Annotated in this window: 398 protein-coding genes, 1 rRNA gene, 6 pseudogenes and 1 other annotated feature (2 of these 406 only partly in view); of the genes and pseudogenes, 63 read left to right on the top strand and 342 right to left on the bottom strand. The window is 46.0% G+C overall.

Annotation, left to right across the window (positions count from 1 at the left end; genetic code table 11):
• The 8 genes from ACWGXJ_RS11570 to ACWGXJ_RS11535 all read right to left on the bottom strand — a co-directional run.
• Positions 1-57: ribosomal RNA gene (locus ACWGXJ_RS11570) — 16S ribosomal RNA — on the bottom strand (it extends 1,499 nt beyond the left edge of the window).
• A gap of 883 nt (positions 58-940) precedes the next feature.
• Positions 941-1,918: a class II fructose-bisphosphatase gene (gene glpX, locus ACWGXJ_RS11565; protein WP_013310165.1), complete on the bottom strand. Its 978-nt coding sequence runs from the start codon at positions 1,916-1,918 to the stop codon at positions 941-943.
• 147 nt (positions 1,919-2,065) lie between these two features.
• Positions 2,066-2,869: a pyruvate, water dikinase regulatory protein gene (locus tag ACWGXJ_RS11560; RefSeq protein ID WP_069291845.1), complete on the bottom strand. Its 804-nt coding sequence runs from the start codon at positions 2,867-2,869 to the stop codon at positions 2,066-2,068.
• 13 nt (positions 2,870-2,882) lie between these two features.
• On the bottom strand, positions 2,883-3,497 hold the full coding sequence (locus tag ACWGXJ_RS11555; RefSeq protein WP_223822107.1) for a helix-turn-helix transcriptional regulator: 615 nt from the start codon (positions 3,495-3,497) through the stop codon (positions 2,883-2,885).
• A gap of 236 nt (positions 3,498-3,733) precedes the next feature.
• Positions 3,734-4,945: an ABC transporter permease gene (locus tag ACWGXJ_RS11550; RefSeq protein ID WP_069291844.1), complete on the bottom strand. Its 1,212-nt coding sequence runs from the start codon at positions 4,943-4,945 to the stop codon at positions 3,734-3,736.
• Positions 4,942-5,661, bottom strand: a complete 720-nt coding sequence (locus ACWGXJ_RS11545) for an ABC transporter ATP-binding protein (protein ID WP_061832084.1) — start codon at positions 5,659-5,661, stop codon at positions 4,942-4,944. The genes ACWGXJ_RS11550 and ACWGXJ_RS11545 overlap by 4 nt, the downstream gene beginning before the upstream one ends.
• 6 nt (positions 5,662-5,667) lie before the next feature.
• Positions 5,668-7,128, bottom strand: a complete 1,461-nt coding sequence (locus tag ACWGXJ_RS11540) for an efflux RND transporter periplasmic adaptor subunit (protein ID WP_069291843.1) — start codon at positions 7,126-7,128, stop codon at positions 5,668-5,670.
• Positions 7,129-7,141: 13 nt separating this feature from the next.
• Complete coding sequence (locus ACWGXJ_RS11535; RefSeq protein ID WP_322161939.1) at positions 7,142-8,308, bottom strand: TolC family protein; 1,167 nt, start codon at positions 8,306-8,308, stop codon at positions 7,142-7,144.
• 318 nt (positions 8,309-8,626) lie between these two features.
• Between ACWGXJ_RS11535 and ACWGXJ_RS11530 the strand changes: the two genes are divergently transcribed.
• Positions 8,627-8,815, top strand: coding sequence for a hypothetical protein (locus tag ACWGXJ_RS11530; protein ID WP_013370989.1), 189 nt, complete (start codon positions 8,627-8,629; stop codon positions 8,813-8,815).
• A gap of 156 nt (positions 8,816-8,971) precedes the next feature.
• Here the strand turns inward: ACWGXJ_RS11530 and ACWGXJ_RS11525 are convergent, their stop codons facing one another.
• From ACWGXJ_RS11525 to ACWGXJ_RS11515, 3 genes are all read right to left on the bottom strand, one after another.
• Positions 8,972-9,295: an MGMT family protein gene (locus ACWGXJ_RS11525; protein WP_023988438.1), complete on the bottom strand. Its 324-nt coding sequence runs from the start codon at positions 9,293-9,295 to the stop codon at positions 8,972-8,974.
• Between the two features lie 115 nt (positions 9,296-9,410).
• Positions 9,411-10,571, bottom strand: coding sequence for a rhamnogalacturonan acetylesterase (locus ACWGXJ_RS11520; RefSeq protein ID WP_452566771.1), 1,161 nt, complete (start codon positions 10,569-10,571; stop codon positions 9,411-9,413).
• Between the two features lie 231 nt (positions 10,572-10,802).
• Positions 10,803-11,225 carry a hypothetical protein gene (locus ACWGXJ_RS11515; protein WP_452566770.1) on the bottom strand — a complete coding sequence of 141 codons (423 nt, stop codon included), beginning with the start codon at positions 11,223-11,225 and terminating at the stop codon, positions 10,803-10,805.
• Positions 11,226-11,393: 168 nt separating this feature from the next.
• Between ACWGXJ_RS11515 and ACWGXJ_RS11510 the strand changes: the two genes are divergently transcribed.
• The 4 genes from ACWGXJ_RS11510 (at position 11,394) to ACWGXJ_RS11495 (ending at position 15,264) form a co-directional block, all read left to right on the top strand.
• Positions 11,394-11,819, top strand: a complete 426-nt coding sequence (locus ACWGXJ_RS11510; protein WP_025723330.1) for a CHRD domain-containing protein — start codon at positions 11,394-11,396, stop codon at positions 11,817-11,819.
• 320 nt (positions 11,820-12,139) lie between these two features.
• Positions 12,140-13,330 carry an acyltransferase gene (locus ACWGXJ_RS11505; protein ID WP_452566769.1) on the top strand — a complete coding sequence of 397 codons (1,191 nt, stop codon included), beginning with the start codon at positions 12,140-12,142 and terminating at the stop codon, positions 13,328-13,330.
• A 110-nt stretch (positions 13,331-13,440) separates the two neighbouring features.
• Positions 13,441-14,142, top strand: coding sequence for a response regulator transcription factor (locus tag ACWGXJ_RS11500; RefSeq protein WP_452566768.1), 702 nt, complete (start codon positions 13,441-13,443; stop codon positions 14,140-14,142).
• Between the two features lie 15 nt (positions 14,143-14,157).
• Positions 14,158-15,264, top strand: coding sequence for a sensor histidine kinase (locus ACWGXJ_RS11495; protein ID WP_452566767.1), 1,107 nt, complete (start codon positions 14,158-14,160; stop codon positions 15,262-15,264).
• Between the two features lie 12 nt (positions 15,265-15,276).
• Here the strand turns inward: ACWGXJ_RS11495 and ACWGXJ_RS11490 are convergent, their stop codons facing one another.
• The 8 genes from ACWGXJ_RS11490 to ACWGXJ_RS11455 form a co-directional block, all read right to left on the bottom strand.
• Positions 15,277-16,032 carry a LutC/YkgG family protein gene (locus ACWGXJ_RS11490; protein ID WP_452566766.1) on the bottom strand — a complete coding sequence of 252 codons (756 nt, stop codon included), beginning with the start codon at positions 16,030-16,032 and terminating at the stop codon, positions 15,277-15,279.
• The gene (locus ACWGXJ_RS11485; RefSeq protein WP_452566765.1) at positions 16,016-17,545 is read right to left on the bottom strand and encodes a LutB/LldF family L-lactate oxidation iron-sulfur protein; all 1,530 of its coding nucleotides are present in this window, start codon (positions 17,543-17,545) and stop codon (positions 16,016-16,018) included. The genes ACWGXJ_RS11490 and ACWGXJ_RS11485 overlap by 17 nt, the downstream gene beginning before the upstream one ends.
• Positions 17,542-18,270, bottom strand: coding sequence for a (Fe-S)-binding protein (locus tag ACWGXJ_RS11480; protein WP_250261482.1), 729 nt, complete (start codon positions 18,268-18,270; stop codon positions 17,542-17,544). Before ACWGXJ_RS11480 ends, ACWGXJ_RS11485 begins: the two co-directional genes overlap by 4 nt.
• A gap of 268 nt (positions 18,271-18,538) precedes the next feature.
• Positions 18,539-19,297 carry a DeoR/GlpR family DNA-binding transcription regulator gene (locus tag ACWGXJ_RS11475; RefSeq protein ID WP_250261483.1) on the bottom strand — a complete coding sequence of 253 codons (759 nt, stop codon included), beginning with the start codon at positions 19,295-19,297 and terminating at the stop codon, positions 18,539-18,541.
• 20 nt (positions 19,298-19,317) lie between these two features.
• The gene (rhaB, locus tag ACWGXJ_RS11470; RefSeq protein ID WP_254351299.1) at positions 19,318-20,793 is read right to left on the bottom strand and encodes a rhamnulokinase; all 1,476 of its coding nucleotides are present in this window, start codon (positions 20,791-20,793) and stop codon (positions 19,318-19,320) included.
• On the bottom strand, positions 20,790-22,010 hold the full coding sequence (gene rhaI, locus ACWGXJ_RS11465; protein ID WP_069291829.1) for an L-rhamnose isomerase: 1,221 nt from the start codon (positions 22,008-22,010) through the stop codon (positions 20,790-20,792). The genes rhaB and rhaI overlap by 4 nt, the downstream gene beginning before the upstream one ends.
• A gap of 247 nt (positions 22,011-22,257) precedes the next feature.
• Entirely contained in the window at positions 22,258-24,327 is a 2,070-nt protein-coding gene (locus ACWGXJ_RS11460; RefSeq protein WP_452566764.1) for a bifunctional aldolase/short-chain dehydrogenase, read from the bottom strand.
• Between the two features lie 265 nt (positions 24,328-24,592).
• On the bottom strand, positions 24,593-25,606 hold the full coding sequence (locus ACWGXJ_RS11455) for an LLM class flavin-dependent oxidoreductase (protein ID WP_061831380.1): 1,014 nt from the start codon (positions 25,604-25,606) through the stop codon (positions 24,593-24,595).
• A gap of 243 nt (positions 25,607-25,849) precedes the next feature.
• Here ACWGXJ_RS11455 and ACWGXJ_RS11450 point away from each other — a divergent pair, with 243 nt between their 5' ends.
• From ACWGXJ_RS11450 to ACWGXJ_RS11440, 3 genes are all read left to right on the top strand, one after another.
• Positions 25,850-26,326: an RrF2 family transcriptional regulator gene (locus ACWGXJ_RS11450; RefSeq protein WP_250268202.1), complete on the top strand. Its 477-nt coding sequence runs from the start codon at positions 25,850-25,852 to the stop codon at positions 26,324-26,326.
• A 31-nt stretch (positions 26,327-26,357) separates the two neighbouring features.
• Complete coding sequence (gene hslO, locus ACWGXJ_RS11445; RefSeq protein WP_039275256.1) at positions 26,358-27,239, top strand: Hsp33 family molecular chaperone HslO; 882 nt, start codon at positions 26,358-26,360, stop codon at positions 27,237-27,239.
• Positions 27,240-27,504: 265 nt separating this feature from the next.
• Entirely contained in the window at positions 27,505-27,879 is a 375-nt protein-coding gene (locus ACWGXJ_RS11440; RefSeq protein WP_452567957.1) for a hypothetical protein, read from the top strand.
• 223 nt (positions 27,880-28,102) lie between these two features.
• On the opposite strand, the gene ACWGXJ_RS11435 is transcribed toward ACWGXJ_RS11440, so the two are convergent.
• From ACWGXJ_RS11435 to ACWGXJ_RS11410, 6 genes are all read right to left on the bottom strand, one after another.
• Entirely contained in the window at positions 28,103-28,819 is a 717-nt protein-coding gene (locus ACWGXJ_RS11435; RefSeq protein ID WP_452566763.1) for an ABC transporter permease, read from the bottom strand.
• The gene (locus ACWGXJ_RS11430) at positions 28,819-29,769 is read right to left on the bottom strand and encodes an ABC transporter ATP-binding protein (protein WP_452566762.1); all 951 of its coding nucleotides are present in this window, start codon (positions 29,767-29,769) and stop codon (positions 28,819-28,821) included. Before ACWGXJ_RS11430 ends, ACWGXJ_RS11435 begins: the two co-directional genes overlap by 1 nt.
• A gap of 90 nt (positions 29,770-29,859) precedes the next feature.
• Positions 29,860-31,041 carry an alpha/beta hydrolase gene (locus tag ACWGXJ_RS11425; RefSeq protein ID WP_452566761.1) on the bottom strand — a complete coding sequence of 394 codons (1,182 nt, stop codon included), beginning with the start codon at positions 31,039-31,041 and terminating at the stop codon, positions 29,860-29,862.
• Positions 31,042-31,262: 221 nt separating this feature from the next.
• Positions 31,263-32,318: a HAMP domain-containing sensor histidine kinase gene (locus ACWGXJ_RS11420; RefSeq protein ID WP_430152521.1), complete on the bottom strand. Its 1,056-nt coding sequence runs from the start codon at positions 32,316-32,318 to the stop codon at positions 31,263-31,265.
• Position 32,319: 1 nt separating this feature from the next.
• Positions 32,320-33,015, bottom strand: coding sequence for a response regulator transcription factor (locus tag ACWGXJ_RS11415; RefSeq protein ID WP_235308251.1), 696 nt, complete (start codon positions 33,013-33,015; stop codon positions 32,320-32,322).
• Positions 33,016-33,102: 87 nt separating this feature from the next.
• Positions 33,103-33,396 (bottom strand): hypothetical protein, encoded by a 294-nt coding sequence (locus ACWGXJ_RS11410; protein ID WP_452566760.1) that lies wholly within the window; start codon positions 33,394-33,396, stop codon positions 33,103-33,105.
• 315 nt (positions 33,397-33,711) lie between these two features.
• Between ACWGXJ_RS11410 and ACWGXJ_RS11405 the strand changes: the two genes are divergently transcribed.
• Positions 33,712-34,581: an aminoglycoside 6-adenylyltransferase gene (locus ACWGXJ_RS11405; RefSeq protein ID WP_452566759.1), complete on the top strand. Its 870-nt coding sequence runs from the start codon at positions 33,712-33,714 to the stop codon at positions 34,579-34,581.
• Positions 34,582-34,631: 50 nt separating this feature from the next.
• On the opposite strand, the gene ACWGXJ_RS11400 is transcribed toward ACWGXJ_RS11405, so the two are convergent.
• The 8 genes from ACWGXJ_RS11400 to ACWGXJ_RS11365 form a co-directional block, all read right to left on the bottom strand.
• A complete protein-coding gene (locus ACWGXJ_RS11400; RefSeq protein WP_452566758.1) occupies positions 34,632-36,500 on the bottom strand; it encodes an alpha/beta fold hydrolase in 1,869 nt (622 codons plus the stop codon).
• A 60-nt stretch (positions 36,501-36,560) separates the two neighbouring features.
• Complete coding sequence (locus ACWGXJ_RS11395) at positions 36,561-37,142, bottom strand: TetR/AcrR family transcriptional regulator (RefSeq protein ID WP_226887689.1); 582 nt, start codon at positions 37,140-37,142, stop codon at positions 36,561-36,563.
• A gap of 66 nt (positions 37,143-37,208) precedes the next feature.
• Positions 37,209-37,553, bottom strand: a complete 345-nt coding sequence (locus ACWGXJ_RS11390; protein ID WP_452566757.1) for a cupin domain-containing protein — start codon at positions 37,551-37,553, stop codon at positions 37,209-37,211.
• A gap of 117 nt (positions 37,554-37,670) precedes the next feature.
• Positions 37,671-38,006: a YolD-like family protein gene (locus ACWGXJ_RS11385; RefSeq protein WP_452566756.1), complete on the bottom strand. Its 336-nt coding sequence runs from the start codon at positions 38,004-38,006 to the stop codon at positions 37,671-37,673.
• 12 nt (positions 38,007-38,018) lie between these two features.
• A complete protein-coding gene (locus tag ACWGXJ_RS11380) occupies positions 38,019-38,213 on the bottom strand; it encodes a hypothetical protein (RefSeq protein WP_013310131.1) in 195 nt (64 codons plus the stop codon).
• A gap of 104 nt (positions 38,214-38,317) precedes the next feature.
• On the bottom strand, positions 38,318-38,806 hold the full coding sequence (locus ACWGXJ_RS11375; protein WP_039273324.1) for a hypothetical protein: 489 nt from the start codon (positions 38,804-38,806) through the stop codon (positions 38,318-38,320).
• Between the two features lie 85 nt (positions 38,807-38,891).
• On the bottom strand, positions 38,892-39,254 hold the full coding sequence (locus ACWGXJ_RS11370) for a response regulator (RefSeq protein ID WP_023988407.1): 363 nt from the start codon (positions 39,252-39,254) through the stop codon (positions 38,892-38,894).
• A 408-nt stretch (positions 39,255-39,662) separates the two neighbouring features.
• Positions 39,663-40,016, bottom strand: coding sequence for a hypothetical protein (locus ACWGXJ_RS11365; protein ID WP_039273330.1), 354 nt, complete (start codon positions 40,014-40,016; stop codon positions 39,663-39,665).
• A gap of 240 nt (positions 40,017-40,256) precedes the next feature.
• Here ACWGXJ_RS11365 and ACWGXJ_RS11360 point away from each other — a divergent pair, with 240 nt between their 5' ends.
• A complete protein-coding gene (locus ACWGXJ_RS11360; RefSeq protein WP_039273332.1) occupies positions 40,257-40,508 on the top strand; it encodes a helix-turn-helix domain-containing protein in 252 nt (83 codons plus the stop codon).
• 286 nt (positions 40,509-40,794) lie between these two features.
• Here the strand turns inward: ACWGXJ_RS11360 and ACWGXJ_RS11355 are convergent, their stop codons facing one another.
• From ACWGXJ_RS11355 to ACWGXJ_RS11315, 9 genes are all read right to left on the bottom strand, one after another.
• Positions 40,795-41,217: a MarR family winged helix-turn-helix transcriptional regulator gene (locus tag ACWGXJ_RS11355; protein ID WP_061831374.1), complete on the bottom strand. Its 423-nt coding sequence runs from the start codon at positions 41,215-41,217 to the stop codon at positions 40,795-40,797.
• Between the two features lie 11 nt (positions 41,218-41,228).
• Positions 41,229-43,490 (bottom strand): ATP-binding cassette domain-containing protein, encoded by a 2,262-nt coding sequence (locus ACWGXJ_RS11350; RefSeq protein ID WP_452566755.1) that lies wholly within the window; start codon positions 43,488-43,490, stop codon positions 41,229-41,231.
• Positions 43,491-43,691: 201 nt separating this feature from the next.
• Entirely contained in the window at positions 43,692-44,690 is a 999-nt protein-coding gene (locus ACWGXJ_RS11345; protein WP_430152533.1) for a metal ABC transporter substrate-binding protein, read from the bottom strand.
• A 54-nt stretch (positions 44,691-44,744) separates the two neighbouring features.
• On the bottom strand, positions 44,745-45,593 hold the full coding sequence (locus ACWGXJ_RS11340; RefSeq protein WP_452566754.1) for a metal ABC transporter permease: 849 nt from the start codon (positions 45,591-45,593) through the stop codon (positions 44,745-44,747).
• Entirely contained in the window at positions 45,539-46,246 is a 708-nt protein-coding gene (locus tag ACWGXJ_RS11335; RefSeq protein ID WP_025724201.1) for a metal ABC transporter ATP-binding protein, read from the bottom strand. The genes ACWGXJ_RS11340 and ACWGXJ_RS11335 overlap by 55 nt, the downstream gene beginning before the upstream one ends.
• 217 nt (positions 46,247-46,463) lie before the next feature.
• The gene (locus tag ACWGXJ_RS11330; protein ID WP_250261499.1) at positions 46,464-47,486 is read right to left on the bottom strand and encodes an ABC transporter substrate-binding protein; all 1,023 of its coding nucleotides are present in this window, start codon (positions 47,484-47,486) and stop codon (positions 46,464-46,466) included.
• A gap of 64 nt (positions 47,487-47,550) precedes the next feature.
• Positions 47,551-48,339, bottom strand: coding sequence for an ABC transporter ATP-binding protein (locus ACWGXJ_RS11325; protein ID WP_336076787.1), 789 nt, complete (start codon positions 48,337-48,339; stop codon positions 47,551-47,553).
• Positions 48,336-49,460, bottom strand: coding sequence for a FecCD family ABC transporter permease (locus ACWGXJ_RS11320; RefSeq protein WP_452566753.1), 1,125 nt, complete (start codon positions 49,458-49,460; stop codon positions 48,336-48,338). The genes ACWGXJ_RS11325 and ACWGXJ_RS11320 overlap by 4 nt, the downstream gene beginning before the upstream one ends.
• Entirely contained in the window at positions 49,457-50,449 is a 993-nt protein-coding gene (locus ACWGXJ_RS11315) for a CobW family GTP-binding protein (RefSeq protein WP_452566752.1), read from the bottom strand. Before ACWGXJ_RS11315 ends, ACWGXJ_RS11320 begins: the two co-directional genes overlap by 4 nt.
• A 234-nt stretch (positions 50,450-50,683) precedes the next feature.
• Between ACWGXJ_RS11315 and ACWGXJ_RS11310 the strand changes: the two genes are divergently transcribed.
• The 3 genes from ACWGXJ_RS11310 to ACWGXJ_RS11300 are packed head-to-tail and all read left to right on the top strand — an operon-like array spanning position 50,684 to position 53,793.
• The gene (locus tag ACWGXJ_RS11310) at positions 50,684-51,685 is read left to right on the top strand and encodes a permease (RefSeq protein WP_452566751.1); all 1,002 of its coding nucleotides are present in this window, start codon (positions 50,684-50,686) and stop codon (positions 51,683-51,685) included.
• Positions 51,686-51,693: 8 nt separating this feature from the next.
• On the top strand, positions 51,694-52,671 hold the full coding sequence (locus tag ACWGXJ_RS11305) for a TIGR03943 family putative permease subunit (protein WP_452566750.1): 978 nt from the start codon (positions 51,694-51,696) through the stop codon (positions 52,669-52,671).
• Between the two features lie 18 nt (positions 52,672-52,689).
• Positions 52,690-53,793 (top strand): CobW family GTP-binding protein, encoded by a 1,104-nt coding sequence (locus ACWGXJ_RS11300; protein WP_452566749.1) that lies wholly within the window; start codon positions 52,690-52,692, stop codon positions 53,791-53,793.
• Between the two features lie 229 nt (positions 53,794-54,022).
• On the opposite strand, the gene ACWGXJ_RS11295 is transcribed toward ACWGXJ_RS11300, so the two are convergent.
• The 15 genes from ACWGXJ_RS11295 to ACWGXJ_RS11225 all read right to left on the bottom strand — a co-directional run bounded on the left by ACWGXJ_RS11295 (position 54,023) and on the right by ACWGXJ_RS11225 (position 80,161).
• A complete protein-coding gene (locus ACWGXJ_RS11295; RefSeq protein WP_452566748.1) occupies positions 54,023-58,594 on the bottom strand; it encodes an S-layer homology domain-containing protein in 4,572 nt (1,523 codons plus the stop codon).
• 26 nt (positions 58,595-58,620) lie between these two features.
• Positions 58,621-61,797, bottom strand: a complete 3,177-nt coding sequence (locus ACWGXJ_RS11290; RefSeq protein WP_452566747.1) for an Ig-like domain-containing protein — start codon at positions 61,795-61,797, stop codon at positions 58,621-58,623.
• Between the two features lie 680 nt (positions 61,798-62,477).
• Positions 62,478-62,723 carry a type B 50S ribosomal protein L31 gene (locus tag ACWGXJ_RS11285; protein ID WP_013310118.1) on the bottom strand — a complete coding sequence of 82 codons (246 nt, stop codon included), beginning with the start codon at positions 62,721-62,723 and terminating at the stop codon, positions 62,478-62,480.
• Positions 62,724-62,740: 17 nt separating this feature from the next.
• Positions 62,741-62,899, bottom strand: a complete 159-nt coding sequence (locus ACWGXJ_RS11280) for a hypothetical protein (protein ID WP_231109487.1) — start codon at positions 62,897-62,899, stop codon at positions 62,741-62,743.
• 331 nt (positions 62,900-63,230) lie between these two features.
• Positions 63,231-63,380: a 50S ribosomal protein L33 gene (gene rpmG, locus ACWGXJ_RS11275; protein WP_007430271.1), complete on the bottom strand. Its 150-nt coding sequence runs from the start codon at positions 63,378-63,380 to the stop codon at positions 63,231-63,233.
• Positions 63,381-63,448: 68 nt separating this feature from the next.
• Positions 63,449-64,018 (bottom strand): hypothetical protein, encoded by a 570-nt coding sequence (locus ACWGXJ_RS11270; RefSeq protein ID WP_452566746.1) that lies wholly within the window; start codon positions 64,016-64,018, stop codon positions 63,449-63,451.
• An 80-nt stretch (positions 64,019-64,098) separates the two neighbouring features.
• Positions 64,099-65,481: an MFS transporter gene (locus tag ACWGXJ_RS11265; protein ID WP_061831361.1), complete on the bottom strand. Its 1,383-nt coding sequence runs from the start codon at positions 65,479-65,481 to the stop codon at positions 64,099-64,101.
• A gap of 92 nt (positions 65,482-65,573) precedes the next feature.
• The gene (locus ACWGXJ_RS11260; RefSeq protein ID WP_452566745.1) at positions 65,574-66,041 is read right to left on the bottom strand and encodes a MarR family winged helix-turn-helix transcriptional regulator; all 468 of its coding nucleotides are present in this window, start codon (positions 66,039-66,041) and stop codon (positions 65,574-65,576) included.
• 217 nt (positions 66,042-66,258) lie between these two features.
• Positions 66,259-69,288, bottom strand: coding sequence for a GAP1-N2 domain-containing protein (locus ACWGXJ_RS11255; protein WP_452566744.1), 3,030 nt, complete (start codon positions 69,286-69,288; stop codon positions 66,259-66,261).
• A complete protein-coding gene (locus ACWGXJ_RS11250) occupies positions 69,285-70,550 on the bottom strand; it encodes a TRAFAC clade GTPase domain-containing protein (protein WP_452566743.1) in 1,266 nt (421 codons plus the stop codon). Before ACWGXJ_RS11250 ends, ACWGXJ_RS11255 begins: the two co-directional genes overlap by 4 nt.
• 16 nt (positions 70,551-70,566) lie before the next feature.
• Complete coding sequence (locus ACWGXJ_RS11245) at positions 70,567-71,220, bottom strand: beta-mannanase (protein ID WP_452566742.1); 654 nt, start codon at positions 71,218-71,220, stop codon at positions 70,567-70,569.
• 18 nt (positions 71,221-71,238) lie between these two features.
• Positions 71,239-72,528 carry a vWA domain-containing protein gene (locus ACWGXJ_RS11240; RefSeq protein ID WP_452566741.1) on the bottom strand — a complete coding sequence of 430 codons (1,290 nt, stop codon included), beginning with the start codon at positions 72,526-72,528 and terminating at the stop codon, positions 71,239-71,241.
• Between the two features lie 46 nt (positions 72,529-72,574).
• Positions 72,575-74,941, bottom strand: a complete 2,367-nt coding sequence (locus ACWGXJ_RS11235; RefSeq protein WP_452566740.1) for a transcription initiation factor TFIID — start codon at positions 74,939-74,941, stop codon at positions 72,575-72,577.
• A 3-nt stretch (positions 74,942-74,944) separates the two neighbouring features.
• Positions 74,945-78,334, bottom strand: coding sequence for a tubulin-like doman-containing protein (locus tag ACWGXJ_RS11230; protein ID WP_452566739.1), 3,390 nt, complete (start codon positions 78,332-78,334; stop codon positions 74,945-74,947).
• Positions 78,335-78,358: 24 nt separating this feature from the next.
• On the bottom strand, positions 78,359-80,161 hold the full coding sequence (locus ACWGXJ_RS11225) for a vWA domain-containing protein (RefSeq protein WP_452566738.1): 1,803 nt from the start codon (positions 80,159-80,161) through the stop codon (positions 78,359-78,361).
• Positions 80,162-80,606: 445 nt separating this feature from the next.
• Here ACWGXJ_RS11225 and ACWGXJ_RS11220 point away from each other — a divergent pair, with 445 nt between their 5' ends.
• A complete protein-coding gene (locus ACWGXJ_RS11220; RefSeq protein ID WP_452566737.1) occupies positions 80,607-81,524 on the top strand; it encodes a hypothetical protein in 918 nt (305 codons plus the stop codon).
• Positions 81,525-81,663: 139 nt separating this feature from the next.
• Here ACWGXJ_RS11220 and ACWGXJ_RS11215 read toward each other — a convergent pair whose 3' ends face one another.
• The 3 genes from ACWGXJ_RS11215 to ACWGXJ_RS11205 all read right to left on the bottom strand — a co-directional run bounded on the left by ACWGXJ_RS11215 (position 81,664) and on the right by ACWGXJ_RS11205 (position 86,674).
• Complete coding sequence (locus tag ACWGXJ_RS11215) at positions 81,664-84,420, bottom strand: PHB depolymerase family esterase (protein WP_452566736.1); 2,757 nt, start codon at positions 84,418-84,420, stop codon at positions 81,664-81,666.
• 198 nt (positions 84,421-84,618) lie between these two features.
• A complete protein-coding gene (locus ACWGXJ_RS11210) occupies positions 84,619-85,749 on the bottom strand; it encodes a bifunctional cystathionine gamma-lyase/homocysteine desulfhydrase (RefSeq protein ID WP_069291805.1) in 1,131 nt (376 codons plus the stop codon).
• Position 85,750: 1 nt separating this feature from the next.
• Positions 85,751-86,674 (bottom strand): PLP-dependent cysteine synthase family protein, encoded by a 924-nt coding sequence (locus tag ACWGXJ_RS11205; protein WP_452566735.1) that lies wholly within the window; start codon positions 86,672-86,674, stop codon positions 85,751-85,753.
• A gap of 255 nt (positions 86,675-86,929) precedes the next feature.
• Here ACWGXJ_RS11205 and ACWGXJ_RS11200 point away from each other — a divergent pair, with 255 nt between their 5' ends.
• Complete coding sequence (locus tag ACWGXJ_RS11200; protein ID WP_069291804.1) at positions 86,930-87,292, top strand: hypothetical protein; 363 nt, start codon at positions 86,930-86,932, stop codon at positions 87,290-87,292.
• 119 nt (positions 87,293-87,411) lie between these two features.
• Here the strand turns inward: ACWGXJ_RS11200 and ACWGXJ_RS11195 are convergent, their stop codons facing one another.
• From ACWGXJ_RS11195 to ACWGXJ_RS11075, 25 genes and pseudogenes are all read right to left on the bottom strand, one after another.
• Positions 87,412-87,711: a DUF6509 family protein gene (locus ACWGXJ_RS11195; RefSeq protein WP_061831931.1), complete on the bottom strand. Its 300-nt coding sequence runs from the start codon at positions 87,709-87,711 to the stop codon at positions 87,412-87,414.
• A complete protein-coding gene (locus ACWGXJ_RS11190; RefSeq protein WP_452566734.1) occupies positions 87,705-89,672 on the bottom strand; it encodes an ATP-dependent DNA helicase in 1,968 nt (655 codons plus the stop codon). The genes ACWGXJ_RS11195 and ACWGXJ_RS11190 overlap by 7 nt, the downstream gene beginning before the upstream one ends.
• A 473-nt stretch (positions 89,673-90,145) precedes the next feature.
• Positions 90,146-90,640 carry an RDD family protein gene (locus tag ACWGXJ_RS11185; RefSeq protein WP_322162014.1) on the bottom strand — a complete coding sequence of 165 codons (495 nt, stop codon included), beginning with the start codon at positions 90,638-90,640 and terminating at the stop codon, positions 90,146-90,148.
• 399 nt (positions 90,641-91,039) lie between these two features.
• Positions 91,040-92,176, bottom strand: coding sequence for a glycoside hydrolase family 88 protein (locus tag ACWGXJ_RS11180; RefSeq protein ID WP_452566733.1), 1,137 nt, complete (start codon positions 92,174-92,176; stop codon positions 91,040-91,042).
• Positions 92,177-92,232: 56 nt separating this feature from the next.
• Complete coding sequence (locus ACWGXJ_RS11175) at positions 92,233-94,143, bottom strand: glycosyl hydrolase (RefSeq protein WP_452566732.1); 1,911 nt, start codon at positions 94,141-94,143, stop codon at positions 92,233-92,235.
• 28 nt (positions 94,144-94,171) lie between these two features.
• Positions 94,172-96,076, bottom strand: coding sequence for a heparinase II/III domain-containing protein (locus ACWGXJ_RS11170; RefSeq protein ID WP_452566731.1), 1,905 nt, complete (start codon positions 96,074-96,076; stop codon positions 94,172-94,174).
• 207 nt (positions 96,077-96,283) lie between these two features.
• Positions 96,284-97,276, bottom strand: coding sequence for a cation diffusion facilitator family transporter (locus ACWGXJ_RS11165; protein ID WP_069291798.1), 993 nt, complete (start codon positions 97,274-97,276; stop codon positions 96,284-96,286).
• A gap of 247 nt (positions 97,277-97,523) precedes the next feature.
• Positions 97,524-97,793, bottom strand: coding sequence for a 30S ribosomal protein S14 (gene rpsN, locus ACWGXJ_RS11160; protein ID WP_069291797.1), 270 nt, complete (start codon positions 97,791-97,793; stop codon positions 97,524-97,526).
• A gap of 261 nt (positions 97,794-98,054) precedes the next feature.
• Entirely contained in the window at positions 98,055-99,023 is a 969-nt protein-coding gene (locus tag ACWGXJ_RS11155) for an ABC transporter ATP-binding protein (protein WP_235308217.1), read from the bottom strand.
• The gene (locus tag ACWGXJ_RS11150; protein WP_076160234.1) at positions 99,016-99,999 is read right to left on the bottom strand and encodes an ABC transporter ATP-binding protein; all 984 of its coding nucleotides are present in this window, start codon (positions 99,997-99,999) and stop codon (positions 99,016-99,018) included. Before ACWGXJ_RS11150 ends, ACWGXJ_RS11155 begins: the two co-directional genes overlap by 8 nt.
• Before the next feature lie 13 nt (positions 100,000-100,012).
• Complete coding sequence (opp4C, locus tag ACWGXJ_RS11145; protein WP_069291794.1) at positions 100,013-100,939, bottom strand: oligopeptide ABC transporter permease; 927 nt, start codon at positions 100,937-100,939, stop codon at positions 100,013-100,015.
• A 15-nt stretch (positions 100,940-100,954) separates the two neighbouring features.
• The gene (locus tag ACWGXJ_RS11140) at positions 100,955-101,908 is read right to left on the bottom strand and encodes an ABC transporter permease (RefSeq protein ID WP_452566730.1); all 954 of its coding nucleotides are present in this window, start codon (positions 101,906-101,908) and stop codon (positions 100,955-100,957) included.
• A gap of 107 nt (positions 101,909-102,015) precedes the next feature.
• A complete protein-coding gene (locus tag ACWGXJ_RS11135) occupies positions 102,016-103,737 on the bottom strand; it encodes an ABC transporter substrate-binding protein (RefSeq protein WP_452566729.1) in 1,722 nt (573 codons plus the stop codon).
• Between the two features lie 201 nt (positions 103,738-103,938).
• Positions 103,939-104,874 carry an ArsR family transcriptional regulator gene (locus ACWGXJ_RS11130; protein WP_452566728.1) on the bottom strand — a complete coding sequence of 312 codons (936 nt, stop codon included), beginning with the start codon at positions 104,872-104,874 and terminating at the stop codon, positions 103,939-103,941.
• Positions 104,875-105,125: 251 nt separating this feature from the next.
• Positions 105,126-105,623: pseudogene (locus ACWGXJ_RS11125) on the bottom strand (discoidin domain-containing protein); the annotation flags it as partial.
• Positions 105,624-105,776: 153 nt separating this feature from the next.
• The gene (locus ACWGXJ_RS11120; protein WP_452566727.1) at positions 105,777-106,934 is read right to left on the bottom strand and encodes an amidohydrolase; all 1,158 of its coding nucleotides are present in this window, start codon (positions 106,932-106,934) and stop codon (positions 105,777-105,779) included.
• Positions 106,935-106,990: 56 nt separating this feature from the next.
• Positions 106,991-108,007: an LLM class flavin-dependent oxidoreductase gene (locus tag ACWGXJ_RS11115; protein ID WP_250268168.1), complete on the bottom strand. Its 1,017-nt coding sequence runs from the start codon at positions 108,005-108,007 to the stop codon at positions 106,991-106,993.
• 15 nt (positions 108,008-108,022) lie between these two features.
• Positions 108,023-108,775 (bottom strand): amino acid ABC transporter ATP-binding protein, encoded by a 753-nt coding sequence (locus ACWGXJ_RS11110; RefSeq protein WP_025722945.1) that lies wholly within the window; start codon positions 108,773-108,775, stop codon positions 108,023-108,025.
• A complete protein-coding gene (locus ACWGXJ_RS11105) occupies positions 108,772-109,482 on the bottom strand; it encodes an amino acid ABC transporter permease (protein ID WP_061830372.1) in 711 nt (236 codons plus the stop codon). Before ACWGXJ_RS11105 ends, ACWGXJ_RS11110 begins: the two co-directional genes overlap by 4 nt.
• Positions 109,479-110,258, bottom strand: coding sequence for an amino acid ABC transporter permease (locus tag ACWGXJ_RS11100; RefSeq protein ID WP_452566726.1), 780 nt, complete (start codon positions 110,256-110,258; stop codon positions 109,479-109,481). Before ACWGXJ_RS11100 ends, ACWGXJ_RS11105 begins: the two co-directional genes overlap by 4 nt.
• 76 nt (positions 110,259-110,334) lie before the next feature.
• Entirely contained in the window at positions 110,335-111,186 is an 852-nt protein-coding gene (locus ACWGXJ_RS11095) for a transporter substrate-binding domain-containing protein (protein WP_061830370.1), read from the bottom strand.
• A 160-nt stretch (positions 111,187-111,346) separates the two neighbouring features.
• Positions 111,347-112,237: a LysR family transcriptional regulator gene (locus ACWGXJ_RS11090; protein WP_013310069.1), complete on the bottom strand. Its 891-nt coding sequence runs from the start codon at positions 112,235-112,237 to the stop codon at positions 111,347-111,349.
• A 107-nt stretch (positions 112,238-112,344) separates the two neighbouring features.
• Positions 112,345-112,875, bottom strand: coding sequence for an NADPH-dependent FMN reductase (ssuE, locus tag ACWGXJ_RS11085; RefSeq protein ID WP_029519116.1), 531 nt, complete (start codon positions 112,873-112,875; stop codon positions 112,345-112,347).
• A gap of 17 nt (positions 112,876-112,892) precedes the next feature.
• The gene (locus tag ACWGXJ_RS11080; protein WP_235308207.1) at positions 112,893-114,233 is read right to left on the bottom strand and encodes an LLM class flavin-dependent oxidoreductase; all 1,341 of its coding nucleotides are present in this window, start codon (positions 114,231-114,233) and stop codon (positions 112,893-112,895) included.
• Positions 114,234-114,274: 41 nt separating this feature from the next.
• Entirely contained in the window at positions 114,275-114,544 is a 270-nt protein-coding gene (locus ACWGXJ_RS11075) for a glutaredoxin family protein (RefSeq protein ID WP_023988351.1), read from the bottom strand.
• Between the two features lie 272 nt (positions 114,545-114,816).
• On the opposite strand from ACWGXJ_RS11075, the gene ACWGXJ_RS11070 reads away from it, so the two are divergent.
• Positions 114,817-115,686 (top strand): DUF421 domain-containing protein, encoded by an 870-nt coding sequence (locus ACWGXJ_RS11070; RefSeq protein ID WP_061830366.1) that lies wholly within the window; start codon positions 114,817-114,819, stop codon positions 115,684-115,686.
• 86 nt (positions 115,687-115,772) lie between these two features.
• On the opposite strand, the gene ACWGXJ_RS11065 is transcribed toward ACWGXJ_RS11070, so the two are convergent.
• From ACWGXJ_RS11065 to ACWGXJ_RS11040, 6 genes are all read right to left on the bottom strand, one after another.
• Complete coding sequence (locus ACWGXJ_RS11065) at positions 115,773-116,897, bottom strand: sensor histidine kinase (RefSeq protein ID WP_322171743.1); 1,125 nt, start codon at positions 116,895-116,897, stop codon at positions 115,773-115,775.
• The gene (locus ACWGXJ_RS11060; RefSeq protein ID WP_061830364.1) at positions 116,894-117,568 is read right to left on the bottom strand and encodes a response regulator transcription factor; all 675 of its coding nucleotides are present in this window, start codon (positions 117,566-117,568) and stop codon (positions 116,894-116,896) included. Before ACWGXJ_RS11060 ends, ACWGXJ_RS11065 begins: the two co-directional genes overlap by 4 nt.
• Before the next feature lie 61 nt (positions 117,569-117,629).
• Positions 117,630-118,445, bottom strand: coding sequence for an ABC transporter permease (locus tag ACWGXJ_RS11055; protein WP_250272002.1), 816 nt, complete (start codon positions 118,443-118,445; stop codon positions 117,630-117,632).
• Positions 118,442-119,461: an ATP-binding cassette domain-containing protein gene (locus ACWGXJ_RS11050; protein WP_452566725.1), complete on the bottom strand. Its 1,020-nt coding sequence runs from the start codon at positions 119,459-119,461 to the stop codon at positions 118,442-118,444. The genes ACWGXJ_RS11055 and ACWGXJ_RS11050 overlap by 4 nt, the downstream gene beginning before the upstream one ends.
• Before the next feature lie 232 nt (positions 119,462-119,693).
• Positions 119,694-121,054 (bottom strand): IS1182 family transposase gene (locus ACWGXJ_RS11045; RefSeq protein WP_452566724.1). Its coding sequence is split into 2 segments (ribosomal slippage): positions 119,694-120,487 and positions 120,487-121,054, totalling 1,362 coding nucleotides; the frame shifts between segments, so codons are not numbered across the junction.
• A 240-nt stretch (positions 121,055-121,294) separates the two neighbouring features.
• Positions 121,295-121,624 (bottom strand): antibiotic biosynthesis monooxygenase family protein, encoded by a 330-nt coding sequence (locus tag ACWGXJ_RS11040; protein WP_250268162.1) that lies wholly within the window; start codon positions 121,622-121,624, stop codon positions 121,295-121,297.
• A gap of 132 nt (positions 121,625-121,756) precedes the next feature.
• Here ACWGXJ_RS11040 and ACWGXJ_RS11035 point away from each other — a divergent pair, with 132 nt between their 5' ends.
• Positions 121,757-122,617 (top strand): LysR family transcriptional regulator, encoded by an 861-nt coding sequence (locus ACWGXJ_RS11035; RefSeq protein ID WP_452566723.1) that lies wholly within the window; start codon positions 121,757-121,759, stop codon positions 122,615-122,617.
• Positions 122,618-122,622: 5 nt separating this feature from the next.
• On the opposite strand, the gene ACWGXJ_RS11030 is transcribed toward ACWGXJ_RS11035, so the two are convergent.
• Entirely contained in the window at positions 122,623-123,810 is a 1,188-nt protein-coding gene (locus tag ACWGXJ_RS11030; protein WP_452566722.1) for a GTP-binding protein, read from the bottom strand.
• A 134-nt stretch (positions 123,811-123,944) separates the two neighbouring features.
• Here ACWGXJ_RS11030 and ACWGXJ_RS11025 point away from each other — a divergent pair.
• Positions 123,945-124,139, top strand: a pseudogene (locus ACWGXJ_RS11025) (multidrug resistance efflux transporter family protein); the annotation flags it as partial.
• Between the two features lie 186 nt (positions 124,140-124,325).
• On the opposite strand, the gene ACWGXJ_RS11020 reads toward ACWGXJ_RS11025, so the two are convergent.
• The 7 genes from ACWGXJ_RS11020 to ACWGXJ_RS10990 all read right to left on the bottom strand — a co-directional run bounded on the left by ACWGXJ_RS11020 (position 124,326) and on the right by ACWGXJ_RS10990 (position 135,256).
• A complete protein-coding gene (locus ACWGXJ_RS11020; RefSeq protein WP_452566721.1) occupies positions 124,326-125,300 on the bottom strand; it encodes an aldo/keto reductase in 975 nt (324 codons plus the stop codon).
• Between the two features lie 401 nt (positions 125,301-125,701).
• On the bottom strand, positions 125,702-128,377 hold the full coding sequence (locus tag ACWGXJ_RS11015) for a YhgE/Pip family protein (RefSeq protein ID WP_452566720.1): 2,676 nt from the start codon (positions 128,375-128,377) through the stop codon (positions 125,702-125,704).
• 157 nt (positions 128,378-128,534) lie between these two features.
• Positions 128,535-129,551 carry a hypothetical protein gene (locus ACWGXJ_RS11010; RefSeq protein ID WP_430151799.1) on the bottom strand — a complete coding sequence of 339 codons (1,017 nt, stop codon included), beginning with the start codon at positions 129,549-129,551 and terminating at the stop codon, positions 128,535-128,537.
• Between the two features lie 191 nt (positions 129,552-129,742).
• Complete coding sequence (locus tag ACWGXJ_RS11005) at positions 129,743-130,294, bottom strand: DUF2062 domain-containing protein (RefSeq protein ID WP_028542387.1); 552 nt, start codon at positions 130,292-130,294, stop codon at positions 129,743-129,745.
• 190 nt (positions 130,295-130,484) lie between these two features.
• Positions 130,485-132,938 carry a glycogen/starch/alpha-glucan phosphorylase gene (locus ACWGXJ_RS11000; protein ID WP_452566719.1) on the bottom strand — a complete coding sequence of 818 codons (2,454 nt, stop codon included), beginning with the start codon at positions 132,936-132,938 and terminating at the stop codon, positions 130,485-130,487.
• Between the two features lie 45 nt (positions 132,939-132,983).
• Complete coding sequence (gene glgD / locus ACWGXJ_RS10995; RefSeq protein ID WP_452566718.1) at positions 132,984-134,087, bottom strand: glucose-1-phosphate adenylyltransferase subunit GlgD; 1,104 nt, start codon at positions 134,085-134,087, stop codon at positions 132,984-132,986.
• 23 nt (positions 134,088-134,110) lie between these two features.
• Positions 134,111-135,256 (bottom strand): glucose-1-phosphate adenylyltransferase, encoded by a 1,146-nt coding sequence (locus tag ACWGXJ_RS10990; RefSeq protein ID WP_452566717.1) that lies wholly within the window; start codon positions 135,254-135,256, stop codon positions 134,111-134,113.
• A gap of 256 nt (positions 135,257-135,512) precedes the next feature.
• Here ACWGXJ_RS10990 and ACWGXJ_RS10985 point away from each other — a divergent pair, with 256 nt between their 5' ends.
• Positions 135,513-135,650: a hypothetical protein gene (locus ACWGXJ_RS10985; protein ID WP_023988334.1), complete on the top strand. Its 138-nt coding sequence runs from the start codon at positions 135,513-135,515 to the stop codon at positions 135,648-135,650.
• Between the two features lie 114 nt (positions 135,651-135,764).
• Here ACWGXJ_RS10985 and ACWGXJ_RS10980 read toward each other — a convergent pair whose 3' ends face one another.
• From ACWGXJ_RS10980 to ACWGXJ_RS10955, 6 genes are all read right to left on the bottom strand, one after another.
• Entirely contained in the window at positions 135,765-136,577 is an 813-nt protein-coding gene (locus tag ACWGXJ_RS10980; protein ID WP_452566716.1) for a DUF3891 family protein, read from the bottom strand.
• Positions 136,578-136,708: 131 nt separating this feature from the next.
• The gene (locus ACWGXJ_RS10975) at positions 136,709-137,497 is read right to left on the bottom strand and encodes a response regulator transcription factor (RefSeq protein WP_250261542.1); all 789 of its coding nucleotides are present in this window, start codon (positions 137,495-137,497) and stop codon (positions 136,709-136,711) included.
• Positions 137,469-139,430: a sensor histidine kinase gene (locus ACWGXJ_RS10970; RefSeq protein WP_452566715.1), complete on the bottom strand. Its 1,962-nt coding sequence runs from the start codon at positions 139,428-139,430 to the stop codon at positions 137,469-137,471. The genes ACWGXJ_RS10975 and ACWGXJ_RS10970 overlap by 29 nt, the downstream gene beginning before the upstream one ends.
• Before the next feature lie 46 nt (positions 139,431-139,476).
• Complete coding sequence (locus tag ACWGXJ_RS10965) at positions 139,477-141,123, bottom strand: extracellular solute-binding protein (RefSeq protein WP_452567891.1); 1,647 nt, start codon at positions 141,121-141,123, stop codon at positions 139,477-139,479.
• A 26-nt stretch (positions 141,124-141,149) separates the two neighbouring features.
• Entirely contained in the window at positions 141,150-142,037 is an 888-nt protein-coding gene (locus tag ACWGXJ_RS10960) for a carbohydrate ABC transporter permease (protein ID WP_254351346.1), read from the bottom strand.
• 14 nt (positions 142,038-142,051) lie between these two features.
• Positions 142,052-143,014 carry an ABC transporter permease gene (locus tag ACWGXJ_RS10955; protein ID WP_254351347.1) on the bottom strand — a complete coding sequence of 321 codons (963 nt, stop codon included), beginning with the start codon at positions 143,012-143,014 and terminating at the stop codon, positions 142,052-142,054.
• Between the two features lie 253 nt (positions 143,015-143,267).
• On the opposite strand from ACWGXJ_RS10955, the gene ACWGXJ_RS10950 reads away from it, so the two are divergent.
• Positions 143,268-144,158, top strand: coding sequence for a hypothetical protein (locus ACWGXJ_RS10950; protein WP_452566714.1), 891 nt, complete (start codon positions 143,268-143,270; stop codon positions 144,156-144,158).
• 246 nt (positions 144,159-144,404) lie between these two features.
• Here ACWGXJ_RS10950 and ACWGXJ_RS10945 read toward each other — a convergent pair whose 3' ends face one another.
• The 4 genes from ACWGXJ_RS10945 to ACWGXJ_RS10930 form a co-directional block, all read right to left on the bottom strand.
• A complete protein-coding gene (locus ACWGXJ_RS10945) occupies positions 144,405-145,262 on the bottom strand; it encodes a DNA-binding protein (RefSeq protein ID WP_452566713.1) in 858 nt (285 codons plus the stop codon).
• Positions 145,263-145,443: 181 nt separating this feature from the next.
• On the bottom strand, positions 145,444-145,890 hold the full coding sequence (locus ACWGXJ_RS10940) for an acetyltransferase (RefSeq protein ID WP_452566712.1): 447 nt from the start codon (positions 145,888-145,890) through the stop codon (positions 145,444-145,446).
• Positions 145,891-146,017: 127 nt separating this feature from the next.
• The gene (locus tag ACWGXJ_RS10935; protein ID WP_430151788.1) at positions 146,018-147,517 is read right to left on the bottom strand and encodes a UxaA family hydrolase; all 1,500 of its coding nucleotides are present in this window, start codon (positions 147,515-147,517) and stop codon (positions 146,018-146,020) included.
• A gap of 17 nt (positions 147,518-147,534) precedes the next feature.
• Positions 147,535-149,028, bottom strand: a complete 1,494-nt coding sequence (locus ACWGXJ_RS10930) for a tagaturonate reductase (protein WP_069291768.1) — start codon at positions 149,026-149,028, stop codon at positions 147,535-147,537.
• Between the two features lie 314 nt (positions 149,029-149,342).
• Between ACWGXJ_RS10930 and poxB the strand changes: the two genes are divergently transcribed.
• A complete protein-coding gene (poxB, locus tag ACWGXJ_RS10925; RefSeq protein ID WP_452566711.1) occupies positions 149,343-151,067 on the top strand; it encodes a ubiquinone-dependent pyruvate dehydrogenase in 1,725 nt (574 codons plus the stop codon).
• Between the two features lie 99 nt (positions 151,068-151,166).
• Here the strand turns inward: poxB and ACWGXJ_RS10920 are convergent, their stop codons facing one another.
• The 3 genes from ACWGXJ_RS10920 to uxaC all read right to left on the bottom strand — a co-directional run bounded on the left by ACWGXJ_RS10920 (position 151,167) and on the right by uxaC (position 155,355).
• Positions 151,167-152,171, bottom strand: a complete 1,005-nt coding sequence (locus ACWGXJ_RS10920) for a LacI family DNA-binding transcriptional regulator (protein WP_061830334.1) — start codon at positions 152,169-152,171, stop codon at positions 151,167-151,169.
• Between the two features lie 87 nt (positions 152,172-152,258).
• Complete coding sequence (locus ACWGXJ_RS10915; protein ID WP_061830333.1) at positions 152,259-153,659, bottom strand: MFS transporter; 1,401 nt, start codon at positions 153,657-153,659, stop codon at positions 152,259-152,261.
• Positions 153,660-153,930: 271 nt separating this feature from the next.
• The gene (gene uxaC / locus ACWGXJ_RS10910) at positions 153,931-155,355 is read right to left on the bottom strand and encodes a glucuronate isomerase (RefSeq protein WP_322171731.1); all 1,425 of its coding nucleotides are present in this window, start codon (positions 155,353-155,355) and stop codon (positions 153,931-153,933) included.
• 518 nt (positions 155,356-155,873) lie between these two features.
• Between uxaC and alsS the strand changes: the two genes are divergently transcribed.
• Together alsS and budA are read left to right on the top strand one after the other, a co-directional pair.
• On the top strand, positions 155,874-157,577 hold the full coding sequence (gene alsS, locus ACWGXJ_RS10905) for an acetolactate synthase AlsS (protein ID WP_452566710.1): 1,704 nt from the start codon (positions 155,874-155,876) through the stop codon (positions 157,575-157,577).
• Positions 157,578-157,739: 162 nt separating this feature from the next.
• Complete coding sequence (gene budA / locus ACWGXJ_RS10900) at positions 157,740-158,486, top strand: acetolactate decarboxylase (RefSeq protein ID WP_025722973.1); 747 nt, start codon at positions 157,740-157,742, stop codon at positions 158,484-158,486.
• A 156-nt stretch (positions 158,487-158,642) separates the two neighbouring features.
• Here the strand turns inward: budA and ACWGXJ_RS10895 are convergent, their stop codons facing one another.
• From ACWGXJ_RS10895 to murI, 6 genes are all read right to left on the bottom strand, one after another.
• Positions 158,643-159,128: a tetratricopeptide repeat protein gene (locus tag ACWGXJ_RS10895; RefSeq protein WP_061830331.1), complete on the bottom strand. Its 486-nt coding sequence runs from the start codon at positions 159,126-159,128 to the stop codon at positions 158,643-158,645.
• A gap of 155 nt (positions 159,129-159,283) precedes the next feature.
• Positions 159,284-160,264 (bottom strand): S8 family peptidase, encoded by a 981-nt coding sequence (locus ACWGXJ_RS10890; protein WP_061830330.1) that lies wholly within the window; start codon positions 160,262-160,264, stop codon positions 159,284-159,286.
• Between the two features lie 193 nt (positions 160,265-160,457).
• Positions 160,458-161,852: an MATE family efflux transporter gene (locus ACWGXJ_RS10885; protein ID WP_069291764.1), complete on the bottom strand. Its 1,395-nt coding sequence runs from the start codon at positions 161,850-161,852 to the stop codon at positions 160,458-160,460.
• A gap of 59 nt (positions 161,853-161,911) precedes the next feature.
• On the bottom strand, positions 161,912-162,334 hold the full coding sequence (gene fosB / locus ACWGXJ_RS10880) for a metallothiol transferase FosB (RefSeq protein WP_061830328.1): 423 nt from the start codon (positions 162,332-162,334) through the stop codon (positions 161,912-161,914).
• Between the two features lie 14 nt (positions 162,335-162,348).
• The gene (locus ACWGXJ_RS10875; RefSeq protein ID WP_452566709.1) at positions 162,349-163,197 is read right to left on the bottom strand and encodes an aminoglycoside phosphotransferase family protein; all 849 of its coding nucleotides are present in this window, start codon (positions 163,195-163,197) and stop codon (positions 162,349-162,351) included.
• A 91-nt stretch (positions 163,198-163,288) separates the two neighbouring features.
• Positions 163,289-164,143, bottom strand: coding sequence for a glutamate racemase (murI, locus tag ACWGXJ_RS10870; protein WP_254326044.1), 855 nt, complete (start codon positions 164,141-164,143; stop codon positions 163,289-163,291).
• Positions 164,144-164,383: 240 nt separating this feature from the next.
• Here murI and ACWGXJ_RS10865 point away from each other — a divergent pair, with 240 nt between their 5' ends.
• Positions 164,384-165,010 carry an FMN-dependent NADH-azoreductase gene (locus tag ACWGXJ_RS10865; RefSeq protein ID WP_043882169.1) on the top strand — a complete coding sequence of 209 codons (627 nt, stop codon included), beginning with the start codon at positions 164,384-164,386 and terminating at the stop codon, positions 165,008-165,010.
• 144 nt (positions 165,011-165,154) lie between these two features.
• Here the strand turns inward: ACWGXJ_RS10865 and ACWGXJ_RS10860 are convergent, their stop codons facing one another.
• From ACWGXJ_RS10860 to zwf, 9 genes are all read right to left on the bottom strand, one after another.
• Positions 165,155-165,664, bottom strand: a complete 510-nt coding sequence (locus tag ACWGXJ_RS10860) for a hypothetical protein (protein ID WP_061830325.1) — start codon at positions 165,662-165,664, stop codon at positions 165,155-165,157.
• Positions 165,665-165,837: 173 nt separating this feature from the next.
• Positions 165,838-165,993, bottom strand: coding sequence for a hypothetical protein (locus ACWGXJ_RS10855; RefSeq protein ID WP_172828312.1), 156 nt, complete (start codon positions 165,991-165,993; stop codon positions 165,838-165,840).
• 526 nt (positions 165,994-166,519) lie between these two features.
• Positions 166,520-166,813, bottom strand: coding sequence for a VanZ family protein (locus ACWGXJ_RS10850; protein WP_416145801.1), 294 nt, complete (start codon positions 166,811-166,813; stop codon positions 166,520-166,522).
• 719 nt (positions 166,814-167,532) lie between these two features.
• On the bottom strand, positions 167,533-168,618 hold the full coding sequence (locus ACWGXJ_RS10845) for a lactonase family protein (protein WP_061830324.1): 1,086 nt from the start codon (positions 168,616-168,618) through the stop codon (positions 167,533-167,535).
• 69 nt (positions 168,619-168,687) lie between these two features.
• Entirely contained in the window at positions 168,688-169,134 is a 447-nt protein-coding gene (locus tag ACWGXJ_RS10840; protein WP_452566708.1) for an OsmC family protein, read from the bottom strand.
• Positions 169,135-169,189: 55 nt separating this feature from the next.
• Entirely contained in the window at positions 169,190-170,398 is a 1,209-nt protein-coding gene (locus ACWGXJ_RS10835) for an MFS transporter (RefSeq protein ID WP_069291760.1), read from the bottom strand.
• Between the two features lie 380 nt (positions 170,399-170,778).
• On the bottom strand, positions 170,779-171,453 hold the full coding sequence (locus tag ACWGXJ_RS10830) for an SOS response-associated peptidase (protein WP_165175551.1): 675 nt from the start codon (positions 171,451-171,453) through the stop codon (positions 170,779-170,781).
• Between the two features lie 156 nt (positions 171,454-171,609).
• Positions 171,610-172,503, bottom strand: a complete 894-nt coding sequence (gene gnd / locus ACWGXJ_RS10825) for a phosphogluconate dehydrogenase (NAD(+)-dependent, decarboxylating) (protein WP_053325295.1) — start codon at positions 172,501-172,503, stop codon at positions 171,610-171,612.
• 54 nt (positions 172,504-172,557) lie between these two features.
• Complete coding sequence (gene zwf / locus ACWGXJ_RS10820; RefSeq protein ID WP_254351355.1) at positions 172,558-174,060, bottom strand: glucose-6-phosphate dehydrogenase; 1,503 nt, start codon at positions 174,058-174,060, stop codon at positions 172,558-172,560.
• 290 nt (positions 174,061-174,350) lie between these two features.
• Between zwf and ACWGXJ_RS10815 the strand changes: the two genes are divergently transcribed.
• Entirely contained in the window at positions 174,351-174,671 is a 321-nt protein-coding gene (locus ACWGXJ_RS10815) for a winged helix-turn-helix transcriptional regulator (RefSeq protein WP_007430161.1), read from the top strand.
• 142 nt (positions 174,672-174,813) lie between these two features.
• On the top strand, positions 174,814-175,143 hold the full coding sequence (locus ACWGXJ_RS10810) for a hypothetical protein (protein WP_452566707.1): 330 nt from the start codon (positions 174,814-174,816) through the stop codon (positions 175,141-175,143).
• Positions 175,144-175,153: 10 nt separating this feature from the next.
• Here ACWGXJ_RS10810 and ACWGXJ_RS10805 read toward each other — a convergent pair whose 3' ends face one another.
• The 7 genes from ACWGXJ_RS10805 to ACWGXJ_RS10775 form a co-directional block, all read right to left on the bottom strand.
• A complete protein-coding gene (locus ACWGXJ_RS10805) occupies positions 175,154-176,077 on the bottom strand; it encodes an NAD(P)/FAD-dependent oxidoreductase (RefSeq protein WP_452567890.1) in 924 nt (307 codons plus the stop codon).
• A 240-nt stretch (positions 176,078-176,317) separates the two neighbouring features.
• Positions 176,318-176,920, bottom strand: a complete 603-nt coding sequence (locus ACWGXJ_RS10800) for a nitroreductase family protein (RefSeq protein ID WP_025722870.1) — start codon at positions 176,918-176,920, stop codon at positions 176,318-176,320.
• A 109-nt stretch (positions 176,921-177,029) separates the two neighbouring features.
• Positions 177,030-177,308: a hypothetical protein gene (locus ACWGXJ_RS10795; RefSeq protein ID WP_061830317.1), complete on the bottom strand. Its 279-nt coding sequence runs from the start codon at positions 177,306-177,308 to the stop codon at positions 177,030-177,032.
• 130 nt (positions 177,309-177,438) lie between these two features.
• A complete protein-coding gene (locus tag ACWGXJ_RS10790) occupies positions 177,439-177,765 on the bottom strand; it encodes a (2Fe-2S) ferredoxin domain-containing protein (RefSeq protein ID WP_061830316.1) in 327 nt (108 codons plus the stop codon).
• Positions 177,766-177,800: 35 nt separating this feature from the next.
• On the bottom strand, positions 177,801-178,301 hold the full coding sequence (locus tag ACWGXJ_RS10785) for a metallophosphoesterase family protein (RefSeq protein ID WP_061830315.1): 501 nt from the start codon (positions 178,299-178,301) through the stop codon (positions 177,801-177,803).
• 24 nt (positions 178,302-178,325) lie between these two features.
• A complete protein-coding gene (locus tag ACWGXJ_RS10780; protein WP_013310015.1) occupies positions 178,326-178,760 on the bottom strand; it encodes an Rrf2 family transcriptional regulator in 435 nt (144 codons plus the stop codon).
• Positions 178,761-178,857: 97 nt separating this feature from the next.
• On the bottom strand, positions 178,858-179,235 hold the full coding sequence (locus tag ACWGXJ_RS10775) for a DivIVA domain-containing protein (protein ID WP_023988297.1): 378 nt from the start codon (positions 179,233-179,235) through the stop codon (positions 178,858-178,860).
• A 142-nt stretch (positions 179,236-179,377) separates the two neighbouring features.
• On the opposite strand from ACWGXJ_RS10775, the gene ACWGXJ_RS10770 reads away from it, so the two are divergent.
• A complete protein-coding gene (locus ACWGXJ_RS10770; protein WP_254351356.1) occupies positions 179,378-179,947 on the top strand; it encodes a TraR/DksA C4-type zinc finger protein in 570 nt (189 codons plus the stop codon).
• Positions 179,948-180,040: 93 nt separating this feature from the next.
• Here the strand turns inward: ACWGXJ_RS10770 and ACWGXJ_RS10765 are convergent, their stop codons facing one another.
• From ACWGXJ_RS10765 to hrpB, 6 genes are all read right to left on the bottom strand, one after another.
• On the bottom strand, positions 180,041-181,045 hold the full coding sequence (locus ACWGXJ_RS10765) for a Gfo/Idh/MocA family protein (protein WP_061830313.1): 1,005 nt from the start codon (positions 181,043-181,045) through the stop codon (positions 180,041-180,043).
• Between the two features lie 19 nt (positions 181,046-181,064).
• Positions 181,065-181,427 (bottom strand): helix-turn-helix transcriptional regulator, encoded by a 363-nt coding sequence (locus ACWGXJ_RS10760; RefSeq protein ID WP_013310011.1) that lies wholly within the window; start codon positions 181,425-181,427, stop codon positions 181,065-181,067.
• A gap of 257 nt (positions 181,428-181,684) precedes the next feature.
• Complete coding sequence (locus tag ACWGXJ_RS10755) at positions 181,685-182,329, bottom strand: CatB-related O-acetyltransferase (RefSeq protein ID WP_452566706.1); 645 nt, start codon at positions 182,327-182,329, stop codon at positions 181,685-181,687.
• A gap of 163 nt (positions 182,330-182,492) precedes the next feature.
• The gene (locus ACWGXJ_RS10750) at positions 182,493-183,665 is read right to left on the bottom strand and encodes an acyltransferase (protein WP_452566705.1); all 1,173 of its coding nucleotides are present in this window, start codon (positions 183,663-183,665) and stop codon (positions 182,493-182,495) included.
• A gap of 270 nt (positions 183,666-183,935) precedes the next feature.
• On the bottom strand, positions 183,936-184,523 hold the full coding sequence (locus ACWGXJ_RS10745) for a general stress protein (protein WP_452566704.1): 588 nt from the start codon (positions 184,521-184,523) through the stop codon (positions 183,936-183,938).
• Between the two features lie 119 nt (positions 184,524-184,642).
• Positions 184,643-187,171, bottom strand: a complete 2,529-nt coding sequence (hrpB, locus tag ACWGXJ_RS10740) for an ATP-dependent helicase HrpB (protein WP_452566703.1) — start codon at positions 187,169-187,171, stop codon at positions 184,643-184,645.
• A 324-nt stretch (positions 187,172-187,495) separates the two neighbouring features.
• Between hrpB and gluQRS the strand changes: the two genes are divergently transcribed.
• Positions 187,496-188,491, top strand: a complete 996-nt coding sequence (gene gluQRS, locus ACWGXJ_RS10735) for a tRNA glutamyl-Q(34) synthetase GluQRS (protein ID WP_452566702.1) — start codon at positions 187,496-187,498, stop codon at positions 188,489-188,491.
• A gap of 64 nt (positions 188,492-188,555) precedes the next feature.
• Here the strand turns inward: gluQRS and ACWGXJ_RS10730 are convergent, their stop codons facing one another.
• From ACWGXJ_RS10730 to ACWGXJ_RS10705, 6 genes and pseudogenes are all read right to left on the bottom strand, one after another.
• A complete protein-coding gene (locus ACWGXJ_RS10730) occupies positions 188,556-188,930 on the bottom strand; it encodes a DnaJ family domain-containing protein (protein WP_165176685.1) in 375 nt (124 codons plus the stop codon).
• Between the two features lie 114 nt (positions 188,931-189,044).
• Complete coding sequence (locus ACWGXJ_RS10725) at positions 189,045-189,239, bottom strand: hypothetical protein (protein ID WP_061829457.1); 195 nt, start codon at positions 189,237-189,239, stop codon at positions 189,045-189,047.
• Positions 189,240-189,344: 105 nt separating this feature from the next.
• Positions 189,345-189,512: an aspartyl-phosphate phosphatase Spo0E family protein gene (locus ACWGXJ_RS10720; RefSeq protein ID WP_019687040.1), complete on the bottom strand. Its 168-nt coding sequence runs from the start codon at positions 189,510-189,512 to the stop codon at positions 189,345-189,347.
• A gap of 364 nt (positions 189,513-189,876) precedes the next feature.
• The gene (locus ACWGXJ_RS10715) at positions 189,877-191,271 is read right to left on the bottom strand and encodes a helix-turn-helix domain-containing protein (RefSeq protein ID WP_452566701.1); all 1,395 of its coding nucleotides are present in this window, start codon (positions 191,269-191,271) and stop codon (positions 189,877-189,879) included.
• A 1,039-nt stretch (positions 191,272-192,310) separates the two neighbouring features.
• Positions 192,311-192,778 (bottom strand): annotated as a pseudogene (cas1, locus tag ACWGXJ_RS10710) (CRISPR-associated endonuclease Cas1); the annotation flags it as partial.
• 205 nt (positions 192,779-192,983) lie between these two features.
• Positions 192,984-194,093 (bottom strand): NADH:flavin oxidoreductase, encoded by a 1,110-nt coding sequence (locus ACWGXJ_RS10705; protein WP_165175570.1) that lies wholly within the window; start codon positions 194,091-194,093, stop codon positions 192,984-192,986.
• A gap of 212 nt (positions 194,094-194,305) precedes the next feature.
• Between ACWGXJ_RS10705 and ACWGXJ_RS10700 the strand changes: the two genes are divergently transcribed.
• A complete protein-coding gene (locus ACWGXJ_RS10700) occupies positions 194,306-194,887 on the top strand; it encodes a TetR/AcrR family transcriptional regulator (protein WP_134902881.1) in 582 nt (193 codons plus the stop codon).
• A 213-nt stretch (positions 194,888-195,100) separates the two neighbouring features.
• Here ACWGXJ_RS10700 and ACWGXJ_RS10695 read toward each other — a convergent pair whose 3' ends face one another.
• The 12 genes from ACWGXJ_RS10695 to ACWGXJ_RS10640 form a co-directional block, all read right to left on the bottom strand.
• The gene (locus tag ACWGXJ_RS10695; RefSeq protein ID WP_452566700.1) at positions 195,101-196,285 is read right to left on the bottom strand and encodes an aminotransferase class I/II-fold pyridoxal phosphate-dependent enzyme; all 1,185 of its coding nucleotides are present in this window, start codon (positions 196,283-196,285) and stop codon (positions 195,101-195,103) included.
• Between the two features lies 1 nt (position 196,286).
• Positions 196,287-197,216, bottom strand: a complete 930-nt coding sequence (locus ACWGXJ_RS10690; RefSeq protein WP_452567889.1) for a D-alanine--D-alanine ligase — start codon at positions 197,214-197,216, stop codon at positions 196,287-196,289.
• A 108-nt stretch (positions 197,217-197,324) separates the two neighbouring features.
• Complete coding sequence (locus ACWGXJ_RS10685) at positions 197,325-198,809, bottom strand: aminotransferase-like domain-containing protein (RefSeq protein ID WP_452566699.1); 1,485 nt, start codon at positions 198,807-198,809, stop codon at positions 197,325-197,327.
• A 263-nt stretch (positions 198,810-199,072) separates the two neighbouring features.
• The gene (locus tag ACWGXJ_RS10680) at positions 199,073-199,882 is read right to left on the bottom strand and encodes an SDR family oxidoreductase (protein WP_061829403.1); all 810 of its coding nucleotides are present in this window, start codon (positions 199,880-199,882) and stop codon (positions 199,073-199,075) included.
• Positions 199,883-200,145: 263 nt separating this feature from the next.
• On the bottom strand, positions 200,146-200,982 hold the full coding sequence (locus tag ACWGXJ_RS10675; protein ID WP_452566698.1) for a hypothetical protein: 837 nt from the start codon (positions 200,980-200,982) through the stop codon (positions 200,146-200,148).
• Between the two features lie 12 nt (positions 200,983-200,994).
• Positions 200,995-201,747 carry a vWA domain-containing protein gene (locus ACWGXJ_RS10670; RefSeq protein ID WP_013309992.1) on the bottom strand — a complete coding sequence of 251 codons (753 nt, stop codon included), beginning with the start codon at positions 201,745-201,747 and terminating at the stop codon, positions 200,995-200,997.
• Between the two features lie 84 nt (positions 201,748-201,831).
• Positions 201,832-203,877: a hypothetical protein gene (locus ACWGXJ_RS10665; RefSeq protein ID WP_452566697.1), complete on the bottom strand. Its 2,046-nt coding sequence runs from the start codon at positions 203,875-203,877 to the stop codon at positions 201,832-201,834.
• Between the two features lie 201 nt (positions 203,878-204,078).
• Complete coding sequence (locus tag ACWGXJ_RS10660) at positions 204,079-204,354, bottom strand: WXG100 family type VII secretion target (protein ID WP_013309990.1); 276 nt, start codon at positions 204,352-204,354, stop codon at positions 204,079-204,081.
• A 249-nt stretch (positions 204,355-204,603) separates the two neighbouring features.
• Entirely contained in the window at positions 204,604-205,140 is a 537-nt protein-coding gene (locus ACWGXJ_RS10655) for a WXG100 family type VII secretion target (protein ID WP_061829458.1), read from the bottom strand.
• Positions 205,141-205,145: 5 nt separating this feature from the next.
• A complete protein-coding gene (locus ACWGXJ_RS10650) occupies positions 205,146-205,988 on the bottom strand; it encodes a hypothetical protein (RefSeq protein ID WP_250261573.1) in 843 nt (280 codons plus the stop codon).
• 16 nt (positions 205,989-206,004) lie between these two features.
• Positions 206,005-210,000, bottom strand: a complete 3,996-nt coding sequence (gene essC / locus ACWGXJ_RS10645) for a type VII secretion protein EssC (protein ID WP_452566696.1) — start codon at positions 209,998-210,000, stop codon at positions 206,005-206,007.
• Positions 210,001-210,067: 67 nt separating this feature from the next.
• A complete protein-coding gene (locus ACWGXJ_RS10640; RefSeq protein WP_023988263.1) occupies positions 210,068-210,388 on the bottom strand; it encodes a hypothetical protein in 321 nt (106 codons plus the stop codon).
• 389 nt (positions 210,389-210,777) lie between these two features.
• Between ACWGXJ_RS10640 and ACWGXJ_RS10635 the strand changes: the two genes are divergently transcribed.
• Positions 210,778-211,017 (top strand): hypothetical protein, encoded by a 240-nt coding sequence (locus tag ACWGXJ_RS10635; RefSeq protein WP_013370782.1) that lies wholly within the window; start codon positions 210,778-210,780, stop codon positions 211,015-211,017.
• A 127-nt stretch (positions 211,018-211,144) separates the two neighbouring features.
• Here the strand turns inward: ACWGXJ_RS10635 and ACWGXJ_RS10630 are convergent, their stop codons facing one another.
• Positions 211,145-211,294, bottom strand: coding sequence for a hypothetical protein (locus ACWGXJ_RS10630; RefSeq protein WP_023988262.1), 150 nt, complete (start codon positions 211,292-211,294; stop codon positions 211,145-211,147).
• A gap of 216 nt (positions 211,295-211,510) precedes the next feature.
• Between ACWGXJ_RS10630 and ACWGXJ_RS10625 the strand changes: the two genes are divergently transcribed.
• Positions 211,511-212,530 carry a flagellar motor protein MotB gene (locus ACWGXJ_RS10625; protein ID WP_250261575.1) on the top strand — a complete coding sequence of 340 codons (1,020 nt, stop codon included), beginning with the start codon at positions 211,511-211,513 and terminating at the stop codon, positions 212,528-212,530.
• A gap of 118 nt (positions 212,531-212,648) precedes the next feature.
• Here ACWGXJ_RS10625 and ACWGXJ_RS10620 read toward each other — a convergent pair whose 3' ends face one another.
• The 3 genes from ACWGXJ_RS10620 to ACWGXJ_RS10610 all read right to left on the bottom strand — a co-directional run bounded on the left by ACWGXJ_RS10620 (position 212,649) and on the right by ACWGXJ_RS10610 (position 215,248).
• Positions 212,649-212,987: a L,D-transpeptidase gene (locus tag ACWGXJ_RS10620; RefSeq protein WP_023988260.1), complete on the bottom strand. Its 339-nt coding sequence runs from the start codon at positions 212,985-212,987 to the stop codon at positions 212,649-212,651.
• Positions 212,988-213,069: 82 nt separating this feature from the next.
• Complete coding sequence (rsgA, locus tag ACWGXJ_RS10615; protein ID WP_452566695.1) at positions 213,070-214,167, bottom strand: ribosome small subunit-dependent GTPase A; 1,098 nt, start codon at positions 214,165-214,167, stop codon at positions 213,070-213,072.
• Between the two features lie 484 nt (positions 214,168-214,651).
• A complete protein-coding gene (locus ACWGXJ_RS10610) occupies positions 214,652-215,248 on the bottom strand; it encodes a DUF2087 domain-containing protein (protein WP_061829408.1) in 597 nt (198 codons plus the stop codon).
• Between the two features lie 295 nt (positions 215,249-215,543).
• Here ACWGXJ_RS10610 and ACWGXJ_RS10605 point away from each other — a divergent pair, with 295 nt between their 5' ends.
• The 3 genes from ACWGXJ_RS10605 (at position 215,544) to ACWGXJ_RS10595 (ending at position 217,609) form a co-directional block, all read left to right on the top strand.
• Positions 215,544-216,515: a YpdA family putative bacillithiol disulfide reductase gene (locus ACWGXJ_RS10605; protein ID WP_452566694.1), complete on the top strand. Its 972-nt coding sequence runs from the start codon at positions 215,544-215,546 to the stop codon at positions 216,513-216,515.
• Between the two features lie 22 nt (positions 216,516-216,537).
• The gene (locus ACWGXJ_RS10600; RefSeq protein ID WP_029517055.1) at positions 216,538-216,981 is read left to right on the top strand and encodes a DUF441 domain-containing protein; all 444 of its coding nucleotides are present in this window, start codon (positions 216,538-216,540) and stop codon (positions 216,979-216,981) included.
• A gap of 115 nt (positions 216,982-217,096) precedes the next feature.
• Positions 217,097-217,609, top strand: coding sequence for an ADP-heptose synthase (locus tag ACWGXJ_RS10595; protein ID WP_452566693.1), 513 nt, complete (start codon positions 217,097-217,099; stop codon positions 217,607-217,609).
• 128 nt (positions 217,610-217,737) lie between these two features.
• Here the strand turns inward: ACWGXJ_RS10595 and ACWGXJ_RS10590 are convergent, their stop codons facing one another.
• Positions 217,738-218,040, bottom strand: a complete 303-nt coding sequence (locus ACWGXJ_RS10590) for a HesB/YadR/YfhF family protein (protein WP_061829410.1) — start codon at positions 218,038-218,040, stop codon at positions 217,738-217,740.
• A 334-nt stretch (positions 218,041-218,374) separates the two neighbouring features.
• On the bottom strand, positions 218,375-218,575 hold the full coding sequence (locus ACWGXJ_RS10585) for a hypothetical protein (protein WP_231109418.1): 201 nt from the start codon (positions 218,573-218,575) through the stop codon (positions 218,375-218,377).
• Positions 218,576-218,625: 50 nt separating this feature from the next.
• On the opposite strand from ACWGXJ_RS10585, the gene ACWGXJ_RS10580 reads away from it, so the two are divergent.
• Positions 218,626-220,383: an ABC transporter ATP-binding protein gene (locus ACWGXJ_RS10580; RefSeq protein WP_165175590.1), complete on the top strand. Its 1,758-nt coding sequence runs from the start codon at positions 218,626-218,628 to the stop codon at positions 220,381-220,383.
• On the top strand, positions 220,383-222,467 hold the full coding sequence (locus ACWGXJ_RS10575; protein ID WP_452566692.1) for an ABC transporter ATP-binding protein: 2,085 nt from the start codon (positions 220,383-220,385) through the stop codon (positions 222,465-222,467). The genes ACWGXJ_RS10580 and ACWGXJ_RS10575 overlap by 1 nt, the downstream gene beginning before the upstream one ends.
• Positions 222,468-222,591: 124 nt before the next feature.
• On the opposite strand, the gene ACWGXJ_RS10570 is transcribed toward ACWGXJ_RS10575, so the two are convergent.
• The 3 genes from ACWGXJ_RS10570 to ACWGXJ_RS10560 all read right to left on the bottom strand — a co-directional run bounded on the left by ACWGXJ_RS10570 (position 222,592) and on the right by ACWGXJ_RS10560 (position 226,274).
• Positions 222,592-223,560, bottom strand: coding sequence for an S-layer homology domain-containing protein (locus ACWGXJ_RS10570; protein WP_452566691.1), 969 nt, complete (start codon positions 223,558-223,560; stop codon positions 222,592-222,594).
• Positions 223,561-223,821: 261 nt separating this feature from the next.
• Positions 223,822-225,552, bottom strand: a complete 1,731-nt coding sequence (argS, locus tag ACWGXJ_RS10565; RefSeq protein ID WP_452566690.1) for an arginine--tRNA ligase — start codon at positions 225,550-225,552, stop codon at positions 223,822-223,824.
• 58 nt (positions 225,553-225,610) lie between these two features.
• Positions 225,611-225,869 (bottom strand) — a binding site (T-box leader).
• A 75-nt stretch (positions 225,870-225,944) separates the two neighbouring features.
• On the bottom strand, positions 225,945-226,274 hold the full coding sequence (locus ACWGXJ_RS10560; protein ID WP_023988251.1) for a four-helix bundle copper-binding protein: 330 nt from the start codon (positions 226,272-226,274) through the stop codon (positions 225,945-225,947).
• A 262-nt stretch (positions 226,275-226,536) separates the two neighbouring features.
• On the opposite strand from ACWGXJ_RS10560, the gene ACWGXJ_RS10555 reads away from it, so the two are divergent.
• Complete coding sequence (locus ACWGXJ_RS10555) at positions 226,537-227,052, top strand: MogA/MoaB family molybdenum cofactor biosynthesis protein (protein ID WP_452566689.1); 516 nt, start codon at positions 226,537-226,539, stop codon at positions 227,050-227,052.
• Between the two features lie 66 nt (positions 227,053-227,118).
• Here ACWGXJ_RS10555 and ACWGXJ_RS10550 read toward each other — a convergent pair whose 3' ends face one another.
• From ACWGXJ_RS10550 to ACWGXJ_RS10040, 103 genes are all read right to left on the bottom strand, one after another.
• Positions 227,119-228,582, bottom strand: a complete 1,464-nt coding sequence (locus ACWGXJ_RS10550; RefSeq protein ID WP_023988249.1) for a nicotinate phosphoribosyltransferase — start codon at positions 228,580-228,582, stop codon at positions 227,119-227,121.
• 123 nt (positions 228,583-228,705) lie between these two features.
• Entirely contained in the window at positions 228,706-229,272 is a 567-nt protein-coding gene (locus tag ACWGXJ_RS10545) for a cysteine hydrolase family protein (RefSeq protein WP_452566688.1), read from the bottom strand.
• A 67-nt stretch (positions 229,273-229,339) separates the two neighbouring features.
• A complete protein-coding gene (locus ACWGXJ_RS10540; RefSeq protein ID WP_023988247.1) occupies positions 229,340-230,128 on the bottom strand; it encodes an NUDIX domain-containing protein in 789 nt (262 codons plus the stop codon).
• Between the two features lie 65 nt (positions 230,129-230,193).
• A complete protein-coding gene (locus ACWGXJ_RS10535) occupies positions 230,194-230,616 on the bottom strand; it encodes a PaaI family thioesterase (RefSeq protein ID WP_452566687.1) in 423 nt (140 codons plus the stop codon).
• 122 nt (positions 230,617-230,738) lie between these two features.
• Positions 230,739-231,191 (bottom strand): RicAFT regulatory complex protein RicA family protein, encoded by a 453-nt coding sequence (locus ACWGXJ_RS10530; protein WP_023988245.1) that lies wholly within the window; start codon positions 231,189-231,191, stop codon positions 230,739-230,741.
• Between the two features lie 81 nt (positions 231,192-231,272).
• Positions 231,273-232,826: a tRNA (N6-isopentenyl adenosine(37)-C2)-methylthiotransferase MiaB gene (gene miaB, locus ACWGXJ_RS10525; RefSeq protein WP_013309963.1), complete on the bottom strand. Its 1,554-nt coding sequence runs from the start codon at positions 232,824-232,826 to the stop codon at positions 231,273-231,275.
• 297 nt (positions 232,827-233,123) lie between these two features.
• On the bottom strand, positions 233,124-233,696 hold the full coding sequence (gene pduL, locus ACWGXJ_RS10520; protein WP_013309962.1) for a phosphate propanoyltransferase: 573 nt from the start codon (positions 233,694-233,696) through the stop codon (positions 233,124-233,126).
• Between the two features lie 143 nt (positions 233,697-233,839).
• A complete protein-coding gene (locus ACWGXJ_RS10515) occupies positions 233,840-234,928 on the bottom strand; it encodes a low temperature requirement protein A (RefSeq protein WP_336076858.1) in 1,089 nt (362 codons plus the stop codon).
• A gap of 183 nt (positions 234,929-235,111) precedes the next feature.
• Positions 235,112-236,179, bottom strand: coding sequence for a dipeptidase (locus ACWGXJ_RS10510; protein WP_452566686.1), 1,068 nt, complete (start codon positions 236,177-236,179; stop codon positions 235,112-235,114).
• A gap of 123 nt (positions 236,180-236,302) precedes the next feature.
• Positions 236,303-236,563: a stage V sporulation protein S gene (locus ACWGXJ_RS10505; protein ID WP_007430104.1), complete on the bottom strand. Its 261-nt coding sequence runs from the start codon at positions 236,561-236,563 to the stop codon at positions 236,303-236,305.
• Positions 236,564-236,692: 129 nt separating this feature from the next.
• Positions 236,693-237,487, bottom strand: coding sequence for a TIGR00282 family metallophosphoesterase (locus ACWGXJ_RS10500; protein ID WP_165176691.1), 795 nt, complete (start codon positions 237,485-237,487; stop codon positions 236,693-236,695).
• 76 nt (positions 237,488-237,563) lie between these two features.
• Entirely contained in the window at positions 237,564-239,108 is a 1,545-nt protein-coding gene (rny, locus tag ACWGXJ_RS10495; protein WP_013309958.1) for a ribonuclease Y, read from the bottom strand.
• A 374-nt stretch (positions 239,109-239,482) separates the two neighbouring features.
• Entirely contained in the window at positions 239,483-240,232 is a 750-nt protein-coding gene (locus ACWGXJ_RS10490; protein ID WP_452566685.1) for a regulatory protein RecX, read from the bottom strand.
• A 196-nt stretch (positions 240,233-240,428) separates the two neighbouring features.
• Entirely contained in the window at positions 240,429-241,490 is a 1,062-nt protein-coding gene (gene recA, locus ACWGXJ_RS10485) for a recombinase RecA (RefSeq protein WP_023988239.1), read from the bottom strand.
• A 242-nt stretch (positions 241,491-241,732) separates the two neighbouring features.
• The gene (locus ACWGXJ_RS10480; RefSeq protein WP_322159335.1) at positions 241,733-243,001 is read right to left on the bottom strand and encodes a competence/damage-inducible protein A; all 1,269 of its coding nucleotides are present in this window, start codon (positions 242,999-243,001) and stop codon (positions 241,733-241,735) included.
• Positions 243,002-243,096: 95 nt separating this feature from the next.
• On the bottom strand, positions 243,097-243,684 hold the full coding sequence (gene pgsA, locus ACWGXJ_RS10475; RefSeq protein ID WP_013309954.1) for a CDP-diacylglycerol--glycerol-3-phosphate 3-phosphatidyltransferase: 588 nt from the start codon (positions 243,682-243,684) through the stop codon (positions 243,097-243,099).
• A gap of 210 nt (positions 243,685-243,894) precedes the next feature.
• The gene (locus ACWGXJ_RS10470) at positions 243,895-244,386 is read right to left on the bottom strand and encodes a YajQ family cyclic di-GMP-binding protein (protein ID WP_013309953.1); all 492 of its coding nucleotides are present in this window, start codon (positions 244,384-244,386) and stop codon (positions 243,895-243,897) included.
• Positions 244,387-244,530: 144 nt separating this feature from the next.
• Positions 244,531-244,695, bottom strand: a complete 165-nt coding sequence (locus tag ACWGXJ_RS10465) for a hypothetical protein (RefSeq protein ID WP_023988236.1) — start codon at positions 244,693-244,695, stop codon at positions 244,531-244,533.
• Between the two features lie 84 nt (positions 244,696-244,779).
• Positions 244,780-245,844: a helix-turn-helix domain-containing protein gene (locus ACWGXJ_RS10460; protein ID WP_452566684.1), complete on the bottom strand. Its 1,065-nt coding sequence runs from the start codon at positions 245,842-245,844 to the stop codon at positions 244,780-244,782.
• Positions 245,845-245,874: 30 nt separating this feature from the next.
• The gene (locus ACWGXJ_RS10455; protein WP_452566683.1) at positions 245,875-246,648 is read right to left on the bottom strand and encodes a DUF3388 domain-containing protein; all 774 of its coding nucleotides are present in this window, start codon (positions 246,646-246,648) and stop codon (positions 245,875-245,877) included.
• A 227-nt stretch (positions 246,649-246,875) separates the two neighbouring features.
• On the bottom strand, positions 246,876-247,130 hold the full coding sequence (locus ACWGXJ_RS10450) for a DUF3243 domain-containing protein (protein WP_013309950.1): 255 nt from the start codon (positions 247,128-247,130) through the stop codon (positions 246,876-246,878).
• Between the two features lie 100 nt (positions 247,131-247,230).
• Entirely contained in the window at positions 247,231-247,998 is a 768-nt protein-coding gene (gene ymfI / locus ACWGXJ_RS10445) for an elongation factor P 5-aminopentanone reductase (RefSeq protein WP_061829423.1), read from the bottom strand.
• A 20-nt stretch (positions 247,999-248,018) separates the two neighbouring features.
• On the bottom strand, positions 248,019-249,299 hold the full coding sequence (gene yfmH, locus ACWGXJ_RS10440; protein ID WP_250261589.1) for an EF-P 5-aminopentanol modification-associated protein YfmH: 1,281 nt from the start codon (positions 249,297-249,299) through the stop codon (positions 248,019-248,021).
• Between the two features lie 2 nt (positions 249,300-249,301).
• On the bottom strand, positions 249,302-250,582 hold the full coding sequence (yfmF, locus tag ACWGXJ_RS10435) for an EF-P 5-aminopentanol modification-associated protein YfmF (protein WP_235308144.1): 1,281 nt from the start codon (positions 250,580-250,582) through the stop codon (positions 249,302-249,304).
• Positions 250,583-250,742: 160 nt separating this feature from the next.
• A complete protein-coding gene (gene sleB, locus ACWGXJ_RS10430; RefSeq protein ID WP_103047848.1) occupies positions 250,743-251,594 on the bottom strand; it encodes a spore cortex-lytic enzyme in 852 nt (283 codons plus the stop codon).
• 225 nt (positions 251,595-251,819) lie between these two features.
• Complete coding sequence (locus ACWGXJ_RS10425) at positions 251,820-254,498, bottom strand: DNA translocase FtsK 4TM domain-containing protein (RefSeq protein WP_452566682.1); 2,679 nt, start codon at positions 254,496-254,498, stop codon at positions 251,820-251,822.
• 103 nt (positions 254,499-254,601) lie between these two features.
• Entirely contained in the window at positions 254,602-254,814 is a 213-nt protein-coding gene (locus ACWGXJ_RS10420) for a YlzJ-like family protein (RefSeq protein ID WP_061829428.1), read from the bottom strand.
• Complete coding sequence (locus tag ACWGXJ_RS10415; protein WP_452566681.1) at positions 254,811-255,641, bottom strand: ClpP family protease; 831 nt, start codon at positions 255,639-255,641, stop codon at positions 254,811-254,813. The genes ACWGXJ_RS10420 and ACWGXJ_RS10415 overlap by 4 nt, the downstream gene beginning before the upstream one ends.
• Before the next feature lie 229 nt (positions 255,642-255,870).
• Positions 255,871-257,550, bottom strand: a complete 1,680-nt coding sequence (locus ACWGXJ_RS10410) for a ribonuclease J (RefSeq protein WP_013309942.1) — start codon at positions 257,548-257,550, stop codon at positions 255,871-255,873.
• 349 nt (positions 257,551-257,899) lie between these two features.
• The gene (gene dapA / locus ACWGXJ_RS10405; RefSeq protein WP_250261592.1) at positions 257,900-258,781 is read right to left on the bottom strand and encodes a 4-hydroxy-tetrahydrodipicolinate synthase; all 882 of its coding nucleotides are present in this window, start codon (positions 258,779-258,781) and stop codon (positions 257,900-257,902) included.
• A gap of 39 nt (positions 258,782-258,820) precedes the next feature.
• Positions 258,821-260,038: an aspartate kinase gene (gene dapG / locus ACWGXJ_RS10400; protein ID WP_250261593.1), complete on the bottom strand. Its 1,218-nt coding sequence runs from the start codon at positions 260,036-260,038 to the stop codon at positions 258,821-258,823.
• 23 nt (positions 260,039-260,061) lie between these two features.
• Complete coding sequence (locus ACWGXJ_RS10395) at positions 260,062-261,099, bottom strand: aspartate-semialdehyde dehydrogenase (protein WP_165175626.1); 1,038 nt, start codon at positions 261,097-261,099, stop codon at positions 260,062-260,064.
• Positions 261,100-261,233: 134 nt separating this feature from the next.
• Positions 261,234-261,827: a dipicolinate synthase subunit B gene (locus ACWGXJ_RS10390; protein WP_250261594.1), complete on the bottom strand. Its 594-nt coding sequence runs from the start codon at positions 261,825-261,827 to the stop codon at positions 261,234-261,236.
• Positions 261,824-262,723, bottom strand: a complete 900-nt coding sequence (gene dpsA / locus ACWGXJ_RS10385; RefSeq protein ID WP_061829433.1) for a dipicolinate synthase subunit DpsA — start codon at positions 262,721-262,723, stop codon at positions 261,824-261,826. Before dpsA ends, ACWGXJ_RS10390 begins: the two co-directional genes overlap by 4 nt.
• A 184-nt stretch (positions 262,724-262,907) precedes the next feature.
• Positions 262,908-263,354, bottom strand: a complete 447-nt coding sequence (gene dut, locus ACWGXJ_RS10380) for a dUTP diphosphatase (protein WP_013309936.1) — start codon at positions 263,352-263,354, stop codon at positions 262,908-262,910.
• On the bottom strand, positions 263,332-264,597 hold the full coding sequence (locus tag ACWGXJ_RS10375; RefSeq protein WP_061829434.1) for a M16 family metallopeptidase: 1,266 nt from the start codon (positions 264,595-264,597) through the stop codon (positions 263,332-263,334). Before ACWGXJ_RS10375 ends, dut begins: the two co-directional genes overlap by 23 nt.
• Positions 264,598-264,663: 66 nt before the next feature.
• Complete coding sequence (locus ACWGXJ_RS10370; RefSeq protein ID WP_452566680.1) at positions 264,664-265,668, bottom strand: polysaccharide deacetylase family protein; 1,005 nt, start codon at positions 265,666-265,668, stop codon at positions 264,664-264,666.
• A gap of 230 nt (positions 265,669-265,898) precedes the next feature.
• On the bottom strand, positions 265,899-268,001 hold the full coding sequence (gene pnp, locus ACWGXJ_RS10365; RefSeq protein ID WP_250261597.1) for a polyribonucleotide nucleotidyltransferase: 2,103 nt from the start codon (positions 267,999-268,001) through the stop codon (positions 265,899-265,901).
• Between the two features lie 214 nt (positions 268,002-268,215).
• Positions 268,216-268,485 (bottom strand): 30S ribosomal protein S15, encoded by a 270-nt coding sequence (gene rpsO, locus ACWGXJ_RS10360; protein WP_007430074.1) that lies wholly within the window; start codon positions 268,483-268,485, stop codon positions 268,216-268,218.
• Between the two features lie 132 nt (positions 268,486-268,617).
• Positions 268,618-269,556, bottom strand: coding sequence for a bifunctional riboflavin kinase/FAD synthetase (locus ACWGXJ_RS10355; RefSeq protein WP_452566679.1), 939 nt, complete (start codon positions 269,554-269,556; stop codon positions 268,618-268,620).
• A 58-nt stretch (positions 269,557-269,614) separates the two neighbouring features.
• Entirely contained in the window at positions 269,615-270,550 is a 936-nt protein-coding gene (gene truB, locus ACWGXJ_RS10350; protein ID WP_452566678.1) for a tRNA pseudouridine(55) synthase TruB, read from the bottom strand.
• A complete protein-coding gene (locus ACWGXJ_RS10345; protein ID WP_250261601.1) occupies positions 270,547-271,524 on the bottom strand; it encodes a DHH family phosphoesterase in 978 nt (325 codons plus the stop codon). Before ACWGXJ_RS10345 ends, truB begins: the two co-directional genes overlap by 4 nt.
• Positions 271,525-271,575: 51 nt before the next feature.
• The gene (gene rbfA, locus ACWGXJ_RS10340) at positions 271,576-271,926 is read right to left on the bottom strand and encodes a 30S ribosome-binding factor RbfA (RefSeq protein WP_010346342.1); all 351 of its coding nucleotides are present in this window, start codon (positions 271,924-271,926) and stop codon (positions 271,576-271,578) included.
• A 20-nt stretch (positions 271,927-271,946) separates the two neighbouring features.
• Positions 271,947-274,502: a translation initiation factor IF-2 gene (gene infB / locus ACWGXJ_RS10335; RefSeq protein ID WP_061829439.1), complete on the bottom strand. Its 2,556-nt coding sequence runs from the start codon at positions 274,500-274,502 to the stop codon at positions 271,947-271,949.
• Complete coding sequence (locus tag ACWGXJ_RS10330) at positions 274,495-274,818, bottom strand: L7Ae/L30e/S12e/Gadd45 family ribosomal protein (RefSeq protein WP_025720915.1); 324 nt, start codon at positions 274,816-274,818, stop codon at positions 274,495-274,497. The genes infB and ACWGXJ_RS10330 overlap by 8 nt, the downstream gene beginning before the upstream one ends.
• Positions 274,811-275,119 (bottom strand): RNase P modulator RnpM, encoded by a 309-nt coding sequence (rnpM, locus tag ACWGXJ_RS10325; RefSeq protein ID WP_007430067.1) that lies wholly within the window; start codon positions 275,117-275,119, stop codon positions 274,811-274,813. Before rnpM ends, ACWGXJ_RS10330 begins: the two co-directional genes overlap by 8 nt.
• Positions 275,120-275,142: 23 nt before the next feature.
• Complete coding sequence (gene nusA, locus ACWGXJ_RS10320) at positions 275,143-276,240, bottom strand: transcription termination factor NusA (protein WP_013309927.1); 1,098 nt, start codon at positions 276,238-276,240, stop codon at positions 275,143-275,145.
• A gap of 102 nt (positions 276,241-276,342) precedes the next feature.
• Positions 276,343-276,804, bottom strand: coding sequence for a ribosome maturation factor RimP (gene rimP / locus ACWGXJ_RS10315; protein ID WP_061829440.1), 462 nt, complete (start codon positions 276,802-276,804; stop codon positions 276,343-276,345).
• Positions 276,805-277,117: 313 nt separating this feature from the next.
• Complete coding sequence (locus tag ACWGXJ_RS10310) at positions 277,118-281,434, bottom strand: PolC-type DNA polymerase III (RefSeq protein ID WP_452566677.1); 4,317 nt, start codon at positions 281,432-281,434, stop codon at positions 277,118-277,120.
• A gap of 202 nt (positions 281,435-281,636) precedes the next feature.
• On the bottom strand, positions 281,637-283,085 hold the full coding sequence (gene proS / locus ACWGXJ_RS10305) for a proline--tRNA ligase (RefSeq protein ID WP_069291738.1): 1,449 nt from the start codon (positions 283,083-283,085) through the stop codon (positions 281,637-281,639).
• A gap of 51 nt (positions 283,086-283,136) precedes the next feature.
• On the bottom strand, positions 283,137-284,408 hold the full coding sequence (gene rseP / locus ACWGXJ_RS10300) for an RIP metalloprotease RseP (RefSeq protein WP_061829443.1): 1,272 nt from the start codon (positions 284,406-284,408) through the stop codon (positions 283,137-283,139).
• Positions 284,409-284,514: 106 nt separating this feature from the next.
• Positions 284,515-285,654 carry a 1-deoxy-D-xylulose-5-phosphate reductoisomerase gene (locus tag ACWGXJ_RS10295; protein WP_250261622.1) on the bottom strand — a complete coding sequence of 380 codons (1,140 nt, stop codon included), beginning with the start codon at positions 285,652-285,654 and terminating at the stop codon, positions 284,515-284,517.
• Positions 285,655-285,799: 145 nt separating this feature from the next.
• Entirely contained in the window at positions 285,800-286,591 is a 792-nt protein-coding gene (locus tag ACWGXJ_RS10290; RefSeq protein ID WP_029517015.1) for a phosphatidate cytidylyltransferase, read from the bottom strand.
• A gap of 17 nt (positions 286,592-286,608) precedes the next feature.
• A complete protein-coding gene (locus ACWGXJ_RS10285; RefSeq protein ID WP_023988210.1) occupies positions 286,609-287,376 on the bottom strand; it encodes an isoprenyl transferase in 768 nt (255 codons plus the stop codon).
• Positions 287,377-287,460: 84 nt separating this feature from the next.
• Complete coding sequence (frr, locus tag ACWGXJ_RS10280; RefSeq protein ID WP_029517013.1) at positions 287,461-288,015, bottom strand: ribosome recycling factor; 555 nt, start codon at positions 288,013-288,015, stop codon at positions 287,461-287,463.
• Positions 288,015-288,743 (bottom strand): UMP kinase, encoded by a 729-nt coding sequence (gene pyrH, locus ACWGXJ_RS10275; protein WP_013309918.1) that lies wholly within the window; start codon positions 288,741-288,743, stop codon positions 288,015-288,017. Before pyrH ends, frr begins: the two co-directional genes overlap by 1 nt.
• Positions 288,744-288,864: 121 nt before the next feature.
• A complete protein-coding gene (gene tsf, locus ACWGXJ_RS10270) occupies positions 288,865-289,515 on the bottom strand; it encodes a translation elongation factor Ts (protein ID WP_013309917.1) in 651 nt (216 codons plus the stop codon).
• 131 nt (positions 289,516-289,646) lie between these two features.
• The gene (gene rpsB / locus ACWGXJ_RS10265; protein ID WP_013309916.1) at positions 289,647-290,345 is read right to left on the bottom strand and encodes a 30S ribosomal protein S2; all 699 of its coding nucleotides are present in this window, start codon (positions 290,343-290,345) and stop codon (positions 289,647-289,649) included.
• A 253-nt stretch (positions 290,346-290,598) separates the two neighbouring features.
• Positions 290,599-291,246 (bottom strand): endolytic transglycosylase MltG, encoded by a 648-nt coding sequence (locus ACWGXJ_RS10260; RefSeq protein ID WP_452566676.1) that lies wholly within the window; start codon positions 291,244-291,246, stop codon positions 290,599-290,601.
• A complete protein-coding gene (locus tag ACWGXJ_RS10255; RefSeq protein ID WP_452566675.1) occupies positions 291,243-291,875 on the bottom strand; it encodes a hypothetical protein in 633 nt (210 codons plus the stop codon). The genes ACWGXJ_RS10260 and ACWGXJ_RS10255 overlap by 4 nt, the downstream gene beginning before the upstream one ends.
• A 41-nt stretch (positions 291,876-291,916) precedes the next feature.
• Positions 291,917-292,237 carry a hypothetical protein gene (locus ACWGXJ_RS10250; RefSeq protein ID WP_452566674.1) on the bottom strand — a complete coding sequence of 107 codons (321 nt, stop codon included), beginning with the start codon at positions 292,235-292,237 and terminating at the stop codon, positions 291,917-291,919.
• Positions 292,238-292,319: 82 nt separating this feature from the next.
• The gene (locus tag ACWGXJ_RS10245; protein ID WP_452566673.1) at positions 292,320-293,729 is read right to left on the bottom strand and encodes a DUF342 domain-containing protein; all 1,410 of its coding nucleotides are present in this window, start codon (positions 293,727-293,729) and stop codon (positions 292,320-292,322) included.
• 44 nt (positions 293,730-293,773) lie between these two features.
• Complete coding sequence (locus ACWGXJ_RS10240; protein ID WP_016820968.1) at positions 293,774-294,562, bottom strand: FliA/WhiG family RNA polymerase sigma factor; 789 nt, start codon at positions 294,560-294,562, stop codon at positions 293,774-293,776.
• A 14-nt stretch (positions 294,563-294,576) separates the two neighbouring features.
• The gene (locus tag ACWGXJ_RS10235) at positions 294,577-294,990 is read right to left on the bottom strand and encodes a hypothetical protein (RefSeq protein ID WP_025722357.1); all 414 of its coding nucleotides are present in this window, start codon (positions 294,988-294,990) and stop codon (positions 294,577-294,579) included.
• 2 nt (positions 294,991-294,992) lie between these two features.
• Positions 294,993-295,490: a chemotaxis protein CheD gene (locus ACWGXJ_RS10230; protein ID WP_010346358.1), complete on the bottom strand. Its 498-nt coding sequence runs from the start codon at positions 295,488-295,490 to the stop codon at positions 294,993-294,995.
• Positions 295,483-296,109 (bottom strand): chemotaxis protein CheC, encoded by a 627-nt coding sequence (locus ACWGXJ_RS10225; RefSeq protein WP_061829449.1) that lies wholly within the window; start codon positions 296,107-296,109, stop codon positions 295,483-295,485. The genes ACWGXJ_RS10230 and ACWGXJ_RS10225 overlap by 8 nt, the downstream gene beginning before the upstream one ends.
• 3 nt (positions 296,110-296,112) lie before the next feature.
• On the bottom strand, positions 296,113-296,574 hold the full coding sequence (locus ACWGXJ_RS10220) for a chemotaxis protein CheW (RefSeq protein WP_007430046.1): 462 nt from the start codon (positions 296,572-296,574) through the stop codon (positions 296,113-296,115).
• A 62-nt stretch (positions 296,575-296,636) separates the two neighbouring features.
• Positions 296,637-298,733, bottom strand: coding sequence for a chemotaxis protein CheA (locus ACWGXJ_RS10215; protein ID WP_061829450.1), 2,097 nt, complete (start codon positions 298,731-298,733; stop codon positions 296,637-296,639).
• Between the two features lie 33 nt (positions 298,734-298,766).
• A complete protein-coding gene (locus tag ACWGXJ_RS10210) occupies positions 298,767-300,311 on the bottom strand; it encodes a chemotaxis protein CheB (RefSeq protein WP_452567888.1) in 1,545 nt (514 codons plus the stop codon).
• Between the two features lie 30 nt (positions 300,312-300,341).
• Positions 300,342-301,229: a MinD/ParA family protein gene (locus ACWGXJ_RS10205; RefSeq protein ID WP_452566672.1), complete on the bottom strand. Its 888-nt coding sequence runs from the start codon at positions 301,227-301,229 to the stop codon at positions 300,342-300,344.
• On the bottom strand, positions 301,226-302,668 hold the full coding sequence (gene flhF / locus ACWGXJ_RS10200) for a flagellar biosynthesis protein FlhF (RefSeq protein ID WP_452566671.1): 1,443 nt from the start codon (positions 302,666-302,668) through the stop codon (positions 301,226-301,228). The genes ACWGXJ_RS10205 and flhF overlap by 4 nt, the downstream gene beginning before the upstream one ends.
• Positions 302,665-304,698, bottom strand: coding sequence for a flagellar biosynthesis protein FlhA (flhA, locus tag ACWGXJ_RS10195; protein ID WP_016820963.1), 2,034 nt, complete (start codon positions 304,696-304,698; stop codon positions 302,665-302,667). Before flhA ends, flhF begins: the two co-directional genes overlap by 4 nt.
• Positions 304,699-304,721: 23 nt before the next feature.
• Positions 304,722-305,834, bottom strand: a complete 1,113-nt coding sequence (gene flhB / locus ACWGXJ_RS10190; protein ID WP_250261653.1) for a flagellar biosynthesis protein FlhB — start codon at positions 305,832-305,834, stop codon at positions 304,722-304,724.
• Positions 305,834-306,619 carry a flagellar biosynthetic protein FliR gene (gene fliR, locus ACWGXJ_RS10185; protein ID WP_452566670.1) on the bottom strand — a complete coding sequence of 262 codons (786 nt, stop codon included), beginning with the start codon at positions 306,617-306,619 and terminating at the stop codon, positions 305,834-305,836. The genes flhB and fliR overlap by 1 nt, the downstream gene beginning before the upstream one ends.
• A gap of 10 nt (positions 306,620-306,629) precedes the next feature.
• Entirely contained in the window at positions 306,630-306,899 is a 270-nt protein-coding gene (gene fliQ / locus ACWGXJ_RS10180) for a flagellar biosynthesis protein FliQ (protein ID WP_007430038.1), read from the bottom strand.
• 37 nt (positions 306,900-306,936) lie between these two features.
• Positions 306,937-307,692: a flagellar type III secretion system pore protein FliP gene (gene fliP, locus ACWGXJ_RS10175; RefSeq protein WP_061829456.1), complete on the bottom strand. Its 756-nt coding sequence runs from the start codon at positions 307,690-307,692 to the stop codon at positions 306,937-306,939.
• Positions 307,689-308,222, bottom strand: a complete 534-nt coding sequence (locus ACWGXJ_RS10170) for a flagellar biosynthetic protein FliO (protein WP_023988197.1) — start codon at positions 308,220-308,222, stop codon at positions 307,689-307,691. The genes fliP and ACWGXJ_RS10170 overlap by 4 nt, the downstream gene beginning before the upstream one ends.
• Positions 308,223-308,234: 12 nt before the next feature.
• Entirely contained in the window at positions 308,235-308,600 is a 366-nt protein-coding gene (locus tag ACWGXJ_RS10165; RefSeq protein ID WP_010346372.1) for a response regulator, read from the bottom strand.
• 29 nt (positions 308,601-308,629) lie between these two features.
• Positions 308,630-309,940, bottom strand: coding sequence for a flagellar motor switch phosphatase FliY (gene fliY / locus ACWGXJ_RS10160; protein WP_452566669.1), 1,311 nt, complete (start codon positions 309,938-309,940; stop codon positions 308,630-308,632).
• Positions 309,930-310,928: a flagellar motor switch protein FliM gene (gene fliM, locus ACWGXJ_RS10155; protein ID WP_029516998.1), complete on the bottom strand. Its 999-nt coding sequence runs from the start codon at positions 310,926-310,928 to the stop codon at positions 309,930-309,932. The genes fliY and fliM overlap by 11 nt, the downstream gene beginning before the upstream one ends.
• Positions 310,929-310,971: 43 nt before the next feature.
• Positions 310,972-311,445, bottom strand: coding sequence for a flagellar basal body-associated FliL family protein (locus tag ACWGXJ_RS10150; RefSeq protein WP_023988194.1), 474 nt, complete (start codon positions 311,443-311,445; stop codon positions 310,972-310,974).
• Positions 311,442-311,666: a flagellar FlbD family protein gene (locus ACWGXJ_RS10145; RefSeq protein WP_013309896.1), complete on the bottom strand. Its 225-nt coding sequence runs from the start codon at positions 311,664-311,666 to the stop codon at positions 311,442-311,444. Before ACWGXJ_RS10145 ends, ACWGXJ_RS10150 begins: the two co-directional genes overlap by 4 nt.
• A 60-nt stretch (positions 311,667-311,726) precedes the next feature.
• Positions 311,727-312,536: a flagellar basal body rod protein FlgG gene (flgG, locus tag ACWGXJ_RS10140; RefSeq protein WP_235308124.1), complete on the bottom strand. Its 810-nt coding sequence runs from the start codon at positions 312,534-312,536 to the stop codon at positions 311,727-311,729.
• A gap of 103 nt (positions 312,537-312,639) precedes the next feature.
• Complete coding sequence (locus ACWGXJ_RS10135; protein WP_061831868.1) at positions 312,640-313,020, bottom strand: TIGR02530 family flagellar biosynthesis protein; 381 nt, start codon at positions 313,018-313,020, stop codon at positions 312,640-312,642.
• The gene (locus ACWGXJ_RS10130) at positions 313,017-313,550 is read right to left on the bottom strand and encodes a flagellar hook capping FlgD N-terminal domain-containing protein (protein ID WP_254325828.1); all 534 of its coding nucleotides are present in this window, start codon (positions 313,548-313,550) and stop codon (positions 313,017-313,019) included. Before ACWGXJ_RS10130 ends, ACWGXJ_RS10135 begins: the two co-directional genes overlap by 4 nt.
• A 19-nt stretch (positions 313,551-313,569) precedes the next feature.
• Complete coding sequence (locus tag ACWGXJ_RS10125; RefSeq protein WP_250261657.1) at positions 313,570-315,027, bottom strand: flagellar hook-length control protein FliK; 1,458 nt, start codon at positions 315,025-315,027, stop codon at positions 313,570-313,572.
• A 26-nt stretch (positions 315,028-315,053) separates the two neighbouring features.
• Positions 315,054-316,037, bottom strand: coding sequence for a magnesium transporter MgtE N-terminal domain-containing protein (locus ACWGXJ_RS10120; RefSeq protein ID WP_452566668.1), 984 nt, complete (start codon positions 316,035-316,037; stop codon positions 315,054-315,056).
• Between the two features lie 47 nt (positions 316,038-316,084).
• Complete coding sequence (gene fliJ / locus ACWGXJ_RS10115; protein ID WP_013309890.1) at positions 316,085-316,528, bottom strand: flagellar export protein FliJ; 444 nt, start codon at positions 316,526-316,528, stop codon at positions 316,085-316,087.
• Positions 316,529-316,538: 10 nt separating this feature from the next.
• Positions 316,539-317,858, bottom strand: a complete 1,320-nt coding sequence (gene fliI, locus ACWGXJ_RS10110; RefSeq protein ID WP_069291725.1) for a flagellar protein export ATPase FliI — start codon at positions 317,856-317,858, stop codon at positions 316,539-316,541.
• The gene (locus ACWGXJ_RS10105) at positions 317,845-318,681 is read right to left on the bottom strand and encodes a FliH/SctL family protein (protein ID WP_430151404.1); all 837 of its coding nucleotides are present in this window, start codon (positions 318,679-318,681) and stop codon (positions 317,845-317,847) included. Before ACWGXJ_RS10105 ends, fliI begins: the two co-directional genes overlap by 14 nt.
• A complete protein-coding gene (gene fliG, locus ACWGXJ_RS10100; protein ID WP_013370674.1) occupies positions 318,674-319,690 on the bottom strand; it encodes a flagellar motor switch protein FliG in 1,017 nt (338 codons plus the stop codon). The genes ACWGXJ_RS10105 and fliG overlap by 8 nt, the downstream gene beginning before the upstream one ends.
• A gap of 11 nt (positions 319,691-319,701) precedes the next feature.
• Positions 319,702-321,285 (bottom strand): flagellar basal-body MS-ring/collar protein FliF, encoded by a 1,584-nt coding sequence (gene fliF, locus ACWGXJ_RS10095; protein ID WP_013309886.1) that lies wholly within the window; start codon positions 321,283-321,285, stop codon positions 319,702-319,704.
• A 35-nt stretch (positions 321,286-321,320) separates the two neighbouring features.
• Positions 321,321-321,635 carry a flagellar hook-basal body complex protein FliE gene (fliE, locus tag ACWGXJ_RS10090; RefSeq protein ID WP_061831861.1) on the bottom strand — a complete coding sequence of 105 codons (315 nt, stop codon included), beginning with the start codon at positions 321,633-321,635 and terminating at the stop codon, positions 321,321-321,323.
• A gap of 39 nt (positions 321,636-321,674) precedes the next feature.
• The gene (gene flgC / locus ACWGXJ_RS10085; RefSeq protein WP_013309884.1) at positions 321,675-322,127 is read right to left on the bottom strand and encodes a flagellar basal body rod protein FlgC; all 453 of its coding nucleotides are present in this window, start codon (positions 322,125-322,127) and stop codon (positions 321,675-321,677) included.
• 6 nt (positions 322,128-322,133) lie between these two features.
• Entirely contained in the window at positions 322,134-322,541 is a 408-nt protein-coding gene (gene flgB / locus ACWGXJ_RS10080) for a flagellar basal body rod protein FlgB (RefSeq protein ID WP_013309883.1), read from the bottom strand.
• Positions 322,542-322,949: 408 nt separating this feature from the next.
• Entirely contained in the window at positions 322,950-324,350 is a 1,401-nt protein-coding gene (hslU, locus tag ACWGXJ_RS10075) for an ATP-dependent protease ATPase subunit HslU (RefSeq protein WP_023988186.1), read from the bottom strand.
• A gap of 36 nt (positions 324,351-324,386) precedes the next feature.
• Entirely contained in the window at positions 324,387-324,929 is a 543-nt protein-coding gene (hslV, locus tag ACWGXJ_RS10070; protein WP_013309881.1) for an ATP-dependent protease subunit HslV, read from the bottom strand.
• 26 nt (positions 324,930-324,955) lie between these two features.
• Positions 324,956-326,296, bottom strand: coding sequence for an FADH(2)-oxidizing methylenetetrahydrofolate--tRNA-(uracil(54)-C(5))-methyltransferase TrmFO (gene trmFO, locus ACWGXJ_RS10065; protein WP_061831860.1), 1,341 nt, complete (start codon positions 326,294-326,296; stop codon positions 324,956-324,958).
• A 27-nt stretch (positions 326,297-326,323) separates the two neighbouring features.
• On the bottom strand, positions 326,324-328,426 hold the full coding sequence (gene topA, locus ACWGXJ_RS10060; protein ID WP_452566667.1) for a type I DNA topoisomerase: 2,103 nt from the start codon (positions 328,424-328,426) through the stop codon (positions 326,324-326,326).
• A gap of 285 nt (positions 328,427-328,711) precedes the next feature.
• Positions 328,712-329,830: a DNA-processing protein DprA gene (dprA, locus tag ACWGXJ_RS10055; RefSeq protein WP_452566666.1), complete on the bottom strand. Its 1,119-nt coding sequence runs from the start codon at positions 329,828-329,830 to the stop codon at positions 328,712-328,714.
• A gap of 227 nt (positions 329,831-330,057) precedes the next feature.
• Positions 330,058-330,987, bottom strand: coding sequence for a succinate--CoA ligase subunit alpha (gene sucD / locus ACWGXJ_RS10050; RefSeq protein WP_025723280.1), 930 nt, complete (start codon positions 330,985-330,987; stop codon positions 330,058-330,060).
• Positions 330,988-331,036: 49 nt separating this feature from the next.
• Entirely contained in the window at positions 331,037-332,197 is a 1,161-nt protein-coding gene (sucC, locus tag ACWGXJ_RS10045; RefSeq protein ID WP_053325253.1) for an ADP-forming succinate--CoA ligase subunit beta, read from the bottom strand.
• Between the two features lie 337 nt (positions 332,198-332,534).
• Positions 332,535-333,005: a MarR family winged helix-turn-helix transcriptional regulator gene (locus ACWGXJ_RS10040; protein WP_061831856.1), complete on the bottom strand. Its 471-nt coding sequence runs from the start codon at positions 333,003-333,005 to the stop codon at positions 332,535-332,537.
• A gap of 147 nt (positions 333,006-333,152) precedes the next feature.
• Between ACWGXJ_RS10040 and ACWGXJ_RS10035 the strand changes: the two genes are divergently transcribed.
• The gene (locus ACWGXJ_RS10035) at positions 333,153-333,581 is read left to right on the top strand and encodes an organic hydroperoxide resistance protein (RefSeq protein ID WP_061831855.1); all 429 of its coding nucleotides are present in this window, start codon (positions 333,153-333,155) and stop codon (positions 333,579-333,581) included.
• 373 nt (positions 333,582-333,954) lie between these two features.
• On the opposite strand, the gene ACWGXJ_RS10030 is transcribed toward ACWGXJ_RS10035, so the two are convergent.
• The 28 genes from ACWGXJ_RS10030 to ACWGXJ_RS09895 all read right to left on the bottom strand — a co-directional run bounded on the left by ACWGXJ_RS10030 (position 333,955) and on the right by ACWGXJ_RS09895 (position 360,215).
• The gene (locus ACWGXJ_RS10030; RefSeq protein ID WP_452566665.1) at positions 333,955-335,574 is read right to left on the bottom strand and encodes a YifB family Mg chelatase-like AAA ATPase; all 1,620 of its coding nucleotides are present in this window, start codon (positions 335,572-335,574) and stop codon (positions 333,955-333,957) included.
• A gap of 163 nt (positions 335,575-335,737) precedes the next feature.
• A complete protein-coding gene (locus tag ACWGXJ_RS10025; RefSeq protein WP_025723284.1) occupies positions 335,738-336,289 on the bottom strand; it encodes a nitroreductase family protein in 552 nt (183 codons plus the stop codon).
• 155 nt (positions 336,290-336,444) lie between these two features.
• Entirely contained in the window at positions 336,445-336,828 is a 384-nt protein-coding gene (locus tag ACWGXJ_RS10020) for a YraN family protein (RefSeq protein ID WP_061831853.1), read from the bottom strand.
• Complete coding sequence (locus ACWGXJ_RS10015; protein ID WP_061831852.1) at positions 336,828-337,127, bottom strand: EscU/YscU/HrcU family type III secretion system export apparatus switch protein; 300 nt, start codon at positions 337,125-337,127, stop codon at positions 336,828-336,830. The genes ACWGXJ_RS10020 and ACWGXJ_RS10015 overlap by 1 nt, the downstream gene beginning before the upstream one ends.
• Positions 337,124-339,265: a DNA ligase gene (locus ACWGXJ_RS10010; RefSeq protein WP_452566664.1), complete on the bottom strand. Its 2,142-nt coding sequence runs from the start codon at positions 339,263-339,265 to the stop codon at positions 337,124-337,126. The genes ACWGXJ_RS10015 and ACWGXJ_RS10010 overlap by 4 nt, the downstream gene beginning before the upstream one ends.
• An 89-nt stretch (positions 339,266-339,354) precedes the next feature.
• Complete coding sequence (locus ACWGXJ_RS10005) at positions 339,355-340,002, bottom strand: ribonuclease HII (protein ID WP_081330747.1); 648 nt, start codon at positions 340,000-340,002, stop codon at positions 339,355-339,357.
• Between the two features lie 209 nt (positions 340,003-340,211).
• Positions 340,212-341,072 carry a ribosome biogenesis GTPase YlqF gene (gene ylqF / locus ACWGXJ_RS10000; protein WP_023988173.1) on the bottom strand — a complete coding sequence of 287 codons (861 nt, stop codon included), beginning with the start codon at positions 341,070-341,072 and terminating at the stop codon, positions 340,212-340,214.
• Positions 341,073-341,158: 86 nt separating this feature from the next.
• Positions 341,159-341,785: a signal peptidase I gene (lepB, locus tag ACWGXJ_RS09995; RefSeq protein WP_061832000.1), complete on the bottom strand. Its 627-nt coding sequence runs from the start codon at positions 341,783-341,785 to the stop codon at positions 341,159-341,161.
• 101 nt (positions 341,786-341,886) lie between these two features.
• Positions 341,887-342,231, bottom strand: coding sequence for a 50S ribosomal protein L19 (gene rplS / locus ACWGXJ_RS09990; RefSeq protein ID WP_010346403.1), 345 nt, complete (start codon positions 342,229-342,231; stop codon positions 341,887-341,889).
• Between the two features lie 224 nt (positions 342,232-342,455).
• Positions 342,456-343,274 (bottom strand): tRNA (guanosine(37)-N1)-methyltransferase TrmD, encoded by an 819-nt coding sequence (gene trmD, locus ACWGXJ_RS09985; protein WP_061832001.1) that lies wholly within the window; start codon positions 343,272-343,274, stop codon positions 342,456-342,458.
• Positions 343,274-343,789, bottom strand: a complete 516-nt coding sequence (rimM, locus tag ACWGXJ_RS09980) for a ribosome maturation factor RimM (protein ID WP_069291714.1) — start codon at positions 343,787-343,789, stop codon at positions 343,274-343,276. Before rimM ends, trmD begins: the two co-directional genes overlap by 1 nt.
• Before the next feature lie 97 nt (positions 343,790-343,886).
• Positions 343,887-344,117 carry a KH domain-containing protein gene (locus ACWGXJ_RS09975; protein ID WP_013309863.1) on the bottom strand — a complete coding sequence of 77 codons (231 nt, stop codon included), beginning with the start codon at positions 344,115-344,117 and terminating at the stop codon, positions 343,887-343,889.
• A gap of 23 nt (positions 344,118-344,140) precedes the next feature.
• Positions 344,141-344,413 carry a 30S ribosomal protein S16 gene (rpsP, locus tag ACWGXJ_RS09970; RefSeq protein ID WP_013309862.1) on the bottom strand — a complete coding sequence of 91 codons (273 nt, stop codon included), beginning with the start codon at positions 344,411-344,413 and terminating at the stop codon, positions 344,141-344,143.
• 67 nt (positions 344,414-344,480) lie between these two features.
• Positions 344,481-345,857, bottom strand: a complete 1,377-nt coding sequence (gene ffh / locus ACWGXJ_RS09965) for a signal recognition particle protein (RefSeq protein ID WP_254327919.1) — start codon at positions 345,855-345,857, stop codon at positions 344,481-344,483.
• A gap of 51 nt (positions 345,858-345,908) precedes the next feature.
• Positions 345,909-346,277 (bottom strand): putative DNA-binding protein, encoded by a 369-nt coding sequence (locus tag ACWGXJ_RS09960; protein ID WP_069291713.1) that lies wholly within the window; start codon positions 346,275-346,277, stop codon positions 345,909-345,911.
• 166 nt (positions 346,278-346,443) lie between these two features.
• The gene (gene trhA / locus ACWGXJ_RS09955) at positions 346,444-347,094 is read right to left on the bottom strand and encodes a PAQR family membrane homeostasis protein TrhA (protein WP_013309859.1); all 651 of its coding nucleotides are present in this window, start codon (positions 347,092-347,094) and stop codon (positions 346,444-346,446) included.
• Positions 347,095-347,256: 162 nt separating this feature from the next.
• On the bottom strand, positions 347,257-348,273 hold the full coding sequence (ftsY, locus tag ACWGXJ_RS09950) for a signal recognition particle-docking protein FtsY (protein WP_254349488.1): 1,017 nt from the start codon (positions 348,271-348,273) through the stop codon (positions 347,257-347,259).
• Between the two features lie 38 nt (positions 348,274-348,311).
• On the bottom strand, positions 348,312-351,881 hold the full coding sequence (gene smc, locus ACWGXJ_RS09945) for a chromosome segregation protein SMC (RefSeq protein WP_452566663.1): 3,570 nt from the start codon (positions 351,879-351,881) through the stop codon (positions 348,312-348,314).
• Between the two features lie 256 nt (positions 351,882-352,137).
• A complete protein-coding gene (gene rnc, locus ACWGXJ_RS09940) occupies positions 352,138-352,836 on the bottom strand; it encodes a ribonuclease III (RefSeq protein ID WP_013309856.1) in 699 nt (232 codons plus the stop codon).
• A gap of 12 nt (positions 352,837-352,848) precedes the next feature.
• On the bottom strand, positions 352,849-354,087 hold the full coding sequence (gene fabF / locus ACWGXJ_RS09935) for a beta-ketoacyl-ACP synthase II (protein ID WP_061832008.1): 1,239 nt from the start codon (positions 354,085-354,087) through the stop codon (positions 352,849-352,851).
• Positions 354,088-354,315: 228 nt separating this feature from the next.
• On the bottom strand, positions 354,316-354,549 hold the full coding sequence (locus tag ACWGXJ_RS09930; protein WP_007429985.1) for an acyl carrier protein: 234 nt from the start codon (positions 354,547-354,549) through the stop codon (positions 354,316-354,318).
• Between the two features lie 108 nt (positions 354,550-354,657).
• Positions 354,658-355,407, bottom strand: a complete 750-nt coding sequence (gene fabG / locus ACWGXJ_RS09925; protein WP_025721716.1) for a 3-oxoacyl-[acyl-carrier-protein] reductase — start codon at positions 355,405-355,407, stop codon at positions 354,658-354,660.
• Between the two features lie 50 nt (positions 355,408-355,457).
• Positions 355,458-356,402, bottom strand: coding sequence for an ACP S-malonyltransferase (gene fabD, locus ACWGXJ_RS09920; protein ID WP_254325842.1), 945 nt, complete (start codon positions 356,400-356,402; stop codon positions 355,458-355,460).
• An 81-nt stretch (positions 356,403-356,483) separates the two neighbouring features.
• Positions 356,484-357,473 carry a beta-ketoacyl-ACP synthase III gene (locus ACWGXJ_RS09915; protein ID WP_069291709.1) on the bottom strand — a complete coding sequence of 330 codons (990 nt, stop codon included), beginning with the start codon at positions 357,471-357,473 and terminating at the stop codon, positions 356,484-356,486.
• 8 nt (positions 357,474-357,481) lie between these two features.
• Positions 357,482-358,474, bottom strand: a complete 993-nt coding sequence (gene plsX, locus ACWGXJ_RS09910; RefSeq protein ID WP_061832012.1) for a phosphate acyltransferase PlsX — start codon at positions 358,472-358,474, stop codon at positions 357,482-357,484.
• A complete protein-coding gene (gene fapR, locus ACWGXJ_RS09905) occupies positions 358,458-359,054 on the bottom strand; it encodes a transcription factor FapR (protein ID WP_007429980.1) in 597 nt (198 codons plus the stop codon). Before fapR ends, plsX begins: the two co-directional genes overlap by 17 nt.
• Before the next feature lie 281 nt (positions 359,055-359,335).
• The gene (gene rpmF / locus ACWGXJ_RS09900; protein WP_007429979.1) at positions 359,336-359,509 is read right to left on the bottom strand and encodes a 50S ribosomal protein L32; all 174 of its coding nucleotides are present in this window, start codon (positions 359,507-359,509) and stop codon (positions 359,336-359,338) included.
• Between the two features lie 187 nt (positions 359,510-359,696).
• Entirely contained in the window at positions 359,697-360,215 is a 519-nt protein-coding gene (locus tag ACWGXJ_RS09895; RefSeq protein WP_069291707.1) for a YceD family protein, read from the bottom strand.
• Positions 360,216-360,570: 355 nt separating this feature from the next.
• Here ACWGXJ_RS09895 and ACWGXJ_RS09890 point away from each other — a divergent pair, with 355 nt between their 5' ends.
• Complete coding sequence (locus ACWGXJ_RS09890; RefSeq protein ID WP_452566662.1) at positions 360,571-361,806, top strand: nucleotidyltransferase; 1,236 nt, start codon at positions 360,571-360,573, stop codon at positions 361,804-361,806.
• Here the strand turns inward: ACWGXJ_RS09890 and ACWGXJ_RS09885 are convergent.
• The gene (locus tag ACWGXJ_RS09885) at positions 361,796-362,827 is read right to left on the bottom strand and encodes a YlbL family protein (RefSeq protein WP_452566661.1); all 1,032 of its coding nucleotides are present in this window, start codon (positions 362,825-362,827) and stop codon (positions 361,796-361,798) included. The two genes, ACWGXJ_RS09890 and ACWGXJ_RS09885, sit on opposite strands and share 11 nt — an antisense overlap.
• Before the next feature lie 199 nt (positions 362,828-363,026).
• On the opposite strand from ACWGXJ_RS09885, the gene ACWGXJ_RS09880 reads away from it, so the two are divergent.
• Entirely contained in the window at positions 363,027-364,310 is a 1,284-nt protein-coding gene (locus tag ACWGXJ_RS09880) for a nucleoside recognition protein (protein WP_348622466.1), read from the top strand.
• On the opposite strand, the gene coaD is transcribed toward ACWGXJ_RS09880, so the two are convergent.
• The 9 genes from coaD to ACWGXJ_RS09835 form a co-directional block, all read right to left on the bottom strand.
• Positions 364,273-364,794: a pantetheine-phosphate adenylyltransferase gene (gene coaD, locus ACWGXJ_RS09875; protein ID WP_250261723.1), complete on the bottom strand. Its 522-nt coding sequence runs from the start codon at positions 364,792-364,794 to the stop codon at positions 364,273-364,275. The genes ACWGXJ_RS09880 and coaD overlap by 38 nt on opposite strands.
• Positions 364,787-365,428, bottom strand: coding sequence for a 16S rRNA (guanine(966)-N(2))-methyltransferase RsmD (gene rsmD / locus ACWGXJ_RS09870; RefSeq protein ID WP_061831348.1), 642 nt, complete (start codon positions 365,426-365,428; stop codon positions 364,787-364,789). The genes coaD and rsmD overlap by 8 nt, the downstream gene beginning before the upstream one ends.
• A 315-nt stretch (positions 365,429-365,743) precedes the next feature.
• Positions 365,744-365,866, bottom strand: a complete 123-nt coding sequence (locus ACWGXJ_RS09865) for a cyclic lactone autoinducer peptide (RefSeq protein WP_023988155.1) — start codon at positions 365,864-365,866, stop codon at positions 365,744-365,746.
• Positions 365,867-365,871: 5 nt separating this feature from the next.
• Complete coding sequence (locus tag ACWGXJ_RS09860) at positions 365,872-366,387, bottom strand: accessory gene regulator ArgB-like protein (protein WP_322176364.1); 516 nt, start codon at positions 366,385-366,387, stop codon at positions 365,872-365,874.
• A complete protein-coding gene (locus ACWGXJ_RS09855) occupies positions 366,380-367,012 on the bottom strand; it encodes a hypothetical protein (protein WP_061831346.1) in 633 nt (210 codons plus the stop codon). Before ACWGXJ_RS09855 ends, ACWGXJ_RS09860 begins: the two co-directional genes overlap by 8 nt.
• Before the next feature lie 171 nt (positions 367,013-367,183).
• Positions 367,184-368,302, bottom strand: coding sequence for an acyltransferase family protein (locus ACWGXJ_RS09850; protein ID WP_452566660.1), 1,119 nt, complete (start codon positions 368,300-368,302; stop codon positions 367,184-367,186).
• Complete coding sequence (locus ACWGXJ_RS09845; RefSeq protein ID WP_367987578.1) at positions 368,271-368,342, bottom strand: hypothetical protein; 72 nt, start codon at positions 368,340-368,342, stop codon at positions 368,271-368,273. The genes ACWGXJ_RS09850 and ACWGXJ_RS09845 overlap by 32 nt, the downstream gene beginning before the upstream one ends.
• A 139-nt stretch (positions 368,343-368,481) precedes the next feature.
• A complete protein-coding gene (locus ACWGXJ_RS09840) occupies positions 368,482-370,299 on the bottom strand; it encodes an APC family permease (protein ID WP_061831344.1) in 1,818 nt (605 codons plus the stop codon).
• Between the two features lie 193 nt (positions 370,300-370,492).
• Positions 370,493-371,329 (bottom strand): AraC family transcriptional regulator, encoded by an 837-nt coding sequence (locus ACWGXJ_RS09835; protein ID WP_061831343.1) that lies wholly within the window; start codon positions 371,327-371,329, stop codon positions 370,493-370,495.
• A 138-nt stretch (positions 371,330-371,467) separates the two neighbouring features.
• On the opposite strand from ACWGXJ_RS09835, the gene ACWGXJ_RS09830 reads away from it, so the two are divergent.
• The 3 genes from ACWGXJ_RS09830 to ACWGXJ_RS09820 all read left to right on the top strand — a co-directional run bounded on the left by ACWGXJ_RS09830 (position 371,468) and on the right by ACWGXJ_RS09820 (position 375,637).
• The gene (locus ACWGXJ_RS09830; protein WP_452566659.1) at positions 371,468-373,495 is read left to right on the top strand and encodes a beta-galactosidase; all 2,028 of its coding nucleotides are present in this window, start codon (positions 371,468-371,470) and stop codon (positions 373,493-373,495) included.
• 69 nt (positions 373,496-373,564) lie between these two features.
• Positions 373,565-374,791 carry an MFS transporter gene (locus ACWGXJ_RS09825; protein WP_452566658.1) on the top strand — a complete coding sequence of 409 codons (1,227 nt, stop codon included), beginning with the start codon at positions 373,565-373,567 and terminating at the stop codon, positions 374,789-374,791.
• A gap of 210 nt (positions 374,792-375,001) precedes the next feature.
• Positions 375,002-375,637, top strand: a complete 636-nt coding sequence (locus ACWGXJ_RS09820) for a BclA C-terminal domain-containing protein (RefSeq protein ID WP_452566657.1) — start codon at positions 375,002-375,004, stop codon at positions 375,635-375,637.
• A gap of 73 nt (positions 375,638-375,710) precedes the next feature.
• On the opposite strand, the gene ACWGXJ_RS09815 is transcribed toward ACWGXJ_RS09820, so the two are convergent.
• From ACWGXJ_RS09815 to ACWGXJ_RS09795, 5 genes and pseudogenes are all read right to left on the bottom strand, one after another.
• Complete coding sequence (locus ACWGXJ_RS09815) at positions 375,711-376,541, bottom strand: DegV family protein (protein WP_025718529.1); 831 nt, start codon at positions 376,539-376,541, stop codon at positions 375,711-375,713.
• 21 nt (positions 376,542-376,562) lie between these two features.
• On the bottom strand, positions 376,563-377,000 hold the full coding sequence (locus tag ACWGXJ_RS09810) for a MarR family winged helix-turn-helix transcriptional regulator (protein WP_452566656.1): 438 nt from the start codon (positions 376,998-377,000) through the stop codon (positions 376,563-376,565).
• A 347-nt stretch (positions 377,001-377,347) separates the two neighbouring features.
• Positions 377,348-377,929 (bottom strand): annotated as a pseudogene (locus ACWGXJ_RS09805) (NAD(P)H-dependent oxidoreductase).
• A 72-nt stretch (positions 377,930-378,001) separates the two neighbouring features.
• Positions 378,002-378,424, bottom strand: a complete 423-nt coding sequence (locus ACWGXJ_RS09800; protein WP_061831337.1) for a MarR family winged helix-turn-helix transcriptional regulator — start codon at positions 378,422-378,424, stop codon at positions 378,002-378,004.
• A gap of 303 nt (positions 378,425-378,727) precedes the next feature.
• Positions 378,728-379,849 (bottom strand): NADH:flavin oxidoreductase, encoded by a 1,122-nt coding sequence (locus ACWGXJ_RS09795; RefSeq protein WP_452566655.1) that lies wholly within the window; start codon positions 379,847-379,849, stop codon positions 378,728-378,730.
• 246 nt (positions 379,850-380,095) lie between these two features.
• Between ACWGXJ_RS09795 and ACWGXJ_RS09790 the strand changes: the two genes are divergently transcribed.
• On the top strand, positions 380,096-380,692 hold the full coding sequence (locus ACWGXJ_RS09790; RefSeq protein ID WP_452566654.1) for a TetR/AcrR family transcriptional regulator C-terminal domain-containing protein: 597 nt from the start codon (positions 380,096-380,098) through the stop codon (positions 380,690-380,692).
• Between the two features lie 95 nt (positions 380,693-380,787).
• Here ACWGXJ_RS09790 and ACWGXJ_RS09785 read toward each other — a convergent pair whose 3' ends face one another.
• Positions 380,788-381,939 carry an iron-containing alcohol dehydrogenase gene (locus ACWGXJ_RS09785; protein ID WP_452566653.1) on the bottom strand — a complete coding sequence of 384 codons (1,152 nt, stop codon included), beginning with the start codon at positions 381,937-381,939 and terminating at the stop codon, positions 380,788-380,790.
• Between the two features lie 253 nt (positions 381,940-382,192).
• Between ACWGXJ_RS09785 and ACWGXJ_RS09780 the strand changes: the two genes are divergently transcribed.
• From ACWGXJ_RS09780 to ACWGXJ_RS09750, 7 genes and pseudogenes are all read left to right on the top strand, one after another.
• Positions 382,193-383,227, top strand: a complete 1,035-nt coding sequence (locus tag ACWGXJ_RS09780; RefSeq protein WP_452566652.1) for a C40 family peptidase — start codon at positions 382,193-382,195, stop codon at positions 383,225-383,227.
• 234 nt (positions 383,228-383,461) lie between these two features.
• Positions 383,462-383,991, top strand: a pseudogene (locus tag ACWGXJ_RS09775) (GNAT family N-acetyltransferase).
• A 243-nt stretch (positions 383,992-384,234) separates the two neighbouring features.
• Positions 384,235-384,606, top strand: coding sequence for an iron chaperone (locus ACWGXJ_RS09770; protein ID WP_025718556.1), 372 nt, complete (start codon positions 384,235-384,237; stop codon positions 384,604-384,606).
• Between the two features lie 169 nt (positions 384,607-384,775).
• On the top strand, positions 384,776-385,453 hold the full coding sequence (locus tag ACWGXJ_RS09765; protein WP_452566651.1) for a tetratricopeptide repeat protein: 678 nt from the start codon (positions 384,776-384,778) through the stop codon (positions 385,451-385,453).
• 225 nt (positions 385,454-385,678) lie between these two features.
• Positions 385,679-387,091, top strand: a complete 1,413-nt coding sequence (locus ACWGXJ_RS09760; protein ID WP_452566650.1) for an efflux RND transporter periplasmic adaptor subunit — start codon at positions 385,679-385,681, stop codon at positions 387,089-387,091.
• The gene (locus ACWGXJ_RS09755) at positions 387,088-390,168 is read left to right on the top strand and encodes an efflux RND transporter permease subunit (protein ID WP_452566649.1); all 3,081 of its coding nucleotides are present in this window, start codon (positions 387,088-387,090) and stop codon (positions 390,166-390,168) included. Before ACWGXJ_RS09760 ends, ACWGXJ_RS09755 begins: the two co-directional genes overlap by 4 nt.
• On the top strand, positions 390,165-391,046 hold the full coding sequence (locus tag ACWGXJ_RS09750; RefSeq protein WP_452566648.1) for a TetR/AcrR family transcriptional regulator: 882 nt from the start codon (positions 390,165-390,167) through the stop codon (positions 391,044-391,046). The genes ACWGXJ_RS09755 and ACWGXJ_RS09750 overlap by 4 nt, the downstream gene beginning before the upstream one ends.
• Before the next feature lie 104 nt (positions 391,047-391,150).
• Here ACWGXJ_RS09750 and ACWGXJ_RS09745 read toward each other — a convergent pair whose 3' ends face one another.
• The 10 genes from ACWGXJ_RS09745 to ACWGXJ_RS09700 all read right to left on the bottom strand — a co-directional run bounded on the left by ACWGXJ_RS09745 (position 391,151) and on the right by ACWGXJ_RS09700 (position 399,542).
• Entirely contained in the window at positions 391,151-391,789 is a 639-nt protein-coding gene (locus ACWGXJ_RS09745) for a GDSL-type esterase/lipase family protein (protein WP_452566647.1), read from the bottom strand.
• Positions 391,790-391,861: 72 nt separating this feature from the next.
• Positions 391,862-392,284: a GNAT family N-acetyltransferase gene (locus tag ACWGXJ_RS09740; protein WP_069291686.1), complete on the bottom strand. Its 423-nt coding sequence runs from the start codon at positions 392,282-392,284 to the stop codon at positions 391,862-391,864.
• Between the two features lie 43 nt (positions 392,285-392,327).
• Positions 392,328-392,882, bottom strand: coding sequence for a nucleotidyltransferase family protein (locus tag ACWGXJ_RS09735; RefSeq protein WP_165175713.1), 555 nt, complete (start codon positions 392,880-392,882; stop codon positions 392,328-392,330).
• A gap of 19 nt (positions 392,883-392,901) precedes the next feature.
• A complete protein-coding gene (locus ACWGXJ_RS09730; RefSeq protein ID WP_452566646.1) occupies positions 392,902-394,155 on the bottom strand; it encodes an MDR family MFS transporter in 1,254 nt (417 codons plus the stop codon).
• 54 nt (positions 394,156-394,209) lie between these two features.
• Positions 394,210-395,925, bottom strand: coding sequence for an ATP-binding protein (locus tag ACWGXJ_RS09725; RefSeq protein WP_452566645.1), 1,716 nt, complete (start codon positions 395,923-395,925; stop codon positions 394,210-394,212).
• A gap of 48 nt (positions 395,926-395,973) precedes the next feature.
• Positions 395,974-397,038, bottom strand: coding sequence for a cobalamin B12-binding domain-containing protein (locus ACWGXJ_RS09720; protein WP_452566644.1), 1,065 nt, complete (start codon positions 397,036-397,038; stop codon positions 395,974-395,976).
• Positions 397,039-397,231: 193 nt separating this feature from the next.
• The gene (locus ACWGXJ_RS09715) at positions 397,232-397,693 is read right to left on the bottom strand and encodes a MarR family winged helix-turn-helix transcriptional regulator (protein WP_322172156.1); all 462 of its coding nucleotides are present in this window, start codon (positions 397,691-397,693) and stop codon (positions 397,232-397,234) included.
• A gap of 200 nt (positions 397,694-397,893) precedes the next feature.
• The gene (locus ACWGXJ_RS09710) at positions 397,894-398,343 is read right to left on the bottom strand and encodes a VanZ family protein (protein WP_254349464.1); all 450 of its coding nucleotides are present in this window, start codon (positions 398,341-398,343) and stop codon (positions 397,894-397,896) included.
• Complete coding sequence (rpiA, locus tag ACWGXJ_RS09705) at positions 398,343-399,011, bottom strand: ribose-5-phosphate isomerase RpiA (protein WP_061831319.1); 669 nt, start codon at positions 399,009-399,011, stop codon at positions 398,343-398,345. Before rpiA ends, ACWGXJ_RS09710 begins: the two co-directional genes overlap by 1 nt.
• A 60-nt stretch (positions 399,012-399,071) precedes the next feature.
• Positions 399,072-399,542 carry a GNAT family N-acetyltransferase gene (locus ACWGXJ_RS09700; RefSeq protein WP_061831318.1) on the bottom strand — a complete coding sequence of 157 codons (471 nt, stop codon included), beginning with the start codon at positions 399,540-399,542 and terminating at the stop codon, positions 399,072-399,074.
• A 467-nt stretch (positions 399,543-400,009) separates the two neighbouring features.
• Between ACWGXJ_RS09700 and ACWGXJ_RS09695 the strand changes: the two genes are divergently transcribed.
• The 3 genes from ACWGXJ_RS09695 to ACWGXJ_RS09685 all read left to right on the top strand — a co-directional run bounded on the left by ACWGXJ_RS09695 (position 400,010) and on the right by ACWGXJ_RS09685 (position 406,733).
• Complete coding sequence (locus ACWGXJ_RS09695) at positions 400,010-401,779, top strand: methyl-accepting chemotaxis protein (protein ID WP_061831317.1); 1,770 nt, start codon at positions 400,010-400,012, stop codon at positions 401,777-401,779.
• 139 nt (positions 401,780-401,918) lie between these two features.
• The gene (locus tag ACWGXJ_RS09690; RefSeq protein ID WP_452566643.1) at positions 401,919-405,614 is read left to right on the top strand and encodes a non-ribosomal peptide synthetase family protein; all 3,696 of its coding nucleotides are present in this window, start codon (positions 401,919-401,921) and stop codon (positions 405,612-405,614) included.
• A gap of 120 nt (positions 405,615-405,734) precedes the next feature.
• Complete coding sequence (locus ACWGXJ_RS09685) at positions 405,735-406,733, top strand: polysaccharide deacetylase family protein (RefSeq protein ID WP_446674503.1); 999 nt, start codon at positions 405,735-405,737, stop codon at positions 406,731-406,733.
• A 90-nt stretch (positions 406,734-406,823) separates the two neighbouring features.
• Here ACWGXJ_RS09685 and ACWGXJ_RS09680 read toward each other — a convergent pair whose 3' ends face one another.
• A complete protein-coding gene (locus tag ACWGXJ_RS09680) occupies positions 406,824-407,444 on the bottom strand; it encodes a TraX family protein (protein WP_452566642.1) in 621 nt (206 codons plus the stop codon).
• A gap of 24 nt (positions 407,445-407,468) precedes the next feature.
• A complete protein-coding gene (locus tag ACWGXJ_RS09675) occupies positions 407,469-408,146 on the bottom strand; it encodes a CBS domain-containing protein (protein ID WP_446674584.1) in 678 nt (225 codons plus the stop codon).
• A 218-nt stretch (positions 408,147-408,364) separates the two neighbouring features.
• On the opposite strand from ACWGXJ_RS09675, the gene fsa reads away from it, so the two are divergent.
• The 3 genes from fsa (at position 408,365) to ACWGXJ_RS09660 (ending at position 410,870) form a co-directional block, all read left to right on the top strand.
• Positions 408,365-409,012 carry a fructose-6-phosphate aldolase gene (gene fsa / locus ACWGXJ_RS09670; RefSeq protein WP_013309811.1) on the top strand — a complete coding sequence of 216 codons (648 nt, stop codon included), beginning with the start codon at positions 408,365-408,367 and terminating at the stop codon, positions 409,010-409,012.
• Between the two features lie 201 nt (positions 409,013-409,213).
• Positions 409,214-409,669 (top strand): MarR family winged helix-turn-helix transcriptional regulator, encoded by a 456-nt coding sequence (locus ACWGXJ_RS09665; protein ID WP_311082564.1) that lies wholly within the window; start codon positions 409,214-409,216, stop codon positions 409,667-409,669.
• A 1-nt stretch (position 409,670) separates the two neighbouring features.
• Positions 409,671-410,870, top strand: a complete 1,200-nt coding sequence (locus tag ACWGXJ_RS09660; protein ID WP_452566641.1) for an MFS transporter — start codon at positions 409,671-409,673, stop codon at positions 410,868-410,870.
• A 91-nt stretch (positions 410,871-410,961) separates the two neighbouring features.
• Here ACWGXJ_RS09660 and ACWGXJ_RS09655 read toward each other — a convergent pair whose 3' ends face one another.
• Positions 410,962-412,272, bottom strand: coding sequence for an MFS transporter (locus tag ACWGXJ_RS09655; protein WP_452566640.1), 1,311 nt, complete (start codon positions 412,270-412,272; stop codon positions 410,962-410,964).
• A 90-nt stretch (positions 412,273-412,362) separates the two neighbouring features.
• A complete protein-coding gene (locus ACWGXJ_RS09650) occupies positions 412,363-414,081 on the bottom strand; it encodes a methyl-accepting chemotaxis protein (protein WP_452566639.1) in 1,719 nt (572 codons plus the stop codon).
• Positions 414,082-414,352: 271 nt separating this feature from the next.
• On the opposite strand from ACWGXJ_RS09650, the gene ACWGXJ_RS09645 reads away from it, so the two are divergent.
• Positions 414,353-415,306, top strand: a complete 954-nt coding sequence (locus ACWGXJ_RS09645) for a serine hydrolase domain-containing protein (RefSeq protein ID WP_254325867.1) — start codon at positions 414,353-414,355, stop codon at positions 415,304-415,306.
• Positions 415,307-415,450: 144 nt separating this feature from the next.
• On the opposite strand, the gene yicI is transcribed toward ACWGXJ_RS09645, so the two are convergent.
• Complete coding sequence (gene yicI, locus ACWGXJ_RS09640; protein WP_452566638.1) at positions 415,451-417,775, bottom strand: alpha-xylosidase; 2,325 nt, start codon at positions 417,773-417,775, stop codon at positions 415,451-415,453.
• 180 nt (positions 417,776-417,955) lie between these two features.
• Between yicI and ACWGXJ_RS09635 the strand changes: the two genes are divergently transcribed.
• Entirely contained in the window at positions 417,956-418,876 is a 921-nt protein-coding gene (locus ACWGXJ_RS09635; RefSeq protein ID WP_452566637.1) for an AraC family transcriptional regulator, read from the top strand.
• Positions 418,877-418,892: 16 nt separating this feature from the next.
• On the opposite strand, the gene brnQ is transcribed toward ACWGXJ_RS09635, so the two are convergent.
• Complete coding sequence (gene brnQ / locus ACWGXJ_RS09630; RefSeq protein WP_452566636.1) at positions 418,893-420,251, bottom strand: branched-chain amino acid transport system II carrier protein; 1,359 nt, start codon at positions 420,249-420,251, stop codon at positions 418,893-418,895.
• Between the two features lie 485 nt (positions 420,252-420,736).
• Between brnQ and ACWGXJ_RS09625 the strand changes: the two genes are divergently transcribed.
• Positions 420,737-422,011: an oligosaccharide MFS transporter gene (locus ACWGXJ_RS09625; protein ID WP_452566635.1), complete on the top strand. Its 1,275-nt coding sequence runs from the start codon at positions 420,737-420,739 to the stop codon at positions 422,009-422,011.
• A 95-nt stretch (positions 422,012-422,106) separates the two neighbouring features.
• Here the strand turns inward: ACWGXJ_RS09625 and ACWGXJ_RS09620 are convergent, their stop codons facing one another.
• Together ACWGXJ_RS09620 and ACWGXJ_RS09615 are read right to left on the bottom strand one after the other, a co-directional pair.
• Positions 422,107-423,810, bottom strand: a complete 1,704-nt coding sequence (locus tag ACWGXJ_RS09620) for a methyl-accepting chemotaxis protein (RefSeq protein WP_452566634.1) — start codon at positions 423,808-423,810, stop codon at positions 422,107-422,109.
• Between the two features lie 33 nt (positions 423,811-423,843).
• Positions 423,844-425,118, bottom strand: coding sequence for an ABC transporter substrate-binding protein (locus ACWGXJ_RS09615; protein WP_452566633.1), 1,275 nt, complete (start codon positions 425,116-425,118; stop codon positions 423,844-423,846).
• A 243-nt stretch (positions 425,119-425,361) separates the two neighbouring features.
• Here ACWGXJ_RS09615 and ACWGXJ_RS09610 point away from each other — a divergent pair, with 243 nt between their 5' ends.
• Positions 425,362-426,210, top strand: coding sequence for a copper amine oxidase N-terminal domain-containing protein (locus ACWGXJ_RS09610; RefSeq protein ID WP_452566632.1), 849 nt, complete (start codon positions 425,362-425,364; stop codon positions 426,208-426,210).
• Positions 426,211-426,349: 139 nt separating this feature from the next.
• Here the strand turns inward: ACWGXJ_RS09610 and ACWGXJ_RS09605 are convergent, their stop codons facing one another.
• The 5 genes from ACWGXJ_RS09605 to ACWGXJ_RS09585 all read right to left on the bottom strand — a co-directional run bounded on the left by ACWGXJ_RS09605 (position 426,350) and on the right by ACWGXJ_RS09585 (position 433,241).
• The gene (locus ACWGXJ_RS09605) at positions 426,350-426,691 is read right to left on the bottom strand and encodes a darcynin family protein (RefSeq protein WP_039270101.1); all 342 of its coding nucleotides are present in this window, start codon (positions 426,689-426,691) and stop codon (positions 426,350-426,352) included.
• 82 nt (positions 426,692-426,773) lie between these two features.
• Complete coding sequence (locus ACWGXJ_RS09600) at positions 426,774-427,355, bottom strand: Crp/Fnr family transcriptional regulator (protein WP_254325875.1); 582 nt, start codon at positions 427,353-427,355, stop codon at positions 426,774-426,776.
• A 125-nt stretch (positions 427,356-427,480) separates the two neighbouring features.
• Positions 427,481-429,322: an adenine deaminase gene (locus ACWGXJ_RS09595; protein ID WP_452566631.1), complete on the bottom strand. Its 1,842-nt coding sequence runs from the start codon at positions 429,320-429,322 to the stop codon at positions 427,481-427,483.
• 153 nt (positions 429,323-429,475) lie between these two features.
• Positions 429,476-431,854, bottom strand: a complete 2,379-nt coding sequence (gene helD / locus ACWGXJ_RS09590) for an RNA polymerase recycling motor HelD (protein ID WP_336076912.1) — start codon at positions 431,852-431,854, stop codon at positions 429,476-429,478.
• Positions 431,855-432,209: 355 nt separating this feature from the next.
• Positions 432,210-433,241, bottom strand: coding sequence for an FUSC family protein (locus ACWGXJ_RS09585; protein WP_175405266.1), 1,032 nt, complete (start codon positions 433,239-433,241; stop codon positions 432,210-432,212).
• 186 nt (positions 433,242-433,427) lie between these two features.
• Here ACWGXJ_RS09585 and ACWGXJ_RS09580 point away from each other — a divergent pair, with 186 nt between their 5' ends.
• Together ACWGXJ_RS09580 and ACWGXJ_RS09575 are read left to right on the top strand one after the other, a co-directional pair.
• Positions 433,428-434,756: an MFS transporter gene (locus ACWGXJ_RS09580; RefSeq protein WP_452566630.1), complete on the top strand. Its 1,329-nt coding sequence runs from the start codon at positions 433,428-433,430 to the stop codon at positions 434,754-434,756.
• A gap of 93 nt (positions 434,757-434,849) precedes the next feature.
• Positions 434,850-436,019 (top strand): glycosyltransferase family 4 protein, encoded by a 1,170-nt coding sequence (locus ACWGXJ_RS09575; protein WP_452566629.1) that lies wholly within the window; start codon positions 434,850-434,852, stop codon positions 436,017-436,019.
• Positions 436,020-436,075: 56 nt separating this feature from the next.
• Here ACWGXJ_RS09575 and ACWGXJ_RS09570 read toward each other — a convergent pair whose 3' ends face one another.
• From ACWGXJ_RS09570 to ACWGXJ_RS09550, 5 genes and pseudogenes are all read right to left on the bottom strand, one after another.
• Positions 436,076-436,708: a DUF2238 domain-containing protein gene (locus ACWGXJ_RS09570; RefSeq protein ID WP_452566628.1), complete on the bottom strand. Its 633-nt coding sequence runs from the start codon at positions 436,706-436,708 to the stop codon at positions 436,076-436,078.
• A 24-nt stretch (positions 436,709-436,732) separates the two neighbouring features.
• Positions 436,733-436,936 (bottom strand): YwbE family protein, encoded by a 204-nt coding sequence (locus ACWGXJ_RS09565; protein WP_039270088.1) that lies wholly within the window; start codon positions 436,934-436,936, stop codon positions 436,733-436,735.
• A gap of 64 nt (positions 436,937-437,000) precedes the next feature.
• On the bottom strand, positions 437,001-437,741 hold the full coding sequence (locus ACWGXJ_RS09560; RefSeq protein WP_414126229.1) for a DUF1361 domain-containing protein: 741 nt from the start codon (positions 437,739-437,741) through the stop codon (positions 437,001-437,003).
• 313 nt (positions 437,742-438,054) lie between these two features.
• Positions 438,055-438,410 (bottom strand): annotated as a pseudogene (locus ACWGXJ_RS09555) (sugar phosphate isomerase/epimerase); the annotation flags it as partial.
• Positions 438,411-438,551: 141 nt separating this feature from the next.
• On the bottom strand, positions 438,552-439,931 hold the 3' portion of the coding sequence (locus ACWGXJ_RS09550) for a beta-mannosidase (protein WP_452566627.1). The gene runs 1,173 nt beyond the window's last position; the window shows 1,380 of its 2,553 coding nt (coding positions 1,174-2,553); its start codon lies beyond the right edge, outside the window; its stop codon occupies positions 438,552-438,554.

The following is a 439,931-nucleotide window of genomic DNA, read 5'->3' as shown; positions in this document are numbered from 1 at the left end:
CATGTATTAGGCACGCCGCCAGCGTTCGTCCTGAGCCAGGATCAAACTCTCCATTAAAGACCAACCAAAGTTGGTTTATAGAAAGAGCGATAAGCTCATTTTGAAACTGACGAGATAAAATATCTCATTTTCGCTTCCATTTCATACAACCTGACGGCATGTACCAAAATCTCAGCGTTGGATTTTGTAAACAAAATCCGTACTCACTCGTTGTTCAGTTTTCAAAGATCAAATTTTCATGCGGCTTTGTTTGAGCCAGAATAATAGTATAACATTTTCATCTGATTCATTCAACCTGTAAATAATTCCAGGCGATTCATCCAACCCAGATTTTTAATAATCATTTTCGGGCTGGACTAACAATATATCAATTTAAAGCAATTAAGTCTACCTGTAAAAATTTCCAGCTTGTTCAAACTTATTAAAATTCTTTGATCTTGTTTTATCGGCTGGACTAGTAATTTAACACGTATACCAAATTAATTCTACTTGCAATTAATTCCTTTTAATAGACAACTATAGATAAACACCAAAGTAATTCATAATGCCAATAGGCGGAAGTATTACTTAAATCTGTGTTATTCTAATTTTACATAAGGATTTGCTTTGTCAATTAGTTATGGCAAAAACAATTATGCTTACGTCACTCAATGAAAGTGAGGTTACTCGATGCGTATTCCAAGAGTTGATAACTTCATCTGCTCTATGACAGTAAGATTGATCCCGAAATATGAAAAACAGCGGTATCTTTAGACGAGTCCTAGATACCGCTGTTTTATTGAACTATCGTTCCTCGTTTGTTAAACGATAAACTTAATCTCCGTATTGTGTTTACAGCATACGCAAACTCCTGCTTCGAGTTCACCTCTGGACGATGCAAGGTGAAGAAGAACCTTTTGCCTACTGTGGAAACAGATTTAGGAAGCCATGACTTCAATATTCAAGAGGATGCCGCTACCGCAAGCGTACCGGAAGAATCAGCTGTATGATGAATACTCCGAACGAAGCGAATCGTTTTTGTTTCCGAGTGCATTACGACTGAATGAGTTTCCGCTCTGTGACCGGGAAGAGAACGAACCCCCTGCAACCACTCTCCAGGTGTCACACCTGTAGCCACAAACATCACGCCTTGGCGTCCGACCATATCATCCATGGAAAGCAACGCACCGGGGTCAGTAATGCCCATACGTTTGCAACGCTCAATCTCTTCTTCACCATGAGGCAGCAGACGACCCTGAATTTCTCCGCCCATGCATTTTAGCGCTGCAGCGGCCAATACACCCTCAGGAGCGCCACCAGAACCGATATGCAAATCCACACCGCTATCCAGGCATGTTTCAATCGCGCCCATCACATCCCCATGGCCAAGCAATTTGATTCGAACGCCGCTTTCCCGCAGAAGCTTGATGATCCCGGCGTGCCGTGTACGATCCAGAATGGACACGGTAAGATCAGACAAGGATTTACCGAGTACTCGTGCAGCTTTTGACAATGTAGTTGGGATTGGGTCCTCAAGTGACAGCTTTCCAGCCAATGCCGGGCCAACGGCCATTTTTTGCATGTACATATCTGGAGCGTGGAGTAGACTACCACGAGGTGCAGCAGCAATGACCGACAGAGCGTTATTCAAACCATTTGCTACTGTTTCGGTTCCCTCTAGTGGATCGACAGCGATGTCCATAGCCGGTCCTCTACGATTGCCTACTCTTTCTCCGATATACAGCATGGGAGCCTCATCCATTTCGCCTTCGCCAATGACGACCGTGCCGTCCATGGATACCGCATTAAAATGAGTGCGGATGGCTACCGTAGCCGCCTCGTCCGCGCTATTCTTATCTCCACGCCCTGTCCATTGTGCTGATTGCAGTGCCGCTGCCTCTGTTACCCGAACGAATTCCAAAGCCATTTGACTCTCCATACCTATCCCTCCACCTCTCCTAAAAATAATTGTTACCCTTAAACAAATGAATTATTTAGGGCATTTTTGCTGCAATCTTTCTATTTATCTATTAAACTCCTGTATCCTACGATTTTAATTTTTAGTTATATGAGCAGCTACTAGGCTCTATAACATTCTGATAATCAAACCTGCCGTCTCTTCAATCGCCTTATCTGTAACATCAATAACCGGACAATTCAGCTCTTTAAACAAAGACTGCGCATACGCTATTTCCTCTTCCACCCTCGTCGCTGTAGCATACTGCACATTATTAGGAAGCCCCATAACCTTTAGTCGCTCACTGCGTATTTTTAACAGTAACTCTGGCTCGATCGTTAATCCGAACACTCGACCACGCTGAACATCCTTCAATTGAACAGGCGGTGTCAGCTCCGGTACAACCGGTATGTTGACCGTTTTATAACCTTTATGCGCGAGAAACATGGATAAAGGGGTTTTGGAAATACGGGATACCCCCAGCAATACAATATCCGCTTTGAGAATGGCGCTCACATCTTTGCCATCATCGTATTGAACCGCAAAATCCAAGGCCTCTACACGGCGAAAATAGTTGTCGTCCAGTCGATGTAGCAGACCAGGCTTCTCTTTGGGATCGTCATGGAACGTATCGGCAAACGCCTGCATCATCGGTCCCATAATGTCCACAGCCCGCACATTCAGCCGGACAGCCTCCTCTTTCATCGCCTCTCTCAATTCCGGCTGCACCAGCGTATAAGCTACAAAGCCTTTACGCTCGGCAACTTCCTCCATCACCCGGCTCAGCTCGTCTTCATCCCTCACGTTCATAAATCTTTTGATCTCTGTGTCTGGTAACTCAAATTGGCGCATGGTCGCCTGTACGACAGCTTCTGCCGTTTCGCCAATCGAGTCTGAACAGATCGCTATAAAATGACTGCTCGCCTGAACCATTCGATTCCTCCCATTAATCCTCTGCTACCATATCGAGCAACATTTTAATAATATTCGTTTTTGTAATGCGTCCCACGACTTTCCAATGCTCCCCTGGTTTGTCGGAGTCGGAAGGGACGACGACAGGCAGGCTGTCGATTTGACGGGCAATAATTTTGCGCGCTGCCTCTAATACTGTATCCTCTGGGGAAACGGTGACAACATTCGCCTGTCGGGTCATCACAAGGCTGACAGGAATGGTTGCTGCATTGGGATTGCCTAACGTTACCTTGAGCAAATCCTTGCGGGAAGCCACCCCTGCCAAATCTCCGTCTTCATCGGTGACGATCAAATTGCTCACATTTTCCAAAAAGAGAGCCACTACAGCTTCCTGAATCGTGGTTGTTTCACGTACGATGACTGGAACCCCATGAAGATCGCCGACCTTCATTTGCAACAGCCGGAATTTTTCCTCCCGGTTTGGCGTGCCCCGCTTACCAACAAAATATCCAACCTTGGGCTTTGCATCTATGTAATTCAGAATGCCCAATTTGGATAGGTCGGTCCGAATGGTCGCCTTGCTGAGATTAAGCATTTCCGCAATCTGATCCCCGGTAATCGGGGCATGCTTTTGTACAATGTTTAAAATTTCTACTTGTCTTGCCGTAAGGTCGATGATGAACGTCCCTCCTTTTTTCTTTCGATCTGATATTGAATATAATACGTCATATATAACAATAAATCAACCTTAAAAATCATATAAAACATCATATATATAAAACTAAAGTGTTTATTCATGTCTTTCCATCATTTAAAACACTTATTACACACAAAAAACGGGTACTTACACCCTGCTCTTTCGAGTAAGGCGAAGTACCCGCTCCCTTATTCGTATCTTAAAGCATCAATCGGACGTAGCTTCGACGCCTTCCGCGCCGGATATACTCCGAACAACACCCCGACTGCCATACAGCACAGAAAAGAGTACAGCACGGGCTCTATCGAATACACAATCGGCATTTGGACGAATTTCTCGAGCAGCTTTGCACCTCCGAGACCCACCATTACGCCGACCAGTCCACCCATCAGACTGAGAAAAACAGCCTCAGCCACAAACTGCAACATAATATCACTGCGCTGCGCACCAATCGCTTTGCGAATCCCGATCTCCCTTGTGCGTTCCGTAACGGACACCAGCATAATATTCATAATGCCGACACCACCAACGCCAAGCGCAATTGCAGCTACACCGGCCAGCAACATATTCATAATCCGATCAACCCCGGACACTGTTTTTAAGATTTCCGTCTGGGTCATAATCTGAAAATCATCACCCTCTGATGGCTTTAGCTCATGTCTGACACGTAGTACCTGCCGAATTTCAGCACTTGCCTGACTAATCTTCTCCTCTGTTGTTGCGGAGGCGTTCACCTGCTGAATACTCATATTGCCTAGCCGTTCCATCCCCGTTGTAATCGGTACATATACCTGCTGACCACTGTTACTCATATTGGAATTGGAATTTGCCAGCACACCAACCACCTTAAAAGGAAGCTGTTTGATCATGATCGTCTCACCGACCGCTCTGGAAGCATCCGGACCAAAAATATTACGGGCCGCATCACTCCCAAGCACAGCCACATTCATTCGTTTATCCACTTCATAGTGGGTAAAGGACCTACCTTGAGCTAGCGACAGCTTTCTCACATGAACAAATGCCAGCGAAGTCCCCTCAATTTGCCCGCTGACCTTATTGCGACTCCATGTAATATCTGCATTGGTCATCGCACTTGGCGCCACCTCGGCTACTGCTTTTTGCTGCTCTAGCGCCTCGATATCTTCCAGAGATATTCCTTTTGTCTGATTAAACGACATGGAACTTGATCCATCATATGGAGCATAAGGATAAATCATCAGCAGATTATTTCCCATACTGTTGATCTGAGATGTAATCGTAGCCGTTGATCCTTTACCGATGGCTACAATCATAATCACAGCGGCCACTCCGATAATAATACCCACCATGGTCAGCAAAGATCGCAGCATATTGGTTCGCAAACTGTTGAGCGACACACGGATAATTTCCTTAAACTTCATGCCTTCACTTCCTCTGCCGCCATTCTTCGTTTCCCAACAGGCTGATCCTCTTCAATCCGCCCATCTCGAAAATGAATCAGACGCTTGGCGTATTCCGCAACCTCCTGATCATGAGTAACCAATACAACCGTTTTCCCCTGATCATTCAGACGCTGAAAAATCCCCATGATTTCAACACTTGTTTTGGAGTCCAATGCGCCTGTCGGTTCATCCGCCAAGAGAATAACCGGATTGTTCACAAGTGCACGCGCAATGGATACCCGCTGCTGCTGACCGCCTGACAATTCGTTCGGCCTATTGTTCATCCGATCGCCTAGACCTACGCTAGTGAGGGCTTCCATTGCCCGTAAACGACGCTCCTTGGCAGAAATACCCGCATAGATCATAGGCAGTTCCACATTCTCCAAAGCCGTTGCTCGCGGGAGCAAATGAAATTTTTGAAATACAAATCCGATTTTCTGATTACGTATAATAGCCAGTTCATCCTCGCGGGCATCTAATATCGAATAGCCATCCAAATAAAATTGTCCCGATGTAGGTAAATCCAGACAGCCGATGACATTCATCATCGTGGACTTGCCTGATCCAGACGGTCCCATGATCGCAACAAAATCACCGTCAGCAATATCAAGTTGTACCTCACGCAGGGCATGAATTTCCTGATCTCCGACCTGGTACACTTTTTTCAAATCCTCAATCTGAATGACGTATCTCATACCCGTTTAAAAGCCTCCCTGCATGCCGCCCATAGCGGAAGGATCCGGCGGAGGTTCAGGAGCAGGCACAATAAGCGTGTCACCCTCCTTTACACCTGACTTGAGCTCGACTCGATCTGGCGTGTAAAATCCGAGTTCTACGGGCTTGAATGTGCGAGCCCCTGGATTCGCAGCGTTATTGGCGGCAACATACACGCCATCCTGTCCCCCTTCGGATCTCAGCGCAGTCGCAGGTACGAACAGTACATTTTTGTGTACTCCCAAAATAACGGCCACATTCATAATCATGCCCGTTTTGAGCTTGCCTTTCGGGTCATGGACAGACAGTTCCATCAGATACGTCGTCATCCCTTCATCCGTAGAGGCTTCCGGTGAGACGAATTGCACCTTCCCTGGAAAAGATTCACCCGGATAGGCATTGGTAGTCAACACGGCTGAAAGACCCTTCTTTACTTTGACAATGTCGGTCTGACTTACCTTTACAACTACCTTAAGATCATTGGAATCCGAGTTATTCATGACAATGAATGGAGCGGTCGGACTAGTCCCCACATCCCCGTTCACCTTCAAGATCACTCCGTCCCAAGGTGCTGTGACCTGAAGCTTGTTCAATTCATTTTTCTTCTGCTCCAGTTCCGTCGCCTGTCTTCGAACCTCTATCCGTGAGGCTTGAATATTGGATGCATCAGCCGGAACCTGAATTTTGCGAAGCTCTGCCATTGCCGTACGATATCCGATTTCAGCTTCTGAAATGGTGCGACGTTTTTGCGACATGATTTTGCGGAACTGCAGATCCAGACCATCATAGTCCGTCTGTGCTTTATCCAGTGCTTGCTCTGCCTGCTCCAATTCACTGTTGGACACCGCACCGGCATCATGTAAAAACTTTTGGTCTTCATATGCCTTTCGCGCCTGTTCCAACAGCTTTTGGGAAGTTTTCTTCTGACTTTCGGCTTCTTCCAATTCAAATGATTCTTGCGCTGTATCGATAGCCATTTTGGCCCGAAGTACATTTGTCTTCTGAATTTCAATATCCTCTGCCTTCGGACCTTTTTCTAATTCAGCCAGCTTGGCTTTGGATATTTCCAAAGTATCAGACGCAGTCTGAATTTGCATTTTAATTTCTGAACTGTCCAGAAGAGCCAGCACCTGTCCTTTTTTCACCTTGTCCCCGGCTTTCACATTTACCGCTGCCAGCTTGTTATCACCTGCACTCGTGAAGTTTAACTTCACTTCCTTGGATGCTTGCACAGTGCCGGACGTGTCCAGCTTCTCACTCACATCGCCGCGCTCTACTTTAAGCGTCTCATCCTGAACTAAAGGTGCCTCCTGCTCCTTGGGCAGATTCAGATATACTGCCGCTCCGCCTCCACCTACAACCAGTAGAACAATTGCAGTCCATATCCACTTTTTTCTCCGTTTTTTCCGTAACTTGATTAAAGCATCATTTAAAACCGTTTCTGCCAACGCCTTTTCCTCCCTATGTGCTCCATGGCTTGTTCAACGTATACTCATTTTGATCCAACTCGATCGCCAGCTCTTCCATTTGCCGTTCAATCTGGTTCACTTTTAGCTGATTATTTTTCAACTCCGTCTCGATAATTAGACCTCTGGCCCACTTTTTGCGTGATAACTCCAAGGCCTCTTTTGCCGTACGCAAACTTTCTTCCAGTTGTACGTATTTCTTTTGGTTTTCCTTAACCGTGGCATACAAATTGCGGAGTGATTCGGCAAAATCCTTTTGACCTTTGGCTAGCTCCTCTTTGGCTGTATCGACATCCATTTTAGCTAGATCGTAAGCACCTGCGCCGCTGTTAAAATCGAAGTATCTCACATTGAGCTCCGAAGTTTTGATACTATCCTCCAGCTTCCATAAATTCGGATTCATGTCTGTCAGCTGTTGTATATGTAATTCGATATCCAGTTTTTTTGGTTCCTTGTACACGGGTCGATCAACCAATTCATAAGCTGTTCCATTAGGCTGTCCCATAAGGAAGTTCAGAGCATCTCTGGATTTTTGTAACGCAATTTTCCCCTGCTCTACTGTTTGCTGAGCCTGGCTTCTGGCCTGTGTACTCTCGTTTTTTGCATACTCAGACAGCTTGCCGCGCGCAAATTTGGCAAGTGCAATCTTTTCCTCCGCTTGAGCAATTTCAAGCGCTTCCAGATCATTTTTCACCTGGTTTTCTGCTACAAACACACTTTGGTAGCTTTTCATCACATTAAAATAAATCTGGTCTTTGGCGAACTGCGCCTGCTTTTTACTGGCTAGATAGGATAACGTAGAGGAACTGTAATTCCTCCATGACGTTTCATCATCAAAAAACTCATCCTCTATAAACGAATCAACAGGTGTATAACCTAGCTCCTTTTCTGCATTTTTCAGTTCGATTCTGCGACGCTCTACATCCCGTTCGGCTGTACGCGTATTGTAATTGTTCGTCTGTGCCCATTCCACGGCCTGCTTGAGTGTTAATGTAGGTAAAGCCTGACCCGTTACGGATGATGTCTTCGATGTAGCCGCAGTAGATGGACTAACCGATGTACTTGATGCTACATTTCCTGATAAACTCTCAGCCTGTACAGTGGAGGCCAAGCCTGATGATAAGGACAATACAAGCAGCACGGCAGCCGCTTTTTGCTTCATAGATGAATCTCTCCCCTTTCGTGCATTCTTCGAATCATTTCCATTCTTTTCGACATAAATTTCCACGAACTCTTTGCATTCTAATTGTACTTTCAGGTTTATGTTGGTACAAGGTGTCAAAACAATACATTTTTGTAACCTTTACTTCCAAATTACTCGCTTTATACTACTTTTCGTCCAAACAGATATCGATTCAACCTATTTTTACCTGAACTTTACCTAATTTTCAGCTAATTTTAAGGAAACCAACAGCATCTATTAAGGTTTGGAACATATACTAGAGAAAGAATAACAGCCGCTCACTGGGAGGGTTAATAGATGATAAAAGAATCTCGCATGACAACCACTAACGAACCGTCTGATTTGTGGATGACCCGCTTTTTACGTGAATCAGAACAAAAAAAGAAACAACTAATCCGGGAAGCCCGGAAAAATAATGATATACCGCTGATGAACAGCATTTCTTTTCACCTTGCCCAACGGGATCAGCAGCATCTTATTGGATAAACTGACAAGTGAATCTTATGCTATAAATAACAGATTACCTCTAGTTATCTGCTTCGTATGCTAGATGAAAAAAATCCGGGACAAATCGATAATTGATTTGTCCCGGATTTTTGTGATAATCAAATCTAATATAAAACCGCATAGCTTGTTCCGTTCCTATTCTTCCATCTCCGCTTGCGGATCATAGAGATATTGATCTAGTGGAATACGCCCGCTTTCATTAAAACGTATGCCTTCCTCCTCCAAATACAGACGCTGCAGGGATGCGGACTCATCCTCCTGCAAAGCAATCTCCCCCAAGCGGTTGACTACTCTATGCCAAGGAAGTCGGTGTTTTTGGCTCAATGTATGCAAAATTCGCACCACCTGCCTGGCACCTCTTGGGCTTCCGGCCTCTGCCGCAATTTGACCGTAAGTCATTACTTTTCCCTCAGGGATCAACAGTATAATTTGAAGCACACGGGCAGTGAAAGGCTGCATGTTCTAATTCCTCCGTATTACTATTGCTTTTTCAATAATTATAGCACCTTGAACAGAGGCTAAAAACCCCTGCTCCTACGAATGCAAGAAGCAGGGGAAAACCCATAATTTAAATTTAGAATCCGCTCAGACCCTGCCTTTTTAAATCCTGTGCTACCAATCGGGCCAGTTCTCTTGCACCTTCATAGTTTGGATGGAGTGTATCGCCGTTCATATACAAGGCCAGTGTAGCGTCTTTACCAATAGAAGTGAAATAAGCTGAGCTAAGAACATTCAGATCGACTAAAGGCGTTTGTTCCTCTTGAGCCAGCGCCAAAATAGCGCTTCTATACCATCTATTTTCTGCGTTGTGTACATGGTTAGCATTAAAGTCAGTGGCTCGTCCTTGCGGAGTTGACAGGATTACCGTCGCCCCCTTAGCCTTAACCTGCCGGATCATATCCCGCATCCAGTCCTTAAACTCCGCTTCGCTTTCGTTATGCTTTGGATTGGTGTCATTAATGCCCAATTGGAGAATAAAATAATCCCCCGGCTTGATATATTGGACGATGGCCTCCAACTGACCGTCCTGGTGGAAGCCTCTAGCAATTTGGCCTCCTGACGCCATATTGCGAATTTGAAAAGTATTCGTGTTCACAAACTCTGGCAGCAGTTGACCCCATCCCGCCTGCACACTGCTATCTAGCGGATAATAGTTACAAACCGTAGAATCTCCACCGATATAAATCGTTCGATTCGTAACCGGATCGCTAGATAATGGCTTGATTTCCAATGCACTGAGTGTGAAGACCGCCCCCTCTTTGCCTTCAGTAACCAGCAGATTTAGCTGTCCGTCTGTCACTGGAATTTGAAAGCGATCCTTGGCCCCATTCCCTGTCATATTAATGACCTGATATACCCCTTCAGCCGCAATACTCGAACGAGAGGTATCTCCTAAAGTAACCGACACCTCATACAAACCAGAAGGAAGATCAACGTCAAAAGTATTCTCGCTTTTCGTACCTGTAGCCAGGAACCGTACCGCATCACTTGCCACTCCAGTTCCCAAAGCACTGACATTACGCATATTCTCAGGGGTACGAAAGCCATAGCCACGTGCTGAGTCATAGGACAGCGAAGCGCTCACTCCAGTATAACCCGTTTCGACCGTACCTCCACCAAAATCAAACTTGTACTCGCCAGCGGATGCATGTGCCGGGGTAGCTATGCCTACAACTGGTACACCACATAAAAAAGCTGCTAAAAGCATACCAGTCAATCCTTTTTTCCACTTCATTCTTCATTCCTCCTCCAAATTTTTAATTGTATGAAGCAAAGACATTTCGTTTTTTTGTAAGCGTATACATAAAATTCTACCCATTGTTGCAGGGGTATGCCTATGTAATTCTTATGCAAAAGAAAAGTAGTTTATTCGTTAAGCTGAAACTTGTACTTGTACACAAAAAAGCTTCGCAGTTACAACTGCGAAGCTTTATGAAGCATATTTCGTCATATCAAAATTACTACATTAATCTGCAACTAAAACTCCGTCAAAACTCTCTGGACCTACTCGTACTGTACCCAGCAGGTTAGCAGAAACAAAAGCTGTATAAACCAATTGTGGTGTAATCGGCGGGTTAAAGTCATCAGCTGAGAACGCAATAACCTGTGGAGCTAATAAACTCAAACTAAAAGTAGACGTAGCCGAATAAACAACAGGGTCAGTGACCAGGGTACCTCTTACAATAGTGATCGTTATTCCGACTAAAGCAAGCGGAAGCTGAAGCGATATGGTTCCTTTAAGCAGAACCCGTGGCGTACCTGTAGCTCCCTGTGTGTTTAATCCGATCTGCCCGAACAATTGAGGCGTATTTAAAACAGTGATCGGAATGGCAATAGAGTTGGCTGTCGAAGCATTTTGGGATGTTCTTCCATCAATAAATGTTCCCATGGTTTCCCCTCCTCTCTCTACCAGATACTCATAGACTATGAAAAAGTTTATTTTGTGTTTGGACTGAATAACTTGTAAAACACACAACTTCTGATGAATAGGCTAATGTGCAGCCCTTTCTCTGGCCCTGTGAATACACTAAACCAACACTGGGAAAGGAGGGATGTCATGTCTAATAAGTTTAGAGCCACCTTAAGGGGGGCTAATGAAGTGCCTCCTGTCAGAACAAATGCGACAGGAACAGCCGAATTCCGTTACCGTCCAACGAGCCAACAATTAAGCTTTGAACTGACTGTACGCAATATCTCACGGGTAACCGAAGCGCATATTCATCTGGGCCGAAGAGGTGAAAATGGCCCTGTTGTTGCTACACTGTTTGGTCCTTCGAAGTTTGGGATAACCGTTAGAAGAGGCGTCGTTAGCGGCGTGCTTCGTGCATGTGATCTTATCGGTCCACTCAGAGGCAGAACCATTTATGATTTGGTGTGCCAAATTAGAGAGGGCAATGCCTACGTCAATGTCCACACGATCCGTCATCCGAACGGTGCCATTCGTGGACAGATTAGACGCGCACCTATCAAACGTTGCAAATAACGAATGAACATGAGTATAAAAAAGAACTTCCATGCCACTCATTTTGAGGCTATGGAAGTTCTTTTCTTAATTCAGGATTTTGCAAAATTCGATTCCAGTCGCTCCAAAGTGCAATATATAGACGAACTAAACCATTTCGATCTATATCTTGTTCATTGGAAGTCGCTTATGGGATTTTTGCAAAATCCTCAATTCTTAACAAAAGTTAAGAAGTTCATAAGCGTTTCTTAAGCCGTTCCCTTTCAGGTTGTTAAGAACTTTATCTTTTAATAGAAAGAGTTCAACAAGATATAGTTCACTCCTGAAAGGAAATGAAGCTTATGAAGACTAAGACCAAAGAAAAAATTCCCGAATTACAGTTGGTCAGAGCCATGGCGATTTTAGCCGTCTTGATGGTACATGCCACTTCTTATGCAACGGTTCAGCTTACAAATTCCAGCCTATATGTTGTATACAATGCCCTCAATGTGTTGATGAAGTATGGAACCCCCGTATTTATCGCGCTTAGCAGCATGGTGCTGTTCTACAACTACAAGGATCGTCCGATGGGACGACAGCTCTTAAGCCGCTTTTATAAGCAGAGATTGCTGTACATCCTCTTACCTTATGTCATGTTCTCTCTGTTTTATTTCATTCTGTCCCTTATGGCTGGCAGCTCCGAACCATGGAATATAGCCACACTTGCGAAGAGCTTTGCTCTGAAACTGGCCACAGGCAAAGCTTATACTCATTTATATTATATTTTTATCATGATACAATTCTATCTCGCATTTCCATTCGTACTGTGGCTGTTCCAGCGTTGTCGGCAACTTCCACAATGGTCTATTGTCCTTGGGCTATTGGTACAGTGGTCATTTGTTATTGGAAATAAATTTCTATTTCAGGTTCAAAATAAGGGCAGTTGGGCACTGTCTTATATAGCCTGCTACATGCTGGGTGCTGCTCTCGGTTACTACTACCCACAGCTGAAAACGTGGTTTCTGATGCGTAAGGGAAAACGAAGTGTTGCCGGAGTGCTGACATGGATCGTAATTTGGGCTTTATGGCTGATTTCAGCCACCATGCATGTCTATATGTGGTACGAAAATAGAATGTACGGAATCTCGTACAATTCGCTAGTTTTTGAACTTATGTATAATATGTACAGCCTGTCTAGCACGCTGGTAATACTACAGATTTCCTTTTTAATGTACAGACGGCAACATTCCTTTGTCACTCGCAAACTGGAACGTCTAGGCACACTGTCCTTTGGTGTGTATCTGGTTCATCCGTTCTTCCTGCTCCTGTATCGGCAGTTTTCACCACATATCGGTTCTCCGCAGCTTATTCATGTGTGGTATGCCGGAGGTTTTCTCTTTGCACTTCTTTGCTCTTGGCTCGTCGTGTCGATCATCTCTCGTTTCCTGCCATTTGCTTGGATCTTGTTCGGTCAACTACCGGGAATAGAAAAAAGACAATTCAAGCAAGAAAACCGCATTTCTTCAACTGAAACAGCCCTATCCAAAGGCTGACGACCCCAAGCAAGCGAACTGAGATGAGTGTCCATAGCCTCCATCTTTAAAAAGGTATATAATACGCCCATATTGTTTACTGCTAGAAAGAACAGAAAGGGTGCGCAACCATGCATAACGGAACCATTTTATTAGTAGACGATGAACCTGAAATTATTAAGCTGATGCAAATTTATTTGGAAAATGAAGGATATCGACTGCTCATGGCACGGGACGGACTGGAAGCGCTGGAGCAAATCAGTCGGGAATCGATAGATGTGATGGTGCTTGATGTGATGATGCCCCATATGGACGGGGTTGAAGCTTGCATGAAGATCAGGGAAACCGAGCATTTTCCGATTATTATGTTGTCTGCGAAGGGACAAGATATGGACAAAATCACAGGACTTAGCGTTGGAGCCGATGATTATGTCACTAAGCCGTTCAGCCCGTTGGAGCTGGTGGCACGCATCAAATCTCAGCTGCGCAGAGTACGGAAATATACCCACTCTTCCCCTGCATTGGAGCATGAAATGATACTGGACGAACTCACCATTAATTCTGCTACGCATGAGATCACTCTCGCCGGAGAATCCATTAAGCTGACCCCGCGCGAATTTGCCATTGTCGAGCTGTTGGCCCGTAATCGTGGTCAAGTACTGAGCATGGAGCAGATCTATGAAAAAGTGTGGAAAGAGCAATATCTGGAATCCAACAACACGCTGATGGTTCATGTGCGTAAAATTCGCGAGAAAATTGAGACTGATCCGAGAAAACCCAAATACCTGAAAACAGTGTGGGGCATCGGCTACAAAATGGAAAAATTCGATTAATGGAGGATTCACGTCTTGAAGGCAAAACGATATGACACGTTGGGATGGAAGCTGGCAGCCCTTAGCCTTGCCGCTTTCGCTCTAACCGGACTGATTTTGATGGTGTTTTATTATGGAGCATCTTTGCTGCTATGGCTGAACCCTTCCCGTTCATTTTTTGGCACCCGTCTGGTTCGCTGGACCGTAAATCACATTGGGTCCCCACTGATCATGCTGGTGGGCGGGCTACCTACATATATCTATTTCTTTTTCCTTTTTACCAAAAATACGATTGGCTACCTTCGCGAAATTACGACGGGGATGCAGGAGTTTGCTGATGGAGATCTGGCCTATACGATTCCTGTTTCTTCAGCGGACGAGCTGGGTACCTTGGCGAAAAATATGAACACCATGGCGGACAAGCTCCGTCTCTCACTGGAAGAAGAACGGGCTTCCGCCAAAGCCAAAAACGACCTGATCACCGGCGTATCTCATGATCTTCGTACCCCGCTAACATCCGTGATCGGTTTTTTGGAATATATTGAAACCGACCGCTATCGGGATGAAATTGAGCTGCGCTATTATGTGAACATTGCTTATGAAAAGTCATTGACGCTTAAAAAGCTGATCGACGAGCTGTTTGAATACACGCGTGTGAGCGGTGGCAGTCTGCCACTGGAGCTGGAGCCTGTAGATCTCGGCAAATTGCTCACTCAGCTTGCTGAGGAATTTGTACCCTCGCTGGAACAGGCGGACATGTCCTACCGTGTCCGAATCGTCGAGCCTGTTCGGATTCTAGCCGATACTGACGAGCTGGTACGCCTGTATGAAAATTTGTTTTCTAACGCTATTCGATACGGAAAAGACGGCAAACGCCTCGATATCACCATAGGACGCGAAGACGACGAGGCGGTGGTAATCTGCACCAACTACGGCACCCCAATTCCTGCGGAAGATGTCCTGCACTTGTTTGAGCGGTTTTACCGGGTGGATAAATCACGTTCCAAGGAAACCGGAGGCACCGGACTGGGCCTTGCGATTACAAAAAGTATTACTGAGCTGCACGATGGCTGCATTTCGGTTAGGAGTAATCGCAGACAAACAGATTTTGAAACCCGTTTTCCCCTCTATCATGCTCGTTAGGCGGTCTACACGCTAGCCCACTAACAACGTATAGACGATGCCGGGTCCATGCACGCCAATCGTCAAATCATTTTCAATATCCGACGAGCGGCTCGGTCCAGTAATAAAATGAATGCCTGCGGGCAGTTGCTCACGCCCGATTTCGTCAAAGCAACTTAGAATCTCGCCCAGTCGTGTTCGCAAGCGCTCTACGGGCAGAAGAATAATCAGTGCGGTTGGCAAAAGGCTGACCGCACGGCCTTTCTCCGGCGAGGATAGCACCGCTACCGAACCGGTGTAAGCAGCCGCTTCGTCGGCGATGACGATGCCAATATCCGCCTCGGCAGCGCGGGCCTTCCAGTCCTCGGCTGGATCGGTGTTCCACACCGATAAACGGACTTCCGGCAGCGCCGATTCCAGCCGGAGCGCATCCAGGTCCGGCTCATTCTGCCGGACGATATAGGCCGCTCCCAGCTCTCGCGCTTTGAGCGCGATCCAGTCTGCGGTCTGCTCCAAATCCGGCAGACGCACGACATGCCCGCCAACACTTGTAAAGTTGGCGGTGAACTCCTCGATGCGCTGCTCCGCGCTCCATTCGAATTCGTGCCAAAATGCAGGTGCCCCGCGAAACGGCTGAACTGGCGGCTCCGTCTGTCGTGGACGCTTGAGCCGCGTCGCGATGCCGTCCATAAAGCGTACTTGCTTGGCACGCGATTCTGCTTCCATTTGATGAAGCCACGCTTCATGGGCCGCTTTTGCTTGCGCAGAAGGATTACTCTGTTCCCTCATGCTGCGTCCCTCCTTTACTTCTATCTGCCAAAATCTTCTCCATTCGGCTGAGAACATCCGGCTGCATCACGTTGCGTTCCTGCTCCAGTTTATGCTCCAGCGTGTTCCATTGCTGACGAAAGGATTTTTTCGCCAGAGAGGGAGCTACGCGGTACGTATTCCATCCCTTTAGCGGGCCCAGCTTAAGGGTAATTTCGCCCTTACGGACGACCGCTTTCTGTGCAATCTGCCCTAGCCGAATCGCCGCTGCGAATCGCTTCGAGCTGGAAACCACTGTCGCAAAACCTTTCATTCCTGCCGTTTCCAGCTTATCTCCTTGTCCCGCCTCCACCTTACGTCTACGCAAATATACCAGCATATCATGCAGCGGTATTTTGACCGGACAGGCTTCATAACACGCACCACACAGACTGGACGCACTCGCAATATCGTTCCACTCTTCGATGTTGCCATGAAGGGCAGGCGTAAGCACTGCACCGATAGGGCCACTATATGTCCCGCCATAGGCGTGCCCGCCAATGTGTCGGTACACCGGACAGGCATTCAGGCAAGCACCACAGCGAATGCAATTCAACAACTCTTGAAATTCGGGATTGCCTAGCTGTAGTGAGCGTCCGTTATCTACGATGATGATGTGCATTTCCTCCGGTCCATCAGCATCTTGGCTACGCCGGGGGCCTGAAATTCCAGACATGTACATGGTCAGCTTCTGTCCGGTAGCGGATCGTGGCAGTAATGTAGCCATGACCTCCAAATCCGTCCAAGATGGAATAATCCGTTCCATGCCCATCAGCGTAATTTGCGTTTTGGGCAAAGTGGATACCATTCGTGCGTTGCCTTCATTTTCGAACAGAACCATGGAGCCTGTCTCGGCGATGGCAAAGTTACACCCGGTCATGCCAATATCTGCTTCTAGAAACTTCTCACGTAGCTTTTTGCGGACAAAGCCCGCCAAAATCGTCGTATCCGCGGACAGTTTCTCCCCTGCTTCTTTGGACAGCAGCTCGGCAATCTGATAGCGGTTTTTGTGAATCGCCGGAATGACGATATGAGACGGGGGCTCTCCTGCCAGTTGAATAATATATTCACCGAGGTCACTTTCAATCGTCTCGATATCCGCCCCCTCCAGCGCCTGATTCAAATGTAACTCCTCCGACACCATCGACTTGGATTTGACGACGGAACGAGCTTGGCTATGCGCAGCAATATCCAGTGTAATACGTACGGCATCGGCTGCTGTGTCGGCAAAATGGATATGCACCCCGTTGGCGCGGGCATTTTCTACAAATAGATTTAAGTAATAGTCCAGATGGGCAATGGTATGAAGACGAATTTGGCGCCCGCGCTCACGCCATTCCTCCCAATTTCCGTGCTGCTCTGAGGCCACCCGCTTACCGTTGCGCAGCCGCTCTGTAGTGAAACGAACTGCATTCCGCAGAAAATCATCATTGAGAGCCAGCTCTGCGCGTTTCTTAACCTTTTGGTTCATGGAATGTGAGTGTACGGCGGTCATGCGTGCTTCACCCCTTCGTACAGCAGCTCAGCCAGATGCATGACCCGAACTGGCTCCTCCCGATACCGGAGATTTCCGGCAATGTTCATCAAGCAGGCCATATCTAGTCCGACCAGTACCTCGGCTTCGGTCTCCCTGATGTGGTCCACTTTTTCAGTCACCATCGCTCCCGAAATATCCGGCATTTTTACCGCGAAAGTCCCGCCAAAGCCACAGCAGTCCTCAGCAAAGGGAAGTGGTACTAATTGCAGCCCCTTTACACTGCCAAGCAGCTTCATCGGTTCCTCCTTTACGCCGAGCAAACGTGTGCCATGGCAAGACGGATGGTAGGTTACCGTATGCGGAAAAGACGCGCCCACATCGGTCACGCCAAGCACCTGCACCATAAATTGCGTAAACTCATACGTCTTTTGCTCCAGCCTCCGTGCCGAATCGAGCCATTCGGGTTCATCCTTAAACAACTCCGGGTAATGATGAATCATATATGTGCAAGAGCCGGAAGGAGATACGACAAAATCGCTGTCGTTAAACGCTTTCAAAATCGTTTTGGCCGCAGCCCTCGTTTCATCCCAATAGCCGCTGTTATAGGACGGCTGTCCGCAGCATGTCTGCACCTTCGGAAAATCCAGCTGAACACCATATCTGGCAAGCAAGCGTGCCATCGCTTCCCCCACCTTGGGATAAATCGCATCACTCAGACAGGTAATAAATAAAGATACCTTCATACGGAACACCCCTTCCGTCCATGGAATTGCTATTACTTTATAACTGAAAAGTTACCTTTAGTGCCACTGCGCAGTCGGATGTTGCTTCCCATCACTGTTGCCCCCAGATTTTTTACTCACTGCTAAAAATCCGGGGAAGTGATAATTTAGAAGCTTGCAGTGGGATTCTCAATTATACCTTTTTTACATCATCAAAGAATCCTCCTGCAACAGCGATCGTAAGATTAAATGAAACGCAAAGCGGCCTTCACCTTGGAAACTCCCCGCTTTATACAACCGTAACTGGAATCACCAGCTCCGCAAGTTGACTGCGAATCGGGTCCGACAACCGTGAATCTGTAATGATCTCGGACACTTGCGACAGGTTCACGACATGCGTAAACGCCTGCTGCCCAAATTTGCTCGCATCCGCCAGTAAAATCACACGGTCTGCAATGCTGACCATTTTCTGCTTCAAACGAGCTTGCAGTTCATTCGATTCGCTAATACCGCGATCCAGATGAACCCCTTGGCTGGAGAAAAACAATTTATCCACATAATAGGTTTCTAGTGAACGCTCTGCGAGCGGGCCTACATATGACAACGAGCGTTGAAGCAACTGCCCCCCCGTCGAAATGACCTCGATTTTTTCCTTACCTGCCAGCTCTGTAGCTACCCGAATCGAATTTGTTAATATTGTCAAAGGAATATCCGGTAAGCTTGACGCCATATACCAGGCGGTTGTGCTAGCATCCAGCAAAATACGATCATTCGGCTGAATCTGCTTGACCGCTTCTTCGGCAATCCTACGCTTTTCCTCTGCGTTCATAATTTCCCGTACCGCATAGGGCGTTTCAGGTTGCTCGTTTTTGACACTGACCGCTCCCCCATGCGAACGGCGCAGTCGTCCCGCCTGCTCCAGGCGGTCCAGATCACGGCGGATCGTTTCCTCCGTTACTTTGCACAACTCACTCAATTCGGACACCCGTATGCTTCCTTTTTCATTAACGAGCTGCACAATCATCTCATATCTTTCTGCGACCAGCATGGCAATCTCACTCCACATCTTTAATGTACAAAAAGTCCCGCCACTCGCCGGAATTGCCCGTAGGCATCCTCCCACGCTTCTGACTCGGCAGGTTCATATTCCTCCACGGAAATAGAATCTGCGATGACCCGGCGTGCTTCCCATATATCGGCGAACTTTCCCTGTGTCATCCATTGTACCGCAAGATTGCCGATTGCGCTCGCTTCTGCGGGTCCAGCCCACACGGGTTTTTGAATTGAATTGGCCGTCCATTGGCACAGCAAGCGATTTTGAATCCCTCCTCCGACCATATGCAAACCATTAAACCGTTGTCCTGACACCCGTTCCGTAAGCTCCAAAATGTAACGATACTTTAACGCCAGACTCTCCAAAATACAGCGCGTAATCTCTCCCGGCGTCTCCGGCAACGGCTGCCCAGTGTTGCGGCAATATTGACGGATACGTGTTTTCATATCCCCGGCGTGCAGGAACAGTTCATCGTCCGGATCAATCAAAGAAGTGAATGCTGGAGCCTGTTCTGCCATATGAACCAGTTCGGGGAAGGAATAGGAGTAGCCCTGCCGCTTCCACTCTCTGCGCGCCTCCTGTAAAATCCACAAGCCCATAATGTTTTTAAGCAGCCTGTAAGTTCGACCAACCCCACCTTCGTTCGTAAAATTAAAACGAAGCGTATCGTCATTGATTACAGGCTGTGCCGTTTCCGTTCCCATCAGGGACCATGTTCCGCAGCTTAAGTACGCAAACGAGCGCTCCAGCGCAGGTACGGCAGCCACAGCAGATCCTGTATCGTGCTCTGCTACTGCAATCACAGGAATCGCTCCAATGCCCAGATCGGTCATGACCGACGAGCGGATCGTTCCTACAACATTTCCTGGTTCTAGGACCTCACCAAACCAGGAACGGGGGATATCGATTCCAGACAAAAGCTCTTCATCCCATTTTTGCTGCAACGGATTATATAATTGCGTGCTGGTCGCATTCGAAAACTCATTGTACATTTCACCTGTCAGAAAATACCGCAGCAGATCTGGAATCATCAAGAAATGCTTTGCCTGCTCCAGCAACGGTGAACTGGCATTTCGCATAGCAGCCAGCTGATAAATCGTGTTAAACGTCAAAAATTGAATGCCTGTACGCTGAAAAATGGACTCTTTCCCTAGCCGTCCCTGTATTTCTTCCATCACCCCCTGGGTGTGCCAATCCCGATAATGATAAGGGTTGCCTAGCAGTTCTCCGGTTTCCCCAATCAATCCAAAATCGACCGCCCAAGAGTCAATCGCAAGACTGGACGGATTCACTCCCATATGTCTGGCTTTGAGCAAACCTTGCTGAACCTCGTGATACAGACGCAACAGATCCCAGTGCAGACGTTCCCCAACTTTGACCGGATCATTCGAAAAGCGATGGATTTCCTCCACCACGATACGTGAATCTGTCAATTCTCCGAGTAGAACCCTGCCACTGCTTGCCCCCAAATCATAAGCGAGGATACTCACCAGCTTGCACCACCCTTGCCTCTTTGTAAAATCTGCGTGCCATAATTAGATGCCAAGTAGGCTTTCATCGGGTCTGTAGGTAATCCCTGCTCTTCACGGATCGCTCTGAGCAATGGTGCCACATCAAACTCAAACGCCTGGCGTACAGCATCCTCTGCACCCAGCACATCCTGGCGGTTTGCTGCATCTTCCACCTCTGCATGATTAATCAAGAGTGCCTTTGCATATTGAGTCTGTACATTCAACACGGAGCGAATCATGGCCGGGATTTTGGATTCAATATTGTGCGACTGATCAATCAAGTATGCGATTTTGTCCACGGTTTGGCGGATATCAGCTTCTACATCCTGAGCGGCATTTAAAATTTGATAAAAGATCAAAAATAACTCATACGGATTGGTAGAACCTACAATCAGATCATCATCTGCATATTTATAGCTATTAAAATGGAACCCACCTAGTCGCTGCTCATCAATTAGAAACGCGACAATATGCTCCACGTTGGCTCCCGGCAGATGATGCCCTGTATCCACCAGCACCTGTGCCTGCGGCCCCAGCTTGGTTGCGTAATTGTACGCCATGCCCCAATCGGCAATATCCGTATGATAAAAGGCTGGCTCGAACGCCTTGTATTCAATCAGCATGCGCATGTCAGGTGTGAGCGCCTTATACATTTCACTGAGCGCTTCCAGCATCCAATTTTTCCGTTTGCGAATATCCCCCTGACCGGGATAATTCGTTCCGTCTGCGAACCATAAGCTAAAATCGTTAGAGCCCGTTTCCTTCGCAATATCCACGCATTCCAGCAAATGGTTGATGGCCTTACGGCGGATGGCCGGGTCTACATTGGTGACACTGCCGAGCATGTAGTCCTCATCTTGAAACAAATTGGGATTCACGGCCCCAATCTGCAAACCGAGGCTTTCGGCATGACCGCGAAGCTTGCCGTAATTGTCCACTGTATCCCACGGAATGTGGATCGCAACGGATGGACATAAGCCTGTCACAGCATGAACCTGCGCGGCATCCTCCAACTTTTCGAACGGATCACGCGGGACGCCTGTTTTCTGAAAGACTTTAAACCGTGTACCTGAGTCGCCATATCCCCAGGATGGTGTTTCTATGCTAAGCGCTTTCAGCTTTGCCTTTACTTGCTCCAGGTCAATGCCCCGTTGTTGCTGTTGCTCCTCGAATAAGGCGTACGCTTTGTCACTCATCGTGGTTCCTCCTTGGAAAATAAATTGAGTTACGGGGGGGGGGAGGCCGCTTCGCGTGCGGATTGTTCTTCCGATCGCTCCGCTGCTGACCACCCATAAAGTCATTTCTATTTTTAAAGTGTTAGTGTGTATATAAAGGATGAGAACACGTAAATACGTTACATTGCTTATTTACGTGTTTTCCAAAGTGTTTTACAACCCTTCGAAACTATCGTCATGTGGCTTACATAGGTTCATTTTAATTCGGCTAGCGTGTAAAGGCTGCGGGGACGCCACCGTCGATGGTCAGCATACAGCCTGTCGTTTTCTCTGCCTTGGATGAGGCGAAAAAGGCAATGCCCTCAGCGATATCCTGCGGATAAATGTTGACCAACAGCGTCGTCCGTTTGCGGTAATGCTCCTCCAGTTGGTCGGGCTCGATGCCGTAGGCGGCAGCGCGCTCGTTGCGCCAATTGGAGTTCCAAATTGCCGAGCCTTGCAGAATGGCATCCGGCAAAATGGTGTTCACACGGATGCCATATTCACCGCCTTCTGCGGCAATACAACGGGCTAAATGTGCTTCCAGCGCCTTGACCGAGCTATAGGCCGTTACATTTTTACCTGCGTAGACCGAGTTTTTGGAACCGACGAACACCATGCTACCGCCAAGTGTCTGCTCCTTCATGAGCTTGAACGCTTCTCGTGCAACCAGAAAATAACCCGTTCCCAGCACATTCACATTTAAATTCCATTCCTTTAACGATGTTTCATCGAACGGACTGGATGTAGCAAGGCCTGCATTGTTGACAATGATATCTACACCGCCATAGGTCAATGCCGTTTCTGCATAGGCAGCCTGAATCTGCTTCTCCTGCGTCACATCCATTTTTACGGCGATGGCACGGTTTTCTCCGTAGCTGCTATTTATCTCTGCAGCTACCTTTTGCGCGCCTTCCAGATTCAGATCTGCCAGTACGACATGTGCACCTTCATCCACCAAGCGACGTACGGTTGCACTGCCAATCCCGCCTGCACCGCCTGTAATGAACGCAATTTTACGGGAAAATTCAGCTTCTGCTGGTGCGAGTGACAGCTTATAAAGCTCCAGCGGCCAATATTCCACGTTATATGACTCGTTCTCGCTGAGTGAAACAAACTCTCCTAACGCCGTTGCTCCTCGCATGACAGCAATAGCACGATGATACAAGGCGCCGCTTACTTGCGCGTTGCTCCAGCTTTTTCCTGTGTTGATCATACCAATACCCGGAATCAAAATTACGCGTGGCGCAGCCTCAAACATAACATCTCCCTCATGCCGATTGCGCTCGAAATAAGTTTGGTACTGTTCCTTATAGACCGCTATATCCTCAGCGAGCTTAACTTTCAAGCCCTCTACGTCTTCCACATTCGGTGTCCAATCTACATAGAGTGGCTTCATCTTGGTATGAACCAGATGATCCGGGCAGGCTGCCCCAACCTGGGATAAAACAGCAGAATCTCGGCCGTTCACAAACTCCAACACATCCTCCGCGTCATCAAAGGTGAGGATCATCTTTTTCTCATCACTGACTGCACCCCGGACGGATGGCATAACTTGGGACGCAATGCTTCGGCGCTCTTTAGAAGTAAGCGCTTTATATTTTACGCCTCCAAACGCCTGCTTTTCCTCTTGACGAGCTTTAATATAGCTTTCTGCTTCTTGAATGATTTCGATTGTTTTCGCATAAGCCGCTTCGGATGTGTCTCCCCACGTAACCAGACCATGCTTTTCCATCAATACCAATTCAGCTTGTGGATGATCGATTACACCTTGGGCAATCATTTTCGACAGCTTAAAGCCAGGACGGATATAAGGCACCCATACAAAACGGTCACCGAAGATTTCCTTAGCCAGTTCCTTACCGTTGTGCGCACAACACAAGCTAATAATCGCGTCTGGGTGTGTATGATCGACATGTGTAAAAGGCAGAAAAGCATGCAGTAGCGTCTCAATTGAAGCCCTTGGATGCTTGGCATCTATCATACAATTCGCCAAATATGCGACCATATCCTCGTCAGACATATCCTCCCTCTCAAACAAAGGACGTATATCCTCCATACGAAGCCCTGTGAAGTTATGCGCTTTCATTGTTGCGAGATCGGAACCGCTGCCCTTAACGTACATCACTTCTACTTCACGCCCACGAAAATCTTGTATCATCGTTTTGGCCGAAGTGTTGCCGCCTCCCCAGTTGCACACACTCCTATCTGTGCCAATCAGGTTAGAACGGTATACGAGCTGTTCCAGCGTGCTTTTCTGCTCAGATGCTTGTGAAGAAATCCACAGACTTTGTACCATAGGAAAAAGACCTCCAAGTTTAGTTTTAGTTTTGAAAGGCTTTATTACAGTGGTTATTCTTTGTTTATGGAGACTATAACACTTTTGTTTTAATTTGAAAATGAGTAATACAAAAATAATCAAAAATAAATTTTAATTTTTATCCATCTAAAAAAATGGATATATTCATTTGCTAAACGATCATTGCCACGCACAAAATAAAGGCCGTGTCAGAATCGGTTATAAGAACCTTTCTGGCACGGCCTCATTCGTTTAACTCATCTAATTACCCAACTATACGCATCACTTTGGCTAGCAGCTCGTACGAGCGCAAGCGCGCCTGATGGTCATATACCTGAGAGGTTGTAATCAACTCATTGGCTCTCGTCTGGTCGATTATCAAATCCATCTTTTGCTTGACGGTGTCGGGACTGCCGATGGCTGAATACCCCAGCATATTACCACGAACCATCTCCTTCTCGTGCTCACTCCAAAGCTTTTCCATGTCATCCACTGGTGGCTTCAGTCCTCCGCTGTGCCCGCGCAGCACATTTAGAAACTGCTGTTCTTGTGAAGTGAAGAGCCATTTTGCTTCCTCATCAGAATCTGCAACAAGCACATTAACACCGACCATCACATATGGCTTATCCAGTGCTTTGGATGGCCGAAAATTGCGATGATACAACTCCAGAGCTTGTAGCAAATGAGCCGGGGCAAAGTGGCTGGCGAACGCGAACGGCAGCCCAAGCTGACCTGCCAGCTGTGCGCTGAATCCGCTTGATCCCAGTAACCAGATGGGAATGTCCAGCCCTTCTCCAGGAATCGCTCTTACTCCCGGAACGGCTCCGTTCAGCGCTGGATTCAGGTAAGAACGCAGCTCATTCAATTGCTCGGGGAAATCTTCCCCAGTACTGTGAAGCCCTCTCCGCAGTGCTCTCATCGCAGGTTGATCCGTGCCTGGAGCCCGGCCAAGTCCCAGATCAATTCGTCCCGGATAGAGCGACTCTAGGGTTCCAAACTGCTCTGCAATCATGAGTGGAGCATGGTTAGCCAGCATAATACCGCCTGAACCCACCCGAATCTTGTTTGTATGTGCAGCCACATGCCCGATGATCACGGACGTAGCCGCACTGGCAACCGCCTGCATGTTATGATGCTCCGTTAGCCAGTACCGATGGTACCCCCATTGTTCAGCATGCTGGGCAAGATCCACCGTGTCGCGGAAGGAATCGGCAGGAGTGCCGCCTTCAAGGACAGGTGCAAGATCTAATATAGATAGTGCAACGTTACGCGTAGTCATTATATATAAACCCCCTGTTAAAATATTATTTTACGAATTTTCCTCAATGCCTTAATTCTTTGACCTATCAATTGATACGTCAATTATGATAATGTGTCCCGTTATAAATTGCAAATGATTTAAATTTTTAGTTTTGTTCAAAAACAGTTTACTTTTACGAGAAGCTCGTCTATCATGCATTTATATGGATAATCATTATCCACATTAGCCTGGTTATAAAGATCGAGGTGATTGCTAGTGCATATGAAAACAGGTGTCGAACAATCTGTCTACGCTCTTCTTCTACTCACGATGCTGCCGGACAAAGCTGTTTTACCTGGTGAGGCCATTAGCCAGCAGTTAGGTGCTTCGCCTACTTATTTTCATAAACTGTTACGTAAATTGGTTAGCTCCGATTTGATTACTTCTGTACCTGGTGTCAAGGGCGGGTTCAAATTAAAGAAAAAACCTGAGGATATACGGGTATTTGATATTTATCTGGCGATTGAAGGACAACAGACTCTCTATTCTTCCAGCGGTATCTACAACGATATGCTTGAATTAAAGAAAGACGATCAGTGTTGTTTACTGGCAAATTTGATGGAAGAAGCGGAAGCCTCCTGGAAAGCCGTTCTGAAAAGAGAAACCATCGCGTCACTATCCGCTGACTTTTTTAAAGAAGGATATGATGACAAAATGACTTCTTTGGAGAACTGGATTCAGGAAAAAATGGTCTTGTAAAGAACTCTAATGAACAGAAAGGAATATGAACATGAACGATTATTTAGTAAAAGCTCTTGCCTACAATAACCAGGTACGGGCTTATGCCGTGAGAACAACGGAAACGGTAAGCGAAGCTCAACGGCGTCATTATACCTGGCCCACAGCATCGGCTGCATTGGGACGTTCTATGACGGTCGGCGTCATGCTGGGAGCAATGCTTAAAGATGAGGATAAACTGACGATCAGGATTAATGGCGGCGGACCTATCGGCACTATTCTTGTCGATACCAACTCCAAAGGTGAAGTTAGAGGTTATGTAAAAAATCCACAAACCCATTTTGAGCTTAATCAGATAGGGAAATTAGATGTCGCCAGAGCTGTAGGAACAGATGGAGCGCTAATTGTATCTAAAGATATCGGCTTAAAACACCCATTTGTTGGACAAGTCCCTCTCATTTCGGGTGAACTGGGGGAGGATTTCACATCTTATCTCGTCCAATCCGAACAAATTCCTTCTTCTGTAGGAGCGGGAGTTATTGTTAACCCGGATAACTCTATTCAGGCGGCTGGAGGTTTTATTATTCAGCTGATGCCAGATACGCAGGAGGAGGTTATCAGTTTTATCGAGAGACGCATTGAGAGCATTCCAAGCATCTCCGCAATGGTCATGGAAGGTCTTACGCCAGAGCAGATTCTGGGTCAGATTTTGGGAGAAAGCAACCTGAACATACTCGAAACCATGCCTGTACAATTTCATTGTCCCTGCTCAGAAGAGCGCGTTACCAATGCCATTATCAGCTTAGGGAATAAGGAAATAGAAGATATGATCCATACCGATGGACAGGCTGAAGCTCATTGCCACTTTTGTAACGCACACTACCATCTTACCAAAGAAGATCTCGAAGGCATGCTGGAAACAAACATCATTTAAATATGGGCTGTTCCCAAAAAGTAGGTTTAGCTACTGGGGAACAGCTTTTTTCTTTCCCAATGCTTCCGATGATTACTTAATCCTAAACACGGTAGACTTGTTCATGATGTAAGTGATAATGTTATATTATTCCAATCACTTGAAATGAGGTGCGCTATGCTCGAAAAAGATACGCAGGAAATTTTAAGACGAAGATTGTGCTGGAGGTCTTGCAGGAAGAGCAGACCGTGAACGAGATTGCCGCCAAATATGAAATGAGTCCGTGATGATTAGCTGGTGGAAAGCCGAGTTTCTGAGCCGGGCGTCTATGGTGTTCGAGAAAGGGACGAGTGAAGCGGACAAGATGAGAAAGGAATACGAAAGCAAACAGGAGCGCCTAGAAAAGCTGGTCGGTCAACTTACCGTTGAAGTCGACTGGCTCAATGGGAGCATTACACATCTTCCGGCAATCCCCAATTCATTAATGAATTTCGGCATTATCGGAATGATCAGCCCGATGCCGGTGAACACCGGAAACAGGTTCAGCATAAGAACACATCATATCCCCCCTCATAATTTAAGGGTTGCTGCTCCCTCTGTAATTCTAAGCAAAAAAACACCTGCTCTTCGGCAGATGTTCCTCGCCTTTCGTATTTCTTGACTATCCGATCCATTTGTCCGTTCTAATCGTTCAACCCTTTGCCCTCCAGAATGGGCTGTGTGTATGTTTCAACCCTTGAAACGCGCGTTTTGAACTGCTTCGGTTGTGGTACACTCTCCAATCCAGCGCTTAGTTTATCGTCAAGCATGAACGTGCGAGCAGCGGAGAGATTGTTGTTCCTTTTCATAATTGATATATCTACAACTCAGTGCATGTAGCGCGTTTATTGCTGCTCGGCAAATCTCCACCAGGCAAATGTTCCGACTATTCCGGCTATTCCCGTAGACGCAAGAATGATTATACTACTCAACTTTAAAAACCCGGTGCTTTGTAATACCGACGGGATGGTCCACGGAAAATAGGGGGCGAATCCAAAAGAGGCCAAAACATTTGAGAGAATGACGATTATCAGGATGAGTCCTAATGGTGCCAAGTATCCCTTGCTCACATTGGCCAGAAGAGTGCCTGGTGTGGTAACAATAATAAACAATAGCGATGTTATAATGAATTTAAAGAAGATATTCCAAATAAAAGAAGCTAACCCGCCCGCAACTCCTAGAATACCCCCCACGGCAAAACCTATGGCAAACATATACATGGAAAGTAATAGGCTCCATGCTAAAATTACAAGAAATTTGGACAGTACAATTTTCGATCTGGAAACGGGCTTTGCAAGCAAATCTTTAATTGTTATATCCGAAAACTCTCGTCCAAATACCCATGCCGCGATAAAGGTGTACCCGATAAGTCCCAGCGGGGCAAGACTATCAAGCAATTCGGTTAAATACATTTTCCAATTGATGCCGCCGGCGTCACTGGATAAAATAATTCCGACTCCCATCATGATTGGCCCAAATGCAAAAATAAGAAATACCAACCAAAACACATTGGCGCGGAGAATCTTGCGAATCTCACAATGTAAGACAGAAAAAATATTCATTATATATTCCCCCTTGTCATACCAATTGTGCGGAGAAAATATCCTTCCAAATCCTCCGTAATCACTCGAAGCAATGTTGGCGGTTGATTGGATTTAACCAGCAGTTCGGCCAGTCGTTCAGGACTATCCGCTACGTGGTCATCGGTTAGTTTAATATAGCCGTCTATTATCTCCTCAAATTCATATCCATGCTCTTTAAGCACCTCCTTTAAGGCATGTTTGTCGCGGCCATTCACCACTAAGTTTTTCTGTAACGATTGCTCCAGCTTATCCATTGCGACTTCTTTAACAAGATGGCCATTGTGAATAATCCCAATGCGTGTGGAAACTTTCGAGAGTTCCTCTAACAGATGGCTGGATATAAAAACAGTTACGCCGAAATTTTTCGCTAGGTTATATAACATATTCCGTATCTCCGCCACGCCTGCGGGATCGAGGCCATTTATCGGCTCATCCAATATTAGAATTTCCGGATTGTGAATCATTGCTTTCGCAAGTCCCAGGCGCTGTTTGTTTCCTAAAGAAAGGTTCTTTGCCTTCTTCTGTTTGTGCAGCTCAAGCCCCAACTTATAGATAACCCGATTTACGGAATCTTTGTCAGGCACCCCTTGCATGCGTCGTGCTATGTCAAGATTTTCAACTACAGTTAAATCGGGATAAAAAGTAGCCTCCTCCAAATATCCAACCTTGTCCCATAATTTATAGTTTCCGGCATCGACCTTTTCACCTAACATATAGAGCTTGCCGGAGGTTGGCTTGAGCATCGCCAAGAGCATCTTTATGGTCGTTGTCTTTCCAGCGCCATTCAGTCCCAAAAATCCAAATATCTCTCCTCGGCTTACCTCCAGCGAAAGATTGTTCAATGCGATATAGTCGCCAAATTTTTTGTGCACTCCCTCAATTTGTATGGCGGGCGTTCCGCCATTTTTTTCCTTTGATAAAATACTCATAGCCTTCAACTCCTCCATAAACAGAGAGCTTATTCAGGATTCTAAGTACGACACTCCTGAACAAGCTCAATCAGAAATTTTTCAATATATCTACTTTATGATGTCCTGGCAATCGCTTAAGCGAGGCGAGGCTGGCCCAAGCCCAATTGAGCAGAGCCAATTCAGCACTACCTCATGCAGCACGTTGATGTTGTCTACCTGACAGTGTTCTAATCCGCCAAGTCGTCTATCCTCTATCGGGAAGAACGTCTTGTTTTTCGAACCCGCTTGCTCGTAATTCTTCAAGGCTTGTGTCAGTGGATTTGGCTGAACCAATATCTCTTCCGCTCCGTGCATTACAAGAAGCGGACATTCTATCTGGTGGAGCACGCCCTCAAGATCATAGGCAAAACGCGGATTCCCCGCAAAATCCTCCAAGCTTTTTGCCCCCAGAATTCTCATGCCATGTGCGGCCAGACTCGGCGGCATCCATTTAAGCATGGCATCCCAGTCGAAGGCGTGCGTACCGCCGTCGGAGATGACGGCAGCAATCCTGTGATCGAACGAAGCGAATCGCAGCGAGTCGTAAGCCGCAAAACTCTCCCCGTGCACGATAATCTTATCGGGATCGACTTCCGGCCGCGTTAGAAGAAAGTCGATTGCTTGGGAATGGAAAGCCTCACTGTCCGCTCGTCTTCCTTTTCCCTTTTCGTACAGCGAGAGGCCGGTGCCAGGCTGGTCATAGACCAGAAAGTTATATCCACACGAAATAAAAGCGGGACCTAGCCAGAAATAGTTTTCAATTGACCACTCGTCGCCACCGTTGAGAGCAAAAAGGGTCGGCTTCGGACCTTTTATCCAGGAAGGGGAGAAGAAGTAACCATCCAACTTGACATCTTCGTAATCGACTTGGATCTTCTCCGGTTGGACATCGAAGTACTTTCCGGCAGCTTCGAAGAGTTCATTTACTTTCTTAAATATACGGATTTTCTCGGTGTCATCATCCATCACCGCATATTCCGCAATTCTGTAGTAATTGCAGGCACGAATGTAGCAGTTTCGTGCTGTATACCAGTTTCCAGCCGTTTCGGCCTCCTTGCCGTGTCTTTCCAATGCCTGAGCCGTTATGAGCCATTCCCTGTGCCACGTGTCCTTGTCATCGGGGTCGATTTTTTTGCAGGCCTCGTAGATCTCAGTGACGTCCGTAGCACCGAGGCTTGCCATACCCAAAGCTTTGGTGACTTGGTATGACATCATGTAGTTATTGGGCCAACGGCTGAACTCAATTGACATTGCAACATCCTCCTTTTCCAGTTCTAGTGATTGTAGTTTTTTTACTACAAGTAATTTTTACAACACAAAGATAAAGCTTCTTTAAAAGAAAAATAAATGTTTATAAAGAGAATATAAAAAACTATAAACCGCTGAAAAAACAAAAAAGGCTGCTGCCTGGGTGTTCACACCCGGCAGCAGCCTTTAACTCCTGTAGTAAAAGAAAATGTGCAAAAATAAAATCAGTGTTGTGCGGCCAAGGGAAGGCTGAATCTTATCCCCAAACCGCCATATTCGGAAGGGTAGGCGCAAATTTCGCCCCTATGATGTTCAATAATGGATTTACAGCTTGCAAGACCCAGGCCCAGCCCGCCCTTTTGGATTTGCCGCGATTTATCCACAGTGAAAAATTTGAGGAACAGAGAAGATATATCCTTATCCGGCACTCCAATTCCATTATCTTCGATTTGAAAAAAGGCATACTGTCCTAGCGGGTATGCGGTCATATACACTTTCAGTTTATTTTTCCCTCCATATCTTACAGCATTGCTAAAGAGGTTGCCGAAAACCCGACGTATCATCGGTTCATTGACCATCAGCAATATATTTTCCGTGAATGAATGGCGGCAAGTAAGCTCGTTGTCAAGTCCCGCCAACTCATACTCATATTCAAGGGCAATGTTTTCAAATAATTTTGAAGCTTTTACAGGTTTAGCTACCATAGATTCCAACTCCAGTTTTTCTTTGGTGAAACTGGAGAAATCATTGATGAGTTCGACCATATATCCTGACTTCCTTTGAATCAAATCATAATATTCCTGCTTTTCAGTTTCTGGTAAATCCTTGTGTGTAGCCAGCAGTTCAGTAAAACCATTAATAGATGTCAAGGGTGTTTTCAAGTCGTGGGCAATTGCCGCGATCATATCGATCTGCTCTTTGTGCGCGAGTTGAAGCCGATGCTCCATCTTATTGAAGTGCTTATAAAGTTCTCCGATCTCATCATTACTTCTCAGAGCTAGCGGAGGCAGTGGATGTACAATATTTACTTCTTCAAGCCTGGTATTCAGAAGCTGAATGGGTTTCTCTATGCAAAAATGAATATAGATAATCAGAATAATAAATATGAAACAGGCAATTGCAAATATGGGCAGGAGCAATGCTATATATCGCGAGTCCAGCAATGAACTGCGTATAGGGGAATATACTGCAAAGACAAGCTTCAGATACATTCCAATCGAAAACATGAATATTATAAACATCAGCAGGAACAAAAGAGGAAGCTTTATTTTCAGTTTCATACTATTGCTCTCTTTCCGTGTATTTATATCCTATGCCCCATATTGTTTTAATAAAGTCATATTCAGAACCAAGTTTCTTACGGATATTTTTTATATGAACCGTTACGGTATTTATTTCTCCGTATTCGTCTCCCCAGACGTTTTCATATATCTGCTCACGAGTCAATACATGATTGGGGTGGCGCATGAGGATAGACAGAATCTGAAATTCCTTCGTTGATAAGTCGAGCTTCCTGCTATTCAGAAATGCTTCAAACGTCTTATCGTTCAAAATGAGCGGAGCATCCGCCTTTTCGTTACTGGGACTAAGTTCACCCCACTCTTTAAAAAGCCTGTCCACTTTTCTGAAGTGAGCCTTTATCCTGGAGACAAGCTCCTGAATACTGAAAGGTTTGGTCATGTAATCGTCTGCTCCTATTTCGAGCCCGACGATTTTATCAATGTCCTTATCACGCGCACTTAAAAACAGAATTGGGACATTATAAGAATTTCGGATACTTCTGCAGACATCAAGTCCATCCATATCAGGCATCACTATATCAAGAACGATGAAATCAATGTGATTTTCTTCCAATGCAGATAAGGCTTCTTTCCCGGAACATGCCGAAATTATTGCAAATTGCTCGTACCTTAAACTCTTTGTGATGAGTTTTACGATTTCTTCATCGTCGTCTACAACTAATATCGTTTTTGGCATCTTTATACCTCCCAACCTCTTTAAATGGACTGCATTTATATAACACACCAGAGCCGCATGGACTCGAATTGACAAAAAAAGTCGCGCTCAAAGCGCCTCTCCAGTTCCGGATATTTCTCCTTTGGATGCCAGTTGAGGTAATAGGATTTCTTGAAGCAACATGTTGATTTCTTTTAAAAAGGCTTTATTGTCCGGACTTCCTCCCAGAAAAATGCCTTGGGGGTTGCTCAATACAGCGTTATCCCCATTATTAGATAAAAAAATTCTACCCGGTATGGTGCCGCTAATGACACCTTGAATCGATATGTGATGCTTCATTGTATTAAAAAGACCGAATGCCTTATAAAAATAAGATTCCGCGAGTTCCATTCCTTGAATCATGTGATGAGCACACATCTGTCTGATTTTCCTCCCATAAGCCTATGAGAGTTTCGATGGTCTGTACTTGATGCCTCGCTTCATTATGGATAAAACATACAATTCGGTCAAGTGTACTTTGGGTAATGAAGAAGGCCTCGGCAGCACAGTTGAATGGCTTCCATGGATAGGCTATTGTAAGGATAGGATACTTTTCCCAGATAAAAAAACTTACAGGAGGTCGTTTTTCTTGATGATCCTTGAACTGGTGGCCCTTATTTCTACTGCTGTCTTGTCTACGTTTTTTTCCTTTCGATACCGTTTGTGGAGACGACTATAGTGAGAAGTGAACAAGAGATGCTGCATACCATTCTCCAATTTGCTCAAGAGGACGAACGGGTACGTGCTGTGATTATGAACGGTTCACGCGCTAATCCACATGCTCTACGAGATATTTTTCAGGATTATGACATCGTCTTTCTCGTATCTTCCATGGACAGCTTTATTCAGGAACGTGGCTGGATTCACCACTTTGGAGAATTGATCATTATGCAGACGCCCGATGAGCATGTGGAGCCTACTGTGACGTCCCATGATCGCTTTGCTTTTCTTATGTTATTTACGGATGGCAATCGCATAGATCTTACCCTCTGCCCTGTGGCTAACATCGCCAATTGGCCCCGAGACAGCTTAAGTGTACTGCTCTTGGATAAAGACGGACTGGTAAAGCCTTTTCCACCGCCAAATCTTCAAGATTATAAGACAGTCCCTCCAACCACCCAAACCTATGCAGATTCCTGTAATGAGTTCTGGTGGGTCAGTACTTATGTGGCTAAAGGGTTATGGCGACAGGAGCTGCCCTATGCTAAATTTATGCTGGATCGGCCTGTTAGAGATGCGCTCCACTTGATGCTGGAATGGCATATTGGTATACGAACAGACTTCGCGGCAGATCCGGGTAAACAGGGAAAATATTTCGAGAACCACCTTGAGCCTGGACTTTGGACGCTCTACATCCAAACATTTGCGGATGCAGATTATGAACATATGTGGCAGTCTCTTTTGATCATGGGAAATTTATTTAGAAAAGTTGCCTTGGAAGTAGCGAACTATTATGGTTACGAATATCCGACCCTGGACGATCAACGTGTTACGAACTATCTCCATCACGTAAAAGCTCTCCCAGCAGATGCTAAGGACATTTATTGATAAAAAAACCAGTCGGCACTTGATTTACATGTGCTAGGCTGGTTTTATTTTTATACTCTAACGTTATTCTGTCCTATGTGCTGCTTTAGATATTGCGCTGTTCGTTCCGGTTGCGAGATCGGAAAATGATGAGCTGCCGGAATATTCAGCGTATGCAGGGCATGAAATGGCCCGGGCAACTTATAAATCTGATCCTTCACACCCCATAGAATCGAAACCTCCTCTTTATACATTCTTTCGGATATCTCAGGAACCGACCGGAAGCTATCGGACTTCGTTAGCATGGCTAGGGCTTGCGCAGTCGTCTTTCTTACGCGTGGGGAACGCATTTCTTCAAGAACATACGTGATGTATGCTGGCGGGATATCGTCGATACTTTCAAAACAAGTCTGCGCAAGCAATTGCTTGCGTAAGCCTGAATCGCTGAATCTGCCTAGCATACTCTCCGTAATTCGTGCGCTCCGATATCTGCGCGGAGCAGTATGCAATACAGGCTGCAATAGGTGTAAGCTACTGATACGCTCAGGTACGCGTTCCCATGCCTTAGCAGCTAGTAGTCCGCCGAACGAATGACCTACAAGGCAGATTGGCGTTTCCAAAGCCTGAATAGCCTGCACTAACGATTCAATGTGGCCTTCTAGTACATCCTCCTTATGATGGTATGGGGAACGGCCAAAACCGGGAAGATCCACCAAGCAAACAGAGGATTCCGGAAATTGATTTGCCAGCGGTATCAAACAATCTGCCCCGCTGAAAGTACCGTGAACTAATACGATCGTTGGATTTCCATTCTTCACCCTTCGCTCCAGTGTAGCTAATGGCCCACGTCTGTTGCGGACATATCCATCTGTATCTATGGTGGAATGAGCAATCCTGAAATCAAGATCAGTAATGACAAATGGGAACACGCTTTTGTTCATCGCCTGTGACAACCCGTATTTACGTTGAATCTCTCGTGCTGCATCCAGTGGGTAGTCCACATCCACGATAAAATCGAGTGATTCCTTCGGAATACCTAACTTTTGACCCAGAGGAGTACCCAGTATACTGGTTAGCCAAGCTGGCGAAATCGAACCGAGCGGTTTACGTACACGAAGCTCCTTCGCCATATTCGTTCCCAGCTCTATCATCGTTGGACTCTGCTGTCTGTCATCCATCAAGTAGTATGTTTCGCTGGCAGGATGTGATTCCTTCGTAAGAGCACTGATCAATTCGGCTGCATGATCTACATGGACCAAGGGGAGCCAATGAGATTTTCCGCCGGGGACAAGTCCCATAAGCTTGCGCGCTGTAGAACCTACGAGAATGCCTAGCCCACCAGTTTGGGGCGTATCCCCAGACTCTGAGTCACCAATGACAACGCTCAAATGGACAACCGAAAGCGGAAATCCTTCCTTGTGTGCTCCTTGACGGATACGCAAATCAGCCAAAAATTTCATCCGTTCATATGGAGGTGCCTGTTCCAAATGAGCGATGACCGGCTCGGGAGTAAGCCAGTTATGATCATTAAAAGGGCTTTTGTACCCAACCAAATGAATAAAATGTCGTAACCCTTTGCTCGCATGAATATATGTAGCCAACGTTATCATTTCTTCTGCCGCTTGTAGAAAAGCTGCTCTCGCATCCTCCTCTCCCAGCAGAATATCCATCGGACCTCCTGCATGAATTATCACATCTGCGGTCTCCACGAGCTGCCTGTCAGCAGGATTTAATCCTAGAGCAGGTATACTCAAATCGCCAATAACCGGTGTTAATTTCCCGATATGCCATGCTGTCTCCAAATCCATTTGCCTGCATATTTGTTCCCACTTCTGCTGCGAACGAACCAGGACGGTAATAGTGTGTTCCTCCTTGGAAAGTTGTCGTAACGTATGCATGCCGATAAATCCTGTGCCGCCCGTGATAAAGATATGTGCCATATACGAAACCTGCCTTTTTTAATTTTTAGTACTTCATAGTACTAATAAAGATTAAAAAAATCACTTTAGCAGAAGTGCTAAAGTAAATTTTAAATTTTCGAGTATGCTCGGGTCCTGGCTTGCATGCTGCAGAAAGAGCGCACCTTCAATGGCCGAGACGATGAATTGGGCCGTCGACCTCGCAGGAAGTTCAGCCTGAATCTCTAATCTTTCCCTTCCCTCGTTCAACAATATTTCTACGGTAGTGATTTGGCTTTGGAAGAACTGGCTTATTTTATTCCGAAACAAGGCGCTATCTTGAGGCATTTGCGTATAAAGAGTAATAAAGGGACAGCCTCCCAAACAATCTGTCTCTTGCTCTGTCAGCAATTGAAGAAGGATTTCAAAACGTTCCTGAACAGACTGATCCTTACGCGAAACAACTTCATAAATCATCTCATTATACGTTTGAATCAGTTGATCCAGAATGGCTGAAAGTAGCTCTTCTTTACTTTTAAAATAATAGTAAATGTTCGTTTTGGACACATTGCTCACAGCCACAATTTCATCCATACTTGTTGCATGATATCCTTGGGTAAGAAACAATGAGGTGGCGATGCGCAGAACAACATCCCGATTCGTGATTTTATTTTTTTTCATCATATTTAGCACTATACGGTACTAAAAAAGACTTGTCAACCTTCGCTGGAACATGTCTGCTCCAAAATATTATTTTTCGGCCAGAACCCGGTCACCTCTGCTCGCAGGCTGAGAAATAACCAAAAATTCAACATCCTGATTCGTTTCATTAAACATTTGATGAGGCACCATAGGAGGAACCTCACATCCTTCCTGAGATCCTAATTGGATTCGTTCACCATCCACTTCAAGTACCGCTGTGCCTGATAAAATAAAGAAAAATTGGCGCGCATGATGATGATAATGTCTGACCTCATGTGTATTTCCGGGCATCCGCTCATGAATAATGCTCAAACCATTATTTTTCACCAAGCGCCAACCATCACATTGATCTCCCCATATATAATGTTCCGCATTATTTTTACTAATTTTCATTATTGAACTCCTCCTTTTGCAATTACAGTTTATTTTATATATGAATTCATAGAGCTACAATCTTAATTATAAAACGGCAGGACAAATGTAGAAAAAGTCCGACTTAGTCAGACTTTTTTATATATCCGCCTCGATAATTTCCTCCAACTTTATCCAGCTAAAATCCTCTTCCCCACGGGACAGCTTCACTTCTCGCCGACTTGTATTAATCACCGTAACCAATCCACGAAGCTCCTCATCATCAAACGGGTTGAACACTTTTAGCGTAATAGGCTTCCGTTCGTTATAGGATACGATGATGGCCTGTTCAATCTGCTGCATTTCCTGATCGTCCAGTGCTGGCTTGCCGCGCCTTCCTTGCTCCTTCATCAGTCTTAAATATGCCTCCCGATGCTCAGGCAAAATCATGCGCGAGCTTTCCCATATGCCATTTCCTTCAAGCTTTCTCCCCATCGTAAGCCCCTCCTATGCTGTTCTGGTTACCGGATGCCATGCCAATACATGATCTAATCGAAAAACACGTGGCTGGCCTGTCTGTAGACAGGTGGCTCGTATCAAGCCATTCTGCACACGATGCACCTCGATACGTCGATGAGACAGCTTGCCCTTCCGATCCAAATACACGATTTCCACGATCTGCCCCACGTATTTTTCCAACATGATCCTTCACTCCTTATCAGAACGTTTGTTTGTATTATATGCGAACATGCGTTTGATTATCAATGTAAAAAAATCCCCTGAGGGATTTGACTCTCTCAAGGGAATTAAAATTCATAGGTGGATAGCTTAATATCTTCTTTATTCAAATCTTTCAGCGGATAGACAGGGCCATTCCAATAAGTCAGAATATCAATCGGCTCATTAGTACCATGTTCTTTTAAAGAAAGAGATAATTCAAGTAATAAATGTGGAAGTTGATAAGAGCTTGTTAAAAACTGATATTCCTCTGGACTTTCACAATCTTCTGCTCGATAGAACACAAAGTATCCCTCGGTATGGTCCCCAATGAGTACAATATAACGAGCAAGAAACATAATTTCGCCATTGGCAAAAGGAATGGAATGTGTCGAAGCAGAGATCAAATCAGTCTCTAATCCCTCAATACGAAGGGTAAGTTCATTGTTAAGAGCATCCATTCTTTCTCTTTGTTCGCTGATGAGGTGTTCATAATTTACAGGGACAAGCCCTCCATTCTTGATCGTAGCGATCAATTCGTCTATAAATACTTTTTGAGACAACACTCGATTGCTCATCCTATTCATCTCCATATTCGTGAAAATAAGCATGGAATTCTCGCTTTAACATGTTCAATATTTATGTATTAAAAATCTTGATTCATTAACTCCCCAGCATTTTTGTGACTGCATTCACGACCCTTTCCATCTCAAATGGTTTAACAATAAAGTCTTTTGCACCTGCCTGAAATGCTTTTATAATCGCTTCCTGCTGCCCCAAAGCAGAACACATCAAAATGTTGGCTTGAGGATCAAGCTCTACAATCTTTTTAACAGCCTCAAGTCCGTCCATCTTAGGCATATTAATATCCATGGTGATTAAATCGGGACGAAAGTGTGCGTATTTCAAAACAGCATCATACCCATTTTCTGCTTCCGCGATAACAGCGTGACCTAAATCCAAAAGAATATCCTTAAGCACAGAACGCATAAATAAAGAGTCATCCACTACTATAACTGTTGCCAAATTAACCTCTCCAATCCGTTGTCAAATGATATTGCACGCCCAAACTTCAATATCGGTGAATAAACTAGTAATATTAATAGAAAGAATCTGTAAAAATAAAAACGCTACCAATGAATTATAAAAGAAATTTGAAACTAGCTACTACAGCATTAGTTTTCAAAAAAACGTTTCACAATGACGTAAATAATTTATGTAGTGTGAAGATTACAAAGTACTAGGTATCTATTGAAACCTTAGTACTATATAAGCTGAATTTAAAAACTACCTATCGTGCCACTCCGCAGACGGATGGTACTTTCTTGTACAGCACCATTCCGCCTACTCCGTTTTCATGTAAGTTTGTGAACCCGTTCTGATTAACAATTTCTACTTTTTTAGGATTCTTAACTTTAGAATATGTAGCCTATATTATAATGTTTCAAATTCAAAGCCCCCTGTCATACCATGCATTACATCACAAGTGAGCCAATCTAATGCATTTTTACTCAATAACTTCATAACAATTTCTTGTATCTTTACAGATATGTCTCCTGTTAGACAAGATGCTAATTGAATAGATGCAGTGCTCCGATCTTCAACGTAAAAACGATGCAAACCCGTTTGATAAATTCTCTCCACTCTTGCCAAATGAACAGTGCCAGTTAGAACATACATAGCATAGCCTGGCTTAATAAGATAAGCCTCGCTCGTTTCATAATCAAGTTCTTCCTCTTCCCATACATGAACAATCACAATCTTCTCAAGCACAGCAATGTCTGACATGTCCTTTTCCTCTTTTCTAAAAAAATTTATTTGACCGGATCAAAACTTAATCTAACAACCAAGCAAGTATAATAATCAATTCGTTTGTGAAAAATAGATTTCTAGTAGATATTATCGTTTAATATTTATCGTTATACGATAACTCCTATAATGAATATACACTCCTAAACGTTTATCGTCAAATGATTATTTCATAATGCTTACTAACAGGGTAAAATACTTGATAAGAGGTGATTATCTTTGGCGATAAATATAAAGTTAGAGGAAACATTGGGCAAAGCAGGAATCACAAAAAATGCCTTGGCTCGTGAAGCAAAAGTTCGACCGAACTTAATCTACGATATGTGCGATGGTAAGACAAAACGCATAGATCTGGAAACATTAAGTCACATTCTCGACACATTAGAAGATCTTACAGGTCAGAGACATAACCTGAGCGATGTTCTGGAATATATCCCACGCAACGCAAAAAACGATCTCTCTTCTGTCTAATGGAGAGAGATCGTTTTTATGGTCTACGTAATAGAGATAACTGCTTATAGCAATAAGTAAATATAATATACCGCAGCTTTTTAAGTATATTTCTGACCTTTTCGGACAGTGTCCTAAAGGAAGCAACAAACTCATAGCAGGCGGCGGTTTTACCGTGCCTGTTCCGGCTGGTGGATAATGATTTTCTCGATACACTCGATAGCTTAGGGTAAATAAAAGCCTCTCTTCCAAAGCGGCCGCTGTTGTTATCAGATGAAAAGCGTGGTTGATCACGCTCATGACTATCCTACAGCTTTTCAGCGTATAGGCTCGTAATTTTCTTGCACATCAATGAGAAGGACTGTACTTCATCTTCTGTTAATGCTTCTTCCATTAAATTCATGATTTCATTTCCGAAATCCTCAACACGGTTAAGAAACGCTTTTCCCTCACTAGTAAGTACAATATTATAAGAGCGGCGGTCATTGAGTTGCCTTTCCTGATTTATATACTTTTTCTCCAACAGACGTTTCGTCAATTTAGAAATACCCGATTGTGAAATACCTTTCATTTCAGCGAGTTCTTTTGTTGTTTTAGGACCTTGCTTATTCAAAGTATCCAGTATATAGTATTGTGCCGTTGATACACCTTCTACGCTGAACCGGTTAGAGTAAGCTAAAATCATACATTGAAAAGGAACATAACTATCTTCTAAATCTTTTGTTGGCATTGCTTTTCCTCCTATGTGCGCTCAATATATTCTTTCAGGTAACTTCCTGTAAGTGAATCTCTGCATTTAACTAAATCTTCCGTTAACCCCGTAAATATGATTTCACCACCATTTTGCCCGGCAAAAGGACCTAAGTCGATAATCCAATCAGATTGACAAATAATATCAAAATTATGTTCGATTACAATAAGGGTTGAATTTTGTTCCACTAGGCGATTCATTACACCAATTAACTGTTTTATATCCGCCATATGCAGGCCAGTTGAAGGTTCATCCAGAACATAAATTTGCCCGTCATTTTCAAGCTCGGAAGCAAGCTTTATCCTCTGTAATTCCCCGCCTGATAAAGTGTTTAGTGGTTGTCCCAAAGGAATATAAGTGATTCCAACATCTGAAAGCATTTTTAATCCCCTGCTAATTTCTTCTTCCTGAAAAAAGTCCAAAGCTTCGGCTACAGTCATTTTAAGGACTTCACTAATATTTTTGCCTCTTAGCTTGTATTGGAGCACTTCATCGGTAAAACGATCCCCTTGGCATTCCTCGCACACGGTAACAATTGTATCCATAAAAGCTAAGTCTGTGTATGTAACACCCAAGCCTTTACAAACAGGACAAGCCCCTTGCGAATTAAAGCTGAACAGGGAGGCACTAACACCGTTCTTTTTTGCAAATAACTTTCTGATCCTATCAAAGATCCCCATAAAGGTGGCTATATTTGAACGTTTTGACGCTTGTATCCCTTTTTGATCGATGAATATAGTTTCAGGAAAAAATTGAGGTAATACTTGATTGATAAGCGTACTTTTTCCTGAACCAGCGACACCAGTTACAACGGTCATTACTCCTTTGGGTATTTGAACCGAAATATTTTTCAAATTATGTAATGTTGCATTTTCGATGGAAAGCCAGCCTTTTGGGGTGCGTGTATTGAGTTTAAACTCAGGCTGGTGTGACAAATATTTCCCAGTCAGTGTACCCGATTCCTTTAATCCTTGTAAGTCGCCCTGATATACAATTTCACCACCATAAATTCCCGCACCCGGTCCCATGTCGATTACATGGTCTGCAATCTTTATCAGATCGGGGTCATGTTCCACGATAAGCACGGTGTTGCCTTTGTCTCGCAAAAGTTTCATAAGGTCATTTATTTTGCTTATATCATGGGGATGTAGCCCTATGCTTGGCTCATCGAAAATATAAGTAAGGTCAGTCAGACTACTTCCCAGTTGACAAACCATTTTGATTCTTTGCGACTCCCCACCTGAAAGAGTAGGTGTTTCTCTATTTAAACTTAAATAGCCTAATCCAATCGATACCATCTGCCGCAGCCGATTGACTAACTCTGAAACGATTGTGGTGGTCATCGGAGTATGAATGGCCTCAATAAACTCTAAAAGTTCACTCACCTGCATTTCAGCACATTCAGCGATATTTTTCCCATTCACTTTACAAGATAGGACCTTGTCACTCAGGCGTGTCCCGTTGCAGTGTGAACAAGTCTGTTTGGTAACAAAACGTTCAATTTGTTTACTGTATCTTATCTTTTCTCCTTCTTCTTTTTTTAGAAAACTCCGCTCAATGCGCGGGATCAGCCCCTCATACAACGAGGTTTTGTGCCATTCAGGTGAGGGTTTTTTCACTTTTATACCATCAGCGTAAAGAAGCATTTCCAACTCGGTTTCGGAATAATCCTTAATTTTTTTGTCATTGTCAAAAAAACCCGAATGAATATAGCGTGTTAATCGCCAACCCCCAGGTTCAAAGGTGGAAAAACAGACTGCGCCCTCGTTTAAGGATTTGTTTTTATCTAACAGTCGTTCGATATCAACTGTTTCAACCTTTCCCAAACCTTGACATTGGCTGCACATACCCGCCAGATTATTGAATGAGAACACATCAGAGTACCCTACAAACGGAGTTCCGATTCGTGAAAATAACAGTCGCAATAGAGAATAAATATCTGTAACTGTCCCTACTGTTGACCTTGCGTTACCACCTAACCGTTTTTGATTGATAATAAAAGCGACTGATAAATTTTCAATTGTATCCACATCTGGTTTTCCATAATGCGGCATACGGTGACGAATAAAACTTGTGTAGGTTTCATTTAATTGCCGTTGTGATTCTGCCGCTATTGTATCGAATACCAAAGATGATTTCCCTGAGCCGGATACACCTGTAAAAACGGTAATTTCTTTTTTGGAGATCACCACATCTATATTTTTTAGATTTCGTTCCCTCGCTCCTAATACCCGTATACAATTGTCGCTCATTTCATTTACCTTCTTTACAATATAGTTGATTAGGTTGATAGTTGATATGCTCAACTATATTTTATCATTATTTTTATGAATGGCAATGTTGAACTTAGTCAGCAGACACGAAAATCACCAGTAACCAAAGGGCCGATAGTCATAAAAAAAGACGCCGCTATTATGCCGACGTCTTTTTCGAACTATTTATTTAAAGTTTACTTATTCATTCAGAGCTTTTTTCAAAGCCTCCAGATTGTTTTTCATCACACCAAGGTAATCCAGGTTCTTCTGTTTGTCTTCATCTGTCAACCCTTCAAGCGGATTCAGTACATCGGTTTTTGAACCGATTTCAGTAGCTACGGTCTCAGCGACCTTCGGATCAACAAGAGTTTCAAAGAAAATTGTTTTAACATTATTTTCTTTGGCAAATTTGATAATACCCGCCAGCTTGTCCGGTGTAGGCTCTTGCTCTGGAGATAAACCGGCAATGGGTACTTGGGTTAGACCGTATTGCTTAGCCAAATAGCTAAAAGCAGCATGCTGCGTAATAAAGTCTTTACGTTTTACATCTTTCAGACCCGTTTTGAACTCGGTATCCAGTTCTTTCAGCTTAGCGATATAAGCATCGGCGTTTTTCTCATAATCTGCTTTGTTTGCCGGATCGGCTTTTACAAGCCCTGCTTCTATAGCTTCTATTTCTTTTTGAGCTAAGACCGGATCAAGCCATACATGAGGGTCCAGCACATGATCGTGATCATGGCCTTCCTCTGCGTGTGCTTCTTCTCCTTCTTCCTCCTCAGCAGATCCTTCCATCAGGTTCAACCCTTTGCTTGCTTCCACTACTACACGCTTGTCATTGGACGCGCTGCTCAAAGCCTGTTCTGCCCAACCTTCGACGATCCCGTTATAAACAAATACATCAGCATCCTTAACCTGTGCCATATCTTTGGCGCTCGGTTCCCAGTCATGCGGTTCAGCACCAGCAGGAATCAACGCGGTTACGTTAGCATGGTCTCCAGCAACTTGCTTCGTGAATTCATACATTGGATAAAAAGTGGTGACTACATTCAGCTTCTTACCACTGTCTGCTGTTTGTGCCGCATTCGGCTCGGTTTGGGAAGCATTTGTAGCTGCATTATCAGATTTGGCTCCGCAGCCAGATAAAATAAGTGCTAGTCCCGCAGACAATACAAATGATTTTTTGAACCATGTATTCATATTCATAACTCCTTATGTGTTAGATTTTTTAGTTAATTCTCACTGTAATTACACTCACTGGCCTGTCGCATTCTTCCGCCGTGAAGCCTGTTGCTTGCCCAGCTTACGGACCAACTTTTGAATACCAGCTCCTACAATCAGGAATAATAACAGCACCATGGCAATCGTCCCCCCTGGGGGTGTACTGAGTTCATATGATGCCATTAAACCCATAAATACGCCGATCAACGCAGTGACCATAGATATCCAGATGGCTGCCGCGAAGCTCGGTGCAATTCGAATCGCCAGCGCCGCAGGGAGTACGATGAGTGAGGAGACAAGCAGTACACCGACAATCGGCATTGCAGCAGCTACAATCATCCCTGTTAAAATACTAAATGCAAACGAGATGGACTTGACAGGAAGACCATTGGTCTTCGCCGTTTCTTCATCAAAGGTAATCTGATACAAAGGACGCCGGAATACAAAAAAGAAAATACCTCCGATCACAGCCACTACAATCATCAACATCAGCTCTGTCTGATTGACCGCTACGACCGAGCCGAATAAATAAGCGGAAAAACCTTTGTTGATGCTCTGATTCAGATTCATTAAAATAACGGCCGTCGAGAGGCCACCTACCATAATAATAGCCACAGATATCTCACTATATGTTTTATAAGACCTGCGGACGTATTCAACGATAATCGCGCCGATTACGGCAACAACAAATCCGGTTATCGTCGGGTTAATGCCTAAATAGGCACCCGCTGCCACCCCTGCCAGCGATACATGCGATAGCATGTCCGCCATGAGAGCCTGACGCCGCAGCATCAGGTATACTCCAAGCACCGAGGCCAGCAGTGCAATTACCCCACCGGCACAAAATGCCCGCTGCATGAAGTCGTAGTGCAGCATTTCCATCCGCCATCTTCCTTCCTTTCAAGCTCAATAATTCGATCCAGATAATGTTGCACTTCCGATAGTCCATGGGTCACCATGACCACAGTTCTTCCATATTCCTTAACCTGCTGATTCATCAGATCGTAGAAATGATGGCGGCTTTCCTGATCCATGCCGGTCGTGGGCTCATCCAAAATGAGCAAATCCGATTCCTGAGCGAGCGCTCTCGCCACACAAATGCGTTGCTTCTGTCCACCGGACAATTCGCCGATTTTACGGTGACGCAAATCCCACATGCCTACCTGACGCAGCGCCTGCTCAGTCAGATCATGATCCTCAGACCGCATACGGCGTAACCAAGAGCCATGAGTATATCTTCCTGAACGGACAAATTCTAAAATCGTACTTGGAAATCCGCCATTGAAGGCAGCAATTTGTTGGGATACAAAGCCGACAACGAGCTTTTTGCCTTCACCTGTACGGTTAGACATAAACACCTTGCCCTTCCAAGGCTGAAGCAAGCCGAGCAATAGTTTGAGCATGGTTGATTTGGAAGCACCATTCGGTCCGGTAATAGCCACAAATTCTCCCGAAAAAATTTCAACATTGGCATCCACCAAGTTAGGAACATCTCCGTAGCCAAATGTGACCTGTTCCAATGAGGCCAATAACATGACGCAAATCTCCTTTTCCTTTAAAAAGCCTGGAGCCATCTGAGCGATCATCATTTGCGCAGATTCTCCAGGTCGTTTATGATCATTAAACCATCTACCGTAATTATTACGATTTGGTAATAAAAAAATAAGCGTTTGATAAACGTAACCTTTACGCATTAGCAAGTTTAACAGTTTAGGCAAGGTTCGTCAATGTTTTGGCAACTCTTTTGTTTGTTTACTTCATTTTGTCCGGGTACAAGCCTTCAGCCAAGGTTTTCAGTGCAATCGGTGCACGTACACCTTCAGCCGCCGCGGATAATGGCAGGACTATAAACCGTTTGTTTTTGATCGCTTCCACACCAGCCAGCGCAGGCTTGCTCAGGAGCAGCTTCTCTTTATCAGCCAGTGAAGTATCACCATAGTCGAGAATGACGATCACATCAGGGTTACGGTTCACAACCTCTTCCCAGCTTACTTCGGTGAAACTTTTGTCAATATCATCAAAAATATTTTTCGCCTTCACACTTTCAATCAAAGACGTTAGATAATTGTTGGCAGCCGTAAAGGGCTTGTCTTCTCCGCTGTCATAAACAAACACCTTGGGTGCCTGCTCAACAGTACCAATTTGAGTCTGAATGGACTTCACTTGTTCACGAATGTCATTTACCAGCTTTTCTGCACGCTCCTCAACCCTGAAAATACGCCCAATATTTAGTATATCCTGATATACATCTTCTAATATGGGACCCGGCTTGTTTGAGGACTCCTGTACATAGGTCAGCACCCCTTGTTTGGCTAGCTCCTCACGGGAACCCAGATTTTTATCATTAAAAGCACTCTTCCAGCCTGCATAGGCAAAATCCGGTGCAGCGGCCATAAACACCTCTTTGGACGGATATTGTTCGGCCAGTACTGGGATTTTGTCATATTGAGCCTTATATTTCGGTAAAATCTGATCATCCAAATACGCAGTTCCTACCATAGAGGATTCCAGTCCAAGAGCCAGCATAACCTCAGTCGCGTGCTGGTTCAGTGTAACCGCGCGTTTGGGCGCCTCGGGAAATGCCATTTTAACGCCCATGTTCTCAAGCTCTACCGACGTCTTATTGGTTGCCGATTGCGATGCGGCAGGTTGCTGCCCGTTTGCCGATGGATCGCTTGTTTGAGCCGTGTTTCCTGCTGCGCAGGCTGATAACAACAGCATCATCGCCAAAGCGATCATAACCAGCGGTAACGCGGGCTTGCTATATTTTTTCATATGTACCGTCTCCTCTTTTATTTGTAGTTTATCTTACCTCATCATATCACCTGTTCTGTTCGCGTCATGGATAGCCTCCTCTCCTGAGAGAATCCGGTAAAAAGGTAATATTCGGCTTCCCGGTTTTTGGATGAATACAGATTTCTGTCTCCACCCCGAATACACTCCACAGCAGGTCTGGCTGAAGCACATCCTCTGTTATGCCGGAGGCTACCACTTTGCCTTCTTTTAATACATACATTCGATCACAATAAAATGCCGCCAAATTCAAATCATGTAGTGCAGCTAGCGTAGTTATCCGAAGTGTTTTGACCAAATCCAGAATTTGCAGCTGATACCGGATGTCCAGATGATTTGTTGGCTCATCCAAAACAAGAAATTTCGCCTGCCCGGCCAAAGCTCTGGCGATCAATACCCGTTGCTTTTCGCCGCCAGACAAGGTGGCAAAACCCTGATCCGCCTGAGCATTCATGCCTACCCGCTCCAGCGCCTGCTCGACCAATTCATGATCGGCGACAGTATCTGCTTCCAGCAGTTTCTTATGCGGATGGCGACCCATCAGGACGATGTCCCGTACTGAAAAATCAAACGTTTGCGGCGCATCCTGACTCACCACTGCCATTTGTCGGGCCGTTTCTTTATACTTCATCTGCAGCATATCTTGGCCATCCAACGTAACCAAACCACTGTCAGGCTTTAGCACACGATACATATTTTTGAGCAACGTCGATTTCCCGCTGCCATTCGGACCAATCAATCCAACCAGCTCCCCTGCTTTTACCTGGAGACAGATGCCATCGATCAGCCGTTTATCGTGAATACTGAAGGTGACGCTTTCGACTTCTATATTCATTTTTCGCCTCCAAACGAGTAGGAACTACGACGCAGAAGCCACACAAAAAAAGGTCCTCCGCACACAGCCGTTACAATACCAATCGGCAGCTCCTGTGGAGCCAGCACGAGCCGGGCACATACATCAGCCCACACGACAAAAATAGCTCCCGCCAACAGACTGACGGGCAGTACACGCCGATGATCTGATCCCACTATCAGCCTAACGATGTGCGGAATCATAAGCCCGACAAAGCCAATCGAGCCACTCACTGATACGACTGCCCCGGTTAAAAGAGACGCCACAACAACCAGTAATACGCGGAACGTCTGTACGTTCACACCTAGCGTTACTGCGGTTTCTTCACCCGTTAGCAAAGCATTCAGCGAACGGTATCGGGTCAGGAGCACAGCCGTTCCAACGGCTACAATGAGGCTTGGAATGAAAAGCGTGTCCCATTGAGCACCTGCCAAACTTCCCATCATCCAATACATCGCGTCACGAATGCCTTTTTCATTCGGGGCCATCGTAACGATAAAGCTAGTCACAGCCGACAGCATCATGGACACCGCCACTCCTGCCAGCAATAAGCGGGTCGTCGATATGCTCCCAGCCACACGGGCTAACGCGAACACCATAAGCATTGCAGCTAACGAGCCTATAAAAGCAGATAAAGGCAGCGCAAGTCGTCCTAAAAATCCGAAAGCTCCGAACACAATTACCAACGTGGCTGTCACCGAAGCCCCAGACGAGACTCCTAAAATATAAGGGTCCGCTAACGAATTACGAATTAATGCCTGTATAGTCGCCCCTGTAACAGCAAGTCCTGCTCCTACGATAACACCTAGCAGCACGCGTGGAAAGCGGATTTCCCAAACGATATATTGCTCAGGCTTGGTCCATGTCACGGGTATCCACTGGTCCAGCCAGGGAAGATGAGACAGTGCAATTCGCCATATCGTCCCCGGTGCGACAGCTACAGGACCGAGCATGACTGCGAGTGTCACCGAAAGCAACAGCCCAGCAGTCAGCAGCAGAATTGTTGTAAATCCCCAAGTAGGCTTGCCAGCTAGGTGTGCGCGAGAATTATGTTGTGATGGATTAGGTCTTGATGGATTAAAGTTGCTCGTTCTCGAAGTCATGAACTACTACTCAATGGCTTTTCGGCCGCTTCCAACTTTCTCAATTGTTCCTCGATCTCGGAAGCAGAGAAATTCTCACCCATGACAACCGCTACATCGTTCACTGGCTTTTGCGGGCGGATCGGAATGATTTCCAGCTCCCGATAGGCAAACTGAAACATCATCTGACCCTCTGATTCCAGAAACCGCACAATTCCTTTGGCCCGGTAAATTTCAGCTGGCAAACTGCGGAACAACTGTTCAAACTCGGAGCGTGGCACAGGTTGTCCAAAGAAATGCGTGTGAACCACTACATGGTCGTAGGAATGATAATGCTCCCCATGTTCGTCGTCATGGGCGTGGTCATGGTGATCATGAGAGTGATGGTCAACGTCCATACGCCCCTCTCCTTGAGTGGAGAAAAAGGTACCCGCGTCTACGTCACTTCGTTGCGTACTCACAGTCAGAGCATATGGATTTAACTCTTTTACGAGGGCCTGTACTTTCTGCAACTCGCCCGCAGCCAATAAATCGGTCTTGTTAATAATCAGTTTGGAAGCGCACCGAAGCTGATCCTGCATCAAACGAAGCGACTTGCCTCTCTCGTTCCCCGAGGCAAAATCCAGAAATTGACGCGCGTCTATGACCGTGATAACGGATTGTAATATCATAGAAGAATAGATGGAGGCGTCTGTCACTGCATCTACAATTTCCATCGGGTTAGCTACTCCAGTACATTCTACAATAATCACGTCCGGCTTATATTCTTCAGCAAGGTTCATGAGCTCGACGCCCAAATCCCCGCGAATAGTACAGCATATACAACCACTGAGCATTTCCTTCATGGGTGCTTGGCCATTCACCAAACTGCCGTCCAGATTAACATCACCCAACTCATTCATCAAAATGGCTGGCTTGAGGCCCTTCTCCTTGTAGTAAGCCAGCGCATGCTGAAGAAGAGTGGTTTTACCGCTACCCAAAAAACCGGATAAAACAACTATCGGTATCATATAACCCCTCCTTGTCTTTACAACATTTAATATGGATCGTACCGTAAAAGTTTCCTTCTTGCAATCATTTATCGGATTTTAATCGTAATAATTACTAATAACAAACATAAATATATATGACCACTCTTTGAATTGTCAATATAGGAGGTGAGACAAGCACAATCCAGCGGGCATGATTGTCCCTCTACAGACATAGGATGTAGATAAGAACCCTTATTCCCAAGGAGACGTGGAATGAAAAACAGTACGCTGTTGAAGATGCTGCCTTTTATGATTCCGTTTGCCTTTCTCATCCCTGTGCTTGTCACGCTATCTCCCCAGTGGCTTCGTTTGTTAGATATGGGCCAGCTGCAACCGTTAAAAACGGTATTTATGGGTATTTTTCTGGAAGCTGTTCCGTTTCTCCTTATCGGTGTACTCGTCTCATCCCTTTTGCAGTGGCTTGTACCGGAGACATGGATTCGAAAAATAGCGCCTGCGCATCCTGTACCGGGTGTCCTGCTGGCCTCCTTACTAGGTATGCTGTTTCCCATCTGTGAATGCGGCATGATCCCTGTCGTTCGCCAATTAATGCTCAAGGGAATGCCTGCCTATATGGGTATCACTTTTATTTTAAGCGGGCCCATTATCAATCCCGTGGTACTGGCTGCGACGATGATGGCTTTCCCTTCCCATCCCGAGGTCACTGCCGTTCGAATGGGTTTGGCTTTTGCCGTCTCCACGATCATCGGGCTGATCGTGTATGCCTTTGTGCGGGTGCATCCGCTCAAACGGTCGTTGCTCTCTTTTAACCAGCAAAAGCAGAACAATCAGACTCATCGGCATAGTCGCACATGGCGGGGATTTTTTGTACATGCTGGTGACGAGTTTTTGGACATGAGTAAATATCTCACTATCGGCGCATTATTAACAGCCTGCATTCAAACCTTCATCCCACGTGATGAGATGCTTTCGTTAAGCAACGGAACGGTCGGATCGTACGCCTTTATGATGGGTTTTGCCTACATACTGTCGCTATGTTCCACCTCCGATGCCTTTGTAGCCACTGCTTTTTCACACACCTTTACACTAGGTCCGCTGGCAGCCTTTCTTGTACTCGGTCCGATGTTAGACTTCAAAGGCACGCTCATGCTGCTCAGCACCTTCCGCACTAAATTTGTCGCCATCCTGGGCTTGCTCATTGTTTCACTCGTCCTCGCGGGTTCTATAGCTGCAGAATGGTTATTGGGGAGGTGAATACAAACGTGAATTCAACCTTTAGCATCCGCTGGCAATATGGTATGCGCTCCTTGCTCCTAATCGGATTGGCTGTGTACATTATCTCATTAAACCGTACGAATGCACTTCATTACTACCTAGCTCCCCATATGCAAAAGCTGCTCCTACTCTGTCCTGTACCACTCTTGTTCATCGCATTGGCGATGGCATGGCACGGAATCATCGGAGAACGGGACGGTGAGGATGTATGTGATTGTGAGCATCCGTTGCCGCAAAGCTGGTTCAAAAAAACACTCGTATATGGAATGCTGCTCATCCCGCTCCTGTTCGGTTCTCTGCTGCCCAATCAGGCACTTGGTAGTGATATGGCCGCCAAAAAAGGCATGTCCTTCACGTATCCCAACCCGGACATCCGACGGAAAACAGATATACAGACCACGAAAGCATTCACCTCCTCCCTTTTATCAACTGCATCTTCTGTCCCAACTTCGCCCCCTCCAGAGGGAAAATGGAGTCAGGAAACGCTGGATCAGCTGTTCGTTCCGCCTGACAAGTACAATGTAGAATTCGCCGAGCTGGCGAAACGCCTGTATCAGCAACCTATCATACAGATCAAGCCGGAGATTTTCTCCGAAACTATTGGCGCCATTGAGTTATATAAACAAGCTTTTGAAGGAAAAAAAGTACAGGTGACTGGCTTTGTCTATAAAGACGACAACCTGCCGGGTAAAGGCCTATTTGCAGTAGGAAGATTCCTCGTCATGTGCTGTACTGCCGATGCCATGCCATTCGGGATCATCGTCCAATCCCAGAAGGCCCCGTCCTTTGACAAGGATACCTGGGTGACCATTGAAGGAACACTGCATGCCACACAAAAGGGCAACGTTCCGGTACTTGAAATTCGATCCGAAAAAATAACCGCTGTCGAGCAGCCAGAATCCCCTTATGTCTATACCCAAGCAGACTCGGTAGCTACCTTTGATCGCTTGAACACAGTACACTAAACCCACCAAGGAGGGAAAATGATGAACAAAGTTCCTGTTATTTTAATCAGTGGTTTTCTTGGAAGCGGCAAAACAACGCTGCTTTTACGCCTGTTAGCCCATACTCGCCAAATTCCCCTTCGTGCTGCTGTTTTAATGAACGAAATGGGTGAATATGATGTAGACAGCGCTATAATTTCAGAGGAAATGCCTGACGTAACAGTAGAAGGATTGCTAGAAGGCTGCATTTGTTGCAGCAAAAGAAATGAGCTGGCAGGGGCTCTGCATACCCTGCTCAACCAGAAGCCAGACCTGATCTTCATGGAAACCACCGGGGTAGCCAACCCCGAACAAGTACTGGAGGAGCTTCGCTCCCCTCTACTGGCAGATCGGCTTTATCTGGTTCACAGCATCAGTGTTGTGGATGCTGAGCTGTTCCATGAATACAATAGCCGCTTTACGGCTGATAAAGAACTGGTTCGCACCCTGCACGGACAACTGCGCACCGCAGACTTTATTGTGGTGAACAAGGCGGATGCAGCAAGTAGCCGTGAAGTGACGAAGGTCGTCAAGAGCATCCGCAAGCTCAACGATACGGCCAAGCTGCAAACTACTGAATATAGCCGGATTGACCTTGAACCACTACTAGAGCCTGTTCTGGCCTCCGCATCCGTTGCTGCGAAACCCATACAGACACTTCAACCTGCACCTGCACAAGTCCAGTTCACCGATGCAGGTGTACCGTCCGTTTCCATTCCCGTCAAAAGTATCGGAAGCACCAGTAGTGTCTCCAGAAGTACGGCTTTCAAAGTTATTGCGGCACACAGTCATAACCACGATCCTAAGCAGCCTCATTCGTTCTCCCGTCTGGAGAGCCTAACGCTGCATCAATATTCTCCTCAGCCACTCGAAAAACAACGATTGGAAAACCTTTTGACCGGGTTAGGTTCCTCGTTGCTTCGTGCGAAAGGTTACTGCGTGCTTCCTCAAGAAGGTACAATGCTTTTGCAATTTTCAGGAAATCACTTGGAGTGGCAGCCTACTGCACTTCCTGTGAGCCAGGGATATGTTACACTCATTGGAGAACAGCTTGACAAAGCCTCCATTACCGATCAATGGGAACAGTGCTTCGTGTCGCTGTAATCGACATATTCGGCTCGTAATGATGAAAATTCCCTTTGGTATGGTATGTACCTTATAGGATGCCATGTTGAAAGATTGGGAATAAAAAAAGCTGTCGAGAATGTCTCGACAGCTTGAGTACCACTATGCAGAGTTATACATTAATTGCTTGGCGACATCCTACTCTCCCGGGACCCTTCGGCCCAAGTACCATCGGCGCTGGAGGGCTTCCCGTTAATTCAACAAAATGTTATGGAGTATGATGACTAAAATATTGAAGCGTTCCGGTTGGATAAGAGTTCCACTCTCCTGGAAGATTATAAGAGGAGGAACCGGACTTAATCCCCGATTTTCGGATAATAGTCCCATTATTCGGCATAAATTGCGTTTTTCCGTTAGGATCACCTAAGACGTCGATCGTTACACCGTTCTTTTTCAGGACATAGCCTGTCGTTACATTTGTATTCGTTTCTAGTAACATCAATTCATCATTATAGTATGTCGCAGGAACAATGTCGAAAAAGTCATAAAAGATGGAATCGATATATATATAAGGCATGCCTTTCCAAAACGAATTAATAGGCTGGCTCCACACTTTAGGAGTATTTGTAGCTAAATTGTATTGATGAATCTCAAGTGAGTATCCTGCATTTTCTATAGGCTTAGAAGTATCTCCTACCGGATTGTAGAACAGCTCAATAGCAGTGCGGGTTTTATCTAAGGATAGATACTGGGAAAAATATAGATCCTCCGGTCCTTGAGGATTTGAGGTCACTTGGAATACAGCGGCAGATCCGTTCGCCCCGATTACCCAGAAGTATTGAAAAATATCCCCGTTCCATGCCCAAACCGTCCCATTAAGAGGGATTGGCCCAGTAAAGGTGGAATCTGCCGTACCCGAATAGATTTTAAATGAAGTTTCACCCGGGAACACTGTTGACATGTCATAAGTAATCGGATCTTTAACCCCTTGCTTGGTTCGGATTTGAACAATTCCATTCGTCGCAAGAGGAGCATTCGTTACCTGAAAATTATAGGTGGCTGTTCCGCCATGCCCGTCATTCGCAGTAATCGTTACCTTGGTACTTCCTGTCTGATTACCCGGAGTAAGAGTCAACGTTGATCCGTTAACCTCTGCATTTACCATACCGGTTGATTCAACAGTAGAAGTAAACGTCAGGGCATCCCCGTCAGCATCACTGAACAATTGAGATAGGTCGTAGCTTCTTGCATTCGTAACTCCTGCAGTCAACACTTGTTCATAAATGGTCGCATCTACTTGAGGCGGCTGATTAGAAGATGGGTTAGACGAACCGGATGATTGGACACTGACCTGGAAGGTGGTTGAAGTTTCCCCTCCGCGGCCATCCATAGCCTTGATTTCTATGATTGTCGTCCCTGCACTTAGTGCCTGAATTTCCAATTGAGCTCCAGTGATTTCCGCCGAAGCAACGGACGGATGAGAAGAGGTTGCCTTAAAGGTCAACGTATCCCCATCAGGATCAGTAAAAACGGAATCTAAATTGAGTGAGTAGACCGCACCACCTACAGTAAGCGACTGGTCGGCAGGTTTAGTTTCTACTGGATACTGATTCTGTGGAGGTCCAGCCGTGACGGTGGTTTTGAAAGTTTCGATCACTTTCCCTCCCCAGCTATCTGTTGCTTTGATCGATACCGATGTACTACCGATCGTTAACGGTGTAAGAGTAAGCATACCTCCATAAACGGCAGCCGTCACAACAGTCGGGTCAGAAATGCTATGAACATCGTAAGTTAAAACATCGCTATCAGGACTGGAAAAGAAATCATTTAAGGACAATTGAATATCGCCTGTATTTATTTCTTTCATCTGATCCGGAATCCCTGTGGAAATCGGGGATTCATTGACGGTAACATCAAAATCAGTAGTGACCTCGCCCCCGCGGCCATCTTTTGCTTTAAGCTGAATCGTTGCTGTTCCTGAGGAAACTGCATGGACCGTGGCTATGTATCCGTTAACGGATACAACAGCAACTGACGAATCCGAAGATTCTGCCAAAACGTCCACAGGGTCGCCATCGGGATCGTGGAATACCGAAGATAAATCCAGGATATAATCCGCATCGCCTAGATTCAGTGTCTGATTACCCGGCTTCTGGTCTATAACCGGATTTTGGTTAGATACAGCAGTTACTTCCATTTGAAACGACTGGCTTGTGCTACCTCCATGGCCATCAGATGCCTTAACAGATACTGATGTGCTGCCAATTTTTAACGGTGTAATGGTAAGCGTGTCCCCATTTAGCACTGCAGTCGCAACCGAAGAATCGGAAATATCAATGCTGTATGACAACGAATTCTTCTCATGGTCGGTAAAGAAGTCGTTTAAAGATAATTGAATGTCGTCTGAATTGATTTGTTTCGTCTGATCCGGAATTCGCAAGGATACCGGAGGTTCATTAACGGTAATATCAAAATCGGTCTTAACCTCGCCTCCAAGGCCATTTCCCGCTTTTAGCTGGATGTTTGCTGTTCCTGAGGAAACCGCATGAACTGTGGCCTGGTTTCCGTTAACGGAGACCGTCGCAATGGATAGATCCGAGGATTCTGCCGAGATGATTAGCGGATTGCTGTCCGAATCAAGGAACACCGGAGATAAATCCAGGATGTAGTCCGCATCGCCCACAGTGAGCGTTTGGTTGCCCGGCTTCTGATTTACAACCGGATTTTGATTAGGTACTGCAGTTACCACCAATTGAAACGACTGGCTTGCGCTGCCTCCCCGACCATCGGATGCCTTGACGGTAACTTGGGCATGTCCTACAGCTGCCGGAGTTAATACCAATTGATCACCCGTCAGGGTAAAGGTAGCAATGGAAGGATCATCGATCGCAACCTCATAAGTCATAGGATCATTTTCAGAATCCGTAAAAAACGATCCTAAAGATAAGGTTACATCGCCGCTCCCCAACTGTTCGTTTTGATCGGGGATACTCAATGAAACAGGAGATTCATTGACACGGACCTTGAAATTCGTTCCCGCTTTTTTCCCGGCCTGGTCATCTGCGGCGATCGTAATGGTCGCAGTCCCTTTGCCAACAGCCTTTATAAACAGGTTTGTTCCCTCTACTCGGACTGTACTGATTTTTGTACTAGACGACACTGCCGTATATTTGAGCTCGGACTGCTCCTCGTCCGTAAAATGACCAAGTAAGTCAATCTGAAGTTCAGAATCGCCCACCGTTACGGCTTGATCGTCATATTTGGTCACTAACTTCGGTGCTGTATTGGTCACAACCGTAGAACGCGAGCTACCAGAAGAAGTTGTAGTGACTCCAGTGACTCCTGATACCGTCGAAGAAGACACACCTACTGCAAATGAAGTATTCGTGACTTGGCTGGAGGAGCTTACACTAATATTTGCTGCAGAGTTATTTACTTGTAAATTTGAAATAGTTCCAGCTACCTCCAGACTGACCGGAGAGGAACTGTTCACAGCCAATGTATTAATGGAGGCCTGGCCTGTCAGAGCTACGGGCTGGTCACTGTTGACCGACAATTGCTTAATAATCCCCTGCAACTCTACTTGCTTGGCACCGGTAAGAACATTCAACTGCTGTATCGTTGAGGATGAATCATTTTCAATCGTTGCATTGGAAATCAACGACATTTGATCCACCGTCGAATTTCCTTGAATGACTACGTGGACATCCTGTTTGGATACCTCGACATCCTGCAACTCAGATGTGTTAAACAATACGGTGTTCTGGTCACCGCCCTGAATATATGTTTTTCCTTGTACCGTAAATTTAGAGGCATAGAAATCATGTTCAAGGCTTGACGTAACTGTAAAACTATTTTTGACATTCAAATTCATAACCGAAATGTAATCACCGTCAATAGTTAAATTTCCGTCAATCGAGGAGTTATGACCATCTAATACAAGATTGCCGCTGAATTCGGAAGCTTGCCCTATCGGAGCTTGCCCGCTCGCATGGATGACCAATTTGGTGATCGATTCAATGGTCCGCTGTGATGCTACAAATTGAATATCTGCTCCTTTGAGAATCTCTTGGTTAGAGGTTTGCAGGATTCCTTTAACTGAATCCGAGAGTTTATATTCAATCCCGTTAATCCAGGCCTTTCCATCCTCTACTTTTTGGAGTTGGACTACATGGTCCTTAGGGAAAAAGGTAGACATCATATACTGGGCTATATCTTGGCGCTGAACGGACGATTTAGGTTTGAAACCGGACTGATCCGTCTTCATGGAGCCCGACTGTAAAGCCGTATTAACGTAAGGCCGTGCCCACGGACTGACCCGATTCCAATCAGTAAGTTTAGCAGACTCCGTGGCGTCAGCTGTAATAGGAAGCCCGGCGGCCCGCATAAGCAGAACCGCAGCCTCCTCTCTGGTAACTGCCGCTTTGGGCCTGAATTTGGAGCCGTCGTCTCCATTCATGAGTCCTGCACGATGTACAGCCTCAATATAGGGACTCGACCAACTTTTCGTTTCTACATCCGAGAAACTGCTGCTTGCTGCTTTAGAAATAGAGAGTTGCAGAGCTTGAGTTAATAGAACCGCCATTTCTTGACGGGTCAACAAATCCGTTGGCCGATAGGATCCAGATGGGTCGCCATGCAGAAGCCCGGCTTCAATGGCTCGCAGGATGTTTGTCTTTTGCTCTGAAGCAATATTATTGATGTCTTTAAAAGGCAGACTGGCCAGAGCTACTCCGTTTGATGCACCGCTGGCAGCAGATGCAATCGTCTGCAAAGCCGTTGGAGCAACAAGTGCAGCCAAGGCTAATGTAATCAGCCATTTATTAGGTTTAGAACTCATGATGTTTCCTCTATTCTTTGTATTCATTATGGTGCCTCACTACTAAAGATGCCGATATTATCCGTATAATCGGTTCCTTCATCAAACCATTCACTTGCCTCGTAGTCTGCATTTCCATGGGTAACATCGGATTGTCTAGCTAAAGTGGTATGAGGCTGAAACACTGCCGTATCAATCAACTGATTATCGTAATAAAGCGATAAAGTAACAGGTGCTGAATCATCGTTATAAAATCCCATGTCTGTGAAGTAATCTACATGCGCATCACCAAAATACATGGTATCTCCTATCACGAAAGTAGCTCCACCTGGAATAAAAGCACCAGCGTCTTGACTTATTTCGATCGAATTTCCACTATCACTGCGTTCAATTCTAATTTTTGAAGCATCCAATTCCTCAGAACCCGCATTATAAAGCTCAATAATTTGCATCATAGAGTCGCTCTCCCCCCATGCCAACTCGGAGAAGAAAAGTCCCTTCTTTTCTCCAGCAGTGACTTGGAAGATTGTTTGAACGGTTCCCCCCTTCCCATCATCTGCGGTAACTGTGACTGTAGCACTTCCCACTGCAAGCGGAGTAATACTCAGTTGGTCGCCTGTAACGGAAACCGTTAATACGCTAGGGTCCGATGAATCAGCGGAATACGTCAGTAAGTCCAAATCTTCATCTGCAAAAGTTGAAGCAAGTCCAATAGTTGTGTCCACAGCACCTGCTTCTGTAGAAACATCATTAATCGTGCTTTGAACAACAGGAGCGTGATTAGCAGCAGGTGGAGGAGTCACCGTTAGAGTGAAATTCGTATCCACTGTACCCCCGTTTCCGTCATCTGCTGTAACCGTAATCGTGACCGTACCCGCGTTCACTGGCGTAATTTTCAGATCGCTTCCGTTTACCGCTGCTGTTGCCACGCCCGTATCTGTCGAGGTTGCCGTGTACATCAGCGCGTCGCTGTCTTCATCTGCAAACACACTCGCAAGGCTCACCGTCTTAACTCCATCCGCGGCTCCTATTGTCACATTGCTGATCGACGTGTCCACCGTCGGCGCATGGTTCACGGCTTCCGGGATCACCGGCGTGATCGTCACGTTGAACTGCGTATCCACCGTGCCGCCCTTGCCGTCATCTGCCGTTACCGTAATCGTGACTGTACCCGCGTTCACTGGCGTAATTTTCAGATCGCTTCCGTTTACCGCTGCTGTTGCCACGCCCGTATCCGTCGAGGTTGCCGTATATGTCAGTGCGTCGCTGTCTTCATCTGCAAACACACTCGCAAGGCTCACCGTCTTAACTCCATCCGCGGCTCCTGTCGTCACATTGCTGATCGACGTTTCCACCGTCGGCGCATGGTTAACGGCTTCTGGGATCACCGGCGTGATCGTCACGTTGAACTGCGTATCCACCGTGCCGCCCTTGCCGTCATCTGCCGTTACCGTAATCGTGACCGTACCCGCGTTCACTGGCATAATTTTCAGATCGCTTCCGTTTACCGCTACTGTCGACACGCCCGTATCCGTCGAGGTTGCTGTGTACGTCAGCGCGTCGCTGTCTTCATCTGCAAACACACTCGCAAGGCTCACCGTCTTAACTCCATCCGCGGCTCCTGTCGTCACATTGCTGATCGACGTTTGCACCGTCGGCGCATGGTTCACGGCTTCCGGAATCACAGGCGTAACCGTTACGTTGAACTGGCTGTTTATGGTCCCGGCCTTGCCGTCGTTCGCCGTAACCGTGATCGTGGCTGTTCCGGCGTTCATCGGCGTGAGAGTCAGCTGACTTCCATTCACTGATACCGTCGCTAAGTTTGTGGCTGAAGTTTCTGCTGTGTAGGTCAGCGTGTCTCCATCAGCATCGGTAAAACTATTTGCCAGATTAATCTTTTTAGGCTCATCTGCTGTACTTAACGTAATATCAGTAAACCCGGTAGTAACGCCTGGCGCATGGTTAGTCACTGAATTTGTCGAAGTAGTTTTTCCTCCTCCAGACGAAAATGTCACGCTACTGGACGTAATTGTAGTCGTTTCTTGAACCGTTCCGTCAGCGGACTGAATTTGTCCAATCTGTTTTTGTACTTCGTTGTAATTTTGGATAACTTGTGAAACGGATGCATCTTTAGGCAGCTGAATCATTTCAACTTTAAAATTCGGGTTCAATGTCACTTTAGCGTTTGCGTTGGCAACTTGAAGCTCCCCGATTGTTCCGGTTCCTTTAATAGAAATACCATGGCCGGAATTCACATTAAGATGGTTTACGTTTCCATTCAGCTGGATATTAGAAACACCGTCATTAAGCTCGATTACTCCTTTGATATCCCCTTTAATCTGAACACCATCACCTAAAATTCGAAGCAGGCTGCTTTCCGGTAGACCATTGGTGTTTAACACAACATCTTTTTGCACGATTTCTAATTGTTGCAGCCCGTCCACATTACGATTGCGCGAATTAAACTTTAATTTAGCTCCTTTTAACGCATCTTTATTGGAGTTTCCGATTAACTCTTTCAAATTTCCCTCTATTAAATAAGGAACATTATCGATTGTTACAATGTCTCCCTCAATGCTATTGATCGTAGCTGTTTGCTCTTGAGTTTTGAAAATATCCAGCAGGAAAGGAGCAATATCCTCCCTTTTTACTTCACCTGTGGGATTGAGCTTGCTGTCATGAATGTCAATTAAACCCAGACGAAGTGCTGTATCTACCGATCCAGCCGCCCATTGGCTTACCAAGGACTGATCTTTGGGTAAAATGCTTGATCCGCCCTCTGCATTAACCCCTCCGACTGCACGGACAAACACAGCTGCCAGCTCTTCACGTGTAACAGGATCGTTCGGACGGAAGTTTCCTAATCCATCCCCGGATAGAAACCCGGCTTTTTGTGCAGCTTCTATATATGGGGCAGCAAATTGTTTACTTTGCACATCTTTAAAAGTAGAAGAACTCGAAATAGGGTCCAATTTTAAAGCTCTGACCAATAATACTGCGAGTTCCTGACGAGTTAATGTTGCTGCAGGGCGAAAAGTTCCATGAGGATCTCCCGATAAAAGCCCTTGGCGTACAGCTTCTTGGATGGCCACCATTTTATCACTCGTCACATAGGATGTATCTGAAAACAAATTATTGGTAGGCGTTGCAGCGTAAGCAGAAGTACCAAACGCCGCCTGAAGAGCAACAAGAGCGGCTGCCCACTTAAGTGAATAAACTTTCAATGGTTCTACCTCCTAATTTACTTTTGAGTAAAACGACCCTATTCGATCTTCGAAATGTTTCTACATAATTCAAAGATAATAAAGCTTATTCACTGTATTTACCGATAAAAATGTGTTTATATTAATCTTTTATTCATATATTTGTCGAAAATAAGTGATTTATGTCGTTTTCAATTAATATACATGAAACCACTGAACCAATTCTGAACAAAAGCTTATCTATAATGATGCCTAGTTGTATCAAGTCTCTAACTATATCCTCCAAATAACTTATTTCCGCAAATGATTTATCGGAACCCTCCCTTAATCGCGACTCTTGTGCTAAAAAAAAATAATCGCAGGCTAGATACCTGCGATTATTTTTAAATTAAGACAGCCTATGCGAAGTATAGAATTACGTTTTAAAATGATTAGTTGCCAAGATTAGCAATGCCGCTACTGAATATCTTAAAACGTTATATTCGTATCTTTTTTTCATCATAGCCCTCGTCGACTATTGTTCAGCTTCATTTAGCATTAAAAAGCAGCAGCTTCATGGACTGTTCCAGAAGAGTGTTAAATTCGAGACTTGAAAATACATTTGTTATTCGCGTTGTTTCGGATGTAACTATCCGTAAAAAATAAAAAAGCTAGGTTTACGAATTATTGGCATAATCCGTAAACCTAGCTCTCGACGAGTCTTACTTAAGGTTATATTTTTTGTTAAAGCGATCTACACGGCCACCGATATCCACGTTTCTTTGTTTACCAGTGAAGAACGGGTGGGAAGCGGAGCTAGTATCTACACGGATAACTGGGTATGTGTTGCCATCTTCCCATTCCATCGTTTCTTGCGAATATTTAGTGGAAGCACTCAGGAAAGTAAATCCACAGCTAGGGTCCAAAAAGATAACTTTGTTCAATGTTGGATGAATATCTTTTTTCATTAGTTTCACCTAATCTTTCATGTAGTTTTAGTTTCAAACTCAAACGTACTGGCGCAATACTCCATCAGTTGGCAAAAGGAACGGTTATGTCCCAGAAAAAAAGACGACAGATCATAACGGTTGCGCTCAAGCTCGTAAACGACAAGCAAACGATGCCGCATATACGCATCGCCCATTGCACGAACGCTCCGGATCTTTCGTCAGCCTTCATCGTTATATAAGCATATAGTGAATGGTCCTCCGGCTCGTCCCAAATGCTGACACCAGCACAGGAGAACTCGGTAACCACGTGCTTTCGATTCAAAAGGCAAAGCGTACCATGTAGCTCGGCATCTATCATACAGCCTTGAAAAAAAGCCGTTTTCTTAGGTGCAAGCTTTAACTTTGGACGCTCTGTCCACTGGACTAATTCAAGTTTTCGCCGGTTCCATAACGCAGGCTTTTGCAAACTTAACAGGCTTGCTCAGGAAGCAGAATCATTCAGGTTGCTATGCAGCAAACCTCAAATTATCTAGTTTCACGATGGATCGTGTACTTTTTCAGACGCGGAGAGTATTTTTTCATTTCAAGACGCTCCGGATGATTTCTTTTGTTCTTGGTTGTTGTATAGTTGCGATCACCGGATTCGGTGCATGCCAAGGTAACAATTACGCGCATTTCTCTTCCTCCTTAATTGGAATACATGGTATACAATTACAATAGTAATTTTTACGATTAGTTCTATTCTATAATTCATGCTCCGCTTTGTCAACCTTAGAGTCACGGTTTGTCGCTTCTTCGACCGTGTTCCAGCGATTACGGTACTGTGCAAGCTTAGGATGAAGTTCCTGGAGTTCGCTCGAAAGCACCAATCTGACATTTCTAATCCATTCTCCAAACGATGCATAGGAAGCGCACAAATTTGCAGTTTCAGGACTCATGTACAAAAAAAGTGGGGTCGTATACTTTTCCGCCAAAAAACGGATGGCTGCTTCAATCGGCGTATACTTTTTACGCTTACCTTCCCAGTTTTCAATCACAACAGCACCCAAAGCTTGCTCCCGCTGCCACTCTCCCAGCTCGTCCACCCGCTTGTAATACGAACGTACCGGCTGTTTCCACATTCTTCTGACGGTTTCTTCATGTAGCGGATACAACACCAGCTTTGTAAAAGATAATGCAGCCCCCGTTTCGGCAAAAAGCTCCAGTTCTCTGGCTGTAATCTGCTCGAACGTATCATAGTAGACCATGGTCCCTTTATGCGTCTCGATCGGAGGCTCATAACCATAGGGTACATATTGAAGGTTTCTTGTCATGCCGGACACTCCGTCCTTCCATAGATGAACTTTTCCTTCTATATTATACCCTTGTTTTGGCATGAGTTTACATCAAATGTTTATCCTTGCTCAACAGCAGGCGTATTACGGCGTGAACCCCTTCGGAATTGCAACGCATAAAGTCCCATCGTCACAAGCGCAATCAGTGCAAGCACCGTAAAAATATTGCTAAAATTGAATACCTGCACATTAGATACGACAGGATTCAAATGAAAGGACGACGAACTATCCAGCGTTTTGCCCAAAATACTTGTCGTGATCGCCCCGGCAATGAAATTCAGCAGAGATAGCAGCCCCATTCCAACACCAATCTGGTCTTTCGACAAGGTACGAGAAATCGTGTTGGACATGGCAATTTGCATGAAGGTCTGACCTACGTTTCCGAAAATAAGCAAAAATAAAATCAGATACGGAGAGGCACCCACAAATGTAGACAAGCTGATAAAACAGATAAACAAAAGCGATACAGCTGTATAGACGAGAAACGAATTTCCTTTGCTATCCGCCAAACGTCCTCCTCTTTTACCCAATAAAGCCGAAGCAATAGCAGCCGGAAACATAACCAGTCCAATTATTGCCGGTGTGAGCTGATTGAGACTGTTCAGAAACTGCGGTGCCAAGTACGGCAATCCAAAACTAATCCCCGTCCCTAAAAAAGCGATAAGGAGCCCGTATGAATATTGCTTGTTACGGAACAGCTTCGGCTGGATGAATGGATCATGCGCAGTGTTAATGCGCCATATAAACAGTGCGAATAACACCACACCTACCAGAAAAAACATCATATTGGTTTGCGAAATCGAAAGTAATAAGAAGGCTACTGTTCCACCCAGCAATAATCCGCCCAGAAAATCGAACTTCTGATCTTCTCCACGCTGATCGTCCAAATATTTGCGGAAGAACGGCAATGCGATCAGTGGCAGCATGGAAATGACGAACAAAAAACGCCAGCTTGCAAAGCCTGTGATCAAACCGGAAATAATCGGAGCCAGTGCAGTACCTAACGCCAAGCCGATTGCTGTGACGCCCAAAGCACGTCCCCTTTTTTCAGCCGAGAAATAACGGACTGGGACGATCATAGCAGTTGCCGGAATAACAGCAGCCCCTGCAGCCTGAAGCAAACGAGCTACAATGAGCATCCAAAATTGATTTGCCAACAGTCCAATAAGCGAACCTAGTGCAAAAAAGATAATCCCAAACGTCAGCAAATCCTTAAGACGATACTTATCTGCCAATTTGCCGTAGGTCACCGAGCCAACTGCATACACGATCATATAGCCAGTCAGCAACCAACTTACATCGGAAGCACTAATATGAAACTCCTCTCGAATCACAGGCATAACGACATTAAACATAAAAGCGTTCATCACTGAAAAAACAAGTGTGAAAGCTAGCACTCGCATAAGCTTATCCGCATTGGGATAAGTTTGTTCATTTATCATTTGGTTGTCTCCCTCTCCTGTAAACCTCTTATCTAAGATCATATTTCACTGTTTTTGATACCCCTATCCGGGCAAATTCTCTATATATCCGCTCAAGCGTGGGCGTCCGTAGGGTGGTAGTCGCGGAGAATTTTTTTAAGCAGACAGCGTAGCGTCTCCGATTCTCCTACAGATAATGTTTCACCTACCGAGCTTTTAATTGCCTCAATAGTACGTTCAGCTACTTTGTGAATCTCTAAGCCTTCCTCAGTCAAATAGATTTGCTTCATTCGTGCATCTTCCGGGTGACTTTTGCGTATTGCCCAGTTTTTCTTAACGATCCCGTTAACCAGGCTGGTAACGCTTGATTTATCAATAAGCAATAGCCTTTCCAAATCCGTATTGGTGACTCCAGGCGACACCGCCAGTATATAGAGCGTCTGCGATTGTGGGGAGGTGAGTCCCAAAGGGCGCAGTGCTGTTTCAATTTCGCGCCGGACGGTAGTGAAAATCCATTTAATTAAATACATCGTGCTCTCTTCCTCCCAAGGAAGACAAACGGGATACACCTCACTTCCCATCTCACTACGAACCTCCATATCCATCTAAATTTAATAGTTTGAATTCCAACTAATTTTAATCAGCTGCCTACTTGGTGTCAATACTTTCGTAAAATAATGCTTTACTAGATAAGATGAATTTCAAATTACGAATTCATTCTTTGTGGAAATTTATGTATAGTAAAAGACGAGCCTTGAAGGAAGCCCGTCTTTTACTTTATTTCTGTTTTATAGTTGCTTAGTCTGCACTCTTCACTTGAACCAGTGGGTATTCTTCTCCATCAACGGTAACCGTGCTAGCATCGTTCAGCTCCAGCCTTTGCCAAATGGTCAACAGCGTACGATAAGGATACTTCTTCAGATCGTACTCCTTTGTCTCTGTACCATCACCGGACGTGCTGCCTATGGTTTTATCGGCTGCTATACCACTACCCTCAGTAGAAATCTCCGAAGTCGAGCCTCCGTCCGTGTTGCCTGTCACTGCTCCAGACTGATCGCCGCTTTTTCCGCTGGATGTACCACCACGAGCTGTGGAGCCACTATCCGTGGATTGTTCATCTATTGTCGTACTTTTTGTAGTGGCGCTCCCAGTGTTTACGTCACCGGATGGATCATTGTTCGCATTACTGGCTGCTTCCTTGTCGTTCTGTTCAGCAAGCGTAAAATTTTCGTATAAGTGCTCCTGTTGGTCCGCCCCGACAATGACGAGCTTCTTCGGCTTAAATTCTGTCTGCTCTGTCGATGTCTGAAACGCAAACAACAGCTTGACCATTTTCGTAGTGGACTTGGTATTAGGTACATGTGTCACTATCGCCGTAGGCTCCTCTTTTACGGGCACTGTAGGCTCTACAGGCTGTTGTACAGGCTTCGGAGCAGCAACAGGCGCAGGTGTGTCACCAGATCCGATCACCCCGGTTGCTTTCAGGCCGCCGAGCGTACCTGCAATGACAATCAGCACGATCCCGGAAATCACCCCACCTTTACGAAAACGACGAAGTGTTTTGACCAACGGTGTGTCCGTCTCCTGCTTTGCTGCCAAATAGAAATTTTTAAAAGCAGGCTTTGCAGGTTCAAAATATTGACGCCACAGCGTTTTTTTATGCAGTCCCTCTCGTCCTTCCTTTTGGAAGAATAGAAGTAGCGCACGTCGATACGACGGTTCGAAACCGCCACGTGGAGTAGCAAACTCGGGGTTTTCTTCCGACCATCGGATAAAGCGGTACATCGTATCGTTATCCTTCGCCCATTTGCGGATCGAACTGACCAGACGAGCGAAGTCCAATATTCCTTCTCCCGGCCCGTCAGAACGATAGAATGCAGGCAACAGACGGGCAAAATGGCCTTCCGCAAGCTGCTGGGGCAGCCAGCCATAAGCCCAATCCTGTACCTTTTCTACTTCGCCAGGCTCCAGGCCGTCCAGCACCGACGGTTCCGGTTCCTCCGTATTAAACCAATCGTAAGCCGCAATCAATCGCACTGCTTGTCCCTTGAGGGGAGCAGGCAGCTTTCCAACCCACTGCACCAAATCGGGCCGTGTAAAAAATGGAATCTGTACGACCTGATCGGGTGATATTTCTTTTAGCTCTACTTCGGTAAGTAAATACCGATCCGACGCTTCCTGCAAGCGCTCTGTCAATCCAGATTGCTCCAGCGGGGACAGTTTGCCTACGGCAGAGCTGCTGTCCCATTGACGCAAGCGTTGGTGAATGGCAGCCACAGCCTCTACTGGTTTTCTTTCGGCACGCAGTCTGCCCATCAATGCAGATTCTGCCAAAAGCTGAAAATCGGCATTCGCCGACACTTCGATATACCGACTGCCCCATTCGTGCACAACGGCCAGCAGCCCCTTGGCATCCGGTGTTCTTTTCATCTGACTGTCCATGTAGGGAATGAACAGCATTTTTGTAAGCGCCGGATTACCCAGCACTTTCGTAAAATATGCCTTGCCTAATGACGGATTCTCCTCAATCGTATGGTAAATATACGTGACTGCTTCCGTATTTCTGGCAGTATAAGCATTGTTTAGCGAACGGATTAAATATTCCACCAACCGATTTTCGCTGCTGCGTGCATGAACTTTATAATAGTCCTTGAAACTATCGACTAGACCTACATCTGGAATATATCCATCCTTCACCCGATCAAATTCATGATCAAAAAACGATAGAAATAGATCATTCAGCCTCATTTTACGTGGCAGCGAATCGGGTGGCGATAAATAATCAGTCAAGCTTCGTAATACAGCGATTCGTTGTTCGTTGTATAATGCCCGCTCTCCCTGCTCAATTCTGTACAACGTAATGAGCTCATGATAGCTGGATGGCGTCAAATCACGCCCTGCCTCCATACCTGTCAGCATTTGCTCGGCAAATTTGAAGAAATCATCCGGCGTCTCACCATTCAGCAACGTACGGACAATCCAGTCAAAATACGGCTGTCTCACCTGCTCTACATCCACATTAAGTATTCGACTATGGTTAGACAGGTCAAATACAAAGTCCTTTTCCACATTCCGATCACCGGGACGCAAACTAAAAGGCTCAACGAACATCAAGTGAATGCCTTTTCTGCTGTTCGGTTCCTGTGCATATGTAAGAAATCCGAGTCTGTTCCGAAATGCATAAGGCAGTGCCGCATACAGCACACCCAGCAGCTGCTTGGCTGAAGATCCGACCACTTCTACAGGAACATTCAGCGCTACATATACCTTTTTGCGACCCGCTGCGGACATCATGACTGCGTATAAAAGCTGTTTGAACACTTCTTCGCTCAGCTGCAATTGAGCCAGCACTGTAGACGGGTCAACAGCCGGAAATACACTTCCACCCGGTAGACGCTCCAATTCCGGTAAATCCGTTCCCTGCTCAATATCATAGGTATCAACAAATGATGTGTTCAGCCACTGCTTATAGTCAGACGGAGATTCACCATGTCCGGCTGGAATCACATAGTTGTGCGTGAAAAAGGCGCTCCGCAGCCCAGTAAAATCCGCAGCCTTATAAATACTGCGGCCAAGCACTACATCCCCGGACTCCGTCCGTACCAGTTGCATGGCTTCTGGATAGACGCTTTCCTGCTTCTCGCCACGTGCCGTCAAGGCAGCAGGCGCATCGTATACACATAAGGGATGCAGCACCTTTTTAATAAAAGGCGCATCCAACCCTTTGGAATTAGCCACTGTATCGAAGCCTTCCGTAGAACGGAAAATTCCACGCCGTTCCCGTGTGTACATCTGCTGTTGTATCAAATGAGAGGTAGAATAACTCACTGTGATTCTCCCCCCTCAATGTACTTCAACTTATAAAGCAGCCAAATGAATGGCTCATCCACACGGATCGGACTAACCAACCCTTGCAGCTTTTGCTCCACTGGATTGCTACCTAGCGCGGAAACCGCGAAATAGGCCGTATCCGTAAAATATACATCCATCGTGCCCTTGAACGGCTTATCCACCTTTTCGATGAAGCGTCGAACTTCGCCATCAATGTTCGCGAACTCATCCAAATCCATATATTTGCGATGCTCCATCGGATTAAAAATATTGCTATTCGTCTTGATGTATGTGCCTTCTTCATCTGCCAATGCAGTAAGCATATCACTTTTGGTCAGGACGACAGCGGTCGGAATGTCCGTTTTCCCTTTTTCCTGATAAGCGATAAAATCACCGAACATCGTAAGTACGACATCACGCGGTTCATCATATTGCGAGACCCATTCACCCGGCTTATCGCCAAGATTAATCTTAATGCGCTCCCGAATAGAGCGGATTTGCAGTGGATCGACCATAAAGAGAATACCTGCTGAATTCTTAATATGCTGTCCATGCAGTCCCAGATAGTCCTGATCTACCATTCCCTCACCGGCGACATCAAAAAATACCAGCGTCAGTGGCGGCTTTTCCTCATCCTTAAATACGAACTGGAAGATAAAAGGCTCCTGCATCTTTTCTTTTTGTGTCGATGTAAGCAGATCGCCTCGTTCAAATAGGGGTTCCTCATACATAGTGCGGAACTTTCGGCTAATTTCTGCATTGAGCGGCATGCAAGCCGCGTCAAAATGATCGGCCGTAACATGCTGCAACGTGTGAATCAGGGAGGTCATATAGACAGATTTCCCCGCCTGCGAAGCTCCAATAATCGAAATGATATTGCTAGGCACCTTACCCGCGGTCACGGGCAGCTCGTTATGGCAGTGCGGGCACAGTCGGTGGCGCGTCAGCTCGCCATAACGGTCCGTCAGTCCTGTCAGTACATGATCAGAATACAATCGATGTTCCTCAGGGACATCATGGGGGTGCAAAATCGCCTCCATATCATGCACACTGTCCAAGCCAAAACGCTCCCGATATTTGTTCAACAGCTCATCTTCACCCAAAGCGTAGTCCTCGTCATCTTCACGGTGATGAGAAGCACGGAATACCACGTCCTCCGGGGAAAATTTACTAAAGCAATAAGGGCACACAATATCATAAAATAACGGCCTTGGCGCTGCCTGTGGCTTTCTTCTGAATAAATTACTAAGAAAACTCATCGGTTGCGGCCTCCTTTCATTCAGGAACTAATTCATATACCGTGCCATATTTCTGGCCGTCTGTAAAAAACAGCCGCACATATTCATCTCCCCCCACTTCAACAGCGGGTAAAACATTCCGTCCCGCGGCAAAGGGTGCCGTGAATGGATACAAGGTTCCATCGTCCCGGTCTGCGGGATAGCCCCCGCGCTTCTTCACGTAGCAAAGCGCCTCCTGCGGGACAGGAACTTCGGCTGTCACCTGAATCTGGACAGTTTTGCGGCTGCGAAACCAGCTTTTTTTATGGTGAACCGCATATCTGATTTTAGCCCTTCCCGTACTCAACTCCAGTTGGTTGGCTCCGTCTTGCTGACGGATCACGTAAGTGTCTCCATCCTTCCGAACAGCCGGATACACGGTATACCGTACGCGTCCAATGCCTTCAATTCGGTCACGATAGCTGCCAGCAGCCTTATACTCCTCGCGTGTAAACAGTTTTAGGCTTGAAAAAGGCGGTAAAACTTCACCCTCATTTTGCCCATTCACACCTGCATCGGCTGATTGTTTCGCAATATATACCACGGCTGCGCCCTCAGGCCACTGCCAGCGTAACACAACCCGGTTGTCGTCAATTTTGTGGCTCAGCTCCGAAATAACAGGATCACCGGGCTGTGCTTCCCTATACTGCATAAGTTCCAGCCTCCCGTTCTAAAATCCACTGCTGCGTCGATTGCGCGTTGGGGCTTCCGGTGCCCCTCTCCGGCGTCCTGACGGCGCTCCCTGACTTCCTCCACCGGAAGATCGGCGAGTATTTTCCGCAATCGGTAGAACAAGCGAAAAGACAGCGATAAGGGCTGCCAGTACGAGCGCTGCCACCAAACGAATCATCAAGTCGCCTATAGGCGAGCCAGATAATCCCTTTTCCAAGATAAAGCCAGCGAGCAAGCCTGCCGGGACTCCTCCAATCGCAAAATTCCGCGCGAGAAAACGGTTATCAAACATCAGCCCAAGAGCTAATCCCAATAGAGCGCCGATAATGACCAGAGCCGTTACGCGATAAATGGCAAAATACAGACTGTCGGCATACTCACCTGTCCGCTCCGTTACCAGTGTGCGATCACCGATTTTGTTATATATTTTACCGAACGCCTGAGTAAGTCCTTGGGCATTGGCTACGTTAGAATAAGTTCCGCCCGTCAGTTGGGCGATATTTTGCAATAAGGCTATACCATCCGACTCTGCCAGTTTCAGCCCGATCGTATTAATCGGAATCTGGCGGGCGATATAAGGAGCCAATGCTGTCTGGGTATCCAGATCGCTAAAGCCGTCAGAGAGCATAATAACGAGAGAACCTTTTTCTGCATTACCTTGGGTTTCAATCTCCTTGATCGTCTCGTCCAAAGCAAGCCCGATCTCTGTACCGCCTGACATTATAGTCTGCATACTATCGATTTTGGAATAAACCGCTTGCTTCTCTGCATCTGTGCCAATGGGAGTAAATGGCTGAACCAACTGCGCAGCAGATTCAAATGAAACAATGGCTACCCGCTTGTCTTCATCCATTTGGCCAATTAGACTTTTGGCAGCCGTTAGGCGTTCATTATCAGGATCTGTTTGCTGCATACTCCCGGAATTATCAATCACAAGCACAAGGTCCTGTACGCTCTTGCGCCCTTCAGGATTAACCTGGTAGCCCAACTCCAATAGCAGACCTGCCACGAACAACATCACCAGCGTAGCAGGCACCAGTAACTTCCAGGATAACCCGGAGTAGCGCTGACGCCATGAGTGTCCATTTAACTGTGGCGAAATTAGTTCGCCGATCAGACAACCTAGGCCAATGCACAGGGCCATGATGCCAAAATACAGCCCGATCACGACGATATGCGGCCAGTGCCCTATCAATTTGTGAAGAATAAGCTCTCCCAAGATGAAGCCTACTACAGCGCCCAGCAAGCCGAACAGCAATAGGAGAACGTTAAATTTACGCTGCTTCATAAGAATCGTTGCTTCCTTCCATCATTAAAGTAGGATGAATATGTGGCTACCGCAATTCCGGCAACCGGTCCACGTCGATTCCGTGAAACACGAAACCATTCGCAGTATATGTCTCATAATACGTTTTGCCGTTGCGGTAAACCATCAGATCCTCCAGATGGAAGCCGCCCATCAAATGCAGCTTTTCCACCCCGCTGCTGCGACGCTCATGTACAAAACCCAGCTTGTAAATACGCGAAGTAATGTCTACATCCATGGCATAAGGAAGAAATTCGCCTTCGTAGTCACCAAAGAAGTACTTTTCTTCATACCGATGCTCATGGGTATAGTCGAGCAAACGTACGTTAATTCCGCCATGTTCCTCTAACGTTTGATACAGTTTTTTAAACAGCTCATCCTTCGGAACGACCAGCCGATTTTCATATGCAGCAGCCACATTGGCACGCCGCAATAATTCTTCTTCGAAGGTCTGATTAAACGGCTGTGAACTAAGGATCAAGGTGCGGCAAGTCTGCGTAAGTCGATCCACCAATGAGGACAGACCCCCGTCCAGCAATCCGGATACAGGCCCCATATGCCGGGTATCAAAGAATATAGATTTCCCCCGCTTGCTTTCCAGCTCACGCATGACATCCTCCGTCACACGCTCGTAATATTCGAACAGGTTTTGACCTGTGTAACTATCGGCCTGCCGGATACTGTCCGTTGCAGCTTGATGCAGTTCACGCTCCAGGCTGGAAAGCTGTACTGTAATATGCTTCGCCTGCGCATGCCATTTTTCTAGTGCCAGTTCATAGCGGCGGAGCAGCTCCAAATCGGCTTGAATTCGCAGCATGTGCAGTTTGTGCCCGTAAACCGTCTCGGTCAGGTAACGAATCAAGCTTCGAACATTATGCTTATCCATGAGTGGCAATCGTTGAAAAGGTTGGTCCTCCACTCGCCCGCTATACAGGGTGTCCAGTTCAGCGGCACTAATCTGCAAGTCATTGGACGTATCCCGAATCAGTCCACGAATGGCTGTAAGCACATTCCCTGTTTTATTTTCATCCGTCCAGTCTGTCAACTCGAAAAAGCCGATTTCAGGATATTCCTTGGCAGCTGCGTTCACAGCCGACTGTAGACCTGATTCCGCCTGAAAATCTCCTAACCGTTTGTGCACAATCCGTTCACAGTTATCGCGGAAAAAGGCTTCGCAGCCCTGACCAAACAAGGCTTCCTCCGCCTCACGTAATGTCATTCGCTTCAACGAGCCGTAGCTGGCTCCGCTGGTCATCAGTGCGCTCATATCCGTGATCGCTTCATTACCAGGAACGAGATCATTTCGCGTGCGACCGCGCTCAGCAGCATCTAACCCAAAATAATTCAGCTTATCGCGTATGTCCCACTCCTGCTCTGTTCTCATACGCTCTAACAGCTTCACATAAAAGTGATACAGCACCGTAAGTGCGATTGACTGGTTAGGGCGGTTGACTCGGGAAAATCCAGCCGACACATAACCCTGCCGCCCGGATTCCGTCATGATGTTGTTTTTAAACGATGTATTGTTGTATCCCCCATCCTGTGACCGATAGGAATCTCCTGCCTGATAGCGGTTTTTAAGAAGCTGAATATGGCAAATGATGTCACAACTTTCTCGCAGGCTATTCGGCACCGTTACGCCGCGTTCGTTCTTGTCGGACAGCACATAGACGAGGTCGAACAACGGTGATGGAGCATGGGTTACTGGAATGGTCAATTTGTCCTCGGTCATATGAAGCGGTGCCGTAAACGTATAGTCTGGACTCTGGATATAGTCCAGCTCTCGCATGAAAGCAACGGACGTTGCACTACTGTAGCCGAATTGGACAGCCTGATCGCTTTCATTCACCAACACATACAGATCCATTTGTACCGATTTAAAAGACTGTGCAAAAATATACTCCGCCAACAGCGTAATTTCAGGGATTAATACGTTCATGGGGTCATCCGCTGTCGTCAAAATCGACAAATGGACACGCTCGAACGAAGAATACAACCGACCGTAATCTGCCAGATGTCCACTAGCCCGGCGCAACGCGGTGTTAAGCTCAATTAGCTGCGATTCATGTGTATAAAAAGCCTGGTGCAAGTCACGGCGTATCGTTTGGTGGCCACTTTCCTCCGGTACCGCTATCGTATGCACAATAGCATCCACCGAACGATCTACAGCCGCATGTTCTTCCTGCGAGCGGATCTGAATATACGTTACTCCCGTGCTGTTATCCCACTTGGTCCGGTTGATATCTGCAATGGTGTTCATCACCGGGTTCATGCGATCACCGATAAAAAGAAACACGGACGGGAAATGGATGCTGCTGCGTCCATCCCCACTTCCGATTAATTGGTCCTCTGCGGCTGCATAGTCAGCCGCATAACGTAACAGCTGCTCTCTCATACTTTATTTCAACTTTCTGCGGATGTCGTTTAATTTTCCAGCCATTTGAGCATAAAATGCATATAGTTCCGCTCCGTTAGCCAGCTCCACCTTTTCATATTCCAATTGATTGCGGGCCTCTGTGTAAGTTGCAGCCAGTTCATCCAGCTTCGACAGCAGTGGTGTAATATCCTCCGACGAAGTCAATACAGCATCACGGCGATCCGCCTTGCGCATTAGAGCTGCGAATTTCTTTTCATCCAAACCACGGAAGTTTGTAAACACTTCAAACTCCACATAATTACGGCTCTTCATGACATTGGCAAACGGCTCCCAAGCCTCTTCCTCTTCGTCACGATCATAGACGTACAAAGCGCCTTTTTTCGTAATCGTGTCTGTATAGAGAGCCTGAATGAACTGATCCAGCCATTTTTCATCATCCTGATATTTGCCCAGCAAAGCTTCCAGTTCAGTTGCTTTCGCTTCAATTTGTGTATATTTCGCTAGTTCTTCACGAACCACCTGTGTTAACTCTGGTGAACGGATCAGGTTTTCCTTCGCCATCTCTTCATTGATGCTGCCAAAGATGTCCTTGCTTCCGGCCTGCTCCAACCCTTCAGCCAGCAGACGTTTCAACTCAGACCATGCTCTTTTCACCTCACCCAAATTCGGCTTGGATTCCTGCAAGCGCATATCGTAGCCTGCCAGCATCGCATTCAGATCTAGCGCATGTGAACGGATTACAGTGAAGCGGCTGCTCGTATTCTGATCGACATCCTTTTCCCGAATCACGCCAAGTGACTTGGCACGGTCAAAATCATTACGAATGCGGGCATTGTAAGCTTGCACACGCGAATTGACGTAAGTTTCGCCCCATGACTTTTCAGGAATCGGCGACGGCAGATTAGTCCAGTTGTTCTGACCTGTTTGTACCAGATGGCGGCCAATACCTTCGCGGTCAAGAATCGTTTTTTCATAGCTTTCTTCATACACTTTGAGCGGCGTATATACAAACAGAGGAACACCATTACGCGTATTGAGCCAGAAAATCCGGTTACGAACTTCACTCTCTTTAATAGTAAAGTGTGATTTGCCAATTGCATTATTTTGATAATTGCGAACGCCTTTCAGGATATTAGGTGACTGTACAGGTACTGAAACGAATCCCCATGATGGGAAGTACAAGTTGCCAGAGCTATTGCTCAGATGAAACACAGGTACAGCTTCCTCATCTAGTTTGCTCGCAATGTAGCGCTCCACAAATTTTTCAATGGCTTCATCTTGCCCGTATTTCATGACGAGGAAATCTTCCATGGAACGGGTAATGAGATCACCGAACTTATCAGTCAAGAAATTGGAGATTGAGCTGATGATGTCCATATCCTGATCCTTCACCCATTGGTCTGAATTTTCGAGCAATTCTTGGGCAAAATCACGAATCAAATCATCACCGTTGCGGTTATCCAGCAGCTTGGTCACAACTTCAGAAATATCCGGTACACTTACCAGATTCCAATAGTACGTTTTGTTACCTTTGTGATCGGACTGTTCCTCGCCGTTAATCAGCAGATCGCCATTCTTCTCGAAAATTGCGCTCAGCGCGTTCAAAATTTCAGTAAATACATTATAAATGCGGCTATTTTCCTTGTTTAACAAGTTATACAGGTCTTCATAAAATTCAATGAGCTGCTCTGTACGTTCCACATCAGCCCGCAACCAATATTCATTAATCTTCGCTTCAATGTACGCATTTTTCTTTTTATCCTTGGACACAAACGCGCTCTTGGCATCGCCCAGCTTTTCGTTCGCCTGCTCACGCGCCCATTCAATGTCCGTTGGAATACGGTGCAATGATTCACGCAACGTCTCAACATATGAAAGCAGCATTTTCAGCAAGCTAAATCCTTTTTCAGTATAAATCATGCGGGATACATAAAACGGCCCTTGCTCAGGATGCAAAAACATCCGGCGGATTTGGTCCGTAAACTGTCCTGTAATTTCGCCAGGAAGCTGTTTCTTCGCTTTGATATACTCTTCGCGGGCACGCGTCAGGAACGTTTGCTCCAGCTCGGTGTCCATATTGACCACTTGCATTTTAACGACATTGCTATAACTTAACCGTTCACTGTTTTCAAAGCCCGGAAGCGGCTCAGGTACACGGGATTCAAAGTTTTTGATCATGCTATCCAGATCCACGCCCAGCTTGCGAGCAAACTTCTCTACATCCTCTTGATTTGGCGATTGATCGAACATTTTGGACATTTTGCCAAACATTCGATAGGCCAGATATGTCGTCATTTCCTCCATTGGCAGTACCGCCGAGGAAGCCCCGATAATATTGTAATCGTAGTTTGCCGGATACGCCTTATTCATTTGTGCGATGTTGGTACGGATATTGCTGATATAGTCATGAATGGCAAACTCTTCGCCCGACTGTTTTTCCTCACTCGCCATAAAGTTAGTGATGTTCTCAGCGGTGACATTCATGCAGTAATCATAAGCATTTTCCAACAGCTTGCCTTCCGTATTCGTGGCCGAAATGAGATGGCACAGATTAAACGGTGGAAGCGGCGAGTTCACGGTCAAAATGTTGCCGTACTGCTGCTTAAAGCGCTCACCACGGCTATCTACATTCATCCAATAGTCCAGTTCTTTCAGTGCAGCATAGCCGTTCTTTTTAATATATTCACGGGTATGCTCGCTCAGGCTTTTGTTCGCCAAATTAATATCCGGTGTAAACAGATAACCTAATGTATTTACACGGTCTACGCCTGCAGAGCCATAGTCGCGTTCAATAATTCCTCGGACGATATATGAGATATCGAGGAAGGTACCGCTTCCTGTACCGCCGGACAAACCGGACAGCAGAAACACCATAAGCTTCTTGTTGGTGCCTTCAGACAGGGTTTTGATTTTTTTGTCAATGCTTTGTACGACCTGATTGATTTTGGTGAACAGCAGCAATCGTCCTGCCTGCCGCACCCCTGCCGCACCGTTCATACCATCGGTAATGCTTAGTTCGGGAGACAGCCAATCGGTAATGTACGGCTCAAGAATGCTGCGGTTTTGCAGCAATCCGCCGATTTCCGCATTGGATAGCAGTACAAACTCATTGATGGGGTCCAAACCAATCCCCTTGTATTTTTTGTTGCGATCTTGTTCATTCGTTTCAAAAGCGAGAAATTCCACATTGTCCGGTTTATCGCTCTTTTTCTTGGAAATCGGATCTGCTGGAAGCTTGAATCTACGGTTAATTTGATATTTCAAGCGGAGAAGGGCATCAATCCCCGTACCTCCGAGTCCGATAATTAAAATAGGATTATCAATTGTATCAACTCTGATCTTATCGCTTACGATCCCTCCGCCGAGTGATACGTCTAATTGTTGGATATGCTCTCTAACTACTGGTTTCATAGATATGACCTCCTAAGGGTTCGTTTAGCTGTTTACTGAAATAAACTCCAGTAAAATGGTTTTGTCCACACTGGCTAACGGGATCGTCAGACGATCACCGTTTTTGAGTTCGAGACCGTTGCCTGTGTCTACAGCCCGTCCGGATTTTTCAATCGTAATCTCAGGGGTACTTCGCACAATAATACGATCCTGATTGGCTGGTGTGAACACGACCTTGTCGGTTGCAGCAAATTCCGGTGCCAGTTGCAGCAACTGGTGCAGATTAAATTTGCCTCGGAAGGTGTTCAGCTTCTTGTATTGCGGATACGTTTTTTCGCCGGTGTTCTCATCCCGGATTTCCAGTACGATTTGACCGACAAAGCCACGGTTGGCCTTTTTGACAGCCTTCCAGATGAAATACGCGGCAACCAGCAGAACAAGCAGTCCCAGACCTAAAAGAATGAGTGGCATTAGCTTGGACTTTTCAGCAGGTGTTGTTGGCTGCGTCGTGCCCGTATTCGTACCGCTCGTCGCCCCTGCTTTAGCACTGATGGTTACAGGCTGTGTTTCACGGTAAAAGCTCTTCTCCTCTGCTCTAACGGTTAGTTCGTAGTCATGCTCATCTGGAATCGTATAGGAACCGGTAAAAGAATCCCCTGCATTGGTTAACGGCACCTCATTCGTTGTACCGGAATCCAGATCCTTGACCTTCAGAACAGCATTCATATTCGCATATAATTCCTGATCTTGGAGCTGCTGGCTATTGCTCGTCAGGTAGGAACGAATTTGAACTGCATCGCCTTTTTTGTATGATTTGGCTGACGGTGCGTCCATTTTCAGCTCCAAATCATAGTTAAACACCAGATTAATATCAATCTGATCCTGCTGGACTCCCTTGACTTGGAGCTTCCAGTCACCAGCCACAGGCTTAAGCAGTTTAATCAGCGAGTAGCTTTTGGACTTGGACAGCAGCACATCGCTCGAAGGAATTGGCTTGGTGTTGCCCGACGGGTCTATCAATCGCGCATCCACCGGTTTTGAGGACATGATCGAAATATTAGCCTCCAGCACACTATCGTTCGGTACGGTTACCGTTACATCCTGATAGTCGCCGTTTGCCGTAATGGACTGCAAAGGCACCACTTTCAACTTCAAATTGCTGGCGAAAATTTCACTCAAAATGTTCGGCAGGTCATCCGCTGAGCTTGTAATAAAAGATTTGCCGCCCGTTTGCTGCGCTATGTCGGCGAGCTTGTTTTTATTCAGCTTTCCATCTGCATTCAAACCGATGGTGTAGATTGGAACGCCGTTATTTTTAGCCTCGGCTACAGCCTGTGCCATATCCTGATCGGATTGGCTTTCGGTTCTGCCTGTCGTCTTATTAAAATCGTTGTTACCGTCGGCCAGCATGACGATCATAGGCGCATGTCCAGCTGTTTTACCATCTTGCAAAATGCGGATCGCTTCCTTGACACCCACGGAGGTGTCAGTATACGCCCCCCGGTTCAGTCCGTCAATAAACGTCTTCAGTTCCTGCTTATCCGCTTCGGATGTAATATTAAGCAAGGCTTTCTCGCGCTGTACGACATCCGTATATGCTACAATCCCGACTTTGTCATTTTGGGTCGACAGCATATCAATGAACATTTTCATGGCTTCATTGCCAATTTTCCCAGGATCACTGGTGTTCATCGAATTACTTACATCGACGACCAGCACCGCATCCACCTTAGAAGCAGAGGGTGAAGCGGCATTCGCCATCTGTGGCTGCCATGCCAAAATCGAGGTCATGATCATTGTACATATGATTCCGATGACCAAAAACCATTTTCTGTCTCTACTAAACATCGCTTGTACCCCTTTGCCAGTTAATTCTCATTCTAAATTACAGTTGTACTCCCCTACTATTAAATTATAATGAGTTTTACATGAGCGCCAGCTGAAAATACTGTCCGAATGGTCTGAAACCAACCAAAAAGCCTGTTATACCGCGTGATTTTACCAATATCCTGCAGTAATGATATAATTATACCCCAACAAGGGCAATCGGGCACCAGCCTTCTCCTTTATACGACAAAAATGACAGTAGCGAAACCCGCCCATGTAAAATATTGAAGTAAAAATCCAAGTAGAAAGAGGAAGTACACTATGATCTCATACGGATGTCTGGCGATTATGTTTCTTTTTGTCGCCATCAAATCACTAATTTACTATATACATAAAAAACGGGCCCCGTCGATTACACAAATCGACACCGAGCTTCTAGCACTGCTGAACCGGAGAAGTGAACGCAATGAATAGTTCCAAACAAGCTGTACAATTTCGCCCATTTACCCGCACTGAGCACGCCTTCCAAAAGCTAAGAGTCTGCAAGCGTTGTGGACAATTCACTGCCCTTTGGGAAGAGAAATGCACATCATGTGGTCGGGATACACTAGTTCCTGTAGAGCAATATGCCAGACTCAGAGCCAAACGTTATTTTCGTAAAGACCTTGCTGTCAGTGTCATATTGCTGGCCGCTACTGTCTTTTTCGGCCACTCACCGCAACAAATGCTTTTGTGCGGTATCGTCGGTGCGCTTCTTCTGCTGCCCTTAGTACTTCTACAGCAGGGTATTTATCCTTATGAACAGCGTAGGCAGCTTATACGTCTGTTCAGAGGTCGTATAGAGCAGATCCAGGAAGGACTAAACGTTAATCATAAAAACGCGGTTGCCCTGCGGCAACTCAGTGAGCGTGTCTCCTATGAAATGCTGCGTGAGATGGCTGTACTCATTCACAATGATCGGATAAGGCTCCAGCAGGTTGCCCTGCTGCAATCTTTCGTTCTCCGCAAAGACATGGAATTAACGCTCGATCCCCTCCTGATCAAGAGCTTCGAGCCGCTTATGGTCAGATATATCGGAGAGATTGCCAGACTCAATCGTGAGCTGATCAAGGACCGGACATTCCGATACGTAGTCTTTTATGAGCGCCGTATTCTGGAATTGGCAGGGGGCGAAGATATTCTCGTCCGCGTAGCCAGTGCAGCTGTCCGTAAAAAGCGCTACGTAGTCACCCATGCCGCTTTCATTTCCAGATATGTACGCAAACTGCCAAAGGAACGAGTCCAGCGTTTATATCATATCATTCAAGAGAATCCGTTAGAACCCTTTGGAGATTTGGCCGATGAAGTAAAGATCATATACCTGATGGAGCAATATAAAAGCTAAGCTGCCACAATACCCTTCTTTATATGACGTCATCTCGATCACAAATCACTGCAATGAACCAGCAAAAAACCGTCAGGATCGCCAACGTGCCTCCAGACGGTTTTTTTAATTATGGATTATTATAACATTGTTATCTTTTTTATTGGCCTTGCAGTTTTTGCTGCGCATGTCGAATGGAAGTAAAGTTAAAAGCACGCACTCCCTTGCTATCATACACAATAATCTCTTTATTCAAATACGGGTGTAGGCCATTAAAGTATCCTGGCATAATCAGTCTGCGCATAAATAGGTTTTTACCCAGCATACGGGGTGAATTGGTCGCTACTACAAGCATTTGCTGGGTTGCAGACCATGGGCTAGGTTGAATATATGACAGACAATACTCGCCTGCCGTAAAGTCGTCGCCCAATGTATACCCTTCCTCCGTACATGTAATTTGCAGATCGGCTTGGTGCTTCTGAAGCAGCTCATGTCTGGACAAGCCCGAAGTGATACAAATCACGTTGCTATCAGCCAGTGCTTCCTCCGTAATATCATTAGAAGACACCACGGGATAATGAACACCGATATACGGATTCCAAGTTGCTGTTCGTGGGCTAGCCAAGGCGTTCGCCGTCCGTCTCACCGCCTGCTCTTCCTCCGGTGTAGCATAGCTGGATGGAAGGACAATGTGAAGACGATCCATATAAACGTCAATCACACCCATACCGTGGCTCAAAACGTTTCTTCCCACGCTTTTCGAATCCACCGTTTTCATTTTGGCATTCAATTCTTTTGTAAAGCATCCACTGCTTTCTTCCTCCCGTTCGGCAATCAAACGGTATTCAGGTGAGGGGCGTTTATGTGACTGTGTTTTAACAAAGCGAAAGCGGCTGTATTCCCGCAAGTCCAACACGAAAATACGGGCTCCGATACGAACCTGGGCCAGCTCCAAGGGCATGACCTCTTGAGAAAGATGAATGATAAATTCTTCGGCGTGAACTGCCTCGATATCCAACTCACCTGTGGCACTCATTTCACCGTACAACTCGGCATATTCCTCATTTTCATCCATTCGCGTCAGTTCCAGCCAGTAAGCCCGGTTATGTCTCCCCCGTTCCGTCCGATAGGCAATACGCTGAGGTACGACATCTCTTTTCCATTGCATAAGCCAACCCAGTACGCCGTCCAGAAGTCTCAGCTCATGCGTATCCCAGTGATTAGACTGCCGCTCTACAACACCTCTAAAATGATCAGATAGGAGCTCTGTTACAGGGGCTGTGTATGCTTGTGCAAATAAGTAATCCTGATCTCCGCATACATTCAATATTGGCATATTCAACAGATTTATCAGATGCTTAGGATGTGGCGCTCCAGAGATAACCGCAATAGCCGCAAACCGAGAAGGATAAGCCTGTGCCATCGCCCAGGCCGCATATGCTCCGTTCGAATAACCCGTCAGATAGATCCGCTCTTCGTCCACTCGGTATGCTTGCAGTATGACATCCAGCGCCTCCAAAAAAGCAGCTTCTCCAATATAACTACCCAACGTTACACCACGACATGAAAAAGTAACAAATATAGCTTCCTCTTCCCAGCCTTGCCCAAAACCTCGATTCTGAAAATCCGGCAAACCCAGCTCATATCGCTTGCCTGGCATCAGGACGATCAGAGGATACTGTCGGTCAGTCGAGTAGCTTCTGGGAAGCTGAATGGTATAGCGTTGCAAACTATTGTCCAAACGGGAGACAAAAAATCCTTCCCCAATTCCGTCATTAGACAAAAAAATGTGTTCTTCTTGAAGTAAGGATGGGGACTGTGACTGTTCGGTATGTCCATTTGTGAAGATCTGTTTTAATAGCTTGATGTATTCACGCACAATCCGATAATCCCAGATTTCAAAAGGATCTTCCGGCAAATCCGTTAACCTTTTTAATTCTTCAAGCAGGCCCTCTATTTGTATTTTCTGCGTAGAAGGAAGAATATCTATAGCGCGGGCTTGAATGTACCGGTCATACTCTTCCTGCAAGCCCTCCACGACGACTGACAAAGGCCGCACAAGTGCCGAATACACAAAATGATGCTCCACAGCCTCATGATCCCGATATGTAACGGTGAAGTGCAGCATTCCCGTATTCCTGGCCTTTTCCTGATCCCAGTCATAGCTTTGCTCCTGCTCCCAATGTGCTGGAAAGCGATCCAGCTTTATGCCTTCATCATTCGTTACCTCGACCCATAACGTTTGATCTAAGGGAAGATCTATCCGATCCTTACGCAGTAAATAAAATAAGATCGGGCTGTCTTCACCCTCCCTGCCAGCACTTTTCTCAACCTCTAGCCATGCCATATGAAAACGTATATTACGCTCTACAAATTCACGATGCAGTTCTGCCACATCTGGTTCGTCGCATACCTGATTTCCACTGATACGAATAGAGCGGGCCTCCTCAGGAATAAACGCAGCAATGATAACTACCGTGTGATCGCCTTCCTCCAGATACAAGCGAAAAGGACCGGATTCCGCATATACCAGTGTGCCATCTATCCAAATTTGTCCCGTTCCTTCAAAGGGTCTGAAAATCACTTCCTGTGCAACCATACAACGAAGATTTGAAACCAGCAAAAGCCTTTCTTGTTCGGCCAAAGGCGGAAAAACACCTAGATTCAGTTCCGCAGTCCGAGGGTCTAGCTCGGTCAGTAATCGGCACGCTGCCTTTCCTCCGGCTGAAAGCTCTATTCCTTCTTCACCACAAGCCTTTTCCAAATTCCAATCCTCATGGGCAAAATAATTGGACCATTCCCTGCCCACACCACAATTTTCCGGGAGCATGACCGGACCGACTGCATAAGCAGACCTCAGACGTACCGGATGATCCGACAGCACAGTTGTTGCTTTTTCCAGATGTGTGAACCTCATAACATTCCCCCTCCAGGTTTTTGTTTCCTCAGAGACGTAGTCGCGGTTATATCCCGTTTAACATTCAATTGAACTATATAAAACTATTCGTTATTACATCTACGTACTCCTCTGTTCTTCTCAAAAAAGTAGCTATGATAAAAAAACAAAAAAAAGAGGCAGCCTCAGCTACCTCTCTTGATCATTACACTTATTTTCTTACAATGCTGCCTGTAAGTCTTCGATCAAATCTTCCAGATCTTCGATCCCAACCGAAATCCGCACCAAACCTTCGGTAATGCCTAACTCTGCACGACGTTCTACCGGAATAGAGGCGTGCGTCATACGTGCCGGAACACTAATCAGACTTTCAACCGCTCCCAAGCTTTCAGCTAGTGTAAAATATTTTACCTTTTTCAGAAGTGCAACCGCGTTAGCGTCACTACCTACATCAAAGGAAATGATGCCGCCAAAGCCTTCAGCCTGGGTTTTGGACAGTTCATGTTGTGCATGGCTTTCCAGTCCAGGGTAGTACACTTTGCTAACCTTCGGATGTTTTTCCAAAAAGGCTGCAATTTCCTTCGCATTTTGCTCAATCGCTTCCATACGCAGACCCAATGTTTTAATACCGCGGATCAATAACCAAGAATCCTGCGGGCCGAGAATAGCACCAATGGCGTTTTGCAGAAAATGAAGTTGCTCTCCCAGCTCGTCGCTGTTCACAACAGCCAGACCGGCTACAACATCGCTGTGGCCGCCCAAATACTTGGTAGCAGAGTGAATGACGATATCAGCCCCAAGTGTAATTGGCGTCTGCCAATAAGGGGTAGCAAATGTGTTGTCGACGATCAGTAAAAGATCATGTTTTTTTACAAGCTCCGAAACAGCACGGATATCAGTAACCTTCAAAAGCGGGTTCGTTGGCGTTTCGACATACAATGCCTTCGTATTCGGACGAATTGCTTTGGAGATGGCTTCCAGGTCAGTCGTATCCACAAATGTGGATTCAATTCCGATACGGCTGAGCACTTTGCTTACAATACGGTAGGTGCCTCCGTATACATCATCGGTCAGCAAAATATGATCCCCTGCGTTAAACAGTGAAAATACCGCATGAATGGCTGCCATACCCGAACCGAAAGCAAAACCACGCTTTCCTTCTTCCAGATCCTTGATCAGCTCCTCCAGAGCAAACCGGGTCGGATTGCCTGTACGCGAATATTCGTATCCCTTATGGACGCCAATTTCCTCTTGCTCATAAGTGCTTACCTGATAAATAGGAACGTTAACCGCGCCTGTATGGGGATCGGTAGGAAGCCCACCGTGAATCAGTTTTGTTTTGCGTTTCATTTTATATCCCGCCTTCATATATTTTTTTGCTCAGATAACGTTCGCTGCTATCCGGGAAAATGGTAACAATATGTGCGCCATCCGGTGCATTTTCTGCTTCCAGTAAAGCGGCATGTAAAGCAGACCCTGAAGAACTGCCAACAAGAAGACCTTCACGTGCAGCCAGTTCCTTGACACGGTCAAAAGCATCGACATCGCTAATGGTGTGAATGGCATTGAAATATCCTTTATCCACAAATTCAGGGATTAATTCCATGCCAATTCCTTCCGTTTTATGTGGGCCTGACTCGCCGCCATTCAAAATGGACCCTTCTGGCTCCACGATGACCGTTTTAAGGGCTGCATTTTGTTCCTTAAGGTAATGCGAGGTTCCCATAAACGTTCCCCCCGAGCCTGCACCTGCCACAAATACGTCCACTTTGCCGTCCAGATCGTTCCATATTTCAGGTCCCATTGTCGTATAGTATGCCTCGGGATTATCTGGATTACTGAATTGCCGTGGCAAGTATGCATCTTTTATTTCAGCAGCTAATTCTTTTGTTTTTTCGATAGCTCCTTTCATCCCCTCACTTGTCGGGGTATGAACGATGCGTGCTCCCAATGCCTTCATCAGGTCCTGCTTCTCTTGGCTGAACTTCTCAGGCACAGCAAAAATAACCGAGATATTATAATGAAGCGCTGCCATCGCAAGACCAATACCTGCGTTGCCTGCTGTTGCTTCAATTAATGTCCCCCCTGGCTTCAGCTGACCTGTTTTTAATGCTTTTTCAATTAGAGCCTTCCCCACCCGATCCTTAACGCTGCCGCCGGGATTCATAAACTCCAGCTTCGCAAACAGGCGAATTCCTCTCGGTAGAGAATAGCTGTTCAGCTCCACTAATGGCGTGCGTCCGATGAGTTCAAGGGTATTTTGATATACATTCATAATTTCAAGCTCCTTTTAATGGCGAATCCAAAATAAACCAATGGTCAAAAATTAACGCCTATTGTCGGAGAAGTTCGCTATCATCTCCGAGAAAACACAGTAATACGGTAAGTATTGATGCAATAAGATTTTATGTGTATTTGAAGCTTTTGTCAAATGGACCAGTCACAATACCCACACCCCCTGCCTACTTGCTCGATATGATAGAGAAGATGTCACAAAATGTCCTTGTGCAACATAAGGAGGAGTTCATATATGGGAAAGCAATTTCTGAAGATAGCTGCCGTATATTTTGCTCTTAGTGTGCTGCTTAGTGTAATTATTGGCGTGTCGGGTGATCACAGCCTATCCAATGTTCAGTCTCATACCCATTTGTTGGGTTGGATGGCACTTGGAATAATAGGTCTGATCTATGTGACCTTTCCTGCACTTTCAGTTACTATTTTGGCACATATCCATTTTTGGATGCACAATATCGGTCTGCCCGTGTTGATATTGGCGATTATAGGTGAAAATTACAAAGTTCCAGAGGCTGGAGTTTGGATCGTCATAGGATGGGTGTTACTCGCGGGGGGGACTATGCTGTTTATGGTGAATGTGTGGGATAGACTGCGCTAAAGCAAATAAGTTCTCTTCAATGGCCATAAAAATAAGGAGCCTGATCATGTCAGGACTCCTTGATATCTTCATTATATGTTAGCTATATACCAGCTTTGCTAGCTAAGTGTTCTATACTATTACTTCACTGTTTCATCCTGTACATGTTCTTTACAGAAGGTCTCAACAGCTTGCAACTCATCATCTTCAAGTTCAAGATCAATGTAACGATTCGTTACTTTTTCAATTAATTCATACTTTAGCAGTCCCGTCTTTTCTTCGTCTACTAAATAAAGACAACGGATATACAGTCCGTTTTCAGTGTATAGCTCGTCGTCCTCCTCTACCTCTACATCAATGATAAATTCATAACGCTGTCCAGTCAAAATACCAAAAGCATCTTTAATCTGATCTACTGTGTACGTTGTAAAGTTCAACATGTTTTTATTCCCCCCGGGTTTCCTTCAATTACGGTGCATTCTACGCCCGCAGGCAGTAGTTGTTCAACTTGTGTACGTACTTCTTGACGACTCAAATCCTGGCCCATGATGGATATCCAGCCCCGATCATTACGCGAGCGAATTAAACGCCCTATGCCTTGTCTGAGTCTAAGTGCCATGTGAGGCATATCTATCTGAATAAACGGATCTGCTGCATCCTTGCGCAGAGCCGTAAAAACCGGATCATTCGGAGGAAATGGCAGTGACCAGATAATGACGTGCGACAGAGAAGGTCCAGGAATATCCAATCCTTCCCATAATGTAACAGCGCACAACACACTTTCCTCATCATTCTGAAAAGCTGAGATCAGATGGCTGATTTCAGCCGAACCTTCGTACAGAAAACGATAAGCAGACGCCTCCGGGTAGGCAACGAGACCCGTCTGGAATGCAGCCAGTTCTTCCTGTGAAGGAAACAGGATAAGCGCTCTTCCCTGTGATTTCTCCAGCAGTGCCAGTGCTCTCGCGATTGGATCATCCCCCGCTTGCAACGGGTACAGGGCAGCTTGCATCTGATCGCTGTAGTCATAAGGTGAAGCAACAGAAAACATTAGCGGATTTTCAATACCGAGACTCTGCGCCATATAGTCAAAAGAGCTCTCTACGGAAAGTGTAGCTGAAGAGAATACGATCGGTATATGCTGCGCAAATACTCGTTCTTTGAGAATCTCTTTTACCATCTTCGGCATAACCACAAGCGTTAATCCATCCTGATCCTCCATCACCCACGAAATGAGAAGTTCAGGACGCTTAAACAAAGCCAACGCGGTTTGAATCATTTCCAAATGTTCTTCCACAATTTTGACTTGATACTCATCCAAAGAGAATAGCCCGCTTTCAAATACAAGCTCTTCTTCGATCGTGCCGATCAGTTCACCAAAGCGGTTTACCTCTCGAATCAGTGACTCATTCAGAATGAACTCCTTGCGATTAGAACCCTGTACAGGCTGACTGTTCTTATCAAGCGCAGCGAACAAAGCCTCACTTTGGGAGATCGCATCTTCGATCGTCATTGCCAAAGATTCCCGTACTTCTCCCTCCAGCAATCGGGTAATTATAGATTCAAACTGAGCGTGCTTAAGCTTGTAGGTAAGCGCATTTTGTGCCGCTGTCTCCAGCAAATGCCCTTCGTCAAAGACAACAGAGCTGTGCTCCGGCAGCAACGGCAGCTGACCCTCGCGCTTTCTCGCTTCGTAGGTCCATACATGCTCCATATAAAAGTCATGAGAGCAGATGACCAGATCTGCCGCTTTACGGTAATGATCACGAGATAACGTCTGACCGCAACGATGGCGCTGATGGCAAACGAGACAGTCTTGAAATACATCCCATCCGAGTCTGCTCCACTGTCCATCTGTTAGCTCGGGATATTCCTTTCGGTTCCCGTAAGGAGTAAAGGATTGTAACGTATCTGGAAAATGAACAAAATCCGGTAGTTCCTGATAAATATCACGGAAAACATCTGCGTCCTCATCCAGTCCGCCTCGCACCTCATCCAGCTTATTCAGACAAATATACTGATCCGGCGACTTCCCCAATCTGGCATCAATCGTCAGATTCAAATGCTGTGCCAGCTTGGCAATATCCCCTTCCGGCTTTACCAATTGTTCAATTAACGATTCGTCCGCACAGGCGATAATCGCCGGTTTTCTCATGTATCGGGCATATGCAATAGCGTACAGCAGGTATACGAGCGTTTTACCAGTACCCACACCTGCTTCTGCAAAAATGGTCTTTTTCTCCTTATAGGCACGTTCTAGCTGGAATGCCATATAAATTTGTTCATCCCGAACCTCAAAGCCGACTTCAGGCAAAACTTCATAAAATACATCCGCAATCCAGTCACTTGCCTGCTCAATAAACGGCTTGGACGGATCAAAGGCAAAAGGGTAAGTAGTCAATCGGGCTGTGCCTCCAATTCGTTCATAATGTGCATCCTTTCATTATAACGCAAAACAAGCTAAAAAGAACATGAAAACTGTAAGAACAGCTTACATTTTTTATTTCGCTATAAGAATCCCTTTAAAATAAAGGGACATACTTTCGTCTTAATGAGACGCTACGTGTAGCATTTGATCCTACAATCGCTGTTACCCCGGGATTCTCAGATTTTCATAAACCTTTAAAAGGTAAGAATCCCATGGCAAAGGCGAACGCTACGCTTCTCCATATTCAAATCCTCCACTACGCTGCACACCACCGTAGTATCGTTATTTTATAAATGAAAAATGTCTTTCTTTCCTTACAAAAAAAGTAAAACACCATAACAAAATGAAAAAACAAATAACCACCTAATGTATTGCAAGCATTAGCTGGTTTCTTGTTAATTGAAGAATATTCATTAAACAGAAGCTTTGGTGATCTCCTCTAATACTTACAGAAAAGACGATTGCTGGTCATATCGCTGCAATTCTTTTTTATGTACAACAAAGGTGTTGGCACAAAGATCGTGGAGTCCCTGTTTTTTGGCAGTAAAAGCAACCACAATATAAATAATATGAGCAATTACAAAAGAAATAGCCTTAATCCAATAACGTCCTGAGGCGTGTAAAAATCCAAGGCGTTTTCCTTCCTTGTCCACGACAACTAAAGAGAACGCAAGCTTACCCGGTGTAGCCTGTACTTTCGATGATTCCCATAAACCACAATACAGCCATGGTAGCACGAGCCAAAAAATCAGCGGCATCCAAATTAAAAACTCTAATATGAAGCCAGTCTCCTCTATGCCCAGTAGGTCTGGAGTAATAGAAAGCATACTCCCTACTAAAATGACTAATAAAGTCATGATGATTAGATCAATCAAAAACGCTGCTGTTCTTATCCAAAATCCTCCGTATATTCTTTTTGTACTATCACTTGTTGCTGTCATGATATGTATAACTCCTTTTGCAAATGAGATTTAAAATCCAGTTTATCCCTTTATCCAAGAAGATATCATACGGTTACCCACCTATATTGTCAATTTACGAGCAAATGCTCTTAAACAAGTAAAAGGACCTATTTCCATGCATCAAAATGAAAATTTTCATAGGAATTAAGAGCTTATATACAATGATTTTTCTTGGATTGGGTACAAAACAAGCGCAGCTATGATCTCTTAACTACCCATAAGTAGTACTTTGGCATCGAAATAAATCCAGCCTTTTCATGCATAAAAAAACAGCGTATATGTAAATGAAATTACACACACGCTGTCTCACAATTCATTCCGTAAATCTGACAAATTATAGGACGATTAAAAATGAGTTCGTTCTTGCACGCTTATACACTATATTTTTTTGCATTCAACACTAAACAAACCTTCTTCACCGCGCAGCTTTGCCAATGCCTCGACAAAGAAATAATCGCCATAGATAATGGGAACGTTGATGTATTTTTGCTCAGGATAATGTACGGTTCCGTTCAACAGCAATCCCTCATGCTCCTCGCCCCACGCTGTACACGTATGATGCAAGCCCTCGAGGATAGATTCTGCTGCTTCTGTAAAATGCTCCGCACGCGCCGAATATTTTGCTAGCTCCAGCAAACCACTGGCCGCAATTGCCGCAGCCGATGAATCCCATGCCCCGCGGTGCTCTTCCTCTGCTCTAAAATCCCACACAGGCAGGCAAGCATCACCCAGCTGGGATAGAAAAAAATCAGCCGTGTTCTCAGCCACCTTCAAATAACGCGAATCGCGCGTGTACCCGTACGAAAGCGTAAAACCATACAAAGCCCAAGCCGTGCCGCGTGCCCAGGCAGAACCGGAAGCAAATCCCTGTCCGCCATGCTCGGCGACCTTTTTTCCAATCTCCGGATCGAATTCGACCACATGTGCGATAGAGCCGTCCGAACGGACAAATTCACGTGCTATGGTATCTGCATGCTGCACAGCGAGAGCGGCAAAACGCGGATCTTCACTTTCCTCCGAAGCCCAATAAAGCAAGGGTAGATTCATCATACTGTCTATAATCGCAACGCCCCGTGTATCCATGCCCTTCGAGGGAAAGTTCCACGCGCGAATAAAACGGCCATTCACGTTAAAACGGGCAGCCAGCAGATTGGCAGCCAACAACCCACGTCTTCTGGACTCTGAATCTCCGGTCAGCCGATGGGCGGCCACACCGCTGAGCAGCCAAATAAAGCCAAGATCATGGTCTACAGCTTCGCTATTATAGAGTATTTTTTCCAAACGACCCTCGCACCGCTGTGCAATCCCGGCAGCCACACTGTCAGGACGCGCCCGATTGACTAGCCATAGCAGCCCCGGATAAAAACCTGCTGTCCACCACGCTTCTTCACGATTATCATAACGTCCACCCTCAGCAACATGTGGAAAAGCGTCTCCCAGTCTTGCCGCCAAGGCAAGCGTCTTATCCAAAGCCAGCTCCCACGATTGCTCCAGCCATGCTTCTGCTTTTGTCATTTCTTTTCCCTCTCCTTTTTCCACATGTTAAACCATATTTATGGCTCCAGCGCTATTTATTCAGGTAACCGAATGATAAAGGAAATGCGGTTGCCTTCACATTCCAGACGCGCTCCCTTAAGTAAACCATTCCGACAGGCCACAGAAGCTAATTCTTCCGGCCATACCACGCTCGTTCCTTCCGTCGTCGGGATGACTTCGAGGCTTGCACCTGCGTATTCTACTCGAATGCTTTCCGTTTCTTCCCCGGCTGACATGACATGATGAATAACGCTGCGCTCCCGACCGTCATACGCCATTAAGGGAATAAGCGCCCCTACATTCTGAATATTGCCTTGAAGCTCATACGCCACTTCAATTTTGCCGGGTACCTGACGATAATGCGTTCGGATTTCCCTCACTCCCGGGAACGGGCCTTCCCACAGGAGTGTAAAATCCGTTGCTCCGTCAGACGCTAAGCTTTGTTCCATCTGTACGGTTCCTCCACCATCCTGCGGGTCAATCCCTCCATCCCGGTCGAACTCCAGCGTACCGGGAATACCTTCCGACAAGCTGTGCCACTTTCCGTCCTCCGTTTGCCAGGCCGGGGTATAGCTTAGCGGGAAAATATCTCCCTCCGCGAAGCCTGTAAAGCCACGGTCTGCATGACCTGCTGAGGACGGACCGATCAGCGACGGCAACGCAGACTGCTGAATTCGCACGATGCCCGGAACATTGTACGGATCGTTGACCGATGTTTGCACAAGCATTTGCTGCCCCTCTACGGCTGCAATGACAGTCTGGAACCAACCGTCCGTTGCCAACACCCGGCTGCCGATCTCCGCCGGGATGAAGGTTGGGGAAATGCGATCCATCTCCTCACCATGTAGAAGGGTGTGGGCCAGCACAGCCGCCGTCCACAGACTGTAGCAGGTATGATTCGAGTACACCTCAAAGCCATGCCGTGCCTCGGACGAATAATGGTTGCGGACGATATGCAGCTTGCCGTCATCGGCCTGCCAGCGGCTAATCGCTTGCCAGCATAGATCTGCTGCCCGTCGGAACGCACCTGCGAGCCCATGCTCTCCTGCTGTAAAAGCCTGCTGAGCATGTGTTGTAAAGACAAAGGCCGCGGCCGCTTCGTTCCACTGATGCTGCGCGCTTCTTCCACGCGGCGGAATTTCCCCGTGCGGGGATAGCGCCAGCAATGTGCTGAGCGCTCCCCTGCGAAGGTGGTCACGCAGTTCGAGTGCGCAGCTGCCATCATATCCGTTCTCCAGCATTACGCCCAAATGAAAACGTGTAACGATATCGTAGGCAAATGGACTATTGGGCCGATCCAGCGGTCCATCCTGGTACAGGCCCAAGCCGGTAAAACGAGGCAGGTGGTAGCTGCGGATATACGTCTCCATCCATTCCGAATCGGCTGCAATTCCTTCCGCTGCACGCAAAAACTCGCCGGAAATCATAATCGCATTCCAGTTGATCATCCGGTTCGGATTTTTCATTTTGCTCATCGTAAAAATGTAGGTCTGCTCCGGCTGAATCCTGCTCAGTTGCTGTTTCCAAGCCGGGGCTTGCTCTGGCACCAGATTTTTAAGGAGCCGATACGCGCCCATCATCATAATTGGAAAAAAGTCTGGGTGGTGATCTGGAGCTTTTTCCTCCACTACACAAGCTATGCTATGCGTCAAGGCCGCAGCAGCAGATTCCAGTAAATCATGCCGGCCTTCTTTGACCAACACCGCCGCTGCCAACGCATAGGACGGGGTGGAGTAGTACCGTTCACTTTCAGAATGGGGGTCAATGATAGCTCCGGTATCATCCTGATGCAGGGCATATGCGCGAACCAGCTTTTCCAGCACGGCCAGCTTACGTTGGTGAGTCCATCCGTCATTCACTCGATTTGGCGCGCTTTCCACCTGTTCTATAAATCTCTCCAACTCCGTCTGCCAAGGGTACACGCTGCCTGTCTGCAGCTTATTCATCCTGTCTGCCTCCCATTCAAAATGAAAATTAATGTATGGTAAAAAACAGATTGCAATCTACGCTTGCAGAATCGCTCCAGTGATTGGAGTCTAGTTGCAGCGATGTTTTATAAAACACAAAGGGAGCTCCGTCATGATCTATGTGCTTCACAGCCTCCAACCCCGACCGCAGCACGCCGGCATCATAATCTAGCCTGACGACTGCGTTCGCTCCCTTCCATTCTACGAAGCCTGTTCCCAGATTAGGCTGAATACAGCTGATGAAAAACTCCTCCACATTCCATGACTTCATGCTCACGCCAGACGTTTCAAACTCAAAGTGATCGGTGACGGTAAGCCTTGCCCCCTCGTTTCCCTCCAGCACATTCCATATAAAGGAGCGGGTGAAGACCGCCAATTCTTCTACGGGATAAGCAGATGTCAAGTCAAGCTTAAGCCTTGTGCCCGTCTGTACCTCCTCCTGCTCATCCAAAGCAATATCCAGCACAACCGCCTTTGCCTTTGCGCCCGATTGCTGCATAGTCCCATTGATGACAGGCACAGAATGACCACTAGAGGAGATATTAATAATCGACTCTCGTCCCGGTGAAAAATAGGCTTTCGTGTACAAGCCTGCTCCCAGATCACACAATAGATTTTCGCCACCGCCATGAAGGATGAAATGTCCAAGATCGTTATGATTGTGCGGTTCATTGTTATGCCCAGCCTTCGCTGAAAAAGCAAGCATGACACCTGGTTCACCCTTTTGGCTTCTGGGTCCACTATGGCTGGAACTGCGGCTGCGGCACATCAGCCAACCGAGTTGCGGCAAATAATTGGCAACGGTTTCACCGCTTCCAAATGCCAAAGAATTCGTCCAAACCAGGTTACGCAATACATGAGCCCAGCGGCGACAGGGATCTTCCAACAGACCAGGTACGCGGAAAGGGAGTGTAGATGGTCGTTCTTGCAATGAATTCAACTGAGAGATGAGTCCGGAAGGCAATCGTTCAGTTTCACTACTGTCCGAATAATTAGCGAAAATTCCATTCGACAGATGAACCCGCTCCCCAAAGGCTGCAATTTGCCTAACCTTTTTCGAGTTCAGAATATCCACAGCTCCCTCGGTAAACTCACGCAGCATATCGGCAAAATAAATGAAATAACCAAAGCCGTACACCCAGTATCCTACGCCTTCGGGGCATCCCCCGTCCTCACTATAGCCTGCCAAAAAACAATCCAGCACGCCCAGCATACTCTCGATGGCTACCGCTCTGGAAAAGTCATCTTCTACTAGCAGCAGTGCTACAATTCCGCAACCGGAAGCACATACTGCCGACCAGTTATGATCTGCGGTTTCCCATCCAAAATGACGAGGCTTCCAAAAAACAGGTTCCAGTACACGACGTTCGATCTCTTCGTGCACCTGAGCGACCACATGGCTAGCCAGTTGTTCTCCTAGCAGCAATAAAATTTCAACCAGCGTTTGTGCTGTTTCGGACGCGAATAAATCCACCTGCTGCCAAGGCGGTGTTACGGTGTCCTCTTCATTGACATGTGCAGGAAGCGCCCATGTGTACTCACTGCATATGTCCAGCAGACCGCTTTCCACCTCTTTCATCTTTCGAGGCTCCGGCTTGACAACAGCTTCCAGCACTATAGCAACCAGTCGTCCACGCCGTTCAAAGTACACATCCTCATACGGCTTGCGCTCTCCTGTATTAGCAAATTGCCGAAACAGAGACAACGGCAGTTCAGGCCATGATGTTTCCCGATTATCTTTACAGACACGCTCAATATCCATCCAAAGCTCGGCGTATATCGGCTCAGAGACAGTCGTCCGTAGCCTTTTTGTCCAATTACTCCTTAACCGTTGCCTTGCTGAATCCTGCATGCCGCCAGCCAGCGCCTTAACGAGCCGCGAAGCAGGCCAAGCCTCCCTCAGAAGACTCATCTGCATTTCCTCCTCATGAGAAGCATTTGTTTCACCTTCCTTTTTTGTTAACGCTTTCATTGTATCTAACAATCATTGTAAATTCAAAGGGGTAGCAAAACAATTGAGAAAAAATAAAAGAACCTCTATGCCCCGTTGCCGTGGTCATGGAAGTTCTTGTTTTACACTAGTGCCAATCTCCGTCCAGATTCGCTTTGATCATGTTTTCTAAACTGTGGGTTTCTCTTGTTTCCACTTTCTAATCCCGTCATCCTCCAGAATACCCAGTGCTGCATCTGAGATATTAGGATCACGCAGCAAAGCGTCCTCGACTCTAAATTTAATATCGTCAGCATCTGCCAGCGTCATGCCCGGCGTAAGCTCAATCAACCCTTCCACGTGATAATAGCGTCCCTCCTGCAAAATACGCATTTGATAAATATCCGTAACATGCGTATCTGCGAGAATAATGGAAGCCACACGTTCTTCGATATCAGGAGGAGCAGATACACCGATCAAACCTACCATGTTGTCGTAACCGACCCGGAAAGCAACACCGACCATCAGACAACCGATGAGAATACTTGAAATGCCGTCCAGCAGTTTAAAATCTGTCAGCGATGTGACCACCACTGCTAGCAAAGCGAGTACTCCACCCGTTGTTGCTACCAAATCTTCATAAAACACCAGCCGTGTTGGCGGTGCAGCACGCCCCACATGGCGGAACGCAGAGGTGAAAATGCCTAACCCCTTCGCTTCTACTCTGGATTCATGCAGCACTTCTTTCATCGCTTTGCTCCATACAAATCCGTCCACCACTAGTGACAAAATCAGCACTATTACATTAATCCAAAATCCATGTGTAGATTCAGCCGGATGCTGCAGCAAATGAATGCCTTCCAATGCGGTTTCATAGGCCATAATCGTTACGACAATAACGGCAACCATACAGAACAGGTTAATCACTCGTCCAAAGCCGGTAGGAAAGCGTTTTGTCGGTTTTTTCTCTGCCAGTACACTGCCCGCGAATACAAACATTTGATTCACTGCATCCGCAATGGAATGCATCATCGTAGCAAACATAGAACCGCTGCCTGTCAAGGCAAAAGCAATCCCCTTAATCAAGGCAATGCCGGTATTACCTAACGCCGCCGAACCCGAGGATTTGTTTCCTTTTTTAACCATACTCCAAAAGGAGTCCTCTTTCTGTTTCACTTCCATCTTGTAGCTCCTCCTGAGGTATACATAATGTGATATATCATCGTTTGTTATGTATTATTTTTAACCCGTCCATATTCTACCTAACCATCTGAGGAGAATCAATACAAACGATAATATTTTCCATGGAAAAGGAATGCCCCATGTCCCTACGACATGAAGCATTCCCGTTACAACCTTCTATCAGACATACCCTCAGGTTAACAACACAGATAATCTCCATGCGCTGACGATTGACATAAGTGCCTATTTACCAGCTTGATTTCGTAATTCCTGGAATTTGACCTTTATGTGCCAACTCGCGGAACGCGATTCGAGACAGCTTGAATTTGCGCAAATATCCTCTAGGTCTGCCTGTCAGCTCGCAACGGCTTTTCATGCGGGTTGGAGATGAGTCACGCGGAAGCTTTTGCAAAGCTTCGTAGTCCCCTTTTGCTTTCAATTCACGTCTCAGGTCCGCATATTTAGCTACAATTTCCTGGCGTTTCTTCTCTTTTACGACTTTTGACTTCTTGGCCATGTAAAGCTCCTCCTTGTGATATATGCCAATCATGAAGGTTCACCCTCACTACCGCGAGATGGATGAACACGGATATGGACTTGATTTCACATATTAAATAGTAATCATTACGATTAATATTTAATATAACGTGCTCCAGGTAGGTTGTCAACCCAAGAGGTTTGAATCACAACATTAAAAAGCCGTTGAAACAGTAGCCCCGTTCACTCTTGTGATCGGTCTGCCGTTTCAACGGCTTTAAAATTTATTGACTAGCTATGTTCATTCAGCCAAATGGCAAGCTACCCAGTGATCTGGACGAGCCTCACGATAGAGTGGAATCTCTTTGGAGCAACGATCGATTGCAAAGGGGCAGCGAGTATGGAACTTGCAGCCCGAAGGCGGATTAACCGGACTAGGAATATCCCCCTTGAGCAAAATACGTTCTCTCTTCAGCTTCGGCACCGGAATAGGTACAGCCGACAGCAACGCCTTCGTATACGGATGCAACGGATTCCCGAATAGCTCGTCACGCGATGCCGTTTCGACCATGGAGCCTAAATACATCACGCCAATACGGGAACACAAATGTTCCACCACGCTCAAATCATGCGAGATGAACAAATATGTCAGACCCCGTTCGGCCTGCAATTTGGCGAATAGGTTAATAATCTGCGCCTGTATGGACACATCCAGCGCTGATACCGGCTCATCAGCGATAATTAGATCCGGCTGAAGCGCCAGCGCTCGGGCAATGCCGATCCGTTGGCGTTGACCTCCCGAAAATTCATGGGGAAAACGGTCGATATGATACTCTGACAATCCACATAGCTTGAGCACGTCCAGCACAATCTGCCGGACCTCCTCCTTCGTTGCTATATCGTGATCCAGTAGCGCCTCACCAATGGCATCACCAATCCGTACACGCGGATTCAGCGAGCTATAGGGGTCTTGAAAGATCAGCTGAATTTTGGGACGAAGTTCCTGCATCCCTTTGGCAGACAAGCTGTGCAGATCCACCCCTTTGTATTTTACGGTACCGTCCGTTTTATCCGTCAATCTAACAATCGTGCGGCCCACCGTGCTTTTACCGCTCCCCGATTCCCCTACCAATCCGAAAGTTTCACCCTGACGGATCGTAAAGCTGATATCGTCTACTGCCCGCACATGTCCTGAAGTACGGTTCATAAACCCGGACTTCACCGGAAAGTACGTTTTTAAGCGGTCTATTTCCAACAACGGCTCAGCCATGAACAACCGCCTCCTCATATAACCAGCAGGATGCTTTCTGCTGAGCTGAAACTTCCTTTAATGTAGGCTCCTTTACACGACAAATGTCCATGCAATGCCCACAGCGGTCGTGAAAATAACAGGAAGTCGTCAGCTCCAGCGGATTAGGGACCTGCCCGGGAATGGAATACAGTTCCTCTTGGCGCTGATTAAGCACCGGTTTGGATTTTAGTAACCCTTGTGTATAAGGATGCTTGGGATGATTAAACAGCTGTACCACTTCGCCTTCCTCGACGATCTTGCCTGCATACATCACAATGACGTAATCAGCCATTTCGGCGACAACACCCAGATCATGGGTGATTAGCATGAGCGACATATTGGATTGGGCTTTAAATTCACGCAGCATATCCAGGATTTGCGCCTGAATCGTTACATCCAGCGCCGTCGTTGGCTCATCCGCGATAAGCAGCTTGGGACCACAAGAAACAGCAATGGCAATCATAATTCGCTGCAGCATCCCCCCGCTCAGCTCATGCGGATAGCTTTTTAAAATCTGCTCCGGCCGGGATATACCAACCTGTTCGATCAGCTCCAGTGCTCGCTTACGAGCTTCCTTACGGCCCATTTTCAAATGCTCAATCAGTGGTTCGGATAGCTGTTCACCAATGGTCATGACTGGATTCAATGAAGACATCGGCTCCTGAAAGATCATGGATATTTCATGTCCGCGAATCGTGCGCATCTCATTTCTGCTAAGCTCTAGCAGATCGGTTTCCTCAAAGCGGATGCTTCCGCCTGCCACTTTACCACCAGGACTCTGGATCAGACCCATGATGGACATCGCGGTAATACTTTTGCCGCATCCCGATTCACCGACAATGCATACCGTTTCCCCCGGCTTCACACGGAAGCTGATATCATCCACCGCTTTAACCGTTCCTTCTTCTGTATAAAAATGAGTGCTTAAATGTTCAATAGAAAGTAAATTGTCCATGGTGTATGATCACCTACCTCTTATGTTTCGGGTCAAGTACATCCCGCAGCCCGTCACCAAAAATATTAATAGCGATGACTGTAGCAAAAATAGACAGTCCTGGCGGTATCCACAACCACGGTCGTTGCTGAAAATCCAGCACATTGTTAGCGGCATCAATCATATTGCCCCAAGTCGGTGTCGTGGGCAGCACGCCAAGGCCAAAGAAGCTGAGTACAGATTCACTCAAGATAGCTCCGCCAATATTCAATGTAGCGATAACGATCAACAACGGTAAAATATTCGGCAGCAGATGTTTGAACAGCTTTCGACGATTCGAGAGTCCCAGTACCGTCGCGGCTTGCATAAATTCACGTTCCCGCAAACTAAGCATCTGGCCTCTCACCATCCGTGCAATCCCCGGCCAGTTGACTAGACTAAGCATCAACATGACAATATACATCCGCTGATCGGGTGGAACCTTCCAGTCAGATAGCAGCGCGCCCATAATAAATAGCAGGGGCAAACTGGGAATCGTCAGCAGCAAATCAGCAACACGCATAATAATCTGATCCGCAATCCCGCGAAAATATGCGGATATGACCCCCAGCGTAGCCCCCAGAAAGACTGACAATACCATTGAGGCTAAACCCACGGTAAGAGAAATTTGACCTGCTTGCATCACGCGTGTCATCACATCCCGCCCCAGCTTGTCAGTTCCTAACCAGTGATGGATATTGGGCGCCTTGTTCATCATTAATATATTTGTTTTATTATCGGAATAAGGAGAACATAACGGACCGATAAAACAGAGCAAAAACATAAATACCACGACGAGCAGACCAGCCATAGCAAGCTTGTTTCTGAACAGCTGCCGGAGCGCTTGCTGCCACATTGAAGATTTAACAGTTGTTCGCAGTCTGCCGTTGCTCTTGCTCAAATTACTGCTCACGGATGACATTCCTTAGCCCCCTTCTTACACTTTCACACGCGGGTCCGCGATGCGATACAAAATATCGGACAACAGTGTCCCGATAACGCTCAATATGGCAATCAGCATCGTAAAGCCCATAAGTAGCGGATAATCCCGGAGCGAAAAGGATTGCATGTACAACTGACCGATTCCTGGCCAATTAAAAATCTTTTCAATAATCAGGGACCCGCCAAACAGCGCAGGTAATTCGAAGCCAACGAGCGTAATGGCAGGCAGCAATGCATTTCTCAATGCGTGCGTAAAAAGTACCTTTCTTTCCTTTAAGCCCTTTGCACGGGCTGTGCGTATATAATCCTGCTGGATCACGTCGATCATATTGCTACGGAAGTAGCGGGTCAACGACCCCAGTCCCAGCAGCGTCATAACGATCACTGGCAAGGTCATATGCTGGAGAACCTCCTTCACATACTCCATACCTGTAGCGTTACTGCCCGTATTGAGCATGCCACCGGGTGGCAACCACTTCAGGTCAACCGCTGCGATTTTAATCAGATACAACCCGATAAAAAAGGAGGGAACAGACATGGCAGCGAAAATCACCACCATTACCAGAGTATCAAACCATGAATACTGCTTATAAGCAGCAATCACACCGATAATGACCGCGATAAACCAGGTCAGGAAGGTCGATACAACGGCCAGCAAAAACGAGTTCCAGATGTACTCATTAAATAAGGTCAGCACCGGCTTCTGCTGGGCAAGCGAATAACCAAAATTGCCGTGCAGCGCATTGCCTAACCAATTTCCATAGCGTTCAAGAATAGGCTTATTCAGGCCGTAAATTTCCCTCAGCTCCGCTTTTCTCTCCGGCGACAGCTTCAGATTGCCGCTAATGAAATCTCCCGGTGTCATGGCATACAGGAAAAAAATCATAATCGAAGCGGCCAACAAAATAATAACCATATACGTCAGTCTTTTCGTTAAAAACGAGCTCATGACAGACTCCTTTCAATTCAAGGTCAGGCTACTCATTACGTTTCCCCCATTTGGGAGGCCCCTTGATCTGAACCTGATGTTCTTCACAAGGGGCCCGCAAATGTGGCTTATTTAAGGGACCATTCGAACAGATTACCAGACAAGCCAATGAACGGACTGACCTTTACATGTTCCATCCGACCATTGTAGGCATACACCGTCTTCTTATAGTTGGTAAAAATAACGGGCAGTTCATCGTTTAGCAGCACATATAATTCTTGATATATTTTCTTCCGTTCTTCCATATTCGTCGTAGACAAGCCTTTTTCATATAGCTCTTTTACCTTTGGATTGTTATATCCCTTGACTTCTCCATTGACGAATTGCTCGATTCCATCTGATGGATCTGTCAGCATGCCTGTCGAGAAGGCGGCAAGATCATAATCTTTACCTTCCACTTTGGCGACCATTGCATTAAAGTCTGCAAAGATTTCCGGTTGAAGGTCAACACCAATCGCTTTGTAATTTTCAGCCGCAAGCGCAATAAAGGTGTCTGTTTCTGGACGTTTAGAGGTCAGCAGGTGAATGGTCAGCTTCTGTCCGTTTTTCTCACGGATACCGTCACTACCTTCTACCCAACCCGCTTCATCCAGCAGCTTTTTCGCTTGCTCCGGGTCGTAGTTGTATGGATTGATTCCATCGGTCGTGTAAGACCAGAATATTGGGGAAGCTGGAATGTTTGCAACTGCCCCTGCTCCCTGAGCTGCGTCGACATAAATGCTTTTCCGATCCAGTCCATAGGTCAATGCTTGACGAACCTTTTTATCCTTCAGCTTTTCATTTTCCAGATTGACTTGCAAATATCCGTAAGTGCTAGGGGTATACGGCAAAATGTTTAAAAAGCCAAGCCCTTTTAGTTTGTCGATATTCTCCTGCGTTGCGGTGAAGGATGCAAAATCGGTATCGCCTGTTTCTATGAATTGCCAAGCGTCGCCTTCTGCTGTTTTGTAAATGAAATGCTGTGTTTTCGGTTTGCCTTTGAAAAAGTAATCATTCGCCTCCAGACGAACTTCTTGCCCCGGAATGAATTTTTCTAACTTATAAGCCCCATTTCCCAGAGGACTACTATGTAAATTTTTAAAATAATCCAGCTCTCCGAACTTGTAATCCTTGCCGTAGTAGGCTTTGGACAGTACATACTCACCCAGAATCGGCAAAGCCAGCGCGTTTGGTTTTTCCAACGTCGCAGAAATGGTCTGCGCATCAATCACCTTGATTCCTGCAATTTGTTTTGCCTTGCCTTCCGTATAGTCTTTGCCGCCTTTAATGTTCAACTTTCGGATTTGGCTGTCACCAGGATAGGCTTTGTCATAGATCAACGTCCAGGTAAAAGCGACATCCTCAGCTGTCAAAGGAGAGCCATCACTGAATTTTGTACCGGTAACCAGATGAAACGTATACGTTAGATTATCCTTGGAAATATCCCAGCTCTTAGCCAGATTGGGCACCGGAAGCCCCTTCTCGTCTACCGTGACCAGCGGAGTCCACAACTGCGAAATCACGTTGCCGTCATAGCCGCTTTGGTTAAAATACGGAGTAAACACCCCAGCTGGGTCAGTCAGACCAACAATAATCGTGTCGCTTCTCTTTTGGGACACTTCCGGCAATTTGGATAAATCAGAAGCTTGTACCAGACTTGTTAATGGCTGCGCTGTAGCGGCTGTCTGTGCGGCATCACTATTTTGCGAAGTAGCATCGCTAGCGCTATCTGATCCACCACTAGAGCAAGCTGCTAATAAGGTAGAACTTGCCAGAAGTAGACTGCTGAGTAGAATAACTCCCTTTTTCAAAATAATCCCCCCGAGTTAATTTAGTAAATTCCGATCGAACAAGTTGTAATTAATAAGATAAATCTCATTATAGGAATCTATTCCGGTTCTGTAAAGAGAGAACTCCATTTTTATGTAAAAAAATAGACGTCCACTCATCTGGATTCCAAATGGTCGGCGTCTATTTGTTTAAAGTGTTAAAGTCTAACTGGTGCGTGCAGCCTAATTTCGCTCCATATAGCCAGTAATGCTTCGATGCATTTCATCCACAGCCGAAAGCCGTGCGCTATAGCCGAGCAATGTTTCACCATCAAAATGTGCATGGATGAAGCCAGAGGCACGAAGCTTAAAAATATGGTCGTGCGTGATTCCCTTGGACAGCTTGAGATGACGGACAATCTCAATAAAGGTGCGTGGAGACTGGCTTTGGTACAAATATTTTAAAATCTTGAGCCTGCTCTTCTCCCCCAAGCTTCGGATCATTCGATATTCCTGTGGGGATAAAAAATCGTCCTCCTGAACATAAATTCCTGCTGAGTAATGGCACAACAGGAGCGGCCCAAATCGATAAATAATATTTATCGGCTGAAAATGATATTGCGGTACCAGCAACACCTGCGTCAACCCTTCGGAAGGCTCGAATCGGAAGCCATTAGTTGTACGATCCACCCACTCCATAGAGCTATATGCGCCCTTCTCCCGGTTTCTGCGTTCCGCTTCCTGTTTCAGCCCGCTTAGAATCCTTGTATCCACATGACGAAAATACTCTTTATCCCAACCGGATAGCAGCTGCAAAGCAAGTTTGCGAAGCTTCTCCATGTCGTCAGGCAGCGGTATCCCATAGGCTGATGCCTGTTCGTTTAATTCCTGTACAGTCCGGTTCTCCAGACGGTCTACGACCTCTTCAACGTTCCCCTGATCAGAAAGCATACAGACGAGTCCATAAATAACCTTCCAATCTACATTGATTTCCAAGGACTCCAGCAATTCAGACAAACCTGGAGACAGCGTTCCACGCACTTGCTCCGCCCACTCGGCTGATAAATCGGTCTTCTTGTAAGCCTTGCGGCAAATAAAGGTGTGTAAGCTGCTGAGCAACTCAAACACGGGTCCATACGCTACATGTACATCGTAAGGAGCATTCACGTCGTGACTCATCGCTTTCTGTCCTCTTTTCTATCATATCTGATGTCCATTATACATACTATCGTACACCCGTTCATTCTTAGTGATCCATTCATACGAGAATGTAGCAAAACACAGGTACAAATATGAACGTAACAAGCATCATAATCAAGGCGCAAAAAAAGCCTGATCTCATCAGACTCTAACTGTTCAGCTATGAATTAGAAAAGGTTGTCTCCCACAAATAATCGCAGGAGACAACCTTTAGATAAATAATATGATGTTTAAAGTTTGTTAGCTGTTACTTTCCACTCTAATATTCCTGTGGATGCTGAACCTTTGGATACCATTTCAATTCTTAATTTCGTTGTTTTTACAGGCGTAAAAGTAGTTGTATTATACTGGTCTGCCGAAGTACCCAATCCATTAGCCTGCTTGACATTGGACCAGCTGGAACCATTCCAATACTTAATCTTGTAAGATTTAGGAACATCAACGCCCGCGCCATCTTGGAACCAATAGACATCCGTTTGGGATAACGTATATTCTTGATCAAAATCATATTGGACCCATTGTGTACCCGTCTCAGGCCAGTTACCATACACGGCATGACTTTGATCATTAGAGCTGGTTGGGTCAAATCCATCATTAAGCGCGCTCACATTTTCCCAAGGCGAAGTATAAGAAGTGCTGACCGTTGCAGCTGGCGCAATGTTTACGTTTTCATCAGGTGATGGATCGATGGGACCCTCATCGCCGTTAGTCACGCTTGGGAAACGAGACATCTAAAAGGACAACGCCTACTCTCTTATTACACCCACTCTTGATTTTTAATAAAATCACAAAATTATACTATAATTGGAATGATACAGCGTCAAACAAAAATATCCCCTCTAAAAGGAGGGGATCAGTATCCATAGACTAGGCTCGCACTCCTACTCTATGGATATCAATGCCGAATCTGCCAGTGAAGCCAGTAGCTTCGCTGTTCCGGGCAACGCGCGTTCGTCCAGATCAAAGGCAGGATGATGCCATTCCTGGCTTCCAGCAGTGCCGACAAAGACAAATACACCGGGGATGTTCTTCTGATAAAACCCAAAATCCTCGCTCGCCGAGGACGGTATGGGGCGAACGACTTCCAGACCGACCGCTTCTGCCGCCTCCTCCGCGATGACGGCCAACTTACCGTCGTTCAGCACAGGCGGCGGACCCTCGATCCAGCGGATGGTCGCTTTCGTGCCGAAAGCATCCGCAACGCCTTTTACGACCTGTTCGAAGCGCTCAGTCACCTGGGCGCGAACGTTCTCGTCAAATGTGCGAATGGTTCCGTCCAAATGGGCACGGTCTGGAATGATGTTCCAGGCGTTGCCACTGTGCAGCTTCGTGACGCTAATGACCGCGCTATCCAGCGGATTAACGCTCCGACTCACAATGGATTGCAGCGCCGTAATGATATGTGACGATACCACGATGGGGTCAATCCCTGCATGTGGCACTGCCGCATGTGTGCTCAGACCCTCCACCTCGATGTAAAAACCATCTGCCGCTGCCATTAGCGGACCTTCTTTGATGCCGACCGTGCCTACGGGCAGGTCCGGCTTGTTATGCAGGCCGAATATGGCCTGCACCCCTGTCAGCGCACCGCTGTCCAGCACTTGGGCAGCGCCTTTGGCCTTTTCTTCGGCTGGCTGGAACACCAGCCGAACCGTGCCTTTCAGCTCCTGCTCCCGCTGCTTCAGGAGTATGGCTGCTCCTAACAGGGATGCGGTATGAAAATCATGCCCACAGGCATGCATTTTGCCGGGGTGCACCGAAGCATAAGGCAATCCCGTCTCCTCCTGAATGGGCAACGCATCAATGTCTGCACGAAGCGCGACAGTTGGTCCCTCCTGCTGTCCTCCGATTTCCGCAACTAATCCGGTACGCAGCGGCACATCCAGAATGGTTATGTTCTGTTCTTCCAGCAGACGGCGGATAAAGGCGGTAGTTTCAACCTCCTCGTTAGATAGCTCGGGATTTCGATGCAGATGGCGGCGAATGTCCACCAACTTCTGCTCCAAAATCTGCTCCTTCGTCCCGGTTGATCCACTCATCCCTATTCCTCCTTCGTGAACCCAAAATAGTTATAATTCTCTCAGACCAACAACATCTAGGACTGCACAGGCAATCCGGCAAAAGCTTCATGCAACAACTCGAACGAGCGCACACGCTTGTGTATATCTCTTATTCCTGTCGTAACGATCAGCTCATCGGCCTGATACTTCGCTTGAATTTCCGTCAGCACAGCATAGATTTCGTCTTTATTTCCTTTGTTAATTTGCGCTTGTGTAGCTTCAATTGTATATTCTTCACCCGATTGCTTGCCAAACTCTTCTGCACTTTCCAGCGTGCCCACCGTAGCCGTCTTGCCACTGGTCAGATGAATTTTGTACAGCTTGTGCTCACCTGCTAACTCCGCAGCTTCCTCGGAAGTGTCCGCTACGATGACTGAAAGCGCAAAAAGAGCTTTCGGCTCACGTCCATAACTATAATCGAAAGACGCCCGATACGTACGGAATGATTCCAATGCAACCTGCTCATTACTATTGATAAATTGCGAGAAAACGTAGGGCAACCCCAAGCGCGCAGCAATTCCAGCACTGTCTGTACTTGTACCCAAAACGTAAATATCCGCTGGTATTTCTGGAATCGGGTTCGCCTGTAACCCGGCTAACGGTCCTTCTTCAGACGGAATATTATGAATATAGCGACTTACTTCATCAATTTTTTCTTCGAGAGAAGGCGCATCATGAATGTTTCGTTGTAACGCCTGTGTGGATTTCGGCAACCCGCCCGGTGCGCGTCCGATTCCCAAATCTACGCGACCCGGTGCAAGAGAGGACAGCACATTAAAGTTTTCAGCTACTTTATAAGGGCTGTAATGCTGAAGCATCACTCCACCAGAACCGACTTTAATACGCTCAGTGCGTGCCAGCAAATGGGAAATGAGTACCTCTGGCGAAGAGCCTGCAACCTGCTCGGAATCGTGATGCTCTGATACCCAGAAGCGCGTAAATCCCAATTCCTCTACACGCTGTGCTAGCTTAATCGTATTACGAAGGGCCTGCGCTGCCGTTTCCCCCTCGTGTATAGGGCTTTGATCCAATACTCCGATTTTAATACTCATGTCTCCCTCTCCCGTCTAAATTGAATAGTTATATTCCGGTGTAATCCGTTTCAGAAATTGTTTGGTACGTTCCTCTTTGGGGTGGTTAAAAATGTCGTCCGGTGTGCCTTCCTCGATAATATGACCGCCATCCATAAATACCACATGATTTGAAACATCGCGCGCAAAGCCCATTTCATGTGTAACGACAATCATCGTAATGCCTTCCTTTGCAATCTTGCGGATCACCGACAGCACCTCACCCACCAATTCAGGGTCCAGCGCCGAAGTCGGCTCATCGAACAAAATCACTTCCGGGTTCAGCGCCAAAGCACGTGCTATGCCGACACGCTGCTGCTGCCCGCCAGACAGCTGGCTTGGATAATGATTCAGCTTTTCACCCAGACCGACCTTTTCCAGCACTTCAATGCTGATTTTTTTCGCTTCCTCCTGCTTGACCTTGCGGACAACGACAAGTCCTTCCATGACATTTTCCAGTGCTGTTTTATGCTTGAACAAATTGTATTGCTGGAAAACCATAGCTGTCTTTTGACGTAGAGCCAAAACATCCTTCTTCGCAGGTCGCTTGCAGTTCACTGTAAAATCGCCAATGCTAACTTCCCCATCATTCGGCTTTTCCAGATAATTAATGCAGCGTAGCAGAGTCGTTTTACCTGAACCGCTCGGGCCTAAAATAACGACGACCTCGCCTTTGTTCACGGTCAAATCAATGCCTTTGAGCACTTCATGTTTGCCGAACGACTTCGTAATATTTTGCAGACGGATCATGATGCTCGACCTCCATTAAACACATTGATTTTTTTCTCCACCAAGCCGGATATTCGTTCAATCAATACCGTCAAGCCCCAAAATAGCAGTGCAGCTGCAATATATACCTCTAAATATTTCCAGTTGGTAGATGCCAGAATCTCAGCCTGTGCCTGGATTTCTGTGACCGAAACCGTGAAGGCCAAGGTAGAGCCATGAAGCATCCCAATAACGGAATTCGTCAGGTTTGGCAAACTCACCACGAACGCCTGCGGAAATACAATCCGTCTTAGCACTTGCCACGTCGTCATACCGACGGCATAAGCCGCCTCGATTTGTCCCTTGTTGACCGATTGAATTCCAGAACGGACGACCTCAGACATATACGCGCCACTGGTAATGGAAAACGAAATGAGTGCAAATACCATATAAGGAACATCTTTGGATTGCAGCGGCCAGCCGAAATGCTTCGCTCCCGCATCAATCAACAAAGGCAAACTGAAATAAATAAGCAGCAAATGCATCAGCATCGGTGTGCCACGGATAAAGGTAACGTAACCGTGAGAAATCTGGGACAACACAGGAACCTTATAGATTCGCGCCAGCGCCGTTATAATACCGATGACCAACCCTGCCAGTACGGAAACCACCGTAATAATTAAGGTGTTGGGCAACGCGGAGAACAACCCTAAAAAGGCAGTATATATAAAGCCAAAATCCAGACTCATATGCCTTTACCTCCTTTACTAAGACGGGGACTTCTCAGGTAACGCACCACAAAGCTTTTTCGTTTTTCGGGTTCTTTCTGCACTGCATCCCGATGCTCATGCCGGAGAAGCGTATTTTCCAGCACCTTGAACAATTTTTGTAAAATCAGACTGATCACCAGATAGATAAGGGATAACGCGATATAGGTTTCAACAAAATGTTGGGTAGCCGACCCTAATGTCTGTGATTTCCCTGTCATCTCCATCGCTCCGATCGTAAATGCCAGCGAAGTATCCTTCAGATTGCCAATCACCAGATTGGAAAATACCGGAACCACGACAGCCAGCGCTTGCGGCATAATGATACGTGTAAAGGTCTGATAGCCTGACATGCCGACGGACTGTGCAGCCTCGATTTGTCCCCGATCTACAGCCTCTACTCCTGACCTGATAATTTCGGAAATAAAGGCTCCACTATTGAGCGCGTAGGTTGCTACGGCAAACCACAGCACATCCCATCTGGAGGAATTGATATCCACCAGCTTTTGTAGCTCTGGCAGGCCGTAATACACCAGAAACAATTGGATTAGAATAGGTGTTCCGCGAAAAAAGGAAACATACACTTGAGAAACACGTTTGAGAAATGGAATGTTATACATGCGAGGCAGCGCAACCAACAGACCAATAATAAGCCCCAACACAAGCGAGCTTGCCACAATAAACAAGGTGATGTGTAAGTAAGACAGCATTTTCGGGATAAAGCTAAAAACATAGTCAATATTGAACTCTCTGCTCATATGCCTGCCTCCTTTCTATACATCAGCGGCCAGAATACATAGAGTACCCTGACCGCTGAAATGTCCAAGTCTATCCTTACTTCTTACTGCTGCTACCTTCTTTTTTCACATCTTCCAGAGACTTAGTGAAATCCTCTCCAAGCCATTTAATGCTCAGCTTCGACAGCGTACCGTCGTCCTTCACTTCCTGAATGGCTTTGTCGAGGTCATCCGCCAACCCTTGCTCATTTTTGTTCAGTACATACAGTACATCCGATTGAGTCAAAGGATCACCAACGGTTTTCAGAGCTACTTCTCCTTTTTCATCGGTGTTAAAACGGTTCGCAAAGTCTGTCGTAACGGTAGCATCTATACGGCCGCTCGTAATTTGTTGTACCGTATCATTGGCTGCACCACTCGTATAAACGATATTCAGGGCATCTGCGTGGGTTTTGTTATACTCTTTCAGCACATACGCCGCATTACTGGTTGGACTGGTGAGTACCTTTTTCCCTTTCAAATCATCAATTGAATGAATGGTATTGTTATCCTTCGCTACAGCGACTCTGTTCAGAAAAATGCTATACGGATTTTTGTTGAACAGATACTTGGCTTCGCGCTCCGGGTTTTTTTCCATTTGATGCGATACCAGATCAATCTTGCCGGCATCGAGACTTAGCAGCAAATTTCCAAAGTCCATCGTTTTGAATTCAAATTCGTATTGAGGCAGGCGCTTGTCCAGCTCCTTAATCAGCTCCACATCAAAACCTGTTAAATTTCCGTTTTCGTCAATAAAGCATACATTTTTGAATTGAGTACCTGTGCCTACGATAATTTTCTTCACGTCTCCGCTTGAACCTGACGCGCTAGACGCGTTATCCGAGGAACCGCAGCCTGCCAACACCAGGATGATTGCCATAACAGACAATATTGCAAACCACTTTTTCATATGAATCCCCCTCATCTCTTTGTATATCAGCAGTTTGCGACATACATGGTAGCTACAACATCCAATAATTAATAATTCCTATAAGTTTAATCGGTTTTAGGATGTGATTAATTTAACACCTGGAAACCTATACGTCAATCCATTAAGCCATAGAACTTTTCTATAACAAAACAGCACCCCGGAAACCTTCTGTCAGTGCATCTGCAAAATCCGAGGTCACTGCACAGTCTTCTTTGGTCGCTATTATGCTAATCTGCATCGACACACCAGCTACCTCTGGAACATGGATACGGAACAGTTTCTGATCTTTTACTTCACGGTTCACACAGACATCCGGCAAAAAGGCAATACCCGCTTCCTCCAATACCAGCTTTTTGGCCGTGACCACATTGTCTACCTGAAAAGCAATGTCCGGTGGTTGCTCCAGTGATTCAAAAGCGCGATGAATTCTCATCCAATCTAGTGATCCGCATTCGAAAAACACCAGTGTTTCACGTTGAATATCCTGTATGCTGGCCTTTCCTGTCTTCATAAACGGATGGCCGTCGTATACATACAGGGAAATCGGATCTTCATAAAAAGCAAGCGTACGGATAGCCGGATGCATCACTTTACGCACAAAACTAATGTCTACCTCACGGTTCAACAGTTTATGTACCAGTTGATCCGTCGTAGCCGTTACAATTTTGTAGTTAACCTCTGGATAACGGGCACGAAGCTGCTTTAATATTTCAGGAATGATGTAGTTCGACACCGATATCGTGCAACCAATTCGAATTTGCTGAGGGGCTTTCTTACGCTGTTGGAGCTTTTGTTTCCCTTTTTGCAGCACCTGAAGCATCTGCTCCGCATAAGGAAGAAACTTTCGTCCATCCTCCGTCAGAACCGTTTGCTTGCTTTGGCGGTCGAACAACTTGCATTCTAGCTCGCGCTCTAGCGTCTGAATCCGGGCTGTAACAGAGGGCTGGGACAAGAACAAGGCTTCTGCAGCCTTATTAAAGCTCCCATAATGATTCACGTATACAAAGGCTTCCATATTCTCGATATTCATACGCAAGTCCCCCAGTAAGTTTTATATACATTTATCCAATGAGTTAACTTGGTTTTTTGTATCATAAAACTCACTGAACGACCTGTCAATGGAAATATTGAAAATATCTATAATTTTAATAGCTCATTTAGTTCTTTAACAGAACGTTCCAACCGTGCAACCAATTCTTCCGACAACCCGTATGCTCCATCTGGCAGACGTTCGACCCACTGATCCACTGCATACACCCCGCCAAGAATATGTCTTCCGCCCAGTGCATTAATAACCGGCTTCAAGGCATAGTCAATGACCAGCAGGTGAGCCAGTGTACCTCCGATAAATAAAGGCAAGACTGGTTTCCCTCTTAGCCCCTCCTGCGGAACCAAATCCAGGAATATTTTCAATAGCCCTGAATAGGACGCCTTATAGACTGGAGAAGCCACAATAACGGCATCCGCTGCTGCAATCAATGCAAGTGATGCTGTGACGTCGGGGCTGTTAAAGTTAGCTGTGACCAGATCCTCCGCTGGCAAGTCGACCACATTCAGTAATGTGACCTCCGCTCCAGCCTGCTGCAACTGCTCCGTTGTATAGTTAATCAAGCCGTATAAACGGGATTGTGTAGACGGACTGCCTGATAGGATGACAACCTTGGACATATTTTTCCCTCCTTCTGTTATGCGTCAACCTTCACTTTGGATCTGGCTGCTGTATAGCGGTTCTCAGGAATAGGCACGCCCAGGTTTTCACGCAGTGTGCTAAATTCATAATCCTGACGGTAAATACCGCGTTCCTGCAAAATAGGCACAACCAGATTGACGAAGTCATGCAGACCCGATGGCACATCAGAACCAATAATGAATCCGTCTGCCCCTTTTCTTTCAAACCACTCCTGCACTTGATCCGCTACTTGCTCAGCGGTTCCAATAAAAGAGGTTCTCGGTGTAGCTGAACGCAATGCAACCTCGCGTAAGGTCAAATTTTGTTCCTTGGCTACTCGTTTGATTTTATCTGTACCGCTGCGGAACGCATTGCTGCCAATACCATCAAGCTCAGGGAATGGCTCATCCAGCGGATATTGTGAGAAATCATGATGATCGAAGAAACGTCCCAAATATTTTAACGCTGCCTCAATCGTCACCAGATTCGTGATCTCTTCATACTTACGTTCCGCTTCCTCCGTCGTGCTGCCAATAATCGGCGAAATGCCCGGCAATATGACAATATCCTCTTCGGATCTACCATAACGTACCGCACGTTCTTTCACATCACGATAAAACTGCTGCGCTTCCTCTAACGTTTCATGTCCTGTAAATACAGCATCCGCTTCCTTGGCGGCCAGGTTTTTGCCATCCTCCGAGGAACCTGCCTGGAAAATAACCGGCTGTCCCTGCTTGGATCGTCCAATGTTCAGCGGACCCTGCACAGAGAAAAACTCACCTTTATGGTTCAATGTATGCAGCTTTTCAGGATCAAAGAATACGCCGGCTTCCTTATCACGAACGAACGCATCCTCTTCCCACGAGTCCCACAGTCCTTTGGTAACCTGTAAATATTCCTCTGCAATTTTATAGCGCTGCGGATGCGACGGGTGCTCGCCTTTACTAAAGTTAAGGGCAGAGCCTTCCAGCGGGGAAGTCACCACATTCCAGCCTGCACGACCTCCGCTTATATGATCAATGGAAGAAAACTGGCGTGCTACCGTGAACGGTTCGCTATAGGAAGTCGACAGTGTGCCGACCAGTCCGATATGCTTCGTCACCCCAGCCAAAGCGGACAAAATCGTAATTGGTTCAAAACGGTTCAGAAAGTGGGGAATGGATTTTTCGTTAATGAACAGGCCATCTGCGATAAATACGAGGTCAAACTTCCCTTCCTCTGCCTTTTGCGCCTGCGTTTTATAAAATTCAAAGTTAACACTCGCATCCGCAGGTACTTCAGGGTGACGCCAAGTCGTCATGCTTCCCCCAACACCGTGAATAATCGCACCAAATTTAATTTGTCTATTCTTAGCCATAACTCTTCCACCTCTCTTGAAAATAATGATTTCCCGTCGGCTTATACCACTTGATTGTAACTTTCCAGCACTTTACCCAACTCTTCCAGATCCGGGTTGAGCAGTGCTTCATATTTATTATCCCCGCCTACCTCGACGACAGGGACATAACGAATACCATATTTGGTCTCCAGCACGTCACGCAGCGCATCATTTCCGTCCACTTGGATATTTTCATACGGCTGATTTTGGGATTCCAGGTACGATTTGATCTCTCCACAAAAATGACAGCCGGTTTTGCTCCACAATACAACTTTAGGTTTGGACGACATATACATACCTCCGTGAGCTTAATGTTTATAATCCCGATGAATTAAATAAGAATTATATTTATAATGTATCCTCCCCCCCTCCTTTCCGTCAATCGTTTGTTCAATAGAGAATGATAATTCATCGATAGAAAATTTTAATTTTATATCGTATTTCATCGCTTATTGGCAGCTTGGTTATTAAAATTTAGGGGAATTGGAGTTTAAATGTGCCTTGACGCGGATATCCTTGGAATAGTAGCGCCCTTGTGGCGAAATGAAATGAGGTTGAGCAAATGCAGGATTGGGCCGAGGTTGCTATACGCACATTAATGGCTGTCGCTATATTATTTTTAATCACCAAAATTCTTGGAAAACGTCAGGTATCCCAGCTTTCCTTGTTCGAATATATAACAGGAATCACAATAGGTAACCTGGCTGCTACCATTCCTATGGAGCGTGAATCCACCTGGTACCTAGGCCTCATAGCCTTGTCAGTATGGGTACTGACAACACTTGGCATTGAATTTTTGCAAATTAAAAGCAAGAAAATCAGAGATATAACAGATGGAAAGACGACAATCCTGATCAAAGACGGCAAAATTTTAGAGGATAATATGAAAAAGGAAAGGCTAACGCTAGATGAGCTCATGGAGCAGCTGCGGAGTAAAAATGTATTCAAGGTGGCAGACGTGGAATTTGCCATTATGGAGACCAGTGGTGCGATCAACGTACTGCCGATCAAAGACAAGCAGGCCGTGACGCTTAAAGATCTCAATATACAGCAATTACCGGAGAAGGAACCCACAGCAATCATTATGGATGGGCAACTTATGGAGCAACAAATGGCATATATGGGGATTACTCAACAATGGCTGGATGCCAAGCTAAAGGAAAAGAGCCTAACGGTCAAAGATGTGTTTTTCGCACAGGTGGACCCACAAGGGGAACTGTACATTGACCAATATAGTGATAATGTACAGCTAAGCAAGGTGCAGGATTCGAATCAAGCCGTGCTGACTTTGCTGGAACAATGCACAACGGAGTTGCAAAAACTCGCATCTGGTTCCAGTGAGCAACAAAGAAAACAGCTATATGAGCAATGCTCACAAAGCTTGAAAGAGGCTATACAGGAGATGCAGCCGGTAAATACATCTAAGTCCTGAGCAATACGCATATGCCATAAGAGTAGAAGCATGGGAACTAAAAAGGAGCGTCCTTCAGCCACTTATGGCTTTGAAGACGCTCCTTTTTAACTTACTGTGCCGGTGTACATTTCACAGTTGCTGCTGTCTTCCATTACTTTCTGGCGCAGCGGCAGCATAACTGTAAATACCGTTCCTTCTCCCACCATGCTGGATACAGAGATAGAGCCAGTATGCATCTCTGTTATTTTATAGGCAATGGACAGCCCCAAGCCGCTGCCTCCTGCAGTTCGGGCCCGTGACTGGTCTGCTTTATAAAATCGTTCAAAAATGCGCTGCTGATCCTGTTCGTTGATGCCCTGTCCCGTATCCGCAATGCAGATAACCGCCTGATCACCGTTACTTGAAAGAGAAACAGATATGCTTCCACCCTGTGGTGTAAATTTAATGGCATTGTGAAGAAGATTCACCCAAACCTGGCCCATCAGATCCTCGTCTGCGTTGACCTCAACTATATCCACCTCAACAGTCATCTCGATTTTTTTAGCCTCCCATTGCGGTTCGCAGGCGAGAATAAGCGAAATCAGCTGCTTGTCCAGCCGATAAAGGGACGGACGAAACGGATGCCGCTCCGAATCCAGAATCGCCAACTTCATGAGATTATCGCTTAGCTTGGATAGACGAATACACTCCGTCTCGATGATCGTCAAATACCGATCTCGCTGCTCACGATTCAGATTCTCGTCCTTGAGCGCTTTGGCGAATCCGATTATCGAGGTCAGCGGTGAGCCGATTTCATGGGATACGTTCGAAATAAACTCCTCCCGCAGCTTTTCCATAGCCTTTAAATTTGCAGCCATATCATTGATGCTGTCCACCAACTGTACATAAGGATGCGGCCTCCGATGTTTTCCGTTCCGCCCGCCGAGGTCCCAATCCAGGTTAATGTGAAAGTCTCCTTGCGAAATACGTTTTAAAGCATCGATCATTTCGGTAAAAGCGTGCTGTTCTCTAGGCTGGAAGAAACGCCTTACCGTCATACTGATAATACCGAAGAAGAAAAAGCCTAGCGTCGTATTCATAAGAAAGACGAACAAACCATGGGGAGCCCATGACATGTGCGAATAGATCGCCTCCATAATAAAGTACGCGGCAGCCCAGCTAAGATATAGCACCAATACTACCAGCAGGACTCTCGCAAGAATATGGAGTAACCCCGGTTCCCTCTTCATTGCCGTACCTCCAGCCGATAACCCAATCCCCGGATCGTACTGATCCGGAAGGAGTGGCTTACCTCCGGAAATCGTTCCCGAAGGCGTTTGATATGGACATCAACCGTTCTTTCGTCTCCCTCATAATCATAACCCCAGATCTGTTCGATCAGCTGGTCGCGGGTAAAGGTTTTGCCAGGATAGCTGGCCAACTTGAAGAGCAGCTCAAATTCCTTGAGCGGCAGGGTAATCTCCTTCTCTCCAGCCCGACACTCAAATGTATCGCTGCGCAGGACAAGATCGCCGACAGTTACTGATTTTGAAGCCATGATACGATAACGTTTTAATAAAGCCTTCACACGTGCGACAAGCACCATGGGGTCGAATGGCTTGACAAGATAGTCGTCCGTTCCGAGCGCGAAACCTTTCACGATCTGTGACGTCTCGCCTTTAGCTGTAAGCATAAGCAGCGGCAGGTCGGTTTGCTCTCGCAGCTTACGACACAGCTCCCAACCATCCATTCCCGGCATCATGATATCAAGAACAAGCAAATCGACCTTGATTTGATCAAAAATGCGCATCGCGTCCAAACCATCCACCGCCTCGACTACCTCCAGTCCTTCCATTCTCAAAAAGTGTCCGACCAGTTCACGAATATGCGGATCATCATCAACGACCAATACACGCGTCATTTCAATCCCCCCTAACTAACTCTGCCTTAAATCTCTCGTCCTCGTCAAGAAGACTGCCATCTTATGCTTTACGCATATAAGCACGCACCGTAAGCGGCGCGAAGATCGCCACAATGACTGTAGCGCCAAGTAGAGAGATCGCCAGTTCCCCGCCAATCGTTCCCGTATTCGCAAGCTCTCTGACTGCGTTCACAAGATGTGAAATCGGGTTGGCGTTCACAAACCACTGCAGCCAACCAGGCATTGTGCCCACAGGCACAAATGCGTTGGAAACAAAAGTGAGCGGAAACAGAACAATCATGGAGATGCCCTGTACACTAGAAGCAGTGCGGGCAATCACGCCAAAGAAGGCAAAAATCCAGCTGACCGCCCAGGAACACACAATGACCAGAAGCGCGGCGATAGCTACACTCAGCAGTCCTCCCCCTGGCTGATACCCCAAAATATACCCCATGGCGAAGGTAAGTACAGTTGCAATAGTATACCGGATACTGTCAGCCAGCAGAGCTCCAGCCAAAGGCGCAATACGTGCGATTGGGAGTGATTTGAACCTGTCGAACACTCCTTTGTCCATATCCTCACGTAGTTGGACGCCGGTAACGACGGAGGTCGAGATCACAGTCTGCACGAGGATGCCTGGAATAATAACCGGCAAATAATGCTGCACGTCTCCTGAGATGGCGCCGCCAAAGATATAGGTAAACATAAGGGTAAAAATGATCGGCTGGAGCGTGACATCAAACAATTGTTCGGGAGTATGCCGGATCTTTAGAATGCCCCGGTAGGCCATCGTCATGGAATTGGAGAACGCCTGCCTGAAACTCACAGACTTCTTCAATGTGCGATCAGAACCTGTCATAACAGTAGTACTCTTCATGCTCTAGCCCCCTCCACAGCATGCGCTCCTTGGGACGTCTGCTGCTTGTTTACTTGTGCTCCATGACCAGTGATGGACAAAAACACCTCGTCAAGCGTCGGCTTTTGCACACTCATCTCTGCTAGGCGAATCTCTCCAGTACGGAGGGCAATCAGCAGGTCCGTTACCCGATCTGCATTGGCCATCGGAGAAATAATCTTTCCAGCTTCCACTGACACGCTGGACTTGACTGAAAGCACCTGTTCAACGATCTGAACAGCTCTCTCAATGTCCTGTTGATTTTGCACTTTGAGTTGCAGAGTCGACGCCCCTACTGCCGCTTTCAGTTCATCCACCGTACCCTCAGCGACTACCCGACCATGATCGATCACCGCGATTCGATCAGCAAGTTGATCCGCCTCGTCGAGGTACTGGGTAGTGAGCAGTACGGTGGAACCGATCTTGACCAGACGCCGAATCGTGTCCCACATCTGGACACGCGTGCGCGGGTCTAATCCGGTGGTCGGCTCATCCAAGAAGATTAGCGGCGGCTTGGCAATGAGACTTGCGGCCAAATCCAGCCGGCGGCGCATACCTCCCGAGAAATGCTTGAGCGGTCGTTTGGCCGCTTCGGCCAAGCCAAATTCCTCCAGCAGCTCCGCTGCCTTATGACGCGCCTCGGCACGTCCCAGTCCAAGTAGCCTGGAGAAGATGATCAGGTTCTCGGTAGCGCTAAGCGACTCATCGACCGATGCGTACTGGCCTGTCACCCCGATCAATTGACGCACAACCTGCGGTTCCTTTACTGCATCGTGCCCGAAGATACGGGCCGATCCCCTATCAGGTCGTAATAACGTTGACAGCATTCGGATGGTAGTCGTTTTGCCTGCTCCATTAGGACCGAGCACCCCGTAGATCGTGCCAGCACGTACATTCAAATCGACACCGTCAACTGCATGCTTATCACCAAAAACTTTAACGAGTCCCCTTGCTTCAATGGCCAAGGTCTCTTTTCTGTCTGTATAATCCACATTCATATCCTCCCTATACGGTTTCTATAGAGAGGATAACCCACGTTTATGAACTGAATATGAATAGAACCGTTTACGTTTTCCAAAATTGATGATAATTTCTTTCTGACAGAGAAGCCAAAGAAGTCCCTATATGGGACTTCTTTGGCTTCACAGATTGTCGAGAAACCCCGTCTTTTGAGACGTGGGTTTCTTTTTCTTTACATCATAAGGCTCTGGTCTCTGGAGAAACAGGGGGTTACCCCTGTTTCTTCAGGCGATCCAGGTGGATCGCCATCTTCTTCATGTTCTGCACGGCTGCCGTCATAAGGGCTTGTTCTCTGACGTTTGGCAGACCGCGCAAACGGCAATAGCGAAACCCATGGAGCTCTTTGGCATCCGCGAAGCTTCGCTCAATCGTCTCTTTTCGTTTGCGGTACAGCCGTTTCCCAGATGGGCTTAGCCGGTTGCTCCGTACCCACTCTTTGCTGTCTTCCCAGACATGCCGAGTCACCACTTTGCGGTGGTTTCGAGACTGGGTACACTGGTCTAGCAGGGGGCAATGCTGGCACTGAGCTGGGTCAGAGACATACTGCCGGTATCCCTTACGGTCCGTCGTTCGGTAGGGCAGTTCCTGTTGGGCTGGGCATCTATACACATTGCGTTTGGCATCGTATTCAAACTTCCATTTCGGAAACAGCCCTTGTCTGGGATGGAATCTTCGGTGAGCAATCACGGCAAAAACCTTTCGGTTTTGCAAACCTCGGCAAATCGGCGTCGTTAAATAACCTGAATCTAGCGCAACAGCTTCTACTTGAAAACCAAAGCGTTCTCTTTGTCGATCCAAACGGGACAAATAGGGGACAGAATCATGTACATTCCCCGGCGTCACATGCACATCCGTAATCAGATTGTACTTCATATCCACTGTGCGGTGGTCCAGATAGAAGAAGCCTTCAGGCTTGCCATCACGGATCATATAGCCGCTGTCTGGGGCTGTTTTGCTCACTTTAATTTCTTTTTCTTCGTTCACTTCCTCTCGGGATTTTAAGGCTTTTTTCCGTGGCTTTTCCGGTCCTCCTTCACCGCTTCGTTAAGCTCGTCCATATAGTCTTTGGTATTCTGCAACACTTGTTCTTTGGTGTACTGGTGTCTGTTAGCATTGGCTTTGACGTGTGTGGAATCGGTGACGAGAACACGCCCACCCACCATTCGGTGAGAGATCGCCTGCAGCACAATTTCATCGAAGATATCTTGAAAGATCGTGGTGTCTTTAAAGCGAGTGCGACGATTCCAGCTAATCGTCGTATGGTCTGGAACCTTATCCGTTAAGCCCAGCCCCAGGAACCAGCGATAAGCCAGGTTCGTCTGAATTTCACGCTCGAGTTGTCGTTCTGAGCGAATGCCATAGAAATAACCGAGAAAGATCATTTTAAACAACGCGGTAGGATCAATGGCAGGACGCCCGTTGTCTGCACAATACAGCGGGCTTACCTTCTCATGAATAAAGGAGAAGTCTATATATGTATCCACTTTACGAAGCAGATGATCTTGTGGTACCAGTTCTTCCAGAGAAACCAATTCAAAAGATTGTTGTTGGTCTCGATGAGGTCGCAGCATATCAACACCGTCCGTTCTACAATAGTTACCTATATTATACAACATTAACGCGGTGTCGTCTTAAATAAAATGAACATAAAAAAAGCTGTCGAGACTTTCTCGACAGCCTGAGAAGCCAAAGAAGTCCCTATATGGGACTTCTTTGGCTTCATCTCATGGATGTCCTTTTAATGAATAATGGAAAACCTTTATTTCCAGATTCGGCTTCATGCTAAGCACTAACTTGGATATTGAACCTATTTACACTGTAAAAAAATAATCTCGTTCTACCTTGCTCACTCTTAAACCAAATGTTTTATACCACTCGGATTTCCCTTTTTCCTGCGCTACCTTGTGTAACTCGTTATGTTTCCAATTTTTTATAGCGTCCAGAGACTCCCAATAGGAAACTGTAATGCCTACTCCATTGTGGTCACGAACACTTTCCACACCTAGAAAACCTGGCTGTTGGGCAGCCAGTTCCACCATTTTGTCTCCCATCACTCCGTACCCGCTATCTCCTTCCGTACGTTCAGAAGTAAAGATAGCCGCATAATAGGGCGGACGAGGAGTTTTAGCAATTGAATTCATATGACCCTCCTAAAACAAAATTAAATAACCTTTCTTTAATTTGATTATAATCATAAATATTAAATAAAAAAAATGAATATATCTGATATGATACATGAATATATTTCATAAAAAATAGGAGTGAACACGAATTTGTTTAAATATAAGATTTTTCTTTGCGTAGTTGAAATGGGAAGTTTCACAAAGGCCGGGGAAGTTTTAAATCTTACACAATCAGCAATCAGCCATGCGATCTCTGGACTGGAACATGAATTAGGGTTGACTCTTCTGATCCGAGGTCGTTCAGGCATCAGATTGACCAATAACGGGGAAAGATTAATGAAGCGATTTAGAGAGATCGTACAAATGGACGAAAAGCTCTACCAAGAGGTAGCTTTAATTAAAGGATTGGAAATCGGAACCGTAAAGATCGGCACATTTTCAAGCGTCTCTATTCATTGGCTGCCCCGTATTCTAAAAAAATTCAATGAGCAGTTTCCTCTTATTGAAATAAAACTGCTCGATGGGAACTACCATGAAATTGAGAGCTGGATAGTCAGTGGGGAAGCTGATTTCGGCTTTGTGAACCTACCCACGTTAGACGCATTAGAGGCATTGCCATTAAAAGAAGAAAGCATGCTTTGTCTACTTCCTTCCGATCATATTCTTGGAAATCAAGCCTCAATTCGAATAGAACAGCTCAGAGATGAGCCTTTCATTATGCCTGTTGCAGGCTGTGACACCGATGTAAGAAATATTTTTTCACAGCATAGTATGTCACCTAAAATCAAATATGAATTAGAAGATGACCATGCGATTATGGCTATGGTGCAGAATGGCCTAGGCGTGAGTATTCTTCCTGAAATGATCCTGTCTGACATTCCTTACGACATCTCTATTCGACCTTTGGACGAAAGGCATTCCCGTACTATCGGTATCGCTACCGCTTCCTTAAAAAATGTTTCTCCAGCCGCTAAAAAATGTATGGACTTTATTACTGAATGGATCAACTAGCTTCATCATGTCGGCCAAGGAAGCGGATTCTCAAAACTGGACCAGTCCATATCCATTTCGTTATCGTTCAGTAGGCATTCATCTAGCTCTTCTTCCAAGTCCGGTCGATTCATTCCGATACCTATCATGACGATTTCGTTCATGCGGTCGCCCCATTGTTCATCCCAATGGTCCAGAGCCTCAGGATCGGCTGCCACGATCTTCTGCCGTTCTTCTTCAGATAACGCAGCAAGCCAGCTTCCCGCAGGGCCAAATTGAATAGATGGTCCTGCCTGGCTAATACTCGCTGCCCAATCCTGCGGGGTTGCAATCCAAGCCAAACCTTTGGCGCGAACGACCTCCTGCGGCCAGTAATTCATAAATTCAGCCAATCTCGCAGGATGAAATGGTCTTCTACGGCGATATACAAAGGAATTGATCCCATATTCGTCTGTTTCCGGTGTATGGCTTTCAAGCTCTAGCTCCCGAATCCATCCAGCGGATTGACTAGCTTTGTCAAAATTGAACAGCCCTGTATTCAAAATGTCCGAAGGAGCGACCTTTCCCTTAGAAGTTCGAATGATTCGGGCTTCAGGCTGTAATCTCCGTAGCACACCCTCCAGCTTGTCCAGCTCCTCAGGCTGAACCAGATCGCACTTATTCAGAATCAATACATCACAGGTTTCAATCTGGTCAATCAGCAAGTCCGAGATATCACGCGTGTCGTCTTCACCAGTAGCCTGCCTGCGATCCAATAGCGTTTCTCCTGATTCAAAATCATGCCAGAAACGGTTCGCATCAACTACGGTCACCATGCAATCCAGTTTTGCCAGCGAAGCCAAATCAATGCCAGTTCCTTCATCAACGTATGTAAAGGTTTGAGCGATTGGCACGGGTTCACTGATGCCTGTAGATTCGATTAAAATATAATCAAAATCGCCTTGTTCCGTCAGCTTCTTAACCTCCAGTAATAAATCTTCACGCAATGTGCAGCAAATACAACCATTAGACAACTCGACCAGTTTTTCTTCTGTTCTGGACAAGCCGCCCTCTTTTTTAACCAGCTCAGCATCTATATTCACTTCACTCATGTCGTTGACGATGACTGCCACTTTCATTCCGTCCCGATTGTTTAATACATGATTCAAAATCGTTGTTTTTCCTGCACCCAAGTATCCGCTCAACACGGTTACCGGTATTGGTTTCTTATTCATCGCTGGTACGCTCCCTTGAATATTAGCTTTTCATTCTTTTAAATCGTAATAATTACTATTAACATTAACTTTCAGTAATATACAGCATCCCTTTTGCCTTGTCAACTGTGGAGAAACTCTTGAAATGAATAATCTATCCATTAAATAATCGTAAAATGATGGAAGCCTGTGCGGGACGATTGGATGCCTATCAACGTGTGCTCGGGATGACATTAGCCAGCTTCCCCTTCTGGTTATTGCTTTCGTTATATGGAGTTTTCAGCGCGGGAATGCCAAGTAAGGAACAGACGGTACAGTCCGCCTTGGTGGCTGTGTTTTCAGGGGTGATCCACTCAGCAAATAATATCTAAAAAGATAGATCCCGTTTAGCGTATATTTATTCTTGCCATGGTCGTTCAAGTGTGGATCAGGCACCAGAAAAAAAGCAGCAGATCAGGAGCTTCCTCTTTGATCTGCTGCTTTTTGCCGATTATTTCTCACAAAGAATGATGCTTTATGACGAGTACGAAGTATGATTACCAAGCGTAGGCTTCTGGCGCAGGTTTTCCCGGACCGGGGAAAATCTCATTCAGCTTGGCAAGCACATCTTCGCTCAATTTGACCTCAGGTACCCGTAGAGCATCCTCTAACTGTTCTAAGGTCCGTGGTCCGATAATTGGAGCCGTTACGGCCGGATGGAACAGTACCCAAGCCAGTGCAATCACGTCTTCCTTTTCACCCAGCTCGCGGGACAATGCTGCAAATTGCTCCAGCTTCGCACGATTCTGCTCCACCTTTTCTTTGGCGCGTGCGCTGCGAGAACCAGTACCTGCTAACGCATTCCGTCCCAGCAGTCCGCCCGCCAGCGGGCTCCATGGAATCACACCCAGACCCAGCTCCTGAGCTGCCGGTAATACTTCAAGCTCAGCGGAACGTTCGTTCAGATTGTACAAATGCTGCTCGGATACAAGCCCCAGAAAACGTCGTGCCTTCGCTTCGGCTTGCGCCACCGCAATATGCCAGCCTGCAAAATTACTAGAACCGATATAATCAACCTGTCCGCGATCCACCACGGACTCGAATACGCCCCATAGTTCATCCCATGACACATTACGGTCAATGTGATGCATTTGATATAGCTCTACATGGTCGGTTTGAAGACGTTTCAGCGACGCGTCCAAATGACGGCGAATTTTGTAAGCAGACAATCCTGATCCTGCATTGGGTCCGTCATGTTCATTTTTCATATCTCCGTATACCTTCGTTGCCAACACGACTTTCTCGCGTCTTCCGCCGCCCTGCTGGAACCAACGTCCGATAATTTCCTCTGTCCAACCTTTACGATCATGGCCATATACATTAGCTGTATCAAAAAAGTTAATGCCTGCATCCAGTGCGGCATCCATAATTTTAAACGCATCCTTTTCTTCGGTTTCCGGTCCGAAATTCATCGTGCCCAGACATAACCGACTAACCTTCAAGCCTGACTTTCCTAAGTATGAATACTCCATACTATCTCCCGCCTTTGCTTAAGGATTTTAAAACTCCGCAAAATGACATGCCAAAAAAGACCATACTTCGTTTATTCACCAAATCAAACTCCTTTGAAACACCTCAAAATCAATTTAAAGGGATAGCGCATGCAAAAAAGCCCCACGCACCGCCGAAGCAGCAAGCGCGAGGCCATCTCCCCTTATACTACCCTCCAAATATTAAAAGAAGTGACTTTACGGTGGTTACCAGCGGAGCGGAGAATTTGAATCTGGAGAAGCGAAGCGTTCGCCTTTGCCACGGGATTCTTACCTTTTCATGTCTATCTAATCCAAAGAATCCAGTGGCAACAGCGATCGTAAGATCAAATCCTTCGCGGAGCGGCTCACTTCAACCACCGTAACTCATTCTTTTTTTACAATCAAGGAATCAATTTCGTTTCTTTCGCTCGCTCGGCCATTTTTTTCGTATGCTTGCTGAGCGGCTTCTTAAACACCAATCCAAACAGGAAGCAAACACCGATAAATACAAACAGCATCACCACATCCCGTGTCACCGTTGAAGGCAACATCCCTCCTACTGTCTCTCGTAACAGACTAACCGCATAGGTGAATGGTACAAACGGATTCAGCGCCTGAAAGAACGGTGTACTCGTCGCAATCGGGAATGTCCCTCCTGAACTGGAGAATTGAAGCACCAGTAGGATGACTGCCAGTCCCTTGCCGATATTGCCGAACACAGAAACTAGTGTATAGGTCATCGCCGTAAACACCAGACTGATCAGCATAGAGGACAGTACAAAAGCTATTTTGGCATCCACATACGCCCCGAGCAGGAACAAGTCACCGAGAGATACGCTCAGCGCCTGAAAAATACCAATCGTGGAGAATGTCATAAGCCGTCCGAAATACACTTGGTAGCTTTTAAATTGTCCTTCCGGGTCATCCACATCTACCCTAAACATCGAGACCAGTAGCATCGCACCCACCCAAATCGACAATGTAGTGTAAAAAGGTGACATCGCCGAACCATAGTTGGGGATTGGGTATATCCGTTCCTGCTTCAACGATACCGGACTGCCGAGAAAATCACTTTCCTTTTTCACATCCCCCTTGAGCAATGCAATAGCGCGTCCGAGCGCATTTTCGCCCTTAAGCTTGCGAATTGTGTCTGCAGCCTGGCGTATGGAATCCTCGGCAGCTGGAAGATCGGTCCTTACAAAATTGGCTACTTGGTGTACCGCTTTTTCAGCTTCAGGAAATTTATTTTCAATTAAATCAGCCATTTTGACAAACTGTTGTTCCGCTTTGGGCAAATCATTACGCACAAAATCTGCTACCTGATGAATTTTATTTTTAACCGCCGGCAAATCGTTATTTACGAAGTCTGCCGCTTTGTTCACAGCATTCGTAAACTCGCCCATACGTCCCTGAATCGTCGTCGCCGCTTCATGCAGTTTTTGACGGTATTGTGGCAGATCCTGCTGGAGACGTGTTAGCTCTTGCTGACCGAATTCTGCTGCAGCCTGTGCGTCATTCAATAGCTTTTCAATATTCGGTAGCTGCTCTTGAGCTGTAGTCAGCACATTGGCAGAATTGCGGGCAACGGATTTGATCTGATCCAGCGCCTTTTGAATGGCGGGTGCATACTCCGTATCATAATTGCCCAAAATGCTGTCAATTTCGCTACTGATTTCTCCTGCCAGGCGATCAGTGTCATCCAGCAGATTTTGCGCAGGCTTTTCACCGCGCTGAATGGCATCCCCGATGCTAGTTACTGTGCTATTCAGACGACGGAAACGATCCTCCACCCCGCTCACACGGGAAATAAGTGAATCCAGAGGTTGACTTGGCAAGTATCCGTTCACACGGTTCAGCAATTGAGAAATATGATCCAGCACCCCCACGGCAGTTGTCAGCCTACCGCTGACACGATTCACCGCAGCTTGTGCTGCTTTAGGATCAAAATCCACACCACGAATGATGTCTGTAATCTGAGAAACTTCATTCGCGATTTGTTGTACCAGCTGTAAGTCTTCTTTAACTACTGTACCAATCGAATCAAGCGCACCCTCATTTTTGTCCAGAAATTCAAGTAAACCGGTTGTAAAGTCTTTGCCTGTGTCCGCTATTTTCTGTACTTCTGGCAATGCCTTCTGGGCAGCATTAATAACTTTAAGAGCCGTTTGCGTGTCCTCTAGGGCGGTGGCCAGTGCGCTTTCTACCTTGCTGAAATTTTGATCCAGTTCAACAATTCGATCACCGGCCTTTTGAATATCTGGTAGTCTTTTTTGGATATCCAAAATAACAGTGGCTACCTTGTCCAGCTCAGGCATGTTTTTGTCAATTTTTAGCACCAGGTCACCGGCACGGTTAATTTCAGGAATTTTCTCCTTCAATGCAATGATCTTTTGTCCCTGTGCCTTTATTTTCGGCAAATTTTGCTCCAGTTCCAATGCCTGTTTGCCCAACCTTTCGATATCCGGCAATCGATTATTCAGCTCCAACACCCGGTTCTCAATGTTACGAATCGTCGGGAGCTCCTCCTCCAACTTGACTCCGGCTTCCTTCAACTTTGTCAATACGGCCTGGCTGGCAGTTTCAATAAAGTTTTGGCTAATCTGGTTCGTCAGAGAGGTTGCCCCCGAAGATGTAATTTTCGGAGCTACTGCATTAATTTTTTCATTTACGGCGTAATCAATTTCCGGCTTTTGCGGATTTTCCGTCAGCACACTCGTAATTTTCTCTGAAAAATCTTTAGGGATCAGCAGGCTGGCATAATAATCACCATTCAACACACCTTTTCGTGCTTCCGCTTCATTGACAAAAGTCCAACCCAGCTTCTTGTTATTTTGAAGGTTATGCAAAACCTCATCGCCGATATTAATCTTTTTACCATTCACTTCTGCACCCTGATCTTGGCTGGTTACTGCAATTTTAATCCCAGATGTATTCGCATACGGATCCCACATCGCTTTCAAATTCACCCATGCATAGACGGAAGGCAAAAGAATGATGCCAATGACTAATAAAGTCCCGGTCGATACTTTGAATACATTTCTCCAGTCTGTTAAGTAGATTTGCCATATCTTCCGCAACTTCATCACTCCTCGTATGTACATTAACCTGTCGTCCATTGTTGTATGCACACGTATTGTAAATGATTCGAGCGAATGAAGCCAATCCTGTTACAAAATATGTAAAAAGCGTACGACACTTATAGAGATCATACGCTTTTCAATAAAATCAATCTGCTTAATTTCGAACTCCATTCGCGGGCATAGCCTCTAGGGAATAAAATGCTCCTTTTTTATTGATTTTTCCCACAACAGTAACCCCGCCTTTTTTGGAGAATGTATACTCGTTATCCTTCATTTTTACGGTGTATCCTTTCAGGTTAATTCCAAAAAGGGATTGTACTTTCGATTTGGCGGCTGCAAGTGCCTGGGTTTTGCTGAGCCTTGGCTTGGCAAATGCTTTGGCAAAGCCCTTATCTCCATCCCAGTCCATACCATACTCACTTTTTACGGCCCATACTTTACCGGTTTTTACACCAATCAGTACGTTGTTTGATCCACCATCGTCCCGGAAGTTCCAGACAGTATCCTTACCTTCCTGCTGACGAAGCACGTATTCAAACGGCTTGATTGTAGCCATACCAAGTGTTTTAAGCGAACGGTTCGCTTTGTTGGTTAAGGCAGCTTTAAAGTCTTTGAGCGAATACATAAAGCTGGCTGTTATTTGATTTCCATGATCAAGATCAATATAAATGCTTTGATCATTCCCCCACAGCACCCAATAATTTTGGAGTCCTACTTCGTCTACCGGGGAATATACGCGCCAGATGGCCTCCGTTTTAAAAACTTTATCGGTATCGAATGATTTCAGGAAAGATGCAACCTTGCTGCGCAGGTTATGATCCATAACTTTGTTCATATCAGCGGAATCATAGATGATGCTGGTCGACTGCACGATTCCTTTTTTGGAATCATAATTTTGGATAAAATCAGCATTAGCTGTGCCGCGCAAAGTTCCGTTTATAATCCGTGAATCAAAAGCAGTCTCGACACTTGTAAACTCTATCGTTTGCTTCCCGGCCAATTTGTTCAACACATCCGTTAATCGTTTGGTGACAGTCTGATCCAGTTTAACCGTGGTTTGTGCGGTTTGAACTTTGTCAGCAGCGGGCTGCTGTGCCAATGCCATTGGCGCCGATCCTAAAAGTATTGATATTGCCGCCGCAGTTACTGTGACAGAACTCCATTTTTTCATTCAGTCCATTTCCTCCTGTTGTCTACAAAAAATTCTTTAATGATTAAAGCACACATATCCCTTAGACGTGTCACAAAAGTAAAAAGTTGCTACCTACTCTAATCGCTCTTCAAGCCTCATCCAGAAATCCCAAACCAAAAGAAGCCCCTTAGGCCTAATTTATAGGCTCAAGGAGCTTCTCATTCACTACATTATCCATTCTTCAGCAGTCTGGCCGCCGAAAATGCTGCACCATGACGCAACTTCCGCTTTTCCAACCGTTTGTGCAGCGAACGATTATACAGAACCTGAATGACAAAATACGAGATAATGCCCAGCACCACACCGAAAATCGACATGCCGATCAGGATGTGCAAGCCTCCGTGCAGCAAGTCTCTGAATACAGACCAGTTGCCGTGAAACAGCTCCATAAAAGAATGCTCGTGAAGTCGTCCGCCCCTGACATGTACCGGATAATGAGATGGATAAATCCAAGCTCCCACTTGCTTGGCGAATGGCATCAGTACAATTGGCAAAAAGGTCAGCTTACCTACAACGTTACCCACAATGGCCGCAGGCAGCGAGCCGCCAGAGAGACGAACAATCGGATAAAAAACAAGGTATACCAGAGAAGCCGTGGAAATCACGATCATCTCCAACGCAAAGCCAATGGCGAAGCCCAAAGAAATCTTTTTAACTCCACCAGGGGCGCGCAACAGCTTGATGAAATTCAGCCGAATCGCACGCCATATATTTTGAAACATATTATATTTCTTCTTCGATTTATGAGGTTTGAGCCTTTTCGGATTGAGCTTTATCAATAGGAGGACTCCTTCAACAGTACTATTCAAGTTCAGGAATGAGTCAATACAGCTCCCATCCTTACTTATGTCTATACTGTCATTATAACCCTCAGCGTTCGAAAAGCAATGTTATTCCGCCTGTTTCGCCGTTTTAGGACAGAATTCGCTTGTTGACATCGTTTTGGAGAGGTACAATGTCCCAAATCTCAGTTGCATACTGCTGAATCGTACAATCACTAGAAAATTTCCCGGAATGGGCCATGTTCACAATAACACGCCGAGTCCACTCCGAGGGATTCCGATACACTTGTTCAATGTCAACCTGTGTATCCACATAGGATGCGAAGTCCTTGAGCACAAAGTATTCATCATTATGATCAATCAGGGATTGATAAATGGCCTCAAATTCCCGTTCATGCCGCGTAAAAGGAGCATCGTTCACGAGTTGATCCAACACTTCACGCAGTCTTTCGTCACTGTTGGCTGTTTTGCGCGCCGAATACTGGCCGTCTCGGTAATATGCCTCGATCTGATCCACCTTCAATCCAAAAATGAACATGTTGGCATCGCCTACCATTTCATGCATTTCAACATTGGCTCCGTCCAATGTACCTATTGTGAGCGCACCGTTCATCATAAATTTCATGTTCCCTGTGCCTGAGGCTTCCTTGCCTGCCGTGGAAATCTGCTCACTGACATCCGCCGCAGGAATAATCAGCTCGGCTAGCGAGACCGAATAATTTTCAAGGAAAACGACTTTCAGCTTGTCCTTGACATCTACATCCCGATTGATCGTGTCCGCCACGTTGTTAATGAGCTTGATCGTCTGTTTGGCGAGAAAATAACCGGGGGCGGCTTTGGCTCCAAAAACAAACGTGCGTGGCGTCACATCCAGGCCAGGATTACTTTTAAGCTGACTGTATAAATGCATCACATGCAAAATGTTGAGCAGCTGTCGCTTATAACCATGCAACCGTTTGACCTGTACATCAAAAATGGAGGACGTATCCAGCCGCACGCCCTGTTTTGCAAAAACATGCTCAGCGAGCCTGACTTTATTATTTCGCTTAATCGCCTGTATCCGTTCTTTGAACGACTCGTCCCCACTGTAACGAAGCAGGTCGATGAGCTCCCTTGGACGGGTCCTCCAACGTGTGCCGATGGTCTCATCGTACAAGCTTGCCAGCTCCGGGTTGGCATGTATTAGCCAGCGGCGATGGGCAATCCCGTTTGTTTTATTATTAAAACGGTCAGGGTACAGCTCGTGAAACGACTTCATCTCTCGTTCCTTTAATATTTGCGTATGCAGCGCAGCTACCCCATTAACGCTGTAGCTGCCGACGATTGCCAAGTGAGCCATACGGATTTGTTCACCGTGAATAATCGCCATTTCACCAATTTTGATGTCCTGACCCGGGTAACGCTCCAGTAGCATAGCGCAATAACGTTTGTTCATTTCTTCAATGATCAAGGAAATGCGAGGAAGTAGCTCCCGTACCATATTGACAGGCCATTGTTCCAGCGCCTCACTTAATATCGTATGATTCGTATAAGAAACGGTTCGCGTCGTAATATCCCATGCATCGTCCCAGCCCAAGCCCTTCACGTCTATCAGAATACGCATCAGTTCCGGTATAACCAGCGTCGGATGTGTATCGTTAATGTGCAGTGCTATTTTATCGGGCAACTGGCTATAAGGTAAACGAAGCTTCTCGAACGTACGTAAAATACTTTGCAATCCGGCCGAGCACAGGAAATACTGCTGCTTCAAGCGAAGCAGCTTTCCCTCATAATTGGAGTCATCCGGATATAGAAATGCCGAGATGGATTCCACCGATCGATTGTAGTCGAGAAAGCGGTAATAACCGCCCTCGCCTCGAATCGGTCCTCGAACGGGATCAAGCGCTGATTCCGCACTCCAAATCCGCAGCGTATTCACCTGCGCATGACCATAGCCCACCAGCGGAATATCGTAAGGGACAGCCCAGACTGTTTCGGCATCCTGTGTCTCGAATACAAGACGTCCCTCCTGTTCACGGGTTTCCACTCTTCCCCAAAAATGAACCTCGACCTTTTTGTCAGGACGGCGTTCCTCCCAGACATTCCCTTTCTGTAGCCAGTAATCCGGCAGTTCAACCTGATTTCCATCCACAATACGCTGTTCAAACAGACCATATTTATATCGGATGCCGCAGCCATGTCCTGCATAGCCAAGGGATGCCAGCGAGTCCATGAAGCAAGCCGCCAGACGGCCGAGACCACCATTGCCTAGCCCCGCGTCCGCCTCCTGTTCTTCGATTTCCTCCAGATCCCAGCCCAGTTCACCCAATGCCTGCCGAACCATATCCAGTACGCCCAAATTCAGCAGATTACTGCCCAGTAGACGACCTATCAAAAATTCCAGTGAAAAATAATAAATCTGCTTCTCTTGTCCTTCTTTGTAGGCTTGGTTCGTTTCTGCCCAATTCTTGCCGACTTGTTCACGAATCATGCCACCCAAAACCTTATATACGTCTTCCGACTGAGCCTCCTGCATCGGTTTGCCCAGCCTTCCGACCAGTTGCTCTCGAAAAGCCTGCTTAAAAGCTTCCTTATTGCTGAACAAAGTTGTACCTCCTGTTATTTCCGTTTTAATGGCTAAGTATATCCTTTAAATTACGCTATTCTTGGCAATGACATAGGGAACTCTAATGTCTCCAATCAGAGTTCGATCTGGTGAAAGCTGTACATCTTTATCTAAAACCACATTCTCCACAACTGCCCCTTTACGGATGACACATTTTTGCATAATAATCGAGTTGCTTACCCGCGCGCCCTCCTCCACCTGCACTCCACGGAAAAGAATACTGTTCTCGACCTTGCCCCCAATGATGCAGCCATTAGCAACAAGCGAATGATCCACCTCAGCGCTGTGCGTATAACGAGTCGGGGCTTCATACTTGATTTTGGTATGCACCGGCTGATTCTGAAACAGTGCTTGATACTGCTGCTGATCCAGTAGCTTCATGCTATTTTTATAGTAGCTCTCGATAGAATTAATGACTGCATGATAACCTTCATAACGATACGCATAAATGCGCAGCCCACTTGGGTTTTTCTGGATGGCATCGCGAAAGAAATGATTATCCTGATGGGCTATGCAATGCTTCACCTGATCCAGATACAAGCCTTTGTCCATCACGAACATTTCCAGATAAATATTATGATGATCCTGCTCCTGATGAATACCAGTCACCCGTCCGTTCTCATCAATCTCCAGTCGTGCACAAGGAGCATGCTCAGATTCGAGCTGGTCTATGGGTTTATATACGAGGGTAACATCTGCATTTTTCTCCCGATGATAACGGTATACATCGTCGATATCAACCTTATTGACATGCTGAGTTCCTGCGTGAACAAGGGTTTGCCCCGATGAGCGATGAAAAAAATCCAGATTGTTGTGCACATGCTGCAAATCTCCACGTGATGCATCCGTCGGATCATTCCAGTCCGGTGGCAAAATAAACAACCCGCCCCGTCTGCGGTCTAAATCCCAAGGCCGACCTTCACCCAGATGATCCAGCAGCGAACGGTATTTGCGGCGGATAAACAGTGCAATATCATGCACCCCTGCATGCATCATGTTGGATAAGGTAAAATCAATGAGCCGATATCGACTGGCAAAGGGAACTGCGGCCCCGCACCGGAAATAGGTCAACTCCTTCAACTGATCCAGTTCGTGATCCAGGTTGATAACTCCAATGAGTCGGCTCATAGCAGACACCGTCCTTATCCGGGTTAAATTCGTGCATGAAGCTGGCTTTCCTGATCGAACAAAATAATCTCATCAGAACTATCTTCAGGTCCGATAAACGCGTTGTCTTCAATAACGATGTTCTCATTCACGATAGCCCGGTGGATACGTACATTGCGCCCAATTTTTACGTTCGGCATGATGACAGAATCGGTAATAACGCTCCCTTCACCTACTTCGACCCCATAAAATAGTACAGAATGCCTTACTTCTCCATCCACCATACAGCCTTCATTTACAATACTGTTTTTGAGAATCGCCCGTTGGGTTATATACTGGGCCGGTTGATTGGGACTGCGGGTATAGATGCGCCAGAAAGGATCGTTCAGATCCAAAGGCGGATCCTGAACCAGAAGATCCATGTTGGACTCCCACAAGCTCTGAATGGTACCTACATCCTTCCAGTACCCGGCAAACGGGTACGCATACAGCGACCGGCCATGCTGAAGCAGCAATGGAATGATATCCTTGCCAAAATCATGTGAGGATTCAGAATCGCTTGCGCTTTCCAGTAAATAGCAACGCAACACCTCCCATTTGAACAAATAAATGCCCATGGAGGCCAATGTACTTTTCGGCTGTTCAGGCTTCTCCTCAAAGTCGTATATTTTCAGATCATCATCGGCGTTCAGTATCCCAAATCGTTGGGCTTCCTGAATCGTGACATTGATGACAGAAATGGTGCAGTCTGCTTCCTTCTCCTTGTGATAGTGGAGCATTCGACTGTAGTCCATTTTATAAATGTGATCCCCTGACAGAATGAGTACATGCTCCGGGTCATACTGATCCAAGAAATGCAGGTTTCGATAAATTGCATCCGCCGTGCCCCTGTACCAGTTGTTTCCATTTTCTTTCTCGTGCGGAGGTAAAACGAACACTCCTCCATCCAGGCGATCCAAATCCCAGTCGCTGCCTACGCCGATATAGGAATGAAGCACCAACGGCTCGTATTGGGTCAATACGCCTACGGTGTCTATACCAGAATGAGTGCAATTGCTGAGAGGGAAATCAATAATGCGGTAAGTCCCTCCAAAAAACACTGCCGGTTTGGCTAGTGTACGGGTAAGTCCTTTGAGTCTTTTGCCTTGTCCGCCGGCGAGCAGCATGGCAACCACTTCCTTCTTTCTCATAACAAAGACCTCCCTGTCATGTGCGTCTGAAGCAATTGTGCGGGATATTTGATAATATCCATTAAACATGAAAAGACAGTCGTAATCGTTTCATTGGCGAAGGAACGGGTAAGATGTGATGGAGAAGGGTAAAATCATAGTTATGCGGAACGAGTGCAAGGAATCACTAAATCGTAAAATCCCGTTCATCTTTTCACATTTTGGATACTTTTAAAGTATTCGTGTATGACAACATGATCATAAGGAGGCGTTATTCATGAAGAATAAAAAATGGGTGGTAGCAGCATTGGGAATGGGTGTTACGTATCTGATGAAAAATAAAGGGGCACGCGATAAGGTGTTGAATAAGGTACAGACCATTGTCAATCGTGCGAAAACATCTGCAAAATCGTAGAATGTTAAAGGTAGAAAAAGCGAGCCTCTCTGAATCATGGTTCAGGGAGGCTTTGCTCTGACTTTTTTCTGCGTCTACGAACAAAATATGGTTCGAGGCTGTATCCGTAGACGGTCAGGCATTCTCCTTATGTTCTTCTACTTCCATGATATGTTCAACGGTAAAGGTTCGATGCTTCCATTCGGAAGAACGGTAAGCCTCTAGGAGACCAAAGGTACGAATTTTCTCCTTGTCCACCTGCTTAAAGGTATGAGTAATCCCTACCTTTCCCCTGAAAGGAAAAAAGGAAAGACCTACAGTCTGATCCGATAGCCACTCGGCCCAAACTCGCCCGCTTTCATGTCGAACAGCCGGGAAGCTTAAACCTTCAGCAAACCATTCATAATCTGCTGTAGGCGTACCCGGCTCTCGGCTGCACAAAAACAGACTCAATTCGTCGCAAAACAACATTCTCCGTACATCGGTCCGCACTTGATGGTCGAAGGTTACGCTACATGCCAGCTCCTGTTTGAGCCTCTGCCGACGCTGTTCCTCCGCCTCCTGATAAGCATGCGTAATCTGCTTGTCCTGAGCGTTTTGATGCTCGGTCCGTCCGACTAGCTCCTTGTACATCAAGCTACACAGTAACGCCGCATACATACTTCCTTGTTCGACTTCATCAATCCCAAGACGATAGAAAACAAAACGTGGACTGAGCGGAAAATCAATAAATGTATATGGTGCAGACACATGATCATTCCAGAAAGGAGCAGCGTCTAACTGTATCCAACCCCGATCATGCTCCCTTGCTGCATATACAAAATCCTGCTTATGACGTCTATTCTTGAAGGCACTCTCTTCCCATTGTGAAGCCAACTCACCCGAAATATGGGCATGGTCATGCTGCGTCGTCATGATATAAGCTTGGTCCGTTTCATAAATAACCATATGCTCTCCCCTTCCGTTCGGCGATTCGTGTGATTGTGTACAAACTCTCTGATCGAAGGCCATGGTTATGCTTACGTTTATTATATCAGGATAAGGGTAAAAAGGCAGGCAAGTTTTCCGCCTCTTTATATCTAATTACCCTTTTGATTCTGCACTCGAAACTGCTGTGGGGTCATCCCCTCCAGCTCACGAAACACTTTGTTAAATTGCTTTGCATTGTCAAAACCCACATTAGCCGCAATTTCATAAATCTTGCCCCCTTGACACTCCAGCAGCTTTTTGGCTTCTGCAATGCGCAGCCTTTTTACATATTGAACAAAGCTAAGGCCTGTATAGGCTTTGAAAGCCTGACTAAAATACGTATAATTCAAGGATACTGAATTGGATACTACTGCCATATTTAAATCCTCGCTGTAATGAGCATGGATGTATTGGATAGCACGTGTCATGCTACCGTTTCTATCGGCGATCACACTCGCGCCAGCCAGTCTATCTTTCTCTACGCTGACAACACTATCGTCTATGAGGTGGTTCCTCTCCTTCAATTCCTCATTCAAAACTGCCAGCGCACCAAACAGCTCCTCCCTTACAATCGGCTTGAGCAAATACTCCCGTGCCCCGCAGCGAATCGCTTCGCGCGCATACTGGAACTCGTCATATCCACTGAGAATGATCACCAAAGGTCTGCGTTCCGGCTCCAGCTCGCGAATATGCTGCATCAGCATAATGCCATCCATAACAGGCATACGGATATCCGTTATCACCAACTCGGGCAAAAACTGCTTCACATGCTGCCAGGCTTCCCTTCCGTCCTTGACTAGTACACATTCATAGAGACCGGAAAATTCCCGTTCGATCATAGCTTGAAGTCCCATTCGAATATTTTTCTCGTCATCCGCAATCAACAGCTTGGTCGTCATGGTCCGCCCCCCTCATCATGTAACGTCTAGGCAAAATTAGGGTCACTGTCGTCGATTGTCCGTGGATGCTGTCCAGTCTTATGCCATACTCTTCGCCATACTGCATACTTAAACGGCGATGCACATTATACAAACCGATTCCCCCATTCATTCCGGGCTCGTGGGAATCCATATCCGTTCGCGCTAAACCAGCCATGATGGCGTTTCTTCTTTCTTCAGATATCCCCACTCCGTTATCCTGTATACGCAATTCTATGATATCCTGCTTAGAGCAGGCTTCAATCGTGATGCTGAATGGGCTTTGCAATGTACTCCAACCGTGCTTGATAGCATTTTCGACTACAGGCTGCAGCGACATTTTCAGCATCTCCAGTTCCATAAACGCCGACGATAGATGAATTTCCAATCCAATTTGGTTATCGTGGCGAATGTTCATGATGGCCACGTAATGCTGGATATGTCGGATTTCATCTCTCAACGCAACACATGACCCGGACCATTGGAGATTATAACGCATCATCGAGCCAAGGGAGGTAAGGGCATCCGACAGCGGATACTGCCGTTCTATCTCCGCCATCATTTTTAAATTTTCCAATGTATTATAGAGAAAATGGGAATCAATCTGATGCTTGAGCGCTAGCAGTTCAGCCTCCTGAGCAGCGGCCTGCTTGTGTACTGCCTCGGCAATGAGTCCGTTAATCCGACTTAGCAGACTGCGAAAATATAGAGCCAGCTCAGCCACTTCTCCCCGCCCATATACTGGAATTCTAAGCTGAAAGTCACCCTCCTGCTCTACTTTTTTCATGGATTCACGCAGTGTATGTAGCTGCTTGAGAATGAAGGCATGCAGGGTATAAGAAATGACGGACATAAACACAATCAGCATACTAATAATGAGCAGCATGGCATTGCGTTTCTGACGGAGATCACCCAGCGGACCGTCCAGCGCCACCACATTTAGCAAATAGGCGTCCAACCCTTCTATATAGCGATACATACCGAGATAAGGCTTATTCTCATAGGAAAAATCAAAAGCACCACCCGGTCCCTGAACCTGGGACTGAAACAGATGGTGCACATGGGACAGAGGGATGGAAATTGAATCTGATAGAGAGGAAGCTGTAGCTATATCGCTAGAAGACATTGGTTTTTCAGCGTTCCTTGCGCTGGAATCGCCGTCCAGAATGAACATTTGCCATGCACGATCACGTTGTGGGATTCCAAATACTCTAGGTGAAAATAGCTCCAGCCTCATGTTTGTTTCTACCAACCCTGCGTGTCTTCCTCCGGTAGACTGAATTTCACGCAGCAGTGCCATATACTGCACTGTCTCACTTTCCTGCCGGGATTGCCCCAGAAGTAAGCTTTTCGGCCCCTTGTACATTTCCCACCATATTTTCCCTTCTCGGAGTTGGGCCGTTTTCAGCCAGGAAGCCTTAGGCAATCGTGATTCTTTGAAAATCATCGGCCATATTTCATGCGCCTGGGGATTATTGGTATACAGTCGAATGTTCTCTACATTGGGATTACTGTACAGCAAGTGCTGTAAATTTGGAAACACATTCAAGTTGAATTGGACTAGCTCATCGCTGCTTATTTCACGTTCCTCGGTCAGATAACGAAGTACGTTGCGATCTGAGATCGCAAGCTGTGCGGTTCGCTCCATAATTTCCATATTGCTATGAATATGGGCCAGCTCTGTATCCAACACATACTGATTTTGTACGGTGATGTCGTGCATGGTATTCTCGTACAGTTGGTGAAAGGTATATAGCGAGAATAATACCACCGGGATTAAAATGACTCCGATATACGCGACAATGAGCTTAACTTGAAGGGAGCAACCGCCAAGCCGATCGGCCGTCCCCTTCATCCACTGCCATATAGTGCGGCGCAGCAGGCTCTTCATCTGTGAACGTGCACGGCCTGGCATGAAATCACATCCTTAGGGGTTCAATAGATTAAAGCATTGAATTAAATCATTTGGTGAACTGTTCAATTTTCTTAAGGTTTTCCTCATAGGCTTTTTGCTGATAGGCCATAACTTTGTCATATCCTGCTTTTCTGCGGTCTTCCAAAAAGCGAGCAAACAGCTGGTCGAATTCCTCATCTGAGGAAGTCAGCAGCAGCTTCGGCAATGTCTTGCCCCAAATTTTATCTATCTGGCCTGACGCAATGCCCTCTGCCGAAGTTCCAGTCGGTTTAATATTGTCATATTGGGAGAAGCCTTTCGTCTTTCCTTTCGTCCAATCCTCTGGCTGCTTATACGGCTCGACGCTGGGCGGCGCCCACTGCAAATTCATATTCGTATCCATCAGCATCCAGAAGGTGAAGGAGGCGCCATATTTTTTATCAAAAGCAGAACGATCCTTGTTCAGCAGCTCCTGTACCTCCGGCTTGAAGGCTGGCTTACCGTTAACCATGTCCCATAGCTTGCCCTGCTCCCCCAGATACAGGTCACGATTTCCTTCCTCGCTAATCAGATAAGTCAGAAATTCAATAGCTCGCTCCTTGTCTTTGACATCCTTCGAAATAAGCGTCACCGTCCAGCCGGAAATACCCGGCCCGGCCAGCGTCGGCGGGTCCAGCTTACTGTTCGAAGGTCCATCCACCGCGATATAGACGGAGTTCGGGTCCTTCGCATATAACAGTACCTGTTGAGTGGCAAAGTCAGAACGCTGGTATAGCATGGCAAAATATCGGCCCTGTGCCACCTTTTCCTCCATTTGCGGACGTTTGTCGATAAATACGTCCTTGGCGATCAGGCCCTGCTCATTTGCTTGACGGAATGTTTTGAGCCAGCGAATATACTCTTCGTCCGAACGACGATCGTATAGCTTGCCGTCCTTTTCATGAGGAATGGCTAGGAAATTGAGTAAATAGTCTTCAAAAGAATAATTTCCGTTATCTGTAAATTCGTGAAATCCTATCGGGATAAGAGGCTGACCGTTCACCTCCGGAAATTTCTCTTTCACTTTTTGAAGCGCTTTCAAAAATCCTTCTGGTGTCCTCATATCTGGTTTGCCGATCGCCTCGTACATATCCTTCCGAACCATAAACGTCTGGTTGGACACAAAATTTTGCCCGTATTTTTGATAATCCTGTGGCGAAGAAGAAGCGTTAGGATACCCGTATACATTCCCGTCCGTTTGGCGATACCAGGACATTTTCGCCGGATCAGCTATTTTAATCAGATACGGATCGTATTTCTCGGCCAGCTTGTTGAGCGGAAGCACCATCTTGCCCTCAATCATTTTTTTGACCGCGTCCTCTCCCCAACCCAGCGTGACAAAATCAGGCAGCTTGCCGGAGGCCAGCATGGTATTGAGCTTTTCATTTTCATTCCCTGCGGGTACGATAAAATTGACGCTGACCCCAGTCTTTTGCGTAACATACTTTGAGGTCATATCCGTCCCCCACTTGTTCGGGAACCAGGAAAAGTTCAAATACCAGTCAAACGTAATCGGCTCCATATCCGTCTTCCATCCTGGTACATCTGCCGTAGCCTTGGTCTTCTCGTCCTTCAATTCCGTGACAGTACCGCCTCCACCGGACGTACATGCCGCGAGCAAACCCACCAGCAGAACAGAAGCCAACAGCCCCTTCTGCCATTTGCGAATGTTCATCATAAATCTCCCCCTTGGATAATGTGCTATCCCTTAATCGAGCCGATCATCAGACCCTTGACGAAATATTTTTGCAGAAAAGGATATACCAGTACAATGGGCAGTGTCGTCACAACCATCGTCGCCAGCTTGATCGATTGCGAAGTGACGGACTGGGCAACGACCCCCGGTGCAGCAGCCATCATCTGATTAGAGCTGGATTGGGCAACAACCCGATACAAATACGTTTGAATCGGCTGAAGATCCGTATTATTAATATAGATCATTCCAGTAAAATAATCGTTCCACTGGTATACCCCATGAAACAACGCAATCGTCGCTACTACCGGCATAGATACAGGAAGCACGATCCGGCAAAAGATACCGAAATCGTTCGCACCGTCTATTTTCGCCGCCTCTTCCAATGCATCCGGCAGTTCTCGGAAAAAAGCCATAAAAATAATAAGGTCAAAAAAGCTGAACATCGCAGGAATGATGTACACCCAAAAGCTGTCCAGCAGTCTGAGATCACGAATCAGCAAATACGTTGGAATCAATCCCCCACCGAAAAACAGGGTAATGGTGCCGATCAGCATATATAGCTTGCGCCCGATCAGCTCCTTACGGGAATATGCATATGCAATCATAGCGGTAAAAAACACATGAACAATCGTGCCGATTAATGTCTTGGCAATAGTCACTCCCATCGCAGTCATAATACCGTTGTTGGCAAACACAGCCTGATAGCTGCCCAGACTGAAGACCCTCGGCCACCAGTAAATGCCGCCCCTCATCGCGTCTGCTCCTTCGTTAAAGGAGTTCACCAGCACATACCACACGGGATACAACGTCACAAAACAAATGATCAGCATGAAGACGTTGTTCACGAAATCGAATATCGCTTCGCCTGCTGTTCTGCGTTGCAATAGCTGCATGCAGCCGTCCTCCTTCAAAATAGGGATGTATTATTCACCCGCTTGGTCACCGAATTGGCAATTAGCAGCAAAATGAGAGCAAGAACCGATTTTAGCAAACCCACTGCGGTAGAATACGAGAAACGGCCCTGCTGAATGCCCACTTGATATACATAAATATCAACTACATTACTTGCACTTTCATTCAGCGAGTTACGCAGGACGAGAATTTGATCGAAGTTGGAGTTCAATATGCCGCTGACCGCCAAAATAAACAAAATGGATATTGTCCCCTTGATAGCGGGAAGTGTGACGTACCACATTTTCTGAAAGCGTCCGGCCCCGTCAATGGTGGCCGCTTCGTACATGTCCGTAGATACCCCCGCCATTGCTGCCAAATAGATAATAGCTGACCATCCAAGCTCCTTCCAGATATCCGAGCTAACGACGATAGCCCAAAAATAGCTCGGCTCTGCCAAATAACTGATCGGCTGGTCAATCCACCCCCAGGCTAGCAATAGTTGATTAATCATCCCGGTATCTGCCAGCCACGTCGTTAAGATCCCGCCAAGAATAACCCAAGATAAAAAGTGAGGAAGGTACGAAATGGTCTGAATAGATTTTTTGAACCGAATGGATCGTATTTCATTCAGGAAGAGAGCAAATACAATGGGCAACGGGAACCCAATCGCCAGCTTGAGCAAGCTAATGCCCAGTGTGTTTTTGACAATGTACCAAAAGTTATCATCCTCCAAAAAGGCCCGAAAATGCTCTAACCCCGCCCAAGGTGCGCTTGATATGGTTCCAATGATGTCAAAATGTTTGAAAGCAATTAAAATACCGTACATCGGAATGTAATGAAAAATAATCATCCAAACCACCCCAAGCAGCGCCATGGTCTGCAAATGTCTTTGTTGAACCCATTTGCGCGCTAGTGATGCCCCTCTCCCCGATCGAACCGGCGGCTGTGTCTGCAGATTCTTCCATCCTGTACTCATACGAGGACCTCCCTTCTTTGTGATGTAAGCACTTACATTTATTATTTTAGAGGCTTCTGCTTCGAATGAGTAGTACTGGATTTTTTGATTTTGGTATCTAAATTTCAGGTGGGGATCTAACTATACGCACAAGTTTTCTTCCAGCCTTTGGATATTTAAATCTATTAATTTACGAAGAAGACTATCAGATGGTACGATAAGACTATATGTGATTCCAATCATTACCTATATACCTAGATCAGGAGGATTAAGAATGGAAGAATTAGTTCGTTCGATTCAGAAACAGGTTCGAATTAAAAAGGTTGCCTGCTGGGCGGGGCTCATCATGTTTGGCCTGTGTACTTTAGTTGGCGTTGCAGCTCAGGAATGGCTTATGACGCTCTTGGCGCTCGCGATGACAATTTTATCCGTCTATGGATTAACCATGATGCGTGGTATGACAAAGTTTACTAAAGAGTATCAACCGGGAAAGGGCTACGGTTATTATCGCCGTACGGTACAACAAAAGCTGCGCTATCTAACTTGGGGACAGTGGCTAATAGGCGGCCTTATTGTCCTGATGTTCTTTATATTTAACGTCCGACTTAGCGCTTTTCTCATAGCTATTCTGGGTATCCTAACCATTCAGTTCAGTATCAAAAAACGAATTAAAAATCATCAAGAGCCCGATATCACTGAGCTGGATGAGTTTGTACGAATGGGGATTGTTTCTCCGCATGAGCAGACTATTGGGGTATACAAAGATTTTCTACACCTAAGCCATACGTTTCGGGGCAACCAAATTGTTATCGTTACAGACAAACGCCTGATTTCTGTATTTGTGGAGGAACAGGGGCGTGCGGTGAAAACGGAAATGTTGCTCTCGGGTATAAACAAAATACGCGCAATCGGTACGGGTTTTCAGGGTCAAGGTATATTGCTGTCTGTAAGTAACCGTGACCATAACGAGCTTCACATTCATATGGTCGGGAAAAGCATTTTCTTTTCTCCAGAGCAATTCATAGGCTCCTTGCTACGGGCACTAGATGCAGCGTTAAAAAGCAGATCATACAGCACGGAAGAACCATTCCCGAGCTACCAACAGACAAGAATTTCATTGCACCCCTCAGAACAAGGTTTGCTGCATAAACCTACGACAGCTTAAATAATTTTGGGACATGTACCACGTTATATATATGCGTTATGGTCGATCTTCATAATACGCCAAATAGCAAGTAAGCCCTGATCTTAATGAGCTTACTTGCTATTTGGTGTACTTCACATCATATTTTCAAATGAACTGCCTACCTGCTAAAACAACTAATTTTCTACTTTACTTCTGCCTTCTTAATGATTGGCTCCATGATAGAATACCGTGATGAGGTCATGACTTGTAACAAACACTAGCAAGCTAAACAGACTGAGCGACAGAGGGCGTGAAATCAATTTCTTCATCCTTTAACACTCCTTTTAAAATAGTTATATATTGGTCTTGCTGTGTTGCTGTAGCTTGGGACCTGAAAATTTCAAATATAGCGGTACATTTCCTAAACTCATGCTCATGTTCCATACCCAGGGTATCGGACAGCATGAGAGATTGCAAGATATAGCCCAACGCAACCGTAAACTGTTGTTGCTTGATATAATAAAGAGCCAACTGATAGCAGAAGCGAAAATAATAAGATACATTCACGGGCTCTTCAAAATATTTAAAACCTTCAATTTGTTCGGCAAATGATTCAAGCACAGCCTCTAAAGGATAGTCATATCTTGACGCTCCCTCAACGATAGAAAGAAGCCCCGGTAACAGCTCTTCCGGATTATTACGAAGAAATTGCATGTATTCCTGCAACACTTCGGCATGGCCTGACAAAATATCAAGGGCATACAAATTAGCTCTGGCAGCATAGCGGTAATATTCGACCTCTGCTTCCCCATATTGATCGAGACCATTAAACCAGCCCAATTCTGCATATTTTTCGATGCAATCGCGAGCGGCCTCATACTTGCCCTGTTTTTGGAAGGCCATGCCTTTCATAAGATGACTGTAGCCGTAGTAGTAGACTAGCGGCCGTTTGGTATGTATGGGTTGTATAGGTTTCTTGCGCGCTTTGTAGAGCTGTAATTCCTGATACTTTTGGTTGACATGGCTATACAGCCGGTCGCATAAAGCAATCATATTGGCACCATCCGCAAATGAAAAAGACAGCTTAATCATGTTAACAAGTGTGTCTAGATCTGTGATGTCGGAGTGAACAAGATCATCCACCGTTCCCGCCTCCTTATCCGACTTTTATATTCACCAAACAAAAGTAAGATCTAAATTCTAACTGAAAATAACTTAATTACGTATTTATTACGTAATTAAGTTATATCATAAATTCAAGCATATGACAAGTGCATTATGATAATATATTCCAGTTTTTAAAATACCGATGTAAGTGGATCGTTCACTTGTTCATTTCCATGTGAAGCAAAGGAAATGCCCTACCTGATCCATCCAGTGCTGATCGCCCCGTTTGTACAAAGCCGTAATGTCTGTAGAAAGCATACGCTTTCTCGTTCTGCTCATTCACGTCCACTTTGAGATGCTTCCCTTTTATTTTTTCAGCATACTGGATGAGTCGGCTGCCTATGCCCTGCCCATGCCGTTCAGGGTCAACAAACAGCATCTCTATTTTCAATCCGTCCAGCCCGATAAAACCTGTTGGTTCTTGACTTGTATTCCATTCCATCCAAACTTCAAGTTCTCTTAAAACACCATTGCGTACGATATGATGATAAAATTGAAGGTCCTCTTCCGACAAAAATGTGTGCGTCCGGCGTACAGCCCGCTGCCAAATATCAACGAGTTGATCATGATTTTCTTCACGATAAGCAACAATTTCATTTTGCACTTGTACTTCCCCCCTCATTTAAAAATCGATATTGCATGTTTTGCAGTAAGTCTAACATGCCTATTTTGAAGCATACAAACACAAAAAAGGAAGCGGAATAATTCCGCCTCCCTTACACTACAGCCTTTTACAACGTAACACCGTTTTTAAAAATAGCGAGCTCTCTGAAATTGTTTTTCTCATTGTTCACCCAGGTTCCGCTGGCTACATCGACAATGTAATCAACAAAGTTGCGGAGCGCTTCTTCCATACTGACATCCTCCACCAGTGAACCGGCGTTATAGTCGATCCAATGAGGTTTAGCTTTATACAACGGCGAGTTGGTTGAGACCTTCATCGTCGGAACAAAGGAGCCAAACGGCGTACCGCGTCCGGTTGTGAAAATGACGAGCTGGCAGCCCGCTGCGGCGAGAGCTGAAGATGCCACTAGATCGTTGCCCGGTGCGCTGAGTAGGTTGAGTCCCTTGGTCTTAAGACGCTCCCCGTACTGAATGACATCAGTGACCGTGGAAGACCCGGATTTTTGCGTACAGCCCAGTGATTTATCCTCCAGTGTCGTGATGCCCCCTGCTTTATTGCCCGGTGACGGATTTTCGTATACTGGCTGCTTGTAATCCAGAAAATATTGTTTGAAATCGTTAATCAGATGTACGATCTTATTAAATACTTGCTCATCGGCAGCGCGCTCCATTAAAATCGTCTCCGCCCCGAACATTTCAGGTACTTCTGTCAATACCGTTGTTCCACCTTGCGCGGCCATATAATCCGACAATCGTCCGAGTAGTGGGTTGGCAGTAATACCCGATAAGCCATCAGATCCACCGCATTTCAAGCCGATGTTCAGCTCAGACAAAGGTACAGGTTCCCGTCGATCTTCTTGCACGGCCGCAAAAATTTCATGAAGCAGCCTTACCCCTTCCTCTACTTCATCCGACACATCCTGGGAAAGCAAAAACTTTACCCGCTCCGAATCATATTCCCCGATGGCTTCCTTAAATTCTTTCATCTCATTGTTCTCACAGCCCAAACCCAGTACAAGTACGCCACCTGCGTTCGCATGTTTCACAGCATCGATCAAAATCGTGCGCGTATGTGCGTGATCGTCACCCAACTGAGAACAACCATAGTTATGCTTGAGCACAAGTGCATTTTCAAAAGGTGAAATATCTCCCGCTTCCTGCTTGAAACGGTTTAAAATAAGTTCAGCGATCCCGTTCACACAGCCGACCGTCGGCACAATCCACAACTCATTGCGAATCCCCACACGACCGTCCTTTCGCCGAAAACCTTGAAACGTACGACTCTCCTGTTCATATAAATGAGGAGCTGGCTTAGGCTTATAAGTGTACTCCTCCACGCCTGTCAGGTTCGTCTTCGTATTATGCGTATGCACATGCTGTCCTGCCTGAATGGGCTGAATGGCATGACCGATGGGATATCCGTATTTCAGAACATGCCCACCTTCAGCTATATCCTGCAAGGCGATTTTATGCCCACGTGCTACATCCTCGGCTAACTCCACTCGTTGTTCTTCTTGTGCTCCCCACGTCAGTGTCTCTCCCTGCTTGTAATCACGCAAGGCGACAGCCACGTTATCTTGATCATGAATTTGAATGAATTCCAGCATTCCGGTCTCCTCCTTGCTTATGCTCTGGGCACGCTGTTCCCGGTTAGAGAATCGAGCGTCTCCTTCATTCCTCTGCTTGTAATTTCATACACGTGCTGTGCCGTTTGTTCAGCCAGCCCTTCGATCTGGTTCAGGTCTTGACCCCACCATGTCTGCTGGCCGAGTACGAGCGCAGTCAATTGCTTCGCCCCGGCGAGAGTACCGTCATATCGACTCCACAGTTCACCAAACGTACCCAACACTTCCGCTTCGTCTGCCAACGCAATCGACTCACCATTTCTGTCTCCCCGATAAAATACGATCAGGGACGCCAGTGAAAATACGATTCTGACAGGCAGAGCCTTACGTTGTGCCACATACTGGAGCAAGGATGGCAAGTTCCGTGTCTTGAACTTGGACACCGAATTTAGTGCGATACTCATAACATAATGACTTACATATGGATTACGGAATCGTTCAATAACATCGTCGGCATATACATTCAATTCCGCTTCTGACGAGTCCAGCGTCGGAATAATTTCTTCTCGGATCAGCGACTGGATAAAGTTGCCCATAATCTCATGCTCGACCGCCTGCCCCACCGTGTCCAGGCCATATAAATAAGCTACAGGTGTAAGCGCCGTATGTGCTCCATTCAAAATGCGTACTTTCCGTGTACGGTAGGGTGCCATATCGTCGACAATCAGTACATTCAATCCGGCCAAATGAGCAGGTAATTCTTCTTTAAGCCATTGTGGCCCTTCAATAACCCATAAATGATACTGTTCGCCCACAACAACCAAATCGTCCTTGTAACCCAATTCTGCTTGAATTTCATGGATTCGGTCTTTGGGATAGCCAGGTACAATCCGATCGACCAAACTGTTGCAGAACGTATTCGATTCCTCCAACCATGCAATAAACTCCGCCCCAAGCTTCCATTGGTCCGCATATTTTAGTACGATTTCCTTGAGAGCGTCTCCATTACGGTCGATGAGCTCGCACGGAATGATCACCAATCCCTTGCTCTGATCGCCCCCGAAGAATTGAAAGCGCTTGTACAGAAAGGCGGCTAGCTTGCCTGGAAAGCTCTTTTGCGGACGATCTTCCAATTGATCCTCTGGTGCATAAGCGATCCCCGCTTCCGTCGTGTTCGACACGACAAAACGCAGCTCCGGCTTTTGGGATAATGCTTCATACTCCACAAAGTCCGAACCGTACGGATTAATCCCACGAGTGACGCACTCCACAACGGTATGCTCCTTCATGGCCTTCCCATCCTTAATCCCTTCAAGAATAACCGTATACAGGCCATCCTGCTCGTTAAGCTTCTCCACGAGGCCTCCTGGCTGCGGTTGTACAATCACAACTCCCGTGTTCCATTCTGCCAGCTTATTCATTTTGTCAAATTGCCAGTCTACAAAAGCACGCAGGAAGTTCCCTTCCCCGAATTGCAGCACCCTCTCGGGATGTGGTTCAGTAACGATAAAGCTTTTTCTGTTTAATTGGTCTAATTCATCTACTTGTTTCATCCGGAGTAACCTCCCACAATTACCATAATGATTTCATCGTTATTTTATCACAATGCACACGTTAACAAAATAGTTTTATCAACATTTTTAGTTTAAAAAAATAATAATGACAATAATATGAACACGTTAACATATACGTTTATATAAAAATCTGCAAGTATATCGTCCTTTTTCTGTTGTTTCGCACCTGATCTAAGACGGTTAAGGCTAACTATCACCCTATCCCGAGACCTTGTTCTTATATACATTTCAGGAGAATAGACGCAAGAAAGCACGGGCAGGATAACACTACTTACTAGGCAGGAGGAACATCTATGAAAACAATTGCAGATACTATTGTACAAGTTTTGGTCAATGCAGGGGTCAAACGGATTTATGGCATTGTTGGAGATTCTCTAAATAATATGGTTGATTCCATTCGCAGCAATGGTCAAATTGAATGGATTCATGTAAGGCACGAAGAAGTGGCTGCCTTTGCAGCCGGAGCGGATGCTGACCTTAGTGGCAGCATTGCTGTATGTGCTGGAAGCAGTGGTCCCGGAAATTTGCATCTGATTAATGGTTTATATGATTGCCACCGCAATCGGGTGCCTGTACTGGCTATTGCCGCTCATATTCCAAGCGACGAAATTGGAAGTGAATATTTTCAAGCTACACATCCTGAGCATCTTTTCGGAGAATGCAGTCACTTCTGTGAGGTCATTACGACACCGCGTCAAATTCCCAGAACGGTGACCATGGCCATTCAACAGGCAATTTCACGTTCAGGTGTTTCCGTCATTGTTCTTCCCGGTGATGTAGCAGCTTTGGAGGCGGAAAAGGTACCCGTCCCTGAACATGTCTACCATCCCACTGCACCTGTAGTGCATCCGTCAGCTTCCGAAATTTCCCGACTGGCCGAATATTTGAATAAAGGCAAACGAATTACGTTACTATGCGGCGCTGGCTGTGCACAATCTCACGACTTGCTCATGCAGCTATGCGACAAGTTAAAATCCCCCATGGTATCCGCTCTGCGAGGCAAGGAATATCTGGAGTATGACAACCCTTATTATGCTGGATTGACGGGACTGATCGGGTATTCTTCTGGGCACCATGCGATGATGGATTGTGACGTCCTGCTTATGCTCGGAACAGACTTTCCTTACAGACAATTTTACCCTGAAGATGCGATTGTCCTACAGGTAGATATAGAGCCAGCCCATCTCGGCAGACGTACTCCGTTGACGTATGGTTTATGCGGGGATGTAAAAGCCACATTGGAAATGCTGCTACCGCATTTAACGTCAGAGCATGATTCCAAGCATCTAGAGAAAACCGTCTCCCACTATACCAAGGTACGCCAGGAGTTGGATGACCTTGCCGTCGGTAAACCAGGTCATACGCCGATCCATCCGCAATATCTCGCCAAGGTCATCAGTGACGCCGCGCAGGAAAATGCTATTTTCACTTGTGATGTCGGTACTCCCACTGTATGGGCAGCGCGTTATTTGCAGATGAACGGTCAGCGTCGGCTTCTCGGCTCGTTCAACCATGGCACGATGGCAAATGCCCTGCCGCAGGCGATCGGAGCGCAGGCCACTGAGCCTGACCGACAAGTGATTGCCCTCTCAGGCGATGGCGGACTCACGATGCTGATGGGCGACCTGCTCACCCTGAAGCAGCATCAGCTGCCTATCAAAGTCATTGTTTTCAATAATGGCGCTCTCGGTTTTGTCGAGCTGGAAATGAAAGCGGCCGGATTCCTGGAAAATGGCACGGAACTGGTGAATCCTGATTTTGGTACTGTAGCGCAAGCCATGGGACTCAAGGGCATCCGGGTTGAAGATCCGACAATGCTGGAGGATGCCATTCAGCAAGCATTGGCTCATGATGGCCCTGTTGTGGTAGACGTGGTGGTGAACCGTCAAGAGCTATCCATGCCACCCAAAATTAATCTTAAACAAGCAGAAGGATTTACACTGTGGATGATGAAAGCGATGCTGAACGGACGCGGTGACGAGATTGTAGAACTAGCTAAAACCAATCTCTTTCGTTAAATACAGACGAAGCGGAGCACATTTTAACCTAAAGGAGGCAGAAACCATACATCTAGCATGGTTTCTGCCCCTTTGACCTGCCTGTTAATCAAACGAGACTCAGCGTGGTCTGCCTGCCGTTGATTTCCGCTTCATGAGCGCGGTCTCCATAAATATAAGCTCACCCTCATTGGACGGTGACTGAATTCGTTCCAGAATGCAGGCGGCTCCGCGCTCGCTAATCTGCTCAATCGGTCTTTTGACCGTTGTTAACGGTGGAGTCGTATACATTGAGAACCCGATATCGTCAAAACCAATGACAGAGATATCCTCTGGTACCTTCAAGCCATTTTCGAATACCGCATTCATTGCCCCAATAGCCATATCATCGTTAGAGCAAAATACCGCTGTCGGCGGCTCCCGCAAGGAAAGCAGTTGCTTCATTGCCTGGCTTCCGCTTTCAGTATCATAATGACCTTGCACGATATATTCATGTCGAATCGGCTTACCACTATCAATCAACGCATTCATAAAACCCTCACGGCGTTGCTGGGTAGACTTGAAGCCTTCTACCCCTTCGATGATCGCAATGCGTTCATGCCCGCTTTCAACGAGAAAGGAGACCGCTTCATAGGACCCTTCCTTATCATTAGAGATCACATTTACAATCCCCGCACCGGACACCTGCCGATTCAGTACAACAAGCGGAATACCTTGACCGAGCACATGATAAATAAAAGGGTTGTCCGCCTCGCTCTGGCTCATCAGAATGATACCATCAAAACGCTTGCGGTGAATGGCCGAAAAATCGGCGTAATCGTCAATTCCTCGCACAAACAAATTGTAATCCACCCCGATGACATGATTAACACCGCGGATGGTATCCGCAAAAAAACTGGAGCTGGTGCCTTCTGAAATACTGGTGAAAAACAGGCCAATCGTATGCGAGCGCTGGAGAACCAGGCTTTTGGCATTAAAATTTGGAATGTAATTGAGTTGCTCTGCCAACTCCATAATTTTGCGTTTCGTATCTTCTTTAATCAGCGGGCTATTATTGAGCGCCCGGGAGACGGTTGTATGGGAAACATTAGCCAATTTGGCAATGTCTTTAATGGTAGCTGCCATATACGTATCCTTTCCTTAGTGAGGCTCTAAAAAAATTATATACCCACCATACCACAGGAGCCGCCCGGAAAAGAAGACTTTCACAAATTATACGCGGTTGTCCGCATGTCGACGCTGTAACTCTTGAACCATTTCTGCATGTCTACTGTCAGTCAGCTTGTACATTTTACCGATGACCAGCATGGCCAAAGCCAGGGCAACAGCCGGATAGAGACAAAGTAATGCCTTGATCCCAAGCAGCGTTCCAGAGGACTGAACCACATTCGGAACATAGCCGATGAGCGCTAGTCCAATACCCGATAGAAAGCCAGACAAGGATTGAGCCAGCTTACGTGAAAAGTTAAATAACGAGTAAGTAATCCCTTCCTTACGCTCCCCGGATGACCATTCGCCATAATCAATGATATCGGACACGAATGCCCAGGTAACCCCGTTAGGAATACTAATACCAATGAACGAAATACTGGCCAGGATTGTGAAAATATATACATTTGAAGGCATGAAAAAGTTAATGGAGTCGGCAATGACACTAACCAGCATCCCCAGTATGGCTGTTTTTCGTTTACCGAAGCGCCGTACCAGCTTGGGCAGGAATAACACACCCAGTAGCGACGAACCGATAATAATAAAATTCATATAAGCCATTAATTCTACATGCCCCAAGTTATATTCGGCAAAATAGATCAGTAGTGCGGACTTGATATTGTACGCGGATATGGTGAAAATCGTCATCAAAACGAGTACCAGCAAAGGCTTGTTATTCGTAAAGGTATGCACGATAACGCCTATAGATAGCTTCTCTTTTGGCCCGGACTGGCTAATAATACGTTCTTTCGTTCCTCGGTAACATATGATGAAAGCGATCACACCAATGAGTGACATAATCCCCATCACAACCGGATAGCCAACATGATGGTTAGGAAACAGTAAAATAAGCGGCATGACAACGACACTGGTGACGAATAATGCGCCCAGAGATCCCGCCTGACGGAAAGATGACAATGAGGCACGCTGATGAGTATCCTGCGTAATAGCGGCACCCAGCGAGCCGTATGGAATGTTTACAATAGAGTAGCCAATTCCCCAGATCATATAGGACGCGTAAGCGTAAATGAGTTTGCCTGTGGGTGAAATATTCGGCGAAATAAAGGTAAGAATCGTAAGAATTGCAAGGATAACGCTTCCAACGATAAGAAAAGGTCTAAATTTTCCACGTGTACCGATATGTTTGCGATAATCAACAAAGGACCCGACAATGGGATCACAGACGGCGGCAAACAGCTTGCTGACCAGGAAAATGCCTGCGGCGGCTCCTGCAGAAACCCCAGCTACATCGGTAAAAAATTTCAGCAAATACAACTGCCCCAAATCAAACATGAATCCGTTTCCAAAGTCACCCATACCATAGGAAATCTTTTCCTTCAGGCTAATATGCTCGCCTGTCTTGTTGTCAGTTTGGACGCTCTCCTGCACGATAGGCACTCCCATACCTACACACTCCTCTATGTTTGTAATTATTTTCACATAATTAGTTCAGGATTTTGCAAAATTCGATTCCAGTCGCTCCGAAGTGCAAAATATAGACGAACTAAAACATTTCGATCTATATCTTGTTCATTGGAAGTCGCTTATGAGATTTTTGCAAAATCCTCAGTTGATAACTATTTTGTTTTCAATTGCTCTTACCGGGAGTTTTGAAACAAGCTCCTGGCAAGAGCTCTTTTTATGAAGTTAGTGAGTTCTCACCTAGGCAATAACTTCACTTACTATGAACAACCGTTGGGAAATTAAAATATTGCTCGGCGTTATTGTAGCAAATATTTTGTACCATTGCTCCGAGCAGTTCCAGATCCTCAGGCGCCTTACCCTCCTGAACCCACGTTCCGATTAAGTCACAAAGTATACGGCGGAAATATTCATGGCGTGTGTAGGACAGGAAGCTGCGGGAATCCGTCAGCATACCAATAAAGCGGGACAGCACCCCGTAGTTAGCCAGCAACTTCATCTGCTCCTGCATACCTTCGATGTGGTCGTTATACCACCATGCCGTGCCAAACTGGATTTTCCCTACAGTTCCACCGGATTGGAAGCAGCCCGCGAGACTTGCCAGTACTGGATAATCAACCGAATTAAGCGAATACAAAATCGTTCTCGGTAATCCTCCTGCCATCTCCTGTGCGTCCAGCAATGCCGCCAATGGACGAGCGATCGAGCCATCATTTACGGCATCGTAACCTGTATCCGGTCCCAAATGACGGAACATAGCCGTGTTGTTGTTACGCAGCGCGTGAATGTGGTATTGCATAGCCCAGCCATGTTCTGCATACTGTTTGCCAAGAAAAACCAAAACGTACGATTTATATTTCGCCTCCTCTAAAGGAGTCACATGGCCTTCCTCCAGCCCCTTGCTGAATATGGCTGCTGCTTCCTCCAGTGTCGTTTCTTCATAGACAACAGTATCGAGCGCATGATCAGATACCCGACCTCCGGCAGCATGGAAATGGCGCACCCGGCTTGCCAGCGCATTCAAAAACCCTTCCAGGCCAGAAACATCCAGTCCGCTGACTTCACCCAACCGAGCCACCCAAGGCTGGAAAGTTTCGCGATTAATTTCCAAAGCTTTGTCGGGGCGGAAGCTTGGCAGCACTGCCACTGGGAAATCGTTCAGCTTGCTGATTTGTTTGTGGTATTCGAGATGGTCCGTCGGATCATCCGTGGTGCACACCACAGTTACCTTCGAGTTCACAATCAGATCACGTGCGCCAAAGCCCTTTCCCTGCAGCTTTTGGTTTACCTTTTCCCAGATTACAGGTGCGCTCTGTTCATTCAGCAGCTCATAGACACCAAAAAAGCGTTGAAGCTCCAAATGCGTCCAATGGTACAGCGGATTGCCGATTAGTGTAGGTACGGTTTTGGCCCAAGCCAAAAACTTGTCATAATCTTCACCATCACCCGTGATCAAACGCTCCTCGACCCCATTGGCCCGCATAAGTCTCCACTTGTAATGATCTCCGTACAACCAGGCTTCCGTAATATTCTTGAACTTTTTATTTTCATAAATTTCTTGTGGACTTAAATGGCAATGATAGTCAATAATCGGCATATCCTTGGCATACTGATGATATAAGGTTTCAGCCGTTGGATTGCTCAACAAAAAGTTTTCGTCTAAAAACGTTTTGGTCATTACTTTCTCATCCCTTCTGTAATCGTGTTTCCTAACAATTTGTTAACGTTAACAAAAATGTTCGAGATACTACTTGCCTTTTAACAATTACATTCCCCATAGCAGTAGGAAATCCATATGATTTGTACAGGACAATACAACTATAATATGATACCTGTACATCATGTCATACTGGTTTGCTTCACCTTAAATTTAATGTTTACGTTAACAACAATTACATTGTAACCGCTATCCTTTGTAGAGGAAAGTGATTTTTATCATGTGAGCGGATAAAAATGATCTGCCTCCATTTGGGACAGATCTGTTCTATACCTTCTCGATGACCGACACCACAAGAAAATTCCACAATTTTAATTTTCCTTGATAGATCAAACTTTGAAAACGTTTTATATATTTTTCTCTTTTTTTCTGAAAATTTCTTTCTTGAAAATACCAGTTATTGTATTATAATTGCAATATACATCCATTGATTTACATTAAAAGTATTTCATTAGTTATTTCACAGAGAAGAAGAAGAGGTGGTAGCATTGAGTACAAAAGTGCAAGCTGTTCAAACTAAAACTATATCCGATACAAAAGGAGCCGACCTTGTTGTCGATTGCTTGATCAAGCAAGGGGTTACCCATATTTTTGGCATTCCAGGTGCCAAGATCGATTCTGTTTTTGATGTTCTTCAAGATCGGGGGCCCGAATTGATCGTATGTCGTCATGAACAAAATGCCGCCTTTATGGCAGCGGCAGTCGGTCGATTAACCGGTAAACCGGGCGTATGCATTGTTACCTCAGGTCCAGGCGCATCTAACTTGGCGACAGGACTTGTCACCGCTAATGCAGAAAGTGACCCTGTCGTCGCCATTGCGGGTGCAGTCCCAAGATCCGAACGCTTGAAACGCACGCATCAATCCATGGATAACGCCGGACTATTCGAACCCATCACCAAATACAGTGTAGAAGTAGAACATCCTGATAATGTACCGGAAGCCATTGCTAATGCATTTCGAATTGCGACCTCAGCCCAGCCTGGAGCCACATTCGTCAGCCTGCCGCAGGACGTGTTGACTTCGTCATCTGAAGTAACAGTCATTGAGAAGGTTTCTCTTCCCCAACTCGGAACCGCACCCGCCGGACTCATCAAACAAGTCGCAGAGCAAATCAAAAAAGCCAAGCTGCCCGTACTTCTTCTCGGCATGAAAGCCAGCACGCCTGAAGCCACCGCAGCTATCCGTGCTCTCATCCGAGATACAGATCTGCCTGTTGTCGAAACCTTCCAGGCCGCTGGAGCCATCTCCCGTGAACTAGAAGACCACTATTTTGGAAGAGTGGGTCTGTTCCACAATCAACCGGGTGATATGCTTCTTGGAGCGGCAGATTTGGTACTGACGATTGGCTATGATCCTATCGAATACGATCCAAAAAACTGGAACATTCCGGCAAACCGAACACTCATTCATCTGGATGACCATCAAGCCGATATTGATCATGATTATCAACCTGATTACGAGCTAATCGGAAATATAGCCCTGATTGTGGGTAGCCTTGCAGAAGAATTACCTATCTTAAAGCTACCTAAATCCTCCTGCGACCAATTGAATCGTCTGCGCCATGATCTAAACGAGCAAGCGGCTGTTCCCGCACACAAGCATGATTTTCTGATTCATCCATTGCAATTTATTCGTACACTGCGCAGCCTGATTGATGATAACGTCACAGTCACCTGTGATGTCGGCTCACACTACATTTGGATGGCACGATATTTTCGTTCGTATGAGCCGCGTCGCCTTCTATTCAGCAACGGGATGCAGACGCTAGGCGTAGCACTGCCTTGGGGGATTGCTGCTACACTCGTCAATCCCGGTCACAAAGTCGTTTCTATTTCCGGAGACGGAGGATTTCTTTTTTCATCCATGGAGCTCGAAACCGCCGTACGTCTTAACTCACCGTTGGTGCATATCGTATGGAGAGATGGTTCCTACGACATGGTCGCTTTTCAACAACAGATTAAATACGGAAGAACGTCTGGTGTAAAATTTGGAGATGTTGATGTAGTGAAATATGCTGAAAGCTTCGGCGCCACTGGATTACGCGTGCACTCTCCTGAAGAACTAGAAAGTGTATTGCAGCAGGCACTTCATACCGATGGTCCTGTGGTCGTCGATATTCCGATTGATTATCAGGATAACATCCAGTTGGGACGTAAACTGCTGCCTAACCAATTAAACTAACCTTAACCATGTCTCAGTCGTGACGGCTTTATGACAATTATGGAGTATAACGTTTTTTTTATGATTTTTTTGAGTTATTCATGTTATTTACTGAAATTTTACGTTTATTATTGAAAAAGAAAGAAAATAAATGCATACAATTATAAAAGGAAGTGTATTGCCATGACCGTTGCGCAATTGGAAACCAAGCAAGAAGCTGATCATGATATTTACCAAACCTCCACTATGCTTGCTCTATTAGATGGTCTTTATGACGGAGTTGTTGCCTTTGAGGAGTTGCAAAAGCACGGGGATTTCGGAATTGGTACCTTTGATCAACTGAATGGCGAGATGATCGCGTTCGATGGTGAATTTTATCACTTGCTTCCAGACGGTACGGCCCATCGCGTAAAACCGGAAGAAACTACACCTTTTTCCACCGTCACCTTTTTCCAGGAAGATTTCACATATACTATTGACCGCCCTATGCATCGTGAAGAGCTGGAAGCTCTGCTGTTAACGTTGTTTCCAAGCCGTAATCTGTTCTATGCCTTCCGTATGGATGGCACTTTTCATGAAGTAAAGACACGGACCGTGCCTCACCAAGTTAAACCATACAAACCTTTTATCGAAGCGACCAAGTCACAGCCTACCTTCACTTTTAATGAGGCTTCCGGCGTGATTACAGGTTTTTGGACACCCGCCTATGCTCAAGGTATTGGGGTAGCCGGATTTCATCTGCATTTTATTAACGATGAACGCACTGGAGGCGGGCATGTCTTTGATTTTATCGTCGAAAAGTGTACCATCCGCATTTGTCAAAAATCCAATCTGCACCTGGTCCTGCCCGATACGCCGGATTACTTGAAGGCCAACCTGTCCAGAGAAAACCTGGAGAAAGAAATTGCCGTTACTGAAGGTGCGCAATAATCACAGTTATATAACTCATCAAGTTACGGACCCTATAGCTAAACAATAAACAGCAAAAGATCACAGTCAGGGAAGAGAATTACTGCTCTCTGACTGTGATCTTTTTATGTACGAGCATATATATACGTTACTGCTTATGCTCTCACTCCGGTTCACCTATGCCTCGATCTGATCCAGTTTATCTGCATAATATTGAATAGCACGTGAGTACTCCTGTGTAGATAAATCCGAGGTCGTCTCAGCCACCTCCATTAGCAGCTCCTGCATGGCTTTCCCGTATTCCCCCAGATTGTATAACACCATCGCGTAAAATACCCGAAACGGTCTGTAATCCGGAAATTCGTTCATTCCTGTGTCCAACCACGCTTTCGCCTTGGCGTAATCTCCCAATACACGATATGTACTGCTTAATCCAAGGATAGCTCCTTTCCTTGATTCTGCGGATAACGCCATACCTAGGCTTTTTTCATAATAGGCAACCGCTTCCCTCTCTAAGCCCAATGAATCATGTGTCCAAGCTGTCTGATACCACAATTCTGCATCATTTTGCTGCTGTTCTAATGCCTTTAAAAGAAGCTTACGTGCTTTCTCTGCTTGCCCTGTTCGTCTAAGTTCGTCAGCTTGCGCCATGATATCGTTCATATTCATCCTCCACTTCTGACTCATGCCTATCTTTGAGGTATATGTTACCCGACATTTGAATGCAATGTAAATGGAGTTTTTCCTAAGATTTGAAATCCAAAAAAACGACCCTCCCTTTAGGAGAGCCGCTATATATCCGAAGCTGAAGTTACGGTTTATTTAACCTTCAATGATCCTGTAGTGAGTATTCCAGCTACACGTTGTGCGTCGAAAATACGGGAGAGCTCCTCCACTGCCGTCAAGTACAGTAGACCGTTGCCCTCCAGCTTAGGAGAATTACCGAGTGGAATCGTGCGTTTGATGAGTTGTGCGTATAATTCCGGTTCGGTAAGATCACGCTCAAAGCTCGCATTCGCCAGCTGCTTAATCAACGCCAATGCACCTGCTACGTGCGGAGTAGCCATCGAAGTTCCGCTAAAGGTCGCATATTTGCCGCCCGGAACGGTGGACAAAATATCTTCTCCCGGTGCAACCAAATCCACCTCATTATTTGAATTACTGAATTCTGAGGCGTGCCTATCAAAGTTGATAGCACCTACGCTAATCACTTCATTATAGCAGCCGGGGTAGCCGAGCTCGTCCGTTCTGTCGTCACCGTCTCCCTCATTTCCAGCTGCACAGATGACTAAGATTTGGCTAGCTACAGCCTTTTTTACTGCTTCATGAAGCTCTGGCACATCCTCAGGACCGCCAAGTGACATCGATATGATATCTGCCTTTTGCTCAATCGCATAATAGATGCCTTGAATAATCCAGTCATATTGACCGGAGCCCTGCTTGTTTAGCACTTTGATGATGAGCAGGTCTGCCTCTGGAGCAACACCCACGACACCATCCGCATTTTCTGCTGCCGCAATAGTTCCCGCCACATGCGTACCATGACCGTTGTAATCCTTGAAAATTTCCGGATTACCTTGATCATCATCCGTGAAATTCCGGCCGCCAATAATGCGCGCCTTCAAATCAGGATGGTCCGAATCACAGCCCGTGTCCAGCACCGCCACCTTCACGCCTCGGCCTCGAGTCTGGTTCCATACCGCAGGAGCCTGAATCAGCTCTACCCCTCGCGGTATTTCATTCACTTGTTGCTCCTGCTTGATCACTTGGTAAGGAATGATATGCACTTTACGTTCCATCCTATTCCCTCCTTCATGGATTCAATCGGAAACCATCCGTCTTTGAAACTTTGAAAACCTCTACTACGTTCGAGGTTACTATATTCTAGCAATTTTTGAAAAGTTTGAACATCCCCATTTTGCTTATTTTTGTAAAAAAACAGACATCCCCCAATTTGCTTGGAGAATGTCTGTTGTAGAATCTCTTTCAGCCTTAGACTGATTCCGCCTGAAGTTCAGCCTTAGATAACAGCGATTTGTGCTGCCATTTCCGACCCTTCCAGCGTAAATAGTGGAAAATGCCTCGTACCCACTCATCGCAGGCATGTGCAATCCACACACCCAGCACACCATATCCCATATGAATGCCCAGTACATATGCTAGCGGGATTTTAATCCCCCACATTGAAATAATGGCCATCATTAACGGGAACTGAACATCTCCCGCTGCTCGCAAGGAGTTAATGACAACATGATTAAACACACGGCCCGGCTCCAGCAGTATACAGAACAGCAAAATCGCTGCCCCTAATTGAATGATCGCCGGCTCATCTGTAAAGATCGCCATCACTTCATATCGGAAAAAGGATACTACCACGATCACAGCAATCGTAATGACCAAAGACCATTTTAGGCTCCGTAAAAGTTGATGATAGGCTTTTTCCTTGTCTCCTGCTCCAATCAGGCGGGCAACAATAATTTCCGTCCCCTCACCTACAGCCATTCCAAATACCATAAAAAAGTACACAATTGTATTCGTATAAAAATGGGTTGCGATCGCTGTTGTACCCATAAAGCTGACAAACCGGGTCACCATCATTTGGCTAAGTTGATAAGACAACCATTCCAGCCCGGCAGGAATACCAATCTTCAGGATTGCTACCAGCTTACTCCATTGAAGCTGTACATAATACCGGATGCGAATCGGCGCACTCACACGCTTGTACAGCAGTAGAAAAATCCAGACACATGCTACAGCACGGCTAATAACCGTTGAAATCGCTGCACCCGCCACTCCCATCTGCGGCAGACCAAACCAGCCATAAATGAGCAGCGCATTCCCCACAATATGCAATATATTCATACCAATGCCCACGATCATCGTATCTTTAGTAAAACCATGCGATCGAATAACCGGACCTGCGGTTAGCATAAGCGCTTCCAGAAACAGCGAACCCCCTGCCAGCATCATATAAATCTCTGCATTTTCCTTGATCGTCGGGGTAATATGGTAAAAGGATAGTAAAAAATCCCGGCTCACAATAAACATCAAGCTCAGCGCCAGACCAAACACCAGATTAAAGGTTAGTGCCGAAGCCGTAACACGGCTTGCATCCACATGCTTTTGCGCCCCCAATAGCTGAGCAATGATCACACCTACACCAAGACCAAGCAGATTGAAAAGTATAATCGTAAATTCAATCAACTGTCTTGACACCCCCACAGCCGATACAACCTCATCAGAAACATGGCTTAGCATGAACGTATCCACGCTACCCATCAAAATGTGAAACAACATCTCTATAAAGATCGGCCAAGTGATTGCAAAAACCGTCATCGTTTTAACGACTTGTGCTTGCTTGGAACCGTTTTCCTGAGAAAGTGACATCCTTCCGTATTCCTCCTAAATGCGACCCAATTATTACTTAATACCTACACGTCAATTAATCAATCATAAAAAGTCATATGCTTTTTATCTTTTTTATAATATTCCAAGCGGTCCTGCAATTGTCCCGTGTGGAATTCAAACTTATGTCCGTCTGGATCTGTAAAATAGACCGATCTTTTATCCTGTTCATTCCGCTCTCGTCCGGGCAAAATGGTAACATTAAAAGTTCTCAGCTTGTTGAGCATACTCTCAAAATCAGCTTCCGCTATCGAAAATGCAATATGCGTATAGGAATGATGAATTTCATTTCTCGGGATATCCTCTTCCACATTGAGAGCCAACCACATTCCCAAACAGTCCAGATAAGCCAACTTACGTCCTTTAACGAGCAGTTTTCCATCTAGTACATTCTGATAGAAATGTATAGACTTCTCCAAATCAGACACCGAAAAGCAAATATGATTCCACCCTTGTATGCTCATGTTCCCTATTCCTTTCAGCGTACCCTGTCTAGCCAGTAGGTCCACGCTTCTGTATATTTATCGAGGTCTTTAGGATGATGGCGAATGCAGGTAGCTATACGAAAGTATAATCCCAGTAACACTTCCCTGTTCAGCTCGTATTCCCCTGTCATCTCCGGCTCAAGCTTCTCTAAGGCAGGCAAAATAGTATCGCCGGTCAGCCTATCCGGTGAAGAACAAAAGGCGTATATCAGATCATACAGAGGTTCTCCTACCACTGGATCAGGGTCAATAATACCCGTCAATGTGCCGTTTTCGGTAAACACAAAATTATGTACCCCACAGTCACCATGAAGCAAATATTTAATATTACGTTGCGGCAATCCAGCCACAAGGGTATGAACAAACCGATGATTCTCTCGGGGTAAAACGCCTTGTATGATCTTTCCAGATTCCTTCGTTCTGTGCAGCAGAAAATCTCTCCATTCCACAAACGGGTGATCCGGATAACCATAATGACGTTCCTCACCACAAGGCTTGTAGTGCGAGATCACCTCCGTTGCCAGACGAAGCAACAAATCGCTTTTGTTTCTTCCATGATACTGTGTGAACCCTGACCTGAACGTGTATACCAAATAACGGTGCAACGGATCTACATAAACCAAACGCGATAGTTTCTCAATCTGTACATAGGTATGTAAGAATTCTGCCTCGGCTTCTACGACAGCGGGATCATTTTGCTTAATCACGTATCGTGGCTTAGTTCCGTCCATGACAACTAGCACTTTGCTCGAAGTTCCGCCAGTCAGCGGTTTGAGATTTCGCATATGGCTTTCAAGCACGCCCGTTTCGTGAAGCTCATTCAGGATCAGTTGAACATCCATCTCACGCCTCCCTCCATGCGTCTGATCCACAATGCGGCTGGCGATTTGGATATTTCATTTAGCTCCCACACGTTCGCCAGCCACTCTTCTTTTAAAAATAAATCTTTTCATGCTCCGCATAGATTTCAAGCGCCCGCTCCATCTTATGCACATAGGCCTCATCCTGACTAGAACATAGAAATGTAATGTGTCCCTCCTGCGATGGACCGGATTTTGGCGAAGGTTCCAGCAAATTACGCTCAGACAACACCTGTTTCAACCGCCTAACTGTTCCCTGGCTCCCGTCAATTAACTGAATATGAGAAGGTAGTAGTTCCCTTAGAATTTCCTTATAAAAAGGATAATGAGTACATCCCAATACCACCGTGCCATATATGTCGAGATTGAACGAAGACAGCTCACGGTTAAAATATTCGAACATTTCTGCCCGGTCAAAATTCAACTGTTCGCAATAATGTACTAGCTCCGGCAGAGGTAGTGAGTCCACGCTCCCATGATCGTCAACCCTGGATACCAGCGCTGCATAACAGGATTGTTTCAACGTCAATGGTGTGGCTAACACCAGAACTCTTTTACCATTGGCTCGGTTCATCTCGACCGCTGGCTTCACAGCTGGCTCCATACCAATAATCGGAATAGGATATTCCTTTCTTAGCTCCGCAACTGCGATACTTGTAGCCGTATTGCAGGCAATGACCAATGCCTTAACATCTTCTTTAAGGATCGTTTCTACTGAAGCCTTGACATAACCAAGCACCTCTTGAGGAGTTTTCGTCCCGTAAGGCACATGAAGCGTATCCGCCATGTATACAAAATTTTCGTTTGGCAAACGTCTTAGTGCCTCGGACAATACTGTAATTCCACCTAATCCTGAATCAAAAAAACCTATCTTCAAGCTACTCACCTTTTTTCGTTCAACTATTGTGCCATATCTTACAGGCACCATGTTCATTTTCTTCTTCGCCTACTCAAACCATTCTCTTCATTAGACTTTACATTTAAATTTTACCGCAAAACTGATATTTTGCAAAAGAAACACGTAAAATTTACAGTGTAAAAAATAAAGTAGCTTTTCAAAGTAAATTTAATATAAAAGTGTTGACAGATATTATCTTTATATTGTAATATTACGTGGTAACTTACTAACTTAACTTACTTATTCAACTTACTTAGGGGGAAATAAATCATGTCTAAAGTATTATTTGTCAAAGCTAATGATCGTACAGCTGAAGAATCTGCAACAGTTAAATTGTATAACGCCTTCGTAGAAAGCTACAAGTCTTCCCACCCAACTGATGAAATCACTGAGCTGGACCTGTTCTCCGTTGAGCTTCCTTATTTGAACGCTAACATGATCAACGGCACGTTCAAATCCGCTAGAGGCATGGAGCTGAACGCAGAAGAAGCTCGCCTGGCAAACATCGCTAATGGCTACCTGGATCAATTCCTGGCAGCAGACAAAGTCGTATTTGCTTTCCCGCTCTGGAACATGACGATTCCAGCTGTACTGCATACGTACATTGATTACCTGAACCAAGCTGGTAAAACATTCAAATACACTGCTGAAGGTCCAGTTGGTCTCGTAACTGAAACTAAAGTAGCCCTGTTGAATGCAAGAGGCGGCGTTTATTCCGAAGGACCAGCTGCTGCAGCTGAAATGTCTTTGAACTACATGAACAACATCTTATCCTTCTTCGGAGTAAAGGACATCGTGAAAGTTGTTCTGGAAGGACATAACCAAGCTCCAGATCAAGCACAAGAAATCGTTGCTTCTGCTGTACAACGTGCAGTAGACACAGCAAAATCGTTCTAATCATATATTATGAAGAGAAGAGGATATCCGCGCCCTATATGGGCTGGATATCCTCTTTTTTGTTATAGAGTATAAAAAAACACGTGCTCCCCTGATCTATAATCAAGTGAAAGCACGTGTTTGTGAAATGAGATTACTTCTATTTTAAGGAATGAATTGCTGCACGATTTTTACAACTTTACCCTCACGAAGCGTAACATGGTATGGAAATTGACTGAGGTCCAGAACGTCCTTTTTAGCAAAATCTTTCTCAAACTGTGCCAGAGGAATCGATTCGTTCCATTGCACGTCTGTATCTTCTATGTTACCCGTGTGATCATAAATCTGCACCTCTACCGAAGCATCTGGTGCAACCTGATACACGTCATTTTGCACGGAATTGTTTACGATGTAGTAGCCATCTGGAGCTCCATCCAATCCTGTATTTCCTTCATGCTCCAATAATGCTTTGTCAGCTGCCGCGCCTTCATACCATTCAATCGGGTCTGCCGACAAATAAATCTGTCCGTCACGAATCTCCATTTGGTTTATATATACGGTCTCCTGATTTTCAGCAGCTGCTACAGGCGTGTAGCCTTGCGCTGTTGCCCCTGCCGTCGTAATCAGCATCATCATTAAAGCCAATACGGTCCATTTCGAAGCTAGTTTCATCATGTCTGATCTCTCCTTGCCGTTTGGGTATGTACACGGTGTCTGTAAGCTTCATTACCCTTGTGTACTTATCATAAACGTTGCACGGTTAAAAAGTGTATCAGATACATAAAAAAGAAGTTACGATTTTTTAAGACTTGGTCTTAAAACTTGATAATAAGTCCTATTTATCTTTGCTATCTTAATAACCCGACCTGACGTGCCTGTTCTTCGGTGAGAATAAACTCTTCATTTTGCCATACTTCGTCCTCTTTGGTTACAGCAAACATCCCCATGATCTCTGTCCATATTCCTTTGTCGACGGCTTCCTGTTGTGTAATGATAATTTTCATGTGAATCTCTCCTTTATATACTCTTATCGGTCTGTGAGGCCCACTACGCAAACAGATGGTTTCTCCGATCGCTGTTGGAGCCTGATTTTTTGAATATATTTTAATGGTTAAAATCAGGTTCCAAAGGCGAATGCTATCGCTTCTCCGAAATCCATCTGCCCGCTTCGTTACTCAGCTTATCTCTACCATTCTCATTTTGAGCCTCTAACACTTATATTGAATTTGCATTACGTATTGGAGATGCTCAAGGGGCTCTTGTCCCGTCCCGCTTATAACATATGTACCCTTTTCTTGCCGAGATTATTCGTATCTTATTTCATAATTTAAAGCTTATTATATCTGCATTGTCATGTTTTTCAATTCAAAGTTCCAAATTTTATTCTAATCTTTTTTTCATCTGTCTTGTTCTAGTTAAAGCCCGGCTAAAATGAAAAGAGACCCACATGAAGTGAGTCCCAACTTTCAAGCTTCTATTCATACCGTACCTTTTGTGTAGAGTATCATCTTGCATATGCAATAAAGATATTCAGAGGCGCAATCTGATCACAAATAATAAATATAATAAAAAAGGTAATCCTATTGCTGAAAGTATTGTGATTACAGTACGTACTTTTTTCTCAGCTCGTAATATAAACAATAAAAACTTATACCCTAAAATACCAACTAATCCACCCACACAATTTAAAATTATATCATCAATGTCTGATGCTCCAATGCCAAAAAGCCCCTGAATGATTTCAATAAATAAACTCACTATGAATATAAATAGCAGATTGGTTATTGCTCTTTTATCGTTTTTGAATAAATGAAAACTCCATATAAAAAGACTGTTACAATTCTCTCTTGTTTATTCATAATTCTTCCATTTTTCATTTTTCCCGCCTATTCTCTGATGTTCAGTTTATAAATTCGTAACGGCTTTGACTATAGCCAACCTAATGTGTAAAACCATTCTAACAGCCCTGTAATTAACCACTAAATGGTAGAACATGAGTCGTCAACTCGGTAAAATCGTTTGTACCCCTACAAACCAATCGAAAGGTGACGACACTCCATAAAAAAGTCTATCACGATTCTATCTCTCCTTCAATCCGTATTAACGTCTGAAGAAGTCGCGCTCGTTGTCCAAACGATTGGTTATGAGAATATATATAAAATATTATCGTATATTCATATATAATAAGACTTTTCTTAGAAACGACTGGGTAAAAAATAAAAACGGTCCGCAGATTAATCTACGAACCGTTTTCTAAAAATCCTCTATACTTAGTGAATCACTCGAAACCATCACACATATACATAGTCCTTCATTTCTTTAGTCTGTATAAATAAAAGTGAAGAGTCGCCAAAAGCACTAAAGCAGCGGAGAGGACGGAATCGTTCTGAAGAAGCGGAGCGTTCGCCTTTGCCCCCGGATTTCTACCCTTGAACATACAAACAAGAAATCTGGGGGCAACAGCGATCGGAAGAATGATCCGTTCTCGTAGCGGTCACAAGCCGCATACCGTTACTTAGCTACCCCTAATGTTTTCCTAATTTTTATACAGAAAAGTAAAAAGGCTGTACGCATACTGGCTTGGATACGGTTACTTGTTGCCCGGTGTAGGTCAAGCGTCCACTTGCCTTGTCCACTTTGAACGTAACGATGTTGTTGGTGTCGCGGTTGGCCACAAGCATATGGTCACCATTTGGAGTCAGAGCAAAATGGCGTGGATGCTCTCCTTCAGCAGATACATGCTCGACTAGGCTCAGCTTGCCAGTTGCTCCGTCTACAGCGTATACGACAATGCTGTCATGCCCACGGTTGGAACCGTACAGATAAGCTCCATCCCCCGAAATCGCAATTTCAGCAGTTGTGTTTTCACCTGTAAAGTCAGACGGTAATGTCGGTACGCTCTCAAGCTCAGTGAGCTTGCCAGCCTCTGCATCATATGCAAAAGAAGTAATGGAAGAATCCACTTCGTTAATGACAAAAGCAAATTTACCATTCGGGTGGAACGTCAAATGACGTGGACCTGCACCTGCATGGGTTTTCGTTTCACCATGAAACACCAGTTGTCCTTTGCTGTCATCAATGGTGTAAACGCGGATCAGATCCAGACCGAGATCTTGTACGAACAGGAAGCGACCATCTGGACTAAAGAAACTGGAATGTGGATGTGGACGATCCTGACGTTCAGGATGCGCTCCTTTGCCCTCATGCTGTTTAACATCCAGCAACTCACCGATACGTCCGTCCTCAGTCAGAGACACCAGTCCCACCATACCACCGTGGTAGCTGACTACAATAAGGTAACGATCAGATGGATCACGCTGAATGTGGCAAGTTGTTGCACCCACGTTTTCCGCACGATTCAGCAATGTAAATGTCCCTTTAACTGGGTCAATTTCGAAAGCAGAGGCTTCGCCTACTTTCGCTCCTGCAGCAGAAGTCGTCTCTCCAATGGAATACAGCTTCCGATTTTTGACGTCCACATTCAGGAATGTAGGATTTTTCAAGCCGGAGAACTCATCCTGTAGTGTAAGTGCTCCTGTCTGTTCATTAAAAGTGTACGAATAAACTCCGTTACCTTCCAATTCGGCGTAAGAGCCTGCAAATACGAGCAATTTTTGTTGTGCTGTCATGGTTGTGTCCTCCTTGGATTAAAAAAATGATGGGCAATTGGAATGATTGCTCCTGTTACAAATATCGCTTTAAGAGGCGCGCTCCACCACGGGCTCTGTGGACAACGCCACATTTCCCGCTACGGCACGCGAGATCATGCATGAGGTTTCTGCCTGCTCTGCCAGTCGAAATGCTTGTTCAATCTGCGATTCTGTCGCATCGGCGGCCAATTGAACCTGCGGACGATGCACAATTCGGCGATATGTAAAAATATTGTTCGTTACATCGACAATCCCTTCGGATTCCAGCGCCAGTGATGCCACCGGGAGACTCGCGCGCTCCATCATCGCCGCCAACGTAATCAAATAGCAGGTAGCGGCGGCACCGAGCAGCATTTCATCTGGATTGGTGCCCACACCAGGGCCTCCCATCTCAGCCGGGATCGAAATTGCAGTCCGCAACTGTCCAGCCTCAATATGGCCGTCGCTGTTGCGCCCCCCGTTCCAGTCTGCCTTGAGCAGAAAGGTATGCTCCATTTCAGGTCACTCCTCTCTCTTATATTATGAATCTTTACACAGGTGAATGTAAAGGTTAGTCAATCTCCTGATTTTTGGTTTCCGTACCCAGCAACCATACAGCCGCAGCTCCGATCAAGATAGCTACGAAGAAAATCACAAAGATAGATGGTAGCGCTACGCCCTGTCCTACGAGTATACCGACCGCAAAAGGCCCGATAACGCCTCCAATACGGCCAAACGCAGCCGCCATACCCACACCAGTTGAACGTACAGCTGTCGGGTACAATTCTGGAGTATAGGCGTACATGGCTCCCCATGCACCAAGATTAAAAAAGGACAAGCTGATACCAGCAGCCAACAGCATTCCCGCCGTTTCCGAGGTGCCAAACCAAATGGCGGACACTGCTGTGAGCAGCAAGTAGATGATCAGTACGAATTTGCGGCCCAGCTTTTCAATTAGATAAGCGGCGGTAAAGTAACCTGGTAGTTGCGCAAGCGTCATGATCAGCACATACTCAAAGCTTTTAACCAGTTCGAAACCTTTCATAAACATCATGCTCGGTAGCCACAGGAACATGCCGTAGTATGAAAATACAACTGTGAACCATAAAATCCACAGCATCAGTGTAGACTTGCGATGGGGTCCCGACCAAATCGAAGCCAATCGTGCACGCAGCGGAAGTTTGACGCTTTGCTGCTTGTAACGCGGTGAATCATCTATAGCTCTGCGCAGATAAAGAGCGTACAGCGCAGGTACTGCGCCGAGAATAAACGCCATTTGCCAACCATACTTTGGAATAACAAAATAAGCAATAAGAGCCGAAAGGATCCAGCCTGCCGCCCAAAAGCTTTCCAGCAGGACAACCGCTCTTCCTCGTTCTTTCACAGGCACTGATTCTGACACCAGCGTCGAAGCAACAGGCAATTCCCCACCCAAGCCTGCACCAGCAATAAAACGCAGTACCAGCAGCATTCCGAGACCTGTCGCCAAAGCGGATAATCCACTGGCAATAGAAAAGATCAACAATGTCCACACTAATATAGCACGTCTACCGTAACGATCAGCCAAAATCCCCGCCAAAGCGGCTCCGAACACCATTCCTATCGAATTCATTGCAGTTAGCAGTCCAATTTGCTCAGATCCCAGATGCCACTCCTTTGCCAACGCTGCGACTATAAATGAAAGCAGCCCCACATCCATAGCATCAAACAACCAGCTGAGCCCTGCGCTAAACAGCAATTTTCTTTTTTTGGCTGGTGGTAATGAAGTTAATTCACTCATGATTTGCTCTCCCTTAAAAATATATCGTATGTAGACGTATATTCAGGTGTCTTGTCACCTGTAGCCTAGCATCTATTGTACCGTAAGCTTCCTTAATCTGCGAGCTTTTTAACACAAAAAAAACGGAAGATTGCCTACGGCAATTCTCCCGCCTTCTGGAACCTGCCACTTACCGGTTTTGGACCAGACCGATGATCGTCACCATGAGCACCAGCAGCTGGATGAGTGTATCGTTACTCATTCCAATCGCCTCCATCCCATATGAGATACTCCTTCGGCCGTTTCCCCTCTCCCCGGATCATGACGCTTGTTCCCCAATACATACCTATGCAGGCGGCGGGAAGCTTATGATCAATCATGGATGAAAATCTACATACGTTTTAAGGTTTAATCCAGGACCACTGCAAATCCATTTCCTGAATGCATTCACGGTTATCATGTTCATCATTGGCCACCAGTGGGGTCACCGGATAGATGCTCATGTCTCCTTGCTCATACGTGCGTAGTAGAGGTAGTAGCTCATCTATGTTCTGTACAGACGGACTCAGCCATGAATCTATATGGTCAGCTTCCAAAATAGCCGGCATACGGGTATCGAATTCACGTATATCCGTATTGGCCTGAACTGTCATCATCGTACAGGTGCGTAAAGGCTCCTTACGACTATCCTGCCATACTTCATATAGCCCCGCGACCGCAAACATCTTCTGTTCCGGCAATACCACTCGTACAGCACACATGCGTTTACCCAATTTTCGCCAATAATAAAATCCATTGCATGGAATGATACAGCGCCGGGTTTCCGCCATCTTGCGATAACTTGGATTTACCCGAACCGTATTCAAGTCTGCATTGACACAATCCTTGCCCCAGTAGGGAATAAATCCCCAGCGGAATTCATCAAGTACTCGTTCTCCATCCTGATGCAGCACAATTGGAACATGCTGGGTGGGACTCATGTTATAGCGTGTTTTGTAATAATACATCACCCGTTGTATACCAAAATGATCCCTAACCTCATCCAAATCAGCCGATAACGAAAACCTCTTGCACATTTGCTATTCATCCTTCCGCCTTTTTCACCTATTGTGCGGATATACAAGGAAAAATATGCATATGCAGGTTTTGCAAAAATCCAATAAACGACAAAACATATAGCAATATCCCCGCAGTTGTGAAGCTACGGGGATAGATACTAACTTATATTGTTATTACTTCTTTTCTACCGCGTGACCGCCAAATTCATTGCGCAACGCAGCAACCACTTTCCCGTTGAACGTGTCCGCATCAAGAGAACGATAGCGCATCAGCAGGGACAAGGCAATAACCGGAGTTGCGGCCTGAATGTCCAGTGCTTCCTCTACCGTCCATTTTCCTTCACCAGAAGAGTGCATAACCCCACGAATTTCGTCCAGGTTTGCATCTTTGGAAAATGCACGTTCAGTCAAACCCATCAGCCAAGAGCGAATAACAGAACCGTTGTTCCACACGCGCGCTACTTGTTCATAATCAAAGTCAAAGCTGCTTTTTTCTAGCACTTCAAATCCTTCACCGATGGAAGCCATCATGCCGTATTCCACACCGTTATGAACCATTTTCAGAAAATGTCCGCTTCCTGATTTACCTGCATACAGATATCCATTTTCCACTGCTGTGTCGCGGAAAATAGGCTCAACAACCGCCCAAGCTTCCGGATCGCCACCGATCATGTAACAAGCGCCATTACGTGCGCCTTCCATCCCGCCTGAAGTTCCAGCATCCATGAAGCTGATACCATATTCTTGAAGACGGGCATGACGAGCAATAGACTCTTTGTAATGAGAATTACCACCTTCAATAATGATGTCCCCTTTGGACAACATCGGTTGAAGCTGATCCAGCACAGAATCAACAATTTGGTGAGGAACCATAATCCACAATACTCTAGGGGATTGAGTTGCCTGTACAAGCTCTTCCAATGTAGAAGCACCTGTAGCTCCATAATCCTTCATTTCTTGGATTGCGGCTGCATTGACGTCGTAAGCGACAAGTTCATGCTTATGATCGATCAAATTTTTTCCGAGATTCAAGCCCATTTTTCCCAAACCAATTAATCCTACTTGCATTGTAAAGGCCTCCTGCCGTAGCAAACATATTTTGTATATACTTTCTTATTGGTGTTAAGAACGAACGACTGCTTTTTCAGTGCTTTCGGACTTTTCGTCCAGCCACCATGTAAAGCCTTGTTCTTCCAACAATTGATCTGAAGCTTCTGGACCGTAAGAGCCTGCTGTATACGTGTGAAGTGGAACCTCACCACGAGCAAAAGCTTCCAGTACAGGTTGAACCCACACCCATGAAAGCTCAACTTCGTTCCAATGAGCAAAAAAGGTGGAATCGCCGCGCAGCGCATCAAAGATGAGGCGCTCATAGGCTTCTGGTACATCCTTGGCCTCGGAATGATAATTCATCAGAACCGTTTCCAGTTGACCAGCGTTTAGCGGGTCTCTGCTATTTAGACGCAACGTTACCTTTTCATCCGGGTTAACATGGATGATCAGCAAGTTCGGGTCAGTCGGTTGCCCTTGAGCGGCATAAGGATCTGTGCTGTCCTTTTTGAATTCCACGACGATACGAGTAGATTTTTCTTTCATACGTTTGCCGGTACGAATATAGAACGGCACACCCGACCATTGTTCGTTGTCAATCCATAGGCGAGCTGAAATGAAAGTATCATTTTGCGAATCAGGTCCGATATCTGGCTCTTCTTTATAGGAAGGAACTGCTTTTCCGTTGATCTCACCGTTGGTATATTGGCCTCTAACCACGTTGGAAGCAATATCGGAAGGATCAAGCGCACGAAGCGCGTCCATCACCTTGCTTTTTTCGTCACGCACCTGATCAGCCGTGACATGTCCCGGCTTGTTCATCGCCGTCATCATCAACACCTGCAGCATGTGATTTTGTACCATATCACGAATAGCGCCGGAATGATCGTAGTATCCCGCTCTCTCCTCCACCCCTACAGTCTCGGATGCGGTAATTTGCACATTGGCGATGTATTGATTGTTCCATATCCCTTGAAGCAATGGATTAGCAAATTTTAAGGCTTCCAGGTTTTGTACCATGGGCTTACCTAAGTAATGGTCAATACGATAAATCTCATCCTCAGCAAAGGTTCTGCTCAGGCGATCGTTCAGCTCACGTGCGGATTCCAGATCGTGCCCAAATGGTTTTTCGATAATGAGCCGTTTCCAACCCTTTGTTTCAGCTAAACCACTTTCTCGAATATTGTGGGCAATCACATCAAAAAATTCCGGTGCCACCGATAAGTAAAACATGCGGTTCCCCGGAATTCCCAAGTCATTTTCACGTTGCTCAGCAAGCTGCAGCAGCTTTTTATAATCTTCCGGGTGGTTGACGTTCAATGCGCTGTAACGGAAAGCACTTAAGAACTGATCCATCTGTGCACGGTCTTCATTCACGTGTCTGGAAAAATCCTTAATGGATTGCTCTACATTACTTTGAAATTGCTCGTCCGCCACTTCACGACGCCCCATCCCAATTACAGAAAAGGAAGCCGGAATTTTACCTTCTACAAACAAATTATACAAGGCAGGGTAAATTTTGCGTTTCGCCAAATCCCCTGTCGCTCCAAATAAGACAAATGTCATTGAATCCATGAATTATTCCTTCTTCCCATTATAAAGATGAGGTTATTAAAAGTTACCTGAGGAATTAACGTAACCCATAATACACCCAAAATAAGGGGCAAGTCAATCAAATTTTAGCGAAATCGTGAACATTCGATATATCCTGTAATGATAACGTTTTCTGTGGTATGATTGACGAAAGGAAAGAGAAAAAACTGTTAAATATGTCACAGTTGATACAAAGTGTTATAGTTACTATTGGTATACAGAGTTACTTTTAGTATACTGTTTAAAACAACAATGAAATTGAGGGGATTCAGATGAGCGACGACAGGCAGCCTAAGCTTTTGTGCGGTAAGGTGGAACAGTCCTTTCAGATCATCAGCAAAAAATGGACCGCTCTCATCATTCATACTTTGATGGAACATCCCAAACGATTTAGTGAAATTCACGTCTCTATACCTGATCTTAGCAAACGCATGCTGAACGAACGCATCAAGGAACTAGAGCTTTCCGGCCTGATCCTTCGCAATGTCATCACAGAGCGGCCTGTGCGTACTGAGTATTCGCTGACACGCAAGGGTAAAGAGCTAGGTGATGCATTGAATGGTGTGGAGAGCTGGGCCGAGAGATGGCTTTAACTGCTAACAGGAGGTCGCCACACATGGTCTCCTGTTATTGTGTTACCCCATGTGGATCATAATACAAACTATAGTACGAAAATAATGGGACAACCGCTCAGCAGCTCATAATTTCAGAATGGGCCAAGGAAGGATGAGAACGATGGCATTTGGCATTACCCGCCAGGAACTTATGGCCTGGAAAAGAGAGGTCAGTCGTGGTGAAATTGCTTTTCTGACCCATTACTGGCTGGATGATCGCTTTCCAGGCATGACAACTGTCACCAAGGTAGGATGTTCTGATTTGGACAAGCTGCGCTTATGGTGCAACCAAAACGGATTAGACCCCCAATATATTCATCAGCGTCAGCCCTATCCGCATTTTGATCTCATCGGTAACAAACAAGCGGAAATTTTACGTAAGTATGGCATTAGCGATCAATTTAAACGCTTTGAACTTCAACTCCCAACGAGTACACGCCCATCGTTCTAAACCGCAGCTCTCAGAGCTGCGGTACTTTTGTTTTCATACCAGTTAATACCTTGTGTATCCAAATCGCTGACATAGCTCCTTCTCCCATTGCCACAGTCGCTTGCTCGGCATGAGTTCCTAAGTCCCCGGCTACCCATACATTTTCCACATTTGTCATTTTGCTGCGAGGATGAGTTTCAATATGCTTATTGTGCAGCAGATGTACACCCAGTTGCTCTGCCAGCTCTGAATGAACATGATTGCTGCCAAAAGCTAAAAAGCCCCGCTCTGCTCGAACCACTTGTCCTTCAGCCAGCCGCACTCCTTCAAAACAGCCCGGTTCTCCGGTTATAATCTCAGAAATGGCTGCTTCCTTATAGCCAATCCCTTTTTCCCGCAGCTTCACAATCAGCTCGTCCGGCACCTCTGAACGCTCATGATTGACATAAACAAGTTGATCGGTACGCGCTGACAAGATCAGAGCCATGGAAGCTCCTGCTTTACCGGCCCCCATGACGACCGTGCTGCGATCCTGAACCTCGTAACCGTCACAGTCCGGGCACACATATACACTGTTGCCCAAGCAGGCTTGTAACCCTTCCAGCTTTGGAAAACGGTCCGTTAGCCCTGTAGCTAACAACAGCGTCTTAGATGAATACACGGTTCCTGCCTCCACTTGAATGTCAAAAAGCTCTCCTCTTTGGGCGGCTTTTACCGCCTTCCCTTCAATAAACTCAGTACCTAGTTTTGTGGCTTCACTACGTCCAAGCCGTCGCAGCTCTTCACCAGAAATTCCGTCAGGAAAGCCCAAAATATTATGATACTGATGGCACAGCGTAGATCGGCCATAGCCCGAATCTATGACCAGCACCCGATGACTGCTGTATCTCCCCAATTGAATCGCTGCTTGCAATCCGGCAATTCCCCCACCAACAATAATGCAATCATAGTTCATCATTTTTCCTCCTTTGAATGCGCGTTATCCTAGACATCTGCATAAAACCGCAATAACACCAATGTAAACTTCTCATCCAATTTTAAACATAATATCACCCACTAACGGATGAATTAACCCCTGTGTCCGTACATATCAAAGCTTATATGCCTTAAAAATGGAATGACAAAAAGCACTGTGGATACCCACAGTGCTTTACCAGGTCGAGCCTGAATCGTCATTTTATCGTGAAAATTATAATTATTTAAATGTTTTTACGCGTTCTTCAACAGGCTGGAATTCTTTTTCACCTGGTTGGAATGTCGGTTTACCAAATGGCATTTCAGCAATCAGTTTCCAATGCTCAGGAATGTTCCATTCGTTTTTCACTTTTTCATCAATCAATGGGTTGTAATGCTGAAGGGATGCCCCCAGTCCTTCTTGCTCCAGAGCCGTCCAGACCACCAATTGCAGCATACCATTAGATTGGTTGGACCAGATTGGGAAATTGTCCGCGTAGGCTTCAAATTGTTGTTGCAGACCAGCTACCACGTTATTGTCTTCAAAGAACAAGACTGTTCCGTATCCGCTGCGGAAACCGTTCATTTTCTCGGCAGTAGACTTGAATTGCTCCTCATTGCCTACAACCTCACGCAAAATATCTTCTGTAATATTCCACAGTTTATCATGATGCTCTCCGAGCAACACTACAGCACGTGAAGTTTGGGAGTTGAAAGAGGTAGGTGTGTACTTAACAGCTTCCTCTACAATCTCTTGAATCCGTTGGTCAGAAATAACCTGTTCTTTGCTAATACCATAATAGGAGCGTCTGTCTTTCAGAGCTGTGAAGAAGTCTTTAGCCATTTTTTTGTTACCTCCTGAGAAAAATTAATTACTTTTCGTAACTTAATATACATTACATATATCTTAAAGTCAAGAGATTTCTTTTTAAATATTACCAGTTAGTTGATGATTATACGCCACCATTGTATTTTTTCTCACTGGAAGAGGTGTGCTTGGTTGCATCCTTGTCTCTCTCCTCCTGTCTTTCCATCTTCAAATCCTCTACAGGAATGGCGTCTACCGTCTGCTCGATCTCAAAACGGTCGAACAAGCTTTCCTGCTCTGTCGGATACTGCTCTGCATGATCTCGATTGATCGACTGTTTCTGATGTTTAGACTCCGTTGTTCCTTTCCCCGTCTGTCCTTTCTGCTGATTCTGATCGTGCAGGTTATCTTCAAATGGGGCCATTTTACTTCCCTCCCTATCGGATTGGTGTCCACAGTATACTTTTACCTTTCACATCGGGGATTAAACGCAAAAAAGAGAAAATCTCTGCAAAGATTTTCTCTACTCATGTACTTATAGATGGTTGAATGGATTATTCCGAGCTGGATTGACCTGTACACTCATGAAAAAGATGAGGTTCCAGCTTCTCTCCCGTTACGAGCTTCTGCACCAGTTGGGTCCCCGAGTCGGGGGTCATTTGACCATACCAGTCCCCTTGAGGATATACGATCACAACCGCAGCATCATGACAACGCCCATTACAGCGAGTTCTGGTCGTGTGAATATATGCTTCTGCATTTTGTTTACGAATTTCATCCCGAATTGCCTGTGTAACTTCTTCACCCTCATGTCGCATACATGTGCCTCCATTGCAGATCAACACATGATGCTTCATTGGTTCTAATTCAAAAATAGCCATAGCTTCCCCTTTAATCAACAGTTGTTGGTTTTAAATCAATGTTTATCTGGATAAAGAACAAGCTGTGCTTCCATCTGATCAGCTTCAATCGTCAGCACGATGAATGAATATTCGTCTTCGCCGCGTTTGTCCGTCGGAGACCCCGGATTAAGGACAAGCTGACCGTCAATCGTTTTGACCACCGGAATATGCGAATGTCCATAAATCAGGCAATCCAGCGTTTCTCCCTTAAACGTATTCAATGCGATATTTTCTGTCGAGCCTCGCCAGCCGTGACCGTGAACCATACCGATCCGCTTGCCTTGGGCTTCAACGATTCGTTGATAGCCTAAACGCTCCACAATGTCCATTCCATCATTGTTTCCGGCAATGCCTTGCACAGGCGCAAATTCAGCTAGACGTTCATATACGAACCAATCCGTCCAGTCTCCGGCATGGAGAATGAGGTCACTGCCTTTTAACTCCTGTACAAGCCGACTAGGCAGTGTTTTGCTTCTATGCGGCATATGAGTGTCTGAAAGTACGATGATTTTCATATCAATTTCTCCTTACCAGCGTCTTTACACCGATGAACTTTGTTGCCCTACGCGCTGCTGAAGTGCCTGCTCCAGATCTCGCAGCGTAACGGTCTCGAAAAACGCCTGTATTTTCTGCTCTGCCACGGTATATAAACCATCCAACAATGCGTCTATGTTCCTACCTACCTCACAATTATGATTGCTATCGGTATGGATGGCGAACAACGGACCTTCATCCTTGGTCGCCTCATAGATCATTTTCAGATTGATGTTTGAACTGGACATGCTTAGACGAAAGCCGCGTGCTCCAGGCGACGAATCCACCAAACCCGCTTGCTTGAGTCGGCTCATAATCCTTCTCACAACTACCGGGTTTGTATTGATGCTGGAAGCAATAAGTGACGATGTCATTCGCTCCGGTGCCCCTTCAGCCAGAAGAAGCAGACAATGGATACTAACGGAAAAATGGGTACTCATGTTAACCACCTTTATGTGTGTGCCTCATTAAATGTTTGGTAAAATGCATGTTTCCATCATACCACAATAGAGGCACTAACACAGTGCTTACTGCACCTTACTCCGGAAAATAGTCATTTTCAGGACGTACTCGCACTTTTAATTGGCGTACACTATATTCCAACTGCTTAACGATATCCTCCAGTTGACGACGGTCAAGTCCATTAAGGTCGGCGGCAGGCTTAGGTGCATTTTTCAAATCACGTATGGTTGCCTGCTGCTCCTGCCACTTGTCCATCAGGTCGGCTATATTCGCATAAAAGCGTTCGTAATCCTTGATCACTTCATCCAGAAAGGCATCCACCTCGTCCGGATCATAGCCGCGCATTTTATTCTTAAACTGTTTCTCATGAATGGAGAGCGCGTCCAGCTGAATGCCCAGTTGCTTAAACAACTGCTTTTGCTTATCCAGACGACGCTTCATATGTTCATCCATCGGTTATTCCCTCCTTAACACACTATTCTTTTTATATCACATTCTAGGCTGGGAATAAAAGTCTCTGCTGATTGCCCAGCCCTATGAACGGGTATAAAAGAGCATACGTGTCACTTATCCAGACCACGAAGGGGAGATGATCATGAACCACTTGAACGATTCGCAGCTTGCAGACCTGAAACATATGTTGTTGGAGCAGAAAAAGGATTTAGAAAAGCATTTTGAACAAAACGGTCAGGAAAACGCTCCATTGGGAGAAACACTGACAGATTCTACAGGTGAGCTCTCGTCCTATGATAACCACCCCGCTGATATAGGGACAGAAACCTTTGAACGGTCCCGTGATCTGGCGATTAATGATTCGCTGCAAGACGAGCTGGAGCAGGTCAATGCAGCCCTTCAACGGATGAAGGATGGAACGTACGGGATATGTGTGGAGAGCGGGGAAGAAATTCCTTTTGAACGGTTGCAAGCCATTCCCTATACAGCCTATACCGTCGAGCACACGCCAACTCGAGAATTATCGAATGACCGCCCGGTAGAGGAACAGGTCATGACTCCGCCACCCAAGGGTGCAGGTGAGGTTCGCCAACGAAATGCAGGACGATTTGACGATGCGGGCGCATGGGATGCCGTAGAAAAATACGGTACATCGAACTCGCCTGCAACTGCCGCCAAGCGTGATGTCACCGACTATGATGAAAATATGTAATGCTATACGCTTATGTATTCGTTCATCTAAAAAAGCAGCTTGTCCTTTGGACAGGCTGCTTTTTTATGCCTTACGGGAATACGGTGATCCCGTTTATCCAATTTCTATCCGTTTTCGACTGCGAGCTGACTCAATACAAGCGTCGATCACCTTCATATTGCTCACCGCATCTTCTGGCTCATACGGCAACGGGACACCGTCAAGCACCGCTTTAGCAAAAGCATCCGCTTGCAGTTCAAAGGAATTAAAACCTTTCAGACGTTCCTCACGCGTAACCGAACCGACGTGGACGAAAATTTGCGGTACCACAGACGTTCTTTCCCAACCGAACATTTTGGGCATCGCAATCGTACCCTTGCTACCGAGAATTTCCATGTTGGAACGGTTGGCTGCCCACATGCCACAATCGAAAGTAAGGTTGACTCCACCCGGAAATTCCAGCAAGCCGGAAGCCATCATATCGACGTTGTCATGCTCCGGGGAAAATAAGGCATGTACCGTCACTGCCTCCGGCTCCCGGTCCAAATACATACGAGCGGCTGATATCGGATAGACGCCCACATCATATAGCGAGCCGCCGCCCATGTTTTTATTAAAGCGCACATTATCTGCCTGATCGGTATTGTTAAACGTAAACGTGCAATGGATGCCGCGAATGTCACCAATTTCCCCACTATTGATAATTTCCTTAATTCTTCGATGTTTGGGATGATAGCGATACATAAAAGCCTCTGCAAAGATCACTCCTGCACGTTGACATGCTTCAATCATGCGGCTTGTCCCAGCCGAGCTAAGAGAAGATGGTTTTTCACACAAAACGTGCTTCCCAGCCTCCGCTGCCCGAATGGTCCACTCTTCATGCAGATGGTTTGGCAACGGAATGTACACCGCTCCGATTTCGGGATCAGCCAACAGTTCATCATAGCTTCCATAACTTTTTGGAATATCGAATTCCCGGGCGGCCTCAGCGGCTTTATCCGCATTACGACTAGCAATCCCAAGCACTTCTCCGCGTTCAGATTGCTGAATTGCAGGGATTACAGCGATTTGGGCGATCTCCGCAGTGCCCAAAATTCCCCATTTCAGCTTTCTACCCATCATTCTCATCCTTTCGTGGTTAGGAATAGTTGTCTTGTTCCGCTTTATGCAGCATACCTAAGCAACGGTCCAAATCAGCTTTGACCTGCTTCTTGTACAATCGTGCTTTCTCCTCCCCATCATCTGTAAAGTGATAGAGTACAATCTCCTGAAAATCCACGCGCGGGTCTGTTCCTTTCAATCGCTTGGTACGGTAAAAAACGCCTTCCTGTACCAGCTCATGCAACGCCCGGTAAACCTCGCTCTGAGGCGGAACATATCCAAAGCCACTAAACTCATCCTTCATCGATTCGAGCATCTGATATCCATAACCGCGATGCCTCTCCACCATTGTGATCAGATAAATTTTGATAAAAGCCCGCTGGGATATCATAAACGCCATTTCACAGCCTCCTCCACACCTTATTCGTGCACCTTATCTTCCATTATAAACCACTCTGCGTCCATACACTATTTCCTCTGATGAGATAAGAGTTTATGAGAACTCTCCATCCCTTGTGACCTGTTTTAAGATGGTGAGAGATATAGAATGAGGCGATATAGAGTAGTGTGCGAAGCGCTGAGAAATGATTTTATTGTTCTTTCTATTATGAATTTTTCATATGTTGAAATAATGTAACTAAAGCTAAAAAAATAGAGTTACGATTGCGAAGACTGGATTAATTGTTTTAAGGCCTCCGTATCGTTACTTGTCAAAACAGGAATATATTCTGTTATTTTTTGGATGTCCCAGTCCCACCATTTCAGTGTTTGGAGCATAGCTATAGTTTCCTTATCAAACCGATAACGAATTAACTTCGCGGGATTTCCTCCTACAATGGAATATGGCAGAACATCTTTAGTCACCACGGCATTTGACGCAATGATCGCGCCATCACCAATTTGAACTCCGGGCATAATGCTAGCATTGTAGCCAATCCAAACATCATTTCCAACCACAGTGTCCCCTTTGTAGCCCCCGCTTAAATTGGGTACACCAACTTCCCAATCTCCACCAAACGCTCCAAAAGGAAAAGTGGTAAACGCATTGGTATTATGATTAGCGCCATTCATAATAAATTTGGCTTTGGCTGCAATCGCGCAAAACTTACCAATCTTTAATTTGTCCCCTATAAAATCAAAATGATAAAGGACATTTTTCTCAAAATCCAAAGGGTTATCATCATCGTCATAATAGGTATAATCCCCGATTTCGATATATGGATTAACCACTACATTGTTCAAAAAACACAGACTTCTAATATTTTTCATCGGAAAAACGCTTCTTGTATCTGGACCACTCATTTTGCGACCCTCCCATAATGGATGTTCCTTCACCTTACTAGTAAAGGAACATCCAGTCTATCAGTATGTATACTATTAAACAAATGTAGATAGAAAAGTATCCCTTGGCCTTATTTCTTGGCTTTGGGATACTCCTGTGAACATATGTGATTGGGTTATCAAATCAGGCTTGCTTTTGTAAGGCTGGCGGACCTCCAGTCGGGCGAGGACGAACCCGAAGCCCCACGATCCATTTGCCCAGAGGCAAACGTGCCAGCAGCCATGTTCCGGCAACGGAAAAGATCATACAGAGAACGAATGAAGCCAGCGTACGAAGAACGTGACTCCAGTCTGCAAACAACCTCTCGTCAAAATAATAGGTCACACGTAGCATAAAGGCATGCATGAGATACGCTCCATAGGACAACGTTCCGATGGCCGTCAGCATACTCGCCGCACGTCCCCCCTTATGAGCAATCCACGTCGCTACCCGATAAGCTACAAAAATAGACGCAACGCAATATACAGCCATGACCGGACGCAGCAGAGACAAATAGTTAAAGGAAAGAACTGTACCTCGCGGCGTCTGGAACTGACCGATCATCTCATACAGTAAGTAGCCTGTAATCACGATAAACAACGGCCAGTATATCATCTGTGCTTTGGTTACCCAAGCATTCCAACGCTTGACGTTCATCCCGGCTGCCGCTCCTAGCACAAAATAAAAGAAAAAATAGATCACATTCCGGTCAGCGTACTGGGTAAACCAAGAGGTAATGACCGGAAGCTGGAGCTTATCCATCGCTTGGTATACGGGTCCAACGGCGAACATGAGCAAAATATATAGCACGCCGAATCCAGCCAATGCAGCGGGTCGCCATTTTGACGGCAGTAACGCAGACAAACGGCGAACGGCATAACGAAACACGGGAAATAACACATAACATTGGATAATCATAACGATGTACCATAGATGATAGCTGCTTTTCCCGTTCAACAACTTCTGGAAAAAATCCAGCGGGTGAATATATCCACCACTTTGGGCAAGCTGATTTCCCAATTCGTATAAAAGAGACCATATGATATAAGGAACGATGATGTCCATGAATCTTTTACGTAAAAACGTTCCGTACTTTAAGGCTCCATCATAATTGTAAAATAACACCATTCCAGTGATAAATACAAACACAGGAACTGCAAATTTGGAACATAGCAGTAAAAGTGTCATCAATACCCCGTCCTGGATGCGCGCCCCCTGCGCAACCGCATAGTGTGCGACGGAATGCTGAAGAACAACGGCCGCAAAAGCCAGCCCTCTCAGCAAAGCGACTTCGGAAATTCTCTCTTTTTGACTCATGTCACTCTCCTGTTACATCTAGCAATTTATAAATCCAGGATTTTTGCAAAATCCTCAATCTATTATAACGACAATTCTGTAAAAATATATAGAAGGTTAAACGTGCCAACGGTATGCAAAGCATCATTTATCTCAGGTTTATCAATGAGTAAAAATATGTAAAAGCAGCAGTCCTCCCTCTCAGGGAGACTGCTGCTGTAATAACAACCTATATGCAAAGGAAATAGGAAAGCCTACTGTACATCACTTTCTTAACTAGCCGTAAAGTGTTTACAGGTTCCTTCTAGTATCTGTGTACACATCTGTACGCGGCGTGTCCGCCACCGTATCATCATACGTTCTGTAACGATCCGCATTCAGCGAACGGTTGGTGCGGAAAATATCATAAATATCCCTGTGATGGTCAGCGGAATCCACCAGCACTAAAATCTTGCCCTGATCGACGTATGTCTCGTATTGACGTGCATCATCCTCTGGAATGCCCAGTCCGACCAATCCACCGACCAAGCCACCTGCTCCCGCTCCGACAGCTGCTCCGGTAAGAGTAGCCGCGATAGGTCCAGCGGCAAGGATAGGTCCGATACCCGGAATAGCCAAGGCCCCAATGCCTGCCAGCAAGCCAGCGACACCGCCTACAACTCCACCTGTAGCCGCACCTGTCGCTACACCCTCCGGTGCCTTGGTGCCTGTCTCTTCACTAATCGCCCTTAGATCGTCACGGTCACGTGTGATCACAGAAATCTCACTGCTTGGAATTCCTTTGCTCTGCAATTGTCCAATCGCACGAGACGCTTCCTGTTCTGTATCAAAAACACCGACAATTTTCTTTTCATTATAATCGTTTAAGTTATTAGCCATGATAGTTACCTCCCAAATATTTTAGTGTTGAGTGGTTCGTTTTTCATTACCCCACTATTATGACGTTTAAACGATTTTACAAAAATTCAAAAAGTCGATTAGCATAAACCAGCTTCTATTTAACGCTTTGGCTTTGCTCTGTTGGTCGCCACAGCTTCCAGTGGATCATCCGGCCAATAATGCTTGGGATATCTGCCTTTCAGATCCTTTTTGACTTCAAAATAAGCCTCGCTCCAGAAGCTGGACAAGTCGGAAGTCACTTGGACAGGTCGCTGGGCAGGTGACAGTAAATGCAGCACAATCGGCACACGTCCGCGTCCAATACGAGGCGTATCCCTCATACCGAACAACTCTTGTAGTCGTACGGCCAGCGCTGGTGCCTCAGGGTTCGAATAATCGACAGGAATGCGGGAACCGCTGGGTACACGGATATGCGTCGGCGCTTCCTGATCAAGCTGCTGCCGCTGTTCCCAATCCAGCCTGCCAAGCAGCAATGCAGCACTGTCCAGCCGTTGCAGATCGGATACATTTTTGGCTCCTATAGCAAAAGGTAGCAGCCACGCTTCCAGAGAATCCAGCAATGCCGATTCCGTGCAATCCGGCCAGTCCTCAGGGGCCGAGAAGTGCATAAAAATCAAACGCGCCTGCAACTGGAGGGTTTGCCGATTCCATGACAGCAGCTTTAGACCACGTTCACGGACACCCTGCATCAAGGCAGCAGCTACTTCCTCTGCCGGAGGTCGCTCATAGGACGTTTCCTTTAAGACGAGTGAGCCCAGCCGCAGTACCTTGCGGGCTCTCACTGCTGAGGCGGAGCTATCCCAGTATACGTTAGCTTGTTCCAACAGCATTTCACTGCAATGCTCGACCAGCTCTTGCAGTTCAATTGGTGCCGCCAACTGAATAGCACCGTCTGCTCCCTCGTCGTCCACTTCAGCGGCGACGAGATAGGACGAACGCGACATCCACTCCACTTGTCGGAGTCGCGCCCCCCGACCGCCGCTAAGCAAAAAGCGGCCATCCCCCCGGCCCTGCGCGATCCGATCCGGATACGCAAAGGCCAACAGCAGCCCGCAAGCCGCGGAGCCGTCAGGCTCGTACTGCGCTGCGGCTGCTGTTGGCAGCGTGGCTAGCAGCTGCCGGCTCTCTTGCACGATACGGCGAATCACCGTATCGTCTGCCGTCCGCAGCAGGCTGTGCGTACTGCGGGCATGGGCCGCCTCGCGCAGGGCATCCAGTCGCGGGCGCAAATCCGTTCCGCCATGAGCGCGGAACGGGTCACGCTCTTGCAGCAGCGCAGCCAGACGGCTGGCAGTTGGTGCCAGGCCGAGGGCGGCTGCGCGCAACAGCATGTGCCCAAGGCGCGGGTGCGTACCCAGGGCGGACACCTCGCGCCCATGCGCGGTAATGCCGCCTGTAGTGCCATCGGCTGCTTCATCCAGACAGCCGAGCTGGTGCAGCAGACCTGTGGCCTGGCGGTACGCGGCCTCAGGCGGGGCATCCAGCCAGGCCAGCTCGGCGGGCTCGCGCACGCCCCAGGCCGCCAACTCCAGCGCGAGCGGGGCCAGATCCGCCGCGGCGATTTCCGGGCGGCTGGCATCGGGGAGCGCGGCTTGCTCCTGCGCGCTCCACAGCCGGTAGCATACGCCCGGCTGGAGGCGGCCCGCCCGTCCGCGCCGCTGATCGGCGGAGGCCTTGGACACCTTGACCGTGGTCAAACGGCTCATGCCGGTTCGCGCGGAAAATACAGACTCCCGCGATAGTCCGCTGTCGATCACCACCGTGATTCCGGCGATGGTCAAGCTAGACTCGGCAATTGAGGTGGCCAATACCACTTTTCGACTGCCCGAAGCCGACGGGCGTATTGCTTCATCCTGCTGCTCCAGCTTCATGCTCCCATACAGCGGAATGACCTTGACATGTGCTGGTAAATGCTTTGAAGCCAATTCTCGTTCCGTTCTGTGAATTTCTCTAGCCCCTGGTAAAAACACCAGCAGATCACCTTCATGAGCATGGAGTACCTTTTCTACCGTCTCAGCCGTAAAGGACTCTAATGAAGTTGACGAAGGTTTGGACATATGAAAGGTTTCTACCGGAAATACAGTGCCTGGACATTCCAGCAATGGCGCATCCCCTAATAATCTACATACAGGCTCTGCCTCCAGGGTGGCAGACATGATCAATATCTTCAAATCCGGTCGCAACAGTGCCTGACTTTGCAGGGCAAGTGCCAATCCCAAATCTGCATGCAGGCTGCGTTCATGAAACTCATCAAAAATAATCAGGCCTACTCCCTCCAACGCCTGATCATGTTGTAGTATCCGGGTCAGTACGCCCTCCGTAACCACTTCAATCCGTGTGTTTGGCCCTACCTTTGTATCCATACGAACCCGGTAACCCACGGTCTTCCCGGTGGGCTCTCCGAGCGCTTTTGCCATTTGCGCTGCTGCTGCACGCGCTGCCAAACGCCTCGGCTCCAGCATAATCATTTTTTGCCCTGCCAGCCACGGCTCATGCAGTAGCTCCAGAGGTGTTACCGTCGTTTTCCCCGCTCCCGGCTGTGCAATCAGTACCGCCGCCGAATGGGATTGCAGTGTATGTTTAAGCTCGGGGATCACTTGCAAAATAGGCAGTTGTTTATCTGTCAATGAAATCTCTCCAATGATACGCTTGATGCGTAGAATCTAAGTTTTAATTCCTTTATTATTGTGAATTTTTCATTACCTGTAATTATCGAGCACTGAATAGAAAAGGTTAAGCTACCCCTCTGGAACTTCTCTTCGGTCTGTCGTGCATAATTCTTCTAAATCTATTATACAGATATTTAAATTTCCCGTCTGGCCATCGCAGCTATGTAAGTTTTCTGTGTTAGCTCCTATACCTGTCGGGATGCACTCGCGGCAAGATCGTTTTATAATATAGTTTGATATGGATTGCTGAAGGACGGAACATAGAATCGAGGTCACTTTCGTATGGAATTACAGGCCCAACCCATCAGAGGACGATTTGCCCCAACACCATCGGGATGGATACACTTAGGAAACGCTCGCACCGCCTTATTATCCTGGCTGCACGTTCGTTCCCTGGGCGGAACCTATATTTTGCGCATGGAAGATATTGATATGACGCGAGCTCGCAGCCAGTTGGCGCAAGGGATTATGGAAGACTTGCGCTGGATCGGGCTGAATTGGGACGAAGGACCCGACGTAGGCGGTCCCTACGGTTCCTACACTCAAAGCCAACGGCTGGAACGCTACCAGTCTGCATTGGAGAAACTACAGAGGCAAGATTTACTGTATCCTTGTTTTTGCAGTCGGGCCGACATTCTGGCCGCCGCCCATGCTCCACATGGACTGTCTGGTGAAGGGCCTGCGTATTCGGGGGCATGTCGTAACCTTAGCTCTCAAGATGTCGTAGCCAAAGCACAACATAAACTCCCTTCACTTCGCTTTAAAGTACCGCAACATCCAGATGACGTTATTTCGTTTCATGATCAGTTAGCAGGTCATGTGGCCTTTGGTGCGGCAGAAGGGGGCGATTTTATCGTCAAACGAGCCGACGGCATGTTTTCCTATCAGCTTGCTGTCGTTGTCGATGATGCGGATATGCATATGACCGACGTACTACGTGGGTATGATCTTCTCGATTCAACGCCCCGTCAGCTATTGCTGTACCAAGCTTTGGGGTTGCAGCCGCCACGTTTCGCACACGCTCCCCTTGTCCTAGGCCCTGATGGGCGAAGGCTGGCCAAACGACATGGTGGCGTAGCACTCCGAGCTATGCGCCGACAAGGGGTCACACCGGAAGCAGTCATTGGCTGGCTCGCCTATTTTTCCGGGCTGCTGGATTCACCTGAGCCTGTGAAGGCTGAGGATTTAATCGATGACTTTCATTTGGACAAACTGCCCAAAGAACCTGTCATCCTGACGAAACAATGCCTCACGAGATTATCTGCACTGCAACGGTAATGAGGTAAAGCACAGAAATCAAAGTGTACGGGCAAGGGCATTCCGCCCTTTGCTCCTCTCGCTTCTATTCCTCCAGTCGCTTACGCATAGCGGACTCATATTCATAAAATACAGACGACGTATTCAGCCCTCTTTCCTCCAGCAGCATACGGAGACGAAGTGATTTTTCAGTCAGCCTGCGACTGATCCGCTCTCGCTCTCCTGCCTCATGACAAGCGTGAAGCAAATCACGTAACTGGACACATTCCTTTTGTAACTGAAGCTCTTCCGGTAAAATGCCTGCATTCTTCAACAGCTTGTACGACATCCGCAGCTCCTCTGGAACATGTGACAAATCCTCGATGACCAGTGGCTTGCCCGCTCCCGGTAAATGATCAAACTCACCTTTGGCCATCGCCTCGGCAATCTTCTGCTCTGCCATTCTGGAGAACATCCCCATCACTCCTTGTTTTAAGCTTCCTATGTACAATCTATATTAAAGAAACCTGGAGTCCTTTGCCACTGTAGCTTACATATCATTAGGATGTCCTGTATCCATAAAGGAGAAAGAGGGTTATTCTTCGATCCCAAGCAATTGAGATACTTGTACTCGATATTTTTTTGCCTTACGTGTTCCGTGAATGAGATTGGACAAGCGGCTAGCAGGAATATGATAGGTGTCACAAAAAGTTCTCTGATCCATTTGAATTTCAACTAGCTTTTGTTTGATTTTCCAGCCAAAAGGAGTTACAGGATTTCGTTTGTTCAACAACGTTACCACCTCTTCATAAGTATAGGATTTAGAATTTTGATTGGGGTTTGGGGATTGGAGTTCGTCTTCTTCCTTTAAAAGCGCGTCTTGCACACACATTAGCTAAGATTTCATTTTGCAGGTTTGGTATTGATTCAATAGTTCATCCAGTTTCATGGATTGTTCAATCACTTTGGGATGCGTTAAAAATCCGTATTTCTTCTGAACTTGGTACAGTCTTTTCCTGGCCCGTTCGACACGAAGTAAAGTCACGCCTGGATTCATCAGCATGATTCCCCCTTCTGTGGCATATCCTAATACAAAACGTAAATTTTTGGATTTTTTGAAAATTTGCTCGACAAAAAAAATGCTTCTGGAGCATTCCAGAGGCACTTTTTTGGCGTTTTATGTTTATTTAAAATGCAACAGACTCCTACAAAATGAACTTAAAATTCAACTATTGATTCACTACGCAGCCCGATGTTGCTTCCCATCGTCACCGCCCCTGTATTTCCTGAATAAAGTCAGATTAAGGTTAAAATCCGTGGTAAAGGCGACCGCTTTACTTGCACAGCAACATTCTGCCTTCTTCGTTTTCCATATATATTTTATTTTATTCAACTTGGAATCAACACTGAGAAATGATTAATAACTATTAATAATAAAATAATCTTTCTTTTCGCCCTTCTCTAACTAAACTTTCATACTTTGTACACAATCTAAAGTCTGCAAATTGTTTGAACTGCTCAAATAATCTTATGCAGCTAATGAAAAAGGCTTCTTTGTTAATGACTAATGATTTAGATAAAACGTCTAGTAAATTTTTAAATCCATATGAATAATTACCTTTATTTAAGTAGTATTTAGCCAGTTCATATTTAAAACGCGTTAATTGTTCTGGAACCACTTGATGAGTGTACATATCAGCAGATGGTTGCTGTTGGGTGATCGAATCTATCTCCGTTTCGAACTGCTTAAGTACTTCATCCACATCAACTTGAAATCGGTTAGCCGCCATCATAATATTCAATAATTGAGTAACCATTTCTTTAGTGGTGTTTGATGATACACTAATATACTCAACATAATCCGGAAGCACACTTATATCTCCAGATAATAATTTATTAACGTAAGTATTACATAGCGCCCAATTTTGAAATAGTTTAATCCAATGCAGAGTATCCTCGTCCGTCTCTTTGACCCAATCTAAATTAACGTAGGCGTATGTATATTGTAGAGCTTGTTGATAATCACCTTGGGCTTCACAGACACTTGCACACAATAAATCAGCATAGGTAATATACACAAACAATGGACGGCTCAGCCTCTTTTCAAGTTCCGCAGGCTTTCGTTTTTTCTGCTGATGCTCTAATGTATATTGGATTTCCGCTTTATCTCTCATTTTTCGAGCGGTCACATCAAGCCTGTCCCACAAGCGCAAAGATCGATACACATTCGCCAAATCTTTTAGCGCATCAAGCTGGTCTATTTCATCCAGACGTTCCACGAAGGGTTCAAATAGCGTTGCTGCCTTGAGATTACGGCTTTGGTCGTCTCCAACTTGAATCGAGAATATACGATATTGGCAAGTGGCCAAGCGTTCAGAATGCTGATATTTCTCCACTTCTGCGACATTCTCATAGAGAGGCAGCGCAGCAGCATGTCGTCCCTGTTCAAATAATGCTTCTGCAACATCAAATAGCCTAGTCGCATACAGCGGATTATCCATGATATGTCCAACCATTCGACGGATTGCATCCAGCTTGTCCAGCTCCGCACAACGATACAATAATGGCTCGATTCGCCTAAAATTCGGGGAAAGGTCAATGATGTAATTTTCTATGTATAGATCGTAAAAATAGCCTTCTGGCAAATCCATAGCCACAGTGATTCGGTCTAGCTGCTGTATGGAAACAGGACGATGCTGAGTAATCCAATGACTAAGTGTTCTTTGATGAACCCCTGAATATTCGGCAAATTGACTCAACGTCATATCATTTTGTTTTAGATAATCCTCAAACTCCGCTGAAATCGTAGGTGTATGCTTCAAGTCATAACCACCCTTCACATAAAAATTCCATTATTTCAAAAATCACCCTCTATTCTTCTCCATAATTAACCATCTGTCAATATATTATGCAGCTAATGTTTATAACGAAAATTCAGCATAACTTACACACAAGGGAAGATTGTGAAAACGAATAGCAAAAGTAAAATTGGATTGCCGAAATAAAAGGTTTCACAGAGTTGACATGACTATTTCATCTCTCCACATTCTTTACTATTAGTAAATGATATAGAGTTCCCAGGTAGAAACTCTGTTGAACCTTTTAATCAAATGAAAAATCCCCCGATTTTGATGTAATCAAGGGATACATAGGTTCATTTCTCTCGCTTTGATAATGCCAAATTGATTATTTCTTCCTGTCAGAATTGCATAGATTCCCATAGCACTCATCTGATATCCCAAAGCATAAAATACCCCTATAACTATTGCGTAGTTCAATAGAATCGTTGCATAACGCTTTAGAAACTTACTAATGGAAATCCTCATAAGCAACTCCCACCTTATTTTATACTTCAACATAGTAAATGTTAGTTCATTATTGTATAAAAGTAAGGGGGAATTTGTCGAATAAGGAATCCGTTAAAAAGAAATTTGCACTTGTTCACTGCTGGGCAGGCCACGAAATAAGACTTCTTTTTTCATATCATTCACGCACTCACATGGAGTGCGACAGCAAAAATGCAGTAATTCATACCCTAATGATATCAATTCCACACATTCTCGTAAAAAACGATGCCAAAAAGGCTTGGATCAACCATTGCCCTTTTCTGAAGGCAACCGATTCAATTGCTTTTCGACATTTTTCGAGGTGCGAAGGACCCGGGATTTTTATGTGAGCTTCACATTCGCACCTTACAGAATCAGCGGACTTTCCATATCGTAAGCTTCTTTGGCCCCTATATGATCCACTTTCTTTTTGTAGTTATCTTCTAAGTTGTAGAAGCGCAAGCTGTCTTCTGTTTTGTCTATCAACTCTTCGAGTTCGTACTTTAAACGTCGAATTGGGTAAAATCCGAAATACATTCACATAGGGATAAATAATCCTATCCTGTTTCATTGTGCCAGGCCTTCATTACGATTTTTCCTTGTAACATCGTTCATCATGGCAGCCCCGTTTTCTTTTTTTGTAAAATCTTTTATTTAATCATTTTTCTTATTAATCAATGTAAGGATAAAACGGCCGGCATATACTTCTCGAAGTTCTTCCATCACATCCAATGCCGATAAGGCTCACTCTGAACAACCTCTATGCAGAAAACCTACATAAGCATCCAAGCCCACAGCTTCCAGTGCCCATTTCATATCGTTGGACAGCAGTGTATAGGCAAAAGATAATAGGGCATTACAGTATCTAACGGCGGGCGTTTATGGTATCCATGGAAGTGAAAATCATCTTTTTGCTGTAAGATCAGCCCATCCTAACGGAATTGTACTGAACCGTCGCCGTCCCTTCCAAACCGCACAGCCTGATACACTTTTGGATTTCGGTTTGGGGATAGCAGGCCGCAATCGTCTTCGTCAGTGTATTCTTTTTCTGATCTTATCGTCCATCTGTTTTCGTTTGGTTGTTTACATTGTCTTTATACAAATATATCATCACCCTAATTTATGAAATCAAACAAGCGGATCAAGGCTGGATGTCTTAACCTGCTTGTTTGGTTTTCTTATGTCACCTTCTTATGACAAGCACGCAATCAATACAGATTGGCTGCAGACTCAGGAGTAAAGGCTAGAATGTCCTCTGTCCGTCCCTCCCGGATTTTCTTCGCCCATGCCGGATCACCCAGGAGCGCGCGTCCGACAGCTACCAGATCAAACTCACAGTTATCCAGCCGCTTCAGCAGCTCCTTCAGTCCTTGGTTGTCTGCCTCCTCTCCATCTGCAGGATCATTGTCCATGCCTACGGAGCCAACAGTAATCGTTGTCTTCCCGGTGAGCTTCCTCACCCATCCGGCAAGACTAAGCTCCGAACCTGCAAATTCCGGTTCCCAGAATCGGCGCGTCGAGATATGAAAAATGTCTACGCCCGCTTGTACCAGCACAGTCAGGAATTGCTCCAGCTGCTCCGGCGTATCTACCAGCTTCGCCGTATAATCTGCCATTTTCCACTGGGACAGGCGCATGGAGATCGGATAATCCGGGCCGACGGCAGCGCGGACTGCCTGGACAATCTCGGCTGCAAACCGGGTACGCTTCAGGAAATCGCCGCCATAGCGGTCCGTCCGTTGATTGGTTTTCTCCCAGAAGAATTGGTCGATCAGTAAGCCGTGACCGCCCGACAGCTCAATTCCGTCGAAGCCAACCTGCTGTGCATTTACTGCCGCATCGGCAAAGGATTGGATGACCTTGGCAATTTCTTCTTCCGTCATCGGCTCGCTTACTTTGTTCCCCTGCATATCCAGTCCCGAAGGCCCAATCGACGGAGCGTCCGGGTAAGGCTGGGAACCCACGGGGCGAATCATCCCCATATGCGATAACTGCGGGAATATGACCCCTCCAGCCTCATGGACCTGTCTGACCACTTCCCTCCAGCCGTTCAAAGGGGCTTCGCCAAAGATACTAGGAAGTCCGGGCTCACTTGTTGCAGCCGGATGGTCGATCATGCCTACGGTGATGACGAGCCCTACCCCGTTCTCTGCGCGGCGTCGGTAATAGGCGGCAGTATCCTCACCCGGCACTCCTTCCGGTGCAAAAGCACGCGCCATCGGCGACATTACAATCCGGTTAGGTATAGTTAATTGATGAACCGTATGAGGTTCAAATAAGGCCTCCAGTGAATGAGTTTGCTGCTGCTCTTTAGTCAAGAATAACGCCTCCTATAGTTTCAATAATTATTTTCAAAGTGGATATGAGTGCAATAGTATCAAGCTCCTGTTCCCGCTTCAACCAACAATCCGACTAATTTGTTGCTTAAGCAAGAAGTGAAAAAACTGTCGTATTGGGAGATAATAATTGTTGTCTATTCAACACATGTTTATAATAAGAGATTAGTATCTTTACTGAAAGGAGTGAAAGGATGGCTGGTGTACTTCCTCCCAATCCAAACGACCCGCGCGTCATTCGGACACGTCAATTAATTCTGGATGCTTTCATTCAGCAGTTGAACATCATGGACTTCAACTCGATAACTATCGGTGACATCACCAAGGCAGCCACGATTAACCGGGCGACCTTCTATGCACATTTCCCGGATAAATATGCGCTGTTCGAAGCCTTTTTGCTGGACGCATTTACGAATATGGTAGTCTGTAAAGTCGATACGAAAGGACCTTTGACGAAGAAGACGCTTCTGGAGCTTATTGTGGCATTATGTAATTACCATGAAACAAGCCACCACTGCTTCAAGAAATACGATTCAGTGGCCCTCTTGCTTGAAGAAAATATCAAGCTGCATCTTGAGAAACTCACCCTTCAGCTGATCTCTGGAGCAGACGCCGCTGCGGACTCGAAGTCGCTCGCAACCGCAGCAACCCTGTTAAGCTGGTCTTTATACGGTGTTACCTACCGCTGGAACCTGGAGGGAAGAACAGAGCCCCCCTCCGAGCTGGCTGTGCGGGTAATGCCGCTGATCACCGACGGGTTCCACATGTTCAATTAATGCAAAATGGCATGATCGTTTTTTAATTTGATCCCATTGATCGTCGCGTATTTCGTATCGTCTTTTCATATCTCAATTTACCATCATTTAACTATGATTTATAGTTTGAATACAGGCCCTAGAAAAATACCTTTATGTTTTCAAAAAACATAAAGGTATTGTAAAATATTTCATAAAGACGTTCGGCAAAAGTTGAGTTATTAACCCTGTTCATCATACCGGCTGCATTACCTGCATAAACCTTCCCATCCGTTCCAGCGCCTTCTCCAAATCGACGAGCGAGGCTGCATATGAGCAGCGAATAAAGCCCTCTCCGCCTGATCCGAATACATGTCCCGGTACGACCGCCACCTTCGCTTCCTTCAGCATACGAAGTGCAAACTGCTCAGATGACATGCCAGTAGAAGTAATTGAAGGAAAGGCATAGAAAGCCCCTTCAGGCTCATGACAAGCAAGCCCGATTGCATTCAAGCCGGCCACAAACAGCTTGCGACGTTCATTGTAGCTCGCCATCATCTCGTCCTTGGCAGCCAAGCCATGGCGCAATGATTCCAGCGCAGCAATCTGTGCAATGGTGGGCGCACACATGGCTGTGTACTGGTGGATTTTCAGCATGCCGGCAATCAGCTCATGCAGACCGCACGCATAGCCTACCCGCCAGCCTGTCATCGCAAATGCTTTGGAAAAACCACTGATGACAATCGTACGCTCCTTCATGCCCGGCAAAGAGGCGATACTGACATGCTTTCTCCCGTAAGTCAGTTCGGCATACACTTCATCCGAAATGACGACCAGATTATGTTTGATAATGAGCTCTGTAATCGGCAGCCAATCCTGCTCCGTCATAACTGTTCCAGTTGGATTACAGGGATAATTGATCATTAAAACCTTTGAATGAGGTGTAATTGCCGCTTGCAGCGCTTGCGGGGTCAGCTTGAATTGCTCCTTTGCCGTAGCCGCCACCTCTACAATTTTACCGCCATGCAGATGGGTAATGGGTTCATAGGCAATATAGCTTGGTGCTGGAATCAGCACCTCGTCACCCGGATCGATCACTGCTCGCAGCGCCAGGTCGACGGCTTCACTGCTCCCCACCGTCACGATCATTTCCTGCTCAGGATCATAGGAAAGCGCGAAGCTGCCGGAAAAATAAGCAGAGATCTCCTCCCGCAGCTCCATCAAGCCGGCATTCGAAGTATATTTCGTCTGTCCTTCACGCAATGCTTGAATGCAAGCTTCACGTACCTTTTCCGGTGTAACGAAATCAGGCTCTCCGACCCCAAGGGCGATTGTACCTCCGCCTGCTGCATTCAGATCAAAAAAAGCGCGAATTCCCGATGGGCGAATATCCCGTACACGCGTGGATACAAACCGCCCTGTCCCCTTTTCACTAAACATATTACGCCATCCTCCATTCCTGTTTCCGCTCATGGAGCGAGCTGGCAATAATAAGGTCCAGTAGCTGTGTAAAGGTTATACCCGCAGCTGCCGCACTTTTCGGAAACAGGCTGTTGGCGGTCATTCCTGGTAATGTGTTCACTTCCAGCACGTGAGGTCTATCCTGACACAAAATCATATCGACCCTTGCATAGACCTTGCATTGCAGCAGTCGGTAGCTGGCCAGTGCCGCCTCGCGCACACGCTGTTCAATAACGGTGGGAAGCTCGACCACCTTCTCCTCAGCGCCGCCGACCTCATATTTTGCTTTGTAGTCGAACCACTTCGAACGAGCGGAGCTAATTCTAATAATTGGTAATACCTCGCCATCTACGATGGAGCAGGTAATCTCCGTCCCTTCATAATAGGACTCAATCAAGATCGCTTGATCCAAGCTGCAAGCCCCCTGAACAGCCGACAGCAGTTCCTTCTCATTTTGTACAAGCTGGATGCCGATGCTGGATCCCCCTGTATTCGGCTTCACAATAACCGGGTAGCCCAAACGCTCCACCACCTGCGGATCATAATCGTCCATCCCCTGCCAGTAAAGGCCTGAAGGCGTATGCACACCCGCTGCCTTCAACAGCATCTTGGACAACTGCTTATTCATGCATAAGCTGCTTGCCAGGACACCGCTGCCTGTGTAGGGAATGCCCAGCGTCTCCAGCGCTCCCTGCACCGTGCCGTCCTCGCCATACTGACCATGCAGTGCCAACAGCGCGATATCAATGCCTGTCTGCTGGACCTGCGCGATTAAATCCGCTCGCTGCTCGATCACAATTGGAACCACTTCATAACGGCTGCGATCCAAATGATTGATCATCTCTTGACCTGTCTGCAGAGAAATCTCACGCTCAGAGGAAATACCGCCCATAATAACACCAATTTTCATCATGACACCTCATTTTTCTTCAAAATCTTTATGTGGTTACGGATTGTTCTTTTGATCGCTGGTGCTTCTCCAGAACAATATTCCGTCTCTGTAGCTCTTTTCTAACCATTATGCTTTAAGAAAGTTACGTGTCTGTTTGCCGATTATTTGAATACCCCGTTCGATATTTTCATCTGTTACTCGTGAAAACCCAAGCCGCAATGTATTCGTCCCTTCTCCTTCTTGAATAAAAAACTTGTCTCCCGGTGTGAAAATGACGCCCTGTTCTGTGCAAGCTTCTAGCAGCTGGCGTGTATTTACACCTGTCGGGAAGGTAAGGAACAAATGCAAGCCCCCGTCACCAGTTACCTGCGCCTCAGGAAGATGTACTTCACAGCATGTCTTTGTCAGCTCATATTTGCGCTTATACTCTGTACGTGCTTTTTTTACATGTTTATCGAAATTTCCGTTAAGCATATATTGGTATAAAATCGATTGATCGATTGTTGAGGTATGAATGGTGCGCGCACGCTTAATGCTTTCCAGAGTGTCAATCAGTGCTCGGTCTCCAAGCACCCAGCCTACACGCAAGCCAGGGAACAGCACCTTGGAGAAGCTGCCAATATAGATTACTCCGTTCCCTTGCCCTGCTGTCGCTATTAAGGGCGCAATGTGCGCTCCCGAGTAACGCAGCTCCTCATTGAATCCATCCTCGATCACCGGAATCTGATGGCGCGCCATTAATTTCATAACAGCGCTGCGCTTTGCCGGCGACATGACGATGCCTGTCGGATTATGATAGGAAGGAGTCAAATAGGCCAAATCGAAGCTATTGTTCTGCAGTACCTCCTCTAGCCGCTCTACATCAATACCGTCACACTCCATCGGAATGGCAGTAATCTCAAATCCTTGCAACTTCAAATTTTTGATCGCTGTGTGATGGGTCGGATTTTCACAAATTGCCGCTCCGCGGCGTGCAGAAGGGCGTAAAGCCGACAGCACAATGTCAAAGCCTTCTGTAAAACCGCCTGTAATAAGCATATCCTTGCCAATTATATCGACGCCCTTGTTCTCCATATAATGCATCAGGTAATCAATCAGCGGCTTGTAGCCCTTGGCATAGCCGTAGTTGAGCAGCACCTGCCCTTCGATTGCCATCCGATCCATAAAAGCTCGCCTTACATCCCCCAGATCAAACAGTTGCTCATCCGGAGCGATGCTTGTGAACGAGATAGTTCCCTTTTGGGCACGAATGCCCTGCTTCATCATATCCAGGTCAACAGCTGATATAGCATACTCGTTCATTCTTGCCTTCCAGTCGATCTCCCAAGTGGCAGAGCCGTCAGATCCTCCGTTATCTACGGCCGACTGGCCCACCATGGCGGCCACATAACTACCCTTTCCGGGAATCGCATACGTAAATCCGTCATCCTTCAAGCCTTCATAGGCTGCAATGACTGTATTGCGGCTCACCTTAAGCAGAACGCTCATTTCTCGTGTGGAAGGCAGCTTCTGATCCGCCTGAAGCGCCCCTTTTATAATTAAACGATTGACGTATTCTTTTACTTGTATCGAGACCGGGCGGTCACTTACGAGCTTGAAATCCTGGAACATCCTTCATCGCCTCCCCCTATAATGATGGCATACAAGACGAGTGAAAAAAAAGAACCACCGCACTGGATTTTTCATCCTTCGGTGGTTCTTCCGTATTTTATCCCCTGTACGCCCTCATATTCTTGCCTCATTCCCCTGCATCATTGCCTCTCATCGCGCCCATTGCGAGCATTGTACATATCACCAAGCATCGTGAAGCTGATGAAAGTAATAATCAACATATTTGTCATCCAGGCTGCCGATCAGTGTATGGACAGTATTTTCTAAAACAATAACGACTCTGCCCCATCAATGACAATTTGTGCACCAGTAATGTGACGCGAATGATCTGAGGCCAAAAATGTCACCAAATCAGCTACCTGCTCGGGTTGACCCGGTCCATCAGCCAACGGTTGTCCTCCCTCGGGAAATTTGACGGGGATGGTAATTTGCTTTAACCCTTCCGATTTCTCCGTGGTTTCATCAATATTCGTCGAGATGGCACCCGGATAGATGACATTCACACGAATACGGAACTTAGCCAGCTCCAGCGCAGCCATTTTAGCAAAACCGGTTTGACCCGCCTTCGATGTGCTATAGGCTGACATCCCAAAGCTGGTAAAGCGCTGATTTCCATTAATGGAGCTGGTAATAATAATGCTGCCGCCACCGTTCTTTTTCAAATGTGGTATTGTATACTTCACCGTCAGGAAGGTACCATCCAGATTCGTGGACAATGTTTGCCGCCAATCCTCAATGCTCAGATCCTCAATCGGTCCGACGACCCCGTTTATCCCGGCATTGGCAAAAATGATATGCAGCCCGCCAAATAATTCAACCGCTTCCAGAACTGCTTTTTCCACACGCACCGGATCGGCAATATCCACGTCAAAAGCCCGCGCTGACCCTTCACGTATAGCATTAATTTCTCTTTCCGTCTCCGAAATGCGCTCATTACTTACGTCAAAAAGAGCGACATTCGCTCCTTCTCTAGCCATCTGAATGGCCGTTGCCTTGCCAATCCCAGAACCAGCTCCCGTGATTAGAGCGGTTTTGCCTTCAAAGCGCGCGCCTCCTGCATATGTGTAGCTCATATGTATCGCTCCCTTTCAGTAATCTGTATAATCACAAGATTACCCAAAAGGATATACTTTATAATCACTATTTTTGCGCATTTTTTGCTATTCCTTTGCGATATTTAAGAAAAGTACGAATATTACGCGTATTAGCGCCTCTTTCCTTATCTTCATCGTTACATTCTACAAATATCTTAAAGAATCGTTATGTTCTAAGTATTCATCAAAAAAAGGACGTATACATCCATATCCATGGTTGTATAACGTCCTTTCTTATTTATTTACCACTGCAACTCAATAAATGCAGCATCATCATCAAGTCCCCCGGTATGGGATGCATCCAGCAATACCTGTATCTGCTCATCAGGGACAGGCTCGCGAATGGGGTCTAAATCGGATAAACCATCCGTATATACCTGTAATCTCATCGGCATATCAACGGGTATGCTTCTTTCATACCAATGAGGCTTCCCTCCAATCGGCCCACGACTTGTAGACCAGCGCTCCGCTGTAGAGAAAGTATGATCGAACAGCTCGCTAATTTCTTCGGCACCGTTCCATAGTCGCAAACGTGAGTCTCCTTGCCAGGCAAGTCGGAGACGACCACGGCTACCACGCTTCGGCAGTTCGATTTTACCGCAAATATACATGGACTGGCTTCCCTGACGACGTTTATCTTCCAATACCGAACGCATTAAGCCTGATTCGTGATCCAAAGGCTGCCGACCCAGTTCCTCTGCCGCTGTACCTGCCAAACGTTCAAGGTACACTCTCAATTGATCAGCAGACAGATCTTGTCCCCGTTCCATCCAATCCAGTAAAGAAGAACCCAGATAGCGGGCTGCAAAATCTCCTCGGTAACTGAGACCGACACCATCACACAAGACAAAACAACAGACGGATTTATGAATACGTACTGCGGCAAAATCCTGTCCGCTTTCCCCCATAGTGGCAGATTCGGCAGATCTTCCATAGCCATAACGACACATAAAACGACTGTGATGAGATGATAAAGGCTGATCGCCTGTCTGAGAGCTTATGTAAGCAAATTGCTGAGTCAGCCTTGCATTCATTCCCTTTTTTTTGCTCGCCGGGAGCAGGGACAGCAGTGGATTCATGCTTTTACCTCCTTACCGTACAGGCGTTGCGGCCGACATTTGGAACCCAATGGACACCAGTTCCGCACAGGTTCCGGGCAGCATCATAATGGCTCCTTCACCTAACTGATAATCTGCCTCAAACAGCATTTCTCGATAGCTTTCAGGCAGTACAGAAGACATATCACGCAATTTCACAGCATGTTCATCCTGCAACGGCGTATTATGCGTCAGACCTTTCCAGCGACGGGGGTCCTGAATAGGCGTTTCCAGCAACCTGTCGGATAAAAATATATTTTCCACCAGTACATTACCGTCCGGTACACTCATGCTCATAATACGCTTCGCAATCGGTTCCGGATCATCGCCTGTAGAAACCCCATCTGTCATATGACAGACCAATGGTGCAGGGCAATCCTGCATCCCTGGTAATTCCGCCTGCAAAATACGTTCAGCCTGCAAGAAGGCTTTTGCAGAATCTGAGAATCGTTTGGGTGTCAAATCGGGCAACGAGCCAATGGCCGCAATTTCATCTATCCCCTTAACACCATTCAGCAGGTCATACACGTCGTCACTATAAGCCAAAATCGCAATCCGATAGCGCGCTGTCAGCCGATTTCCTTTGGTTGACCGAAAAACCATCTGCCGGATCGCCAACGATATAGCTTCATATACAACGTCAATACGCCGCCGCCCCTCCATCAGCATGTTCATCGACGCGCTGATGTCAATCAGGTAAATGATTAGGGCGGGAGTACGTTGTGAAGCCTGTATTGTATAATTCATAGTTTGTACATGCTCCCCTCAGTTACCTTCTATCTCCATCTGTTTTGTATCTATCATTCCGCCCATATATAAACATATGAAATATTAAATTTTAGGCAGTCTAAAATTCGTATCTCCTAAAAAGTTATAAATCGAGGAAGCCCGATATCCCAATTCACCTACCGAACGATAATAAGAAGGATTACTATCATATAGTGTTCTAAAACGCTTGGCAAAGCTCTTAGCCTTCGCAGCGCTTCCACCTTCCTGAGAGGCATACGCCTTGTTGTACAGGGAAATAAGCTGAAGAACGTTCTCCTTGTTTCGTGCATGCAAGGACTCTTTTTGCTTTTGTTCCGCCTCGGCTGCTGCCTTACGAGCTGCTTCTTCCTGGGCGGCACGAGCTTCCTGCTCTTTTTTCAAAGCCAAGTATTTTTCATACTTTGCCTGTTGATCATACGCTTTTTGCTTCGCCAACTTGGCAGCCGCCTGCTTGTTTTGTTCCTTTTGGGCGAGATAAGCTTCATATTTAACCTGTTGAGCGATAAGGGCTTGCTGTTTCTTCTGCTCCTCCTGTTGCTTTTGAGCAGCAAGTGCCTGTTGTTTGGTCTGCTGTTCCGCTTCCTGTCGTTGTTTCTCCGTCAGCAATTTTTGAGCCGCTTCCTGCTCGGCTGCCAGCTTTTCCTCGGCCGCCTTTGCAGCCTTCGCTGCCTCTTCCTGCTTGGCTGCCTCGATTTGCCGCTGATTGGACTGATCTGCAAGAATATTCACGGCTGGGATTCCAGCTGCCAATAGAACGACTGCGGCCCCAGTTGTCACGATAAATGCTTTGGATCGATACCAGGCTTTTGATTTTTCAGGTTGCTCTGGCGTCTTGGGATTCAACTGCTCCTCTAGCCCTGTGATCGCAGCCGACACCTCCACATGCAGAGGACTGCCGTCTTCTACAAAATGATACAACGACCGGTATACTTCTAGCGCTGCAGCAGGTTTGTTTTGCTGCTCCAAATCACGTGCCTGTCGGAACAGCTTGTCCGTTACCCCACGCTCTCCCTGCTCCAGGGCAGCCTGATTTAGCAATGCAGCCTGTTCAGCTTTGAGCGGTGCAGGCGCTGACAAAGAGGGTGCAGCTTCACTGGCAAGGCCGCCCACCGCTGCCGATTCTATTGTTTCTGTCGCAGCAGGCTCCGGTTCTATTGCCTCAACTGGAATTTCCTGCTCAGTAACCGCATTAAGTACAACCAGCCATTCGCCAAAAGTAGGGCAACTGCTTAAATCCTGACTATCCCAGGCACGGCTGAACAATTCTACCACCTTGCTGCCCCACCGGGATTCAAGTGATTTTCGTAAAATAAAATAACGTTCACAAGGCGTCTGCATTTCATGCTGATCAAAATAACTTTCGCCCCACGCTTTGTCCACTACTACACGGTCAGACCAGCCTAGCATTTCTCCTATAATAATTGCCCCTGCAAAACGGTCTGCATACGCACTCCATAACCCGCTGTGGACGGTACGATGGGCAGCATACCCTGGCGAACCTGCCAATAGAGCATCTGGACGATCCATTTTAGTACTATACATTTGTTCCACGTCCACCAATTCCACAGCTGACGTGCCTTGAGGCAGTTCCACTTCAGAAAAAAACGGAAGCATTACATTCGGCGCCGATAAATCACAATGCGCCAATCCTTTTTGCTCCATAGCTGAACCGATCCCTGCCAATGCTCTGGCTAAAGCCAGACTATCAGAAGCCTCAAGCTGACGCTGATCTGTGAGACAATCGAACCATGTCATACCGTGAACCCATGGCATCAGCACCGCATACAGCAAATCAGGCTGCTCGGCGATCAGACTTCCGTTTCTTTCTGGAGTGAGCACATCACGCTTGCATACCTGCAAACCGGGAATATCCCCGTATGCTTCCATATGCTCCGATTGATAAACCATAGCCGGGATGCGGAACTTCGGAAAAAACACCTTAAGGGCTTTGGCCTCATGCGGCGCTCCGTTTTTGGTATTTAACTGGTATACAATTCCCTGTCGCCCTGCTTGAGCATAGGCTAAACCGGGTGCAGCGGGATGTCGCCCAACCACATAAGCTGTGCCGTTTATGATCAATTCGTCTCCCGGATTCGGTTGAAAAGACATGAAACATCCCTCTCCTTACATCATTCAGTATGCTAGTATTCCTCACCTTATTATATACATCTATGGATGGCAAGAAAACCGGGTATCCGAAGATCGCCCGGTTTTTCCTGAACATCCTGTGCCAAACCATGAGGAATGGCTCACATATTGCTTCTTTATAGAGTGGTGTATGATAAGTTGATCCCTATCAGGCAAGGCAACTTATTTCGTTTGGTCAACCGTACGGAATTTGTTAGCGATAGCTGTCAATTCTTGGCTGATGCTATTCAAAGTCGTTACGAAAGCTTGCATTTGTTTGCTAGCTTCCTGAAACTCTTGGAAGAAGCGTTGCTTAGTCATACCTTCCCATTGACCTTCCATACCTGAGATGGACTGTGTCAAACTGGAAACGATTTGCTGGCTTTGCTCACCACTTTGTTTAAATTGGTTAGCCACCTGATCAACCTGTTCTGGGGTAATTAAAATGCGTCCTGCCATTTTTTGCGTCCTCCTTGATGATAAATAATGTTTTTGTTTATCTGGTTCAAATTGTACTATGGCTATTTAATTCCCTACAAAAGGCAAAGGACCTAATTGTTATAATCCCACTTTTTAACTATAAAACAGCATCTAACAGTATAATATTAACAAAATAACCACCTAATAAGTCCCATAAAGCCGGGAATTGCGAAACGAATTCAAGTAAATTTTGCAGTCGATCCAGATTGTCCCGGAACGCGTTCCCAACTAAGCGACAGGCTGATCTCTTGCTGTAGACGGATCAGTAAAATACCAATCCTGCGGACTGCTAGAAGACGCCTGCATCAGAATATCCTGATGCAACGTTTCTATATCCGAAGACTGTACACCAGCAATGGCATGCACGACAGACTGCGGGTTTGAAATCAGACTGCCTCCTTCCGAAGCTTGCCCAGGCAGAATAGACGGTGATTGCTGATTCGACCAATCGAGCATCGTGACGGGTCGTCCCAATGGTTGGCTGGCAAATGACAGAATCGTTTGATAGTTGTGGTCAACAGACTGAAACTGCTCTGCCTTTCGGTTCAGTTGTGTACCTGATGTATGGAGGTAAGCATGGATCTGTTCTGACATCCGCTTGGCCTGCATCCAATGATTCAAGATAGCCTCGCGTGCAGATACATCCCAATCCAGCGATTGTAATGCCTGCTCCAAACCTGCTGTTAACTGTTGAATTTGCTCCGCCGCATGCTGTAGCTGCCCGCTAAGCCCCCGAAGCACATCCGGTTCAACTCGAATGCGCATATCCATCACCCTTCTTCTGTCACTTCTTCATTCACTGCCGACTGTTTCAACCAATTTAATAATAAATCCACAAACTGATCTCTTGAAGCCATAGCTGCAATCAGCCAGTCTCCGTTACCACTAGAGCTCATCCGAAATATCCAGTTCATTGCGGGACACAGGACAAAGGCTGCCCGTTGTGATTCCCATTCCCTACCGTTCCAGACCAGCAATTGCAATTCTCCCTCGGCTACACGGGAACTCAAAGACTGAGCCAGGCTTGCAGACCCCTCTGCATCTCCGCTAGCCTCGGTCAGTTTACTGCTGATCAGAGATACACTTTCTCCTGCCGACTGCTCGTAAATTTTATTAAATGCCTGCTTGGAGAACATAAGTGCGGGGGATTCAGGCACAAGTCGATCTACCCAACCCATTTTATCAATCAATGTTTCGCAAGCCTTTTCCACATTACCCAGATCGTACAGTCGATACTCATCGGGTTCATCAGCAGATTTCACGAGTTCCACTACACGTTCGTTCGTGCAATGGAGATAGCCTTCAAACTGCTTGCCTCCCCGCACATAGCGTATACGGCAAGCCCTGTTGGATAATCCCGCGATAGCGACTCTTGAAAAAACGGTAGGAGGCATTGCTAGCTCTTTGCCCTTATCTGCCCGCTTTAGATAACCCTTTTCCAAAAGAGTAGCTTTTACCTGCTCCCACTCTTCCGCCAACTCCTCTGCTAGATAGCCCTTAAACGGATCTTCCACCCCAAGCAGTCTGTCAGAACCCAATACGCCTGCTAGAAAAAACAGTTCCTTCGCCTTGAGGGTTATTAACTTCTGCTTGGAAGCTTGAAACGTTAACATTATGAGCCACCTCCCTTCAAACTACAACATGCCATCGGTCACGAATTTTCGTTATCCAATCCTCACAGCTCACTTGCTCTGAGAAGGGAATTGCCGCTTTTATCCTGGTAAATTTGCGCCGTACGTAGTATCCCTGCCCAGGTGGCAGGACTTTTAGGCCACCAGCAGCGGCGTTCGCCTCCGAATAAGGGATACGAAAGAACGATAGATCATTCGAATCTAGTGTTCCAAATAGCATACCGCTTTGGCTTGCCTTGACATCATTAAACCAGTCCACACCAAAGGTAGGAAAATCAGATGGCACACCCGATAGCACGACATGCACATTGCGATCACGTCCCAACCGTACAATGGCGGAGAGCTGATCCTTTATCATAAAATCGTTCAGTTGCTTACTTAACATATCCGCATCATCAATGACCAGGAGCAATTCGGGATCATTCCCTTCCTTGTTCCGCTGTTGAACGATATCATACACTTTCTGTACCAGAGGTCCCATTTCTTCTTCGCTTTCGGCAGCAGCCTTAACATGAGGAAGATGCCGTAATCTAGATAGTCCTCCGCCTCCATAGCGTGTATCAATCGTATAGACTTCCAATTGATTAGGTGATGTGTAATAAGCGAGCGATATAATCCAACTCATTAGAAAAGAGGTTTTTCCTCCCTCCATTGGACTACCCACGATAAAATTGGGCCCTTCTTTTAGATTCAGGAGAAAAGGCTCAAGATCGTCACTCTGTAGACCTACAGGCACCTCATAAGGAAGTGCGCCCGAGGGTCCACTTGTCCGATCCCACTGCTGAAGCAGTTCCGACAGTGGAATCCGCTCAGGTAATGGAAGAATGGCTGGTGCGTGCTTGCCTTTCCATTCCTGCGCAATGCCAGCGATATTGCAACGTAACCGTGCTGATCGTTCCGCCTCATCTTCACCTGGTGAAGGCAAAGCCGTTTGGAACTCCAGCGGAGGAACATGTCCTTTAACCAGGGCGCGGCCTGGAATTAACGGTCCTGGCGTTTTGGCTGGTCGTCCTACCGCATAATAATAGTCACTCGGGTCGGACATTTCAAAAGAAACAGCATTCGGTATGTTACTGCGGAATTTCTCAAACACATCGGTAATCCGGTTCGCCGTAATGATAAACGTGATACCTAGACTACCTCCTTCTCGCAAAAGAGATTCCAGCAGTTCATTTTCATCTGGATAAGCATTACGGAAATTAAGATATCCATCAATAACTACGACAATTTGCGGAATATCCTCTACAGCAGAACGTCGATAAGAGCTTATTGTTTTGACACCAGCCTCGGAAAGCATTTCCTTGCGTACGGCCACCATCTTGAACAGATAACGAAACAATCGCTTGATCCGGTCATCCTCCTCAGCCATCATAACAGCCCCGATTTGGGGAAGTTCCCCAAAGTCGCGCATCGTTCGACCCATGTCAATGATATAACCATTCCAATGATTCGCAGCAAAACGCTGAGCCGTGGACATCAGCAATGTATGCAAAAAGGTCGTTTTCCCCATGCCCGGCATGCCATACACAGCCCAATGACCATGATCCAGCGATGCATAAATCGGCTCCTGCCGCTGATTCGGCAAATCATCGACCAGACCCATAAGAGCCTTCAGCTCCAAAGATGATGATGTACTATCTATTTCGGTGCATGCAGGCAGATTTGTTAAATCCAGCAATTCAGGCAGCGGTGGAAGCCACGGTCCCTGAAGTCGTTCGATCCCTGCTTTAGCAGCCTCATTCGCAATATAATCAATAAATACTTGAAGCTGTTTAGGAGCTTCTTCACCTTTTAATCCTGAGCTTGCCCGTTCTCCACCCGTCAGTAGCGCTTCACGTTTCCCGTTCAGTCTCACTTCATGGACAGGTAGTGCAGAAGAAATATCGCTGTTGCCTATATACGGCGCACCGCTCCAAGCAAACTGCATCTCTTCAAACACCTCGTCGCTACCCACTTGAAAATATCCTCGTCCCGGCTTCGTAATCCACGCAGCATTCGGTATTTTCAACATGTCACGGCTATCACCTTCGCTTTGCACCCGTAAGCAGATGCGGAACCTGGAGTTACTCCAGATCTTATCATCCACGACACCTGCGGGCTTTTGCGTCGCCAAAATCAAATGGACACCTAGTGTCCGCCCAATCGCAGCAATACTGATTAGCTCGTCCATGAACTCTGGCTGATCCCGCTTTAATTGTGCAAATTCATCAATAATAATAACCAGATGAGGCAGCGGTTGTTCCTGCCGCTGCCGGAGTAGTCTGTAATATTCATCAATATGCTGTAAATTGCCTGCATCGTTCAATATCTTCTGTCGACGAACCAGTTCTGCTTTAAGAGATATTTTGGCACGTTCAATCAAATTATTGTCCAAGTTCGTAATCGTACCCACCACATGCGGCAAGTTAACGAACGTGTTGGACATGCCTCCACCCTTGTAATCGATCAGCATAAAAGCCAGATCATGCGGATGAAACTCGGCAGCAAGCGAGGCTACGATGGATTGGATAACCTCACTCTTCCCTGAACCCGTTGTACCGGCGATCAAGCCATGGGGACCATGTCCTTGACGCTCTATCTTATCATGCAGGTTAATCATAATCTTCTTGCCGCCTGCTCGCACGCCCATCGGTACGGGTAAGGTATCAGGATGGCGGTTACGTCGCCACCGATCTGCCACGTCCAGTTCTTCTACACTCGCTACGCTCATCATATCAAACAGAGGCAGCACAGCGGGAATATCAGAAGCAGAGGAACGCTTCAAGCGAATAGGAGCCATGTACCGCGCCAATGCATCGGCTTCCTCTTTTGATAATCGATCCGGTTTAAAACTTTGCTGTTCAACCTCCGCCGATTCTGATTTGCGGGCATATACGCCCTGCTCTTTGGAAGCCTCCACAATCAGCTGACACTGCATCGGCAAAGCCTCTTTACGAGAAGCCAGCACAATCGTGCACGCATCAATGGCTCGGCCGTCCTCCAGTAACAACGGCAGCAACGGTTCTTCCTCAATCAGCTGAGTGTCAGATAAAACAACGACATAACACGGGACTTCCATCCCTCTGCCCTGACGATCATTGCGATTATTTTTACGGCGGTTCAGTCTGGCAAACAGAAAATCAGCTAGTTGATGTGCACTGCTACTGCGGTCTGACATCATTCTCTGAATTCGGTCATCATCCCACACATGTGGGAGCCAGCGCATCCAAGTCCATTCACTTTCCTCTCGCTCGTCATAGAAGGAAGCAATTTTCACTTCATCTGGCGAGTGACGAACCGCCGCTTGTGCCAAGATGACTCTTAACGCAGCAAGGGTATGCTCCCGTTCGCCGACCAATCCAACCACTTTGGATTGAAATAGCGGTAATGCAATGGAAGCGGCGTCTACCAGACGAAATTCTTCTTCCAGTTCATCCGCAGCTCCCAACAAAGGATCTCGATCATAACCGTCTGGACGTGGAATTTGCAATTTAATATGAAAGGGAACTTGTCCAGTCCCAATACGCACCTGCAAAAAGTCCTCATCCTCAGGTGATCGTTCCCAGAGTGAACTGTTGCGGTTTTTGACAATTTGAGTGCATATTTGCGGGTCACCGTGAATTTCATATAGTGTGCGAATTTGCTCCTCGCGTTTCATTTCAAGTTCTTCACGATGCTTTTGGAGCTGTTCCCGGTACATGCGGTCCCGTTCCTCCAGCTTGCGCTTGTATTCCTTCTTATTATTTAGATAGACGAAAAAAGGAATCGTATAAGATGTAAGCATCATGACCACAGTGACCATCTGGAACATCAAATAGTTACTGTTGCCCATCTTACCTGTTTTGCTCATATATACGTAAAAGCCTATAGTCACCAACGTCATCATTAACGGAATAAGTATAGATATAATAGAAAAAGACGGCTTGCTCGGCTCAGCCGGAGGCCGTAAAATCTCCAGCTTCTCCTCTCGGAGCGCCGGCCGTAATCTCGGGGATCGCTGGTATAATGCATTCAAGACAAAAGTCCCCCTTTTCGCTTACTATTTCATTTTACCAAGGTTTCATATAATTTCATGTGTGTATTTACCCATTTTTTTCACTTTGAAACAGAGAACGCCTTCCATACACAGGCGCTTCGTCCTGAGTTGTCGAAAAAGCGCGCTGAATACGCACAGTACAGCCTTCCCGCAAGCCTGATCCTGTGAGTAGCTGGTTATCCCCCACCCTGAACCAAAGCCCTTCCGGGAACTTTGCTTCCATAATATATTGCATGCCTTCCGCTGGAGGCTCGCCGAAAATGCGCACACCCAGCATCAACTTTAAATGTTCCACCGAGTATTCATCAGCTACCTCGATGTCAAACCACTCTGTTTCCTGTCGTCCTGAAAGCACGGTCAGGATCATCTGTCATCCCTCCCGATCCTTAATATATAGCAAAATTCACGCAAAAAGCCTATTTCTACGGAAATATGGCTATCGTAACTGTAGCATCCGACTATTAGACTGTCAATTTGTTACAAAATACCCACTCCAAAAATAGAACAGCGACTTTAGTCATACTTCCTCACATTAGTAGAGCCATTAGCATCAATAATATGTATTTAATCGTTTTTAATATGGGGATATACGTCATTTTGTCGATTAGTTAGAACTAAATTCGATTGTTACCTAGATTGTTGTGAACACTTTGTAAATTTTTCAGACCTTTATGTTTTTATAAGGTGTTTTTAAGGTAATTTTAAGAAACGGGCACTACAATGAAGCCATGAAATAACTCAGGCGAGGTGATTTTTGTGAGAACATTAATTACATTTCAAAACAAACGTATTCCCGTATACTTCAATCAAGAAAATAAGCAACCGGTACAAAAAACATTAAAACTTCTAAGTAACACTTTGGAGAATAAAATCTCCAGCGGCAAGCGTGCCCTTCAAAAATGTCTTAACTCTTTGATCAGTATAGAGATTGTCGGTTGTGAAGCCATCCTGCATAGCGTTAGTGAAAATGATTCATTGGCATTGTCCCTCTATTAAGAGGGACTTTTTTTGTCCACATTAGACACAAAAAAGAGAGGGGCATTTCAGCACCCTCTCCATATCAGCAGCTTTGAAACATGATACATGTGACTTACCGCAGCTTATGCATTTGATTAGACTCTATTTAAAGTATTCTGCGATAACCTTTTTTACCGCCTCGTTCCTTATTCTGCGCCTTCTCTATCCGTATTCTAAACAGTTCTAGTAAATTAGCGCGTGTATGCTCTTCCCGGCAGTTGTCCAGCTTTTTTAAGATAAAACGGTCAATGGACATATGACTCAGGCTCCTTTACAGCAAGCTGCCCCTGCTTTTCAAGGGGATGATCAGGCAATCCATTTTTAACCATTCTGTCTGTTGTTTAAACAGGTACGTTACTTATAGGATAAAGCAGACGGGATTACATACCCTTTAATTAGGGTAAATACATAAAGTTTCGAAAATTTTATCACGTTAAGCCTGGAAGCTATGGACAAGGAGCGAGCAAAAACCATGAGTAAACACATGATTACCAAAATAAGCTGGAACCTTTTATGTGCATTCTTAATCCTAACGATGCTGGCTGCATGCAGCAGGGAAAAAGCTTCAACCCGGAGTATGGCCCAACATGAAGCTGAAGCACGTGCCTACACCGTAACGGGTAATCCCAACCAAGGCGCATCATCCCTTGATGAACGAGCTGCCAATCATACACCTGTCCATAAGCAAGGCAGCAGCTATGTCGAAATATCAGGTGGCGTTAGCATTGATAAAAATACCGTGAAGGTTACAGGACATTCCAACCTCCCGGCCGGAGCACGGATCAAAGGGAATCTTGCGGTCAAAAACTCCCTGTTAACTGGGTACACGGATGAGACAACCGTTCAAAAGGATGGAAGTTTTGTACTCCAGGTACAACGCCCCGGAATACAGGGCAGTATGGATCTGACTGTTCTGTTCCGTCCAGATGACCAAGACAATGAAATACGAAATCTGTATGGCAGCGGTGGCAACAAATTAGAAGGTCCTTATGTATATCAATACGAAGAAAACAAACAGCTTCTGCATGAAGTTCGGATTGGGGCTGAATTTGATCCTGAACAAGAACGCAATACCCCTTTAGTTAAGCCCGTCTGGAACAAACCTAAGGACTACGGTAGCCCTCAAGTGTGGATTAAGCCTGATGTGAAGCAAGAAGGTAACTATTATCATGTATATGCGCGCAGCAATTTGCTGGAAGGGTCGGACGTCAAACTCACGATTGATTTTCCGGGACGATGGCAGTTTGGCTACGATGATCAAACCAAAGTTATGCCTGACGGCTCCTTCAGCATGAGGGTCAAAAAGCCGAGCCTTGCCAACCACTACACCATAGTCATAAGTTTCGAACCGAACGAAGATATGTGGACCAACGCCAAACAGGCGTACGGTACACAAGGGGAACGCCTTTCGGGACCGTTAGTCAAGTCCGCAGACGACAAAGAGGGCTCCAAACAGATTGAAGCCCGTATCCCTATCCAACCCAAATCGTAACTAAACGCAGTATCTAACCTAAAGTTACGGCCGTTCACCATGAAATACGCTTCACAGATACAGCCTATGACGCGGCTTCCATGTCTGAGTAGATACAGAATATAGTGTCGTCTAGCCGCTACGGCTGTATCGTGACTGGCGTGCCTATACTTACCTTCTCCTGAAGCTCAAGCACATCCTTATTCTGCATTCGAATGCAGCCATGTGACACCATCTTGCCAATGGACCATGGCTCATTGGTGCCATGAATGCCATAATGCGGCTTGGACAGCCCCATCCAGAACGCTCCGAAAGGGCCGCCAGGATTGGGCTGTTTGTTAATAATCGTAAATTGCCCATGCGGTGTCTGTGTAGCCAGCTTGCCAATACCGACTGGATAACTAAGAACAATCTGATCTCCATCCTTCAAATATAAACGACGATCCGATAAATCCACCACAATGCTGTAGTTCGGCATATATTCACCCCTTTATACCATATGCCGAATACAACTTAGATTTTCTTATATTTTTACATTTGATGCTTCACTGCAGCTTGGCTTACCACTCCACATCACGTCGCCAGCCGCTTCGCTGATCCCTACGACCCGAGGCTGTGCTTGAACGGCTATCTTTCCTGCGTCGATCTGCTTCCTTACGCGCCTGATATTCCAGTTCACGCTGCATTTTGCGATAATTGTTCACTCTGGATTCCGACAATTCCCCTCTCTCTATAGCTTCCTCCACTGCACATCCAGCTTCGCCCTTATGCTTGCAATCTGCAAAACGGCATTGCTGCGCCGTTTCCATAATATCCGCAAAGGTATGAGCGACACCCATGGAATCATCCCACAGATTAAGCTCACGCATGCCGGGTGTATCCAGCAGAACAGCTTGCTTTGCGATGGGAAAAAGCTGTCGGTGAGTGGTTGTGTGCCTGCCCCGGCTGTCTTCCTCCCTCACATCCTGTGTCAGTTGAACTTCAGACCCGGAGAGCCAGTTTACTATCGTGGATTTGCCACTACCGGAAGAGCCTGTCAAAGCAACTGTAAAGCCAGGTTGAAGAAACGCCTCCAGTTGCTCTCTGCCTTCGTTCTGCAAAGCAGAGATAACGATAACAGGTACACCAGGAGCAACTCCCTCCGCTTCAGCAACCCGCTGTTCGACATCTTCACAAAGATCACTCTTACTCAAAACGACAACCGGGTTTACCCCGCTGTTCCAAGCCATAATTAAATACCGTTCCAGTCTGCGCATATTAAAATCATGATTCAGCGCATTAACAAGGAACAGCGTATCCACATTGGTAGCGATCAGCTGCTCCTTCGTCTCAAAGCCCGCGGCCTGCCTAGATATTCGACTTTTACGTGGCAAGACGGCATGAATTACTGCATCCGACACTTCATCCGACGTGGTGATTGCCAGCCAGTCCCCTACAGCCGGCATTTCCGCCGGATCTACCATAGCATGTCGTAGCTTACCTGAAGCCGCTCCCCAGCGTTCTCCATCCATTGTGATAAGCTTCACCTTTTGTCCATAATCAGCAATCAAGCGGGCAGGACGTACCTGTGTATTTCCTGCTCTTTCCTCATAGCTTTGCTTCCATTGGTTCCAAAAACCGTTCCAGTAATCAGACCAACCGTATTCATGTATACTCATTGTTTTCCTCCTGAAATCATCGTTTATTTTTGATCGTAGAGTGTTATTCGATAGGTGTACATTTTTTCTCCCCGCATGCAAACAACGCAAAAAATCCGCAGGGGTTTCCCTGCGGAGGGTATACGAGTCAGGCCGATGTGATCCGTTCGTTCACTTAAGCAAGCGGTCTCTCACGGACCACTCCCCAGAACCAATAACTGGATAACAAGACGCCTAACCATAAAAAATCCGCAGGGAATCACTCCCTGCGGATTTCGTTGGTTCTACTGTCCAACCAACTGCTAAGCCAAGACTATAGATCTATACAGTCTTTAACCGTGCATCGTCCGTGCGGGAGACAAGTCATTCTGCTGCTGAACCCATCCATTCATGTTCGTACACATATAACATCGCCTCCTCCTAAAATTTCCTTTATCATACAAGTCCATCAATTGTCTGTCAAGGCTGCTACGAAACTTTTTTTGAAATCTTTGTCAAGTTTCGTTTAGCGTACCTGATCCCAGCGTGTCCACATCTCACGCGGGTTCAATTCGTACATTTCCCGCTCCCTGTACATAAACTGATGCATAATCAGCTCACGCCGAATCGTTGCAAAATCCTCATGGTATTGCTTGATCCACTCGTTTAATTCACGTTCAGGATACATACGGCCTGGCTCCAGCTTTTCTGCCAGCATCTGAAGTACAATCAATTTTTTCTTATACTGTGCAGGGATTTGGCGCAACTTGCCGTCCTTGGAAAAAAAATTGCGTAAGACCGACGCCTCCAGCGTTTCATTCAACTCTGACATCTCTTCCTCCCCCTCTCCTTTTTCGAAAATAAATTGCACCGTCGCCTCGGCATGCTGCCGGATCAGCTCTGGATTCAGTGTAAAATACACCGTGTTTTTATCACGTCGTTCCTTAATCAACCCAGCCTCACGGAGTTTGGAAGCATGATGTGTAACAGTCGGCTGGGATAAATTCAGCTTTTTCGCCAAAGCTTGGCCATGCATCTCCCCACGAGACAAAAGAAGTAATATCCGCATTCGCGTTGGATCAGCAAGTGCTTTATGATAATTGACCATTTTATCCAGTTGCATCGTTATTGCACCTCATTTCACTAGTACATACTTGCTATGCAAGCGAATTCAATCATATAAAATAGATATATATCTAATTATATGTTTGCTAAAAGTGGCTGTCAATCTTCACTGTCCGTTATCTCTTTCTGAAAACAGCTGGATATTGTGTTCGCATTGCGGTAGGATTATTATTTGAAAACTTCTCACATACTGAGCTATTTGCTTCAATCCTGAGATCCGTTTTTAATCGTCAAAATAATGTTAACCCTACAAAACTGGCGTAATAAACCAATACAACTGGAGGTTCATCCAAATGCACGACGTAATCATTATCGGTGGCGGACCCTGCGGACTATCCGCTGCAATCGAATGCAGCCGCAGAGGTTTGCAAACTGTCATTATTGAAAAAAGCAACATCGTTCACTCCATTTTTCTGTATCCGACGAACATGCAGTTTTTTAGCACCGCCGAACTACTGGAAATCGGTGATGTTCCATTCAGCACCCCTAATGACAAACCTTATCGTCATGAAGCACTGGCGTACTATCGTAAGGTAGCCACTCATTATAACTTGAACATTCAGCATTATGAGGAGGCCCAGTCCATTCATCGCCAGGATGACGGTACATTTACCGTACATACCCTGAGCAAAGGAGAAATAACCAAAACGTATTCGTCACGTTATGTCGTAGTGGCTACAGGATATTTTGATCATCCGAACTATTTGGGCATTCCCGGGGAACAATTGGATAAAGTCACGCACTATTTCAGCGAAGCCCATCCCTATACAGGAACCCGGGTCGCAGTCATCGGTGGCAGTAACTCTGCGGTAGATGCTGCGATGGAATTGGTGCGGGTCGGAGCTACGATTGATATGGTATATCGTCGAAGCGAGTTGTCCCAATACATCAAGCCGTGGGTACGTCCACTGTTTGACAGTATGGTACAAAAAGGGAAGATCACGCTGCACTTAGGCGCACGCATTACCGAAATCCATCCAGACCATGTCATAGTCAATCCGCTGGACACTGAAGCATTCCGACTCGAGAATGATTTTGTACTGGCACTGACCGGATTTCACCCGGAACGAAAACTGCTGGAGTCTGTCGGCGTTCACATGGCTGAGGATCTGGACAAACCAGAATTTAATCCTGCCACGATGGAAACGAACATCCCAGGTGTATATGTCGCCGGGGTCATCGCTTCAGGCAGCAATGCCAATGAAGTGTTTATTGAAACAGGCCGCTGGCACGGGCGACAAATCGCCGAACATATCGAAAGCTAAATAAACGAAGGAGAACATCTGTATGGATTACAGCTCACTTATCTTACTGGTATTGGCTGGTCTAGGGATTGTTAGTGGCAACTCTACCGTGACTATTGCCATGGTTGTATTACTGCTACTGCGGGTAACCAGCTTTCACACTGCTTTCCCCTGGCTTGAAAAGTATGGCCTGACGATCGGAATTATTATTTTGACGATCGGGGTCATGACCCCGCTAGCCAGCGGTAAAATCAGTATCAATCAGGTGATGGAGTCTTTCCTGCACTGGAAATCACTGCTCGCGATTGGTATCGGAATTCTGGTAGCCTATCTTGGCGGCCGCGGAGTAACTTTAATGTCTGGACAGCCCATTATTGTGACAGGTCTACTGATCGGGACCGTCATTGGCGTTGCCTTCTTTAAAGGAGTTCCTGTTGGACCTCTAATTGCTGCCGGATTGCTTTCCTTGTTAATTGGCCGCAGCTAAATTCGTACAACAAATATAGGAATACATGATAGCAATCTGCATGTCGGGCTGAATTCAGTCCCGCTTTGTGGTATACTCATATCGCATAATTTGGTAAATGCAGGAGGCTTGACCGATGTCTCGACAATTTGTAACGGAAGCTGTAATGGTGGCTATATACGGCCAACTACTTACATCTCCCGCCCCTGTGGAATATATAGTGCCTTACACATCACTGCTAGAACTATACGAATTCCAGGACAGCACAGAGCCGCTCATGGATAATCCTATGGACGATCAACATGTGAAGCGGAAGGTAAGCGAGTTGATCAGTTATTTTGGGGAACCGTTGAATCAGAAAAAAATTCGGCGTGCCCTTCAGATGCCTTGGGCCAAGAGCTTGCCTATTCTATTCGATGCCAATACATCACTCATCATCATTAATGCTGTTGATACAGCGCATTACGGAGAATATTTTGATCCAATTGAGACTGAACTGGTGTTGACAGCTCAGCGTGAATCATTACCCATTCTGACGGATCAATTGGACTGGATCCACCGCATTATCGAAGCTTCCGTACCTGTACATGTGTACGACATTGATGATTTTGATTTTGCACTCGATGGCCCGATACTTAACAACCCTTGACATACGACATACCCGCCTTGACCACAAAAAAGCGGCGGAGCATCATGTACAGGCTTATCTCCTGTAACACGATACTCCGCCGCTTTTCATGTCCAAACTATTTGCACGCTATGATTGACAGTGGAACACTAAGCTTGTTCATCCTCAACATAGGTGTAAATAATGTCATCATGTTCCTCCAAATACTTAACTTCCAGATGATGGCCCTTCAGATACCAGTAATCCTGGTCCTCCATATAAAACGTAATGCCAGCCGCTTCATGCTGTAATACGGGGTGCTGCGGCGGCTCTACGGCAATTCCCAGAGAAAAGCCTGGATGCAACCCACCGCCAGAGCTATAGCGAACAAAAAAACGGATCGAATCTCCACGATTCAAACTAAGCTCCTTAATGTACCACTGTGCCGCAGGTTCAGTTACCTGTATGCTCATACGTTATGCTCATCTCCTTGTACAATGACGTCTGCCAACTATATCATAGCATCTTTTAGAATGACCACCAACCGGTCTCAACCCAGCGAGCTTCTTGGACAAGTCATATACATTTTTTTGAAAAAGGTTTGACAATTCGCAAAAAAGGGTGTTAAGATTCAACCATACGAGATCCATTTTGAAATTTATTACCAATTTGAACGATTACTCATGTTAGAATGAACCCATTTTGAGGAAGAAAGGAGTGTTACCGGTGCTAAAATTTCCTATTGCATTTTACCCACATCTACAAACACAACAACTTCATACCGGAGCATCTCCCCTGTCGCATCCTTCAAAATTGGGCCATTCGCGTTGTATGGTTTAATACGAGTGGCTGCCTGCGTTTGAGCAGTTTTTCAGTGGTGAGTGTGCTGAAAATACCTGCGCGCCATATGATATTGAGATTTAAGGCATATCGTCTGCGGACGGTATGCCTTTTTTGCGCCTGTTGCCGGATCATATTTGTGGTAGCAAGCCGCTGTTGTTTCTTCAAAATGGTACACAACTCTCGAATGAACTTATCATGAAAGGATGGGATTCCTCTTGTTTTCGGTACTTAAAAATTTGAGCTGGTTTTTTAAAAGAGAACGAAGCCGATACTCCATTGGATTGTTTTTGCTGATAGCCGTTGGTGTGCTGGAGCTTGCTCCACCTCGGCTGCTTGGTAGTGCCATTGATGAAATTGTGCGTGGTTCAATTTCCTGGTCCTCACTTTGGCGTTATATTTTGTACATCATAGGCATTCTAGCCGTCATCTACTACATTACGTACATATGGATGCACAAGCTGTTTGGTGGTGCCAATCTGGTGGAACGCTTACTGCGCACACGCTTTATGAATCATCTACTGCGGATGACCCCTCCATTTTTTGAACGCAACCGCACTGGGGATCTGATGGCTCGTGCCACGAACGACCTTCGCTCCGTAGCAAGTACAGCGGGCTTCGGTATGCTGACACTGACAGACTCTACGGTCTATCTGAGCGTGGTATTAGTTGCCATGGGCACTCTAATCAGTTGGAAGTTGACACTGGCAGCTATCCTGCCCCTACCTTTTATCGCACTGGCTATGAGCATTTACGGTAAAGCCGTTCACGAGCGTTACACACTGGCACAAGATGCATTTGGTGATATGAACGATCAGGTGTTGGAATCCGTGGCAGGTATCCGAGTCATTCGCGCCTATGTGCAAGAACGAATGGACGAAAAGCGTTTCGCTGATATTACCGACGATGTATTTCGTAAAAATCTGGCTGTCGCTCGGATGGATGCCCTCTTTGAACCAACAATTCGTTTATGTGTAGGACTTAGCTACGTCATCGGACTCGGGTATGGTATTTATCTGGTATTTCATAACGATATCACGCTAGGCGAACTGGTCTCCTTTAACATGTATCTAGGAATGATGATTTGGCCGATGTTTGCCATTGGAGAGCTGATTAACATTATGCAGCGCGGTAGCGCTTCCTTGGACCGGGTTAATGAAACTCTCGATGTCCAGCCAGATGTTCAAGATGCGGCTCAACCTGTTCCAGTGGATCGCCTCGAATCCATCAGGATGAAAGACGTTACCTTCCGTTACCCTACCTCTACTATTGACAATCTGTCACATGTGAGTCTGGAGCTCAAACGCGGAGAAACGCTAGGCGTCGTCGGTAGAACAGGCAGTGGGAAATCCACGCTGCTCAAACAGCTACTACATGAATATCCGACGGGTAGTGGTGATATTTTAATCTCCGGCATACGTCTAGAGGACATTGCAGTAGAACAACTACACAGCTGGATCGGCTACGTGCCGCAAGAGCAAATTTTGTTTTCCAAATCGGTGCGCGAGAACATTCAATTTGGAAAACCTCATGCAGATGACGACGACATTATGGAAGCTATCCGTACTGCTGCCTTCGACCAGGATTTAGGTACCCTGTCTGATGGGCTGGATACACTGGTCGGAGAAAAAGGTATTGCCCTGTCCGGCGGCCAGAAGCAGCGTGTTTCGCTGGCGCGTGCCTTTATCGGTGATCCGGATATTCTATTGCTCGACGATGCACTATCTGCAGTAGATGCCCGGACGGAAGCAAGGATTATTGACAATATTCGACGTAAGCGCTCGGGTAAAACAACCTTGATCTCCACCCACCGCCTTTCCGCTGTAGAACATGCAGACCGGATCGTCGTGCTGGAGCAAGGACGCATTATTGAGGAAGGGACCCACAGCGAGCTACTTCAGGCTGACGGATGGTACCGACAACAGTATGTACGGCAACAAGTGGAATCTGATCTGACCTCAGGGGAGGTATCCTAATGAAACCCAATATCGGCAAAAGGCTATTCCAGTACGCGCTGACGAGCAAAGCAGGTTTTATCGCCGCTCTCATCGCTTTGGCTATCGGAGTAGCCGCCGAGCTGGCTGGTCCCTTCATCGCCAAAACGATGATCGACGACCATATGCTCGCTATTGAAAAACCATTTTATGAAACAACTCGTGTGGACGGAACTGTAAGCTATGCTGGAACCCACTTTAAGCGTGAAGATCGCTTTGAGGCCGGGGAGACTAAAGGTCGCGAAGCGAGGATTTTACAAGTTGGGAAATCTTTCGTATTTGTCGATGGCTCGGTTCAAGTGGCTGACGGTAACCGCTCCTTTACGAACGGAACGCTGACTGTGACACGCGGCTCCGACACCTTTCGCTATGAAGCTAAGGCACTGACAGCTGATGAACTGTATAGCTTTTACAAACCGGAAATGCCCGGTATCTTTCAGCTGATTGGCTGGTATTGCTTCTTCCTGGTTATTTCCATTTTTGCTGAATTCGGCAAAACATACTGGCTGCAATCCTCGGCGAACAAGGTCATACAAAAGCTTCGGCTTGATCTCTACGCTCACATCCAGCGGCTGCCAGTTTACTTTTTTGATAACTTGCCTGCAGGCAAAGTCGTATCCCGTGTTACGAATGACACTGAGGCAGTCAAAGATTTGTTTGTGGCTGTGCTCTCCAATTTCACTTCAGGGATTGTGACAATGGCAGGAGTATATGTTGCACTCTTTTTGCTGGACTTCAGACTGGGTCTTATCTCTCTGTTTATTGTACCGTTACTGATCTTGTGGATTGTATTGTATCGCAAGGTCGCCACCCGCTATAATACGATCATTCGGTCCAGACTCAGTGAAATTAATGCGATTATCAATGAATCGATTCAAGGGATGTCCATTATTCGCGTGTTCCGCCACCAGAAACAAACGCAGCAAGAGTTTGAGGAACTGAATGATGACTATATGAAGCATCAGAATAAAATGCTGAATTTGAACGCTTTCACTTCGCACAATTTAGTCAACGTGTTGAGAAATCTCGCCTTTGCCGTCGTGCTGTGGTATTTTGGATCTGAGGCGCTCGGAACTACAGGTAGTGCTGTTTCACTAGGCGTATTGTATGCCTTCGTCGATGTATTGGGACGACTATTCCAACCTATGACGGGTATGGTCAACCAACTCGCTGTACTGGATACTTCCATCGTATCCTCAGGACGCGTATTTGAGTTGATGGACGAAACTGGAGAGCCGGTGACGGACGGCACGATGCCGCGCTACAAAGGCCAGGTAGAGTTTAACGACGTTTCCTTTGCCTACAAAAAGGATGATGTACTTAAACATATTTCCTTTACAGCACAGCCCGGGCAAACAGTTGCCCTTGTCGGACATACCGGATCAGGCAAAAGTTCGATTATCAACCTGCTATTCCGGTTCTATGATCCGCAAAAAGGAACGATCACCATTGACGGAACGTCCGTCAAAGACATCCCTAAGCAATGGCTTCGCCATCATATGGGTATTGTTCTTCAAGATCCATATTTATTCACTGGTACGGTAGCCTCCAATGTCAGTCTCGGAGACAGCCGAATCACGAGAGAACAGGTGAATAAAGCGCTGCATGATGTTGGAGCCGACAAATTGCTGGCCCATTTGCCGCAAGGATTCGATGAGCCTGTTATTGAAAAAGGCAGCACCTTATCAGCCGGGCAACGCCAGCTTATTTCCTTCGCTCGTGCACTAGCCTTTGATCCCGCAATTTTAATTCTGGATGAAGCTACTGCCAATATTGACACCGAAACGGAAGCGCTCATCCAATCCGCTCTTGAGGTGCTCAAGAAGGGACGTACGACCTTTATCATTGCTCACCGTTTATCCACCATTCGCAGTGCGGACCAAATTTTGGTGCTACATCGGGGTGAAATTGTTGAACGGGGTAGCCATGATGAACTTATGGCCCAAGGTGGGCGTTACTTCCAAATGTATCAGCTCCAGTCGGGAACAGTTGCAACAGAATCAGATTCAATCTCTGTTACGCCTCCTGCGCAAGATGACTTGCTTACTGGCAAAGTCAGCATTTAAAGCTTGAATAGTCCGATTGCTTAGGGCTAACGGTGAACATTTGGCATGAAAAAACCAGCGAGCCTCTCCTACACATTGGAGGCTCGCTGGTTTTATTTATATCTATAACATATGGCTCGTAATTTTATTTAGCTACAGACGTGCCTGTTCCTGTGGGCGGAAGCACTGTTCCATCTACTGCTTTGAGCGTAACCTTATACTTGCTGTCTACCAACGTACTTGTGTGGGTATCCGTAATGACCTGAATATTCATTTCCCCTGGCTTTGGACTAGTCAGCTTGTAGTAAATTACTGCATTCGTATCATCTACGTAGTCGATGTGATCCACTTCAATGCCGTAACCTGGATTAGGTGCCTGCAGACGGGTGATTGTCACTTTGTTCTGCTGGTCATTTGCTTTTTCTATACTCATACTAATATTGTTTTGTTGAACCGGATCTGCAGGCTCAGCCGGATTTTCAGGAGTAGCTTCAGCCGTTTTATGACTTTGTACAAATTCGGATGCGTTATAGACCATTTCTGCTGCCTCCATCCGCGTTACTTTACGATCCGGGTTAAAGTTGCTCTGTTCGTCCAATTTTGCAATTTTGGTCAACAGCAGGAATTGAACTGCTGCGTTTGATTCCTGATCTAATTTTTTGCCATCCGCTACATTAATTAACATACGGACAGTTGGATATTCACCCGTTGCACTCACTGCTTTATACAGAATATTCGCAAATTGTTCTCTTGTCATACGGGTGCTTGGATCAATATCTGGTGACAAAGGGATTTGGTGTTGGGCCGCAATCCGATAGGACTGGGCATACCATGCGGAAGCCGGAATGTTTGCAAAGGAACCCGTTGTGAAATCAGGCATTACCTGAAGATCCATCGCACGAACAACCAAATGTACTCCTTGTGCATAGGTGAGCGTTTGATCCGGTGCAAATTTATCCTTGGTTATTCCTTGGATAATTCCTTTATCCTGAAGTGAGTTTACGATCTTCTCCTGTTCAGCTCCCTTTATATCACGAAAAGCAGAAGCCGACGTAGCCACAGCCAATGAGCAGACGACAAGCAGGGCAACTGCCACGCTTTTATTTTTTTTCATGAGATACACCTCCATGTTTACTTTGCTTCTATACTTACCGACGCAATAAAAGCATCAAATGTTTCAAATATGCACAAATTGGTTGCAAAACAGTGCAATAGCTGCGATTAGTGTAACCCGTCTAACTCTTTTCTGCTCACTATCTTTATACATCCTCAAAAGTGCCTGTGACAGATTACCTTTTACAGTATCCCCTTGGAAGAACCGGATCTGGGTAGCGGTATTCCGCCGGCAAACCTCGCTCCCCTTTGTTCTCTTTGCTTACATCCGATTCGGTGCTTTCAGACCAAGAAGTTGCAGCGCGCATGCCAGAATATCCGCAGTTTGTTCCGCCAATTGAATACGCCAGCGTCCACCATCGACAATCCTTTCCTTGGCGTAAAAACGGTTGAATGCCTGGGCCGTATCCAGTGCAAATCTCGCAATAACCGAAGGCTCCAGTTGGCGAGCCGCACGTATCAGTTGTCCGTGATAACGATCCAACTGCTTAAGCAGCGCCCAACCTGCGTCACCTAACATTTCATCCGATATGTCATTCAAATCACGAGAATGGCTATCTTGGACAAGGGCGTTGTCGCTAGAATTAGTAGTAACATCAACATCGGCGCGAGCATGAGCTTTCTCCAGAAGGCTGCGTATGCGCGCATGAGTATACTGCATATAAGGCCCGGTCTCACCTTCAAAGGTCAGCGCCTCCTCCAACGAAAAATCCACTTCATTCAGCCGGTTGTTTTTTAAGTCACCAAAAATAATCGCTCCAATACCAACGTCCTCTGCTACTGCCCGTTGTTCCTGCAAATCGGGATTCTTCTGAGTAATGATGGCTTGAGCACGGGCTATAGCTTCATCCAGCACCTCTTCCAGTTTGACAACTTTTCCACGTCTTGTAGACATTTTCTTACCCGCAAACCGCATTAATCCAAACGGCACATGCTCACACTGCTCCGCCCATGCCTCTCCTGCATGTTTCAGCACCGCAAACACCTGCTGGAAATGCAGCTTCTGTTCCCCACCAACGACGTACAGCAACCGATCAGCCTTCATCACTTCATGACGATAAATCGCTGTTGCCAGATCACGTGTCGGATAAATGGTAGTCCCATCCTTTTTTAGAATAAGACATGGCGGCAGTTCCTCGTCTTCCAGACGAACTACAAGCGCGCCATCACTTTCCTCCAGCAATCCTTTTGCTCTTAATTGATCAATAACTGCCTGCATCTTCTCATTGTAAAAACTTTCTCCCAGCACATGGTCAAATGTAATGTTCAGGCGCTGGTACATACGATCAAATTCACCCAGACTGACTTCAACAAAAAACTCCCATAGTTGTTGAGCCTCAGCATCCCCATGTTCCAAACGTCGGAACCACTCGCGGCCTTCATCCTCTAAAGACGGATCATGCTCGGCCTCCTGATGAAAACGCACATACAGTTTCAGTGATTCACCAATCGGATCATGCTGTAGCTGCTCCTCATTTCCCCATCTTTTATAGGCCGCAATTTGCTTACCAAACTGTGTTCCCCAATCTCCAAGATGATTCACACTAATTGGGACATATCCGGTTTCACCAAGTATGCGATACAAGGCAGCACCAATAACAGTAGAGCGAAGATGACCAATACCAAACGGTTTAGCAATATTGGGCGAAGACATATCAATGACCACCCGCTGTCCGTGTCCGATATTGGGCCTGAGGAAATCAGCTTTGCTCAATTCAGCAAGCAGAAGTGGAATATGAACCGATCGATCCAATGTTATATTTACGTAGGCACCCGATGCTGAAGCAGTTAAACCTTCTTCATGGCTCACTAGCTCCGCTAATTCCATTGCAATGTGCTGTGGAGACTTTCGAAACTTTTTAGCCAGCACAAAACAGGGAAACGCTACATCTCCCCATTCAGGCTGCGGAGGCACCTCGAATAAAGATAAAATTTCTTTTTCCTCCAAGCCCGTATGGCCCAATTTCGCTTGAGCAGCAATCCTCAACAACATTTTCCTCTCTCCTTCTTCTATAGGTCTAACAAAAAAAGCCCCCGCCTCTTGAAATAATTCAAGAGACGAGAACTTCAATATCCCCGCGGTACCACTCTTCGTAAATCGGTTGTGCAGCTAAAGCTAACTTACACAAATCGCGATTTCACTCCAATGACTAATAACGGTGTCTGCCGGGCTGATCTACTAGAAATTCTGCTCGTTGGATCAACCGTCTCCCGGGTGCGCTTCACATCGGACCTCATACCGGCTTCCACCTCTTCCGGCTCGCTGTAATGATACGGCTCCGGTGCTACTCTCCCGTTCCATGACGTTAATTCCAATCATTATACAAACCTATTCAGTAGAAAGCAACCTTATTTCCTCTTCAGGCACTAGTTCCATATATGTAATTACACTGCCACCAATTGGCGGCATGCCTGAACGCAACGACGGCAGGCTTCTGCACAATGTTTGCAATGATCATGGGAATGCTTGCTGCATTCAGCAGCACATACCTCACAGGCCTTGGCGCACAGCTCACAGATTTGCTCGGCAAAATCCGTTCCGCGCTGCAGCATTTGAGCAGCAAATCCGCATATTTCTGCACATTCCCTACTCACTCGAATACATTCACGCAGCATAGCTAAATCATATTCCTTCAAACTCGCTACGTAACATACATTGCAAGCGTTCATACATTCCAGGCAAGCATCCACGCATTGTTGGTATGAATGATTCATATTACATTACCTCCCAGTTGTTGACCCTGCTGTACTATTACCCGCTGATCCTTGAGTTTAATCATTTGATGTGCGCGCTTACAATAAAATAAAAACAAAACAATCCCGACTTATGTAAGGAAGTGTACTATATTCCAGTATGTAAGTGCAAGGATATTAATCACATGGATTTTTAGCCCCTGTTTCTGACTTGCATACACTCAGTCATTGCTCTATTGTAAAAAGTGTATGTCTAACCATCGATCAAGGAGTGAACATTTTAATGAATATGTCTTCCGTAGAGGAGCATCGACAGGAATCCCCGCAACAGGTTAATTGCATGGTTGTGACTGTCTCGGACACACGTACCGTGGAAACAGATACCGGGGGACAATTGCTCATGGATCTACTAGAAACCAATGGATATAAGGTTGTTCGATATGTCATCGTCAAGGATGACTACGAAGGTATTCAGCAGTTAGTATCCGAAGCAGCGGCACAGAATGACATCGAGGCTGTACTTTTGACAGGCGGTACCGGTATTTCTCCACGTGATACTACATATGAAGCCGTCTCCTCTCTACTGGATAAGGAACTACCTGGCTTTGGGGAAATCTTCCGTTATTTAAGCTTTGCTGAGGACATTGGTTCAGCAGCTATATTAAGCCGGGCTGTAGCTGGTACTGTGGGTCGGACAGCTGTATTTTCTATGCCTGGCTCACGCGGAGCCGTTCGTTCGGCAATGGAACGCATTATTGTCCCTGAGCTACGACATGTGATGAGAGAAATTTATAAATAAGCTCCTATTTCCTACATGCCGCGACACAAAAAGGCACCCCATACATTCATGAGGTGCCTCTTCCAACTATTCTTTTTCTTCAACTTCGGGCTGCATATAGCTGTCGATCAGCTTTTGCTTCAGCTCCCATACCTTCTCGCTCAGATTTACACGATAAATTTCAGGGTTCAGCTTCCGCAAATATTCTGGCCAAAACAATTTTAACTGTGAAGTATGGTAGGCACGAATTTCATCCAGCTCAGGAAGCTCATATACCTTCTGTCCATTTATAAAAATAGGCTCAAGCATTGGCACGGCTTCATAATTTTCTACATACTTCTTCATATACGGATGTAAAGGGTTAAACAGCTTCAGGCGCTTACCATTACGCGGACGCTCTTCATCCGGGAAAGAAATATAATCGGCTACAGCTCTCCCTTTCTTCTTATCCACAATGCGATATACATCCTTCTTGCCTGGTGTGGATACTTTTTCTGGGTTACCCGAGATCTTAATCGTCGGCAACATTTCGCCATCCACTTCACGCTCAACCAGCTTGTACACCCCGCCAAGCGAAGGTTGATCTGAAGCCGTAATAAGCTGTGTTCCTACACCCCATACATCAATACGTGCCCCTTGGGCTTTCAGGTTAAAAATCGTATTTTCGTCCAAATCATTGGAAGCTACAATTTGTACGTAATCTAAGCCTTCAGCATCGAGCATTTCCCGCGCCTGAATGGATAGATAAGCCAAGTCACCGCTATCCAGACGGATTGCATTCATACGCTTGCCCTGACTCTCCAGCATTTTTGCTGTCCGAATCGCATGAGGAACACCGCTTTCCAGCGTGTCAAAGGTGTCTACCAACAGTGTAACCTGGTCTGGTAAAACCTTCGCATACACGTCAAACGCCTCCTGCTCTGTCATAAAGGTCTGCACCCATGAATGGGCATGTGTCCCCTTCGTCGGGATTCCAAAGTGCTCGCCTGCCAGCATATTAGAAGTCGCGTCAAAACCTGCCACATAAGCTGCCCGTGCTCCCCAAATCGCTGCGTCAGCTTCCTGCGCACGCCGTGTTCCAAATTCAAGCAGTGTATCGTCACTTGCCACCTGCTTGATGCGTGATGCCTTTGTCGCAATGAGTGTCTGATAGTTCATAAAATTCAACAATGCCGTCTCGACAAGCTGCGTTTCCATAATCGTTCCTTCAACACGTACCAGAGGCTCGTTTGGGAAAACAAGTGCCCCTTCTTTCATCGAATGGACCGTTCCACCAAACTTAAACTGGCGAAGCGCCTCCATGAACATGGGATCGTATTTCTCCTCCTGTTCAGACAGGTAGCGAATGTCCTCTTCTGTAAACCGCAAATTTGCAATATAATTCACAATGCGTTCCAGACCAGCGAACACGGCGTATCCATTACCAAAAGGGAGTTTACGGAAATACGCCTCGAACACAGCTTTACGCTGATGACTTCCGTTCACCCAATGGGCGTACATCATATTAATCTGATATTTATCTGTATGTAATGCGAGGCTCGTTGACTGCATCGTAATCATCCTCTCTGACTGTCCCCAGGTTTGTGGTGGCAGCGTACCGCCTCATCTGCCCAGATTCAGCAATATCCGGCTCCATTTTGTTATCGGACATTGGTGCACACTCGTTAAGTTATTTTACTTCTTGTGACGTAAAACCGTATCCTCAGCCGACCGTACCGCGGCTCCAAGACTTCCTTCAAAATGACCCAAAGCCCAATCATGTCCAGCTTGATTAAAGCTCGCCACAGCGTCCTTGTATACGGTAATAGCAAAACCTTTGTTATAAGCATCTACAGCCGTATGCAGCACACATATATCTGTACACACACCAATCAGATGAACTTCCAGAATGCCACGTTCACGCAGCCTGAGCTCCAGATCTGTGCCCGCAAAAGCACTATACCGTGTTTTATCCAACCAGTAGATAAGATCACTTTGTTGCTCATAGAGGCTACGAAGCTTGCCATACAAATGTCGTCCGTTGGTTCCACGTAAATTATGTGGAGGAAACAGCTTGCTCTCCGGGTGATAAAGGTCGTTCTCCTCATGCAAATCCACAGCCATGACAACAAAGTCCCCTTGATCCACGTATGCCTGCGTAATTGCTGCGATCCGTTCATCCAACTCAATCGCAGGTTGTCCTACAGGCAAACTACCGTCCACAAAATCTTTCGTGTAATCAATAACAATTAGTGCCTGCATCGTACGGTCAGCTCCTTATCCTCAAAGTGAAATTGTACATTCTATGCGTAACCTATTACATTAGACGTTACGTGTAGATAGATAAACGCGGTACTCTGTCACTAAACCGGTACAACTGTGCAGGTCTTTGTGAATACTGGTTGGAACTGAGCGGTTTGCCGTTCTCATCACGCACCTCTTCCAGTATTCCCTGCCTGCTACGAGTCGATGTTATTTTGCGAATAAAGTTTGGCTCTTCGAAATCCGGTACGACACTCTGAATCACCTGATATAATTCACCCAGTGTAAAATGTAGCGGTAAAAACTGCTTGGCAATCGTCGTCTGAAGCATCTGCAACTGAATTTTGCGATAAGCATCTACTATGATATCCCGGTGATCGAATGCCAGCTCCAATTCCTCCAACGCTTCGCGGATCGTGAATAACCCGACCTCGGAAGCATCATCGGCCGCCTGACGCTGTTCCAACATCCATTCTTCTACCAGCGCAAAAAATGCATGTGATATGATCCACCCGCGCGGATCACGTCCCGGTCCACTATATACACCCAAATACTCCAGATGCCCGCCGTCCACACCCGTTTCCTCTAACAGCTCCCGCTTGGCAGCTCCATACATAGATTCATCTTCCTGACAAAACCCTCCAGGCAAAGCCCAACGTCCTGCAAACGGCCAACTGCGGCGCTTGATGAGCATCACTTTCAGCTCTCGAATAGGCAATGTCTTTGTTACCGTCTTGCGCTCCCGCTTCGTTAAGGTAAACATAACGATATCCGCTGGAGCTCCATCCGGGGTACGGTATTTCTTAATGTTGTACGACGCCTTTTGCGCCTCTTCGTTTATACGATTGCTATCCATTGGCATCACCATATTATATCGTTTTGATAAATTCATTATGACATAATAAAAATTTTTGTCAAGTGTCAGGCCTTGCCTGAATCACTTGCTTGTGTACGTAATACTCGGAAGGTTGCTGTAGATGTAGAACCGAGTGTGCCTTCACTATCTCTTACTTCCGCCTCAGTGGTTATAGTGCGACCTCCTTGATGAAGAATTCGCGCCCTAACCTCCAGTCGTCCTTGCCTCATGGGTGACAAGAAATGAACATTCAGGTTCGTCGTTACACATGAATCCATATTTCGTGAAGCCATACTGACCATCCCCATCGCCTGATCCATTAATGAAGTAAGTACACCCCCATGGACAATACCCATCACATTGGTATGCTCTTGTTTGGCCTCCAAAGCGATCTGTACCTCGTTTGCATCAGCTGCAATCAGCTCACACCCTAGATACTCCCAAAAAGTATTATTTTCTCCCTCTAGCATCTTACCCAACTTATCCATTCCCTTGCTTCCATCCCTTCGATGTTGTCCCATTTCTCTTGATGTCTTATAAACACATACGATAGTAAATTGCTTTCGAAAAAAAGGCGTGGAAGCTACGCCTCCACACCATAGATTTCACTCTAATCACTGCAATTCGACGAGGAAGTGCTTTTCCCCTCTTCTACGTTCACCTTCTCAGCAACGGTATCACGGATCGCCATGATTACCATTTGCAGTAGCTCATTAATTTCCACCTGACTCTGCTGAAACTCCGTGACAATTGGAATACCGTCAAGCTCTTCCTGTAGCTCCTGTAGCTCGGCCTCTATTTTGGCAATCATTTTTTGATTCTTCAAGGATTCAAATGCTACAATTTCCTTTTGCTTCTTTTTCATCGTTGCAATCAGTTGCTGGATGCGCCCATGATCCTGAATCTTTTCTTCTGCTTTCCGGAATACCTGCACTTCCTCACTGCTACCCAAAATACCTGCCAATTCTTTGGCTTTTGCCAATATCATTTCGCGATTGACCAAATGATCATGCTGGCGCGCCGCCGATTGAAGTTCTGTTTGTTGCAACCGCTCCTCTGTCATTGCCCATCGCTCCTTTTCTCACTTAGACGGCCTTGCACACAGCCCTTTACTCAGACCGCATGCAACCCGTTAGAAATTCTTTTATCCGTTAACCGCTACGGCCGTTTCAACCAGATCACCTTTGATGTAAAAGGTCATAGGTTCCGTAATTTTCACTTGAACAAAGGAACCAATCAGGTCCTTAGAACCCTCAAAATGTACAAGTTTATTGGAACGGGTCCGACCGGCAAGCACTTTGCTGTCATTTTTGCTCTCGCCTTCCACCAGCACTTCAACCACTTCGCCACGCAATCGACTATTAAAGCGAAGGCTGTTTTGGTTCACAGCAATGTTCAGACGCCGGAGACGCTCTTTTTTGACCGACATAGGCACATTATCTTCCATCGAAGCAGCTGGCGTACCTTCACGTGGTGAATAAATAAATGTGTAGGCAAAGTCATAGCCGACCTCGCGTACCAGAGATAGAGTATCTTCAAACTGCTCGTCTGTTTCACCAGGGAAACCTACGATGATATCTGTTGTCAGAGAAACATGCGGAACAGCTGCTTTAATCTTCGCGGCCAGTTCCAGAACACGCTCACGGGTATATTTTCGGTTCATTTTCTTCAATATATCCGTATTACCGGATTGAACAGGCAGATGGATATGCTCCACCAAATTGCCACCCTTACCGAGCACTTCAACCAAATGGTCATCAAAATCACGTGGATGTGATGTCGTAAAACGTACACGCGGGATATTGATTTTGCGCATATCATCCATCAGATCCCCGAATCTGTAATTCAAATCTTTCAAATCCTTGCCATAAGCGTTAACATTCTGCCCCAGTAAGGTAATTTCTTTAAAGCCTTGACGTGCCAAATCCCGCACCTCAGCGATTACATCCTCTGGACGACGGCTTCTTTCCTTACCACGTGTAAAGGGAACAATGCAATAGGTGCAAAATTTATCACAACCGTACATAATGTTCACCCAAGCCCGCATACCCTCACGCTTCTTCGGCAAGTTTTCGATAATGTCGCCTTCCTTAGACCACACTTCGACCACCATTTCTTTGCTAAAGAGTGCTTCCTTGACGAGCTGAGGCAGACGATGAATATTATGGGTACCAAAAATCATATCGACAAAACCGTGTTTTTGCATAATCCGGTTAACGACATTCTCTTCTTGTGACATGCAACCACACACGCCAAGCAGCAGTCCTGGCTTTTCTGTTTTGAGATGCTTGAGGTGACCCAGCTCGCCAAACACTTTATCCTCCGCATTTTCACGGATAGCACAAGTGTTCAGTAAAATGATGTCCGCTTCCTTCCGATCCTCGGTTGCCTGGTAGCCCATTTGCTCCAGCAAGCCCTTTATGGTTTCGGAATCATGCTCGTTCATTTGGCAACCAAATGTGTATACGATATAATGCTTTCCCTCACCGATATGCTTGAGCTCATCCGGGACTGCGTTATCATACAATACTTGTACGTCCTCTTTACCGCGTTGCTTTTCTTTTCTATGGTTCGGCTCCGCCATAATGTTGATTTCACGTCCGCGAATGCGGATCTTTTTGCTATGCTCATCTTCAGAAATAATCTTCGCATCCGAGAAATCAAAATATTTGGAGTAATCTTTTGTTTTCTTTTCCATTCCTTAGTCACTCCTTACACCATCTATTTCACGAGCTAATTTGTGATTTACTGTATCTTTAGGCATGGGTAAATTTATTTAAGTTCTAAAAAACCTTTAAAAAAGGCATTACACTAAATTATAGCATGATTTATAGGCCATCGCCATAGATCAGCCGCAGATACCATGAAGTCAATGTGAACTCATGTTCTTTTTTTACATAAGTGAAGTATTTATAAATTATATAGTATGTAAAAAGCCCGATTCTTTTGCAAGAATCGGACTCTTTAAGCCTTCCGGCATTTAAATACGTGTATATTAGTCTACGATTTCAGCGTTGTCACCGTTTTTCACACCGGCTCCGTTCGCTTCATCTGTATCAATGTGCATATCCAAAGCAAATGAATCGGACACACGTGCAAGAACATTTTCAAATACAAGGCCACGTTCGCCGCCGACACGTACTTTCAGCAACTGCTTGTCCTTAATGTCCCATTTAGCTGCATCAGATGTATGGAAATGAATATGGCGGGCTGCTACAATCACGCCTTCTTGCAGTTCCACTTCACCAGCTGGTCCTTTTACCGTGATTCCTGGTGTACCATCAATGCTACCAGATTCGCGTACAGGTGCTTTTACACCAATAGCAAAGGAATCAGTGCGAGAGATTTCCAATTGGGAAGCGGGACGAGCAGGTCCCAAAATGCGAACCTTATCAAATTGGCCCTTAGAACCAATTACAGCTACCGTTTCATTTGCGGCAAATTGTCCTGGTTGGGACAAAGGTTTAAATTCAGTTAATTGATAGCCTGCTCCGAACAAAATTTCAATATGCTCTTGAGTCAGGTGAATATGACGGGCGGAAACGCCGACAGGTACGATTTTACTCATCGTGTGGTCACTCCTTTTTCTCTATACAATACTTTACACATCCATGCTATTATACTCCTATTTTACCAAGAAAGAAAAGGAGAGCGCATAAAGTTCCCTTTTTCGCCCCAATCAGCGTTAAATATCCCCCATATAAAGTCGGATCAAACCGTCGTTTTAGCGAACAGGAGAAAGAAAAGCATGATTTCAGCTACGATGAGATGAGGGGGAACGACAATAAATATATTAAGGATAAACAGGACACAGAGTATTCCAGTCAAGAAAAAAATGACTCTGAGACGAGGTTTAAGATGACTTAATCTGTACTGATGAAATACCAGCAAAGCCGACAAAAAGTAAATAAAAACAGAAGCAAAGGTAAAGCAAAGCACAAAGATATAGTCTACTTGTCCCAAAAACAAGAGCTGAATCGAAGCAGCTAGCATGCTAAGGGAAAGATAAATAAACAAATGACCATAAATAATAGTCTGGCCTGCTGATTGTTTTGATTTATCTACGCGCTTCTCCATATTCTCAAAATATTGCCACCAGATTGCGATGACTAATACAAAAGCCAAAGCAGCAAATACAACAGAAGAAACCGTAAAATGATCGGATTGTAAAACAGAAAGCATACTTATCACAGATTCGCCAAGCAGAATTAACGTGAACTGTGCAAAGCGTTCTAAAAGATGCTCCGTATGGATTGGTGTGATCACCAACTTTTTACGACCAATCAAAGGAACGAGGATATCAATAGCTATACCGGTATATAAAATCAAATATCGAACCCAAGAATCAAAGAAGAGGGAGAAACTAGAGATGACTATTCCAATCCAAAAATAGGTACCAAAAAAACGAGCTGTTTCCTGTTTATGAGCCGTTTCTTTGGATGCCGAAAGTAAATATTGAACGACAGTTAAACCTCTTAACCCAATATAGCCAACAAAAAAAGATACATAATACGCATCAAAATCTATATTAAGGCTGGCGGTCATGATCAACACGAAAAACAATTGCAGGATCATAAAAATTCGATGCGTTATACTGTCTTGCCCAAAACGATTGTTGTAGACCGTTTGCCCCACCCAAGCCCACCATATTGGGATAAAAATCATAATAAACTTTTCCATATGTTCCCACGAAATACTACCATGCTCAACATGTAGTAAAACATGAGTGGCCTTAGAGACAGCAGCTACGAACAATAAGTCATAAAAGAGCTCAAGCCAAGTAACCTTCTTTATTAACATTGTGTAATGGAGCCCCCTCTGATATGGCGGTGCAGCATGGTGTCCCGTCAGTCTTGCTCCAACGTCTGCCGTATTTATGCTTATTTTAGCACCATGAAATTCTAAGATGCTCCAATTATTTCGTAATCGTTCTCACTTTGTCAAGGTATTCGCAGCCAATAATAACTCCTAGTAAATAGCTATTTAAGAAGACATTTTGGAAGGCAAATTCGTTTGCAGGTATTCCAGCGCATGTCCTCCCAGCCATCCCTTGACTAGCTCCTCAGGGTAATGCTTCAGCAGCAGTTCTGCAAAAACCGGATATTTACCCGAGTGCTCCAGCCCTTGCACATGGTGCTCGATACCGTCAAAATCAGACCCAAACATCAAATGCCTTTCCCCGCCTAATGAACAAATATGCTCAATGTGCGGTAGCAGATCCTCAGCGGTTACCGTACCCTGCTCTTTGAGAAACATCGTGACGAAGGTCAAACCAATCCGTCCGTTACGAGCGATCAGTGCACGAATCTGTTCATCCCGTAGATTACGAGGATGAGCACATCTCGCAAAGGCATTCGAATGCGAGGCGATGGGTGGTAGAGCAGCCTCCTCCAACACCTCCCAGAAGCCCTGTACGGACAAATGCGACACATCTAGCAGCAGTCCCAGGTCATTACAGCGATTGACCAAATCACGCCCCTTGCTAGTCAGCCCGCCTCCTCTATGTTCCATAATGCCGTCAGCCGCCCAGTTCGCATAATTCCATGTCAGCCCAATCAATCGTATTCCCATGGCATAGCACAATTCTGCATAAAACGGGTTCCCTTCCAGCGCATCTACCCCCTCCAGTGAGAGCAAAGCCCAAGGTGCCCATGTATGATCCGTCCCATTACCAGCCACATACGTTAACTTTTCCGTGCGCTTCTCTTCTCCTACCTGTTTTACTTGCTCCATCTGATGCAATGCGGACGTATTTTTACACATTGCCAAGTCTTCCTTCCACAGCAATGGTCTCAACCCACCTGAGATAGAGGTAACATGCTGCCTGAACAGCTCAATTTGACGAACCACATGCTCAAATCTTGGCATGCCCAATACCTGTGAAATATATATAGCAAACGTTTGCAACCGCACGTTACCTTCTAGCAAACGTTCTTTTGTGACATCAAGCGATGGATGACTGAAATCGATCTGCGCATCGAGCTGCATTTTACATAACACATCACAATGAAAGTCAACAACAGGCCAATTCACTTTTAGCTTATCATTCATGCATCTTACCTCCATTTATAGATTGAAGCACTACAAATTTATTTTAAAAAATCATAGTAACAGACTCACAATGCAAAAAAGCCCGTTTACAAATCGTAAACAGGCTCAGGCAACTTACATTTATTATCTTGGTTCTACAATCAATTTGATCGCAGTCCGATCTTCTCCATCAATAACAATGTCTGTAAAAGCAGGAATACAAATCAAATCCACTCCGCTTGGTGCGACAAATCCCCGGGCAATGGCTACCGCTTTAATGGCTTGGTTTAGTGCACCCGCTCCAATCGCCTGTAATTCTGCATTTCCGCGTTCACGCAGTACTCCAGCGAGTGCGCCTGCAACTGAATTGGGATTGGATTTTGCTGATACTTTTAATACATCCATAGTAAGTACCTCCCCTGGGAATGATGATGGTTTGATTCCACTATTAGATGTTATTCGAGGGTCAGCAAATAATTCCTGCTTTTTGGTGACAGTTTTCCTTATTCTTTCCTTAAGTAGCTCACAAAAAAGTTAATCCATCCGCCATTCATCTTCTTTAAGTCTGATTTTCTGAATTTTGCGGGCTTTTCCATCATTATCATTCAGTTCTACGCTGATGGCATGAAAGTGCCATTTGCCCATGTCCACTTGAAAACGTACCGGAAGCTGGGTCTGGAATTTCTGTAACACAGCCTCTTTCTGCATCCCAAGTACTCCCTCATAAGGACCTACCATTCCCGCATCTGTCTGATACGCAGTTCCTTGTGGCAAAATCGTATCGTCATTACTCTGTACATGTGTGTGCGTACCTACCACGATTGAAGCACGTCCATCCAAATGCCAACCCATAGCGATTTTTTCCGAGGTTGCTTCGGCGTGAAAATCAACTAGGATATGCTTATGTTTTTTCCGTAGTTCATCGACAATTTCATCTGCTGCACGGAATGGACAGTCAATAGCTGGCAAAAAGGTTCTACCTTGCAGATTAACAATAGCCAGCTCTTTACCTCCACCTTTTACAACGGTATACCCCCGGCCTGGTGTTCCTGGTGGAAAGTTAGCCGGGCGGATGATCCGTGGCTCATCATCTATAAAATCAAATATTTCCTTATTGTCCCAAGTATGATTTCCCATCGTAATCCCATGAACGCCCCAATCAAAAAATTCTCTGGCGATGGCTGGGGTAATTCCTCTTCCCGAAGCCGCATTTTCTCCGTTCACGATAATAACATGCGGGTTGTATTTTGATTTTAGCGAAGGGAGATTCTCCCTCAATGCCTTTCTGCCTACACTGCCGACGATGTCTCCAATAAATAATACGTTGATAGAAAGCCCTCCCTAGTCTGCCTTACATAATGAAAAGTGGCCCTACAAGCAGCGGCCACTTTTCATTGAAATGCTTTTATTTTGCGTATTCTACCGCACGGGTCTCGCGTATGACAGTAACCTTGATATGTCCCGGGTAGTCCAGTTCATTCTCAATCGTTTTCGTAATATCGCGGGCCAGTCGGAATGCTTCCGCATCATCAATTTTCTCTGGCTGTACCATGACACGAACTTCGCGTCCGGCTTGAATCGCGTATGATTTTTCAACGCCTTCAAAAGATTCGGAGATGCGTTCCAGCTTCTCAAGACGACGGATGTACGTCTCTAGCGTTTCACGCCGCGCTCCCGGTCTTGCTGCTGACAGGGCATCTGCCGCCCCAACCAGCATGGCGATCACTGAAGTCGCTTCGCAGTCGCCGTGATGTGAAGCAATGCTGTTGATGACGACCGGGTGTTCCTTGTACTTCTTCGCCAGTTCCACGCCAATTTCAACGTGCGATCCTTCCACTTCGTGATCCAGCGCCTTCCCGATGTCATGCAGCAATCCTGCCCGTCTTGCCAGTACAACGTCTTCGCCCAGTTCCCCGGCCATCAGACCTGTCAAGTATGCAACTTCCATCGAGTGCTTCAATACGTTCTGTCCGTAACTCGTACGGAACTTGAGACGTCCCAGGATCTTGATCAAATCCGGATGCAAGCTATGCACGCCCACCTCAAAGGTGGCCTGCTCACCATACTCACGGATTCGTTCGTCCACCTCTTTACGGGATTTTTCCACCATCTCTTCAATACGAGCCGGATGTATCCGTCCGTCCGCTACGAGCTTTTCAAGCGCAGTACGCGCAATCTCTCTACGAATCGGATCAAATCCGGACAAAATAACAGCTTCCGGCGTATCATCAATAATGAGGTCGATTCCTGTAAGGGTTTCAAGTGCACGGATATTACGGCCTTCGCGCCCGATAATCCGGCCTTTCATTTCTTCGTTCGGCAATGTGACAACAGAAACCGTCGTTTCTGCTACATGATCTGCCGCACAGCGTTGGATGGCCAGTGTGATGATTTCACGAGACTTTTTGTCCGCTTCTTCTTTGGCCTGCTGTTCAATTTCTTTAATCATCTGAGCTGTTTCATGACGAACTTCCTGCTCTACGTTGGTCAGAATAATACTTCTTGCATCCTCCATCGTCAGATTGGAAATACGTTCCAACTCAGTTACCTGACTCTTGTAAATCAAATCAATTTGCTGCTGGGTTTCATCGATTCGTTTCTCTTTGTTGGCCACTTGTTCTTCTTTGCGTTCCAGCGATTCCAATTTTTTATCCAGCGATTCTTCTTTTTGCAGCAATCTTCGTTCCTGTCGCTGAATTTCATTGCGACGTTCACGAGTTTCTTTTTCAGCTTCGGCACGAATGCGGTGGATTTCATCTTTCGCTTCCAATACCGTTTCCTTCTTCAGCGCTTCTGCCTCTTTTTTCGCGTTCTCCACGATTTGCGCGGCAGCTTCTTCCGCACTGGAGATCTTAGCTTCTGCAATAGATTTGCGAATAAAATAACCAATCCCGAACCCAAAGAATAACGCGGCTACAGCAACGAGAACGAACCAGATCGCAGTCATCATACTGTTCACCTCCCCGTTGGTTCCTCCAAGGCATTCCTTGGGACTTTTTGCAATTGTCACATTTACTTTGATCGTCAAACTAAGACAACGACACAAGGTCGTTTCATTTCATATGCACATGCTTTCACATGTACAATTCCGCCTGGCATAGCGGCATCACTTGTTATTTGGCGATGAGAACTCACCCATGGATTCCGCTTTTTTGGAAGGAAAAAGGGCGTTCCACAAGTATCGTTTCATATATATTTTATTATTTGACAAATGGCATTGTCAAGGGAATGCAAACATTAGTAGACTACCATGCAGCTTTCCCTGTAATAACTAGCTCATCCTATCCGTTCATACTAGCCAAAGGTTCAGCAGCCGTTTAGCAACTATTCCTCCCACTGCAACAATTCCTCGTCATCTGAAGCAACGTCATGCTCGGCCGCAGTGAGATGATTGACCACTCGGCGTGTCATATCCCCCGAATATCCGCGTCTCATGAGAAAAGGGTAGGTTTTCCTTTTTTTCTCCATTATATCACCACGTATCTGATTCCATTTCTTACGTCCGACCGTCAAAGCGCTCTCCCACTCCTCATTATCGGTGATCTCACCTAACGCTTCGCCAATAGAGGCTTTAGAGATGCCCTTCTGACGAAGTTCTTGCCTAACCCACATCTTCCCCTTACGTTGGCTAGTTATGCGCTGCCTTGCCCATTGGCGGGCGTATAAATCATCATCTACGAGTTGTTCCCTTTGCAGTCGAACCATTACTTCGTCAATAACAGACTGATCCAGTTCTTTTTGTAACAAACGTTGGGCAATTTCCTGACGTGTGCGAGGCTTTCGCCCCAAATAGCGAAGCGCAAGTACATAAGCCTGTTGCTTTTCATCTGCCAGAACGATATCTTCCAGTTCTTTTTTATCAAATGACGTTCCTTTGAACATATTGTACTTGATCATTACATCTTCTAATACAGACAGCGAATACGGACCAAAATGAATGATATACCTTCCACGTTTGCGTCCCTGTCCCTGCTCTACCCTAGTAATCATCAATTCCTCATGATCCGGAAAAAGAGAAATCCCTTGTTGCTTATTTGCTTCCGAAGTGTGTTCATCTTCATCGTCCAACTGCAATATATTTCCCTCACTTTGAAATTCACGAAAGCAGCCTTTGAACACCTGCTACGCAAAGTTAGATTCCGCTGACAAAGCAGACTTTAAGTTGATGCAAAAATGCCCTGCACAACTGTGCAGGGCATCAGGATCATGCTATTCAAACGGACGGTGCCATAACCCTGGCCCCAGTTCACAAACCAGGATTCACCAAGCTTTATTCAAGCTCCAACAATTCCTGTTCTTCCTTCGCTTGCTGTGCCAACTCTTCTTCTGTAGGCGGAGCAACCGTCGTAATCAAATTGCTGGCCACCCGAATTTTTTGTTCGATCGTACTAGCAATATTCGGATTTTCCTTCAAAAATTGTTTAGCATTCTCACGTCCCTGACCAAGGCGCTCACCTTCGTAGGAATACCAGGCTCCGCTCTTGTCGACAATGTCATGCTCCGTACCGATATCGATCAAGCTACCTTCTTTGGAAATACCCTCACCGTACATAATATCCACCTCAGCCTGACGGAAAGGAGGGGCAACTTTGTTCTTCACGACTTTAATACGTGTGCGGTTACCCACAATGTCGTTACCCATTTTCAAACTTTCAATACGACGAACATCCAAACGTACCGTAGAGTAAAACTTCAAGGCACGTCCACCTGGTGTTGTTTCAGGGTTACCGAACATAACACCTACTTTTTCACGTAGCTGGTTAATAAAAATAGCAATGGTTTTCGACTTATTAATAGCTCCAGAAAGCTTACGCAATGCCTGAGACATCAAACGTGCTTGAAGACCAACGTGGGAATCTCCCATTTCGCCTTCAATCTCTGCCTTGGGCACAAGTGCCGCTACGGAGTCAACAACTACAATGTCTACTGCTCCACTACGTACAAGGGCTTCGGCAATCTCAAGCGCCTGCTCTCCTGTATCTGGTTGCGATAGTAACAACTCATCAATATTGACACCCAGCTTGCTTGCATACGACGGATCAAGCGCATGCTCGGCGTCGATAAAGGCGGCTTGTCCGCCTGTTTTTTGCACCTCTGCGATAGCGTGAAGAGCTACTGTCGTTTTACCGGATGATTCCGGTCCGTATATTTCAATAACCCGGCCTCTTGGAAAGCCGCCCGTTCCTAACGCAATATCCAAAGCAATCGAACCACTGGGGATCGTTTCCACTTGCATATGGGTAGACTCACCCAACTTCATAATGGAACCTTTACCAAATTGCTTTTCTATTTGACGGAGCGCCATATCCAGCGCAGCACGACGATCTGACAATAAACTCACATCCTTCATTGTTTGTACTTTAATAATACCTTGTTTTGACACGCTTGCCAAGCATTTTTTCGAACATACATTCGTTTTTTTTATTCGTACAACTCTCTTCTATAATTACACCTGTCTCTTAAAACAAAAAAAGAACCGCTGGCAAAAGGCTTTGCAACGGTTCTTCCGATAAGATGATTATACCATGAATATCTATCTAAAACAACTCTACGAGTCACACTGTACATAGATGTTTAAGAGAGTTTCTCGTTCTCTACCAGCCTGCGCCACAATCTGTACAGGATTGCTTTGACTGATCGCAGTCGGATTGTTTCACGGTTGCCACTCAGTTTCAGTTCATGTACTTCCGTTTCCTTGTCGCGTTCAGCAATGCCAATATACACTAGACCGACTGGCTTCCGTTCGGAATACCCAGGCCCGGCTACACCGGTAACTGAAAGTCCAAAATCGCTATCCATGATCATTCTCGCCTGCTCTGCAAGCACAAGGGCTACTTCCTTACTCACTGCGCCTGGCGCATGGTCCCCTTCCAAATAATCATAAGGCACGTTGAGTAACTTCATCTTCATTTCATTGGAATAGCACACGATGCCACCTTGAAACATAGCAGCACTGCCAGGTATAGAAGTAATCTGTTCCATCAGCATTCCACCTGTACAGCTTTCTGCCGCACTCACCGTGAGTTCGCGTTTGGCCATTAGATCTACGATAACCTTCTCCAGCGCAACATCCTCGCTTGCATACATATACTCCGAAAGACGCTGCTGAATTTCTACTTCCGTAGCTGTCAGCTTAATTAATGCTTCACTTTCGCTGGCCGCCTTGGTGGATATACGGATCGTGACTTCCCCTTCCTTGGCATAAGGGGCAATCGTGGGATCTGTCTGGGATTGGATTAGATCTAACAAATGGGTTTCAAGAGCTGACTCACCGATCCCTGCAAATTTTAGCATTTTCGAATAAATTGGCATTTCCTCACCGCTCAATGCCTGCTGAAGCAACCAAGGTTTCGCCTGGTTTGCAAACATGGGTTTGAGTTCCTTAGGCGGTCCAGGCAAAACTACATAAAATTTACCGTCCTGTGCAATCGCGTCGCCCACAGCTAGCCCTGTCTCATTTTCAAGCGGAGTAGCACCTTCAATAGAAAGCGCCTGCCGGCGGTTATTCTCGGTCATTTCTACCCCACGGTTACGGAAAAATTGATCTAGCTTGTCCATTGCAAGACGATCTATGTGCAATTTCCGCCCCAATACAGCCGCTATCGCCTCTTTCGTCAAATCATCCTGAGTCGGCCCCAGACCGCCGGAAAACAAAATAATATCCGCACGCTTCTGAGCAATTCTTATCGCTTCCTGAAGCCGATTTATGTTATCGCCAACCACAGTCTGAAAATATACATCGATTCCAATTGTAGCCAGCTCTTGTGACAAATATTGAGCATTTGTATTCACTATTTGTCCGAGCAATAACTCTGTTCCTACTGCAATTATTTCAGCTTTCATCAATTCTTCCTCCTGTACTGCGAATATTATGGGAATTATATAAAGAAACAGCAATAAGTTTAGTCCCTATTGCTGTTTCCATAAAATTTATCCTGTTAAACTTTGGAGGAGCTCAGCAAATGGATATTTTTCACGAAATAATCAATACCCGAATAAATGGTGATCAACACTGCTGCCCATATCGCTATTAAATCAAACGGTATACCAAGAAAAACAAACGGGAAATTATTAATGAGCAGCGCTACAATAGCAACGATCTGGATGATCGTCTTTAATTTGCCCCAATTGCTTGCAGCAACCACAGACCCATCCAGTAAGGCAATCTGACGCAGCCCCGTAACCGCAAACTCACGGCTAACAATCACAACGACAATCCATGAATCAATTTTCCCCATTTCTACCAAGGAAACCAAAATAGCGGTTACCAAAAGCTTATCAGCAAGGGGGTCCAACAGCTTGCCCAAATTGGTGACCATATTATTTTTACGTGCCAAATATCCGTCAAGACCATCCGTGCTGGCTGCTACAAGGAAAATGATAGCCGCAATCAGCTGATTATACGGCAGCTTGAAAGCTCCGATCTCAATCGGCGGCGGATAAAAATCAAAGTCCACCAGCAAAGCCAGCATCATTACCGGGATAAGGCAAATCCGCGTTATTGTAATTCTGTTGGGTAAATTCACAACACACTCTCCCCTGATTATCGTACTTGATTACAAATGGCAGTTTACGGATTAAATTCAATCCTATGTAAATCGCTTTCGATGAGCGCTATACACCTGAATTGTCTGCATTTTCGTTACAAGTATAATATGGCGCAAAACGCATGTCAAAATAACCTGCCGCACATCAAGCAACGTTTTTTCCTACAAAATATATGAGGGAAAACGGCTTTATTTCATGTTTGTAAATTGAAGCTCCAATGGCAAATCAGCTTTACGTAGCAATTGAATAATCGCCTGTAAATCATCCCTGTTTTTTCCGGTCACTCGGATTTGATCACCTTGAATCTGACTTTTGACTTTTAGCTTGGAGTCCCGAATAAGAATATTAATTTTCTTGGCATTATCCTGATCGATTCCCTGCTTAAGCGAAAGACGCTGACGCACTGAACCTAGAGAAGCGGGTTCCAATTTGCCATACTCCACATTTTTAAGGGACAGACCTCGTTTGGCCATTTTAGATTGCAAAATATCAATCACCGCATTCAGCTTGTACTCGTCTTCCGATGCAATCGTAAGAGCTTCTTTCTCAAGCTTGAGGCTACTTTTGCTATCCTTGAAATCAAATCGTGTTTCAATTTCACGCTCCGTCTGATGAACCGCATTTGTTAACTCCTGCATATCCATTTTGGAGACGATATCAAATGAATTTTCTGAAGCCATCGTTTCACTTTCCTTTCCACAACAAAGTTCAATATCTAATTATAGGCTAGTCATTTACAAAAATCCAATAATCGGTTGACTAAAAAGGCGTTTTTGCCAGTTTTCCTGACAAAAACGCCTTTATTTCAATTATGGTCAAAATATCTAATTATGGCTTCGTGTTGGAGTTCGGAACATATCCAAAAGTCCAAGCACAATGTGAGCAAGACCAAAGCCCAGTATGCCATAGCCCCATGCATTCGGTGTCAGATAATAGCCCAGTAAACTGACAATGATACCGAGCCCAGTCACAATCCAGCTGACGGTCATAACGTATACACCTCACTTTTCGGAAAATGAAATGACTGCCTTTCCAGGAATTACAGTCATTAGTATTTCCTTGCACCAAGGCGTTTATTCACCATCAGTAGTTGTAGAATCTGTACCACTTTGTGTTGAATCCGTACTGCTACCTGTCATAGAATCTGCAGGTGAACCCGTCACTCCTGCACTCGTTCCGGTCGAAGAAGCTTCTCCTTGCTGGATCAGTACACGTGTAGTCGATTTATTGTCTGTTATCGGTTGACCTGCTACGGAAATATCTGTGGCAGAAGACCGTCCTGATTTGATATATAAACCTTCCGGTCCAATATCGAAAGACATGGCATCTCCACTTTTAGTCATACCGTAGCTCAGCTTTTCTCCACGGGAATTTTGTCCCTTGTACACTTCAAGCCAGCTTTCACCCGTAGCTTTAATATCAACCTTGGCTGTGGCTCCCGTTGCACTGGAAACTTTGAAAATCGTCGTCTTGCCTTGCTTGCCGTCCTGTGCCACAGTTACACCTTGTTGTGGTGTAGTCGTATCCGGCTGCTGTCCAGTATCTGGAGTAGTAGCATCCGTATTCCCCGTACCATCTGGCTGAGTTTGTCCGGTTTGCCCCGCATCAGGAGTCTTCCCACCAGCACCATTTGGAGCCGTCGTTTGACCATTGTTCGGCTGTGTCGTAGTGGTATCAGGAGTAGACGTGCTTGGCGTTGTACTTGGTGTTGTAATCGGCGTTGTGTTTTCTGCTGTTTTTGGAGTTGAATGGTTGTTGCTCACCCAATAAGCATAAATAACCCCAACAATGAGAACTAGAAAAAGCCACATTAACGCTGTAGGCAACCATTTAAGATTACCAATCGTGGCGGGACGGCTGGAGCGTTTCTGTGTAACAGGCTCCATGACTGCTTCCGGCTCAGGTTCAGGCACATTGCTTTGATGCCCTTCCAGAATCTCATCGGGGTTTAACCCGACCGTTTCAGCGTATGTTTTAATAAAAGCTCTGACATAAAAGCTTCCCGGCAGCACTTTGTAATCGCCCGTCTCAATGGCTTCCAGATAACGTTTGCGTATCTTCGTCATTTCCTGAACATCGTCAAGGCTCAATCCTTTTTGCAGCCGGGCCTCCTTTAATTGCTGACCCAGTTCTGACATGTCATCATCTCCTTGTATAATTACGCTTATTTAAAGATCTTCTGTATAACTGGCTGTAAAGGTATCATAAATAATTTCCTCAGCCGGATTATTGCGAAGTTCAATAATGATATTGAAATCTTCAAAGCTGTATCCTGATTCACGTACAAATACATCAGGATGCTCAATCACTTTAGTACTTGGCATGCTCATGATTTCCTGAAGCAGGTGATAATGTCTTTCATTTGACCGAATTGTACTGACAATACCATCAATAATAAACACATTGTTTGGGTTCATTTCTTCTTCAGAGAGCTGACTGCGCACCGTCTGTCGTAGTAACGTTGAAGACACAAAAGTCCAACGCTTCATTGCGCATACACTACTGGCAATAATGGATTCCGTTTTGCCCACACGCGGCATCCCGCGAAGACCGATCACCTGATTGCCGTCCCTCTTTAATACTTCACCCAAAAAATCGACCAGCAACCCAAGCTCATCGCGTGTAAAGCGAAATGTTTTACGATCATCTGAATCCCGATCGATGTAACGGCCGTGTCTTACTGCCAATATATCAACCAGTCTCGGAGCACGTAAGGCCGTGACTGTAATGTTACTCGCTTTTTTTAACGTGTCTCCGAGAATGCGTATTTTCTCGTCATCGTCCGTTTCAAGCAACATCCCCCGTCTTTCGCCTTCAACACCGTTGATTGTCAGTATATTAACCCCCAGAATACCAAGCATGGAAGCAATGTCTCCCAGCAGTCCGGGTCGATTTTTATGTATCTTGTACTCCATGTACCACTGTTTCGTTTCTTCCGTCACGTTAGCACCTCATTCACATTCAAACCGTCAACAACTCCAAATCAAAGCATTATTGTATCATAAAATAACATCTTTCGACAAAACCAATTATTGAAATTCGATAGGCTACATTGTGTTGTAAGCCTCAATCACGTTTATGATATATAAATTACAATGGAATTACAAGAACAGCTCTGTAACCATTACAGAAAAGCCCCCATAAGGGAGCTTTTCATGTTGGTTCCTACTTATGCGTTGCTCTTAGCCAATTTAACCATTAGCCGGGCGATGGTGTGACGCTCGTCCTCATCGGCAACTCCCCACAGTTCTTTCAGTGCGCGGTTGGAGTGGTTGGCTGGATCGACCTTCTCATCCAGAAAATCACCGATTTCATAAGCAAGCTCTGAAATGGTATCTTGGCTGATTCCCAGCTTCTCCGCTTGCTCTACACGCTGACCAAGGAACTTTTTCCAAACATCAAAATTCTGAACAACTGTTGACATACTTAAATCCTCCTTAGATGATTCAGATTTAAAATCAACAGTTATAATATGCTCTTCTCAGACGCTTACTATACTGGTGGATTCCTCCAAGCGCTATCCCTTAAGTCACCCATCCTCCATTAGGACTTATGACCTGGCCATTAATATAACCTGACTCAGGAAGCGCAAGAAAATAAACCAGGGACGATATTTCATCAGGTCGAGCCAAACGTCCGGCAGGAATTTCTTCTTCCAAACTGGTAATTTCGCCTTTATCCAAATGATCCAGCATCGACGTATCCACTGCACCTGGAGCTACAGCATTCACTGTCACCCCGGAAGGTGCTACCTCTTGAGCCAGCGCTTTAGTGAAAGCGTTAATGCCTCCCTTGGTGGTGGAATACAACACCTCGCACGATGCGCCACATATCCCCCACACGGAGGAAACATTCACAATGCGGCCATAGCGTTGGGAAATCATATGTGGCATAAAAACCTGCGTGCACAGAAAGGTTCCCTTAACATTGACGGCCATCACTTCGTCCCATTCCTCTTCCGAAACATCTGTCAACAGCCCATAATGAGATAATCCGGCGTTGTTCACAAGAATATCCGGCTTCATCCCGTGATTATCCAGCTTTTCCCGCATGCGTTCGATCTGCTCCTTGCTCCGCAGATCCGCTGACACGGTCATTACCTTGCCTGAATAAGCCATGCAACGACGGGCAACTTCATTTGCTTTTTCATGGGACTTCATGTAGTGAATGACAACATTCATCCCTACAGCTGCAAAACGCTCAGCAATAGCCGCACCAATTCCGCCACTGGCTCCTGTAATCAGCACGGTTGTATCGCCAATTGCTTTTAATTCTCCGCCCTCGGTGGTCATTGTTTCCCTCTCCCTGGACATTACGGACTCACCACTAGTGATATTGCGAGTTGATCCCACTGGATATGGTCTTTTAGACGGCGATTTACATCCTCAAGCGTGATACTTTCATAAATAGGGAGCAGTTGGAAAAAATCGCTGCCCCGGAAGCGATGTCTTGTAAATTCATGTGCAATATTTTCTGGTGAATTGAGTGTACGCAGATAACCACCGATTTTCTTTTTGCGTGCCCGTTCAAAATGTTCTGCCGCAAAGCCCTGCTTCTGAATGGACTCCACCTCTTCACGTATTCTCGTCAACAGCCGATCCGGGTCTTTGGTATCCCCGCCGATTGCAGAGAATGCATATTGCTGCGTACTATTGTACTCATGACCAAAACTGTCCGAAATCAGATCCTCATCGTAGAGCTTTTGATATAGTTGTGTACTGGAACCAAACAGGAGATCAAGCATCAGCTTGGTTTCCAGATCATGACGAAGTAATTCTTCACCCGTTAGGCCTACTTCAGCCTCCTTGAATCCAAACAATAGCTTTGGCAGAGAAACGGCCAGCTTCACCTCACGACGTGGTTCTGCAACTGTAGTGGGTTCATCGTCGAAAATCCGCTCAATCTCTCCCTGCGGCTTATAGTCCTTTTTGGCCTGATTGTTACGTACCAGCTCTATTACTTCAGCTGGATCCACTCCGCCCACTACAAAAAGAATCATATTGCTTGGGTGGTAGAAAGCTTCATAGCAACTGTACAGCGTTTCTTTTGTAATCGTACTGATGGATTGAACAGTACCTGCGATATCTATATGCACCGGATGGACCTTGTACAACGCCTCGATCAGACCAAAGTAACTCCGCCAATCGGGGTTATCTTCATACATATTAATTTCCTGGCCAATAATGCCTTTTTCCTTTTCTACATTTTCATCTGTAAAGTAAGGATGCTGCACAAAATTGACCAGCGTGGTCAAATTTTCTTGAATACGCTCGGTTGCCGAAAACAGATATACAGTTTGATCAAAGCTCGTAAATGCGTTCGCCGATGCCCCATTAGAGGAGAAGGTAGCAAAAATATCGCCTTCAGGCTCTTCAAACATTTTATGCTCCAAAAAATGGGCTATGCCATCCGGCACCTTTACGGGCTGTTGACCTTCGACGCGGAAATGATTATCAACTGAGCCGTATTTAGTTGCAAATGTGGCGTATGTCTTCTGAAAACCTGGTTTGGGCAACACATAAACGTGTAAACCGTTATCCATTACTTCATAGTACAGCGTTTCCTGCAAATGCTCATAAGGTATATGCTCCACCGCTATTCCCCCTTCTGGTCTCTCAAGAAATAAATAGTGTCCAGTCGGAACGTCCGGGCGGCATCCTGAACATCCTGCACCTTGACTGCCTCCACCTGACTCAGCAGCTCATCTACTGTCCGTTCTTTACCGGAAAGCTGTCTGTTAAAATCATAGGCGATCATTTCAAAAGCGGAATCCTGCATCTCCTTTAGCAAGTTGCGAATCATCGCCTGCGTTTGGGTCATTTCCAGCTCAGTAATCGCTCCGTTTTGCGTATCTTCCAGTTGCTTACGGATAATAGTAACCGCTTTTTCATAATTAGGAATTTCAATACCAGATTGAATCGTACCAATACCTTTATGCCCGTCATACCGTGATGAAGCGTAATACGCCAAACTTTCCTTCTCCCTCACATTAACGAACAGCTTTGAATGCGGATACCCGCCCAGAATGCCATTGTACATCAGAGCGGAAGCATAGCGATCGTCTCCATACGTAATAGGGGTGCGCAACCCCATGTTGAGCTTGCCCTGGTTCACATCAAGACGCTCTACAACGGTTTGAACATCACGCTCTACCGACTTGGGCTGTTCAGGAACATACCCTGTTTCCGCTGAACGGTTCAATTGAAAATAGCGATCAACAAACTTCTCAACTTCTTCTAGCGTCGTATCTCCCACAACGTATAAATCCATGCTGGCATGATTCAGCCATTCTCCATAAGCCTTATACAAGCTCTGTGCATCTATACTGTCCAGATCAGATCGTTGACCAAGAGGGTGCAGACGATAAGGCTCATCCTTGCACATTTCCTCCATACAGCGCTCACCAGCGTAACGTATTTTATCGTTAACTATAGATTCCAGCTTCTTACGCACATTTTCTCGTTCCTGCTGGACGTATCCCGTTTGAAATGCACCATTTTCCAATGCAGGCTTCGTTAGCACTTCTCCGAGAAAAGAAAACGAACGATCCAGTAAACTATCTGGACTATTTACAAAGCTGTCATTAATCGTATCCATGCGAAATTGCACGATCTGATAATCTCCACGTTTATACACATCGAAACCGAAACCCGCGCCATACAATTGCTCTAACTGTTCTCTGAATTGTGTAGTCTGCGGATACGATTCTGTACCCCGTCGCAGAACGAAAGGTGCCAGCCCCACTCGAGTTACGGTGTCCTCCCGTAGCGGAGTGCCTACATACAATGATATAGCAAACGTCTTAAAGCGCTTGGTCGGCAGTACATGAATCCTCAGTTGTCTGCGTGTGCCACGCTCGAAACCTGTTTTGTTCAAGTCCAAAACTCCTTTGTGACGTCAATTTGCGTCTAGCCTTTGATTAGCATTAGCTGCTGTGAATCTTCCTCCTGTAAAGAGGTAAAGTGTACCAATCTTTATTCTAACCATGCAAAAGCCAAGAAGCAACCGGAGACAAGCTCCCGGCTGCTTCGGCGTTTTACATGCAGAAAATATGCTCCCCGATGGTTTTCACCTGCGGACGGGACCAAATCCATTTGGAGGTGGCTGTTTTTGGGTTAAAATAATAAAGACATCCTCCGCTTGGGTCCCAGCCGTTTAGGGCTTGGCGTACCGCCTTTTGTGCAGTTTCATTCGGTGTGAGCCAGATTTGGCCGTCTGCTACAGCTGTGAAAGCTCCTGGTTGAAAGATCACTCCAGATGGTGAATTGGGAAAGCTAGGTGACTTGACCCTGTTCAAAATAACAGCCGCAACGGCAACTTGGCCTTCAAACGGCTCGCCACGGGATTCACCGTAGACCGCGTTGGCCATAATTTTAAGATCGTTTTCAGATAGTCCCATGGTGTTGGCCGATCCCATCGTTTCATCATTTTGATCTGCTTTATCGTTATTGTCCGCTGTCTGTCCCTGAGCGGAACCTTGATTGTTACGATGCATAGGAGTTTCCGTTGGCTTCCAGTTAGGAGTAGCATTCACCAGCTTTAATTTCGTCTTTGCTCCGACCACTCCATCGGGACGGATGCCAAATTCCTTTTGAAAACCCTTGACAGCTTTTAGTGTACTGCTGCCAAAATGACTGTCCACTTTCCCGCCAAAAAAGCCCAGCAACTTCAAACGTGATTGCAACTCATATACATCCTGACCGTAAGATCCAAAATCAACCGCTCCCGAGCTGAATGTCGGCTGGGAAGGTTGCGCCGCTTGTACTTTCTGCTGTGTGCTCAGCGGCTCTGCTTGCTGCTGTGCAGAGTCACTTTTAAAAAGTCCTGTGTACGTAATAGCCGAGGCTGCGAGGATACCCGTGCAAATCCAGACCATTGTCTTTTTCATATGCTGCGCTCTACCTTTCTTTTGTGGGATTAACAGGATGGCTACGTTTATTATGACAAGCTCCGCTTAAAGCTATTCACCCTTTTAATCTTCTTTCAGCAGGTAGTCGCCACACCTCAAAAAACATCACAAAAAAACGCTGTTTGTGCACTTGGAGTTGTCATATTAGAACAACCACCATGCGAACAAACAGCGTTTTAATGTAGTGCTGGATAGAGATCATGCTTAGGAACTTACTTTATTTTGCTGATATTGCTCCATTGAGATAAGGACCTCACGGGGCTTGCTGCCCTCGTAAGGGCCGATGACTCCGCGAGCTTCCATGGAGTCAATCAGTCGAGCAGCACGTGTATAACCGATCCGCATACGGCGCTGAAGGAGCGAAACGGAAGCTTGTTTAGCCTCTAAAATGATGTTGACCGCCTGATCGTACAGCTCATCCAGCATTTCATCTGCATCAGCCGATACCTCTTCCACCTCCGGCACTAGCGTTTCATCATACTGCGCTTCACCCTGTTCACGTACGTAGCTAACAATATTTTCGACTTCTTGATCGCTCATGAATGCTCCCTGAACGCGGACTGGTTTGGAAGCACCCATTGGCATGAACAGCATATCACCACGTCCGAGTAGCTTCTCGGCTCCACCCATGTCCAATATGGTACGGGAGTCTACCTGCGAGGAAACGCCGAAGGCAATACGTGAAGGAATATTGGCTTTAATCACCCCGGTAATTACGTCAACCGAAGGTCTTTGCGTTGCAATGATAAGGTGGATGCCTGCTGCACGCGCCATTTGGGCAAGTCGTGCAATCGCATCCTCCACATCTCCCGCAGCTACCATCATTAAATCTGCCAACTCGTCCACAATAACGACGATGTAAGGCAGAAATGCATCCGGGTTATCTTTCATCAGATTATTATAGCCCTCAATATTACGGGTTCCTGATTTGGAAAATAACTCATATCTTTTTTCCATTTCAACTACAATTTTTTTCAATGCAAGTGAGGCTCGCTTTGGATCAGTCACGACCGGAGCCAACAAATGAGGGATTCCGTTGTACACGTTCAACTCCACCATTTTAGGATCGACCATCAAAAATTTGACCTCATCCGGCTTTGCTTTGTACAAAATACTCGTAATGATCCCATTGATACACACTGATTTACCCGAACCTGTTGCCCCAGCTACAAGCAGATGGGGCATCTTGGCCAAATTACCGACAATCGTCTGTCCTGCGATATCACGTCCGAATGCAATAGATAAATTGGAAGCTGACTCCTGGAAAACGGTTGTCTCCATTACCTCACGCATCGTTACAATGGAAACTTCATTATTCGGAACCTCAATTCCGATAGCAGATTTCCCAGGAATCGGAGCCTCCATACGGATATCTTTGGCAGCAAGCGCAAGCGCAATGTCATCCGTCAGACTCACAATGCGGCTGACCTTTACTCCAATGTCCGGCTGAATTTCATAACGCGTTACGGCAGGGCCACGGACAACCTCCAGCACCTTCGCCCGGACACCGAAGCTTTCCAGCGTTGCCTCCAGCTTGCGTGCCGTTTGCATGTAATCCTTTTGTCCCATACCTTTGCCTGCGTTTTGTGGTTTAGCAAGTAAACGAAATGATGGGAGCTTGTACGGTTTAGGCGGCGGCGGAGCCGGAATAGCTGTATGGTTACCTTCAGCCTCTTCGCCTGCCACCCCAGTTGCAATCGTCTGAGCTTGTCCCTGAGCACCTTCTAATGTCCCCTGGATCGCTGTCGAATCATCCATATCCGTATTTGCATTGGCATCCACAAAGTCATCATCCAGGGATTCGTCAATAATGGAAGTTGTCTGCTCTGCTCCTGTCAGGGACTCTCCAAATTCAGCTTCCGGTCTTCTTTCCTCATGCTTTACTTGTTCGAAGAAATCCCTAATAATCGGCGACCTTTTTACCAGAGTTGCAGCTTCCTGCTCAACGTGTTCGACTACGTCAGACATCTCTTCACTCTGGTTGCCGTTTCTCCACTGGGCCTGCGCGTCCTCAGCTTCATATGGAAGATCATGATCATCCTCATCCGTATCGACGGAATGCTCATCCTTGTCCGCTTTATCTGAATTTTTGAGACCAAACAACTGAAAGAAAATCGGCTGTTTGCGTGCAGGAGGCTGCATTTCGTCAAAGTCATCATCCATGTCTTCCTCATAGGCAGGAATGGGGTCAGACTTGATTTTTCTATTTCCACTGCCTTTGCTTGATGCTGAAAGCGGAGTAGCTTTACCAGTCCATTTTTTGCGCACGCTTCCCCCGGCTGTCAGCAGCTTGGTCTTTACAATCCGTACCAAATCCACATAGGACAGTTGGGTCATCAGCATAAAACAAATGACGAACATAACAATCATGATCAGTTTAGCTCCTGTGAGACCAAACAGCCACAACAGAACAGTAAGCTGCAATGCGCCTACGTAGCCCCCGCTGATATCCTTGTTCAGCATTGAGGTATGGCCCTGCTGGTCAGGCGACAGCAACTGCTCACGCATATCTATATGTATCTGGGTCATCACTCCGCCCGGCTGAAGCGCGTTGATCGGCCCCAAACGCTGCTCCATAGATGAAATAGAACTCATAAGTGTAAAGGCAAATACTAACAGGAGCAAACCCGTTTTGCGGGAGTTCCACTGGTTCGGCCACTTGCGGTGAATCATCACCATCAGACCATAATAAATGCCAATGAGAGGGATAACAAAATAGAATTTCCCCAGTACGAGCCCAAACATCTTGGATAGCGACCGACCAACCGCCGCTTCACCCGACAACGCAATGACCGCTAATGTAATCAGCACAATGCCGTAAATTTCAAATTTTAGAACTCCGCCAAATGCGGCTTTCTTTTTTCTTTTTCTTCTTCTGGACATACAAGGTCACCCCCCAGAAGAATATTATACCACGTCACCCGGTATCCGCACATATGTTCTTTTTCAACAGTAAACGACCTATTTCTATACTATTCGACACCTTCTACGACCACTCGATGACTTGACCTGGTCCATAACGCGGATTCAGATAGGCTTCCAGAGGACAGTCCAACAACCGTACAATGATCCCCCGACGACTTTCAAGCGGCTGTACTTGCATAAGTAGACCGTCTACCCGAACCTCTGCAAACTCCTCAGCCTCTTTCCACATCCCTTGCCATACCATTTCCATTGGCATTACAGTATATAGTGTCATTGTGGTAGCTCCCCCCCGCTAGGCTCCCCTGACAGTGTCTCTGTAGGAGTTCCTGTGGCACTAGGAGAAAAAGGAGCATACGGAGCCTGCTGTTGCTGACGCCGCGTTTCAATAATGGTGTTAAGCTGTTTTAAAGCCTCTCCGATGCCTCCAACCGCGTCCATCAATCCATACTTCACTGCATCGGCTCCCCCAACCGCTGTACCAATATCGCGGTTTAACTCACCGGTTTTAAACATTAATTCCTTAAACTGCTCTTCTGTAATACGAGAATGAGAAACGACGAAGCGTACAACACGTTCCTGCATTTTTTCCATGTATTCAAAAGTTTGTGGTACTCCAATAACCAGACCGCTCATACGAATGGGATGAATGGTCATCGTCGCACTCTCCGCAATGTAGGAATAAGTGGAAGACACAGCAATAGGCACACCGATGCTATGCCCCCCACCTATGACAATGGTCACCGTTGGTTTACTCATCGATGCGATCATTTCAGCAATAGCTAGTCCTGCCTCTACATCACCACCAACTGTATTCAGCAAAATCATTAATCCTTCGATGCGAGGATTTTGTTCTGCCGCTACCAACTGGGGAATAATGTGCTCATATTTTGTCGTTTTGTTTTGAGGCGGCAAAATGAGATGCCCTTCAATTTGACCGATAATCGTCATGCAAAAAATATTGGACTCGCCTCCAGGCATGGAGGTTTGACCCAGTTGCTGCAAAGCCTCCATAGCAGGTAAAGCGGGTCTTTGCCCAATTTCTGGTTGATCTGGCGCTTCGCTTTCCTCATTGCCAGATGTTAGATTGCTGTATTGTTCCATATGGGTGATCTTCCTTTCGCTTTACGCATCTATATGACCCGTATTCACCCTATAGTATGGGATAGAAATGGAATATTTTATACCCACCCCCATGCCTTTCCTTGTCCCAGGAAATCAAAAAAGCCTCTCCTCCCGCGGAAACCGTCCAATATTTCCTGCGGGAAGAGAGGCGACTGTGTGCCTGTGACTTAAGTTTTTAATTCAGGTTTTTGAACAAATTCCAATTGAATCACACTTCCATTATAATTGGCAGGATCATCGGTCTCCGACGAGTTTGCTCATACAAGAAGCGACCTAGTGCATCCTTGACATTTGTCTTGAGGGAAGCCCATTCATTTACATTTTCACTCATGAGCTTATGCAGTGTACTTGAGACAATACGATTCGCTTCATCCAGCAAACCTTCCGATTCACGGACATATACGAAACCTCGGGAAATGATATCTGGTCCCGATTTAATCGTTCCGTCTTGCTTGCTCAGCGTAACAACAACCACCAAAATACCGTCCTGTGACAGCAATTTGCGGTCGCGCAATACGATATTTCCTACATCCCCTACGCCTAGTCCATCGATCAGTACGTTACCTGCTGTAACTTTGCCAGCTCTGCGTGCTCCACCATTCTGAATTTCAATGACTTCACCGATATCCGTGATAAAGATATTTTCAGGCTCAATACCTACGCCTTCAGCAAGAAGAGCGTGACGACGTTGCATTCTGAACTCACCATGAATTGGCAAGAAGAACTTTGGTTTCATCAGATTTAGCATCAGCTTGAGTTCTTCCTGGCTTCCGTGTCCAGAAACGTGGATACCTGGATTAGCTGCGCTGTAATATACATTGGCACCCAGACGGAACAGCTCATCAATTGTGCGTCCAACGTATTTTTCATTACCTGGTACTGGAGTAGCTGCGATGATGACTGAATCCCCTGGAAGAATGTCAACCTTTCGATGTGTGGAACGAGCCATTCTTGTCAAAGCTGACATCGGTTCACCCTGACTACCTGTGCAGAGAATAACTACACGATCCGCTGACATTTTGCCAACTTCTTCAGGCTCAATCAGCATTCCATCTGGAATTTCCAAATAGCCCAAGTCCGAAGCAATACCTACGACATTAACCATGCTTCGACCAATAACTGTTACTTTACGTCCCGTTGCTTCAGCAGCATTAATTACCTGTTGAATACGATGTACGTTAGAAGCAAAAGTAGCTACGACCACACGCTGTCTCGACTTGCGGAAAATGTCTTCCAGGACAATACCAACGCTCTTTTCCGAAGGTGTAAAGCCCGGTTTTTCGGCATTCGTACTGTCTGACAAAAGAGCCAGTACGCCACGTGTGCCAATTTCAGCCATACGCTGCAAATCTGCATATTGTCCGTTGACCGGAGTATGGTCAAATTTGAAGTCACCTGTATGAACAACAGCGCCTTCAGGAGTATCAATACATACACCTACAGAATCTGGAATACTATGGTTGGTTCTGAAGAATGTTGCTTTCAGTGTGGAACCCAGCTTGATTTCAGAATCAGCATTGATCAAAATACGTTTGGTTTCACCAAGCAGATTCGCTTCCTTCAGCTTGTTTTCCACCAATCCCAGCGTCAATTTGGTACCATATACTGGTACATTCAAATGTTTCAACACGTAAGGCAAACCGCCGATATGGTCCTCGTGACCATGAGTCAGCACAATGCCTCTTACTTTGTCGCGGTTCTCTGTAAGGTAGGAAATATCAGGAATAACGATATCAATGCCCAGCATGTCCTCTTCCGGGAATTTCAAACCGGAATCCACCACGACAATGTCATTGCCGTATTGAACGACATACATATTTTTCCCGATTTCACCGACGCCGCCCAAAGCGAAAATCATCAATTTATCGTTGTTTGTTTTTTTAGACAAATGAATCTAAACCTCCTATGGTAGTTGGACGTCGTACCTTGATTTGTTTATTTAATTTTCAAAAAAATACCGCACCCAGTCACTTGACCCCATTATACATGATTAAAATACGAAAAAACAAGTCATCCTGTTCGTTACGCTAGGTTTCCCATTGCCGTCTGAAACCATTAGTATCTGTCATTTTGTCTACATACATGGTTAAAAGCACAGCAAAAAGGGCGTCCTATAAGAACGCCCTTCACGCTGGGAACCTTGTCAGACAATAAACCCTATCGGTTTTGTACCTACCGACTGCCCTTAACAAGGATACTCCTTAGTATTAATTAACATCTTACATTCCTATTTCTCTTTAGCGGGTAAATAATTTCTTAATAAATTCCGCTTCATCCTGAGTTGGAGGAATGAGCGGCAACCGAACCGAACCTACCTTAACCCCCCGTAATTCCAATGCATATTTTACTGCCACCGGATTAGGCAGAGGATGAGGACAGCCAAACAAACCCTTGAAAATCGGGAACAACTGCTGATGCAACTTTGCTGCCTCCTGCGAGTGTCCTCCTACAAGTGAATCGATCATCTGCTTCATTTCAGCACCTACCACATGACTCGCTACGCTGATAATACCATAAGCACCTACAGCCATAGCAGGCAACCCAGAAGCATCATCCCCGGAATAAACCAGAAAACCTTCTGGCGCTGCCGCTGCAATCTGTGTGACCTGCGCAAGTGATGCACATTCTTTAGTTCCCACAATATTCGGAATTTGTGCAAGGCGCAGTGTTGTTTCAGCTGTTAGACTCGCTCCAGTACGACTTGGAACATTATACAGTATAGCTGGGAGGGATGTGGAGTTCGCAATACTTTCGAAATGCTGATACATCCCTTCCTGATTCGGTTTATTATAATATGGCACTACCAGTAGAACACCATCTGCTCCTGCCTGCTCCGCGGCACGGGTTAGATGAATGGAGTGACGCGTATTGTTGCTTCCAGTCCCGGCAATAATTTTACATCGTCCAGCTGCTTTTTCTACAACAAATGCAAACAACTTGATTTTTTCATCATCGCTCAGGGTAGGAGACTCCCCTGTTGTTCCAGATACAACAAGTGACTCTGAGTGCTGTTCTTCTATTAAGTAATCAATCAACGAGGACAATGCAGTCCAGTCAATCTCTCCTTGCTTATCAAAAGGTGTCACCATTGCGGTAATCAATCTGCCGAAGTTCACCATGCTGCCTCCTTTTTGCAAGTCCGAGCACGGACAATGCGCCTATTGATGGAGTTCAAATTTATTATGCAATGCGCGTACAGCCTGCACCATATCTTCTTTTTTAACAAGTACCCAGATCGTCGTGTTGGAATCTGCGGATTGAAGGATCTGTACGTCTGATTCTGCCAATGCCTCCACAATCGTCGCCATAATGCCTGGTACCCCGTTGATACCACCGCCTATGACAGAAACTTTAGCACACCCGGCCAGTATCTTAGGTTCTAGACCCAAACCGTTCAATACTTCAACCGCTTTGCTTCCATCATGATCGAACACAGTATAAACTGCCCCCGATGGCGTTACGTTAATAAAGTCAACGCTAATTCCATGTTCAGCCATAGATTTGAATACTTGTAATTGCAAGTGCTCCAAACCCGGCTTTAATTCAACATTAATCTGAGTGACATTGCCGACATACGCAATACCGGTCACGAAACGGTCTACAATGTCTGCCTGCACGTCTTTGAAGCCTTCCGGGTGGGTAACTAACGTACCTTCTCCTTCGGAGAAGGTAGAGCGAACACGGACCGGGATATTAGCCTGCATAGCGATTTCAACAGCACGAGGATGGATAACCTTTGCTCCCTGATGAGCCATATTACAAATCTCCGTATAGCTAACATGTGTAAGTGGCTTTGCGTTTTCCACAATGCGCGGATCGGCAGTCAATATACCATTCACATCCGTATAAATATCAACCATATCCGCATGTAGAGCAGCACCCAGAGCAGTAGCTGACGTATCGCTGCCTCCCCGACCCAAGGTAGTCATATCACCGTCTGCTGTTTGTCCCTGAAAACCTGTCACAATGACAACTCTACCTAGGTTCAACTCTTCAACAACACGGTCTGGCTTTATATCCAAAATACGAGCATTGCCGTATTGATCATCCGTAATAAAGCCCGCCTGTGCCCCAGTTAGCACCGTAGCAGGAATACCTTCCTTCTCCATCAGGCTGCATAATGTAGCAGCAGAAATGATTTCACCACAGCACAGAAGTAAATCCCGTTCGCGCTTCGGAAGACTGTCGCCGTTAGACGCCGCCCAATCCAGCAGCGTGTCGGTGGCATAAGGCTCTCCTTTTCTCCCCATGGCCGACACAACAACAACCAATTGAAGATTTTGTTCCAACTCCCGCTTCACATGTGCCAGCACAAGTTGACGTGCTTCAGGTGTGGACAGCGAGGTTCCCCCAAATTTCTGCACCAAAATACCCATTATTCTTCCCCCATATCGGAACGTTACTCCGCGTTTGCAGCAATAATTTCCGCGATTTGCACCGCGTTCCATGCTGCTCCTTTGAGCAGGTTGTCGGATACGACCCACAAATTCAATCCACGGCTATTGCCCAAATCACGGCGTACACGCCCCACAAATACGTCAGGTTTTCCTGCAGCATCAGATGCCAGTGGATAAAGCTGAGCAGCAGGATCGTCCACCAGCGTTACTCCCGGTGCCGAAGCCAGCAGATTGCGGATTTCTTCTAAATCATAATCTTTTTTAAGTTCTACATATACAGATTCCGAGTGACCGTATACAACAGGAATACGCACACACGTTGCTGTTACGTCCACAGATTCGTCACCCAGTATTTTTTTCGTTTCACGTACCATTTTCATTTCTTCCAGTGTATAACCATTGTCCTGGAATTTATCGATTTGCGGGATAGCATTAAAAGCAATCTGATGCTTTACTGGCAACGAGCCTACTGGCAACAGATCAGGCTGGACTTCATCACCGTTCAGAATCGCTGCGCTTTGACGATTCAATTCATCAATAGCTCGGCTTCCAGCGCCGGAAACGGCCTGGTATGTGGATACAATGATACGAGAGATGCCATACTGATCATATAATGGTTTCAAAGCAGCTACCATCTGAATGGTGGAGCAGTTCGGGTTCGCAATAATTCCTTGATGCTCGGCAATTTTGTCGCTGTTCACCTCAGGCACTACAAGAGGAGCTGTCGGATCCATTCGGAATGCGTTGGTGTTGTCAATGCAAACTGCCCCATGACGAACAGCATGCGGCGCCAATTCCTTACTTACGTCTCCACCTGCACTAAACAAAGCAATGTCGATTCCTTCAAAGCTGTCGGGGGTAGCAATCTCTACTGGAATTTGCTGACCTTTAAAGCTAATTAACGTGCCGGCAGAACGAGGCGAAGAAAGAAATTTGATTTTGTCCACAGGAAAATCCCGTTTTTCCAGCAGATTTACGATCTGTTCTCCTACAGCGCCTGTCGCTCCAACGACAGCTACATTAAACTTTCTATTGCTCATCTAGTGTATCTCCCCTTCTCGACTAAAAAACCATTTTTTATTCTGAAAGCATCCACCGCCAACAAGAAATTAGACCCGATACAATATCGAATCATCTTCTAGGCGAGGGATGCTCAGCAGTTAACTATAATACTTCATAGGGTCTTGCGTTCCACAATCATCGGCTGAAGCTGTTTGCCCTGCAATGCTTCATAAGCAGCCTCCGGAATCAACTCCATGTTAGCTACAAGCGAGTTCGGCTTTTTAACTGGATTGTCCTGTCCGAACGGCACAAAAAAGATATTTTTGGCTACGAGTAATTTGGCGATATTGGCAGCATTTAGACCCAGTCCATCATTAGTAGATATAGCTAAAAGAAGTGGACGACCGTTGCGCAATTGCGCCTTGGCAGCCATCAAAACTGGACTGTCTGTCATTGCATTCGCTAATTTACTCATCGAATTCCCCGTCAAAGGTGCAATCACCAGCACATCGAGTATTTGGGAGGGACCCAGTGGCTCAGCCTCGACAATTGTAGAAATGATATCATTCCCTGTTATATCTTTCAACTGTTTTTGCCAACTTTGCGAAGTACCAAAGCGAGTATCCGTTGTTAGTACTGTATTGGATATAATAGGAACGACCTTCGCACCCTCATCAACAAAGCGCTGTATAACAGGCATTACCTCTTCAAATGTGCAATGTGAGCCTGTAATTGCATAACCTACTGTTTTCCCTTGCCAACTCATTGTGCATCCCCCCGATCAGGATTATCTTCCATTAACAACTGCACCAGCGTATTCGCTATAATGGCACCAGCAGTTTTGGGAGCAACTATACCGGGAAGACCAGGGGCAAGCATAGCCTTGATTCCACGCTTTTCCGCATAACGGAAATCACATCCGCCTGGGGCGGAAGCAAGATCTATAATCACGGTGCTCAATGGCAATTTAGACAGGATTTGCGCTGTGATAATCATAGAGGGTATCGTATTAAAAATCAAGTCAACTCCCTTTGTCTCATGCGACAAATCCCTTGTCATAAAAGGCTTCCAACCCATTTCCACGGCTCTTGCTGCATCCTCTGCCCGCCGTACTCCAACCTTCACTCTGGCTCCCAACCCCTGTAGTGCCCTTGCCATGGTAAATCCAGTCCGTCCCATGCCTAGAACCATACAATCTGCACCGTGAATCGTAAAATCAGTATGCTGAATGGCCATCATCAGTGCGCCTTCGGCCGTAGGTATAGAGTTGTATATGGCCACATCATCTCTCTCCAGCAGCTCTACCAGCTTTAACTCATGTCTGGTACAAATTTCTTTTAAGTACGTCCGCGCCATCCCTGTATATACAACGCAATGCGGTGGAAGAGCAGCAGCATGTTCATTCAGAAACTGGAGCTTCTGTGCTCCGAAAAGTGCATTTACGTTGCCTTCCTCATCGCATCCCACCACCGGCAAAATCAGTGCGTCTGACGATTCCAGCAGCTTGACAGACATTGGTTCTAGTGTCACTCCTTTGAGTGGTACTTCAAGCTTGTCAAAACCGACCACACTGACGGTAGCATCCATGTCCACACATTTGCGGATTACCTCAAGCTGCCTCGCATCGCCACCCAAAACAACGACGCGTATTCCTGTTAGCATCCGGATCACTCCTTTCCGAGACACGATATGCTTTTAGTCTATGCGAGTGCCCGGAGAGGGGTGAAAAAACACAAAAAAAAGCCGCCCCTTGATGAGGCGACCTTTATATGCATACTTACTCTTAAGCAAGTAAATTTGAAGCTTTTACAAAAAAGACATTCTTACATTGCAAACCAACCATAGCTCAGCGTCCTGTATGGCCAAAGCCTCCAGCACCCCGCACTGTTTCAGATAATTGGTCTACTTGTTTCAGCTCTACCTCAGGTACAACCTGAAATACCATTTGTGCAATTCGCTCATTGCGCGTAATCGTGAACGATTCTTCCCCCAAATTAATAAGAAGTACTTTGATCTCCCCACGATAATCCGCATCAATCGTTCCCGGTGTATTGAGACAGGTAATACCATGCTTAAGAGCCAGTCCACTTCGCGGACGGATTTGTGCCTCCAATCCCGCTGGCATAGCTATTGCAAATCCAGTGGGAACGAGGCAACGTTTGCCGGGTTCCAGTACCAGATTTTCCTGTACTGCTGCATACAAGTCAAACCCTGATGCAAGCTCTGACATTTTGCGGGGCAGCTCAATATCTTCATTGCCCGCAAGTCTGTTAATTTCCACGTAAGTTAACAAAATAGTCCCTCCTCATATCCTTTACCGCTGAATCACTCGCTCCCACCATCGACAGGGCAAACGGCTCCGAGAACATCCGATCCAGCACTTTGTTCACATCATTTGCCGTCACTTGCTCGATATGTTCGATCATTTGATCCAGCGTATAATGCTGACCGAGCATTAATTCATTTTTTCCAAGCCGATTCATCCGGCTACCTGTACTTTCAAGGCTTAAAATCAAACTTCCTTTTAATTGCTCCTTACCTTTACGAAGCTCATTAGCGTCCAAACCGTTGACAGCCACATCTCGTAAAAGCTCCAGCGTCAAATCCAGCACGTCCTTTGTTTGCTTAGGAGCCGTACCTGCATAGATCGTGAACAACCCACTGTCCGCATGGGAGCTATGATAGGAATAAACCGAATAAGCCAGTCCACGCTTTTCCCGAATTTCTTGAAACAAACGTGAACTCATGCCGCCGCCGATCGCGTTATTCAGCAAAACCATAGCATACTGGAGCTCGTCACCCGCTGCAAATCCAGGCAGGGATAAACAAATATGATTTTGCTCCGTTGCTTTCTCATGATACAACAGCTCACCGTTAAACACAGGTACTGTCAGCGGCGAGACGGTTCCATGATTATCAAAATGTCCAAAATGTCGCTCCAACAATTCTACCAAGCGATCGTCAACATTACCAGCCACACTGATAACTGTATTGTCGATTGTATAATGCTCCTTCATATAATGACTGAGGTGTGAGCTATCCATAGCAAGCAGGTGATCTTCGGTTCCGAGAATCGGATAAGCCAGTGGATGTTCACCATAGGCCGCGCGAGATACAAGATCGTGCACCATATCATCCGGTGTATCCTCGTACATGGAGATTTCCTCCAAAATCACATTCTTCTCTTTTGCCAATTCTTCCTGATCTAGTTTGGAATTAAAAAACATATCAGACAGCACATCAACTGCGATCGGTAGATGCTCATCCAATACTTTGGCATAATAGCATGTATATTCCTTCGAAGTGAAAGCATTAACATTTCCTCCGATGGCATCGAATTGCTCAGCGATCTCCTTAGCGTTAAAACGCTCTGTTCCTTTGAAAAGCATGTGTTCGATAAAATGAGAAATACCGCTATTGTCCGGCGTTTCATTCCGGGAGCCAGTTTTAACCCAGATACCGAAAGAAACTGAACGTACGGTTGGAATTTTTTCAATGACCACTCTTAGGCCGTTTTTAAGTTGAATTCTTTCCACGATTGGCCCTCCTAAACTGAATTGCATACTTAGCCATAATGTTCAATCCTAACAGAAAAAAGACGTTCACTCAACCGGAGCAGGTAGTTGCCGATCAGGGGAAAGTGTCTGACTGACAGTTCCGAGCACAAGTCCCTTACTACGAATAGCATGAATCATGCCTTTGAGAGCAGCCGCTGAGGAATCTGTTGGATGCATCAATATCAGGGAGCCTGATTCAACCTTACTACTGATTTTGTTAATCACCGATTCCGGTGACGGATGTCTCCAATCTACAGTGTCCAATGTCCACAACACTGTTTTGAGCCCACGTTCTGCTGCTATATCCACCGTTTGCTGATTAAAATCACCCGATGGAGGGGCAAACCAGTTATTTTTGATACCCAAAGTTTCTTGAAGAAGCACTTGAGTCTTTTCAATTTCTTGTGTGGCTCTGGCCCGACTCAGACGGCTCATATTCGGATGAGAGTATGCATGGTTCGAAAGCTCATGCCCTCTTTTTTGAATCTCCTTGGCGAGATCAGGATTTTTTTTCAACCAACTTCCATCAAGAAAAAATGTAGCCTTGACCTGTTCCTGATCCAGCGTGTTCAGTATCGGCAGGATAAATTCATTCCCCCATGCTACATTGATCATGAAAGATACCATCGGCTTTTCGGGATTCCCCCTGTAAATTGGAACATTACCAAGCTGATTTAAATGTATTTTAGGTGCCAATTGTCGATATACATATTGAATGGGTCGATCTGGAGATGCAATCGCTTTGCGATAGGTAGCATCCAAATCCACCTCCAGTCCGTTATAGCCTGGAATAGCCTTCCATACCCTGTCGATCTTGGCATCAACTGGTTCCCGCCGCTGACGTGCTGCTTCTGTTCTTAGTCGCTGCATAAGCGCATTGTCGGGCAAAGCTGCTATCGTCATCGTGGTTACAGCTTCTGGCTCTTTAACCCCTGTAACGTCTCCATTGCGTAATTGACTAGCGTAGTCACGAACCCCACTAAACTGCCCGATTACAAGTGTGATGGCTAAACTGGCTACCACCCACACTGCTCGTTTTGCCCTACTCATAATTCCTTCATCCCCCCGCCCGTTTGTCCACATTGTATGCGGCGAGGACAAGAACTATGACGTAGCAAGCTCTAGAAGCTCACTTGGGTGCAGCTTGTGCATATGTATGAAAAAAGAGCCAGAAACGTAGCTCTGCCTCTTTCCAAAAGCTTAAACAATGCTATTCAAATCCCTTGTACTGTTAATACGAAAAGCTACTCCTGCCTTTCTAGTCTGCAACATACAGATACCTAGGATTTTGCAGGTGCTTCTGCAGTCAGAACAGCCTTACGGGACAGATTGACACGACCTTGTTGATCAATTTCGGTTACTTTCACCGTAATTGTATCCCCAATAGCAATTACATCTTCAACTTTGGCTACACGCTCAGTAGACAGTTGAGAAATATGAACCAGACCATCTTTGCCCGGTAAAATTTCAACAAATGCACCGAATTTCTCAATCCGTTTTACTGTACCGATGTAAATCTCACCGACCACGACTTCCTTTACGATACCCTCAATAATCGAACGTGCTTTTTCATTCATCTCTTGATTTGTGGAAGCGATGAACACACGACCATCTTGTTCAATATCGATTTTCACGCCGGTTTCTTCGATGATTTTGTTGATGATTTTACCACCAGCCCCAATAACATCACGGATTTTGTCCGGGTTAATGTGCATCGTCATAATTTTTGGAGCATACGGAGACAACTGCTCACGCGGCTTCTGGATCGCTTCCATCATTTTGCTAAGAATGAACAAACGTCCTTCTTTAGCTTGCTTGAGCGCATCCTGTAAAATCTGGCGGTCAATACCGTTAATTTTAATATCCATTTGAATGGCAGTTACGCCTTCCGCGGTACCAGCAACTTTAAAGTCCATATCGCCCAGGTGGTCTTCCATACCTTGGATATCAGTCAATACGGAAACATGGTCTCCATCCTTGATCAATCCCATGGCTACACCTGCAACCGGAGCTTTAATCGGTACACCTGCATCCATCATAGCCAGTGTACTTGCACAAATACTAGCTTGTGAAGTCGAACCATTCGATTCCAGTACCTCGGAAACCAGACGGATGGTGTATGGAAATTCAGTTTCGGAAGGAATTACTTTGGAAAGCGCACGCTCACCAAGAGCACCATGTCCGATTTCACGACGACCTGGCGCACGCAAAGGACGAGCCTCACCTACGCTGAATGGCGGGAAATTGTAATGATGCATGAAGCGTTTTGTTTCTTCCAGATCAATACCGTCCAAAATTTGTACATCACCCAATGCACCAAGTGTACAAATGCTAAGTGCTTGCGTTTGACCGCGTGTAAATAAGCCCGAACCATGAGTACGCGGCAAAATGCTAGTATCGCTTTCAATCGGACGAATTTCGTCAAGCTTACGACCATCAGGACGCACTTTATCATGCGTGATCAGACGACGTACTTCTTCCTTAACGATATCATAGAGAACTTCGCTGACGTCACTCAAAAGCTCAGGTGTCTCTATGTATTGTGCTTCAAAATGGGCAACTGTCTCTTCGTTGACTGCATCAATTGCCTCTTGACGGGCATGTTTTTCTGCAATTTTAACAGCTTGCATTAAACGTTCAGCTGCATAAGCACGTACTTCACTGTTCACTTTTTCATCAACAGCATGCAGTTTAACCTGCATTTTCTCTTTACCTGCTACTTGCACCAATTGTTCAATAACTGCCACAATATTCTTAATCTCATCATGACCGAACATAATAGCTTCCAGCATAACTTCCTCTGGAATCTCATTGCCTTCGGCTTCTACCATCATGATGGCATCTTTCGTTCCGGCTACAACCAGGTACAGATCGCTTGCATTCTGCTGTGCAATATCCGGGTTAATCACAAATTGCCCGTCTACACGTCCTACAGCGACTCCACCGATTGGCCCATTAAAAGGCACATCCGAAATGCTAAGTGCTGCCGAGGTTCCGATCATTGCTGCAATTTCAGGTTCGCAATCCTGATCGACACTCATAACCAGATTCAACACCTGTACATCATTCCGGAAACCTTCCGGGAACAATGGGCGAATTGGACGGTCTGTCAAACGGCTGGACAAAATCGCTTTTTGACTCGGACGTCCTTCACGTTTAATAAATCCGCCAGGAATTTTCCCCACAGCATACAATCTTTCCTCATAGTTTACGGTCAGTGGAAAAAAGTCCAAATCTTTCGGTTCACGGGAAGCGGTCACGGTACAAAGCACAACTGTTTCTCCGTAGCTCACTTTAACTGCCGCATTGGCTTGTTTCGCAAGACGTCCTGTTTCCAACACCAGCTTTCTTCCGCCGAGCTGCATTTCTACGCGTTGCTCCATGGTATCCCTCCATTTCATTTCATTGTAAAAGTTCTATACATATCCAGTATTTCCTGCGCAGGTCTTATTCATAAGAAGCTAGCAGACAAATCAGGATATGTAATTCAAAAAAAGATTCCTCATTTCAAAAAAGAACCCGGCTGCTGTCCGCCGTCGCCTTAGCAGGGACAAGCGGTGAACAACCAGGCTTCTTTTCTCATTACATGTCTGAAAATTAACGACGCAGTCCGAGACGCTCGATCAACGCACTGTAACGTTTAACATCAGTCTTCTTCAGGTAAGCCAAAAGTTTACGACGCTGACCGACCATTTTCAACAACCCGCGGCGGGAGTGATGGTCTTTCTTGTGCGAACGAAAGTGACTTTGCAAGTTGACGATGTTTTCAGTAAGGATAGCGATTTGTACCTCTGGTGATCCTGTATCGGATTCATGAGTTTTGTACTCCTCGATCAATTGCTGTTTACGCTCTTGAGTCAATGCCATCCTGTTCACCTCCTTCATTATAATCGCCATTAGCCTCGTAGCCGCCGGTGAAAGCGGACAACCAAGCTAAGGTTCATCGTTGTTTACACAACATAAGTCAGTATAACACAGCGCCTGTCTTATGTAAATAAATTAGCCTAACAGCTTTTTAGCCGTTTGTGCGTCATTGCCAATTTGGCTGATCAGCTCATCCACCGAAGAGAATTTGCGTTCAGGGCGGATATAGTGGTGAAGCTCCACAAGAACAGACTCTCCATAAATTTGCTGATTAAAATCAAATAAATGTACCTCAAACGACGGATTCAGCACACCTTCATGAAAAGTAGGCTTAACCCCTACATTCATTACACCGTTTATCCAACGATCGCCTACAAGCGCCCGTACAGCGTACACACCCTTAATCGGAATCACGTAAGTGTCATCCAGTTTGAGATTAGCGGTCGGAAAACCGATCGTACGTCCGCGCTTCTCTCCATCCATTACAGTACCCTGGATACGATAAGGACGTCCCAACCAGCGAGAGGCATCTGCTAGATCCCCGGTCTGTAAAGCACGGCGAATGCCAGAGCTGCTCACCTTGTCCCCATCCAGTTCGAACGGTGGTACGGTGTGCACCGACATCAGCTCTCCTCCCAGCTTCCGAAGTGTATCCTCATGCCCGGCTCCCCGGTGGCCAAACCGAAAATCAAAGCCTACTACCGCTGTTCGAATGTGCAATGGAAGCAGCACGTCGCTCATAAACGCCTCAGGGCTGACCTTGGAAAATTCTTCGTTAAAACTCAAAATATAAAGTACGTCCACACCCATATCAGCCAGAATAGTCTGCTTGTCCGCAAGCGGTGTTAAATAACCTTCATAATCGCCTTTTTTCATGACTTCCTTCGGGTGAGGATGAAATGTCATGACAGATACCGGCACCTGCTGTTCACGAGCCAGCGCAACGGCCTTACGTATCACGCTTGCGTGTCCCAGATGAAGACCATCAAACTGACCGATCGCCGTGACCTGTGGACGTCCCCATTGCTGCAAAAGCTCATCACTCAATGGATAAGATAACGATACGGTAATCATTATTAATTCACCTGCATTTCACATCATTTGACTAACTTCGTCAAAATTATAGCACAATTCAAGGTAAAAAAACTTTAATGGGAGCGATCGCGTCTGATTCATCCCGACCATATATGCCTAAAAACGTTTTATCCTCTTTATACAAACGGAAGGGCTGATTGTCCGTCACAGGTGGTGAAATCATATTCAGCGACAGGCGTTGGCCTTGCAGAGCCGCAGTTACCTTGGCTTCAGCCACTATATGCTCAGGCATATAGTCAATCGCCTGATCTATTGTAATAAGTCGCTCTCCAAGACTGCCATCCGCAACGAAACGCTCTATTTCTTCGAAAGTCAGACAACGTTCCGCAGGAATTCCCGCAGACATGGTTCGCTCCAGCTTGACCATCGTGGAAGGATATCCTAATTCACGACCAATATCAACACATAGTGTACGGATATAAGTACCTTTGGAGCATAAGGCACGAAAAGAAATATCCACATACACCCCCGTCTCCGCGAATCCCGTCATTTCCAACTCGTAAATGCTCACTTCACGACTTTTGCGCTCCACGGTTTTGCCTTCTCGAGCCAGTTCATATAGACGTTTGCCGTCCACTTTTAGAGCGGAGTACATTGGAGGTACTTGGGAAATCGTACCAACAAAACGCTTCAGAACCGCTTTGACTTCCACTTCCGTCACCTCTACGGGACGTTCACTCTCTTCCGTGATTTTCCCAGTCAGGTCTTCGGTATCCGTGGCAATTCCTAATCGCAGTGTAGCCTGATATTCCTTGGGCCGCTCCTGCATGTATTCCACCACACGGGTAGCACGTCCCAGACACAAGGGCAAAACACCGGTTACCTGCGGATCAAGCGTTCCAGTGTGTCCGATTCTCTTCATACCTAATAAACGGCGAGCCTTGGCCACCACATCATGAGAGGTAAATCCAGCAGGTTTATAGACAGGTAGAATGCCTTCCCAAGTTGCCTGTTCCTTTTTTATTGGGTTCATAGCTCAGACTTCACCCGCCCTACTACTGTCTCAATGATATCTCCCAGCTTACCCTCTAGCCGGCAGCCAGCCGCACGCACATGTCCACCGCCCCCAAATGATTGAGCCAGCGCAGCTACATCAACATTCCCTGCCGATCTCAAGCTGGCCTTGACTGCTTGATCATTAATAACCTTAAAGAAAATGCCTACTTCAACTCCACGAATATTTCTTGGATAATTCACGATGCCTTCTAAGTCCTCATTTACAGCCCCACAATCCGTCATGTCGTCAGGGGTTACAACGACCCAAGCGACTTTCCCATCCTCCGACATCGTGAGCGTTTGCAATGCTTTTGTTAGCACCTTCATTTGTGGAAAGGTCATTTCCTCGAGCAATTTCTCGGATAAAGATGGACCATCTACACCGTAAGCAAGTAGCTGTGACACAGTAGACATCACTTTCGGTGAAGTGTTGGAGTAACGGAAACCACCTGTATCCGTTAGCAACCCTGTATATAAAGCCGTTGCTATTTCGACATCCCAGGTTACTGCAAACTCTTTCAGTAGATCAAAAAGAATTTCTGCTGTTGCCGCAGCATCCGACTTAATCACATTAACTGTACCGTAAGCATCATTGGTTGGATGATGATCAATATTCAGGATAATGGCATCTTCCGAAAAAAATTGCTCTGTCAAACCAACACGACGGTAATCCGCACAATCTACACAAATGATCCGATTGTATTTCCGTTCTGGCGGTTGCTGGCTCATATCCATAATCTCATCGGCATGCCATAAAAAATCCATACGTTTGGGAATAGGCCCCTCATTCAGCATGGTAAATTTCTTCCCCAGACATGAGAGAAGCCAGCCCACCGTTACGGTGGAGCTGACTGCGTCTCCGTCCGGCTGTACATGCGATACGATCAGGTAATCATCATGCTCCAGAATAAATTCCTTCGCTTGTTGAAGCGCCTGTTCATAGGTATGCATTGCCTTCTCCTTTACATTCAGTTCATGGTTCCTTCAGACAAACTAAAAGTTTTATTTTTCATCCTTGTCGATATCACTCAGCAGTTTTTCAATTCGACTGCCGTAAGCAATAGATTCGTCAATTTTGAAAATCAACTCAGGAATATGGCGTAGCCGTATCCGTTTGCCGAGTTCAGAACGAAGATAACCGTTCGCTTTGTCCAATGCTTTCAGGGAAGAATTTTTTTGTTCTTCATCCCCGAGCACGCTCAAGTATATTTTCGCTTGGGACAAATCATTTGTAAGATCGACACCCGTTACGGTGATAAAACCGATGCGGGGGTCTTTTAATTCAGTCTGTATGAGTTGGCTTAGCTCCTTCTTGATCTGCTCGCCAACCCGACCTGTACGTATTTTAGCCATGGATGCTCACCTCTCTGCCGTTAGCGCTCCACTGTTTCCATGACGAACGCTTCAATAATGTCGAGTTCCTTAACATCATTATAGCCATCAAGGGTAATACCGCATTCGTAACCTTGGGCAACTTCTTTTGCGTCGTCCTTAAAGCGTTTCAGTGAGTCGATTTTACCTTCAAAAATGACGATGCCATCACGAATCAGGCGTGCTTCTGCTGAACGGGTAATTTTACCGGATGTCACCATACAACCAGCGATCGTACCGACTTTAGTAACTTTGAATACGTTACGTACTTCAGCATGCCCAATCACATTTTCTTTATATTCAGGATCCAGCATGCCCTTCATGGCTTGCTCTATTTCTTCAATGACATTGTAAATGACACGGTGTAGACGAATGTCCACTTTTTCAGCTTCCGCTGTAGATTTCGCCTGGTTATCCGGACGAACATTAAAACCAATGACAATAGCATTGGAAGCTGCGGCCAAAATAATATCGGATTCGGTGATTGCTCCTGCACCACTGTGAAGAATTTTAACGCGCACACCTTCGACTTCAATCTTGTTCAAGGAACCTTTCAACGCCTCGACGGAACCTTGTACGTCACCTTTAATAATGACGTTCAGATCCTTCATTTCGCCATCCTTGATGTGTTGGAACAGGTCATCCAGTGTTACACGGGTATTACTGCCCAGGTCAGATTGGCGTTGCGTGATCGCACGTCTGTCAGCAATAGCACGAGCTTTGCGCTCATCCTCAAACACCATGAATGGATCGCCAGCAAGTGGAACTTCTGTCAAACCAGTAATTTCAACTGGAGTGGAAGGACCCGCTTCCTTAAGACGACGACCTTTATCGTTGACCATAGCACGCACACGTCCGAAGCAGTTACCCGCTACGAAAGCATCGCCGACTTTCAGTGTACCGTTCTGAACGAGGATACGGGCTACAGAACCGCGGCCTTTATCCAGTTCTGCCTCGATGATGGTACCACGTGCCCGTTTGTTCGGGTTCGCTTTGTACTCATTCACTTCAGCTACGAGCAGAATCATTTCGAGCAGGTCTTCCAGACCCATTCTTTGTTTCGCGGAAACGTTGACGAAAATCGTATCGCCGCCCCACTCTTCAGGTACCAATTCATATTCAGTGAGTTCTTGCTTCACTTTATCCGGGTTGGCATCCGGTTTGTCGATCTTGTTCACAGCTACGATAATTGGCAGACCTGCTGCCTTCGCATGGTTAATAGCTTCGACCGTCTGTGGCATAACACCGTCGTCAGCTGCAACCACGATAATCGTCATATCTGTCACTTGAGCACCACGTGCACGCATAGCGGTAAAGGCTTCGTGACCCGGTGTATCCAGGAAAGTGATTTTTTTGCTATTAATTTCAACTTGGTATGCACCAATATGCTGTGTAATACCGCCAGCTTCGCCACCGGTTACATTAGTCGAGCGAATGGCATCCAGCAAAGTTGTTTTACCATGATCGACGTGACCCATAATCGTTACAACTGGTGGACGTGTTCTCAGATCTGCAGGATCATCATTCTCTTCCACGGTTTCAAAACGATCTTCTTCGACCGGAATTTTCACTTCTACCTCGACGCCAAAGTCTCCGGCAAGCAAGAGGATGGTATCCATATCCAATTCCTGGTTAATGGTCGCCATCGTTCCGAGCATAATCAGCTTTTTGATAACTTCTGACGCATCCTTATGAAGAAGCTTGGCTGTTTCGCCTACGGTCATCTCACCACGCACAATAATTTTCTTAGGCGTGTTGTCGATTTTCTCGCGACGTTCCTGTTGTTGACCTTTACCACGATTGTTAAATTTCCCGCCACGATTACTACCACCGCGATTATTGCCTCCACGACCACCGTTACCACCACGTCCGCCGCCTTGACGGTTATCGTCAAAACGTCCTTGACCGGAACGGTTACCACCGTTGTTGGAGTTACTGCCTGTACGGTTGCCACCACTACGGTTCGCATTGTTGCTACCTGTGGAGGATGATGTTCTTACAGCCGTACCACCCTGACTACTTCCCTGAGGGCGTGAGTTAGTGCTTTGGTTACCTTGAGGACGTGAACCTGTGTTGCCACTAGGACGCTGTTGTCCTCCCTGTTGTTGACCATTACTGCGGTTTTGTGTACTTTGCTGACCAGTGGGTCTGCTAGTACTTTGTTGACTGCGGTTTTGACCGCCCTGCTGACTGCTTTGCGCTTTAGGAGCGCTGCTTCGGTTACTGTTTTGGTTGTTGTTTGTCCTATTCATACTTACCTGCTTTTCCTGTTGATTTTTGGTTTGCTCAGTTGAATGATTACTATTCTGGCTTGAACCGGCCTGATTCGAGCTTACTTGCGCCGTACCTGCTCCGCCTTGCTTGGCCGCAGCATTGGATTTAATATTCTTAAAAAAACTTTCCACTTTACCTACGGCATCATGTTCCATGACGCTCATATGGTTGTTCACGGGAATATCCAGCCGTTTAAGAATGGTGATAATTTCTTTGCTGCTCATGTTCAACGATTTGGCGTATTCGTATACCCGCACTTTGTCTTTGCTTTCTTGTTTACTCAATATACTCCACCTCCGACATTATCCCCGCATGTTTCTTGATCAATTTCGCGAATCCTTGATCCGTCACAGCCAGCACAACCCGTTCAGGTTTGCCGATACTGCTTCCCAAGCTTTCCCGGTCAAATCCTATCAATAAGGGGATTTTGTACGTCCCGCATTTGTCGCGGAATTTCTTTTGAGTATTCATTGAAGCATCTTTCGCAAGAATGACCAGCTTGGCTTCTGAAGACCTGATCGCTTTAAAAACGATCTCATCACCTGTTAGCAGCTTGCCAGCTCTCATGGCAAGACCCAATCCAGACAGCGCCTTATTCATCCTGCACGCTGCCTTGTGCCGCCAGGAATTCTTCCTCGACGGCAGCAAAATCACGACTTAGCTGCTCATAAATATCAGGATGAACCGAGTGCTTCAATGCTCGATCCAGTGCCTTGCTCTTTTGAGCCAGCTTGAAGCAGGCGGCTTTGCCGCACAAGTAAGCGCCGCGTCCCGACTTTTTGCCAGTCAAGTCAATCAACACTTCGTCTTCAGGGGTTTTGACGACACGGATCAACTGCTTCTTTGGCATCATTTCATGACAGGCCACACATTTGCGCAAAGGTATCTTTCTCTGTTTCATGCATTAACCCCCCTACACTCCGCTTAATCTACAGAAACGGAATCCTGATGCATTTCATCGGTGGATGTTCTCGGTCTGCCGAGTTCTTCCTCCGCCTGTGTTTCACTCTTAATATCAATTTTCCAGCCCGTAAGCTTAGCAGCAAGGCGAGCATTTTGCCCTTTGATACCAATAGCAAGAGAAAGCTGATAATCAGGCACAATAACACGCGCCATTTTCTCTTCTTCAAATACTTGCACTTCGAGCACCTTGGATGGACTCAGCGCATTAGCCACGTATTCATCAACATTATCGGAATAACGTACAATGTCGATTTTTTCGCCACGCAGCTCATTTACAATAGTCTGTACACGTGTTCCTCTAGGACCCACACAAGAGCCAACCGGGTCAACCTCGGCGTTACGGGAATGAACCGCGATTTTAGAACGGAAGCCTGCTTCACGCGCTACGGAACGAATCTCTACAACACCATCAAAAATTTCAGGCACTTCGAGTTCGAACAAACGCTTAAGCAGACCCGGATGTGATCGGGACAGCATAATTTGCGGTCCTTTGGTTGTGTTTTCTACTTTGGTAATATAAGCCTTGATTCGATCCAGATGGCTAAATTTCTCATTAGGCATCAATTCACCTAACGGGAGAACCGCTTCCACCTTACCAAGATCAATATAAATGTTACGCGGGTCTTGGCGCTGTACAGTTCCTGTTACAATATCTTCTTCCTTGTCCACAAACTTGTTGTAGATCAGTCCCCGTTCCGCTTCGCGGATACGCTGGGTCACGACTTGCTTCGCAGTTTGTGCAGCAATCCGTCCAAAATCACGTGGTGTGACTTCGATTTCAGCGATATCTTCCAACTGAAAATGCGGGTTAATCTCACGGGCCGCAGGCAACGAAATCTCGGTGCGAGGATCCAATACCTCCTCAACGATCAACTTGCGGGCATATACCTTAATGACTCCCGAGTTGCGGTTCATATCAACACGCACGTTTTGTGCGGTGTTGAAATTCCGTTTGTAACTGGAAATCAAGGCTGCTTCAATGGCCTCAAACAGCACATCCTTGCTGATCCCCTTTTCTCTTTCCAACTCGTTCATTGCTTCAATAAAATCCATACTCATGGATTACTGCTCCCCCTTTCAAATGATGCACCTGCGTACTGGTCGGCACACGAGGCAAAAAAAACATGTAGTACATGTCAAACAGCAACAGTCAAATCTGAATTAAAATATGATCGCGAGCCTTGCACCAGCTACCTTGTCATAAGGTATGGCATGCTTCTTTTGTCCGCTTTGAACGGTGAGTTCCCCGTCTTCAAAAGAAAGCAAACGACCTTCGAATTCCTTCAGGCCATTGATCGGCTCGTATGTAGTAACGAATACGTTTTTGCCTACCGCTTTAGTAACGTCCTCCGCTTTTTTCAGCGGTCTTTCGGCGCCTGGTGAAGACACTTCCAGAAAATATGCTGTAGAAACAGGGTCATTTTCATCCAACTTTTGACCCAGATATTCACTGATCATACTGCAGTCGTCCAGATCAATTCCTCCGTCTTTGTCCACAAAAACGCGAAGAAACCAATTGCTGCCCTCTTTGACATACTCGACATCGACCAGTTCAAAACCATGCTCATCGAGGAAAGGTTGGGCCATTTCTTCTACTACTGATTTGATCTTTGGTGTGCTCAAAGATTATAACCTCCAAAAGTGAACTTTCCTGTGGTGAAAAAAAGACGCCCTATTACCATGGACAATGCTTCTCCATCACCGGCTTTTTCATTTTCATTTGATGTAATGTTCATTTCGGGCTCACTGCAAATAAACCGGCGTACCGGTTTCGTGCCCAAAAATAACCTTTTTCACGTTGTAACTGTATATCAAACAGTAAAGAGTGGGTTTCCCCACTCTTTTAGCAACGGTTTTATCTCCATGATTACCAAAAAAATTATAACATAACCATAGTTATGTGACAAGTGCCAGAGCTTGACTACTGTGGTTCGGATTAAAACAGAGACAGCTGATTACTCTCTGGCAGACCTCGAAAGCAACCCATCTGGGACAGCATTTCGACAATGGTTTTACTAGCTTTCGATTTTTGTTGAAAATCCTCGACAGACAAAAATTCACCATGTTCACGGGAGGCTGCGATGTTACGTGCTGCATTGTCTCCAATTCCCTGAAGAGCTCCGAATGGCGGAATGAGTGAATCTCCATCCACCTTGAAGCGTGTAGCTTCGGAACGGTACAAATCAATGGATTTAAAACTAAACCCGCGAGCCGTCATTTCCAGAGCCATTTCCAGGATCGGAAGCATCCCTTTTTCTTTGGGCGGTGCCTGAAAGCCGAGTTGCTCGATTTCGACAATCTTCCGTGCGATTGCATCATATCCCTGACAGCACAGCTCAATATCAAAATCGGCTGCGCGTACTGAAAAGTAAGTCGCATAATATTCAATCGGATGATACAGCTTAAAGTACGCTGTACGCACTGCTGAAATAACGTAGGCTGCAGCATGCGCCTTCGGAAACATGTACTGGATTTTCAGACAGGAATCAATGTACCACTGTGGCACCTTGCATTTTTTCATTTCCTCAATCCATTCAGCACTAAGCCCCTTACCTTTACGTACGCTCTCCGTAATTTTAAAGGCCAGACCTGCGTCCATCCCTGCCTTGTAAATCAAAAATAGCATAATGTCATCACGGCAACCAATTACAGTCTTGATGTTACAGGTATTATTCTTAATCAGTTCCTGTGCGTTCCCCAACCATACGCCCGTGCCGTGAGACAGTCCGGATATTTGCAGTAAGTCAGCAAAAGAACTTGGCTGCGACTCTACTAGCATTTGGCGTACAAACTTCGTCCCCATTTCTGGTACACCATAGGTAGCTACAGGTGTGCGGATTTGCTGGGGTGTTACACCGAGCGCCTCCGTGGAGTTGAACATGCTCATCACCTTTGGATCATTCATTGGAATGGTCGTAGGATCGACACCAGTCAAATCCTGAAGCATCCTCATCATGGTCGGATCATCATGACCCAGAATATCGAGTTTGAGTAGATTCGCATCAAAAGCGTGATAATCAAAATGCGTTGTTTTCCATTCCGAGCTTGTATCATCGGCGGGGTACTGTACCGGCGTAATATCCTCGACCTCAATATAATCGGGAACAACGACAATTCCGCCTGGATGTTGCCCGGTACTGCGTTTGACCCCTGTGCAGCCCGAAGCCAGCCTGTTCAGCTCAGCCCCACGCCATTTTTTATGATGCGCCTCTTCATATTTCTTTGCAAAGCCAAAGGCTGTTTTCTCGGCAACTGTACCGATGGTTCCAGCACGGAATACACTTTTCTCACCAAACAGTACTTTCGTATAGTTATGTGCGACAGGTTGATATTCGCCAGAGAAGTTCAAATCAATATCGGGAACTTTATCTCCCTTAAACCCAAGAAACGTTTCAAACGGAATATCCTGTCCCTCACCCTTCAGTTTGCCACCGCATTTGGGACAGTTTTTGTCCGGCAAGTCAAATCCGCTCGGCACACTACCGTCCAAAATCCATTCGCTATGTCTGCATTCAGGATTACCGCAAATATAATGTGCAGGCAGTGGATTAACCTCGGAAATACCGAGAAAGGTAGCGACCACAGAAGATCCAACAGAACCCCGTGAACCTACCAGATATCCATCCTTATTAGACTTTTTAACCAAACGCTCGGAAATGAGATAGTTGGCAGAGAAACCGTATTTAATAATCGGCTCTAGTTCTTTTTCAAGACGGGCTACAACCACTTCGGGCAATTCCTCACCATAGATGGATTTAGCTGTCTCGTAGCAAGTGTTGCGGATTTCCTCGTCCGCCCCATCCAGCAAAGGTGTGAACAGCTTGTCAGGGAACAGCTCCAGCTCCTCAAATCGATCCGCCAACTCACTGGTATTCTTCACAACGACTTCATAGGCTTTCTCCTCGCCCAAAAACTCGAATTCTGCCAGCATTTCGTCTGTGGTGCGTAAATGCGCATCTGGCTTACGAATATCTTTTAGCGGGCTAAATCCCGTAATGCCGTGTATCGTAATATCACGGTACAACTTATCGCGAGTTTCCAAATAGTGAACATTGCCTGTGGCAATTACGGGCTTATCAAGTCGCCGTCCAATTTCGCATACTTTGCGTATTGCCGTTTTCAGAGCATCAGGCCCGCTTACCAGTTGTTTTTCTACTAAATGCATATACATCGTCAAAGGTTGAATCTCCAGCACATCATAAAACTGTGCAATTTCCTCGGCTTCTTCCTCGGACTTGTTTAACACAGCCTCGAAGAACTCTCCCTTTTCGCAACCAGAAATAATAAGCAATCCATCTCTCATTTCTGACAATTTGGATTTAGGAATACAGGGCACACGCTTGAAATATTCGGTATGAGACATCGAAACCAGCTTGTACAGATTTTTTTTACCAATCGGATTGAGGGCATAAATACAGCAGTGAAAAGGACGAACGGTCGATAAATCCTTACCCACATAATCATTCAGACGATCGAGCATTTTTAAACCCTTAATTTGTTCCGCATCATTCAGCAAGCCATTCAGCACTTCAGTCAGTGCGACTGTATCGTCAATGGCTCGGTGATGACTTTCTAGCGCCACTTTATATTTGGTCGTCAGCGTATTCAGACGGTGGTTTTTCATTGTTGGAAACAGTAAACGAGCCAGTTCTAGCGTATCCAGTACCGGATTGGTCATTTCAGGCAAACCCATATTTCGAAGGGTCGCCTGGATAAAGCCGACATCAAATCGCGCATTATGGGCAACCAATACAGCATCGCCAGCAAAAGCTACAAACTCCTTCATAACAGGTTCTACATCCGGCGCGTCCTTGACCATTTCATCGTTAATGTTGGTCAGTTGCTGGATATTGTATGGTATGCGCTCATGCGGATTAACAAAGGTAGCATAACGATCAACTTCTTTGCCATCATGCATTTTCACAGCCGCAATCTCAATGATTTTATTCTGTGTAACCGATAAACCGGTGGTTTCAATATCAAAAACGACATAAGTCGCTGTTTTCAAATTTAATGGCTGTGCCTGCATTACAACCTCAACAGCATCATTAACCACATTGGCCTCAATACCGTAGATCATTTTAATGCCGTTTTTCTTTGCAGCCTTAGCAGCATCAGGGTAGCACTGCACACCACCATGATCAGTGACCGCAATCGCCTTGTGCCCCCATTTGGCAGCTGTTTTGACGTATTGATCAATCGAGGCAACAGCATCCATAGCACTCATCTTTGTGTGGAGATGGAACTCAACCCGTTTTTCCTCTGCATTATCCTTACGTGTGGGTGGAGCCTGTACTTCAACTAGATCGGAAGGAATCATAACCAGCTCGGGAATTTGCATAAAACGATCATATTCAACTCGCCCCCGCACTTTGACCCATTTCCCGTTAGCCAACAAACTGAGGATCTTCAGATCTTCTTTAGTTTTAGCAAACATTTTCATTTGCAGGGAATCACTAAAGTCGGTCAAATAATACGTAAACAACGTACTGCCATTGCGCAATTCTTTACTATCCAAACCGAAGATTGTTCCTTGTAAGGTGACTTTTTTCTCTTCGTCCTGAATATCTTGCATCGGAACAGCCGGTTCTTTGATGTCATAACCAAATTGAAGCCGTACGTCTCCTTCTTCTTCATCCAAAGGCGGCATTTCGGATTCCATACTTTCCATCATCTGCTGAATAACTTCGCGTTCTTCCTGCATCTTCTTTTCTTGGAATTGCTGTAATGCCTCCTGGTTACTTTCACCCACTTGGACTTTAATGCGCATAGAGAGACCGAAATATTTATCGTAAAATTTGATGATAGCTTGATCTATCTGTTTTTTACGCGCCAGTTCCAATGACATACTGTCGCTCATCGTCAGCAATAATAGACCGTCTTCCCACTTATGCACAGCCCGATTCATCCAACCGTTAACAGATGGGATCTCACGATGCACCCACTCTAGAAAAATTTTCCAGTATTCACTGATGATATCACCAGGCTGAATCTGCTCACTATACTGAAAACGGAACGTAATTTTTGCGATGTGACTCATTTTTTCCTGTACTTGAATACAGAACGTACGATACACCTGAGCGGGGACCAGTGTCTCCTTGGCAATGGTGATATTCCAATCCTTATTGGTACGGCTAATCTCCACTTGATCAATCCAACCGTCCAAAAAATAAGGTTCAACCACTCCAGCCGGCATCCCAACTTGCTTCATCAGCAGTTCCAGCCGCTTTCTCTTTTCTTCAGCTCCGCCCATGGCTCTCCCCCCAATTTTAAATCTACCATTCTGAAAACATGAAAAGCTTCTGCGTCAAAAACATCTCCGACCGCAAAAGCTTTTCGTAGCCCTCTTCAATCCTTCTCACAACGACATAGATCCTTCAGAACATTGTCCCGTAATAGCTACCATGTCAGCAAAAAGAATGAAGTGAGTATAGTGATATTGCCCTACATCTATATTAGTACGCCCGTGCAAACACTACTGTATGCTTGGCAGGTTTGCCACAACACAAACATGTGGACTTTTGCTCGGTTGTTTTAAACGGTATGTTACGGCTTGTAGCACCTGTTACTTCTTTAACTTTGTCTTCACATTCTTCAGCTCCGCACCAGCCTGCCAAAGTAAAACCGCGTTTTTCTTCCATGAGAGTCTTCATTTCATCCAGCGTATCGACGGAATAGAAGTTTTCTTCCATGAAATTTTTCGCACGATCAAACATCTCCTGCTGTACCTGTGCGAGCATCGCGTGTACTTCCTCAACCAGGTTATCCTGCTGCACGATTTTTTTCTCACCGCTGATGCGGGACACGAGCACACAGACACCGTTTTCCATATCACGAGGTCCGATTTCCAGACGAACCGGCACACCGCGCATTTCATATTCATTAAATTTCCAACCTGGACTTACATCGCTGCGGTCGTCCATTTTAACACGCACTCCCGCTTGTTTCAACTCAGCAAATAGTTCATCTGCACGAGCGATAACGGCATCACGCTTCTTAGGTGGTCCAATTGGAACCATAATAACCTGCGTAGGCGCAACTTTAGGAGGCAATGCCAGACCACGGTCATCTCCATGTACCATAATCAGTGCACCGATCAAACGTGTACTTGTTCCCCATGAAGTCGTATGCGCGAATTCCAAGTTGTTTTCACGACTCAAATATTTAATGTCAAATGCAACGGCAAAATTAGTTCCCATATAGTGGGAGGTCCCAGCTTGTACCGCCCGTCCATCCTTCATCATCGCTTCCAGTGAAAATGTATCCTTCGCACCTGCAAACTTTTCAGAAGGTGTTTTCTGTCCAGTAATAACCGGAATAGCCAGAACTTCCTCAATAACCTCACGGTATACTTCCAGCATTTTCATCGTTTCTTCGCGTGCTTCTTCTTCTGTTTCATGGGCGGTGTGACCTTCTTGCCACAAAAATTCACTTGTGCGCAAGAAAGGCAGCGTGCGTTTTTCCCAACGCACTACGTTAGCCCATTGGTTAATAAGCACAGGCAGATCACGATAGGATTGAATCCATTTGGAGTACATATGACCAATCATGGTTTCCGAAGTCGGACGAATTGCAAGACGCTCTTCCAGCTTTTCCCCACCAGCCTCGGTTACCCAAGGCAGTTCAGGATTAAACCCTTCAACATGCTCTTTTTCCTTTTGAAAAAAGCTTTCTGGAATGAACATTGGAAAATAGGCATTACGGTGCCCTGTTTCTCTGAAGCGCACGTCCATGGCTTCCTTGATATGCTCCCAGATTTCAAAACCATCGGGGCGGAATACAATACATCCGCGAACAGGGGAATAATCCATCAGTTCTGCTTTTTTAATAACATCAATATACCATCGGGAAAAATCTTCGCTCTGCGGCGTAATTTCCTCGACAAACTGTTTATCGTTCGACATAGAAATGCATGTCCTCCCATACAGACCGTTTTTATATAAGTCCGTCTCTAATTAACCATTAATTAAGCGTAAAATATCGTTATACGTGACCGCAATCATAAGCAGGAATAGCATAGCAAAACCAACGAAATGGACCATTCCTTCCCTGCTCGGATCGACGGGACGCCCTCTTACCGCCTCCACACCAAGGAAAACAAGTCTGCTTCCATCCAGCGCCGGAATAGGCAATAAATTAAATATCCCCAGATAAAGACTCATTATAGCAGTCCAATACGTCAACTGCTCAATCCCCTGCTTGGCAATTTGCCCCGTCACTTCAAAAGTACGTACCGGTCCTCCCAGGTCATTGATAGAAAAACGTTGAATAAGCTGGCTAAATCCTTGAAAAATAATATCGGTCGTTCTGACCATGGATTGCCCGGCAAATTTGAACGTTTCACCCACACCTGCTTGGCGTTTTGGAAGTTCAGGCACAATGCCCACCTTGCCACCCTTTTGTCCTTCCATTGCACGAGGTGTAATAGTAAGATCAAAGGTCTTATTATCACGGCGAACCGTCCACTTCATCGGCTTGTCTTGAGAATCCGCAATCAGTTTGATCATGTTTTCAACATTCGCACCAATGGCTATTCCATTCACCGATTCGATGATATCTCCCTTATGCAAATCAGCTTCAGCAGCAGGCATACCTGCTGTAATTTCACTAATTTGGACATACGTCGGGTTGTCCACTTGTATGCCGACCATCTGAATATGCAGACCAAACAAAATAAAGGCAAGAATAAAATTCATCAGTGGTCCAGCAAAAATAGCCATCGCACGCTGTCCTACTGTTTTACTCCCATACTGCCGATCCTTGGGTGCAATCTGAATGGATTGACCTTTGGTTACCATCATCGCTTGCGGGTGTACAGTGTATTGCTGATCTTCGCCATCTACATCCAATTTTAAAGTTAACGACTGTTCCAGATCAATATCCAACACTTCGCCGCGCACCACATTCTTACGATTATCCAGTTGATCCAGATAGATGGTCTTCACGACGTCATCCGTTACGCGTACAGCAATCGTTTGTCCGGTCTCAATTTCATTGACCTCCGGATCCTCTCCCGCCATGCGGGCAAAGCCACCGAACGGCAACAAACGCAACGTAAATCGCGTCTCGTTTCTTTTATAAGAAAACAGTTTCGGACCGAAACCGATCGCAAACTCCCGTACCAGAATCCCGGCGCGCTTGGCAAAATAATAATGCCCCCATTCATGCACTGTCACTATGACGAAAAACATGAGCACCGTCATCAACACTATTTGAATCGTTTCCAATCGTTTCCGTTCCCCTTTCAATGAGATCGAGTTTGTCTTCCTAGATTATCATTATTCTCCGATCCCGCACAAGAGAATCACATTTCGTTTCTAACCCAACATTAGCCTACAATTCTGCAGCTATGCTACGAGTCTCTCCGTCACATGCTTCAATCGCAGACAGATCAGGATTAGCCACATTGACATGCCGCTCCAGCACACGTTCAATAATAGCTTCAATATGCAGAAAAGAAATTTCTCCACGCAGGAAACGGGCAACAGCAATCTCATTAGCTGCATTAAATGCGGTCGGTGCTGTACCACCCATTTTACCACATTCGAAGGCAAGCCTTAAACAAGGAAAACGATTATAATCCATTTCCTTAAAATGGAGTCTGCCCACTTCAGCCAGTGACAACGGCTTCGCCGGGGACTTCATACGCTCAGGATAAGTCAATGCATATTGAATGGGTACTCTCATGTCCGGATTCCCAAGTTGAGCAACAATGCTTGTATCCTGAAACTCAACATAGGAATGAATAATGCTTTCCGGATGAAGCAACACATGAATCTGCTCATAATCAAGTCCGAATAGCCAATGCGCCTCAATGACTTCCAGCCCCTTGTTTACCATCGTTGCTGAATCAATTGTAATTTTGGCCCCCATTGACCAATTGGGATGCTTGAGTGCATCTTCCACTGTAACTTCACGCAACTGTTCTCTTGTCAAATCTCGAAAAGAACCCCCTGATGCTGTGAGAGTAATATGTGCCACATCTTTCATACGCTCACCATTCAAGCATTGGAAAATAGCTGAATGCTCACTGTCAATCGGCAGCAACGGCACTCCTTTCGCCCGAGCCCGCGCTGTGACCAGATGACCAGCAGTAACCAGTGTTTCCTTATTGGCCAAACCGATCTGTTTTCCAGCCTCAATCGCGGCCAGCGTGGAGTGCAATCCGACACTGCCCATTACAGCCGTCACAACCATATCCGCCTCTGTGTTCGCAGCAAGCTCAACGAGTCCTTCATTTCCCCAATACAGTTCCGTTCCAGAAGGCAGTAAAGGACGAATTTCATCCGCCAACTGCCGAGTACCCACAGACACTTTTTTGGGTTTATAAAGATGAGCCTGCTCAGCAAGTAACTTTATATTAGAACCACCTGCTAAAGCCTCAACAGTAAACTGATCCGGGTGCATGGACACTACATCCAACGTTTGAGTTCCAATAGATCCGGTTGAACCAAGTACCGTAATTCTTTTCATGATGCACCTTCCTATCCTGAAAATCACTTTTATCCAGGAGCTCATTGATTATTATTCAGGCAGCTATGCTACTGGTTCCAACCTTCTAGTAGCGCAGAGTGAGCAGCATAGAGATTAGCCTGGGCATAAACTGTAATCAATAGACTCATGGAAGCAGCATCAGCATATGTACAAATGGAAAAACGACAATCCAGCTGTCGCAGCGGTCTAGTATACCACCGTGCCCTGGCAGCAGATTACCGGAATCTTTAATGCCGTACACTCGTTTGTATGCAGATTGTACCAAATCACCCAGTTGTCCCACAACTGCACATGACAAACCGATGCCGATAGCTTTGCCCCATGGCAGCAGTCCACCCGATAATCCAGCGAATACAAGAGCTATAACCAACGCTAAAACGATGCCGCCAATGGATCCTTCAACCGTTTTGTTAGGACTGATCGCAGGCCATAATTTCGTCTTTCCTGCCATTTTGCCTACAAAATATGCCCCTGCATCACTTGCCCAAATACAAGCCAATAATAAAAATGTCCATAACAGTCCATGTTCCATATGACGTGATTCCGCAATATACGAAAATCCAAACCCTATATAAACGGTACCAAGAAATAATATAGCTACCGTTTGAATCGGGATTTTATTTTTTGTTCCTACCGTGATGATCATAAAAGCTATCATTACCAGCCAAAGCATACTGGCAAAGGGTAAGGGTGAGTGCAAACCAAAAGGTTCATACGGGAATACAAAAGCTAATATGCTTACGTATCCAAGTATTGCTGTACCTCCAAAAGGAGATACCTGCGTCATTCGTGCGAACTCATAAAATCCGATTAGGGCCATCGCCAATATAAGCAAATGGTAGGCCAAGCCGCCCCACAGGACCATCGCCAAAAAGAATATGCCTGCCAGAATACCGGTAATTAATCTCTGTCTCAACGGCTTTCATCCTCCATTTACTTCAGTCCGCCATACCGCCGTGTTCTTTGCTGATATTCGATCACTGCTTCGTATAAGTGTTCTTTCTTAAACTCAGGCCAATAAATATCAGTAAACCACAACTCACTGTAGGCAAGCTGCCAGAGCATAAAATTACTAAGTCTAAGCTCACCGCTTGTTCGAATCAGTAAATCAGGGTCTGGCATACCACTAGAAAGTAACGTATTACCGATCAGCTCAGATGTTATATCTTCTGTTTTAAGCTTCCCATCCGCAATTTGACGGCCCAATGTTTGCATGCATTCTGTGATTTCCAACCGACTTCCATAATTTAATGCAAAATTAAGAACAAGTCCGGTATTATTTTCAGTTCGTCGAGTCGCTTCAGTCAGCGCCTCAACGGTATGGGAAGGTAAATGTTCCTTATTGCCCATCATACGCACTTGCACATTTTTTTCAATCAGTTCATCTAGCTCAATAGCCAGAAATTCCTGCGGTAAGCGCATTAGAAAATCAACTTCGTCCTTTGGACGTGTCCAATTTTCAGTTGAAAATGCAAACAAAGTCAAATACTTAATACCCAGTTCATCCGCTGCAATTGCTGTGCGTTTCACTGCCTTCATTCCATTTTGGTGCCCTACAATCCGCGGCATTCCAATCCGTTTGGCCCATCTGCCGTTCCCATCCATGATGACAGCAACATGCTGCGGAATATTGTCTTTTGAAATGGCCGGTGTTTGCTGTTTTTGTTCCCCGTTCCACCAAGACCGAACCCGTTTGATCATTCCAGTTCCTCCAGCATTCTCTGAAAATGTGCCTCAGGCTTGAAAAGAGACAAACCCCACCGTAAGGGAGGGGCTGCCAATCTTTTAAACTTCCATAATTTCTTTTTCTTTTGCAGCTAAAACTTTATCCACTTCAGCGATAAACTTATCAGTTGTTTTCTGGATATCTTCCTGATGTTTACGAGATTCGTCCTCGGAAATATCACTTTTCTCCAATTTTTTGATGTCATCATTGGCGTCACGACGAATGTTACGAATAGCGATCTTCGCTTCTTCACCGTTCTTCTTCGTCAACTTCACCAAGTCAGTTCTGCGTTCCTCCGTCAAAGCAGGAATGCTCAGACGAATGGTGTTACCATCATTCGAAGGTGTCAAACCTAAATCGGATTTTTGTATAGCGCGCTCGATATCGGCCAAGGAAGATTTGTCCCAAGGCTGAATCATCAAGGTCCGGCTGTCAGGTGTATTGATATTCGCCAGCTGGTTGACTGGAGTCATTGCACCATAATACTCTACCTGTACACGGTCCAGTAAAGCTGGTGTCGCCCGTCCTGCACGCAAAGATGCAAGATCACGTTGCAATGCTTGGATTGCTTTTTGCATGCGTTCCTCAGCACTCTTTTTCACAGATTGTGGCATTAATTTACACTCCCTTTGACGATCGTACCAATTTTCTCACCCAGCACGACACGTTTAATGTTACCTTGCTCTGTAATAGCAAAGACAATCAACGGAATATTGTTATCCATGCACAACGAGGAAGCAGTAGAATCCATGACACCGAGATTTTTGTTGAGCACATCCAAATACGTAAGCTGCTCATATTTCTCGGCTGTGCTATCTTTAAACGGATCAGCAGAATATACGCCATCCACTTTATTTTTAGCCATCAGAATTACTTCCGCTTCAATTTCAGCAGCACGTAGTGCAGCAGTAGTATCAGTCGAGAAGAACGGATTACCTGTACCTGCTGCAAAAATAACAACCCGACCTTTTTCCAAATGACGGATAGCTCTACGGCGGATATAAGGTTCAGCAATCTGTTGCATCGCAATGGATGTTTGTACACGAGTAGGTACTTCAATCTGTTCCAAAGCATCCTGTAAGGCCAGTGAGTTCATCACTGTTGCCAGCATACCCATGTAATCTGCCGTGGCCCGGTCAATTCCGTTGGCACTTCCAGCAATACCACGCCAGATGTTACCGCCACCACACACGATAGCAACTTCTACTCCCAGTTCCACCACGTCTTTGACTTGTTCGGCAATGGACGCAATCGTATCCGCATCAATACCGTAACCGTTAGGACCTGACAGCGATTCACCACTAACTTTCAGGACAACACGCTTAAACACAGGTTTTTCCAAATGATCACCCTCCAATATCATTTATACTTTATGTAACAGGATAGGTGTCCTGTTGCAAGAAAAGGAACACTGATGTGTTCCATTTCCGTTTTTTCCATATGCAATTACCGTTCGTTGGTAATTATTGTTTCACTTGAGACATAACTTCTTCGTAGAAGTTGTCTTCTTTTTTCTCCAGACCTTCACCCAGTTCAAAACGAACAAAGCGACGCAGAGAGATGTTTTCGCCAATTGTACTGATTTTTTCGTTGATAAGCGTGGAGATTGTTTTGTCTGGATCTTTGATGAAAGATTGCTCCAACAAGCAGAACTCCTCATAGAACTTACCAATGCGGCCTTCAACCATTTTTTCAACGATTTTCTCTGGTTTACCTTCGTTCAGAGCTTGTGCTTTCAGGATTTCTTTTTCTTTTTCGATTTCTTCCTGTGGCACTTCTTCACGACGAACATAACGAGGGTTCGATGCAGCGATATGCATTGCAATGTCGCGCACAAAATCTCTGAACTGGTCTGTTTTAGCTACGAAGTCTGTTTCGCAGTTTACTTCTACCAGTACGCCGATACGGCCGCCAGCATGAATGTAGGATTCAACAACACCTTCAGTAGCAATACGACCTGCTTTGTTGGCTGCAGCTGCAAGTCCTTTTTCGCGCAGAACTTCAACCGCTTTTGTCAAATCACCGTTTGCTTCTTCAAGCGCTTTTTTACAATCCAGCATTCCTGCGCCTGTTTTTTCACGAAGCTCTTTTACTGCGCTAGCATTAACTGCCATATTATTTCCCTCCAAATTTGATTTTCAGTGGTATACCGTGCTTTATTCCTTAAAAAAAGGGTAGTGAGAGGTTATACACCTGCCAACCACCCTTTTCATTTAATTCATATAGGTATTTCCTAATGGAAATATTATGCTGTAGTTTCTTCGCCTTGGTTTGCTTCCATAACTGCATCAGCCATTTTACCTGTCAGCAATTTAACAGCGCGGATTGCGTCGTCATTACCCGGGATAACATAGTCGATTTCGTCTGGGTCGCAGTTTGTATCAACGATACCTACGATTGGGATACCCAATTTGCGAGCTTCAGCAACCGCAATACGTTCTTTGCGTGGATCAATGATGAACAGAGCACTCGGAAGGCCCTTCATGTTTTTGATACCGCCCAAGAATTTTTCAAGACGATCTTTTTCTTTGCGAAGAATGATAACTTCTTTTTTAGGAAGAACTGCGAATGTACCGTCTTCTTCCCAAGCTTCCAGTTGTTTCAAACGGTCAATACGTTTTTGAATCGTTTGGAAGTTAGTCAGCGTACCACCCAACCAACGTTGGTTAATGTAGAATTGACCAGCGCGTGCTGCTTCTTCTTTAACGGAATCTTGTGCTTGTTTCTTCGTGCCTACGAACAGAATTGTACCATTCTCAGCTGCAATGCTTTTTACGAAGTTGTAAGCTTCCTCAACCTTTTTCACTGTCTTTTGCAAGTCAATGATGTAAATACCGTTTCTTTCAGTGAAGATATAACGATCCATTTTCGGGTTCCAGCGACGTGTTTGGTGACCAAAGTGAACCCCAGCTTCCAAAAGCTGTTTCATGGAGATTACTGCCATCTTCACGCACCTCCTAAGTTTGGTTTTTTGTGTGTCCTCCGCCGACATCATTTTTCATAAAGACTTTCCATTGGAAAGCACCCTCTATAAAATTAACCGACGTGCGTTTTTAACACCGTCAATTAATATACCATAACACTTGCATCGTTGCAACCAACTTTTCGACAATAGTTGGAACAACGCAAAATGTGACGTTTTACGCCTCTTATCGAACTTGTCAGCATGAATAAAAGCCGTCCACTTCCCGGTCTGGTCAGTTGGACGGCTTTTTCGTAATTTTAGTAATAATAGAACTGAAATCCTCACCTTTAGCAAACTGATAGGTACCCGTACGAATTTTGGTATTGATTTTTTGGGCCTTAGCTGCTGCCTCAAATGCACTAGCATCCGACACAACCCCTGCCCGTTGCAATCCTGATGCCACACTTCTCAAATTGCTTCCCGATGCAATGCTATACTGCACTTGTGGGGTGGCAGGCTGCTTGGGGATGTTGGGAGTCGTTGTAGTGCCAGACCTTTGAGTTTGCGGCTTATTCGGACTTTGTGGAACCGATGCGCTGGTCGAAGGTTTAGAAGCCACCGAGGATGTGCTATTTGCAGGTACCTTTGGTGTTGACGGCGTTTGAGCTGGTTTAGCCTTTTGGGGTGCAACCGGAGTTTTGTTGCCTTCCTTGATCACCTTATTACGCCATTCCTCTTCTGTCATTTTCGGATCAGAACTGTCACTGATCTGAAGATTTAATTCGGCAGCTGCCTTTTCTAATTGCTCTCGCGTCATGTTTTTTGGGTCTGTTGAAGATTGCTGCGATTGTCCCTGACCGATTATTGCCAGTTGCAACAGCAATGCCCCCGTTATAAGGCCCGTACCCATGCCTAGCATAAATGAACGGTTTTTGATCACGTTACATCCTCCCGCTCCGCGAGTTGCAATATAAGCTGTACTTCCCCCCGCTGGATGCCTGATTGCTTGGCTATATAATCCAACGACTTGCCTTGCTCATGCAGCGCAAACAACTCTTGATAACGATCACGGATGGACTCTACTTCCTGCTCAGTTTCAGGGTCTTGCAATACTGTCTGCTCCTCCATAGTTACGAGAGGAGCTTCTGAATCAGAATAGCCTTCCTGTACAGACACTCCAGGTTGCGGACTTTGAAATTGACCGTAAGCAACCGCTGCCTGATGAGAAGTTACTGTATGTTGTATTTCCTTAGATACAGGCTCGGTTTGCATAGAAACAGTAGCAAACATAGCCTGGCGCTCAAGCTCCACGATACGGTTCCGAAGCTCAGCTACTTGCTCCTGTAATGCCGTCTGCTTAACTGTATGCTCCTGCTTCATACCAGATACGAGCTCAATCAGCTCGTCATTGTCGTTTTCAATATCGGCCATATACTGCTCCAATGTGGCCTCGACCTTTTGAACGACGGCCTCTTCTGTTCCCCGGCCTGGCTGACGCTTAGGCAGAAGCCAGGCGTAGACAACAGCTGCAGCGCCCAGCAGAACAATATAAATCCATGGTTGATCCACTGCCCATCGTCTCCTTTAATAACGCTTCTCCACCTGTCGGATCAGAGCGAAAAATCGATATGGTGTCCCTTGTACGGATGCTCTGCCGGATGCTCCTTAGGCACCTCAGTCTCACCTGATTGGGAGCGGCTGTGCTGGGAAGAATCTCTGCTCTGTCCTCCCATTTGCCGCTCACCGACGAATGTTTCTGCAGACTGATCTATGGCACTGCTTCGCTGACGCATGTTCTCCGTCTCCAGCGCGGCCTTTTGTCCAAGCAATGCTTGATCATTCATCGGCCGCTGCTGGGACTCACTTTGGTATTTTCCTGCTTCGCTGGTGCGAGGTACGGCAATTTGCAATTCAACAGCCTTCAAGCTCATTGGACCACACCCTTTCCGATTGGGCATCCGTATCTGTCTTCCAAGGAATACAATGTTGAATGTTGTTTATCAGTGTGCCGAATTACACGTAGGAGGACATGCTGATGTCTCCTTCATGATAATAAAACGCAATTCTTTCCACTGAATCTTTAATAAATTTTGTATATCTGCCGATAACTATTTTAGAGCCACCGTAAATCACATTTTTCACTTCTACCCGTGCCCGGCTTGTATCCTCTAATGTTCGTTCAATTTCAAGCATTCTGGACTTGGTTTCCAAAAGCTCCTGTTCATTAGATTTTTTAGTAGACGTCAGCTTGATTCGCATAGCCATTCTTTCAGGTGCAAGCTGTCCGGCGGCAGCAAGCTGATCCAATATGGTAAGGGCCTTATTCGTTTTATCCTGGCTGTCTGTCTGCTGCTTCAAACGTGCGCGGAGTTCTGTCAGTTCATCGCGCAGTTCAGGAAGCACACCCACTTCGATAACAGTAGCTGTGGACATCGTATTACCGATCGTACGAGCTACTACCTTTTTACCAGCTTGTACACTGCCACCTACGATAAGCCCTTTGGTCCCCTCGCAGAGTACATTTACACTCGCTTTAATCTGTGAATGCATGATGCTCTGGGATACAAGTATATCGCCTCCCGCAATCACGTTACCATCTTGTATAAATGAGCATTTGACATTTTGTGCAGCTTTCACGAACCCCTTATGGTATCCGATAATACCGCCACTGATTTCCACTGAACCTTCCGCCTCAATTTCAGCGCCTTCCACACCACCGATGACACGAATGTCGCCAGCCGCCCGAACGCGAAACCCTGTCAAGACATTCCCACGAATGACGACGGTTCCAACAAAATCAATGTTACCGACACTATAATCGACGTCCCCGTTCACTTCATATACGGGGAACACATTAAGCTTGCCCTTTTCAGTCGTAGTCACCAGTCCGTCAATAGCCGCATACATGGCAACACCTTCAGGATGGATCACTACATTTTTTCCAACTTTAAAACGCGCCTCTCTTCCTGGAAGAAAAGGAATTTCCTCTCCGGTTACAGCAATCCCCGGTACACCCGGCACAGGATCAACTCGTTCGGCAATCAGTTGTCCACGTTTTACATTTCTTAAACGAGTTAGTTCTTTATAATCCACCCGACCATCTACGGTTTCAAGTGGCTTATGTGCATCTTCGCCAGTCACAATATCAGCCAAATTAATTTTTCCGTCTTTGCCATGGATCGGCTGCTTTCCCTGAGCAATCAGTAATTTTCCGAAGAAATGATCTTCCGGATTTGCCGCAAATACGCGAATCGCATCGGTCATTAAACCGTAGGATATTTTTTGGTTGCTTAGAAAACGCTCTAATTCTTCCACAGAACAGGCAAAACCTTCTTCACGTTTGGCAAACTCCAAGTAGGCTGTTTGTTTGTCAGGTGAGACAACCACTTTTAAATACTGGTCCAAAGCATATTGCTTCTCCACAAGGGTGCTCCTTCCGTCTAACTGTTACTGTAACCTCCCGTACGTTAATCTTTACGCATTAGCAAATCCCGTTGTTTGTCCAATGTCGCTCTTAGACGTAATATTGCTTTGGAATGCAACTGTGAAATTCGCGATGGAGATAGCGACATGACCTCAGCGATTTCGCTGAGTGACAAATCCTCGTAATACAATAAAGAAACAACGATACGTTCTTTTTCAGTCAATTTATCAATGCCTTGTGCAAGGGCATCACGAAGTGTAAATTCATTGACCTTATGATCCGGATTTTTCGCCTTCTCGTCCACCAAAAGGGAAAGCCGTGTTTCCGATTCCTCTTCGCGGATCGGGTCCTCCAGTGAGACAATCGACATAACAGCGACTTCCTGGATCATACTTTGAAACTCTTTTTCAGAAACGTCCAAATAATGGCTCATCTCTTCGTCGCTTACCGTACGTAAATATCTTTGTTCCAAATGCTGGTAGGCATCCTCGATTTTTTTTGCTTTTTCCCTAACTGAACGAGGAACCCAATCCCCTTGACGAAGACCATCCAAAATCGCTCCGCGAACACGCCAAGAAGCATAAGTCTCAAACTGCAAACCACGCTCATAGTCAAATTTCTCTAAAGCGTCAATCAAACCCATAACGCCGTTACTCGCCAGATCATCCTTGGATACATTTTTGGGCAAGCCTACTGCAAGGCGGCCCGAAACATATTCCACAATATGGAGATACTTTTCAATTAACTGTTTCTTTGCTTCCTTGTCACCGTGTTCTTTCCATTGCTCCCATAGTTCGGAATGGTTTAAATGAGCGGCTTTACGCTCGTTCATCGGCTTCACCCTCCTTATTTGTCTGTCAGGTGACGAACGGCCTTGGCCAATTCTTCAGGGTCCTTGTTGGAAACCAGCTTAGGTGGGTTTAAAGGCGCGAAACCATTGTTCCCTTCGTCCGTCTGCTCTGGTTTCGGTTTCAGCAATTCATTCAGGTTTTCATTCTCGTCTGGTGTCGTCAGGTCCAGATTCCCCCCTACGCCATCTACCTGAGAGCTTGCCCGGCTTTGGGCATTCCCCAGATCTGGCCGCGCTACAACACCTAGTGTCCAGCGCAGCACAAATGCAAGTAGGAACCAAAAAACGAAGGCGATCAAGCCACGAATTAAGCTCGTGGTCAGCAGATTGCTGCCAACGGACAACACAAAAGTCAGAATAAATCCGACTACTCCAGACCAAAGATTAATGCGTAAGCTGCCAAATAACATGTTTATAATTCCTTTACACCTTTTTGTACGCTTCGAATATTCAAAACGCCAGTTTCAGAGTCCAACTCAATCGTTCGTCCATAATTGCCGCCTGTGTCCTCCGCAATCAAGGGAATACCCAGATCTACGAGCATCTCTTTGCATGATTCTACATTGCGTGGACCAATGCGCATGGTATCTCCACTACCGGCAAAGGCGAACATCTGCGCTCCCCCTGCCATTTTGGCAATCAGTCTGCGTCGTTCAGCACCCAATTTCAGCATCCGCTCAAATAACTCGGGCAGCGCCGTATCGGCGTATTTAGCAATATTCAGTTGCCCTTCACGTGCAATATCCGAGGATGGTAGCATCACATGTGCCATACCTGCCAGTTTCAAGTGAGGATCGTAGAGAGTCAATCCGACGCAAGAACCAAGTCCTGTCGTGCGAATCGAGTTCGGGTTACTGGTAACATTTAAGTCAGCCATACCGACTTTAATGATGCTTTTATCCTCAATCATCGTTCATCGGGACTCCTAACGACCTAAAGATTTTCCCGAACGATTCTGGATCAGGAATCAGGAAAAATTGACCCTCTATCTGATTCTGCCCTTCCAGAAACGATGTGTCAATCAATAATGCAGCATCTCCCATCTGCCCAAACTGCAACAGTCCATAGCTGAGAATTGCTCCTGCCATGTCCAACGCCAGCGCAGGGACTGTTGGATACATAGATAAACGCGTAAAGTCTGCCAGCGAAGACAAGTATGAGCCTGCTAAAATGTTTCCGATCTCCGACAGGGCTGAGTGCTCCATTTCGTTAAAACTGTCCTCGTCATCTGAAGGAATATTCGCCAAACGGGAAAGTAAGCCTTTTGCCGCCTGAGGCTGCAATATGAAGAATAGATTCCCGGGGGCTTCCCCTTCTACCCTAAAAAATATGGCGACAACAAGTTGCTCATAGCCGCCGACTTTCTCGGCAATTTCCTCAAAGGGCAGCATTTGTACTTTGGGCACACCCATATCGACCGGTTTATTGAGAAGCCGGGAGAGCGCTGTAGCAGCGTTCCCCGAGCCAATGTTGCCGACTTCTTTCAACACATCCAACTTGAAGTCTTCAAGATTTCCGAGATTTTCCATATATTAATCCTCTAAGCCTTCCAGTTGGTTCATCTCGCTACGATTCAGGACTTCAGACAAGTTCAGCATAATCAACAAGCGCTCTTCACCAATCTTAGCAACTCCGCGAAGGTATTTAGCCTTAACTCCGCCAATCACTTCCGGTGGTGTCTCGATATTGTCAGTATTCAGGTCAATAACGTCATTCGCTGAGTCAACGATAAAGCCGACTTGCATTTCACCCACTGCAACGATAATGATGCGAGTTTGATCGGTATATTCAGCTTCAGGTAATCCAAACCGGCCACGAAGATCAATAACCGGAATGACTACGCCTCTCATGTTGAATACGCCTTTAACAAAATCGTAGGTTCTTGGAACCCGTGTAATCGGCACCATGCGTTCAATAGATTGGACTTTTTCTACTTCAACACCGTATTCCTCTTCACCAAGCTTAAATACGATAACTTTAATTTCTTCTCCCATGTCTAAAAAACCTCCTTATTGATGTCAGCAACTTCACATTTCTTTCATTTTTGATGAAGACATTATTTAATGAAAACATTTGGGTCGATGATCAAAGCAACCTGACCGTCACCCAGAATCGTGGCGCCTGAAATTCCTTGGATGTTTGGAAGGTATTTGCCCAGATTTTTAAGGACAATTTCACTTTGTCCCAAAAAGTCCTGTACGGAAAGAGCTGCCAGACGGTCTCCCTTGCGGATGACCACGACCTCTGTCTCTTCTTCTTCATCTTCATTGAAGTCCGGTACCTCGAACAGCTGACTCAAGGAGATGAGCGGGATATGAGAATCGCGGAAAGCAATCATTTTATTGCCATGTACTGAACGAATTTGTGTCCGCTTGACGATCGCAGTCTCCACAATGGAGGACAATGGAATCGCATATTTTTCAGAACCGATCTGTATCATCATGGCTGCAATAATGGATAGGGTCAGCGGCAATTGCACAGAGAAATTAGTGCCTTGGCCCAGTGTAGAGTGAACCGTAACATTGCCACCCAAAGCGGTGATTTTAGATTTAACAACGTCCAAACCGACACCACGTCCTGATACGTCTGAAATGACTGCAGCTGTACTGAAGCCCGGAGCAAACAATACCTGATAGGCTTCCTCGTCGGTCATGACCGCTGCTTGCTCTGCCGTCAAAATCCCTTTAGAAATAGCACTGTTTAGTACCTTATCGCGATTAATACCATTTCCGTCATCTTCAATCTCGATGAATACGTTATTTCCGCTATGGAAAGCACGCAAGTGAACCGTTCCTGTCTCAGGTTTACCAGCTGCAATCCGGTCGGCTACCGACTCAATGCCATGATCCACGGAGTTCCGAAGCAAATGCACCAGAGGATCGCCAATTTCGTCGATAACAGTGCGGTCCATTTCAGTCTCTGCTCCAGTAATAACCAAATCAAGTTTTTTATCCAGCGATTTGGCCAGATCGCGCACCATACGCGGGAAACGATTGAAAACAGTATCTACTGGTACCATCCGCAATTTAAGAACGACGTTTTGCAAATCGCTGCTCACACGACTCATGTGCTCTACTGTTTCTGTCAGTGCTGGATTGGAAGCTTCACTTGCCAACTGCTCTAACCGCACACGGTCAATGAGCAACTCGCTAAATAAGTTCATAAGTACATCCAGGCGTTCAATATCTACGCGAATCGTACGGTTATGCGTAGGCGCAGCTGCCTTAGCTGCTGGCGCTTTACCTGCTGCTGGCTTAGCCACAGAGGCCGCAGCTGGAGACTGCGGCTGGGATGGAGCAGGTGGTTGCACGGCAACAGGTGCTTCCTGCACCGCAGCAGCCTCAGCCAGTCCAGCAGTAACTTCGCTCATTTGTTTAAGCGATTCCTGATCTAGTTGTACCACTGAGACAGTGTCAATTTCAGAGATACCCGCGATTTCCTTTTCCAGCTCCCCAACTTCTTTCTGCGTTATGTAATATAACGAGAAGCTTTGCTCGAATTTCTCCTGCTCAATATCCTGTACCGACGGATAGGCCTTGACGATTTCACCAGAGTTTTCCAGCGTGTTGAACACCATAAAGGCACGTGCCGCTTTCAACTGGCTCTCTGAGCTGATTGTTACCTGTATATAGTGAACACGATGACCTTCAGAAATAGATTGCTCCAGTACAGAATACTGGAACTGATCCAAGACAAGCCCAGCACTATCGTTTTTGTCCACTTTTTTAGATGGAGACTCCTCAGTGGCAGCATTTGTGCCGGACTTTTGGAAATCCCCACTCACGATGGATTGTAGTGAAGATACAATAGAGGAGACATCCGCTTTTCCGTCGCCCCCCTCTGTAATGTGCTGCACCATGGACTCCAAAGCATCCAATCCTTTAAATAAGGTATCGAATATAAATTCATGCATCGCCAGCTTGTTGTTACGTACCAGATCAAGAACGTTTTCCATTTGGTGAGTTAGCGATGCTAGGTCTTCAAATCCCATCGTAGCAGCCATTCCTTTGAGGGTATGGGCAGAACGGAAAATCACCTGAACGATGCCTAGATCGGTTGGATTGCTTTCCAGTTGAAGCATTTTTTCGTTAAGAGATTGCAGATGATCATTCGACTCATCAATAAACATGTTTAAATATTGGTTCATGTCCATTGTGAGACACCTCCTCCATGAGTTACACTCCGATTATTTCACAACTTGTACAAGCTTGGGGGCGATCTCCTGCATTGGCAGAAGGTGACGCACACATTTTAACTCTACTGCTGAGCGGGGCATTCCGTACACTACACAAGTTTCCTCATTTTCAGCAAATGTGGATTGTACCCCAGCATCATAAAGCTTTTTCATCATTTTGGCCCCATCGCTCCCCATTCCAGTGAGCAATACTAGATGCCGCTCCAACGAGGTTAACGAGAGCAACGATTCAAACATCGTATCTACGGAAGGACGGTGACCATTGCGAGCTTCCTCCATCTTCAGTGACACAGTGTATTTACCACCGGCTCCTGGCACAATTCTTAGTTGATATCCCCCTGGAGCAATGTAGGCCGTTCCAGTCTCCAGCGTCATTCCCTGCTCAGCCTCCACAACTCGGAGTGGACTTAACGTGTTCAAGCGTTGTGCCAGCGAACGAGTGAAGTTTGGCGGCATATGCTGAACGATAACGATTGGAGCAGGAAAATCACCAGGAATGCGTTCCAACAGCGTCTTAAGCGCGCGCGGACCGCCCGTAGAACATCCCACCGCCACCAGTTTGCGAAAGCTGGACGTATGCACACCTTTTTTAAGAGAAAATCCTTTAGGTGCGGCAGGAACTGTAGGTGCCGTTACTGGAGGAGTAGCAGCCGCTGGAATAGGAGTAGCTGATGAACTCACCGTCTTACGGGGCTCCGGCTTAACCAGCCCTGCTTTATCCTTACCATGCAGCGATTTGTCAGCGGCCGTATTAGAACTGTTTAGTTTCCCTGGTGTTCGTCCCATCCCCTTGGACAGGTCTTCCTTCTTCTGAACAGTAGGTGCTTGGACTGACTTGCTTGGCTGAGCAGCTGGCTGTTCTATACGCCCCGCCGTAACAGATGTTCCAGACTGTTGTCGTTTCGTTTCCTGCTTGGCTGCTGCCGGGACGGACTTGCTAGCGTCACGCTTCGGCTGAGCTGATACAGCAGGTGAAGGAGCAGCCGGAACAACAGGAGGCTTGTCTGTCGAAGCTTGACTGCCTGCTCGTTTCTCAGTCACCGCCTGTCCTGTAGGCTTTTCCTGTGGCGTTTTTTTCGCTTGTTCCAATGCAGCTTTGCGCTCATTAGCTTCCTTGCGCTCGAGGCGGCTCCGCACTGCTTGCATAGCAGTGTGCATCTGTTCCAGCAACGCCTTGCTCACTTGCTCGATATCTTGCGCATGAGCAATGGAAGGCTTTCTTATAAAATCGAAAGCTCCTGCCTCCAAAGCCATGATGGTCTCCTTCATGCCTTGTTCATTAATGCCTGACAGCATAATAATAGGTAGCGGATGGGCTGCCATAATCAATGGCAATGCTTCAAGACCATTCATTTCAGGCATCTCGACATCCATGGTGACCAAATCGGGCTGCAATTCCTTCACTTTCTCTACAGCCTCTTTGCCATTGGCGGCTGTACCTACGATGTTGAACGACTCATCCCTTACAATTAAATCTGTAATAATTTTGCGCATAAAGGCCGAATCATCTACAACCAGCACCCGGTAAGCACACATGTTAAACACCTCTGTTTCCTCTCATCAAAATCAATGTACAGAACGTCGCAACCATTTTTGCATAAACCCTTTAATTCCAGTCAATGCACCTGATTGCGGAATCTGTGGCATTGCTGCAAAACGGTGTGCCAGATTCAATACATCTCTTGAAGCCGCACATCCCGGAAAAGCAACCATAAAAGGTACTTGCCTTTTGACTGCTTGCATGACATGAGTATCATCACTGATATGCCCAAGCAACGGGATTTCGATCTCCAAAAAGCGTTTCGCAACCAGTGCGATCTTATCGGCAACTTGACGGGCCTCATTATCGTTATCGGCACGATTGACTATAATTTTGAATACCGTATTCTTTTGCAACCCGCTGACGACTTTAATTAGCGCATACGCATCTGTTAAGGACGTCGGTTCCGGTGTGGTTACGACCAGGCATTCGTCAGCTGAAGTGATGAATTTAAGGTTTTCTTTAGATAAACCTGCACCTGTATCAAATAGAATGTAATCCATATCTGCCGCCATTTTTTCTACTTCTTCGGCAAAATAATTCAGATCGTCATCCGATAACGTAAACAATTCGCTTAAGCCCGATCCTCCAGCAATATAAGGCAAACCACCTATACCCGTTTGAATAATTTCATCAATTGATTTCTCACGTTTTAACAGGTGAAGAAGATTGTATTGTGAATTGGCCCCCATTAATACATCAATATTGGCCATACCGATATCAGCATCAAACACAAGTACCTTTCGACCAAGGGATTGCAGAGCCAGAGCAAAATTCAGCGTAAAATTGGATTTGCCCACCCCGCCTTTACCACTGGTGATCGTTATAATTTTGGCTTGACGATTACGTGGGGGCAATCGATATTTATCCAAGGAAGAAGCCATTTGTCTAAGTGATTGGGCTTGGTCACTCATATGGAATCTCCGTTAGCTCCTGATGATGCTTTGGGTCCAAGCAGCATGCTTGTCACCATTTCTGTATCGGGATGAAGCAGGTCGTCAGGAACATTTTGTCCATTGGTAATATAGGCCAGTTGCATCGGAAATTGATGCAAAAGATTAAACATTCCACCGCAGCTACCTGTCTCGTCCATCTTAGTAAATACAACCTTACCAAGACCAAACTTACTGAAATGTCCAGTTATATTGAGCATATCTTTGCTTTTGGATGTCAGGCTGAGTACCAGATATGTCTCACTTTCATTAATAGGCGAAAGCAGACTTTGCAGTTCCGAAACAAGTAATTCATTACGGTAATTTCGTCCTGCGGTATCCATGAGGATCAGGTCACAATGTTCCAGACGTTGAATGGCTCTGTGGACGTCACCGGGAGACTGCACAACTTCAAGCGGTACATTCAAAATCGTAGCATATGTACGCAGTTGTTCGACGGCTGAAATCCGGTACGTGTCAGAAGTAATAAATCCAACTTTGCGATGATGCTTAAACAACTGCTCTGCTGCTAACTTGGCAATGGTTGTCGTTTTCCCTACTCCGGTAGGACCTGCCACATACACAATTTTGGTATCTTTAGAGATCCCTTTGTCCAGTCTTGTCTGAATAAAACTGGCCACTTCCTCACGAAAGGCTTGTTCCCAATCAAAAGTTTCAGGCGCAAAAGGATGCTCACTCCGGCGCATATATACCTGTTCGAGCCAATGCTCCAGTAAATCGCGTTCCACTTCCTGCTCCAGCACACGCTCACAAATCTCTTGCAGCGGCTCCGGCCAAGTACTTTCCAATGAAGAATTTCGGGAAAACCGAGTCATCATAGCCTTCATTTCCCGCAATTCATTAAGCAGAGCCTGATTTTCCTCTGCTCCGCTCTTTTCTGGAACACTTACTTCAATGGGCTGTTTAAACAGTTCACTGGATGATTTCATGTTCGAAAGCAATGCTTCATGATCAAGTGCTTGAGACATAGTCTCCAGATTATTAGCAGGCCTAGATAACAAATGCTCAGTTGCTGAAGCTGCCTGTTCTGCATCATTCGTTAATTCAGCTTGTTCTTCTTTGGAGCCACCCGTCATCTGCGTTACCCGCCGATAAGCTTCTGGAGCAGCTTGTCTGGGAACCACAGGCATAAATGATTTTTCTGGCTGTTCAGGAGCATTCATTGAAGATGAAGCCGCCTGGGCAAGCTCTTGTGAAGATGGTCCAAACCGTCGTGGCTTTTGAGGTTGCTTCTCCTCTACCGCAGCTACCACTTCGATTTTCTTTTTACTGAACATTCCCATGAAACCGCCGACCTTCATTTCCTTTGTACTTAAAATGACGGCGTCTGTTCCTAAGTCACCCCTGATTTGCAGCATAGCTTCTGGCATGGTATCCACTACATATCGTTTCACTCTCATAAGTTCACCACCCCGACACTTTGAATTTCAACGTTCGGCTCTAGCTCACTGTACGACAGCACCGGGACATCCTGCATAGTCCGCTCCATCACTTGCCGCAAATACATCCGAATTGTCGGTGACGTCAACACAATAGGCTGCTGTCCTGATTGAATGAGACGGTTGATTTGCTCCATCATCCTTTGATACACCGTTTGCGTAGACACCGGATCAAGAGCCAAATAGCTACCTTGCTCCGACTGTTGCACGCTTTCAGCAATTTTCTTCTCCAATCCTGGTCCCACTGTAATAACGCGTAACGTCTCCCCTTGTTGGGCAAATTGCTGCGTAATCTGGCGGGACAACGCCTGACGGACATATTCAGTCAGCACGTCGGGATCTTTTGTATAAGTACCGTAGTCAGCTAGCGTTTCGAAAATAGTCACCATATCGCGAATGGAGATTTTTTCTTTCAACAGCTTGGCTAACACTTTTTGTACATCCCCAATCGCAAGCACAGAAGGAATAAGGTCGTCCACCAGCACTGGATAATTCTCTTTGAGATTGTCGACCAGCGACCGTGTTTCCTGTCTGCCAAGCAACTCATGAGCATGTTTCTTGATCGTCTCCGTAAGGTGAGTAGCTACAACTGAAGGTGGATCAACTACGGTATAACCCGATAGTTCCGCAACATCCTTAGTGTTTTCATCAATCCAGAGCGCGGGTAATCCGAAGGCCGGTTCTGTCGTTTCAATCCCTGTAATAGAATCGTCGTCGTATCCCGGACTCATAGCCAGGTAATGATTTAACAGAAGCTCCCCGCCGCCCACGGTATTACCTTTAATTTTAATGACATATTCGTTAGGCTTGAGCTGAATGTTATCCCGAATACGAATGACCGGCACAACCAAACCCAGCTCCAAAGCACATTGACGACGGATCATAATAATCCGATCCAATAAATCCCCGCCCTGCTGTGTATCCGCCAGCGGAATTAACCCGTATCCAAATTCAAATTCAATTGGATCTACCTGAAGCAGATTAATGACACTTTCTGGACTACGGACTTCTTCAATTTGTTGCTCCTCTTCCAGCTGTTCATCGGCTATCTGCTTGCGTTCCATATTGCCCTGCATTCTTCGAGCCGCGAAAAACAGCAGAATCGCCAGTGGAAGAGTTGTAATGATATGAATAGGCGTGAAGAGACCCAATAATGCAATTGTGGCAGCCACAATATAGATCAATTTTGGATAAGAAAAGAGCTGTCCAGTTAAATCCTCTGCCAAGTTGCCATCCGACGTAGCCCGTGTAACAATTAAGCCTGACGCCGTGGATATGAGCAGTGCAGGAATCTGGCTGACCAGTCCGTCACCAATGGTGAGTACAGAATAAGTCGACAGCGCCTCTTGAAATCCTTTTCCCTGAACGGCCATACCGATAATAAAGCCGCCGACCAAGTTAATGATCAAAATGATAATACTAGCAATGGCATCACCTTTAACGAATTTACTCGCACCATCCATCGCTCCGTAAAAATCAGCTTCCCGTTCGATTTTACTGCGTCGTTCACGGGCTTGCTGCTCATTGATCAAACCTGCATTCAGATCAGCATCAATACTCATTTGTTTACCCGGCATCGCATCCAATGTAAACCGTGCGCCTACCTCAGCAACCCGCTCAGATCCCTTGGTGATAACAATGAACTGTACGACCACGAGAATGAGAAAGACAACAAAACCGACGGCAATTTGCCCTCCTGCAATCCAACTACCAAACGTAGCAACTACTTCCCCTGCATGTCCCTCACCTAAAATAAGTTTGGTTGTAGAGATATTAAGTGCCAAACGAAACAACGTTGTAATGAGCAGCAATGAAGGGAAAATAGAAAACTGTAAAGCTTCCTTCGTATTCATAGAAACGAGTAGAATCATCAAAGCAATAGAAATATTAATGACGAGTAGGATATCCAGCAGCCATGATGGGATCGGGAGAATCATCATAAGAACGATACCGATGACGCCTGCAAGGACAGTTATTTCTTTTATTTTCACGGGTCTCTAGCCCTCCGATCCCTTTATTTCACTTTACCTTTTAATTTATATACATACGCCAGCACTTCGGCAACGGCCTGGAACAGATCAGCTGGTATCGCATCCCCGATTTCGGCTCTTTGAAACAGCGCCCGCGCCAGCGGCTTGTTTTCCATCGTTATTACGCCGTTTTGCTTGGCAATTTCTTTAATTCGGAGCGCAACGTAATCTTGCCCTTTCGCAATAATCTGCGGCGCTTCCATCTCCGAACCGTCATATTTCAAAGCCACAGCAAAGTGCGTAGGGTTGGTGATGATGACATCTGCATTAGGAACCTCCTGCATCATACGCTGCATAGCCATACGGCGCTGACGCTCGCGAATTTTCCCTTTGATCAGCGGGTCACCCTCCATTTTCTTGTATTCATCCTTGATGTCCTGTTTGGACATTCTCAGGTTTTTCTCATGCTCATAACGTTGATACATATAATCCAACACCGCTAAAACGAACAGCACCACACCAATTTTGAGTCCCAGTTCCATTGTTAATGAAGCTGTAAAGCTCAACATCTGATCACCGGACATTTCAGCCAGTTTAGGTAGGTCAGCCTTTGTTTTCCAGAGTACGCTGTACACCAGATAACCAATTACGGTCATTTTTAAAACAGATTTCAGGAATTCAACTAATGATCTCATGGAAAAAATGTTTTTGAATCCTTTAATCGGGTCAAGCTTGCTAAACTTGGGCGTAATCCCCTCTCCAACTAATAAAAAACCGATCTGCATGTAATTCGCTGCTATCCCGATGACAATAGCCCCAATAAAAATAGGCGCAAGCATAATCAAGATTTGCACGCCGTACTCACCCATCATCAGCAGCGTTGCATTCGGCGTTACCTCCATAGAGAGCCGATTCACAAAAATATCTCGAAATAGTCGAACTGCATGGTCCTTAAAATACCCGCCGAAAATCATGAGGCAAAAAAACGTAACCAGCAGGACACCAGCGGCGGGCAACTCCATGCTTTTGGCAACCTGCCCTTTTTGTCTTGCATCCTGTTTCTTTTTGGGTGTAGCTTTTTCCGTTTTTTCCCCTGAGAACAACTGCAGGTTCATAGCATATTTAAATGACAAACTACGTTCCTCCAGACCAGACATTAAGGACGATTACCCATAATATCCAACAAATTGCGCATGGATTCGAACATCACCGAAAACAATTTCTCGAATATAAAAGCAAAACTTGGCATGAGAAGCAGTAACATGAACAGTCCCACAAAAATTTTAAGCGGTACACCAATGACAAAAATATTAAACTGGGGAGCCGTTTTAGCAAGAAATCCGAGTCCCACATCCGTTAAAAAGGTAGCCACTACAATGGGAGCAGCAATTTGAAAGGCAAGCATAAATGATTCCGCAAAAGAACGTACCAGGAATTCAGTTACACTGCCACCATACAGCTTTACAAAAAAATCATTTGTCAGCGGTACCCAATCATAGCTGTATAAGATAGCATTTAGCAGATGATGATGCCCGTTTATGCTCAAAAAAAGCAATACAGCTATAGCAAACTTGAAATTCCCTGTTAAAGGCGATGAAGCTCCTGTCATTGGGTCAAGCACATTAGCCATCCCGAAGCCCACCTGAAGATCTATAAATGAACCTGCGGTTTGGATCGCTGTCATAAACAGATATGCGATAAAGCCCAACAACAACCCAATCAGCACCTCACGAGCAACTAACAAGACATACGCCGCATCTGCCGGTACCTGTTGATGCGTACCGTAGGTTAGATACACGACCAAAGCTAGAAATCCTGAAATTCCAACTTTAAAGATATTAGGTACCCCGCGGGTTGAAAAAATAGGCGCTACTACAAAAAATGAGGTAATCCGACAAAAAATCAACAAAAAAACAGGGAAACTCTGTAACAATATGTTCATAACATTCAGCCTAACCTATATATTTGTACAAATTGTCCAGAATGTTATACGTAAAGTCCACTAATGTGGTCAATATCCAGGGCCCGAACAAAAGCAATGCCAGCAATACGGCGACAATCTTCGGAACAAAGGCCAGTGTCTGCTCCTGAATTTGGGTTGTCGCCTGAAAAATACTGATAATCAAACCCACGACTAGCCCCAAAATCAGCATCGGAGCGCTCACCTTGAGTACAATGTACACCGCTTGCCCAGCCAGGGAAATAATAAACTCCGAAGTCATTGCCGTCCTCCTTGATTGCTGTCCTTGCATGAAGTATTCATGTGTTAAAACTCAGAAGCAATGATTTGACAACCAAATACCAACCATCTACAAGTACGAAAAGCAGTATTTTAAAAGGAAGGGAAATCATTACCGGTGGTAGCATCATCATCCCCATAGCCATGAGTGTACTCGCTACTACAATGTCAATAACTAAAAACGGTATAAAAACCATAAAGCCCATCTGAAATGCCGTTTTCAATTCACTGATTGCATAAGCCGGAACCATCACCGTTAGTGGAATATCCTGATAATTCTTTGGTTTTTCCATTTTGGTGTATTTCATAAATAGTAGTAGATCCTTCTCACGTGTATGAGAGAACATAAAAGTCTTGATCGGTACCGATGCCTTATCCAGCGCCTGAGACTGTGTTATATCCCCCTTGAGATACGGCTGAAGTGCAGTTTCATTCATAGCTGAGAACGTCGGTGCCATAATGAATAAAGTGAGAAACAAAGCCAGTCCGACAAGCACCTGATTAGGCGGCATCTGCTGGGTTCCCAGCGAAGTTCGCACAAAGCCAAGCACAATCACAATTCGCGTAAAACTTGTCATAAGTACAAGCAACGCAGGCGCTACACTAATGACAGTAATAAGTAAAATAATAGACAGCGAGGTGGCACCGGGCTGTCCTTTGTCCGAATTGCCGACTTGAATATCAATGTTCGGAATCGGTTCCGCAGAGGCCGCCGTCACCGAAATGAAGCTGAACAAGACAAGCAGCAAACATGCAAGTATAATCTTTTTTCTCATGAATCTCCCGACCGATCTGTAGTATTCTCCTCATTGCGCAGCTTTTCAAGTTTATCCTTGCGATTCGGCATTTGCCGAAGCTTGGATTCAAACATCTCATGAAAAGATGTCTCCTCTTCAGGCTGCTGCTGTGCCGCGTTGTTCCGGCGAAGCTTATCCGCAATTTTAGCGAATAGCGGGGCAATCGGGCCGCGCTGCAGAGAAGCTTCCTGCTCCAGTGCGGCCAAAATTTGCTCCACTTCTTCAGGATCGGATACTTTGTCAACAAGCCGGATATCTTCTCCCACACCAATGAGGTACACACTGCTACCAACTTCAACAAGCTGAAGGGATTTATTGGGACCAAGTCCCACGCCTCCCAGTATGCGAACGGAGCGGTTGCTGAACCAGCTCTGATTTCTTTTACTCAAAAACCGTATCAAGTACACGATCAGTACGATGATAAAGATTAGCACGAAAAGGACCCAGGCAATGTTGCCTATATTGCTGGATGTACTCAATGCGTCAGAGGCACCCTGTTGTGTATCCATACTGGGTGCGCCTTACACACCCAGTGTTTTGTTGATGGCTTCGATAACCCGATCCGATTGGAAAGGCTTAACGATAAAATCTTTTGCGCCAGCTTGAATGGCATCAATAACCATTGCTTGCTGACCCATCGCGGAACACATGATAACCTTTGCGTTCGCGTCAATTTGTTTGATTTCCTTCAGAGCGGCAATGCCGTCCATTTCAGGCATCGTGATATCCATCGTAATCAGGTCCGGACGAAGCTCCTTGAATTTTTCAATGGCCTGTGATCCGTCCTGGGCCTCTCCTACTACTTCAAATCCATTTTTGGACAGGATGTCCCGAATCATCATTCTCATAAATGCAGCATCGTCCACGATCAAAATACGGTTTGCCATCTGAAATAAATCCTCCCTAAATTATGCTTTTATTGTAATTTTTGAATACGGTCCCATTGGCTTACAATATCTGTTACACGCACGCCAAAGTTCTCGTCGATTACGACAACCTCGCCCTTGGCAATCAGTTTGTTGTTAACCAAAATGTCCACCGGCTCCCCGGCAAGCTTGTCCAGTTCAATAATTGAACCTTGTGAGAGCTCCAGAATATCTTTAATTTGCTTTTGGGTCCTTCCTAATTCTACGGTGACTCTAAGGGGAATGTCCATCAATAAATTTAAATTGTTTTCATCCACTTGCGCAAATGCACCGGACTGCAAGTTAGAAAATTGTACAGGTTGTACATTTACATTACGTCCCGGTACTGCGCCGTAGTGATGAGGCGTTCCATAAGGAGCTTGCGGCGGTACACCAGCTGGCATTCCATAACCCGGTGTTCCATAGCCTGGAGCGCCCGGCTGCCCATATCCCGGGTCTTGAGGATACATTGGCGGTTGTTGCCCATAGCCTGCGTCTTGCGGCGCCTGCGCGGCTGCAGGTGGCTGTTGATAGGCTGGTGCAGGCGGTTGCTGCGGAACGCTAGCTTGTTGCGGCGCTTCGGGAGCAGCTGTTGCAGCTACCTGCTGTGCGGACGCTTGCGGTTGTTCTTCATCCTCTCCGCCATTCATTAGGATGCTCACCATTTTTTTAGCAAAATTAACAGGCAATAGTTGCATCAGCGTTGAGTCAATAAGATCCCCGATCAATAACCGGAAGGATACTGTAATGAGCGTCTCTTCATCCGGCAGACTAGATACTCCATCACCGTGCATAGGATCCAAAATATCAATTCCCGGTGGAGAGATATTAACAAAACGATTAAACATGGTAGACATAGAGGTCGCCGACGATCCCATCATCTGGTTCATCGCTTCCTGCACGGCACTGATGTGAATTTCATTCAATTCTTCATCCGCTGGGTTACCTTCACCACCAAGCATTAAGTCCGCTATCACTTGTGCATCACGCTTTTTGATTACGAGTGAGTTAATACCCTCGAATCCATCGACATAATTTACATGTACAGCTACGTGTGGCTTTGGAAATGCAGTTTCAAATTCAGAACGGGTAATAATTGAAACTTTAGGTGTCGTAATATCCACCTTTTGACCGAGCAGTGTGGAAAGAGCCGTAGCTGCGCTGCCGAACGTTATATTACCGATTTCCCCGAGAGCATCCTGCTCCAGAGGAGTCAGAAAATCGTCAACGGTCTTGTTGGCGGGAGTAGAATCCGTCCCCGCTTCAGACTGTTTCAGCAAGGCATCGATTTCCTCCTGGGACAAATAGTCTTTACTCGTCAATTTCTTCAACTCCTTCGTTGACAATTTCATCAATTTGTACGGCAACACGATCTCTTACCATGCCGGGACTTCCCATAAACTTCAATTTCTCGCCCACCCGGATGGATAGTCCTTCTTTGACAGGCTTGTTCAATGAAATGACATCCCCTACCGAAAGGCCCAGAAACTCGGCTACATTTATCCGGGATTCACCCAACTCCGCAATAATAGGGAGCTCTGCTTTGGTGACCCGTAATCTCAAGGCGTCGATCTCTTCGGGCGCCCTTGATTTCTTTTCGGATGTAAACCACTGGTGCGTGGACAGTCTGGCCATAATGGGTTCCAATACCACGTGCGGGATACAGAGGTTAATCATCCCTGTGGTATCACCAATTTTGGTACTAAGCGAAATCAGAGCAATCGTTTCATTCGGCGAAACAATCTGCATAAACTGCGGATTCGTTTCCATCGCCTCTAGGCGCGGTTCAATGTCCAGTACCGTTTTCCAAGCCTCTTGCAGGCTATCAAAGGTACGGCTGAAAATTCGCTCCATGATCGTCGTCTCGATTTCGGTCAACGCAGTAACCTTTGACGGTGCCGAACCTGTTCCTCCGAGAAGCCTGTCCAACATGGCATAAGCAACGTTCGGGTGAACCTCAAGCACCATACGGCCTTCCAGCGGTTCAGCTTCAAAAATGTTTAGAATGGTCATTTTCGGAATGGAGCGAATGAATTCATCATAAGGAAGCTGCTCCACCTGAACGACATTAATTTGGACAAAAGTACGAAGCTGCGCTGAAAAATATGTGGTCAGATACCGCGCAAAGTTCTCGTGTATCCGCGTCAGACTCCGTATATGATCCTTGGAAAACCTAAGCGCTCTTTTAAAATCATAAGCGCGAACTTTCTTTTGGGTATCTTCCTTTTTAAGTTCTTCCGCATCCATTTCACCGGACGAAAGAGCTGCTAAAAGGGCATCAATTTCCCCTTGTGACAGTACATCCACCAATGTTATTCACCCCCTTACGTGTTCCTGACAAGTTCACCTGGAATCAAATGGCTGCCAGCAAAAAGTCTGTAATTTTGGCGTTCCCCAGGTGACCTTCAGGGAGCGACTTGTTGATGAGATCCGTCAGCTTGTCACTGAACTGGTCCCGGCCTTTAGCCGTTCTGAGCTCATCAGGTTTGGTGTCTGCAAGCAATTGAATAACGATGGGCTTAATACTGATGTCTTTAATTTTTTCAAAAGATTCTTTTGCTTTGGCATCGTTCAATTGAAAAGATAGGTTCATCTGGACAATGTAATCTGCGTCTGCCAAATTCGTTTTGATACCGGTAATTTCAGAGCTCACTTCCACCAATTCATCTGCTGACAATCTTGGAAGTTGTTCTGCTTGAGCAGCTTGCGCATTCGGTATGACTTCCGACTTCTTCCCGCTAAGCGCTGGTATAAGTACAAAGGCCGCGCCTGCAATCAAAGTAATCGCGAGTAAAATTGTAATGAGCCATGGCAGCATCTTCTTCATTCGTCTTCCTCCATTTGTTGCACTTTTATCGTGGCGGCATGCATGCCGATTTCACGGCTGTAACCCTTGATCAAGGAGACGACATCTGCCGCTTTTTCCAATACAATCAACCGTTTACCCGTCACCAAAGTGACGTATGTATCCGGTGTTTCCTCCACAGTCTCAATGAGCAGCGCATTAAGCCACATAGGCGAGCCGTTCAGCCGCGTTAACGGGATCATCGTAACACCAACCTCCTGATAGGTGCGGAGGAGCCTCTACTCCTCCGCGTTTAAATGAGATTATCGTTTCAAGTTTACAACTTCCTGAAGAACTTCATCCGAGGTCGTAATGATACGCGAGTTCGCTTGGAATCCGCGCTGAGCTACGATCATTTCGGTAAATTCGCCTGTCAGATCAACGTTGGACATTTCCAGCTGACCTGAGATAATAGCTCCCAGACCATCTGCGTTAGCAGTACCGATTTCCAATTCCTCTAGGTTAGAGTTAACTGTGGTACGGTATAAACTTCCCCCAATCTTCTCCAGACCTTCTGTATTCGCCACTCTAGCCACACCAATTTGAAGAGCATTATCAGTTGTACCATCTTGCAACTGCTGCACAATTGTACCGTCCTGTGAGATAGAGAAAGACGCGACATCTTCTGAAAGTGTAATTGGAGTTCCTCCTGTATCCACTACGAAAAACCCATCGGAAGTAACCAGATTTCGGTTCGCATCTACGTGAAAATCACCCGCACGAGTCAGATAAGGAACTTCCTGTGCATCATTCATTTTGACCAGGAAAAATCCGTCACCGTTAATACGTAAATCCGTTGGATTGTTCGTAGTCATTGCACTACCTGGAAGGTGCAGTGTATCAATTGAGCTGACCGACACTCCCAAACCTACCTGCTTGGCATTTTGCCCGGCAGTTGTTGTTCCGTCTGGTGCACTTGCGCCTGAACTCGTTTGGCTCAAGATATCCTTGAACATCACTCGGCTGGACTTGAAGCCTGTTGTATTTACGTTTGCAATGTTGTTACCGATAACGTCCAGCTTCGTTTGAAAGCCCTTCATGCCCGATACACCTGAATACATTGATCTCAACATTGAGTATAAATCCTCCTCTGATTGGTTGCTTAGTTGACCGCATCAGTCGATCCGCGGCTTTTTCATGGCTTTCCTATTCGGGCCAGCCACTTCGTATACATGTTTATGAAATAATTACAGCACTATCTATCTGCGTAAATACGTTATCCTCCATGGATTTCTTATCCATCGCGGTAACAACTGTTCGATTAGGTACACTTACAATCAAAGCCATATCCTGCATTAAAATCAGTGATTCTTTGGCGCCTTTGGCAGCTGCTTTATCCACAGCAGAGTTAATTTTCGCCATTTGGTCACTTCTCAACTCTATTCCCCGTTGCTCCAAACGCTTGGCTGCATGGTTGCTCAGCTTGAGCACCTGATCCTGCAACACCTGACCGAACGGTCTGGCATCCTTCGATACCGAATTTACTCGGTTTTTTGAGATTGCTGCCGGGGGCACGTTGGCGGGAAAAAGGCGTCCGACCGTTATCCTGTCATTCATGAGTTCTCACCGCTTCCAGTAGAGGAAGAAGATGAAGTATCTGATGTATCTGTAGCGGGAGTCGTTGTGTTAGCCTGGCTCACTGATGTTACATCTTTTAATGCCACCTCAGCCGCTCCCATTTTGGCATACTGCACTCCGTCACGAATAACGATGGAATCCACGATTCCAGTTTTCACTGTACCCGCACCTGTTTCACCTGTAATGGAGTCTTTTTTACCTGCCTCAATCCAGCTGACTTCTTTTCCTATCAAACCGGAAGCCGTACCTAAAGACTGTCCCAATGCATTCAACTGCGTAGAAATGTTCATCAGTTGTTCCACCGAGGAAAACTGGGCCATTTGAGCGATAAATTCTTTATCCTCCAGAGGCTGCATCGGATCCTGATTTTGTAGCTGGGTGATCAAAATTTTTAAAAACTGATCTTTACCCATCGTTTTAGTATCCTTGGCACTCGCCGTTTTGACATTGTTCACATTGTAATTCGGCCAGACGTTACTGGTGGATACATTGTTGTCTGTCGTCGTCATTGTGTTCTCACCTCCATCATTACGCTTGTGCTGTAAAGGAGCCTGTCCGATTCATATCATCTGCGCGTTGTTCAGCTGTCCAGTTACGAAGCTCTTCTGCCATTTCAGCTACCTTCAAAGCATCCTCGCTCTCTTCTCTACCTCGAGCTTTGGAACGTTGATTGGATTGCTGCTGCTGATTAGCTCCAGATCCGCGTCCATCCTGATACATATGGGAGGAAAGCGACTCATTGTGCGTTACTTCTACCTTATCTACCTGGATACCTTGGCTCTGGAGACTCGAACGCAGCTGCGACATTTGCTGTTCCAGCAAATCCTTCGCTCCGCTATGCTCAGTCATGAACTGGGCAACCAGATGACCATTTTGCATTGTCAGCTTAACTTCCAGCTGGCCCAGATGATCTGGACGAAGCATGATAGTCGCTTCCGTCAAACCAGTGTGTTTTACAATGTCAAGTTTCTGCACTACAAATTCGGTCATCTCCTTGGCAAATTGCCGTACATGTACGACTGGTTGAGCCGGAGCCGAAGGTGTTGTTCCTTGCGTTTGTACCGAAAGCTGTCCCGCAGTCGTGATCACTGGAGTCTGATTGTCAGTTGCTGTCGAATCCGCTTGCTCAGTTGCATCTACGAATGCACTCGCTTCATCTGTTACAGTCGTCTTAACTGCAGACTGAACGAGAATATTAGTTGATGAACGTCGCCCTTCTGAACCTTGTTGATTAGTTTCACCCTGACTTGCTTGCTGCTGAGAAGCAACAACCTGTTTGTCTGTAGTAGCTGTAGCTACGGGCTGAGTACCATTTGCTCGATTTGCAGAAGGCTGAACTGCTTGTGAATCTCCACCATCAGCAAGTTCCACAGCTTTCATTACACCATTCCACTGCTCATCGGAAATAGCTCCCGTACCTGCCGTTGCGCTTTGGAGCGATTGTAGTAACTGTGCCACCTGGGACTTTTGGTCTCCAGAAGCCTGCTCTGCTACATTGGCAAGTTGTGACAAAGCGTCCTGTAATGCAAATCGAAGAGTAGCCGGGTTGGCTGCCAAAGCTGTTAAGCCTGTCGCCTCTGTCGTTTCTCCACCGTTTAACTGTTGATTTGTTCCGTCGCCTTGTAAAAACTGTTGTACTTGCTGAATCCACGCTTGCAGAGTTGCAAGCAGAGCAGGATCAGCAGCTACTTGATCATCCAGCTTTTCAAGATTTTGCAGCAAAGGAGCCAGTGTTTCGGCCAGCGGCTCGGTTGGAGCTTCCGTGGATTCTCCAGTTGCAATAAGCGGAAGTACCATAACTAATGGAGAACCGTTCGCATCTGTGCCTGCTGAGCCCGTTTGCCCGCCTGTCATCATTTGCGTAAGTGTTTGATTAAAAGCACCCGTGGTTGCTCCAGCAGCTGTCGCTGTAGTCGTTGTTGAGGCCGTTGTACTGCTAGCTGTCTGACTGGAGCCGAGCGATACACTTTGAGAAATAAGGGTCATTTATTTTTCACCTCCCTTCATTTAAATTACTTACTGCCCATCAGTTTGTTCAAAATTTTTGCGGTCTGAGCAGCATCCTTGGCAGACATATTTTGTAGTAAAGAACCACGTGTCGAATCATCTACTGTATTTAATATGTTTAATGCCTTGTCTGGACTGATTTTGTAAGTTTGTAAAATAAGTTCGGCACCGCTCTTCTTGTCCATGGAAGCAAATGTGCTACTGATTTGAGTGCTTTGCAAACTCTTACTCGTTGTTCCAGCTGTGGTACCTTGATCCTTTTTCAGACGAGACTGCAACGCAGCAACTGACAAATCCGTAGATGGCGTTACGTTTTTCAGAGCCATAGTAATATCGGCTGCTTTTTTAGCGTCCATCTTTTGCAAAATCTTCGCACTATTGGCAGGGTCCATGTAGCTTAACAGCTGCACAGTCTCTTCCGTGGTCAGATTCTCCATAATCGGTGCCGCTTTACTTGCTGTCATCCCTTCATACATGCTAGCAAGATCTCTTGCCTGTTTTACATAAGGATCTTCATTTGTTGTTCCACCTGTAGTTTGCGTACCGGCCTGTCCCGGCTGACTGGCCTGTGACTGCTGTTCCTGTTGCGTTTGCAGCGTAGTGACCTGATTCTGCAGTTCAGTAACCTTTTTATCTTGTGTCGTCTTAGCAGCGGTAGCCTTTTTAAGCTCCTCCGTCTGCTTGGCTAAATCTGCCTTTAACTGCTCAATAGTTGCTTCAGAACTTTCAGACTGAGCCTTCTGATCTGCCTCTTTCGTCTGAGTAGCCTTATCTTTCGGTTCAGGTATCCAATTTTTAACAACTGGTATTTTGTTCCCTAACGAAATCATTTCGCTTCTGAAGTCCATATTGAACAATGTAAGCAGGACCCCGACCAGAACGATTGTGAACACAATCGGAATCAGGAAAAACATAAACCGTTCAAATCCCCCGCCTGATTCTTTTCCTAAATCCATATCCAGTTCATTTTCTGCTAACTTCTGTGCCATCGTCTTCCTCCTCAGGCAGCTGATATGCGTATCCTATGACTTTCCGCTTACCGGGCTTTCATGGCAAATCGCACGGAAGCCATTTCATCCAGCTCGTTCTGCTCGCGCAGGAGCATTTCCTGTTGGAATTTCACGTTGGCCTTCTCTCTCGCTTTCAGCCAAACCTGTTCATCCAGCATTTTATCGGTCAAAACGGTTTGTTTGCTTTGCACATTTTGCTGCGCATATTGAACATCCCTATGCTTGCGTGTAATACATTGGTCCAGATGATTAACATAAGCCTGTAATTCCTGAATGGTAGAGAGTGGCGCGCAATCCTCGGCAGCCTTTTGAATGGCTGATATGACCCGATTCCTTTCGCCTACAAGCTGTGTTAATGTCTGCTCCTCAGCCTGCAATTGTCCGACAGCACTGGAAAGCAACCATTCGGCCTGTGACTTTTCGTTGGTTTTCAAGTCTACAACTTTCTGAAAGGAATACTGAAATCTCATCGTTCAACCTTCATCTCCTCGTAAATTCAGAAATCAAACGCTCCCTTACCTCGTCCAGCTCAGCCTTCTCATCTGTTCTTTGTCTTGTAAAATCCCATATATCTCGTATGCGCTCCATGGATTCGTCAATTTCTGCATTTGAACCCTGCTGATAGGCCCCGATATTAATCAGGTCCTCCGAATCTTTGTAAATGGCCATCAAGCGCTTAATGTTCTCGGCAGCGTCTATCTGATCTCGTGGTGCGATATCCTTCATAACCCGGCTAATACTCGCTAACACATCAATTGCGGGAAAATGTCCTTTGTTCGCAATCCCACGATTCAAGACAATATGTCCATCCAAAATCCCGCGCACCGCATCCGCGATGGGCTCGTTCATATCATCACCATCGACCAGTACCGTATAAAAAGCGGTTATGGAGCCAGTAGGACCTGTCCCTGCACGTTCTAAAAGCTTAGGTAGACTAGCAAACACGGAAGGGGTGTACCCTCTCATTGCCGGTGGCTCCCCTACCGCTAGGCCGACTTCACGTTGGGCCATCGCATACCGGGTAACTGAATCCATCATCAGCATGACATTCAATCCGCGATCCCGAAAATATTCCGCGATGGTCGTTGCAATAAGTGCACCCTTAATACGGATTAACGCAGGTTGGTCGGAAGTTGCCACAATGACCACTGAGCGTTCTAGTCCCTCTGGACCTAAATCGCGTTCAATAAAGTCCAGCACTTCACGTCCACGTTCTCCGATCAAGGCAATTACATTCACATCGGCTTCCGTATTACGAGCAATCATCCCCATCAAGGTACTTTTACCTACACCCGAACCTGCAAAAATACCAACCCGTTGTCCTTTACCGATAGTAAGCAACCCGTCGATAGCGCGCACCCCGATACTGATTGGTTCCTGCACACGCGGACGATTCAGCGGATTAGACGGAATATTGAAGGTTGAATATCTCGCCATTCGCGAGGGGATCAGTGAGCCATCCAGAGGCTGACCCAAGCCGTCCAGCACTTTGCCTAACAGCTCCGACCCGACCTGCACATTCAACGGCTTCCCTGTTCCTACAACATCACAACCGGGACCAATAGATTGCAGTTCTCCAAGTGGCATCAGAAGCACTTTATTGTCCCTGAAGCCTACAACTTCCGCTTGCAACGGCTTGGCCGTTTTGCCCGGATAAATGTAACAAACATCCCCGATACTGGCGTCCGGACCTTCCGATTCAACCATCAGGCCGATAACCTGCGTAACCTTGCCATTTACCCGAACCGGGTCCAACTGGCGCAAATGATCCATGTAGCGCTGCGCATTAAGCCCCTTCATGTCTTCGCTCCTCATTCTCATGTGCCAGACGCAGTAGTTCCTTTTTGATCTCAGCTAATTGCGTATCAATCCGAGCATCCACGCTTCCAAAGGAAGAACGGATAACACAGCCGCGATCTTTGACGGTACCATCAGGAATAATTTGCAGTTCTGCCTGCGAATCGACAGTTAATGACAATTCTTCTCGTGCACCTTGCACAAATGCGAAATGCTGAGGCGACACACACAATGTAATGGTTCCTTTTTCCCGCTTACGAGCCAAATTTTTACGAATTAATTCAATCGTGTATTCTGGCTCAAGGCTAAGCTGTTTCTCAATGACCTTCTCAGCAATAGCACTACTTAGTTCGACCAGAAAAGGCTCCGCTTCCTGAATCAGTTGTTCCTTAATCTCATAGGCCTGACGCAGAATATCCTGTGCTTCTTCCATCATCTGCTCCGATTTCGTTTGGAGCTCGGCCTCAGCCAGCTTCTGGCCTTCTTCATATCCTTGCTGAAACCCATCAGCTTTTAACGACTGAGTCAACTGATCGTCATGCTCGCGTCGTTCCTGCCACCAGGCTTCAATCTGCTGCTGTGCCTCCTGAAGCATCCGTTCCGCTTCTTCAGCTGCCTCGCGAACCTGACGTTCGGCAAAATCCTTGGCATCATTCAGCATTTCATCCCGCAGCCGTTCAGCCTCGTGATCTCGCTGAGGCTCCGGCTCCGTATATTCAGTTATGATTTCTTCATCCGTCGTTTCTGGCGCATACGTATGTGCCACATCAATTGTTTTCAAAGCCTCTACAGGAACATATTGGAAAGATTTAATCAAGTTAGACAATGATGTCATCTCCTCCGCCGCGTGCGATTATAATCTCACCGGCCTCTTCCAATCTGCGGATCGTCGATACGATACGTGTCTGTGCTTCTTCCACATCACGCAACCGCACCGGTCCCATGTACTCCATTTCCTCTTTGAAGGTTTCTGCCATACGTTTCGACATATTTCGGAAAATCACATCGCGTACTTCTTCACTGGACACTTTAAGCGCCAATTGCAAATCTGCATTGTCGATATCGCGGATAATGCGCTGAATGGAACGGTTGTCCACATTGACGATATCCTCGAACACGAACATTCTTTTCTTGATTTCCTCAGCCAGTTCTGGATCTTGAATTTCAAGCGAGTCGAGAATCGTACGTTCGGTTCCGCGGTCTACGCCATTCAAAATCTGAACAATGGACTCGATACCACCCGCATTCGTATAATCCTGCGTCGCGGTTGCAGACAGTTTTTGCTCCAACACTCGTTCCACCTGGGAAATAACTTCCGGAGATGTACTGTCCATGACAGCGACACGCCGGGCCACATCTGCCTGTTTTTCCTGTGGCAGAGACGACAGAATTGCAGCCGCCTGCTCAAATTGCAAGTACGAAAGCACGAGAGCAATCGTTTGCGGATTCTCATTCTGTATAAAATTCAATATCTGGTTTGGATCAGCCTTGCGGGCAAAATCGAAGGGTCTTACCTGTAACGTCGCTGTTAGACGGTTAATGACCTCAACTGCTTTTTGCGATCCGAGTGCTTTCTCCAATATTTCTTTAGCGTAATTAATACCGCCTTGGGAAATGTACTCCTGAGCCAAACAAATTTGATGAAACTCGGCCATGATGGAGTCCTTCTCAATGGCATCGACCTTCCGCACATTGGCAATTTCCAATGTAAGTTGCTCGATCTCCTCATCACGCAAATGCTTGAATATTTGAGCAGATACCTCTGGTCCCATTGTGATCAGAAGTATAGCTGCTTTCTGTCTTCCCGTTAAACCTTGACTGCTTGCCTTTGCCAATGAACTCACCTCTATTCGTCAGCCAGCCATGTACGAAGCAGATTGACGAATTCGTCGGGTTTCTTTTTCGCCAGACTTTCAAGCTGTTTACGCACTTGACTTTCATTTGTCACACTTTCCATGGTAATAGACGGGAACTCCGTCGGCGTTGGCATGAGTTGCAATTCTTCATCCAACTCTTCTTCCTGCTTACGACGACCGCGTACGATGAGGAAGATTACACCCGCCAGCAGTGCCAGAACAGCAGCTCCGATGCCCCATAGCCAAGGGTTGGAAGCTGAGAAGAATGTATTCGTGCTCGCAGGCGCTGGAACAGCTTGTGAGAACACTGAAACCTTCTTAGCCAAATCAGCGTCTGTAATAGTAGTACCAGAATTCGCCAACGATGCTCTTACAATATTAACCAAAATATTTTGAATTGCTGTCTGAGTTGCAGTATCCAACGTTTGCTGACCTGTTGGTGGTTCAACTGCAACATTAATGGTTAAATCTTTTACAGTGTACGGACTTTGGATAATATCCCTTGCAATTCGGTTAACTTCGTAGTTAATCGTACTTGAGCTCTTATCTGAGCTGGTATTGCCGGAATTAGCTCCTCCCGGGTAGCCCGGAACATCCTGTGTTCCTGTTCCTGCAACTCCTCCGGTTTGTCCACTACTGCCCGTATAGCTTTCCTGAATTTGTTGGGCGCTAATTTCAATACCCTTCATTTTCGTTTGATCAACAGGTGTGACCATTTGTTCTTTTGATGTTACTTTGTCGAAATTTAGCTGGGACATAACCAGCACGTTTACCTTGTCGTCTCCAACAATTTTCGACAAAAATTGTTGGACATTATTCCTTACATCGCTCTCAAACTTCTTCTGTAGAGCCATGTTTTCCTGAACACCACTAGTGAGCCCACCTTGGCCGCCCTTGGCCGTTGGAATCAACTCATATTCCTTATTGGTGATCGTAATGTTTTCCACTGGCAGATTCGGCACGGCCGTTTTTACCAGATTAAAGTATCCGTCGATCGCTTGCTGATTTGGAGTAAAGCCAGGCTCGAATTCCATTTGAATCGAAGCGGAGGCTTTGTCCTTTTCTTCAAGTCCGGCAAAAATGTTTTCCTTTGGCATATTAATGACAGCTTTGGAGCTTTGGACACCATCCATCCGTTCCAACAGTTGCTGTATTTCGCCGTTCAATGCATTATTGTACTTCACATTGAACTCGTTCTCCGTCATACCAATCGCAGAGGAGGACTGGTCAAAAGCGCTCATGCCGATTGAACCCTTCTGAATCAGGCCTTGAGACCCAACATCTACCTTTGCCTTATCCGCATTAGCAGTTGGGACTGAGATTTGTGTCCCACCAGCATTAAGTTGGTACGGTATACCCGCAGAATCGAGATATTTAATGACTCCGGCAGCATCGTTAGCATTTAAATCTCGGAAAGCCACTTCATACTCGGTTTTGGTAAACTGCATCGTTAGCACTACAACGGCGATAATGATGAATGCTAATGTCGAAACAAGTAATATCTTCTGTTTTTTGCTGAAATTATTCCAATACCCGGAAATCTTATCCCGATATTGGGCGATTCTCTCGTTCACTCCGTCACCCCATCCGAAACTTTGCTAAACCCTCTTTACATCTGTGTACGCATGATCTCCTGATAGGCTTCGATCGCTTTGTTTCGGACCTGTGTAGTAAGCTGCAGGGAAAGCAGCGCTTGTTGGGAAGTGATCATGACCTGATCTACATCAACTTTGCCTGCCATGAATTGGTCGGACATCTGGTGCGTAGCGGCTTCCTGCTGCCCTACTTCATTGAGAGCATCCTTTAGGAAGGAACCAAAATCCTTCAAGGATTCGGAAGGCGTCGCTTTCGTCAACTCATTGTTAGGCGATTGAATCTGCTGTATTGCCGGTGTCTGTACATTAAACATGGCGTTCTGAATCATGTTTTACTCTCCCTATTAAGTAGTTAGTAGTCCTAGAACTTAGCGACCGATTTCAAGCGCTTTGGAAACCATAGCCTTTGATGCATTCAGAGCTGTTACATTGGCTTCGTATGAGCGTGTTGCGGAAATCATGTCGACCATTTCTTTCATAATGTCTACATTAGGCATATATACATAGCCATCTTTATCAGCGTCCGGGTGACCCGGATTGTACACAGGCTTTAAAGGTGACTGATCTTCCTGAATTTGCGAAACCTTAACGCCAGCAGCGCTTGTGCTACTTCCTTCCATTTGAGCCTTCAAAACATCGGCAAAGCCAGATTGGTTCGGCTCCAAAACAACCGTTTTTCTCCGATATGGAACTGCTTGTCCATTCTCTACTTTCGCCCGAGTTGTCTCTGCGTTGGCAATGTTGCTAGATATAACGTCCATCCGCAACCGTTGGGCCGTAAGAGCAGATGCACTAATATCAAAGCCGTTGTTAATCTTCACCTAGTCCTATCTCCCTTCTACCGCTGTTCTCATCATCTTGATGCGCTCATTAATTTCTTGGATGTAGGTATTATATCTTAGTTGATTTTCAGCCATAAGACTCATTTCTCTGTCGATATCTACGTTGTTCATATTGTTATTCATGACTGAGTACCCATCTTTGGTGACCGTGGCATCTGGAATGGAGTTCACAGGTCCTATTTGAAAATGTCTTGAATTGGTTACTTTTCCACGTAGTGGTGTGACATCACCGTCCATTTGCTGCTGAAGCAGTTCTTCAAATGAAACCTCCGAACGCTTAAAATACGGGGTATCCGCATTGGATATATTGTCGGCCATCACACGTTGTCTCGTATTTGCCGCCTGTACACCTGCCTGAAGCTTTTGAAAGCTCATATCACCCAGCAGATTCATTTAGCTCCTCCCTCCCAGCGTCTACTCCAAAGTAAGATTCAATAAAACAAGATTTTTCACTTTTTTTCGACAATAAAATTTCATAATTATACATTTCTTTTAGGTCTTAAGTAGAAAATAATAACTTTCTGTCATATATTCTAAGTTTCGTAGAGTTGGGACCTAATTACAATAAGAAAAAAGCCCTATCTTTTTTAAAAAAGAGGGCTTTAGATGCATAAAATGTTAAATTTTTCAGGTTTATTTCAAGAAAATGAATGTTTTCTTAGCACTTTACACCTGTAAAAGATTATACGTCCTACTTTTGGAATAGACAGAAAAATCATCAACTTGACCATTATCTAGGTCTAAACGACGGTGCAAGATAGTGTTATTCTGGACCTCACACCCTATTTTTAGAAACCCTATTCATAAAATATACTGACTAAGGTCCCTGTTTTGGGCAATATCTCCCAGCTTCTCACGTACATATTCCGGGGTAATGATCATACGATCCAATGTAAGCTCTGGTGCTTCAAACGACAGATCCTCCAGCAGCTTTTCTAGAATGGTATGCAAACGACGTGCACCAATATTTTCGGTGTTGCGATTTACAGACTCAGCAATGCTGGCAATCTCACGGATCGCTTCCGCAGAAAATTCGACTTCAATCTCCTCAGTACGGAGTAGATCAGTGTATTGCTTGGTCAGCGCATTTTTAGGCTCCGTCAGTATCGACACAAACTCATCCAAAGTCAGGCTACTTAATTCCACACGGATTGGAAAACGACCCTGAAGCTCAGGGATCAGGTCAGATGGTTTTGCAACATGAAAAGCTCCTGCAGCAATAAACAGAATGTAATCTGTTCTTACCGGACCGTATTTGGTCATGATGGTAGATCCCTCGACAATAGGTAAAATATCGCGCTGGACGCCTTCTCTCGACACATCGGGGCCGCTACCCTTACCCTGGCTGGCAATCTTATCTATTTCATCAATAAAAATAATACCGGATTGCTCAGCACGCTTCACAGACTCCTGAATCACATCATCCATATCGATCAATTTGGCGGCCTCATCTTGAATCAACACCTTGCGAGCTTCCTTGACTGGTAGCTTGCGCTTTTTCGTCCGCTTGGGCAGAAAACTTCCGAACATCTCCTGCATATTCATACCCATTTGTTCATTCCCTTGCCCAGCAAACATATCGAGCATATTGGGGGCAGTATCCTCCACATCAATCTCTATGACATCATCCTCAAGCTTACCAGACAATAGATCGAATTTAACCTTACGGCGCTTTTCTGCCAAAGATCCATCCTGTTGTGGCGGTTCTTCTTCTACTGAAGTTCCCGTGTTATTGCCAAACAGCATTTCAAAAGGATTACGTTGCGATTTGTTTGACTTTTCTGCAGGTACAAGGATGCTGACAATCCGTTCATTTGCCATGTCTTCCGCTTTGTCCTTCACATTCTCTGTTCGTTCCGTCTTAACGATGCGAATAGAGGTTTCCATCAGATCACGCACCATGGATTCCACATCACGACCGACGTAACCCACTTCTGTAAATTTGGTCGCCTCTACCTTGACAAAAGGAGCTCCCACGAGCCGTGCAAGTCTACGTGCAATTTCAGTTTTACCCACACCTGTCGGTCCGATCATCAAAATATTTTTAGGCACAATTTCATCCCGGATATCATCCGGCAGCTTACTACGCCGATAACGGTTGCGCAAGGCAACAGCAACAGATTTTTTAGCTTCCTTTTGTCCGACAATATACTTATCCAGCTCGGATACCACTTGTCTGGGCGTCAACGATTGATTATTCATTTTGCACTCCTCCACCCTTGAATACTCAGAGCCGATTTACAGTTCTTCCACGATAATCTGATTGTTTGTATACACACATATTTCCGAAGCAACCTCTAGCGCTTCCCGTGCCATGTCCTTTGCTTCCATGCCAGAGCCATGGCGTTTGAAAGCACGGGCAGCCGCCAATGCAAAATTACCACCTGAGCCAATCGCAAGCACATCATCATCCGGCTCTATAATTTCGCCGCCTCCAGAAATGAGCAACATTCCGGATGAGTCCATCACAATCATGAGCGCTTCCAGCTTGCGCAGGATACGATCCTGTCGCCAGTCCTTGGCAAGTTCCACGGCTGCTCTTTGAAGATTTCCGTGGTGTTCCTCCAGCTTATTTTCAAACTTTTCAAATAACGTGATAGCATCGGCCACTGAACCCGCAAATCCTGCAACGACCTGACCTCGATACAATCTGCGCACTTTTTTAGCCGTCTGCTTCATCACAACACTGTTGCCGAACGTTACCTGTCCATCACCCGCAATAGCTCCTTTGCCATTGTGGCGTACAGCGCAGATGGTGGTAGCATGAAAGGACATATCCATAACGCGCTCCTCCTTTTCCTTCATCCTTATGCCTGTACTTCAGCTGACATAACTCCCGTTTCGTTGATATAACCACGCAAACTTTCCAACGCGCGATTAGCGAGAGCTTCATTTTTTTCCTTTTTGTTACGAATCCGTTTCTCCAACTTTGGAAGCAAACCAAAGTTTGCATTCATCGGTTGAAAATGCTTAAAATCAGCGGTCGTAATATACCGTGCCATGCTACCTAATGTCGTTTCCGCAGGAAATACAAACATTTCCTGTCCACGCGCTGCTCGTGCCGCATTCATCCCGGCCAGCAGACCAGAAGCCGCTGACTCCACATATCCCTCTACACCGGTCATTTGTCCGGCGAAGAATAGATTACTTCTTCCCTTAAACTGATAAGTTGGATGAAGTTGCTGCGGAGAATTAATAAAGGTATTGCGATGCATCACACCGTAACGTACAAACTCTGCCTCTTCAAGACCCGGAATCATTGAAAACACACGCTTTTGCTCCCCCCATTTGAGGTGAGTCTGGAAACCAACCAGATTATACAGCGTTCCTGCGGCGTTGTCCTGGCGAAGCTGAACAACTGCGTGGGGCAGTTCACCTGTATGTGGATTTACGAGACCCACAGGTTTCATCGGTCCGAACAATGCCGTTTGTTTCCCACGTTGCATCATCACTTCGATGGGCATACAGCCTTCGAAATAAATTTCTTTTTCGAATTCCTTGACTTGCGCTACCTCAGCCGTAATCAGAGCCTCATAAAAAGCATCAAATTCCGCTTCGTTCATCGGACAATTCAAGTACGCTGCTTCTCCCTTATCATAACGGGAAGCCAGATAAACCTTGCTCATGTCGATAGAGTCCTTTTCTACAATCGGAGCTGCCGCATCGTAAAAATAGAAATACTCCTCTCCCATCAGTGATTTAATCTGTTCCGACAAAGCCGGAGAAGTTAAAGGCCCCGTCGCAATAACCACAATACCGTCCTGTGGGATTTCCTGAAGCTCTTCATTAACAACCTCGATCAAAGGATGTTGATGAAGCGTCTCAGTAATATGACCGGAAAATCCGTCACGATCCACTGCCAATGCACCGCCAGCCGGAACAGCATGACGATCTGCTGCACTAAGAATCAAGGAGTTTAGTATTCTCATCTCTTCCTTCAGTACACCTACTGCATTCGTTAGGCCGTTTGCTCGCAAGGAATTACTGCATACCAATTCGGCAAATTTATCTGTATGATGTGCTGGTGTTTTTACGACCGGCCGCATTTCATATAACTTGACTGGCACTCCACGGCTTGCAATTTGCCAGGCAGCTTCGCTGCCCGCCAAACCTGCTCCAATGACCGTTACCTTTTGTAGTTCACTCACGTTTAAATCCCCCTGCTATTGTTGTTCTTAAGAAGTCTCTACGCCCTCATCGCTCTCTTCCAGCATTTCGCTGTGATCGCAGACCGTACAGTTGAGCTTCGTTCCTTGTTTTGTACGTTTTTCGACCATTAGGCTATTGCAACTTGGGCAAGGCTTAATGGACGGTTTATCCCAGGAAACAAAATCACATTCCGGGTAGCGGTCACATCCATAGAAGATACGTCCCTTTTTACTCCGTCGTTCGACGACATGGCCCTCACCGCATGTAGGACAATTAATCCCGATATCCTTAACAATTGGCTTTGTGTTACGACAATCTGGAAAAGCAGAACAGGCCAGGAATTTACCAAATCGGCCAAGCTTATACACCATTTGGCTGCCACACTTATCACAAATGACATCGGATACTTCATCTTTTATTTCAATTTCTTTCATTTCTTCTTCAGCCACTTCAAGTCGCTTCTCGAATGACTCGTAAAAGTCACTCAACACCTTGACCCAATTACCTTCGCCTTCTTCGACGTGGTCAAGATCACCTTCCATATTAGCTGTAAACTCCACATTCAGTATCTCTGGAAAGAACTCCTCCATCTGTTCGATGACCAATTCGCCCAGCTCTGTAGGGAAAAATTTCTTTTCTTCAATAGCAACGTACCCACGTTTCTGAATGGTTTCCAGCGTTGGTGCATACGTACTTGGACGTCCTATACCCAGTTCTTCCAGCGTCTTCACAAGTCGCGCTTCCGTATAACGGGGAGGCGGTTGTGTAAAATGCTGCTTCGGCTCAACTGCTTCTTTTTTTAATTTATCGCCTGGTTGAAGTGGTGGCAGCAGTTTATCTTCTTCGGTTTTACCATCGTCATTTCCCTCTACATACACTTTCATGAAACCTGGAAAACGAACCTTAGAACCTGCTGCCCGGAATATCGTCTCACCCGCTTCAATATCTACGGACAAAGTATCCATAATAGCAGATGCCATCTGGCTGGCCATGAAACGTTCCCATACCAATTTGTACAAACGGAACTGATCCCGACTCATAAACGGCTTAACTGTTTCCGGATCGCGTAACGCAGAGGTTGGGCGAATCGCTTCATGCGCATCCTGGGCGTTGGCCGCTTTTTTTGAATATTGACGAGGAGTTTCAGGTACAAAAGCTTCGCCATATTTTTGAATAATTAATTCTTTCGCTTCCTCTTGAGCTGAAGCGGCGATCCGTGTGGAATCCGTACGCATATACGTAATCAGACCCACGGTCCCTTCTTTTCCTAAATCCACACCCTCATATAGCTGCTGAGCTACAGACATCGTTTTAGATGCACGGAAGTTGAGCTTCCGAGCCGCCTCCTGCTGCAAGGAACTTGTTGTGAATGGAGGAGAAGGATTGCGTAAGCGCTCTTTCTCTTTCACATCGAGCACCTTGTAAGACGATTTTCCGATAGCTTCCAACACTTCTTTTACATCCGCTTCGCTGGAGAGCTCTTTCTTTTCACCGCGCAGCTTATGAAATTTCGCTTCAAAGGTACTGTCTTTAATAGCTAGTTTAGCTGTAATCGTCCAGTATTCTTCCGGTACAAACTCATTAATCTCGTTTTCCCGGTCCAAAATAATTTTCACCGCAACCGACTGCACCCGCCCAGCGGATAGACCCTTTTTTACCTTTTTCCAGAGCAACGGGCTGATTTTATAGCCAACAAGTCGATCCAGTATCCGTCGTGCCTGCTGAGCATTAACCAAATCCATATTGATTTTACGGGGTGTTTTAAAAGCATCTTTGACAGCCTGCTTCGTAATTTCATTAAATACAACACGGCAATCTGCTGTATCGTCCAATTCCAGCGCATGTGCCAGATGCCAGGCAATAGCCTCACCTTCGCGATCCGGGTCAGCCGCCAGATATACTTTTTTTACTTTTTTTCGGGCATCCTTTAATTCTTTTAGAATTGAGCCTTTACCTCGAATGGTAATGTATTTGGGATTAAAATCATTTTCGACCTCTACGCCGATCTGACTCTTTGGTAAATCCCTGATATGACCCATGGAAGCCTTGACGATATATTTGCTGCCTAAGTATTTGCCGATCGTCTTCGCCTTGGAAGGCGATTCCACGATGACGAGTGAATCCGCCATAGGCTCTTCCTCCTCTCAATTACACACATGAATATGATAGACTTCCTGAAATGTGGTGAGTTATGACGCGGAGAGCGCTTCACAGATTGGTCATTTTTCCAGATGGCTGTGCTTGTTCAGAAAGATTCCATCTGCTCCGCTACTGCGAGTCATAATGTCAACACATTTCAGGAAGTGGGGAAGGAGTAGGAATCCGCGACGCGGATGAATGCCATACTGCCCTCCACCTGATGTTTAAAATTGAATTTGTGCATTTACTAACTAAGGACTTTGCAAAAACAACTACTAAATAAGCTTGTATTTTGTGCCCGCTAGCTGGGCGATCCTTTTTTTTATGATTAACGATAACAGAACTGCGTGTAAAAGTCCAAAATCCCATGCCGTAGCATCAAGCAGTTCATCCAGTGTCATGGTTCCCTGTTCGAGCAACAGTATGACACGGTTTTCCTCAGAAGTCTCACTTTCTGGCACTTTGGAGGCCTCCTTCAGATTAAGACTCTGCTCTCTATTGTATGAAGAAACCTCCCTTGTACGCAAATCTGCTTCATACTCCTCAATAATATCCGAAGCTTCAGTGACTGTTTTGGCTCCTTGCTTAATCAAGCTCAGCGTGCCTCTACTCTTCGGTGACGTAATGGGTCCGGGAACAGCAAACACATCTCGATTTGCCTCTAGCGCAGCATCAGCTGTAATCAAGGAGCCGCTTCTTGCATCTGCTTCGACGACGAGCGTTCCCTTCGTTAGACCAGCTATAATCCGATTACGTTGTGGAAACATTCCTGGATGTGACCTCGTGCCTGGAGGATATTCCGATACGATCAAGCCTTTGCTAGCCATCTCTGCAAATAAAGACGCATTTTGGGGAGGATAAATTTGATCAATCGCTGTTCCCAGTACACCAATCGTGTTTCCTCCCCGGCGCAGGGCTGTTTCGTGACAAATACTGTCAATTCCTCTCGCCAATCCGCTAACGATTGTAATCCCTGCATTACATAATCCCTCTGTTAGTATCTCCGCTGCTCTACGTCCATAAGCGGTAGGAACGCGAGTTCCTACCATGGCTACAGAACATGTATGCAAAAGTGATTTATCCCCTTTTGTATACATTACCCATGGTGGGTCAACTGTTTCCTTCATTAATAGGGGATAATCCTCGTCCACATAAGTTACCGTTCCAATATCACCGGATAGAACTCGCTGATATCGTTCATGCACCCATTCTTCATCGTAACACTGAGCCGCAATTCGTGCCTGAGCAGGGCTTAACCCTATCTCAATCCACTTTTGTTCGCTAAAATGCAGTAGCTCATGCAATCGATAGTCACTCGACCAAATACGCTGAATTGTTTTTCTTCCGATTCCCTCTAACTCATGCAAGCCTAACAAAAGCCATCTTTCTTCCAAACTATGGTTCCCCCATTCACGGAAGAGTGAACCCTCCCTTATTTTGTGGCACAATGAATCATTTTGCAAGCGTTTCCCTGACAAGCCTGTCTTAACGCAAAAAAAGCAACCTTTTCATCCCCTGTTTCAGAAGATAAAAAGGTTGCTTACCTTTCTTTCATTATACACTAGCCTGCGGCAAATTTCGATGCAGTTTTATGGCTTGTATATTAATGAAGAAACACGATTTAATGTGTCGTACACAAATTCAAAATACCACGTGCTTCCAGCACACTTACCAGTGTCGAGCCCATTTCGGAAGGAGTCGGTGCCACCTTGATCCCGCAGGCTTCAAGCGTGGCAATTTTCTCTTTGGCCGTTCCTTTTCCACCAGAAATAATGGCGCCTGCATGCCCCATCCGTTTGCCCGGAGGCGCGGTCACACCGCCGATAAAACCAACTACTGGCTTCGTCATATTGTCCCTGATCCACTCGGCAGCCTCTTCCTCGGCTGTACCCCCAATTTCTCCGATCATAATGACAGCGTGAGTGTTGGGGTCCTCATTGAAACGTTGCAAAATGTCAATGAATTCTGAACCTTTAACGGGGTCACCGCCAATACCAACCGCGGAAGATTGTCCTATACCTCGGGTCGTTAACTGATGCACTGCTTCATAGGTCAAAGTACCACTACGTGACACAACACCTACATGACCTGGTAGATGAATGTAACCTGGCATAATACCGATTTTACATTCTCCTGGCGTAATAACGCCTGGGCAGTTAGGGCCAATCAGAACGGTCTTTTTACCTTCCATAAAACGTTTGACTCTGATCATATCAAGCACCGGAATGCCCTCCGTGATACAAATCACGAGATCTAGTTCCGCATCTACAGCCTCCAAAATGGAATCTGCTGCAAAAGCCGGTGGCACGTAAATCACGCTCGCTGTTGCGCCAGTAGCTTCCTTGGCTTCGCTTACGGTGTTAAACACTGGCAATTTGACCTGTTGTCCGTTCTCCAGTGTAATTTCTACCTCGGTGCCCCCCTTACCTGGAGAGGTGCCACCTACCATTTGTGTACCGTAATCAAGTGCACCCTTGGCATGAAACAACGCCGTTTTTCCCGTAATCCCCTGTGTAATCACCTTTGTATGCTTATCGACCAAAATACTCACGATCTTCACATCCCCTATCGTTTATTCGGCATATCGGAATGCAAACAGGCTATTGAACAAGTTCGACGATTTTTTGGGCGCCATCCGCCATGGAATCCGCTGCTACGATATTCAAACCGGATTCCGCTAAAATCTGTTTGCCGAGCTCAACATTTGTCCCTTCAAGACGGACAACAAGCGGACGAGTCAGCCCCAACTGTTTGGCAGCCTCCACGACGCCGTTCGCAATGATGTCACACTGCATAATTCCGCCGAAAATGTTCACGAAAATACCTTCTACCTTCGGATCGGACAAAATGATTTTGAACGCTTCGGTTACCTTTTCCGTCGTCGCACCGCCCCCTACGTCCAGGAAGTTGGCCGGATCGCCACCGTAATATTTGATAATATCCATGGTTGCCATCGCCAAGCCCGCACCATTGACCATACAGCCAATATTTCCGTCCAGAGCGATATAGCTTAGATCGTATTTAGATGCCTCAATTTCCTTCTCGTCCTCTTCATCCAAATCACGCAATTCCAAAATATCCTTGTGACGGAACAACGCATTAGAATCAAAATTCAGTTTGGCATCCAACGCCAGTACATTCCCATCACCCGTAACGACTAAGGGATTGATTTCTGCAATCGAACAGTCCTTGTCCACAAAAGCTTCGTATAGTGCCAGCATAAACTTGACCGCTTTGTTTACCAGTTCATTTGGGATATTAATGTCATACGCCAACTTACGTGCCTGATACACCTGAAGCCCAATCGCTGGATCAACAACCGCTTTAAAAATCTTCTCCGGAGTGGCTGCAGCCACCTCTTCGATTTCCGTACCGCCTTCTTCTGAGGCCATCATTACGATACGTCCAGTCGCACGATCTACGACAACGCCGACGTAATATTCTTTACGAATATCGCAGCCTTCCTCAACCAAAAGGCGTTTAACCTCTTTACCTTCAGGTCCGGTCTGATGCGTCACCAGCACCTTACCCAAAATTTCAGAAGCAAAAGTCCGCACCTCATCCAGACCTTTGGCAACTTTCACGCCACCCGCTTTACCGCGTCCACCAGCATGAATTTGTGCCTTTACCACCGTAACAGCGCTTCCAAGCGATTCTGCCGCAGCAACGGCTTCCTCCACCGTATAGGCAACCTTACCGTTCGGTACAGCCACTCCGTACTGCTTCAATACTTCTTTACCCTGATATTCATGGATATTCATTCTGGAATCCTCCTATCAACATGACTGCAACAAGGGCGGTTCACAAGGAAATCTATACTAAACCTACATCATTGTAACATGTTTTTAAAACGCTTTCCTTATAATTTAACCTCATGAATTACAGTATTTTGATATCATTATCATTCCCAAAATCGAATGTTTGGATATTATTGGATATTTCTCTTAATACAAATTCACACAAAAAAAGCACCTCTACAACATGGGATTACCTAATCCACATTAAGAGGCACTTTAATTCTTCAAGCATGATTAGGTATTTTTCTTTCAGCTGAGAACAACTCATGCCATAAGATTCGCAAGAGCAACTGAAAACACCTTATGATTTTTCAATTTGTACATTAGCTTGATGAACACGATCGAGCAGATCATTGAACTGGAGCAGAAGCGACCCAAATTGATCATGAGTCATACTTGTTTTTTCCTGGATGCATCCTGGTACGGACAGAGCTTTTTCCCGTAATGCGCTTCCCTCTGTCGTCAAAGAAATCAGCACCTTACGCTCATCCTGAGTGGAACGCTTTCGATCGATAAGCCCGGCGTTCTGCAATCTCTTCAATAGCGGAGTTAGTGTGCCGGAGTCCAAATATAGTGCCTCACCCAATTCCTTCACTGTACACTCTTCACGCTCCCAGAGCACGATAAGTACCAAATATTGCGAGTACGTCACACCGAGCTTTTCCAGATAAGGCTGGTATAGCTTCGTAATCTCTCTGGAGCATGCATATATGGCAAAGCATAACTGATTATCAAGTTTCAACGCTGTACCTTCATTAGGATTGTCTTTCATGCTGTCTGATCACCTACTTTCGTCATTATTTTAGCACATTATATAATAAAATACATGCTAATTGCACAAAATACTTTACAAACAATAATTATTTTGATAAATTAAATTGTGTAAAATATAAATTGAGCGAGAGGCAGTGATTGGATTATGATGACCATTCAACAAAAAATGTATGAAACAACAGTAAAAGCGGTTGGTGGACGTAACGGTTATATCGAGTCTTCTTCCCCTGAACTCCGTTTAGATATTGATACCCCAAAAGAAATGGGCGGCGCAGGCGGTGCAGGTACGAATCCAGAGCAATTGTTCGCAGCAGGCTATTCCGCTTGCTTTGACAGTGCCTTAAATATGGTTGCTCGCATGCAACGTATTAAGCATGAAGGTACTGAAGTAACAGCTACGGTCCATTTCGGCAAAGTGGAAGACGGCGGCTTCGGAATCGGAGTAAATCTCGACGTACTGGTAAAAGGCGTCGATCATGAAACTGCAGTAAAACTGGTGGAAGGCGCACATGAACAATGTCCATACTCTCGCGCTACCCGCGGTAATATTGAAGTGAAACTGAACGTTTTGTAACTTAGATTTTCTTTAGCATATGTAGGGGGCCCATCTCCATCTCTCTTCATGAATTCAATAGTATTCGTTAGAATGAATCTTACAACAAGTCCCTCAACCGTTTTTTGTCGAGGGGCTTATTATCCTTTCAGCTATTCCTTCGTTAAAGAATGTTTGTTTTTTTCCATCAAGTAACATGGGAGATGATGTATAATCGTATATACAAAATTGATATACTCATAGTATAATCACTATTGTCATAATCTTTTTTTCTTCTCCAGATCTTTATTGTCTGGAGCTTTTTTTGTCCTTTTTTCCATTTTCTATTGTACATACGCTTTGGAAAACTCTTTCATAAAAATGATCGTGTTATAGCTACTAATTTATCGCCTTTTTAACTTTCGTGAAAACTGGCATTTGCTCTATCCATATGGCGGTATTGAATAGCTTCAGCCACATGTGAAGTCGAAATTTTTTCTGAGTCATGTAAGTCTGCAATGGTACGCGAAAGCTTGAGAATTCGATCATACGCGCGCATGCTTAAACCGAGTGCGTCCATTGTCTGGTCAAGCAACTCTGCTGCATTTTTTTCTAATACGGCATATTTACGAAGCATCTGACCAGACAGCTCACTATTCCATGAAAAGGGAAGCTTGCTGTATCTGTGGATTTGTATCGCTTGAGCAGCAAGCACCTGCCTTCGCATTTCAGCGGACGACAATGATTCTTTTTCCTCCCGCCAATCCTTCGGCTGCGATACTTCAAGCTGAAGATCGATCCGATCCAGCAGTGGACCAGAAATACGTGAACGGTAGCGGGCTACTGCTGCAGGTGAACAGGTACAGCGCTGATGTTCCGTGTCATTTCCGAAAAAGCCACAGTGACACGGATTTAAAGAGGCAGCAAGTAAAAAATGCGCCGGATACTTAAAAACAGCACGTGAACGACTGATCGTAACATTGTGGTCTTCCAAAGGTTGACGCAGCACTTCTAGTACATGACGGCTAAACTCAGGCAACTCATCCAGAAATAAAATCCCCCGGTGTGCAAGACTGATTTCTCCTGGTTTGGGTATACCTCCCCCACCCACCAAACCAGCAGCAGAGATCGTATGATGAGGCGAACGGAAGGGACGAATATTCATCAGATGAGGCGATGACTCCTTCCACTTCCCGGCAGCGCTGTATACTTTGGTGACTTCAAGCGCCTCCTTTTCAGTCAAAGGCGGAAGGATAGATGGCAATCTGCGGATGAGCATTGTTTTCCCAGCCCCCGGCGTTCCCATAAGCAGGATATTATGCATTCCGGCTGCAGCGATGACTAACGCACGCTTGGCGTGTAGCTGACCCAACACATCGCTGTAATCCTCCATGTTGCTAGTTATCCCTTCTTTTTCACACAACGGTATATGCTCTGCCTGAGGTAAATGGTCATAGGAACAGATCATGACTTGTTTACTGGCAGCACAACTCTGATTTGTCGCTTGGCTATCAACAGTGCCTTGTGCACGATCTTCAATCGGAATAAGATCTGCTAGATGCCGTATAGCGTAAATACGTATACCCGTAATCAGACGAGCCTCGCTTGCGTTTTCCTGGGGAAGCAGCACGGAGTTGAATCCTTCTCGCTTGGCCAGATCAACCATGGACAGTACCCCATTCACGGGGCGAATACTGCCATCCAGCGCCAGCTCGCCAATAAACAGCGTCCGTTCTCCCACGGGTAAAACGACCTGTTCACTGGTTGTCAGCAACCCTAAAGCGATAGCAAGGTCAAAAGATGAACCTTCCTTACGCAAATCAGCAGGAGCTAAATTAATCGTGACACGCTGAGACGGATATTTAAAGCCACAGTTTTTGATTGCTGCTCTGACACGCTCCACTGCCTCTCGAATCGCCGAATCCGGCAATCCTATAATCGCTGTCTGAGGCAAGCCATTGGACAAATCAGTCTCAACTTCAATCAGAACACCATCTATTCCATACAAACAAGCTCCGTGTAATTTTCCATACATATCAAAAAGCACCTCTCCTCATATTGGAATGCTCCCTATCGGGAATCATTGCATATATGAAAAAAGGTGCTTCCAAATTTTCATTCTTTGCAAATGTGATGTTCGAAATCTTAGCTCCGAACCATGCTTTCAAAATTCTTGACTAAGTTTACCTGACGACAGATTATTTGTCAAACAAGGTCAGCTTATCGGCTGCCGGAGTACGTGGTCTTGATTCCGGGATAACGTCAGGATAGCCTGCATATATCATTCCTATTACCTTCTCACCCGGTTGAATTCCCAAGTGCTCACGGAACTTAGGCGAATACAAAAATGGCTTTGTCACCCAAAACGTTCCGATTCCTTTGCTCCATGCGGCAAGCATAAAGTTTTGTACAAGCGCGCTGACCGCTGCAAAATCCTCATCCCAAACCGCTTGACGCGGGTCTTCTTCCAATACTACTAAAAGCTGGATCGGGTTGTGCAAAATGCCGCTCTCAAACTTGTTGTCCTTACCAATATCGGCTGCAATTGCTTTTGCAAGCTTTTTCCGTCCTTCACCAGCAAACAACAGAAAACGCCACGGTTCACGCATTTTATGATTAGGAGCCCACACAGCGACGTCCAGCAGTTCTTTGATCGTATCTACCGGAATGGAGTCGGATTTAAATCGTTTAATCGTCCGGCGTTCCTGAATTACATCTATGACATGTTCACTAAAGGTATGCTTTGTCACGTAAATCCTCCTTCACAGGTACAACTTCTAGATATTCATTTTAAGATGAAAATGATAACTATTCTCAATAAAATATACCTGTAGCTTTCCTTCCTGTCAACCTGCACATATGAATTCAGTCCCGCACTCTTACCTTTGAATAAGCTCTTACTCGTTTAAAATGCGCCTATTAAATGGTCCGTAACAACTGCCTTTTCGTCAGTTAATTGTACAGAAATCATGTCAAAGCGGATTGGAGCTTCTCCAATCCCGTTCATGTGCAAATATACAGCGGCTGTTTGGCGAACTTGGGCTATTTTACGCGCAGTAACTGATTCTGCTGGCGTTCCATACTTGGAGCTACTTCGACTACGTACCTCAATAAACACGAGTGTATGCTCCTGCTTGGCAATCAGATCTATTTCACCACTGCGGCATCGCCAATTACGCTCTATGATACGGTAACCCAAGTTTTCTAAAAACAAAGCCGCTGCCTCTTCGCCCATCGCTCCTTTGGCTTTCCGTTGATCCTTGCCTCCAGCCTTCATTTCATTCGACATCACCAGTCATCCTTTGATGCAAGCCTATCCATTTGATATATATAGGTAAGCACCTCTGCCACCAACTGATAGAGCTCAGCAGGAATTTGTTCGTCCAAATCGAGTTTGGATAGTACTTCAACCAGCGCGGCATCCTCCTGTACTGGAACACCATGTTCTTTAGCTTTTTCTAAAATGCTATCCGCAATACGGCCGCTCCCTTTGGCAACGACAATCGGTGCTTCGCTCTCACCAGGCGTATATTTAAGGGCGACCGCCTTCTTTATGGAAGGAGAAGGAGGTTCCAACGGCTCTTTCATATTTTAAGATCGACTCCTTTATACGGCTGAGGCACATAGCTTTGTACTTCAGAAGAGGCGAGACTGTTCTGTTCAGTCCTTATGGGCATAGGCTCGGTACGAAGCGATAGAAGTTGGTATCCTAGTGACTCCAACGCTGTGTGAATGGACTCACGCCCACTGGTTAACAACGAAGCCGCCCATTCATGATCATTATGGAGCTTAACACTTACAATCCGATCTACAACCTGGACATCTACCAGGGTCGCTCCAAGTCCCTTCATGTCCAAATCAAACCAAAGACGACAGTTGGAGGCGTCCAGCTCTCCACGTTTGCCGCGGCGGGACTGAATCTGGATCGTAGCTGTTTCACGACCGTCCGGTCCAACGAACGGTATAAACATGTGTACTTGGGCAAAAGGCGCCGTTCGGTCTGTGTTGAGCAGCAACTGCTGACCTGTCAGGTGCTGTACAACCTGCTGAGCCGCCTCTTTCAAAGCGGGCGGCAGATCGTCACTGCTCATCAGCTGGAGCAGCGCCCCTTTTACGGTGTCTGCGTCTGCTGACACCGTGTCCCCAGACGCAGCCGCTAATCCCGGCAGCGTCTGGGGCATTCCCTCTGGCGGCTCCATACGTGCCGCCGCCCCTTGCGCGACCTGTGTAGTCGCGCGGTGTACTTGCTGCTCGTGCTCTGCACCAAGCAGCTTCAGTACGCGGCCCACCCACGGGTCCTCCGTGGGGGTGAGCTGCGGGCTGGACGCCGCAGGCTGCGATGCAGCCGCGTCTGCGGCCCGCGATGCAGCCGCGTCTGCGGCCCGCGAGGCGCCAGCCATTGGCTGCGCCACTTCCGTTGCGGGCTGCTCCGGCGCAGCTGTGCTCAGTGCGGGCGGCACCGCCGCGCGTAGCTCTTGCAGCAACGTGCGCAGCCGCTGGAGCGGCACCTCTGGCGCAGCAGTGTTACCTGCTGTAGATTGCGGCACAGGGGCACCAGCCTGCTGTGCAGTGGGACGGTCAGCCGTGGCCGCGGTTAAGGCTGTCTTTGCCCCCGTAGGCTCTGCCGTGGCAGTTGCTGGAGCACCATCCGCATCCTTAAGCTGTGTGCTTGCCGCAGTAGCTTGCTGTGACTGTGACTGCTCCACTCTGGTGCGAGGACCGTTTAATGCATCAGCACCCGATTCTGGAGCATTCACGCTAGCTTCCGATGCCACTGTCGCTCCGCGTCCATTGACTGTCTCCGCTTCTCCTGGAGCAGTCCCTTTGGCTGCAGATGTAGCTCCCGTCACAGTATCTGAATCTGTTGCTAAAACACTCGCTTCACTCACTGCAGCAGCAAGGTTGGCTGCTTGAGTCCCTTTTAACAATTCCTTGCCGCCTGTGGTTTGTCCAGCTTCTGCCTGCTTTGCAGCGGTAGAAGCATCCTTGGACAGTATGGGAGCTTGGCCTTCCTGTCCATCTACAACCACCACGGAAGAAGCACCTGTTGGACTAGTAGGCATTCGATCAGCGCTCTTTATAGCTGTTGATTCCCCCACTGAACGGTCAGTGGATATTCCCTGTCCTTGCTGCTTTAATACCGCTTCAAGCTCTTGCTCCAGCGAAGACAACAGATCATTTAAAGGAGGCCCAAACATCGCTTGACGCAATCCATTTATGCTTTCTGCCGTCAATGGAAGTCCCCGCTGAAAGGCAACTGCCGCCGCCTGTACAAACGTTCCCAATTGTACATTGCCGCTTTGCTTCGCCACAGCTTCTCGCAAAGACGCAGCATTTTCCGATGTCAACGGCACACCGTTCTTTTGCATTGCCTGTATAAGATCCCTGTTCTGAGCTGTATCCGGCAGTCCCACCGATTCCAATACATCTGTCAGCGCTACGGTTTGCTGTGGTGTATTGGCCACATCGTTCAGAGGCTTAAGCACCGTCATTCCGCTGGGGGAAGCTGGTTGAACCTGAAACGTTGTAGTCTGTCCAGGTTGAAGAGGGGTCTCCAGCTTTGCCCTGACCTGAGAACCTTGTATTTGCAACACAGCTTCGCTGCCGTCCTCAGACACCTTTAGCACGACTCCTCGTACAACCTGACCTGGCTGCATATCAAGTTTTTTAGCCTCTCCAGCCTTCACATCTCCAAGTAATCCACGAAATACAGATCCGATGTTCATATCGCCCCTCCTCTCACTCTCCCCCATTCAAAGGGGCTTTGGTATTAGTTATACTTTATATCGGCATTATCCCGATTCATAATAAGTAACTACAGATCAAACAGCGTCGGTTGCTCCGTCAACAAATTGCCCAGAAAGCTGCGTCTATGCATCTTTGTAGGTCCTAGCGCCAAAATTTGTTCCCTGTGTAACTTGGTAGCGTAACCTTTATGTATACCGATCCCATATTCCGGATACTTCGCATCCCATTCACCTTTGCACAGCCGATCACGGGTTACCTTGGCGATGATAGAGGCCGCCGCAATAGACTGACTGTTGGCATCTCCTTTAATAATTGAGAGTTGAGGAATAGGCACATCTACCTTTTCTGCATCCACCAGTAAATAATCAGGAGACACATGTAAAGCCTCAATAGCCTGCTTCATAGCCAAACGAGCTGCTTGCTTAATATTGATATCATCAATCGTCTGCGCGTCTACATAGCCAACTCCTACTGCAATGGCCTTTTCCATAATTAGCTCGTAGTATGCTTCTCTCTTCTTGTCCGTCAATTTTTTGGAATCATCCACACCTTCCAGTAACTCACCCACTGGTAAAATGACTGCTGCGGCCACAACATCACCAAACAGGCATCCACGACCTACCTCGTCAATACCTGCAATCCGCTCACAAGACTGCTCCCAGCATTTTTTTTCATAATGTAGCATGTCCTTCACTACATTCTCTTTATCTTCCATATTCAATACCTGCCCATCTATATGTAGTTTAACGCGTCATTCATGCCGTAGCTCTAGCGATTGAATTCAGCTTACCACAGACCTTCATCGTCCAAAACCCTTTTTTAACTGCCTTCAAATACCAAAAAAACCTTCCTCCTCTCCGGAGAGATGGGGAAGGTTCTTCCTTGCCACAAAATGCTATGTTCTCTATCGGTGTACCAGTAGAATCAGTAAGGAGCTTCCAAACTGAACCGTCCCAGCTTCCCTGCACGCAACTCACGCAAAATGATTTTTGACGCCTTTTCGAGATCCACACGTCCGCCGCTAACAATACAGCCACGTTTACGTCCGATCGCTTCCATGACGTTGACAATTTCATCAGGATTTTCTGTATCTTCAGGACGTTCGGTGAGCTCAAAGCGCTCTGCCAGTGCGTCCCAATAGTACTGAACCAAATATTTAGTCGCAAAAAAGGCAATATCCTCGACATTCAGAATTTCTTCCTTGATCGCACCTGTAACTGCCAGACGATAGCCTACATTCTGATCCTCAAATTTAGGCCATAGAATCCCTGGTGTATCCAGCAATTCAATTTCTCCAATCTTGATCCACTGCTGTGCCTTCGTTACCCCTGGACGGTCACCCGTAGCTGCAATATTACGTCCCGCCATTCGGTTGATCAGTGTCGATTTGCCGACATTCGGAATACCAACAATCAACCCACGCATAGGACGCGGGTTCATTCCCTTCCTAATCTGCCGATCTATCTTTTCCTTAAGCAGCAGCTTGGCCTGAATCGGAATTTCTTTTAGTCCCGTCCCAGTTGTGGCATCCACCGGAAGGGCCACATGCCCCTGCTCCTTAAAATAGGCAATCCATTGCTGTGATACTACCGGGTCCGCCAAATCTGCTTTATTCAAAATAATCATTCGCGGCTTGCCTTGCAAAATATCATCAATCATTGGATTTCGGCTAGAGAGCGGCAATCGAGCATCAATCAGCTCAATGACCAAATCAATTAACTTTAATTTTGCTTCAATTTGGCGGCGCGCTCTGGTCATATGACCAGGAAACCATTGAATCGTCACCGTCATCACCCCATTGATCGTAACTCCTACTTTTACCCTTAGGCTCTTAGTTAGGATTACGGCAGCTATGCTGCTTATTAGTTATTCTAGTGGTTAATCCACTGCATATCTTTTGCCGGCCAGAAAATAACGTCAGCCCGACCTACAACTTCCTTCAAATCAATATATCCAATCATCCGACTGTCTGTACTATTGGAACGGTTATCTCCCATTACAAAAATATGCCCCGCCGGAACTTTTCCATCCTTAAATTTCTCATTTGGAAAATTTGTAAACTTATTGTAAAGCTCACCATTTTGATGCGCTTCTTCTAAAGGAGCTTTCAAGTAAGATTCCTGAATCGGCTTACCATTTACTGTAATCGTGTCACCTTCTACCTTGACCGTATCTCCTTCAACGGCAATGACGCGTTTGATAAAGTCTCTTCCTTCCTCCGGCACATGAAACACGATCACTTCCCCTGGTTTAGGGGCACGGAAATCATACAAAATCTCATTTACAATGACGCGTTCTCCGGTATGAAAGTTAGGCTGCATCGACGGGCCATCCACAATAAACGGCTTAAAGAGAAGCCAGCGGATTAAAAAGACAAGCACTAACGCAATAATGATGGCCTTGAGCCACTCAAAAATCTCATTTTTTGGTTTACGCTTGGGCGTACCATCCTGTTCAGTTGGCTGCTGTACAGCTCCTTGTCCTACTTCTTGCTCCATAGCTCACTGTCCTCTCTTTACGGTCAATAATCCACAGTTCCCTATGTACGTAGAAAAAACGAAAGGAGCTTGTAACCAAGCCCCTTTCGTTATTCGTTGTATTAACGACGAATTTCTTTAATTCTCGCTGCTTTACCGCGCAGTTCACGAAGATAATAAAGCTTCGCACGACGCACTTTACCACGGCGAGCCACGTCGATTTTATCGATTTTTGGGGAATGAAGCGGGAAAGTTCTTTCCACACCTACACCGTAAGAAATTTTACGAACTGTAAAAGTCTCACTGATTCCACCACCACGGCGTTTAATGACAACACCTTCAAACAACTGGATACGCTCACGAGTTCCCTCAATAACTTTCACGTGCACTTTCAAAGTGTCACCAGGACGAAAGTTAGGCAAATCTTTACGCAGTTGTTCTTCAGTGATCGCTTGGACGATATTCATCTATGACTCCCTCCTTCCGTACAGGTGTTCATGCTTCTTCTGGAAACACAACCGTTTCCTTCATCATCCACAGAGGACCACCGTATTACACACAACAAATGTATTGTATCATGGAGGATACCGCATTGCAACAACAAAAAGGGATTTGACCAAACATTATTTAATTGACTCCATTATAAAACAGGTCACTGCCTGCTTTCAAATCCACTCATGCCTAAGACGCTTTATTGTTTATCCCCCAAACAGTCAGATTTGCGCTGCTCCTCAACCCACACGCGCTCCTTGCCTGTCAGTTCAACCTGTTCCAACAGGTCTGGTCGGCGTTCCATCGTGCGACGTAACGCCTCTTGGCGTCTCCAAGAATCAATATTGACGTGATGCCCTGACAGGAGTACATCAGGAACTTTCCAGCCCCGAAACTCCGCAGGCCGGGTATAATGGGGGTACTCCAGCAGCCCGGTACTAAACGAGTCCGTTACCGCACTCGTTTCGTTCCCCAGCACTCCTGGTAGTAACCGTGTCACACTGTCAATGACGGCCATGGCTGGGAGCTCACCACCAGTCAACACATAGTCTCCGATAGAAAGCTCATCCGTCACCAAATGCTCTCGAATACGCTCATCATAACCCTCATAATGCCCACATATAAAAATAAGATGGTCCTCTTTGGCCAGCTCTTCCGCTTTCTTTTGCGTAAAAGTCTCGCCTTGTGGACACATCAAAATGATACGCGGAGATTTTATGTCTGTGTTACGTTCTATCCCTTCATGTTGAATAACTTCATCGGCAGTTTCTAATGTTGATTCCTCAGATTTATCCAACAGCGCTTCCACGGCAGCAAAAATAGGGTCAGGCTTCAAAACCATGCCGCCCCCACCGCCATAGGGCGTATCATCCACTTGTCCATGCTTGTTGCCGGCATACTGACGAAAATTAACCGCTTGCAGTGATACAATTCCCTTATCCCTTGCTTTTCCCAGAATGCTTGCATTAAATACTCCATCAAACATCTCTGGAAACAGGGTCAGCACATCTACCCGCATTACAGCAGACCTTCCATCAACCGTACCGTAACCCGTTTTTCGCGCACGTTTACATCCAAAATAACATCCTCTATATACGGCAATAGCAGTTCCTTGCCTTTAGGCATTTTGACTACCCATACATCATTGGCTCCCGGAGTCAAAATTTCTTTGACCACGCCGAGCTCATTTCCGTCTTCGGTCACCACTTCCATGCCGACTACTTCATGAAAATAGAATTCATTTTCTTCCAATTCGCCTAACCGCTCAGCAGATACCTTCAACAAAGTACCTTTATATTTTTCAACTTCATTGATATTGTGATATTCCTTAAATTTAGCGACAACCATATTTTTTTGAAAACGCGCAGTTTCAATAGTTACGGGAATCGGGGCTTTACCTTCAGCCGGAACAATCAAAAGTTCACTACCTTTAGCAAAGCGATCCTCTGGGAAATCTGTCGTCGTTAATATTTTAAGCTCCCCACGGATTCCATGGGTGTTCACAATTTTTCCGACATTAAACAATTGTTGCATCGTGTTCCTCCTGCTTGTAATCGGTCCCGCTCCATATCATCTTCATCATGTACGAAAAAGGGTTAGGACATACATCCTAACCCACTTTCGTATATCTTTAAGATATGATGTCTACGGTAACCCGTTTATCCATCTTAACGGCTGCTGATGCAACCACAGTGCGAAGCGCCTTGGCGATACGACCTTGCTTACCAATGATTTTGCCTACATCCTCAGGATGCACACTAAGCTCATATACAACAAGCCGATCCTTCTCCAAGGTCTTCACGGTTACATCTTCCGGATGATCGACTAAAGCCTTAGCAATGATTATCACTAATTCTTCCATGGTTGACCCTCCGTATCAGCACCTTATTTCTGTAGTTTAGACTCATGAAACTTTTTCATTACGCCCGCTTTGCTAAGCAAGTTACGGACTGTGTCGGATGCTTGTGCACCATCTTGCAACCATTTCAGCGCTTTATCTTCATCAATTTTTACAACCGCTGGTACTGTGATTGGGTTGTAGTAACCGATTTCTTCGATAAAACGACCGTCACGCGGGGAACGAGAATCAGATACCACGACGCGATAGAAAGGAGCTTTATGTGCACCCATACGTTTCAGACGAATACGAACTGCCACGAAAATTCACCTCCTTCAAAAAGTAGACTGTATATTGTTATCCCATAATTCCAAGGGCCTATTGGCCTTAGCGGAAAGGAAACTTCATACCTTTACCCATACTCTTCAACTGCTTCATAGCCTTGTTTTTGCCACCCTTAGGTCCCATCATATCTGAGAACTGCTTCATCATACGACGCATTTCGTCAAATTGCTTTATCAGACGATTTACCTCAGCCAGCGATGTTCCACTGCCTACAGAAATACGTTTGCGTCGGCTATGATTAATCATGTCTGGGTTTTGCTTTTCCTGTGTGGTCATAGAATGAACGATAGCCTCAATCCGGCCCATCTGTTTGTCATCCACTTTGATATCTTTCATTTGCTTCATGTTGCCCATACCGGGAATCATATCAAGAATCTGGTCGATTGGGCCAAGCTTCTTAACTTGATCCATTTGCTCCAGAAAATCTTCAAAAGTAAACTCGGCATTACGCATTTTCCGTTCCATTTCCTTCGCCTTATCGGCGTCGATATTGGACTGCGCTTTTTCAATCAGGGACAACATGTCACCCATGCCTAAAATCCGTGAAGCCATCCGTTCAGGATGAAACGGCTCCATCGCATCCAGCTTTTCACCCAATGTAGCAAACTTGATCGGACATCCCGTCACAGCCTTGACCGATAAAGCTGCACCACCACGAGTGTCACCATCCAGCTTCGTCAGTACAACTCCCGTTAACTCCAAGCTATTATTAAAGTGCTCCGCAACGTTAACCGCGTCCTGCCCCGTCATGCTATCTACAACCAGTAGAACTTCATCCGGGTTGACGTTGGTATGAATCTGGCGCAACTCTTCCATGAGCTCTTCATCAACATGAAGACGACCAGCAGTATCTATAATAACGTAGTCATTACCATTATCCTTAGCATGCTGCAAACCCTGTTTTGCAATTTCTACCGGGCTTGTCTGATCTCCCAGTGTAAATACAGGAGTATTAATCTGCTCACCAAGAACCTGAAGCTGCTTGATCGCGGCTGGTCTATAAATATCACCAGCTACAAGCAATGGACGATGATTTTGCTTTTGCAGCAATTTCGCCAGTTTACCAGACGTCGTCGTCTTACCTGCGCCCTGGAGACCCACCATCATAATGACCGTAGGCGGTTTGTTTGCTTTGGCAAGCTTTGCCTGACTGCCACCCATCAACTCTGTCAGTTCTTTGTTCACGATGTCGATGATGACCATGCCTGGCGTAAAGCTGTCCATCACTTCCTTACCAACGGATTTCTCCTTTACCTTGGCAATAAAGTCCTTTACAACCTTGAAGTTAACGTCCGCCTCAAGCAAAGCTAATCGTACTTCACGCATCGCCTGAGCTACATCCTCCTCAGACACTTTTCCTTTACCGCGCAGTTTACTGAATACATTTTGCAAGCGAGTCGATAATCCTTCAAAAGCCATACTTTCGCACCTCCTTGTCTACCAGGGTTGTTTGTTCTTAATCTATATGTCCTACAGTTCCTGCAGGCGATTTACAATTTGATGAACATGTTGCAGAATGCCTTCATCGGACTCACCGATTTTACCGAATGCCTCATACAACGTCTTATTTAATTCTTCGAGATCTTGGATTCTACGCTCATACTTGCTTAGCAAACCAAGCTTTTCCTCGTACATTTCCAATACCTGTTCAGCACGTTTAATATGTTCATATACTGCCTGACGGCTAATTTGAAATTCCGATGCAATTTCCCCTAAAGAAAAATCATCATGGAAGTAATATTTTAAAAACATCTGTTGCTTCTCTGTAAGCAGAGGTTCATAGAAGTCAAACAGTCGGTTAATCCGGTTTGTCTTTTCCAGCCGATTCTCCTGACTCATCTTGTATACCTCCATCGTCAAGGAAAAACACTTTACAGTTCTTTTCAACGTTCCTTATGATACATAAAAGAAAAGAAGATGTCAAGCGTTATCCCTTGTCATACAAAAAAAAGCCGATCCACTACCCTCAAACGGAAGTACGGATCGGCTTTTTGCCCACTCTTACTTAAACCCTTACTGGAGTAAGATACAGCAGAACAGCCAGAAAATGAAGTATGCTACCTGCTAAAACAAACAGATGCCAGATCGCATGGTGATATGGAAATGCCCGCCACACATAGAAAATCGTGCCCAACGTATACATAAGACCACCTACGAACAATAACGTCATCCCTCCGGCGGGAACAGTCGCAACCAGAGGATTCCAGGCAATGGTGATGAGCCAGCCCATCACAATGTAAAACACGGTAGACATAAACAGGAAGCGCTTGGTGAAGAACGCCTTGAACAACACACCAAACAGTGCAATCCCCCAAATCACTCCAAACAGTGTCCATCCCAGAGTACCTCGCAGTGCAACGAGCATAAACGGGGTGTAGCTACCTGCAATGAACAGGTAAATGCAAGAATGATCGAATATTTCGAACAAATCCTTCATTTTCCCTTCACGCAGGCTATGAAGCAACGTTGAATTGGTGTACAACAGCAACATCGTAATCCCGTAAATCGTAAAGCTGACGACATGCCAAGTGGTTCCTTTCAAGCTAGCAAAAACAATGAGTAACACAAGCGCTGCCACGCTTAAAACGGCTCCAATTCCATGTGTAATGGCGTTGGCTACTTCTTCCCGTCGGGAGTAGGTATAGGTGTTTGCCATCGGTTTTTCACCCGGCTTCCTTATTTATATTTTACATACAACATACATTACATATACGGCATCGACAGACCTCTTGCTTTCATTATACATCCGGGCGAACTTGAGCAGCAACAGGATGGCTACTTAGTCCCAAACGTAGCATGAAAGCCTACTTTAAACGTATCAGTTTTGCTCTTCCTCGTCTGCAGCAGTTGCTTCGACGGTCTCTTCCTGAATCAACCCCGCAAACAACGCATGAACGAATTGCTCGGAATCAAACGGTTGAAGATCATTCACTTTTTCACCTAAGCCCACCAGCTTAACAGGCAAATTCAGCTCCTGACGGATGGCCACAACAATCCCGCCCTTCGCTGTACCATCCAACTTCGTTAGTACCAGCCCGGTTACACCGCTTTTCTCACCAAACAGCTTGGCTTGGTTAAGTGCATTTTGTCCAGTCGTCGCATCAAGTACCAACAACACTTCATGAGGAGCATCTGGAATTTCGCGTTGGATCACGCGGAAAATTTTGTTCAGTTCCTCCATCAGATTGCTTTTATTCTGAAGACGTCCAGCGGTATCACACAACAAAACATCCACTTGACGCTGCTTGGCAGCCTGTACGGCATCAAACATAACCGCAGCCGGATCGGAACCGGATTGCTGCTTAATAACCTCTACACCTGCCCGTTCGCCCCATACCTCCAACTGTTCAATCGCACCCGCCCGGAACGTATCTCCGGCAGCCAACAATACTTTTTTGCCCTCTTGTTTAAAACGGTGAGCTAACTTGCCAATGGTTGTCGTTTTGCCGACGCCATTGACTCCCACGAATAGAATGACTGTAATCCCTTCAGCGCTCATTTTGAGCTGACTATTGTCATTCCCCCGCAGCAACTCGGACAGCTTTTCCGACAATACAGGCTGTAATTCCGATGCGTCCTCAATTTTGCGCTTTTTCACTTCTTCTCGCAGGTCTTCAATGAGGTTCATAACCGTGTTGACGCCTACGTCCGCTCCGATCAGAATTTCTTCCAGTTCCTCATAAAATTCCTCATCAATCTTTTTACGGCGAATCATCAAGTCCGTTACTTTTTCAACAAAACCTTTACGTGTTTTTTCCAAACCATCTTTGAACTGTTTTGTGACAGATTCAGTTTTGTTTGCAATGCTTTCCTTCAATTTCCTAAAGAAACTCATGGATTCCCTCCGTTGGTCTGAAAGTATGTTATTTAATGTCAGGCAATCTCAGCTTCATCGTTGTCCAGCTTGACAGATACGAGTTTGGAAACCCCGCCTTCCTCCATCGTAACCCCGTACAGCACATCAGATTCTTCCATTGTGCCCTTACGGTGTGTGACTACAATGAACTGTGTCTGCTCCGAGAATTCCCGTAAATACTGGGCAAAACGCACCACGTTTGCTTCGTCCAATGCAGCCTCTACTTCATCGAGTACACAGAATGGAACAGGTTTAACGTGTAAAATGGCAAATAGTAACGCCATCGCTGTTAACGCGCGCTCACCGCCCGACAGCAGCTGCAAGTTTTGCAGTTTTTTGCCCGGTGGCTGAGCTACGATGTCAATTCCCGTCTCCAATAAGCGTTCCGGGTCAAGCAGCACAAGATCAGCACGTCCGCCTCCGAACAGCTTGGAGAATACCGTTCCAAATTCACGCCGAATAGCATCGAACGTAGTCTTAAAGCGTTTGGACATTTCTTCATCCATTTCACGAATAACTTGATAAAGCGTTGTCTTGGCCTCCACCAAATCAGACTTTTGCTCATCAAGAAACGTATAACGCTCATGCACACGCTGGTATTCTTCAATGGCGCCCAGATTCACCTCACCCAACGCGGAAATACCCCGTTTGAGCCTCTCTACCTCACTCTGCGTACCTTCAATATCTTCCGGTATAGGGTAACGCTGCTTGGCTAACTCATAGCTGAGTTCATAATCATCACTTAATTTTTTCAGAACGTTTTCCAGTTCCACATCAAGCCGATTTACTCCAATTTCCGTTTGACGAAGCAACTCCTCCACTGACTTGAGCTGAATTCGCTGTTCTTTCGTGTCATTCTCAGCCACTTCAAGCTTTTTGGACAAGCTGCTGCGTGCAGCCCGCTTGAATTCTAGTTGCTGTGCGGCTTCTTCTTTTTTCAAACGGTATTGATTGAGATTTTCAATCTGTTTCACGGTCTCCTGCTCATTGGTCAGCAAATCTGCTTCGATGGAAGCAAGCAAGGTCTTGTTTTGTCTCGAATCCTTACCAAGAGTATCATAATCCCCACGCAATCTGCGCAGCTGCTCTTCCAATGAAAAGCGCTCCTGGTCCAGCTTTCCTTCTCTTACCTTGAGATTCGTGAGCTCTCCCTGCAGCTGCTCTTTGGCAGATTCGTTGGCTTTACGGGCAAATTCGGCAGCATGAATGGCCTGATGCGTTTTCTTTTCTTCTTCCTCCAGCGCAGTCAACTTTATCAACGCTTCTTCACGGGAAGTTTCCAGTTCCTTGATTTCCTGATCAAAGCCCTTTTTCTCCTGACCAGACGCAGCGACCTGCTCTAGAACATGACGAAGTTCATGCTCCAATTGCTTGAGCTCCATTGCCATCTGCTGCTCTTCGCCGCGCTTCACATCGCCGCCGTGACGAAGCTCGTCCAGACGGGTCTGTGTCTCCTCCAACTGGCGTTTGGTATCTATTGCACTCTGGCGCAACCTTGCAATTTGCTGCTCCGTATCTACAATGTCTTGATCCAACTGATCCAGCTGACGTTTGCGTCCAAGCAGATTAGCATTTTTCTTGAACTGGCTTCCCCCAGTCATGGAACCCCCTGCATTGACAACATCGCCTTCCAAAGTGACCACGCGGTATCTATATTGGCAACGGGCCGCAATACGGTTTGCATCTTCCAACGTACGGGCAATGACCACATTCCCCAAGAGACTGCCTACAATTCCGGCATATCGATCATCATACTGAACAAGATCTGCACCGATTCCGACAAAGCCTTCGGCTCCTTCTGCAATTTGGCGTTCTCCTGCACCGATTTGACGCGGACGAATAACATCCATAGGCAAAAATGTCGCTCTGCCCAGTTGACGTTGCTTTAGAAAACTGATCGCCTGTCTGGATACGGATTCATTTTCCATCACGATATGCTGAACTGAAGCACCCAAAGCGGTTTCCATCGCCTGCTCTAAATGCTCAGGCACCCGAATCAGCTCCGCTACCGCTCCATGCACACCATGCAAAGTTTCTTTTCGTGCAGCCTTCAATACCTCTTTAACTCCAAGCATGAAGCCGTCAAAGTCATCCTGCATTTCCTTCATTGTATCTCGCCGTGAAATTTGAGCCTCACGTTTTTGTTCCCATTTACGAACCGTACCCTGGTTTTCTTCCAGTAGTTTTTGCAGGGCCTGGTACTTTTCACTTCCTTGAATATAGCCACTGCGCAAACTACTGATTTCCTGCCCCAGCTTCTGAATGGCAGCTTCCAATCCCTTTTTGCGCTGTTCAAGTTGTACTTTCTGGGCTTCCCATTTGCCGGATTCGTCACTTACGCGAGTCACACGCCGTTCTAATGCTTCCTTCTGCTGGTCCGTATAACGAATTTCGTTACGCGCCTGTGCCATCTGATTCATCAGCTCCAGCAGACCACCCTTTAGGCTTTCTTCCTGCTCCTGGCTAATTCCGCCTGTAACACCAATCAGTTTGGCCTCTTCGTCAGACAGACGCGCACGCAGCTCGTCAAGCTCTACATTCAGCGCAGACAGCTTTTCGTTCAACTGATCCAATTCACTCCTGCGCTCGGAATGCCGTGATTCGCTTGTGCTAAGTGATAAGATCAATTGTTCCCGATTAGCCTCCAGATTGCGTGTGCGCTCTTTGAGCAATTCGCCGTAGCCTTCACTTTTCTCCGTCGCTTCACTGTATTGCAGCAGATCCCTTTGCAACTGCTCTACTTGCTCTTCCAGCTGGCGCAATTCGTTGCGGTCGCTTTCCAGCATCGCATCATGTCGGGACACCACCGTAGACAACTGAAGCTGCTCCTGCTGCAACAGAGCTAGTTTGGAAGTCGCATCGCTCCACGAAGTATGAATTTGTTCAATTTGATGGACGTACATTGAAATTTCTTTTGATTTCAATTCACCGCGCAGCTCTTTAAAATGAATCGCTTTTTCAGACTGCTCCTTAAGCGGTCCAATCTGATCCTCCAGTTCACTAACCAAATCGTGAATACGCAGCAAATTTTGCTCCGTCTCATCCAGCTTGCGAACCGCATCTTTTTTACGCGACTTATATTTTACGATACCCGAAGCTTCCTCAAAAATACCTCGACGATCCTCAGATCGGGTACTCAGAATTTCTTCAATGCGTCCCTGCCCAATAATTGAATAAGCTTCTTTACCAATGCCTGTATCCATAAACAGCTCTGTAATATCTCGGAGTCTGCATGATTGCCGATTAATGAAATATTCACTATCCCCACTTCGATGTACACGTCGCGTTACCGTGACCTCACCAAAATCCAGAGGCAACGCCTGATCTTCATTATCCAACGTAAGCGATACTTCACCGTAATTAACAGCCTTACGAGCATCACTACCCGCAAAAATAATGTCCTCCATTTTGCCGCCACGCAGTGATTTGGCACTCTGTTCGCCCAGCACCCAACGAATTCCGTCGGAAATATTACTTTTTCCGCTTCCGTTGGGTCCGACGACTGCCGTAATGCCGCGGACAAATTCCATTTCCGTTTTATCTGCAAACGATTTGAAGCCCGCCAGCTCAATGCGCTTTAAAAACATGCTCAATCTCACCTCTAACATTTCAAATATGCTTGTACAACACCGTATACCTGATTGATATGAATTATCCCTATTGTAGCATAAACTAGCTTGTATAAAGCACAGTACCGACACTCACATTACACCAGCAAAGCCACGAAAAAAGAGCAAAACGCAGTCCATTCGCCATTACGGGCCGGGACTCCCCGCGGACTGCCCTTTGCTCTTACTTTGTGCCCCCTGCTTGCGTAACCCGTCCGGGCTGCTCAGGTACCGATTACGATTCCGCCAGCTTCAAACGGTTTAAAGCTACTGCCGCCGCTTGCTGCTCAGCTTCTTTTTTGGAGCGTCCCGTACCTGCCCCTAGCCGTTCGCTGTCCATATATACCTCGGCTACAAACTCGCGCTCATGGGCTGGTCCGCGCTCCTCTACAATCTTGTATTCAAGCATCCCCATGTTATGATGCTGCGTCAGTTCCTGAAGCTCTGTTTTGAAATCACTCATCTGAAGCTTTCCGTTTAATACAATTTGAGGAAAAATATAACGTTCCAGAAACGACCGGACGGCCTCCAGACCCTGATCCAAATAAAGCGCACCTACGAACGCTTCGAACACATCAGCCAACAGAGCCGGACGAGTACGTCCACCTGTCAACTCTTCACCTTTTCCAAGCAGTACATATTGCCCGAACTCAAGCCCGACAGCAAATTTCACCAGCGAAGGCTCACAGACAATAGCTGCACGCAACTTGGTGAGTTCGCCTTCGGGTCGGTTAGGGTACTGATTGTACAATTGCTCGGACACCGTCAGTTCCAGAACAGCGTCACCTAAAAATTCAAGACGCTCATTGTCTGCATGCTGACTGAACCGATGTTCGTTTACGTAGGAAGCGTGCGTAAAGGCCTGCTTCAGAAGCTGCCGATTGTTGAATTGAATATGAAGTTTCTGCTGTAATTGCTTCAAGTCTCCACTCAACGAACTGACCCCTTATGCTTCATATTTTTTTAGAATAACCGTAGCATTGTGACCGCCAAAACCAAAGGAATTGGACATAACCACATTCAGTTCCGCTTTTCTCGGCTTATTAGGTACATAATCAAGATCGCATGCCGGGTCTTGATTATCCAAATTAATCGTTGGCGGAATCGTCTGATGCTGAAGGGCGAGACCACAGATCACGGCTTCAACGCCGCCCGCTGCACCCAATAAATGCCCTGTCATCGACTTGGTTGAGCTGATCGCTACCTTATAGGCATGCTCTCCAAGCGTTTTCTTAACTGCTTCCGTTTCGGATTTATCACCGACTGGTGTAGATGTACCATGTGCATTGATATAATCAATCTCTTCAGGATTCAATCCAGCATCACGGATAGCCATTCTAATGCAGCGTGCCGCTCCCTCTGGATCAGGCTCCGTCATATGATGGGCATCGCCAGAAAGACCGTAGCCAATCACTTCACCGTAAATACGCGCACCACGCTTCAAAGCATGATCCAACGATTCCAGAATAAGAACACCAGAGCCTTCGCCCATAACAAACCCGTCTCTTTCGGTATCAAAAGGACGACTTGCCTTTTGAGGCTCGTCATTACGCGTAGACATCGCTCGCATGGAACAAAATCCAGCCATACCAATCGGACGAATAGTGGCCTCAGCTCCTCCGCAAATCATGGCGTCTGCGTCACCGCGCTGAATCATGCGGAAGGAATCGCCAATAGCATGACTGCCCGTGGCACATGCCGTAACTGGTGATGTATTAGGGCCTTTAGCACCGAGTGAAATCGATACTTGACCGGAACCCATATTAGCAATCATCATCGGGATGAAGAAAGGGCTTACGCGTTTAGGTCCTTTTTCAATCAGTGCGTTGTGCTGATCTTCCCAAGTTCCCAATCCGCCAATACCGGAACCGACAGATACACCAACACGCTCAGCGTCCGCATTTTCTCCGATTACAAGTCCGCTGTCCTCAAGCGCCAACTTACTAGCAGCAACCGCAAACTGCACAAAGCGGTCCATTTTACGCGCATCCTTACGTTCAATATAATCCTCTGGATTAAAATCTTTAATGGAAGCGGCTATTTTCGTAGTGTACTCACTTGTATCGAAAGCTTCGATTTCACTGACGCCGGATTTTCCAGCCATCAGATTATCCCATAGTGTGTTCAAATCCTGTCCCAGCGAAGTGATTACACCCATTCCTGTTATGACAACACGTTGTTTCAAAGATAATCACCTCTATGTCTACTGCATATTGTATTTTAAGACCGCACACTCTTGTGCGTAAAAATAATATAGAATCAACTAAAGTTAGTAATGCCGCATACTTCTCAGCCTTTGACTAAGTGAAGCTGAGCCAAACTCAAAAACACGCGGCAATTCCGTCTTTAGTTCAATCTGTATAATTAGGAGAAAGTCCCGCCTGTAACAGAACGGGACTTTTGATGACATGAATTAGGTATGAGATTGTATGTACTTCACAACTTCACCTACAGTTGTAATTTTCTCTGCATCTTCATCAGAGATTTCCATATCAAACTCATCTTCCAATTCCATTACCAATTCAACTACATCGAGAGAATCAGCGCCTAAATCATCTTTAAAAGATGCTTCAAGTGTAACTTCGGCTTCGTCGGCTCCCAAACGGTCAACGACAATGCGTTTTACGCGCTCCAATACATCGGACATCCGGCTCACCTCCTCTTAGGTATTATACGAAAATTACAATTAAAATGCCATAGAAGAGAGTTTTCATTGACAACTCTTCATCGGGGCATGCGGATTGGCAACATGCTACTACATATACATGCCGCCATCCACATGCAAAGTCTGGCCCGTCATATATGAGGAAGCATCCGAGGCCAAGAACAGCACCACGTCAGCAATTTCCTCAGGCCGTCCAAGACGGGCCAGCGGTATACCGCTAAGCATATTGTCACGCAAATCATCAGCCAGTACCTGCGTCATCTCAGTATCGATGAATCCAGGAGCCACACAGTTCACTGTAATACCTCTCGACGCAAGCTCTCGAGCAGAGGATTTGGTAAGACCAATTACCCCTGCTTTAGCAGCAACGTAGTTGGCTTGTCCTGCGTTGCCAAGTACACCGACCACGGAGGAGATATTGATAATTCGGCCAGAACGCTGCTTCATCATTGGACGTGTTGCCGCCTTAAGACAATTAAACACACCCTTCAGATTCGTTTCGATCACCTGATCGAATTCCTCTTCCTTCATGCGCATGATTAAATTATCTCTTGTTATGCCGGCATTATTCACCAGGATGTCAATCTTGCCCCAAGCGCCAATCACATCCTTGATCAACTGATCTGCTTCGTCAGCGCGACCGACATTAGCCTGAACTGTAATAGCCTCTACACCTTTGGCACGAATCTGCTCTGCTACCTCAGTCGCAGCCGCTTCACTACCAGCATAGTTTACTGCCACATTAGCGCCTGCTTCAGCCAGCGCCAGCGCGATACTACGGCCAATTCCGCGCGACGCTCCCGTAACGAGCGCCGTTTTTCCACTCAATGGCTTAGACATCATAGTCCCCCCTTGCAAGTATATAACCCGTTAAGGCAATGATTATACTTTTAACGGGCCTCCAAGGCTTCCGTTACAGAAGCAAACGACTCCAGGCTGCTTATATTATACAGCTTAACCGTTTTGTCGATTTTTTTAACCAGTCCAGTCAAAACACTTCCCGGTCCAAACTCAACAAAGGTGTCAACACCTTGTTCTAGTAGCCATGTTACACTGTCTTCCCACAGTACCGGAGAATAGACCTGATCCACCAACAGTTGGCGGATTTCGCTCCCCTCACGTACAGGTTTAGCTGTTACATTGGCAACAACCGGAATCTGAGCTTTCGAGAAATTCACAGCCCCCAACTTGCCGGAGAGCTTGGTCGCTGCTTCCTTCATCAATGATGAGTGGAAAGGACCGCTAACCTCCAGAGTAATAGCGCGCTTGCCTCCTGCTTCCTTCACACGTTCAGCGACAGCAGCTACGCCCTCCTTCGTACCAGATACAACAATTTGTCCGGGACAATTGATGTTGGCTAGTTCGACCAGTTGACCAGACTCCGTAATATCTCGGCACAATGCTGCCAATGCTTCACGATCAGCTCCCAACACAGCAGCCATCCCGCCTTGCCCATCAGGAATGGCCTGCTCCATGAACTCGCCACGTGTACGAACGATCTCAACCGCATCCTCAAATGCGAGGACACCGGAAGCGACTAGCGCGCTGTATTCTCCTAGACTGTGTCCAGCCACATAATCGGGATGAATGCCCATTTTTTCCTTGAACGCTTCATACAACGCAATGCTCGCCGTTAACAGTGCAGGCTGCGTATTGGATGTTTGCTTCAAAGCTGTGTCCGGCCCTTCAAAAATCAGTGCGCTTAGTGCGAACCCTAACCGTTCGTCCGCTTGGCGAAATACTTCTGTTGCAGCTGGAACTGCTTCATAAGCATCTTTAGCCATACCTACAGCTTGTGAACCCTGACCGGGAAATATAAATGCCGTTTTGCCCATCGTGTATGCACCTCTCTGTATCCAATGCTTGTCCTGTAAAACACTACACAAATTCAATATTATATCAAAACTTCCAACTCATTACCAGACAAGAACCGACGCTCCCCAGGTCAAGCCACCGCCAAAGCCCACCATTAATACACGGTCGCCTTCCTTCATGCGGCCTTCCTCAGCTGCTTCCACAAGAGCGAGAGGGATTGATGCTGCAGATGTATTCGCATATTTATGAACATTAACAACTACCTTTTCCTCTGGTAAATCCAGACGTTGCATCGCCGATTGGATGATGCGAATATTGGCTTGATGCGGAACGAACAGATCAATATCATCTTTGGACAGCCCTGCTTTTTCCAACACATCAACCGTTGCCGTTCCCATAACACGAACCGCGAACTTGAACACTTCGCGTCCGTTCATGTAAATATAGTGCTGTTTATTTTCCAGTGTGTCTGCACTCGCAGGCAAACGCGAGCCTCCTGCTTCCAACTTGAGTAAGCTGCCTCCGGCACCTTCAGCCCCGAGATCAAAGGATTGGAATCCTCTACCTTCAGGCACTTCGCCAATCACTACAGCTCCTGCACCATCTCCGAATAGAACACAGGTATTGCGGTCGGTATAATCTGTAATCCGAGAAAGACAGTCTGCCCCAATGATTAATGCATTATTATAAATACCTGTCTTAATGAAGCTCGTTGCCGTAGCCAGTCCGTATACAAAACCCGAGCATGCCGCAGACAAATCGAAAGCTGCTGCGCCTTTGGCTCCCAATTTGTCCTGAAGAATGCAGGCAGTTGACGGAAACGCCATATCCGGTGTAACCGTAGCTACAATAATTAAATCCAGATCCTGTGCCGTCATACCCGCGGACTCCAACGCCTTAATTGCTGCTTCATAAGCTAAATCAGATGTAGCCTGTTCTGGAGCCGCAATATGGCGCTCCTGAATCCCTGTACGGCTGACAATCCATTCATCACTCGTTTCTACGATTGCTTCCAAATCTTTATTGGTCAGAATTTTCTCAGGTACGTATTTCCCTGTTCCGATAACACCAACCGGCCGTAATTTATTCATATCGTCACTCACTTCCTGCTGATTTCCTTAGATATACTTTCCACCAACCGGTTTTGCAAGGCCGTACGAGCCTGCCTTACCGCGTTTTTGACGGCAACGCCGTCAGACGAACCGTGACTTTTCAGGACGAGTCCACTCAAACCCAGCAAAGGAGCCCCGCCATGCTCTTTATAATCCAATTTACCTTTCAGACTGCGAAGCTCAGGCATAATCAAAGCTGCCGCAAGCTTGGTCTTCAAGGATTTGGTGAATTGCTCTTTTAAGAGAGAAAATATGGCTCCGGCTGTACCCTCCAGTGATTTTAGCATGATATTTCCAGCAAATCCATCACACACCAGTACATCGCAATTCCCGGTTAACACATCTCTCGATTCAACATTACCCACAAAATTGACAGGTAATTGCTCAATAAGTGGAAATGCCAACTTCGTCAGTTCATTGCCCTTCCCAGCTTCAGTCCCCACATTCAGCAGACCCACCCTTGGAGAAGTCACACCGTGAACTTTCTGACGATACAGACTCCCCATCAGTGCATACTGGGCAAGATGCTCAGGCTTGGCATCCATATTGGCTCCCAAGTCAAGCGCCAGAATACCCTGATCATCAATCGTTGGTATCATCGGCGCGAGAGCCGGACGTTCAATGCCTTCCATTCTTCCAACCACCAGCAACCCTGTGGTCATTAGCGCGCCTGTATTACCTGCGGATATCATGGCATCCGCTTCGCCTTCTCTGACCATTCGACCAGCCACGACCATCGAAGCATCCTTTTTACGGCGCACTGCCTTTACAGGCTCGTCCTGCGCATCTATCGTTTCGGATGCATGGCGAATGCTGAGGTTCGTCGGCAACGCCCTACCGTTCAGAACCGATTCAATTCGTTCCCGGTCACCAACCAGCGTAATGTCCGTATCCTTCCATTCCGCCGCCGCAGATAGCGCGCCCTCTACCGTCGCCTCAGGAGCATTATCTCCCCCCATGGCATCAATGGCGATCCGCATGCTGACTTCCTCCTTCGCTATACTCTTCCTCCGTGGAGCGATAAATGACAAAGTTGCCTTGGAACACCATTTCTTCTCCTACGTAGGCAAAGACTTCCACTTTAGCCTTCCCTTTTTGTTCTGGATTGGAGCGTACATATGCCTTGGCAATGCACTTCTCACCTAAATGAACCGGGCGGACAAAGCGTATATCCGCTGACGCGGTCAATGCTATCTCATCATTAATCACAGCAACGGCCAATGAATTGGCCTGGGCAAATACATAATGCCCCCGCGCAATGCCAGTACGCGAAAAAATATGTTCCTCTTTAATCTCAAAAATCGAAATACCGCTTCGATCCAACTGTAGATCAACGATATCCCCGATCACTTCATGCAAAGGCAAGGAACGAACCTGGTCGTAGGAGCGCTCAGCCATCAGCTTTAGCCGTTCCCGCAATTCCGGGATTCCCAGTTCCATCCGGTCCAGCCGAATAGTCTGAATACTTACCTTCAGCTGTCTTGTCAATTCCTGATCCGTTACGAACGGATTATCATCAATTAATTGAGTCAGCCGCTGCTGTCTCTGTCTCTTCGGCAAACGTTCGATGTCAGTGACGCCTCCTTTCTCTACAATAAACTGTCGTTCAGACGACAGTTTGGGTTACTTTACTTCACTTTCTAACGGCGAGACTTCAAGCCGATTTGTCTTCTTGTATGTATAAAGGAACCCCTTCGGCCCTTCTTTCTTAGAACCTGGTACTAAAACAGTATATAGCATGCTGACGTAAAAAGGAAGCATGCAGACAAAAAAAGTAGCGCCTCACTGAAGTGAAGCGCTACTTTTTCTGCGAAGATTCCAAAGAATCCGCTTATCGGACATTATTGAGAGATGATCTCTCTAGCTTTGTACGTTCCGCAAACTTTGCACACATGGTGAGCAAGTTTCAATTCGCCGCATTCGGAGCATTTCACCATACCTGGTACTGCCAGTTTAAAGTGAGTACGACGTTTGTCGCGACGAGTTTTGGATGTTCTCCGTTGAGGTACTGCCATTCTTCCCACCTCCTTAACCAGATCAACCCCGCATAACGGGTATGACTTCTTATCTCATTCAAGACTGAAAGAAAATGCTAGAAGCAATTATCTTACAGCCGGTGAATCAAGCCTGCAACATCCACGCATCGGTTCAGTAACTCTCCGGCACAAGCGGATGATGATTTTTCAGAATTGAACTCAATTCTCATTTAAAAAAATCCTTAAGCCCTGCCAGACGCGGATCAATCTTTTCCGTATTGCCATCGCTACTGTCATCGGAGCCAATACTCCAGTTTTGTCCGGTCTTTGGTGCGATTCCCTGACAATCCTCACTGCACAAAGGCGCAAACGGCACATGCAGTACAAACAGTTCTTCACAATACGGTGCAATGTCGAAGGAGTCCTCCGTCACTGCGATAAAATCGCCATCTTCATCCTCCTCTTCAACACTCGAAGAGGTTTGCTTGAACCGTTCACGGAATTCAATCTTTAAATCCTCGTGCATCGGGCTTAAACAGCGTGAGCACAGCATGTCCAGACCTGCGGTCAACGTGCCTTCCACGCTCATCAAGCCTTGACCCAGACTAACGGCGACCAAGTCGGTCTCCAGCGGGGAAACGGCCGTAACATCAGCACGATCATCCACCAATTCACTCACATTAAGAGATTCACGGATAGGAAAAGGACCGTCACTTGTTGCTACTTTGCGAAAAAATAGTTGCATCACTATCACTCCAAACAAACAAAAATTATTATACCGACTGATCGAGTCGTTTGTCAACACCTTTCACTTTACACCACTCACAAATCCACCGATTTTCCAATGGTTCGACAAGTTTTATGCAGAAGCAAAAATGCATTGTGCTAAACATGTACTGATGAGTATTCGTACCCCCGCCACTCTTCGTGTACAATAATGCGAGTATAAAGCTTTTTCGTCCAGGTCTCAATGGTCTTGTTCATGCCGACGATGAAAAATCAGTATAGCTGCCCTGAAAACAATCATTCACGGGTACTTAACCATTATTATCAAAAGGGTTACCCAATAAGCTACTTTAAGAAAGGAGCCGACTACGGTCTTGAAAACACTCGGTATAATTGTAGAGTACAATCCCCTGCATAACGGACATGTCCATCACTGGGAGGAATCTCTTCGCATCACTGGTGCACAACGCACAGTGGCTGTGATGAGTGGTCCTTTCCTTCAGCGGGGTGAACCCGCGATTACAGACAAATGGTCCCGCACCGAAATGGCACTCGCCATGGGTGTGGACCTAGTTCTGGAGCTGCCTGTGGCCTATGCCGTCCAGCCTGCAGAATGGTTTGCCCGCGGAGCGGTCGCCCTGCTCCATGCGACGGGTATCGTCGACGCGCTCTGCTTCGGCAGCGAGAGCGGAGACATCGCCCCGCTGCGCGCGCTGGCTCGCGTGCTGGCGGCAGAGCCGGCCGAGCTCAAGGCCGGCATCGCGCAGCGCCTAAGCAGCGGCACGAGCTATCCCGCTGCCTACGCGGGAGCCGCAGCCGCGCTCGCGGCCGAAGGAGCGGACGGCGCTGCGCTCGCTGCCCTCATGCAGCAGCCCAACAATACGTTGGGGCTGCATTATTTGATTGCGCTGGAACGGCTGGGCAGCACAATCAAGCCCTTCACGGTAGCCCGCACAGGATCGGGCTACCACGAAGCCGTGGCCCCTGCGGACGGAGTCATCGCCAGCGCCACGGCCATCCGCCGTCTGCTGCTGGACGGCGGGCCGGAAGCCGCGTCACCGTACATACCTGCGGCGACACTGGAGATTTTGCGGCGCGAGTGGCAAGCTGAACGCGCGCCGCTGCACTGGGAAGCGTTCAGCCAGCCGTTGCTGAACGCCCTAATCACACGTAGCCCGCAGCAGCTGGCGGAGCTGCACGAGGTCACCGAAGGGCTGGAGCATCGTCTGCAGCAATCGCTGTACACGCTGTCCCAGCCTTCTGTGGAGGCCCTGCTCACCGCGATCAAGACAAGGCGGTATACTCGTACGAAGCTTCAGCGGATGTGTACACATATTTTGCTGAATCATGCCAAAGCCGATATGACTCCGGCTGAGCTGGCGAAAGGTCCGGGCTATATCCGCGTGCTCGGCTTTAACAGGGCTGGACGCGAGCTGCTGGCACGTATGAAGCAAACAGCCACCCTTCCGGTATGGGTCAAGCTGTCTGCCGGATCACATCCCCACCTGGACTGGGATACAGCCGCAGCCGCCATACACGCAGCCGGGATGCCACGTCCCGCCATCCGCGGCATGTATGCTGATTACTTGCGACCGCCCATTATGGTTTGATGGGCAGCTTTTCCATATAATTCAGCGCATCGCCAAGCTTGCGAACCGAAACAAGCTTCATCCGGCTTCCCATTTGCTCAGCTTTGGCCTTGGCCTCTTTATAATTATCCGCAGGAACGAAAAACAATTCCGCACCCTGACGGTCAGCAGCAACTATTTTGTACTTTGCACCACCAATCGCTCCAACCTGACCGTCCTTATCAATAGTACCCGTACCGGCTACACGATATCCCTTACTCAGATCACCTGATGTCAGTTGGTTATAGATTTCCATGGTAAACATCAAACCTGCCGAAGGACCGCCAACATCCGTAGATGTAAAATGAATCGTTTTACGTTCATCCTTCGGCTCTACCTTCTGTACCGTGGCAATACTGACGCCAAAGCCAGAACGTTGCTTACCCGTCTCACTGTCCGTGATGGTCGTTAAGGGAGCTTGCACGGTCAGCAACTTTCCTTCGCGCTTTAGCTTCACTTTAGCCATTTTTCCCGATTTTTCGTCCTCTAAAGCCTTCCGAATGGAACGATTATCGGTCACCCGCACGCCGTTCAGCTCCAATATTTCATCTCCAGGCTCAAACACGCTGTTCGATCCCGGGACCTTAAATACATACACGTAATCTGGCACAATGCGATAGGGAACATGGGCACGGGTGTAGGCAGCCTCCATCGCGGAAGATTGGGAATCCCCCATATACCATACCTGCTCTGCCGCATATTCGTCTTCACTTCTTCCATGCAGACGATCCTCTTTGCGCTGAATCTCCGAATTGCGGTCCAGCTTGGACAGGCCCAACATAATAACATTGGCATAACGCGCCGATACCGTCGTCATCATAAAGGTCCCCCGTTCGATGCTGTCACCCTCCCGGACTTTAACCATCGGTTTGATCTCGTTAGCCCCACCTGGTCCATAGATCAGATAAGGGGTTGGCATATAGACCAGCACATAGACCATTGCAGCCAGCATTAAGACATAACCGGTTGTAAAAAAAACTCTTTTCCGGTTTATTCGTTTCATTGCTTCTCCCCCCCTTGCAGCCTAACTTCTCCTATCTTATCCAAGTGCCTCTGCGCCACCTGTTCTCAAGCCTTCCGAAAAAGCATACATTGTTTACGACAACGTATACGAACAACCTATCCCAAGACAACGAACATGAATAAACACTGGAGACAGCATCCCACTCTCCTTAGTATATTTATGAGAGGTGAATTCTTTGATGCAAAAGGAAGCCCATTCCGCTCCTTATTGGACAACCATACTGCTTGGCCTCGGAGCCATTTTGCTTGTACTGGCTGTTGTCGCCTCACCAGAAGAAGTATTTCAAGCCTCTACTCAAGGCCTTAAGCTATGGTGGAGTATTATTTTCCCAGCCATGCTGCCTTTTTTGATGCTGTCCGAAATGCTTATCGCCTTTGGTCTAGTACATGGACTAGGTATCCTGCTGGAGCCGTTTATGCGATCCTGGTTCCGTCTACCCGGGCGAAGCGGCTGGGTGTTGGCCCTCGGCCTGACCGCGGGATTCCCCGCTGCAGCGGAAGCGGTGCGCCAATGGGCACAACAGGAGGATATGACTGCGTTTCAGCTTCGACGTCTAACCTCTATCGCTCATTTCTGCAATCCGATTACCATCCTGCTCGTCATCGGGACAGGGCTACTGCACAATGCTACCGCAGGCGTGATGTTACTTGCAGTTCACTGGATTTCCGGGCTGCTGGCAGGCTGGATCACCGCCAGACTACCTGTATCGTCCAAAGAATTGCAAAAACGGGAAACGCCAGCTGCCCTACGGCGCACCTCAGTTTCCCGTACTTCTCCCTCCCTGATCCGATCCGCATGGGAAGCTACCCGCTCTGCCAGAGAACGGGACGGCCGCAGTTTCGGAAAACTGTTGGGCGAAACCGTATCCCATGCTGTACAGACGCTGATGGTGACAGGTGGATTCATTATTTTCTTTTCCGTACTGATTCGACTGCTGTCCATATACACAGGCCAAGGATCGCTTTCTTTCATATGGCCTGCCTGGATGGAAATCCATTTGGGTTCCTATGAAATCAGCCGTCTGCCCTACGATCTCCGTACACAAGTAGCCCTGATCAGTGCTGTGTTGGGCTGGGGCGGCCTGTGCGGCTGGCTTCAAATTACCGCCGTCACTAGACCTTCCGACAAGGGCATCACCTTCACCTTGTCACGAGTGCTCCATGGGATCATTGCTTTTGGACTTACCTTAGCGACATGGGTCCCGCTAAACCGCATCGTCAGCAATACAACTCCCGCTTACGTCAGTCGCAGTTCTGTGTCTTCTTTTGTGGAAAGCGTAAATGAATCCGCCACGCATCCTGTCATGACTGGAGCCAGCGGCTTACTAACACAAATAGAAGGAACATCTATGTACCCCTGGCAACTAACCGTACTGTCCATTGCGCTGCTGGGTACAATTATAGTTACCCTGCTGGCCTTTTCCTTTATGACTTCATGGTGGAGCCGCCGCGATTCGCGTTGACCTTCGCACGCAGCGCGTCTTCCACCTCCGGTGCCACCAGATCTACAACCTTGCCATCAAAATGCGCAATTTCCTTCACCATACTGGAACTCAGATATGAATAAGTCGGATTGGTCATCATAAAGATCGTTTCCGCATCCGGGTTCAGCTTATGATTTGTAGAGGCTAATTGCAGCTCATATTCAAAATCAGTCACCGACCGGATTCCTCTGACAATAACCTGGGCCCCTTTTTGACGTACATAATTAGCTGTCAGATCACGGAAGCTGTCCACTTCAACGTTCGGGATATCGCGAGTTACCGTTCGCAGCAGCTCCATTCGTTCCTCAAGTGAAAACAGCGGATTTTTACTAATATTGTTAAGAACCGCTACAATCAATAGATCAAACTGTCTGGCTGCTCTTTGAATAATATCCTGGTGCCCCATCGTCACGGGATCAAAGGTCCCCGGATATACGGCAATACGTGGTTTGTGCTCAATCATGATGATCCTCCCCGTCTGATTCACTGATGCCGAATTTGACCACTCCGGCTTCTGTATGTTCTACGACATCCGACAAAGCATCGGCTGCAAAATGATAAATAGATAACGCCGTTTCACCATAGACTGCTTTTCTGACCTGTTCGAACGGTCCGAAGCTTTCCGGATATTCATGTCCCGATTCATACTCCAGCACGATGATTGCATCTGAACGAAGCAAGTTCAACTCAGCCATACGGCTCATTAATTCATCTCCGTGTTTGAGACGATAGGGTGGATCGAGAAAAACAGCATCAAAAAGAGCTCCACGTTTTGCCAGCACCTTGAGCGCTCGTCCGGCATCATTGCGGAACACTTCAGCCTGTCCTTCCAATCCAGTTTTTCGCAAATTTTCTTTAATGACATCAATGCTTTTGGATTCCATATCAATAAAAACAGCCTTGTCCATTCCCCGGCTAAGCGCCTCTATACCCAGGCCACCACTACCAGCAAACAGATCAAGTGCGACTCCCCCATCAAAATAAGGACCTATCATGCTAAATAACGCTTCCTTGACCTTATCGGTGGTCGGCCGCGTCCCTGTGCCGGGAACTGCCTTTAACGGCCTTCCTTTGGCACTACCCGATACCACTCTCACGCTGAAACTCACCTATTTTCTATATGTGTTCATAACCATATAAGATTATGACGCTATCGTACCACATGCACCGCCGTTTGAAAAACTTAGGATGAGGCAGGTATAAAAAACCATTCCCTGGGCATCCTTAGGATATCGGCATTCAACCAATGTCGTAGACAACCGCGGAGAAGACTTACGTTTCCCCATAAGCTCTTCGTCCGGTTTCTCCTCTCCCATTCGGGCGCTCTTTAATGGAGCGCCTGATTTTTTTTACATAAAAAGAAGCTGCTTAATAGCAGCTCTATGTATCATTTTTCTATTTCGGCATTTTGTTTATTTCAGCAGTTCCTCGGGTGTATCCCCTTGATAAACATACACATAACTTGCCACTGATACAGCAAATGTTGCAAACATAGACAACGATGTGGCTAATCCATATACCATTTTCCTCATCATTCCACTCACCTCCTTCCCCGGATCAATGTTAGACTTTGGACCAAAAAAGCAACAGCCACTACAGAGGAACCGATTACAAAATTAGTACATACAAGCAAGGAGGATAACAGTCGCAAGAGGGGATAAAAACGTACTGGAATGCGCGACTGCTTTTCAATTCTGGATGGGGCAAAACATAAAACGAGAATGAGAGCTATTCCGGTAAACAGGTTTGTCCACCAACTATTTAAGGCAATGCAGGATATGTAAGTAAAAGCTGCTGAGGTCACCAACACACATGCCATGCCCGTTTTCAAATGAATGCCTCCTGATATTTGGCGCAGTAGGGCGAAAGCGACGAGAATCGTTACAGCTTCTACCATCCGCCCCGTGAAGATTGAGGCGAATAGTGTTAACACAATGATCATGGACGCATTCAGAATGAGAGCAAGTGCGTATTGAAGTACCGCGACAGAGGCTGGATGATCAGGCACAGTACGTTTGATCTGGTTAGCAAGTTTGAAAGCCATCGCTTCAATCATCCCGGTATTCCTTTCCGATTGCATAATAGATGAAAAATCCCGAAACCAGTGCAAAAAATATCATACTTAACCATACCTCGTTATAGTAGAGCACAATAGAAGTTGAAATGAGGGACAGGATAATCAGCGTGATGACAATGCCATATTCCTCTTTGAACTTAAGCTTCTTGAAATTAGGGGAAAAGCCGATCCCTTTTCGATACAACATCAATGAAATAAGCAGTCCTACTGCCGCGCTTACCACTTGTAGTAGATAGCCCTTCAAGGACCCATCCTGCAGCTCAGAAACCGGAAGATTGCCGAACATGACTTTTAAGAATACCGACTGAACAACGGCATATGCAAAATAACCTGTAACCGTCATAATACCGGACCACACAATCGGAATCTTCACGACCGTAGCGAGTAAAAAAATAAAAAGCAGCATATTTACGACAGGCACCAAATACGAAAGGGAAAACTCCTCTCGGAGCATATAACTTTGCATATTCATAATCAGGTTAACAAAAATGGCCTGCCAAAGATAAGGGGTCATTTTAACTTTAAAAATACTCAAAATCAGCGCAAAAACAGCTACTCCTTCAAGCGTGGAGAAAAGCAAAAAGCCGATTGGCTTCAAAAGCATGCGTGCATCTCCTTTACAATTCCAACCAACCTCATCGGTGTATTCAAAAACTTGGATGTACATCGAATATAAAGGGCTGGGAGCTACTTTTCAAGAGGTCTTTTCAATTATTTCATAGATTTATTCAAGCACTTCAACCAAATGTTATCGGATGCTGCTTCAAGTTGTAGCTTAGGCAACACTTTCTTTGACCGAATCTCCCTGCTTGCGGACTGGCTTCATACGTGATATAAGCTTTTTCCCCCAAAGGATGCCGGGCTGTTCAATCCACGAGTAGGTAAACCAAGATAGTCCGATGGTGACTAGCAACGTCATGATAAACATAAGTGTGAGGCTGACTAGGGGAGCAAAAGGTATTTTAACCTGTACGATTAGTCCCAGAGCCAGCATATGCGTCAAATACATGCTGTAGCTAAGGCGGCCGATCCATGACCATACCCGATTAAGCAGCCATATCGGCTGCCAGTGATACAAAGCATACGCTCCCAGTAGCAACCCGAAACCTATGAGATAATCGGTCATGCCTCCAAAAAATGCAAATAGCACAGAAACAAGCAGCAAACCTCCACTGACTCGGTCTATACTTTTCCAATGCCGCTCGTCTTTCCAAATAAAAAACAACAATATACCTAGCCCAAAGACAGGCAATTGATTCGGAAACCATAAATACAGATAGTGCCCCCATAAAGAGTGATCACTAATCCATGGATATTGAGCAAATACCGTATTTAGACCGAAGCTTACCACAAGCACCATCACAACAAACCAGGCCGCATGGCGGACTGATCGGATCAGCTTAAATAATAGGGGGATAAACAGATAAAACATACATTCCACCGCAATGGACCATTCCACACCAATAATGCTGTTGATCCAGTACGGATTCAGACCATTCAAAAACAGGACATGAGCAGCGATATTGGCGGCAGTGACTCCCTCCTGATCTCCAAGCCAAAATCTTGGACCTGTCCCGTTCACAGCCAAATAGATTCCTAACATCACGTAATACAAAGGAGCAATCCGAAAAAAACGACGCAACAGGTAAGCTGAAATTCTTTCCCTCTTGTCACCCGAACGTTTGCTCAAGGACAGAAATAGTGTAAAAGCGCTGGCCATATAAAATAAAGCGACTCCTTTAGCTCCTATACTCAAGCCTTTTTGCAACCATCCGTTTAATCCGTCTACATGCTGGCTGACATGCACAAGTAAAACTCCAATAATAGCCAGCGCCCTCAGCGTATCTACAAATTGCAGCTTGTCATCTTCCATTTTCCCCGTGGCTTCGGGCATCGTATCCCTCCATAACAGTCTTGAATGATACATTTCGTATCTATAATACACAAAATGTATCACCAAAGTAAATATCTCCGTTATGCAAAAAAACACCCTCCGACCGCAAAGAAATGCGGCCAAAAGATGTTCATTTTGGTCATGCTATATTCAGCTGTACCCTACAATTGGCAGTGACTTTATTTGTTTAAATGAAAAGGAACGGTCGTTACGATCACGTCTTTATAATTAATCAAATAAGCTCTCATCAGTAAGCTGGTCTGATTGTGTAGAATATTTTCCCACCAGTGCTTGGTGATGAATTGTGGAATGAGAACAGTGATATGGTCCTCGTCTGCTTTTTTCCACTCTACTGTATCGATGAACTTGCGAAGCGGATTAATAATGCTGCGATAACGGGATTTCAGTACCACCAAACGTATACCGACATCCCACTCTTCCCATTTCTGTTCCATTTTGCGAATCGCTTCATCATCCACACCCACATATACGGCAACCACATTGTCCGACAAGGTTTTGGCATAGCTGATCGTATTCATAACGACTCGCGTAATACCTGCCACCGGAATAATAATCGTATTGCCTTTCACCATAGGTTTATCCTTGGTAATATCAATGCGCAGTTGTTCAGCCGTATTTTTGTAATGCCTATTGATCTTCATAAAGAAATACAGAACCAAAGGCAGGAAGATAAAGATTACCCACACCTGGCTAAACTTGGTGAAGATAAAGATAAGCGTAATCGACAACGTGGTCAGCATCCCAACCGTATTAATAGCAAGTTTGACGATCCAGCCTGGCGGTTTGAGCTTGATCCAGCGAATCATCATACCAAGCTGTGAAAGGGTAAACGGAATAAATACCCCTACCGCATAAAGCGGAATCAGATTTTCTGTGTTGCCGCCAAATACGATGACCAGCAATGCCGAGAAGATACTCAGAAACAGGATACCATTGGAGTATCCGAGCCGATCTCCACGGACCATGAACATGTGCGGCATGTATTTGTCCTTCGCGAGCATAAAAGCAAGCAATGGAAAGGCCGAATAGGCTGTATTCGCCGCCAAAAACAAGATGAGCGCCGTTACGCCTTGAATGATGTAATACATCACACCGCGCCCGAAAGTGGCGTTCGCAATTTGCGAGATGACCGTTTCATGCGGATTAGGACGAACACCGTACCAATAAGCCAGCAAACTAATTCCGATAAACATACACCCGAGAATCAAACCCATCATCATTAGTGTAGTTGCTGCATTTTTGGCAGCAGGCTTGCGGAAGTTGGGAATGGCATTCGAGACAGCTTCTACTCCAGTTAACGCCGAGCAACCCGAGCTGAACGCCTTCAGTAACAAGAACAGACTGACGTTGGATACCGTAGCTCCAAATTGCGGTGCTGCAGCATGAGCTCCCCCTGCCACGTAATGAATGATACCGCTAATAATCAAAACAAAAATCGCAACAACAAATAAGTAAATCGGTACAGCCAGCACCGAGGCAGATTCTGTCACCCCGCGCAAGTTCATAATAGTCAAAAAGATAATCATAATCAGAGCAATGGCAATCCGATGATCATGTAACGACGGGAAAGCCGATGTAATGGCATCTGTACCTGCTGATGAGCTAACTGCTACCGTCAGAATATAATCGACCAGCAAAGAACCACCTGCAATCAGACTCGGACTCTTTCCCAAATTGTCCTGTGCAACAATGTACGCTCCTCCGCCACCAGGATAGGAAAATATGGTCTGTCTATAGGACAGGATCAGAATGATCAGCAATCCCAATACCGCAATGGATATAGGAATGGAATACCATAGGGCAGCGAAGCCGGCTGTAATTAAAACCAGCAGAATTTGCTCCGTTCCGTAAGCTACAGAGGACAAGGCATCTGAGGACAGAATGGCCAGTGCCTTGAGCTTATTCAGTTTCTCATCTTCAAGGGCCGTCGACTTTCGCGGACGACCGATTAATAATCTTTTGACTTTACTCAGCATTTCATTGACTCCTTCTTTGGATGAGGGTTTTGCAAAAGAACTATGGATCTTATGTTTATTATGTCACCTGAACATCAGATTGATGAAACAAATGAACTATTATTTTATACTCCCTCATCCTGAAAAAAACAATAAGGAATGCTCCCTAAAATGAGCATTCCCGAGTAAGAAAGAGTATTTCGATAAAATACCCTTATGTATACAGTAATTTGAACCTTTCAGGCGTAATTCCTTCAGCTCGGCGGAAAGTTGCCACAAAATGACTGGCATCTCGGAATCCTACTCGCTCCGAAATCTCCTTTACTGTTAATTGCGGATATTCCGTCATCATTTCCTTGGCCTTCCGCAGCCGAATTACAATCAGATAAGCATAAGAAGTCACACCAAACGCTTGCTTAAATAATGTATTTAAATGACGGGAGCTGACATTCATCATAACTGCCATATCACCTAGGCCCACATCTGGACTGGCATAATTTTGCTCCATAAAGGCTAGTACAGGGGTTAAACGTTCTACATTATGGGATAGGGAAGGCATCGAGCTATGTTGTCCATGTTTACGCAATAGAGTCAGAAAACGATACATATTGGCCGAAGCATCTAATCCAGACAAATCACGTTCACTAACCATGGAATGGAGCATAGTTTCCCCAAAGCTGTGTAGCTCGCTATCCGGGTCCCAATGATACCCACGCGTATGCTTCAATCCCAGTGCAGTCAATACAGCAGCGGCGATGGGGCCGTCAAATGTAATGTATAACGTTCGCCATACCTTGGTCGCCCGTCTGTATGCATGGGATTCCCCGGGCAGCAGCAGAACCCCGGACTGCTCTCCCAAACGGAAGCTCCCCCCTTTAAATGTAAATATCCCTTCACCAGACACTGTCTGAATCCAGTGAAAGCACGGATAACCCTCTGGACGGGACACATCCTCCTGCCTGCTGTTAAATCCGATACTTTCAATAAAAAGGGGTAAAGAATGCTCACGCGTAGTCAGGAAAAATCTTAAATGATGGGGAGTTAAAATCATAAAAAGCACCTCCGGCGTATGCGGGTATGTATTTCACATGTAGATCCATATTGTTATATACACGTTCATTTTATTATATTTAAAAGCAGTTATTTGTATTATAAGATAGGATTATTCTTATATACAGAGGTGATTGGCATGATAAGCAGTAAACTTCCTAAAGTATTTTACGGTGGAGATTATAATCCTGAGCAATGGGATGAGGCCACGCATCAGGAAGATTTACGGATGTTCAGGCAAGCAGGGATTGATATCGCCACGGTCAACGTATTCTCATGGGCCAAAATTCAGTCCGACGAAATCACATATCATTTTGAATGGCTGGATCAATTGATTGACAGTCTTTATGAAAGCGATATCTTCGTTTGTTTAGCTACTAGCACAGCAGCGCATCCAGCCTGGATGGCTACGCGTTATCCCGACATTCTGCGGGTCGATGCTGACGGGCGTAAGCGGAAATTCGGTGGACGCCACAACTCCTGTCCGAACAGTCCAACGTATCGAAAATACGCGGAGCAGATGGCTGACCGAATTGCAGAACGATACAAAAACCATCCTGCGATCCTCGTGTGGCACGTGTCCAATGAGTACGGCGGGGATTGCTATTGTGATAACTGTGCGGCCGCATTTCGGGTGTGGCTCAAGCAAAAATACAGATCACTGGAAGAACTAAACCGGGTGTGGAATACTTCCTTCTGGGGTCACACCTTCTATGATTGGGATGAAATTGTACCGCCAAATAATCTGAGCGAGCATTGGGGAGAAAATCACTCGACCTTTCAGGGCATATCCCTCGATTATGCACGCTTTAATTCAGACAGTATGCTTGATTGTTATCTGCTGGAGTATAACGCGATTAAAAAACATGTTCCCGATGCCGTGATAACGACCAATCTGATGGGCTTTTTTAAACAACTGGACTATTTTAAATGGGCTAAGCACATAGATATTGTATCTTGGGACAGCTATCCCGGGGCCAATACTCCGATAAGCTATACGGCGATGGCGCACGATCTGATGCGCGGCTTGAAGGATGGGCAACCCTTTATGCTGATGGAGCAAACACCGAGCCAGCAGAACTGGCAGGCGTATAATTCGCTTAAACGGCCTGGCGTTATGCGGTTATGGAGTTATCAGGCAGTCGCGCATGGCGCGGACACGGTCATGTTCTTCCAGCTTCGCCGCTCGATCGGCGCTTGTGAGAAATTCCACGGGGCCGTCATTGAACATGCCGGGCATGAGAACACACGTGTATTTCGCGAGGTGGCACAGCTTGGCAGTGAGCTTGGCGCATTAGGCAACACGCTACTTGACGCGACCGTTAATGCCAAAGTAGCCATTTTATTCGATTGGGACAATTGGTGGGCTTTGGAAAAATCAAGCGGCCCTTCTGTCGCCTTGAAATATGTGGATCAGGTGCACAAGTATTATGCTCCCCTCTTCCGGCGGAATGTACAGGTAGATCTGATTTCTGTTGATGCAGATTTCCAGAAATATGATCTCATTATCGCGCCTGTACTCTACATGGTCAAGCCGGGTACCGCCAAGAAGCTGGAACAATTCACAGAGCATGGTGGCACCTTCGTAACGACCTTTTTCAGTGGCATTGTAAATGAAAATGATCTGGTCTCAACCGGAGGATATCCTGGTAAACTGCGTAACTTGCTTGGGATCTGGGTGGAAGAAATAGACGCGCTTCTGCCGGAATCACACAATCGCATTGTATTGAAAGAAAAGGTGGGCGTATTACAAGGTGAATATAAATGCGGTCTGCTCTGCGACTTGTTGCATAGCGAAGGCGCTGAGGTGCTGGCCGAATACGGCGATGATTTCTATCAGGGCATGCCAGTGCTGACACGTAATCGTTTCGGTCAAGGTGAGGCATGGTACGTTGCTTCAGATCCTGAAGAGACTTTCCTTGATGGCCTGCTGGGCTACATTTGTGAGCAAAAAGGGATTCCATCCCTACTGCGCGCTCCTGCGGGTGTAGAAGCCACTGTACGGACCAAAGATGGAAAATCGTATCTATTCGTTCTGAATCATAACGCCCAGACGCAGCAATATCATCTGGATGATCAGAAAGGGAACGAACTGATCAGCGGTAAAGACCTGGAAGGAGATATTTCTATTGAAGGCTACGGCTTTCAAGTACTGGAGCTATCATAATCACTCAGATTTGACTCATGCAGTTCAGTTTGCCGCATGAGTCAAATCTAGGTATCAAAGGAGTTCATCATGAAACGACTGCTATGGATCGGCAGCTTGTCTTATTTTTTAATCGGCCTGGCACACGTGGTTGTAGGCTCCCTACTGCCTGTGTTGTTAGAGCATTACGGTAGAAACTATACGGACGGCGGAAGCCTAATCTTCGCTCAATTTTCAGGTTTTCTGGCTGGAGTCCTGCTGTCGCCGTGGCTTGCCCGGCGTTTCGGCAAACGCCGAAGTCTAGTATTCGCCCTGCTCCTGCTGTGCGCGGCTGAAGTGCTGTACTCATTGCTGCCGCCTTGGGGTTGGCTATATGCCGTCGGGGCAGCAGCCGGGTTTGGCTTCGGCATGGTGGAAACACTCATTGGCACTATTATTATCAGCGGTATTACTCAAGGAACGGGCGCGGCGATGAGCCGTCTGGAAGTCTTTTTTGGGATCGGCGCGTTGGCTATGCCCGCTATCGCCAGCCAGCTCATTGCTCTCGGTTGGTGGCGATTGGCCTTTCCCATCATTTCCATGTTTGCAGCCGTGACCGTCATAGCTTGGCTGCGTGGGTCCTTCGGCACGCTGGACGCTGTATTAGACCAACAGGAACACCGAGGTGACAACCATGCGCGTTCCACCAACTCACCCAAATCCCCCACGGTGGAGGCTTCTAAAGGTAGCCCTATAGGCAATTGGAAGCTACTTGCACTATTTATCGTCTTTTTCTTTATCTATGTAGGAACAGAGATGAGCCTGGCTAATTTCCTGCCCTCCATGTTCATCGAACGTTTGGGTCTCACACAAGCCGAAGCAGCACTTAGTGTCACCTGCTTCTGGTTAGCAATGGCTACCGGCCGGTTATTCACAGGCTACATTGCCGATCGATACGGCTACGGTGTCTTTGTCGCCCTGAGCTCGCTGGCAGCGACCTTGCTGCTATGCGTGTTCCCGCTGATCAAAGGCACTGCCGGCGCCTTTATCCTTATTGTACTGCTGGGGCTGGGCATGTCCGGGATCTTCTCCATCGCACTTGTTTTTGCCAGCAAAATGATGCCAGGCACCGAAGAATCCACCACCAGCCTGCTTATAGGCGCAGGTGGAGTTGGAGGAGCTCTGCTGCCTTTATGGCTCGGAAATAGCATGGATCGTGGTGGAGCAGTCTCATCGGCGTGGTTGCTGGCAGGCTTCGCCTGCATCCTGTGTCTGCTTGGGGGCATCTTGTACGCCCTATATGTGCGCAAAAAGCGGCTTCAAACCGCTTCATCATGATACACGTCTCTACTGGCGCATTTGTCTGTTCCTTGGTTATCATCCAAGTGCACATTCAAAGGTTCTTTTTTACATACTAGACGAATGTACCTTGTACAGCAGCCTGTTTTTAGTCAAAATAGATCGTTTCCTATGGATCACAGGACAGATATCCATGCCTCCTCTAGATGAATGGAGTAGTATACAACAAACCATATGGAGGTGTTTGTATTGGGTCATCCTGAATTAAAACGAAAAAAAGGCCGTAAAAAAAATGTTTTTGTCCGTGCCTGGTTTGATAAGTTAGAAAAAAAGTTTGAGGAAAAGCCCCCAAAAAGAAAAGGCCGCTCGAAACGGAAAGGGTTCGGGAAAGACATCATCGTCAAAAAGCAACTTGTAAGTGTGAATATTAATCATGGCGCTTTAGGGCCTGAAGGGGATTCTGGAACCATAGGTGATTTAGCACAGTTCGGTTATATTTATAATGTGAAGCCCCAAGTTGTTCCGATTGAAGGGGATGTTATTTTGGATACAAACAGTATACTTACACCTGGAATTGCTCATGTTCCAGGAACTACACAGATTGCTGTATCCGATGCTGGTAAATATGAAGTTCACTTTTCGGTGTCCGGTGTGGAACCTAACCAATTCGCCCTCTTTATTAATGGCGCACTGGCTGAGGGAACTGTATACGGATCAGGAGCCGGGACACAACAGAACACAGGGCAAGCCATCCTCGCTCTGGCATGCGGTGACGTCCTTACTTTGCGAAACCATAGCTCTACTACTGCTGTTACCCTGCAAACACAAGCCGGAGGAACTCAAGCCAGCATAAACGCTTCTGTCCTCATTAGAAAATTGGGATAGGCTTGAACTCCCGCAAAGTCTCAGTGTACTAAAAAGGGTTTATCCATACAGCGAGGATAAACCCTGAATATTTTTAAAAGGCCATAATGATCCCTTTGTCATTGGCGTACATTGAACTAATCCCTCTGGTGGACACAATATGAATATCTTTAAATTGATAGCGTTTCTTCAGCGCATTCATTAATTTTTCCGCCAGCCCAGGATTATTGCAGTGAGTAATGACGATGCTTTCCCCTTCGGTAGCCCGGCCACTTTTTTCAATAGTATCTGCCAGCTTTTCGATAATTTGATTCTGACCGCGTGCTTGAGTAAAAAATGCGATATTCCCGTCACCATCCGAGCCTAAAATAGGCCTGATATGCAAGAGTGAAAGTATCTTTCCAGTGATTTTATTCATCCGTCCGTTCTTAACCAAATTATCCAGATTTTCTAAAACAAAGTAGGTTTTCATCTTGCTAATAAAGCTCTCCAAGGAAGAAATAATTTCGCTTTTATGATATCCCTCGTCAATCAACTTGCGTAGTTTTAGAGCTAACAAGAGCTGTCCAGCCGAAGCGCTTTTCGAATCAAATACATGAACATCCGCCCCTTCTTCTTCCGCCATATCTTTTCCTACCAATGCACTGGAATACGAACTGGACAGGTTGCTGGATAATGTAATGGCAAAAGAAGTATGCGCACCTTGAAAGGCTTCCTTATACAGCATAGGTGACGGTGATGCGGATCCAATTTTGGTTGTACAGGCTTTCATTTCTTCCATAAACTGAGGCAAGTCCAATGTGTCATCATCTACAAAGCATTTATCTCCCAGCGTCATATTCAACGGAATCGTAGTAACTTGCATCTCTTCTCTAAGCTCTCTCGTTAAATCACAGCAGCTATCCGCTATTATTTTATATCTCACCCGGTACACCCTCACATTATGTTATTTTTCAATAGAACGCGCATTCATAATACTCAAAGAAAGCTCAATTAACCGTATAAATTCCTTCACATTCTTCTCACCCAAACCTACCACAAGCGCTTCAAAATAACCTTCAATTCCCTCTTGCTTCTGTTTGATCAAGGATTCACCATCTACTGTGAGCCTTACACACATTCGTCGTCTGTCATGCTCAGACATTTCCATAGTCACATAGCCTTTTTTTCTTAATCCCGTAAGCGCTGCCGTAATTCTTGATCTGGATACATGCAGATGATCGCTGAGCAAGGAAGGATTAATTTCATCATCCCGATGCTGAACTAAATATTGAAGCACATGGTTTTCCCCCTGAACAAGCTCCGTGAGGCTACTGAATAATTCCATGCCATAAATCCGGTTAACGGATTCTCTCAATTCGTCCCTTAGTTCATAATATTTCATAGTGAACCTCCGCCACACACATAATACATACAGTTAACTATTAATACTATGTACTATAATGAATTGCCCACGATAATAACAATGAAATATTTGTGAATTTTAATACAAGGGTTAATGAGCTCAGCGTCGAATAAGAAAAAATACGCTTGATCACCTCTTGCCAGTTTACAGTAAAGGAGTTGTTACATAAGATGAAACGGTTTAGATGCTATTACAAATTCAAAAGATCTATGGACCCGGATGTTGGAGAAATATAAGCATTTACAAGAAAAGGCCAACCACTAAATACGGGTTGACCTCATCATTTAAAAGAATGTCTTACGTTTCTAAGAGAACATAAACTGACTTTACAGCACCGTTTTAACCGTGTCTTGGACTTGCTTCAGCAGTCCTTTATAGCCATCTTCATCAAGGTAACCAATACTTCCAAGCAGTAAGTGACCGACGGATTCAATTCCAACGAAATCAAAAATCCCCGTATCTGATGTGATCTTCAATCCTGCGGTCATACCGATTTCATCGTAGATCGCGTTGGGAGTACCGTGTGTATTCACGATAAAACCTTTTTTACCTGTAAGCAGCTTATTAATCCCTTCTACACCAGCCGTATATGCAAAGCCGTATGCAAATACACGGTCAACGTAACCTTTCAGGATAGCCGGAAGACCTGTCCACCAGATGGGAGAAATAAAAGTAATCGTATCCGATTGTGAGATGTATTCCTGCTCGACTTTGATATCAGCCGGGGTTTGCCCTGCTCTCATAGCGGCAGTATCCTCAGGTTTTAATACAGGTTGAAAATCAAGGGCATATAGATCGCGTACAACGACTTAGTCACCTTTTTCTTTCAAGGTATTTACAACCGTTTCAAGTATCGCATGATTGAAACTTTCTGCGTTAGAGTGAGCATAGATGATAAGATGTTTCATTTTAATAACCTCCCGATGTTTTATTGTTATTTTGATATTAATATAGATATCTATACATTTACTTAAAAAAATTTATAATCTGTTTTTGACATGCTCCAGCAGATATTCCAGCTGTTCTTTTTCTTCATCTTTGAGACCACCATAGATCGTTTCTTGTAATCTGTTGGAGATCATCTCAAATATAGGCTCTATCTCTCTTCCCTTATCGGTCAGAAATATCAGGGTAACTCGACTATCCTCCCTTTCTTTTTTTCTTTCGACATACCCCAACTTCACTAGCTTGTCGATCAAAACAGTAACAGTGGGTTGCTGACGAGAAATTTTTTGCGTCAATTCCTTAATGGAAAGCCCGTCCTTTTGATAAAGGAACATTAGAATTCCACCATGAGTAGGAACAATCCCTTCAATTCCATTCGCTTCAAGCTCAGACACAATCAATTTATTGATTGAGTCTCTAATGGTTCCTATCAGTGCAGCTGCATTATTTTTTAACATACAAGCATTATTACATAGACATCTATATATATCAAGTATTGATGTCAGTCTGATCTGGTTTTAGTATATGAATGATTTCAAAGAACTAGGATTAAGTCTGTTATAATGAGATCTAAATTAGATAGGAGCTTGTTAAATGGAGCAGCTTTAAAGAAAATATGACTTAATCTAAAATGGTTCATGATGGACTACTATCCAGACGCATAAAAAAACCAAAATACCAAAGTTCCTTACCTCACTTTGAGTATTTTGGCTTACAGTGTTTATTTATGAAAGGAAGAGGTGTTCAAAGTATGATATGTTTTAGTTGAGCGTTTGAAGTACCTCAGGTGTAAAGGTTTGAAGATCATGAATTCGGCCTTCACGTATTTTCGTAGCCCAAGCAGGATCTCCCAGAAGCGCACGCCCAACAGCTACCAGATCAAATTCATTGTTGTCCAGCCGTTCCAGAAGTTCATTAATATCTTGGTGTCCTGCCCCTTTTCCTTCCGTATAACTTACAAAATCCTCATCCAGACCTACAGAGCCAACCGTAATCGTGGTTTTTCCAGTCAGCTTCTTCACCCATCCGGCAAAGCTCAAATCGGAGCCTTCAAATTCAGGTACCCAAAAGCGACGTGTCGAGCAATGGAAGATGTCCACGCCCGCTTGTACTAACACATTCAGGAGCTGCCCCAGTTTATCCGGTGTATCGAACGGCTTTGCGTTGTAATCATTCATTTTCCATTGGGATAGACGCATGGCAATAGGGTAGTCAGGGCCAACCTCAGCACGAATAGCTTCCACAAGCTCAATGGCGAATTGAGCACGTTTTATGATATCACCACCATAGCGATCCGTACGTTGGTTCGTTCTCTCCCAAAAGAATTGATCAACCAGATAGCCGTGTGCTCCGTGAATTTCAACGCCGTCAAAGCCCAGTCGTTTTGCATTCGCAGCTGCATCGACATAGGCGCCAATGACCTTGGCAATTTCTTCTTCTGTCATCGGCTCGGTCACTTTATTGCCTTCCAGATCCAGCCCCGATGGACCAATCGATAGCGCTTCGGGATTCGGCTGAGATCCCAAAGGACGAGCCATCCCCATATGCCAAAGCTGTGGGAAAATTTTACTACCAGCTTCATGAACCTGTCTGACCACTTCAGCCCAACCGTTTAAAGCCGCTTCCCCATAAAAATTAGGTATCCTCGGCTCACTTGTTCCAGCCGGATGGTCAATCACTGCACCTTCAGTAATAATAAGGCCTACATCATTCTCTGCACGACGGCGATAATAAGCGGCTACATCCGGTCCTGGCACACCATTTGGTGAAAAAGCGCGGCCCATTGCAGGCATTACAATACGAGTCTGTAAGGTCAGATTATGAATGGTATAAGGTTGAAATAAAGCTTCTGTTGAATGGACATTTTTTGGTTGATTACTCAAGGATTGTACCTCCTCATTTTCTTTTATCGTTTTAAAGGATTATATATAAGGCTCGTGCATCATCAAACGGGGTGCAAGTAAAATGTTAGCAATGTTTAATTTATCATTCAACCGACAAAATGTTCATTCTGTTGCTTAACCAAAAGGGTTATGAAATTGTTGTATATCCAAATTCACTTGTTGACAAAACAACACATGTTTATAATGGGGGAATCATTTGATTTACCTGAAAGGAGTGTCTTGAGGATGGCTGGTGTAACTTCACCCAACCCAAACGATCCGCGCGTCATTCGAACACGTAGATTAATTCTGGACGCATTCGTTGACCAATTAAATAAGAAAGACTTCTACACGATTACGATCAATGACATTACCCAAAAAGCCACCATTAACCGTGCCACGTTCTATGCACATTTTCAAGATAAATATGCACTGCTTGAAACCCTTTTGTCAGACGCATTTTTGGAGTATGTTATCAAGAGGATTGATGCTGAGGCACGTTTGTCGGAGGAGACCATTCAGAAACTTATTCTTTCGTTATGTGACTATCACGACTCAAGTAATCAATGCGTTCATAAATATAATTCAGTGGCACCGATCCTGGAAGAACATATTAAGAATCAATTAGAACAATTCATACTTCAACTCATAACAAGAGAAGCCAATAATACAGACCAAAGAACGTTAGAACTTGCCGCGAACATATTAAGCTGGTCCATTTATGGTGTAACCTTTCGTTGGAATGCGGAAGGAAAAAAAGAGTCTCCTACAGCTTTAGCCGAGAGAGCTGTGCCATTAATCTTCAATGGGGCTGTCTTATCTCTAGTCTCACAAATCTCTTAGTAGAAAATGCAAATAAAAAGGGCCGTTCCCAGTATTCTTCGATCATTTCCTGGGACAGCCCTTATAGTATTTAGTAAAATAATTGTACCTTTTATTTAAAGAATTTTCTTAAACATCTCGATAACTTGTTCTTTGCTAGGTATGAACGGATTGCCCGGAGCGCAAGCGTCCTTCATTGAGTTCTCGGCAAGCAGATCCAAATCCACTTCATTTACACCCAGTTCAGAAAGTTTGGAAGGAATCCCAACTTCCTTCGACAGGTCTTTGATTCTTTGGATTACATAGTCTGCGCATTCCTTATCCGTTTTCCCCTTATCTTCAAAACCGATGACCTTAGCGATGGCACGAAATTTCTCTGGTACATGCTTGGCGTTCTCCTCCTCCACAATCGGCAGCAGCATGGCATTGCAAACACCATGAGGCAAATCGTATACGCCGCCAAGCTGATGCGCCATCGCATGAACGTAACCCAATCCAGCATTATTAAATGCAAGTCCTCCCAAGAAAATAGCGTATACCATTTGCTCACGTGCTTCTATATCATGACCGTTGCTCACCGTACGGGTCAAATAATTAAAAATAATCTCTACTGCTGCCAACGCAGTCGCATCCGTTACAGGATAGGAACCTGGCGTAACCAAAGCTTCAATAGCGTGGGTCAAAGCATCTAGCCCTGTAGCTGCCGTTAACGCGGCGGGTTTATCTACCATCAGTTCAGGGTCGTTGACCGAAATCGTAGCTACACTATTCTTATCAACCATAACCATTTTGACCTTGCGCTCTTCGTCCGTAATGACATAATTAATCGTGATTTCAGCCGATGTTCCTGCTGTGGTATTAATAGCCACAATAGGAAGCGATTTATGCGTGGATTTATGAACGCCCTCATACTCGGTTATATGTCCCCCATTAGTAGCAATAATGCCAATTCCCTTAGCCGTATCCTGTGGAGATCCTCCGCCAATCGAAATTAAAAAGTCACATCCGTTTTCTTGCAGAAACTGAACACCATCATGTACATTTTTACAGGTCGGATTTGGTTTTACTTCATCGTATACCGCATAGTTCAATCCAATATCATCCAGCAAAGATGTAACCTTGCCTGCAATGCCACTCTTCATCAAAAATTTATCCGTAACGATTAGAGCTTTGTTTACATTCAGTTCTTTTATATACGGCCCAACTTCATGCAAACATCCTGTTCCCATAAGATTGATAGATGGTACAAAAAATACATGTGCGCTCATATAAAATCGGCCTCCTAAAGGATTCACTTTTTGTTGCCTCGATAAATACGGAATCAATCTCTAAAGTGAAATGTTTCACAAATGTAATTTTATCTTTACTTTGTTTTGATGTCAATAATAAAACACAGATATTTTTTTGGTTTTATTTTTGTTTGTTTTGTTTTATTAAATGAACCCAATATTTAGTACACAACTAATCGGATGCAGTCTCGTACAACTTAGATGAACATATTCACAATGAGGTGATAACAGCATGACAATCAACAAGAAAGCATTGCTAGCTCTGCTAGCGGTATCACTGCTCCAGGCAAACCCGTCGTATGCAAAGTCGGTACGGACAACTCCGGTGACAACCGTTTATGTAGATGACCGCCCGCTTCAGCTTGCCGTCCAGCCGCTGCTGCTAGACGGGACAACGCTCATCCCCATGCGCCAGTTGTTTGAGGCGCAAGGAGCCAGGCTTTCCTGGGATGGATCCGGCAAAACCGTAACGGCAACCAAAAACGACACGGTGCTGACCTATCGCATCGGGGAACTCGCTGCCACCTTAAACGGCGATACGCTGTCCCTGGATGTTCCAGGACAGATTGTTGAGGGCAACACGATGATTCCACTGCGTTTTGTAAGCGAAGCACTTGGGAGCACAGTAAAGTGGGAGGCCTTGACCCGGACCATCCGAATTGCCTCCAGGGACGATTTTTTCACAACGGTTCTTTTCGGGGTCAACCTGCGCAGCAAACCGGATTCATCGATAGCTTCCTCTTCCCTACGGCTTATTCCAGCCGACGAAAAGGTTCATGTCATTCGCGAGGTCAATGCTCTCTGGCTGGAAGTGCGCACTAAAGACAACCTGACCGGATACATATCGGCTAAACCCAAATACAGCGATTATACCAGCCCATCCCTGGTGGAACGACAAGGAGATGAACTGATCGCCTACGGAGAGAAATTCCTTGGTACTCCTTATGAATTCGGGGCAGCAAGCGGCCAGACATCGACCTTTGATTGTTCTTCATTTGTGGAGGAAGTGTTCCGGCATACGCTCTCTATCGACCTCCCCCGTGTCTCTTACGATCAGGCTAAAGAAGGCCGGAAGGTCGGGCTGAACGAGCTACGCAAAGGCGATCTGCTGTTCTTCAGCGCACGCGGCCTGGAGATCGGCCATGTGGCGATCTATGCAGGGAACAACACATTGCTGCATACCTCCTCCAAAGAACGCGGCGTTCATTTTGACACGTTTGATGATAAATGGCAGAAACGTTTCGTCACAGCGCGCAGGCTGTTTTAGGCCGAACCAGATAGCCAATAACAGGAGGATTCCAGTACCACATTCATTATCTTCTGATTGCCTTTTGCCGGACGCCTCCCTTGCGGTTTGCGTTCAGGCGGCAAAAGGTCTGGGTTCATTGTTAAATGGAGGTCTAACGTTTAAAGGCTACGAACGCATAAAAGATTGGATTGAGATGTTAATCGTTTTAAAATACTAAGTAGAGTCTGTTGATTATAGACAGGAGGAATCGTTATGCAATTTGAGACAATCCGGCTCATCATTCGTGATATTGGCAGATCCGATTGGGAAAGTATACATACGTACACGTCATTGCCTGAAGTTACTAGATATACGGCCTGGGGACCAAATACAGAAGAAGATACAAAGGCATATATAGAACAAGTTCTAGCTTCACAGCAGGAACAGCCACGACAAGACTATGAACTAGCCGTTTGTCTGAAAAATAATGGAACCCTGATCGGCGGTGTTGGTATTCATGTCAAAGATACTAATGCAGAAATGGGTTATGTTTTGAATCCAGATTATCAAGGGAAGGGTTATGCAGCAGAGGCAGCACGAGCGATACTAGACTTTGGATTTAGCACACTTGCTGTCCACCGTATTTATGCAACATGTCGTCCAGAAAATAAGGCTTCTGAGAAGGTCATGCAACAGATCGGAATGCACGTGAAGGTTTGATGCGTGAACACTGGTACTACAAAGGCGGGTTTCATGATTCATATTTGTACTCTATTCTTGCTGAGGAATATAACAGGACATAAAAGGTATTTTTTTATATCTAAATATATTTTTATATTTTTCAACAGACAATTACTCCTTAAGAAACATGTTGCTGCGATAAAATGATAGTTAAACCCTTTTGACTATCTAGTTTGAAAATATATATAGTTGGAAATAGGTGTTGTTAAGAATCTGTCTGAGCCATTCTGTAAGGAGTTTTAACGACAAATAGGTTTGAGGAACTTTTCTGAACGATATAATTTTTAATTTAAGGAGGGAACAACATGGAAGCTTTTGCAGAATATTTAGCGCATATTGATAACCCCCAACATCGGGCTCGAACGCAAGAGGTTTTGGCTTGGGTAACCAAGAAGTTTCCAAATTTAATGGCAAAAATTGCGTGGAGTCAGCCTATGTTTACGGATCACGGCACATTTATTATTGGCTTTAGCGTAGCCAAACATCATTTGGCCGTTGCCCCTGAAAAGGCAGGGATTAATCATTTTTCTGAGTTAATTGTGCAGGCTGGCTATGATCACACCAAGCAGTTGGTACGTATCCAGTGGGATAGTCCAGTTGATTTCTCATTACTTGAGAAAATGATCGAGTTTAATATTTTGGATAAGGCAGACTGTTCAACCTTTTGGCGGGAATAAAAAAAGGTTCCTTTTCTCTAAAACTATACATCGAGCATCACAAATAAGTATGTTTCTTCTCTCCCCTCTACCATCCTTCCAAATCTATCATGCTAATGACCCTTAAAGTAACACTATGCTATAATGTGGAAAGTATGGATTGTTACATGCACAGGAGGATTGGAGCAAAATGATTGGGAAATTTTTAATTTTCTCTCTACTATGGAGTTTGCTCGGCAACCCGTTTTTGGCAATGCTCGTACTCCTAATCGCGATCTATATATTGGATCGCAGCTTTGTCGGTGTATTGCCCAGCATCAGCAAACCATGGAAAAGAAGACGCAATGCCGCTCGATTGCGCCAACAGATAACACTAAACACCAACGATGTGGCTGCCAAGTTCGATTTGGCTCGTATCTGGATCGAAAGCAAGAAATATCCGCAGGCTTTGGAGCTGTTATTGGAAATTCAACCCCGTTATGAAGATTCAGCAGACTACTGGAACGCGCGGGGAACGGCTGAAGTACACACGAACCATCTAGAAGATGGAGAACAGGATTTACTGAAAGCATTGGACATTAACCCGCGGGTGCAATACGGTGAGCCTTATTTGCATTTAGCCGCTGCTTTCAAAGAACGTGACGTCAATAAGTCACTTCATTATCTGCAGCAATTTCAGGAGATTCAGTCTTCTTCCAGTGAGGGCTATTATCTGACAGGCTTGATGTACCGTATGCTGGGACGCAAGGATGAGGCCATTGTAGCCTTTAACCAGTCCATTGCCGTCTATCGCTCTCTGCCCAAATACCGTAAACGAAGTGAGCGCAAGTGGGCTGTACGTAGCTTATTCCGTAAATTAATCGGCTAAACAGCTATATTTATTTTCTTAACGACCTTTCTCTTCTTTTGAGAAAGGTCGTTTTTACGTTTGTCTACCATGTACTTCCACGGACCTGAATCGGCTCACTTTCGCATCCTGAATTTGAGGCATTTTTTGTAATCAGTCGTTGACATGCCACATATCAGGTCATATAATCCGTTTATGAACTGATGAGTTTATACATAAACTTTAAAGTACAAAAAGACAGAAAGGATGATCATCTTGTTAAAACCCAGTCTCTACATATCTGCTATATTCATTCTTCTGTTCACCTCAGCTTGCTCATCTACAGGATCGAGTAATAATGAAGCAGCAGAACAACAAAAGCAAAAGGTGGAAGCGATGGTTGTTAAAAAAGAACCGCTGTCTGCTTCTTTTGACCTTTCAGGCACACTACAGCCCTATGAGGATACCTCCGTATCTTTTGAGTTATCTGGACTGATTCGCGACACAGTAGTCAATGTGGGAGACTCCGTATCCCAGGGGCAGATCTTGACGATGCTTGATTCATCCAGCTACCAGCTACAACTGGAGCAGGCTAGTACAGCTATCCTTGAAGCACAGGCAGGTATCAAAAATGCTACAGCTGCCATTTCAAGTGCAGATGCCTCCATTCAATCCGCCGACGCGCAAAAGGCAGCAGCTCAAGCTGGAGTTAACAAAGTGAACAAGGGTGCCCGTGAGCAGGAAAGGGCACAGGTCCGTACCAAAGTGCAAAGAGCACAGTCGGCTTTGACTAAAGCACAGGCTACCGCTGAACGCACCAAGCTTTTATATGATCAGGGAGCTGCAACCAAAAACGATTATGAAAATGCGCAGCTCGCTTTGACCAATGCCACCAAGGACCTGGAGGATACACAAGAAGCCCTCTCCTTAATCCAGGAGGGAGCAACATTGGAAGATCGGCAATCGGCAGAATCCAGCCTACAGCAAGCCCAAGCTGGGAAAGAAGCTGCTATCGCTGCGAAGGAACAGGCTGGAGCCTCCCGAGATAACTCAACTGCGGCATATCAGCAAGCGGTCATTGCCAAAAAGCAAGCCGAACTTTCCCTCTCCAAGACAGCTTTAAAAGCCCCCATTTCCGGCGTTATTCTGGAGAAAAAAGCAACGGTGGGACAATTGGCGAGCGCTGGACAGCCGGTATATCGTATCGGACAAATCGACAAGCTCAAGGTGCTGCTCCCTGTTCCCGATCATGAAATCACGAACTGGAAGCAAGGTCAGACAGTCCAGCTTCAACTGTACGATGAGAACAGAGAAGGAACGGTCAGCAAAATTTATCCGGCCACCAACACCAATACGGGCAGTATCAACGTAGAAGTGATTGTTCCTAACCCCCAGCATGATTGGGCACCGGGACAAGTCATAAAGGCAGGCCGCCAACTGACTCAGAGTGAGCAAATTTTGCTCCCAGCCAAAGCTGTCATTAATAACGGTACAGATACTTTTGTCTATAAAGTGGTGAACAACAAAGCGGTCAAGACGGTCGTGAATGTCGGTCAGATGTCCAACAATAAGCTCGAAATTACCAAGGGACTGAATGTCGGGGATCGTATCGTTACCACCGGAGTAAACCTGATCTACGATGGGCTGCTCGTTCAGATCATGGGGGGAACGAGCAAATGATTGCATATTTTATCAAAAAGAAAAAACTGACCCTCTTTATTTTTATCATGGCGATTGTTGCCGGGCTATATAGTGTCTCTCAACTTCCCCGGCAGGAAACGCCGGATATTATCAAGAAAACCGCTGTGGTCACGACCCTCTACCCTGGAGCTACACCCCAAAAGGTAGAACAAACGGTCACGAAGCCTCTGGAACAAAAAATGAAAGAAATCAATCATATTAAAAAGATTTCTTCTACATCCGAAAATGGACTTTCGACGATTATCATTGAGACAGAAGGCAACGCCAATGCCGCAGAAGTCTGGGATACATTACGCAAAAAAATGAACGATGCCCAATCTTTTCTGCCCACAGATGCTCAAAAGCCTGTCGTTAACGATGATTTGAATAAAGTATTTATCCATTCCTACGCCATCACGGGGGACTCTGTGGAGCAATTGTATCAACTAAATGATATGGTGATATCATGGAAGGATCAATTAAAAACCATTCCCGGTGTATCGGAAGTAACAATCAAGGGATTACCGGATCAAGAGGTTCAGATTGAGATTGATGCTCAAAAGCTCCAGCAGTACCATATCAGTTGGGAACAGCTCATGAGTGCAGTGCAGAAGGAAAATGAGCAATATCCGATAGGCAATCTGGATTACAATGAACGTACCTATCGCTTGAATGTAAAGCAGTCCAAGGATGCTCAGGATTTGAGTAAAGTCATTATTTCCAGAACGGACAGCGGCGCTCCTGTGTATCTCAGTGATGTGGGCACCGTATTGCTTACACATAACACCAGCAGCTATATGGCCTTTTTTAACGGTAAACCAGCTATTACGCTGACGATTAACGGTAATACCGGCTCTGACGTAGACACGATTTATAGCAAAGTAAATAAAGAAATGCAGTTGTTAAAACCAGATCTGCCTAATACGTTTCAACTGAATACGTTATTTTCACAGACCGAGCGGATTGATCATATTTTTCATGGCTTGACCCGTGAATTGCTGTTTGCCATTGCGGCGGTTGTGATCGTATGTACATTGGGCTTGAATCTGATTACATCCTCTTTTGTGGCACTGGCTATTCCTATTTCAATCGCCATAGGTCTCATTATTCTCCCTATGCTCGGAATAACATTGAATCAGGTTACGGTCATTGGCTTAATTATTGTAATGGGGATTCTAGTCGATGATGCTGTGGTGGTTAATGATAATATTGAACGCAGAATGATGACCTTGGGCGAGAGTCCCAAGATAGCAGCATTAAATGGAACGAAAGAAGTTTCCATTTCCATTTTGACCGCAACCCTGGCAACTGTAGCCTCCTTTGCCCCGCTGTTCTTTTTATCAGGCGATGCAGGCTCCCTTATCAAACCATTACCGTTTGCTGTTATCTTTACGTTATTGGCTTCCATGCTCATGTCCTTTACCGTCATCCCAATCTTTAGAGAATGGTATGGACAACGAAATCAAAAAACGCCCAACTCCACCATGAAGCCGTCGGGACTGCTGGGAAAACAAATTGATGCTCTTCGTAACATATATACCAGCAAGCTGATTCCGAGAGTCATTAAGCAACCTGGATTATATGCTGCATTAGGATTATTGATCAGTACCACGCTGTACGGCATACTTGCTCTGATTCCGATCGACCTGTTCCCCAGAACCAACGATCCAGAATTAAGCATTAATGTGCGTATGCCTACAGGTACTTCTATAGAAGAAACCAAGCGGGTCACCGAGGATATTGCCAAATGGGTGAAGCAGCAACCTCATGTGGAAACGATCAGTTATGCGGCTGGCGGCGACGCTCCCCGGTTGTTTCAAGATATGACCGCTGACGCCAAAACAGGCACAACCGTGGGTCAAATTGCTATTATTGGGGAAGAAGGTGCATTTGATCCCGATGAAATGGCAGACAAATGGCCCTCCATCTTAAAGGATCGTTATCCGGGTCAATCTATTTCCTTGAAAATAGCCAAAGTAGGGGTGCCTCTCGGTAAGCCGATCTCCATTCGGATTTTAGGCAATGATGTAGATCAGTTGCGTTCGTTGTCACAGCAGTTAAAAGAAGGCATTATGGCTACCAGAGGAACACAGGACATACAAGATAATATGGAAAATGAAGGATATACGTTAGATTTCCAAATCAACAAACAAGCGATGGATCAATATCAGGTAAGCAATAATGATCTGACACGTACACTCTTGTTAATGGGTAATGGCGTGAGCTTTAGCCGATTTGATACGGGGAAAGATTTGATCAATATTAAGCTGAAGCTAAGCCAAACCGATCAAAATCCTGAAATTTTGTTTCAGCAATTGAATGTGACCAATGCCAATGGTATTCAAATCCCTTTATCTCAATTGGCTGAGTTGAAACCATCCTTTGCAACACAAAAAATTAACCATTATAATTTAAAACGTTCGATTACTGTTGAAGCTGAAGTTCACGGGCGTACAGCTTCCGAAGTCATGAAGGATGTCAAGCTTAAATTGCAGAACATTAAATTTCCTCCAGGCTACACTTGGGAAATTGGCGGCGAGATTTCAGGACAAGATGACATTTTATCAGAAATAGGATGGTTATATGTTGTCGTCATACTATTAATCTTCATGCTGATCTTTTTGCAATTTTATTCTTTCTCGACTCCACTCATCATATTGACTACCGTGTATATGGCAGCAGCAGGCGGATTTCTTGGCTTGTTCATTCTAAATACGCCGGTTAGTTTTATGGGCGTGTTGGGCTTAATGACCTTGGCAGGTATTGTCGTACGTAACGGCATTGTGCTGATTGAGTTTATTGAGGATGCAAGACGTGAAGGGATCGAACTGAAGGAGGCCGTTGTTGCAGCGACCAAAGCGCGTTTCCGCCCCATATTGCTTACTTCACTGACAGCCATTGTCGGTCTGATTCCGATTGCTCTTATTGGGGAACTTATGTTTAGACCTCTGGCGTATACCATTATGTTTGGATTGATGTACTCGACCATTCTTACGATGTTTGTGGTTCCGTCCCTGTATATGGTTATTGCCCGCTGGAAATTAAAAAGTCAGAGCAAAAAATTGGGGGTACAATGAAAAAAATAACAAGTGAAGATATCATATATGCTGCCCTTTCCCTATTTTCAGAAAAGGGATACGATACCACCTCGGTCGATGAGATTGCACGTGAAAGCGGGATGGTGAAGGCTTCCTTTTATAAATACTTTCAAAGTAAAGAAGAGTTGCTGCTGGGGACAATCGTCCTGATTGAAAAGCTTCTTGATGCAGATATTAAAGAACTTTATTTGAAGCACCAGCTACCTTCCCGTGAAAAGTTGAGACAACTGTATTTGATTGCGCTGAGCCGGATTTATAAGAATAAAGTTCATTTGCTGGTATACTCCGTTCCTTTAATCGGTTCTAAGGAAGAAAAAATCGCACAAGCCATTGATCGTGTTGAACATCATTTATCTAACGTGATGATTGATTTCTTAATTGATGCTTATGGAGAATCCATAAAAAACTATGCGTATGATATTGAGTTTGTCGTCAAAAGCATGATTGTCAATTCCCTCCGATTGAGCGATTCAGAGCTGTCCTGGACGGAGCAGCAAACACTGGCTGAATTTATGCTCAGCATTACGGATATGCTGGCACAAGGAATGCTGAGCCCTGATGTTCAACATCAAATCATGTGGGGCCGCGATTCCGTATTCCATGAAGATTCTGATCAAATCTGGACCAAGGGAAAACAAATCTCCTATGCACTGCAACGTATGGATACGGTTCTGAAACAAACTAAATTAAATGAAGCTGCCCGGAATGAATATGTGCAAATCCTAAGGAGATTAAAGGGTGAACTCTCGGAAAAAAACGTGGAAATAGCTCACGTGAAAGCCCTCCTTCTATTTTTGGGTCAGCTGCCCGAGTTACTGGAAGACTGCACCAAGCTGAAGGCTATATTGGAAGTTTAGCACGCCGAAATGCAGAAAAAGAGGTTCATGATGGTCAGTTGCTACTGCCATCATGAACCTCTTTCTTTAATATACTTTGTCCGATCCAAAGCATCCTCTCACGCTCACCGTAACGGCGCATAACCAAGCCGATTCAGCTCTTCCGCAATCACGCGATAACCACGACTGTTCGGATGCACCCGATCTAACGAAAGCAGTGCCCGTTCATAGCCCTCAAATGCGGGATAAATGTTCGCCACCCGGTAATTTGGTCCGCCCAATGTATAGAGAAACGAGTTATACTGACGCACATATACTCCCGCTTCCCTCACCCCTGGAAAAGGATTATATAATCCCACCATTCGGATGATAAATGGCTCACGCTGACCGGACTTTATCTGATACAGGGCATGTACAATTTGGCGCACATGTTCTTTTGTGTGATTCAACGCTTGCGGAATGGAAGAACCCGACAAGCCGGAACCTCCAGCAAGGGCGCTGATGTATGGGCGCAGATCATTCCCGCCGATCGTTACGGTTATAAGTTCAGCCCGGCTGAGCGCCGACCGAAAAAGCGGATTGTTGCGGACCATTGACAGCAACTCCTGCGATGTCAGCCCATTGATTCCCAGATTCTCGTAACTGACTGGCGTACGGAGATGTCTTTCTACCATTCGCCGATAGATAGGTACAAATCCGCCACTCAGCAACGTCCCTGCACCTGTTGTTAAAGAATCTCCAATCGCTGTGTAGTGGTACGCCAATGAAAACCACCTCCCCTTTTTCTACATAATATATCTTATGTAGAAAGAGGGACGTGGGACCCGGAGATTCGCTTATTCTTCGTCTATTTCATATACACAATGGAATTGCCCACCCTCTGGCAAATCCTCTGATCCATAGACGGCAAAGCCCACGTTGCGGAAGAAATCTGCCCCCTCCGCATCCGTGTCCACAGTAAGCCGTTTCGGATTACGCTCCTGAATGAGCGTAAGCAGCATACCTCTGGCATATCCTCTATGACGGTTTTCAGGCAACACGGCCAGATGACGAATTACGGTTGTCCCATCCTCCTGCTCCTCAAAGCCGACAATACCTACAATAAGTCCTTCATCTTCTACACCGAACAGCTTCCAGTCATCCGAGGCTTGATAGGTACGTAAAGCTGCTTCTCCGCGTTCAGGGTGATCCAGCACAGCGTAGGTTAACAGCTCCAGAACCTCCTCACGATCTGAATCTGTTTTTATATTTTTAAACATTGTTTGTCGTCTCTCCTTAATATCCTGAAATTAGGATTACACTCTAATTCTCCATAATAAGCAACGGCCAGTTATCAAGCCATTGCTTCTCAAATACACGCTGACGAAAAGCCGTTGTGTGACGAAACAAAGGGCTTTGCCGTACCCGCATATCCAGTAAATCTTCCAATCCATGCGGACAAATGACCTCTATTTGATCCTTGTCATTCAATCTAACCGCCACAGCCGTTGCCGTCTCTGGCCAGCGGCTCATCGCATCCTCTACCGAGGAATACGGAGCCTCACCGTTGCGAATATGCATCCGAGCCTGATTTTTGACAGACCAGTTACGTCCGGCCTGCTTACGGTTCAAGGACAATTCTAGATACTCATCTCGTTCCTCTAGCGTATTTTTCGGGTCAAAATAAATAACATCAATATCGTTTAAAGGTGTAGCAGTTGTATAGCCATGGAGCTTGTCCCAAACCCGGTTACGTACATAGCCTGCGGCAATACATCCTTGTGGCAACTTCAGCTCTCGCACATAGCGCAAGTCTTGCAGTACCTGCGGATCATTCATATATTGTATGATTCGTAGCGCATTTTCTTCCGACTTCATCCTGCACTCAACTCCCTTTTTATGATGACAGTTGCTGCACCGATTCTCCTCCCTGAGCCGCGATCCGTGCTGTACGCTGTACCAGACGGCGGCGTGCGACCAGAAGGAATGGAATACCAATCACAACCGACAGGGCAACCGGAACAAAAACGGCAAGCGGCGCCGTTTGACCATAGATATCCAGCAACCAGCCACCAAATAAAGGAGCCAGCACGCTTCCCAAATTATTAAAGCCGATTGTACCGAAGTAGGTCCCTTTATATTGAGCATCTGCAATTTGGTCAATCAATACGTCCAGCATCGTGAACAATAACACTTCACCAACCGTAAACAGCACCATATCCAGTATAAACATCCAGCCTGAGTTTAGCATACCGCACAGCAACAGGCTGACCGCAATACATATATTCCCTGCAATCAAGGAATTCACCGGGGAAAATCGGCTTGCCAGTCGCACCAGCGGATATTGAAATGCCAATACACAAACCGCGTTGACCGTCAGCATGTATGTAAACCATCGGGTTCCTTCTGCGAAGGATAAGGACAAGAATTGAGGCATTGTGGAATTGGAATGCGCATAGCCCATCACACAAAATACCGTTCCCAGCAAAATTGGCATAAACACCGGATCACGGCTGGCTGTGCGGAATGCCTCGCCCATTCGCAGTGGAGCCTCTTCCGCCGTTGTACCTATATGCAGATCCGATGCATACCGGGCAAATTGGATCAACAACAGTACCCCGTACAATGCGTACACACCAGCAGCAACCATAAACGGCGTACCCGTGGATGCAGATCCTAGCATTAAACCAAGCAACGGCCCTGCCACCACCCCAACATTAATGGCCGCATATCTCATATTGTAGATAAGCAGTCTTTTCTCCTTCGGGGTTACATCTGATAACAGCGCCCGTGAGGTTGGCTCGAACAAGGATCTGCACAGGCCATTCAGAGCATTAATGACAAAAAAGGCCCAGGCCGCTTCCGCCAACGCAAAAGCAACGAATACAAGCGCCCAGCTCGCAATGGACACCAGCATCACCTTACGCCGTCCGATTCGATCTGAAATATATCCACCGTAAAAACTGGCAAAAATGCCGACCAACGAGCTGACCGATACGATCACCCCCGTATGAAAGGGGGACACCCCTAAACGGGTGGTAAGGTAAATAGACAAAAACGGGATACTCATGGATGTCGCCATCCGCCCAAAAATAGTACCGACAATAATCGTCCAGGCCAGCGGGTGAATAGAACGCAACTGTTCTTTCATATATGTCTCTTACGTCCTCCTTCCGTATGCAAGTCTAACAAGGGGGAAACCTGGCTAGCACTGGTGAATATAACGTTCCAGTTCTGAACACGTTGCTTGATAGACAGATTGGAGCGCAGACAACTTCGCTTTCGCATTCTCGAGTCGGTTCTCCCGTGCAAGCTGTTCAATATCGGACAGCAACGAGGACAAACGTCCGACACCCAGACTCACGCTGCCTGATTTCAACTCATGAGCAGCCTCTACTACTTTTGTGACTTCGCCCGCAGCAGCCAGTTCATTTAACTTATTGATTTTGGCAGGTGTATCACTCGTATACATTTCGACCAATGACTCCAGTAGTCCCGTGCTGCCATCCTCGTCCAGCAGCATAATTTCACGTATAACTTCCTCATCCAAAATCGGCTCGGTTTCCGGCTTTGGAAGCCATTTTACAAGCTTTTCAGAGAGCTTTTCAATCGTTACTGGCTTCATCAAGTAATCGTTCACTCCAACCTCCTGGCTCCGTGCCTGATCCTCCTCGGATACATTTCCGGTCAAAGAAATGATCGGTACAGGTGGTTGCTGGTTTTCTGCTTCCCGCTGGCGGATCGCTTTTGCCGCATCATGACCATTCAGCAGAGGCATATGATGATCCATTAGAATACAAGCGTAGGATCGTTCGGAGGCCGCTCTTACAGCAGCTTGTCCATCCTCAGCAAAATCAATATGCTGGAATCCCAAGTGGTTAAGCTGCAATTGCACCACCTGCCGATTCACCCGATTATCCTCAGCCACCAAAATAGTTTGAGAATGACTATGCTCACGCAGCAACTCGCTAAATGCCTTCAAATCACCATTTTCATGCTTCTCCATTTCGTCTGCCTGCTCCGATCCTTTCATGAGGGGAATTTCAAACCAGAACGTGGAGCCTTGGCCTTCTTTACTGACGACCCCAATTTCTCCCTGCATGAGTTCCACAAATGAACTGCATATCCATAGCCCTAGACCCGTTCCTCCATATTGGGAGGCGCTGCCTTCACTGGCTTGTACATAAGGCTGAAACAGCTTATTCTGATCCTCCGGTGAAATACCAATACCCGAATCCTGCACCTCAAACCGAACACGTTGGGAATCTTTTGTTTCCTCCACCAATTTTGTTCGAATGATGAGCAATCCTTCACTGGTAAATTTATTCGCATTGTTCAACAGATTGAGCAAGATCTGCATGATCCTTGCCGAATCTCCCTCCAGATGCTCTGCCACACCGGAATCGGTCTCTATACTCAAACGGTTACCCATCTGATAGATTTGTGGCTCCAACAACTGAGCAACGTGGCTCATAATCGCCTGCACTCTGACGTTTCCGATCTCCAGTTCCATCTGTCCTGCTTCCACTTTAGATATATCGAGCAGATTATTAATCATGTTCAACAACAGAGAGGCTGACTCACGTATAACACCGATGGCCTGCCGTTGATCTGGGGAAAGTTTGGATGAACCTAACATTTCAATCATTCCAAGTATTCCGTTCATTGGCGTTCTGAATTCATGACTAACCACAGCCAGAAAAGTGCTCTTTAGGTCATTAGCCCGTACCGCTTCTTCCTTCGTCCGTGTTAATTCCGCATTGCTTTTGGCAAGCTGACGCTGCAGATTGACCAGCTCGTTGTTCATTGATGAAAATTCATTCAGCAACTTTTCTTCCTCAGCCTTGCTTTTCACAATCTCATCCGTTAATTGTTCGACCGTTTTCCGCAGGACAGCCATTTCTGCTGTCGGTTCCTTCATATTAAAAGGCCCCCTTTACAAAATGACTACAGGTTCACATAACTAACCTTATTTCCTGAGCGAAAGTAAGTCCCCTGCAACCTCCAGCGCTTCCTCCGCACCTGGTGCGTATCCGTCCGCCCCTACTACCTGCCACAAGTGGGAATCGAGATTAAAAGGCAAGCCTCCGACCATAATTTTCACATGGCTAGTCGTTGGGTCTTGCCGAATGAGTGCAATCAACTCTTTCACTAGATGGACATGGTAAGCCATGGTAGCTGAGATAGCCACCACATCCGCCTTGTAACTCACAATGGCCTGAAGCAGACTCCGGTTAGGTACATTGGCGCCTAAATAATACGTATCCCAACCATCCATTTCAAATAGATCAGCCAGCATACGCAGACCAATTTCATGCTGCTCGCTGCCTACACACGCCGCCACGAGGCAGCGTTCCTTATTTCCATTCCCCATCCATTGGGGGTACAGGCTGGAAATAATAAATTGAGTCACAGCAGTGCAAAAATGCTCTTGACCAACGGTGATTTTGCCTTCATGCCATAGACGACCTATTTCATATTGCGAAATTTGAAAAATATATTTATACGTATGTTGAATAGAGATACCCTCATCCAGCAAACGGACGATCCAATCCAAAGCCTGTCTGCGATTACCTGAGAGTAAATATTCCAAATATTGAGCCACGTCAGCAGCATAGGGATTATCATCTGTAATAAAAGAGGCATACTCCTCTTTCTTCCCTATTTGCTGTATCCCCAAATCCAGATGCTCCAGCACCATAGCTTTATCTGTATGATCGAAATGCTCTACCAACATCTCCTGGATTAATCTGAAATTGATGCTCAAATCTTCTTGGGTTATGCCGAAACCCTCCAGAAGCTTTTTTAACCAAGAAACATACTGTGTAAATAAAATAGGGCTGTTCATGATTACACTTTCAGCTAAATAGTTCAAACTATATATAGAATCCTGTTTTGTCTTTATTTTACCGTTATCCCCAAAACGCTGCAAAAGATCGGGCTGTAATTCGTATTGCTTATGGGTAACTAATTCAGCCAAAGCTCCTGCTTGCATCAATAGCGATTCACCTGCGGTATATTGCTGTATACTCATGTACAGCTCCTTCCCCGACAAGGTTTTGTATTCGAAACAGGTACTAGGAATTTGTTCCGGACGTGACTATTAGATAATTATACCTGATTTACGCCTCTACATTAACCCTACTCCCCCCAAAATACGACAAAAAAATAAAATACCGAGAAGTCGGTATTTTATCTAAAGCAGATTTAACCTGCACATGCACAATTTATGATCCGTTACTCTTCTGTCCCTCAGCCGTGAGTCCAAGCTTTTTTAACAGATGAATAGCCTGCTCCTTCTCTTCCACGGATAAGCCATCCACGGTCTCCATAATGACACGATGATGCTGCGGGAATATTTGCTCAAAGAAATGGCGTCCATCATCAGTCAATTCTGCATAAATCACACGCCGATCATCTTGTGATGCACGACGGGTAAGCAAGTTTTTTTTCTGAAGTTTATCTACCACATACGTAATATTCCCACTAGAGATTAGTACCTTTTCTCCAATCTTCTGCAAAGGCTGTGGTCCCCGATAATACAGCAGATCAAGCACACCAAATTCTGTTGTATTTAAACCATGACTATGAATGTCCCGATTCGTACGGGACGTGACCGAATTATAAGCACGAGCCAGAACAACGAACAAATTAAGCGCTAAGTCCTGATCATCTGATTTTACAGACATATTAACAGCCTCCGTTACTCATATCTTTATTCCAAGATATCTTAATTGTGCACTTTTGTCAAGTTTAAGCGTTCACTTCCCCTGTTCCTACGGCCTATAAATGGAGGACTTACCGTCTATTATGTGAAGGTTACAGTTCATTATGTAAAAAAAGCCCGCTCTCAATCAGTCTTAATGCACTGATCCAGAGAGCAGGACGATTATGTTGTAATCCCTAACTTCTTACGTAAAAACACGTAGGCAGCACGGCCGCATAATACTCCCAGAACGTTCAATATGATGTCATCTACATCCATTGTACCTGCGCCCAGCAGCATTTGGGACACCTCAAGAATGACCAGTGCGATCACTATCGTTAACAACAGACTGCCTATACTTCGCATGGACACCCAAATGATAGGCACAAGAATACCGAAGGGAATGAATACGCCAATATTGCCGAGCAAATTAACACCCCATACCCGAAAAGGAAACGACTCCATTGCCCGCCAGTATTGCCTGATCGTATCAAACGGAACAATATTATACGAATACGGGGGTCCTGGCCGTAATGTACGACCAAAACCGAGAAACATCCAATATAATAGAAACCCTGTATATAAAATCAATAACACCAACGCCATATGATGAAGCAGGCGGGTCCTAAACATTACTTGTTACGGACGTCGATCTGTCCATTGGCCCGTGCGATAATAACCTGGTCCGCCATATTAATGAACAGTCCGTTATCGACTACACCCGGAATTTGATTCAAGCGGATTTCCAACTCCTGCGGATTCTCAATCGTACCATAGCGACAATCAGCAATATAATTACCGTTATCCGTAAGGAAGCGCTCGCCGTCTTTCATACGCCACTCCGCCTTACAGCCTGTCTGCCGCAAAGCCTCCAACGTCCATTCACTGGCAAAGGGTACGACCTCAACGGGTAAAGGAAATGTACCCAGTACCTTCACATCCTTGGACTCATCGACAATAATAATTAATCGGTCGCTATTGCTTTCCACAATTTTCTCTCTCAGCAGGGCTCCGCCTCCACCTTTTACCAGCACCAGCTGCTCGTTCACCTCGTCTGCACCGTCGATGGTAACGTCAAGCCTTCCAATCTGATCAAACGGAATGATGGGAATTCCCAGCTCCCTGGCCTGATCCTCCGAAGCTTGGGATGTAGCTACAGCCTGTATATGTAATCCTTGCGCTACACGCTCACCAATTTTTTGAATAGCCCAAAAGGCTGTCGAGCCTGTACCAAGTCCTACTTTCATGCCGTCCTGAATCGCCTCAACTGCTTTTTCGGCCGCTTTTTGCTTCAAATTCATTATCATCTCTCCCGCTATATAGGCTAGTATTGATCATCATCCATTTTATAAGAGAACGCTTTATAATAACAGAGACAGCTTTTTACCATAACAAAGGCTGTTTTCATCGTGCTCATACTCCCCAAACCGTTCAATAGGTTCATATCCCCGCTTGGTATAGAGAGCAATCGCTTCAGGTTGAGCCGCTCCGGTCTCCAGTTTAATCCTTACAACTCCCCGTTTGCTGGCTTCCTCTTCCAAAAAAGATAATAGGCTCACCGCAATTCCTTGTCTGCGATAAGAGGAATCGACATAAAATCTTTTGAGCTCCATTTCTTCCGCATCTATAGGCCTAAGCCCTCCACAAGCCACCGGTTTTTCGTCCACATACACAACAGCGAAAACCATTTCTTTAACTTTCGGATTGGAAAAATCAACCAAGTAAATTTCGTCAGCAGGATACCTTTCCAGCAAGTCCTCATCCAGCCTTTGAATCAACTCATGCAGATCCTCGTGATGACTCTCAACCTTTAAAATCGTAAGCTTGGACATTCTTCTTATCCCTCTTCTCTTTGCATGGATATAAGGACTCATTTCGCAAACAATTCACAAAAACCGCGATAAATCAAGCATTTCCAACGTTAAATATGAAAAATGTCCCAAATTGATAAGTGCATTTGACTCTATTATAAAGTATGATGGTTTCTGTTGAATAGTTGCTTATGGACTGTAATAAATTCGAATTTCAAGTAGAAGTATAAATTGGAATATACTGAAACACAGATAGCGTTTACCTATTAAAAATTAATTTTTTATTGTGTAAGGTATTCATTTCAAGAGCATTTCGTACGACATATATATAGGGATATCATACTTGTCTTTAAAAGGACTTAAGACCTATTACATAAAATTCAAGGGTCTATTATCTCTATTATTATGTTTGTAAGGGGGACTTGATTATCTCATTCGATAAGCGGTTCAACACCATATACAAAAATACAACCAGGGAGTGGAACATTTTGAAAAAGTGGAGTAGCTTATCATTCTTCACCAAAAACTTATTATTATCCTTCTTCAACATCGTATTGATTGGACTAGTCCTTATTGTGTCCAGTTATTTGATCCAACGTACGATTTTGATAGACCAATTGCATGGGCAAGTGGAAAAAATCACATTGAAGTGGGCCCAGGGCATTAATTCCGATGAAGTAACCCAAGCGGTTCAAGAGAAAAATTATGATGGACCCGTTCAAACCAAACTCCGCACGTACCTAGATAACATCATGGCGACCAATCCGAATATCTCTCATGCCTATATATTCGGGACGGAGCTCGAAAACGGCAATCTAACATCTATTGTGGCGATGCCAACGGATCTCAGAGAAGCATTTGAAAAAGATAAGCTGCTCGTTGGCTCTATGTACGAGCAACCCAATGTCGTGGCAGTCGGCGTAACCGGTATGCTGGACAGTGGCAAACCAACATTCACTAGCTTCTACGATGATTCTTTTGGTACATGGACGACTTTGATGACTCCGATTAAAGATTCAAGTGGCAAAATCTTTGCATATTTTGCAGTCGATGCAGATGCTGGCGCCGTACCTGCTGGCTTAACCAAGCTGCTCATTAGCGGCGCTACCATTTTAGTGATTTTCCTACTGATCTGCCTGGCGCTTCAATATTGGGTTGTGAAGCGCACGCTGTCCCCGATTAAGCAACTGATGTACGGTATCAGTGAAGTAAGCAGAGGAAATCTGGATGTTCAAATTCATGCAGGTCATGATGATTTGGGGCTCGTAAATCAGAATTTCAACGATATGGTAAGTCATATTAACAGCATTATGACCAAAGTGAAGCAGACAACTGATGAAGTCAATGAATCTGCCAAGGAACTACTCGCAATCTGCGAACAAAACGGAATCAACTCCAACATCATCAATCAAAACATCAGTGAAATTACGGAGAATATCCGTTCGCAGGAAAAAGCAACAGGCGATAGTGCACGTGCCATGGCTGAAATGGCTTCGGTAATTCAAAATATTGCCACGAGTTCTTCCAATGTTGCGGAAGAAGCCAATTCGGTAGAGAAACGTTCTAACGAAGGCAATGAGATTGTAAGCAAGGTATCATCCCAAATGCACTTGATTACCGATACAGTCACCAATACTTCCCGTATCATCAAGTTGCTGGACAGTCGTTCGCAGGAAATTGGCAATATCATCAGTACCATTTCAGGCATCTCCAGTCAAACCAACCTGCTCGCTTTGAACGCTTCTATTGAAGCTGCGCGCGTTGGTGAAGAAGGTAAAGGCTTTGCCGTTGTTGCCAGTGAAGTACGTAAGCTGGCAGAACAATCTGCGGATGCAACCAAACAAATCACGTCCCTGATTGAAGAAATTCAAAGTGAAATCGGACAAGCTGTGAAGTCGATGGAGCAAGGAAACGTTGAAGTTCAAAACGGAATCGTCGTTGCCGGACAAGCAGGCGTGCTGTTCAATGATATTCTTCAAGCAACTAAAAATGTAGCATGGCAAATCCAAGAAGTTTCCAGCGCTACTGAGCAAATATCTGCGGGTACACAGGAAATGACCGCGACAGCAGACGATCTTTCTTCCACTGTAACCAAAACAGCCAATAACAGTGTTCACATTGTGCAAACGGTGGAGGAGCAAAAAGCTTCTTTGGATTCGATTATTGATTCATCCCATAAATTGACGTCCATGTCTGAAGAGCTTCAAGAAATTACATCTTATTTCAAAATTGCAGACACCAACCGTACCAAATCATAATAACCATTTATCAGATCCAACATTTATAAGTAAATCATTCGGTAATGCCTCCCTCCTGTTCATGCATTTGAAGGGATCGGAGGCATTTACTGAGTTTACCATTTATATTAAGACATCATACATTCAGGAGGTTAGCGTAATGGCTTCATTACTACAAAACAGCACACAGACAACCCCATCCCCATTCCTAGTTCCCTTGGATTGTGCACGTATACAACGCAAGCATACATCCTCTACTTATCAAGTAGAGTTAGAAGCGTCCATCTCGGAACAATTAAATCAGCAAAAAACTGCGGAAGACAAACAAACGTTGCTTTTATCAGCATATACTGCATGGGTATATCGCCTATCCGCAGAAGAAGAAGTTTCTTTTTCTACATTTGTGCCACAAACCGGTCTGCTTACAGCTTCGCTGACAGTCGAAAAGGAAACGACTTTTCATGAACTAGCAGACTTATTTCAGGAGATGCTCCGTGAGCCTAATGCATACCTAGCGGAACCACAAGCCGATACTTCATTTTCGGCAAATCTGCCTACGGACAGCGGAGCAGAATCCCGTATTATGGACTGGGCTGTTAGTGAACACAATGGCACTTATCAAATACAGATCCGATATGATCAATCACTCTTGCTGGAAACAACGGTTGTCCGATACGCAGAATACTTTGAAACTCTTTTGCGCGGCGCGCTAACCAACAGCCATGCACTTGTGAACTCCATTGATATATTATCAGATGCAGATCGAGCTGCTCACGAAGCTTTAAATAATACAGTCGTGAAATATCCTGAGCATCAAACTATTCATGGAATGTTTGAGGAGGCAGCTTCACAATACCCTGATCGTCCGGCTATTGCTTCCCACACTGGAGAGTACACGTACCGTGAGTTGAACGAACGTGCTAACCAAGTCGCACGTGTCTTGTTATCTAAAGGTCTTACCAAAGGTGAATTCGTGACTATCTTCATGGAACGAAGCTTGGAGACCGTTATTTCCCTTCTGGGTATCCTGAAAGCCGGGGGCGTGTATGTGCCTGTTGATCCCGCCCACCCCGCCGACCGGAGCAGCTACATTGTCGAAGACACGCGTTCTCCTTTTGTCTTAACAACTTCCGCACTCATGAAACAAGCGACTGAACTGTGCGGTTCCATTGAGACGGTAAAAGAAATTTTAGCAATTAACGGACCACTGGCAGGCTATGCTGCAAGCAATCCAAACGTTAATGTAAGTCCAGATGATCTAGCTTATGTCATCTATACATCCGGCTCTACAGGCAAACCGAAAGGTGCCCTGATCGCTCACCGCGGTGTCGTTAACCTAGGAGCTGTCGTGCAACGCGATTGCGACATTACACCTCAGGATGTATTGACCCAATTTGCAACCTACAGTTTCGATGCATCCGTTTGGGATACAATTGGAGCCTTGTTTTACGGTGCAAAATTGTACTTGCTGTCTGCCGAAGAACGTGTATCTGTTGAAGAATTCGCTGAAGCCATTGCACGTACAGGCACGACGATTATTACCATTTTGCCGACCGTATTCTTTAATCAGCTATCTACGTACTTGTCAGACGAAGGCTATCGCAAACTCGCTAAGGTACGGATCGTTACCGTGGCAGGCGAAGCGCTGTACGGCTCACAAGTTCGAGCGTTCCAAAGCAAATTCGGTACAGATACCGACATCGTAAACGTATACGGACCGACCGAATGCACCGTAGCGACGACGACCCATCGAGTCCGTGGTGCCGTGCCTGAGCATGTCGTCAATATTCCGATCGGCAAGCCGATTTACAATTACAAAGTGTATATCGTTAACGATGATAACAAGCTTTGCCCTGTCAATATTCCGGGTGAAGTATGCATTGCTACGCCTGCGTTGGCCCATGGCTATCTCCATCAGCCAGAACGTACAGCTCAATCGTTTGTGGACAACCCTTTTGTTCCAGGTGAAAAAATGTACCGCTCGGGTGATATCGCCAAGCTGCTGCCAGACGGTACGATTGAATACGTAAGTCGCAAGGATTCACAGCTCAAAATTCGGGGGAATCGGATTGAAATTGGAGAAATTGAAGACCATTTTTCCAAACATCCAGGTGTTCAGGACGTCGCTGTAGTAGCCGTCAAAGATCACACAGATCAGAACATGTTAGTTGGCTATTTTACCACTTCGGATGGACAATCCATTCCACAAGACGTTATTCAGTCTTATATTGGGGGCAAGCTGCCTTCTTATTTTGTACCAAGCCATGTCGTTCATCTGGAAGCCATGCCAATTTCACCAACTGGCAAGATCGATCGCAAAAAGCTGGCCCTGCGACCACTTCCCGAAGCGTCTGATCTTTCATTTGGCGGGGAACCTCTCCGAGAAGGAACCGAAACACTCATTGCCGAAGCATGGACTCAAGTGCTTGGTAAAAATAACATTGGCGCTACCGATGATTTCTTCCTGATCGGGGGCGATTCGCTTCGTGTCATTCATGTGCTGGCTATTCTAAAGCCGCGTTATGGCGCGCTGCGCATCGGAGATTTTTTCCGCTACAAAACCGTTCGCGAGCTTGCTGAATACGTGGAACAATTAGGTACGGAACAAACGCCGCAACGCAAGCCACTCGCGATTTCTCAAGAAAAAATGGACTTGAATGAGCATCCTATTGAGTTGTCTGGTGCTTCTGACTTAGCTGAAGTCCGCGACTTGCACGTGATTTTGTTAACCGGTGCTACAGGCTATCTGGGCTCGCACATTCTGTATGACCTACTTCAACGGACAGAAGCCAAAGTATACGCGATGGTACGCCCTTCTCAGGACGGTCCATCCGGTATCGAGCGTATTCAGTCCGTATTGACGGGATATTTTGGACAAGATATCTCCAGCTTGATTGAAGGACGGGTAAAAGCTGTCTATGGGGATCTGGAGCAAGCTGATCTGGGTCTCTCTTCCGTCGACCGCCATATGCTGGAGCACCAAATCGACGGCATCATTCACAGCGCCGCTGACGTTCGCCATTTTGGTGATTCGGCAGCCTTCGATCGCACGAATGTAACCGGAACACTGGAACTGCTGAAAATCGCTCAAGCCAAGCCAGGAGTATCCTTCCATCATGTCTCTACTATGGGAATACCGGAGGATCTTGCTAACGAAGGAAAATGGGAGTCGGCATTGGAGCTTTCTGCCTTCCCAGAAGAACTGAACGTGGACAACCTGTACACGAACAGTAAACTCGCGGCGGAGAAGCTGTTGTTCCAAGCAGCTCAAGCGGGTACGCCTGTCTCGATCTATCGCGCAGGCAATTTGACAGCCCATTCGGCCAACGGACGCTTCCAGCGAAATATCGACAGCAATGCTTATTATCGTATGATGAAGGCGATGCTGCTGCTGGGCAAAGCGCCACAAGCCGATTGGCATACGGACTTCACACCGATTGATTACGCCAGCCGTGCTATCGTAGAGCTGTCCGTTCATCAAAAAAGCGCAAACCGCATTTTCCATATCTGCAATCCGAACCCACTGCCATATGATGAACTGATCGCTATGGTAAACCAACTCGGTTACGCAGTAGAAACCCTGCCTTTTGACGATTACAGCGCTTGGCTGCTAAATCCGTCTTCCGGCATTCAGGAGGATGCCCTTCACCTTGCTATGGGACAACTGGAAGGTGACGGAGCCAAGGATTCAGCTTACCGTTACGGATGCTCTGTAACCGCAGCTCTGCTTGAACAAGCTGGCGTTCAATGCCCGGCAACCGACCTTAACTTTATTCGGAACATGATCCAGCATGCCGTCGAGATCGGTTACTTCCCGACCTCTCCATCGGTATCTGTAAAAGCAACACAGAGGTAACAAAGTTGTGATATTTCCCCCGCATGTTTTCGGTATGATAGACTAGATTTTGCTAGTTTCATATTTAGTATAAACCTCTATACTTTCAGAATTTTTTTTGCATGCGGGGGATGTCATTCAATGAAACACACTTTTTTTAAAAGAACGTTGCTAATCATAAGTTTGTTGGCTATTTTAGGGATTTTGGTGTATGAAGCACGTAGCATATACCACACACCTACAGTTAAAGGGACTCATCGTACACGTACAGCTCATGCAGATCGACTGGTACGCCATTTATTCTCACTGACGCCTACACCAGATAAAGTATATTACCAAAACAAAGTAATTGTCCTGATGTATCATGAGGTGACCAAGACTCCACCTGATCCCGGCGCTCTCAAGCTTAGTAATTTAACGAGGCAGTTGGACGAAATGAAAGCTAACGGCTTCCACTGGATCACGATGAAAGAGTATACGGATTTTATTTTACATAAAGCCAAGGTTCCTGATAATGCAGTACTTATGACATTCGACGACGGCTATGAGTCCTTTTATACGGACACTTTTCCTGTGTTGAAAAAGTACCAGGTACCGGCAACCAATTTTCTCATCACGTCCACGATCAGCAATCCCAAACATATTGGAATTCCTAAGCTGACATGGGATCAAATTCATCAGATGCATGCCGAGGGTATTGATTTTTACAACCATACCAATGACCAGCATGCTTACGGATACTCCAACACAGCGCGCACCCAACAAAAGCCACTTCTGATGGGTCCGGTGTATTCGAAAAAGCTGGGGCGAATGGAAACCGAGAATGAGTTCAAACAGCGGGTTTATACCGACTTGGGCATGGCTGACAAGAAGCTGTTCAAGCATCTACACAATGATCAGAATGTACTTGCCTTCCCTTATGGTGGGTATACCAAGGAGACGCTGGAAATTTGCCGTTCCTTGGGAATTGACGTTACATTCACGGTGAAACGGGGGATTAACTCGCCAGGGCAAACGAACGGCTATCGCGTCAATGCAGGTGGAATACACAATATTCCAGAAGTATTGGTGCAATACATGAAGGAAGGTGCCCCCCTTCGCCCACTTCCTTTTGCCCAAGGTCCCAACAAGGTATCCTAAACATTGGCTAGCTTAATAAAGAAAACAAAAGAACCTTTAAAACCATTTATGTCGTGGTTTTAAAGGTTCTTTTGTTGTATAAGATTTAGATTAGGGCCAGATACGAATTGCAGCGATAACAGCCAGATGTACCGGGTAAAAGCTACGCCACAACCAGCGCGGTACCCTATTATAAAATCCGTTTTCTCCAGTTGCAAAACATACGATCAGAATGCTGGACAGCAGACTAAAGTGTTGGAGATTCGCGTGATGCACCATATCATACACTACGTTCAAAATAAAATGGGCTACAATCATCATATATGAACGGGTGTATCGATAAATGAGAACCAACAGCAGTCCATAGGCTCCGTAATCCATCTGGCTGAGCTCCATAACCAGAGCTGAAAGGACGTACAGAACCGTTACAGCCGTCCAGTGCTTCAAGCGGGATTCAGCAGCCAGCGCGAGCAACGAGGCCAATAGCGTCCAGATTACGTTCGGTCTAAGCACATCAAACGCTAGCATATAGGGAACTTGAGATATCAGAGCCAGTCCGAGTAGACGGAGCATATAGCTCCGTATGTCTCGGGTATGAGTATATCCCAAATACAGCGCATACGCGTAGATTGGAAAAGCAAGCCTGCCGGCAATTCTCCAAGCCGGATCCGTCGGAAAAAACACAAGCCCGACATGGTCAATCAGCATCGTCAGCATGGCCAACCAGTACATATAAGGCCCCCCTTATTCAATGTTTTACGTTTTTTCTTCTGTCAAGCTCAGAATGGCGTTCATGATATCCGTTTTCGTAACCCGTCCTACCAACCCCCGAATTGGAGTTGAGGAGCTACATTGCTCGTCCAAAACTGGAAGACAATTGACCTGATGCCGAATCAGTCTCGATATCGCTTCCAGTAAAGTGTCTTCTGGAGCAAGCGTCGTCATTTGGGCCCGGCGCGTCATTGCCATGGTCACCGGGACGGTGTGAAGATCGGTATGCCCCAGCATGACCTTCAGCAAATCCTTGCGGGTAACAATCCCAATGAACTCCTGCTCCTCCCCTGTGACCATCAGCGTGCCTGTATTTTGCTGAAACAACATCAGCACCGCATCATAGGCGGTCGTGTCACCGGAAATCAAAATCGGATCGCTAAGTATATCTGCCACAGTCAGCTTTTTGAGCATGTTGCCGATATGACTATCATATTTGGGGTAACGTCCTGGCAGGTAGCCTACCTTCGGCTTGGCATCCACCAGCCCGAGCATAACGAGCAGAGCAAGGTCAGAACGGAGAGTCGGACGCGTCAGTCCCAGTGTTTCAGCAATTTTATCCCCCGTAACAGGTGCCAGACGCCGGACAATTTCAACAATTTCCCGCTGTCTTTCAGACAGTTGAATAGTGATTACCTCCTTATGGAGTGGGGTAGTATACATTATAGACGAGCATAGATCGGTAAATTTCAGCTTCTTCCGACAATTCATCAAATTTTAATCATACACAGCTTGTTTTCGAATTTAAAATGTGTCACAATTAAGAATGTAATACATACTAATTATAAGTTTAACGTGTGCAATATGCTACATTTAAATGAACTATTGTACATCGCATGTGATATGTATTATGTATTATATAAACCTGAGGAGGAAATCAAATGAAATTTTTCTTGGATACTGGTAACATTGAAGAAATCAAACGTATTGAACGTTTGGGTCTGGTTGATGGTGTAACAACGAACCCTTCACTGATCGCTAAAGAAGGTCGAGTGTTCAAGGAAGTCATTCAGGAGATTTGCAGTATCGTTGAAGGTCCCGTAAGTGCTGAGGTTATTGGTCTGAAGGCTGAAGATATGCTCAAAGAAGCTTATGATATCGCCAAGTGGGCACCGAACGTGGTTATCAAGCTTCCGATGACCGAAGACGGCTTGTACGCTTGTAACGAGCTGACCAAGAACGGAATCAAAACGAATGTAACACTGATTTTCTCCGCGGCTCAAGGTTTGATGGCAGCCAAAGCTGGCGCTACTTTTATCAGCCCATTCGTAGGACGTCTGGATGATATTGCTGTTGATGGTATGAAGCTGATTCGTGAGCTGAGACAAATTTTGGACATTCATGGTCTGAAATCCGAAATCATCGCCGCATCCATCCGTAATATTAAGCATGTAGAAGATGCTGCTCTGTCTGGTGCACATATTGCCACCATTCCAGGTTCCTTGCTCCCTTCTCTGTGGAAACACCCGCTGACAGACAGCGGTATCGAACGCTTCCTGAAGGACTGGGAAACTGTACCAAAAGCTTAATTCGCCAGTCATGGCAAACGATATTATATCAACCCAAACAGCCCGTATTTTACGGGCTGTTTTTTTATTTTGGCTTTAGTGATGGCAGACCCAAAACGCTGAACAACTTTTTTTGACAAAATAACTTGTTGTTCATATAATTGTTATAACAACTAATTAATTTCGAAGTAATTTATGTACGGGAAACAGAAAGGAGTACCTATGAATAACTTGCCTCCCGATTGTTCCATTGGGATGTTGCTCGGGATTACTCACCGCAAAATGAGTCAGCAGCTCTTGCAGCGCCTCAAACCTTATGATATTTCCCCAGAGCAATGGTCGGTTCTGTACCAAATCTATCAGGCTGAGGGTTTAAATCAGAAAGAAATTGCAGCTAAGGCCGTAAAGGACCAGCCTACCACAACTCGAATTATTGATTTGTTGGACAAGAAGGGCTGGGTACGGCGTGTGAATAGTCCACAGGATCGTCGGGCCTATTTACTTCATTTGACTGAAGCAGGCCGACAACTGGTGAAAGAGACTCTTCCTGTCGAACTTGATGCCAACCACGATTTTGTAAAAGGAATTTCCTCAGCCGATCTGAAGCAATTCCGCCAGACTCTTTTACAAATTCACGCCAACATGACCGAATCAGAAAAACAAGGAGAGAACGATTAATATGCAACAAGGCAAGCAACCTCTTTGGACCAAGGAATTTATCGTTCTTACGGTTTCCAATTTATTTTTGTTTCTGGAATTACAAATGATCGTTTCTTCTATCCCTTCCTATGTGAAAAATGCATTCCACGCCAGTTCCGTTCAGGTCAGTCTCGTTACAACCTTATTCGCTTTAAGTGCGATTGCAGCACGACTCTTTTCAGCCCGTATGCTGGAAAAAGGACACCGCAGTACCCTGATCTTCGTGGGCCTACTGTTTGCTTTGGCAGGAACGCTGGGGTACAGTGTTTCACCGACGATTACAGTGCTTCTACTCATGCGGATGTTATTTGGGATCGGCTTCGGTATGAGTAGTACGGCCTTTCCAACGATGGCCTCTGACGTCATCCCGCCCAAACGTCTCGGTGAAGGAATGGGTTTCTTTAGTCTGTCCACCAGTCTAGCGATGTCGATTGGGCCAACCATCGGCATTTCGATGCTGCAATACGGGAGTTTCAACCTGCTTGCCTATACGACAGCAGCTGTAATTGTTGTGATATTCCCGTTGGCTTACTGGCTGATTCGTACACTACCTAAGGGGCACATCGAACCACCTATGGTTCCTTTGGAAGAAGGGCGAAAACCGGCATTTAACCGTAAATTGTGGATTCCCGCCTTGTTGAACATGCTGATGTCTATCACATATGGTGGGTTACTCGGCTTTATGGCGCTTTACGGGGATGAAGCAAATCTGGCGCATCCTGCCTACTTTTTCCTGTTTAATGCGGTATCCGTGCTGATCGTGCGTCCCTTCTCGGGCCGTATTTATGACAAAAAGGGGGCAAAAGCACTGCTCATCCCCGGCTCCCTGTTTTTAATTGGCGGTCTGATCCTGCTTTCCTACGCGCACAGTGATGTCTTCATGTATATGTCTGCTCTTTGCTACGGTATCGGGTTTGGTGTCATGCAGCCGACCCTGCAAACCTGGATGATTCAGGTCGTGTCTCCTAAACAGAGGGGTATGGCAAACGGAATGTTTCTCAATTCCCTCGATTTTGGGGTTGCAGCCGGAGCGCTTATACTTGGCATTATCGCCAAAGCAAGTGATTATGCGTGGATGTACCGTCTCTCCTCGCTGTTTATTGTACTGTTCTTACTGATCTATGTCATACAAATCGTCGTAAGCCGTAAGCCTAAGACACATGTCCCTCTAGAAGGGTAAGTCTATGATTTACAATTGAATATTAGTTTATACTTGCTCAGTTTTCAAAAACACCCGTTGCCATGATTTCATGGACAACGGGTGTTTTTTCTTATTTCACAGGAGCTTTGCGTCTTAGCTTGGGAGAAAGAGGCTTTTCTCGGGACACATCTGTTAGCCCCTTATCCACATTCATAGGGTCAGTGGATTTGTCATCTGTGGGTTCATCCTGCTTGGGTCTGACCGCAAACAGCATCAGCATAGCTGCAATGCCTCCCACTGCGGCCATCACGCCAAAAAGCAGACCATGTCCACTGCGACCCAGCAGCAATGAAACAACCGGAGGGCCTAACGATACCCCGACAAAGCGCATGCTGCTATACAACGAAGTAATGGTTCCGCGCTCCTCTTTTTCAATTCCCTTCGTAATGAGGGAATCCAAACAAGGCAGTGCGAGCCCAATCCCGCCGCCCCCTAATGTAAACAATCCGATCACCGCATAAATATTTTGGAAAAATCCGAGAATGGCAAAGCTGATCGTCAATACGGCCAAACCACTGAAACCGACCCACTTCATGCGCTTTTTGTGCTTGCCGATGATCTTGCCTCCTACATAAGAGCACAGACAGAGGGAAATCAGCGGAATGGCTAACACAAAACCTTTCCACACTCCATGGAGGTTGTAACGACTTTCCAGTATGTCAGATAAGTAAAACAGGACGCCAAAAATGACAAACATACAAATACCGCCCATTGCAAAAATAGCATAGAGCCAGCGTCCTTTTTCGGCAAGCACTTGCTTCACATTTCCCACAAATTCTCGAAACATAATCGGTTGGTTCTTACGCTTGGGCACATGAATCAGCCAAAGCACTAAAATGAGCGAAATCAGACAGAGGCCCGGAATCACCGCCAATGGCAAAAACCATAGAACAGCTCCCAACGCAGCACCGAGTATTGGACTTAGCACTTTACCAAATGTGTTGTAGGTCTCAACTACCCCTAGGTTTTTGCTGGCCTCATCCTCATTTTCGTACAGATCGCCCACAAGCGGAATGACTATAGGAAAAGCCCCTGCCGCTCCCGCACCCTGAAGTAGACGGCCTGCAATAATGGTCCAGTAAGCTGCCAAATCGTGAAGCAGCCATGCTCCCACCGCAGAAATCCCCCCTCCAATCACAGTCAGAATCAGACAGGGAACAATCACCGCCTTACGGCCAAATCGGTCGGAAAGATAGCCCGCAATCGGTATCAGTAAAATGGCCACCACCGCATATACTGTAATCAACATACTAATCCGAAAAGAGCTTACATGTAGCTTACGTCCGATTTCCGGTAAAACTGGAATCAGCATGGAATTACCCAGCGTCATCATCAGCGGGATGGAACCTAACGCAAGCAGATTCCCTTTATTTTGTTGCATCCCGTTACCACCTTTGCAAAAGTAATAACACAGCTGTTCTGATTCGTTCAACAGATGTTATTGTGTTTACATTGGTGGGAATTTATGCGGCTACACTTTAAATCCACCGACCCTTGCATTCAGAAGTTGCGACATATCCGCCAGTGTATGAATGGAAGACGCAATTTCCTCCATGGAAGCCAGTTGCTCTTCAGCCGCCGCACTGACACTCTGGGTTCCCCCTGCCGACTGCTCTGCTACTTCACGAATACGTTCTACTGCTTCCACCATTCGCTCGGAACCGCCGGACATTTGTTCTACGGACCGGTTTACACTGTGAATCTGTTCGCTGACCTGTTGAATGGAACTTCCAATCTGACGAAATGCGGTTTCTGCAGATTGCATGACCTTTACGCCAGACTGCACTTCAACCGTACCTGTCTGCATACTGGAAGCGACATTTCCAACATGCTCCTGAATATTTTGCACAAATTGTGTAATTTCTGCTGCTGAAACTGATACCTGCTCGGCCAATCTTCTTACCTCAGAGGCTACAACAGCAAATCCTTTCCCCTGCTCTCCGGCTCTTGCCGCTTCAATCGACGCGTTGAGCGCCAGCATTCCTGTCTGTTTGGCTATTCCGGTAATAACAGCTCCAATCATGCCAATCTGTTCGGCCTGTTCACTAAGTGAACGCACAGCACGTGCAGAGCTGTCTACACTTTCGCTTACCTTCTCCATCTGACGCATAGCCTGACCTATAGATTGTTCTCCTGCTTCTGCATCTTTAGCGGCTGTATCAGATAATTCGTACACCTGCTGGCTTGTAGCTGCAATATGCTCCAGTTCGTGGGCTAGCTCTTTCACGGTATCTGTAGTTTGTGTAATATCATCGACCTGATGCTCCATACCAGCCGCTAGCTCTTCCATTACACCGGAAGTATGACGATTGGCCTGATTCATTTCCTCTGTACTTACGCTAACCCGCTCTGCGGTTACGGTTAATGTACGCGCCGTATCTTGAGCATCCACTATAATACTGCGGAATCCCTCAATAAGCTTGTTGTAGGAGCTTGCAATCATACCGATTTCGTCTTTAGACGTAATATCCAGTCGGCTACGCAAATCTCCCCCACCTTCAGACATTTCCAACAGCTGCTCATTCATATGGTGTAATGGACGAATGGAACGAATCAGCACGATGGATTGAAAAATACTGTAAATGATAACTAGAAGTCCTACAATACTCGTAATCAAGGATGTATTCGTCATCGTTTGGTGCGCTTGCTGTACTTTCACCGTCACCATATCCTCTTGTGCTTTGACAAAGGCTACTACCTTGGTATCCAGTTGCTTGCGCAACACCCGTTCGTTTTCAAAATCATCGAGCAAATCAGAAAATGGCGGGAAAGCATCATCTCTCGTACTCTGATACCCCGCTGTTGTCAGTAAATGATGAACTTGATTCATATAGGTATTAATCCCCGTCTTGAGATCAGTCATCTTTTTCATAGAATCCTCATTGCCTGTACTAAGCAGAGCTTCTGTCTCCTGTAGCAGCTTTGTAACTTCACTCTGCTTGTTTCCGATCTCTCGCCCGTACTGTTCGTCACGTGTTAGCAAATATGCCCGCTCATCGTTAGATATGCCGTTTAACAAAAATTGAAGAGACTTCGAGTTATACGCAATAGCCTCTTCACGATTCATAATATCCTTGTACTCATTCTCACTATGTACGCTTAAAATGTAATTGGTCAGCAGCATGGCTGCAATCACACTCGGGATCAGTATCGCGCTAAGAATCATTTTGGCTTTAATTGTTAAATTCATGAATCGGTCCCCCAGTTATTTCTGAATAAAATGTCCAACTTACTATATATCGTTTTATTCGACTGTTTTTTTGAATGAAACAGAAAAAGTGTATAGATTTTTAAATATATTTGTGTCTATTCAGTGAACATATATATCTTTTTTAATATCAAAAAACAAATAAATTCAAAATTAGGTAAATGAACTGTTTTCCGTTTGTAACCTTCGAATTCTAGACTATAAAAGTGATATACTATGTATTGGTATGCCATAAGCCTCAAGGAGGATCTGCATGAAAAGCCTGGAACTCAAGCCACTTATTCACGTGCTTAACGAGTTGGAAACTCGCAGCTGCCTTATTGAGCAGCAGGGTAACATGATCATGAATTACTATCGTGAACCTCAAATTGCTAACGAACTCTATAAAATAAATTCCTGTACCAAAAGCGTGATTTCCGCATTAGTTAGTATCGCTATGGACCAGCAACGGGGACCGAAACCGGAGACACCAATCCTCGAATTCTTTCCCCAGTTGGCCACAGATAGTGATTCTCAAAAGCGTGATATTACGATTGAACATCTGCTGACGATGTCCGCAGGCTTTAACTGGACGGAATTTGGCGGGCAAAATTCTTTTCCTACCATGAGCAAAACGTCAGACTGGGTGCAATTTGTGCTTTCACAGCCATTATCGGATGTGCCAGGCACGCGAATGGAATACAGTTCTGGCTGTTCTCAACTTTTGGCCACCATATTACGTAATGTTTCTGGACAAACAGTTGTTGAATTTGCCGAGCAGCAATTATTCCAACCGCTCGGTATCGAAAGCTACCATTGGGAGACCGATCCTCAGGGCACGCATACGGGTGGATTCGGACTGCATCTCAGACCGATGGACATGCTCAAATTCGGGCGGCTTTATCTGAACGAAGGAGGCTGGGAAGGACGGCAGATCATCCAAACAGAGACAGTCCGATATTCAACCCGTCCGTTTCTTCCTGCTGCCAAACCACAAAAAGCATTTTACGGCTGGCACTGGTGGACTTCTTCCTTTTCAGATGAAACAGAGACAGGAACTGAAAGAGAATATTTTTACGCTCTCGGCTTCGGTGGGCAATACATTGTTGTCGTCCCGTCGTATGACATGGTTGTTGTCGTTACCGCTGATAAATTCAAAAAGAAACGGGCTCCTGTGGATATTTTCCGGCAGTATATTGTACCGCTGCTACTCCAGCAGAATGGATAGGAATAGATACCGAAGCTAAAAGTTGCAACTGGTCTCTAGCAAAAATCTGCATCAAAAAGGGCTTGCCTGTTGGATCAGGCAAGCCCTTTTTTTACATATAATCGCTACATTATGACATACTTCATCCACTTTCTAGAGCCTTACCTAGCCCAAGTGAATCGTAAGCTCTTGCTGTCCGCTGGAAGCTGGTGTAATGATTACACCCTGTTCTCCCGACTGGCTGCTGCCTTCCTCCACTTGAACAGCCTCGTAAATACCGCGCAGGACTATCGACCATGGTTTAACAGCACCTTCTGCCTTCACCGTAATAACAGAATCCTTGCGGCTGGCAATAACCGTTAGCTCTTCTTCACCTGACGTATTCACGATAACCGTTCGAGCTTGTTGCCCCTCTCCAAGCTCAAACAAATGAAGCGCCACTTGATCTGCATAATCATAGTCCGGACGACTGTCCTCATGACCAATTGCCAACAGTGTGTTCGGCTTCACGAGCACAGGCAAGGTTGTAAAATCATGATACTCGTTGACCCAACGACCACCAGACATGCTCTTGTTTGTTAACAAATTCGTCCACTGACCCTCAGGTACATAATACTGTACACTGCCTTCTTTATTAAAGATCGGAGCTACCAAAATGGAATCTCCTAGCATGTATTGTCGATCGAGCGTTGCACAGGTTGGGTCCTGCGGGAATTCCAACACCATAGCCCGCATCATCGGCAGTCCCTTCAACGAGGATTCCACAGCAGAAGCATACAGGTGTGGCATCAGCGAGCATTTGAGTTTGGTAAAGCTGCGTACCACGTCGACTGACTCTTCGTCAAACAGCCAAGGAACACGGTACGACACGTTTCCGTGTAGTCGGCTATGGGAGGATAAAAGTCCAAACTGCACCCACCGTTTGTATAAGTCCGGCGCAGCCGTTAGTTCAAAGCCGCTAATATCATGGCTCCAAAAGCCAAACCCACTCAAGCCAAGTGATAATCCGCCCCGCAATGATTCTGCCATCGACTCATACGTCGACGAGCAGTCTCCGCCCCAGTGAACTGGGAACTGTTGCCCCCCGGCCGTAGCAGAACGTGCAAATAACGCTGCTTCATTTTTACCCAGCTTTTCCTCCAGCACTTCAAACACTGCCTTGTTATACAAATGCGTATAATAATTATGCATTTTCATTGGGTCAGAGCCATCATGATAAACTACATGTGTTGGAATACGCTCACCAAAGTCGGTTTTGAAACAGTCCACGCCCTGATCGATCAGCACCTTCAGCTTATCCTGGTACCATGCGACAGCAGCCGGATTCGTGAAGTCAACCAGCCCCATCCCTGCCTGCCACAGGTCCCATTGCCAAACGCTGCCATCAGCTGTTTTGACCAAGTAGCCATTCTCCATGCCTTCATCGAACAAAATGGACTTTTCTGCAATATACGGGTTGATCCATGCGCAGATTTTGAGGCCCTTAGCCTTCAATCTCCGCAGCATGCCTTCTGGATCTGGGAACATATCTTGATCCCACTGGAAATCACACCATTGGTATTCCTTCATCCAGAAGCAGTCAAAATGGAATACCGAGAGTGGCAGATCCCGCTCAGCCATCCCGTCCACAAAATGGTTCACGGTCGCTTCATCATAATCTGTTGTGAACGAAGTGGTCAGCCACAAACCAAAGGTCCAGGCTGGTGGTAATGCAGGCTTACCCGTCAGCTTGGTGTAATTGTCCAGTACCTCTTTAGGGTTAGCTCCACCAATAATAAAATACTCTAACGATTCGCCGGAGACGCTAAACTGAACCTTTGATACATTTTCCGATGCAATCTCATAGGATACCTTTTCCGGATGGTTGACGAACACACCATACCCTTTATTCGATAGATAAAATGGAATGTTTTTATAGGCCTGCTCACTGCTAGTCCCGCCATCTTCATTCCAGATATCGACCACTTGACCATTTTTTACGAACGGGGTGAAACGCTCTCCGAGTCCGTATACGTACTCACCGATGCCCAGCTCCAGCTGTTCTCGGAAAAAAGGCTGATCCTGCGGGTCTGTAATATAGCCTGGTCCCCGATGTCCGCTGCCTGTGACTTTACGATCCTCGACATAAAATCCTACATCCCAGCTCTTCCCACGACCGACTCGCACACTCAGATCGCCACTTTTCAGTACCGCTGCGTCCTCATCCACTGTAATATCTACCTCTGTTGGCAAGGTGTGAATTTCAAAATTCGGACCCTGATGCACCCGTCCCTTATGGTGGTTCAGACGCACCCGAATGACATTCGGCATGGGCGAGCTGTAGGTCGCTTTCAGCAACGCTCCGTTCAGTGTATCTCCTTTGTGCTCGATCCGGTGGGTCGCTGCATATACCGTCATGGAAGCATCGTCCGTCACAATATCACGGATATCAGCAGGATTTTGTATTTCATAGCCCTTGCGAACCATCCAATAGCCATCAGTAAATTTCATCTGTTACTTCCTCCGCTTCAATCTTTATTTCTTGATCCCAAATCGCTTGTTGGATTTTTGCGAAATCCTTACTATAATAATATTGATTTATGTAAGGGTTTACTTCGTTTATTTTGACGTATTGTATCAATATTTTGATGTTTTCTATATAAATCAGTTTGCAGAAGAGGAGTCGTTGAAATGCAAAGGGAAATGTTGCGGGAAAACCGCATTCACGGCAATCCCATGTACCCAGTCAGCGTATATCCGAGCGTAGAGCAGTTGAACGGAAATAGTATACTGGAATCTCATTGGCATGAAGAGATGGAGTTTATCGTAGTGGAGCAGGGAAGCGCCATTTTTCAGACGGATATGGTCTATACGGAGGTTAACAAAGGTGAAGCCCTTTTTGTCAACAGCGGCGAGCTTCACGCCGGTTATTTACAAAAAAGCCCTCGCTGCATATTTTCTGCGGTGGTGTTTCATCCAGACATGCTGCACAGCCGCACGCAGGATACGGTACAGACGCAGTTTATTGACCCATTTATCAGTAAAAAGCTTGTCCCTCCCCCTCACATTCAAGGCGTGCAGCCCTGGGAGCAAGAGGTGCTGGTTACGTTGCGACACATTATCACCAGCCATGAGCAGAATGCGCCTGCCCGTGAATTGGCGACCAAGGCGCAGCTCTATAGCATAATTGCCTGCCTGTTTCCACACATGACCCCTGCTAACGGAGAGGATGTGATTATGGCGGGTCAACGCAACAAAGTTGAACGGATCAAAAAAGCGCTGGCGTATATCAACAGTCATGCTCATGAACCTATACGTTTACGGGAGATCGCAGATGAGATTGGAATGAGTGAGGGGCATTTTTGCCGTTTTTTTAAGCAGATGGTTCAGAAAAGCCCGATAGAATATATCAACTATCATCGGATTCAGAAGGCTTGCAGGTTGCTGGAGCAAAGTGATTGCAAAGTGGTTGATATTGCGCTGGATGTTGGTTTTGACAATTTAAGCTATTTTATTGCGACCTTTAAAAAATGGAACGGCCTGACCCCTTCGCAGTACCGTAAGCAGCACGAAGCAGATCAGGCGCTTGCTGTCCCTTATATAACAGACTAATATGCCATAGGGTAAATCATTTATTCTTTTTGGGCTTCAAAAGTACTAAAATTATTTTTCTACCTCTTAACTTAGTAAATATGTAGCCAGCTACACCTCCTAAAACAGAGGGAATTAACCATCCTAACCCTACATTATATAATGGAAGAAGATGATTGAAAAAGTCATTAATTACATTGATTTTTATTCCAGCAGCATTCAAGCCATCAAATAAACTAACGATAAAGGTTAATATCAAACTGCCTTGATATACTTCTGACTTTCCTTTAAATACGGGATGTAAAAAAGTTAAAAATATAAGAGAAATAGCAATAGGATATATTGCCATTAATACTGGCGTTGAAACCTTAATAAGCTGTGTTAAACCTATGTTGGCTACAAGAGCACTAAATATAGATAACATGAGAGCAACTCTTTTGTATGAGACTTTCGGAAATAATCCATGAAAAAAAGAAGAGCAGGAAGTAATAAGCCCCACACTTGTCGTTAAACACGCTACTGTAATCATTAAGCCTAATAGAATAGAACCATAAGATCCAAAATAATAGGAGGAAACCTTAGCTAGCACCTCAGCGCCATTTCCCAAAACACCCAATTTTTCAACGCTAGAAGCTCCCATGTATGAAAGAGACGTATAGATAAAAGCTAAGAGTATAACCGCAATTGCTATCGCTTTGGCACAAATGATCATCAACTCTTTTTTTGTAGTGACTCCTCTATCCTTAATTGCATTCACAATGATAATTCCAAAAATAAAGGCTACAAGAGCGTCCAATGTTAAATAACCCTCTTGAAAGCCTTTGAAAAAGACATTCGATGTATAACCTTCCGCAGGTTCTTGGAATTTTCCTATTGGGTGAATAATAGCTACAATCACAAGTAATCCAATGAATGTCAATTTAATGGGTGTTAAGAACTTTCCGATAACATCAATAATTTTTGTAGGATTAAGTGATAACAAGCATGCAACTCCAAAAAAAAGAATAGTAAATACAACAAGTGCGACAGGATGATCTGCATTGTTAGAAAAAAAAGGTTTTACTCCAATTTCAAATGACACACTACCGGTTCTAGGAATTGCATATAAAGGCCCGATGGCCAGATAAAGAATTGTTGTAAAGACTAGACCGAATACAGGATGTACACGACTCGCTAAAGTTTGCAAATTGCTTTTGCCTGAAAAAACAAAGGCTGTGACGGCTAGTAATGGTAAGCCAACTCCGGTAACCAAGAAACCCGCATTGGCTACCCATACATTCTTTCCAGCCATTTGCCCAAGCATAGGTGGAAAGATTAGATTCCCTGCACCAAAAAATAAGGCAAATAGCATTGAGCCTATAATGATAATAAAGGACGAAGAAACACTTTTCGACATAATAAATCCTCCAACTACGAACTCACAACAATTTGTTTTTATTCGTTTTCTTTTTAATTTGTATAATATATGTTAATAGAGCCTAGTGATAACCCGTGCCTTTAGGATGAGTGGGTTTCGTCTTAACTCATCGTTACACAATACTCTATATACGATCAGTATTTCAAGTAACTTTGTACTTGCAGAATGAACTTAGTGAGCTTAATGAACTATAAGAGAATTTTACACTTAGGACTTATTTCTTACAAGATGTAGATATAGTACTATTCCTCTTCAACATATTTAAAATAGTTTGAGCCCCAATTTTAATCCATATCAGGATCTGCTGTTTTATCCGAATTCTCAACTGATTGAAATAAGCACAGGAAATCTTGGGAAAATGCCCTATGGAAGCAAATGAAAAATCCTTACAATTAATAGTACAGACAATACATATTGACGTTGACAACACATTGAGCGGCTACAATTTGAAGGGGTGCTTAAACATGATGAATTTGGCAAAACGCAACTATTGGTCTCTGAGTATTTTTAACTTCGCTTATCTGTTTACATGGTCTGCCGCCATGTCTTTTTTTGTCATTTGGCTGGGACAAAGCCTGGGAATTTCAGAAACCTACACGGGATTTCTATATGCGGCTAACTCAATCGTGGCCCTGATTATGCAACCCCTGTTCGGTTACTTATCCGACAAGCTGGGTCTGAGAAAACATCTGCTGTACATACTCTTTACGATTCTTTTGCTCGTCGGACCCTTTTTTATTTATGTGTACGGTCCATTACTACAAACGCAGTTCGTCATTGGTGCCATTGTTGGTGCGCTATTTATCGGCCTGGTATTTAATGCAGGTAACGGTGTCGTCGATTCGTATATGGACAAAGTTTCGCGTAAATACGGCTTTGAATACGGACGGGTTCGCATGTGGGGTTCACTTGGGTGGGCGGCGGCTACTTTTGTTGCAGGACGGGTCATCAATATCAATGTAAATCTGACCTTCTGGATTGCCTCGGTATCTGCCGTTGTTGCCATGATCTGCATCTTCCTGACCAAAGTCGAAATGTCCGGACAGGAGCAGCAGAAAACAGAATCGTTGAAGCTAATCGATGTGCTGCATCTCGTGCGTACCAAAAAGTTCTGGTTTCTTATGCTATTCATGGTTGGCGTGACCCAAATCTATGAGGTATATGACCAGCAGTTTGCCACATACTTCGTATCGCAGTTCAGTTCCAAAGCGGAAGGAAATCAATTCCTCGGTGATTTGAGCGCTGTGCAGGTTTTCCTGGAATTTGTGTTCCTTTTCGTTACCCCTTGGTTTGTGAACAAAACGACCGCCAAATGGGCATTAATTATTGCCGGGTCGATTATGTCTCTGCGTATTATCGGCTCTTCGTTGCCATTCGGTTCCATATGGGTAGCTGCAATGAAGATGATTCACTCCCTGGAGAAACCGCTTATTCTGGTAGCCATCTTCAAATACATTACCGTTAACTTTGACCAACGCTTGTCCTCTACCATGTACCTGCTGTATTTGTTTATGGGCTCCCTGATGGTTTCCATTTTCTCGCCCATTGTGGGACATATGTATGAAGTATTGAATTTCCCGATAACTTATGTAATTCTGGGTTCCATTGCAGGCCTGTTCACCATCATATCCTGCTTTACACTGACAGCAGACAAGAAGAATGGTAAGCGGTATCTGGAGGAACGTCGTAAACAGGATCTGAAAAGAGCAGCCAAAAAAGCTGAAGCCGTTCATTCGTAATCTAATGGTTTGAGCTTAACAAAACAGCGGCAGTCTAAGACTTTTTTTCTCGTCCAAGGCTGCCGCTCTTAACTCCACTTGATTTGAAGCTTATTTTAAATCTTGAATACCGACACCGTTTGATTCATTTCTTCCGCTCTCTTGGCAAGCATGTTAGCACCTGCTGACACTTCCTGCATGGATGCGGTAGTTTCCTCGACTACGCTTGCGACTGTTTGAGTAGAATCTGCAGCACGTTCGGAGATTTCAGCAATTTTCTTCATCGATTCAACCATAGAAACGGTTCCTTCATTTACGGATCTTGCTTCTAAAGCCGCCGTGTCCACCTCACTACCCACTTCTTCAACGGCACCCACAATCTCAGAAAAAACGTTACCTACACCTTCGACAAGCATCATGCCTTCATTCAGAGATTGAACACCTTCATTCATTGAAACCACAACTTCATCTGTTCTTAATGTGATTTCGTTGACCAGCGAAGAAATCTTGCCCGTTGCTTCACTTGCTTGTGCCGATAAATTGCGTACTTCATAAGCGACAACCGCAAATCCTTTTCCCTGCTCTCCCGCTCTTGCAGCTTCTATACTCGCATTTAGTGAAAGCAAATTGGTTCGGGCTGCTATATCACTGATCATAGCTGTGATCTGTTTAATCTCCGCCGACTTTTCGCCTAGAATATTTACCACTTCAGCGGATTGAGTTACCTTGGTATGCACATCTCTTATTTGGAAGACAGTCGAAGACATTTGGGTTTTCCCGTTGTTTGCTTTTTCTTGTGCTTGGGTTGTGAGATTAGCCACATGAACAAAGCGATTGGTTATGTTGTCTACACTTTTAGAAACGTCTACCGTGTAATTCAGCGTTTCAGCTATATCTGCAAGCTGTGTCTGAGATCCCTCTGCGACTTGAGTGGCACTTATAGCTATCTGCTCGGTAGCGATGCTCGTCTGTTCCGCACTGGCCGTTAACTGTTCAGCCGTAGAGGCAACCAGTAAGGAATTATCCACAACTTCCTTTAAAAGGTTGCGCAGTGAATCGCACATTTCATTAAAATCGGATGCCAGTTCCCCGACCTCATCTTTTGACCGGACTCTAAGGGGCTCCACTTGCAGGTCCCCCCTCGTTACCAGCTTTATCTGTTCCGCAATCTTTAATATGGGCTTAGTGAACGATTGAGCCAGTAAAAAAGAACCGATAATTCCTAGGATCGTACATATGATAGTCAGAGAAATCATCAAAATTCTACCTGAATGGTAAGATTGACTCGATTGATTAGCGGCATCAGTAGCGTACTGCTCATTAAGTAACTTCAGTTTATTTACATTGTCTAATGCTGCCTTATAAATAGAAGAATTTCCATGAATGATCATGTAGGCCATCACTTTGTCGTTTTCTTCCATGGCAGCGGAAACCACCTTTAGATGGCGAAGATACATTGCCCACTGACCATAAAAATTGGTGAACAGTTCTTTTTCCTCTGCCGTAGAGGCTAAACTTTGATATTCATTTACACTCTTATCCATTGAAGCTGTAGCTTTGGTTAATTCTTCTTGATAAGTGCTGCGAACAGCCGCATCCTCTTCAAGTATCAATCGAACGGTGAGTCTATCGATTTCTGTAATCTGCTTATCCATACCCTGAAGAAGAATAACCGCAGGCAAAGACCTGTTATTTACCTTATCAGAAGCCTCACCCATTTCCGACATCTTAATGACGCCTATAACACTTGAAAGGGACAGTACGATAACCAGTATGAGCGCTGCACTAATTATTTTTTTCTTTAACGTTAATTTAAACATCTTTATCTTCCTCCCGTAACTGGTCTCGTATCATCACTGCTGAGCTTTCCAGTATATGCGTATTTGGCGCAACAGCTCAGCCTTATCTATCTTTCCACTAATGTAGCTTTGGATAGATGCTCCTGTGATGGCCCCGTGATCAGGTGGAAGTGTTGCCATAAACGGCAGCGTCTTTCCGTTCGACATATATGACTTGATCGATCGTCCCAAAGGATCGGCAGGCTCTAAATTAATATTTTTGAACGCGGGTATCGTATTAGCCTTGTTTACCAGAAATTCTTGTCCGGACTTGTCGTATACCAGCCAGTTCAGAAACTTCTTTGCTTCCTCTTGCTCCTGAGGTGTTGTAGTTGTAGAATCAATGAAAATATACTTTGTTACACCGACTGTGATTTTAGCATTGTTAGGGTCATCTGTATTATCGCTTAACGGAAGGGGCAAAAAACCGTATTCCTCATTTGCTGTATCATTGCTCTTAATCCCAGCCCAAGCCCAGTTGCCCATAAACCAAAGCCCCACTTTTCCCTCTCCTAATGCTTTGACTCCATCGTCATACGTGCTGTCCAAAGGTGAATTCTTATTGATGCTGTTATTCTTGAGCAGATCTAAAGTTTGTACCCATCCAGACATTACATTATTTTGGGACATGTCTATGGAGTTATCCTGCATACCTTTAACAAACTCTGGAAAACCCACAGGTTGAACAGAATAAGACAGAGCTAAAAGATGAGAGCCGAGAGACCAGTCCATTGGTGAAAGCATGACCGGTGCTACTCCCGTCTTCTGAATCTTAGCCATTAATGAGTTCAGGTTGCTTCTACTTTTCACCGAAGAAGGATCAAAAGAACCCCCTGTTGCCTTGTCCAATACTTTCTTGTTATAGATTAATCCGTAGCCTTCTACTGCAAATGGGAATCCCAGCACAGCATCGTTTTTCTTAACTGCATCAAGTCCATTTTCTATCGTATCGGCTACCCACTTCTCTTTACTTAAATCAACGGCTTTATCCAGGAATGTCTGCGTGTCGCCCGGGTCAAGCATCGACATAGTTGCTGGACTTCCTGAGCCGTACATCGACATCAGTTTTTGATATGCTGACGTTCCCTCTGGAGCGGTTATAATCTCCAAAGATACTTCAGGGTGCTCTTGATTGTATTGTTTTGCTACTTCTTCTAATTGGGTTTTTATTTCAGATTTGGAATTCAAAAGTGTAATCTTGGTCGTCTGCTGTGATACTGGTGAAGCTGAACAACCTATAAACATCATTAAACATACTAGAGAAATCGCAACTTTTAGCTGTTTTCTCATTAACTTTCCCCCTAAGGATTTACTTTGATAAATTTTATGAATAATATTCAGTGTTATCGACATAATTACCCAGGAAGATTAGTAATTTTTAGTTGGTAAATATCGGAATGTAATTGAATAGTACAAACTGGTTGTTACGTTAAGTTAAGGGACACGACAGCGCAACGTTTTTTTATCGAATTGCGTCTTCATATGGGGGAAGTTACTGCGCAACAAATTTAACTAAAAAAGGAGCAATCATTTATGAACAAAGCATTCTTTGCGGCTTTTCTTGCAATTTTTTTATTTATTTCATCGTCCACTACTTATGCAGCACAAAATCAGATCAAAATTGACGGTGTGACTATTACATCCGATGTGAAGCCCGAAATGAAGAATAAACGCGCCATGGTACCTCTACGTGTTATGAGCGAAAGTTTGGGGGCTAGCGTCGAATGGTCCGATTCCGAGGTTATTCTCGCTAAAAGCGAGATGAAAGTAAAATTAGCAGTAAACAGAAGCACAGCGGAGAAAAATGGTAGAAAGATGCTGCTTGATGTAAAACCATATACAAAAAATAATCGCATATATGTTCCGCTTCGTTTTATTGCAGAGGCGTTTGGCTGCAATGTTAATTACAGCAACTTTACAGTGACTGTTGATACTAATCCATTGTTCATAAACGGTGTACAAGTAAAAGCACTTCAACAGGAATACCGTATGACTTTGGGCGGCGTAGTTCAGCAAATTCATGGCAATGCATATAACGAAACCATTTATAATATTTTTGCAAAAAACAAAGGTGAAAAGGTCGAAGCACCTGCAAACTATTCTTGGAGCTTCACTCTTGACACACCTGGATCTTATTATAAAAATGCACAATATGATTTTTTAGGCCAAAAAGGGAAAAGCTTAGTTCGTTTTGATATATATTCTTTAATTCGCACTTATCCACCTGAACTTTTAACAGGCTACCCAGAGACTTTGATTCATGATGTATCGAATGATGAGTGGTATTTGTTTAACGATACCGCAAGAAAATCCATTAATCAGTTAATGGATACCGCTGGGAAGAACGGTTTTTTGAAGATTATAAGTAACACAGTTGTATAATGTGATTTTCTCTTATTATACTTTTTCGTCTCCAAAAGATAAAAGGCGAATTCCCAGCTGAACATAAGCAGCACAGGAATTCGCCTTTTTAATCGTATATAAGATGAACTCTTCATTTTACATAGAAAGCGGAATGACGTTATTTTTCCATCTGTAGCATTTCTGACTCATAGGACTGAAATGCATTTTCCATACCCATCACTACATCTTTAATCTTCATGTATCCTTTGGTATACGGCTCCGAATCGCGAATTTCTTCCCACATATAGTGATATTGCTTCATGTCCTCCGTTTCGCATACGACGAAATCGGTGTAGTCCTTTCCAGGCAGTGCTTCTGCATCAAAAAAACGAACCTGAACATGTTCGCTATATTTTTGAATGGTAGCCTGCAAGGCCCCCGCATGTTTTCGACGTTCCTCCCGAGGTAGAGCCAACCAGGAAGGGTAGAACTCCAATAATACTATCATCATATAACGCATATGCCTTATCTCCTTTTTGGTGAAGCTTGAATGATTTATCGTTATTGTACGCTGCTTGTCTACAACGTCGCATTAACATAGGTTAATGCGGATCACTACGCAGCAAACGACTAAGTGATACAGGGGAGACGCCTATGTACGAAGCTATATGATATTGGGCAACTCGTTTGTCCAATCCGGGGTATTTGAGAAGAAAAGCATGATAACGCTCCTTAGCAGAAAGATACAATAATTCGCGCTCCCGTTCCTCTTTTCGAATATAAAGTCTTTCTACACTTTTACGGACGAATCTTTCCCACATATGGCTTGTATCCATAAGCTCCTTCAATACGTGATATGGAATTTCAATGACAACCGAATCTTCCATGGCCTCAATCGAAAAAGTGGATAGTTCTCCTTGGATCATAGCCCCATAAGAGGTTACGTAATCATCTTCTGGCGAAAAACCAACATTGTATTCTCTGCCATCTGCTAATGTATAAAATAAACGGAATAATCCCTCTGAACAAAAATAGGCATGTTTCACAGGCTCACCCGTTTCAATGAGAACCGTTCCCTGCTGAATATGCTTCACACAGGTTTGCTCTACAAACCTGTTCCAATCCTGCTCTATAATCGAGGCATGATGAGCCATTTTTTCTAATGAACGATAATAGGGATGCATCTGCTCACCGCTCCTTGATTTTTATAAAGGAATCGAAGATATTTTTTTGACTTCGTGTATGAAAAACAGGGGTTATCCCTCAGGTCTGGGCAGACCTGTAGGACAACCCCCAGCGACGTGTTCTATCAGACTTCCGCAGCATCCTCTTCCACAAAAAGAGATACCTTGCGGATGCCATCCGCTCCGATCACGACAAGCCCCTGATCCGACAGACGGATTTCAGGGATAACGACCAGTGCGAGCAGTGACAGTGTCATCAGCGCGTTGTTCAGCATGCAGCCGGACTGCTGAAGTGCCCGGCTGATACTTTCGGACTGCGCAGCTACCTCTGCAAACGGAGCTGGGGACATCAGCCCGGCGATAGGCAGCGGGAAGCGCGTCTCACCCGAGGCGGATACGACCACCACGCCACCACGCAGGGTAACAGCCTGCTTCGCCGCCTGTGTCATGAGCTCGTCATCATTACCTATGACGAGTAGGTTGTGGCTATCATGCGCGACGGTCATGGCAATTGCAGCCGGCTCGGTGAAGCCGACACCTGTCACAAGTGCCACCGCGTGACTGCCACTGGCATGATGGCGCTCGAAAACGGCTATTTTGCACAAATCCTGTGCAGGATCTGCCGTGACTTCTCCATTACGGACCGGAACGGTCATTCGCACTTCCTTCGTGTCCACGTGGTTTTCCGTAACACGAATCACCCGTACAGGTACATTCCCCTCCTGTACTGGAGCCGCAATGCGAAAATCTGCAGCACTCAGCTCTCGTCCCAGGTGGACCGTGTCCATCACTTCCGCAGGATAAACGAAGCCGTCCCAATCGGCGACCATTTGACCGTGCTCGGCCACCAGCTGGCCCGCTGCGATGGTAGCCGTCACATTCACTTCGGCCAATCGGCCATCAAGCAAAATAATGTCGGCAATCGCACCCGGAATGATCGATCCGATGTCCCGTGCCACGCCGAAGCGCTCTGCCGTATTCAGCGTGGCCATCTGAAACGCGGTTACGGGCTTGACGCCCTGTGCAATCGCATGACGCACGACGAAGTCCATCTGCCCTTCATGGAGCAAGGATTCTGCGCTGCGGTCATCCGTTACCAGCATCATGCGGCGCGTGTCGAGACCCATTTCGGTGCTGGCTCGGATCGTCTCGGCCACATCATGCCATGCGGAGCCTTGCCGCATCTTGGCATACATGCCGAGCCGGATACGCTCGGCTACATCCTCGGGCGTGACACACTCGTGGTCGCCCGTAATTCCCGCGGCTGCATAGACCGGCAGCCGCCAATCATCGGAGGCCCATGTAAAATGGCCATCCGCCACCTTGCCCGCGCGCAGCGTGGCCTGAATTTCCCCGATCATCACATCGTCTCCATAGACGACACCAGGGAAATTCATGACTTCGCCCAGCCCGATCATATCCGGGCCCCAGCTTAACGCCTCTGCGACTTCCGCCGGGCCGAAGGAGGCACCCGTCGTTTCCAGCTCCGGACCTGTGGACGGGACGCAAGAAGCCACCTGCATGTAAGCAGCCAGCGGTGTCGTACGTGCTTCGTCCAGCATCAGACGAAGCCCTTTTAGACCCAGTACATTGGAAATTTCATGCGGGTCAAAAAAACCACCCGTCACTCCCAGCGGCAGTACAGCCTTAGCGAACTCCGTTACGGTCAGCTGCGTGCTTTCGATGTGACAATGTCCGTCCAGTAACCCCGGTGCCATATAGCGGCCTTCCGCTTCAATGATTATGGTGTCTTCTCCAATCGTATGACTGACGTCCCTACCGACGTAAGCGATACGAGCACCTTGCACAGCAATAGACATGCCCGGCAGCAACTCGCCCGATACCACATTGACCAGTGTTCCTCCGCGGATCACCAGCGATGCCTTGCGCTCTCCTCTAGCTGTAGCTACCAACTCGGGTACACAGTCCGCTAGCGGCGGGCGTTGAAATACACTCTTCATGTCCATTACGTTTGTAACCTCCGTTTATGCTTCTTACCTGTTTTGCTTATTTGCTTATGTTACTGGAATACGCTCCATAATGCCAGCCAACTCTACATCTATTCAGGCATCGCAAGGGTTTCTAAGGCATTTGTCCCCGGCTGATTGCCAATGTCCTCTCTATAGAACACGATCACTTTCTTCCACTTTGAGGGTATACGTATCCGAATCCCGTAAACTCACGAATGGCGTAATCTCCCCTATGCTATAAATATGCAGCAGATGCATCGCTCGCGTACAGGCGGTGTAGAACAGCTTACGCTCACTCTCACGCTGGTATTGTTTCGCTGATCCGTCATAAATCAGAACCGCATCGAATTCCACGCCTTTTGCCAGGTAGGCCGGAATGATATGAATCCCCTTTTCAAAAGCAGGAGTTGTTTTCTTAATTAGTTTTGGCTTCACTGACAGCTGTCCTTCCAGCGCTTCGTAGGCTGCCGCGCTTTCGTCAGCATTTTTACAGATCACCGCGATGGATTCATAGCCTTCTGCCAACAATTCTGTGACATTCCCAACTATCAATTGATGCAACTTTTCAAGCGAACGCACCTCAGTAACAAGAGGCTTCTCACCTTTACGGTTAAACGGTACAATGTGCTCTCCCCCAGCGACCATCCCCCGGGTAAATTCCACAATCTCCTGTGTTGAGCGATAGCTGCGTGTCAGGGAAATCATCTCGGTCTGATCTGCACCATACAAGTCATACAATGGTTCTGCATCCTGAAGCACCGAGGCATGGGCATAGATCGCCTGATTAAAATCACCCAGTGCCGTCATTTTAGCCTGTGGAAATAAACGCTTGAAGAACGCCAGCTGGAATGGGGAATAGTCCTGTGCCTCATCAATAAACACGTGACGGATGTTGCTATTGGAACGAAAGCCCAGCATCAGCTCACGCAAATATAAAAAGGGTGTCACATCCTCATACGCTAACTCCCCAGCCCGAATTCGTTCCAGAGTTTGTCGACTAATTTCACCCCAGCTGACGGGCAGCTCTGCATGATTCGCCAGTTGGCTCAACAATGCCTCATTCATAAACAGCTCGCTGTAGAGCCGGGTCGTATCTACGAAGCGAAGCGCCTTAATCCATTTGCGCAGGGGCTTTAAGCGGCCACTGACCACCATACGCGCCAATATTTCTCTTTCACGCGTAAAATCGTCGAAGGTATCGCCCTTATTCTTGGATTTACGGCGCATACGGTTATAGGCACGCTGATAATCCTCCGGCTCCATCAGATCCATCTGTTGATCCACCCATGGGGCGGAGCATTCTTCCTTACCAAAGCGGGCCAGCTCTTTGAGCATCCAATCCCGTAGCAGTTCCAATCGATTCGCCAGCCGAACCGTAGAGTCGAATTCATAAAACTTGCGTGCCATTTGCTCTACTGAAACCACCTCACGTCCCTGAAAACGGATGGGTTTAAAACGCATTCCCTCCTGTTCCAAATACGTCTTGTAGCTTGTAATCACATGTAAGAACGTCTTGGACGACTTAAAGCGGATACCCTCCATCCTAGCTTCATACCCAGGCTGTAACGATGCTGAAAGCACATATTCCAGCTGTTCAAATGGATCTTCTAACTGAAACTCTCGGCCCAAACGCCGCTCCAAATATTCCTGAAACGTGGCCTGAAGCATATTTTCCTCACCTAATTCAGGCAATACTGTCGATACATAACTGTTAAACATCGGATTAGGCGAAAATAACACGACCTGATCCGCTCGTAAGCGATCCCGGTACTTATACAGCAAATACGCTACTCTCTGAAGCGCAGCAGAGGTTTTGCCACTTCCTGCCGCCCCCTGAACAATGAGCATCCGGCTTCGATCATCACGGATGATGCGATTTTGCTCCCTTTGGATAGTAGCGACTATACTTTTCATTTGAGCATCCGAGCTGCGGCTCAATACTGCTTGAAGAAGTTCGTCTCCAATCGTCACTCCTGTATCGAACATAAAACGGATCTGTCCATCACGAATCGAGAATTGGCGCTTAAGCGTGAGTTCCCCTTCCATCTCCCCGGCCGGGGTCTTATATGAGGCGGGCCCCGGCATGTTATCGTAATAAAGATTGGAAATAGGCGCGCGCCAGTCGTAGATCAGAAATTCCTCATCTTGATTATCCAGTAGGGAGGCAATCCCCAGATAAACACGTTCCGCAGTCTGCCCTTCCTCAGCAAAATCAATTCGTGCAAAATACGGTGAATCAAGCAACTTTTTCAAACGACCTAACGCCTCTGTGGAATGCTTGTGTCTTCGTTCCCGCTCAGACAAAATCTCGGACTGCTGACGCAAACTGGTGGACGTCTCGCCCACATCGTCCGCCTCACTGAAATTGATCGTTACCTCATCCCAGAAGTCTTTACGCATATCGACGACATCTCCGCGCACAGAACCAACCTCTGTCTCTAGCTTCCGAATACGCCCGCTAATCACTGCGGTCACATCTTCTACTCTTCGTTGTTCTTCATTCCATTGCTGTTCAGTAGTCACTGGCATCGCTCCTGTTCCGTTTCCTCCTGCTCCATGCAGGGCTCCCTTGCGTACAAACTATGCTCTATTATGGACCCGGGCATACTCGCGGCATCCCCCTGATCCGGGAAAATTGACTAATCCTTTGAAGCATGCTATAATGTAACAAGAAGTGTAGTTCACAACTTACGCTTATGGTTTCACCATAAAACAGAGCATCCTCTATTGTAGCAAGTTCAGTCCCTGTTCGCAACCAGCGGGCTTTTTTTGTGCGTTCTGGCAACCTTCTATTAACCTGTTCTTACATACTTGAATTCATTACATAAAAAAGCGACCGTCCATCTGATTGATGAATGCGGTCGCTTTTCTTTAGGAAATTCGCCTATCTGCTCTCTTCTACAGGATGAATATGATCGGCCAGTCTGCTCAACCTCTCCAGCTGATGACCATAGTCGTACATCGCCGCAGCCACAATGGACAGCCGCAGCATTCCTTCCTGACAATGGTCAAAACGTGTAATCGCATGCTTCATAAATTCGCCGTTGGCTTGCTGAAACAATTCACTTTCGTCCTCATTCGGTTTTAGCTTGTTTTCGAATTTCAGTAGAGCATGCTCGTGAAAACGAATCAGCAGCTCCAGATGACTGTCAAAAAAAGCATCCGTTCCTTTTGGCCGTAAAGACTGGAAGTAGTGTCTTTCCACTGCATCCAGTACCTCATATCCTTTGTGTAAACTTCCGAGCATTTGTTTGTATACTACCATTTGTCTTGTTTGACTAAACTTGGAGCGCTTGAGCTTCTTCTGCTCTTCCTCGAACAAATGATATTTGTCCGACAGCGATTTAATGGCTCCCTCCAGATTTCCTTTTTCCTCTTTGAAGACAGACTCCTTAATCTCATCGGAAATGGCAGTACGCAGCAGCAAGGACATGCTGTTAAATACATTTTGAATCTGATTAATAAACTGCCTTTTCGGTTTCGGGGGAAAAACACTAACATTGATGACAAAAGCAGACACAATCCCAATCAAAGTGAGCGCAAAGCGGGTCACCGCAAATTTCCAGTCCCCTGAGGCTTCCATTACAGAAACAACGGTCACGAGTGTCAATCCAACCGTATCAGCCATATTTATTTTCAGACATATCATAAGTACCAATACACATACCAGTCCAACTGCAATCGGCTCATTCGAAAATACCATTCCGCCCAGCAACGCCATGATTGCACCGAGTGTGCTTGTTTGGAGTTGATCCAGAAAATAACGCCACGACCTATATATCGACGGTTGCATGGCAAAAATAGCGGCTATCGCTGCCCCCACAGGCGAATGGGTGTTCAAAAGCGTGCTCAGAAAAAGGGCGAGCGTCACTGCGATTCCCGTTTTTAACACCCGTGCTCCAAAAGCCAAAGCCATCCCTCCTGCTTACCTTTCAAATTTATCCATACCGAATTACTATAATGAAAATTCAATGTAAAGTCCATGCTTTATTATTACCCAAAACAATCGGAGATCAGGAATATTTATGAAATGTACAGTTCCTGCTAGAATACATATCAACAGTATTAACTTATTTGCAACACGTCACAGGAGGAACTCATCGTGCCATGGATTAGCAAAATGTTAGAAGAGCCCCGAAAGTGGCCGCGTAATATCCGATTGTTTTTTATGGCCAATCTGTTGTACCAGATGGGCACGGGAATGTTTTCTGTACTGTATAACCTGTATATCCAAGGGCTTGGCTTTGATGATGATATGAACGGCCGGGTGGTCAGCATGCAGGCTCTGGCGACGGCGTTGCTGTTCATTCCGGTCGGATTTTTGGGGGATCGGACGAGCCGCAAAAATATGCTGGTCATCGGCGCATTATTCAGCGGCCTGGCCTTTCTCGCCCGTACCCTTACAGATACCAGCGGAAGCATGTTGGTATTTGCCGTAATCTCAGGTGTATTCGCCGCCTTTATTCAGGTGCTGGCTGTGCCTTTTTTAGCGGAAAGCATTAGTAAATCCCAGCGCTTAAAAATATTCAGCTATTACTCAGCTCTTGTACTGGCAGCTCAAGTCCTGGGCAGCTTCGGGGGTGGCGTACTCGCAGATGGGCTACAGACGTGGGGAATCACACCGCTATCCAGTCTGCGGGTTGCTCTGTTCCTTGGAGGAATGGCAACATTGACTGCTTTTATTCCTCTATTGTTCATCACAAAAACTACGGCAACCTTAGAAGCACCAGCTCCTGCCGAATCTTCACCTCATACAGAAACAGAACAAGTACATACACCGCACAGTACATCCGATATCCCTGCCTTGGAGACGCCTGCTGCTGCTTCTGATCGCCGGGTTATTGGACAATTTGTTCTTGCCCAGTTTTTTCTTGGGTTAGGTTCAGGTCTGGTCATCCCGTATCTTAATTTGTATTTTACGAACCGCTTCTCCGTATCGCTCAGCGCAATGAGTTTACTGATTGCACTCGGCCAGCTTATGACCATCCTCTCCATGTTGATCGGGCCTACCCTCGGCAGCCGGATTGGACTGGTCAGAGCTGTAGTTGGCTTCCAACTGCTTTCGCTACCCTTCCTTCTCATTACAGGCTTTACGAATGTGCTATGGATCGCTTCCATCAGCTTTCTATTCAGGCAAGCGCTAATGAATGCAGCCAATCCGCTGCAGACCGCCATTCTCGTCGAACGTGTGTCAGATAAAAATCGCGGCATTGCCAACTCCATTCTCCAGACGACCTGGATGCTAGGCACCGCAGGTATGGGACCTGTACAAGCCTATTTGGTTACAACATATGGCAACTACTGGGGCTATGCCATCACATTTAGCATGACAGGTGTTTTCTATATTTTGTCCTCCCTCGTCTATTACAGAATGTTCCGAGAAAAGCGCCCGTCCGCGGGCCAGCTTTTACAAAACCCGGCAAGCCCGTAAACAAAATCATGACACAATAAAAGCCGGAGCCTCCAAGCGGACTCCCCTGGAACGTCATAGGATAAATGAGAATGGCGGAGGAGGAATGAAGGCATGCTTCGAGTTGCATTATTTACGGACACGTATACGCCTGACGTGAATGGCGCTGCTCTGACCCTGGAACGATGGATTGGCTATCTGGAGACACATGGAGTATCTACGCTCGTCTTCGCACCGGAGGCAGACCATCATCTGCCTTCTGGGCCGGGTGTAGAGCGATTTCGGAGTATTCCCTTTTTGTTGTACCGGGAATGCAGACTTGCGATCCCCAACGCCAAACAGATCAACGAGCGTCTGTCAGCCTTTTCCCCGCATTTGATTCATGTCGCTACTCCGTTTAACCTTGGCCTGTATGGAACAAGCTACGCAGCCAAACACCATATTCCACTCGTCGCCTCATATCACACCCATTTTGATAAATACCTCGAATATTACAAGCTTCGCTGGCTTGAACCTGCGTTATGGAAATACATGCTCTGGTTTCACAGACATTGCGAAAGAGTATATGTCCCTTCTCAATCAACCATGGAATTGTTGCGCCATAAAGGAATGGGACAGCTCGAAATCTGGAGTAGAGGCATTGATACTGACCGATTTCAACCAAAGGTGGACCGGAATGCAGTATGGAAGAAATGGGGCGTTCATGCAGATGCATTTGTTATTTTGTATGTAGGCAGGCTTGCACCGGAAAAGGGGATAGACACGTTACTGGATTCCTATCTCCAGTTACCCGACGACGTCCGCGCAGCCTCTGTGCTGGTCATTGCAGGAGATGGTCCATTGTATAAGGTCAAAACTGCAGCGGATCTAGGGGTGCCGGAGCATGCAGTCCACTGGCTTGGTTTTGTGAAAGGGCCGGAATTAGCTGAACTCTACGCCGCAGCCGACGTATTCCTCTTCCCTTCCACCACGGAAACCTTCGGCAATGTTGTACTGGAGGCTATGGCGAGCGGTACACCTGTGGTCGGTGCCAATGAAGGCGGGGTAAAAGATAATCTAATCCATGGAAAAACAGGGCTATTGTGTCCTGCTGGGGACGCCACTGCCTTTGCCAAAGCTGTACAGCTGTTGTACGAGGATGCCTCACTTCGCGATGCTATGTCCAGAGCTGGTAGAGCCTACAGCCTGGACCAGACATGGGACCGTATTTTTGAACGGTTACTGGACAGCTACATGGACGCAGCAACCCTACACCTCGACAGCCGTCCCATGACGCGAATGTAGCCTTCAAAAACAGGCAATTTCAGATAGCATGATAGTGGCGGGTTAAATAAATTCTGCTAATACCTTAATTGCTTCAGCAGCTTGTTATGTACCCCACTCAACAAAATCACTGCGGTCAAGGCGCCGATGAACGCAAGAAGCATATCCCATTGGGTATCCCATACATCTCCCTGTGTGCCCAAAAAGGCTTCTGCTGCCGTTCCGGTTGCCTTGGCTACAGCAAACTCAATCAGCTCGTACACAGCGCTGATCGCAAGACACACACTAACCGTGAGGAAAGTGAGCCAGCTCCCGCTTCCCAAGGCCGTTTTACGCAACAGCACTTCCCTGGTAATGAGTGCAGGTACAAAACCTTGTACAAAATGCCCAAGTCGATCATAATAATTGCGCTCCAGTCCGAACGTATCCCGAATCCAGTTGAACAGTGGCATTTCGGCATAGGTATAATGTCCACCGACAATCAAGATCAATGCGTGCAGCCAGATTAGGGTGTATACCAGATTGGTAAAGCGAAATCTACGGTACAAAGCCGCCAGCAGCACAGCTCCCAAAACTGCCGGGAGAACTTCCAGTACCCATGTAAAGTAATCCGCCGGGCGAATTAAAGACCAAATGAGGGCAAGCGCCAGCAATACAAGTAAAACAAGCGGGTAGCGATCATTTTTAGACCATGCCGTTGCCTGATTCATCTTCATTCCTCCTCACCCAAAGCTCTATCCTTCGTTCGTTACGATATGTTTGACACGCCCAACCTGTCCGTCTGCCAAACGCACTTTGATTCCATGCGGATGACGCGGGGAATTGGTCAAAATATCTTTCACCGTTCCTCGCGTCAACTTACCAGTAGACTGATCCTTTTTAAGCACAATATCCACCTGAAGACCAGCGCGGATATCGGATCGATTCTGTCCGTTCATTGTAGCTACTCCTCCTTTGATTTTACATTTTTTGATGATATTCAGCCACTCAGCTGCAATCAAATCACCAGCGACGCCATTCGTCCTGGCGGTTGTTCCCCATCCAGACTACGCACATCGTGGATACATAGCTGACGAGCAAAATGACGAATAGCATCCCACTAAACTCCACAAAATGAGTACGTTGCAAGGAGTCTGCCCATATGGAAGATACCTGTGCATACAGTTGAGAGGGCGCAGAAACAATATCCCATGTGTTCCCTCGAAAGAAACGGCCAATGTAAATACCCAGGCTGCTCAACAAGAGTACCGCCAGCATAAACAGCCAACTAACAAGCCCACCACGTGCACGTTGTACCAACTGTCGTACGGATTCGAGCGATACAAAACCCATTGCCAGGCCAAGTACGGCTACCAGCAGCATTCCCAGTACATGATTCCAAAAGTACGGATTGCCCCAGAAACGTTGCTCCCCGAGAAATGGATATCTGGCGAATACATGCAGCAAATCTGTGATCAAATAGGGTGTATTGGGATAAAAGAAAAGCCATGCCGCCCCCGTAACCCAGAGTAAAAATGTCCTCGTTCCCCGCCTCCACGAGCTGTACATTACATCAAGCAGTAACGTCAACAGCATAGGAATCCAGGCCAACATCATATTCCACCAAATAAAAAGATAAGGGCGGCCCCCTGAGGGCAGTCGCACGTTAATGATCCACAATGTACTGATTACGGAGCATAAGGCCAGTGCTAAAAAAACATAGAGTTTTAGTGGATAATTTAACGATCTTAAACGGGCATACATATGTGTCTTTCCCTCCTTGTAACCGTCCTGCCTTCCTGACGTTCCAATTTACACCTGTTCTGGACAGTGTACACCACAATGGCTTCAAGCTCAATGGAAGCGCTCTACCTCTGCATCAATGAACACAAAAAAACATCCGTTCTCCGGGAATGGACTTCATCCCCGAAAAATAGATGCTTACTGTGTTTTAGACTTCACTCACAGGTAAAGGCGTAGCTCCGGTAGTTTTAATATTCGGGCAGCATGAATTAGCGTAATATCGCTAACGGCATTATAAATTTCGTCACTAACCCCGTCCATTCGCCATCCGGCGTCCGGGATGCACAATTACCGCTTTTGCTCCATAATGATGCGCATATTCCACAGATTGCACCAGCAGCTCTATCACACGTTGTCGCTTGCTTTCATCGTCAAACCCGAGCAGAACGGAATTCGTGCCGTAATCCGGATCTGGTGTATGAGGAAATGTATTGTGCACACTCGATATGCCATTGTTCCCCGCTCAATCATAGGTTCAATTGTCGTTAGCATTTCCCGGGTAATGTTATAGTTCAGCTCCACCCTGCTAAAGCCCAACTGACGGATTTCCTCTACAAGTTCTCGGCCGACCGTATGCTTTTTTATATTCCAACAGTTAGAGGCTAAATAAATAGATTTCTTATAAATGATCTGTTATCACTTAACTCCCAAGTTCCCTTTTGTTATGTATATTAACATTATGAAGACGCTCTACATATCATAAAACAAATTTATATTATAAAAGAAGCTTATCCATCATCTACTTAAAGACGGATAAGCTTTTACTGTTGTCTAACCTTGTATCCAATTGACCAACGAATGTACTGTCAATGTACCCGGCGCAGCTGTCACAAATGCTGATGAACCGTTGCGCATGGCCAAAAATCCCACTGTTTTTGGAATACCAGGAGCCAGATCCAGATGATTGTCGCTGAAAATACCTTCCTGCTCTGCCGATAGCCACACGTGCCTAGCAAGTACATCCGAACACAGCATGAATCTGCTGCCCCCGCTTCCCTGAATCTCTGTCACTTCAATTTTTGCCTGCGGTAAATCCATCTCTTTCGTGTCTGCAAAATAAATTTCACCAGAGGCCACCTGTTCACCATTCTGCGTTAGACGCGCGACCAGCATATGCTCCGCACGGTTCAGGCCACTCAGCCATTTGTCGATAGGCAGTATATGTACAATTCCTGCACCGCCTGCTGGTTGCTTTACCTTAACGTTCTCTTCATGAATTGCCTGGCTGCTACGGATATGCAAAAGAGTCAGCCGCAGCGTACCTGATATCGGCTCTAGTGTATCGTTGACTAGATGCAGGGCCTTATTCCCCTGTTCTGTATCGGTTGCACTCAACAGCACATCAGCAAAGCTGCGCTTAGCCGTATATTGGAGCGCCTTCCAACGACCAAAATAGTCCATACTCGACCAGGAGGCAACGGGCCAGCAGTCATTCATTTGCCAGTATAATGTTCCCATGCAATAGGGCTTGTGACGACGATGCGCCTCTATAGCTGCTTTCATTGCTTCTGCCTGTAAAATTTGGCTCATGTGAAGAAAACATGTAAAATCCTTTGGCTCTCGCATGTACCGCTCCATATATTCTTTAATCAGACGATTGCCCGCATCGTTCTTCTGATGTGCCAGCATCACCTCAGATTCCAGCTCCAAATCCTTCTCTTCCGCATAAGTACGAACAGACTTGTATTCAGGAAAGGACTGAAAACCATATTCACTCATAAAACGACCCACATGGACATGATAATTCTCAAACGGCTCAGACGCGTGCCATACACCCCAATAATGAATATCACCTGCAGTTGAAGACCGATGGGCATGCTGGTTCCGATCTCTGGTCAGGTCAATCAGCGGGGAGGAGGGCCAATAGGCTGTCTGCGCAGACCAGGTGTGTACCGCCTCCGGTAGAATCCGATGAAAGAGTGTTTCATAATCATTCCATAGGCGTTCCCGTTGCTCAGGTGTGTAGTCCTTTTTCCAGCCCCAGCCTCCATTCTCTTCATAATGCGCCCATGCAGAATCGATCTCATTGTTGCCGCACCATAAGGCAATGCAGGGATGATGACGCAGCCGTTTAATATTGTCCTCGGATTCCTGTGCCACATTGTCCATAAAATCCTCATTCCCCGGGTACATACTGCAGGCGAACATAAA

This window comes from Paenibacillus sp. S33 (assembly GCF_053615415.1).
The sequence above is the reverse complement of the archived record's forward strand: the minus strand, read 5'-3'. Positions and strand labels throughout refer to the sequence as shown.

Bases quoted from the DNA above. Each gene is read 5' to 3' on its own strand.
- glpX (WP_013310165.1), bottom strand. From the start codon at position 1,918: ATGGAGAGTCAAATGGCTTTGGAATTCGTTCGGGTAACAGAGGCAGCG.
- ACWGXJ_RS11560 (WP_069291845.1), bottom strand. From the start codon at position 2,869: ATGGTTCAGGCGAGCAGTCATTTTATAGCGATCTGTTCAGACTCGATT.
- ACWGXJ_RS11550 (WP_069291844.1), bottom strand. From the start codon at position 4,945: ATGAAGTTTAAGGAAATTATCCGTGTGTCGCTCAACAGTTTGCGAACC.
- ACWGXJ_RS11545 (WP_061832084.1), bottom strand. From the start codon at position 5,661: ATGAGATACGTCATTCAGATTGAGGATTTGAAAAAAGTGTACCAGGTC.
- ACWGXJ_RS11535 (WP_322161939.1), bottom strand. From the start codon at position 8,308: ATGAAGCAAAAAGCGGCTGCCGTGCTGCTTGTATTGTCCTTATCATCA.
- ACWGXJ_RS11530 (WP_013370989.1), top strand. From the start codon at position 8,627: ATGATAAAAGAATCTCGCATGACAACCACTAACGAACCGTCTGATTTG.
- ACWGXJ_RS11525 (WP_023988438.1), bottom strand. From the start codon at position 9,295: ATGCAGCCTTTCACTGCCCGTGTGCTTCAAATTATACTGTTGATCCCT.
- ACWGXJ_RS11520 (WP_452566771.1), bottom strand. From the start codon at position 10,571: ATGAAGTGGAAAAAAGGATTGACTGGTATGCTTTTAGCAGCTTTTTTA.
- ACWGXJ_RS11515 (WP_452566770.1), bottom strand. From the start codon at position 11,225: ATGGGAACATTTATTGATGGAAGAACATCCCAAAATGCTTCGACAGCC.
- ACWGXJ_RS11510 (WP_025723330.1), top strand. From the start codon at position 11,394: ATGTCTAATAAGTTTAGAGCCACCTTAAGGGGGGCTAATGAAGTGCCT.
- ACWGXJ_RS11505 (WP_452566769.1), top strand. From the start codon at position 12,140: ATGAAGACTAAGACCAAAGAAAAAATTCCCGAATTACAGTTGGTCAGA.
- ACWGXJ_RS11500 (WP_452566768.1), top strand. From the start codon at position 13,441: ATGCATAACGGAACCATTTTATTAGTAGACGATGAACCTGAAATTATT.
- ACWGXJ_RS11490 (WP_452566766.1), bottom strand. From the start codon at position 16,032: ATGAGGGAACAGAGTAATCCTTCTGCGCAAGCAAAAGCGGCCCATGAA.
- ACWGXJ_RS11485 (WP_452566765.1), bottom strand. From the start codon at position 17,545: ATGACCGCCGTACACTCACATTCCATGAACCAAAAGGTTAAGAAACGC.
- ACWGXJ_RS11480 (WP_250261482.1), bottom strand. From the start codon at position 18,270: ATGAAGGTATCTTTATTTATTACCTGTCTGAGTGATGCGATTTATCCC.
- ACWGXJ_RS11475 (WP_250261483.1), bottom strand. From the start codon at position 19,297: ATGCTGGTCGCAGAAAGATATGAGATGATTGTGCAGCTCGTTAATGAA.
- rhaI (WP_069291829.1), bottom strand. From the start codon at position 22,010: ATGAGTGACAAAGCGTACGCCTTATTCGAGGAGCAACAGCAACAACGG.
- ACWGXJ_RS11460 (WP_452566764.1), bottom strand. From the start codon at position 24,327: ATGGTACAAAGTCTGTGGATTTCTTCACAAGCATCTGAGCAGAAAAGC.
- ACWGXJ_RS11455 (WP_061831380.1), bottom strand. From the start codon at position 25,606: ATGACTACGCGTAACGTTGCACTATCTATATTAGATCTTGCACCTGTC.
- ACWGXJ_RS11450 (WP_250268202.1), top strand. From the start codon at position 25,850: ATGAAAACAGGTGTCGAACAATCTGTCTACGCTCTTCTTCTACTCACG.
- hslO (WP_039275256.1), top strand. From the start codon at position 26,358: ATGAACGATTATTTAGTAAAAGCTCTTGCCTACAATAACCAGGTACGG.
- ACWGXJ_RS11440 (WP_452567957.1), top strand. From the start codon at position 27,505: ATGATTAGCTGGTGGAAAGCCGAGTTTCTGAGCCGGGCGTCTATGGTG.
- ACWGXJ_RS11435 (WP_452566763.1), bottom strand. From the start codon at position 28,819: ATGAATATTTTTTCTGTCTTACATTGTGAGATTCGCAAGATTCTCCGC.
- ACWGXJ_RS11430 (WP_452566762.1), bottom strand. From the start codon at position 29,769: ATGAGTATTTTATCAAAGGAAAAAAATGGCGGAACGCCCGCCATACAA.
- ACWGXJ_RS11425 (WP_452566761.1), bottom strand. From the start codon at position 31,041: ATGTCAATTGAGTTCAGCCGTTGGCCCAATAACTACATGATGTCATAC.
- ACWGXJ_RS11420 (WP_430152521.1), bottom strand. From the start codon at position 32,318: ATGAAACTGAAAATAAAGCTTCCTCTTTTGTTCCTGCTGATGTTTATA.
- ACWGXJ_RS11415 (WP_235308251.1), bottom strand. From the start codon at position 33,015: ATGCCAAAAACGATATTAGTTGTAGACGACGATGAAGAAATCGTAAAA.
- ACWGXJ_RS11410 (WP_452566760.1), bottom strand. From the start codon at position 33,396: ATGATTCAAGGAATGGAACTCGCGGAATCTTATTTTTATAAGGCATTC.
- ACWGXJ_RS11400 (WP_452566758.1), bottom strand. From the start codon at position 36,500: ATGGCACATATCTTTATCACGGGCGGCACAGGATTTATCGGCATGCAT.
- ACWGXJ_RS11395 (WP_226887689.1), bottom strand. From the start codon at position 37,142: ATGATGAAAAAAAATAAAATCACGAATCGGGATGTTGTTCTGCGCATC.
- ACWGXJ_RS11390 (WP_452566757.1), bottom strand. From the start codon at position 37,553: ATGAAAATTAGTAAAAATAATGCGGAACATTATATATGGGGAGATCAA.
- ACWGXJ_RS11385 (WP_452566756.1), bottom strand. From the start codon at position 38,006: ATGGGGAGAAAGCTTGAAGGAAATGGCATATGGGAAAGCTCGCGCATG.
- ACWGXJ_RS11380 (WP_013310131.1), bottom strand. From the start codon at position 38,213: ATGTTGGAAAAATACGTGGGGCAGATCGTGGAAATCGTGTATTTGGAT.
- ACWGXJ_RS11375 (WP_039273324.1), bottom strand. From the start codon at position 38,806: ATGAGCAATCGAGTGTTGTCTCAAAAAGTATTTATAGACGAATTGATC.
- ACWGXJ_RS11365 (WP_039273330.1), bottom strand. From the start codon at position 40,016: ATGTCAGACATTGCTGTGCTTGAGAAGATTGTGATTGTTCATGTATGG.
- ACWGXJ_RS11355 (WP_061831374.1), bottom strand. From the start codon at position 41,217: ATGCCAACAAAAGATTTAGAAGATAGTTATGTTCCTTTTCAATGTATG.
- ACWGXJ_RS11350 (WP_452566755.1), bottom strand. From the start codon at position 43,490: ATGAGCGACAATTGTATACGGGTATTAGGAGCGAGGGAACGAAATCTA.
- ACWGXJ_RS11345 (WP_430152533.1), bottom strand. From the start codon at position 44,690: ATGAATACATGGTTCAAAAAATCATTTGTATTGTCTGCGGGACTAGCA.
- ACWGXJ_RS11340 (WP_452566754.1), bottom strand. From the start codon at position 45,593: ATGGAAATGCTGCACTACGACTTCATGCAGCGGGCATTTTGTGCCGGT.
- ACWGXJ_RS11335 (WP_025724201.1), bottom strand. From the start codon at position 46,246: ATGTTATTGGCCTCATTGGAACAGGTCACATTTGGCTACGGAGATGTT.
- ACWGXJ_RS11330 (WP_250261499.1), bottom strand. From the start codon at position 47,486: ATGAAAAAATATAGCAAGCCCGCGTTACCGCTGGTTATGATCGCTTTG.
- ACWGXJ_RS11325 (WP_336076787.1), bottom strand. From the start codon at position 48,339: ATGAATATAGAAGTCGAAAGCGTCACCTTCAGTATTCACGATAAACGG.
- ACWGXJ_RS11320 (WP_452566753.1), bottom strand. From the start codon at position 49,460: ATGACTTCGAGAACGAGCAACTTTAATCCATCAAGACCTAATCCATCA.
- ACWGXJ_RS11315 (WP_452566752.1), bottom strand. From the start codon at position 50,449: ATGATACCGATAGTTGTTTTATCCGGTTTTTTGGGTAGCGGTAAAACC.
- ACWGXJ_RS11310 (WP_452566751.1), top strand. From the start codon at position 50,684: ATGAAAAACAGTACGCTGTTGAAGATGCTGCCTTTTATGATTCCGTTT.
- ACWGXJ_RS11300 (WP_452566749.1), top strand. From the start codon at position 52,690: ATGATGAACAAAGTTCCTGTTATTTTAATCAGTGGTTTTCTTGGAAGC.
- ACWGXJ_RS11295 (WP_452566748.1), bottom strand. From the start codon at position 58,594: ATGAGTTCTAAACCTAATAAATGGCTGATTACATTAGCCTTGGCTGCA.
- ACWGXJ_RS11285 (WP_013310118.1), bottom strand. From the start codon at position 62,723: ATGAAAAAAGATATTCATCCAACATTGAACAAAGTTATCTTTTTGGAC.
- ACWGXJ_RS11280 (WP_231109487.1), bottom strand. From the start codon at position 62,899: ATGGGCGATGCGTATATGCGGCATCGTTTGCTTGTCGTTTACGAGCTT.
- rpmG (WP_007430271.1), bottom strand. From the start codon at position 63,380: ATGCGCGTAATTGTTACCTTGGCATGCACCGAATCCGGTGATCGCAAC.
- ACWGXJ_RS11270 (WP_452566746.1), bottom strand. From the start codon at position 64,018: ATGACAAGAAACCTTCAATATGTACCCTATGGTTATGAGCCTCCGATC.
- ACWGXJ_RS11265 (WP_061831361.1), bottom strand. From the start codon at position 65,481: ATGATAAATGAACAAACTTATCCCAATGCGGATAAGCTTATGCGAGTG.
- ACWGXJ_RS11260 (WP_452566745.1), bottom strand. From the start codon at position 66,041: ATGGGAAGTGAGGTGTATCCCGTTTGTCTTCCTTGGGAGGAAGAGAGC.
- ACWGXJ_RS11250 (WP_452566743.1), bottom strand. From the start codon at position 70,550: ATGAGTTTTCTTAGTAATTTATTCAGAAGAAAGCCACAGGCAGCGCCA.
- ACWGXJ_RS11245 (WP_452566742.1), bottom strand. From the start codon at position 71,220: ATGCAGTATAGGGAAGCACAGCCCGGTGATCCTGTTATTTCGGAGCTG.
- ACWGXJ_RS11240 (WP_452566741.1), bottom strand. From the start codon at position 72,528: ATGAAGCAGCGTAAATTTAACGTTCTCCTATTGCTGTTCGGCTTGCTG.
- ACWGXJ_RS11235 (WP_452566740.1), bottom strand. From the start codon at position 74,941: ATGAGAGAGCAGCTGTTACGTTATGCGGCTGACTATGCAGCCGCAGAG.
- ACWGXJ_RS11230 (WP_452566739.1), bottom strand. From the start codon at position 78,334: ATGAAACCAGTAGTTAGAGAGCATATCCAACAATTAGACGTATCACTC.
- ACWGXJ_RS11225 (WP_452566738.1), bottom strand. From the start codon at position 80,161: ATGTTTAGTAGAGACAGAAAATGGTTTTTGGTCATCGGAATCATATGT.
- ACWGXJ_RS11220 (WP_452566737.1), top strand. From the start codon at position 80,607: ATGAATAGTTCCAAACAAGCTGTACAATTTCGCCCATTTACCCGCACT.
- ACWGXJ_RS11215 (WP_452566736.1), bottom strand. From the start codon at position 84,420: ATGAGGTTCACACATCTGGAAAAAGCAACAACTGTGCTGTCGGATCAT.
- ACWGXJ_RS11210 (WP_069291805.1), bottom strand. From the start codon at position 85,749: ATGAAACGCAAAACAAAACTGATTCACGGTGGGCTTCCTACCGATCCC.
- ACWGXJ_RS11205 (WP_452566735.1), bottom strand. From the start codon at position 86,674: ATGAATGTATATCAAAATACCCTTGAACTCATCGGACGCACGCCATTA.
- ACWGXJ_RS11200 (WP_069291804.1), top strand. From the start codon at position 86,930: ATGGGAAAGCAATTTCTGAAGATAGCTGCCGTATATTTTGCTCTTAGT.
- ACWGXJ_RS11195 (WP_061831931.1), bottom strand. From the start codon at position 87,711: ATGTTGAACTTTACAACGTACACAGTAGATCAGATTAAAGATGCTTTT.
- ACWGXJ_RS11185 (WP_322162014.1), bottom strand. From the start codon at position 90,640: ATGACAGCAACAAGTGATAGTACAAAAAGAATATACGGAGGATTTTGG.
- ACWGXJ_RS11180 (WP_452566733.1), bottom strand. From the start codon at position 92,176: ATGACAAAAGCAGAAGCATGGCTGGAGCAATCGTGGGAGCTGGCTTTG.
- ACWGXJ_RS11175 (WP_452566732.1), bottom strand. From the start codon at position 94,143: ATGAATAAGCTGCAGACAGGCAGCGTGTACCCTTGGCAGACGGAGTTG.
- ACWGXJ_RS11170 (WP_452566731.1), bottom strand. From the start codon at position 96,076: ATGAGTCTTCTGAGGGAGGCTTGGCCTGCTTCGCGGCTCGTTAAGGCG.
- ACWGXJ_RS11165 (WP_069291798.1), bottom strand. From the start codon at position 97,276: ATGGAAGTGAAACAGAAAGAGGACTCCTTTTGGAGTATGGTTAAAAAA.
- rpsN (WP_069291797.1), bottom strand. From the start codon at position 97,793: ATGGCCAAGAAGTCAAAAGTCGTAAAAGAGAAGAAACGCCAGGAAATT.
- ACWGXJ_RS11155 (WP_235308217.1), bottom strand. From the start codon at position 99,023: ATGGCTGAGCCGTTGTTGGAAATAGACCGCTTAAAAACGTACTTTCCG.
- ACWGXJ_RS11150 (WP_076160234.1), bottom strand. From the start codon at position 99,999: ATGGACAATTTACTTTCTATTGAACATTTAAGCACTCATTTTTATACA.
- opp4C (WP_069291794.1), bottom strand. From the start codon at position 100,939: ATGTCATCCGTGAGCAGTAATTTGAGCAAGAGCAACGGCAGACTGCGA.
- ACWGXJ_RS11140 (WP_452566730.1), bottom strand. From the start codon at position 101,908: ATGAGCTCGTTTTTAACGAAAAGACTGACGTATATGGTTATTATTTTG.
- ACWGXJ_RS11130 (WP_452566728.1), bottom strand. From the start codon at position 104,874: ATGAGTCACGACGTGAATGCTCCTTACGATGTACATGTAGCGTATGGA.
- ACWGXJ_RS11120 (WP_452566727.1), bottom strand. From the start codon at position 106,934: ATGAGTGGATCAACCGGGACGAAGGAGCAGATTTTGGAGCAGAAGTTG.
- ACWGXJ_RS11115 (WP_250268168.1), bottom strand. From the start codon at position 108,007: ATGAGTATTAAAATCGGAGTATTGGATCAAAGCCCTATACACGAGGGG.
- ACWGXJ_RS11110 (WP_025722945.1), bottom strand. From the start codon at position 108,775: ATGATCCGTCTGCAAAATATTACGAAGTCGTTCGGCAAACATGAAGTG.
- ACWGXJ_RS11105 (WP_061830372.1), bottom strand. From the start codon at position 109,482: ATGAGTCTGGATTTTGGCTTTATATATACTGCCTTTTTAGGGTTGTTC.
- ACWGXJ_RS11100 (WP_452566726.1), bottom strand. From the start codon at position 110,258: ATGAGCAGAGAGTTCAATATTGACTATGTTTTTAGCTTTATCCCGAAA.
- ACWGXJ_RS11095 (WP_061830370.1), bottom strand. From the start codon at position 111,186: ATGAAAAAGTGGTTTGCAATATTGTCTGTTATGGCAATCATCCTGGTG.
- ACWGXJ_RS11090 (WP_013310069.1), bottom strand. From the start codon at position 112,237: ATGAATATCGAGAATATGGAAGCCTTTGTATACGTGAATCATTATGGG.
- ssuE (WP_029519116.1), bottom strand. From the start codon at position 112,875: ATGTCCAAGGTTGTCATCCTATCAGGCAGTCCGTCTACACAATCCCGT.
- ACWGXJ_RS11080 (WP_235308207.1), bottom strand. From the start codon at position 114,233: ATGGCTAAGAATAGACAAATTAAATTTGGTGCGATTATTCACGGTGTT.
- ACWGXJ_RS11075 (WP_023988351.1), bottom strand. From the start codon at position 114,544: ATGTCGTCCAAACCTAAAGTTGTATTGTGGAGCAAAACCGGCTGTCAT.
- ACWGXJ_RS11070 (WP_061830366.1), top strand. From the start codon at position 114,817: ATGCAGGATTGGGCCGAGGTTGCTATACGCACATTAATGGCTGTCGCT.
- ACWGXJ_RS11065 (WP_322171743.1), bottom strand. From the start codon at position 116,897: ATGAAGAGGGAACCGGGGTTACTCCATATTCTTGCGAGAGTCCTGCTG.
- ACWGXJ_RS11060 (WP_061830364.1), bottom strand. From the start codon at position 117,568: ATGACGCGTGTATTGGTCGTTGATGATGATCCGCATATTCGTGAACTG.
- ACWGXJ_RS11055 (WP_250272002.1), bottom strand. From the start codon at position 118,445: ATGAAGAGTACTACTGTTATGACAGGTTCTGATCGCACATTGAAGAAG.
- ACWGXJ_RS11050 (WP_452566725.1), bottom strand. From the start codon at position 119,461: ATGAATGTGGATTATACAGACAGAAAAGAGACCTTGGCCATTGAAGCA.
- ACWGXJ_RS11040 (WP_250268162.1), bottom strand. From the start codon at position 121,624: ATGAATTCAATTGCTAAAACTCCTCGTCCGCCCTATTATGCGGCTATC.
- ACWGXJ_RS11030 (WP_452566722.1), bottom strand. From the start codon at position 123,810: ATGAATAAGAAACCAATACCGGTAACCGTGTTGAGCGGATACTTGGGT.
- ACWGXJ_RS11020 (WP_452566721.1), bottom strand. From the start codon at position 125,300: ATGGAGTATTCATACTTAGGAAAGTCAGGCTTGAAGGTTAGTCGGTTA.
- ACWGXJ_RS11010 (WP_430151799.1), bottom strand. From the start codon at position 129,551: ATGAAAAAATGGAGTTCTGTCACAGTAACTGCGGCGGCAATATCAATA.
- ACWGXJ_RS11005 (WP_028542387.1), bottom strand. From the start codon at position 130,294: ATGTTTCAAAATATATGGCGTGCGATTCGGCTGAATTTCATCAAGCTG.
- glgD (WP_452566718.1), bottom strand. From the start codon at position 134,087: ATGAGCCGACTCATTGGAGTTATCAACCTGGATCACGAACTGGATCAG.
- ACWGXJ_RS10990 (WP_452566717.1), bottom strand. From the start codon at position 135,256: ATGAGAAAGAAGGAAGTGGTTGCCATGCTGCTCGCCGGCGGACAAGGC.
- ACWGXJ_RS10985 (WP_023988334.1), top strand. From the start codon at position 135,513: ATGAAGAATAAAAAATGGGTGGTAGCAGCATTGGGAATGGGTGTTACG.
- ACWGXJ_RS10980 (WP_452566716.1), bottom strand. From the start codon at position 136,577: ATGGTTATTTATGAAACGGACCAAGCTTATATCATGACGACGCAGCAT.
- ACWGXJ_RS10975 (WP_250261542.1), bottom strand. From the start codon at position 137,497: ATGACGACCAAGCTGTTGATTGCGGATGACGAGAAAAATATTCGAATG.
- ACWGXJ_RS10970 (WP_452566715.1), bottom strand. From the start codon at position 139,430: ATGCCAGGCCGTGCACGTTCACAGATGAAGAGCCTGCTGCGCCGCACT.
- ACWGXJ_RS10965 (WP_452567891.1), bottom strand. From the start codon at position 141,123: ATGAACATTCGCAAATGGCAGAAGGGGCTGTTGGCTTCTGTTCTGCTG.
- ACWGXJ_RS10960 (WP_254351346.1), bottom strand. From the start codon at position 142,037: ATGCAGCTATTGCAACGCAGAACAGCAGGCGAAGCGATATTCGATTTC.
- ACWGXJ_RS10955 (WP_254351347.1), bottom strand. From the start codon at position 143,014: ATGAGTACAGGATGGAAGAATCTGCAGACACAGCCGCCGGTTCGATCG.
- ACWGXJ_RS10950 (WP_452566714.1), top strand. From the start codon at position 143,268: ATGGAAGAATTAGTTCGTTCGATTCAGAAACAGGTTCGAATTAAAAAG.
- ACWGXJ_RS10935 (WP_430151788.1), bottom strand. From the start codon at position 147,517: ATGCTGGAATTCATTCAAATTCATGATCAAGATAACGTGGCTGTCGCC.
- ACWGXJ_RS10930 (WP_069291768.1), bottom strand. From the start codon at position 149,028: ATGAAACAAGTAGATGAATTAGACCAATTAAACAGAAAAAGCTTTATC.
- poxB (WP_452566711.1), top strand. From the start codon at position 149,343: ATGAAAACAATTGCAGATACTATTGTACAAGTTTTGGTCAATGCAGGG.
- ACWGXJ_RS10920 (WP_061830334.1), bottom strand. From the start codon at position 152,171: ATGGCAGCTACCATTAAAGACATTGCCAAATTGGCTAATGTTTCCCAT.
- ACWGXJ_RS10915 (WP_061830333.1), bottom strand. From the start codon at position 153,659: ATGGGAGTGCCTATCGTGCAGGAGAGCGTCCAAACTGACAACAAGACA.
- uxaC (WP_322171731.1), bottom strand. From the start codon at position 155,355: ATGACCAAAACGTTTTTAGACGAAAACTTTTTGTTGAGCAATCCAACG.
- budA (WP_025722973.1), top strand. From the start codon at position 157,740: ATGACCGTTGCGCAATTGGAAACCAAGCAAGAAGCTGATCATGATATT.
- ACWGXJ_RS10895 (WP_061830331.1), bottom strand. From the start codon at position 159,128: ATGAACGATATCATGGCGCAAGCTGACGAACTTAGACGAACAGGGCAA.
- ACWGXJ_RS10890 (WP_061830330.1), bottom strand. From the start codon at position 160,264: ATGGAACGTAAAGTGCATATCATTCCTTACCAAGTGATCAAGCAGGAG.
- ACWGXJ_RS10885 (WP_069291764.1), bottom strand. From the start codon at position 161,852: ATGTCACTTTCTCAGGAAAACGGTTCCAAGCAAGCACAAGTCGTTAAA.
- fosB (WP_061830328.1), bottom strand. From the start codon at position 162,334: ATGAGCATACAAGGGTGGAATCATATTTGCTTTTCGGTGTCTGATTTG.
- ACWGXJ_RS10875 (WP_452566709.1), bottom strand. From the start codon at position 163,197: ATGGATGTTCAACTGATCCTGAATGAGCTTCACGAAACGGGCGTGCTT.
- murI (WP_254326044.1), bottom strand. From the start codon at position 164,143: ATGGTGCCTGTAAGATATGGCACAATAGTTGAACGAAAAAAGGTGAGT.
- ACWGXJ_RS10865 (WP_043882169.1), top strand. From the start codon at position 164,384: ATGTCTAAAGTATTATTTGTCAAAGCTAATGATCGTACAGCTGAAGAA.
- ACWGXJ_RS10860 (WP_061830325.1), bottom strand. From the start codon at position 165,664: ATGATGAAACTAGCTTCGAAATGGACCGTATTGGCTTTAATGATGATG.
- ACWGXJ_RS10855 (WP_172828312.1), bottom strand. From the start codon at position 165,993: ATGAAAATTATCATTACACAACAGGAAGCCGTCGACAAAGGAATATGG.
- ACWGXJ_RS10845 (WP_061830324.1), bottom strand. From the start codon at position 168,618: ATGACAGCACAACAAAAATTGCTCGTATTTGCAGGCTCTTACGCCGAA.
- ACWGXJ_RS10840 (WP_452566708.1), bottom strand. From the start codon at position 169,134: ATGGAGCATACCTTTCTGCTCAAGGCAGACTGGAACGGGGGGCGCAAC.
- ACWGXJ_RS10835 (WP_069291760.1), bottom strand. From the start codon at position 170,398: ATGAGTGAATTAACTTCATTACCACCAGCCAAAAAAAGAAAATTGCTG.
- ACWGXJ_RS10830 (WP_165175551.1), bottom strand. From the start codon at position 171,453: ATGTGCAAGAGGTTTTCGTTATCGGCTGATTTGGATGAGGTTAGGGAT.
- gnd (WP_053325295.1), bottom strand. From the start codon at position 172,503: ATGCAAGTAGGATTAATTGGTTTGGGAAAAATGGGCTTGAATCTCGGA.
- zwf (WP_254351355.1), bottom strand. From the start codon at position 174,060: ATGGATTCAATGACATTTGTCTTATTTGGAGCGACAGGGGATTTGGCG.
- ACWGXJ_RS10815 (WP_007430161.1), top strand. From the start codon at position 174,351: ATGAGCGACGACAGGCAGCCTAAGCTTTTGTGCGGTAAGGTGGAACAG.
- ACWGXJ_RS10810 (WP_452566707.1), top strand. From the start codon at position 174,814: ATGGCATTTGGCATTACCCGCCAGGAACTTATGGCCTGGAAAAGAGAG.
- ACWGXJ_RS10805 (WP_452567890.1), bottom strand. From the start codon at position 176,077: ATGAACTATGATTGCATTATTGTTGGTGGGGGAATTGCCGGATTGCAA.
- ACWGXJ_RS10800 (WP_025722870.1), bottom strand. From the start codon at position 176,920: ATGGCTAAAGACTTCTTCACAGCTCTGAAAGACAGACGCTCCTATTAT.
- ACWGXJ_RS10795 (WP_061830317.1), bottom strand. From the start codon at position 177,308: ATGGCCCCATTTGAAGATAACCTGCACGATCAGAATCAGCAGAAAGGA.
- ACWGXJ_RS10790 (WP_061830316.1), bottom strand. From the start codon at position 177,765: ATGGCTATTTTTGAATTAGAACCAATGAAGCATCATGTGTTGATCTGC.
- ACWGXJ_RS10785 (WP_061830315.1), bottom strand. From the start codon at position 178,301: ATGAAAATCATCGTACTTTCAGACACTCATATGCCGCATAGAAGCAAA.
- ACWGXJ_RS10780 (WP_013310015.1), bottom strand. From the start codon at position 178,760: ATGAGTACCCATTTTTCCGTTAGTATCCATTGTCTGCTTCTTCTGGCT.
- ACWGXJ_RS10775 (WP_023988297.1), bottom strand. From the start codon at position 179,235: ATGGATGAACATATGAAGCGTCGTCTGGATAAGCAAAAGCAGTTGTTT.
- ACWGXJ_RS10770 (WP_254351356.1), top strand. From the start codon at position 179,378: ATGAACCACTTGAACGATTCGCAGCTTGCAGACCTGAAACATATGTTG.
- ACWGXJ_RS10765 (WP_061830313.1), bottom strand. From the start codon at position 181,045: ATGGGTAGAAAGCTGAAATGGGGAATTTTGGGCACTGCGGAGATCGCC.
- ACWGXJ_RS10760 (WP_013310011.1), bottom strand. From the start codon at position 181,427: ATGGCGTTTATGATATCCCAGCGGGCTTTTATCAAAATTTATCTGATC.
- ACWGXJ_RS10755 (WP_452566706.1), bottom strand. From the start codon at position 182,329: ATGAGTGGTCCAGATACAAGAAGCGTTTTTCCGATGAAAAATATTAGA.
- ACWGXJ_RS10750 (WP_452566705.1), bottom strand. From the start codon at position 183,665: ATGAGTCAAAAAGAGAGAATTTCCGAAGTCGCTTTGCTGAGAGGGCTG.
- ACWGXJ_RS10745 (WP_452566704.1), bottom strand. From the start codon at position 184,523: ATGGCTAATAACTTAAACGATTATAATGAAAAGAAAATTGTCGGTGTT.
- gluQRS (WP_452566702.1), top strand. From the start codon at position 187,496: ATGGAATTACAGGCCCAACCCATCAGAGGACGATTTGCCCCAACACCA.
- ACWGXJ_RS10730 (WP_165176685.1), bottom strand. From the start codon at position 188,930: ATGGGGATGTTCTCCAGAATGGCAGAGCAGAAGATTGCCGAGGCGATG.
- ACWGXJ_RS10720 (WP_019687040.1), bottom strand. From the start codon at position 189,512: ATGCTGATGAATCCAGGCGTGACTTTACTTCGTGTCGAACGGGCCAGG.
- ACWGXJ_RS10700 (WP_134902881.1), top strand. From the start codon at position 194,306: ATGGCTGGTGTACTTCCTCCCAATCCAAACGACCCGCGCGTCATTCGG.
- ACWGXJ_RS10695 (WP_452566700.1), bottom strand. From the start codon at position 196,285: ATGTTTAGTGAAAAGGGGACAGGGCGGTTTGTATCCACGCGTGTACGG.
- ACWGXJ_RS10690 (WP_452567889.1), bottom strand. From the start codon at position 197,216: ATGAAAATTGGTGTTATTATGGGCGGTATTTCCTCTGAGCGTGAGATT.
- ACWGXJ_RS10685 (WP_452566699.1), bottom strand. From the start codon at position 198,809: ATGTTCCAGGATTTCAAGCTCGTAAGTGACCGCCCGGTCTCGATACAA.
- ACWGXJ_RS10680 (WP_061829403.1), bottom strand. From the start codon at position 199,882: ATGAGCTACACATATGCAGGAGGCGCGCGCTTTGAAGGCAAAACCGCT.
- ACWGXJ_RS10675 (WP_452566698.1), bottom strand. From the start codon at position 200,982: ATGAATCCACTGCTGTCCCTGCTCCCGGCGAGCAAAAAAAAGGGAATG.
- ACWGXJ_RS10670 (WP_013309992.1), bottom strand. From the start codon at position 201,747: ATGAATTATACAATACAGGCTTCACAACGTACTCCCGCCCTAATCATT.
- ACWGXJ_RS10665 (WP_452566697.1), bottom strand. From the start codon at position 203,877: ATGTCTTTTCAACCGAATCCGGGAGACGAATTGATCATAAACGGCACA.
- ACWGXJ_RS10660 (WP_013309990.1), bottom strand. From the start codon at position 204,354: ATGGCAGGACGCATTTTAATTACCCCAGAACAGGTTGATCAGGTGGCT.
- ACWGXJ_RS10655 (WP_061829458.1), bottom strand. From the start codon at position 205,140: ATGCGCATTCGAGTTGAACCGGATGTGCTTCGGGGGCTTAGCGGGCAG.
- ACWGXJ_RS10650 (WP_250261573.1), bottom strand. From the start codon at position 205,988: ATGTTAACGTTTCAAGCTTCCAAGCAGAAGTTAATAACCCTCAAGGCG.
- ACWGXJ_RS10640 (WP_023988263.1), bottom strand. From the start codon at position 210,388: ATGATCCTGACCGTGCTTTCAGGACGACAGGAAACAGAGTGGTTTGAC.
- ACWGXJ_RS10630 (WP_023988262.1), bottom strand. From the start codon at position 211,294: ATGTCCATTGACCGTTTTATCTTAAAAAAGCTGGACAACTGCCGGGAA.
- ACWGXJ_RS10625 (WP_250261575.1), top strand. From the start codon at position 211,511: ATGAGTAAACACATGATTACCAAAATAAGCTGGAACCTTTTATGTGCA.
- ACWGXJ_RS10620 (WP_023988260.1), bottom strand. From the start codon at position 212,987: ATGCCGAACTACAGCATTGTGGTGGATTTATCGGATCGTCGTTTATAT.
- rsgA (WP_452566695.1), bottom strand. From the start codon at position 214,167: ATGAGTATACATGAATACGGTTGGTCTGATTACTGGAACGGTTTTTGG.
- ACWGXJ_RS10610 (WP_061829408.1), bottom strand. From the start codon at position 215,248: ATGCAACTGGATAAAATGGTCAATTATCATAAAGCACTTGCTGATCCA.
- ACWGXJ_RS10605 (WP_452566694.1), top strand. From the start codon at position 215,544: ATGCACGACGTAATCATTATCGGTGGCGGACCCTGCGGACTATCCGCT.
- ACWGXJ_RS10600 (WP_029517055.1), top strand. From the start codon at position 216,538: ATGGATTACAGCTCACTTATCTTACTGGTATTGGCTGGTCTAGGGATT.
- ACWGXJ_RS10595 (WP_452566693.1), top strand. From the start codon at position 217,097: ATGTCTCGACAATTTGTAACGGAAGCTGTAATGGTGGCTATATACGGC.
- ACWGXJ_RS10590 (WP_061829410.1), bottom strand. From the start codon at position 218,040: ATGAGCATACAGGTAACTGAACCTGCGGCACAGTGGTACATTAAGGAG.
- ACWGXJ_RS10575 (WP_452566692.1), top strand. From the start codon at position 220,383: ATGAAACCCAATATCGGCAAAAGGCTATTCCAGTACGCGCTGACGAGC.
- ACWGXJ_RS10570 (WP_452566691.1), bottom strand. From the start codon at position 223,560: ATGAAAAAAAATAAAAGCGTGGCAGTTGCCCTGCTTGTCGTCTGCTCA.
- argS (WP_452566690.1), bottom strand. From the start codon at position 225,552: ATGTTGTTGAGGATTGCTGCTCAAGCGAAATTGGGCCATACGGGCTTG.
- ACWGXJ_RS10560 (WP_023988251.1), bottom strand. From the start codon at position 226,274: ATGAATCATTCATACCAACAATGCGTGGATGCTTGCCTGGAATGTATG.
- ACWGXJ_RS10555 (WP_452566689.1), top strand. From the start codon at position 226,537: ATGAATATGTCTTCCGTAGAGGAGCATCGACAGGAATCCCCGCAACAG.
- ACWGXJ_RS10550 (WP_023988249.1), bottom strand. From the start codon at position 228,582: ATGCAGTCAACGAGCCTCGCATTACATACAGATAAATATCAGATTAAT.
- ACWGXJ_RS10545 (WP_452566688.1), bottom strand. From the start codon at position 229,272: ATGCAGGCACTAATTGTTATTGATTACACGAAAGATTTTGTGGACGGT.
- ACWGXJ_RS10540 (WP_023988247.1), bottom strand. From the start codon at position 230,128: ATGGATAGCAATCGTATAAACGAAGAGGCGCAAAAGGCGTCGTACAAC.
- ACWGXJ_RS10535 (WP_452566687.1), bottom strand. From the start codon at position 230,616: ATGGATAAGTTGGGTAAGATGCTAGAGGGAGAAAATAATACTTTTTGG.
- ACWGXJ_RS10530 (WP_023988245.1), bottom strand. From the start codon at position 231,191: ATGACAGAGGAGCGGTTGCAACAAACAGAACTTCAATCGGCGGCGCGC.
- miaB (WP_013309963.1), bottom strand. From the start codon at position 232,826: ATGGAAAAGAAAACAAAAGATTACTCCAAATATTTTGATTTCTCGGAT.
- pduL (WP_013309962.1), bottom strand. From the start codon at position 233,696: ATGAGTAAAATCGTACCTGTCGGCGTTTCCGCCCGTCATATTCACCTG.
- ACWGXJ_RS10515 (WP_336076858.1), bottom strand. From the start codon at position 234,928: ATGTTAATAAAGAAGGTTACTTGGCTTGAGCTCTTTTATGACTTATTG.
- ACWGXJ_RS10510 (WP_452566686.1), bottom strand. From the start codon at position 236,179: ATGAATGATAAGCTAAAAGTGAATTGGCCTGTTGTTGACTTTCATTGT.
- ACWGXJ_RS10505 (WP_007430104.1), bottom strand. From the start codon at position 236,563: ATGGATGTATTAAAAGTATCAGCAAAATCCAATCCCAATTCAGTTGCA.
- rny (WP_013309958.1), bottom strand. From the start codon at position 239,108: ATGATGACTGCGATCTGGTTCGTTCTCGTTGCTGTAGCCGCGTTATTC.
- ACWGXJ_RS10480 (WP_322159335.1), bottom strand. From the start codon at position 243,001: ATGAAAGCTGAAATAATTGCAGTAGGAACAGAGTTATTGCTCGGACAA.
- ACWGXJ_RS10470 (WP_013309953.1), bottom strand. From the start codon at position 244,386: ATGGCTTCAGAAAATTCATTTGATATCGTCTCCAAAATGGATATGCAG.
- ACWGXJ_RS10465 (WP_023988236.1), bottom strand. From the start codon at position 244,695: ATGACCGTCAGCTGGATTGTGACTGGGCTCGGTATCATTGTCAGTTTA.
- ACWGXJ_RS10460 (WP_452566684.1), bottom strand. From the start codon at position 245,844: ATGTCAGAACTGGGTCAGCAATTAAAGGAGGCCCGGCTGCAAAAAGGA.
- ACWGXJ_RS10450 (WP_013309950.1), bottom strand. From the start codon at position 247,130: ATGTCAACAGTTGTTCAGAATTTTGATGTTTGGAAAAAGTTCCTTGGT.
- ymfI (WP_061829423.1), bottom strand. From the start codon at position 247,998: ATGACCACCGAGGGCGGAGAATTAAAAGCAATTGGCGATACAACCGTG.
- sleB (WP_103047848.1), bottom strand. From the start codon at position 251,594: ATGAAAAAGACAATGGTCTGGATTTGCACGGGTATCCTCGCAGCCTCG.
- ACWGXJ_RS10425 (WP_452566682.1), bottom strand. From the start codon at position 254,498: ATGTCCAGAAGAAGAAAAAGAAAAAAGAAAGCCGCATTTGGCGGAGTT.
- ACWGXJ_RS10420 (WP_061829428.1), bottom strand. From the start codon at position 254,814: ATGACACTATATACTGTAATGCCAATGGAAATGGTATGGCAAGGGATG.
- ACWGXJ_RS10415 (WP_452566681.1), bottom strand. From the start codon at position 255,641: ATGGAACAATACAGCAATCTAACATCTGGCAATGAGGAAAGCGAAGCG.
- dapA (WP_250261592.1), bottom strand. From the start codon at position 258,781: ATGGTGAACTTCGGCAGATTGATTACCGCAATGGTGACACCTTTTGAT.
- dapG (WP_250261593.1), bottom strand. From the start codon at position 260,038: ATGGGTATTTTGGTGCAGAAATTTGGGGGAACCTCGCTGTCCACACCT.
- ACWGXJ_RS10395 (WP_165175626.1), bottom strand. From the start codon at position 261,099: ATGAGCAATAGAAAGTTTAATGTAGCTGTCGTTGGAGCGACAGGCGCT.
- ACWGXJ_RS10390 (WP_250261594.1), bottom strand. From the start codon at position 261,827: ATGAGTTGGCAAGGGAAAACAGTAGGTTATGCAATTACAGGCTCACAT.
- dpsA (WP_061829433.1), bottom strand. From the start codon at position 262,723: ATGCTAACAGGAATACGCGTCGTTGTTTTGGGTGGCGATGCGAGGCAG.
- ACWGXJ_RS10370 (WP_452566680.1), bottom strand. From the start codon at position 265,668: ATGAGTAGGGCAAAACGAGCAGTGTGGGTGGTAGCCAGTTTAGCCATC.
- pnp (WP_250261597.1), bottom strand. From the start codon at position 268,001: ATGGAGCAACGCGTAGAAATGCAGCTCGGCGGAAGAAAGCTGGTGTTG.
- rpsO (WP_007430074.1), bottom strand. From the start codon at position 268,485: ATGGCATTGACTCAAGAGCGTAAACAGCAATTGATCGAGGAGTACAAA.
- ACWGXJ_RS10355 (WP_452566679.1), bottom strand. From the start codon at position 269,556: ATGATTACCGTATCGTTATCTTATCCATTGAGTGATGAGCTTTTGCAG.
- truB (WP_452566678.1), bottom strand. From the start codon at position 270,550: ATGAACCCAATAAAAAAGGAACAGGCAACTTGGGAAGGCATTCTACCT.
- ACWGXJ_RS10345 (WP_250261601.1), bottom strand. From the start codon at position 271,524: ATGCATACCTATGAACAGGCGCTTCAACAAGCGAAGGAATTTATTCTG.
- rbfA (WP_010346342.1), bottom strand. From the start codon at position 271,926: ATGGCTAAAATACGTACAGGTCGGGTTGGCGAGCAGATCAAGAAGGAG.
- ACWGXJ_RS10330 (WP_025720915.1), bottom strand. From the start codon at position 274,818: ATGAATAAGGCGCTGTCTGGATTGGGTCTTGCCATGAGAGCTGGCAAG.
- rnpM (WP_007430067.1), bottom strand. From the start codon at position 275,119: ATGAAACAGAGAAAGATACCTTTGCGCAAATGTGTGGCCTGTCATGAA.
- nusA (WP_013309927.1), bottom strand. From the start codon at position 276,240: ATGAGTATGGATTTTATTGAAGCAATGAACGAGTTGGAAAGAGAAAAG.
- ACWGXJ_RS10310 (WP_452566677.1), bottom strand. From the start codon at position 281,434: ATGGGCGGAGCTGAAGAAAAGAGAAAGCGGCTGGAACTGCTGATGAAG.
- proS (WP_069291738.1), bottom strand. From the start codon at position 283,085: ATGTCGAACGATAAACAGTTTGTCGAGGAAATTACGCCGCAGAGCGAA.
- ACWGXJ_RS10295 (WP_250261622.1), bottom strand. From the start codon at position 285,654: ATGAAAAGAATTACGGTACTTGGTTCAACCGGATCTATTGGAACTCAA.
- ACWGXJ_RS10285 (WP_023988210.1), bottom strand. From the start codon at position 287,376: ATGATCAAACGGGTTCGGTCTTGGTGGAACGGGGAACAAAAACAGCAA.
- frr (WP_029517013.1), bottom strand. From the start codon at position 288,015: ATGCCACAATCTGTGAAAAAGAGTGCTGAGGAACGCATGCAAAAAGCA.
- tsf (WP_013309917.1), bottom strand. From the start codon at position 289,515: ATGGCAGTTAATGCTAGCGCAGTAAAAGAGCTTCGTGAAAAAACAGGC.
- rpsB (WP_013309916.1), bottom strand. From the start codon at position 290,345: ATGGCAGTAATCTCCATGAAACAGCTTTTGGAAGCTGGGGTTCACTTT.
- ACWGXJ_RS10250 (WP_452566674.1), bottom strand. From the start codon at position 292,237: ATGAGCTTGAAGGCTGTTGAATTGCAAATTGCCGTACCTCGCACCAGC.
- ACWGXJ_RS10240 (WP_016820968.1), bottom strand. From the start codon at position 294,562: ATGAACGAGCGTAAAGCCGCTCATTTAAACCATTCCGAACTATGGGAG.
- ACWGXJ_RS10235 (WP_025722357.1), bottom strand. From the start codon at position 294,990: ATGTTATTTGGCAGCTTACGCATTAATCTTTGGTCTGGAGTAGTCGGA.
- ACWGXJ_RS10230 (WP_010346358.1), bottom strand. From the start codon at position 295,490: ATGATTGAGGATAAAAGCATCATTAAAGTCGGTATGGCTGACTTAAAT.
- ACWGXJ_RS10225 (WP_061829449.1), bottom strand. From the start codon at position 296,109: ATGGAAAATCTCGGAAATCTTGAAGACTTCAAGTTGGATGTGTTGAAA.
- ACWGXJ_RS10220 (WP_007430046.1), bottom strand. From the start codon at position 296,574: ATGGGAGAAGAAATTAAAGTTATCGTATTTAAGCTTGGTGAAGAGGAA.
- ACWGXJ_RS10215 (WP_061829450.1), bottom strand. From the start codon at position 298,733: ATGGACATGAACCAATATTTAAACATGTTTATTGATGAGTCGAATGAT.
- ACWGXJ_RS10210 (WP_452567888.1), bottom strand. From the start codon at position 300,311: ATGTGTGCTTACCGGGTGCTGGTTGTAGATGATTCGGCCTTTATGCGC.
- ACWGXJ_RS10205 (WP_452566672.1), bottom strand. From the start codon at position 301,229: ATGAGTGACCAAGCCCAATCACTTAGACAAATGGCTTCTTCCTTGGAT.
- flhF (WP_452566671.1), bottom strand. From the start codon at position 302,668: ATGAGAGTGAAACGATATGTAGTGGATACCATGCCAGAAGCTATGCTG.
- flhB (WP_250261653.1), bottom strand. From the start codon at position 305,834: ATGTCTGGTCTGGAGGAACGTAGTTTGTCATTTAAATATGCTATGAAC.
- fliR (WP_452566670.1), bottom strand. From the start codon at position 306,619: ATGAACATATTGTTACAGAGTTTCCCTGTTTTTTTGTTGATTTTTTGT.
- fliQ (WP_007430038.1), bottom strand. From the start codon at position 306,899: ATGACTTCGGAGTTTATTATTTCCCTGGCTGGGCAAGCGGTGTACATT.
- fliP (WP_061829456.1), bottom strand. From the start codon at position 307,692: ATGAGAAAAAAGATTATACTTGCATGTTTGCTGCTTGTCTTGTTCAGC.
- ACWGXJ_RS10170 (WP_023988197.1), bottom strand. From the start codon at position 308,222: ATGGATACACAACAGGGTGCCTCTGACGCATTGAGTACATCCAGCAAT.
- ACWGXJ_RS10165 (WP_010346372.1), bottom strand. From the start codon at position 308,600: ATGGCAAACCGTATTTTGATCGTGGACGATGCTGCATTTATGAGAATG.
- ACWGXJ_RS10150 (WP_023988194.1), bottom strand. From the start codon at position 311,445: ATGAAGAAGATGCTGCCATGGCTCATTACAATTTTACTCGCGATTACT.
- ACWGXJ_RS10145 (WP_013309896.1), bottom strand. From the start codon at position 311,666: ATGATCCCGTTAACGCGGCTGAACGGCTCGCCTATGTGGCTTAATGCG.
- flgG (WP_235308124.1), bottom strand. From the start codon at position 312,536: ATGTTGAGATCAATGTATTCAGGTGTATCGGGCATGAAGGGCTTTCAA.
- ACWGXJ_RS10135 (WP_061831868.1), bottom strand. From the start codon at position 313,020: ATGAATGACAGGATAACGGTCGGACGCCTTTTTCCCGCCAACGTGCCC.
- ACWGXJ_RS10130 (WP_254325828.1), bottom strand. From the start codon at position 313,550: ATGACGACGACAGACAACAATGTATCCACCAGTAACGTCTGGCCGAAT.
- ACWGXJ_RS10125 (WP_250261657.1), bottom strand. From the start codon at position 315,027: ATGACCCTTATTTCTCAAAGTGTATCGCTCGGCTCCAGTCAGACAGCT.
- ACWGXJ_RS10120 (WP_452566668.1), bottom strand. From the start codon at position 316,037: ATGGCACAGAAGTTAGCAGAAAATGAACTGGATATGGATTTAGGAAAA.
- fliJ (WP_013309890.1), bottom strand. From the start codon at position 316,528: ATGAGATTTCAGTATTCCTTTCAGAAAGTTGTAGACTTGAAAACCAAC.
- fliI (WP_069291725.1), bottom strand. From the start codon at position 317,858: ATGAAGGGGCTTAATGCGCAGCGCTACATGGATCATTTGCGCCAGTTG.
- fliE (WP_061831861.1), bottom strand. From the start codon at position 321,635: ATGATTCAGAACGCCATGTTTAATGTACAGACACCGGCAATACAGCAG.
- flgB (WP_013309883.1), bottom strand. From the start codon at position 322,541: ATGAATCTGCTGGGTGATATGAGCTTTCAAAAGCTTCAGGCAGGTGTA.
- hslU (WP_023988186.1), bottom strand. From the start codon at position 324,350: ATGAATAATCAATCGTTGACGCCCAGACAAGTGGTATCCGAGCTGGAT.
- hslV (WP_013309881.1), bottom strand. From the start codon at position 324,929: ATGGATATGTCCTTTCATGCTACCACCATCTGCGCTGTACGCCACAAT.
- topA (WP_452566667.1), bottom strand. From the start codon at position 328,426: ATGGCGGATTCACTCGTCATCGTGGAATCGCCTTCCAAGGCGAAGACG.
- sucC (WP_053325253.1), bottom strand. From the start codon at position 332,197: ATGAATATCCATGAATATCAGGGTAAAGAAGTATTGAAGCAGTACGGA.
- ACWGXJ_RS10040 (WP_061831856.1), bottom strand. From the start codon at position 333,005: ATGAAAGACAATCCTAATGAAGGTACAGCGTTGAAACTTGATAATCAG.
- ACWGXJ_RS10035 (WP_061831855.1), top strand. From the start codon at position 333,153: ATGATGACCATTCAACAAAAAATGTATGAAACAACAGTAAAAGCGGTT.
- ACWGXJ_RS10030 (WP_452566665.1), bottom strand. From the start codon at position 335,574: ATGTATGGAAAATTACACGGAGCTTGTTTGTATGGAATAGATGGTGTT.
- ACWGXJ_RS10020 (WP_061831853.1), bottom strand. From the start codon at position 336,828: ATGTCGAATGAAATGAAGGCTGGAGGCAAGGATCAACGGAAAGCCAAA.
- ACWGXJ_RS10015 (WP_061831852.1), bottom strand. From the start codon at position 337,127: ATGAAAGAGCCGTTGGAACCTCCTTCTCCTTCCATAAAGAAGGCGGTC.
- ACWGXJ_RS10010 (WP_452566664.1), bottom strand. From the start codon at position 339,265: ATGAACATCGGATCTGTATTTCGTGGATTACTTGGAGATGTGAAGGCT.
- ACWGXJ_RS10005 (WP_081330747.1), bottom strand. From the start codon at position 340,002: ATGGAAGATAAAGAGAATGTAGTGAAGGACATGCTACATTATGAAAAA.
- lepB (WP_061832000.1), bottom strand. From the start codon at position 341,785: ATGGAGCAAGAAGTAGGACAAGGAGCTGTACAGCAGCCAACTGAACAG.
- rplS (WP_010346403.1), bottom strand. From the start codon at position 342,231: ATGAATATCGTCCAAGCGATCACTGAAGAACAACTGCGTAAAGATTTG.
- trmD (WP_061832001.1), bottom strand. From the start codon at position 343,274: ATGCGGGTAGATGTGCTGACCCTGTTTCCAGAGATGTTTGATGGAGTA.
- rimM (WP_069291714.1), bottom strand. From the start codon at position 343,789: ATGCAACAATTGTTTAATGTCGGAAAAATTGTGAACACCCATGGAATC.
- ACWGXJ_RS09975 (WP_013309863.1), bottom strand. From the start codon at position 344,117: ATGGAAGAATTAGTGATAATCATTGCTAAGGCTTTAGTCGATCATCCG.
- ffh (WP_254327919.1), bottom strand. From the start codon at position 345,857: ATGGCTTTTGAAGGATTATCGACTCGCTTGCAAAATGTATTCAGTAAA.
- ACWGXJ_RS09960 (WP_069291713.1), bottom strand. From the start codon at position 346,277: ATGAGTCAGGAGAATCGGCTGGAAAAGACAAACCGGATTAACCGACTG.
- trhA (WP_013309859.1), bottom strand. From the start codon at position 347,094: ATGGCAAACACCTATACCTACTCCCGACGGGAAGAAGTAGCCAACGCC.
- ftsY (WP_254349488.1), bottom strand. From the start codon at position 348,273: ATGAGTTTCTTTAGGAAATTGAAGGAAAGCATTGCAAACAAAACTGAA.
- smc (WP_452566663.1), bottom strand. From the start codon at position 351,881: ATGTTTTTAAAGCGCATTGAGCTGGCGGGCTTCAAATCGTTTGCAGAT.
- ACWGXJ_RS09930 (WP_007429985.1), bottom strand. From the start codon at position 354,549: ATGTCCGATGTATTGGAGCGCGTAAAACGCATTGTCGTTGACCGTTTG.
- fabG (WP_025721716.1), bottom strand. From the start codon at position 355,407: ATGTCTAAGCCATTGAGTGGAAAAACGGCGCTCGTTACGGGAGCGTCG.
- fabD (WP_254325842.1), bottom strand. From the start codon at position 356,402: ATGGGCAAAACGGCATTTATATTTCCCGGTCAGGGTTCACAAGCTGTA.
- ACWGXJ_RS09915 (WP_069291709.1), bottom strand. From the start codon at position 357,473: ATGAATAAATTACGGCCGGTTGGTGTTATCGGAACAGGGAAATACGTA.
- plsX (WP_061832012.1), bottom strand. From the start codon at position 358,474: ATGCGGATCGCCATTGATGCCATGGGGGGAGATAATGCTCCTGAGGCG.
- rpmF (WP_007429979.1), bottom strand. From the start codon at position 359,509: ATGGCAGTACCTCAACGGAGAACATCCAAAACTCGTCGCGACAAACGT.
- ACWGXJ_RS09895 (WP_069291707.1), bottom strand. From the start codon at position 360,215: ATGCAACTATTTTTTCGCAAAGTAGCAACAAGTGACGGTCCTTTTCCT.
- ACWGXJ_RS09885 (WP_452566661.1), bottom strand. From the start codon at position 362,827: ATGAAACGAATAAACCGGAAAAGAGTTTTTTTTACAACCGGTTATGTC.
- ACWGXJ_RS09880 (WP_348622466.1), top strand. From the start codon at position 363,027: ATGCAAAAGGAAGCCCATTCCGCTCCTTATTGGACAACCATACTGCTT.
- coaD (WP_250261723.1), bottom strand. From the start codon at position 364,794: ATGATTGAGCACAAACCACGTATTGCCGTATATCCGGGGACCTTTGAT.
- ACWGXJ_RS09865 (WP_023988155.1), bottom strand. From the start codon at position 365,866: ATGATGAGGAAAATGGTATATGGATTAGCCACATCGTTGTCTATGTTT.
- ACWGXJ_RS09860 (WP_322176364.1), bottom strand. From the start codon at position 366,387: ATGATTGAAGCGATGGCTTTCAAACTTGCTAACCAGATCAAACGTACT.
- ACWGXJ_RS09855 (WP_061831346.1), bottom strand. From the start codon at position 367,012: ATGCTTTTGAAGCCAATCGGCTTTTTGCTTTTCTCCACGCTTGAAGGA.
- ACWGXJ_RS09850 (WP_452566660.1), bottom strand. From the start codon at position 368,302: ATGCCCGAAGCCACGGGGAAAATGGAAGATGACAAGCTGCAATTTGTA.
- ACWGXJ_RS09840 (WP_061831344.1), bottom strand. From the start codon at position 370,299: ATGCTGAGTAAAGTCAAAAGATTATTAATCGGTCGTCCGCGAAAGTCG.
- ACWGXJ_RS09835 (WP_061831343.1), bottom strand. From the start codon at position 371,329: ATGATTTTAACTCCCCATCATTTAAGATTTTTCCTGACTACGCGTGAG.
- ACWGXJ_RS09830 (WP_452566659.1), top strand. From the start codon at position 371,468: ATGATAAGCAGTAAACTTCCTAAAGTATTTTACGGTGGAGATTATAAT.
- ACWGXJ_RS09825 (WP_452566658.1), top strand. From the start codon at position 373,565: ATGAAACGACTGCTATGGATCGGCAGCTTGTCTTATTTTTTAATCGGC.
- ACWGXJ_RS09810 (WP_452566656.1), bottom strand. From the start codon at position 377,000: ATGAAATATTATGAACTAAGGGACGAATTGAGAGAATCCGTTAACCGG.
- ACWGXJ_RS09800 (WP_061831337.1), bottom strand. From the start codon at position 378,424: ATGTTAAAAAATAATGCAGCTGCACTGATAGGAACCATTAGAGACTCA.
- ACWGXJ_RS09790 (WP_452566654.1), top strand. From the start codon at position 380,096: ATGGCTGGTGTAACTTCACCCAACCCAAACGATCCGCGCGTCATTCGA.
- ACWGXJ_RS09785 (WP_452566653.1), bottom strand. From the start codon at position 381,939: ATGAGCGCACATGTATTTTTTGTACCATCTATCAATCTTATGGGAACA.
- ACWGXJ_RS09780 (WP_452566652.1), top strand. From the start codon at position 382,193: ATGACAATCAACAAGAAAGCATTGCTAGCTCTGCTAGCGGTATCACTG.
- ACWGXJ_RS09770 (WP_025718556.1), top strand. From the start codon at position 384,235: ATGGAAGCTTTTGCAGAATATTTAGCGCATATTGATAACCCCCAACAT.
- ACWGXJ_RS09765 (WP_452566651.1), top strand. From the start codon at position 384,776: ATGATTGGGAAATTTTTAATTTTCTCTCTACTATGGAGTTTGCTCGGC.
- ACWGXJ_RS09760 (WP_452566650.1), top strand. From the start codon at position 385,679: ATGATCATCTTGTTAAAACCCAGTCTCTACATATCTGCTATATTCATT.
- ACWGXJ_RS09755 (WP_452566649.1), top strand. From the start codon at position 387,088: ATGATTGCATATTTTATCAAAAAGAAAAAACTGACCCTCTTTATTTTT.
- ACWGXJ_RS09750 (WP_452566648.1), top strand. From the start codon at position 390,165: ATGAAAAAAATAACAAGTGAAGATATCATATATGCTGCCCTTTCCCTA.
- ACWGXJ_RS09740 (WP_069291686.1), bottom strand. From the start codon at position 392,284: ATGTTTAAAAATATAAAAACAGATTCAGATCGTGAGGAGGTTCTGGAG.
- ACWGXJ_RS09735 (WP_165175713.1), bottom strand. From the start codon at position 392,882: ATGAAGTCGGAAGAAAATGCGCTACGAATCATACAATATATGAATGAT.
- ACWGXJ_RS09730 (WP_452566646.1), bottom strand. From the start codon at position 394,155: ATGAAAGAACAGTTGCGTTCTATTCACCCGCTGGCCTGGACGATTATT.
- ACWGXJ_RS09725 (WP_452566645.1), bottom strand. From the start codon at position 395,925: ATGAAGGAACCGACAGCAGAAATGGCTGTCCTGCGGAAAACGGTCGAA.
- ACWGXJ_RS09720 (WP_452566644.1), bottom strand. From the start codon at position 397,038: ATGAGTATACAGCAATATACCGCAGGTGAATCGCTATTGATGCAAGCA.
- ACWGXJ_RS09715 (WP_322172156.1), bottom strand. From the start codon at position 397,693: ATGTCTGTAAAATCAGATGATCAGGACTTAGCGCTTAATTTGTTCGTT.
- ACWGXJ_RS09710 (WP_254349464.1), bottom strand. From the start codon at position 398,343: ATGTTTAGGACCCGCCTGCTTCATCATATGGCGTTGGTGTTATTGATT.
- rpiA (WP_061831319.1), bottom strand. From the start codon at position 399,011: ATGAATTTGAAGCAAAAAGCGGCCGAAAAAGCAGTTGAGGCGATTCAG.
- ACWGXJ_RS09700 (WP_061831318.1), bottom strand. From the start codon at position 399,542: ATGTCCAAGCTTACGATTTTAAAGGTTGAGAGTCATCACGAGGATCTG.
- ACWGXJ_RS09690 (WP_452566643.1), top strand. From the start codon at position 401,919: ATGGCTTCATTACTACAAAACAGCACACAGACAACCCCATCCCCATTC.
- ACWGXJ_RS09685 (WP_446674503.1), top strand. From the start codon at position 405,735: ATGAAACACACTTTTTTTAAAAGAACGTTGCTAATCATAAGTTTGTTG.
- ACWGXJ_RS09680 (WP_452566642.1), bottom strand. From the start codon at position 407,444: ATGTACTGGTTGGCCATGCTGACGATGCTGATTGACCATGTCGGGCTT.
- ACWGXJ_RS09675 (WP_446674584.1), bottom strand. From the start codon at position 408,146: ATGTATACTACCCCACTCCATAAGGAGGTAATCACTATTCAACTGTCT.
- fsa (WP_013309811.1), top strand. From the start codon at position 408,365: ATGAAATTTTTCTTGGATACTGGTAACATTGAAGAAATCAAACGTATT.
- ACWGXJ_RS09665 (WP_311082564.1), top strand. From the start codon at position 409,214: ATGAATAACTTGCCTCCCGATTGTTCCATTGGGATGTTGCTCGGGATT.
- ACWGXJ_RS09660 (WP_452566641.1), top strand. From the start codon at position 409,671: ATGCAACAAGGCAAGCAACCTCTTTGGACCAAGGAATTTATCGTTCTT.
- ACWGXJ_RS09655 (WP_452566640.1), bottom strand. From the start codon at position 412,272: ATGCAACAAAATAAAGGGAATCTGCTTGCGTTAGGTTCCATCCCGCTG.
- ACWGXJ_RS09650 (WP_452566639.1), bottom strand. From the start codon at position 414,081: ATGAATTTAACAATTAAAGCCAAAATGATTCTTAGCGCGATACTGATC.
- ACWGXJ_RS09645 (WP_254325867.1), top strand. From the start codon at position 414,353: ATGAAAAGCCTGGAACTCAAGCCACTTATTCACGTGCTTAACGAGTTG.
- yicI (WP_452566638.1), bottom strand. From the start codon at position 417,775: ATGAAATTTACTGATGGCTATTGGATGGTTCGCAAGGGCTATGAAATA.
- ACWGXJ_RS09635 (WP_452566637.1), top strand. From the start codon at position 417,956: ATGCAAAGGGAAATGTTGCGGGAAAACCGCATTCACGGCAATCCCATG.
- brnQ (WP_452566636.1), bottom strand. From the start codon at position 420,251: ATGTCGAAAAGTGTTTCTTCGTCCTTTATTATCATTATAGGCTCAATG.
- ACWGXJ_RS09625 (WP_452566635.1), top strand. From the start codon at position 420,737: ATGATGAATTTGGCAAAACGCAACTATTGGTCTCTGAGTATTTTTAAC.
- ACWGXJ_RS09620 (WP_452566634.1), bottom strand. From the start codon at position 423,810: ATGTTTAAATTAACGTTAAAGAAAAAAATAATTAGTGCAGCGCTCATA.
- ACWGXJ_RS09615 (WP_452566633.1), bottom strand. From the start codon at position 425,118: ATGAGAAAACAGCTAAAAGTTGCGATTTCTCTAGTATGTTTAATGATG.
- ACWGXJ_RS09610 (WP_452566632.1), top strand. From the start codon at position 425,362: ATGAACAAAGCATTCTTTGCGGCTTTTCTTGCAATTTTTTTATTTATT.
- ACWGXJ_RS09605 (WP_039270101.1), bottom strand. From the start codon at position 426,691: ATGCGTTATATGATGATAGTATTATTGGAGTTCTACCCTTCCTGGTTG.
- ACWGXJ_RS09600 (WP_254325875.1), bottom strand. From the start codon at position 427,355: ATGCATCCCTATTATCGTTCATTAGAAAAAATGGCTCATCATGCCTCG.
- ACWGXJ_RS09595 (WP_452566631.1), bottom strand. From the start codon at position 429,322: ATGGACATGAAGAGTGTATTTCAACGCCCGCCGCTAGCGGACTGTGTA.
- helD (WP_336076912.1), bottom strand. From the start codon at position 431,854: ATGCCAGTGACTACTGAACAGCAATGGAATGAAGAACAACGAAGAGTA.
- ACWGXJ_RS09585 (WP_175405266.1), bottom strand. From the start codon at position 433,241: ATGGCTTTGGCTTTTGGAGCACGGGTGTTAAAAACGGGAATCGCAGTG.
- ACWGXJ_RS09575 (WP_452566629.1), top strand. From the start codon at position 434,850: ATGCTTCGAGTTGCATTATTTACGGACACGTATACGCCTGACGTGAAT.
- ACWGXJ_RS09570 (WP_452566628.1), bottom strand. From the start codon at position 436,708: ATGAATCAGGCAACGGCATGGTCTAAAAATGATCGCTACCCGCTTGTT.
- ACWGXJ_RS09565 (WP_039270088.1), bottom strand. From the start codon at position 436,936: ATGAACGGACAGAATCGATCCGATATCCGCGCTGGTCTTCAGGTGGAT.
- ACWGXJ_RS09560 (WP_414126229.1), bottom strand. From the start codon at position 437,741: ATGTATGCCCGTTTAAGATCGTTAAATTATCCACTAAAACTCTATGTT.